Raw genomic sequence first — 461373 nt, forward strand, 5'->3', positions numbered from 1 at the left:
TAAATATTTTTCAATCGCGGCTGTTTTTAAAATCCCTTTATCTTCTAAACTCATCACAAACTGAACCATGTGATCATAAAAAGTGGGTAAAGAGTTTGCTAAATCTACTAAATTACTAATGAGTAGCGGAACGATATAGTTTAATGTCAAGACAAAAATAAACAAAATAATCAGGTACAAAAGGAGTACACTCAAGCCGTGTTTCGCTTTTTTAACGACTGGTAAAGGAACTCTTTCTAGTAATCCCTCGATTTTTTTCTGACTTCCACTCAATAAATAAGCAATCACGAACCCAGTAATGAATGGGGATAAGATGCCTAACAAACCCGAAACACTATGGACAAAGTGCTGATAATTCGTGATTAATAAATAGCCAACAATCAGCGCCATTACAAATAAAAAGCGGACAACCCAGTAATTCCAATCAACATTGTATTTCTTCAATCACTTCACCTCTAAATAAATTATGCCTATCATTGTAATTGTAAACGATTTGTGGCAAAAGGCAAGTTTGTCCATTCGTTCTTGATGAAATACACAAAGAAGCCTGACACTTTAAAAAATGTGTCGGTTTATTCTGCAGTATAAAAATGAGGCACTAGACCTTGCTTCTTTTCATAAAAGAAGTAGAGCGTGGGACAAAAATCACTTTGGATTTTTGCTTCACGCTCAAAAACTGATAAACGGCGGGAACAGAAGCAACACTACGCGTTGCTCCGATCTCAACAACTTCTAAGGTGTTTTCTCGACATGCGTCTCGTCACAGTACAGCCTTCAAAAGAGCTACAGCTCTAAGAGTTGCGATGTTTCACTGTGAAGCATGAACAGATGAAATCATCGTACCTACTTGGTGAAGGTCCTTCGGAACTTACAAGGATAAAACTGTGACGAGCCTTTGGCGAGAAAACAATAAACTGAAATTGACTTTCTCACACAAGTGTTCGGCGTATCTTAATCCTTCCAAGTGTTGAGAATCACGAAGAACGTAGTGATTCGATGATGAACAATACCTACTTCGCAGAGCTCCGATCTCATCAATCTCTAAGTGATAAATCACTAAGAATTGAAGGACTTGGTCTCCAAAAATTATAGAACAATTTCCGGAAATTCCTTCTTATTGCTGAGAAACACTATTTGCAAAGCAAATAGATGTTAAACAGTACCTACTTGGTTCTCGGAGTTAAACACTTCTGTCCCGACCTCTTCTAGATAGACTAAATTTATTTTTTCGATTCCACTGTGACCGTAAAGTTATCCATAATGAAATCTTTATCGGCACCTGTTGTAAAAATACCAAACGTGGTGTTTCCTGAAGCATCCCCAATTATTTCTGCTTCATAATGCTTGGTTTGACCATCTGCTGCTGTCGAAGTCAACTCACCGACTGGCTTAAAGTCATTGTTATTTTTCAACTCCCCATTAATGGTCCCAGCAGTAAAGACATTTTCACCATCAGTTTGATAATCAAATTGGACCGTATATTTCTTGTTCGGTTCAAATTTAATATTTTGCGGAATTGTTTGAAGCATCAATCCTGCTCCTTGTTTATGGGCTTTCAAGGACCAGTTGCCTTCTAATACATCTGAAACAAGGTTTCCATTCCAACCATATTGTGTGTAAGGTTCATTTCTTTCTGATAAATGAATCCGTGGATCTTCTACACCACCAGCTGAGCCTTTAACAAACGGATATAACCCAACTGCTTGTGTGTCTTCAAAATCTTGCTTAATAACTGTTTGTTTGTCTGGGTTCATGATATCCGTTTGACGCTCAACAATTCGTAAATCATCAAATTTTGTAACGGAATTGCCTTTATCAACCGCTAATGTCACCGAGCCTTTTTTGGCATTATCTGGGATTTCAAAATCAATTCGCATATTTTGCATATACTGCGGATTTTTCCTGCTTGTATGGTTAATATCTGCCTGAATGTAGTTTTGGGCAACCGAATTATTCACTGTCCGCGTATATTTTTTACCACCAATTTTAACAGTTACTGTGGCTTTGCGATCATGTGTTTCTGTGTTTAGATACAAACTATATTTTCCTGGTTTAGGAAGATTGATATCTTGTTTAATTTCGGTTCTTTCTTTTTCTGAACTAAAGACATAATCACCGTTGGCATCTTTTTTAACCTCTCCATCACCTCGGAAAACTTTCCAGTTATTTTTTAAGGTATTGGCTTCATTAAATCCAGGATCTTTAAATGGTGTTCCTGTTCCAAATGTCATCGGTTCAATACTGTCAGGTTCAGCAATGACATACGGTGTATTAGCCTCGGCTTGGATGGTCACTTGGTTATTTCTAGTGGCAATTGCGCCTTTGTCAATACGCCCTTGATCTGTTAATTCATATAAATGTAAATTCGTTTTTCCTTGCATTTTCTTATCCAATGACCAAGTGCTGGTACCGCCTTTTGGATTCCAGTGATATAGTTTGTCTTGACCATTGACATTCCAAGGCAGTAGATACGCATCACCTTTTAGAACTTCTGTCTCATTTAACGTAATGCTTCTTGGCGAATTAGCATCTGCTTGAGTAACGGTCACTTTTTCAGCACCGTTCGCTAATTTAATCGTGCCATAGATTTGACCATCTTCTGCTGTTGTAGTTTCCCAGTTTGTAATTTGGTAATGCTGTAAGAACTTAGTTGGGACATTAATGGCAAAAGTTTTTTGGCGATAGGTATTAAAATTGGTTTTACCCACCCAACCTTCATAGGCTTCAAATTCAGCTCCACCTAACAAAGGGTTGTCGGAAATAATCCAAGTGTCTTTTTGGTGATTCCGAATAAAACGAACGATTGTACTGTTAAAGCCTTTTGTTGTTGTACCGCCGTAATCTTTTTCTGCAGACCAATGGTTCCAAACCGAGTCATACTCTAAAGCATTCGGAAATTCATTGGTTGTAAACCAACCGAGTGAATTAATTTCTTTACTTAGTTGACGACTTGCCCAACCTGATTCGCCTTGGTTGCCCCAAACATCAACATAAATATAATCTAGATTCGGTGCTTTTTGTTTTAATTCTTTAAAGCGCTCATAGCGACGACCACTCAATGCATCGGGTCTTTGTTTAATAAAATAAGACGGATCTAACCAATCCCAGCCACGCTTCGTTGGATCAACTAATTCCTCATTAAATCCTTTTGCTTCTGGGTAAGACTCGGTGTCATTAATATGCACACCGAAAACGGCATTTAATTTATGGCCTTCATCAATTAATTGATTCAACGCTTGTTCCCCACCAGGTCGCTGACCAATAGCACCGTAATCTGGATGCGCAGAATCATGTCCTTCATTTTGATACCCTTTTAGTAAATTCATTTGTCCTAATCCATCTGTTAAATTGTAAATGCGTTTTGATTCGTCTAACGTCACTAAGAATGGGTTTGTCGCCTGACTAGCAAAGTTAAAAGGAATCCGTTGGTTGACTAATTCAGGGACTTTTTCCGCGCCCATTGGGTTATTCATAATTGAACGGAACCCAATTGCCGCATCTTGCCAATCCACCCGCTTGTCGTCGTTGCTATCTTTTGAGAATTTAACTTTCACTTCTGGCGTTTCTCCAGTTGTGTAATCTTCCGGTGCATCAAATGGTCGATAGGTCCATGCCCCACTTGACAAGGTTGTTACAAAACCAGTCGCCGCTTCTTTTGTTTGTTTATGGATTCGATTGTTATCACTACCATCGACAGAGCCGTCTCCATAGGCGTTCGTCCAAAAACTTGCAGCATAATTCGCTGTATTTAAGAAACCGTACATATATTTTTTCGTTTCTTCTTGGCTTGTTGTAGTTAAATCTTGGATAGTATCACCATTTTTATTTCCGTTATTTGCATTTGTCCCAGTATTCATCACAACGCCAGCAAAAGTCGCCCCTTCATCTGTACTATTGACAGAAATCAAGCCTTGATTTGGAATTGAAATTGTGTGTATTTTGGTTCCTTCTTCACGAATATCTGAGAGTTTCATAGCTAATTCTTGGCCTTCTGAAACAGTCAATGTCGTTGTGAAACGCAGACCAATTTCTGGGACAGCTACGTTATAAACGGCTTGATTTGCTTCACTCTTCTGTTTTTCAGCAGTTGCTTTATATGCTTTGCCATCAATCATTACTTGGTCAATTTTCTCGTGTTGGCCATTAAAAATCACTTGATTACTCTGAGGGTCTTCGTAGCGAATAATTCGTGGAAATTGTGGATCAACCACGGCTGTTAAATCTGCAGAAGAGATTTTGTCGCCTTTTTCAGCTTCATTGTCTTTAGCAACAACAACGCTGGCTTTTGCTTTGATGTTTGTATTTTCCAAAGTACCGTCGACTTCAAAAGTCCCTGGTTCTTTGTATGCATCAGGATCGATTTCATCCCAACGGACTGCTTCATTGGCTTCTTTACCAGTATTATAGGTCACTTTTACTTGTTTCGGTAATTTTGGTGCGACACCAATTTTTGTAAAAACTTTGACTGGCGCAATTTGTGTCACTTCTGGCACAATTTCTGGAATGCTATCTACGGGGCCATTTTTAAAATAGTCATAATTGACAATTTTTTTGTCGTACCACAAACGGACACCCACATGTCCGGCTTCTGTTGGAATTTTGTCTCCGTTGGCCAAAACAGGTTCTCCTTCGTAAATCAACGTGGTGTTAAGCCAGATAGTAATTTTTTCACCAACATAACGTACTTTCAACAAATAATTCGTATCTTCATTTAACGTTGGCCCAGAAATCGAATCATTCCACGAATTAGGGCTTTCAACTAACCATTTGCCATTCGCGTTATAGCCTACAAAAACCCAGCTATCTTTGGTATTACCACGTATAATCACACCCGTTCGACCGCTTCCAGCAGTGTATTTAAACTTTGTTTCTACTTCACCATCAGCTAATTTAGGGGAATCTAAATTTAAAGATACGGCATTATTACCTGCTGCTGCATCTCGTGAAATCGCCAATGACTCTCCTGCTAATTCTCGATTTGTTTTACCAATCACATCTTGCCACTCACCAATTTTCCCTCCTGGAAAATCAGATTGCCACAATTTTTCCTCTGTTGCGGTAGGTTCCACCATTGATGAGCTTGTTTCAGTGCTGCTGTTTGTTGTTTCTTCTGCAGACGTACTTAATGGTACTAAAATCGTTGCGCTTGCCAATAGTGTCAATGTACTAAATCGTTTTATTTTCCCATGTTTCATCTGATAAATCAGCCCCCTAACATTTTTTGAACACGCTTTCATTATTAGCAATTAAAGGGGCGTTCCAAAAATAAATTCTTTTATTTTTGGAACGTCCATCTCTAAATCATTTTCTTAAAAACTTTGATTACTTACGACAACAAGTCAGAATTATTCATCCTCGTCATCTACTGCAACATTTAGCAGCAATTCGTTGACTTTCACAATACTTTCTGCTGATTCATTAACATAGTCACCTTCAATCGCTAATAAACTTGCATTTACATAGCTGATAACCATCGGTAAATTCATCCCAGTATATAAGTCAAACGAAGCACCTTGCATAATTTTTTTAGATAAAATATTACAAGGTGTCCCCCCTAATAGATCAGCAAAGACAACAAAATCTTCTAACGATTCCGTAATCGCTTCAAATTTTTCTAAAAAGTCAGCTTCACCTTCTTCTGGTAATAAAGCAACAGTGGAAATTGTTTCTTGCGGTCCCATAATCATCTCCGCACTTTTTTTCAATTCCTCGCAAAAACGGCCATGACTTACTAAAACTAAATGTTCACTCATCGATTTTCTCCTGTCTTACTTATTTTGAAATAACACCTAACGCAGACAATGCGACACAGACAATTAATACGATAAAAATGGCTTTAGTAGACGTCATATTCTTTTTACCTAGCATCCAATAAACGCCACCGACAATTCCTGCAGGAAGTAGACGTGGTAAAATCATATCCAAGTTATTTTGCATGTTAAGTGTTACATCCCCAATACTTGGTGCCCATGATAGTTTGACATTAACCATTGTTGCCACTAAAGCGCCAACCATGAAGACCCCTAGTAAAGTTGCAGCATCTGTTAAGGCAGTTAAGCGGTGTTGCATAGTTGTTACCAAAGAAATTCCTTCGCGATACGCAAATTCCAATTGTTTCCAACGGAAGACCATCACGGCAATTTGAGCAACAATCCAGATAAAGATACCAGTTGGGTTACCATTAATCGCCATGTTGGCAGCTAGCGCCCCAAAAATAGTTGGAATTAAAGCTGCGAAAATTGAATCCCCAATTGCTGCAAACGGTCCCATTAAACCAGTTTTCAAACCTGAAACTGTTTGTTTTCCAGCAATGCCTTCTTTTTCTTCAATGGCCAAATCGATCCCTGTAATAATCGTATTAAAGAAGTTTGAAGTATTGAAAAATTGCGTGTGTGTTTTCATCACTTCTTTTAATTCAGGCGTATCATCCCCATAAATTTTACGCAATTGTGGCAAAATCGTATACAAGTAACCTGATCCTTGCATTCTTTCGTAGTTCCAACCTAATTGGAAAGTAAACAAGCTTCTGCGATTAATTTGTTTAAAATCTTCTTTCGTCAATTTATAATTAGATTTCGTCATCTTCAATCTCTCCTTCGTCTGAATCATTCGCTGCATGTTCTTTTTTTGCTGCTGGCCCACTCGGAATCATTTGACCATTTTTGTAGCTAATTGCGGCTAAAGCGAAACCAATTAAAGCGACTGCTAACATTGGTAGTGCGTTAAATACACCACTGAAGTCTTTCACAACGCTCGCAACAGATGTTCCTAAAAGTTGCATGTTTGTAAAGATTGTTCCTAGTAAAGCAGTTACAGTGAAACCAAGAATTAAATAAGGGAAATGTTTTTTCACTGGTAAGTAACGTAGTAAAATTGCAAAACCGACCGCTGGTAAGACCGCCCCAGCAACAGACAAGCCATCACCTAACCATTTCAAATCGCCATTTAGGACAGATACAACTTTTTGTACTAAACCACCACCAAAAGCAAGTGCTAAGAAGACTGGAATCATTCGAGAAAGAGACCAAGGTAAGGCACCCATTAAGAAGTTACGTTCAATTCCTTTGTAGTTCATATCTTCGACCATTTTATCAATCCGATGTGCAAAGTAGGTATTCGCAAAACGAGCCAAAATGTCTAATTGAATCATTAAACTAGCAACTGGTACTGCAATAGCAGCGATTGCTTGTTCAGGGTTCATTCCTAAAGACACAGAAAATGCTGTGGCAAGAATCGTACCTGAGTTAGCATCAATTTTGGAGGCACCCCCGAAAGTCCCAACTCCTAATACAGTTAATTGCATGCTTCCACCAATAATAAGTCCTGCTTTAATATCCCCCATCACTAATCCTGCAAAAAGACCTGCAAACACTGGCGCACTTAATGAAGAATAAATTTGTAATTCATCTAAAATTTGGTATCCTGCGTATAATGTTAATAATAAGATCTGCCACCATAAGATATTCATTTTTTGTTCCCTCCTATTTTGTTATCAAACTCATAAAGTCTTCCGCTTTGTCACTTGGCACCATTTGAGCAATCAGATGGACACCTTTAGCATTTAACTCTTTAAAAACCTCAATATCTTGATCGACCACATTGATTGACTTAGTAATCGACCGTGTTTCGTTTGTTTGAGACATGTTCCCAACATTGATTTCTTTAATCGGCACCCCAAGTTCTACTAGTTTTAATAAACGATCTGGTTTCCGTACCACAATTAGTAAACGTTGTGAGTCGTATTTTCCTGCTAAAATATTTTGAGCAGCTTTTTCAATTGGTAACACGCTTAGTTTCACGCCAGCTGGTGTTGCTAATTTCAAACCACTTTTTTCAATGGCATTCCCTGCAACCTCATCATCAACGACCATAATTCTGGAAATATTCAATTTTGTCGCCCATAAATTTGCTACTTGTCCATGAATCAAACGTCCATCAATTCTTACGCCAATAATACTCATTGTAATCCCTCTTTCATTTCTTTATATAGTGGTTCTTTTACTAACTGAATTTCTGGTTGGTACGTTCCTTCCGTTTCAAAAATGACGATCTCATTTTGCCCTTCTTTTAATAATCCTTTGGGAATATATAAGGAAAGCGTCGGACCAACATTCCAGAAACGACCAAGATTGGTTTGGTTAACAAAAACAATTCCTTTGCCAAATTTAGAAACATCAATAAATGTATCTTTCACTTCTGCTAACTCCACATGATACTGGTAAAAGCTTGGTTGATCAGGTTGCCATTCTCTTGAATAGTCTACCTGTTCACAGCTTGTCATAGGTAAACAATATTGTTGCCATTGCGTCATAAAATGTAAATCTGCCATGACACCCGTTCGAATCCCTTTTTTCTGAGTATCTGCAAATAATTTGTGCCCGTAATTGACACGACCCATATTTTCCATTAAAACATCGATTTGATTATTCTCTTGCGACAGTATAACGTAAATATCTTCGCCGATTTCCGTTTGATATTGCGTTGCTTGATGTATCTGATTGACAAATAATTGCAGACGATCACGACCGTCAATCACTCTTAGCTTTTCTTCTGCAGCATCTTTTTCAATGCTTGTTCGGTAAAGAAGGTAGCCTGTATTTTGTCCTAATTGTTCCATGGTTTGCGGATAAACGCTGACCACTGGCTGACTAATCGTTTCTAAAGTCGCAAACAAACTCACTTTGTTTGTTAAAGGAATTGCTGTTTGCGCAAAAGAATCTTTTACTAATGGTTCAGCTTGTGGTAACGCAGGGTACTCTTCGTGAAGCATTTTTTGTAACGCAAAATACTTTTCGGTTGGGTTCCCTTGTTCATCAAGTGGCGCATCATAATCATAGGAAGTGATTTGTGGTAAATCAATGGTTCCTCGTGCGGAGCAGCCATTCATAAACCCAAAATTGGTGCCGCCATGAAACATATATAAGTTGATACTGCCTAATGCTAATGCTTCTCTAACTGATTCAGCCAATTCTTGCGGATCTCGTTTAATAATTGGCTCTTTCCAACGATTAAACCAGCCATCCCAAAATTCCATACACATTAGCGGCCATTTTTTACCATGTTCTTCAAAAAAGGCTTGCATCATACCGAAATTTTCTTTGGCTTTTGAGCCAAAATTTCCGGTTACTAAAATATCATCTTCAATCATGCTACCTGCCCGCAATGTTGCGCGCCATGGCCCGTCAGAAGTAAAAAATGGTGCTGTCACGCCACGTGCAATCATCAAATCGCGAATCGCCCGTAAATACGCTTTTTCTTCGCCAAATGAACCATATTCGTTTTCGATTTGAATCATTAAAATATTGCCACCGTTAGCAAGTTGATGCGGAACAATTTTTTCCATTAAAACATCATAATATTCCGCGACATGCTTCAGATAGGTTGGATTATTCGAACGCATTCGTCCTGGTTCATTTAATAGCCAGGCTGGAAAACCGCCAAACTCCCATTCTGCACAAATATAAGGAGACGGCCGCACAATCGCATATAGTCCAAGTTCTTGTGCTAATTTTAAAAAGCGCTCCAAATCTAATATTCCCTCAAAATGAAATGTTCCTTTTTGCGGTTCATGTAAATTCCATGGCACATATGTCTCAACTGTATTGAAGCCTAAAGCTTTCAAGTTATAAAGTGAATGATGCCAATCTGAGGGATCTACACGAAAATAATGAATGGCGCCTGATAAAATTTTAAATGGTTGATCATTTAAAAGAAACTCCTCTTTAATTTCAAATCTGTCCACATTGCCACCCTTTCTAGTAAACGCTTTCAATTCCTGGATAATTGCTAAATAAAGAAAGCTCTTTATTTAGCAATTTCGACTACTTGGATGTTCATAAGATGTTTGTTCACGTTCTCTACGTCTACATGCCCAGTCATTCTTTCTTGGGCATTAGCCATTCCAGCCGCCATGCCCCATTTTAGCAGTTCGGCAGCTGGGGCATCCTTGGCTAGTCCATATGCAAGACCAGCAATGGTTGCATCTCCTGAACCAACAGGATTTTTAGCTTGAATCGTTGGAATTTTCACACGATAGAACTGATCGTGATGTTTGGCAATTGCACCATCTTTTCCTAAAGATACGACAATCCATTCAATTCCAGCAAACATTGGTTTTGTTAAAGCTGTTTGTACAGCTGCTAATGGATTTTCTGAAAAATCTTGCTCTAGCAATCCTTCTAGTTCCTCTAAATTAGGTTTAATTAAATACGGTTTCCATGGTCCTTGAAGAACTTGCCTTAAACTATCATCAGAAGTATCTAGTAGCACTTTAACCTCTTGTGCGTGAGCTTTTTGAACTAATTCTTGATAAAAATTTGATGGTAATCCTTTCGCTAAACTGCCAGAAATTGTGACAATTTCTGCTTGCTTAATTAATTGATCGAAATTTTCAAGGAAGTTACTGATTTCTTCTGGTGAAACAGTCGGTCCAGCTTCTAAAATTTCAGTTTGATTCCCTTCGTGCAAAATCGCAATCGAATCACGCGTTTCTTCTTTGATTGATGTAAATGCTTGGGGGATGTTTGCTTTCTTTAACTCGTTTGCAATAAACGCCCCATGAAAACCACCAAGAACGCCGGTAGCTATAACATCTCCACCTAAATCATGAATGACGCGAGTGACATTTAGTCCTTTGCCACCAGGGGTTTTGGTCACCTGACTGGTCCGATTAACGGTATCAAGCTTTAGATGATTTAATAGGTAGGAGATATCAATTGACGGATTCATTGTTACTGTTACTATCACAGCTATGCCTCCCAATTACCCTTCGTTTACTTGAACTTTTGCATGCCAAGAGCTGGCGGTTGCCGCGATGACTTCATTTAAACTTTCAATGTTTTCTCGGCCTTCTGTTTTTAACCAATCACAAGCCGCAGTTTCTCCTGCTTCAACGAAAGGTTTCACGCCATTTTTCCACGTAGCACGGCCACATAAAACACCATTAAATGTTGAACCAGCTTCTTTAGCGAAACGTAGTGTTTCTTGGAATAGTTCTGTTGAGACACCGGCACTTAAAAAGATAAATGGTAAATCAGTGGCTTGACTTTGTTCTAAGAAATAATTCGCCGCTTCCTCTTTTGTATACGCTGTTTCAGCTGGCGCAAAACCTTCTACAAAATTCATATTAACTGGAACTTCCACTTTCAATACATCTACTTTATATTGGGGTTTAGAAAATTCTTTCATCATTTCATTCACTTTATGCGGTTTAACTTTTGCATATTCTAACGAAGTTGCATCTGCTATTTGTGCATCGTAAGAAACTAATTCTAAGTAAAATGGTAGGTCTTCTTCTGCACATTCACTCCCTAAGCGTTCAATAAATACATGTTTTTGATGATTGATTTCTGGATCCTCATCCACATCATAGTAGAGTAAAAATTTAATCGCATCTGCGCCTTCTTCTTTCAAGCGTAAAACAGACCAATCTGCTAGTAAATCAGGCAATCGTCCCGGAGTTGTTGCATCATAGCCCGTTTTTTCATAAGCGAGTAACAATCCAGCCTCGGTATCGCGTGCTTTTGCAGCAGGCAATCCATATTCTGGATCCAATAAAATGGCGGACGCATAAGGTGTCAATTCTTTCGAGACTAATTCTTTAAACGTTTCAATTTGTGCATCAGTTGGCTCTACATCTAGCGCTTTGATCATTTTTTTCAAGGCACCTCGTTGATCAATGGCTAATGCGCTAATGATTCCTTCTTGGGTTGACAAACGATCCATTGCCGCTTTTTTTCCAGCTGTTAACGTAAGCATAGTTCCTCCTCCAAATGTTGTATTATTTATAGTCATAAATCGTTACGCCTTTAACCACACGATTCACTGTACCTGTCGGTGAAGGGGTATCCGGTTTATTTCCAACTTTAATAGATGTTAAAAGTGCGACTGTTTGGGCTACCATAATATCTGCTAATGCTAAATAGCCATCAGGTAATAGAGCAGTTTCTGCGGAATATTCAATAGTTGAACCTGAGAAATTACGTTTGCCGGGTTGAGCAATCGCAAAAACACCCGCCGCAATTTCGTCACCGTGAACTTCTTCTAAGATATCCAAGTCATAATCTCTTGTGTATGGTGTATTATTAACAAAACCAAACATTATTGTTTTTTCATTAATAAATGATTTTGGTCCATGACGGAAGCCCATAGAAGAGTCAAAAATTGTGGCAACTTTGCCGGCTGTTAGTTCTAAGATTTTTAATTGCGCTTCTCTTGTCAAACCAGCTAAACTTCCAGAACCAACATAAACAATTCGTTCAAAATCAAGGTTAACAATTTCATTTAATTCTTCTTCACGGGATAGCACTTCTTCACCTAATTTAATTAGAGCGGTTACATAATCTTGTTTTTGCTCAAAGGTTGTTTGATCAAAGAGTAGTAATGTACCCAAGGTCATGCAAGAAAAGCTACCAGTCATCGCAAAACCACCATCATTGGAACGTGTTGGCATTAAGAATAAAAAGCTGTTTTCTTCTTTTTGGCTTATTTGTGCCAGTTGTCCTTCTTCGGCACAAGTAATCGCTAAATGATGAATTGTTTCAACCACTTGATTAGCTACTTCAACTGCCGCTAAACTTTCAGGACTATTTCCACTTCTTGCAAACGAAACTAACAGTGTTGGTTCGTCTTTAATCAGATAATCTTCTGGTTTGGCCACAATATCCGTTGTTCCAATACTTTCGAATGAAAAGGCTTGTGTGTCGCCGTGTGCTCGGAGATAAGGTACAACCGTATCACCGACATATTGCGAAGTCCCTGCTCCTGTAAAAATTACTCTTGTTCGTTTTCCTTGCGCTTTGGCTTGGACTTCTTTTAAAAAGTTTTCCAAAGCTGTTTGATTTTCATGATAAAGTGTCACGGTTTCTTGCCAAAGCTCAGGTTGCTGACGAATTTCACGTGTCGTGATTTCCGCTCCTAGTTGTTCTAGTTCTTCTTTTTCTGCTGTAAACATACTTAACTCTCCTAACTATTCCGAATATGGCGTATCTGATAATGAAATTGGTCTGCTCGTGCCACACTCAACGTAAATTCAATAATTTCATTTTTCATGTTATATGTCTGGCGTGCTAAATGAAGGACTGGCGCTCCTTCTGGAATCATCAATAATTTGGCATCTTCTTTTGACGCAATGCTAGCGTATAATTCTTCATCAGCTAAACGAACGGTTTGCTTAAAATCTTCCGAAAATAGATCATATAATGGCTTGCTACGTAGTAATTGATCCGTAAGTGATAAGAAAAATTTCACAGGCAAGTATGTGTCTTCAACCATTAATGGCTCGTTATCAGCAATCCGCAACCGACTTAATTTAAAAACTGCCTCTCCTAACGACAGATTCAAATGCTGACAAATAAATTTATCCGCTTCCAATTTTTCGAAGGATAATATACGGGTATGTGGTTTTCGACCCAGTCCTTTCATTTGTTCTGTAAAACTATATGCGCCAGCTAAATCAGCGGCCTCTTTTTTTATATCTGAAACAAATGTTCCTTTGCCATGACGACGATAGATGGAACCTCTATTTTCTAGTTCTTGTAGCGCTAACCGGACCGTCGTCCGACTCACTCCATATTGTGCAGTCAATTCACGTTCAGAGGGCAACTTGTCATGAGGAATCATGCATGTTTCGATTCGTTCCTGCAGCAAATCAACAAGTTGATGATACAAAGCTTTGTTTTTAAAGGCATTTTCCATAACTTTCTCCTTTACCCTAACTGGTTATAACCACAAACCAATAGTACGGTGGTTTTTTTTATTTTGTCAATAAAAAGTATTAATAAATATCTTCATACCGCTATAACCTTGAAATGATAACGTTTACATTTTTTTATTTTTCTTTATTGTAATATTTTTTTCCTAAAGAAATCATTTTTTTATAAAAAACCACCCTTAAATATGATACCAGTTAATAAAAAAAGATCCTCTAAAAGAGAATCTTTTTTTGCTCATTTTTCATATACAGATAAATATCTTTTATTTTTTTAATTTCGGTGTGCCGTACATTTTAGGTGTAACAGGCTTTAAGTTAGGAGCTTTTCCTTCAATTTTTGGTTCTTTTAACCATTGATATTCTCCTTCTCCATCTAATGCTTTACCACTAGCCCATGAGCCTTGACTGCTTGCATCTCCTTCAGAAAAGTTATAGAAATCATAGGCAATATCCAAACGTTCTTCTTCTCTAGGAAAAGTGCTTGGAACTAAGATAGAGCCCTCTTTTGTTTCCAGTTCCTTCACAGCGCTTGCCCATAAATTTTGATGATAGCTATCTCTAGCTAAAAGAACAGAAAGTAAATCTTTCACTCCACGGTCATCAATCATTTCATAAATTCGAGCAACTTGTAAGCGTCCTTGTGATTCTGCATTTAAATTAGCACGAAAATCAGCTAACATATTTCCACTAGCAATAATGTACCCACCACTCCAGGGATTTCCAACACTATCTGCGGGACGTGGCCCTAAACCAGCGACAATTGCATGTTGGGGATTCATCCCAGAAATAATTGCCCCAATTGTTGGATCTTTTTTCATTGCTTCTTCTTGATCTTCCACTGGTGCTCCTTCAAGTAGACGAGCGACCATTGTTGCAAGCATTTCAACGTGGCCCAACTCTTCAGTAGCGATATCCATTAACATATCTTTATACTTTTCTTCTCCACGACAGCTCCATCCTTGGAATAAATATTGCATTGCTACACTCATTTCACCATATTGTCCACCAATTAACTCTTGAAGATACTTTGCAATTAACGGATTTGGTTTGTCTGGTTTCGCCTCAAACTGTAATTCTTTTTGGTGTCTAAACATGATTCATCCTCCTATATAATAATTTTTAATGCCTGTTTATTTTGAATAATCTTTTTTGTAAAGATGATAACCAAAGGCTACTGAGATAATGAGCGCACCTAGGACGACTAATAAAAACCCTAAACCAGAACTTTTACCTGGTAGGCCGCCAGTATTCATACCCCAAACACCAGCAATCATCGCTGGAATTGAAATAATTAAGGCCGCTGAATCAAGATATTTCATTAAATGATTTAATTGGTTATCCATCATGCCGCTAAAAAGATTGCCAATACTTTCTAAAAGGTCTCTATAAATCGAAATCATTTTTTCGGTTTGTCGTTGTCTCAGTTGAACGTCATAAAGTAGTTTTTTATCTGATAATCGATGGACAAACTGGGAAGATTGCCAAAGTAATTCTAATGTGCTTTTTTGATCCTTTAACGTATGATCAATGTAAACGATTTCTCTTTCTAAATCAGCTTGTCTGTACAACTCCTTGTTTTCTGTAGTCATACGTGCTTTTTTATCTAGACGATCGATCCGTTGTTTTTTTTCCTTTAACTCTTCTACGTAATGTGAATAGATATCTAAAATCGCATACGTTATTAGTTTTTCAAACGTATCTATTTTGCAACCATATTTTTCTAATAAACGATCAAAAAAATGATTGTTTTCGTTAGTACATGTAATTAAAAGGTTTTCTGAAGAAATAAAGGAAATAGGTGCTAAACGTTCCTCAATGTTCTCGCCCTCCTTCAAAAGGTTCATAAGCACTAGCGAAATCGGTTGTTTCAACGTCGTTCCCGAAAGAGTTTCAAACCGAGAAACTTCTTCTGGATACGACGTACCCACAAAAATATCTTTAGGAAAATTATACTCTTTAATTATTCTTTCAATTACCTGAGTTTCACTAGTGTCAATCACTAACCAATTAAAATCTTTTTCTTCTGTCTCCCTCACTCGTTCCCCACCAATAAAGTAGTACTTGGGCATTATAAATCTCTCCTTCTAAAAAATATTTCGAGTAAACGCACAATGCCTAGCGCAAATTAGTCTTCTTTACGTCTCCACTTTTCTGTAGTAATTAATTGAGGTGTACCTCTATTATTCTAAATAACAAGGGTTATCAAACATGTTCAACAGCTTTACTATTTTTGGCATAAGAAAGATATTTACTAAATGTTTTTGCACAACGAAAGGCAGTCCTGTTCGCATATTGATCATAATAACGCTTGGTATACCACTGAAATTCTTTCGTCCAAGGTTTGACATGGCCAGTAAAGTGGATAATGGATGGTGCTCTTCTCGTTTCTTCATATTGTCTTTCTCCATAAATAGTCGGATGTTTTTTCGCTTTTGACAGAATATAACCTTGGGCATTCCACTTAGGATGTAACTGGGTCCAACGGTCGTGTAAAACCGCATTCAATGCATCTTGATCATGGAAACGTAATTTATCTGGATTTTCTTCAATAAATCTTAAGACTTTAGTGGTTACATCTAAATTCAACCATTTTTTAACATCGATTAGCAACAAGCCTGAGTTAAAATAACACATAGATTCTGCAGGAATCGCCATTTTTTCCAAACGTTGATGGAACCCTGCATCTTCTACAGCGGCGATGATATTTTCACCTAAATCAACTGTCCATAATTTTGCGACATCATCTAAGGCAATCATGTCACAATCCATATACAACAGCCGTTCGATCTGGCTTCCTCTAAACAACTCTGGAATAGCAATCCTGTAGTAAGCTGTTTTGGGGATTCGCTCACTGGTTACAACATTTTTGAAAAAATGGGGGTTGATTTTTAAAAATGTTAACTCTGCATTGATTTGGGTATGTTTAATCGTAAAATACAGTAATTGCTTGCTTTCAAAATTGATATTGTCATCAATCACATAAAAATGAACAGCTGCCGCTGAAGGACTATTTTCTAAAATTGAAACAAACATAGCAGCAAGATGCGGTACAAAGTTGGTATTGCAACATGAGACAATCGCTAATTCTTTTCTATTTTCCATTTCTTGCACCTACTTTCTTTAACTTGTTTAGATAAAGAGCTGTATAAGGATGATTTTCTAACGTATTCCAGGGTTTATCGTGACCAGTAAAATGAATAATCGCTGGCTCTTGATTTCCCGCTGCATATAATTTTTGGTAAGCCTCATTAGGCGCTTCATGACGATTAAAAACTAAAGACGTCTGCATATTCCATCTTGGTTCTAAAGCTAGCCAATCTTCATAAAGAACGGCGTTTAAAGCATCTTGGTCATGATAAACTATGCGGTCCCCATTTTCTTCTAGATACTGAATTGTTTTTTGAGTGATTGCTTGCTCGTTCCATCGGTCAATATCAATAATCATGACTCCTGAATTAAAATAATAATCGGAGGAATGGATGCCCAAACGTTTCAAGGCATATGCTTGACCAGGATCAATAACCGCGCCAATCGTTTGGTTCACTAATGGCGTATCATACAACTGGACAATATCATCTAAAACAAGCGTATCTGCATCTAAATAAAGAACCTTTTTATAGCTATATTTTTGTAAAAGTGACGGTAAAGAAATGCGTAAGTAAGCGGTCGTTGTAATATGATCACTCACTAAAAAATTTTGATAAACTTCTTTGTCTGCTGTTAGAAATTCAACAGTCGCACTTTGTGAGTTACTACTAACCGTTTGTCGGAGTGCTTTTTTGCTAGATAGCGACAGCCCATCATCAATCACATAAAAATGAACAGGTCTCTCCGCATGACAATTTTCTAAAACAGTTGTCATCATTACATTCAAATAAGGAGCATAATTTTCGTCTGAAGCTGTCACAATTGGCACAATCTTCTGAGTTTTTCTCATCAAAACCACTCTCCTCTTTCATCTTTTTATAGCTAAGTTCATAACCAGAATAGGACCGAAAAAATATTTATGCAAATCATACGCTTTAATAAACATAATTAAATTATAAAAAAAATATATTTTATTGCTATTAAAAAATATTTATGAGGAAACAAAAATAAATAATAGACCTCTAATTTAGGGATATATTAAGCAAAACAAAACCTACTTAATACTGCCACTACTATTTTTTTACTTCGGATAAAAGTATTGCTTCTAGATTTTCTTATTTGTTTTAATATTAAAAAAAATATTATCAATAAAAAACTGACTACTCAGTTAAGTAGTCAGTTTTTTGTTTAATAATCTTTAAAAATATTCTCATTTTCAAGGCTTAACTTCTGATAACCGCCATCTAACATTTCCTGAATACCGTCCTGGTACAACCTTTAAAGGATCAGCTTTAAAACGAAAATAGAGATCATAATCATTTAAACTTTTAGTTACATCCTTACCTTCTACTTCTTGCTTTAGAATTAACTGTTCATCTTTGGTTAATTGAAAAAGTAATGTTTGAGTATTCTTTTCAAAAAAACAAAGAGAGACCTCTTGTCCCCAGCTTTCTAGTTGTTCAACGATAGTTGCTAGTTGTCCGCTTAATTCCCAAGAGTAACTACTTGTATTTGTAATTGTCAACGAATCATTCTCTGGTAAATTTTCTATTTTCATATAGAAATAACCATCTTCACGCTTCGTTTGAACTAATTCGTTGATTGTCAAAGTATTTCCAACAAAAGCAGTAGGAACTGTTGTTAATTCTATAATTCCTTTGAAATCAATGGCTTGAATTTTGGTTTCTGATTGATTGCCTTCAGCATCTACTGTATACATACCTACGTAATACATTTTTTCAGGTTGAAGCTGTGAAGTTTCGTATTCAATAGTTGTTTCAAAATTCTCCGTTAAATTTTCTCTCGAAAGATGTGCTTTTTCAATAAAAGTAGTCGTAGCTAATTCTTCTTCTGAAACAATAGGACTCATAAACAGTTTAGTGGACGTAGAATTTTCATCTTCAATTTGAACAGGAAGGTAGGCCTTACGTTTTTGTCTTACAATTTGAGGAGACTGAGCTGCCTCCGTTGCAGAAGAATGACCAGTTGTAATTGTCGGCCTCCATTTCCCTGTTAGCTTGTAATAATGGGTAGCGGGATCACCGGTAGTCACTGGTTTAGAAAAAGCATTCCCGGAAAAAGTACTAGAAACAGGAATAGTTAAATCCAGTAGGCTATTTATTTGAACGAGCTTGTTTTTCACTTTGAAATAAAGACCATACAACGTGCCTCTTTCAAGTGCCGGTAATGTAATGACTATTTTGTCTTTTTCTCTTGTAAAAGGGAGTGCTTGTCCTCCCGTTGGTTGAGCGCCTGTCCCAATTTCTTGAGCACTCCCGAAGTAAACCTTATTCTCTAGCACTTCAAAGTTATCAGGGAGTGTCATTTGGATCCTCGTCCCGGCTTGTAAACGAAGTAAATCACTTGTTTGTAAATAATCAATCGCTGTCATATACGTGATTTCTTGACTTCTGTCAACAGAATGAACTTCGTTTTGAGGAATCCCAGTGTCTGCTAGCAATTGGTTATCCGCTGATTGTGCAACACCCGTACGTAATTGCAAATCTACCAGCCCTTCCACATTTGTAAATGAAATAGCTTTTGCTTGTGCATAGCCCCCGTTTGCTCCAGTAAATCCAAAATAAACACGTTTATTTTCATTTAAGCCTAAGTTATTTTTAAACTCCGTATCCACAGGAATCGTAATATTTAAGGCATAATCAGGAACAGAATAGGTAAATGTTCCCGCTTCTCGTTTAAATTCCACGATAAATTTATGCCACTTACTATCAGATAAATCTGTCACTCCTTTTTCATTTCGGTGATGAAGGACTTTGTCAATCTTAAAAATACCATCTTTTGTATAGGAAGTTTCTGCCCCCGGATAAGCCCAGGCAATATGATGACCTTTGGAACTTGTATCACGATCCATCATGCCATCGTTTGCAATAAGATTACTATTATTGTTATAGAAGGTATCAAATTCAATCGCCAAACTGTTAGGAATTGCCCCCTTACTTAATGGTGTAGAATCTCCTGTGTTTGCCCATACTCCAATCGTTGGACCAGCTTCTTCGGCTATTGCTGTCGGACCATTACTTTGCATAACAAATGTTAATCCATCACTATCATTTGTTACATTTTCAATATAAAAAGCCATCTCAATTTTAAAATCATTTGTAAAACTCACTGGGTTATTAAACCAAACTGCCCCACTAGAACTCGGTGTTGTATCATTAATCTGAACATAGCGGTGATTTTCAGATCCACTTGGACTTCCCGCTTTTCCTACCGTCGAAATCATCGTTTGATCAATTGGCAATGTCTCAAACGCTGGTTCAATGATTGCTGCTAACCCTTCACCGGGAAAGAAAAATAGGCCACCAAAGAAAAGTAGTAAATAGGAAAGTAAAAAAAACAAGCCGCCTAATTTGCTGGGCTTCATTCTTGATTCACCCTCTTTTTATTTTTTAATTGGTAATATTTCCAAAGTAAGCCCAGAATTGCTAGTAAAAACACAATCAGCATTCCAACTAAAATTGAAAATATAATAGATTCATCTTTCTGTTTGGTGAAAAAGACTGTTTTTTGATTAATTACTTTCGCTTGAGCAGCAGAAACAGTAAACGAGTCATCGAACACCCAGTTGCCTTTTGAGGAATGAATTGCGATATGAACATTATATGTTCCAGATTTTAAGGTTTCTTCCTTTAACTCTGTTAAAATTGGAATCAAGGAGTTAGGAGCAATTTGATAGTTGTCTGCTTTTTTCGTACCAATTATTTTTTTATTTGTTTTATCATAGACAGTTGTCTCAACGTTTACCTTACCAAATGCGGTAGGCTGGTTGTTTATCAAGGTACTTTTGATAACTACAGTATCATTTTTTATGACTGGCTCAGTTTTGTCAAAAAGTAAATTAGGCTCAGGCAGTGAACCCAAATCGGTGCGTAACCTGACACCGATTTGGGTTAGATATTTTGCCTGAATCATTGAATGCATTGCTTTTTCTTGGTTTGGGGAAGTAATTGTTTCAAAAGCAAAAGCACCTAGCACTTCACCAGTAATTTTTTGTCGTTGACTGTCTAACTGAAACGAAACTTTTTTACTTTCAGAAGGCTTCAGACTTATTATTTGTTGTTTTGGTTCAACAAATTGAATAAATGACTGCCCCTGATACATTTCTGCAGTTTCACGGCTTTGATAAGCAATTATACCCGTAGATGTTGTATAACTGTTTAAAGCACTCGCTTTTACTTGCAATGTTTGTTCAGATGTATTTGTAACTAGAAGAGTCAACGTTTGTTTATTTTCCTGAAGATATAAATCAAAATATGTAGCTTCTGATACTTGATTTTCAGGATACTCGGGTGTCACAGTAAAAGCGGTCGTTTCCGCCTCTACAGACATTACTTTACTATTTATGCTAAAAAATATGCTACATAATGTGAAAAAAAATAACAAAAAAGTAGTGTTACTTTTAACCGTCATGCTCTCTCCTCCTAACAGCCAAAATTTCAACTCTATTGTTGAGCCATTTAACTTACAGACAAATTATTAATTTTTTTGTCTAGGTTGCTTCATTCAGGAGTATAAGCGTTTGTTAACACCCAAGTAACCGTTCCACTGTAGCGACCACTATTAATATTTTGTTTTGGAAAAGTTAACGTCGTGTTTGATAAATCAAATTCATTCGCTGCCAATCCAGTTGTTCCGTTTGCACTAGCGACAAGTGTCGGCTCAGTCGTGCCAGCGTCAATTGTTGTCGTAGCAGTAACTGTCGCATCACCTTTTGCCCGTGTGGTTGCTAAATTCAATTTCGCAGATTGTAATTTTACGTTATTTTCATTTTTAATATCTGATAGTTTTAACGACAACATCCAGCCGGATTCGTTTGGCCCTCGATAATCAGATACTTTCGTTATCTCTGGTGTTCCAGTCAATGTTTGATCAGATTCCGCAACATCTTGAATCGTTAGCTCTCCAAAATTAAAGTTAGAAACTGCATCTAAATTTAAGATTCCTGGTTGAATTGTCAAAGATGCTTCACTTGTCAATTCAGCTGTTGGGTTCGCTTCAGCTGCATACGAATTGATTGCTCCACCTCCCAAAGTCACTCCCAGTACTGCTATTGTTGATAAAATACTTTTTTTCATCCTATCCCATCCTTTTTAAAATTTTCAAAAAATGACCTTAACCATCTAAAAGATAATTAGCCTGAATTGGAGCATAACACAAGATGTTTTTCCTTTTAAAAAAAGATGTACTATAAGTCATTTTCATTAGAGAAAGACCTTTCTATGATGGTATAATAGGGAAACAGAAAGAAACTTTCAGAGACCAAGGAGGAAAACTGGCGTGTATGGTCAAACAATCAGAAAAATTCGAAAAGACAAAGGGTTAACTCAAAAAGATGTTTGCCAAGGAGTTGTGACACTGAGCTATTACAGCCGAATTGAACGAAACATTAGTACCCCTACCATCGATATATTTATGGAGATCATAAAAAATTTGAATGTTCGATTAGAAGAATTTATGTATATTCACAATGACTATCAGAAAGCTTTAAAAGATCAGACTTGGTTTGAGATTACCGAACTTTATCATGCAGGAAATATGAAAAGTCTCGAGGACTATAAAACAGCGATTTTAACTGGAAAACTGCCACACGAAGAAGAAATTACGATTCAATTAATTAACCTGTTTATTTATCGTTTGGGTGGCAATGTCGTCGCCGAAAATATAGCTCATATTGTTCAAAACTTGATGAACTTAGAAAATTGGACTAGTAGGGAAGTCACGATGTTCATTACGATTATGGACGAAATTCCTATCGAAACCTTGTTAATTATTGTCAATCGATTGCTCAAAAAAAGAAATCTTTATTCTGCTTCTGATGGCTACAATTCTCCATATAGCAAAATACTCATCAATACCATCCTTCTCTGTGTAAACAACAAGTATCTCAACGAAGGGCAAAGTTATTTGAAACAGTTTCGAGAAATGTTAGAAATTCGAGATTTATACGGAAAAACAATGGCTTTATTCTTAGAAGGATTGCTTTGCTATGCCAAAGGAGCACAACTTGCGGGTACAAAAAAAGTTAATGAGGCCTTTCAAATTTTTCATTTATTAGAGATGGATAATTTTTCTCGCAAATACCAGCAATACTTTGAGTATATTAAAACTATCTATTAATAGGTTCATTTTTGTGACTTTTACAGTGTTAGCTTATGGAAGAAAGTATACGTAGCACTTTCTCTTCCTAACTTATTTCTGTTATACTTAAGTAAGAAATATGTAGGTAGGAGAGCGTAAATTTATGAAAATTTATTACATTGAAGACAATCCTTTTCATCAAGAGCAATTTAAAAAAGAACGCCACAACTATGAAAGTTTACGTTCTGTTCCTGTAGAGATATTTCCCAATAATAAATTAGAAAGTATTTATAAAAAACTAGATACTTTTGATTTTTCAGTCTCCGATATCTTCTTAATTGATATTGATTTGCAATCCCTTCATTCTGGTATTGATTTTGCAAAAAAGATTCGACTAATTAATCCTGATTGCTACATCATCTTTTTATCAAATGATACAACTAAAGGTTTAGAAATTATCAATCAACATATTCGACCTGATTTATATCTCTCTAAAAATGAAATGAGCAACGTATTTTTAGCTTTGGAAAATATCTTGGTATCTAGATTAAAAAAAGTTAATAACACAACTGCTCTTATTGAACTTAAAGGTTCTTCAAAAGTCTATCTGATTCATCCAGATGAAATTAATTACCTCTCCACTATTAAAGGATTTCGTTCGTCTATAGAATTTTTCGGTACAACAGAAAATTTTATCATTCAAGATAAAATGAAAAATTTAAAACAATTACTTGCTCCTTATCATTACTTTAACGATTTAAAAAGCTTTTCCATTAATCCGTATAATATTAAAGAAATAAATAAAAATACATTAGAAGTTATTTTTAAAAACGAAGAGTGTTTGTCATTGAGTGCTACCAGCATAAAGAAATTACTTACGTACATTGATGCTCTAAGATAAACAAAAAGCAGGCAAAATATGCCTGCTTTTTATTTACTTAAAAGAAATAGTTAAAGATAATTCAAACAGTTTCTCTTGTTTATCATAACGCAAATCATAATTAATATTGTTATACAGGTTAACAATTCTTGAAAAATTATAAAGCCCTAGTCCTCCTGCTTTTTTCTCGGAATGACCACGTTTTAAAAGTACCGTTAAATTGCCACCATGGTCAATTATCGCAGGATTTCTAACTAAAAAATGAAAAGCCTGATCTTTCTCGTTTAAACAGATAACAATCGGTTGAGCATTATCTGTTGCCGAATAATGCTCAATGGCATTATTTAAAGCAATAGAAAGTAGACGGATCAAGTCGATATAGTCCACAGCAACCGTTGAAATCACATTTAAAACTTGAATAGAGTATGATCTATTATTCTTTTCTGCTTTATCGATAAAATCATAAAGTAAACCTTTAATCACTGGGTCTGTAATCTTTTTCATTGGATTATGTCTAGCATCTTCTATCCTCTCTAAAGAATACTCTTTAAAATGAGTTACCAGTTCTCGCGCCTCTTCTGGTGTCTGATGACTAATTCCATATTCTAAGGCTGCAATAAAATTTAAATAATCATGACGAAATTCATCTAATTTATTGTAATATTCTTGTGTTTCTTTTACATCTTTTAAGTAAGAAGTAACAAATTCCTTACGTTTTCTGTTAATAATGAACACTATAAAAGCTACACTACTAAAAAGGTTGAATCCTAACATAATAATTGAAGTTAACACGTAATCTAGTGAATATAGGTTCACTTGTGCATGTAGAAAATAAAGTCCTGCCATCATTAAAGTAGACAATAAGGTAATGCTTTTCATTTTTTTCGTATAATCTGTAAAATAGTCAAAAATATGATATTTTTTATCAAGATGCTTCAAGTACAGACATAAAAATACTGTCATAGCGATTTCTAGAAAAACAGTAATATATAAATGATTGAATCCTAGATATCGTGGAAGATCAATACACAAGAAGATAATTAATCCCCCACAACTCATTAAAAAATTATTTAGTAAGATAGAAAGATAAATGTTCTCTACTTTAATATAGATATAGTAACATTGAGAAAAATAGAGCAGAAATAAAAAAAAGAATGTATATTTTATCATAAGTAAATTACAAACCGCCAATAATAAATAAAAGATAGTAAAAAAGTACGTACTTCGCTCCTGAAATAATAGATTGATGCCTATTAAAATATTTACATACACCATACCCACAAATACAATTAATTCCATTATTTTACTTCCACTCCTGACTTGCTAACCTATATTATCATACCAAAAAAGAAAGAAAAACAAAGAATCTATGTTTTCCTTTCTTTTTAACTAGGGCGCTTCAATAATTGTCCATTCTAACTCAGATTGATAATCGCCAATATATGCATTCGATGAAATCGCTAAATCAAATTGATGATTTCCATCTTGTATCAGACCATATTCCGTGTCAGTTTCTTTGACAACAGGTAAGGTAACTTGTTGATTATTCGTAATGACTAAATTATCTCTATTATTTTGATAACTGAGAACAGCTGGAAGTTCTCTTTGCGCATTTTTAAATGTGCTTATTTGGCTGACTACTAATTGCCAGTTTCCTGGTGAACGCGTGGTATCTTCAATTTTTATATCGACTGGTTTTTGAGGAAGAGAGTGAACTGTTTGTCCATTAATAACAGCATCTTGAAAAGATAGGACTGAATCAACAGATTTAAAATGTACAGTGCCTTCCATTAATTGTAAGGTAAAAGTTGCAACATTTGACTTGAGTCCTTCTGTATCTACCACATAAATTTCAACAGCATTCGCTCCAAGTTTTAAATCGGCTAATGACATTTCTTGTGAAAAAACATTCCAAGTCCCTTTATTTGCATTCGCTACAGAATTTTCTAGTAGATGTTCTACCCCATTTAATTTGTAATAAAGAGTCCCCGTTTGACTCTCAGCGTCTTTCCATTGTCCTTCCACTTTAAAGGATGAAAGATTCGGCGTTATTGGAATAGTTTTATTTGATAATACGTCCACCAACTGAAGTTCAGGAGGTGTATTTTTTTGTACCAACGTTAGTATCCCGTTATCGGATGCGGTTTGCCCCATACTATCTTTTATTTCAATCTGTGTTTTATTTTGGCCAATCATTCCTATATTAGTTAAATCAACGGGTATTGAAAATGTTCCCTCTTTTTGAAAACTCCCAGTTGGTATCGCAACAGTTTGACCATTAACAGTTAACGTGGGTTTTAGATCCGCTATATTTCCAGTCCATGTACCGGTTAAAGTTATATGGTAGGAATTTGCATCAGTGATGTCGACTACTTTATTTTTACTTTCCTCATCAAAAGATACATTGATACTTTGAATAGCTGGCATTTTCGTAGTTAAAAAATCCTCCCAATCAAAATCACCTTTAGAGCTGTCATAAATACCTGAATGCAGAGAAAACTCTTTATTTTTTAACGCTTCCTCTGTAACCTTGGCTTTATACGAAAGAATAATTTTATCTCCTTTGTTTATTAACAAATTGGAAATTCGATAAGTGTCATCATAAGGACCATCATCATATTGATTCGTTACTTGAAGTTCTGTCATCCGACCATCATAGGAAACAGTATCATGATACATCACTTGTGCTTCTGCATTAAAGGCCCAAAATATATCTCGATGAAGTTCTTTAGAAGTATTAACGAATGAGCCAGTATCAGATAAACTTCCTCTTTTATAAATAAACGTTGGTTCTCCTTCTAATTTCAATCCTTGTGTTTCATCTGGAAAAAGAACTAACATGGAAGATTGATTAAAAGATTCAGGTAAGACGCCATCATCTAGTTTTTCCAAAGTTGTATTGACTGTGACCGTGTCCCCAACAGCGGTATAGTACGGTGAATGGTCTTTTTCATAAGCAATTGTAGCTTTCACATGACCACCCAAAATGGTTGCTTCTTGATTATCTGGGTAGTCTGCGGCTAAAACATTCCCTGAAAAAAAAATCAGAGAAATAAAAATGGCACACATTAGAACTAAACAATTGGTGGCAAAAAAATTTTTATTAATTATGTTCATTGAATATGCTCACCTACTTCTTTTGTTTAAGTAATTTATAACTTAAAACTAGAATAATCCCTATTAATAATAAACCTACCACGATAATGATCGGTAAATACGGAACTCCTTTGTTTTCTAGAACAGCTTTTTTATTTATTTTTTCTGCTTTTTTAGCTTGTATTTCGAAATCAGTCGTCAAATGCCAAGTTTTATTGGTAGTCCCTTCTTTAGCATCAATTGTGACGGTATAGTTACCTGGTGTAATCTTTTCTTTATTTAAGCCAATTGGAAAGTTAAAATTTGTATTAGGCGCAATGGACATATTTTCTTTTTTCGATTTATAAAGAACCTTTTTAGAACCTTTTTTTGTAATTGTTGCGTCAAAACTTACTTTACTGATAATTGTTGGTGTTGGATTTTGGACATTTGCAAAAATAGTCGTATACGAATTTTCTAAACCGGGCCGCGCAGCTAGTAATTTTAAATCTGGCGTCACTTTATTTGTATTCGTTTCTAATTTCATTCCGATTACATAGGCATATTTATTTCTTATTGCTGTCCCACTAACCTTTTTACTTAGCGTATCTTTTTTAGTGATATGAATGCCACCAAGAATTATCCCTGTAAAAGCTTGTTTTGGCATCTTTATTTGAAAGGGAATATCTTTTGCTTCTCCAGGTTGTAATGTCACCTCTTGTGTCTCTGGTGAAACCAATTGATTTAACACATAATCAGCTGATACATCTTTTTTTACGTTTTTTTGTCCATAATCAATGACACCATTACTATTCGTTACAGCATTATTAACATCGACAAGGTAAGTCGCCTTCTCTTGACTATTATTCTTTACATGAATAGAAACTTGTTCTTTTTGACTCGGTTTTAATAATAAGTCAAAATAAGAAAGCTTTTTATTATTTTGAAAAGATGGAAGATTTGCGCTAACACTGTATGCTGATTCTGAAGAATCAGCATACACTTTTACATTGTTCATTCCTAAAATAATAAAACTTATTCCGATAAACAAACAACTTTTAATGAGGGAGAAACGAGGTCTGCTCTTATTCATGCGCATCAATTGGACCAGCAGTTAAAGTCCAAGTAATCGTCGCTGTATATTCTTTTGCCTGAGCACTTCCTGAGGGAACGGCTAGTTGAACATCTGTATTATGTCCTTCTTCACCAGGAAACATATCTAGCCAGGTTCCTTCTCCTGCCAGACTAGCTGCTGACATGACATTTTGTGCTTCAGTATTATTGAAAGTTACATCTTCGTTTACAGTAGGTTGTGCACTGGTATTATCTGATTTTTTTCGAGCAACTCCATTTTCAAACGATAAGACGGCCCCTTTTAATTCAGATTGATCCTCTGCTTTAAATTTAGAAGCACTTGCGGTTAAAGTCCACCCTCCTTCAACACCACGTTTATCAGTAATTTGGACATGTGGTTCAGCATTTAAAGCGCTATATACTTGACTATCACTAGAGATTTCTTGGGTCCCAAAACTAATATTAGAGACATAATCAATAGATAAAGGACCATTATCATCTGTTCCATGATTATCTGGATCATCTGGGTCAACCGGATTGACAGGATTATCTGGATCGTCTGGATCAACCGGATTAACTGGATCATCGTTTCCTCCAGTAAAAGTGACTTTTGCTGTAGTCGTTGTTGCATCACTTGACTCGGCTGCATTTGCTAAAATTCCAGTCAAAAGTGTTGCAGACAATAATGTTGTCGCTGCTAAAGAATATAAGATACTTTTTTTCATATTCATTCTCCTTTATGTGTTTGTAACTTTTTTTAAGCGGGTGCATCCGTTAACGTCCATTCAAGAGTCGCTGTGTAATCCCCAGCCAAATTTCCAGAAGGAACTTTCAAAGAAACATCTGTTGTAGTCATTTGATCTGCCCATGTTCCTAACCCTGTATTCACTGCTGAGGTCATGATATTTTGGGCTTCTGTGTTAACTGTTACAACTGCTGTAGATGGCGTTGCAGATTGATTATCATTCACCGTTTTAGGCGTGCCGTTAGGTAAAGTTAATTGTGCCCCCTTCAATTCTTGCCCACTTTGTGTTTTGAATCCAGCACTTTCGCTATCATAATTGACTTGTAAATTCCAACCTGCACCAGTTCCCCGTAAATCGGATACTTGAGCTTCTGTACGTAAAGAAGGTTTTTGTGCGGCATACGTTTCTGTAGAACCAGAAATTGTTTGCGTACCAAAATCAATATTAGAAATGTAATCGATACGCAAGACCCCAGTGTTTCCTGTTGGATCATTGGAATTAGGATTATCATCTGGATCAATAGGATCAATTGGTCCAACAGGATTATCTGGATCTGCTTGTGAGATGCCGATTTTTGCTGTACTTGTAGCATCTTTATCTTCAGCATGAACGACTGTACTACCTAATGTTGCACAACTAAATAATGCCGTAATTAAAATCATTTTTTTCATTGTTCTGTTTCCTTCTTTCTTCTTTTGAAAAATATCCATAATAGTAATCCGCCAATAAGTAACCAAACACTAAGCATAAAAAAATGATTTTTTAGTTCATTAGTCATTGGAAATAATTTCTGGGATTTCATTTCGTGATACTTTTTACTGTTTTGTGTTTGTACATCTGAATTATTCGTTTTTTGTTGTGGCATATTGCTTTTAAAGGTAATGCCAACGTTACTTTTTTCGCTAATTGCAAAAGCATCCTGTCCAAAACTAGTAGATATTTGAATACATCCAATCATCATTAGCATTATAAGCAATTGTCTACTAAATTTTTTCATTTGTTGTCCCCCTTACCATTAATCGAATAGCACCCCCAAACTGAAGTTTTGATCAATTTAGAATTATTACAATTCAGAACATCCATAGTATACTTAAATCAAAACAACATTTCCTGATTTTGAAATCGCTTTCTTATAAAGTTGTGTCAAAATATCATACAATTTAATATTTTTTCTCTTTCTTAGAAAAAATAAAGGACAAAAATCTAAAATGATTTTTGTCCTTCACTTCATACAAGATCCTTTTTCCCTTACAAAAGTTATCCTTCTTAAATGATCTATGGCGTAGTCGGATAATTTTGGACTGTCGTTTGATTGCCATTTTGACTAAACAAGCTGGTTGATTGTGCATTTTTTTGTTTTTCTACTTCTAAGACTTTGTTTTTTTCAAAAGCCACATCATAGTTGTAGTCCTTTGGTTGAACTTCTTGGAATCCTTGTAGTTTATAAAAACGTAAAAGGTTTTCCTGATTTAATTTGTCAGATAAACTTAACGATTTTTTCACCCAATCGTTATCTTTCGTGACTTCTGCTTTTAAATCTGCTGGAACTTGGTCTAATTTTTTCCCTTGATTATTGTAGATTTCCCCACCTAGATAAGAAAATTGAGGCGTTACAAAATCGCCATTTCTAAAAGGAACCACTTGTTTATATTGAGGAGATAAAAGGTCCGTGCCAAAATGGATATAATTTTTATCATCGACACCTAAAAGATGGTACAGTGTCGGTAAAACGTCAATTTCCCCACCATATTCGTGCATGATTTTCCCTTGCGTATAGCCTGGCATGTAAAACATCAAAGGTACTCTTTGCAATTGCGCATTGTCATAGTTTGTCCACGTTTTTGGATCGCGGTTGAAGGCTTTACATAAGTCCTTGTTGTTCGCATCTGAAATACCGAAGTGGTCACCATAAATAACAAAAATAGAATGATTGTATAAACTTGTTGTTTGCAAGTAATGGAAAAATTGTTCTAGCGATTGATCCAAATAGTGCGCTGTTCGAACATAATCATCCACAATCGAATTGCCTGTGTTCAATTTAGGAAACGGGAAGTTTTGGTCATCCGTATAATAAGGGGTATGATTGGTCACAGTTAAAAACTTCGCATAGAATGGCTGCTGTAAATGCTCAAGCTCACTAGCTGATTCACGCAACAATTGTTTATCTAAAATACCGTAACCTAGCATTTTGTCATCTTTTGAAAAATATGACCGATCAAAAAAGTATTGATATCCTAAGTTTTTATACACATGGTCTCGATTCCAAAAACTCCCCACATTTCCATGGAAAACAGCGGTTGTATAGCCTTTTTGTCCTAAAACTGCGGGAGCCGCTTCGAAAGTATTGTCTGATCCTAATTGTGTAAAAAGAGAGCCTTGCGGGAGCCCGAATGTTCCTGTTTCTAACATGTTCTCCGCATCACTCGTTTTTCCTTGCCCTACTTCATGAAAGAAATTATCAAAACTGATTGTCGCTTTGTTTTGATAGAGCTGATTTAAAAACGGTGTAACCTCTTGGCCTTGGACTTTCATATTAATCAAAAATTGTTGAAAACTTTCTAAATGAATCACAAATACATTTTTTCCTTTGGCAATCCCGGCATACTGCGGATTAAGCGGTAAATTATTTTGCTTGGTAAATTTCATGATTTCAGGTAATTCGTTTGAACTAGCTTCTGCTCTTACCTCATTTGACATGGCTGTTTTGACACCATCGATGGCTGTGAATGCATCCAAGCCAAGATATTTTACAATATAATTACGGTCAAAAATTCTTTGAAGCAATTGAGGACGATCGGTTTCGCTTAAAAATAAGTTAACCGAAAAGAGCAAGACACTTAAACAACTAATTGAGATCGCCAATCTTCTGTTGATAGGTTTAGTCATAAAGACTTGATGATTCCGTCGCTGTTTAAAAGAGTAAAATACCAAAACGAGCAGCACTAAAGTATCTAGCCAATAAAAGACATCGTGGACCCTCATTAAGGCAAGTAAATCACCAGAAATCCCTTCTGAAACTTTTGAAAAGCCAAAAACAGATTGGATGGTAATAAAGTCAGTGAATTCACGATAAAAAATAATATTCAAATATAAAATTAATGTATTTAAAACATTTAAAAGAGTTAAGCTAAGCATAAATGTTTTATGCTTTTTAAAATACAAACTAAAGCCAAATAATAACAGCGTAGTAGCAACTGGATTGAACCACAAAATTTCTCGTTGGAGACTGCCCTTAACGCCCAATGAGAAATCTAGGTAATACGCCAGAATCGTTTTTGCCCAAAAGAGTAAAACAAAAAATAAAAAGAGTCCTAATCGGTTATTTATTTTTTTCATCTAAGTTTGTCTTCCTTTCCCTTCAAAAAAATCTTGATTTGTTAAAAATAAAACCTAACTCTGCGCAATGACTTTTTCGCTAGCGGAGAATTGGATAAATAACTTAAAAAGATAATCGCAATGGCGCAACATCCAAATAAAAGCCATACGTTTGTAAAAGGTGTTCGTGTAAGGGAACTAGTAATAGGCTTTGTAATTAAAAGACTTGGTAGCGCCACCCCTAAAGAATTGCCAATTTGCTTACATGTCACCGCAATGGCTGCTGCCGTTCCTGACTGAGAAAATGGCATTCCTTCAATCGCTGTAATGGTAATCGGTGAATTTAACATCCCAAACCCAATGCCTAAAAAGATATAAATAACAAATAAAATAATCATAGGCGTTGTTTTAGTTACAAATAATTGTAAAAAGCTAACAGCCAACATTGAAATACCACAAAGCATAATAGGACGTTTCGTCCCTATTCTCCCTACCATTTCGCCGGCTCTCGGGGCAACAAGAAAACTAACAAAAGCCAAAGGAATAGTTGATAAGCCAGCTTCCAACGGGCTGAAGCCTCTCATTTCTTGCAAATATAGCGTGTTTAAAAATAAATAACCGTTATATATGATAAAGCCAAAAATAGCTAAAAAAGAAGCCGATGTAAAGGGAATAGATAAAAAGAAGCGCGGATTGATTAACGGATTGTCAATGTTATATTCATAAATAAAGAAAATAACAATGGCTAAGCAGCCGATTATCCCAGTACTTAAAATATCTGGCGCGAAAAGCCCTTTTCTAGGTAGTCCGATAATGGAATAGATAGAACTAAATAGAAAAAGAATCATCAATGCTTGACCAACAAAATCATTTTTCACCGTCTTCTCTACTTTTGAATCAGGTACAAACTTTTGTGTAAGGATGATTGCCGCAGCAATGATCGGTACATTGACAAAAAAGACATACCTCCAGCTAAAATAAGAAACAATCAGTCCGCCAATAATCGGGCCCATTCCTAAGGAAATCCCTGTAACAGAGCCCCACAAGCCAATTGCTTTCGCTCGTTCTAACTTTTCGGTAAATACCTGTGTAATAATAGACATTGCTACCGGATTTAACATAGAACCACCAATCCCTTGCAACATGCGAAACGCAATCAATTGCCCTGGGGTTTGCGAAATCCCACATAGGAAAGACGCTAAACCAAAACAGGCTAAGCCCAATTGAAGGACTCGTTTACGGCCAATTCGGTCTGCTGTAGACCCAGATAACAATAATAAGGATGCTACCATTAAAGTGTAACCATCTGTTACCCACTGTAATGTAGACAGATTCGTGTGAAAATCACTTTGAATGGATGGTAACGCCACATTGACAACCGTAACATCCATGGTCACTACAAACAAACTCATGCAACAAGTATACAAAATAACTTTTTTTCTATCGATCATAAAAACAGTCCTTTCTAGCAACTACATAAAACAGGAAAAGCAACAATGACACTTAAACTTCTAACGACACGATTATCGCAAGTACTCACGTATCAACAGTTCTTTATATTGCTTGCCATTTAGTTATTTTATACTTAAAAAAGTAAATCTTTAGATAGCCAAACTATACACCAGAACCCTTTTAAATTGAACCGTGATAGATACGATTTATCGATTCTTAAGTTATTAAATAATTGAACATTCCGTTCAGAAATATCGAACAGTCCCATAATTGAGCATCTCTTTTAAACAATGAACATCAAAAATAGCCTTATCCGCAGCAGAAGTAAATCTAAGCGAATAATGCTATTTTTGGTAACTATTCCAAAGTAATTTTAATGGCTAAGTCTCTAGCAACTTTTGTAAAGTTGCCTTGATTTGACTAGGTTGGACAAAAACCGAACTGGAAACATTTCGGTATAAATAAAATTTTTGTTTTCGTTCAATCGGTAAAAAGAAGAGTTTAGAATCAATTTCCTGCAGTTGTTCTTTCCGAAGAGAGATCACCGCATAAACTCCTTTACTTTTTTCAATGAGACGAGTAAGCATCAACGTATCGTAGCAACAAACAAGCGGACTTGTTAATTGCAACATTTCTAGCACACTCTTGGTAGCTTCTAAATGATCTAAGTGATGAGGCAAAAATAGAAATGGATAGTTGGTCAAACAGATGAAGCCTTCTTCCTCAATTTCTTGTTTAATTTCTCTTGAAACACAAAGATACATTTTTAGTTCAATTAATTGTTCTTTCTTTAAAACTGGACTATTCACATCTGCAGAAGTAATCACAAAATCCAACTCATGATTCTCCAATTTATTCAATAACTCAAACGATGAACCATGGTAACATTCCCAAAAACGATTCAGTTGATCCTCATTTTCTGTCACTTTATACATCAAGGACGTATTTCCAAAACCTAAACGCATCACTGGATTCTCAATCATTTCATGCAGATTAAGTTTCATTTTCTTGGCCTCGTTTAAAATGATATATACAGATTGGACGATTTTATCACCATAGGAATTTAACGTCAAAGAATTCCCGTTACGGTCAAAAAGTAAATGGCCCAATTCACTTTCCAAATCTTTTAATGACGCACTTAAGGTTGATTTACTAACATGGAGTTCAGAGGCTGCTTTGGAAATACTATTATATTTTGCAATGGTATAAAAATATTCTAATTTTTCAATAGTCATCTTTTGTCATCCCTTTTATTCAAATTCATTTGCCCACGTAACCTGTTCAAAACACGCCTCACTCTTTATCAATAGCGTAGTTATTTTTGCTCTAATAAGCTATGTCCATCTTGTTATTTTTCTATAACTAATAGCAGATGGATATGAAAGTGCCTTTGGTAAAACTTTATCTCGGAAATAGCATGAACATTCGCAACAAATTCAGCTTATTAAAAAAGGCGTCTAGCTTTTTCTATTTTACGCAAATTTACTTAAGAAATTCCATTTCAATTCTTTTCTAAAAAAGGTAAGATGGACACAACAAATGTTTCAGTTTCCATGCCCATTTACTTTAAGGTTCAGCGTTATCTACTAAGTATGAAGAATGTCAAAGAAAGGTTAGGTACTCCCAATGAAAATCAATTATTTAGGCACGGGTGCAGCAGAACGGATTCCAGGAATTTTTTGTAATTGTAAATTATGTAAGTACGCTCGAGAGAAAAAAGGACGAGAAATTCGTACACAAACTCAATTAATTATTGATGATGTCCTGCTGATTGATTTTCCAGGGGATTCTTATTTACACTTGTTGCAGTATGACTTGTGTTTTGCAGAATTTGACTCTTTACTAATCTCTCATTGGCATTCCGATCATTTTTACGGCGAGGATTTGGCTTATCGAATGTCTGGTTATGCATTAGATGTTCCCAATCGTTTAACTGTTTATGGAAATGAAGCAGTTAAGACGTTTTATCAGCGCGCCTTTGATTTAGAAGGTCGTCAAGACAATACCCGATTACATTATCAGGTTATTCAGCCCTACAAGTGTTTTACTATTGCGAACTATACGATTTATCCCCTTCCTGCACAACATGGAAATTTCAGTGAAGATTGTTTTATTTTCGTTATAGACGATGGTAAAGATGCTTTTTTATCCACCCATGATACAGGTTACTTTACGTCAGAAATGTTTGAATATCTTGAAAAGAGCCACTTACTTCTTAGTATTGTTTCTTTAGATTGTACTAGTCAAACAAACGAAACTGGCAATAGTCATATGAATTGGGAAGAAAATTTAAAATTAATTGCAGAATTAAAAGAAAGAAAACTCGTCACAGATAAAACGATTTACGTTGCCAACCATTTTTCTCACAATGGCGGCTTGTCTTATGCGGAGATGGCGGCTTTATCTCAAAAGCATGAAATCATTACGAGTTATGATGGTTTAGAAATACTAACTTAATCGGATTATTTGCCTTCTTTTCAGCACTATTATATGCTTTTAACCGATAATTACAAGGTGCTTTTATCGTAACTTACACTATCTTAAAAAACAAAAATACTCGAGATTTCCCGTGATTCTGGAAATTCCGAGTATTTTTATGGTTCTTTACGCTGCTGGCACAGCGGATAAACGTTTATTTTCTTCTTCATTCACTCGATTGACAATAAAGTTATAATTCACTTCATTTAGTCTTTGACCATGGTTTCCTGTTTGCTTAATGCCACCATTGGAATGAACACCAACTACTTCAAACTGATCATTATAGATTGGTGAACCAGATTGACCACCTGTTGTATCGATATCATAAAATAGTAATGGATTTTCTAAGTCTGTAAAGTTAGATGTAAACAAATCATTTTCATGAGACCATTGTGTGTGGTTTTTCTCACCTGGATAGCCTGATATTGTGACATGGGTATCTGAAGATTCAAACTTTTTCAAAACAAATGGCGTTAAAATTTCTCCCAACTCTGGGCCATCTGGACGATCGTTTTGTTTGCCGACAGTCACTACCGCAATATCCGCATTCGGGGAAAAAGCTACATCAATCACTTTGAATTTGCCAAATGGTGTCGCACTGCCATCTCGACCTGGATAAAACCAAGCATCATCTTTGGCATTCGGATTTAATACTTTGGCATTCTTAAAACTTTCAGCCACATGATTATTGGTGACAATTGTATTAGTTCCAACAACAAAGCCTGTTCCTAAAGAAATATAGCCTGGTTTACTGGCAGGGGAAATGATTCTTCCGATTGACGCAAAAGGCGCTTCGGTTGTATCTGCCACTTCTTGTCTTCTGTCTTCAGGGTCCAGTAACGATCTTTTTTGTCGTGAATGACTTTCGGCAGGAACGATATACTCTTCTGCATTTGCAGAGAGGCTAAAACCAGCTATCAAACTTACTAAAATCAGAAACAAAAAACCAGCACTAATTTTTCGTATGGAGAACTTTTTCATAAGATTATGCCACTCCTTATCCATTTTTATTTAATTGGGGAATTTTTTTCATTCATTGACCAGAACAGATTCACTTGGTTGGTTTACTTGAATATCCTCTTTAGCTCCGATTCCAGCAGAGTTAAAGGCTGCTGACACCACTGAAGCTGCTTCATCGCCATATTGAACTTTTGCAGCAGCAAGCATCGCATCACGAGCATCACTGAATTGTGCTTTAGGTGTTAAGTAATTTACTAATGAGCTGTAGAAAATAGTCTGTGCTTTTTCAATGCCTAAGTTCTGGATAATGGTGTAACCAATCCGATTAATAATTCCACTATTATAATGAACACCGCCTTGATCATAATAAGGCGTTCCTTTATACCGTGCTCGATCGTCGTATTGAGCCATGGTTTCTGGTTGTCCGTGTTTACTTGGTGTTTGTAAATTTCGAATACCTGTTTTTCGGTCAACACTCTGAGTATCCGCACCAATTTCTGGATTAGATGCACCCGAAATAATATAACCCATCAAATCAGAATAAGATTCATTCAACGCACCTGATTGTCCTAAATATTCTAAACCGGCAGTATGTTCCGTCACACCATGTGTCATTTCATGACCAACTACATCTAAAGAGGAAGCATACGTTTTTCCTGTTGGTGTACTTGTTTCACCATAACGCATTGCTTTTCCATCCCAAAAAGCATTGTCATAAGCATCTGGATGTTGTTCATCAACAACTGACAAGATGGGCATCCCTCGATCATCAATACTGTGTCGTTGGAAATGATCTTCATAATATGTTTTCACAAATTTTCCATGCGTATAGGCGTCAACAGCATTCTGATTTAATGTCGCTAGTGATGGTGCTTGAATAATAGAATAATTATTTTTGCCATCAACTACTGCATGGTAAACCCCTGTGTTATCCGTTCCGTGTAAAGCAATTCCCGTATTGTTTTTTTCAACTGGCACATTAAACGTTACTTGAAAAGAGTTTTTTAACGTTACTTCACTACCGACATGTTCCGTTAAATCTTGTTTTTCCATAATTGTTCCATCTGTAGCGTTCACTTTATAAACCAATGATATGGGGTCACCAGTTGGCGAAGAAGTTACTCTGACTTTATAAAATAATTGCCCTTCATTATTTACACGTTTGTCAATAGCTAAAAAGACAAGATCTTTATTTTCCGGATTATCAGAAGCAATAATTTTTTTAACTCCTTCTTCACCGATTGCATCAACCGATTGAATTTTCACTACTTGATCAACTGGATTTCCTGTAACACTTGTTACTGCACCGTTTTTATCTAAATGAATAATCACATTATCTGAATCAACAGTAACGCCTTCCGTTTGCTTTTCTAACTTAAGATGCTTCATCCCCCACGCATCTTCTTTTCGATCTACAACCGTATATTGTTCAGCAGCTGCCTCAGAAATTGCCTCCTTTTCCAACTTCGATAAAACTGTTGAAACTTCACTTTCTGAATAAACTTGTTCTTCTGCTGCTACAAAAAGTGAAGAAAATAGACATGAACTTCCAACAAAGATGCCTGTACCTAAAATGTATAAAATTTTATTTCCCTTCATCAAACGATTAACTCCTTCCCCAGTTTCCTTTTATTTCTTTTCCCAACAAAAGTATTACTTTATCCTCCCTAATCTTTCCCGTTAAACGACCGCCCCTTTCCCTGCGTGAATATTTTGTTGCTATTTTCATTATAGATAACTACCTAACCGGCACTATCTAAATTCCTTAATTAGCCGACATTTTTCCCTGTATTGCCCCTCATATCTCAATACCATAGCAAAAAAGTTGTTAACAAATTCATTCGTTAACAACTTTTTTACTATTATGATTTTTTTCAATAATTAAATGTTGAGTGACCGCTCCTTCATTGAAGGACGTTTGCAAATCAAATTGATCTGAAAAATCAACAATTTCTTTTACATATAACAATCCCCAACCGTGCTCTTCAGGGTTACTTTTAGAGCTAAATTTGGTTTTCTTCATAACCCTAAAATCAAATTCGGCTTGGACACTATTTGTTATCACAAACTCTTGTGTTTCATTTTTATTGAAAATTGAGATTGCGAACATTTTCAATTCTGATTTTGCACTGTTTTCAATCGCGTTATCTAATAGAATAGCCAACAAACGAATCACAACCACTAAGTCGATTGATGTATCAAGAATAAATACTTCTGGCACATCAACAATCACTTTTAGTTTTGCTTGCTTTGCGGTATTAATTTTCATACTTATGAGTGCCTTAAGTTCCATATTTTTCAAACGATTTAACTTCATAAGTTCAAATTCTTCATTATCAATAATTTTTTTGGTTGGTGCAATCGTTTCTTCATAAATTCTTTTGATTTCCAGAATATCTTCGTATGAAATAGCAATTTGTAAACTATACAATAAATTTTTATAATCATGACGAAACATCGCTAGCTCTTCGTTAATGGATTCTATTTTTTCAGTATAAATCGTTAAATTATTCAATAATTGAGTGTTGATACGTTGTTCTTCCAAATAAGCTTCAATGACTAAGCCAATCAGAATTAAAAATAAACCTACACTTATTAATAACTCCAATTTAGAACTATTTACCGTGACAAATCCTCGCATAAAGTCAGGTGAAATCTCTGGCGAAATCAAAAACACAAAAAGTAACAACAGAATCAACAATAAAAGTAAACAACCAAAAAAAATTCGGCTATTTTCTAACACACGATTTAATCTTAAAAAAACACTATTGGGAATTTTTAAAGCAATCCAGATATTTATAAGCAACAGAAGAACATTTGAGGCAATCCATAATAATTTATTTTGATAAATCTGTTGAAAAAAAACACTTAAAATCGTTTGCTCCGTGTAATTGATAAACGAAACCATAAGCAATGTAAAAACGGATAAAAATATCGCTTTAAAAATTGAGAACCTCTTTTTGTGAATGAGTAAAAATCCTGTAAAAACAACGACTGTCAGCGCATAAATCAACCAAGAGTAGCCCAACATTAATGCCGCAAACGAACAAAGATTAATGACAATAAGCAATGAAAGTAACGGTATTTTACATTCAATCTTGATCAATGTTACTCGTAAAAAGACAAAAACGATAAAGCTAGATGCCAGCAAAACGTTAGTAGCTAATAACGACAAAATCATTTTTCAATATTCTTTTTAGGTTTTTCAGTTTGTCCCATCCATTGTCCAAATATATTGGGCGAATTTTGATTTAATCTAGGCTTAGTTCCCACACCATCACTGACTTTTGTAACTCTTTTTTCAATAACATTTTTAATTATTTTTTTACCAAATTTCATAAAAACACTTCCTTCAATTAAATTTTTTGTTACAGGGAGTATCATCAGACCTTGGATGACGAGACCGTAGAGTATTACTGAAGCAATCTTTTCTTTGACAAACAGACTACATAAAATAAGTAAACACACCCTTATAAGGCTTTGCTTTTTGAGCACGTTTAAATCAGATGGCTGAACAGGTTCAATTGCTGTTCCTTGTGGCGCATACCAATAAAATAATACGACTAAGAGGCACATCAATAGAATTTTATAAATAAACGGTAAGCTCACAGAAGAATTTTTCAATACAAATGGTATGGCAACATAGATAACAATGCTTTCTAGACGACAGAGCCATTTGGTTTTTGCATGCCAGCCACCTGCGACAGGCCGTAAAAAAATCAGTATGACGTATACAATAAAGGTTTCGCTTAACGTCCCAAATAAAACTGATAAAATCAGAATCATCAGAAAATTAAATAAGCCAGAAAAATAAACGGTTAGATAATACTTTGTCCATTGTGTTTTTCCTGATTGATCTTCCTGATCCATATCCATAATATTTTTTAGAATCCAATCGATTAGCATATCGCCCTCCTCTTCAAGTATTGCACTAAATTATAACGAATATAGCGACTAATAGATAGATAATTCCTTAATTAGTCATTATCCCTCCCTAAGTAAGAAATAGCGCCTTGACCTGAGTATAATATCTTCTTGAGACTGGTACTTCCGTTCCGTCTCTCATAGTTAAAAGATGCGTTTTATAATTTAATTTTGACGCATATTTTTTATTGATGATGATTGATTGATGGACTCTAATCAAATCTGGATGCAGTTGTTCAATTTTTGATAACGTTCCATAAAATTCTCTTTTAAAATTTTTTCCAACCATTGACACACGATGATCGTATTCCGTTTGAAAGAAATAAATATCATTAATATCCATTTTTATAGAAGACGCTTTTAAGTTAATGATAATATATTCACTTTTTGTCTTTATATTTTCTTTTTGTTGAATATATGCATCGACACATGTTTCGACCTCTTTTTGGAAATCTAGAAAATCCACGTTCTTTTGAATAAATTGAAGAGCTGAAACCATATATTTGTAGGAAGTTAAAACTAATTCTGTGTGAGTAGAAATAAATACAATCAGACTTTCACTGTCTGTTTTTCTGATTTCTTTGGCAACCTCAAATCCTGCCTGGATATGATTGTTCATTTGAATATCTAGGAAAAAGATATTTAGTTGGGCGTCCTGGTGTGCCACTTGTAATAATTCATCTGAACGTGAAAATAAATGGATTGTTTCATTATAAATATTTCTTGAATGTAGGATATTTGTTACCAATGCTTCTAACGCTTTTGCTTGAATAATTTGGTCTTCTAATATATAAATAGCCATTTGTTCACTCATCCCTTTCTCAAGAAGATATAAAATTACACAACAAAAGACAAATGATTATAATGTTCAATCAATTTATACACCAATAAAAAAGATAAAAAATTGATTGTCTGTTAGTATATTCACATAAATTTAGTATAGCGATTTCAGTAGTTTCCTGCAAACAAAAACATAAAATAACAAAGCATCAAGAAAGAGTACTTTGGACTATTCATCTTTTACTAACGAATCATGAGGACTATTGTCTCTTCGTTGATGAAAAACAAAGAATCAACCGCCAAACTGTTCTTGTCATTTTATACATGATAAAATCAATTCATTGGTCGATTCTGGTTATTTTAATTTGTTAGTTCACACATGAATCATTGTGCTAATTTTTTACTTAAACATCCACACTTCTTCCTGTTGAATGAGTCGATTAAGCGCCAATGTAGGTCACGCCACTACTATAAGCAATTACATTAGGTAAGACACGATACGAAATCGTTTGATCATTGATGACATTGCTTTCAGAAATAATGATTCCATCAGAAGTGACCGCTTCAACAAAAGCAACATGTCCATATTGATTATCTGCGCCAGCAACTCCTGGTTGGAAACTAATCGCACGACCAGCTTTAGGCAATGAACTAACTTGATAGCCTAATGCACGTCCTTTTCTTCCCCAGTCACTGCCATTTCCCATAAATTCATCCATAGAAGTGCCCAACTGTTTGAAACGATTATAGACATACCACGTACATTGGCCCACGGGATAGCTACCACTCCGATTATAATTGATCCCATCATAGACTGGAAAATGCATTTGTTGCTGTTCCGCTTCCGACAGCTCATTTTTAGATTGGATAATCAAACCGTCCACTGTTTTTGGTAAATCAAATTGCGTTAAGTTATAAACCGCAATTAACGAATTTAATTTATTATCGTATTGCTTGTCTGTTGCATATTTACCTGTTAAAAAACGTGTTGCTTGAAGGTAGTTTTTGGCTTCCGAACGCCACGCTGGTTTATAAAAATCTTGATTTCCGTCAATCCCTTGTCGGAATAATTGAACATAATCTTGCAGTGAGTCATTATAGCCACCGTAATCGCGAAACCCAGCGGAAATTGTATAAAGTTGGCCCCTCTGATCAGCCTCTTTTGTTGAAAAGCTAACACTATTTCCTTGGAACGAACCTTTCACGCCAAAGAGATTATAATAAGGTTCTTTGGCTAGTTGACTTTCGCCAGAGCCACTTTCTAAAATAGCCTGAGCTATCATCACTGATGCAAAAACATCGTATTTTTCACCAAGTTCTCTGGCTGTCTCACCAATTTTTTTAATAAACGCTGTGGTTTGTTCTGACTTCTGCATTTCAAATGACGCACCATATGTTGCTAAAACTTCTTTGCCATACTCCGTTAATGTGAACTCCTTAAAAGGATTAGTCACTACCAAGCGTATTTCCTCTTTTGAGTCTGGTTGTTGTTTGGTAGTATAGATATTCTCTAACTGACCAATTACTTCTGATTTTTCTTTAGAATCCGCTTCCGCTGCGGCAATTAAATATTTTCCTTGGCCAAGATAAACACCATTTTGAAGCGTTTTTCCTTCAGCTGTTTGCCAAAAAATCAGATCACCAGGTTCTGCCTCCTCTATAGAACGAGCTTTACCAAATGTCATTTGTTCTTGCGGCGTACTGCCAATGTCTATTTTAAATAATTGTTGGTAAATTTTTTGGGCAAGGAAACTACTGGTCAATGCTTGCTCCGTCAAATTAAATTCTTTTTTTGTTTTCCCAACGTGTCTTAATGCTTCAGCCACCACAACTGCCCGTTTCTTTTCGCCAAAAGACGACAACAGTGGAAGTTCGTAGCCTTTTAAATTAGAAGAAGCTATTTCATCTACTTTGAGGGACGGATTTAACGATACAGCCTGATTTTCTTCAACAACGTTATTGGTGGCTTCAGGAACTTGAATAGGTTCTTCAGGTTCTTGCTTGGTCACAGGAACTTGTGGTGGTTGCGATTGTTCAACAGGCTGAGTGATTTCTGATGATACCGTCGGCTCTGTAGGTTCTTTTTTTGTTTCAGAACTAGTATTTGTGGTTGTCGTTTCTGTCGTTGAATGACTCGTTGATTCGGTAGTCGTATCGCTAGAACTACTTGATTCAGATGACGAACTACTAGTGGACGTTGTCGATGTAGCAACAGTTGTTTCGGTTGTTTCGGTTACTTTTTCTTCCGAAGTAATTGTCGTTTCCGAGGACAGAGCTGTTTGTAGCGAGCTACTTGGTAATTCTGCAGCCAACGTAACAACTGGAGCGACTTCCAAACTCAGAAGAATGAGAATACTTGTTAAAACAAGTAGTTGATTCTTGATTTTCTTTCTTTTCATTCGTAAAAATCCTCTCCTATTACTTACTTGCGCATTTGCACACTGTTTTTGTACAAATGCGCCTTGTAAGTTAATGATACGCTAATTTTGGTCTTTTTTATTTTTGAAGAATAATTTTCCTAAACCAATACTTACTATCAATAGAAAACCACTGATTGACCAGATTGGCGAAACAACTTCATTTGCTTTTGGCAAAGTACCAGAAGTGGTGGTTTTTGTTGTCGTTCCACCTGCTGCTGTGCCCTTTCCTGGACTGGTTACGCTACCAGTCCCGCTAACCGTGCCATGATTTCTATTGTTGCCTGTAGAGTTGCTACTGATTGGCTCTTCTGCCATTGCTTCAATGGCTTGTGCTAAAATACTTAAACATTTGTCCACAGCTTCTTGCGTCGCATTTGGGTCCTCAACAAGTGCTTTTGCTTGTTTAATTGCTTCAGCTAAAGCTTCTTGCGATGCTTTTGTAAATTGTTTTCCTGCTTTAGGTTTCAAGGTTTCTGCTTTTTGAAGCAGTTCTTTCAACTTTGTTTTATCCGTTTGAAGGACTTGTTCCTCTAAACTATCCAAAGCAGTTTTTACTTTTTTTTCAGCAGTATCAATTTGTTCTTGCCGAGCATTTTTATCAGCTAAAATCCCTTCCGCTTGGTCAATTGCTTCAGTTAAGCGCGCTTTAGACTCGCTGGTAAATTCTTTTCCGGCAGATGGTTTGATTGCTTTTGCTTTGGCTATCATTGCCTCTAAGGCTTTTTTATCTGTAACTAACGCTTCTTCTTGTAACCCTTCGATGGCGCTAGTTAATTCAGCAACCGCTTCATCAATCATTTTTTGATTAGCTGCTGGGTTTTCCAATGTGTTTTTAGCTGCTAAAAGCGCTTTTTGTAAATCTTGTAACGAGGAGGCAGTAAATTGGTGCCCTTCACTTGGAGTGACTTGCTGCGCTCGTTTGACTACTTCTTGTAATTGGTCTTTATTTACAAGGGGTACTTCTTTTAATTGAGCCATTGCAGTTTCCAATGCGTTTAGAGCCTCTGAGACTTCTTCTTTTGTCGCCGTTTCTTTCGCTACGATTGCTTCAGCTGCTTGAATTGCTTCTTGCAATTGTTTTTCTGTTTCTTTTGTAAATTGGTATCCTTCTTCCGGCTTTCTTCCTCGGGCTTGAGCGATTTGCTCTTTTAAGGTTTCCTTATCAACGGCGACGGGTTGTTCTTTTAATTGTGCAATTGCTTCACGCAATGTTTTAGTCGCTTGGTCTATTTCTTCTTGGGTAACTTTTTCTTGAGCAAATACTTTTTGAGCTGCTGCTAATGACTCTTCGAGAACTTTTTTAGTTTCTTCGGTGAATTCTTGCCCATCACTTGGTTTCTTTGTTAGCCCCTCTTGAATTGCTTTTTCTAAATCAGCTTTATTCGCTACATCAGGCATTTTTTCCAACTGTTCTACAGCCTTTTCTAGATTTTCCACAGCAGCAGAAACGTCTGTCTGTGTGGCTTGCTCATTGGCTAGAACAGCTACTGCCTCATCTAAGATTGGTTTAAAGATTGCCCAAGTTTCAGGTGTATATTCTTTTTCGACACGTGCTTGATTTAGCGTAATTAGCGCTTGTAATAACTCTTTATCTACTAGCTCTGTTGGCTTCACTGTTACAGAAAAATCTGAAAGTGTGGCTTGTTGGAATCCTTGGCCCACTAATAAGCCTTGACTCATATCAAATTGTAATGACTGCTCAACAGTTGTCGCACGTTTTACGCGAGTTGTTTCTTTTACTTTAACTTTAAAGGTAACTAAGTCCATTGAACCGTTTAACAATTGTTTATTTCCTTGATTACTAAGAACTAAATATAGATTCTCCACATCATTTGAATGTTTCCGATATTTAGAATAATTTTCCATGTGTTGTGTATTATTCGTGGTTGCAGGCTGACCGACAAGTTCAAATTTGCTAGAATCAAAGGACATTTTTGTGCTTAACGCATTAATGTTTTTTAAGTCTTGACCTTTAAGTGTAAAGGTTAATGTATCGCCAGGAAGATAGGTATCCTTGCCATTTTCATTAACCACAGCAAGGGATAAACCGCCCGCAATTTCTTCGACATCAGGTATTTCAATCCCACCATCTAATTGTCGTAAAACATAACTGATATCATAAGCATCAATTACCCCATTTTTATTTAAATCGCCTTTTTCAACATAGCCATTAAAATCACTGTCCAACGATTCTAAGCCTGTATAGTTTCGATAACTCATTGCATCATTTTCATCAATCGTTCCATCGTTAGTAATGTCTCCATTTAAGATTCCTTCTGTTCCTGGTTGTTTGTAAAAGAGCATCTCACGACCAGAGCCAAAATTACCCACCGATTTTAATACCTTCATTTCAACAAAACGATACGCTTGGTCCTTCGTTTCAATGGTTTTTGTCAAAGCATCTTGCTTCCAGTTAATAGGTTCTGAAAACTCTGTCCAATTAGCTCCATCTTTCGACGTCCGATACTGGAGCTGCAAAATATTTCCGTTGCCGGCATTGTCTCTTGGCAAGTATTCAATTTTATCCATTTGATACTCCGCACCAAGATCAAATTTTAAAGTCAAGAAATTCCCATCACTTGGATTAGCGATGCCGGTTGACCAGTTCGTATGCCAACCTGTACTTAAATCTTTATCTGTTAATTTCTTCAATTCTGCGCCTGGTTGTTCTGGTAAATTACTTGTTGCTTTGACTTGATTAATTGTTTCTTTATAGGGATCATCTTGTGTTTTTCCTTTAATCGGTTCACTCCATTCAGAGACCCCATTTTTTCCAACAGCTCGAACTCGAAAAGTATGTTCGCTTAGGAAGGAAAATCCATCAAATGTTGCTGTATTCGTTTGAATATTTCCGAAAACAGTCCCGTCACGCTCTACTTCATAGCTTGTTGCCTCAGTTACTTGATCCCATTGAAGAGTCAAAGAAGATGGCGTTGTTTTTTCTTCATTGATTGCGACATTTGCCGGAATAGTTAACTGGTCATCGACCGTTGTATTTCCTCCATCAACCGTTCCTTTATTAATGAAACCTTTGACAGTTATTTGAACATCTTTGGCGGTCACAGATTGTTTCGCTAGTTTTACTGATAACGCTGATTGGTTCAGTTTTTCTCCTGAAGCTTCAGAAAGATACTGATTCACTTGGAATTCTTTATCAAAATAATATAGATTTGTGCCAGCTAAAAATTCTTCTTTATTAGCTGCTTCTTTCAAGGTTACTTCTGTTCCCCCCACCATTGCTGTTACGCTTTCGGGTGCTTCTGAAGCTAGCAAATCAAGCGTGGTGCTTCGTTCATCAACAAAGCCTTTGTAACTTCCTTTTGTCGGTTCGATAGTAACGGTCAGATCCCCTTTTTCGTTTGATTTAGGGCCTTGACTATTTATTTTAGTCGTAGCTGATTGCCCAGCTTCATAACTAGTTGAAATTCCGTCATCTTCATACATATTAAAAGAAGTGGCGCCATTTGGATAAATCAAGAAAGATCGTTGATCCCGTTGGATTTCCTTTGGATTGTTGTTTGGATTCGTCATCGGGATAATACTGCCATCTTTGACGAAAACAGGCACCTTCCAAAGCGGTGTTTTTACTCCATTTAAGACACGGCCACCTTGATATTTTTCGCCTGTAAATAAGTCAACCCAGACTTGTTTTTCATCTGGTAAATAGATTCCATCACGGATTGAATTTCCTGCCTCATCTTGATTGCCATTATAAATTGGGGCAACGAGTAAATTGGGTCCCCACATATATTGGTATTGAGAATCTTTTGTATATGCTGTTCCTTCATTAGGAAATTCTAAAGCCATGGCCCGTACCATTGGTAGTCCATCAACTGATTCCTTGGCAATACTGTAGTTATAAGGCATCATCATTGATTTTAATTTTAGATACGCTCGGTTCAAATCTGTGGCTTCTTGATCAAAAGCAAATGGCGTTTTCGGATTGGAGCCCCAGCCGTCCATATTTAGCTGCACTGGTGTAAAAGTTTTCCATTGGAAATCACGTATGTTGACCTCTTTATTTTTTCCACCAAAAATTCCATCCATATCTGAACCAACATTTGGTTGGCCAGACAACGAAGTCCCGATATATGTTGGAATATGGAAGCGAATATATTCCCATTGACCACCCGTTTGATCGCCTGTCCAGATACCAGCGTGCCGTTGGGTTCCGGCCCACCCATCTAATGAGACAATCATCGGACGAACTGCGCCGTCTGTTTCTTTTACAAAAACATTTGCAGCATCTTCTACACCATTTAAGCCAAAGGAATACCCATACCCGACCCACGCCACGTCAGTTTTGAGGGCTTTAACACCAGCGACACTAACTTCTTTCGCAATATCCCGTTCTCCTTTTTTAGGATTTTTAGGATCCGCTGGATGGAGATTAGATTGAGTCCATAGCCCCACTTCAACACCATTTGCTTGAGCATAATCAGTAAATTCTTTTAAGTTTTGTACATCGCCATCCAATGAATCTGTTTGACCATAGCCAGCACCGTAGCCGTCATTTGGCAAGAACCACCCTAATGGCATATCGTTTTTCTTATACCGATCAATAACTGCGCGTGCAGAAAATTGATAATTCTCTTTTTCTCCATTTAAAGATTCTAGCGTGCCATTTAAGTTTCCTAGATCGCCTGATTGGTATTCTTTGTAAAAATTACCATCTTCAAACTTAACTGCTCCCGCGGTTCCTTCTGCTACTTTCACCCAATAGTCCCGATTATACGCGTTTAAATGCGCTTCATAGAACCCGTATTCTGGCATCAAAGCTGGTTTCCCGGTTAATTCATAGTAATCTTTTAAAATACCTGCTGAGGAATCATTAAAGAAATAAAAGGCATCAAAATCTGTTCCTTCGTGCGTTGTTGTGGTTGTTTGTGGATCATGACTTCCAAAATCATAGTTGCCAGGTTTCCATGTATTTCGAACAACGCCATACCCTGCAGTTGACCAATAAAATGGGTTAGGCGATGCTACTCCGCCATCTACCCAATTGTTCGTATTGACAATCTGGATAGCTGTTCCTTTGTGCGTAAATCGACCATTTTGAGTTCCTCCGCCAAAATAATTTTCTTGACTACTTTGTTTTAACGTTTGTGTAGCTTTATCATTTTTAAAGGATAGCGGAGCGGTTTCTTCTAAAATGACTTGATCCTTTTTCTTGTCTAGAACCTTCATCAAAGCGCTTTCTTTTTCGAATATAATTTTTAAACCATTATTTTCTAGAGTAAATTGGTTTCCTGAATCTGTGACGTTCGTTTGCTCAAAGGCTTGTGTGCCATAGTCGGCCATTGTTTTAGCCGTAATTTTCGCAACATGCTTTGGATCATTTGGCGTTGGATATTCTTCAAATTTACCAGTTGGATCTAGATGATAGCGAAAAAGATGGTCGTTTAAAATACTAATTTGTGCTTTTTTTCCAGAAGCATACGTAATGACAAAGTTTTTCTCCACTTTTTCAATCGACACAATTGCTCCGACTGACGTTGCTGAATCAGCTACGTCTTCTTTTGCTGTTTGCTCTTGCGCATCAACCACTTGAGAATCCATCATAACAAGCGAATGGAACGCCAATACAGACGAACTCACTAATAAAAATGTCAACCAGTGCTTTTTACCGTAAATTTTTTTACCCTGATACTCTTTGTTCATTTTTTCCTCCTTAAAATTGCTTCCCATAGAATAGTTCCGACACAATTACTCACAAAATCCAAAACCCAACAAAGTTTTATCCAGATGAAAAGTCATAACGATTTTCTTAGTTTACTGAGACTGTTAGAAAGTCAGTTTCAGTAACCCCTTCATAAACACATCCTTTCAATAAATTATTAAATGAAAACAATCTATTTTCATCTTATATAAAAATTTTAGTACAGAATCACAATTTCCCAATGAATACGTTTTCATTTGTCGACTACCAATTTTTCACTTTTTTAATAACATAATTATCGTATGATGGTTTTTTTGTGTTTGTCAACGGTTAATTATAGCAGCCACCATTAACAAGTATTAACCCTTGATAAACCTGTTAATTCACTTATAATGATGATTTTATTGCGAAAATATCCACATCAGAAAAAGAAAGACTTTTTTCAAAAATCTAATACCTGTTGCTCAAATTTAGTCTATTTAAAAATATTAAACACCCTCCTGCTCAGCAAGAGGGTGTTGATTACTCGTTTTTTAGTGATTGATTTGACTTGCTGGTGTGAAAAGCAAACTAATGATGATGCCAACTATCAGTACCGCTAGCAATATAAAAATTAACTTTCCAAACCGGTGATAGGGATTGATCGAAAGCCCAATTCCATAAACTTTTGGAACCCACAAAGGAGGCGTTGGATTATCTTTTTGATCTTTATATGCTATCTTTAAAATCTGCCACGCAAAATACAACAATGGTAAAACCATAATTACCCCAACTATACCTAGCCATTTTGCTAATGAGTCACTAGTATGCAAAAGACTGATTGTCAGAATTGGTACAAACAAAAGAATAAAGCTAATTGTGGCTCCCACTTGTGCTTGTTTAAGCAGTCGTCTCTCACGGAGAGTAAGATTCGCAAACATTCCATCCATCCTTTCATGGTTTTCAGATTAAATCAACGAATCACTAAAAAACTAAATTAACTGCGAAAATCAATGACCATTCGCCCGCGAATTTTTCCTTGTTCCATTTCTTCAAAAATAGCATTAATTTCTTCTGGTTGTCGTGTTTGACAAACAGGAACAACTTTTCCTTCTGCACCGAATTGGAAAGCTTCGCTTAAATCTTGACGGGTTCCAACTAACGATCCGACTACGTGAATGCCATCAAGAACAAGACGTGGAATAGATAAATCCATTGTCTCAACAGGCAATCCAACGGCGACAACCGTTCCTCCCGCACGGACTGCATCGACTGCGCCATTAAATGCTGATTTAGCTACCGCAGTGACTACTGCTGCATGGACACCACCAATTTCTTTTTGAAGTTGTGCAGCAAAATCAGGATCTTTAACTGGACTAATTAAAAGATCCGCACCCATTTCTTTCGCAAAAGCTAACTGATCATCATTCACATCAACAGCTACCACTTTGGCATTAAAGACATGCTTGGCATATTGTAAAGCTAGATTACCTAGCCCACCTAATCCTGAAATCATTAGCCATTGACCTGGACGAATCCCAGATTCTTTTATCGCTTTGTAGGTTGTTACCCCTGCACAAGTAATAGAGGAAGCTGGCTCTGATGCTAAATTTTCTGGCACTTTCACTGCATAACCGTCTGTGACGATGCATTCTTCGGCCATGGCACCATCAACTGTATATCCAGCATTTTTTACTGAACGACAAAGCGTTTCTCGACCAGAAGTACAATATTCGCAATGTCCGCAGCCTTCATAAAACCATGCAACAGATGCACGATCACCAATTTTTAAACTAGTAACGTCTTTTCCAACCTCCGTCACAATCCCAATTCCTTCGTGACCTAAGGTACAACCACTAACATCGCCAAAATCTGCATTCTTAACGTGTAAATCCGTATGACAGACACCACAGACTTCCATTTTCAACCGCGCTTCATTATCTTTCAATGGACGCGATTCTTTTTCAACAATTTTTGTTGTTTTTCCTTTTGCTGCGACAATTGCTTTATACATGGTTCTTTCCTCCTTGTTTCTATTGTGAATCATTGAACAATAATAGTATAATACTACTTTCCAAAATAAGGAACACCAATGACTTGCGTAAATTAACGCTAATTTGACAATTTATCCTTGCTAGACAGCTATTCTTCCCTTATGTCATAGATAATTCATACTGGCATGATTTTTTCTGCATAATTGTCAACTATTTTAAAGGCAGGTTTTACAACCTCATTTTTCCCTTCTTTTTTCCCAATATATAGCAGACGGTACCTAAAATAACTAGAATTAAAAAGGCCATGAGGTACTTAAGCCAGTGAAGGTTTTTGGCTTTATGATCAACAGAACGCTTATTATACTGATCAGCTTGCTTCTTGTTTATCGTGAAATCTTTTGAGAACGTCCAGCTCCCCTCATGGTTTTTCAACTTAATGGTATAGGTATAGTCTCCAGGTTTAAACGAATCTTTCAGTAAAATAGGCAGATCAAACCTTGTGTTTGGTGCAAAACTAAGATTATTTTTCTTTTCGTGAATGATCGTTTTGTTTGTTCCTTTTTCTTTAACAAAAAAATCTCCTTCGACTTTTGACAATAACTTCCGCTGTGGATTTTTAATTTCCATCGAAACAGTATTGTGGCGGTTAATTTGCCCAATTTTAACAGAACCACTTTCCAATTTTGCAGGTATGGTCTCTGCTGTTTCATTCACCCGAATAGCAATCGTATGCATATAAACATTTTGAATCCCACCCTTGCTTTGGTCCCCAGCTATCTCTACAGGTCGAATCGTCACTCCACCTAATAAAATTCCTGAGAATAACTTTTCTGGCATCGTTATTTGAAAATCAATCGTTTGTGATTGTTTACCAGGAACACTAATGTCCTTCCTATTGGGACTAATCAAATCACTAAGTACCAAACTCATCGATGGATCTTTTTCAAAGCTACTTTTTGTATAGTCAACTATCCCATTACTATTTGTTGTTGCTGTATTTACCTGAACTTTAAATTTTTGAGGGTTCGGCGTAGTATTGGTTATCGTTAATTTGAATGTATCTTTTTGTTTCGGAGTTAATGTCATATCAAAAAAATTACTGGTTTTGTTATTTTGAGTTGCTCCGAAAACGGGTGTGACTGTATACGCATTCGCATTGTCAATTGTTGCTGAACTATTGGTATTAGACGGCTCTGCCCAGGCACGCATCGCTCCACCTAAACAGAGAATAGTCAATATAAAAAGTATCTTTAAAATTCTTTTCAATTTATCTGCCTCGTTTTCTTACATCGTTTTATGTTAAATTCTTAGGCGGGTGCTCCATCGATGGCATTCCAGACGATGGTCCCAGAGTAGGTATTTGCAGCAATACTTTTAGGTATATTTAACGTTGCATTTAAATCGGCTGTCGTGACAGTGTCTGATAAACGGATATCACTTTTATCTAGCGAAATAATGGTTGAAGCATCTGTGGTTAAATCAACGCCCGTAAAGGTACCTTTTTCAGAAGATCCGTCAGGTTTTTTAGTGTCTAAATGAAGTGTCATTCCGTCTAATCCAGTGACACCTTTTCCTTTATCTTCTAAATTCGCTGTCAGATACCAACCTGTATTCGTTGTCCCACGATTATCATTAATGATAAGTTGCGACTTGCTTTGATCTGGTTGCGTATGATCTTGGCCGTCTTTTGTCACCGTCCCAAAGTTAATTTGTGCTAATGGTGTAATGGTTAATCCGCCACCCAAAACCGACACATTCGCTGTAGTAGTGGCATTATCAGCTGCATTCACAGTTTGTTGTCCAATTAAAAAAATCCCCGTTCCTAAAGTGACAGTTAAACCAATTATTTTTTTATTCATTATTTTTCCTCTTTTCTTTATAAAGTCCAACGATTAATGTACTTCCGAGTACCACGATTCCTAAAAGCGTCTCTTGAGACGTAATCTCGTTTGTTTTTGGTAAAAATTTGGGTTGTCCTCGTGAAGTTGGCATATCGTTAGTCTGCGGTATAAGCTCATTGGGATGCGGAACAATATCCTCACTCTCTTTCACTATTACCATGACTTTTGTGTCAGCTTGTGCGTCAGTTGTCTTGTCTTCAGCTTGTGCTTGAATTGGCAAACCGAGAATAAAGGCAACAAACAATAAATCATAGATAAACCATTTCACAGCTATTCCCTCTTCCCTTACGGTTGTTGCTTCTAAGTTCCAAATTAACTGAGCTTCATATTTATCAGCAGGTGTGACTTTTGAAATAGTTAATGTGGGCAATAATTGTAATTTCGTCAAAACTTTTTTATTTTTGATAGATTGGTTACTTACGCCAACTACTAATTGTTGCTCATCGTTAACCATGATATTTTGCTCAGTTGTTACATAATCGACTGACTTTGGATTTAGCGTGAGATCAAGCCCTGCGTCTTTCCACGCTTGTGTTTTCTGATCATTTAAATTATAGGCTACTTCAAGCTGCCAGCCAGTTGTCCGATTAGGGTCCCCCGTATCTTCAATGTTCATCTCACAACTTTTTAATGTCTGTGTTTGATCTTGGCCATTAAATTTTACGTTCTCAAAAGGCATTAGTTGTTCAGATAAGTGATAAAAGTCTAAACGATTAGAGTAATAGTAGGTCCAATCAACGGTAATACTTTTACTAAAACCTACTATTTTAGAGATATCATAAGTAATTCTATAGACGCCCGCTACTTCATCGTTTACCTGATCAGGCGTATAGCGAATCGTTATCTTGCTATAAGGAATAGACTGCCCATCATTATCTGTTGCACTATCAAAAAGACGCTTTGGATCGAAGGGCGTTCCCACAGAAAAGCTGCCGTTATGTGCACCAATATGAGCTGAAGAGGGAATGACTTCTAGTGTAGTCTGCGCCTCTAATCCTAGGTATTTATAATCAATTTCATATTTACCAACCACTTTTGTATCCACCGTATCTACTGGAACCTTTTGCTCTCCGTCCATTTTATATATGGTGACACTTACGTCTCGAAAATCACCTTTTTTACCGTCTGGTGTTTGTAGGCTAGTCACTTCACTTTCTGGTTGCCATTGAGTATATTGATAAATCGTATCTTGAGATTTAACTTTAATTTGCGCTTGATCAATGTGTACAGCTAAACTTTTCTCGTTTGAGTAGCTTTTAGATGTATCATCAACATCAAGAATTCTAAATGTTAATGTGTAATCTCCTGAAGTTGGTAAAGCATCTGCTAAACAGTTAAAACTAACGCAATCATCTGTGACTGGTAAATTTTTTAAATCTTGCTCCCCAATTTTATGAAAATCAGTTTGGGCAGCACCTGAAACTTTTTCTTCAATCTGAACTTTTCTAGTTGTCGGAGCCTTAACGGTTAGTTCTACTGGTATCTTTTGTTGCGGGTGAAATGTTGTTTGACCTTTAACAAAAGCTGCCCTTTCTAAACTTGGCACTTGGTATGGATCTGTTGTGACGCGCATATATGTTTTATCTGTGGGCTCTGAAGAATCCGTTCCTGGCGGGTTGACTAACGGCAGCCCACAACCATCTTTGCCACTAAACAAATAAGTTGTTAACCCGTTTTGTTGTTGTGAAGTGACATTCACATTGGCCTTAGGATCAACTGTGTGAGTATGAAAATTAACTACGCGCGCAAACCGTTGAGCAACATACCCATCTGTCCAATTAAGCGGATTGTCTTGTCTTTGGTTCATCGTAAACTTTGGTGATAAAAAATCCCCTGGTAACATCGTTTTGCTTTCAGGTATTTCAGGATATTTAGAGGCATCTTGGGTATTGTAATTGGATAATGGATTGTCTTTATCGCCGCTGTCCCATGGCGAGATATAAGAAGACCAAGTAGCCACTTTTCCGGTGATTCCAGTGATAATTTGATGATTCAAATTATTTGGATCATGATTTGCTGCTGCCGCTAAACTTGTCGCACGTAACCACATATCCGGACTAAGCAATATCCAATTATGATTAACCGTATTCGTTGTATCTGATTCGTAAGTTCGACCAAAAAAATCTGCCGACAACGAAAATTGATCACTTTCAGTGCCATCCGACAAAACATTTGATACTGGTAAGCGATGTTTCGTTAAATTTTTATTGAGGGAATAATCCTTTGAATCGCCATCCTTCATTAAAGTAGCTACATCTAAATCAAAATGAAGTTCAAATTTTATGGCCGATTTGTCAGGTTCATTTTTCCAAATTTCATAAAGTTTAGTAAAAGAAAAATTAATAGTGTCCCCACGTTCACAAAACATCACCTGATGCTCAGTATCAATTCCGCTATAATCTTGATCAGGATCACCCCATCCTGGTGAACCATCTTCTGAAGAACCGTTAAACGTCCGCATTCCTTTTGTGTTAACAATTGGTATCTGTGTGTTTTTTTCTCCACTAATTGAATAAAAATTTTCTGGATTATCCGCATAAGCCTTGTCATAAGCCGCTTTAAAATTATCTGCACTTATATTTTCTGGCAAATGAAACATCAGTCCATATTGCATTCCAACAGTACCAAAAGAAAGAAACTTCAATGCTTCTGTTTGAGAAGTGTCCACTGTTCCGTATAATTTTACGTGTAATTTTCCTCCAAATGATCCATCAGGACCACCACCCCCGTCATGGCTTATCTCCATTCCATAAGGTAAATCAGTTCTCAAATCAATGGCTATCCCTCCCGCTTGATAGAGCGAAGCTGCCTCGCATTCTTGAAAGTGCAAGCTCAAAAAACAAGAAATCGATACCAATAGTAGACAAGAGTAAAAGAAATAAGCAATGCTTTTTTTTCTTTTGTAGGTTGGCATTTTAATTTTTAATTGTTCGTTGATTTTTTTCATTGCTTACTCACCTTGACCTTTTTTGGAATTAGAAACTAAATAATAATTATTCTAACTACTGCTAGCTTATCAACATTGAAATTGCTTTGCCACACACAATTAATGTATAAGGCTGTACATTAATTGTGATGGCCGCTTCTTATTGCGCTTGTGTTAACATATCAATACAAAAATTTAAAGAAAGTAGACTACAATGAACCTAAATTTTACTTTTGGAGGTCCATAACATGTTTCCATCCTACCTAACGAATGAGCTAGAAATTTTATTTTATATAGTCAAGCGAGCTCATACGTCGTTAAATGAAATTTCTTCCAATTTAAAAATTTCAAAAAGAACGGTCAAGGAAAATCTGATAAAAATAAATCAAGAATTCGAGGATACTTATCAAATCCAACATTTTATTGTCTCTAACAATAATGGCATTGTTTGTGTAAATCCAGCGTACCGAAAAAGCGCGGTCGAATACGCCTACACGTTAAAACTCAATCTTTTAAAAAACAATGTACAATTTAATTATTGCGTACAATTAGTCACACATTCTTCCATTGATAAAAACGAATTAATTAAAGTTTTATATATTTCTGAACATTATCTGGTAAAAATCACGAAACAACTGAATAACTTTTTTAAAATTTTTGATATAGTAATCGTTAGTATTAAGGGTATTTATCAATTAACTGGCAATGAATTATCGATTCGAGTGTTTTCTTTCATTTTCCTACAAGATTCCTTTCAAGAATTGGCTTGGCCTTTTTCTAAAATAAGTCTTGAAGAAATAAAAAAAAGTCTACCTGATGCACTTCTTGAACGATCCTATAAAAATGTCCGAATGAAGAAAAGAGCGTTTTATATTTTATATGCGATATTTAAAACTAGAACAAGTGCACAAAACTTCTTAAAGATGCCGCACTCTAAAAACCTGCATTCTTTTTTTATTCTGATCAATCAATACAGTCATGTGACTTTATTTTTTCTTGAACACTCCTTCGCTGACATTCAATGCGAAACAAGAAAAACTGAAATTTTATACTTTAATTTTTTATCTCGCATTTTTATCCCTTATATCTTTTCGGAAAAGCAAACGAAACAAATAGAAAAATTATTTATAGAATCTAACCATCCTTATTGTGTCTTATCAAAAAAATTATTTAAGCAAGTAGCCTACTTACTGACAAATCAGCATGATTATCAATACGTTTACTATCTTTCTATTTTTAATGCTTGGTACTTTTTAACGGAGGGCAATTATTATACTTTTTTAACACTTTATTTACCGCAGCCAGAAATTTGTACTCCGTCAGATGTGGCATACTTTAATCGAATAAAAGGAACGGTGGAAAAATTAGTTCACCAAGAAACGCATTTAGAGTTACTCAGTCAACTGCTTTACACATTGTCTGTGTCCGAAAAAAAAGTACAAGTGAGAATCTATTTACAAATTATCAAAGATTTTTATGCAAATTATTTTATTAAAACACGGTTATCCTCCTTATATAATACAAACGCAATCTCTATTACCGAAGACTTCACAAATGCGGATATCATCATCATAGATTCCTTCGAAAAAGCTACTTCTAATCAAGATATTTTCTACTTAGATTCCATTGAAAATGAAGAAAGTTGGCATGAGCTTACAGAATTTATTCAACAAAAATATATGGCTAAACTTAATGTTGGCTTATAATTGTGAGTTTTCTTAAAAAGAGCAAATTTGAAAAAAAAAATTAGAGGTGTATACTAGCAGAGGAATAATTTTTTAGCTTTTAATAAATTTTTAAAGAAGGAATGTTTTGTGAAATTATCTATCAAAAAATTTTTTGAGGTCTTCTTAGAATCGTCTTGGGCGTATAGTCGCCCTATACTAACTTTTGATACAAGACAGAACTGGTTTGCCCTTGTTCTTAGTATCATTATTGCAAATGCTGTTGGTGCTGTTCTAACAATAGTCTTTCCTTTCGCTTTTGTTTTAGTAAATGTTGGTAGCTTTTTGGGCACTGTAATTTGTGTCTTACCACGACATGGCTCTCCACAAAGAAGTGCCATAAATGGTATTTTAATGATTTTTATTGGTGCCAGTCTGGGGATACTTTTACAGTCGTCAAGTATATTCATTATTTTATTATTCGTCCTTGGTTTGTATTTTTCAGGGATTGTGAGAAACTTTAGTATTGGTCTGTATATTCGATGTCTCTTTGGGACCATTTCTTTACTAGCTGGTGCGCAATTAAAAGGCAATTTGTCTATTGGTCAATCTTTTGAAGGTCTGGGTGCAATAATTTTAGGTATGTCCATCCTTTGTTTAATCTATTGTCTTTATTCTAAGCCGCAAAATAATGAAGCACGAAAATTAGTAGCCGATTTATATGAACAATTATATTTATTAGCACAAGGAAAACCCGCACGCTATGTCCATTTCAGAATAAAAGTACGCGAATCTGTTGAAACAATGCCATGGGTCAATCATCAAAAAACACCATGGATTTATCCCTTGGTTTCACAAGCAGATGCAATTGCAGGCTCGTTAGATTCAACCAATGCAGCTGAAAATCTTCCTGCTTTAAAAGCAATTCTACTCTTTTTAAAAGGAGAACAATTAACCTTTCCTCTTCAAGAATTTGCTTTAGCAAACACCGAAATAAAATCAGCAATCCTTTTGATACAAAACAAACAATCCTTTAAAAAAATCTCATTTAAATCTTTCTTACCCACAAAAGAAGGACTTGCAGAAGCCAAAGAGATTCTTCATTCTTACAAAGGCAGCTCTGCTAGATTCGCAATTCGTTTAGCTTTAACAGGTTTAGTTTGTCATTTTTGTTCGCTTATTCTTAATTACATGTACCCTTTGCCTTTAGCTAATCACGAATTCTGGGTAGTTATTTCTGGTTGTTTGATGGTTATGCCAGGGTATCATGGTACACTCGGCAAAATCACTTCAAGAACTATTGGTTCTATTTTAGGTGGTTGTTTAGGCATCTTTTTGTCTCAATTAATTGCTAACTTAACAAACCTAAATCCTTTATGGCCAATGTTATTGTCTTGTTTGCTAGTTATATTGTATGAAACCGTCCGTAAATTAAGTCAAGCATTTCTAATGCTAAGTGTGACCACTTGGTTAACTTTCACATTAGGTGGTAGTTCTGCAGGCTATACAAGAGTTTTTGATGTAATTATTGGTGCGCTTATTGCTTTTGTTATGTTTTTTATTTTCCCAACATGGCATAGTCAAGTATTACGTAAAAATATCAATAGTTGGTCAAAAACGATCAGCTCTATTTTGCTAGCGTTAATCAATGAAGAGACCACGTTGCCTAGTGATGCTTGGGTACTAGCTTATCGGGTACAACGTAGAGTAAACTATTCTATTCAAGAAATTGTTCTTGAATCTCCTATTTATAGTAACGATGCCTCTGCTGAAAGCTTAATGCAACAAAAACAACTAAATGATCAACTGTTGGAAATGCAAACTGCTATGGAAGAGCTTCTTTTAGAACTTATGAAAACACAACACTACTTAAAAAAATTAGCACCAGTTAAGCCGGACACACTAAACACTGAGTTACTTAACTATTCACAGCAAATACTTTCACTCACGAATCCCCAAAATAATCGACTAATCAACCAGTCCAAACAATCCATTTATTTTCCTCAAATTGAACAATCACTGGTAATCTTAAAAAATTCTACAGCTAATTTCTTTTTAGCAAATATCAAATGATTAAATAGACAAAAAGCCTAGGAAAAATCCAAAGGGAATTTTTCCTAGGCTTAAAAGTTGATAATCTACTGGCAGAGTAATCAATGAAAACAACCGATCTAATCGAGCAGAAAACTTGGTTTTTATAACAGAATACCCCTGTCCTGACTCCGTTACACCGACTCAATTTTATAAACTTATCTGTCTAACATTCACAAAAAACTTTTTTTTCAGTTTCTGTGAGGATATCATTCATTCGGCCAGATTTAAATCCTTCTAAGTCAAAAGTTACATAATTAAATCCTTGTTTTTTAAGATAATCTGCAATTTTTTCTCTGTTTTCTAATAACAGAGAAAGTTTGTCTTCTGGAATTTCAATCCGTGCTAAATCATGATGTGCTCTGACACGGACAATTGGAAAACCTATTTCCTGTAAATATTTTTCACTAGCAAATATTTGATCAATAGCTGAGCGTGTTAACTTAATGCCATAAGGAATTCTTGAAGCAATACTACATGAGGCAACTTTACTCCAATTGGAAATACCTGCGTCTTTAGCAAGTTGACGTATTTCAATTTTATATAATTTAGCTTGTTGTAGCGGACTGATGACCCCTTCTTGATCTCTTGCTCTTAATCCAGGACGAAAGTCAGTATTATCATCCATAATCATCCCATCGGCCAGAACATCAAATCCCTCTTTCTGAATAGCCGAACGAATAGTTTTATATAATAATTTTTTACTGTAGAACCAGCTATTAGGGTTATTTGCAACAATTCTATCATCCGCTAATTCGCTCATTTCAAGGCCTAACACATTTGCTCCCAACTCATTAGCTAAATCGACCGCTTTATCAAACTCATCATCAGAAAATAATTCTGAATTTACAACAATCGCAAGTACATTTTCAGCACCTAAAGTGTCCAAAGCTTTTTTTAGCAAGTAAGAGCTATCAATTCCACCTGAATATGCAACAGCCAACTTATCCATTTTTTGTAATTCGCGAACTAAATTTTGTTCTTTCGTTTTCATGACAGACATTTAAACCATCTCCTATTGATTTTCTTTTACATAATTAATTATAGACATCTCCACATTAGAAAAAATCACGATTCATAGTATCAATTATTGTCAATATTTGTACACTTAATACCGTTTTAAATGTTGTAACAAGTTAGCATTGGCTTCTATCTCTTCCTTTGAGTACCTTGTCACAGCCGAATCAAACAATAAAATGGAATCAGCTTCCTCGCAAATACTCAAATAGTCATGGGTGGAAAGGATAATTGTTTTACCAAGTTGATGCAGATTTTTTATTATTTTTTTAAATAATTTTTCCGATTCTTTTGTCAACCCAGCAAACGGCTCATCTAATAAATACACGTCTGGATTCATTACTAACAGACTAGCAAAAGCCACTTTTTTCTTTTCTCCTCCCGATAATTGATAAGGTACTTGATTGCTTAAATGGGTAATTTTTAATAAATTCAAACAATCATTAATTCTTTTTGCTGTTTCATGCTCGGATAGTTGGAGCTGTCTAGGGCCAAATGCCAATTCGTCATAAACTGTCGCATTAAATAATTGTGTGTCCGTCTCTTGAAATAATATACCCAAATGAGCATAATACTTCTTTTTATGAATAGGGTCTTTTTTCCAGGCCGTTAATGATTGTTCCATAAAATAAATCGTTCCCTCGGAAGGTTTTAAAAAACCTGCGAGCAAATTTAAAAAAGTGGATTTTCCACTGCCGTTATCTCCCATCAAAACCAGATATTCTCCTCTGGCTATTTCCAAATTACAAGGCGAAAAAACAGGCTTCGTTTGATAGCGATAAACCAAATGATTTACTCGATACATATTAGTTCCTCCCTAAATAAAGCAACCCCCCGAAAAATAAAAGATAGGCAATACTAACCAAAAAATCTTTCGTTTTTAATGGTTGCTTTACTCGATAATATTGACCAGTATATCCTCTTGCTTCCATCACCATGTCCAACTTTTCCCCATACGTAAAAGATTTTATAGAAATAAGACTGATTAAATTACTACCCGTACTCAACTGGATATTCCCACCAACTGCTCTAGCTTCTACAGCGGCAAGCAGTTGGTTTAAGAAATTTCCAAAGAAAAAGATATATTTAATCGTAATATCTAATTGTAAAAGTATTATATTCGGAAAATGAAAGATTTTTAATGCTGCTATAAATTGATTCATGTTGGTTGTTTCCATATATTGACTAATCGCTATGGCTAAAAAAAACAAATGAACAATAAATAATAAACTAAATTGACCTAAAAAAAAGATCGGTAAATAGATAATCAGCGGCATCAAAATGAGGATACTAGCTTTTTTGACAATGTTTCGTAGAATAGTTGGTTTTTCAACTAAAAGTAACATGCCTAGGTAGATGCCTAAGAGCCACAAAACAAGAACTTTTTGTGTAGTACTGATTAAAACAATTAGTAAAAAAGTACTGATCAGTTGAATTGCTGGGTGTATATCGCTGAGAATAGTCTTATTGCGTTTCCCACTCACCTGAAATTTATTTAATAAAAAAAGGATTCCTTTTCGATTTTTAAGCATAAAGGTTTCTTTTTTATTAGGTTCAAAGGACGCGGAAGATTCTTTCATCCATTCAGGCATCAACTTTGCCTTCTTCCATTAAATAAACGAAAAATGAGTAAAAAAACGATTATGGCTGTTACGCCACTTAAAATATACCCAAGTGCTAATGGCAGTCCTGGAATAAAGTAATCACTGAAAAGTGCATGAAATGAAAAACCATTCACCATACCTTTTGGTTGTACCGCAGGCAAATGATTCTGTTTTAAATTCTTGACTAATTCAGATAAATCCCATTCACCCCAAGCGGTGGCATGATCAATCAAACCTAATGGACATAAAATTACCATGACCAATAACAGTCTCTTTAATCGCAACAACGGAGTCCTTTTCTTCTTTTCTTCGATAAAAATTGCATCTTTTGACACACTTTTTACAAAATTATAGACACACACGGTGAAGAGACCTTCAACAATTCCTATTACTAACAGATGGACACTCATCATTGCTGGTATAGTTATAGAAAGACCATATGGGTTATAAAGTGGGGTACCATTCGCTTCATGGAATAGTAAGGGTTGGATACCTAATAATACAGAAGTAGAAAGTGCCGCAACATTTACACCAAGATACCCAGCTAAGAAAAGACCCATTGTTTCAAATTTTTTTACACGCGTAACTAGCTTATAAACTCCATATCCCACGAATGGCATCACAAACGCCATAGAAAAGGCGTTTGCACCAAAAGCCAATATACCACCATCACCAAATAAACAAGCCTGTAATAGTAAAGCCACCGAAACAGACAGCGTCGCGGCCCAAGGTCCCATCAATAATGCGATGAGAACAGCCCCAACAGCGTGCGCAGTTGTTCCACCAGGTACTGGCAAATTAAACATCATTATTAAAAATGACAAGGAGGAGGAAATCCCTAACATGGTCCCTGTATCTTTTTTTAATTTAATTTGAACGTCAACTTTTTTTACAGCGCGGTACCAGACAGGTACCATAATCGCGCCCATCACTGCGCAAGTTTGTGGGCTTAAATAATTTTCTGGAATATGCATGTTCGTCAGACTCCTATCTTATCGATCAATATAATCAGCTAAATAACTTTGATCGTAAATCACAATTTTTTGTTTTTTGATATCGATGACTTTTTCCTCTTTTAAATCATGGATAATTCGGTTTACGCTATTTCTCGTTGAAATCCCGCAAAACCCCGCAATATCCTCATTAGTTACTTGAAAATCAATTAATATGCCTTCCTCTGTCTGTACACCAAACAAATCAATTAATTGGTAAATAAAAGTACAAACAGCCCCTTTCTTACCATTCATTGTCATATTCTGTAAGGAACTAATACTCTCCGATAATTTTGCTCGGTAGTAATCCCGTACATAATCTTGAAGAACAGCATCTTCTCTAACATATTCCCAAAATACAGTCCTTGGTATCCGATAAAAGCTAGCCTCTTCCGACTCAATGCGGATATTAAAAGGAGCAGATGTATAATTTGATACTTCATCACGTAACAATGAAATAATGTCAGGAGACACAATATACGACAGATTAAATTCTCGTCCATCCTTTAAAATAATACTCGTCTTAACGACCCCTTTCTTTAATACATAGGTGTACGCTTCCTCCAATCCATGATAAGCGAGATAAGTATGGCGTTTTTTTTTTGATAATCGGCGTCTTCTTTCTATCTAAGAAAGCTGTAAGATAATCTGACTCCATAATTGTCACTCCTTTGACTAAGTTTCTGTTTGATTCGTTAACTATTATAAACACTCTCACCAACCTTTTGTTAGCAAATGTTACCCACAATAAGGACTGTGTGATTTCTAAATTTCATTATACTTAGTCTCGTAAAATATTACTTAGGAGATGATTGCTATGGTAGAAATTAACCTACCTTATGACAAGAAAATGATTACTGCAAGAATTCCCGATAAAAATTTTATTGGGCTTCTCGAATCAAAAGCTGAACATTTTTCAAATCCATATACTGAGAAAGAAACAGTCGAAAAATCGCTGGACAATCCTATTGGAAGCCTTCCATTAGAAGAATTAGCTAAGGGTAAAAAAGACATTGTCCTCATTAGTTCCGATCACACACGTCCCGTTCCTTCACATATTATCACCCCAATTATTTTGCGTAGAATTCGTTCAGTGAACAAAACAGCTAGAATCCGGATTTTAGTTGCTACAGGTTTTCATCGCCCCTCTACACGAGAAGAACTGATTAGTAAATATGGTAAAGAGATCGTAGAGAATGAAGAAATCGTTATGCATATCTCTACTGATGATTCCTCAATGGTCAAAATCGGTCAACTACCTTCAGGGGGCGATTGTATCATTAATCGCATTGCAGCAGAAGCAGATTTACTGCTGGCCGAAGGATTTATTGAATCACACTTTTTTGCAGGATTTTCTGGTGGACGTAAATCTGTTTTACCTGGAATTGCTTCTTATAAAACCATCATGGCTAACCATTCTGGAGAATTTATTGATTCCTCCAACTCACGGACAGGAAATTTAACGGATAATCCGATTCATAATGACATGGTCTACGCTGCCGCTAAAGCGAATCTAGCTTTTATTGTTAATGTCGTTTTAGATGGTGACAAAAAAATTATTGGTTCCTTTGCAGGCGATATGGTTGAAGCGCATAAAGTTGGTTGTAACTTTGTAAAAGAAATTGCCCGTGTCAAAAAAATACCTTGCGACATTGCGGTTTCAACGAACGGCGGATTTCCACTTGATCAAAACATTTATCAAGCAGTTAAAGGGATGACCGCTGCAGAAGCAACCAATAAAGACGGCGGTGTCATTATTATGGTCGCTGGGTGTCGTGATGGTCACGGTGGTGAAGGTTTTTATGAAAATATTGCCAATGTTAAAAATCCAAACGAATTTTTAGAAGCAGCCATCCATACACCACGATTAGAAACCGTGCCAGATCAATGGACTTCGCAAATTTTAGCGCGAATTTTAGTTCATCATCATATAATTTTTGTTTCAGATCTTGTTGATCCTGAGCTTATCACTTCGATGCATATGGAAATAGCAAAAACGTTTGATGAAGCGTTAGAGCGAGCATTTGAAAGAGAAGGTCTAAATGCAAAAGTGACTGTGATTCGAGATGGCTTGTCTGTCATTGTAGAATAATGATCCTTGAGAAATCAGAAATAAGGAGCGTTGTATTATGCAACCGAAAGAAATTTTAGGAGCTTTTAAAGAGGGAAAATTATCTTTAGAAGAAGCAACAAACAAATTAAATGGCTTTTGCGAATTAGACTTTGCAAAAATTGATACGCAGCGTAAAGAAAGAACTGGGTATCCAGAAGTCGTTTATGGGGAAGGAAAAACAATTGAGCAACTCATCAAAATTATCAATAGCTTAAGAAAAGAAAACAATACAATCCTAGTTACTCGCGTTTCACAACAAAAAGCCCAACCTTTAGAGTCGAACTTTCCTCATGGAACCTACTATGAACTTGCACGTTGTTTCGTTATCAACCAAATGGAGACTACAACAAAAAACTATATTGCGATAGTTACTGCTGGAACGTCAGACATGTCCGTTGCTGAAGAAGCAGCAATCACTGCAGAAACTTTCGGGAATCAAATAAAACGTATCTATGATGTAGGCGTTTCTGGCATTCATCGTTTGTTCGCTCACCTAGATGAGATTCAACAGGCTTCGGTGGTTATTGTGATTGCAGGCATGGAAGGCGCACTGGTATCCGTACTCGGCGGACTAGTTAGCGTGCCAGTGATTGCCGTCCCTACTAGCATAGGCTACGGCAGCAATTTTCAAGGGCTGACTGCTCTTTTAGGAATGCTAAATAGTTGTTCCTCTGGCGTTAGTGTAGTCAACATAGATAACGGGTTTGGTGCCGCTTATAATGCAAGTATGATTAATCAAATAAAGGAGTCTTCACTATGAAAAGCTTATTTTTAGAACCATTTTCTGGTCTTAGTGGTGATATGTTAAATGGATTGTTGCTTGACTTAGGCGGGGATTTAAGCAAACTGTTAATCGAATTAAAAAAACTTCCCATCGATGGGTTCACCATTCAAGCCCAACGAATTGCTAAAAGTTGTATTTACGGAACAGATTTCGATGTTCTCCTACAACATGGAAAAAAGGATTACGGTATAAAACACAGTCTCTCTCCTCACCACGAAAATGAACATCATGAAACGAAAGAACATGCACATCATCATAGCCATTCTAGAAATTTAAAAGATATTTATACATTAATTGAAAAAAGCGACTTGTCCAATTTTGTAAAAAAACATAGTAAAAATGTTTTCTATGACATTGCAAAAGCTGAAGCTGCTGTTCATCAACAAACAATTGACACTATTCATTTTCATGAAGTCGGAGCAATTGATTCAATTGTTGACATCGTTGGCTTTTTTATCCTATGGGAACAGTTAGAAATTGAACAAGTCTATTCAACGCCAATTACAGATGGAAGTGGTACTATCACAATTGCCCATGGAGTCATGCCAATACCAGTTCCTGCGGTGATGGAATTACGTAAAGAAACGAATTTAATCATTCAACAAGACTTTGAGATAAAAACTGAACTTGTCACACCGACTGGCTTAGCTATTTTTAAAGAACTTAGTCCTCTATTTGTCGCACCAGAACAACGATTAGTTGAAAAAATAGGTTACGGATTTGGCAAACGGGAAACAGGCAAGTTCAATGCCCTCAGAGGATCAATCTTTACTGAAACACATAGTAAAAAAAAGAGGACAGAACACCATGACCAAGTCTTAAAAATTGAAACAAATATAGACAATCAAACACCTGAACAGTTAGGTTACGTAATGGCTCTATTATTGGAACATGGTGCTCTAGATGTTTTTTTCACGCCCATTCATATGAAAAAAAACCGAAGTGCCATTCTATTAACGGTTTTAACAACAACAGAGGAAAAAGAATATTTTACAGAACTACTCTTTAAACATACTTCTACAATTGGTGTGCGTTTTCAAACAATGGAACGTAGTGTGATGGACCGTTCTTTCAAAATCTTGGAAACACCTTTTGGTAAGGTCCATATTAAAAAAAATCATTATCATGGCCTATTGAAAGAGTCTATTGAATACCAAGATTGTGAACGAATTGCTAAACAATATAATTTTACAATTGAGGAAGTCTATCGCCTCGTCCAAACATTAAATAATAAAACTATTGATTAAAGGAGCTTTATCTTATGTTTCATCATATCTTATCAGAATTTATGGGAACTGCATTAATGATCGTATTTGGGGTAGGTGTTCACTGCGACGATGTCCTAAAACGAACAAAATACGCTGGTTCTGGTCACATGTTTGCAATCACTACTTGGGCTTTTGGAATCTCTGTTGTTCTGTTCGTCTTTGGCGGAGTCTGTATTAATCCAGCAATGGCCCTCGCTCAAGCTATTTTAGGAATGATTCCATGGTCTTACTTCATTCCCTATGTCATCGCTGAAATGTTAGGCGGCATTTGTGGCGCCGTTATTGTTTATATTATGTATGCTGATCATTTCAAGCTATCCGCCGATAGTGTCGATCCAATCGCTATTCGTAATATTTTTTCTACAAATCCGAACCAACGAAATTTACCAAGAAACTATTTTGTTGAAACTTTTGCAACATTCATTTTTTTAACATCTATTTTAGCGATTGCACATTCCTACGAAACACAACTACCCATTGCTGTTGGCTTGCTTGTTTGGGCAATCGGCATGGGGCTAGGTGGTACTACAGGATTTGCAATGAATCAAGCACGTGATTTAGGCCCTCGTATCGCCTATCAACTTTTACCAATCAAAAATAAAACCAATAATGATTGGCAATATGGGTTGATTGTTCCCGGAACTGCACCGTTTTTAGGAGCCATTTTTGCAACACTTTTCGTAAAATTTTTCCTAAAATTCTAATAAACCACTAAATTTCTAAAACAAAAAAATATATAAAATAGAAGCTAGTCTCTAAATTTCTTCTATTTTATATATTTTTATTTTAATCACAAGATTTTTTCTGTGTCTTAGAGAACAATAATTCAATTTATCAGCTTTTCCAATAGTCTAATTAATTTTTAGATAGGAAAGACATCTTGGACTATTTTATTATTGATCATACTAATACATCCAGCCATAGCTTATCGTGTAAGCGGAAGTTAAAATCATAATTAGTCTTGTAGCAAACTTTTGTATTACTTTAAAAATTCAAAAAGTATTTTTTTAAAGTATCGTTTCTAAATCTAGCAGATCTTGCCTAACTAGTAAAATAGAATTGGAATAGTAAAAGCATTGGAAACTAATCAGAAAATCTAAATAGCAATAATGAGCTTCTTAGTTTTTATGCACGTAACTCCTTAGCGATTTCAGGGTTTACAGGAAATTTCGGCATTTGACCATTAAAATAATCAATAATGCTGTTTGCAGCCTCTATACCTAATGATTCAATTGCCTCTATAGTAGTTCCAGCAATATGACAAGTCAATAAACTATTTTTTGCTGTAAGTAGTGGATTGTTTTTTTCAGGAGGTTCTGGCAAAAAAACATCTACTGCTGCTCCTGCAATAAGCTCTTCGTTAAGTGCATCAGCTAAATCTTGTTCATTAATAATGCCACCACGACCTGCATTAATAATAAATGTACTTTTTTTCATGTTTTGAAGTTCTTTTTTTGTTATCATATTCTTAGTTTGGCTAGTAAGAGGCATATTGATTGAAATAAAGTCTGCTGTTTTATAAATTTCTGTTAAATTAGGAATTAACGGTACTGGCGATTTTGTAAGATATGGATCATATGCAACAACTTGGACACCCATCTTTTCTGCTAAGCTAGCTAAAATAATTCCGACTTTGCCAAGACCAAGTATAGCTAGCTTCTTTCCTCGAATTTCACTCCCATTCAAATCATATCGACTGGCCAATGCTGGTAGGGATGACCCTTTCACTGATAGACGCCCTTCCGTAAATAAATGATTAGATTTATATAACTTTCTACTTAAGGTCAGCATTGAAGCCACAACATATTCAGCCACAGAATACGCATTTGCCCCGTCAACATTTGTTACTAAAATACCTTTTTTTGTTGCTTCTACAACATCAATATTATCTATACCTGTGCCATGTCGTGCAATAATTTGTAACTTTTTTCCGCTATCCATTATCTTTTTAGTTATAGGAGTAGTTCGGACTAATACCGCATCTACGTCTCTAATTTCTTTTTCCATGACCTCTTCATCAGTTGAAGGAGAAATTTTAACTAAAAATCCTGCATCCTTTAAAAGCTTAATTGCTTTTTCACTTATTTTTTCACTTAATAATAATTTTAACATACATGCCTCCATAGAACTTTTTATATACATATAAGCCAGTTTGCTCTAACACTTAGAGCCCTTTTTGGTGATTATTCAGTAAGTTAATCCTGGATTGAAAACACCTAATAAAACGCCAACGAGAGAAATAACAACTAAAATAAGCATGGTCCAAATAGCGGAAACATGTTTTTTCGACATCAACCACCAACAAAACAAGGTAACAAGTATCGTTAATAATCCTGGATAAATACTGTCAATTTTATCTTGCAGTTTAAGGAAAACTTTTCCGTCAGCACCTATTAATTTAAAAGAAGTAGTCACATTTACCCAAGATGCAAGGACCCCACCGACAACCATACTACCAATAACTCCGATAGCAACTCTAACGGCGGCTCCTTCTTTCCCAACTAAGAAACTTACTGCTTTATCGCCAAAATGATAGCCTCTAAAATACAAAAAGCGTTGGCCAAAATAGGAAATTAACGTCCAAACAATAATATAAAATATGGCACCAATTGGCGAACCGCCCGTGGACATTCCTAAGGAAATTCCTAACAAGATAGGAATTAAGGTACCATCAACTAATGAATCACCAATCCCTGCAATTGGCCCCATTAATCCTGCCCTCATATCATTAATGGTTTCTCCATCAATTTCATTCTTACTTGCTCTAGCCTCTTCCATACTAGCAGTCACACCAACAATGACCGTTCCAAGCATTGGATTTGTGTTAAAAAAAGCTGTATATGCTTGAATGGCTTTCACTTGGTCTTCATGTTTCGGATAAAGTTTTTTGATAATAGGAAGCATTGAAGAAAGATAGCCGAACGTTTGCATATGCTGTTGTGAAAAACAAGTTAACGCTCCCCAAAACCATAAATGAAAAGAATGCTTTAACGTTTTTTGGTCTAATTTATTGGCTTTCAACTCTTCCATCTCATATGTCCTCCTCTTCGTCATCATTCGTCAGACTTCCTGTTGAATCAACCAGCTTAGTATTGTTTTTAATTAAAGCAATTTTATAAAAAATTACAGCAAAAAGAAGCGCAATAATCGTTATTGAGACTAAATTGAGTTTTAATGAAGCAGCTAATGTGAACCCTACAAAAAAAGGGACAAAATCAATGTTCTTATTAACAATTTGACGTAACAAAATTGCAATTCCCACACACGGAAGCATGCCACCTACAGTAAAAAGCGTTTTCATTGCAAGACCATCCATAGGTAATGCATCTCTCATTGCTGTAACAGCCGTAGCCCCAAAATAGGTTAAAATCACGGTTGGCAAAAAGGAAAAAAGTAGATGAGAAATCCACGGCCAACCAAAATTAATGGCATATAAATGATCAAGCTTGCCTTTTTTTATATCTTTCCAACCAAACGATTGCCAAACTAAATTTAACGCGGCAACAGAATAAAATAATACCGTTCCGATCGTTCCAACTAATGTGCCGACCGATTTAGCCAGGTCGGCTGCAGAGCCGCCAAGTGGATCTAACCCTTTGGTCGAAATCGCCACCATCGCCAAAGGAATCCCGATATATGAAATTGCCCGCACGTCAGCAGACACTGTTCCTCCAGGTGTGACTAAAGCAATGTAAACTAATTGCATCGCTACGCCACAAGCGATTCCTAATTTTAAATCTCCTAAAATAATGCCACAAACTAATCCGCCGACTAAAGGACGCCCAATCGTATAATTTCCCACCGCTTGTCCAGCCATACAAGAATTTGAACACAGACAAGCAAATAGGCCTAAAATAGCCGCTTGTATCCAGTTGATTGTCATAATACTACTCTCCTCTTTTCAAAACTTCTAGAATCAGTAACCAAACTTAGCTTTAAAATGCGCCCAAGAACCAATTCGTTGATCAGGTAACAAGGCAAAATCCACTTTGTAACCAGCCTTTTCAATTTCTTCAAAAGCCGCTGCTTCTTCTGCTGTAAAGGATTGGTTATCCCCCAATTTAATTGTCCCTTCGCGATCATTCCCTGGTCCAACATTAATCATTTTTACTTCACTTGGAACAAAATGCCAATCTACCAAAATTTTTTTCATATCCAAAGGGCTCTTTGTAATCAAAAAGTATTTTGACTTAGACGCTAATACTTTATCCTTTACATCAAAAAAATGCGCCATTGTCCAAATAAAGGTTTTTTTATCTTGTGCAGCTGCTTTATATGCTTCCTTTAAAATAGGGTTACTTGCTGCTTTGTCATTCACAGCTATAATGCCATCACAAGGCATTTCTTTAGTCCAACGTAAAGTAATTAAGCCATGAATCATTCGATCATCGATTCGAACAAAAGAAATTGACATGTTCATCTTCTCCTTTAGATATCCTCTTCAGTTACATCGTCTTCAGTTATAGTTAACTCTCTAATGCCATGACAAGCATCTGCTACTATCATTTTTTTTAAGTCAGATAATTCACTAGTTTCTTTCAATAGAAGCGCATTTAAAGCCATTGGAAAATTCACTCCTCCAACAATCAGAGAATTTTCTAGCATTTTTTGCTTATCTAATACTTTACAAATAGTAGCAAGTGGACTCCCGCCTACAATATCAGCCAAAACGATTAGCCTCGTTTCCTGCGGTAATTTTTCAACCTCATAAAGAAACCGTTTACTAAAATTATCGGTAGATTCACCAGGTTGTAAGCCAAACACTCTGACTGTCTCTATCTCATCGCTAGCAAACATCCCTAATGAATTTTTTAAACCTCTAGCAAAATCGCCATGACTGACCAGAACTAAATAAGTCATTTCCTCTCTCCTTTCTTAACATTTCCACTTCAAAATTTTTTAAATCACCTCTTTTTAAGAGTCCATAATACAACTTTTATAAAATGAAAATACTTGCTTCGTTCGACTCACACTCCTTTGATAGCATGAATGTTTAACAACAGTACCTTTCTAAAATTAAAGTCATTCACTAAAAAAGTTCTAATGAATTTGGCTGTTGTAGCTTGATGACAAGGAACAATGACTTTCTTTATCCATAAAAACATTTAGTTGATTACGCTTAAAAAAATAAATAATATAGCAATTTCCCAAAAAAGTTTCTTTTGAATTGATTCATTTTTTCAACTATTAGGTTAGCAAAGTCCCAACACACATTCCACCCACAATAGGTGTACATAGTTGTACATTATTCGGAGTTAATCAACTCATTTAACCTATGGTAAAATAACTATATATCACTCCAATTTTCTAATTATATAGGTCATTCCAGGTCATCCTCTTTTAGATATAACAAAATGAACTTATATCGAATCTATGGTTTTATGCTCTTAATAAATTAAAAAGTAAAGTAGGGATATTTATATGTCAGCAAAAGAAAAAACGATGAAATATGGATTGGTAGGCCTCTTTTTAGGGATATTGTTATTAGCTCATCTAGATTTATTAGCTGAAAATCTTAGTTATCTTCTCTTAGGACTATTACTTTTACTTGTTGCATATCTAATCTTGGTAAAAAAATTTTATTTTTTCTCAAACTTGATTCCTAAAAATACTACTGATATACATCTAAGTAAAAAATATGGCATGGCTTCTGGCATCGGCAGTTTAGTTATCGGGATTATTTTAATAATTCTGGGACTATTTTTATAGAAAAATAATTACTAAAATAAAACAAGCAGCGAAACCATAAAAAGTACACGAGTTCTTTTCTCGTGTACTTTTTATGGTTACCTGTATAGCCTTCAATTTGTTCCTTTGTTACTTCTTTTTCTTGATAATGCTCTTTACAGTGCTACGTTAAAACAGCAATAAAAATTAATGAAGGGGAATTCAACTCAAATACCAATGATTATTATTTAAGACCGCTTTTCTCAAATAACCCTCATTGATTACGTACTAATCGTGATAGACTCCTCGTTGCCATTTATCTAAAAATTCATCGAAAAAGTGCGCATCTTGTTGTTCTGGATGTTGTTTTTCAACTTGATTAATTTTTTCAATTAGTTGTTCGTTGTCTTCTGTTGGATGATAGTGTGCTTCAATAAAAGCAGCAGCGATATCACAGATCAAGAATTCTCCTGTTATTTTCCCACCGAAACCAATAACATTTGCGTTTAATTCCTCTTTCGCATACAACGCTGTGGTCATATCGCGAACTAAAGCAGAACGGATACCCGGCACTTTGTTAACCGCATTGTTAATTCCAACACCTGTTCCGCAAATACATATACCCAAATCAGCCTGATTGCTCATTACGGCTTCTCCCACTTTTTTTCCGAAAATAGGATAGTGAGTTCGAGTAAAATCATACGTGCCTACATCTAAAATTTCATATCCCTTTGCTTTCAAAAAATCAGAAACTGCTATTTTGGTATCCGTCACAATATGATCACAACCAATGGCAATTTTCATGAAAACGCTTCCTTTCTATTATTTGTTAAGCCATTTTATTTAACATATCTACACGTATTTGATGACGCCCGCCTGCATAATGACCTGTTAAGAATTCTTTTATTATGTTTTTGGCTAGTTCCGTTCCAACAATTTTTGCGCCCACCGTGATCATCCGAGCATTGTTGTGTTCTCGCGCCATATATGCAGAACGCTCATCTGACAACTCGGCGACAATCATTCCTTTAATTTTAGCAGCAGTCATAAAACTACCTGCCCCATAACCATCAAAAACGATTCCTAAACTTTCAGTATCCTTTAAAACTTCATGAGCAACAGCAAGCGTTGCTTCTATAAAGTCTTCCGAAGCACTTTCACTTTTATCGATTACCTCAACTTTTTCTTGCAATAAGTATTGTTTCATTTCTGCTTTTAATTTTATTCCATCTAAATCTGAACCAAGTATGACACGCATTTTGTTTTCCTCCTTACCTCGTGTATCTACTATTAAAATTCTGTCCCTTTCTTTAAACTCAAATCCCCTTCCCGAAAACATAATAAAACAATATCGAACTTTATTCAACATTTATTTTCTTTTTTGTTTATTATTGTTTAATATTGTGTTGACATCTTTTTGAAAGCGTTTTATATTATACTTGTAAATAAATAATAATATATTAAAGAAACGAGGGGTTCTATGGTTATTAAAACATCGATTTTTTCATTAGATACTACCTATATTTCAAACAAAAAAACACAAGAAGAAGTTTTTGAAGAAGTTTATTTAGACTTGTTAAAAAAGAAATTAGTTACACCTGATTTTCTAACTAATTTATTGGAACGAGAACATAACTATCCGACTGGTTTAAGTTTAACACCGATTGATCCTGCACTACCGAATATCGCCATTCCGCATACCGAAAGTACCTTTGTACGGACGACAAGAATTATCCCGATTAAATTGAAACAATCCTTATCATTTCATAACATGATTATCCCAGATGAAACGCTCTCTGTTTCCTTTCTTTTCATGATTTTAAATGAAAACGGTATTGAACAAACGGGTCTTTTAGCGACTATCATGGATTTTATTAACACGACAGACCGTTCATCACTATTGGCTTTTTTTCAATGTGAAGATAAAGAAGAAGTTTATCGTTTTTTACAAAAAAATTTTAAAGGAGAGATTTAACATGATCAAAATTTTAGCTGCATGTGGGGCTGGGGTAAACTCTAGCCATCAAATCAAATCTGCATTAGAAACAGAATTATCTAAAAGAGGCTACCAAGTTTCTTGCGATGCCGTAATGATTAAAGATATCAATCAAGAGATGCTATCCCATTATGATATTTTCGCCCAAATCGCCAAAACAGATTTGGGTTTCCCAATCACGATTCCTGTAGTTGATGCAGGCGCAATTCTTTATCGAATTCCAGCAATGGCTGAACCTGTTTACCAACAAATGGAAAGTATTATTCAATCTTTAAACAAATGATTTCCTTTTCAGACTAATTACTTACGCTTCACTGTCAACAATAACAAAACTAAGATAAAAATTTTGTTATCTTAGCTTATGAAGGAGAAAATAAATGAATACGATTATTGACCTAGCAAATACAATTTTTAAACCTTTAATTGATTTAGGTGCTGCTCCTTTAATGACTATTGTTTTAACACTGATTGCCCTTTGTTTTAAGGTAAAACCCACTCGCGCATTAGAAGGTGGTCTTAAACTAGGAATTGCTTTAACTGGTATCAGTGCTATTATAGGAATTTTAACTACTGCTTTCTCAGATGCAATGGCCTCTTTCGTAGAACGTACAGGAATTTCTTTAAATATTACTGATGTTGGTTGGGCACCTTTAGCCACCATCACTTGGGGATCTCCTTACACGCTTTACTTTCTTTTAATTATGGTGATTGTCAATGTCATTATGTTAATTCTAAATAAAACAAACACATTAGATGTGGATATTTTCGACATTTGGCATCTATCGATTGTTGGTTTATTTGCTATTTTTTGTGGCGCAAACTTAATAATTGCAACAATCTTAGTTATTTTCATAGGTGTTTTAAAAATTATCAATTCTGACTTAATGAAACCAACGTTTAACGATTTACTTAACGCCCCAGATACCAATCCTATGACTACCACGCATATGAACTATATGATGAACCCAATCATTATGGTTTTTGATAAAATTTTTGATAAGCTTTTCCCTTGGTTAGATAAATACGATTTTGACGCTGCCAAATTGAATAGTAAAATTGGCTTTTGGGGATCAAAATTTGCCATTGGGATTTACTTAGGGATTTTTGTGGGTCTTTTAGCTGGCCAAACACCCACGCAAATTTTTTCTCTATCCTTTACGGCTGCAGTCTGTTTGGAACTATTCTCTTTAATTGGAACTTGGTTTATCGCTGCAGTTGAGCCTTTATCACAAGGTATCACTGATTTTGCTTCGAATAAATTAAAAGGACGTACACTTAATATTGGTTTAGATTGGCCTTTCTTAGCTGGTCGTGCTGAAATCTGGGCAGCAGCTAACGTATTGGCTCCAATTATGCTATTAGAAGCCATTGTCCTACCTGGCAACAAACTTTTACCACTTGGCGGAATTATTGCAATGGGTGTAACCCCTGCTCTACTAGTAGTAACAAGAGGTAAACTCATCCGAATGATTATCATTGGAGCAATCGAATTACCTTTGTTCTTATGGTCTGGTACCCTAATTGCACCGTTCGTTACCGAAACCGCAAAAAAAGTTGGTGCTTTCCCAGCGGGTCTAAATAATAATACTTTAATTTCACATACTACCATGGAAGGGCCAATGGAAAAATTCTTAGGATACTTAGTCGGCAATGCATCACAAGGTCAACTAGAATTTATTTTATACGCATGTCTGGCGCTAGTCGCCTATCTACTGATTTTCATTTGGTATGCAAAACAAATGAAGAAGCGAAATATTATTTATGCTCAAAAAGCTCAATAAGGGAAACTAAAAAGAAGAGGTGCATCTGCACCTCTTCTTTTTAGTAGATCACCCTGACAACTTTTTCCAATACTTTAGATGTGTCAAATTTATCTTTATTTGTAACTACCGCTGTCACTTCTTCTAATTGATAAAAAGAATAAAAATCCTGTTTCTCTACTTTAGAAGTATCCATTAACAAATATTTTTCTATTGAGTTATCTAATGCAATTGCTTGTGTTTGTCCTTCTTCAATAGTGGCTGTCATAATTTTATTATCTTTTAACGCATTACAACTAAAAAATGCTTTATGGAAATGCATTTCTTCTAATGCTTTATTAGCGATTTCACCAAAAAAAGATTTAGTTAAAAGTCGCATTTCTCCACCAATTAAATAAATGGTTAACGCATTCTTTTTTTTACTTAACGTTTCAAACACAGGCAAACAGTTTGTTACTACTCTTAAATGTTTAAATTCCATTGCCTCGGCTAAAAGTTCAATAGTTGTTCCTGGTCCTAGGAAGATAGTTTCTTCTTCGTGAATTAAACTTAATGCTTTTTGGACAATTTCTTTTTTTTCAACACTATTAATAATTTGTTTATCAGCATGAGACAGTTCATGTGGACGATATGTATTTAAACTGCTAGCTCCTCCATGTACTCGTTTTAAACGCCCCGCTGCTTCTAATTCTGTCAAATCTCTACGAACAGTCATATCTGAAACATTTAATCGTTCCATAATTTCAGTAACTTTGATTGCCCCTTTTTGATCTACTAGAGAGACTATCGCATTTAATCTTTCTTCTTTTAGCATTTTCATCGCTCCATTGTTAGTATATCTTTTATTCTACGATAAAATACTTATTATGAATACTAAAACATTTCTCCATTTATTTTAACATGAACGACGATTTGTAAAAAATTGACGATTTAGCCTATCTTTATATAAACAGATATCACTTCAACGATTGATTTAGATCTATTTGAGCCTAGTCAAACAGAGATCTAGCATAAAAATTTTCCAGAAAAACATCCCCTACCCTGAGCACCTCTATCAAAAAAAATAGCACATAGGCCAAGGCAGGTTACTTATAAAAAGGTAAGCAACCCGCCTTTGCCTATGTTTAAGTAAACGATGTATTTCCCCTATTACTGATTCAAAGTCCTTAAAACTTTATAATCACTGTTTTGCACGAGTAAAACGCTACTTGGGTTATCTGGATAAGCAGCATTGCCATCAAATGATACAACAACAGTATTCGTACCAACTTTCGTGAATTGTGTGTATGAGCCCCCAGCACCGCCCACGTTGGCAAAATGTAATGTCATAGTATCGCCTTTTGTTTCTACCTCGCGCCAATTTGCCCGCTGATAGTTATGCCAGTCAATTTGAGTTGAAATTTCGTTTGTCGTGTTTTTATACATTCCTTCGTAAAAATCAATCGCTTCCTCTTTTGAAGACCACGGATTGACTGAAATATTTGGGATTTGTTCTTTAGTAATTGACGGTGCACCTACAATTTTTTCAAAGCCAGCCCTCAACTCTGCATTATCTGTTGCTCCAAAATATAGATAGTCATAAGGATTTCCTTGATTTTGCATCGTCACTAAAACTAAGGGCTGATTGTTAACGATGGTGAATAAATACAAGTGCTTTTGCATTTCTGGTTGCGTTTCTGCATCAGAGTAAACAGCAACTAACGCATATCCATCCTTCACTTGTCCATTTTCAGACCATTCTAAATAAATGGGATGCTGACCAATCGCTGGCTGCATAGTAACATTTCCTACTAGACCATCAGGCGCTTGAACACCATTAAAATTGATTGAATTTCCTAGTGTATATTCTTTATACGTTTGGTTCATCCGTTGCCCCCAATCAGCCATAAATTGTTGTAGCTGTGCCTTTTTTTGCGCAGACCACAACTGATTTTCAGTTTTAGTAGAAGCAGAAGAATTACTTTGAGTCGTACTAGATTTTGACTCCGTGCTCATTTGACTTGCTTGGCTGTTGTTAACGGTAGCAGGTGCTTTCATTTCTGATGTTGCTGTCGGCTTGCTTGATTTGCTTGCAGTGCTATCACCACTTTTATTGGAAGAACATCCTGATAAAATACTCAATAAAAGACCTATCAAGATTATTTTTTTCATTGGTAATCCCTTCTTTCTGACAAGAATACTGTACTACTTTTCCCCTTTTCTCACCAGTAAAACTCGACTAAAAACGGCTATGTTTATTTGTTATTTAATTGTTAATTTAAGTTGATTGTAAGCATCCCATAACCAAGGATGCACAACTTTAATATCGTGTTTCAAAATATAATCAATATAGAAATATGCGGCATTTTCTAAAGAACAATTTAAAGCTTGTAATAAACCATCTAAGTATGGTGGCTTCCCTTCTTGATCCCACTTTATTTTATCAGCGACAAACAAAACTAAATCTATGTCCGAATAGTTTTTCTTCAATGTTGTATGGCATTCAATCGCTGATAAAATTTCATTGTCTTCAATACCAAAATCCATTTTCGCAATAGACTTAGAAATTTTTTGATGAATTATCATTGGAAAGGCCATTTCTGCTTCGTTTAATTCAATCCCATATTTTTGTGCGACATTAATTCTCTGATTATTTGGATAAATCGCAGAGATATCGTGTAAATATCCTGCAATACTTACTTTTTCTGGACTAGTTAAATATTTTTCACCGAGTTGATAGGCATACTCTCCAACTTCCATACAATGATAATACGTCTTCTCACAGTTTTTACTCACTAAATATTGTTTAATTTCATTTTTCAACACCTGTTGATAATCCATTTCCACAGCCCTTTCTCATTCCGATTACTCTTCTAGATAAATAAATTATACTCCTTTCATCCTCTAGCAACCTTTTATTTTTTATTAAATAAACAACTAACTAAATTGAAAAAATTGAAACTTTTTGGTCCTCAAATTCGTCTATAACTAATAGGACGTTCAATTTTGTATAACGTGGAGGTGTATTTTTTAACTTTTTCATTAACCAAAGAGGAGTGAAAGTATGCGACATAAGAAAAGAAAATTCAAAATAAACGGGTATGTATTATTTAGTGCGTTAATCCTCATTGTTCTTGTTTTCATTCAAACGTTCCTATTAACTCAACCCAAGATAACAAGTAAAAATGATGATACTACGCAGACATCGACTAAAAATTCAACTGCAAAAAAAGATTCCCCGACCAAGTTAGAAAAGGAATCAACATACATGACTATTTCATCAAAAAAATATGCTTATTCAGCAGACAAAATCAGAAAATATATAACTGGAGAAGAACCTTACAAAGGTGAAAAATTAGTATTCTTAACCTTTGATGATGGCGTTAATAATCAAATAACCCCACAAGTCCTAGATACATTAAAAAAGTATAACGTCCACGCAACTTTTTTTCTTGTAGGAAATACCCTAACTTCCGAAAATCAAAACATAGTGAAACGCGAAGTCGCAGAAGGGCATTCAATAGGCTTTCATAGTTCAACTCATGATTATGCAACGTTATATCCAAACGGGATTGTCAACACTGAAGAAATACAAGCAGAAATAGCAACCATGGAGAACTCTCTTAAAAAAATATTGGGCGAAACATTTCAAACAACTCTCTGGCGATACCCAGGAGGTCATATGTCATGGGGAGGTACAGAAAAATCTGATGAATTATTCAAACAACTTGGCATCCATTGGATTGACTGGAATGCGATGGTTGGGGATGCGGAGCCGTTAGACAGACAGCCTACTACAGTCGCAGAAATGCTCGCTTTCCATCAACATTCACTTGAGGTTTATCCGGATTATAATATTAGAGTAGTCTTAATGCATGATTCAGTAGATAAGGAATTAACAAAACAAGCATTGCCACAATTAATAGAGTTTTATCAAGCAAATGGTTATCAATTTGGTGTCTTATATTAGAGCAACTCGGAGCACTAAAGGAAGTATTTCTGGTCTTAGTCAATGTTGATTTTCTGCTTAATTACACACAAAAACACCCTCTTGCTCAGCAAGAGGGTGTTCGTTTGTCGAATAGTAAAGATTAACGACGGATTTCTTTGATACGAGCTGCTTTTCCGTGTAATGCGCGTAAGTAGTAAAGTTTTGCACGACGTACTTTACCGTAGCGAACCACTTCAATTTGAGCAACACGTGGTGTGTGTAATGGGAATGTACGTTCCACACCAACACCATTTGAAACTTTACGTACTGTGTAAGTTTCGCTGATTCCAGCACCACGGCGTTTAATTACAACACCTTCGAATAACTGGATACGTTCACGAGTACCTTCGACTACTTTCGCATGAACGCGAACAGTGTCACCAGGGCGGAACGCAGGAATATCCGTACGTAATTGTTCTTGTGTTAATTCTTGAATTAATGGATTCATTTTATCCTTCTCCTTATTCCCAAATATTCTTATGGTCACTTCTGCCACAGCGGAATATTGTAATAGTTAGAGCGCATTGCACTCACCAAATTAGTTTACCACAGACAAAATAAGCTGTAAAGAGAATTTTCTTGAAAGTTCCCTTATTTTTGCTCTTCTTGTTTAATTTCCTCTAATAACTTCAACATTTCAGGAGTCATTTCTACTGATTCCAACATGTCAGGTCGACGCAAAAAGGTCCGTCGTAATGATTCTTTTAGTTGCCATTCTGCAATTAATTTATGGTTACCATTCGTTAGCACGGCAGGGACTTCCATATCGTTGAAAATAGCAGGTCTGGTATATTGTGGATGCTCTAATAGGCCAGTGGAATGTGAATCCGTTTGTGCAGAAAGATTGTTACCTAAGACATCAGGTAATAAACGGACTGTCGCATCAATCATGACCATTGCGCCTAATTCGCCCCCTGTTAAAACGTAATCCCCCAATGAAACTTCATCTGTGACCATCGTGCGAATTCGCTCATCATAGCCTTCATAATGTCCACAAATAAAAACTAAATGTTCTTCTTGTGAAAATTCCTCGGCCATTTTTTGATTAAACGGTTTTCCTGCTGGATCTAATAAGATGACCCGTTTTGGTTGCTGGTTTGTCTCTTCTTCAATTGCTTTTAGGTTATCATAAATCGGTTGTACTTTTAAAAGCATCCCCGCGCCACCGCCATACGGATAATCATCGACCGTTTGGTGTTTGTTATCTGAAAAATCGCGAAAATTAGAGACATTCAATTCTAATAACTGCTTTTCCCGAGCTTTCCCAATAATTGATTCCCCCATTGGTCCTTCAAACATTCTAGGAAAAAGAGTTAATACATCAATTCTCATCGTCAATCAATCCTTCTGGAATGTCCACATCAATCCGTTGATTTTCGACATCGACTTTTGTAACAACGCCTTCAATATACGGTAAAAGTAAATCTTTTTTCTTTGGTCGTTGGACGACCCACACATCATTCGCACCAGGAGATAAAATTTCTTTAATTTTTCCCAGTTCACTACCAGTTTCATCATAAACAGTGGCACCAATGATTTGGTGATAATAAAATTCGTCCTCTGCCAACTCAGCGAGATTGTCTTTTGCAACTTTTAAAATACCGTCACGATATTTTTCAACATCATTGATATTTGGATGTCCTTCAAAGCTTAAAATATCAAAATTCTTATGCTTGCGGTGGGACTTCACGACCAATTCAATTGGTGCTTTTTTCTCTTGAAATAGCAGTAACGTTGCCCCTTTTTGATAACGTTCTTCTGGAAAATCCGTTTTCGAAATGACCCGAACTTCTCCTTTGATTCCTTGTGTGTTCACAATTTTTCCTACATTTAAATAATCTGTCACGTGAAAGCCTCTCTTCCTTGTATTTCATCTTTCCTATTCTACCATTTCTTACGCGCAAATTCTATGAAAAAACAAAGGCCAACTTTTCCAGTCAGCCTTTGTTTTTATTAATTCGTTAAACCAGTTAATGTGCCATAAATTAAAAATAAATTCAATAACGTCAAGGCAATTGCAATAATCCAAGCTAAAAATTTCACCCACGCTGGATTCGCAAATTGGCCCATTAATTTTTTATCACTTGTATACATCGTTAAAGGAATAATCGACACTGGCAAAGCAATACTTAGGAAAACTTGCGTATAAAGTAACAAGTCTTCAACAGCCGTTTCGCTACCGCCATAAATAATGACACAGATAATGACTGGCACAATTGCTAACAAACGAGTTAACACTCGTCTTGCCCACAACGGCATTTTTAAATGGATAAAGCCTTCCATTACAATTTGTCCTGACAGCGTACCTGTAATCGTTGAATTTTGACCCGAAGCCAGTAAAGCAATTGCAAAAAGAATACTTAACACTGGGCTAGCAATATTACCAACAATATCTGGATTTTTCAGAGCATCAAATAAATCAACGAATTTACCTAATTCACTGTTGGTTCCATAAAATAATGCTCCCCCTAGGATTAGCAACAAACAATTTACGACGAAAGCAACAGTTAATTGAATATTTGAATCCCAAGTAGTGAAACGAATTGCTTTGGCTTTCTCAGCATCATCGTTACGATCAAATTTCCGAGCTTGCGCAATGGAAGAATGCAAATATAAGTTATGAGGCATGACTGTCGCTCCAACGATTCCCAAGGCTAAAAATAACATGGATTTATCTGTCGCTATTTTTGTGTCTGGAATAAAACCTCGTAATACTTCACCAACATTTGGATCTGCTAATGCCACTTCATAAGCAAAAACAAAAAAGATGACTGCAATTAAACAAGAAACAATTGCTTCGATTTTGCGAAAGCCTAACTTTGTCAGTAGCAAAAGTAATAAAACATCAAACGTTGTTATCAACACACCAATTAATAATGGAAAACCAAATAATAATTGCAAAGCAACGGCACCACCAATTACCTCAGCGATATCTGTAGCCATTATGGCTAACTCCGTCACCACCCACAAGGCAACGCCCGTTCGTTTACTTGTATGCTCTCTAGTCGCTTGGGCTAAATCCATTCCTGTCACAATTCCTAAGCGCGCAGCCATACTTTGTAGTAACATGGCAACTAAACTAGAAAGCAAAATCACACTAAGTAACGTGTACTTATATTCCGCTCCGCCAGCAATTGACGTAATCCAATTTCCTGGATCCATATAACCAACAGCTACTAAAGCGCCAGGTCCGCTATAGGCTAACAAAGTTCGCCAAAAGCTAGCATTTTTAGGTACCTCGACGGTATTATTTATCTCTTCTAAACTAGGTCCATTTGCATAATTAAGCATTTTTTCCGTTTTCTTTTCTTTCATCCAACATCCCTCAATCTATCTTGTTCACACATTTCACTTTTAGGTATACCTAAAACTAGTTAACATAATTATAGTCTTCTTATTCTTCGTTGTAAACTGTTACATTCTAATTTTTTTAAGCACTTTCGCTATAAATCGTTTGGTTTTTACCAAAAAATCCCTTACACTTATTTTATCATAGATCGGAGGTTATGAGGATGAAGTTAGATATGGTCGGTATTATCGTCAACGATATGACACAAGCACTCTCTTTTTACCAAACACTAGGTTTTAACGTGCTGGGAGAAGCTTCGCCCGATTACACAGAATTACAAAACAATGGCGTCAGGATTTCTTTAAATTCACTACAAATGATTACTGGCGTCTATGGGTTTGCGCCTAGTCAGCAAGGCGATAAAATCGAACTTGCTTTTCTTTGTGAAACGGCCGCAGAAGTTGATAGCACCGTGAAAAAAATGAGCCAAGCTGGTTACATTGTTTTTAAAGAACCTTGGAATGCACCTTGGGGCCAACGATACGCAATCATTAAAGACGTAGATGCAAATTTAATTTCACTCTTTGCCCCTCTATAATATTACTAAAAGATGTGCCACTTTCGTTTCTTCAACTCTCTTTCGAAAGATCAGTGCAGAATGGGTCTTAAGTAGGATGTCTTTTCTGTCTCTTTTTTTGTATAATAAACTTATCAAATGATGCGTATCTTACAACTTTGTTCGTTTGCAGAAAGAACAAACGATGTTTTTTATTGATAAAAAGTTATATACTAAAAGTACGATGAGTATAACTAAAGGAGATGAGAAATGTGAGTGTTACCCTATCTAGAAAAATTGTTAATATTATTTCCATTTTGGGCATTGTTGCAACCATAATTGCAACCATCTATTTTATCCGATTAGGTGTCTTCAAGGACATCAATGCACTAAGAGGACTAGTAGGGCAATCTGTCATTCTCGGTCCGATTATTTTCATGTTAATTCAGATTATTCAAGTGGTTATTCCGATTATTCCTGGTGGTGTTAGCTGTGCTGCAGGGGTCTTGATTTTCGGGCCAACAATGGGCTTCGTCTATAATTACGTTGGTATTGCACTTGGCTCTATTATCATTTTCTTATTAGGTCGTAATTATGGGAAACCATTCATTATGAGCCTTGTCAGTGATAAAACATATAACAAGTATATCGGTTGGTTAGACAATGAAAAACGTTTTGAACGATTGTTTGCTTTAGCAATTTTCTTCCCGATTGCACCGGATGATGCGCTTTGTTTAATGGCCGGTTTAACAAAAATGTCTGTGAAAAAATTTACTCTGATTATTTTATTAGCAAAACCTGCTTCTATCTATTTATATAGTCTTGCGTTAATTTATGGCGGTACATTTTTAACTAGCTTACTGGGAATGTAAAATAAATAAAAAAGCGAACGGACTAAATCAAAACTCTGCCTGTGTCAGTTTGATTTAGTCCTTTTATTATGGAATTTTGGTAGAAACTGGGGGACTTTTGATGTTTAGTTATTTTAAAAATAGTATTGTGAATACGCTAGATTTTCTTAAAGGAACAACGGCGTATTTTCGCGACGTGCTCTTGATGCACGGATTTATGTTATTCGTTCTATTGCCTTTATTGACAAGTTTGTCCAAATTGGTACTCAAAGAAGGTGGGATTGATTATATTTCCTACAATAACTTAGGGGCAATTGCTACGCAACATCCCTATGTCCTTTTGACTTTTCTACTAATTGGGCTATTAATTTTACTGGCGCTCTTTTTTGAATTTACCTTTTTATTGCTTAGTGTTTATTTTATTAAGAAAAAGCAACCAATTACTCTAACGCAATTATTGCACGGCACCTTACTTCAGATCAAAAAAGTTCGAGGAATTACCTTTCTGTTTTTCCTGGCATATTTCTTTTTGATTTTACCATTAAGTGGGTTAACCTTCCGCTCTTATTTATTAACAAGAGTTAAGATTCCAGCCTTTATCTTAGATTTTATTTTTGCAAATCGCGTCATTATTATTATTGGGTTCGTACTGTTAGAGCTGATTATCTTATATTTAGCGATTCGACTTGCTTTTGCCCTTCCAGAGTTGATTTTACGTGATGTTGGTTTTCGTGAGTCTTTGAAACGTAGTTGGCAAATTACAAAGCGACGCTTTTTCCAGATTTTAGGACAATTTATTATCATTGGTGGAACTGTTTTAGGGATTTTTACGGCTGGCTATTTCTTGATATTTTTAGGTCAAACCGCCGTTGAAACGTTTAAACCTGAGTGGTCTTTACCTAGCGCTGTCATCGCTATGACACTCCTTCAGGTTATGATGCTCTTAAACTTGGTGTTGTCTAGTGTTGCTATTTTTTACATTATTGTTGATGATATGGAGGATGAAGGGATTTTGCCTGACACGCCAGAATGGTTCACCCCGAAATCAGAGGTTCGGGTAGAATGGACCACCTTCAGAGTCGTTCTTTTTTGTTTGATTGCAATCATCTTCGGAATTGGTGTAGGCACCTATAATACGAATTACCTAAGTCATACACCTGACCGAAAACCGGTTACCATCTCCCATCGTGGTGTCAATGGTAACAATGGCGTTCAAAACACCTTAGACTCTTTAATCGAGACCAATAAGGCAAAACCTGATTATGTTGAAATGGATATTCAAGAAACCAAAGACCATCAATTTATTGTCATGCACGATTTTAATTTACGGGCGTTAACGGGCGTTAATAAACGACCGAATCAATTAACACTTAAAGAATTAACGAATATGAATGTCACAGAAAATGGTCAAACTGCTAAAATGGTTTCTTTCGATGATTATTTAGCCAAAGCCAATCAATTAAAACAACGTTTATTAATTGAAATCAAAACCACGCCTCAGGATAGCCCTGATTTAGTGCAGCGCTTTGTCAAACAATACCGCGAAAATATTTTAGAAAACGGCCATATCCTTCATACATTAACCTATGATACGGCGATGGCCTTAAAGAAAGAAGAACCACGCTTTTATGTAGGCTACGTTATTCCTTTTAACATTGTGGGACCACCTAAAATGCCAGTTGACTTTTTTACTATGGAATACAGTACAATGAATCGTAACTTTGTAAATGCCGCTCATCATGATGGGAAAAAGGTTTATGCTTGGACAGCAAATGATGAAGATGTTATAACGCGAATGATTTTTTATGGCGTTGATGGCATCATTACCGATCAGCTCAGTCTACTGAACGAAACAATGAAAACCGATTTAGAAAATCCAACATACTCCGATAAACTGTTGAATTTCGCTATTGGAATGGGTTAAAAAAAGAGCGTGGGACAAAAATCACTTTGGATTTTTGCTCCACGCTCAAAAACTGATAAACGGCGGGAACAGAAGCAACTCCTTCGGAAATAAGCCGGAATTATCCAAAAATTAAAGAACAATTTTCGGAAATTCCTTCTTATTTCTCGGAGTTAAACGCTTCTGTCCCGACCTCTTTTACGTTCATGTTAGTTGTTTTTACCAAAAATTCTTAAGAAAGCTAAGAATAAGTTGATGAAGTCAAGGTATAATTGTAATGCGAAGAAAACGGCCATCCCAGTACCTGCTTGATCACCTGTTTGCGCATAGACTTGGCGTATACGTTGGTTATCATAAGCAGTAATCCCTGAGAAAATTAGGACCATTAAAATGGAAATAAAGAATTCTACAGCACTACTGTGTAAAAGGAACATATTTAGCAACATCGCAATGATAATTCCGATTAAGGCACTATAAGCGGCATGACCAACTGCTGATAGGTCTTTCTTCGTAAAGACACCTACTAATGACATCGCGCCAAAGGTAGCTGCTGCACTTAAAAATGCGCCGGCCACTGTTCCACCAGTATACATTAATAACGTCACGGATAAAGTGACACCATTTAATAATGCATACGCAACAAATCCTGCAATCGCAATGGTTGGATTCTTCTGTGCTTTTGCGCCTAGATATAAAACTAAGCCAATTTCAACAAGCCAAATCATCCAAAAAGCTAAGCTTGATTGGAATAAAGTAGCTAGAACAGGTAAAAAGACAGTTGTCATTGCATAAGCCATGATTGCGCTAATACCAATTCCTAACGCTAAAAATCCGTAAATTTTGGCATAAAATTTATTCAAACCTGTGCCAGTTTGGATATACTCTTGATTATTCATAAGTTAAAGTCCCTTCTTTCTCTGTTAATTCATCAATCGTCACTTGGGGTGGTTGAACCATCACCACTGCATCTAACACGCGATTTTCTTGCTCATTAACAGCCTCAACTGAAATGGTAATCACATCTTTCATTTTGTCGACTTTGATTACTTCTAATTGGAAAGTCAATGTTTCGTAATGAAAAACGGGTTCCACAAAGTTCACAGAGAAATTCACAACATGGGAACCTGGTCCTGGCAAATGTTTTGAAATCGCACTAGTGATAATTCCCATCAGCATAATTGATGGTACGATTGGTTTTTCATATTCTGTTTTTTGGGCATAATCATGTTGGATATATAAAGGATTCGCATCATTGGTCAAGCCCAAGTAAAGTAATAAGTCCTTGTCTTCAATTGACTCTGTCAAGGACAACGAATCTCCCTCTTCGATATCTTCGATGGTTTTGCCTAATTTTCTCGGTTTTCCGATATTCAAATTAGTACACCTCCGTTATTGATAAGATAATTGTACCAAAATGTACTTAAAAGGCAAGTTAAAAAGTAGTCTTTAAAGGATGTTTAAACAAAACCAACTTATCTGCCATGCTAGATTTTAAAAACAAACAACGGAACAGGAGCAGCTTCTTATTTTTTGAAGCCAGATACCCCTGTCCCGATTTTATTTATGTTCTCTTATAAAACGTTTCTAGTTGTGTTACTTAGTAATGTTTCGTAGGCTTGTTCAAATTTCTGAACGTCGCCAGCGCCCATAAAGACAACCACTGCATTTTCAAAATCTAGTAAAGGTGACACATTATCTTCGGTAATTACTTGTCCACCTTTTTGAATTTTTTCACCTAAATCTTCAATGCGTACCTCGCCTTGTGTTTCACGCGCAGAGCCAAAAATATTACATAAGAATACTTCATCTGCTAAATCCAGTGCTTCAGCAAATTCATCCATTAAGGCAATTGTTCGTGTAAATGTATGTGGCTGGAAGACAGCAATAATTTCTTTATCAGGATATTTTTGACGAGCGCCATCAATCGTTGCTTTAATTTCAGCTGGATGGTGTGCATAATCATCAACAATAATCATGTCACTGACTTTTTTCTCACTAAAACGACGTTTCACACCTTTAAAACTTAGCATTTCTTCTGCGACTTTTTGCATATCAAGTTTTTCAAAATAAGCCACAGCAATCACACCTAGCGCATTCATGATATTGTGATGGCCAAATGCTGGTAAGACAAAATGACCTACAAAATCATCCTTGTGATAAACATCAAAAGATGAGCCTTCCGTTGTTCGTTGAATATTTCGTGCTTGGATATCATCCTCTTCACTGACGCCATAATAATAAACTGGCACTTCTGATTCTAACTGACGAAGATACTTATCATCACCATAAGCAAAAATTCCTTTTTTGACTTGATGAGCCATTGTTTGGAACGCTGAAAAAACGTCCTCAATGCTCTTGTAGTAATCTGGATGATCAAAATCGATATTCGTCATAATCGCATAATCTGGTGAATAAGCCAAGAAATGACGGCGATACTCACACGCTTCAAATGCAAAGAAATCAGCATCTGGTTCGCCGTGGCCAGTGCCATCACCTATTAAATAACTAGTTGGATTGATACCACTTAATACATGTGCTAGCAAACCAGTCGTACTTGTTTTCCCATGTGATCCTGTTACAGCAATGCTTGTATAGGGTTCGATAAAACGAGCAATGAAATCGTGGTAACGAATTACTTCTGCGCCTAATTCGATGGCGCGGGCGATTTCCTCATGGGTATCTGGAAAAGCATTTCCAGCAATAACAATCATGTCTTTATCAATATTATCTGCATTAAATGGTAAAATAGGGACACCTGATTTTTCAAGATCCCGTTGTGTAAAGAAATACTCTTCTACGTCTGATCCTTGAACGTTGTAGCCTTTTTGGTGTAAGACCAACGCTAATGAGCTCATGCCAGAACCTTTAATTCCGACAAAATGGTATAATTTGTTCTCTTGATTTCCCATTATAATCCTCTTCTCTGTCACTATATAAAACATACCTTTTTTAAAAAAATTTCAATCATACGAGATTCATTATCGTATAAAACAAAAAAATAATCAACTATTAAAACAGAATAAAAAACTTACATGTTTCAATTCCACATGCAAGTTTCATCTCTTAACTAAAATATTTACTGTTTTCTAATACAGAACTTGAATCTTCTAGCATCCCACTTAATGGTTTATCCAAGATGCCCTTTTTCTTCTCTTCTGTCACAGGTGCTTCAGGCTCCACTTGAGCATTCGCTTTAGCTAATTTTTTCCCATAAGCAGTTTGACTTTTAGCATTTTTCTTTGCGGCATTCAAACGGGAACGCGAACGTAAATCTAACGCATCTTCGCCAAAACGTTCTAAGTCTGGTTTGATTTGTTGATATTGCCGTCTAGTTAAAGGAATCTCAGGTTCTGAGGTTGGAATATTAAATTTCCGCACCGTTGGATCTTCTTCCGTATCTTTCACTTGAAAAGCCGTTGGTTCATCATCAAGAATGACATATGAACGACGATCTTTTTTCATTGCTTTTAGCAACTCTTCTTCAGTAAAACTAGGTTCCTGTTCCTCAGGAATCACAGAAGCCGGGATATATTTAGGAACAAAATAAGAAGGTGTCGTTTTTTGCACTAATGGTGATGCGGCAGGTCTACTTGGTTTCGCTACGACTTCTTTTTTTTTATACGTTTGTGTCCAGCCATTTCCTTTTGGTGTCCCAAAAAGGCTATTATTTTTTTTCGTTGCTTGTTTATTTTTCTTTGCTTTACTAGCATGTTTTGTATAGTCTGGCAAATTAGAACGATGACGTGCTAATTGCTCTTGTTGTGCTGCCGTTAATTGTTGTGTTTGTTTATTTGTAGTTGATTGATTCGTTGTTGGTTGTTGGACGGATGGTGTGCTTTGTCTAGTATCTTCGGCAGATGTTGCAGTTCTTCTGCTACCAGACATTGCTTTACCAATCAGATCATCTTGAAATAAGTTACGTTCATTATCTGTTGGTAATTTTACGCCCTGTTCATCATCATAAGCTGGAAAACGGAAATGTTTTCTCTTCACTTGAGCATTATCCATTGCGGTCATTCCTTTTATTTTTCTTTCTCATTAGTTTAACACATTCTCAATGAATACTAAAGAACTTGCCTGAATTTTTAAGAGAACAAAAAAGAAACCTCTGTTTAAAAAGGTTTCTTTTTCTGTTTATTTATCTAGTTGTAATTTGGCAAAGTCCGCTTTGATTTGGATGAACGACTGAAATAATTGTAAAAACTGAAAGAGCCGCGCCCGATTTTCAAATTCATTTCTTGTTTGCGGCAATGGTTTTGTGCGATAGGTTTCATAAACGTTCTTAATTCGATTCATAATTTCTTGTCCATCATTATTCTCTGCAAATGTTTCTGCCGTATATTCCAACAATTGTTGAATATAGCGAACTTGTTGCGCATCAACAGTAATATCTTCTAATAATTCCAACATGTTTTTTAGAATATTACTTTGCATTTTTCTCATCGCAAAGTACTCTAAATAGTACGTATTGGTAGACAGCAATTGATTCTCGGCATGATTTTTGGCCCACGTCTCGCCTGTGCGAATAAAGGTTTTTAAATCTGCACAATACATGACCAAATTTCGCTCTCCTGCAGCGTTGTTTAAATGTAGCGCCATTTCCCTTAAAATTTTACGAAACATTGTTTCAATGACTTCTTGGTCTTCTCTTAAACGTTTTTCTGTATCAGGCATATAAGAATTAGCTAATAACGCTAGTCCCACACCAATACTCATTAATAAAAACTCATTTCCAATAATCGCCCAAGAAAGATTTTTTTCGACTAAATAATGAGTTACCAAAACGGAACTCACAACAATCCCATCAGATAATTGAAAATACACAGCTGCTGGAATAAATAATAACAAAAAAATACCAAAAGCAATCGCTGTAAAACCTAAAAAAGTAAAACAAATATACGCTAAAATAGTTGCTAAAGCTAAGGATAACAAACGATAAATCCCTGTCATGACAGATGTTTTTTTCGTGCTAGTAACACTTAAAACCGAAATAATCCCTGCCGAAGGGGCATAAAGTAATCCCAGTTTTTCCGCAATAATCATTGCTAATGCAGCGCTAATAGCTGTCTTGACTGTTCGTAAACCAATTTTCATGCATACTCCCCTTAAAAAATAATAATTCTTCACTTTTCTCTAGTAATTTTACCTCTATTTCGGTTATCATTAAAGAGAAAAGTTATTTAGGAGCGAATATTTATGATAGTGGGTCGATTTCGTTTAGGCATGCGAACGTTAAAAACAGCAATTGCTGTCATGCTGTGTATTCTTTTATTTCAATTTTTCCATCGTGGCTCACCTATGATTGCCTGTTTAGCAGCTGTTTTTTCGCTAAGACAAGATTTAAATACCAGTTTGTCTTTTGGAAAATCGCGCATTATTGGAAACACATTGGGTGGCTTTTTAGCTTTACTTTATGTATTAGCACAAGATTATTTTCCTAATCAAAACTTAGTAGAATTAATGCTACTACCACTTTTAGTCATTATCGTCATCGTTGTTTCTGATGGGATTAATAACAATGCTGGAATCATTTCTGCAACTGCGACACTTTTAATGATTTCTTTAAGTATTCCGCAAAGCGATTCCTTTCAATATGCAATGGAACGTGTGTTGGATACATTCATTGGGACCTTTATAGCGATTGGTTTAAACGTCTTTTTACAACCTAAGCCAGCAGAAGAAGCCCATGAAATTTCTGAAGATTTAGCTGAATTAGAAAAGAAGGAAAAAGAACTAGAAGCTTTACGCCAACAAGTTCAAGCGCGGATTGCTGCAGAAGAAAACACTGACGACAAGGCAAATAAATAAAGAAACAGCCGATTGAAGAGAAGAACAATCGGCTGTTTCTTTATAGTTCCCAATTCGTTTTTGCTTGAAAGTTGGCGGCTGCGCCAATCAAGTTGGCATCATTTTGATAATGGCAGGTCACGATTTCTGGAACAAAATCTTTTAATTCAAAGGTCTGTAAATGCGTTAGCATCCGGCGATTAATCTCTGCTAATAAGCCTTCTTTAGCAGAAACACCGCCTCCAAGTACAATCATTTCAGGATCATAAGAAAACTGTAATCCGAATAATCCTTGTGTTAAATAATCATAAAAATTATTGACTTCTTCGCGAGCAACCTCATCCCCTCGTTGTGCCAGTTCAAAAACTTCTTCTCCTGTCACCGCCTGTTTTTCGACTCCAATTCGTTCACAATAACGCTGAGCCATTTTGACAGCTGTGCCAATTTCACTGAATGTTTGGCCATTACTTAAAAAGTTCAGTCCAAACTCGCCTCCATATAAATGAGCACCTTTGTACAATTCGCCATTTCGAAAAATCGCTCCGCCAATTCCTGTCCCAATAACGACAAAAAGCACTTCTTTTTTCCCTTTCGCCGCGCCTTCATATATCTCAGCTAAACCAGCACAATTCGCATCATTTTCGATAGTCACTGGTAACCCAAACAACGCTTCTAATTCTTCATAAATGTTAAAATGATGAATATATGGAATGGCGGAAATCCCTAAAATCTGTTGACTTTTTTCGTCAACTACTCCAGGTGAACTAAAAGCAACACCACTAATCGACTCATTTCTTTTGTCTGCATAAACCGAATATAAATGCGCTTTCATTTCTTCCCAAGAGCCAGGTGTTGGAAAGCTCCCTTGATTTGTTAATTCTTTGCCTGTCCAAACGCCGTATTTCACGGAAGAACCGCCAAGATCAAATGCTAAAATTGCCATATTTATCCATCCTTTTCTACTTCTGTTTTCTTATTTCTTCGATACGTATACGGTCCATGATAGGTCTCATCAGGATTTTTCGTCAAGCGAAATTTCAATGGAACATAGTCAATGCCGCCTTTAACAAAAGGATGACATCGTAAAATCCGTGCTACTCCCATCGTTGTTCCTTTGACACTTCCATGTGTATGAATTGCATCAATCATATATTGTGAACACGTTGGGTAATAGCGACAACGTGCAGGCAATCCTGGAGAAATAAATCGTTGATAAAAACGAACACCGCCGATTAACGGATTTTTCATAAAGTGCCTTCTTTCTAACTAATTCTTACTAAAGAATAGCTTGTTTTTTCATGTTTGGCAAGTCCTAGTTACGAGAAATCACACCAGGTGCACCTATTACGAATTCTTACATTTCTGTTGCTATCCAAATGAAAAAAAACGTGCTACACTATAAAAAAAGGAATGGAGGCTTAGTAAATGGGATTAAAATTTGAACGTTCCAATGACTTAGATAAACTCTTCGATTCTTTCGCCGTTGATCCATTAAAGAAAGAAGTCCCTCTTGAAGAACTGGCAAAACAACGACAAGAAGCAAAAAAAGAAGAAGCAAAAAAACAAGCAAAAGAGTAATTTTGCTTGTTTTTTTCTATAGAAACTTTTCAATTGCTGTCCAAGCTGCTTCTTTTCCTTCTTTTGTTTCAGAAGAGAAAATAATAAAGTCATCTTGTTTATCAAAATTCAAGGCTTTTTTGATGACACTCTCGTGTTTGTTCCATTTGCCCCGCGGAATTTTGTCTGCCTTAGTTGCCACAATAATAACTGGCAAATCATAGTATTTCAAAAATTCATACATTTGGATATCATCTTGGGTCGGCGGATGACGTAAATCAATTAAAGAAACGACTGCACGTAATTGCTCACGTTGCGTGATATACGTTTCAATCATTTTTCCCCACTTCGCACGTTCTGTTTTAGAAACTTTGGCATAACCATAGCCAGGAACATCCACAAAATGTAAGGCATCCTCAATTAAATAAAAGTTTAGCGTTTGCGTTTTACCAGGTTTGCCTGAAGTTCTTGCTAAATTTTTACGATTAATCAAGGTATTAATAAAAGATGATTTCCCAACGTTCGAACGTCCAGCTAAAGCAATCTCCGGTAACTGAGATTCAGGATATTGTTTAGGGGATACCGCACTAATCACGATTTCTGCATTATGTACGTTCATTGTTTTCCTCCGTTCTTCTATTCAGTCTTTCATTCAAAAGCTTAACAAAAACAGCTCTTTCGGAGATCCGCCGAAAGAGCTGTTTTCAGCTTCAATCTTATACAGCTTCTTTATCTTTTTTGTTATAAATAATTGTTGGTTTACCGGTACCTTCAGCTGCCATTTTAGTAATGATAACTTTTTCAATACTTTCATCTGAAGGAACATCAAACATTACGTCCATCATAATTTCTTCAATGATTGAACGAAGTCCGCGTGCGCCAGTATTACGTTCAATAGCTTTGGCTGCGATGGCTTTTAATGCTTCTGGTTCAAATTCTAATTTAGTGTCATCAAGAGACAATAATTTTTGATATTGTTTCACCAAGGCATTCTTCGGTTCTGTTAAAATTCGAACCAAATCATCATTCGTTAATTTATCAAGCGCAGCCATTACAGGTAAGCGTCCAATAAATTCTGGAATTAAACCAAATTTCAATAAATCTTCTGGAATAATATGTTGCATGATGCTTTCTTCTTCATTTAAAGCAGAATTAGTTTTACCAAAACCAATAGTTTTTTCGCCTAAGCGGTTTTTAACAATAGTTTCAATTCCATCAAATGCTCCACCAACGATGAAGAGAACATTCGTTGTGTCAATTTGGATAAATTCTTGATGTGGATGTTTGCGACCCCCTTGTGGTGGTACACTTGCAACTGTTCCTTCAAGAATTTTTAGTAAGGCTTGTTGAACACCCTCACCTGAAACATCTCGAGTAATCGAAACATTTTCACTCTTACGGGCAATTTTATCAATCTCATCAATATAGATAATGCCCTTTTCCGCACGTTCAACATTATAGTCAGCAGATTGTAGTAATTTTAAAAGGATATTTTCAACATCTTCCCCTACATAACCTGCTTCTGTTAAACTGGTCGCATCAGCGATCGCAAAAGGTACATTTAATGTTTTTGCTAACGTTTGAGCCAAGAAAGTTTTACCTGAACCTGTTGGTCCAATTAAACAAATGTTACTTTTTTGCAATTCAACGTCATCTTGAGTTGCAGCTGTTTCTGATTGATTCACACGTTTATAGTGATTGTAAACAGCAACAGAAAGTGTGCGTTTTGCACGTTCTTGTCCAATAACATATTCATTTAAAACATTTAAAATTTCTTGGGGTTTTGGCACATCCGTTAATTCTCGGACTGCTTCATCATAAAATTCTTCATCAATAATCTCTTTACATAGATCAATACATTCATTACAAATATAGACACCCGGACCAGCAACAATTTTTTTTACTTCTTCTTGTGTTTTCCCACAAAATGAACAACGAACGGTCCCGTTATTATCCGTATTGTCGTACATGTTCGTCACCCCTCTAAAAATCAAAAAATGACTGTCATCACAGTCTCTCATCATAATAGCACAAACCACTTTAAAATGCGAACATCTCAGATAGAAAGTTTTATTGTTCTTAGACTTCTTATGGTATACTACATTATATAAAAGCACTTTCATAAAAAGTGATTGTGTTGAAACAAATTGGAGGAATTGTGATGTTAGAACAAATTTTACTAGGTACCTATACTCGAAGAGCCAGCCAAGGCATTTATAAAATTGCATTAGATACGACACAAGGTCGTTTAACAGAAGCGACACTTTTGTTAGAAGAAACGAGTCCTACCTATCTTGCTCTGAGTCAAAAGGGCGAACTTTTTAGCGTCACTAGTGTTGACGGTGAAGGTGGCACTGCCGCTTATCAACCAGAAATGGACCATTTTAACTTATTGAATAAAGTAACTGAGGAAGGTGCGCCGCCATGTTATGTAGCTGTTGACGAAAACCGACAACTTGTCTATGCAGCAAATTATCACCAAGGTATCGTTCACGTGTATCGTATCTTAGAAAATGGTTCTTTGGAAGATGCTGACAAAGTGATTCATACAGAGCCAACTGGTTCTCATGAAAATCAAAACAATGCCCATGTTCATTACACAGATTTAACACCTGATCAACGCTTAGTCGTCTGTGATCTAGGAACCGATCGTGTGTATACGTATAATGTTAGCTTAGATGGAAAGCTTTCTGAAATCGCTCAATTCGTGACTAAGCCAGGGACTGGTCCACGTCATTTAGTATTCCACCCAACAAAATCATTGGCTTATCTATTTGGTGAATTAGATAGCACTGTTTCAGTTCTTTCATATAATGAAACAGATGGTTCTTTCACTGAATTACAAAAAGTTTCTACTTTACCCGCTGATTATGATGCGTTTAATGGTGGTGCTGCGATTCGTATTTCTTCTGATGGCCGTTTCCTTTATGCTTCAAACCGTGGCCATAACTCAATTGCTGTCTATGCTGTTTCAGAAAATGGCGAAGCGATTGAACGAATTCAATTAATTTCAACAGAAGGCGATATTCCGAGAGATTTTGATTTAGATCCTTCTGAAGATTTCGTTGTTGTCGCTAATCAAGACTCTGATAATTTAACACTTTATCGTCGGAACCAAGAAACTGGCTTATTAGAAATGATTCAAAAAGATGTTGCTGTTCCCGAATGTGTTTGTGTTTTATTTGTATAATTAAGTTGACTATTTCCTTGGAAAATAACAGGAGTCAGATGCTAATTAATTTTTGTATCTGACTCCTGTTTTCTTATTTTAAACGATGGATTGGTTCTCCAATTCTTTAACGTATAAATAAAAAGAGCCAAAGTCTAAGCGATTCATTTGTAAAGATTCATGAATTTTTGTGAACCCTTTACTTTCGAAAAATCGAATCATTCTATGGTTTGTATGATTAGTTTGAGCATACATTTTACGTCTTCCTTCCCAGACTGCCCGTTTCTCCAATTCATGGAACAATAAACTGCCATAACCCTTGGCAATATAATTAGGCGAAGTTGCAAAGCGCTTTAGCCAAACAAAGTCTTGTTCCTGCTCCATACAGAACGTTGCCATTGAAAAAATCATTTCTTCGTGCACTAGCAAATACAACCGTTTTTTTGTAATGTCTTCTTGGATATCTTCTTGAGAAGGGTAGTCCTTTGTCCACTGTGTAATGCCCACAACATCCATATATTCCTTTACTTCTGTTAAAAATTGAAGAATCATTGGTAACTCTTTCTCATCAGCCACTCTAATTTTCATTGTTTATTCTCTTAATAAGGTAACAATAGAATCGACAAGACAATCACACTAATAATGCCAATGATGGTCGGTACACTCGTCCGTTTTAAAATTCTGATGGGACTAACTCCTACTGTTGATGCGACAATCATGACAACTGCTGCTACAGGAGAAATCGTTCTAGTTAAATTCGCGATCATCTGCATTGGCAAGGAAATTAAAATACCATCAATCCCAGCTTTTTCGGCAATCCCAGGGATTAGTTCGATAACCGCATAAAACATTGCCAGTCCACCACCGCTTAAAATTCCAAAAAGGGTCGTTGCACCGCTGAAAATTAAGGTCGTAACGATTCCTGCTGAACTTGACGCTTCGACAGATGCCATAATACTATCAATAATTCCTAACGTTTGAATCGCAGACGTGAATAATGAACCGCCTACGACAAGCATCACGACTTGACTAAACCCTTGCCCCATTCCTTTAAACATCTCGACAGCCGTATCTTGAACCTTTTTAAAAGATTTCAAGCGAAGCGTCTCAACCAATACCGCAATGAAGAAAGAAATAAATGTAAGAACAAAAATATCCATCGTTATTCCTTTGACAAACATTCCTGCGATTCCCACTCCAACAATTAATAATAGCGGTAATATTGGCAATATTGCATAAAATTTAGGAACATCAAATTCTTTTTGTTTGCTTAAGCCTTCTTCATTTAATGAGACATAGGCAGCCTCACCTTCTTTTTTATCGCAGTATTTTTGCCAGAAGTACTGTGCAACCGCAATGATTAATAACGATGGCAGCGAAATTTTGGCATTCCATACAACATAATTTAACACATCATAACCAAGGGTATTTGCGGCGATTACGTTATCCGCGCCTAAAGGTGTTGGCATGATAGTTGCTGTCATTGCAATCACACCTGCAGCAGTTAATGATGAAATCCCCATGCTGGCTAGCATCGGATATAATATAGACATTAAAATAATCGCTAAGCTTGATGCACTAGGAACTACTAGTGACATTAAATTTCCAATTAAAAAGACCACAGGGACAAATAACGATTTACGTTTAATCTTCATTAATGGTTTCACCAAAAAGTTGACAGCCATCTGATTGGCCCCGATTGCATTCATATAGCCTGAATAACCAAAAAGAATCATAATTACAATTCCTGCTGAACTCACTTGTGCAATAATTGTATCTTTAAACTTCAAGAAAATATCAAATAATCCAAAACCGGTTCCTTCTCCTGCAGGATAAATAGGATGTCCTAACATCCATGCACAGGCAAGTAGAACAAGCGCACCAATAATTAAACTGAGTGCGGGATGATAATTTTTTACAATCAAATAGGCTACAGCAACTAAAACGACCAATACCAATAAACTTTCAATCATACTTATCCTCTTTCAGTTAATTAACCGCTTTCATTTTTTCGACAACCCATTTTTGAAAAGCTTCAACATTTACATCTATACAGGCAACGGCATTCGTGTTTTTATGATACTTCATTTTTAAATCTGCAACAGTAGCTCCCGCAGCTGGACCTTCCAAAGCAACTTCAATGAACGTTTCAGTTGTCTCAAATAATTCTGGTGAAGTTAAATAGGCAATCGCGCAGACATCATGCATTTTCAAACCTGTAGTTAAACTGCCGCCTCTATAATGACGGAAAAGACCATAAAACATTTCCCCCACTCTGCCAAGCGCTCTGATGGCTGTTACTTCATGATTCGTTAACACAGCTTGACTTGTAACATCTAATCCTACCATTGTTAGCGGGACACCTGATTGGAAAACAATTTGTGCAGCGTGTGGATCGACATACGTATTAAATTCGGCACTTGTATTTGTATTTCCCCTTGCTAATGAGCCACCCATCATGACGATTTCTGCAATATTTTCTTTGACTTCTGGATAGAGGGTCAGTAACAAAGCAATATTCGTTAATGCAGCAATTGGAACAATGGTCAAAGGAACATCACTAGACAAAATTTCTTTTCGCATAGCTTCCACTGCATGAATATCTAAACACGTAGAGATAGGTTGCGGAAACTCAAAGCCATCCATGCCAGTCTCCCCATGAATCTCAGCAGAATCTTCCAATTGAATAAGTAACGGACAATTACACCCCTTGGCTACAGGAACCTTTTTCCCAAAAAAATCGACAAGTTTCAAAGCATTATTTGTTGTTTTTTCTACATCTACATTCCCTGCAACCGTCGTTATTAAGCGAACTTCTAGGTTAGGATGATTCAGTGCAATCGCTAAAGCTACAGCATCATCAATTCCTGGGTCCGTATCAATAATGATCGGTCTTTTCTTTGTATCCATTTTTCTTCCTCCATTCACATTTAGGAAAAACATTTCCGGAAACGTTTTCTTAATTTGAGATTAACAGCGCTTTCATTAAAAGTCAAGCAGAATTTCTAAATAATAAATAATTAGGCTTTTTCTTGACTTTCTGCTTTTAGAATGCTTACTATAAAAAAGAGTTCAGTGAAAGGACGAAAATGATGAATATTAAAGATATTGCAAAATTAGCTGGCGTTTCCGCTTCAACTGTATCCAAAATTATAAATAATAAAGATCAAACTATTAGTAAAGAAACCCGTGAGCGTGTCTTAAAAATCGTTCGAGATTACAACTACACACCTTACTCAGCAAATCTCGTCACAAATAGTACTACAAAAACCTTCGTGTTATTATTAAATAGCCATGAAACTTTTGAGGCTTGGGTTACGAGCTTTATTGATAAAGCTCAAGAAAATGGCTATAGCTGCTTGATTTTAAATAGTCACGGTAGTTTAGAACAAGAACTGAAAAATATTACCTCGCCAACTTTAAAACAAGCCAGTGGCATTATTTGGGACCCAATCAATGAAAACAGTAAACAATACGCGAAATTTATAGAAGAATTAACGATCCCTTACTATTTCGTCAATCACTCAACTAACGAATTGCCTTCTCTAGCGGGGCTTTATGAAGAAGCTAGTTATGTTTTAACCCAAGAATTATTACAGAATAACCATAAAAAAATTAGTTATTTCGTCACTAACCCAAAATATAAAGAAGCAATTATTGCAGGCTATAAAAAAGCCTTGTTTGATGTCAATTTACCCTTTAGTAAAGAAAATATTTTAACTACTATCCCTGCTGATTTCAGTAATCAGCTTATCACAGATGGGATTACGGGTATCCTTACCGATGACTATACCCAGGCTGTTTTTTTGGAACAGCTTTTAAAGCAGAGCGGTTTACGAACCCCCGATAATTACTCTTTACTCGCAATTAAGCGAAAAATTGATCGTTCATTTTTACCTGATCATATTTCTTCCGTCTTGTTAGATACAGAGACGTTTGGCAGCCAGTTAGCCTTGTTATTGCTTAACAAACGCAAAGAAAAAACAGCCTTGATTAATGAGGCTGAAAAATTGGTGCTAGATCACAAAAATACATTAGGCGTGTCTAGTGTTAATCCACATAGCAAAATGATTGTAGTGGGTAGTTTAAACGTTGATAATTATCTGTATTCAACAAATTTACCACATAACGGCAAAACAAATTTTCTGTCTAGCTATGCTAAATTCCCCGGCGGAAAAGGATTAAATCAAGCTGTTGGCTTAACCAAACTGGGCCATCAGGCCACCCTAATTGGTTGTTTAGGCTCAGACACAGATGCGAATTACTTATATAAAGAATTAGAAAAATACCACGTTACGACAGATGGTATCACACGTATTCAAGATACTGAGACTGGTCAAGCTTATATTTATGTTGAGACAAGCGGCGACTCCATGATTTCAATCTTACCTGGCGCAAACACAGCGCTTACGCCTAAAAAAATCGCACAGCAAAAACACCTATTTATGGATGCCAGTTTTTGTCTCATTCAAACAGAAATTCCTTTGTCTGCTGTTGAGAAAGCTTGTGAAATCGCCCAACATTCAGGGGTACCGATTATTTTAAAACCAGCTGCTATTCATCATATTCCAGTGAATATACTAGAAAAGGTTGATTTTTTCATTCCCAATGAAGATGAATTATTGGAACTTCAACCAGATACTGGTACATTAGAAGAGAAAGCGGCGTACTTCTTAGAAATGGGCGTAAAAAATGTCATTGTTACTTTAGGAAAAAAAGGCGTGTTATTAAAAACACCCCAAGTGTGCCACTATTTCCCTGCAACAGAAAATATAGCTGTGGATAGCACTGGTGCCAGTGACAGCTTTATCAGTGCGCTCGCCTCCTATCTTTCGAAAGGTTATCCGACTGAAGCATCCATTCAAATAGCAATTCAGGCTGCAGGATTTTCAGTTTCTAAAGAAGGGGTGATTGATTCTTTAGTTGATCACGTTACTTTGGAAAATTATTTGATAAAAAAAGAACCCGCTCTCTTTGCTCATCGTAACGAGGTCAGGACAGATTTCTAAAAGGCTCAACAGAGACAACTGATTCCATGAAAAAAACAAATAAGAAGGAATTTCCAAAAATTCGCATGAAACATACTAGAATTGAAAAAGCCTAGTGTTCTTTAATTTGGGCAGGCCCATTCTTTCCCCATGTAAATACATTGCTTTCAACTGTTCCTTTTTTTGCAGTGAAATAACTCAATTCTTAGTAATTTTCATGTAGAGATTGATGTGATTCGATCCTTGCCTCTCAAAGTCCTAATTGCGACGAGTAATCATAGAGCAATCTTCGTCGTAAGTACTTCTGTCCCCACCGCTTATCAGTTTTTAAGCCTGGGAAAAAAATCACTTTGGATTTTTTCCCAGGCTCGTTTTTATTTTACAAATATACAGAACCACTTTTACGGTATTAATCTCCAGTGTTATCAATTTCTATACATTAGGTTACTCATCTATTAAAAAAATTTAGTGAGCGCCTGGTTATTAAATGACAGACCTTTGTCTTAGTACTACAAGTATTAAGCATTTTTATTACTTTTTTATTTAATAACTTTTATAATAAAAGAGAAATTATTTTTAAGGAGTGAGTCCTATAAAAACCCAGGATGCTATAAAAAAATATCTACTGTCAAAAAAAACACAAAAAAAGTTGGCTGTTTTTTTATATTTGGCTAAACAAACCAATCTTAATTTGTCTAGCGTTGCAAAAACATTCGATTTGTCCAATAAAAATTTATCAATCTATCTTCATGAAATCCAAGAAGACTTAGCCGAAATTAATGAAAGTACCTTAAAAATCCAAATAAATCATGGAAAAATTTCGTTACATACGTCTGAAAATGATTTTCTTTCTCATTATTTCTTATTGTTTAACTATTATTGTTTAAATTCTACTGACTTTATTCTTTTCCAAGCAATTATCAAAAAAGAAAACAATTCTGTCTGGAAAGTCAGTCAAGAAACAAATTTTAGTTCTTCTTATATTTATAAAAGACTCAATAATATTAATAAGTTACTAGCTCTTTACGGTATTTCGGTACATTTTTCACCTTCAGCTAGCAAAGTGATAAAAGGTACTGAGTTTCAAGTTATCTATGCATTCCTAGATGTTTATTGGACTATATTCTTAAATACTTTAGCCTTACCAAAGTATACGTCTACTTATTTTGAAGATATACTGACTCAACACATTAAACCAGAAATACTTGAACGGTTAGAGTTTGCTTCCCGATTAAAATTAAATTTACTCTTACACATTGCGAAATACCGCTTCCCCTATACTTGTGAAGTAGAACTCCAAAAAGAATTTGAAAAGCACCCTTATTTATCACTTTATTCGGAACCTACTCAAACTATCTTTTGTTGTCAATCAGATTTTTCAAAAACACAAAAAGAAGTCATCAATATCATTGCACCAATCGCAATTGATAATTTTGATTCAGCAAAACAAGCTGAATATTTACTGGCTTCTTTAATTGAAATTTCTTGTCCCGAATATTACTACGTAGATGCCTTACTAACCGATTTTTGCCAAGTTTTTCAGATTTCAGAAATGCGCGAAGTTGATCGTCATTACTTTTTACTTATTTTGTTTAAAAATGTTGTTTACAATCAACTGTTTATTTCTAAACAACCAAATACAGCAATTCTAGATTTCTTAGTCAATAAAAACAGTGCTAGCCAAAAGACTTTACAGAAGGAAATTTATGATTTTTATCAAAGTTTTTCAGGTAACTTCCCTTATCAATTAGAATTTAAAGACCAAGAAAATCCTAATTGGATATGCGAATTACTACTAAGAATCTATAAACATTATAGCCCACGTACTAAAATAAAAATTGGCGTGTCGTATTCTCGCGATTTTTACATTGCGAGTTTTATCATGATGAAAATTAAACAAGCGTTTAGTGAGGACATTATTTTTGAACGAACGAATTTTTCTACTTGCGACATTGTAATTACTGATTATCCTATGTTTAATTTGCCTAAAAAAATTGAACGAATTTATATTTTAGAAGAAGAGTTAACCCGGGAAGATTGGGAATTAATTTTCAGTAAAATAAGTATCGCTATTTTCGATTTACAATAAAAAAGAACGAACCCAAAAATTAGTGTAGATTTCTGGGTTCGTTCTTTTTTTCTATTCAGTTAGTTATCCGTTTTTTCTATTAAATAGTGAATAAATAAATTACTGCAGCTAATGAAGCACCTAAGATAGGTCCTACAATTGGCACCCAAGAATAAGCCCAATCAGAATCACCTTTTGTTTTCACAGGAATAATTTGGTGCGCTAAACGAGGTCCTAAATCACGTGCAGGGTTAATTGCATAACCTGTAGGTCCGCCTAATGATAGACCTAGTCCTAAGACCAAAATCCCAACAAGCATTGGGTTAATGCCAGCCGCTAAGTCGTTTTGAGAAAAGGCTAGTAAGCCAAAAACCAAAACAAATGTGCCGATAATTTCTGTTAAAACATTGGCTGGATAGTTACGGACAGCTGGACCAGTGGCGAAGGTTCCTAAAATAGCACCTTTGTCTTCTGTAATGTTCCAATGGGGTAAATAAGCTAACCAGACAACTAAACCACCAATAAAACCGCCTAGGACTTGAGCTACGATATAAGGTAAAACCATGCCCCATTCAAAGTTTCCAGTAATTGCCATCGCAACTGTTACAGCAGGATTTAAATGCGCTGGACTCATATACCCAGACATGTAAACAGCTAATGTAACAGCAGCGCCCCAACCTAAAGCAATAACGACCCAACCAGAAGCAAAGGCTTTGCTTTTCTTCAAGTTAACTGCGGCACAGACGCCATCCCCTAGTAAAACTAAAATCATCGTTCCGAAAAATTCACCGAATAATTGTGTCATCATCGAAGTTCCCATTTTTTCTTCACCCTACTTTCAAATTTTTTAAATCTGATTCTTCAATTACTTTTTCTAATGTTTCAATGTGTCGTGCTCTTTCTTCCGCTGTCCACTGATAATGCTGTGCCATTTCTTCAATGACTCCCGCTTTCACTTGGTCCAAACGATCACGCATAAACAATAAGTGGTTGGTCCGTCGCAATAAAAAGTCGACGGGTGTTAAAGCCATTTCTTCTTCCATCGCATAGTTTAAAGAGATAGTTTCTGTTAAGGTTAAACCAGGAATTACTTTGGCATCATCAATCATTTCAAAAACAGTTGGTACGTTGGAGCCATATAAATGAGCTAAGTATAGTGCATCCTTTTCACTTAACCCTTTAGATACGCCATGTTTTGCCAACGCTTCTAATTCTTCGTCTACCGTTGCAGGGTTCAATTTCCCGCCTGAAACTGGATAGTTTTTAGAATCAATTAAGGTGAATTCTTTTTGGTATTCTTCTGCTAAGATGGTTTGAATCATTTTCATCGCACCTTCTGCCATTTTACGATAATCTGTTAATTTCCCACCAGCCAAAGTGAGCAAGCCATCCGCTGATCTTTCCAATGAGCTGCCTCGAGAGACAGCTGAAGGATTGACTTTATTTTCCACCAAACTGTCTTCTAGATGGTTTAGGACTTCTTCAATTTCTCGTTTATCTGTTTGGTTTTTTTGGTATCTGTCAACGACATCAATGACTTCATCAATACTTTTATCTGAAAGTTTGCCATTGTTTCCCCCGTTATAATCTGAGCCACCGTTAGCAGAAATTAAAGGTCGTAAGCCAGCCCAGCTGGCTTCAATATCATCAATTGTTAATTGCACCTCTGGATAACGATTATTTACTACTTCCAATAGGTAATCCACATCACTTTGTTCTACTGTTGGATGTTGAAAATCTCCATGGTAATCTGTATCCGTCGTCCCAAAATATGTTTTTTCTTCTCTTGGAACAACGAAGACCATGCGGCCATCTTGTTTACCTGTATCAAAATACGTTGGTTGAGGAACATTTAAACGGCTTTTGTCGACAACTAAGTGGACCCCTTTGGTTGGACGCATTTGTGGTGTAAATGAATCGTTTTTGTCTAAGCCTCTTAATTTATCTGACCAAGGACCAGTAGTATTAATCACAACATCTGCGTGAATCTCAAACTGTTCGTCAGTTAGTAGGTCCTTTGCTTGAATGCCAGTAATTTTCCCTTCATCATTGTATAAAAAGCCCCCCGCTTGAACCCGACTCACAGCATGCGCCCCGTCAGCTACTGCTTGTTTAATATTTTCAATAACTAAACGAGCATCATTATTTCGGTAATCTAAATAAACACCGCCACCTTGTAGACCTTCACTTTTTAGTTGTGGCTCACGTGCCAAAACCTCGTCTTTTGTTAACAGATAGTTGGCGTACTTGGTACCTGTTACATCAGCTAACTGATCATATAAATCCATTGCTATTTTGACAGAAAATAGATTAAATGTTGCATTTGGCTCATCATAAATCGGCAATAACATGGGGTCCGCTTTAGGGATGTGTGGCGCAATGGATTGAACGACGGCTCGTTCTTTCACTGTATCTGCCACCACCTCCACGTCAAACGTTTTCAAATAGCGGATACCACCATGAACTAATTTGGTTGATCGTGAAGAGGTGCCCTCTGCGAAATCCTGCATTTCAATTAACCCTGTCTTCATTTTAGCGGCACTGGCTTGCAGGGCAACGCCTGCGCCAGTAATGCCACCACCAATAATTAAGACATCTAAGTGTTGTGTTTTTAAAGCGTCGATTGATTGTCGGCGTGTTTCTATTGAGAAAGTCATAGAAAATTCCCCTTTTCCATTTACTTATTTTTACGTTTGAATTGTTGGGTAGCTGCTACTGCTTGTTGCCAACCTTCATATAAATCTTCTCGTTCTTCTTCCGCCATAATGGGTTCAAATTGTTGTCCTTCTTCTTGGAATGCTTTGATTTCTTCTAAGTCTTTCCAGAAGCCAACCGCTAAGCCCGCCAAGAAAGCTGCGCCTAAGGCCGTTGTTTCTAAGTTATGGGCTCTTTGAACAGCAGTGTTTAAAATATCTGCTTGGAATTGCATCAAGAAATCATTGTTTGCTGCTCCACCGTCTACTTTTAAGACGGGAATATCTATGCCTGTATCTTCTTTCATCGTGTCAATAATGTCACGAACTTGATACGCAACTGCTTGAAGTGTCGCTTTGACAAAATCTTCTCTCGTGGTACCGCGTGTCAATCCAAAGACAGCCCCACGCGCTTGTGAATCCCAATATGGTGCACCCAAACCAGTGAATGCAGGAACCACATAAACTTCATTGTGCCCTGTTGACGCTTTGGCTACTGCTTCAGATTCCGCAGCCGTTTGCAACATTTTTAAGCCATCTCGTAACCATTGAATCGCTGAACCAGCCACGAAGATACTTCCTTCCAAGGCATAATATACTTTGCCGTTAATGCCATAGCCAATAGTGGTAAGCAGATTATTTTTAGAAAGTTGAGGTTCTTCGCCAGTGTTCATGACAATAAATGAGCCTGTTCCATAGGTATTTTTAACCATCCCAGGTTCAAAGGCCATTTGACCAAATAAGGCGGCTTGTTGGTCACCAGCCATCCCAGCGATAGGAACTTCACTTCCGTAAAAATGGTAATTTTTTGTTAGTCCATACACTTCAGAGTTCGAAACGACTTTCGGTAACATCACTCGTGGGATATTTAAAAGATCCAAAATTTCTTGATCCCAATCTAAATCATGGATATTAAACAACATCGTCCGACTTGCATTTGAATAATCAGTGACATGAGTATCTCCCGTTAATTTCCAAACGAGCCAAGTATCAATTGTTCCAAACATCAATTCGCCGTTTTCTGCACGTTCTTGTGCACCTTCTACATGATCTAAGATCCAACGAACCTTCGTTGCTGAGAAATAAGCATCAATGATTAACCCAGTTTTTTCATGAATCATTTCGCTGTAGCCATCTTCTTTTAGTTGATCGGCAATAGGTGTCGTTTGGCGTGATTGCCAAACAATTGCGTTATAAATGGGTAACCCAGTTGCTTTGTCCCAAACAACGGTTGTTTCCCGTTGGTTTGTAATCCCAATTCCAGCAATATCTGTAGGTTTCACTCCTGACTCAATTAAAGAACCTGCAATAACGGATTGAACAGAATTCCAAATTTCATTGGCATTATGTTCCACCCAACCTGCATTAGGGAAATATTGAGTAAATTCCTTTTGTGAACTACCAATTTTGTTTCCTTTTTTATCAAAAATAATTGCACGAGAACTAGTCGTTCCTTGATCAATCGCCATAATGTATTTTTCTTCTGCCATGATAATTCCTCCTAAACGTTTTTGAAATCGTTTTCTTTATGTCCCTATCTTACAAACAAAAGAATAACTAAACATGTCAAAAACTTTTTTTATTTTAAAAAAATTGAAAGGATTTCTACTAAAACCAACAAAGACAACGCTTTCAATAATATTTTTATTATCTCTAATTTTTCAATAAAAAGAAACATTTTTGTTTAAAAAAGCCTAATTTTCGACTTTTAGTTGTAAAAAGGCTGGTGCGAGGATCAGACAATTTCCGTCACACCAACCTTTTATTTATTTCTCCCGCAAGGTACGTATTTTCTTTTTTAATTGTTGCACATCATAGGTCGAACTTAATTCTGACAAAACATAGACTTCCGGTGTTCCTTGATAGCTCGTTTGCTGATAATTAGTTACAATTAAATCATATGTTTGCTCAGGCTGATACCTCTCCACCAGCGTGCCATTCATATTTTTAAGACTGAGCATTAATACTTGTGTTAACGCCGCTTGATAAAGAGCATCCATTGCTAAGTGAATCCCAATTTTTATTTCACCAATCATTTTAAATTCAATTAATGCCAACACGCTTAAATATTTGACCAGAGAAAGTTCATGCAAACTATCTCCTGGTTGATACGTTTCATCAAAACAAGCTAAAGCTTTTTCTAATAACGTTGTTGAAAAAGAAGCTAATTCCCGACTAGATAATTGCTGTTCTTTTTCCCAGATATGGGCCCTATCAAAGACTTCCAATTCTCCTTTAAAAAAATACAGTTTTCCATGAATTTGTGAAAAATAGTAAGCCATGGTTTTCTCAAGAGTAGGTTCAAATTTATGGGGCCGATAATACAAGACCACATTTTCCAAGATAAACGTATCAGCTAAAGAAACAGCGGAACGACGTCCCCGAATTAAGGAATATTCATCAAAAGCTGATTCTGGTAAGACCGACATTGTGATTAGAAAAACAAAATGAATCATGCTTTCTCCTTCGTCTAATTCTAATGAATAGCGACTAGAAAAACGGAAAAACAATTGTCGAACTTGCTTAAATAACGGATCTTCTTTAAAATCAATCATTTTCTTTCTCAATTGTTGATATTTTTTTGAAGTGACCGCTAGGCGCTTTTTCGTAATACTCAACCAAAGGCTAACTTTTAACGCATTATGTTCATTAAAAGTAAAACCTAAGCCAGTCTCAATCCCTTCAATTATCCGTTTATTTAACGGGGACATCGTTTTTTTCTGGTGTGTTTCATAGGGAGTAATATACCAATACAACTGAAAGTAAAAGTAACGAATCTGCAATTCTTCTCCCTGTAGTTGTCCATTTTTTATTTGCAAATCAAAGGCGGCTAACAATTGATTGAGTTCTTTAATCTTTCGAAATAAAGAAGACTCACTAATCATAAATTTAGTCGTTAATTGAACAATAGAAAATTCTTTATTACGATATAAATAATCTAAAAGTTGAAATTTAAGAGACTCTTTTACAAATGCTTCAATTAAATGATTCAACGAAAAAAAATCCGATAAGGTGATTGATAGCTGTTGGCCATCATAAGTAAGCTGACAATCCTGTCCAAAAGGTTTCAAAAAATAATGTAAATCCTCTAAGTCTTTTTCAAAGGAGGCTTTTGTGACCGCTAAAAATGCTGTTAAATCAGAGACTGAGCAGGTACCGCCTGCTAAGATGGTTTGTTGCACCGTTAATAATTGTCGCATCGCTTTCTTTTCTAATAATGTCTCAACTTTCATCGTTCTCTCTCCAATAAGCCGAAGCACCCATCAAATTTGTAATATCATAAATATTGGTTAAGGAAGGTTGATAAAAATAATCTTTTTGTAATAGGTCTGTCAGTGTCTGACCTGTTTGGATACTTAATGCTAAAGTATTTATTTTTTCTAAACAATTGTTTTTTGAACAAAGCTGTGCCCCAAGGACCCGTTGCGTCACTTTATCATAGATTAATTTGCCTAAAATTTCTGTCCCATGTTGTAGAGGCGGCGCTGGCTGTCTAACAATTATGGAAGCAAGTGTTTGCGGAAAAAATAAACCTTCCGTTTCGGTTAGACCTGTACTAGCAAGGTAATAGTCCCCCACTTTTGTTCCCATTGTTCGCAAAGAGCCAATGAATCGGTGTGTTTTTTCTTCTAAATTGTTGGCGACTACCAAGCCAGTTCGTACCGCATTGTTCACTAACGGAGCATAAAAAGTTTCCGCGACTGGTTCATTCATAACTGAAATGCAATCTCCGATGGCAAAAACATTCGGCACTGAAGTTTGTAAATAAGCATCCACCGCGATTGTCTGATCCAGATTTCGTTGAATTTTTTTATCTAAATAGGCTAATTGAGGATGTAAGTTTAAAGCAAAAATCCCACTGTCACAAGAAATTTCCTGCTCGCTTGTTTCAAGAACAATACCATTTGCTGTTTCTTCAATTCCTAGGACCGTTTCTTCAAAATGGAAAATTACTGCTTGTTTTTCCAAAGATTTTTGAACTTCTGCAACCATTTCTTTATCAAAATATTTAGGCAATAGATTTTCTAAACTTTCAAAGACATGGACCGTTTTCTTCATTTTCACAAGAAAATCAATAGCTTCCATTCCAATGGGTCCTGCACCAATGACGGCTACTGTCTGGCTTTCTTCCAGTAATGGAACAGCCGCTAAAGCACCTGATAAAAATTTATATTTGAGTAGTTTTTCTGTTTGACTACCACGAATTTGCGTGGAAAACTGGCTCGCGCCTGTCGCTAAAATCAATTTATCATAAGAATACCACTGTTGCTCTTCCTTTCGTGCCCAAGCAATCAATTGGTTCTCAACATCCATTGCCACGACTTCTCTATTTAAAAGCAACTGAATCTTTTGACGACGTAATTCCTCTTCCGTTATGTAACGTGCTTCGTGTAATTCATTGATGGTATGATTAAAATACGCACTTAAGCCACCAGATAAATACCCCACTGATGCTTGTTTGTCAATTAAAGAAATTTCTGCTTGGGGATATTTTTTCCTTGAAGCAATTGCTGCGGAAATACCTGCGAATGATGCACCAATAATCACAATTTTCATTTGTTTCCTCCTCTGTCAGGACCTACTATACTTCTCTCAGTTTATCATGATTAAAAAGAATGCTAAAGCAACAACTATAGTTTTCACTTAAAATAATTATTTTTGCTGAGCGCATTGCTTTTCAAGCACTTTCATTTTCATTTATAATAAATGCTACTACTGTTTGAGGAGGAGTTTTCATGTCTGCAACAAAAGAGCAATTGGAACTATTTTTATTTTATTTATCTGAAACCCATACAAAAAGTTTATCTTTACATGACTTAGTTACAAGTCGACCACGCCCAGAAGAAGCGCGTATTTTATTAAATATTAACGAGGTTTGCACTTACTACCATAGCGCTCGTGTTCTCTACACAAGTGTTCCTGCTCTTGAAAATAACAAGTCTGAGCCTTTTTTCCAAGCCTTCGAAAATTTTTATTTTGAATTAAAACAACATTTTTTCAATGAAGAAGATGAAACCCATCAATTGAATGAACGTCTAGAGGAAATGAAAATTGCCTTTGAGCAATTGACGGATGACTACAATGTTCTATAATAGAAGAGAACAATTCGTTGAGAAGGGGTCCTTATGAAGCAAGAAGAAGTGATTGAACGTTTAAAAGAAGAACTAAATTTGCCATTTTTTAATGGCACACTAGAAGAAAAGAACTATTCTGAAGCAGATTATCAACAAATCAAGAAAGAGTTAATTCAATACTTTGATGATTATGTGCGAAATGTTGAAAATTAACAAGCTAAAGCAACCTTTGATTTTTATAAAATCAAAGGTTGTTTTATTATTAAATAAAAAAATAACAAAAAAACCACCGGCAGTTTTGCCGATGGAAAAGGAGTATTTACTCAATAAGAGTAAAATGAAAAATAAAAAGGTTGTTGTTGGTATGAATTAATAATACAATACACTTTCTCTTTTGTCCATAAAAAAGACATGAAAAAAATATTAAATTCGTTAGTTATTTTTATTAGTTTTTTATTTTTTCAAAAGAATGTTGCTCATCCGTGTAATGGCAAAGGTTAATTCATCCGTTGCTTGATCCTGCTTTTCCTCTGAAGCATTAAATAAATCTGCATCAATACCTGTTTCTGGATCTGTTGCTAAAATCATTTCATTGCATCCTGCTACATATTCTGTATAAGCATGTTGAAATTTTTTATGAATGCCAAGTACTTGTGGCGTCGGTTTTAATGTTCCGACTTTTTTGAGCATTAATTCATATTTTTCAGTACCTTCTTTAAATTTTGCTTGAATTTCTGCAATTCGTTCGGCTGTTAAATCATTCACTTTATTCTTATCAATCGCTTGACGAACTTCTTCGTAATATGGATTCATGACTTCGCCAATATCTTCTGTTGTTTTAACGATATCATTGATTGTTTGAACGTAAAATCCTAAATTTGGTCTCATAACCATCCCTCTTTTCCCTTTTCTCTTTCACTCCATTTTACACTTTTTCTATTCCATCTGACAAGTGGCACTTTTTCAGTCTTTATTCTTTTGATTTTTAACAGAGAAAACATAGTGAGGCATCGTTTTGCCACGGTATGTTTTAATGTATCGATCCCTAACAAGCATCTGGTTTCGAATAGCGACATTCATAGAGGCTAAGTTCGTATCACGAATCGTTGAAATAACTTCTGGAAAATTTAATACATCGAATGCGTATTGCTTTGTCGCTGCGGCAGCTTCAATCGCATACCCTTTGTGCCATTCTTTCCCACATAAATGATAACCAATTTCTGGATAGCTCTTGCCTTTTACTAATTGATTGGTGAGTCCACACTCGCCGATGACTTCGCCTGTTCGCTTCTTCTCTAACGCCCATAAGCCATAGCCGTATTCTTGATAGGACTGTAAGTTCCACTTTAGCCAGTTTGCAACCTCTTCATCAGAAAAAGCGTGTTCATAGGCATACATCACATTTTCATCTTGCAAAAATTTTTTCAATTCCACTTCATCTTCCATCTGCCATTCTCTGACAATAAGTCGTTGTGTTTCGAAAATAATTTTCCGTTTCAAGCCCTTTCACTCCTTACATAAAGAAAAATTGACTGGTTTAAGTACCAGCCAATTTTCTTTACTTATTTATTAAGCACCTTTACCTGCTTTACGTTGGAAGAACTTCACAATTTCCACAATTGGGATGATAGCAAAAGAAGTACCTGCTACAATTGCCCATTGATATGCATCTAAATGTGTGACGCTGAATAAATCATTAAATCCTGGAATAACAATCGTTGCAGCTAATAGCAAGAACGAAACAAGAATCCCATAGTTAAATGATTTGTTGCGGAATAAACCAACTTTGAAAATTGATTGATAAATCGACTTCACATTAAAGGCATGGAACAATTGAATTAATCCCAAAGTAGCGAAGGCCATGGTTAAAGCATCGCCGTGTTGTAAATCATACAACGCTTGCGCCGATAAGTTTGTGTTAGCCGCGGTATGTGCTGGGAACATAATTGACATTTTATACACAATCAAAGTCAATGCCCCTTGCGTAATCCCTTGGTAAACAACACTGCTTAAAACGCCGCCAGAGAAGAAGTTCGATTTTTTACCACGAGGTTCATGGCTCATCACATCACGTTCTGCTGGTTCCACACCTAACGCAATCGCTGGGAAAGTATCCGTTACTAAGTTAATCCACAATAAGTGAACAGGTAACAAGGTATCCCAATTGAGCATTGTTGCAATAAACAAGGTTAATACTTCCCCTAGGTTAGCTGAAAGTAAATATTGAATCGTTTTTTGGATATTTGAGAAGACTTTACGTCCTTCTTCTACCGCTACAATAATTGTTGAAAAGTTATCATCGGCAAGGACCATATCTGAAGCACCTTTTGATACTTCTGTTCCGGTAATTCCCATACCAATCCCGATGTCAGCAGCTTTTAAGGCTGGGGCATCATTTACGCCATCACCAGTCATCGCAACCACTTTTCCTTCTTGTTGCCACGCTTTAACAATCCGAACCTTGTGTTCTGGTGAAACACGAGCATAGACAGAGTAGCGTCCCACGACTTGTGCGAATTTTTCATCTGACAATTCATTTAATTCAGCGCCTGTAATGACTGCATCGTCGTCGCCTTCTTTGATGATGCCTAAACGTGCCGCAATTGCTTCTGCTGTATCACGGTGGTCACCCGTAATCATAATTGGACGAATACCCGCTTCTTTCGCGACTTTTACAGCATCTGCAGCTTCTTTTCTTTCTGGGTCAATCATACCGACTAAACCAGCAAATGTTAAATCTTTTTCCACAAGTTCAGAACTCATTTCGGCTGGAATCGTCTCAACATATTTATAAGCCATTCCTAAAACACGTAAGGCTTGTTTCGCTAATGAAGTGTTGGTTTTTAAAATTTCTTGACGTTTTGTTTCATCTAATGGACTTGTTTCTCCATTTGATAAGATTTCCGTACAACGTTTCAATAATTCATCTGGTGCACCTTTGACAGAAACTAGGAAGCCACCTGTTTTTAATTCATGAACAGTAGTCATTAATTTACGATCAGAGTCAAAAGGAATCTCTGCCACACGAGGTTCAGCTGCTACTTTTTCGGTTACGTTAAACGCATGATCTAAACCAAATTGTACTAAGGCAGTTTCTGTTGGGTCACCAATTAATGAACCATCTTGAGCGATTTTTGTATCATTCGTAAAGTTCATGATTTTTAAAGCCATATTATCAGCAGGAATTTCTGTGGAAGCAGATAAAACTTGACCATCTGTATACAACGCTTCAACGGTCATTTGATTTAAGGTTAACGTACCTGTTTTATCTGAACAGATAATATCTGTACTTCCTAATGTTTCAACGGCTGGTAACTTACGGACAATCGCATTTTTCTTGGCCATTTTTTGAGTCCCTAAAGCCAAAATAATCGTGACAATCGCTGGTAATCCTTCTGGAATTGCCGCTACAGCTAACGAAATTGACGTTAATAACATGTCAATCCATGAACGACCATTCATCATTCCTACCACAAACATCACCGCTGCAATGACTAAAATGGCAATTGTTAACATTTTACCCAATTGGTTTAAGTTTTGTTTTAAAGGCGTTTCCGTTTCTTGTTCGCTTGCTAGCATGCCAGCAATTTTACCGACTTCTGTATTCATTCCTGTGCCAACCACAACGCCAAGACCACGTCCATACGTCACATTACTATTGGAATAAGCCATATTGATTCGGTCACCGATACCAATATCGGTTCCCTCTAAGATGGTTACTTCTTTTTCAACTGGAACAGATTCACCGGTTAACGCTGCTTCTTCAATTTTTAAGCTATTCGCTTCCAATAAACGTAAATCAGCTGGAACGACATCCCCTGCTTCTAATAAAACAATGTCGCCTGGTACTAATTCATCACTTTTAACAGTAATGACGTGTCCATCACGGCGAACATTCGCATTTGGTGAAGACATTTCTTTTAATGCTTCAATGGCTTGTTCCGCTTTGGCTTCTTGAATGACCCCAAAGATGGCGTTCAAGATAACAACCACTAAGATGATAATCGAGTCTACCACATCATGGGAAAAGACGGCTGAAATGACCGCTGCCGCTAATAAAACAATAATCATAAAATCTTTGAATTGCTCAAAGAATTTCACGGCAAGTGATTTTTTCTTCCCTTCATCTAGCACATTTTCCCCGTACGTTTCTAAACGCTTTTGAGCCTCCTGTGCACTTAATCCATCAGTTGTTGTGTTCATTTTCTCCAAAACAACTGTGTCGTCTTGTGCGTAAAACGCTTCAGACAATTGTGTTTTCTTTTCTTCTGACATGTTCTTCCTCCTCTATTTTTTGCAGCATCCTCCAAGTACTATTTTACATTTCATCAAAAATAAATGAAAAAAAATAGACTTGTGTATGCTACTTCGTCGAACATACATAAGTCTCACCGTTTAAGACAACACCAGAAATTGCTTTCGGAGTTGGTGATGTTGTCACAGCATAAATACTGTCAGTTACTCCCTCATGAAAAAACTATTTAACATTGATTGGAGAACCAATGTTATGAATAATTACTTAATTAGTATACCGTTTTCCACTCTTTTTTTCAAATAAAAGTTCTGCTCATTTGAAAAAAACTGAAATCCTTTCATTCGGATTCCAGTTTCTTGATTTGTATTCGTAAAATACGCTGTTGTCCCCGCTTTCTCGACCAACTAATAACCCAAGAAAGTAAGAAAAGACTAATCACGGTTCCTTCACGAACAAAAATCGGCAAATGATAACTAATGGACAATCCTAGTGCTAAACTGACACAAAAAATATCAACTAAATAACGATAAAACTGAAAACTATAGCGCGTTCTTTCAGAAATAAGTGTACAAAATTTTTCAATGGGAAATTGCAAAACACCTAGCGCAACTACCTGTCCTGTCCCGATTCCTGCTATGATTGTCCCTAAAATAAATAGAACAATTTTAACCAAATAATTTTGAAAAACAAGCGAACCAAATAATTGATATAAGAAAAAATTAATGACAAAACCAAAGCCAATTAACGCCACCAAAATAATCAAATAGTCCTGAATTTTACGCTGCTGATCTAACAACCAACACGTGCCTAAAAAAGCGAAATTGATAGCTGTGGTAACAGTTCCGACTTTTAAATGAGTAAGTGTTGCGAAGGTCACATTAAATGCATTAAAACTACTAACTCCAATGCCTGCTTGAATTGTCAAACTGATGCCCAATGCACTAATTAAATAAAAAAGAAACGATAGCACAATTTTTTTCTTCCACATTATAAAAACTCCTCTACTCTTGATACGTCTATTATGTGCTACAATAGAAGAAACAAATAGGAGATATCTCCTATTATAAGGAGAAAAAAATGCTTAAAACAGCCTACCAACGATCACCGAAACAAGAATTAGCTAAAAATACGCCTTTTTTTAATGAAACTGATTTAAAACACAGTTTTATTATCGATTTTGAAAATCAAGAATTCATTCATCACCAAGCAGAGCCATTAAATTATCTTTTTTATTTAATCAAAGGAAAAGCGAAAATTTTAAAAACAGAACGCAATGGCCGCCAATCCATTGTTCAGTTTTTAACGACAGGTGATTTAATTGGCGATTTAACATTAGTTCAAGCGGAAACGATAACCAAGGACGTTATCGCCTTAGGTGAAACCTGTTGTTTGGCTGTACCTTTAGCTTACGCAGAAACTGTTTTAAAAAACAAGGTACTTTTTATGCAGCAACTCAGCCATTATCTAGGGAAAAAAATGCTCCAACGGGTGGACCACTTTACAACGAATCAGACCTATGAACTAAGTTATCGGCTAGCGGAATTGCTATTGGTTGCCGCTAATCACGAAGATGTTTATAAAGAAAAACATACTGAGATTGCCGAATACTTAGGGGTTAGTTATCGCCATCTTATTTATACCTTCAAACAATTTCGAGAGCGCGGCTTTATTCAAAAACAAGGAACTGCTTATCACATCAACCGCTTAGCGTTACATTCTTTTGTAAAAAAAATGAAGAGTTAAAGTGGTGGATTGTTGACAAATAATGCGCTTCCCGCTACCCTATTCTTATTAATAAGAAAGAAGGGACAGCAATGGAGCAAGCAGCATTTACTGTATCTAGTTGGCAAGAACAACCGATTGACAATCTTAATGAAAATTTCCCAGTGAATCAAGCGAGCGCTACTTATCAATTGTCAGGCGCCTTATCTGGGACAGCTTCTGTGGAATACTTAATGACTTATCAAGGCTCTTCAATGGCAGATGGGCTTGAAGCTATGGCTCAAGTGGTCGGTTTCCTACATTTCGAAGGAACTTATTTAGGAAAAAAAGGCACCTTTACTGCTTGCGAAAAAGGGACGTTTACACAGGGTCTTTTAGACTGCCCAGGTGAACTATTTCAAGCATCAGGTGAGCTTGCCGGTTTATCCGGTCGCTACACTTATGAATTTAGTCAAGAAGAAGCGCTTCTTCATTTAGACTTTGTATAATAAAAAATTTTAAGGAAAGTTGGTGACATTATTTTACTTATTTTAAATTTGGCGGTTGTAAAAGACAATGGGTGTTTTTGATTAGATTAAACTTTTAAGGAGAAAAATCATGAAAAACACCCGAAACACCGTCCCATCATTACTAATTATTATTTTGCTTGTGGGATTTCCACAAATCAGCGAGTCGATTTTCACACCTATTTTGCCAGCGCTTAGTTCTGCTTTTAACATTCACGATAGCGTGGCACAATTAACCATGAGTATTTATTTTGTTGCCTTTGCCGTTGGCGTTTTATTCTGGGGAATTCTATCCGATACGATTGGACGTCGCCCAGCTATGTTATTAGGAATTTTATGCTATTTAATTGGAAATATTGGCCTTTTTTTGAGTCCGACATTTCCTTGGCTGTTATTCTTCCGTTTAATTCAAGCATTTGGTGCAAGCGTTGGTTCTGTTATTACCCAATCGATGATGCGGGAAAGCTTTAACGATCTTCAAAGAGGGAAAATTTTTGCTCAAACAAGCGCTGCCCTATCGCTATCTCCTGCCATCGGACCCTTAGTCGGCGGACTTGTTCAAACCTATTTTGGCTATCAGCATGTCTTTAGTACCTTAATTGTCATGGCTGTTCTATTACTTTTCTATAGTTTTTATCGTTTACCAGAAACCTTTCACTTAGGAAATACCTTAACGAAAGCGCCTTTTTGGTCCGTGGCGAAACGCCTTTCCTTCGACTCGAAAGTTTGGTGCTACGGCTTATTGATTGGTGGCATTAATGGTTTATTGTTTAGCTACTATGCAGAAGCTCCGTTTATTTTCATCAATCACTTTGGCTTTAGCAGTGTCCAATATGGCTTTCTTGGTTTAGTTTTAGCTGTGTCTAGTATTCTTGCTGCGGTTCTTATCAATTGGTTGCTGGGATATTGGTCAGCGGAAAAAATTGCCTTTGCTGGTTTGCTGCTAAGTATCTTTGCGGCTTGCTGTTTATTAATAATGACACAATTTGAAACAATCATTGGGCTTATTTTGTTTATTTTTCTCTTTTTCTTAGGGATTAATATTACTTTGCCCAATGCCTTAAGTATGGCCTTAAAAGGCTATGAATCTGTAATTGGTACTGCCAGTGGGATTTTTAGTTTTGTCTATTACTTGTTTGTTAGTTTCTTTACCTATTTGATTAGTTACTTTCACAATGGTACCATTTGGGTCTTGCCGCTTTACTTTTTAAGTTTTGCTTGTCTGTTAGCTTTCAGCTATTATGTCATTGTTTATCGTAAAACTTTAAAATAAAAATCAAAAAACACACGAATGTTTCGTGTGTTTTTTTTTAGCTAAAAAATTGATTTTCTAAACTATATTGCTTCCCTGAAACAATGTCATATTGAATCAGTCGGTATTCCTCATATAGTTGTTCTTGCTTTTTATTCATTTCTACTGTTTTTTTCCATTCCCCACCGAGATAGTAATTCCCCTTTTCAAAAGCAGGCAATTGTTCTTGTACCTCATTTAGCATAGCGTAAAATCCCGATTGCGGTAAGCCACTTTGTTGGAAAAGTGAGGGAGCAAAATAAAATGGACTAATGGTTGCTTGATGCTGATTTTTTTCTGTTAACTGGTCCGCCGTATCATACATTAGAAATTCTGTCTGGTGAAGGGCTGCCCCTTCATTCAACGCTTGAATGTTTTCATCATAAATACTTGGTAAGTGATCTCCCCAAAAAACGACTAATGTGCGTTTGGGCATTTTTTCGATTTCTTGTAGGAAATTTTTCAAAGCTTCGCTACTGTAGGCAATATCTTGCAAATAATTATTGAGCGCGACTTGATTGCCGTTTCCTTGAGAAAAATAATTGGAGGTTGTGTATTTATTTTCATAGGGCATATGTGTTTGCATAGTAACTAAATGAATGAATTGCGGTTGCTCTTTTTCTTTAAGCAGTGTCGTCACTTCCTGATATGCTGCTTGATCTGAAATGTAAGGATTATTTTCTAGTTTATCTGTATAGTTCATTGTTTTTTCATTGATAAATTGATCAAAACCTAAAATTTTATACACATCTTTTCGTTTATACATAGATGTATTGTACGGATGAATAGCCGTTGTTTGGTACTTTTGTTCCTTAAGTAATGAAACAATGGAAGGCAATTCCGTCATCTTAGGAATCATCATCGTATAAGGTGTAGTCATTTGGGCATTCATTAATTCCATCGAAAAACTTGTTAGGGCTTCAAATTCAATATTCGCAGTCCCGCCCCCGTAGTTTTGTGAAAGCATCTGGCCACTGTAAGTTTTATCAGCGATTTGCTGATAATCAGCTAAAGGATTACCAATAATGGACAAGCCTTTCAGATGATCTGGATTTGAAAAACTTTCACTCATGACAAACACAATATTGGGTTGCTCATTACTCGGCACTGTTTTCGCCTCGGCCAACTTTTGATATTTCTGAGTAATTTCTGAAATAGCTTCTTTTGAATAACCCTTTGGTTGGTCCATAGCCTCTACTTTTAAATTATATAGAAAACCACCAATAAATCCTGTATTGTAGTAATTCATTTTTTGGCTGTAAGGGATCCATAACGCGGTTTTATTATAGGCTTTACGTAACAAATTTTGCGGATTGTTAAAATCACCAATATATGAAAATAGACCAATCGAAAGAACAAGACTTAACACACGAATCGTTTGTGTTTTCTTCGATAAAAAGAAACTTTTATAAAAGGCTTTTCCTAAGAAAAAAAGTGCTACACAACATAACGCTACCACAAAAATAAACGGCCATAAACCAACCATTTCTTTTAATAAACTAACTTCTGTAATCATTTTTAAGTCGTCTGGGTAAATAGGTTCGACACGATAAAACATCTTTTGATAGTCCGCAAATCCTAAAACACCTATTATGACACTATATAAAAGAGCGCCAACTCCTAATGAACCTGCCAAACTACATAAAAAAAGTAAAAAAACACTTAGCACAAAACAACCTAAGAAAAACTTTTCCGTATGCCACGAAAAAGCAAACTTGAAGGCTAAATCAACAGACAAGTTATTCTGACACCATTGCAGATATAAATTACTAAAAATAATTAATATGATGAACCCGATTCCATACAGAAGATAGCGGTAGGGCCATCGTTTAATTTTCTCAACTCTCTTTTTCACATCGATCTCCTATTCAAAAACTAGTAATGTATTTATTTTATGCTTCTTGAAAAAGAATGTAAAGAAGTAGCTAACAAAGAAGTCTAAGGAATAGTAAAGAAAAAATGTTATTTGTTGCAAAAATAATTTTCCAGTGGTATAGTAACAATGGAATTTCGTTATCAGTTATCGTCGCCTTTTTAGAGTACTTTATGAAAGGAGAATAACTATGACTTACAAAGTAAAAAACATTCAATACCGTATTCAATTAGACACAGACAAAAATATTTTCATTGTTTTTGATGCAAAAAATGAAAGTAAAACAGCAACTGGTCACACAATTGAAGAAGCAATTGCACACTTAAAACAATTAAACTAAGGAGTGACAAACATTTCCATGCAAGACCCTTTAGGTAGTTATTTAAGCTAAAAGCCGTTTAGTAAAGAAAAAATACTAGACGGTTTTTTTGTATCCTCTTCGCCTTTTATTTTTTACATAGTATACTGAAACAAACGGAGGTGTTTTTAGATGACCATCATTGCAAACTATATACGCCAGCAATCCCAACATCAAACACAGTTAACAGAAATCTACCAAGCAATTTTAGCGGTTGTTCCTCAGGAGACTACTGAAAAAATCGCTTATGGAATGCCGACCTTTTACTTAAATGGCGATTTAGTGCATTTTGCGGCGGCCAAGCAACATTTAGGTTTCTATCCTACGCCATCAGCCATCCAACGTTTCAGCAAAGAATTACGCCCTTTTAAAACCTCGAAAGGTGCCATTCAATTTCCCTACACGCAAGAGTTACCTCTTTCGTTAATACAGGAAATAGTTAAATTCCGTGTACAAGAAAACATGAAGAGCGTGGGACAAAAATCACTTTGAATTTTTGTCCCACGCTCAAAAACTGATAAACGGCGGGAACAGAAGCAACTCCTTCGGAAATAAGCCGAAATTCCTCGAAAGACGAAAAGCATCTTTCGGAAATTCCTTCTTATTGCTGAGAAACACTATTTGCAAAGCAAATAGATGTTAAACAGTACCTACTTGGTTCTCGGAGTTAAACACTTCTGTCCCGATCTCTTCATGTTCTTAAAATTTTTTCCATCGCTTTTCCCTTGGCCAATTCGTCGATTAATTTATCTAGGTAACGGATTTTTTGCATTAAAGGATCTTCAATTTCTTCCACGCGATAGCCACAAATTACGCCTTTGATCAATTGGGCGTTTTCATTAAAATTGGGTGCTTCTTCAAAAAATGTTTCCATCGTTACTTTTTGAGCCAATTGTTGCTGCAAGCCTTTTTCATCATAACCAGTTAACCAGTAAATAATTTCGTCAACCTCCGCTTGCGTTCGATTTTTACGTTCTACTTTTTGGATGTATAGCGGGTAAACACTGGCAAAGGTCATTGTATAGATTTTCGGTTTTGTCATTGGTTTTCCTACTTTCTGAAGTATTCTCTCTTCAGTCTACCACAGGCTTACTGGAAAAAGAGGCTATTTTGTCTTAGTAATCAAATTGACGATAATAACGACGAATCTCTAATGGGTGACAATTTAATTTTTCTACATGCGCATCAATTCGTTGCGTTACCGCATGCATTAGGAGAAATGAAACAACTCGACCACGATATTTTTCACTAATTCCTGGAAGTTCATACGCTTTCGAATCAATAATTGTATAATTGGCACAGATTTTCGGCAATAATTTTGCTACTCGTTCTGCCAATGGTCGCTGCTCGTCTTCTCCAATAAACAACGTTACTGGCGTAGTTTCATCTACAATTTCTAGCGTTCCATGTAAGAACTCTGCTGCATGAATTGATTTTGAACGAAGCCAACTTTGCTCTTCCCAATAGCACATTGCATAAGAATAGACCGCTCCCCATTGGTTTCCTGCGCCAATAAAATAGTGAATGCTATCATGACGATGTTTTTCCGCAAAAGCTAAGCCAAACGCATCGGCACTTTTTTCGGCTTCAGCTAAACCTGTAGGCAAATATTCTTCCAATTCTTGGTAATAATTTTCGTAATCTGTAAATTCGTTATTTTTTTGCATTAAACGATCAGCTACCATAAAGAACTTGATTTGCTCAGTTCCTGGGGCTGGATAAGTCACCACATAATCACATAAATCTGCTAAAAGACTATCTTTTGCATCAATAAAACCAAATAGCGTTGCGCCGACCTTTTTGATTTCTTGAACGGCTTGCACCACTTCTTGTGTTGTCCCAGTAACGGAAGACAAGATGACGAATGATTTTTCTGTTAAACGTTTATTGCCTGTTGTGTAATACTCAGCAGCATGTTGAACATAGATTGGTAAATTACTTTTTCCATTCGCATAAGTAACTGCTTGCATGGCTGAAGCATAAGTACCGCCGATTCCTAAATAATAGACCGCATCAAATCCTTTCGTCCAAACTTGATCAACAACTTTTTCAACATCTGAACGCAAGGCTAAGGCACCTCGTATGTCTTTGATTTGTTGTTCTTCATTAAATTTTAACATGGCTGATTTCCCTCTTTCTTTGCTATTTTACTTTTTAGGACACAATCAAAATCATCAAAAATCCGTTGAGATAAATCAATTCCTTTACTTGTAGCTACTTGATACGCCAAATATTGAAATGGAATAACTAATAATAAAGGACTAATTTTTTCTTCGACATCACTTGCTAACTCTAACGTATTTGATGCTCTCGTTGAACGCGTTGTAATTGTGTAACATTGGCCAACATAACTGGCTAGATAGTTTTTCAAGGCTTGGCTACGTGCTTGAATAGGACTTTGATTTTCAATAAAAAACAAAAGATGTGTAGTATCCGCTTCAAGATAAGGCCCATGCATATAGGCTTCGACTTCAAATCCTTGGGAAGGTAAGCGAACTGTTTCTGTAAACTTCGTCTCAAACTCTTTTGCCGTACCGATATTAGGCCCATAACCAATTGCGATAAATCGTGTCCCCTCTGTTAATTCTTTTTTCGTTTTTTGCCAAAATTGTTCGGTTTTATAAATCACCGAATCGATTTCCTGAATTGCTTTGGCAAGTTTTGCTAATTCTTCTTCAACCTCTACTTTTGTTAATTGATGCTTTTGATAGCCCAGTTTCAAACCAAATAGAAATAAATTTAAAAGTGTTGCCGTATAGCCTTTTGTGACAAAACCAACTGTTTCAAGCCCCATTTTTAAATCCAGGACTTCATCCACAACCTCCGTAATCGGGCTGGTGACATCACTTGTCAAGGCCACCGTTTTTACAGACGTTTGGTTTTTAATTTTTGCAATGGCATCAATTGTTGAAGCACTTTTACCACTTTGCGAAACCGCTACGACCAGATCAAACCGATCATCCACTTTGCCATAATGAGCAAAATTGAACGGCTCTTGGATTTCCACATAAATAGGCGCCACTTCTTCAAGGTAAACTTTAGCCGCCTGACAAGCGTTATGTGACGAGCCAGTTGCTAAAATTAGACAGTGCGTGACCTTTGAAACGTCTGTATCATTTAATTGAAATTGGTTAAGAATCTGAGTTAGAGCTGCTTGCTCCTCATTTATATAATCCAGCATCGTTTTCATATTTTGCCTCCTAAAATAGACCAATTAATGAGCCAAGAATTCCGACAATTGCCATGCCACCTAAAATCGCTAAAGGTTTTACTTCTTTTTTCAATAAATAAAAAACAAAACCAAAAGATGCAAGCGGTAATAATTTAGGCATGATATCGTCAAAGATATTTTGAACCGTGACTGCATTTTTCCCACTTCCGCTGATTGTAATCGGGATAGTTAAATCAATCATGGAGGCGGTCATAGCACCTACTACCATCAAGCCAATTATTGAAGCGCCTAATGTGAGACTTTCCATCATGCCATTTGCTTGAATCTTTTTGAGAAAACCAGTTCCTAATTTATAGCCCCAACGATTCAGTAAATAACGAACAATCACATGGGGGACGTTAAAAATGAGTAAAAATAGAATTGGCCCTAACACATTCCCTTGTAAAGCTAACGAAGTTCCAACACCTGTTGCAATCAAGCGTAAGGTTCCCCAGAAAAAGGAATCACCTAAACCAGCTAAAGGTCCCATTAACGAGGTTTTAATACTATCGATTGTTCCAACTTCAAAATTTTCATCCAGAACATTTTCTTCTTCCATTGCAGCATTAATTCCTAAAATAAACGTCACGATATGCGGCGTAGTATTAAAGAAAGCAAGATGCCGTTTTAAAGCTGCCGCCATCTCTTCTTTTTGAGGATATAATTTCTTTAAAATAGGGATCATGGCATAGACATAAGCCATATTCATCTGACGTTCATAATTCCATGAAAATTCCATTTGAAATGAACGCCAAAAGACTTGATTAAGTTCTTTTTTTGTAATTAAGTTTTCTGTCTTAGTTTTAGAAGTCTTCGTCATCATCAATTGCCTCCCCACTTGTTGTTTGTATTGTTTCATTCTTTCCTTTGGCATAATTCATGATATTCACAACAATTACTGCTGTAATGGCACCCAAAATTGCTACTCCTGTTACAGGTAACTTAAAGTAGGCCATTAAGACAAAACCTAAAAAGAAATATGGCGCCACTTGTTTGTTAATCAGTAAGCGTGCAAGCATCGCAAATCCTAGCGCTGGAATAATCCCCGTTGCAACAGACAACCCATGTTGAATAAATTCAGGGATCAGATCAAGTAAGCCTTTAATGGTGTTGCTGCCCACGGCAAATGAAATAGTTACAATGAGCGCTAGCATGAACGATAAGCCAAAGCCTGCGAGTAAATGCATGCGCTCCACCCCTTTATATGCTCCTTCTTCAGCATACTGATCAGCTTTTTGACTCATGATTGGGATGAGCAAACCCAAATAAATATTTTTAAGAATCAACGTTAACGTTGCGATTGGCAAGCCTAAGACTAAGGCTGTTTCTGTTCCTGCGCCAGCAGTAATAGCAAACGCTGTACCAAGAATCCCACCAGTCACTACATCAGGTGGGATTGATGCGCCCACTGAAAAAGAACCGATGAAAGCTAACTCTAAGGTCGCGCCCATGATTACGCCCGTTTTGACATCACCTAATACAATTCCGACAAATAAACCGGTTACAATTGGTCTTGAAAGCAACGAGGTTCCTAAAGCATATTCCGACTGCGCAATAAAAGCGATGCAACCTAAAAGAATCGCTTGTCCTATCATTTGTATTTCTCCTTTCTACAAGACATTTAATACTGCTACTTTTTTGTCATTTGGGACTTGTCGAATTTCAACTTCACAACCATTTGCGACCAATTCTTTAACCATTTTTTCTTCATCCGGCGTAATATTAATTGCTTTAGAAATGTTTCGAGTATTTTCCCTTACTTTCATCCCTCCTAAGTTAATTTCTTTTATTTCTGGATAAGCAGTAGCCAATCGATAAGCATCTTCCACACTCTCAACTACAATAAAAAGTTTGTATTTTTCTGTAACACCACTTTTTAGTGCGGCAATCGCATCTTCAATCGTTTTAATGACCAGTTTTACTCCTGCTGGCTTAGCTAGCTTAATGGTTGTTTTTCGAATATCATTTTTAGGTACGTCATCATTTGCGATTAAAATACAATCGGCGCCTAAGCCTTGGGTCCATGAAAAAGCCACTTGACCATGTAACAAGCGATGATCGACTCTTAACAATTTAATCATTTCATTTCCTCCTAAAATTCTTCTTCTAAAATTTCTTTACTAGATAACTCGTTACAATAACAAAGACTTTCTTGTCCGTTTTCAACGGCACGTTTTACTAAATCAACTAATGAATCAACAGTATTTATTTGGGTATATATTTCAATTAACGTTGCTAAATTTAATCCTGAAATTAAATGCATTGCTTGTTTCCCCACATAATTAAAGAATTCGTTATTCACGCTTCCGCCAAATAGGTCTGTAATCACAATTAATTCATTTTGTTGATTGTTCTTTAAAATGTCTTTGACTGTCTTAGCTAAATCATAAGGTTGTTCCATATAAGCGCAAAGACATTCCACATTCTTTGTTTCACCACAAATTAAAGCTAATGATGTCTGAATCCCTGCAGCGAAATTACCATGTGTTGCCAGAATAATTTTACGTTCCATTTTCTTCACCTCACTTACTTCTTTATATAGCAAAAAGAGTGCCAAAAAAGTGGCACTCCCTCCTTTTTATTTTAAAAATCGCTTTCTGCGTTGTTAAACTCCGTTTTTCCAAACAACACATCATAGACATAAAAAAGCTCCGATTCAGGTATATTGACACTATAAACTTTTTCAATGACACTAAACGCCTCTTTTAACTCTTGCAAGACCGTTCTTTGACACTGCTTTAGTTGTTCAGCGCCATTATAATTTTCAATAGGTTCATTCCGGATTAATCGTTCAATTAAACAACTGACATGGACATATACCGCTAATTTACGATCATTTTGAATTGTTTGTTGCCACCGCTCTTCTAATTGAATTAAAAAGACTTCTACTTGTCGAATAATTTTTTCTGTATCTAAAATCGTCACTGATTGAATGACCCGATCTAATGAAAAGTTACGAATCAACTCATGATTTACATAGGACAGCATATCTTTAGTTAATTCTCTCTTTGTCCATTCTAAAAGGGTCGTAATTCCTTTTCCTGCAATCAACTCTTCTAAAGAGATATACGGGAGGTCATTTGAAGACGGGTTGTTTGTACCGATGATGCCGACAATCTCATATTCTGGAAAACTTTCTTTGATCGACTCTGCATTACGTAATTGATTATATTCACAAGGAATAATCTTTAATTGTGCTTCCGCAGGTAAACTTTTTCCAAGTAAATCTCTAATTTTAACGGCTGTGCCAATTCCGGTACTACACGTTGTTAAAATGACACGTTCCGTTTTATTTTCAGGTAATATGATTTCCCATTCATTTGGATGAACCGTTAACGCTTTTTGGGGCAATTCTTCAAAAGAAACTTCGTCTTTAATGGCTTCTCCTATAGACAGAGCCAAGCTTGTTGTCACATTATTCATTAATAAAAAAGGACCTTCTTCTTCTGCCGGAAAATACTGATAAATTTCTTTCAATGAACCCATATCAAAAAGAATTACTAAACCATTCCTCGTTTCTTGACGTTCCATATAGTGAATTAAGTGTTCGGAAATTTTTTTGGGAGTAACATCTAACGGCATGTCAAACGATTGAAAAATTGGCACATCTAACAGCCGATTTGCAACATTCGCAATACTACTTGCTGTGGCATATCCGTGGGCAACAATCACCGCTTTCGGATAGTGACTTTCCTTTACTGAACCCGAATAGTGAAGATAAATGGTGACAATAATTCGATCCATCTGGGATAGTTCAATATCTAATGAACGTTTCACTAAAGTTAACAGTTGTTCAGCGTAGCCATAACTAGTTGCTAATTTGGTTTGAACTTCTGTTAAAAGTTCGTCAATGACTGTTGTAGGTTCTTTTTCTGGAAACCAATCAATACATCTTCGTTGAAACAGATAGGTGCTTAATGCATAGACTAAACTGCCATTAAACCGAATTTGATAAGACGATTCAATCGTTTCCAATAATTGACGGATATTTTGCGTAATAAACAATAGCATTTCGTGATTTTTCTCTCGCTTCTTTTCAAATAATAAATCATCGAATAAGCGTTCAATTTCTTTCGAGATGTCGTTATTAGCAGTGGAAAGATGATGATGGTGAGAGACATAAAGACGAAGGATTCGTTCATAACTCTGGATAATTCTTCTTTGCGCAAGCTCTGTTTCCTCTAACAAACTAACCAGATTTGTTTGCTCATCTAAACGAATAGGCAATTCATTTTCATCAGGAGCTAGTTTGATTGATTGATCCAGAAATTCTTTCGGTAGATCGTGCAAAGTGATTGGAATAACACGTTTATCAAGATTGGCGGCAAAGCTGCGTGCAGTAATAATTTTTATATTATTTCTTAATTCACCTACATTGCCTACATAATGGTGGTTTTCTAAAAGTTGGATAACTTGTGGCGTGATAGTAACTGCTTTTTGAATAGCTTGCTGTTCCTCATAAAATGCTCGCATAATTAATTGTTTTCTTTCCGCTTGAGTGCGTTCAGCAAGACTTGGGATTTTAATTTGAATAGGAATTCGTCTTAAAAATGTCGTTAAAAAGGTGCTAGAAATTTCTTCAGTTGTGGCAAAGCACAACCGACACGTAACAGGAATGGGCCGATTGGTTTCACCCATTCGATAAATAATACCCTGATCTAAAAATGTAAACAATTTTTCCTGCCCTTCAGGACTCAAACGATGAACTTCATCTAAAAATAAAACGCCCCCTTCTGCACTTTGAAAGGCCCCAATTTTATCGGAATCTGCTCCCGTAAAAGCGCCTTTAAGATGTCCAAATAATTGACTAGTTAAAAGCTCTGGATTGTTGGCATATTGCGCACAATTAACTGTTACAAAAGGTGCTGAATCGTCAAGTAGTTCTTTTGAAAGACAAAACTGATAATATAAGGATGCTAAAAAACTTTTACCCGTACCACTTTCACCTGTAATTAAGACAGGCAATCCACCGCCTGGATAAAGCGCTGCCATTTTTAATTGTTCGATGGTCTGGGCTAAACTACCGCGATAACCAATGACCGACTGAAAAAAATCACTTTTGCGATCAAAAACAGGCTGTTCATCGATCATTTCTTGGAAACTTTGATAAACAGTTCTTTTTAAAAGATAGTTTTGTTGCTGAAACGCTTCTTTATGAAAAAAGTAAACTGGTCGTGTATTGATCTTAACTAGAATTCCTTCTTCGTTTAACTGATTTAAATAGTGACTAGCTGTATTTCGTTTGATAGAAAATGTCGTTGCAATATTGCTTGCTGTGAAAATTTCACTGACTAAAGATGGTTCAAAAAAAGCTGTTTGATTGCGTAAATAATCAACAATTTGCGTTTTTAACATAAAATCACCTCTCATTTATCATAACGTACCTAAAAAAAACGTCAATATTCAAAATTTCTTTTGTTATTTTTCTTTATATAAGGAGCCCATTTTTTATGTTATTTAATCACAGGAACCTGATTCTATCATTGCAGAATAGGCTTTCATTCAGTATACTGTAAATAGAGGAACAAGAAACGAATTGGATAATTAGGCACTGAAAGAACGCACCACCGTTCTGAATGTTTCGAAACACACAACAGGTTATCGAAATGGCCATTGGAGAAAAATTCCTTTTTCTCCGAGGTTAGCGATTGTGACATGTTGCAATCGTTTTTTGTCCTTAAAATGTTGAGAAAAAGAAAAAAGGCACTTTGCATGTCAGCACCACCTGACAAACAAAGCCCTTCATAGACAGCACAACCTATCTATTCCAGTTGCCTTTTTTGCTAGTTACACTAGCTAATTTTAGTGTACCCGATTTTCAGTGAAATTACTAGCATCTTTAAAATTTTTACTGAAACGATCAGCCTGTGCACTGAACTAGTTTTCTTCAGCGGCGGCAACCGCTGAGAAGCTTTTTCTCAAATTTTAAGTGAATAATGTATCATAAACTTTTTTGGCATATCCATCCGTCATATTACATACAAAGTCCACCGCCATTTTCAAACGATAATAGTCTTTTTCTGCTTCTGTAGCGTTCTTTGCTTCTCTTCTATACAACGCTTTCGCGCTTTCCGAAATATTATTAAAGATTCGCTCCTCATACTTATTCATGGAAACTTTTTCGTATTTTAGTACGACTGGAACAAATTCATCTAGTAAACGATTGATGATATTGAAGCCCAATACCTCTTGATCCAAAATTGTTTTTGTTTGAAAAACATAGGCTCTAGAAAAGTTTTTTAATGCCTGAAAGCATTTCACTTCATCACAATCTTCAATGATAATTTCATTATGATAGATACCTCTCATAATTAAGTCATAATGATTAGCAAAATTTTTCGCTACGCTTTGACAAACAGCCCTTTGTGTCTTTCTCAAAAATTCTTGTAAGGTAGCTTCTTCTGTTTTATCTTTTTCTAACATTAAAAATTTTTTTGTTCCTGTTTGCGCATCAACAAACTGCTTTAAATCTTGATAGCTGTATAAACCATAATTATAGGCATCTTCGATATCTGAAAAAGTATAGGCGATATCATCTGAAGCTTCTAACAAAAAGACTAATGGGTGTCGCTTATTTTGTGTTCCTGTCGCAAATTTAATGGCGTTAAAGACTTGTTTTTCCGAGTAAAAATAGCCAACTTTTTTAGACAAAAGCTGTTGCTTATTTAATTGATCTGAAGATGCCGTATATTTGATAACTGTATCTAATGTCGTGGCTGTTAGTTTCATTCCTGCTTTAGAAGTCCCATTATCATGATGTAGTTTTGTTAAAAGTCGGATGGTTTGAGCGTTTCCTTCAAAGTTAAGAAAATCATTTTGTTGTTGCTCCGAAAAATCAGACCAACAAGCATACAAAGGACCATTTTTTTCAAACCAAATACGAATGGCTTCTTCCCCAAAATGTCCAAAAGGGGGATTGCCAATATCATGGATTAATGCAGCTGTTTCTAACAACCGATAGCATTCTGATAATTCCATAACCTCAATGTTTCGTTCGTTCAACTGTGAAATAACTAATCTAAGTATATCCCTGCTATGCATTGCCACTTCTAAGCTATGCGTTAAACGCGTTCTTACAAAATCATTACGTTCTAAAGGAAAAACTTGTGTTTTGTCTTGTAAACGTCTAAATGCATCACTTTTAATTACTCTACGATAGTCACTATCAAAAGATTTACGAAGTTCTGGGGCTAAATCTACTTGCTTATTTAACCAGTCATTTTGATATTGTTTGCCATTATCAGAAATACGATATGTACCAACCAACTGACGCCAATTCATTTTCATTTATTACCTCCTCCAATTACTCTACCTTCTCTAAATAAGAGACGTAAATATTTTTACATTTCCCAATATCACTAAATTCCCGATTGTTATACGCCTTATCCTTTTTCAATTTAAACCGCACTTTTTCGCCTTCTTGAAAAGTTCCCCACGTAAGAAAAAAGAATAGCCAATGGCTTTCATCCTCTGATAGCGTGTCTAAACCTAAACTTTTAGGCTCAATTAAGCTAGGTAATTTAAAACAGTCATACACCCCTTTTGCTGTGCCATACACAGGACGATGAGTGCTAAGAGTCGTTTCAAAATATCCCTTTTCATCAGGCTTTAAATAACTTGCTTGCCGAATCAGTTGTGTCAGTTTATTTTGGAATGGCTGAATATTTTTCTCAACGTTTAGTTCAAAATCTGGCTCAGCTTGTACATCCGTGTCATGAGATAACTTTTTTAATAAGCAGTTGATTTCATTAGTACTTGTCTTATCATTAAACGCAATCGCCAAACGCTCACTGCTAATAACACCTTTCATATCTTTCATAGAAAAATTATTTAACGCAATTGGATAGTGTTTATCTGATATCATCCAAGAAGCACCCATTTCGTTTAAACATGGAATACTCTGATAATAATGATCAGATAAAAAATACAGCATGACAGGTTGATTGGTTAGCTCCCTTTTAATCGTGTCAAAAATTAATTCTCCTGGCTGTACACCTGTTTCAATAGTGGAACTATAAAAAATATCCTGTGTTCGAAACCCAAACTTTTTCAACAATTGGATAAACGCATCCACATATTCTTGATCCTTTGAACTATGACTAATAAAAATCTTTTTCCCGTTGCTCACTACTCAACATCCTCCAAGTTAAATTTGTGTTTTCATTTTTTGTGAAATTCTATACTATTTCTTTAAGCGTACAGCGTTATCTGAAACCAGTCAATACTAAAATTATAAAATAACAATTATTTTGTTTTATTAATTTTTTATATAATGTTATTTTGTTAATGTTTTGTTATTTTTAAAAAAGTGATTATAGAGCAATGTACGGTTGAAATTATTTCCAATCTATTTTTTTCAATATTTTTATAAATATAAAAAAACACGCCTTTCTTTGCAGAAAGGCGTGTTTTTACGTCCGAGTATAAGGAGAATTGATTCATTAACCAATTGTCCCTTTAAGCGTTATTCATTAAATGAATTATTTGTTTTTTAAGTTGTAGAAAGATTTTAAGCCTTTGTATTCAGCTACATCGCCTAATTGATCTTCAATACGTAATAATTGGTTGTATTTAGCAATACGGTCAGTACGGCTTAATGAACCAGTTTTGATTTGGCCAGCGTTTGTTGCAACAGCGATATCAGAGATTGTTGAATCTTCTGTTTCACCAGAACGGTGAGATACAACTGCAGTGTAGCCAGCTTCTTTAGCCATTTCGATTGCTTCAAATGTTTCAGTTAAAGTACCGATTTGGTTAACTTTGATTAGGATTGAGTTAGCGATACCTTTTTCGATACCTTCAGCTAATTTAGTTGTGTTTGTTACGAATAAATCGTCACCAACTAATTGAACTTTGTCGCCTAATACTTCAGTTAATTTTTTGAATCCGTCCCAGTCGTTTTCGTCTAAGCCGTCTTCGATTGAAATGATTGGGTATTTAGAAACTAATTCTTCGTAGAACGCGATCATTTCTTCAGTTGTTTTTTCGCCTTCGCCTGAGTCAGCTAAAACGTAAACGCCTTTTTCTTTATCGTAGAATTCTGAAGAAGCAGCATCCATAGCAAGAACAACGTCTTTACCAGGAACATAGCCAGCTTTTTCGATAGCTTCGATGATTACTTCGAAACCTTCTTCGTTTGAACCTAAGTTAGGAGCGAAACCACCTTCGTCACCTACTGAAGTAGCTAAGCCGCGACCTTTTAAGATTGAAGCTAATGCGTGGAATACTTCTGCACCCATACGTAAAGCTTCTTTGAATGTAGGCGCACCTACAGGCATGATCATGAATTCTTGGAAGTCAATACTGTTGTCAGCATGTGATCCACCGTTGATGATGTTCATCATTGGAGTTGGTAATACTTTTGTATTGAATCCGCCTAAGTAATGATATAAAGGCACTTCTAGGTAATCAGCAGCAGCACGAGCTACGGCGATAGACACACCAAGAATAGCGTTAGCACCTAATTTACCTTTGTTAGGAGTTCCATCTAAATCGATCATTGCTTTATCGATAGCCATTTGATCGCGTACATCGTAACCGATGATTGCTTCAGCAATGATGTTGTTTACGTTATCTACAGCTTTAGTAACACCTTTACCTAAGTAACGAGCTTTGTCGCCATCACGTAATTCAACTGCTTCGTATTCACCAGTTGAAGCTCCTGAAGGAACCATTCCACGGCCGAAAGCTCCGCTTTCAGTGTAAACTTCTACTTCGATTGTTGGGTTACCGCGTGAGTCTAAGACTTCGCGTGCGTAAATATCAGTAATAATTGACATGTTTTGTCTCTCCTTTGAGTTTGTATTTATACTAAGGGGATTCCCTCATGTATGATTGTAGTTAATTCTCGCAAACTATGCAAACATTTTTTTGCAAAAGTCATTGAGAAAACGTTACCGTTAGTGATTTCTTATTTTACAGCATCTAATAAAGCTAAGAATGAATCTGCTTCTAAGCTTGCGCCGCCGACTAAAGCACCGTCAACGTTTTCTTTTGCCATATATTCAGCGATGTTTTCTGGTTTAACAGAACCACCGTATTGAATACGAACAGCTTCAGAAACTTCTTTGCCGTATAATTTTTCAACTGTTGAACGAACAACACCACAGATTTCATCTGCAATATTAGCATCTGCAGATTTACCAGTTCCGATTGCCCAGATTGGTTCGTAAGCGATAACCATTGAAGCAACTTGTTCGTTTGATAAACCAACTAAGCCGTTAGTGATTTGACCTTCGATCCATTCCGCTGTTTTACCAGCTTCATACGTTTCTAAAGTTTCACCACAACAGAAGATTGGTGTCATACCATTTGCAAAGATTGCTTTGGCTTTTTTATTGATATCTTCATCTGTTTCGTGGAAATATTCGCGACGTTCAGAGTGTCCGATAATCACATAGTTCACACCTAAATCTGCAATTGCAGCTGGTGAGTTTTCACCAGTGAAGGCACCAGCGTTTTCCCAGTAGCAGTTTTGTGCAGCTAATTTCACTTCAGAATCTTTTAGGTTCCAAGCTAAAGGAGCTAAGAATAATGCTGGAGATCCAATCACAGCGTCAACAACGTCGTTTGATGGAACAGCATTTTTGACTGCTTCTGCAAAGCTTTGTGCTTCGCTTAAAGTTTTGTTCATTTTCCAGTTACCAGCGATAATTGGTTTGCGCATGAAAAGCACATCCTTTTCTTTTTTTAAAAATATTGTCTTTTAAACTGATTATTTATCGTTAATAGAAGCTAAACCTGGTAAAGTTTTGCCTTCTAATAATTCTAAACTTGCTCCGCCACCTGTTGAGATGTGAGAGAATTTGTTTTCGTAGCCTAATTGAATTGCTGCAGCAGCAGAGTCCCCGCCACCGATGATTGTTGTTGCGTCTTCTAAATTAGCAATCGCTTCACAAACACCAATTGTTCCTTTGGCAAAGTTACTCATTTCAAATACGCCCATTGGACCATTCCAAACCACTGTTTTCGCACCTTGTAATTCGTTAGCGAATAATTCAATTGTTTTTTCACCGATATCCAAGCCTTCTTCATCATCTGGGATTTCAGTTGAAGGAACCGTGTGGAAAGGAGCGTCATTGCTGAACTCTTTAGAGACAACTGTATCAACCGGTAAAACTAATTTGTCGCCAGCTTTTTCCATTAAGCTTTTTGCTAAGTCCACTTTATCTTCTTCAAGTAAAGATAAACCAACACTATAGCCTTGTGCTTTCATGAATGTGTAAGCCATACCGCCACCGATTAAAATTTTGTCGGCTTTTTCAATTAGGTTTTCAATGACAGCGATTTTGTCAGAAACTTTTGCGCCACCCAAGATTGCTACGAATGGACGTTTTGGATTTTCAACAGCTTCGCCGATGAATTTAATTTCTTTTTCCATTAAGAAACCAGCAACTGTTGGGATACCAGTTGAAGCAATTCCAACGTTTGAGGCATGTGCACGGTGTGCAGTACCAAAAGCATCATTGACAAATACATCGCCTAAAGAAGCCCAGTATTTACCCAATTCAGCGTCATTGCCGCTTTCTTTTTTGCCGTCAACATCTTCAAAACGAGTGTTTTCAAATACTAAAACGTCGCCGTCTTTCATATTGTTAACAGCGTCTTCTAATTCTTTACCACGTGTTTCTGGAACAAAAGTAACTGGTTGACCTAGTAATTCGCTTAAACGTTCAGCCACTGGTTTTAATGATTTGCCAGCTTTGTCTTCTTCTGTTTTTACACGACCTAAATGAGAGAAAAGAATTGCTTTTCCGCCATTTTCAATCACGTATTTGATTGTTGGTAAAGCCGCTACGATACGATTATCGTTTGTGATCACGCCATCTTTTAACGGAACGTTAAAGTCAACACGGACAAGGACTTTTTTGTCTTTTAAATCTACATCTTTAATTGTCTTTTTAGCCATGAGTAGACCTCCTGTATTGTCAATTTTAGGATTTTTCTTTTTTAAAAAAAGAAAGCGGAGAAGCGCGTTGCTTCCCCGCTTATTATTTCACAATTGTTCAAATTTCACTAATGATAAGAATAAATCTTATAAGTTAGCGAAGTATTCTAAAGTACGAACTAATTGAGCAGTGTATGACATTTCGTTGTCATACCAAGCAACAGTTTTAACTAATTGTTTGTCGCCAACTGTCATAACTTTTGTTTGAGTTGCATCGAATAATGAACCGTAAGTCATACCTACGATATCAGAAGAAACGATTTCGTCTGTGTTATAACCATAAGATTCGTTAGCAGCTTTTTCCATTACTGCATTCACTTCATCAACAGTAACTTCTTTGTCTAATACAGTAACTAATTCAGTTAATGAACCAGTAGCTACAGGAACACGTTGAGCAGCGCCATCTAATTTACCGTTCAATTCTGGGATTACTAATCCGATTGCTTTAGCAGCACCAGTTGAGTTAGGTACGATGTTTGCAGCAGCAGCGCGCGCACGACGGAAGTCGCCTTTAGGATGTGGTCCGTCTAATGTCATTTGGTCACCTGTGTAAGCGTGGATAGTTGTCATTAAACCTTCAACAACACCAAAGTTGTCATGTAAAGCTTTAGCCATTGGAGCTAAGCAGTTTGTAGTACAAGAAGCGCCTGAAATTACAGTTTCTTCTCCAGTTAATGTTTCATGGTTTGTGTTGTAAACGATTGTTGGTACATCGTTACCACCAGGAGCTGAAATAACTACACGTTTTGCACCAGCAGTTAAATGTTTTTCAGCAGCTTCTTTAGAAGTAAAGAAACCAGTACATTCTAAAACGATGTCTACGCCTAATTCGCCCCATGGTAATTCTTCAGGGTTACGGTTAGCTAAAACTTTGATTTCTTTGCCGTTAACGTTGAATGAACCTTCGTGAACTTCAACTGTACCGTTGAAACGGCCTTGAGTTGTGTCATATTTTAACAAGTGTGCTAACATTTTAGCATCTGTTAAGTCGTTGATTGCAACTACTTCGATTCCTTCTACATCTTGGATACGACGGAAAGCTAAGCGTCCGATACGTCCAAATCCATTAATACCTACTTTAACTGTCATTAAAGATTTCCTCCTTATGAAAATCAAAAATTTTTTATTTTAAAGGGTTACCCCTTTTAAAATCTCGTTTGCGGCAGCTTCATCTGTGATGAGCCACGTTTGTTTTGGTGCATTTTTCATATATGCGCGAATGGCTTTGGCTTTCGTTTTGCCGCCCGCAATTGCGACGACATAAGGAATTTCTTGTAAGTTTTTTAATTGAAGGCCAATTCGTGGAATTTTATAGACCACTTTTCCTTCTTCATCAAAGAAATAACCAAACGATTCTGCCACGGCATTTTTTTGTTTGAGCATAACCATTTCGTCATCAGACATTTTTCGGCGTGCCGCCATGTGCAACGCTCGACCAATACTGTGCACCACACAGTTGGCATGACTAATTAACGTAAGAACTTCTTGAATCGAGGGTTCTTGTAATAAGCTATTATACGTTTCACGACTCAATTGTTCTGGGACATATAACGCCCGGTAGTTACCACCCGTTTTGTTGGCCATTACAGCACTAATTGAATTGGCTTGGACAGAAACTGCTTCACCAATCCCTCCTCTGGCTGGAACAAACAAATTATGACGTTTTTCAGTTTCTAGTGATCCCATATTTTCGGCCACCATGGCCATTGTTGTCCCACCCATAACCGCAATTGTATTCTCACCATTTGGTAAGAGTAAATTCAGCGTATTGGTTAAGACATCTCCAAAGTCCGAAAGAACTTTCTTTTGGATATCACTATCTCCTGCAACAACGATACAACGTTGAATGCCAAAGTACTGTGTCATTTCTTTTTCGATTTGGTGCATACCAAGCAATTGATTCATGACTAATTCTAAGCCTTGGTAGACTTCCAAACCGCGTTCTGTTAATGTCATCCCGCTTTTTGAAGGTTCAATCAGGTTGAGCTGCTTTAAAACATCTGTTTCTGTACGCAAGACTCGCTCTGTAATTCCCATCGTTTCTGATAAACTTCTACGTCCAATAGGTTGCATCCAATAAATATTGCGAAGAATTTGGAATCTTTCTTGTAATACATCGAGCATATCTGGAGCAACTGCTTCAATCATTTTAAATTCTTTTAACATGATGCGCTCCTTTTGTGGGTCGAAATATGTCCAAGTAAGACTGAAAACGACCTATGAACTTTAAAAAAATAGAATTGATGTTCGTTTTTCCTACTATTTATTCATAACAGTATTAAAAGTACTTATCAATTACACACTTAGTGTACCAGTTTTTTTGGGTCTTTTCAATAAAAATGATTCTTTTTTCATCGTTTTCTTTCAAATCCAAACAAAGCATTCGTTTGCGAGAAACAATAGCTACTTATTTCCGAATAATTAGATTTAATTAAACCAAAAGCAAAGGAATTCACGAACGTCTTTCAATTAACTTCTTGTTTAAATGGGAATTTCAGGTCCTCACACAAAGCATTTTTTTACTTATTTTTCAAAAAAAGCAACGAAAGAATAGACACAGCCATTCTCTCGTTGCTTCATATCCTTTTATTTGTAATCTTCTTCGTAAAAACGTCCTAAAATTTTGACATTATCTGAGATGCTGACAAAGGCATTCGGATCGCTTTCTTTCATGGCTGCTTCTAAACTTGGCAACTCAAAGCGTGTCACAATAGTTAGCAAAACAGTTTGGCGGTCGTGGCGATATGCCCCTTCCGCTTCATGAATAATTGTAATACCGCGGCGCATTTTCTTTTGAATCTCATCCACGACTCGATCTGGGTTTTTAGTGACAATCATAACTTGCATTTTCTTTTGCTTAGTATAAACAGCATCTGTGACCTTTCCACTTACAAAAATTGATAACGCACTGTAGAACATGTACTGCCAGCCAAATAAATAACCTGCAACGAAGACAATTAGTGCGTTAAAATAAATGGAAATCGAGCCAACGGAACGCCCCGTTTTTTTCCGAATGGTAATGCTTAGAATATCTAAGCCCCCAGAAGAAACCCCGTTTTTTAAAACAAAACCAATTCCTGATCCAGAAATCGCCCCACCAAAAATAGCACAGATAATTGGATCTTGAGTCATCACCGTTTGCGGAACAATATGCATAAATAATGAAGTTAAAGTCACGGTAATGAAAGTAAAAATTGTAAACTTCTTACCTATTTTCTTCCACGCAATAAAGAATAACGGCACATTTAACAGATACAATGTAATGGAGACAGGCACATTAAAACCGACAATTTTTGTTGAGAGGGTTGTTAAAATTTGTGCCAAGCCTGTTAAGCCACTGGAATAAATATTTCCTGGTTGATAGAAAAAGTTCATGGCAATTGATGCAAGAATAGCATAGACAATCGACACGGAAAATTTTGTTGTATAGTCATGAACTGGCAGTCCGTCATAAATTTTTTTCATAAATAATAGCCTCGTTTCAGGTTTTCAATAAATTACATTTCTTTTCATATTATACGTGGTTTACCGAGAGAAAAAAAGAGATTCCTATAATAATTACGGAAGATTCATCAAATGTTTATAGAAATGAAAAAAGAACGAAATCTTAACGATTTCGTTCTTGGGTTGTTTCATAATGGGCTCTTGGTCCACCAATATATTTAGGACGAGAATATAATGCTGTAACATGGGCCGCACCTAACGTTCGAATGCTCAAGCGAAGAGGAACTTGCACATGTTTTACATGCATACCGATAGATGTATCACCAATGTCAATCCCTGCTTGAGCAACAATATGCTCCACTTCCACAGGTTCATCAAATTTTTCAAAGGCAGCCACTGAACAAGAACCGCCAGCATGTAATTGCGGTACTACAGAGACAATTTCAAAGCCTTTTTCTTCAGCCACACGACGTTCAATCGCTAAAGCACGATTAATATGTTCGCATCCTTGGACAGCCAAAGAGATGCCTTTTTTGTCTAATTGTTCAATTAAGGTTGAGACAATCCATTGTCCTACTTCGGCACTGGAATTTTTACCAATGACGCCACCTACTACCTCACTGGTGGTACAACCCAAAACGAATAGGTCCCCTTTTTTTAAATTACCTGCTGTAATGACTTCTTCTGTAATTGTCACTAACTGTTCTTTTAACATTTTTTCATCGATAGTCATTTGTTCATCCTTCTTTCTTCTAAACGACCATTTTTTGGTAACACACGTTTTAATGTTTGACTAAGGGGCAATGCTACAATCACCCCAAATAAGGATTGAATGATATTCCCTGGTAAAGAGGCAATCCCCGCACCCACGCCGTAAAGCCAGCTAGTCGCTAAAGCATACCCGCTAATCATGAGGAGACTGGCTAAAAGTAATCCTAGCGTTTGCATCTTTTTACTTTTATTAAAGAAGTGACCTGCTAACCACCCTTGTCCGCCATGAATCAATAACGAAAAAACGAACCATTGTGGATAGCCTGACAATAAATCAATTAAACCACCGCTTAAAGCTCCGACTGTCAAGCCACCAATCGGACCAAAAAGTAAACTAGCAATGTAAATCCCTGCATCCGCCAATGTAACAAAGCCATTTGTTGCTGGGACGGGGATAATAAAGACCATTGACACAGCCACTGTTAAAGCGGTAATTACTGCATATAGACTAATTTTTCTTGTCATTATCCGCCACACCTCCTGCTAGTAATCCTTCATGCCACACACTTCCAAAAGCTGCATTTAGCTGGACCCCAGAAACAATGGCTTCATGAACGTATGTTTTTGCTAAATCAACTGCTTCAATTAACGGATATCCTTTAACTAAATTCGCACCAATTGCAGAGGCAAAGGAACAACCAGCGCCATCAATGGTGTGGGCCATTACTTTTTCTTTGATCAATTGAATATGTTGTTGTCCATCATAAAAAAAGTCACATGCTTCTTGGCCAAGCCAACGATTACCGCCTTTAATCACCACCGTTGCCGCTCCTAAAGAGTTTAACTCTTCCGCTGCTTGTTGGACTTCTTCGACGGTTGTTAATTTTCTGCCAATGAGTAATTCTGCTTCTTTTAAATTAGGCGTTACAATCGTTGCGAATGGAAAAAGTTTTTCAATCAATAACTGCATGTATCTTTTTTCATAAACTGAAGTCGTTTCTTTAAAAGCCAAGACAGGATCCAACACCACCGGCAGACCTGCGTGCTTTTTCAAAAAGGTTGCAATTTGTAACATACTTTCTTCACTGTGAATCAAGCCAATCTTGATGCCGTCTAAACTCCCGGCAGGTATGGAAGCGAGTTGCTCTTTCACCAAAGAAGTCTCAAGGTCATGAATCTGAAAATGATTCTTGGGGGCTGTAGCAAGGCAAGTTAAAGTTGATAAGCCAAAGACTTGATGATTTTCAAACGTTTTTAAATCTGTTTGAATCCCGCCACCTGAAAAAGGATCGGAACCGCCAATTGTTAAAATTATTTTTGTCATTTGTTTCGCTCCTTTATACACTCAGTTATCATACAAAGTTTTCTAAAAAGAAAAAACAGCCAATTGGCAGATTTTTAGCTCAGCCACTTTTTAAGTCTTTCGTTATCTTTTTCCTTTCCAAAAAAAGAGTGACCTCATCCGTCAATGAAGTCACTCTTTCTTTGGATTTAACACTTATTCGTCAATGGCTGTTACATCAATGTTTAATTCAAACAATTGTAATGGAGAAACTAAACTTGGTGCGTTGTTCATTGGGTCAATTGCTTTCCCGTTTTTAGGGAAGGCAATCACTTCACGAATATTTTCTTCCCCAGCCAATAGCATTGCTAAGCGGTCTAGCCCTAAAGCAATCCCTCCATGTGGCGGGAAGCCGTAATCTAATGCGTCTAGCAAGAAACCAAATTGGTCTTGTGCTTCTTCTTTTGTAAAACCTAACGTTTCAAACATTTTTTCTTGTAATTCTCGTGTATGGATCCGTAATGAGCCACCGCCTAATTCGTAGCCGTTTAAGACAACATCGTAAGCTTCAGCATACACAGAGGCTGGGTCTGTTGCTAAGCGGTCCACATCCTCTGCTTTTGGTTGTGTAAATGGATGATGAGCAGAAACATAGCGACCAGCTTCTTCATCATATTCAAACAACGGCCAATCCACAATCCACAAGAAATTGAATTTCGATTCATCAATTAAACCTAATTCTTTACCTAAACGTGTACGTACCGCACCTAAAGCAGCGGCTACGATTTCAGGTTTATCGGCACCAAACATTAAAATATCACCGACTTCTGCATTGGTAGCAGCAATTAATTCATCACTAACTTCTGTTAAGAATTTAGCAATCGGTCCTTTTAAGCCATCTTCTTCAACTTTTAACCAAGCTAAGCCTTTTGCGCCAAATTGACTCACATACTTCCCTAAGTTATCCATATCTTTACGAGAATACTTATCTGCGGCGCCTTTTGCATTCAAAGCTTTCACATGTCCACCATTTTCCAACGCTGCTTGGAAAACTTTGAAGTCTACGTCTTTCACTACATCTGCAACATCAATTAATTCCATAGCAAAACGAGTGTCGGGTTTATCGCTACCATAGCGTGCCATTGCTTCGTCATAGCTCATTCGTGGAAACGGAACAGAAATCTCAATTCCTTTTGTCTCTTTCATCACTTCAGCCAACATATTTTCTGTATATGTTTGAATTTCTTCTGGTGTTAAAAAGGTCGTTTCGATATCGATTTGTGTAAATTCTGGCTGACGGTCGCCTCGTAAATCTTCATCACGGAAACAACGAACGATTTGGTAATAGCGATCGAAGCCTGCCCCCATTAATAATTGTTTAAAGAGTTGTGGTGATTGTGGTAAAGCATAAAAATGACCGGCATGGACACGAGAAGGAACCAAATAATCGCGAGCGCCTTCTGGTGTTGATTTGCCTAAATAAGGAGTTTCAATGTCTAAAAAGTCATGATTATCTAAATAGTGACGGATTGTTTTCGTTACTTGGTGACGTAATTTAATGTTGTTTGTCATTGATGGACGACGCAAATCTAAATAACGATATTTCATGCGCAATTCGTCATTAACGTTATTGTCATCTTCAATGGTAAATGGCGTTGTTTTCGCAGTATTTAAAATCGTAATGTCAGTCGCCATCACTTCAAACTCGCCAGTTTTCATTTTTGGATTAATCGCTTCTTTATCACGATAAACGACTTGACCTTTAACTTCGATGACGTATTCACTACGACATTTATCAGCAATTTCCCATGCTTCTTTTGACTTTTCTGGGTTAAAGACCACTTGGACGATTCCTTCACGGTCACGTAAATCAATAAAGATAACGCCTCCTAAGTCACGACGTTTTTGAACCCATCCTTTTAATACAACTTCTTTTTCAATAAATTCGGCAGATACATTGCCGCAATAGGTTGTGCGTTTTGCCATTTCTCAATCTCTCCTTTTTATTCTTCAATCATTTTTGTCATCATTTCGTCATACACTTCATCAAATGAATCATGAATAGCACTTAACGGGAAAGATTTTTCTTCGCGTGTTGCCATTGATTTTACGTTGACAATGCCTTCATTCAATTCATTTTCACCGATTGTTAAAACTAATTTTGCTTGTAATTTATCGGCCGTTTTAAATTGCGCTTTTGGTTTGCGATTCATGTAATCACGATCAGCTGAGAAACCAAAGTTACGAATGCTTTGAACAAGTTGCAAAGCTGCGACGTTGGTTTCTGAACCAATGCCAACCACATATGCGTCTAATTCAGATAACGCTGGAATCACAACTTCTTCAGCTTCCATTGTTAACAACACTCGCTCAATGCCCATACCAAAACCAAAACCTGGTGTGTCTGGGCCGCCTAATTCTTCAACTAAACCATTGTATCGGCCTCCTGCACAAATAGTTGATTGCGCACCCATTTTAGGCGCTTCACTCATAATCTCAAAAATTGTGTGTGTGTAATAATCCAGTCCGCGAACCATATTACTATCAATTTCATAAGGAATTTCTAGTAAATCTAACATATCAGTTACTGCTTCAAAATGTGCTTTAGATGGTTCATTTAAATAATCTAAAATGGAGGGTGCTTCTGCGACAATCACCTTGTCTTTTTTATCTTTGCTGTCTAACACCCGCAATGGATTTTCGTGTAAGCGACGTTGTGAATCCTCGCTTAATTCTGCCATATGGGGCTCTAAATAATCGATTAATGCTTGACGGTACGTAGCACGTGTTTCTTTATCCCCCAAGGAATTAATAACTAATTTGATTTGTTGGATGCCTAATTGTTTGAAGAAGTCCAAAGCCATAGCCATAATTTCAACATCCAATGCTGGGTTTTCACTACCAAATGCTTCCACACCAATTTGATGGAATTGACGCAAACGACCAGCTTGTGGGCGTTCATAGCGGAACATTGGCCCCATGTAATAGGTTTTATATGGTTTCGTATATTCCGGACCATATAATTTATTTTCAACGAAGGCCCGAACAATTGGCGCTGTCCCCTCAGGACGTAGCGTCACGTGACGGTCTCCTTTATCATAAAAATCATACATTTCTTTTGAAACAATATCTGTAGTATCGCCAACACTGCGAGATATCACTTCATAATGTTCAAAAATCGGGGTTCTGATTTCTTGGTATTGATAATCTTTAAAAATCAAACGAGCTGTTTCTTCCACAAATTGCCATTTTTCAGAAGTTCCTGGCAAAATATCGTTTGTTCCTTTTGGTTTTTGATAACTCATTGTCTTTCTCTCCTTCTATCATTCCACAAAAATGTGTGCGCCATTTTCTTTTTTCTAAAAATGAAAAAAGCCCTTGTATGTTGAACATACAAGGGCGTAAAAGTCTCTTTTACACGGTACCACCTAGTTTTGAAAGATTTTACTCTTTCCTCAACGATTAACGCTCGTAACGGGACGGCTTTTCTTCCGTCCATCTCCAGAATGTCTTTCACTTTCACTGTTGAAGTTGCTCTCAGCCACGGCAACTCTCTCTTCGCAGACAGATGAAACTTACTCGTTCCTTCGTAGATTTTTAATATTATCTATAAACTACTAAAGTTCTCTTAGAAAGTCAAGGGGTTCCGACAGGAAAATCAATTATTTTTCTCGTGTATCAATCACAATGGTCACTGGACCATCATTGGTCAACGACACTTGCATATCCGCGCCAAATTCTCCTGTGGCTACCGCTATTCCTTCTGCTTCTAATTGTTGATTAAATAATTCATACAAAGGAATCGCCACATCTGGACGAGCCGCTTCAATAAAACTGGGACGATTGCCTTTTTTAGTTTTTGCATAGAGGGTAAATTGAGAGATACTCAGAATTGATCCTTCAATCTCTTGAATGCTGCGATTCATTTTTCCTTCGTCATCTTCAAAAACACGTAATTTACTGATTTTGCCAACAACATAAGCCACATCTTCTGGCGTGTCTTCTTGATGAATGCCCACCAGCACCATGAAGCCTTGTTTGATTTGTCCCACTATCTGCTCTTCTATCGCAACTTGTGCTTGACTGACTCTTTGAATAACTACTTTCATCTTTTTTGCCTCACTTTTAACACTTACCCATTGGTTCGACGAACACTATAAACATCTGGTACACTTTTAATTTTGTCAACGATGGTTTTTAAATGAGAAAGGTTTTGAATTTTCACAGTGACATGAATCTGGGCCATCTTATCTTTGGATGGACGAGCTTCAACGCCGACTAAATTTTTTGTCATCGAACTAATGACTTGTAAAACATCACTTAGTAAGCCACTACGATCATAGCCGTAAATCTCCAAATCGGCAGCGTATTCTTTGCGACTGTGCTCGGTATCTTCCCACTCAACTTCAATTAGACGTTGTGCTAGTTCTTCTTGATGTTGTACGTTAGGACAGTCCGCACGATGAATTGAAACGCCCCGTCCTTTGGTAATGTAACCAACGATTTCATCACCAGGCACTGGATTACAACAGCGGCTTAAACGAATCAATAGGTTGTCCACCCCTTGAATCACGATGCCGCCTTCATGACGAACTTTCATTTTTTCTGATTCTTTTTTAGCTGGCTGATTTAACAACTCTTCTGCTTCTTGACGTTGGCGTTCCAACTCTTGTTCGCGGCGTTCTTTTTCTGTTAAACGATTGCACACTACTTGCGCACTTACTTCGCCATAACCTACTGCCGCAAATAAATCATCTTCCGTTTGAAATTTAAATTTATCTAGCACTTCCGCCATTTTATTCTTCGTTAAAAATTCTTTCGGTGTAAAGCCGATTTCTGTCATGTATTTAATGACAGCATCATGCCCTTTAATAATGTTATCTTCACGGTCTTGTTCTTTAAAGAAACGTTTGATTTTATTTTTGGCTTTACTTGTTTTAACCATTTTCAGCCAGTCGCGACTAGGTCCGAAAGAATTCGGTGATGTTAAGACTTCAATAATATCCCCATTTTTTAGGACATAGTCTAACTGTACCATTTTGCCGTTGACCTTCGCACCGGTTGTTTTATTTCCAATTTCAGTATGAATGCTGTAGGCAAAATCTAGTGGTCCGGAGCCTTTTGGCAGTTCGGTTACATCTCCACTTGGCGTAAAGACATAGACTTTGTCACTAAAAATGTCTTCTTTAACACCTTGCATAAATTCAGAAGCATCATAGCTTTCATCTTGTAATTCAATAATTTCATGGAACCAATCGACTTGCTTCGTCAGTTCATCTGTTTCAATTTTTTCCGCTTTGCCTTCTTTATAGGCCCAGTGAGCCGCCACCCCAAATTCGGCGATTTGGTGCATCTCATGGGTCCGAATTTGGACCTCTACTGGATTCCCTTTTGGTCCAATAACTGTCGTATGGATAGATTGATACATATTCGCTTTTGGCATAGCAATATAATCTTTAAAGCGACCTGGCATTGGTGTCCAACGTGTATGAATCGCCCCTAACACGGCATAGCAATCTTTAATGGAATCGACAATAACACGAATCGCTAATAAGTCATAGATTTCATTAAACTGTTTCTTTTGGTCCTTCATTTTACGATAGATTGAATAAATATGTTTTGGTCGACCATATATTTCTGCGTAAATTTCTAAATCTTCCGTAGCTAAACGAATATCTTCGACTGCTTCTGCCACATAAGCTTCACGTTCATCGCGTTTGCTTTGCATCAAATTAACAATTCGATAGTATTGGTTGGGGTTAATATAACGTAAGGCCGTATCTTCTAATTCCCATTTAATTCGACTAATCCCTAAGCGATGTGCTAAAGGCGCATAAATTTCTAAAGTTTCTTGTGCAATCCGTCGTTGCTTATCTTCACGTAAATGTTTTAATGTGCGCATATTGTGCAAACGATCGGCTAGTTTCACCATAATAACCCGTAAATCTTGCGCCATTGCCAATAACATTTTTCGATGATTTTCAGCTAATTGTTCTTCATGAGATTTATATTTAATTTTTCCTAGTTTCGTTACGCCATCGACTAACATTGCGATGTCTTCGCCAAATTCTTCTTTTAAATCGTCCAGTGTTACGTCCGTATCTTCGACAACATCATGTAAAAATCCTGTTGCTACAGTATGGGGATCCATATGTAATTCAGCCAGAATGCCTGCCACTTGAATCGGATGGATGATGTAAGGTTCACCTGATTGTCGGACTTGACCTTCGTGTGCTTTTTCAGCATAAGTTAATGCTTTTTGAACCAACTCAACATGTTCTGGTCCCATATAGGTACTTACAATTTTGATGACCGCTGGGCCTGTCAGTATTTCTTCTTTTGGCATGGTATTCACTCCTCTATGAAGGTGACCTTTGGATAAAGAACACTTCGTTCACGTTTTATCTATTTTAATAAAAAAGAAAAGTACCACTTGAAACAGTAGCACTTTCAACAACTCTATTATACTAAATTTCCCTTAAATTTCAATCACTGTCGCTTTTTTACTCTCTGTTTATTCAAAGAGAATGCCTACAAGAATTTTACAGGCGGGCTTTCGTTTAATTTAAAAGTTCCATTTGGTAGCTAACCGCACTTAAAAGATACAACGGTGCTGTTTCTGCTCGTAAAATTCTCGGACCCAACCCGCAAAGTTTCGCCCCAGCCTGCAGAAATTGTTCAATTTCTTGCGGCGCAAAGCCACCTTCAGGTCCAAAGAGCACACACAAACGTGCGCCTGGCTGGCAAGTGGATAATACTTGTGCTAACTGACTTTTTTCTCCTTGTTTTGCTGATTCTTCATACGCAACCAAGACTGTGTCATATGAGTCAAATTGCGCAATGATTTCTTGTGTTTTTTCCACCAAAGAAACATTTGGTGTCTGCTGCCGATGCGATTGCTCCGCCGCTTCTGTGGCAATTTTTTGTAATCTTTTTTCTTTGGCTGCTCTTTTTTTGTGGTCCCATTTGACAACGGAAGTTTTCGCAGGAAAGCCGATAAACTGATTGCCACCTAGCTCCGTGCCTTTTTGAACAATCCATTCTAACTTGTCCCCTTTTGGTAACCCACACGCAATCGTCACTTCAATTGGCAATTCTTTGTCCATTTCTTCTTTACTAATTTCTTTAAAGTAAACAGACGTTGGATCAATTTCCACAATCTCAGCTAAAATGGCAGTTTTATTTTGAAATACTAAATAACAACGATCATTCGGCGTCATTCGCATAACTCGCACAATATGATGATAGTTTTCATCTGCGACTTTATACAAATCTTTTTCTTGATAATCTTCTTTCATGAAATACCGTTGCATTTTACTCTTCCTCTGGTTTCTTCAAGATAATCGCATACCAATCGCCTTGATTAAAGAGTTGGTCCACCACAAACCCGACTTTCGTTAGTGCTTCTAAAACCATTGCTTTTTTATCTTCAATAATTCCAGAAATAATGAAGGTACCGTCTTGTTTTAGCAAACGCCAAGCATCTTCAATCATTAACACAATAATATCTGCCAAAATATTTGCGACGATTACATCAGCAGAATGGTCAATCCCTTTTAGTAAATCATTGGCTGACACACGAACATCGGCCGCAATGGGATTTAAATCCATATTTTCTTTTGCCGCTGCAACTGCTACTTCATCTAAATCATATGCGTAGACGTCTTTAGCCCCTAAATAGCGACTTGCAATACTCAAAACACCAGAACCCGTTCCTACATCTAGAACTGTTTCGCCACCACGTAAAACAGTTTCTAAAGCTTGCAAGGTTAAACGAGTTGTTGGATGCGTGCCTGTACCGAAAGCCATGCCCGGATCCAATGTGATAATTTTTTCTGCTTCATCTTGTGCGTGATAGGCTTCCCAACTTGGCACAATCGTTAAGAATCGTGTGACACGGACAGGATGATAATATTTTTTCCAAGCAGTTGCCCAGTCGCTTTCTGCTACTTCACTAATTGTCATTTCGTTTTTACCAATGGATAAGCCGTACTCAGGCAAGCGTAAAATATTTTCTTTCATAAATGGTAAAATTTCTGGTAAGAAGGTTGTTTCAGGAAAATAAGCCATCACAATCGCCCCTTCTTTAATGTGGGTGAATTGCTCTTTATCTAAAATTTCCCCATACAGATCACTTTCAAAATTTTCAATGTCCAACGCATCTTCAATGGCCACACCACTTGCGCCAGCTTCCATCATAATGTTTGAAATTGCTTCAACTGCTTCGCTAGCCGTTTCTACTTTTACTTCTGTCCACTTCATGTTCTCACCTCTAAATTAATAACTTGGATACGCAATCCATTGTTCTTTTTCTGTTTCTGCCACTTTTTTAATCATCGCTTCAAAATCTGCTGGCTCCCAATGCAATTCAAAAACTTCCGCTGTTTCATCTGATAAAAAGTCTAACAAATCACTTTGCCCTTCATCTAAAACCACTTTTAAATAGTGAATGAATCCGTCTAAAACTGCTTTGCGTAGCCCTTTTTTTCCTTCATAAGGAATTGTGACTAAATACTCTTCATCATCAACGACTGACTTTTGCGGATTATAAAATAACAAGCCATCTTCAAATTCAATGAATTCTTCTTCTGAAAGCGTACCGTCAACATCATCAATCGCCACTTGTTCATTGTTTTCTGCATATAAACGAACAATGACTTCGATGGTATGGTTTTTGCGATCCCAATCAAGGCCTACTTCGTAATCTGCTAAGTGTTTTTCAAGTTGTTCCTCTAAGTATGTGAGCATTGTTGCTTTTTTCATTTTCTTCATCCTTCCAGCCAAAATCTATTTGGTCTACTGCTGTTCTTTTTTGTTTAGAAATATATGGATTGCCAGCCACGACGTATCTTAAAGGCAACTCTGTCCAACGACCTTTATTGGGAATCCCAATTCGTGGTAGTGCCTCAATTTTTTTCGGAAATTTTCGTTTTTCTGGCACGAGCCGTAACGAACTAGAAAAAATCGACTGCCCATATAATTGCTTATCAATTCCTAAGGCTGCAACTAATTTACCTGGTCCATTGGTCAATTCCACGCCTTGACGTCCTTGGCGATTTTCAATCATTTTGTCAACACCTTCAACAGGTTCAATCGCACGGATCATCACCCCTTGTGGTTTGCCTTGTTCTTGTGTCACCATATTTAAAATTAAATGCGTGTGCATAGTATATAAATAAATCGTGCCTGGTTTGTCATACATGGCTTGTAAGCGTGGCGTTTTTCTCAAGCCAAAGCTATGGGCCGCCTCATCATCAGGACCTAAATAAGCTTCTGCATCCACAATGTACCCACCTAAAACGCCTGTTGCTGTTTCGTTCTCTAAATACATCCCTAACAAATATTGTGCCACTTCTTCAGTTGTTTTTGTGTTAAAGATATTTATCGTTTCTTTCATTTCTTTCACCACTCCCTATCATACACGAAACCTTCCGCTATATCCATCTAAAACCCAAAAAACCACCAAAAAGCGAATGTACGTTCTTTATGTTATAATAAGATGATTATGAAAAAGGAGGTCCTTTTATGCAACAACCTTTAGCCTATCGAATGCGACCTCGTCACTTAGACGAAGTGGTTGGTCAACAACATTTAGTCGGCCCTGGTAAAATTATTCGTCGGATGGTCGAAGCCAAAATGCTTTCATCGATGATTCTTTATGGGCCGCCTGGCACTGGAAAAACCAGTATTGCCAGCGCAATCGCTGGTTCAACAAATTATGCCTTTCGCATGTTGAACGCGGCCACAGACACTAAAAAAGATTTACAAATCGTTGCTGAAGAAGCCAAAATGAGTGGCACAGTGATTTTACTGCTTGATGAAATTCACCGATTAGATAAAACAAAACAAGATTTTTTGCTCCCTCATTTAGAAAACGGACGAATTATTATGATTGGAGCCACTACCGAAAATCCATATATCACAATTAATCCTGCGATTCGTAGTCGCACGCAAATTTTTGAAGTAAAGCCTTTAACAGAAACAGACATTCAGCAAGCGATTCAAGAAGCCTTAACCGATAGCACACGTGGCTTAGGCGATTATCCCGTCCACTTAGAAGAAAAAGCATTACAACATTTGACACGCGCAACGAACGGTGACTTACGTAGTGCGCTAAATGGACTAGAATTAGCTGTTAAATCAACACCCAAAAATGAACAAGGCGAAATTAAGATCACCTTACCGATTATTGAAGAGTGCGTGCAACGAAAAGCCATAACCCATGATAAAGATGGCGATGCCCATTATGACGTGATTTCCGCTTTCCAAAAGTCGATCCGAGGAAGCGATGTAGATGCTGCACTTCATTATTTGGGTCGCTTAGTTGAAGCAGGTGATTTACCGATTATTTGTCGTCGTTTAATGGTCATTGCTTACGAGGATATCGGTCTTGGGAATCCTGCGGCCGCCGCTCGGACAGTCACCGCTGTTCAAGCCGCCGAAAAGCTAGGGTTTCCAGAAGCTAGGATTCCTCTAGCTAGTGTCGTCATTGATTTATGTTTATCGCCAAAATCAAATTCTGCAGTCACAGCGATTGATGCTGCTTTGGCAGATATTCGACAAGGCTCTGTGGGAGACGTTCCTGATCATTTGCGTGATGCCCACTATGCTGGAGCCAAAGAATTAAACCGTGGTATTGGTTATCAATACCCACATAATTTTGAAAACGGTTGGGTCAATCAGCAATACTTACCTGACAAATTAAAAGAGGCACGTTATTACGAGCCGATTGATATTGGTAAATATGAACAAGCCTTACATCAGCAACTCAAGCGTATCCAAGAATGGAAACAGAAAAAATAACAAAATAATACGCTTTCAAAAAAAGAAACAATCTCGTTGCCGATTTTGAGAGAGTATGCTATTATAAAGATGGTAAATCTGTGATGTACGCGTTGTCCTTTCACTGTGTTGACCGAACATTTTTATTGATATCTAGGGATCCTGCTTGTATCAAAGTTGGTAACATGCCTTTTCTTTTGGTAGTTCAATACTGCGATCGAGGAACCCACCTGCTTATCTTGCGGGTTCAATACTCTAGGACGATTACCGGCATCGACGGATTTTACCATTTTTATGAAGATTTCTAAACAATTTGCTCTGGCAAGTTGTTTTTTTTTGGAGGACAAGATGATTCGTATACTCGTACTATTACTCGCCGTTGTCACAGGCGTAGCCAGTTATTATTTGATGAAGAAAAGTGCAGCTTTTTTACCACTCTTAAAAAAAGAAACTGCAACAGAAAGTCAACAGTTTATCGAACGTTTTGGGCGTTATTACTTGATTATCGCCATTCTAGGTGTTCTAGCGGCTATTTTTAATCGCCCGTTATTGTCAATTGGTTTTATCTTTTTTGTTTTATTACTTTCAACGTTGTTTAGTTTAACTTTTGCAAAAAAAATGTCATAAAAGACGATGAATTTAAAGAGCGTGGGACAAAAATCACTTTGGATTTTTGCTCCACGCTCAAAAACTGATAAACGGCGGGAACAGAAGCAACTCCTTCGGAAATAAGCCGGAATTCTCCAAAAATTAAAGAACAATTTTCGGAAATCCCTTCTTATTTCTCGGAGTTAAACGCTTCTATCCCGACCTCTTTTTTTACAAAAAAATGCCAATATTCAGAAAAAAAGAAGCGGTTTCAGTTTCTTTTTTTCTTTATTTGTTTTACAATTATTATAGAAACAATTAATGATTTTTTTTACGCTGAAAGGAGCGGTTATTATGTTACAACAATATCAAAAAATTATGATAGCAATCGATGGTTCTGACGAAGCAGACTTAGCCTTTAAAAAAGCGGTCAACGTCGCTAAACGAAACGATGCTGAATTACTATTAGCACATGTTGTTGATACGCGCTCTTTCCAATCAGTGTCCTCTTTTGATGGTGCGCTAGCAGAAGAAGCAATGTCAATGGCAAAAGAAACCTTAGACACCTACCAACAACAAGCGGTGGATATGGGACAAACAAAAGTCTCTAGCGTTCTAGCCTATGGTTCTCCTAAGAACATTATTGCCAAAGAATTACCAAAAGAATACAACATTGATTTAATTATGTTAGGAGCAACTGGATTAAATGCCGTTGAGCGTTTATTTATTGGCTCTGTCTCTGAATCAGTTATCCGTAACGCTAGCTGCGATGTTCTCGTTGTACGGACGGATTTAGACAACAAATTACCAAAAAATGAAGAAAAATAAAAAGAAACTGAGCCAACTATCACTTTTGATAGTTGGCTCAGTTTTTTCTTATTTACCTATTAAGCACACCTTGTGAGAGCATCTCACAAGATGTGTTCGTTTAATTATTTTAGACGTTCTACGTCACGGGCAATCATTAACTCTTCATCAGTTGGTACTAACATAAGCTTGATTTTTGAATCATCAGTTGAGATAACTGCTTCTTCACCGTGTACATTATTTTTGTCATCATCGATTTCACAACCAAACCAAGTCATGCCATCAATAATATCTTTACGAACGCCAACTGCATTTTCACCGATTCCAGCAGTAAAGACAATCGCATCAACGCCATTCATAACAGTGACATAGCTACCAATGTATTTACGAATACGATCGATAAAAATGTTGTATGCTGTTTGAACTTCAGGTTTATCTAGATTTGATTGAATATCGCGCATGTCGCTTGATAAACCATTTGTTAAACCTAATAAACCAGATTTTTTGTTTAAAATATCAACCATGTCTTGTACATCAGTCAAGCCAAGTTTTGTCATTAAATAAGGCAATAGTGACGCATCAACATCCCCTGAACGAGTCCCCATTGTAACACCAGCAAGAGGAGTGAAGCCCATCGATGTATCGACTGATTTTCCACCATCAACTGCAGTGATTGAAGCACCATTTCCTAAGTGACAAGTGATAATTTTCAAGTCTTCAATTGGACGACCTAGCATTTCTGCAGCACGTTGAGAGACATAACGATGACTTGTTCCATGTGCCCCATATTTACGTGCAGCAAATTTTTCATAATATTCACGCGGTACACTATATAAATAGTTGTGTTCTGGCATTGTTGTGTGGAACGACGTATCAAAGACTGCCACGCTAATGATTTCTGGTAAGATATGTTTAAATGCTTTAATTCCCATTGCATTCGCTGGGTTGTGTAAAGGTGCTAATTCAGATAAAGCTTCAATTTTTTCTAATACTTCGTCTGTAATAACAACAGAATCTTTAAATTCTTCTCCACCAGCAACTACACGGTGACCAACACCAGTAATTTCATCATAAGAACCTAAAATGTTTAAGTCGATTAATTGGTCTAGTAACATTTTTACTGCCACTTCATGGTTATCAATATCAACAATTACTTCATATTTTTGTCCTTCACCATATTTAATTGTGAAGATAGAATCTTTTAAGCCAATACGTTCAACGATTCCTTTAGCGATCACTTCTTCATTTGGCATTTGGTATAATTGCCATTTTAAACTTGAACTACCTGCATTAATTGCAATTGTTTTAGACATAATTTTCTCCTCTTCGTTACTATTTTATTTTAAATTTGAAGCTTTCCAAGCTTCAAATTGTTTAAAGAACTTCGTTACTTTATTGATATCTTTCAAAGAGGCAAGTTTTGCTAACAAAACTTCCTTCACTTGCTCAGCATCTGCACCCTTGTTTTGAACAAGCAAGATACTTTTACGTGATTGTTCTGACTTAAACAATTCATCAGGTAACTGTATCATTCCTTGTAAATAGACATTTTTTGTCAACCAATTTTTAAAGAATTCACTTTGCTCAGTCTCTAAAATATTGGTCGGGATTAAGAATAAGCCAAACCCTGCTGGCTTCACGTATTTCATAGCTTGCTCCATTAATAAATGATGCGCATAACTATGGCCTTCCTCAGCAGCAGCAGCAAATCCCTTTGCTCGCTCATCATTTGGATAATAGCCAATCGGTAAGTCACTTAATGCTAAATCAACTGGATCCAATAACAAATCTTGCAATCCGTCTTGATGGAACAACTGAATATTAGCTTGTGACCAAGCATTGTTCACAGAAGATACTGCCAAAAGTGTTTCATCGATATCCACACCATAACCAGAAACTTTGTAACCAGCTGTTTCAAGGTTCAGCAGAACCGTTAACAGTAAATTTCCCATTCCTGAAGCAGGATCTAAAATTTTTAATGTCTCTGATTTATTTGTTAATTGTTCTACTAAATAAACAAACAAAAATCCAATACCGTCTGGCGTCAATTGATGATTTGCTTGAAGCTGCTCTTTTCTCGTTCCTTTTAACAAAAGTAATTGGGACAAGCGTCGCACATCTTCAGGAGCTAAATCAATATTTTTAATCGTATGATACAGCGTTTCTAATTGTTTCACTGTCTCTGGATTAGGTACTCCGTCAAGTACTCGTACTTGAAAATCATCTAAAATATTTTCACCATTTTCAATATACGCATCTAAAAAAGAAGTATCCAATGACTGTTGCAATAACTGGATTGCTTGTTCCATTGGCTCGAAAGCCTCTTCAATTTTTTCTGGGAACAAATTAGCACCTCTATTCTATTCAAAATGTAACAACTTCCATACCTGTTTTATTTTAACGAAAAAAGAAAGAATAATCAATGCCTTTACTGTCTTTCTTCTAAAATCTAATAATTTGTAGAAAAACAACGCTATTCCAGCATTGTTTCCGCTTTTTTTTGATGAGAAACTTTCTCTTGATATTGGTATTTTCGACCAGATTTGTTTAATAAAACAGTTATTCTTAATTGTTCATTTTTGTATGTATAATCGAGGGTTACTTGCTCGTACATGAGCTTTTCTTCTGTTTTTAACTTTCGTCTATTTTGTTTAACATCTGCAAGAAATAAATGAAGGATACTTTTCCCTGCATAGTATTCCTGGGTAGCTTGCGTAAATTTTTGTGTTAACTGACGTTCTTCTAGTAACTGAAGGGCGAGAAAACTCATCAAATAAACAAAGGCCATGGCCGTGAACAATAAGTTTCCTGAATATTTTTGCTTCATTAAAATTCTCCCTTTATCGGAAAAAAACTATCAAATGTTTTTCCAGAAGTAAAAGTAACTTCCAAAGTAAACGATTGTCCTTCATTTTTAAACTGGCCATTTTTGATACCAATTAACAGCGGTTGATAGCCTTTACCATTGACTCGCTTAATAATTTTATCTTCTTTGATTTGAATTGAAATAGTCTTGTTTGTTTCTGAGTCGAGGAAAGAAATCTCTTGAGCAGAGCCTGTTTGGAAAACAAGCTTTTGACATTCTTTTTCTAATTGAATTAAAAATATATGCCAGGATTTCGAATCATTGTTTTTCAAATATTGATTTCCGATAAAACTTTGTTGAATCATCAACTGAAACAATTGACACATACAACTTAAAACGACTAGTGCCACTAAACACTCTAACATCGTAAAACCCGCATATTTTTTATTCACCAATCAAAATCGCTCCTCTTGAATCTGTGACTTTTAGTATCCTTCTTCCCTCGTTCTCCATCAAAGAAAATCGGTAAGTTTCTCCTTGATATATCCGCTCTTTGAAACGTAAATCACCCGTCTGCTCTAAAAATAAAATTGCTTCGTATCCTAGACGAGTACGCGTTAATTGTTGCTCCCGTTGATAATTTTGCTGAATTAATTGTGTAATAGTCAGGGAGAATATCCCTGCTACCACACATACAACACTAAAACTAACGAGACTCTCTAATAAAATAAAACCACTATAAATAGTTAATTTTCTTCGTATATTTGCCACTCCCCATCTGAAATTCCATAACAATTTAAGGAACAAAAAAATCATACAATACGCATTAAATAGCTGTTTTGTCATTTTTAATAATCTAAGATATGTAAATAATACCGCAAATCTGTGGTAAATTTTGTGGTAAAAATACACCTATGAGTATTTGACATTTTATTGAGTTTAGAATACGGCTAACTGAATTAGTTTGCCTAGAAGGCGACTACGAAAAAAAAGACCTTATTCTTAAAAGAATGGAGGTCTTTTTTGTATTATAATAATAATCACACCAACTGACTTTTAGACTTTTATTTCAATTTTGTAAGTCAATCGTTAGATATATCAATGGATAAGTAGAATATTTCATTCTATTCTCTTTTTGAGGTGAATACAATGAAAAAAATAATTAAACATTTTATGAAACCTGTTGAAGTTTTTGAAACATTAGATGATGATATTGGGATGTTTTTAATCATTTCTATTTGCACAGCTCTGATCTTTACTTTCTTTAGTAAATAAAAAATGTGTTAAATAAATTCTCAGATACTTTCCGCAGTATATCAAATTGGGAAGTCAAAAATATCTAAAAAGAATTGACTTTTCATACAACGTATTTTTATGGACCATACAGGACTCGAACTGCAGTGCAAAAAAATCAAGCTTTTTTAAGCGGCTTATTTCCTAAACTGAACTGGAGATAAGCCGTTTAATTTTTGCTTAATTCTACTATATGCTATACCAGTAAATATATTCGTGCAAACCCTGAATAAATTGTTTAACAAATTCAAACTAAAATAAAAAACTAAAACAAATTACTACAAAGAAATAATGTCCTTTACTAATTTTGCAAATTCAATATCTCCATTAAATGGATGAACTATTTGTAGACTTCCCCGCCATTTTCTAAAAAATAGTTTCTGTTTTCGTGTTCCAATTCTTCTATTGTTTCTAGACAGTCTACAACAAAACCTGGTGCAACAATTAATATATTTTTAATACCTTTTGATGGTAATTTTTTCAAGGTATCATCAGTTGCTGGTTTTAACCATTCAGATGGCCCAAATTTCGATTGATAGGTTTGATAATAACGAATATCTCCTAATTTATCCATTATTAATTTTGTTGTTTTAGTACATTCCTTCGGGTAGTTATCCCCATCTTTTACATAAGACATAGGAATTCCGTGGTATGAAAAAACGATAGCATCTATTGGACTTTCATTCAAAGCTTCATTTATTTTTTTTGAAAAGTAATCTATATACTGTGGATTATTGTAAAATGATCGAATAAATTTAATATCCACTATCCTATCACTTTTTATAAAATAATTCATAACGGAATCAAACACCGATCCTACCGTTGTCCCAGAGTATTGCGGATACATTGGTATGACATTGAGTTCTTCAATCTCTTTTGATAATAATGTATCTAGAGCAGTTTCTATACTCGGTTCACTATATGACATTCCGATTGTAACTTCCACTTCTGGACATATATTTTTCAAATTTTCCATTTGTTTCTCAGTATATTCCAAAAGAGGAAATCCATTTTCAGTACAAATTTTTTGATAGAGTTTTGCTGATTTTTTTGGACGTATATTCAAGATAATACCGTTCAAAATCGGTTTCCAAATTATAGGATGTATTTTTATTACTCTTCTATCTGATAAAAAAGTTTTTAAATACTTCCTTACTTCCGTCTTGGAAGAATCTTTTGGTGTTCCTAAATTCACTAAGAGAATTCCTGTTCTTTTCAAAATAATTCACTACCTGTCTAATTCTATTATCGACCATGATGAATTCGAACCATCGACCGAATAGTCATGAGCCGTTTGCTCTAACCAGCTGAGCTAATGGTCCAAGTAATAACTAGCTTATTGGGGATAAAATAGTTCTTACTAGTTATAGCTTAATATATAACAATTTTACTTTACTGATTTTCAATTTTCAACAAAAAAACGACCACCTTATTGAGAAAAGGCGGTCTGCGTGAAAAAATAAGAGTTTAAATATGTATAGATATTTTACAATATCTATTTTTTGAGTTCAATATTTTTATGTAAAAAAAGCCGCCTCATTGGGGTAAGGCGACAAGAGGTAGTAATAAAATGAAAAATAAAATTGTTTGGTAAAGATATTTTACCGCTTTCTTTTTTAAATTTCAAGTTTTCATTTTACAAAACAATTGTATTTTATTTATAATTCAAATATACAATTATAAATAAACACCTACTAAACATACACAACTTGGGGAAGTATTGTGCGTCTTCAGTAGGTGTTTTCTATATACACAAGATAATTTCGTTTTAACTACTATGATAAATTCGAACAATCAACCGAATGATTACGAACCATTTGCTCTAACTAGCTAACAATTTTTAAATAAAAATAACAGATCCTTTAACAAGTAAAGAATATGTTTAGAAAAAAGAGTATGCCATAAATCCTTGTCTTAAGTTTAACACAAAGACCCTAATCTAAACTAGGGTCTTTTTATTAATACATCGATAATAGTTTCTCATAACTAATTACTGTTTTTTCTTTTTTGTTTTTTGGCTTAGAACTGTCTATAATATTAATTACTGCTGAATTAATTAATAAAACAGCTATTATACCACTTCTAATTTCTTTTCTGTAAATAAATGATACTTTCTGTCCTTCTTCAAACTGTTTACTTTTATCTGATGGTATAATTTCTTTCCATTTTCCAAATCCCATATGATGATCTCCTTTCGCTTTCAACATTCAGAGCCTATCAATTTAATCTTATAAAAAAAACGTTCCAATTAAATTGGAACGTTTTACCAAAACCTTTATTATGCTTTAAAAATATTAACAGCTTGCATACCGCGCTGTCCTTCTTCAATATCAAAAGTTACTGCTTGTCCTTCTTCTAATGACTTAAAACCATCCGCTTGAATTGCTGAAAAATGAGCAAATACGTCATTGCCATCTTCACCTGTAATAAATCCAAAACCTTTGTCTGAGTTAAACCACTTTACTGTACCGTTGTTCATATATGTTTCCTCCTTGTGCATACCCTGTATGCGATTTGTTGCAAAAAATGTTTGATAAGCAAAAGGAGAATTATAGTCTTATGTATAGCGCTCTCGTTACATGTCAAAATTGATTACTTATTTATAATACCATACTATTTCCTATAAAGCAAATGAGTGTATTAAAACATGATGGACCAATACTATAAAAAGGTTATAATCCATCTACTCTAGACATGAAATATAAATATACGATACAAAAACCCCCTTGCACAATTATGATACAAGGGGCCTGTAGTCTTTTACTACAAGTAATTGCTTTATTATTCTAGCAAATTAGTTTTGTTAATTCAACCAATAAAATTATTCACAACTTATTAACAAAATTGTGTTTGACTTTAAATTAGAACTGGGATATTAAGGAATATCGCTAAAGTAGCTGTACTACAATTTTCCACTTATTTAAAAGGAAACTGTTCTCAAGTAATAGTAGCTTAGAAATAGGCTAATTCTATTTTTTATTAGGATAAATTCCGTACACATTATCCTTTTCATAAATTCAAGCTTAACCTTGTTATAAAAAAAGAAAATCGGTTATGATTAACAAGTAAAATCTAAAAAAACACCTACCGCACAGACAACTGCTTGGGGAAGTACGTGCATCTGTGGTAGGTGTTTTCTTATGTAATACAATAGCTTTAAACTAAGCTACGTATGAGTAAAATTAAAATGCTCCTACCTAAGGACTTGGCATAAGATAGGAGCACCTCTTTTCTAAATCGAAAAGAGTCATAATATGAAAAGGTAACTCTATTGTAAATGAGGTACCTCTAAATTTCAACCGATTTTGCAAAAAATCAATAGCTCAATGTTTGACCAGAATAAATCAAGTTAGGATTTGCTAATCCGTTTAATGCAGCTAAGGTTTGATAAGTCGTACCAAGCTTAGCTGCAATACTTGATAAATTATCACCGTATTGAACTGTGTAAATGTTGCTTACTACTGATCCATTTACTTTCAAAATTTGGCCAGGGTAAATAAGATTTGGATTTGTCAATCCATTTAATGCAGCCAATCTTTGATAGTTTGTTCCGTATTGATAAGCAATGCTTGATAATGTTTCGCCGTATTGTACCACATGAGTCGCTTCTGGTTGTTTATCAGGAACAGTTGCCGCATCTGGCAATAATTCAATATTGCCTTTGCTGATCCATGACAAGATACCTTCAAGCAATACTCTGCTCTCAGTTACTTCTTGTACTTTATAGCTGTTTCCTTTTACCCATTGCGGAATAGCTTCGCCAGTTGCCCAAGCATCAACACTAAATTTCACTTTAACAGTGTCGCCCACTTTAACATCGGAACTTGGCGTATTTTCTACTTCTTTACCTTCCTCAATAGCTGGTGTGTTTGTTGCTGGTTGGTTATTCTTTGTATAACCATTATCAGTAATACCTGTTAAATCAACGTTACCATCTAGCCCTCCTGCAACGTAGGTTGACGTGAACTGAAAAATACCGATATTTTCAAATGAAGGAAAATAATTGTAATTTGGATAAGGTGTCACTTCATAATCTGGATATTCTGCCATCCATAATTGATACTTCTTTGCAATTCGTGATAAATCATAAGATGAAGTAAGATACCCTTTGTATCCGTAAAGCATCGGTGTATATCCAGCCTCTTTGATATAGTCTAACGCCCATAGCGTTACATCCGTCGATTGAACGCCGTCTTCCGCATCTAAGGCGACAATTGATCCCTTTGGTGTTTGAACTTTAGGTAAAAAGTAATCTAATACTTGCTTTGCATTTTCGTAGGTAAGGACGTTTTGCCACCATACATACGTATGCGCTCGTTTACCTTGAGCAATCGTACTAGCTACTTGACTAGAATAAGTAACTTGATCATAAATCCCATAGTTGTTTTGCCCACCAATTTGTGAAATTGAGAATTTATCATGTGCATAACCAAATGTTGCTTGATACCCATTCCAAATAGACAAATCAACGCCTTGGTCTCCTTTTGCAGCAAATGTGCTAATTGGTGATACAAAAAATAAGACTACCAGTAACGTTGCCAATAGTTTCTTTTTCATTTATTTATCTCCTTTCCTATCTGATAATCCAGGTGTTGTGGGATCTGTCACAATACCTAGAATAGTTAGCACAACAAATAATGCATTAACAACATCTAACAGTTGCTTATTAATCATTTCAATTTGAAATTTATATCCAAAAGGAACTGCTACTACTTGAATTAATAATAGAACTGCTGGAATAATCGAAAGCCAAAATTGTTTGTTCTTTATTCTTGATTTCCAATTAATCATTTTTATTTCCTCCAATCCCTCTAAAGAGGGTTTTATTTTGCTCTTCCAATCGGCTAATGCGTATTTCATGGTTATTTAAACGTTCAACAGCTTCCTTTAGTTCTTTCATGCTATCTTCTAATTGAGAAAAGACATGATAAAATTTCATTAATGCGAAAATAATTCCCCCTAAGAATGTAATCACTGCTAACCATTGTTCTACTGTTAAGTTCATCCTGCACCTACTTTCTACTTACAAGAAAAACCGCTTAGCTTTCGCTAAACGGTTCTCCACAAATTTTTGTATATTCTTCTTTTGTTAAGCAATTCATATTCACGTAATCTACTAAATCTTGTTTTGTATAACAATTCCAATCATACAACTGTTTAATATTATCGAAACCTGGAAAAGCATTCGTTTTCATCTTATTCCGCTCCTTTCGTAAGTTCAGCGACTTGTTTCATCAATTCGCCAGTCATTCTTTGTGTTTGTTGAATAACTTGATTCTGCTGAGAAACTTGCTTCATTAATTCCGCATTTTGCTTTTGTAAAAGTTCCAATTCCGTAGGTGGCGTTGGCTCTGGTTCTGGCACATTATCAGGATCGTATATTAAGCTTGTTCCGTCCCAGCGATAATTAAAAAAATCTGTTGGCTCTTTTTCTACTTCAAGTTCAATTTTATTCGGTTGTTCCATTGTGGAATATCCGTCTAAATAACCTTGAATATCATCAATCCAAATTTTCATGTTCTCTTTCCTCCTAGTATTCATAAATCGCACTTAACGCAAACATTTTACTGCCTGAACCAGCCGTATCACTAGAAGAGGCATTTAAGTCGTTTCCAGTAATTTTAGTATCCTTAATATATAAATATTTCCGTACTAAATTAGTATAGTATCCATGTAAAAGGAAAATAACTCCCCCAGAACCTGGATTCTGCGCATGCTGTTTAGGCACTAAGAAAAAGTGATAACACGCACCGTTCAAAGCTCCTTCTTTGGTATATTCTTGCCATTGTAAAATCCAACCATTCTCACACTGTGAAAGAGACTTAGAAGGTACTTGCCCATTTCCTGCAGCTCCGCCATACCATGCACCTGTCCACAACGGTTCTTTTTTGGTAATTTTTTGATATGCTTTGTCCGCATCTATTTTTTTTATATAAGATTCAAGCCCATCAATTGCGGCAGTATGTGTTTTAAGATAGACTGGTTTTCCTTTTTCTTTTAATTGAACAATATCTGTTGTCATTACACTTCCCCTACCTTTTCAAACGTAATTGCTGGCAATCCATCTAGCTTTGTTTTATCTTCTTTAGACATCAAGCCATTTTTTATTGAGGTTGCAACGTCTGTCGTTGTTGCATTTTGCCCTGCTGGACCTTGCGGACCAACGTCTCCTTTATCTCCTTTTGGACCTTGTGGACCTGGGTCTCCCTTTTCACCTTTCAATACTTCTGGTTTCCCTTCCACAGCATTCCAATGTGTTTGAGGAAATACCTGTGTTCCTCCTTGTTTTACTTTAACAATATCTGTCATTCAACTTCCCCTACTCTCTCAAACGTAATATCAGGTATTCTGTCAATGGCTTCTTGAACTTTTTGGTCAACATATTGTTGATTCACTCCGCCGCCATCGCCACCACCAGTTGCTGAAATAACACCATCTTCTGAAATAGAAATATTCGCTCCAGCAGTATAACCTTTCAACTCTTCCAGTTTCGATTTTAGTTCAGTGGTGAAATTTTGATCTGTTTGCTTTACCGCAGACAACGTTCCGTCTTCTGTAATTTCTAACAGTTGGCCAACCTTTATTCCGCCCAGTTCATCTGCGGTAGCGATTGGAAGAATGTACACGCCTCCCTCGCCATTTGACAACCGTTGAAACATTTCAGCAGTGATAATACCGTCTGTTTCTTCTGTCGCATAAGGAAGTTCTGTCAGTGCATTTTCTAAGCCTAGATCTGCTTTAGTGATAATTACTGCCCCAGTATATCCATTAACAGATAATACTTTTGATTGACCCGCAATAATTTTTTCTAATCCTCGAACAGCGGATGCATGTGTAATAGGATAAAACTGACGTTCCACGCCATTTTCATCGGTTTCCATCATTCGTTTTGCTTTAACCACTTATTTCACCCACTTTTTCAAACACATAAGCGTTCTGTTTTGTATCATCAACTGTTGCGATAACCAATGCCCCATCGATCGCAGGATAATCAACTGTTCCAACAATTTCTGTTTCATGATTCAGTGAAAAAGCATCATCTTGTAAAATAATCAAGTCACTTATTTCGCCATATTCTAACGTATATAAGCGTTTCTCTAATTTCTGATACAAATATTCCATATCTGCCAATAAACGTTCAGAAATTGAATTATGGCGCACTCCTTGAATGTCTACACGTGCATCCATTAGCTCGGCTAACATCGTACCGCCAGGATCAATCGTTTTTAAAATATCTTTGATTGATTCGAACCATGAAGTGAAATCTGTTTTTTGCGCATCTCGCCACGCTTCGAACTCTTCTTTTCTAGCATTCATCCAATCAGTAAAATCACCCTTATTTTCGTTGATAAAAGCGTTCATGTCCGCGATTAAATCTTCAATGGACTGCCAATAAGAACCCATTTCACCTTCTGTTTTCGAAGCAGCATTCACTACAAAATAAGAAAAGTTTTGCGTTGCACCAATCAGGTTATCACCTTTATGAATACTGAAATATGCTTCTTGTCTGTGTAACGACTGCATAGAATATTCATCAAAGGTATACTGAATAATCCCTTTTTTGGCATTCACAATTTTTGCTGAACGTTGAATCGGATATTTATTATCAATAACCGATTCAAAAAAAACTTCGCAACCTGTTAAATCAAGTGGCAAAGCATTTTCAACTAGTATGGCTTCTAAGACTTCTGTGTTTCGATTTCCTTGTCGTACATTCTGAATCCCAATGTAATTGTAAGGTTCAGTTGTACTTAGCGTTGCTTGCCATTTAACCATTGAAAAATCCTCCTTTCGTTATTTTGGTGGAATAACAATCGATTGAATAGAATTAGCAAAATATAATCGGTCATATTTTGCGACAATTTGCCCTTGCTCGGCGTTCTGTTCTATGGTTTGGATACGTCCGTTATTTAAGCCGTAAATCACGCCCGTGTGACCATATGTTGGGTCTACTGTCCAACCTGTTCCCCATTGGCCACCTCGTCTAATATTGACGATTGCTCCTACCACTAAATCTTGATACGTTGGATTTTGGATTACTCGCCAACCTACCGCATTCCAATCATATGCTTCACCAATATCTGCAGCAGATGATGTATCACCAATTACATGTGAAAAGCCATAAATTGTTCCTGCACCTAAACCACAGCCGCCCATAAAACCAGAATATTCGGCTGGAACGGCATAACATTGCCCATTACCAAGCCATTTGCCCATTAAGGTCTCCAAATGTTCTATGCCAGCTTTTCCTGTTGCAGTAGAAGCTTTCAAATCTTTGAATTTGTCATACCATACTTGTGCATAGGTTTGTCTTTCTGGATGTGCTGCAGCTGGACGTTCAAAGTTTAATTCAAACGCATAAGCAGCTGTTTTAGGCGAGCTGACAACTTTAAATTCATCAACTGTTAATGGACTTACTTGTCCTAACCATTGCCCATTGAACATACACCAATTAATTAATTGAGCTTGGGCTAATGACGTCCTATAGTCTTGTTTGATACCTGCAGCTGCGATTAAGCGTTGTACATATTCTCGGCCATTCCAAGTTGGTGCGCCTACCAATGGATATGCTGAACCGTCCCATTGAACCCATCCGTAAGCTGGACCGCCTATTTGTTCGGTATCTGGGTTCATACTTGGACCAACTTCTCCTTGTACATTTCCGAGGATACCTGCAGCAGCTGCTTTGCTGTATCCGTTAGCTAATAGGTAACTCCATAAGTCCCAAGCAAATTTATCTGCATCGCTTGTAACTTCTGATGGATAACCACCTGTACCAGCTCCAGAACCACCACCACCATTTTGACCAGGGATAACTTCTTTGCCGCCCACAATCAATCGATCAACTGTCAGAATTGCTTTACTTCCATTTGGACCAAAAAAGTTAAAATTATTTCCAACAAAAAACTGTGTAGGACCAGTAATTAAATGTCCTGTGCCTGATTGGTTAGACAAACCAATAATTTTTTGGGGATTATCTGCGACTAATAGTAATGAATTCCCATCAGAAACTATTGGATTTCCATTTTTATCTGCTAACCCTGGAAAAGGATTTCCCTTTGTTCCCATCGTGCCAACGTGACTATTACCATTCCAAAACTCCATCCCTTTTTTAGTTAATTCCATGATTTTTTTCTTATTATTCCAAGCTTGTAAAGTACCGTTTACCATACGTAAAATATCTCCACAGCTATTAAATGATGTTTCAAAAATATTAGATTTTATTTTGCCAGCTCCTATAAAGTCCGCATTCAATACTCCATTAATTCCCCATGCATTTTTAAATGGACCTTTCCAACCAGTTCTTGAGAATCCAATTCCTTTGTGATTAATTGCAATCACATCTTTTGCAGTATCCGTGGATTCCGTATCTAAGTAATAATGGGTGTTAGGTCGATTTTTAGGATACTGACGTATACTTCCGCCTTCAACACCGTTAATCAAATCAGTAATATAATCTACAAAATCACTCATATACTCTTTTTTTGTCAATGTTTTTATAGCTTCTTGAAAGTCTTGACTTTGCTGTTTATAAAAAGCAACTTGGATATCTCCCGCAGTGATTTTTATTGTTTTTTCTGCTAAAGCATCATAGACAATTCCTGTAACTTTCGTTTGAATGTCAATATCATAAAGCTTGTGGTACACAGTGAATGTATCGAATAAATTATAGTTACGCATCTTAGCAAATTCTTTTGCTTCTTCTGAATCTGTAAGTTTCTCAATTTCTAATTCAATAGAAACTTTAGGCTTATCACTTCCTGGATATAATGTAGTGAAGTATTTACTTGCCACTTTATTTAAGCTAGCTATATCTTTTACTCCTTGATCTTCAGTAAACTGAATGTATTGAGCGTAAACATCAGGATACTTACTGATATATTCGCTTTTAACTGCATTTCCATAAATCCGTTGAGAAGTTCCGTCTGCTCCACTTTGAAGCTCTGCAAATGGCAAAACTTTAGTAACAATTGATTGCCAATCAAATTTAATGGTTAATCCTTTTAAATCTTTACCATAACGAACAGTTCCAACGTTATCTCGTCCTCTACGCCTTAGCAAAGATAATTTAAAAGGCTCTCGTTTTATTTCTCCGCCCCAGTATTGAAGTAGAGAACCTTGTTCCCCTGCAATACAATTCAATACATTTCTAGCTTCAAATGTAGTGCTAGAAGCTGTATTTATATCAGAATATAGTTTGATATCACAAGGTTCGTCCATGTTCTGTTCGATTAATTTCATTGCTTCTGCACCATTACGATTATCAACTGTTACTAGCCTCACTTGTCTGTTTCCTAGCTTATAAGTACGAGATTGGGCATAAATAACAATGCTATTAGTAAAAGTATCTTTAAACGTTTGTTTGATCTCAAAAATGTGGTATTCTTCTAAGTCATTTGGCTTTGCTTTAATTTGATAGCCATTTTCGAAATAATCACTAAATCTGCTAATCGCTGGATAGTCCATTTCTAGTTCATATTTTCCGTTTGCTTCTTCAGTGATTTCGCAACGTGTCGCATCAACAAGACGTCCTAATCCATTTGTTGAAAAATCTTTTTCTCCAGGTTTAAAAATAACTGGAATCAAACCTTTCGCCTCCAATTCGGCTGAACCTTAAACTCTGTTACTTTACCAGTCCAGCGAAAATTATTCTCTCCACATTTTAAAATCGGATAATCTTTAAAAAGTGTTTTATGATCCAAGATTTCAAATGCTCCACCTGATTTTCTATAAGCTTCTTGTTTTTCTGAATCTATAATGATGTCACCGTTAATTGCTTTTAATGAATATGATTGATTATTGATAAAAAAAGAAATATCCCCAGACCCCAAAATCTGAATAATGGGTTCTGAAGGATATTTTTCTGTATTGATTAACTGATTAGGATTACTTATCCAATATTGGCCAATACGATTTTTCTTAAAAGGTCGGATACTTACAGTAAATTCAAAAGGAATTAAAACCCCGCTTTTTCTTGTTCCTGTAAATTTTGGTGGACTCGTTACAATCGCCTGATAAATATAATGCTCATCAAAATAGACAATAAAATCAGAATAGTTTCCCATATCGAGCCAAAAGGAAATTTCATCTTCTAAAAAAGAAACTTCTTGTAAAGTATTTGCTTTCGCATAGCATGTAATGGTACGTTCTACATTTTTATAATATGCAAAATCAACGGCTATTGAATCATTACCCATTCGCTCCCTAAGCTCTACCACACGTCCTGCAGAAAGTCGTTCAGGTCTTTCTCTCATAAATACATTGAATTCAGAACTATGTTTTCCATTAAGAAAAAACTGTCCTCTTTTAAATTCCACCAAAAGCACCCCCAGTTGCATCACTATCTCTATTTTTAACAATTTGAATATACTTAACGAGGTCTTTAGCCATATCCATTAATTGTTTTTCATTTAATTTTCCCATAGCTTGTATATTGATATTGAAAGTATCACCGCCAATATTAGTCGTAGCATTACCTTTATTTTTAGCTAAGCTTTCTGTTTGAGCTCCTTGTTGGTTGATATATCTGCCAGTAGTAGAAAAATTTGGTAACTCTGTTGGTAAATCGGTCATTTTTTTCACTGATTTGTCAAGCGTTCCTTTTTCTTGGTCAATACCAGCTACAACACCTAATACAATATTTTTACCAATCATATCCCGCATCCATCTTGAAGGTGAATGAATGCCTAAAGCACCTTTGATTTTTTCTTTAATATTACCAGCAACTTCTTTAATTTTTTTATTCACAGCACCAATCATTGAACCAATACCGTTAACTAATCCTTGGATAATATTTTTACCAATTTCAAATAAATCGATATGGCGCATATCATTAAAGGTTTGCTTCACATTTTCAACTGTATCACTAACGCTTCTTTTAAGATTATTCCACGCATTTTTAGCACCTTGTACCAAATTGTTGAAAATATTAACTGTTCCCTGTTTTAAGTTTTCCCAACCGTTAATGATGCCGTCTTTTATACCTGTCACAAGATCAACAATCCACTGTTTAAAATTATTCCAGGTATCTTTTGACCATTGAACAGTTGCGTTAAATGTATCAACTGTGCCTTGTTTTAAGTTATTCCAACCATCAATTACACCATTTTTAATGTTTTCTACTGTTTCAAAGAACCAAGTTTTCAAACTTTCTCCAACACTTTTAGCACTGTCAGCAGCACTTTGTTTAATATTTTCCCATGTATTTTTTGAGCCTTCTTTTGTTGAATTCCAAAGTCCACTGAAAAATTCCTTGGTACCGTTCCACTTATTTTTAACCCAGTCGGCTGCATTTCCAGGTACTTCTTTCATCCATGTGCCAGCATTCGAAAAAGCCTCTTTTGTGCCATCCCACATGTTACTGAAAAATTTCATTGTGGAATCCCAAGCTTTCACAACTGTTTCTGCAGCACTAGAAATAAATTCTTGTATATTTTTCCAAATATTTTTAACAGCATCCCTAAACCCTTCGTTAGTCTTCCAAAGATAAATAAATCCTGTAACTAAACCTACAACTGCAGCTAAAATAGCGACAAACGGATTCGCCAACATAGTTGAATTAAGTATCGCTTGCGCAATTGATAATCCTTCTGTTGCTTTTTGCCAAGCCGTGAATGCTGCACTTACTTTTTTAGCAAGCATCAACGTTCCAATACTGCCAGCTAAACCTGCAAGCAATGGAGCATAAGGTTTTAACGTATCATACAATGTTTTGGCTGTTTTAATCATTGGCGGAATCATCTCGGCAAATTTAGATAAAGCTGCTTCCATTTTTGCCCCTTTGTCAGCAATGATTTCACTAATACTTCCAAAACCTGCACTTTTTAAGCCTTCGTCAATTTTAGTTACAACGTTAGCCACACCACGAACGATTGCAGTCTTCATGTTAGCTAAACCTGTTTTAATACCAGCGGTAGAATCTTTAGCAATCTGTTCTAATGATTTAAGACCGCCACCGCCTTCTTTATTTAATTTGATTAAAGCATCTTGAAATTCTTCAACTGAAATTGAGCCATCAGAAAGCCCTGCTTTCATCTGTCCAGCTGTTAATCCCATCTGTTTTGCTAAAGCGTTTAATGCTGGTCCTAAACCACTATTAATCATTGAATTCCAAGTTTCAGCATCTACTTTACCATTTGAGAACGATTGGGACAGCTGGATAATAGCATTTTCTACCATTTCAGCAGAACCACCAAAACCGAGGATACCGTTATTTAAAGCTGCGAAAATCTGTTCTGATTTACCTAAATCATTTGTTGATGAAGCGATTAATTGAACACCTTTAATAGCGCTATCTAACGGCGTAGGCAGCCCTTGGATACTTTTCTTTAAGCTATCCATTGTTTTAGATGTTTCACCAGCTGAAAAGCCCATATTTTCAAACACACGATTTGCGTTATTTAACGTATCTACACGATTAATGGCCCCGTCGATGTTGCTGGTAATCAATCCAATACCTTTAGAGATAATTTTAGTTGCTCCGCTAGCTAAAAAGTTACCAACAAAAGACGTCCATATGCTCCCAAGAGATCGGCCGCCTTTTTGTCCTGTTCTATCAACTTCAACATCAAAGCCTTGTAACTTTTTTACTGCTGAATTTAATCCTTGTGAAAAGCCAGATTCATCCAGTATCATTTTTAAGACTAAGTCTTCATTGTTCAAAAAGTACCCCCTCCCTCTTAGAACATAGTATTTTCATCAAGATATTTGATATTTTCAAATTCGTCTACAGCATCTTTAAATGCATAAATTTTCAAAAGCTCGTTTAAATCTGTGTTTTCGATCTCATTTAAAGTCCACCCATTCTCAAGAAGCGAACTTTTTAGTTCTGCTTCTCGATATTGTGGCGTGTACTTAAAATGAGGATGATATAAAAGTTCCGTTACTTTTTTTTCTGTTCAGAATAAATTGCATCATAACCAGAAGTAACAGAACCTAACAATTGAGCTGTAATTTTCAATAATTCACGAGCATCCATACCGTCAATATATTCTTGTCCAGTAAACTGTTTTTCAAAAATAACGTCAGCAATAAAGTCATAGCATTCTCTTAAAATAGGACGAATTGCTTCCATATCATTTGTTTTTGTTGCTTCTTCTAACCTGATTTGTAAATCCGTACCTGTATCCATGACTGAACCTGGTAAAAATTCTGCCGACGTGAATTGTTTTGTAGTATATTTGCTTCCATCTTTAATCATTAATTTAATTTTTTGTTGAAATTTACTTGCCATTTTAATTCCTCCATATAAAATAGGACGACAAGGTCGTCCTAAACTGTTATTTTTAATCTGCTGTTGTTACATTTAATGTACATTTTGCGGTAAAGTTACCATCTTCTGTTGTGACTACGATTTCCGTTGTCCCTTCTCCTACAGCAGTAACCTTCCCTTGAATTGGTGTTACAGTTCCAATAGCCTCACTTTCTGAACGGAACTGATATTTTTTATTTGAGGCGTTATCTGGTGTAATTGTCGGTGTTAAGGTTGCTGTTTGGCCAACTTTTAAATTTAACTCTGTTTGGTCTAAAGTTACACCAGTAACAGCAGTAGTATTTTCTTTACGTGGATCCATTACCTCAGTAAACCAGTTTTTAATCATCTCTAAGTCAACACCTTCATCGTCTTCATCCACGGAATACATATAACCCAACCCTGGAACATCAACGAAAGACCCCGTCCATTCTGGATGGGTATAAGATACTGAACTTCCTTCTAATGTAGATGTTTCATCAGATGTTAAAGCAAATTTTCCTTTATAGAAAATCGTATAGCGATATTTACCGTTCGATTTTCGGCGACGATAAGCAAATGCGCCATCTGATGCAATATCATCCGCAGACCGCAATACGCCACCCTTTAATTTTTTTCCCCCTGTAATTTCAGCTAAAACTTCATTTTGGTAGCCGTTTGTTTCTAAAGTAACTTCTGCACCACCAAATGCAACATACTGATCTTGAACTACACTATCGCCATAGTCAGGCGTTGTTTCTGTTGTAACATCTGGTTTGATACTTACAGCAGTACCGATTGTAATTGGCGCTCCGTAAACTGGAAAAGCGCCCGTTTCGTCTGTTAGTGGGAACCACGTTGGCTTCTCTACAGAAATGACACTTACATTTTTCTTTTTTGCCATCTATTTTTCACTCCATTCAATTAATTGAGGGAACGCAACATTAAAATTGATATGTTGAATTCCGTCTGTTTTAAACGTTTGATAATCTTCTGGAAACAATTCGTTTCCGTCCAAATTCAACACATTAAAAAAAGCCCCACAGCTTTCTGTTAGGCTTTTTACTAATTGTTTATCTTTCTTACTATCAACCAGTGCAATATCAACATTGTATGCTTTATTTTGAACGTTTTGACCTACATTATCAGTCATGCTTTCTTCTACGCTCAAAACGAAATAAAACGGTTCTGACGATTGCATCACATTATCAAGATAGATAGGTGCATCCGAGAACTGTTTTATTGTGTCAGTAAGCATTTTTAAAATTTTATCGTACATATCTATCCTTTCTTAACAATGATAATCGCCATTTGTTTAAATCGTTTCGGAATATATGTTGCATTAGCTAATTTATTAGATTTTTGCAACATAAATCTGCCTTTAACAAATCCGCCATTTTTTGTTCGGTGGCCATCGTTTACATATCTAAAATATTTTTCATTATTAATCAATGCTCCCACGATACGACCATTAGACAGCTTTCTAGCTTTAATGATTCGATAACCTCGTCTTAAATCACCCGATTTAATTGGTGTCATAGGTACAATTAACTGATAAATTTTAGCTAACGAATCATTCACCATTGCAGCACCTTCTTTTTCAGCAATGGGTGTCATTTTCTTTAAATTTGCAATAACTTTATCAGCATTTGATTTCATTCTAAGATCGCTTTTACTCATCAATTGAACTTCCTGATAGCACTACTTCTATATGGCTTGGATAATAAAAAGGTTTTTTTGAAAATAACACATGTTTTTGACCTGTACCTTGAGTAATAGTTATTCTATCTCCTTTTTTAACTTTTATATTAGGTTCTAAAAAAAGTTTTTGTTCTTCATAAGAGATATTAAACTTAAACGCTTCTTTGTTTTCTATTACAGGTAAGTTTCCCATACTTCCTTGAGAGAAAGCACAGGGTAACTTGCCATCATGAATTGGAAAATAAACTTGTTCAGTAATTCCGCTTTCCACATTTTCAATATCACTTATTCGCTCAATAACACAGGTATCAAAATAAGTAGCTGCTAAAACTTCTGCTTCATTCAATAGAAAAACACCCCGCTATCACAGCCTAAAATACGTTTAATGGCACTGCTATAGTTCTTCATGAGTGATTGTATGTCTTTTGATTCAACTACATAACTAATTGATGTATCACCACGTTTTACACTAGCTACAGACTTATCTATTTCGTTTTTTAAAGCTTTATAGATAACCTCAATTATAAGTGGTTCAAACTCGTCCCAAGCAATATCAATTTTACAAGTATTGTAAGAATTGATTTCAAAGATAACAAGGTTTAAAACAGACAAAATCCTATCTTCAGAAGCGTTAGGTAGCATCAATTGAATTTTCTCAACGATTTCTTCTTTTTTTTCATCAACCATAAAGCATCATTACCTAAACTTTAAAAGTATCTGCAGCACGTTCTAATATTTCAATAGCTTCTTTATCGTCTTCTGAAACTATAAATTCATTATTTTCGTTTGCTGTGATAAATTTTTTTGTTTTAGGATGCATAAAGCCCACAAAGTTTTTCTTGTCAAGTACACGATAAGTTACTTCTTTTTTTGCTGTTGCCATTTTTAATTTCCTCCTTTGTTATTATATTTTAGGCTTTCAAATTCAAGATTGCTCCAGAATTAGAAGCTTTGTATTCAATTGAATACTCACCAACTAATCCAATCCGTCTTGAATCTGTTGTTTTTGCTAATTCTTCCGCACGCCATTCACGTAATGGACGTAATTTTACATAATTAGTATCAATAGCTGCGATTGTTCCATTAGGTAAATTAGGTTCAATTAACGCAATTCCTGAACCGTAATTTGAGACAATATTTCCAAGTTGCAATCCAAAAGTAAGTTTATCGCCAAATTGCACAATTTTTGTTGATTTTTCATCCAACTGATCAATCATTAATTCTTGCATATCAGGTGCTACTAAACATAATTTTTCGCCCATGTATCCTTTTTGGAACATTGTTTTAAATAAGGCATCAATATCTTTTCTTGTTACTGCCCCCGCAGCTGCTGTTTCGACTTTATTCGTTGAGCTAATCAAATTTAAAATTCCGTTCATCTGACGACCTTTAGAACCAGATTCATCAGCCTTTACACCAACAATCAATTTACGATTTAAGTCAATTTTCATTTCTGTAGCACGAAGAGCTACTTGGCTATTCAATTCATTTCCTACACCATCTACATTAATAGCATCTAATGTGCCAGATACAGAAGTTGATTTTCTGAAAATTTCAGTATAGTTGTTAAACCATGTACGATCAGATTCCGCATCTGCGTATTCTCCGCCTTCTAATTGAGCAGATGAATCATCATTATTCATGCCATATTCTCGCCATTTAATCTCAGTTGACTTGGCAGCTTCAACTTTGCCTGCGCCTAACAAATAGCTTAAAAATGGTGTGTTTGGAACTTGTAATGCGTTAACTTCCTGTGAAATATCTAAATACTCAAGATTATTTAATGAACTTTTTTTCATTTGTAGTTTCCTCCTAATCGATAAAAGCTTGTAATTTTTGTCCTAATGCTACCTCTGGATTTTCAAACGATTTTGTTTGATTACCAGTTCCCATGTTGGTTTGTTGCGATTTATTACCAAAAGCTTTAGTCATTTCTACATTTTTAATAGCTTCTGCATGCTTATCATTTATTGCTTCTAAAAGCTCTGTAAAGCCTTCTACAGCCTTCTTAGTAAATTCAGTATCTGAACTAACAAGATTATTTAACATAAATTGAGAAATAGAATCTTTCAAATCTCCGTCCCAATCTAAGCCAGCAATTTTTTCTGCAACAAAAGCCTTATTATCACTAGTCACACGTAATGCCTTTTCAGCTTCAAATTCAGCCTGTAATTCTTCTAATTTAATTTGTTCAGGAGTTTTATTTTTCTTAGATTCTTCATACTCCTTGATTGTTGTTTCCTTGATTTTTTCAAGATTATTTTGTTTCCAAGCTTCTAATTGTTTATCTGCAGCTGATTGTGACTGTGATTGTACAAATTTTTGTGCTTCCTCATTTGATTCTACAAATGCCTTAAAATCATCGAAAGTGAAGTTTGTACCACCGTCTTCTTCAGCAAACATTTGTAAATTCATTGGTAATAGGTTTGGTTTCATTTTGTTTCTCCTTTCGCCCCACGATTCGACTAATCGCCCCGCATTGCTTTAGATTTATTTATTGCGCCCCACCATTCAATTAAGCCCAGCATTGCGCTAGTTTAACGTCATTTCGGACAAAATAAAAAGCCTAACTTTCGTCAGACTTTAATTGCTTTTCTTCTCTTAGTAAATGCTCTTCATAATCTGCATCTAAGTAATCATAGGGATCCATCTAATCACTTCCAATTCTTATGGACCAGTTCAGCACCTAACATTTGATAATCAGTGACAGCATCTTTTACGTTTTGCAGAGTCCTAGACACAATCGAAATAGTTAATTTACTTTTTTTACCTGGTAACGAATACAAAATATCAACGTGACAATAATTACCACCCCAAACTGATTTAAGCTCATCTTTGACGATATTACCGTTGCCATCTCTCAAAGTGTGTTTGGTTAAGTATCGTTCGTTTTCTTGTTCAAAAGCTTTTTTATAGGCTTTTTCTGTACCATTGGTAACTTCTAGATTTAATACTGCTTCGAATAATCCTTTCATGATCTCACCTCCAATTTAGGGTATAAAAATAGCACTCAAAGTTATCCTTTAAGTGCTTAGTAAAGTCTGCTATGGTAATCTGACGGGACGTGGACCGATTTATTTTCTTTAATATGCTCATCAATGAATTTCGCTAATTTTTTTGCACCTAGAATAGAAAAATCGAAGTCATCACTCTTTGTTACATCGATATATTCATATATTGGAAACTCATCATGGAAATGTTGTTCATACTTTTTAACTGCATCATCAATAATAGACCATGCGCCATCTTCGCAACTAAACACTTATTTCACCGCCTTTAAAATATCATCTACTAATTTTTCCCATTGGCTTACTGCTGTCGGAAAAATCTCTTTCATTAATTCTCTTGACTTATCGTTAGCAACCACTTCTGTCATATGTGCAAAAAATTCCGTTTCTGTGCTACCTGTTGTTTGCCAATAGCGCTTGCCGTGACCAAAACCTAACGGATAGTCTCCTAAAGAACCTATAGATTCAATCATATCTGAAATAGCGGATACTGAGTTAGGATTTTCCCTAACTATTTTTGATAATCGTTCTCTAGTTTTTTGTAAGTTCTCTGTATTTTTTTTATAAATTTCCGCCCTTAAGTCATCATAGGCCTTTTTCTTATCCGCATTTCTAGGTCTATTACCTAAATCATTATAGGATGGCAAATCTCCGTTTACATATTTCCAAAAATCGCGTTCTAGCGCTTCTTTAATGTTATACTCAGAAAGTGACGATGCGTGTGTTATATGCTCTTCTATAAAAGTGGTTCGTCTTCCTAGCTTTCTTTTTATCAGTTTTCCTGTCGGCATCGTATTTTTTCCTGTTAATACTTCAAGCCCAAGATGATCCAAAGCATGTCCTATCTCATGATAAACTGTTTGATAAGGATTAACACCCCTATCCCCATCAAATGATTTTTGACTAAGTTGAATTGATTTGCCTTGTGCAAAGGCTCTTACTTCTTTGATGTCTTTAAACTCCAACTTATGCCCTATCACATTTATTAAGTTTAGCACCCTTTGGTCAGTTATCCCATCTAAATGATCTAAAAAATTAGAATAATTTTCTTTTCCTAAAGCTTCTTGCATGTTTGTTTTGTCTAATACGGATTTTAAATCGAGTTTAGTTGCACTAACTTTTGGATGATTTAATTTAATACCCCACTGCTTACTTGCGAATTCATCCAATAAATCACCAAACATCTCTTCATACAATTTATCTATGTCATCGCTAATTTCAGGAATAATTGGTATTTCAGTACAACGGCAACGTCCATGATACGGTGGATGCCAATCATCTTTAATCTCTTTTCCATGACGTCCACCACAAATAGAACAAACACGCTCATCTTCTGCCGACCAGCTTTGTGTTTGCTTAACACCTATATCCTTTAGCGATTTTCTTACACCTTCTACCGCAAAATGTGAATATTCCGTTCTAACAAGATTTTCAATCGAACGATTAAACTTTCCTTGTTCCAACTTAAACATACCGCTAATAACACCATCGTTTTTCATCGTTCTAAGAGCTTCCACAACTCCTTCACCACTTGCCAATGAATTAATAATGGAATTGCTCAAACGTTGCTCTAGGGTTGATATATTGCCCCATAAACGAGATGAAAATGTTTTTCCGCTCCACGGATAGTTCATGATGTTTTCTAGTTCATTCTTAGTTAAACCAGGTGCTGAACCGCCTAATAATTGTATCAACGCATTAGAATTAGAATTGTAGATTCGTTTTGTGATATTCTCTAAGTCGTTATTAAATTTACCGTTAACATCACTAGCTATTGCTTCACCTGCAATGGTAGAAAAAATGTCTGCTCGTAATTGTAACAAGCGATTAACTTTCGCATAGTCAAAGGATGGAAAATATTCATCAATGAATTGTTTATAAACTTCATCTGATTCCATCAACTTTTCATAGTTCTTCTCAATATACTTACGGTACTTCTCTTGGTCTCGTTTGCTAAAATCTTCTAGCATCTCACTTTGAGTAATACCGTGTAAATCAGCTTGTGCCAATAACTGTCTTTGAATTTTAACTAAAGCACGTTCGAAAACAGATTCTAGTTCACTAAGAGTTTTCTTTTCCAGTTTCAAGCGTGCTTTGTCTTCTAATTCACGACGTTTTTCCCAGTAGCGTTCACTAACTGTTGCTTTCTTCTTCGTCATTATCCGCACCACCTAGTTTGTAGTCACCACTAGGATAATCTTGACCTTGTTCTAAATTCATCAAGTCCATTTCATAATCTGGGTCTTTAGCAAATGGAATCTGATTAATAATTGTTCGTTTAGATAGAAACGGCGAAAGTTTTGGCAATGCATCAGCAAGATAGCCAATATCTGTTGGCAAACTGCGACTGAATGTAAACACAATTTTAGACACATCTAAATCAAGCTTATCGTTAAATTTAATGAAAGCTGCCATCGTTTCAGCGACTTCTTTTAAACCTTCCCTGAAATACTGCTCTTTTGTATTTGTTTTTGCTTCTAAGGCAATAATTTGCCATTTACGAGCTTCACCAGAAGCGTTTGATTTAAATACCTCATCATTAAAATCAATTGATTTTGTGATTGTATAGAACATTTTTTTTAGCTGGTTTAGATGATACTCGTTGAAATCTTTATTAATATCTTTCGTTACATACCCAACCTTAGCTTGTGGATCTGGTAAGTTAAGGATACCTAATTGTTCCATCATTCTTTGTGCTTTTTCTTCATCTAATATTGAGCCGCTAATGGCCATGTAAGCAAGTTTAAACTGTTCAACTTCGTTTTGTTGGTCTGATAAGCTTCTATCAAATGCATCAGAAAGTTCTTCCGCCACTTCAAAATCGCAATAACGATTCGTATTGTTTTTAAATTCTGATAGGTAGAACGTTTCTAGCGGGTTTTCTACTTCCTCAATTAATTTAAATGTTCCAGATACACTGACTAAATTAAATTCAATGTATCTGCTATATATGCGTATTCTTTCTTTAGTAATGACTTTCATTTCTTCAAAAAATTTTTTTTGATGTGTGTCGTATTTTTCACGAATAAAGATATCTGCATTTTCGTATTTTTCAGCTTTCCATGGTTCGATATTGCTCGCCCATAATTGCCAACCTTCCTTGGTTTTAACAGGTTCTAACAAACGAAAAGCAACACCACAAGCTCCTTGAAACCGAGCTGTGTCAGAATCAAGCATGGCAAACCGCATATCATTCACTAACTCTGTCAGCCGTTCGAACTCTTTTGGTGTTTTGGTATTTTTTAATGTATTATTCAAAAATAAATCTTTAGCACGTTGCATAATTGATCGTCTCTGCTCTGTAATATCGTAATCCCACTTAATTGGAATACCTGTGAAATGGTCCGCTGCTTGATCGACAATAGTATTGTATAAACCAGCATGAAGTTTATTATTCACTTTTATAATCTTTGTGTTTGGTTTAGGTCTTCTATCGATCTCATTTTGTTCGCTTGTATAAGCTTTGTATTTGCGCTCTCTATCATCAAAAAATGGCTTCATTTCAGTAATAAAATCATTAGGATCGAAAACTTCTTCATTAATTTGTGTAGAATATTTTGTTCGTAATCTTTTATACCGCTTCAAACTTAAATTGTTTTGAAACATTTTCACACCTCCTAATATTGGATAAATCTGACTTGGTTATCATTTGCTAATGTTTCTACAATGCCTGTTACAGCATCTGGTGCATCATCGTGTCTGTTTTTACCTTCCCTTTGGTAGGTCGTCATAGCTTCATAAAATTCTGGCCATCTTATTTTCCAATCTGATGGGAAATACACATTATTTTCTACAAGTGCCGAATTAGAAAGAATACGTGATTGTTTATTTGCCGATTGATGAAACGGCTCGTAATAAGCACCACGATATCCTCGTTCTTTAACAATTCTTTCTGAATTACGAGAAAAACCACGCCCACCAGAGTTAGACTCAATGCGGACATGGTTTACTTGGTTATTTTTAATTTGTTCAGCGTGTGCTGTTTCCGTTTTTTCCATTGGTTCTTTTGTAAATAGAACATCCAATACTTCTGCTTTATGATCTTCTGTCTCACCAAAAACAATTGAACAAAGATTATCAGCACCAGTGTCTGCTGTATCGGTATAATTCCATATTTTAATGTAATTAGAGCGTGTTTCATATGTTGAAAATTTTTGGTACAAACGACCTTTTAAATCAATCGGTTCTTGTTGATAGTTAGCAGAAGCAATATCTGCACCCATCGTTTTCTTTTTACGGAAATATTCTTCTTTAGAAAGGACAGACTCACAAAGCATGGTGTCTGTTTCTTCGTTATATGCTTTCATGCTAATATGTTTTACTTTATAGCCTGATTGCGGCAATTCTTTTAATGCTTTACCTGCTAAATCATTAGAATTCCATCTGGTCATAATGATGATGATTTTGCCGCCTGTTTCTAAACGAGATAGCATCGTATTAACAAACCACTCCCAGTGTTTCTCTAATACCATAGCGTTATTTGCTTCTTCAGCATTTTTAATTAAATCATCAATGATAATAATGTCTGCACCAAAACCTGTAGCTGTGCCAGTTGGTGACGTTGCTAGATAATTGTTATATCCGCCAGTCAAACTCCATAAGTTCATGGCTCCATCACCAGACTTTATCTCTACACCAGGGAATACATCTGAAAATACAACTCTGTTTTTATCAGCTTTTATTTCTTGAATAGTATTCCTTACGCTTTTAGAAAATGTTGTAGATAACGTTTCGTTATATGATCCCGTCATTATTTTTTTTCGAGTGTCATTCCCTAACAACCATTCTACGAATTTACCAGCAGTTCTCGATTTCCCGTGTCTCGGCGGTTCGTTGATAACTAGAACGTCATTATCGCTATCATAAATGAATTCTTGCAAGTCATCACATAACTCTTTTAAGTACTCTCTGTCTTGCTTATAAAAGTCAGATGCCGTTAATTTGCAATATTCCCAAAAATAACGACGGGATAATTCTAACTTCGCACCCAAAACAATCTTATTCATCACTTTCAGCTAACTTTCTTAATTCTTTTTCAGACAAACCAGCAAAAGGATTGTTAACAGACATTTCACCAGAAACTTGAGTTTCTTTCTTATCTCTCCACTCATCTGGTTTTCTATTTTTCAACCAGAAAATAGCAGATGTTGGGTTAGGGGCCACTTGTTTTGTTACTCGTTTAGTTACTTTCATGCCTGAGTCAGTTAACTCTTTAGTAATTTCAGTGTATTCGTAACCCACCGCACTTTTAAACAGTGCATTTTCCACTTGGCGGTCTACAACTTCTTTACCTCTTTTTATGGTGTCCTTAATGTCCGGAAATCGTTTTTTCCATTCATTTAACGTAGAACGACTTATTCCAATATTTTGTGCTATCTGTTCATCGGTGAGGCCGTCTTTAGCCCATCCACCTATTTTTATTAATCCTTCTTCAGAAATCCACTCTGTGTACTTTGCCATGACCTCACCTCCAGTATAATTTTATGTATAAAAAAAGACTACTATTCAAATAAGCAGTCTTTCCAAGTATAATACTCAATCTCGGTTCATTGCATGTTCAATACACTTATCGCATACAAATTGTTCAGGATCATTTTCATTTGGGTAAAATAAATGTCCACAGTTATCACATTTTTGTTCACCATTATAATACTTTCTTGCTGCTTCCATTCTAGCTTGTTTATCTTGTTCATCTTCAAAAGCTCTTGACATATCGACATCTCCGTTCATAAATTTGTTATTAAAATCAACGTTATGAATTTAAGTATAGCGTATGACAAATCGAAAAAAAAGTATCTCAGCAAACTTTAATTTAACTTACAGTACCATATATTAGCTTAACTGCTTTCAACTATCCTATAAATGCCTAATTAAATTGAGTAATTTACAATACTGTTACTGGCCTTCTTTGGCTTTATCCCATTCTATTTTTAAATATAAGGATATAACTGTTGTAAAGAAATCAATAGCTTTATGATAGTTTGTTAAACTAACTTCTATATCTTTTATTTTTCTTTGATAATGCTCAATATTCTTCTCTGCAGCCACATAATCATAATCTTCACCTTCTAATTTTTCTGGTGGTGTGTTCTTAATTTTCTCTAATTCTGATTGCTCATGTGACATCCAATATTCAAAATTATCTTCATACAATTTATTTATTGAATCATGATAAAATCTTATTTTATTTGAAATATTTTTATAGTTGTCATCTTTATACAATTCAACTAAACACTCAATGTATTTTTTTATATATGCGTGTTTATTAATATTGTTATTTTCTTTTAAAACTATAGATGTAGCAGTCTCAGAAATAATTATTTTATTTTGTTCAATGTATATTTCTGAATTAACTTTTTTATTCATTTTTGAATTAAAATATAATTTTAATAGCTCAGATACCTTTTCAATTTCCAACCATTGCTCATAGAAAACAGTTTTTTCCTTTTGTAACGAAAGCAGCAAAGAAACAAGTTCTGATGTTTTATCTCTTACGCCACTTATCCATTCTATCCTTGCCTTTGCTTTTAAATTGGCATCAATTTTCTTTTGTTCCATTATATATTGTCTTTCGGCAATCTTCACAGAATTTTTATAGCTTAACCAAGAAAATACAGCTGAAATTATAGCTCCTATAAGAGCAACTGCAGCAGCTGCAGTTGCCGACTGAAAATCCCCGTTGTGATCCCAAAATAAAGCTTCTAACATTTTTGCACCTCGATAGTTTTATTTTAATTATCTACTAACTATCGATATCTTTCAACTTAAGATTATCCTCAATCAATATTTTTAAATCAGAAAATTAATTCAATTTGCATTCTAATCCATCAAATTCTTGTTAATATTATTTTGAATGTCTGCTTCATCAAAGAAACCATGCCCACAATAAACAAGCTTACAATCATCAATTTCCTTTGGCGTGGCTTCTCTCGTCATTTCAAAAATAGATGCATTCTTTTTTATCTGCACAGACATTACAACACGCATTGAAACAGTTGAGTGCTTCGGATGTGGATATTCATGTGTTAACGATACCTACCAATAGCTTTTCATGTTCTCTCTCCTAATTGTTTTTATGTATATTTGTTTATTGTAAGACAAACACTTTAATCCCTGTTATACTCATTGAAAGACAGCAACTCCTTTTTGCTTCATGTAACACTTCCAGTTATTTCAAAACATAATCTGCTGTCTGGCCACTAGATATTTTATCTGGTGGTTTTTCATGCGAAAACAATCCAAATATCCGACAAAACTTGACAGCTATGTTACACTTGTTTTAGGTAGCACTCTTTCATAATAGCTAAAGTTCATAAACTACAAGTGACACGAGATTTTCACTAACGCTACCTAGCCACTAGATCCCATTTCTAGTGGCTTTTTTTGCACAAAAAATAAGTTTTGATGTGAATAAACGCTCTTTTATTCTTTATTCTTATTTGATATAATTTTTTAGGTAGCAACTCCTTTTTGTAAATAGCAACCAACAAAAATTTTGCACGAATGCTACCTAGCCACTAGATCCCATAGTCTAGTGGTTTTTTTATGTACGAAAAAAAGACCACTTACTGAGTGATCTTTATATCGACGTGGCAGGAGTTGAATCTGCATGCCATTGATTAAAAAATAACTGTTCTTATTTATTAATGAACCTTTTCTTTTTTGGTTCAGATTCAAAAACTATTTCTAAACTCAAAATAATAGTCTGTAAAGACAACGCCATAAACAGCCCTGAGAAAAATGTCCATATATAAAATATTAGGATTGAAGCAAAGGTCTCTTTATACTGAAATATTTGGAGCATCATTGATAGTATCAAAGTAGTAAATGCACTTAATAAAGATATAAAGAGTTGATATTTTAATTTTTTTTCTATAGCAGATCCTCGTATATTCTTCATAAAACTAGTATCTTTTATAGTTATAAGAATTCCATAAAAAGCCGAATAGAAACCTATAATGATTGAAGTAAAATTAATCATAGAATCTAATAAGTTATCAAACCCTTTGTCATTATAAGAAAATTGGGTTAACGAACATATCAAGACAAATACAGCACCAGTTAAAAATGGAAAAATCCAAAAAAATATATGATGTTCCTTGTTCATGATATCTCACCCCTCTTCTTTAAACTATTTTACAGCATCGATAATTTGTTTTCTATACCCACCTTCATTAGGATGAAAATAATAATTTTTAATATTGTCTATAACACTATCTGATTTTAAAAATGCACCATCTGGCAAATCAAAAGAACGATACACATAGAGCTTTCCATTTATTAAATCATACTTTTCAACAGGTACCTCTTTTGATTTTTTTGCTGAAACAATTGCTGAACTAAATAAACTCTTATCTTGTTCAATTGCTGTTATTACTTCTTTCATTTGATCTTCTGATAAATCTTTTTTTGATCTCCCTGAACTAATTTCTATAACAAAATTTGTACCTTCAAATTTCTCAAATAGTTCCATAAAAGGACCTAATACTTTTCTCAATCCACTTCTATCACTAGTTGTATTCATAGAACCTGCTCTTAACTCTAGTTTACGAAATTTTTCATTAGCTAAGGCTTTACTAATAATCTCTTTATTTACAACTGGCAATAATTCAATCTCTACTAAATCATCACTCATTTCAGTAAAATAATCTTCAATACCTGAAGGTGACAAACTATGAATATTTCTTTGTACCATTAAAACAGATAGCTCTCTATCATACAAGCAACTAATATCCTCAGCAATATATTCTCCAGGATTTAACGGAATTTCTTTCAAAACTTCATTATTTAATTCTACATACGCAGGTTTATCATTTCTTAATCTAGTAAAATGCATTGCATATAATTCTGGACTACTAGAAACCTCAAAAAATCTGTCCATTCTAACTTTTTCCCCAAAAAGAATAACATCTCTATCAGTATAGTTACTTATACTATTTATCCTATCAGCTAATGGATATAGATCGAAAAGTCCTTTTACAATTTTTTCTCCTTCTTGAGCTTTTCCATTGACCTGGAAAAATTCAAATCTTACTTGTCTCTTCTTGTTTACCATTTAATAAACACTCCTTATTTAATTATACCTACTAAAATAATTAAATCAAAAAGAAGACAGAAAAACAAGCATTTTTCTTGACTTCTTTCTAGTAGATATAATCATAAGGATTACAATTTATATTATAAACGAGAACGAACGTTCGGTCAAGTGTAACTAATACTTACAAATAAAAAAGAGACACCAGCTTGCTAGTGTCTCATAATGAATGTAGTAGAAACATCTATTGACGATCCTAATTTTATTTAAGCAGCAAAAGCTACTTACTGGAACAATAGGAGTCGAACCTATACCGACGGTTTTGGAGACCACTGCTCTACCAGTTAAGCTATATCCCATTAACACTCACAAACCTGTAGAAAAAAGAGAGAGGAATTACACCTCATTTCTTTTAGTTTGAGAACGTCTGATTTGTGAGTGATCATTGCAAACTACATAGCGCTATCTTGACAATTGCTTTCAGCGTACGTCTACGTGTAAGCTTCATGCCAAGTTTATTGCAATATTTGCTACCTAGACTAAACGAGACAGAAAGAACTGGACTTTCCACATCCTTATTCTTTATTTTTTTGTAGGTAGCCTCCAAAGATAAGCGAAACGGAGCTAAGATAGGTAATGCATGCCTTACCCTCGTCTCCTTATCTTTCGACACTACCATAATAACATCTAAATATTGATAAAAACCGCCAACTTTCCGCCAAAAAACCGCCAAAAATTTTATTTATATGCAATTATTTTTCCATTTCGATACGCTTCGGCAAATTCAATTAAAGCCTCTGATTTCATTCGTTGAATACTTCTTTCGGAATATCCAACTTCCCTAGCTATCTTGTAATTAGAGTAATGATCCTGCACACAGAAACTATAATGCAAAATTTGTCTGCTAGTTAGGCTCAATGCCATAAGCGCAGATACAATTGCGTCTCTTTCTGCTTCTGCATCTACTAATTGTACTAGCGCATCTTCTGCTTTATTCCCGTGACTTTGGCTTTTAGGCATATCTGTAATAATTGGTGATTTTAAATCTATCAAAGAGCGACCAGCTATTCGCTCTAAACGTCTAAAACTCTTCAACACATTTCTAGCATTCGCTTTTGTTTGTCGAAAATCTACTTCTTTTAACAATAGAATCAAGTGAAATCGCTCCTTTTATGGTATAATAATTTATAATAAACATATCATCATTTAAGAGTTGCTTAGCGGAAACTAAGTAGCTTTTTTTATTTATCCAAACATATATAAGAAATGCTTATTCTTTGCTCATCAGCGACTCCATATGATATAAATTATACTAAGAATACTATTCCAATAGCTATTCACTTCTCAGCCAGTCGGCGGAAACCGACTGGCTATTTATTTATCAAAATATTCATCACTCATACATGTTTGTAGTCAACAAATTATTGGTTGACTATAAAGAAAACAATAATAATTCTACAATATTTTACAATCTTCCATTCGTCATCTTTCACATCATCTTTATTCATTTGATATTTTCCATCTAATAAATATTTTTGGCATAGAAAGTATTTTCAAATCTATTTTTCAATGGTATAATCACTTTAACTTTCTTGGGGATTTTATTTATTAAATAAATTTCCTCCTTTTCTACATTAACTTCTGGTAAACAGTTAATAGTAGTACACGTCTCTGCAAGAGATCTATTGTCGATTTTTAATCGGCTTTTTAATAGCACTTTATTTGGGGAAAGTGCTAACTCACACCTAAAGAACAACTGGCGGAAAACAGTTGTTTCTACCACATAAGTCAGCTAGTGGTCAGCTGGCTTTTTTTGTTGCCTTAAATTTCATAGTAATGTATTATTAATTGTCTCTATCTGAGATGAAAATGTATCTATAACTAGCTAGCGGAAACTAGTTAGTTTTTTTATACTATTTTTTGTTGGTTTTAAAACTACTTAGCCTTTTTATATAAATGTGAACGTCGAATAATTGAATATTAAATTCTTTAAATTTAAGCATCTTCTTTACTCGCTTTCTAACCGAATAATTCTCTTTGATCTGTTTACCCGTTTTACCCACTACACTTGTTCCTCCAAACTTGTAATTTCTAGTTCTGTTCGTGGTCGCATACTGTACAACTTTTGACAAACCATTACAGCAATTTGACCATCGTTTTTATATAAAATACCTTCGGCAGCATCAGTGACTGCTTTGAAATAATTATCCAAGTCAGGTTTCTTATCGCAATATTTCCGCTCTAATTTCACTTCTAAGCGTTTCTTTTTAGAACTTAATAGATATTTTAGGGGTAGCGATGTAAAACGTAATATGCGCAAAAATAGCCCCTTTTTCAATCAATTCTGGTTTTGCCTTTTGTTTATAGGCACCCATAGCGCTATCTTCATAGGTTTGGACATAATTCCCACGTCTTGCAAACCTCGGGCGACTTTGCAGTTTTCGTTCAATTGGCAGGATAATTCGCATCATTTCCCCTCCAAGTATTCTTTTATTTGCCTATCAAGTTCAGCTTGCTTTTCTGGTGATAGTTTCTCCTCTTCTTTTTTTGGTTCATTTACCCAATCTGGCAACTTCTCTTGTCTAACTGGATTATTTGAATATCTTACTTGCGTTGCCGTTTCAGACAAGTCGTATTCATCGTTAAAACGTTCATCACGTATCCAGCGGAACAATTCTTGTGGATGATACCAGTCGTTTAATTTGATATACTTAAGATAAGCTTTGTATCCTGTTTTAAACCGTTCGAAGTCTTCATCTGACTTAATTTTCTTTAAGAATTGCTCTTTGGCTTTTTTCTTATTGGTTTTCTTCGGATATGTTTTCCAAACCTTTTCAAATAATTCAGACATGGTTGAACTTTGTTCAACACTATATATATTCTTTGTATTATTCTTTGTATTATTAATTAATGTATTATTCTCTGTGAAGTTTTCTTCACTAGGGGTAGTGAAATTTTCTTCATCCCCCTCCTGATGATTTTTTCCATAGGTGATGAAATTTTCTTCACTAGGGGTGTAAAATTCTGTATCAGTTGGATACGGTAAGATATAGATATGTCTCCGATCTACCATTTTGCTGTTTGGCTTATAAAAAATTTGTATTTTTATATAGTTTCTTTCTTCTAACTGTTTCAGCCATGAAATAATTGTTCGCTTGCTAACGTTATACAGATTTGCAAAATATTGATTCGTTGCCCAACAATAGCCTTTTTCATTTGCTAATGCCGTTAGCTCTCCATACAATAATTTTGCATTCCCATTTAAGTGGTTATCATAGCGAACAATCGCTGGGATAATGGCGTAATATCCTCTATGTTCATTCACTAGTTATCCTCCTCATCAACAACGACCGTATAAACATATTTATGCTTAATTTCTCCGTTAACGACTTTTTTTATTGTTTGTGCTTCAATAGCTATTCCTTTACCATTTCTTGAACCGATATAGACAAATGCTAATAGTTCAAAAAATAGTTTTTGACTCGATGTTAATTGCCTGTATTTTTCAAGTAATTCCTCTACCAAACTGTTAACCTCCGATATTCAACTTCTTACGTTCTTCAACGTTTAGTTTTACTGGTTTAATTTGATACTTGTTTAAAAAGTTCTTAGTACCTATCTGATGTTCTTCTTGATGATGTTGACGACAACCAGCGTAAAAAGTAAATGTTTCATGATTAATCTTTTGACGATTTCGCCCCATACCGACTACCTCGATATGACAAACATCGGCATGTTTCCCACAAATACAACACTTACGGTATTTAAGGCAGTAATAAAACCATTTGTTATTTTCTAGCAAGTATTGGTATCTCTTTTCTAGTGGTACATCATTTTTCAAAATGAATTCGATTAAAAAACTAATCCATTCTGTTGCTTCATGTCGTGTAGCCTTACTATGTTCAAAATACACGCCACTTTTAGCTTCGTAGTAATACTTTAAAACTTCCTCTATCCATTTGGGTTCGTCATAACTCCAACGAGCTATATCAGCTATTAAAACGTGAGAAAGTGCATTCTGTTTTTGAGACATTTGTCGATTATCTAATAGTTCAACTTTTACTAAATTGTCATCGTTGTTAGCTAGGAGTTTGAGGAAATTCGAGTTGATCTCATCCTCAAACTCAATCGCCAATTTATTTCCTTTGTGTTTTATGATTTTTCCAATCATTCAATCACTTCTTATCTTCTTGAACCTTCTGCCTAGATTCATAAAAATTTATCCACTTCGCAAGCAATTTAGAAATAACACCATAATCATAAGCACTATATTCTTCAAATGCTTTTTTAGGATTCAAATCAGAATCATTTATAGCTAACGATTTCACAGCTTCAAATTCTTGCCCTGCCAGCTCGGCTACTCTACTAATTGATGCGTTCAACATATCAATTTGCCGTTCAGTAATTGTAGTATTTTTTAGCTGTTCTTTTTGGTATTTATCAGGATCGTCATCATCTGTTGCAATATTAAAAAATTTCAATAAAAAATATTTTTCCGCATACGTTAGTGCTTTTCCTACCCCCTTTTCTCCTTCAATATCTACTCCTTGGCTATACCATGAACAAGCAACAATCTCAGAAGGATTATGAATATTAATCCATGTCATCATTAACTCTAGCTCTGTAAAATACGTTGTACGTTTTTTGGCTACAGGCTCTTTCTTTACTTTATCCGCTTTCCATACCTCATCTTGTGATTCCCGAACTTGATGAGCAACAATTTCTGGCTTCAAAATTAATCCAACTTGATTTATGACTGTATTTAATGCGGATAGTACATCGCTTGACCCCACATAGCTGTACTGCTGGCCACGTTTACTTTTTTGAATATATGGTGCTTTTTGTCTCACATACGCTAATTTTTGATAAACATTCAACTTAGAAAAATCTGTTTTGGTTGCTTCAGTCATTCAATAAGCCCTCCTTATATCTTTTTCCTGAACTCACATATTCAATTAAATACACGTTTTCTTCGCCTAATTCTTCTATCAAATCAACGATTGTATCTTGTGTAGCAATTTTTTTACAAGTGAGTACTGGTTGTCCTGTATAAAGACATTTCATTGCAAAAGTTATCTCAAACACACCGTCTTCATCAGCAATTTCATTTCCAAAATAATCAGTAGTATCCACTGGATCATCTTCATAGGTTTCCTTATGTGGTTTTTCAGTCGGCTCTGTTAAATATCTGTCTAGTGCATTTGCTTCTCTACGATTCATTCACAAAACCTCTTTTCTGTGTTACAATTTTTCTAGTATAATTTTGTATGCGACTATTTGCTTGGCGGCGTAGTCGCTTTTTTCATCATGCAATCCCTCTGTGCTCTTTTTGTTGCGCAATGTATAGTTGACTTTTTTGTTGTTTGTACCATAAATCAGCTAATCTTTTTGCTTGGTTTAACTTTTCTTTTCTAGTCATTTAAACTCACCTCGAAAAATCTTCGATAATATATCCATCAAATCGTTTGGATCATCTGTGACAAAAGTATGTGTATTTTTAGTCGTAGTTTCTGTTTCAGTACCGTACATCTCTTTTAATAAACGATGTTTTGGACAATCACAATCTGATTGTTCCAGTTTTTCTTTTGTTAGTGTATATTGGCTATGTGCAGCAATGGCTACTATCGTGCCTTTTCCAACTTGAGATATTGCCATCTCTCCTTCTAAATCGATAGCTGCCAAAGATAAAGCTACATCTTCTTTCTGGCATTCTTTTGCTAGTTTTTTAATCAATTTTTGAATTTTATCGTTCATTTTGGTATACTCTCCTTAGTTCATTTTGTATGTGTCCTAATCGTTGGCAGACGATTGGGGCTTTTTATTTTGTCTTTTTTGAAAATGCTGATACTCCGCTTCATCCCAGTTGAAAAACCAACGGATAAAAAGAGGTACACTTATTGTTGCCAACACTGGAACTGAAAAGTGGCTTTTCAATAACACACCTAGCGCAATCATCAATAATAATGCGCCTATCAATCGTGCTTCACGTATTGCTTTCATATTTACCCTCCTATAATTTTTTTGATATAATTCAGTTGAAAGCGGGGTGTCAAAATGTTTTTTGTAATAAAGAAAGCTTCTAATAAAAAATACTATTTTGTAATTAAAACCGAAGAAAATGAAGTAATCGCATCAAGCAAGACTTATTACTATAAATCTTCTGTTTTAGAAATTATTGAATCCATCAAAAGTGATATGGATCAAAAAGCTATTATTGTTGACACTACTTTTAACTGGGGATAAGTTAAGGCTTATCCTTTTATCATTACTATCCTATTTCTTTAAACATATCTCCATTATCATTAGCCATATCAATTCTTGCTTGTAATTCTAAGTTAGGCTTCCATCTAGGAATTAGAGCTACAGCCTCTTCATATCGAACTTTTGGAATGTCTACATAAGATGCTACATCGAATAATGCTTTCAATTGTTTATAACAATTACTAAAGGCTGATTGCTTAATACTTGAATCCTGATAAGCCAATGTTTTTTTGCCACCTAATACTTTGATAACAGTTGATGAAACTAGCCCTTGTATCTTTCGTTGTTGGCTTCTATTAATTGTAGTTTCTGTTTCTAGCTTATCTAAACGTTGATTTACAAGAGTCAATCCACGTTCATGTTTTAACGCAGCTTCTAATAACAATTCTGTGTTATTAATCGGTAAGTTTGATTGAGTTTTAAGCAGTTCCTCCATTTGGTTAAAAGCTTCAATGTATTTCAGTTTAAACTTAAGAGCTTTTTGACCAGTGAATCCCATTGCTAGTAGCGTGAATCCGTCACGGTTCATAATGATTTGTCTATATTTTTGTTTGTTTTGTGGATGAATATAGCTATCTTCGTAAAATAGCCCTGCGTAATTTTCCGCAACCCCCTCTTTTAAATCATCAATCGCTGCTAAAACATCACGATGATTTTTATTAAACGTTTCTGCGACTTGCAAACTAGTTGTTACTGCTTGTTGGTTTTTCATAATTACTAAGTTGTCCATTGTTTCTGTATCGTCCTTTCCTTTAATCCCAATGATTCATGATGTCATTACAAATTTTTATAGCTTCTTTAGCAGGCCAGTATCTTTTTCCCTTGCTAGTACCAGGCTTTCTTTTTTCGATCATTTGCATACGTTTGTCTTTTACAAAATTTTGTTCAACTTCAGGAACAGACATTGAATACATAGACGATAATTGTTTGATGTCTAAATACTCAGCACGTTCATTTAATCCTTGACTAGCTTCATTTATGACTTGCTCAAACATTTTTCTCAGGATTTTTTCAATAATGTTGTATAGAAAGTTTTTTGAAGATGTATCTAGAAAATTTTCCATTCTAAACACTCCTATCTAATTTTGTAGTATTCAATAATAGCCGTTAGTGTTTCGTGAGCCTTTTTACTTTGATTTTTACCAGAAAGATAGTCGTTTAGATCTTGCTTATGAATATTGAAATACGTGGCTACAGATGTTAATGATATTTTCTTATCATCAAAGTACTCACGAATTTTCGCTCTGCCCGCTGTTGTGTCTGGCATATTAGTTTCTCCTTTCTTTAGTATTTTTTGTAAATTAATTAGATAGAATTTATAAAACTATTGACTTATGTATACAAATATTCTACAATCAGAACATAGTTAAATAAGCCTATAACAAAACCTTTATTATGCACTCGGTCGCCAAACTTAATGCTGTAAGGTATGTTTTTAGTTTGCTTTTTTTCTATCCAATTAACTTACAAGAATTATTATATACATTTTTTCTACATTGTCAACCATTTTGTAGATTTTTTGTATACATATTTTCTTTGTATTTCTAGAAAGGTTGATATAAGTGGATTTATACGAAAAAATAAAATTACTTGCTAGCGAAAAGAAAATGTCAATAAGACAATTAGAAGAAACATTGGGATTTGGAAACGGGGTAATTAATAGATGGCGTAAGAATACTCCTGGTTCTGATAAATTAAAAAAAGTTGCGGACTACTTCAATATATCTGTAGATTATTTACTTGGACGAACTGATAATCCAAATTCTAATAACTTAGAAGAAGATGAAATTACAACTTTCTTCCGTGTAAATACAGAAGATTTAACCGAATCCGAAAAAGATCAGCTCAGAGAAGAATTAAAAGAGTACTTAGAATTCATGAAATCAAGACTTAAAAATAAATGATTGGATGACCCCTATGTATTTAGACTACGATACTTATTTTGAATATCATGACCAGACATATATTATTATTGAAAAAGTTGCTAATTACTATGGAATTGAACTAAAAGAGTTAAGATGGAAACACTACAAAGATTATATGATTGACGTAGAAAATGTTGACATAATTCCCTATAGTTTCGGTGATGTTTCAAGAAAAATATTTTCAGGAAACATAATAAAATTTCACGATAAATGCGGAATTTCCTATAATCCAACAATGGTTAAAGGAAGGCAAAATTTCTCAATACTTCATGAATCTGCACATTATTTTTTTGATATGAATAAGGAATGCAAGTCTCAAAGTTTTTCAGATTTAATTACTGGAAAAGGATACACTAGCGAAGATGAACCAAAAGAAATAAGAGCTAATATATTTGCATCCCTTGCTTTAATAAACAATGAAGCATTGAAAGAATGTTTAAAAAAGCAAATGTCTTTCCGTCAAATTTGCGAAGAATTTGAAATGAGTGCTGCAGCACTACACGTAAGGTTATATGATTTTTTAACAAAAATATTCTTATTAAATCCATGCTTAGCAAGATCAGCTATTAATCAATATAGATATAACTATAATTCAACAAAATTAATCAGTTATATAAAAATGTGCTTGTGCTGATGAACTACAAAGAATTATTTTTGCGTAAAAAATCTCGTGTAAGGACACAGACTTAAAACTTATCTTGAAGTTTGTTGATAAAACTAACAACAAAAATGGAGGAATATAGTATGTTTTTATTTGGAAATAAAGAAGAAAAAAAGGTAAAGAAAGCAGAAGAAAAGCAAATAAAAGAATATTTTAAAAATAATCATGATATTGTAATAGGCGGTATTTATTTTAATGATTCAGACAAAAAAATATTTATCCCAAAAAGTATTTCTGAATCAAGAAAACAACAAGTTATCAACTATGATGATTTGATTAGTTACACAGATATTTTTGTTGGTGGCAATATAAAAAAACATCACGGAATAACTCGTGCAGTTGTTGGTGGCGTTTTAGCTGGTCCTGTTGGGGCTTTAGTTGGTGCTGGAACAGGTGGAAAAGAATTTACTTCCATTAAGCAATTAGGAGTTATGTTACATCTTCCTAATAATCAGACAGTAAAATATATGTTAATCACAACTGAAACAAAAACTGATTCTATGATTGGTAAAGGTTTAATGGATAAATACAACGAATTAATTGCAAAACTGGACCAAATACTAAAAACTAATTCAAGTAATAAAGATAACACTGTATTATCTTCTGCAGACGAGATAAGAAAATTTAAAGCCTTGTTAGATGATGGCATTATTACAAAACAAGAATTTGAAATAAAAAAACGTGAATTGTTACAATAAAAATAACGCACCCTCTCCGGCTAAGAAGTTAGTGCGTTAAAAATAGAACCAAAATAGGCTTATTTTGTTACGCCTATTTTACCACAAAGAAAAGGACGTGAAAATATGGCGAAACTAAATTGGTCCAAAAAATACAAATATGTTTTTTCTTACTCAAATAAAAAAGGAACTTTTTGGGGATATCGCTATCCTTATTACAACTCTCTAAAACACCGAAAAGAAGCTAGCAAACGTGGATTTGAAAGTGAAAGAGCGGCGAATAAAGCATTGCTAAAAATCCAATATGATTTAGAAACACAAAATACTTCCTTCGTCGAAAATAAACAACTCACCATAGATGAATGGATCAAAGTCTGGATACCTTACGCCCAAGACAATTGGAGTGTTTCAACAAAACAAAACATTGAATCCGCTGTTAAATTTCACATATCACCATTGATTGGAAATCAAAAGCTATCTTCTTTAAATAAGATTACTTATAAACGAGAATTTATTGACAAATTAAGACAAGAAAACAAATATACAGAATCAACTATTCAAACGTGGCATAAAATTGTAATGAGGATGATTAACGCTGCGGTACACAATCAAATCATCCCTAGCAACACGCTAACAGGCTTTAAATTTGATTTAAGTAATAATGTTCGTTCGTTCTCTAAAAAGGAATTACAGCGATTTGTGGCGGTTTTAGAAAACGAAGATATTCAAACGCAAGTTATATTTTTAACTCTGCTAAAATCTGGAATGAGGAAAGGCGAACTGATGGGGCTGCGTTGGAGTGATATTGATTTAACCGAAAAATATTTCGATATCAATTCTACACGTGGTGATTACGGTGAAAATAAACCTAAAACAAAAACCAGCATACGTAAAGTTTATTTTGACAACTCGTTACTCACTTTAATAAAAAAATACAAAAATCATGAGAAAGAACGGCTTTTCAGAGAAGGGATAATTTTAAGCGATAAGGACTATTTTATTTTAAGTTCTCGAAATTTACCTATCAAACAATCAAGAATTACGTATATGTTTCGCCTGTTATGTGAAAAAGCAGAAGTTCAAAACATAACCGTACACGGCCTAAGACATACCCATGCAACGTTTTTAATTGAAGCAGGAGCAAACATTAAGTACGTTTCAACTCGGTTAGGACACAAGAATATTAATATAACTTTGGATGTTTATAGCGATGTGCTAAAAGAAGAAGAAAAAGAAACAGCTGATATGATGGATAAACTTATTGAGAACTTGTGATTTGTGGTAAACCTGTGGTAAAAACATTAAAAACCATTGATATATAAGCACTTTACCACTCCCCATCTGAAATTGTAAAATAAGTTGCTGTTTCTTTTCAGTCCAAGTAAAAATATATTTCACTAAACGGCCATTGTTCCCTGACGAATGAAGAAAACTGAGCTTGTTTGGACCACTCACTGTCATTTTTTCAGGTACAGCTAGCGAAGTCCTTCCAGCTGATTGGTTCAATTTATCAGGAAATGAAAAGCTTTGTTGTTCTTCAAAAAACCAAACTTCTTGTGTTTCCTCTAAAACAATTGCTTGCTGTTGCGCAAAACGAAGTTGTTTTTCTACCGTAGCAAGAAACTGTTCAATTTTTAACGTTTCTTGCCAGCGGTGAATAGCGAGTGTTGGGAGCATAGTCATAAAGCAAACAATCGTCAAACTAGCAAGTGTTTCCATTAATGTGAATCCTGCTGACTTGTTCATTGCTTTTCTGCTGTATATTTATCTAACTGTTCTTTAGTAATGTAGCCTTCGTTGACTAATTCATTTAAGGAAGGCGTCCTATTTTTTTCTAGTGTATAGAGCTCGATTTGTGATTCCACAATTTTTACGATTGCTTCATTGCCTTTTTTATCAACTGTTTCTTTATGTTTCGCTAAGTTAGGGACAAAAAGTAAAATCAATACGGAAATAATCAATAAGACAATCAACATTTCTAATAATGTAAAACCTGCGTATTTTTGTTTCTTTTTCATTATAAAACTCCTTCCATATTGCCATAAATAGGCAGCAACATTGCCCCATAAACACCGATAATTAAACAAGCAATTATGATAAAAATAAATGGTTGAACAAGAGTAATGACTCGTTCAATTTTTTTGAAAAAACCTTGGAAACAGACATTACTATAAACCATCAACTCCTTGCCTAATTTTCCTTTTACTTCTCCTTGTTGAATCATTAAACCCAATGCTTTTGTAAAAAAAGGATAAGCAGCTAATTGTCTATGTAAGGTTTCACCAACTAGCAGACCTTCACTAATTGCTCCAGCTAATTCTTTCATTAAGGGGTAATTGGTTGTATGGCGCATCAAATCGATGACTTCTTTCATTTCTAATCCTTGTGCGAGCAACTTCCCCCATTCTAGTGCAAAAAAAGCACTGACGTATTCCCGATAAAGGCCACGGATAATGGGCAATTTCAGATAAATGAACGCTCGCTGAATAGCAGACTGATGCTTCAAATAACGGCTTAAAATAAAGAAACTAAATGAGAGGACAAAAACTAAGGTAACCAGAATGTACGGACTGTACACAATCATAAGAATCCCAATATTTTTAGAATAACTATTGGCATCATTTTCCATTAATTGGGGCAATAAAAATTGCCGAATACCAACAATGACGAGAATCAAAAAAACAATCAGGAGCAGCGGATAACTAATTATTTTATAGAACTGTTGCCGATATTTTTCCGTTTGAAAAAAATGTTCGGAAATCGCTTGTAGTGTCCCTACCAAATCCCCGTGTGCGGTAGCAAACGACAATTGTGCCGAGACCATTGTTGAAAACCCTAATTCTTCGACTAAAGCTTGTAAGGCAATGCCTGAGGAAAAACCTTCAACTAAAAAAGTTATACTGTGCTGAGGTAATGCGTTTGATTTTTTCATGAAGGAAAAACTTTCTTGTATATTAAAACCATTGGCAAGTAAATCCGCTAATAGTTTCAAAAAAAGCTGCTGTTGTTTTTTTGTTAGTTTATTCGATGGCTTGAAAATACGTTTTTTCTGTAATAAACCCATACGCCCACGCCTTTCTTAGATTCTTTTGCCAACTACTCTTTATAACAGCTTCCTTAAAGAAGAAATAATCATAAAGAATTCCCGCCACTTGTTCCTTATTAATCGTGGTTGTCAAAATCTGTTGGTAAATGATACCTTGCAAGCATTCAGCCAATTCATGCTCTAGGCCACCTAATTCTATCAAACGCCGTTGCACCCCCAATAAGTTACGGGCGTGAATTGTCGCAAAAATAGTATGACCCGTTAAGGCGGCTCGAATAACTGCTTGAGCCGTCTCGCCATCACGAATTTCACCAATAATCAAAATATCAGGATGATGGCGCAAGCAAACTTTGATCAAGGCTTCGTACGTTAACTGAATTTTTTCATTTGTTTGCAACTGTAAAAACTGCTTTTCCTCAATTTCAACAGGATCCTCAATTGTTATCACTTGTTGTTCGCCACTTCTTTGTTTAGCCACACGATACATGGTTGTTGTTTTCCCAGAACCAACTGGCCCACTGAATAAATAAAGTCCTCGTTTCTGACAAGATGCTTCAATTTCATTCAGCTGGTGGGGAAAGAAAAAATGTTCAGCTTGTTCACCAAATCGGTGCAAAAAACGAATCACTAAGCTCTCTCGATTCTGAAAATCTCCCACAGATGATAAACGCAAGCGTTGCTTCGTCTCGCCAATTAGATAAGTTGTCGCGCCTAATTGTGCTTTTCGTCTTTCTCCGACATCCATGCCGCCGATAAATTTAAAGTGGAAAATTAACTTTTCGCCTATTTCTGCGGAAACTTGTGTGTAAGGTGTCCGTTGCATCCCTGTCCGAAAAGAGATGGCTATTTCAGTATCATTAGGTAAAAAATAAACGTCTTGCGCTCCATGAAGAACGCCCCATTCAATTAATTGATGGGCTAATTTTTTTACATTTTCAGTCATTCATTTCCTCCTCTCACTAATAAACTACGCATTTATTTTATGATTTCAGCAAAAAAAAAGAACCTTCACCAATAAGATGAAGGTTCTTTTTTTGAAGTTTGCGCTGTCCATCTATCTTCCCCAAAATAGTGGAACTCCTAGACACTTAGTATTATACTAAAAAAATCTTGCGTTTAGTTTTCAAAAATTTCTCTGAATCACAAAATTTTTGAGAAAAACTATGATAATCCGATTGGATCGTTTACGTTTTTGGCTTCGTTTTTTGTTTATTAACTAAATAAACTGGAATTCCTAGAAGCGTAATCCCTATACCAATCAATGCAAGAATAGGCTGTGTAATACTTGTTGTAACCAAGATGAAGATACCACCTAGACTTGCGATAATTGGAATAATTGGATAGCCAGGAACTTTATACGGTCGTTTTAATTCAGGTTCTCGTTTTCTTAAAATAAAAACGGCTAAGAAAATTAATAGATTAAACAGCCACATAACAAAAACTAACATATCCGTCAATAAATCGAAGGTCCCGAAAAACATCATAATAATGGCCACGGCTAACTGAAAAATTCCAGCAACGTAAGGAACAACAAAACGTTTAGACAACTTTTGAAACTGACGACTAAAAGGCATCAGATTATCTAAGGCTAAGGCATAAGGAATCCGAATCCCTGTCATTGTGTAGCCGTTTAACGCACCATATACAGAGATTAAAATCCCAATAGTTACGATTTTGCCGCCAATTGGTCCAAAAATAGCCACAGAAGCATCCGAAGCTGCATTCAAATTCCCAGCGATTTGCTCAATTGGTAATGTTTTTAGAAACACAAAATTAATTAAGGCATAAATTAAAGTAATCAATAACAAACCAAAAATAATGGCTTTAGGCAAGTCTCTTTCTGGTCGCTTCATTTCACCAGCCACGTTACCCACACCTAACCAGCCATCATAAGCAAACATGGTGGCAACTAAGGCGCCACTAAAAGCAACTAAAAAGCCAGTATTCGCTGTTGTTTCAATGGGAAAAAGCGAAACAGCTACTTGTCCTGGAGTAAATAACCCCACTAAAGAAATCAAGGCAATTGGAATCAGTTTTACTACCAATGTCGTTGATTGGACCAAAGAAGCAATTTTTGTTCCTAATAAATTAATTATCGTGATACTGGTTCCCGCAAGAATGGCAATTGGAATCAATAAATTTGCCGATAAATGAAACAAATTGATTAGTTGTGTACTAAAAATAATGGATAACGCCGAAATATTGGCAGGATAATAAATGATACTTTGTGCCCAACCTAAAAGAAAACCAGCTAATTTACCATATGTATATTCAATATACTTCACGGCGCCACCTGTTTCAGGGATTGCTGTAGCAAGTTCGGCGCTGGTTAATCCTGCACAAATGGTTAAGGCACCACCTAACACCCAAGCAAAGATAGCTAAACTAGCTGACTGTGCGTGTCCAACGACACTCGCAGCTTTAAAGAAAACACCAGCGCCAATCACCGTACCCATTACCGTGGATAACGCGCCAAACGTTGTGATCTCTCTTTTTAATTGCTTTTTCTCCATAGACTCCCTCATTTCATTTAAACTAAACAAGCGTAACAAAATTTTCACTTTCTTGAAAAGATAACGAAAATAATAGCTGTTTTCATGAAAAATTCTGTAACGATCTCTTTTCAGTATAGCTATTTCTTTTAGAATTTCAAGTTTGAAAACCACAAAAAGAAAATTTGTCATAAAAGTTTTAGAGCATTCATCTTTTGTTTATAAACAAGAACTGAGAAACCGACGATTTTTCATTAAATAAATGAAAAATCGAATCAAAAAGAAACCTTTCTGATCCGATTTTAACTACGTTATTGGTTTTTGACTTTTTCTTTTTTCATTTGTTTGCTGCGTAATTGTCCGCAAGCCGCATCAATATCTGTTCCGTGCTCTTTACGAATAACACAATTGATGCCATTCTTTTTGAGTACATCATAAAATTTTAATACCGCTTCTTTAGAGCTTCGGCTATATTGATCGTGTTCACTCACTGGGTTATACGGAATCAGATTAACATAAGAAAGTTTTTTCTTATTCCGTAGTAAATCTGCTAATTGTTGAGCATGTTCTGGTCGGTCGTTCACTTGACTCAACATAATATATTCAAATGTAACACGCCGGTTGGTTTTTTCAATGTATTCATCAATTGCTGCCATTAATTTTTCAATTGGAAAACTACGATTAATCCGCATAATTGATGTACGGACTTCATTGTTAGGAGCATGTAATGAGATTGCTAAGTTTACTTGTAGTCCACTGTCTGCAAATTCACGAATTTTTGGCACTAAACCACTTGTTGAAACTGTAATATGGCGGGCACCAATAGCCAACCCTTTATCATCATTAATCGTTCGTAAAAAGTTCATGACATTGGCATAATTATCAAATGGTTCACCAATTCCCATCACAACGACATGGCTAACACGTTCATCCAACCCACGTTCATCGAAATAATGTTGTACCCACATAATTTGGGCAACAATCTCGCCAGCAGTTAAATCTCTTTGTTTTTTTAATAGCCCACTAGCACAAAATGTACACCCAATATTGCAGCCAACTTGAGTGGTCACACAAACAGATAATCCATATTCTTGACGCATCAAGACTGTTTCAATCATATTTTTATCTGGTAATTCAAATAAATATTTCACGGTACCATCTTGCGCTTCTTGCACAATGACTTGTTTTAATGGATTTAATGAAAAATTCTCTTCTAATAAAGTCATCAGCGATTTAGAAATGTTCGACATTTCACTAAATGAAGCAACACGTTTTGTATACAACCATTCCCACACTTGTGTTGCGCGAAATTTCTTCTCGCCATGGGCTAAAAACCAGTCCACAAGCTGTTCTCTCGTCAGTCCATAAATGGATTCTTTCTGCATTTCTTTTCCTCATTTCTGCTATTACATTCGCTTAATAACTATAACGTATTCTCACTTTGAATGCAATATCACGAAGAGCATCAAAAAAAATCGTTAAGCGTGTATACTTAACGATTTTTTATAATTAATCTTTCACTAAGTGATAAACTTTTTTGAAGTAGAACGTTCTGGCAATTAAATAGTAAACGACCTGAATCAATAAGAAAACACCTAAAACTTCCCAGCCAGCTAATTGCATTGGCTGATCTAAGACAGCATACATTGCTTTCAAAGCAACAGCTCCATGAATAAATGAAACAACAATTGGGGTAAAGAATAAAATACCTACTTGTTGGTAAATCATTTTCTTCAATTCTTTTTTCGTCAAACCAAGTTTGTAAATCATCTTGAATTTTTCAACGTCTGTATTCATATCACTGTATAAACGGAAGTATAAGAAACTACCCGCAGAGACAAAGAACACGATACCGATAAATAGTCCGACAAATAGAACTGGCGTATAATGTTGCGTAATGGCTGCCGACATTGCAGCTGTTCCTACTAACATGGGATACTTGTCACCAATGATATTTTCTGCTTTTATCAATTCTTCACGATTGGTTCCTGCTTTGGGCTGCCAAATTGTTTCTGTTTCCGCTTTGATTCCATCAGTTGAGGTACTATCTGGGATAACAACCACACCGCCAAAAGTCGGTAATACATTGGTTTCTTCTGTTTTATCAATGTTTAAAACTTGATCATTTCCCAATTGAACAGATTTGACATCTACTGATGCAGCAGAAGGAGCATCTTTTTGTGATAAATTAACTACTTTCTCACCTGTTAAAGTTGGTTCATCTATAAATTTTGCAAGTTTATTATATTCAGATGTTTTAATCAATTGGATACCGGCACTTGTTTTGTACATTGTGTAATCAATCTGATCAAACTGAATATTTTTTTCTTGGAATGTTTTTGTCGCAAATTGTTTCATTTCTTGATTTTCTGGGTTGGTCGAATCAGACAATGTCAGTTCGTACGGTACAGAACTTATTCCTTTAAAAATCATCTCGTTCACGCCGTATAACGTTCCAATGGCAGCAAAAGCGACCGTTGAAATCACCGAAACCAAGAAGAACGAACGTGCATTATCTTTCATACGGAAAGCCAAATCTGATAAAACGACCATATTGGTTTTTTTCCAAAAGATTTTTGGTTTCCGTTTTAAACGTTCAATGACAGAAACACTCAATTGGTCAAATAAGAATTTTGTCCCTAAAATAACTAAGAAAATTACTGGGAACATCACCATTAAAACTAACTGTCCCTTAGCAACTAAAGCAATTCCGTAACCGACAATTAAAAGTAACACGGCTAAGAAAGATTTAACTTTAGAGCTTTTGATTTCACCTTTACCCATTTCTCCTGCTTTTAATAGCTCTTGAAGTGTCGCTTTTGGCAAGCGGAATTGAATAAAGAAAGAAATTACTAAAAACAAGACCGCAAATGAAATGACAGTAATGATAAACGGCATCACTGGCAAATAAAAACCTAAACCTAGATGCATCAATAAATTGCTAATCCATAAAATAAACTGTGAAAATCCAACACCTAAAATGCTACCAAAAATTGTAGCAAAGAAACCAATCACTAAGTTTTCAATAAAAATCATTTTCTTTAACTGTTTTGGACTCATCCCTTGAATCATCAAGGTTCCAAACTCTTTTTTTCGAGATTGTATAAAGACATCCATCGAGTATAAAACAAATAAGAAAGAGAAACCATAGATTATAATAGCCGCAGCCGTCATTCCCATTTGTGCTTTAGGATTTAAACCATTAGCTAAGGCTGGGTGAAAGACAAAACCAGTGAACGTAAAAAAGATCATCACAGAAAACATTGTACTTAGGAAATAAGCCAAGTATAAATGCTTATTTCGAATCGTGTTTCTTATAACAAACTGATTAAAATTCATTATCGACACCTTCAATCTCAGCCAGTTTCATCATGATTAAATCGTAGAACTCTTTTTGATTGCCATTTTGGACAATTTCATCAATTAATTCACCATCTTTAATAAAGACGATGCGCTTGCAATAACTTGCGGCTAGCGGATCATGGGTCACCATTAAAATAGTCGCCGCTTCTTCTTCGTTTAATTGTTGTAACAAACCCATCACATCCTTAGATGATTTCGTATCTAAGTTTCCTGTTGGTTCATCAGCCAATAATAATTGTGGATGATGAATCATTGCCCGCGCAACGGCGACCCGTTGTGCTTGTCCACCAGAAATTTCTGCAATTCGTTTTTTCAACAGATGATTGATACCTAAACGCTCACTTAATTCTGCTAATTGTCGTTTCATTACAGAGACTTTTTCTCCATCAAGCGTCAATGGCAAAACAATATTTTCTTCAACGGTTAATGTTGGCATTAAATTAAAGCTTTGAAAAACAAATCCTAATTCTGTACGACGGAATTTAGCAATTTGTTCTTGATTCAAATTGTTTGGATTTTTTCCATTTAAAAGTATTTCACCGTCTGTTGGACTATCGATTGTTGCCAATAAATTTAAAAGTGTACTTTTCCCACTTCCAGAAGGTCCCATAATACCAATAAATTCACCATCTTGGACAGTTAAATTAATCCCTTTTAAGGCTTCATATTTAATTTCGTTTCCGTAAACTTTTTTTAAATTTTGTACTTCTAACATATTTTCCACTCCTATTCTTCTCACTCATTTAGTGTATCGAAAACGAAAAAAAACGACAATAGAAAAGAATAACAATGAACTTACATTACTGTAAGTGCACTGTTATTCTTTTAAAAGTTATGCTTCATATTCAATCACATAAGGATGAATCTTCGTATTATAAATAGCTTCTGAATATTCTACGCAACGACCTGTTGGGCTTAACGAACGCCGAATTCTTTTTAAGCCCGTTGTTTCAGTTGTTTGCAACATCTTTTGCTCTGCTTCTGTCAAAGTTGCAACTTCAAAACGGTCTTCAAATTTATAAATTTCAATGGCATGGCGATCCATCAAACGATACAAGGATTCTTCCTTGTATTCAGTCAATGATACGTCTTTCATGGCAGCTGGCAAATAGTAATTAAAATAAATATAGGGTTGTTCATCGATTAGATATAACCGTGAAAGGTGAACCACTTCTTCTCCTAAAAATTGATAAGCCGTCATCTCTTTTGACAACGTCAAGTTTTCAACTTGTAAAACTTTTTTAGTTACTTTCTGACCTGATTCATTCAAAAATTCAGTGAACGTCCCTGCTTTTGATAGTTTATTATAGGGACGATTGCTTAAAACAGTTGTGCCCCGGCCACTTTTTTTCTCAACAAATTCTTCCGTTGCTAACATTTCGATTGCCCGCCGAATCGTAATTTTACTAACGTTAAACATCTCTTCCAATTCTGTTTCTGTTGGTAAAAACGTTCCTACTGGATACTTGCCACTCAAAATATCTTCTTTAATCTGATCTGCTACTTCTAAATAAAGCACGCTCTTTCTTCTCATGATACGCTCCCTCCCAACCGCACTATTCCTTTCTATTTTACCAGAAAATGATGATTATAACATGATGCTTTGCTGAAATTATAAAAAAAGAACAAAAATAGATAAATTTATCTATTTTTGTTCTTTTTGTTTATTGTTCTGGCGTTTCAGTTGCTGCCTCTTCTGATTCCGCTTGTAGAAAGACTTTTCTTGGTTTGCTACCTTCTGATGGTCCAATAACTCCGTGTGCTTCCAATTCATCCACTAAGCGAGCCGCACGATTATAGCCAATTCTAAAACGTCTTTGTAGCAATGAAATACTAGCTGTTTGCATTTCAACCACCAAGTTTTTCGCTTCTTCAAACAACTCATCTTGAGGAGCTTCGCCACCGCCTGAAGTGGTCGGTTCATCTGTTGGCATCATGCTTTCTTGATATTCAGCTTCTTGTTGGTCCGTTACAAACGCAACCACTCGTTCGACTTCTTGATCAGAGATAAAGGCCCCTTGGATACGAATTGGTTTATTTTCTCCCATTGGTAAGAAGAGCATATCGCCTCGACCTAATAGTTTCTCCGCCCCGTTGGTATCAATAATGGTACGCGAGTCTGTCCCACTTGAGACCGCAAAAGCCATTCGAGAAGGGACATTTGCTTTGATGATTCCTGTAATGACATCCACACTTGGCCGTTGTGTCGCTAAAATCATATGAATACCCGCTGCCCGTGCCATTTGGGCTAAGCGGATAATCGCATCTTCTACTTCGTTACTTGCCACCATCATTAAATCAGCTAACTCATCAACAATGACAACAATAAATGGTAGAATCGGACGATTTTCGCCATCTTCCGCATTTTTCTGTTGAATTAGTTGATTGTAACCAGTAATATTTCGGACGCCTGTTGCTGCAAATTTTTCATAACGAAATTCCATTTCTTGAACTACTTTTTGTAGGGCTTGGGCCGCTTTTCTCGGATTAGTAACCACTGGCGTTAATAAATGAGGAATCCCGTTATACACATTCAATTCCACCATTTTCGGGTCAATCATCATTAATTTTACTTCATGGGGTTTCGCTTGCATCAAAATACCTGTGATGATGCCATTAATAGCAACCGATTTCCCACTCCCTGTCGATCCTGCAATTAATAAATGCGGCATTTTTGATAGATCCGCAGTTTGAACCATCCCTGAAATATCTCGACCTAAAGGTACTTCTAGTAGTTTATCTGGATGACTTGGTTGTGCCTCAACAATATCTCTAAAGGATACTGTACTAATTGCACTATTAGGAACTTCAATCCCGATTAGTGATTTGCCAGGGATTGGGGCCTCCATACGAACGTCTTTGGCCGCAAGCGCTAAAGCAATGTCATCCGTCAAGTTAACAATTTTGCTAACTTTTACCCCAACAGCGGGTTGAACTTCAAATTTTGTGACAGATGGTCCTAAACTAGCTTTGACTACTTTAGCATCAACACCAAAGCTCTTGAAGGTTTGTTCTAAGACGCCAATATTTTTTTCGATTTTTTCATATTCACTACTTTGATCCGTTGCTTGAATTGTATCTAACAAATCAGTTGGTGGTAGTTGATAATCACGATCTTCCGCTTCTTCAGAAATTTCAAATTCGAGAACACCAGCTTCATCTGACGCCTCTTCTTCCTGCTCTCGTTGCGGTTTTGTTGCTGCGATTGGTGGTACAGGCATCGCCTGATTTTGCTGTTGAAACGAATCAATTTGAACAGGCGTTGGTGCAGCCGGTTCTTCCACCATTGGTTGGTGGGTTTCAACTGGTGTTTTTGTTAAGCGCTCGGCTGCCGCTTGTTCCATGCGTTCCCGCTCTTGTAATTTTTGTTGGGCAGCGGCTTCAATTTTTGCTTGGCGTTCTGCAGCTTTGGCTTCTTTCTTCGCTGCTCGCTTCGCCTCTTTTTCTTCTTGTCGCGCCTGTGATTTTGCCGAAACATGACTTAGGCGATCTTGAATACTTTGGAAATGATCAACAATTTGCTGAAAATCCCACATACTCATCAAGAAAATACCCGCTAACAGTAGCAATGTGGCAATTAAATAGCTGCCAAATTGTGCCACCAAAAAGTACGTTCCTTGATAAAGCAGCGCGCCAATCATACCGCCCCCTACGTTTTGCGTCACTTGGTTGGCTTTTAAATCGCTTTGCAAAAATTCCCAAGTGTTACCTAAAATATCTGGTTGACTACCACTAACATTTCGAAACATAAAGGCATGGAAAAATAACAAAACACTAATATAAATCAGAGCAGCTCCAAAAATAGGGCGCCCTCTTTTTAACGGAAAATCTTTCCCATAAATCATGACTAATAAGCCATACAGGATTAGTAAAATCGCTGCAAATGGAAAGGTATTACCTACAACTAAGCGTAAACAATTTGCTAATAACGTGCCTAAAAACCCTAAGCGAAAGAGTCCAAAGACACCGAATAAAATAAAAATCAGGCCAAGAAACATATAATTTAAACGTTCTTGTTGTTGCTGTTGTTTTTTGGTCTTTTTCTTTGTCGTACTTTTTTTCTTATTTGTTGCTCTTTTTTGTGCCATTTAACTTCCCTCTTTCCATCACTTCTCATTATACATAAAAATGGAATCGAACAAAAGTGCCCACCTCATTTTACTTGAAAAATCATGGAAATTTTTTAAAAACTTTCATTTAAGAAAAATGGAACAATGGTCTCTCAACCACTGTTCCATTATTTCTTATTTTGCTGATTCTTAATGGTATAAGTCGAAACGACCTTTAGCCATCATTTCTTTGGTACCACCTGTTTCAAAGAGCGCTTTGTTCATGATAATTTTTTTCATGAATGAAGCTGGGTATCCTTTAATGTCTGTTTTACCAACAATTCCTAAAGCACGTGTATTTCCGACAGAACAAACAGAACCTTGTGATTTAAAGCTGAAAGGTTTAGTTGCTTCCCCTTTCAATTGTGCTTGAATATTTTTAGCAGCATGAGCGCCCATCTTCAAGGCGATTTGTGCTGTTGTTGGGTAAGGTCGATTAGTTTCTGAATCCATAACTGCTGAGCAGTCACCAATAATATAGACGTTGCTATGGTTCGCATCTGTTAAATCTGGTTGAACCATGACACGACCACGACGAGCTTCAAAGCCAGAATCGCCTACAACGTGGCTTCCACTAACACCCGTTGTCCAAATAATTGTTTTAGCAGAAAGTTCTGCCAAGTCGCCTGCTTCGTTATCTTGATAAACAACTGCGCCTGGTTTGATTTCTTTAATCGGTTTACCTAATAATAAATGAATAGCTGAATCTTTTAATAATTGCACACCATAGTTCGCAAGTTTTTCGTTAAACATCGGCAATAGGCGAGTAACTGCTTCGACACAATAAATTTGGATTTGATCTGCTGAGACACCTGCGATTTCAGCAAATTTTGGTTTGTTTTCAACAAGAGAACCTAATAATTCAATCCCTGTAAAGCCTGCTCCGCAGACAACAATTTTTAAGAATTCTTCGTTTTGAGTTGCTTTGTATTGACGCATTTGTTCTTGGATATGTTCATACACGTTTAAAGCCGTTTTCACATCTACCATTTGTAGAGCATGTTCTTGCACACCAGGGATACCAAATGATTCTGATTCAAACCCAAGAGAAACAACTAAGTAATCATAATTGATTGTTTGGCCACCTTCTAAAGCAACTGTTTGTGTTGCAGCATCAATTGTTTTAACTGTTCCTTGGATAAAGGTGGTCATTTTTTCATTGACAACATCCATAATATTGTATGTGATTTTTTCAGCTGGTTGTGTTCCAGCAGCAACTTCATGCAAGTCCGTTGCTTCGTAGTGATAGTTATTACGATCCACTAAAGTAATTTCGACGTCTTTGGCGCCTTTTTGTAATTCGCGTAATGTTTTTAAGCCTGCGTAACCAGCACCTAAAATAACAACATGTTTCTTATTCATTTTGATTCCCTTCCACTCTATAAAAAATTTACAGCCACCACAAACCTATGGCAAAAAATAGCACTTGTGCAGTTGCTCCCACAGCTAAGATTTTCACAGCACAAACAAATGTTTTACTCTTCACTTGTTCCTTCAGTAAGGCTTGGGTTTGTTTCCGTACAAAAGGTAAAGTTAAAAGCATGAGTAACATTGTTGGCGGGGTTAATCCTAAACCGACAGCTAACAAAATGGCTAACATTGCTATTGTATTTAATCCGACGAATAATTTCAAAGAACTTGCTTTGCCAAGGTAATGAACTAATGTATATCTCTTGTTATTTTCATCTTCCTCTAAGTCACAGATATTATTTGCTAACATTAAGTTAGCAATGTAACAAGTGTTAGGTAAGGCGACTAAGAAAATCCCCCATAAATTAGCTGCTGACCAATTGAAAACTTCAAACGTATTAATGTAGACACAAATAAGGGTAATCATGAACCCCATTGTAAATCCTGAGAAAACTTCCCCTAATGGTAAACTGGACAAAGGTTTCGGTCCTGATGAATAAAAAATACCAATTAAGTAACAATAAAGACCCATAATTAATAACGGCCAGCCGACAATAAATGACAACCCAATCCCCATCAAAGCAGAAACGAGAATCATCCAAAAAATCATTTTGCGTATTAATGGCAAAGATAAATTTTCTCGACCGATAATGTTCGTTTTTTCCTTATAATCATGAACTTCTGTGGCATGATGGTAATCATTATAATTATCTAAAACATCGACCGCCATATTAAAAATAAACATCGCAATGAAAAAAATTAAAACATAGCCGACATGGAGCCGCCCATATTGGTACCAACTAAAACAAATTCCTAACAAAAATGGCAAAACACTAGCCGTTTTTGCTTTTAATTCTACTAATTCAAAAAATACTTCTCGATTCAAACTATCCCTCCGCTACTTTTTTACAAACTTTGTTACTTTTAAAACTTAATTACTGTATTTCTGTCGCCAATTCGTATACAATCAAATAGTATTGAACCACTGAAAGGATCGTAGTATATTTATGAACACATTTTGGAAGTCGTTTCCTGACGTTGAACGTTCTTTAACGGAAACATGTGAATTAATTGAACAAACGTTGCATACACGCAACGAAGACATTGAAGAAGCCTTAGTAACTTTGGCTCGTTCTGGCGGCAAATTATTACGCCCCGCTTTTTTCTTTCTTTTTGCTCAACTGGGTGATGAAGAAAAACAAGAGAAACAACAACTATTAAAAATAGCTGCATCTTTGGAAATCCTACATATGGCTACGTTGATTCACGATGACATTATTGACGATTCTCCATTGCGCCGAGGCGCTGTGACTATTCAATCACAATATGGTAAAGACGTGGCTGTTTACACAGGTGATTTACTATTCACTGAATTCTTTACTTTGATTGCAGATGCCATGAATGGCTCTGAATTTATGAAAATCAATGCACAAGGAATGAAACGGTTATTACTTGGTGAACTCGATCAAATGAGTCATCGATTTGACCGCCGCATGTCGATTCCTGCTTATTTAAGAAGTGTCAACGGAAAAACAGCCGAACTTTTTTCACTAAGCTGTCTTGAAGGGGCCTATTTCGGTCATAGTTCAAAAGAAGTCCAACGTTTAGCTAAACGAATTGGCCGTCATATTGGCATTGCTTTTCAAGTCTATGACGATATTTTAGATTATACTGCCGACACGGAAACTTTGAAAAAGCCCGCTTTAGAAGACTTGTCACAAGGTGTTTATACGTTACCCCTTCTCTTCGCTTATCAAGCAGCACCTGACGTATTCAGCCCTTATTTGGATAAAGGACGCGCCATTACCTTAGAAGAGGCAGCTGAAGTTGCGGCGCTAGTAAATGACTATCATGGCGTTACAGAAGCACAAGCTTTTGCTAAAAAAGTAACCAACAAAGCAATCACTGATATTCAACAATTGCCTGATGGCACAGCAAAAGAAACCTTACTTTCCTTAACTGAGCTCTTATTACATCGTTCATTTTAAACGTTTTATGGAAGAATTGCCATTAATTGAAATAGAAAAACGACTGATTGTTTGCTTTAATCAACAACCAGTCGTTTTTTTATTCCTCGAAAGAACTAATGCCACGATCAATTCGGTAAAGTTTTTGATAATGCGCATTGGTTGCAAGTAATTCTTCTGGTGTACCACTCATCTCTAATTGGCCATCTTCAATAAAGATCACTTGATCCATCAAAGTTACGCCTTGCAAATGGTGGGTAATCCAGATGACGGTTTTATCTTTTAATGCCTCAAAAAAGGTTTCCAGCAATTGCTGTTCTGTAATTGGATCTAAACCAGTAGTTGGTTCGTCTAATAACACAATCGGTGTATCTTGCAAAAGAATCCGCGCTAGTGCCAAGCGATGTCGTTCGCCACCAGAAAAACGCAAACCTGCTTCATCCACCATTGTTTGTAAACCTTCTGGTAATTGGGCAACCATTTCTTTTAAGCCAACTTTTTCTAAAACCGCCCAAACTTCTGCTTCGCTCGCTTCTTCTCTACCAATCCGAATATTATTTAAAATGGTTGTTCGAAATAGGTACGGTGCTTGGTGCATAACCCCAATATATTCAGTCATCGTCTCTCCAAATGCCTCAGTTGGGATGTTTCCTAAAAGGATTTCTCCCGAAGTAGGCCGTAAATCACCACGAATGAGCGAAGCCAACGTACTCTTTCCGGAACCACTGCGCCCTAAAATCGCTAATTTTTGTTTTTCAGGAATTGTTAACGATAAGTCATTTAATACCTTTTTCTCTTGATTTTCATATGCAAAAGACAAATGTTCTATCGATAAACTGGTACCATTTGGCTGAACAGGCGCTTCTGTTGAGTCATCTTCCCCTTCAGGAAGCTCATTAAAACGACGAATGGAATCCTTATAAATCGTTGTTTCCTGTGCTGCAGCAGGTAGCGGAGCAAAGGCATCAATTAACGGAAAAACGGTTAAAACAAAGGCACCAATCCAATTGGCTGCGCCCCCATGATTACCTGGAAACCGCACACTAGTCCAAGCTAAGACAGCAATCGCAATCACACCAAACAGAAGTTGTAAAACAAAGTCTCGGCCACGGTTAAATTGCTTCATTTTTTCATCTAATGCACGAACGTTTGCTTCATCTGTTTCATAACGAGCAACGAATTCAGAGCCTCGTTGACTAAATACCCAATCAGACACACCTAGAATATTGTCGGTTAGTGTTTGATATAACTCATTTTTGGCATATTTATGTTTTTCTTGACGCGCACCATTCACTAGAACTGAAACGAGTGGCAATAGAAAAACAACCACTCCTAACATCAGTAACATACATAAAGCAAACCACCAAGAAAAGAAACCTAATGCAATCACTAAAAAGATATACAAAATCCAAGCAATAACGGTTGGGAAAATCGTTCGTAAATACAAGTTTTGGATATGATTAATATCCTCTGAAAGCAAACCTAAGATATCCCCAGTGCGATATTTTGTCTTAAAGAAAATCGCATCTTTTTCTAGCACATTATAAAGTTTTAAGCGCAGATCAGAGGTCATTTTTAACACCCAGTTATGACTCGTTAGACGCTCCACATAACGAAAAACAGGACGGCCAATCCCAAATGCTCTTGTTAAAACAATGGGAATATAAATTAATAAAATATTCTCTGGTAAGGAAGCCGCACGACTGATTAAGTAACCAGACGTAAACATTAATGCCCCTGCGCTAAAGAACGTCAAGAAGCCTAAAAGTAAGGCAAAATACAAGGTTTTTTTATAGCGTTTTAAGAAAGGACGAACCCATTGATCGTTTTTCCAAACGTCTTTCGTTGTCGGCTGTTTTTCCATCATTGGCGTCCTCCTCTCATTTGCTTCATTAATTGAACATAGTAGCCATCTTTTTCAATCAACTCTGCTAGCGTTCCTTGTTCCACTAATTGACCTTTTTCCATCACTAAAATGTAATCCATTTCTTCCATCCAATGCAGACGATGTGTCGCAAAGAAGACAAGATGATTGTTCATTAATGGCAACATGCGCTCTTTCATTTCAACTTCTGTTTCAATATCCAAATGCGCTGTCGGCTCATCAAACAGCAAGACGTGGCGTTTTTGATCAACAAAGGCGCGGGCCAACGCTACTCGTTGCGCTTGTCCCCCACTTAACATTCGACCGCTTTCCCCAATCAAGGTATGAATTCCTTCGGGAAGATCTTTAACCAGCTCGTCTAAGCCAACTAACTGAATCGCTTGCTGAATCGCCTCATCTGTTGCTTCAGGTGTATAAAAGCGAATATTGTTTGCCAAAGTATCCTGGAAAATATATGGCGCTTGCGGAATATAAAGGATTTGCTTTTGCCAGTCTTTTTGTAAAAAATGTGGAATCGTTTGGCCATTTATTGCCAATTGACTCGTTTCTTCTGTTGGTAATAAAAAGCCACTTAATAAATTAATTAACGTTGACTTACCAGAACCACTCGCCCCGATAATTCCAATCTTTTTACGACCATCAACAGAGAATTGCAACGATTGAATTGCTTCTTGCGTTGCATCTTCATAGGAAAAATTTAACGCTGTGACTGACAACTGACTTTCTTGATGCCAATCATCTAACGTGAGCACATCGGTCTGTTCTGCTTCTGGCAATGCTAATACCGCTTGGATCGCTTGAAAAGAGTTTTTTCCATCTAAGGTTGCGTGATAATCACTTGAAAAATCACGAATCGGTAAAAAGAACTCGGGTGCTAAAATTAAAGTAACCAAGGCAGGAAATAATAAAATCGTGCCGTTTAATAAACTTAATCCAAGGAAAACTGCCACAACAGCTACCGATAATGTCGTAAAAAAGTCTAACGCAAAAGTTGATAAAATAGCAATTTTCAACGTACTCATGGTCGCTTTTCTGAATCGTTCACTTGTATGGTAAATACTCCCAGCATATTTTTTACTCAACCCAAACAGTTTCAGCGTGTCAATTCCTCGCAAGGAATCAATAAAATGATTGGAGAGCATTTGAAACGCCGCATATTGCTTGTCCGCTTTACTTTGTGCTGCATAACCTAACACAATCATAAAAATAATAATAATCGGAAAAACAATCAGCAATGTTACGCCTGAACGAATATTTTGTGTAAAAACAAAGGCCAAAATAATCCAAGGAATAATCATCATATTCATCATTTTTGTCAAAATCAATTGTAAATAATTTTCGGTTTGACTGATGCCTTCTAAAGCCATGGTAACCATATTTCCAGTCCCATTTTTTTGAACAACATTTGGCCCCAAACGGAAAATTTTGGTTAACAATTGTTCGCGTAATTCTTTTGAGCGTTCATAACTAAATGTATCGAGCATTCTCTCACGAAAATACGTAATAACATGTCGACCAAGATAAAAAATAAAAAAGAGTAAAATACTCTGTAGTTGTTGGTTAAGATGCCCGCCACTCCAAAGGCCGACAATGGCTTTTGAAAGAAAAAAAGCTTGCCCAATTATAAAGACTGCTTGCAGGAAAGAAAAACCTGCAAGCAAGACAAGAATTTTTTTGATTTTAGGCATCTGTAAGATGTCTTTATCAATCATAGTTTTAATACCCCTCTGGTACGGCTGTCTGTGAAATACGTTTTCTGAAAATATAATAGGACCAAGCAGTATAAGCTAAGACGAATGGTAAAATGCTTAAAGAAATCCACGTCATAATTTTTAGTGTATATGGTGTACTTGTTGCATCTTTAATCAACAAATCAAAACCTTCACTACCAATCATAACACGTGGGAACAAGCCACTGAACAAGAGAGCAACTAGTACAACTAATGTTAAACCACTCGCTAGAAAAGCTAACATCTCTTTGCGTTTAAACACCCCAACATTGGCAATGACCGTTAAGACCACAATTGCTAACGTTAAAATTAAAGTGACCGCAAAGTTCTTTTCATAAAAGTCCGTTTTGAAGTACATCAACACTGCAAAAACAACTAAACCGACATATAAAACGCCGTATAAGATTTCTGCATAATTTCGAGCACGTTCGCGAATTGGGCCTTCTGTTTTTAAAGCAATATAGTTCATACCGTGTAAGTAGCAAAGTAATGTTAAGGCTACTCCACCAACAATTGAAAACAGATTAAAATAATCCGTAAATTGCGCATGCATATTGCCGTTTGCATCTAAAGGCATTCCTTGGACTAAGCTGATAAACAAAATACCAAAGAAGAACGGTACAAGGAAACTACCAATTGATAGCGTCCAGTTCCACATCCGACGACGTTTACCTTCCGGCATTTTGTGGCGGAATTCAAAGGAAACTCCGCGAATAATTAAGCCAAATAAAATCGTAAATAGAATTAAATAGTAGCCACTAAATAATGAAGCATACCAATATGGGAAAGAGGCAAACATTGCGCCGCCCGCTGTTAATAGCCAAACTTCATTTCCATCCCAAACAGGTCCAATTGTTGCAACGACTTGATCTTTTTCGTCGTCATTGTGTGCCAACGTTTGAACGGCCATTCCAACACCAAAGTCAAATCCTTCTAAGAAGAAGAAACCTGAGAACAAGACGCCGATAAGGACAAACCATAATAATTGTAGTGTACTCATTCGCCAAATACCCCCTTATCAAATGGATCCAACGCTGGTTCATTTTCTTTCGCTAATTTTTTCGCTTCATAGTCTGGTCCTTTACGTAATTCTAAAATAACCAAGTAAACCATGACACTACCTAAACCAGCAAATAATAAGAAATAAATGACATTTGACGTAATTAATGAAGCAACCGATACATTTGGTGAAACACTTTGTTCAATCGTAAATAGTCCATAGACAGTCCACGGATAACGACCTAATTCAGTGACTAACCAACCTGTTGTATTCGCAAGGAATGGCGCGAACGTACATAAAGCAACAATCCACAGCATCCATTTCTTCTCGTACAGAGATGGTTTTTTCTTCCTTGTAAAGAATAGTCCTAAGGCAGCAACCAATAACATTAAGGCACCAAAACCAGCCATGATACGGAAGCTCCAGAATAAAGTGTTAACTGGTGGATAATAATTTTTATCATCCCCATATTTTTCTACCAAACGCTTGTTGACTGTATCCATTCCATCAACCGAACCTGATAATTTGTTATACGATAAAATACTTAGCATATATGGAATATCGATACCAAAAACTTGTTTATGTTCTCGTTCATCTGCCCAAGCAATCAATGTCCAAGCAGCAGGATCATCAGAGTCTTCATAGGCCCCCTCCATCGCCGCAAATTTCATTGGTTGTCCTTCAATTAGAGCTTTCATTTGCAAGTCGCCAGCTAATAAAACGCCGATTGAACCGAACAAAGTAACCCATAAGCCAATGCGCATAGATGCTTTGTGGAATGAAATATCCCGTTTTTTCAACAATTGGAAAGCAGCCATACCAGCTACTGCCATGCCGCCCAATGTAAAGGCGCCCATGATAACGTGTGAAAATTCATACCAAACTTTTGGATTGCTGATGACAGCTACAAAGTCCACCATTTCAGCACGGCCATTATTGATGACATAACCTACTGGATGTTGCATAAAACTATTGGCAACTAAAATCCAGAAAGCAGACATCATTGAACCGAATACGACTAACCAGATAAAGGTTACGTGAACTTTCGGATTCATTTTATCCCAAGTAAAGATCCACAAACCTAAGAATGTTGACTCTAAGAAGAAAGCTAAGAGCGCTTCTACCGCCAACGGTGCACCAAAAATATCTCCGACGAATCGAGAATAATCAGACCAGTTCATCCCAAACTGAAATTCTTGAATAATCCCGGTTACAACCCCAACAGCGAAGCTTAATAGGAATATATTTCCCCAAAACTTGGCCATTTTACGATAACGTTCCTCTTTTTTCACAACGTACATTGTTTCCATAATTGCTACAACAAGTGCTAATCCTATTGAAAACGGTACGAAGAAAAAGTGGAAAACTGTTGTCATCGCAAATTGGATTCTCGCCAATGTTACAATATCAAACATATTATTTCCTCCCTGATTTGCCTCCACACAAAGAAACAAGCTTACCTGAATTGTTCATTTCCATTAGCGATGACTCCTTTTATCTACGAAACTAAAAGAAAATTCAAGTGAACTTTTCCAAAAAGTGTGAAAATGCATGTAATATAGAATAATTCCAATCTAAGTATACAACTTTCTGATGCAGAAACCAAACAATACAGAAGCATTTCTCACAATTTTTTTAGGTGCTACCAAGATTTCTTCCCTTTCTTCTATCAATAAAAAAAGCCCTTCCTAAAAAAAGGAAGAACTAATCTCAATCTATCAACATTTTGACTTATCACTTGATTAGTTTTCGAAAATTGAAGCAGCTCGTCTTTGATGATAAAAATTCTAATCTTGTGATGAAAATTACGGATTGCTTGAGGTGATAGTTTGTTTTTTAACAACATGACTCTAAAACAGGCAGCTCATCCGCTCTGAAATCTGGCAGGTTTTGGTACCATTCTAAACAACATGACTCTAAAACCTCGGAGAATTATTTTTTCTCCATGATTCCGTAGTCGCATCACTTATCCATAGCTAGATTTCAGTTTAGAAGGTCTGATTTTTTTCTTCACGTTTATTATACCAAACTTTCTCCTTCTTGGCGGAAAAACCCACCATTTTTCAATGGTGGGTTTTCTTTATTTAGTAGCTGTAACAGCGAGCCAGATTTCACTGTACTTAGCTTCTGCTGGTCCTTGATATTGCGTAAACGAAATTTCTGGTGCTGCAACGACTTGGTAACCAGATGAAGGCAACCATTCAGAGAATATCCTTGCCCAGGTTTCTTGTAATGTTTGTGGGAAAGGACCTTCATTAGGAAAAACCGCCCATGTATGAGCAGGTACGCTTAGTTGCTCCAAATCTTCATAGATATTTTCTTGCAAAGTGGCAAAGCCAATCATGTGTGTCATTTCTCCACCTTCTGTTGTTCGTCCCTCTTGAAAGTCAAAAGAAGCATTTACTACTTGATGAGGATATACATCATCAAATGTATGCATTTCCGCTCGTTGTTGTGGTGTAATGCGCTGTGCTAATTCCATGATTGCTTGATTTTCCCCTTGATACTGTAAGGGAACCTTCTGACTAACTCCGACTATTTGAAACGCTGGTTTTTCAATCAATTTAACATCCATTGATTGTCCTCCTTTAATATCAATATAGAAAGAGAATTTAGGGAACGTTTTTTGGATTTGTGTTTTCATTACTTCAGAAGGTGCTTGTCCTGACCAATCGCGAAAAGCTCTTGAGAATCCTTCAATACTTTGATAACCATATTTAAAAGCTACATCTGTCACTTTTTCACCAGCAAGTAATGCTAGATTTGCTTCCGCCAAACGTCTCTTTTTAATATACTCAGCCAGACTCATCCCCGCAATAAACGAAAAAGTTCGTTTAAAATGGTAAACAGAAATCCCTGTCTTTTTCGCCAATTCATCGAAGGATACTTCTTCCGTTAAATGTTCTTCAATATAATCCATTGCTTGATTTAAATTTGCGAGCATCCGTGTCCCTCTCTTTCTATTTGAAAGTTTACTAAAGACCAACAAGGATGACTTGATTATTTAGAGCCAACATTCGTCAAATCGCTACTCTTGGTTCATAGCGGCTTTTAAGGCCTGTGCTAAAGCACTTTCTTCTGGTTCGTCTGGTTGTGAATATTTTTTCATCAAACGACGTTCTTCATGTTTAGTCATTTTTTGTTTTCGTTCTTTTTTATCGGGAATTTTTTCAGTAATCGAACAGAATTTACATTTGAAAGAACGACCATTTTTTCCTTCTATGATGACCATTTTTTTATGGCATTGTGGGCAACGGTGATTGGATACTTTAGGATCTTTTCGCCGACGATAAGAACATTCTTGGTTTGTACAAACGTAAATCTTCCCATCTTTTGTATTTTTTTCCCGTAAGTTTGAGCCACAATCTGGACATTTTTTTTGCGTAATGGAAAAATCTTGATATTTTTTCCCGCTTTGTTTAATTTCACGGACTAATTTTTTCGTATCCTCTTCAATATCCTTTAAGAAAAGTTGACTCTTTTGTTGACCCGAAGCGATTGCTTCGAGCGATTTTTCCCATTTTTCCGTTAGTTCAGGTGTCACAAGTGATGGATTCACCAAGTCTAATAGTTGCTTTCCTTTGGCAGAGACACTTAAACCGCTATTGGTTCGTTCCATCAATTCTGATTTAATCAGTTTTTCAATGATTTCAGCTCGCGTTGCCGGTGTGCCTAAACTGTGTTTCTCCATTTTTCCTAACAACGTTCCTTCGGTTAATGGTTTTGGCGGCGACGTTAATTCTTTGTTAATGGTAAAGTTTGGCGCAACGGTCATGCCTTTTTGCCATTGGACAATGGACAGCGGCTGTTCGGCTGTTGTTTTCCAGCCAGCAACAACTACTTTATTTTGATGAAAGACAAATGTTTCTTTTCCAAAAGCGACTGTAACTTTTGTTTGTTTGGTTTGATTTGGCTCAGCAAACAAACCTAAGAATCGTTGAACAATCATTTGATAGATTTTTTGTTCATCATTACTTAGCTTTTCATAACGAGGACGTTGTTCAGTTGGAATCAACCCATGGTGATCTGTGACTTTTGCATTTTGGAAAACTTTTTGTTGTTTAACAACGGCCCCATTTTTAAGGTAGCCTTTCACTTCTGGTGAAAAATCAGCAATGGCTTGAAGTCGTTCTTTCATCGTTCCTTTCATATCCGTCGTTAGATATTTGCTGTCAGTTCGAGGATAGGAAACAATTTTATGGGTTTCGTATAAACTTTGTACAAGAGACAACGTTTTCTTTGCAGAAAATTGGAATCGCTGGTTGGCTTCACGCTGAATTTCGGTTAAATCATATGGTAACGGCGCATTTTCTGTTTTAACTTTTTCTTGGATATCGGTAACTAAGCCCTTTTGTTTTGAGAGTTCTTTGACTAATTGCTCTGCTTCCTGCCGTTCTTTTAAAGCGTATGGATTTTTTTGAGTCATCTTTGCTTTTTCTGATTCAACAGTTAACGAGATAGTAAAATAAGTTTGAGGCTTAAATTGTTCAATCGTTTTTTCTTGTTGGCGTACCATTGCTAAAGTTGGTGTTTGAACACGACCTGCGGATAAGTTATCTTGATATTTCACTGTCAACGCCCGTGTGACGTTTAGCCCAACTAACCAGTCAGCTTTTGCGCGCGCCAAGGCAGAGTAATACAAATTATCGTAGTCTTTCGCTGGGCGAATTTTCTTAAACCCGTCTTTAATGGCTTTGTCTGTTTGAGATGAAATCCATAAGCGTTTGACTGGTTTGTTAAAACGGACATATTCTAAAATCCAGCGGGCCACTAATTCACCTTCACGACCAGCATCGGTGGCAATCACGGCTTCAGAAACATCTTTACGATTGGCTAATTGTTTAATCGCTTTTAATTGATGTCCCGTTTTCGGTAACGGTTTAATCCCTAAATTCTTAGGAATCATCGGTAAAGTTTCCATTTGCCACGTTTGCCATTCTTTGTTTAAATCTTCTGGCATTTTTAGTCCTAAGAGATGGCCTAAAGCCCAGGTGACAATCACGTTGGGTCCTTCATAATAATTCTTATTTTTTTGATTTGCTCCTAAAACGCGGCTTAAATCTTTTGCTACGCTAGGTTTTTCGGCAATAATTAATTGTTTTGCAACCACTAGTTTCGCTCCTTTTTGAGTGCTATCTTTTCGTATTATACCAAATATTAGCTCGATTTTCTCTAAATTCCGAGAATAGAAAAAGAGTTTAAAGAAAATTCCCTGAGGTTTTTCTTTAAACTCATGCGTTTCAAATAACTTTCCGTTTGCAGAATTTTGTTTTGCCAAAATGATTGGATATTGTGGTAAACTCAGCTTTATTTTCAAAAGTAACTGCATGATGATTTTCTAGTAATGCTAAACCGAAGTATTGTTGTAAATCTTCATCGCATTCTTCACACCAGCGTTCTTCCCCATCATTCCAGAAAGCCGTTAAATAATTAGGCTTTGTGTTGACGTATGTATAATTCTGAGAAAGTTTTTGCCAAACTTCCACATAATATGTCTCTGCATCGGTCAAGTTATCGAAGGTTTTTTCTTGAACAATGTCCTCTTGCCAATCATCAAAAAACCACCAAGGTTCATTGTCGCCATACATTGTAATTACTTGATACATTGAACCGCTCCTTTTTTTGCTACTGTAGGTATCATAGTCACTTTCTGAAAAAGTTGCAAGGATTTGGTTTCGGACTGAGAAATTTTTGAAATTTATTTTATCCTGCCACTTCTAAAGAAGCAATAAAATCTTCAATCATGCGACGATAACTTTCTTCTGGCGTGGCTTCTTCGCGTTGAAAATAACCTAAAAAACGTAAGGTAATATAACCATGGATTAAGCTACGTAATTCTCGACTTTTATGCAGTCGTTCTTCATTATTAAATGGATAAAAAGCTAAAAGTTGTAAGATAATTTGATTGGTTTCATGGATGCCTTCAATTAATTGTTGGTTTTGCGTTTTCGGCACACTGATAAGTAATTCATAGACTGCAGAATTTTCAAAAGCAAATTGTTGGTACGTTTCAGCATATATCCGAATTGCTTCTGCGCCACTCTTACCCACTAAGGCTCGTCGCAATGCATCATTTAATTCTTGAATTAACAAGTCCACTAGAGCATTTTTTACTTCAGCAATATTTTTAAAGTGATTATAGAGTGAAGGATACTTGATGCCTAAATCAACGGCTAAATTTTGAAAGGTTAATTGTTGAACGCCCAATTCTTCCGCTAGGTTGCGGGCACTTTCAAGGATTTTGGCTTTCGTTAAATTCCGTTTTTTTGCCATCTTTCTGACGCCTCCAATTCTTAAATTTTGGACAATTATTAGTTTATCATATCTATTGACTCTTTTTAAACTATAAATTATAGTTTATAATAATAATTTGTAAACATCATTTTTGAAAGAAGGCTGTTTGGCATGCATATTACCAACCGTTCTCATTTGGCCGATCGTTATGGCAAACGAACCAGTGCAGAATTTTTATTACACGAACGTCCTATTTTATCTTTTCCTATTTCTTTAGCGGCCATTCCTAAAGAAGCCCGCTATTTATCCTGGGAATTAATTGATTATGACACGATTCCTCTAATCGGTTTCCCTTTTATTCATTGGTTAGCTGCCAATGTTCCTGTAACCAATGAGATTCCTGAAGACTTTAGTCGAACAGCACTCAAGCCTACCATTCAAGGAAAAAATAGTCTTGCTTCTCCTTTGGGGAAACAGATGATTCCTGCGCTTGCCACTGAAACGTTACCTGAGTTAACCGAACGTTATCTGGGGTTAAGTCCTCGCTCTGGTGTGCACACCTATACGTTATATGTATACGCTACAAAAAATCCACTAAATTTAAAAGAAGGCTTTTTTGCGAATGAATTGCATAAAGCATTGAATGATCAACGACTCGCCAAAGCCAAATTTGAATTTCTTTACTAGAAAGTGAGGAAATAGAATGTATGAATTAATTAAAAGTAAAATTTTCCGTCCAAGACAACCTTGGGAAAAAAATCTGCTTGTTTTATGGTTTGGCACATTTATGGCTGGTATTGGCTTTAGCTTAGTGATGCCATTCATGCCTCTTTATATCAACACATTAGGTACTTTTACCCACCAACAATTGAATTTTTGGAGCGGAATCACGTTCTCCTCCACTTTTTTAGTCACGACCATTGTTTCTCCTTGGTGGGGCCGTTTAGCCGACCGAAAAGGACGCAAGTTAATGTTATTACGCGCTTCATTAGGGATGGCTATCGTCATTAGTTTAATGGGCGCAGTCACAAGTGTTTATCAATTGATTGGCTTACGCTTATTACAAGGTGTTTTTTCTGGTTATATCAGTAATGCGACTGCGTTAGTTGCTACAGGCACACCTAAGGAAAAAAGCGGCCAAGTGCTTGGTACTTTAGCCACTGGTTCTGTTACCGGCACGTTGCTTGGTCCTCTTTTGGGCGGTGTCACTGCGTCTATTTTCGGTTATCGGCCAACCTTTTTTATTACTGGTACGATTTTATTACTCGTTTTTGTTTTGAGTCTCGTCTTTGTCCATGAAGAGTTTGTGCCAATTGAAAAAAATCAAGCCGCATCTGGGAAACAAATTTTAAAAAAACTAGAACATCCCCACGTGATTCTTGGAATGTTTATTACGACATTAATCATTCAAGCTTCCAATAATTCAATTAGTCCCATCATCAGTTTATATATTCAACAATTGTTGGGTGGTCACGGAAATGTCACCTTAATTAGCGGAGTCATTGCTTCTATTCCAGGGATTGCAACGTTAATAGCCGCCCCACGTTTCGGCCGGTTAGGCGATCGTATTGGCAGTGAACGCATCTTGACAATTGGTTTAATTTTAGCCATTTTCGTTTACCTACCAATGGCCTTTGTTCAAAATGTCTGGCAGCTTGCCATGCTTCGTTTCTTAGTTGGGATTTCCGATGCCTGTTTACTACCAGCTGTTCAAACGTTGATTACTCGTTATTCCCCAAGTGACGCTGCAGGTCGTATTTTCAGTTACAATCAATCTTTCCAAGCGACAGGAAATGTGATTGGTCCTATGATTGGTTCAAGCGTATCTGCCGCTTTCGGTTATCGTGGGGTCTTTATTTCCACTTCTTGTCTGGTTCTCATTAACCTTCTATGGGTTCGTCGAAGCACCGCCGAATTAAAAAAAGAGAAAAATGATGCCTGAGTTATACACAGAAAAGTTATCCACAATTTTAATTTTTAATTTTTCTCTTTTTTCTTATTTTAAAAAAATAGGTATATAAAATAAAAAAGAAAAGCGGATATTTACTGGTTTTATGACCAGCATATCCGCTTTTTTTTTGGTTGACTTCATCCTTTTTGTTTCACAACTCGTGAAACTTTTTAGACGTATTGTAGTTCTTTTTCATCTTGGTAGGCGCGATCAATTAAGCCGCCCCCTAAGCATTCCATCCCATCATAAAAAACAACAGCTTGACCTGGAGTGACTGCGCGCGCTGGTTCCTTAAACGTAACGGTTGCTTTTGTGCCATCTTCAGATAAGGAAACATGCACTGGAATATCTGCTTGACGATAACGGAATTTAGCCGTACAGTCAAACTCTTTTGGCATTGGTGTATCAACAGTAAAATGAACCTCACTAGCTTCTAAATGTGTTGCATATAGTTTTTCATGGTGAAATCCTTGTCCCACGTATAATGTATTGGTAGTTAAATCTTTCCCAATTACAAACCATGGTTCTTGTGTTTTACCGCCGCCACCAATTCCTAAGCCTTGGCGTTGACCGATAGTATAATACATCAGACCATCATGTTGTCCTTTGATTTCGCCATCTTCTGTCACCATGTTGCCTTTTTTAGCTGGTAAATAATTACTCAAAAATTCTTTGAAATTCTTTTCACCAATAAAACAAACGCCCGTTGAGTCTTTTTTCTTGGCTGTGGCTAATCCAGCACGTTCAGCAATTGCACGAACTTCTGATTTTTCCATGCCACCCAATGGAAACATTGTTTTTGCCAATTGGGCTTGTGATAATTGGCTTAAAAAATAGGTTTGGTCTTTATTATTATCAATTCCACGTAACATATGCACTACGCCATTTTCATCCGTTTCTACTTGCGCATAGTGGCCAGTTGCAACATAGTCAGCGCCTAGTTGCATAGCATAATCTAGGAATGCTTTAAATTTAATTTCTTTATTACACATGACATCTGGATTTGGTGTCCGTCCTAACCGATATTCTGCTAAAAAATATTCAAACACACGGTCCCAATATTCTTTTTCAAAATTGACCGAATAATACGGAATCCCAATTTGATCCGCTACTTTTGCGACATCTTTATAATCCTCAGTTGCGGTACAGACACCATTTTCGTCTGTATCATCCCAATTTTTCATAAAGATCCCAATTACATCATAGCCTTGCTCTTTTAAAAGCAACGCTGTGACAGATGAATCGACACCGCCACTCATGCCTACCACGACACGCGTTTTGCTGTTATCTGCCATTTTATCACCATCATTTCAATTAGATTCTGAAATCATCCACGATTTGAAGGTCGTAACTTTTCAGTGCTTTTCATTATACTATTTTTTTGAAATAAGTAAAGCAAGCCGGGCGTATAATGAGAAAATACTTGGAACAAAGGCACAGCGAACAAGCTATTGCTTTCAAATAAACAGAAAACCTGAAGGAACAAGCTACTTTCACTTGTTTCTTCAGGTTTCTCTAAATTATTCTACTTTCTCTAATACACCACGACTAATTAAGCCATCCATTAAGAAAAAGTATTTTTCTTTACTCATTTCATGTTGTTCATTCTTGAAAATATTCATTGGTTTTAAACCATTTGCCGTTGTAATGGACATTTTCAACTCTTTTAGATCAGCAGTGATCGTAATTTTCAATTTGAAGCCTTCATTTCTCTGAGGCGTTGGATCTAAGGAACGAATCAATTGAAAGTTCCCTGATTTTGTTTCAGTAAAGCCGTTATCTTTTAATGTATAGCGTTTTGCACTAGGATGTACTTTGTAAAAAACTGTTGAGCCTTCAACAGCAGCCGTTGTTGTAAATGCCATGGGTTCCACCTCGTTATTTTCATTGTTATCTTCATTATAGCGAAAACCTGTAGCTGCCGCAATCAGATTATTTTTTCAATTGTTGAATCACTGCAACTAGTACTTCAGAAAAAGTCGCAATTTCTTCTGGTGTGTTCCCGTAGCCAAAACTAATCCGGATTGATTCTTTAATAGCTGAGGAATTTTCTCCATACATCGCTGTCAACACGTGCGAAGGATCCACAGTTCCCGCTGTACAAGCCGAGCCTGTTGAAATCGCAATACCTCTTAAGTCCAAATGCATTAAGAGCAAATCACTGGGAATTCCTTTTAAATGAAGATTTAAGACATGCGCTAAACGATTGGTTGGTTCACCATTAATTGAAAAATCAATATTGGCTTCTTCTAACGCTTTTAAAATAATCGTTTGAAAACTTTGATAAGCTGTTTTTCTTGCTTGCTTTTCTGTAGAAGTTAGTAATGAAACGGCAGTACCCATGCCAATAATTCCAGCTAAGTTTTCCGTGCCCGCACGTCGTTTTTCTTCTTGTTCCCCACCATGTAAAAGAGGTGGTAATTGGATTGCATCGCTTTTAAATAAAAAACCTACGCCTTTTGGACCATTGATTTTATGAGCGGAAATACTTAATAAGTCGATCCCTAATTCATGAGGTAAAATGACTTCACTTCCATAAGCTTGGACGGCATCTGTATGAAAAATCGCCGAATGATTTTTAAGAATTGCACCAACTTCAGCAATTGGTAATCGATTTCCAATTTCATTATTGCCATACATCATTGAAACCAAGATCGTTTCTTCGCGTAAAGACTTTTTGAATTGATCCATTGAAATCTGACCATTTTCATTCACAGGCAAGTAAGTCACTTCAAAGCCTAACGTTTCTAAGTATTCCATCGTTCGTAATACAGCGGGATGTTCAATTGCCGTAGTAATAATATGTTTTCCTTCCTTTTGACGAGAAAAAGCAACTGCCAAGATGGCTGTGTTATCCCCTTCTGTGCCACCACTATTAAAAATAATTTCGTGGGGTTTGGCTTGTAAGCTCTCGGCAATCGTTTGACGCACTTCTTCCAGAAGACCGTGTGCCTTTCGTCCAAACTGATGAATACTTGATGGATTGCCAAAAGTCGTTTGCATATTTTCAGTCATCGCTTGAATGACCGTTGGATGAAGCGGTGTTGTTGCCGCATGATCTAAATAAATGGGTTCCAAATGACTCGTCCCTTTCCTTATGTTCTGGCGTTATTCTAGCATAAAAAGCTTAAAACACAAAATCAGAATACTTTCTCTTCTATTTATAAAAGAGATAAGAAAAATAGGTCCAACACTGTTAAAGTTGTTAGACCTATTTCTAGTTTAAGGAATCACTTATTCTCCTTTTGGTTCTAAACGGAATAATGGACTCATTGGTTTATTTTCATGAATACGAAGTAACGCTTCCCCCATTAACTCAGCGCAAGAAATAATATTCAAGGTTGCTGGTTGGCGGTCTGCTGTCGTATAAACAGAGTCAGTAATACTAATTTCCTTAATTGGCGCATTTTCTAAGGTTGCTTTTGCGCCTTCTGATAACAAACCATGCGAGGCGCAAGCATACACTTCTTGCGCACCATTTTTCATTAAAACTTCCGCCGCTGTGGCTAACGTTTGACCAGTATTCAAAATGTCATCAACAAGAATACATTTTTTCCCAGCGACATTCCCAATAACGTAACCTTCTTGACGCACCCCATCAATCTCTTCATGGTCGACAATTGCTAAGGTCGCATCTAAGTACTCCGATAAACTACGTGCGCGTTGAACACCACTGTTTTTAGGCGAAACAATCACAATTTCTTCCCCTACTAATGCTTGTTGACGATAATAATGAGCAAACAAAGGCATTGTAAATAAATTATCTACTGGGATATCAAAAAATCCTTGGACTTGAACAGTATGCAAGTCTAATGTCAACAAACGTGTTGCGCCTGCCTCTACCAACATATTAGCAACTAATTTCGCAGTAATGGGTTCTCTTGGTTTCGCTGTGCGGTCTTGGCGAGCATAACCATAGTAAGGCAAAATAACATTAATTGTTTTTGCGCTAGCACGTTTTAATGCATCAATTAAAATAAGCAATTCCATCAAATGATCATTTACAGGGGCATTCGTTGCTTGGATGATGTAGACATGATCGCCACGAATACTTTCTTCAATATTAATTTGAATTTCGCCATCACTAAATTGGCGCACGGTGCTTTTTCCTAATTCTGTTCCTACTGATGCTGCGATTTTTTCAGCAAGTGGTCGATTTGCATTTAAACTGAAGATGCGTAAGGTGTCATCTTGATAGTTTTCGGTCATGATATCCTCCGTCAATATAAAATAATAGTCGTTTTCATTCATATTCTACCATTTTTTGTCATAAAAATCATGGGATCCTCCTTAATTTATTGAAAGAAACGGTTTTCTTTGTGAAAAAAGCGCTTGTATTTAGGTGCGCCTAAAAATTATTTGCATTTTCTTAAACTATCCCTTATACTGATTTTAAGGCAAACCTAAAAAGGAGGAATTTCATGAGAAAAAGCTTTAACTTAGCTGTTCAAGCGTTAACCGTTCAATATCAAGGACGGACCGCTTTAAATAATATCCACGTTACTATTCCCTCCGGTAAAATTACTGGAATTATCGGACCAAATGGTGCTGGAAAGTCAACATTTATTAAAGGGTTATTAGGCTTGATTAAAACAAAGGAACGTGATGTTTTGTTAAATAATCAAGCGATTGACCAACAAAAAACAACCATTGCCTATGTAGAACAACGTAGCGCCTTGGATCTTAGTTTCCCAATTAGCGTTTTTGAAACGGTCTTGCTAGGAACCTATCCAAACTTGGGACTATTAAAACGCCCAGGAAAGAAAGAAAAGCAAGCAGCCATGGCTGCATTAAAAATGGTGCAATTAGAAGACTATGCGCAACGCCAGATTGGCGAACTTTCTGGTGGCCAATTACAACGTGTGTTTATCGCCCGTGTTTTGGCCCAAGGTGCTGAGGTGATTTTTTTAGATGAACCTTTCGTCGGCATTGATATGTCTAGTGAAAAAGTGATTATGGATATTCTCAAATCATTAAAAAGTCAAGGTAAAATGATTATCATTGTTCACCATGATTTGCACAAAGTATCCCACTATTTTGATGAATTAATCGTTTTGAAAAACCGGCTAATTGTTGCGGGTCCTGTTGAACAAACGTTTACTGCAGAAACGCTCCAAGAAGCATACGGTGATTTGTTAGGTGATTTATTAATACAGGGGGTTGCAAAATGATTGCTGCATTTATTGATGGTTTATTCCGTTATCAATTTTTACAAAATGCCCTTTTGACGTCTGTAATTGTCGGACTCATTTCAGGGGTAATTGGTTCATTCATTATTTTACGTGGGATGTCTTTGATGGGTGATGCGATTTCCCATGCTGTTTTACCAGGGGTCGCTGTTTCTTATATGTTTGGTTTCAATTATATTTTTGGCGCTTCTATTTTTGGCTTACTAGCTGCATTATCGATCGGCTTTATTACCCAAAAAAGTCCACTAAAAAATGATACTGCCATTGGTGTTGTCTTTAGTTCTTTTTTTGCTTTAGGGATTATTTTTATCTCTTTTGCAAAAAGTTCCACCGATTTATATCATATTCTGTTTGGAAATGTATTAGCGGTCGCAGATACCGATATTTTAATTACTTGTGTCGTCGGCGTGATTGTTTTGATTTTTGTGGCATTGTTTTATAAAGAGTTGCAACTCACTTCTTTTGATCCCACAATGGCTCAGGCCTATGGTTTAAATATTCAATTTTTCCACTATGCATTGATGTTTTTACTAACATTAGTCGCTGTTTCTTCTTTGCAAACCGTCGGAACTATTTTAGTCATTGCCATGCTGATTACGCCAGCGGCAACAGCTTATCTATTAACAAATCACTTACCGACAATGATTGGCTTAGCCTCTACTTTTGGGATTTTAAGTTCAGTGATTGGCCTATTCTTTAGTTATTCTTATAACTTAGCTTCTGGTGCGACGATTGTTTTAACCGCCGCCTTATTCTTTTTATTGGCTTTCTTTTTCTCACCAAAGAAAGGCCTAGTATTTGTAAACCGTCAGAAAGAAATGGAGGAATCAACGAATGAAAAAATTTAGTTTATTTTTTTAACACTTTTAGCAGGGTTAACGTTAGCTGCTTGCGGGAATCAAGCCGCTGAAAAGAAAGAAAAATTAGCAATTGTGACAACGAACTCGATCTTATCCGATTTAGTGAAAAATGTTGGGCAAGACAAAATTGAGCTGCATAGTATTGTGCCAATCGGGACAGACCCTCACGAATATGAACCGTTACCAGAAGACATTGCGAAAGCTTCTGAAGCGGACATTTTATTCTTTAACGGCTTGAACTTAGAAACAGGCGGAAATGGCTGGTTTAACAAATTAATGAAAACGGCCAAAAAAGTTGAGAATAAAGATTACTTTTCTACAAGCAAAAATGTTACGCCACAATATTTAACAAGTGCCGGTCAAGAACAAACAGAAGATCCACATGCTTGGTTAGACATTGAAAATGGCATTAAATATGTAGAAAACATTCGTGACGTGTTAGTAGAAAAAGATCCAAAAAATAAAGATTTCTATACAGAAAACGCGAAAAATTATACCGAAAAACTTAGCAAATTACATGAGGAAGCCAAAGCTAAATTTGCTGATATTCCTGATGATAAAAAATTATTAGTTACAAGTGAAGGTGCCTTTAAATATTTCTCCAAAGCTTATGATTTAAATGCCGCTTATATTTGGGAAATTAACACAGAAAGTCAAGGAACACCTGAACAAATGACCACGATTATTGATACCATTAAGAAATCAAAAGCACCTGTGTTATTTGTTGAAACCAGTGTCGATAAACGTAGTATGGAACGGGTCTCAAAAGAAGTGAAACGACCAATTTACGATACACTTTTCACAGACTCTCTTGCCAAAGAAGGAACAGAAGGCGATACGTACTACAGCATGATGAACTGGAATTTAACAAAAATCCATGATGGCTTAATGAGTAAATAAATAATAAAGAAGAAAGAACCAAGTTGACTCCCCCTCAACTTGGTTCTTTCTTCTTTATTTAACTAATTCCTCAATATCAATTACTCGATCCACAATTTTCTCATAAAAATCTGCTTCATGGGAAACCAGAAAAACCGTTCCTGGGTAAACGTGAATTGCTTCTTGTAAACTTTTTTTGGCCGCTTCATCAATATGATTGGTTGGCTCATCTAAAAATAACAAATTACTTGTTTGCATCATTAGTTCCGCTAGTTTTACTTTTGTTTGCTCACCACCACTTAACAGGGCTAACGACTGCATTGCTAACTTATCTGGTAAACCTGCTCTAGCCAAATGACTTCTTCGCTCTTTAATCGTTGTATCTGGAAAACGATCTGATAAATAGTCTAGCGGCGTTAACTGCTCATTAGGCCACGCCAAGTCTTGGGTAAAATAAGCAATTTTTGTATTCAGCGGATAATGAAATTCTCCATCTAATGAAGGAATCACTTTCGTCAACGTTTTAATTAATGTTGATTTGCCAATCCCATTAAAGCCTTTCAATGCGACTTTTTCACCGACATGAACCATTAAATCTAACGGTTCTAACAAAGGTTCCCGATAGCCGACAACTAACTTCTGGGTCGTTAGTGCTTGCGTTGCAACTAACCCTTGATAAGGAAATTCAATCGCTGGCTTAGTCAAGGAACCTGGCGGAGTCAATCGTTCCAACCGGTCCAATTGTTTTTGTCGACTTTTAGCCATCGTTGCTCGATTTCCAGCTTTGTATTTACGAATATAGGCTTCCATTTTTTCAATTTTTTCTTGTTGGGCCTGATACTGTTTCAAATAGGTTTGTTTATTCTGCTCTTTTTGTGCAAAAGATTTTTCTACATTTCCAGTATATTTGGTTAATTTGCCAAACTCAATGTCTGCGATGCAATTCGTCACTTCATTTAAAAATTGATAATCATGGGAGACTAATAGAAAGCTTCCTTCAAAATTATTCAGATAGCGAATAAGCCATTGAATATGTGTATCATCTAAATAGTTGGTGGGTTCATCTAAAAGTAACACATCAGGGGCCTCTAACAATAATTTTGCTAAAATCACTTTTGAACGTTGACCACCGCTTAGCTCCCCTAACTTTTTATCCAAACCAATTGCTTGTAGTCCTAACCCGTTGGCTAAATCCTGAATAATCGTGTCGATTTGGTAAAAATTACTTTCATCTAAATCTGTTTGTAATTTGCCTGCTTGTTCTAAAAGTTTTTCCGAAGCCGTTTGACTGTATTCTTCATAAAGTTTTGTCAGTTTCGCTTCTTTATCAAAAAGTTCTTGAAAGGCTTGTTTCAAAAAATCAACCATCGTTAGTGATTGTTCTACAGAAACGTGCTGATCCAAGTACCCAATCTTGCAATTTTTTTGCCACTGAATCGTTCCTTCGTCTGGCAATACTTCCCCTGTTAAAATTTTAATTAAGGTGGATTTGCCGACCCCATTTTGGCCAGTTAAGCCTAAATGATCCCCTTTATTCACTTGCAATGAAGCCTCTTCATACAAGACCTTTTCGCCAAATCGATGCGTTAAATGTTCAATAGTTAAAATACTCATTTTCGTCACTTCTTTCTTGTTAACTGATTATTTTGGGACAACAAAAAAAGAACCACGTCTGCACGTCGTCCATCCTGACAGAAATCCCGACAACCGCTTGTACGTACACTCAAATAAGACTAGCTTTTCTAGTCACAAAATGTGCTATCAAGCGATGAAGAAATTAATTGCTCGGCTCCACAACAGTGCTTCATCTGTTCTTAAACTATCGGGAGCTACTTTTCTTGTTAATTTATCAGTTAAAACAAAAAACATGTGAATCACCTTTCTTATGCTTGTATTCTACCATAGAATGACAAGAAAGCAAGCCACGTTAGTTTATAACGAAAGGAGCCCACAAACCATCATTTTGTCGGCTCCCTATCCCTATTATTCTGATAAATAGTTTAATGCATAGCGTACGTGGTACTCTGCTGCTAAAAGTAAGGCACGTTCATCAATATCAAATTGTTCATGATGGTGTCCAAAATGAGTAGCAGGATTTTCAGGGTTTCGTGAACCGACCCGTCCATAGATACCAGGAATTACCGCTAAGTAATCAGCAAAATCATCCGCCCCTAAACTTTTAGGATGATTGGTCACAACATTTTCAAAACCAACAATTTCACTGGCTACCTGCTGTGCACGGTTGGTTGCTTGTTCTTCATTAATTAATGGATTCGCTGCCGCATAAACAGAAAAATCAGCAATTTCTGTGCGATGAGACTGGGCAATTTCATGGGCAATTTCTTCGACTCGTTGTAAAACAAATTGGCGCGTTTCCTGACTAAATGTTCGAACAGTGCCTTCAATGGTTGCATGGTTTGCTACAATATTATAGCGTGTTCCTGCTTGTAAAACGCCAATTCCTACTACGACAGAATCTAAAGGATCAATCTCGCGCGCTACAATTTTTTGTAATTCCACAACGATACTGGCCGCTGCTAAAACAGCATCCCGGCCATTCTGTGGTTGGGCGACGTGACTACTTTGACCACTGACTTCAATTTTAAAAATATCACAAGAGGCGTTGGTAGCACCTTTGGTAGCAACTAATTTTCCGACTGGCACACTGGAATCTAAATGAATCCCAAACACTTGGTCGATTGCTTCTAAATAATTTCCTTCCACAAATTGTCGAGCGCCTGCACCAATTTCTTCCGCTGGCTGGAAGGCCAGTTTAACCGTTCCTGAAAAGGTATCCTGATGTTTTTTGAGCACTTTAGCTGCACCTAGCAATGCTGCCGCATGACCATCGTGTCCACAAGCATGATTGAGTCCTGGATTTTTAGAAGCATAGGCAGCGCCTGTTGCATCTGGCAATTCCAACGCATCAATATCTGCACGTAACAAAATCGTTTTGCCAGCGCCAAGACCTCCTTCAATGGTTGCTAAAACACCCGTTTCCCCTACTTCTACAAAAGGAATAGCTAAGGCTAGTAGTTCTTCTTTAATGCGCTTAATCGTTTCATATTCTTTTAAACTTGCTTCAGGGTATTGATGAAAATGACGTCTTAAATGGATTATCCATTCCTTTTCCGTAGCAATAGCTTCTTGGATTGTTTGAATCGTTGTTGTACTCATTATAAATGCCTCCTTTATTTTTTACCAAATGTTTCCCAGGCTGGAACATTGGCGCCCTTTGATGTTTCTGCAATGACCTTTTTCGTTTCTTCTTGTTGATATTCTTCTACAACTTTTTGATAAAGTTTATTCTCTTGATCTTCTTCTCGAGCCACGACAATGTTCACATAAGGTTTCGCTTTTTCGTTTACAGGTTCTAAGAAAATAGCATCTTTATCTGGTGTATACCCAGCATCGACAGCCATGCCGCTATTAATCACTGAAGCATCGACATCTTGTAAAGCACGCGCTGTTTGCGTAGCATCTAATTCAGTTATTTTCAATTGGCGTTTATTTTCAGTAATATCACTGACAGTCGGTAGTTGCTGTTTCGCAGGATCAACTTTTATCAGTCCCGCAGTTTGTAATAAAATTAACGCCCGCCCGCCATTCGTTGGGTCATTAGGAATAGCAATTTCTCCGCCGTCTTTAATTTTCGTGATATCTTTCAATTTATTAGCGTAAATTCCCAATGGTGCATTGACTGTATTGCCAATTGATACTAATTTCGTCCCATGCTCTTTATTGTAATTGTCTAAAAAGATTTGATGCTGAAAGGCATTTAAATCAATTTCTTTTTCTGCTAATGCTGCATTTGGTTGCGTATAGTCTGTAAATTCTACCAATTGTAGATCAATATTTTTCTTTTTCAAACGGTCTTTGACCGATTCCCATTCATCATTTTTTGTTCCTACAACCCCTAGTTTAACGGTTTCTGTCTTAGTATCCTTCGCAGACCCCGATGCACAACCTGCAATCGTAAAAGCTAATACCCCAATAAGTCCAATTAATTTACTAAATTTTTTCATTTGTCATTTCTCCTTTTTCTAATGTGATGTTTTTTTGATTAATTGATTACTAATGGCTTGACTGATAAATACCATAATTAAAATAATTAACGTGGCCATAAATGTCACATCGGTTTGAAACCGATTGTAGCCTCGAGTAATCGCTAAGTTGCCCAGACCACCGGCCCCAATAGCTCCTGCCATGGCTGTTAATCCAATTAAATTAATAATTGTCACTGCTGAAACACGAATAATACTTGGTAACCCTTCAATTAGATAAACCCGAAAAATAATCCCTAAGGGACTCGTCCCCATAGCTTCTGCCGCTTCGATAACGCCAGGATCCACTTCTAATAACGCATTTTCAATTTGGCGCGCGAAGAACGGGATTACGCCAATAACTAATGGGACTAACGCTGCAGTTGTACCAATTGTTGTTCCTGCCAAAATTCGTGTTAATGGTTGAATCAGTGCGAGCATAATGATGAAAGGAATAGAACGGCAAACATTAATAATTTTTTCTAAGATACTATACAGGGGTGGATTTTTCAAAACACCACTGGGGCCAGTACTGACAAGCACGACACCCAATAAGACTCCTAACACGCCAGCAATCAAGGCTGTCCAAAAAACCATGTATACTGTTTCCCATGTACTTTGAAGAAACTCTTGTTTTAATTGGACAACATTCGGAAAATATTTCTCAAATAATTGATACATTCTCAGTTCACTCCTTTTTTAAATCACCTGTAAATTCTGATTTTGCTTCGTTTGCTGATAGGTTTTCAAAACATTGGTTCGCACGCCTTGTTTCGCTAAATAAGTAAGGGCTTGTTGACGCTGGGCCTCATCACCAGAAAGCACCACAATTAAATGGCCAATAGGAACGTTTTGAACAATTTCGACATTGCCATATAGGATATTCGTATACACCTGATATTGGCTATACAATTGTGCAATTAATGGCTCGTTCGTTTGATCTCCCACATAAGAAAATTCAATTAATTCTTGATTTTTATCTAAATTAGCTAATTTAGGATGTTCAAGAATCGTGGTTAATGCTTGATCAATATGAGTTGCTGTCCGAATAAAATCTTTGGTTAAAGGTTGTTGGGGTTGACTAAAAATCGAAACAATATCGTTTGATTCGACAACGCAGCCATTTTCCATCACCGCAACTTTATTACAAATTTCTTTAACCACTTGCATTTCATGGGTGATTAAGACAATCGTCAAGTTCAGTTCTTGATTTAACTTTTTTAACAAAGCTAAAATCTGTCCTGTTGTTTTTGGATCTAACGCACTCGTCGCTTCATCACAAAGTAAAATTTCAGGATCATTTGCTAAAGCGCGGGCAATCGCAACCCGCTGTTTTTGCCCTCCTGATAGTTGACTGGGGTAAGCGTCCCGTTTTTCACTTAGTCCAACTAGCTCTAATAAGTGGCTGATTTTTTGACGCCGCTCAGTTTTACTTAGCCCAGAATATTTTAATGAAAAATCGATATTACTAAATATGGTCCGCTCTTTCATCAAATTAAAATGTTGAAAAATCATTCCAATCTTTTTTCGTTGTTGTCGTAATTCCTTTTTAGAAAAAGTTAAAATATTTTCTTTGTTAATAATAACGGTGCCCGCTGTTGGTCGTTGCAATAAATTAATTACCCGTACTAACGTACTTTTTCCAGCACCGGAATACCCAACGATTCCGTAGATATCCCCTTTATCAATTGTCAAAGAAACATCTTGGACAGCCTGAATTTCTTGTTTTTTTTGTTGAAATGTCACACTGATATTTTTTAGTTCAATCATTCTTTATCCCCCTTCATTCTTACCAACCTGCATTTTTTCACAAAAAAGAAAAAAGCATCCTCAACGACACAACTCAAGTTGTATCGTTGAGGACGCTTTTTTGCGTGTTACCACCTCATGTTCAGAATTTGCTCACACAAATTCCCTTTTCAAGTACGGAACAATATGTTCGATACCCTAGCTCGATAACGGGAGCCCCCGTCGCCGCCTTGTGTTTAACACTCGGAGCGCTTGCTCAATAGCCATTTTCCAAAACGTCTTTGTCACCTATTCTCAGCTACCTAGGCTCTCTGTTAGACAAATAAAGTCTTGTACTTACTATATCACTGCTTTTTTATTTCTATTCATTCTAAACTGATTTTCGTTTATTTTCAAAATCAAACAGACTAGTGTTAATGTTCTCTTCGAACATCTTGTACTGTTCATCACTTACAAAGGCCATACTGCGTCGAGTAACCGCAGACATCATCTACTCTGTCGCTTCGCGCCAGTCGTAGTGATTCACAGCAAAAAGCCCTTCACTAGCATTTTGCTAGTAAAGGGCGAATGATTCGCGGTACCACCTTTTTTCGAAATATAACTGATTCTTTATATCTCATCTCTTATCCAAGTCTTTATTAACTTGGTGCACATGGTAACGGGTGCTTAGCCGAAATTGCTTACTTATCAGCAATTTATTCTCAGAGGCCATCTTCAACTTTTCTGAACCTTGTCCCTTTTCACCAATCAGGACTCTCTTTTGAAGGTCATCAAAATTTACTCTTCTCTTCAACGAATGAATAGTTATCTGTGATGTTGATTTACACTTTACTAGAGAAAAAAGAGATTGTCAACAGTTTTTCTTAGAAAAAAATCATTTTTCTTTTTTTACGAAAGAGCAATTGACAAACTTTCATCTATACGTTATTCTATTTCTTGTGCACGAGATTTGTACGATTTTTCAAAAGGAACTTTGGCGATTACTCGTCGCAGTTTAGCCTTTGAAAGTGCCGCCTTAGCTCAGTTGGTAGAGCACCACCATGGTAAGGTGGGGGTCGCCGGTTCAAGCCCGGCAGGTGGCTTTTTGGTAAAATCCCAACTCTTTAATAAAGAGTTGGGATTTTTTTGTTTTGCCTATCCTTAGTGTTCTGTCAGGATGAGAAAATAACAAAAGCAATTTCTTCATTCCACTCGTTATGGTATATTTTAATTGTTAAATAATTATTGGAGTGGAGTACAATGATGAAACAATTACCTACAGAATCAAAAAAAATTGATTTAAAGAACTGGTGTATTGAAAATAAAACCTATCTTCTATTGATCATTTTAATTTATCAAGTGGCAGTTTTATCCATCGGCATTATCAATTTCCCTTATTTAGATGATAATGCTCGCCAAGTCGCTGGAATGACAGATTTTGGTACGACTTACGCACGTTGGGGCAGTGAATTTCTCTCATGGTTTGTTCAAGGAAGTCGTCATTTGACAGATCTGGGCTTGACCACACCGATTCTGACAGGTCTTATCTTATCTCTCACAAGCATACTAGCTATTTATATCATCAATGACCAAAAAATTAGTTGGGGTTCCTCTTTAGTAGCTACTTTAATTGGCCTCAATCCTTGGTTCCTCCAATGTCTTAGTTTCAGGTTTGATAGTCCCTATATGGCATTGAGTATTTTTTGTTCGTTTCTTCCTTTTTATTGGTGGCAGTGTAATTCTTTTACGTTTTTCTTGGTTTCTTTCTTTTCACTGTTTGTTATGTTTAATACTTACCAAGCCTCGTCAGGAATTTATATAGTTATGGTCTTATTCCTTACTTTCAAGCAGTTACTTGCTGGAGAAAATTTCATTGCTCTTTGTAAAAAAGTCGCACTTGCTGCTATCGCTTATCTACTTTCTATAGTCAGCTACCTTATCGAGTTAAAATTTGTACCTTCCGCAACAAACAACATTGGGGGCAGTCAGGCCTTACCAAGTTTGCACGATATTCCCAGTGTGGCTTATCAAAATAGTTACCATTATTTTTCAGAGCTATTGAACCAAAGTAATCGTTTATGGCTTTTATTACTGCTCCTACTGCTTGTTTTATTTTTTATTAGTCATCTATCAAATAGCAAAATCAACTTGGGCTTAAGTTTCCTTTATTGTATCTTGTATTTAGGACTTGCTTCTCTCTTAAGTTTTGGTATTTTTATTGTCTATTCAAGAAATATCGCAGGTGATGCGCCTCGCTATATTTACGGATTTGCTGTTTTCGTTACAATCAGCATGTTAAGTTTATTTAACAATCGACAAGTGAAAGCAATTTATCTAACTTCGTTACTTGTGGCCAGCTTGTTTTCTTATTATATTTTATCGTTTGTTTTGGTGTATTCTTCCACATTAAACTATCAAAAAGAAGCATTCAATCGCCAAGCAGCTGTTTTAACAGATGATTTAAAAAATGTTGTAACAAACGAACGAAAAAAAGTTTATTTAAATACGTTTTTCAAAAATTCAACTGTTTATGCTAATACAAGTCGAAACTACCCAATTCTTTCAAAAATTGTGCCACCAAATGACGGTCTATACTTCCCTAATTACGTTTGGTTCAATACTTCATCGAATTTAGGAGTAGAGATGGCACCACTGATCGATACGGATATGTCTAAAAATCAAAAAGTAGTAAGTAATCACTTTTATGACATTTATACAAACAACAAAGAAATATTTGTGTTTATGAAATAATTTGTTCCATCCAAAAACACTTCTTTTGCAATAAACGTGACTGTATGGTTTGATTAAGATGGATTAAGTATTCTTTTCGGGTAAAGCTAGTACTTCCTGAAACTTGTTTATTTCCCATTTTTCTTATGAAGTAACAAAATTTTTGAGAAAAAACAGCTCGTTTTCTATGTTATGATAGAGAAGTGAAAATCACCAGAAAGGTTGTTGCGGACTATGAGAACTCGTCAGAAAAAATTATTTTTATTTTCAATGATTTTGTGGTTAGTTGAATTTTTAATTACACGGATTTCTGATTCTTTTCCAGGAGCAACGCCATTGTTCGTTGTGATTTGCTTGATTCAAGGAATTCTTTTTACTTATTTCTGTCTTGCTTTTTTCTATTATCCGCAATAATCAGTCAAGAAAAGCAATTAGAGCAGATTCAGCAAATTTCTGAAACCGAAAAAATGGCACGTCCTCGCTTTTAGGACGTGCCATTTTTTAAAGCATTATTTGTGTAAATGCCGTTCGTATCGCCTGTTGAACATTTTGAACAGCAGCGATTTGATGGCCTTTTGCTTCAGTCAATTCTTTTTCAATATATTCAGGATAGTAGGTTGCCAAATAACCCAAGACCCAGATAGTTGGATTTGAAATAACAGTCTCTGCTAATGGATACAAATAGGCAAGATGCAATCGAATTTCTTCTTCCAAATGCTGTAGCATAATTGGATCATCATTTTCTAAACGATTCCTAAGTTCAGTACAAATTTCGGAATAGATCGGCGTATTTAACGGTCCAGTTTTTCCTTCTAGTAAGACTGTCTGAGGCTGATTGTCATACCAAAGAAAGGTCAGTGGTTCTGAAAATTGCAACAGTGCTAATTCTTCAATGAACCATTCCCGAGCAAAATAACTAAGTGCTTGGTTCATAACTAAATCTTTTGCGACTTCCACAAATACTGGTTTAGGCAAATATAAACTGGTTTTAATGTTTGCTAATTGTTGATAAACGGGCAATTGATCGCTTACTAACAAGTTCCTTTTAATTGCTTGAATTTGCTGCGTTTCTAATTGTTGATACGCCTCTTCCACTTGCATTAATTGCTGTTCTAACGTTTTTTGTTGTGCTAGCGTTATTTTTTTAGTTTGAAGTAGTTGCTTCAATAAAATATATCCTTCAATAAAGCGACGGCTCTGACTATAAATTTGCATATAAATTGCCGCTGTTTCAAGGTTCTCAAAATAAGACTCTTGGAACGCTTCTGCCAATGCTAGTGCTTCGTCAGCTTCGCCCATTTCCAACAATAATTGGACAATTTTTTGATTTACTGGCGGCGTTTGTTGTAGCTGATAGGCTTGTTGAAAATTTTCTAAAGCGGCGATCTGATTATGTTCTACAAGTGCTTCTTCTCCTTGCGCAATAAAACGTTCATAGTTTTTGGGAAATTCATGAATGGTACTCATATCTAACCTCCTTTATTTCTTATTTAAAGCAGATGAGCCTGGGACAAAAATCCCTTTGGATTTTTGCTCCAGGCTCAAAACCTGATAAACAGCGGGAACAGAACCAACACTACGCGTTGCTCGGAGCTATACACTTCTGTCCCGACCTCGATTTTAACTATTCAAACGGACTTTTTTAGTAAAGATTACGAATAATAATTGCCGTTTCTAGGTCGCCCTCAGCGTTCATCTTCTCCGCCTTTTCTTCTAAACTATACCCAGCAAAACTTTCGTTTGTTAAAACATCTGCTACTGTAAATTTAGCAACTTTTTCAATACTGACCGCATCTGGGGCTACTTCTTGCACGCTATCCCAGCCTGTATCAATAAAGACCTTTGTATCTTCTGTAATCGCTTCGTTTGCTTCTAACGCCTGCATAATTTCTTTTAACTTTGCATACGTCATAACCTCGACTTGATTTTCCATTTAAACGCCTCACTTTGCCATTCCTTTTTAAGGATTAGGTTTTAATTTTAGACTTTTTCTTTAATTGTTTTTAATGCGTGATATAAGGCATATTTCATTGGTTTGGCTTTCCATTGGAAATTGCCCATTAATTCTTCGACATGACCGCCAAAGGATTGTTTGAATTTAAGAACCCCATCACTTCCATCAAAGACACCGTCAACGCCATAAAAATTATATTTGGGAATGTTATTTTCTACTGTGTAAGTTAACATTTTATGTTGAATTAAATACGGTGCATAGTATTGTTTATATTTTTCATACGTACCACTAAACAAGTAAACCACTTCTTGTGGATGAACAATGAATAAGGCGCCTGCTAAAATTTCAGGTTCATCTGATGTTTTCATTTCTTTAGCTTCGTCAATCCGTTTGCGCACGGTACGAACTTCATCTTCAAATTCACGTTTCTGGTTATTTTTTTTACGGCTTTTAGGATTGGCAATTAACGCTTCATTGACTTCGTTGAGCGTCTCTTGTAATTTGCGTAATTTCTCATGAAGATTTTCTAAATAAGTAGCAAAGTTTAGTTCCGCCACCATAAATTTCGCTCGTTCGCCAAACTCTTCATAAACAGCTTGGTAATAAGCTAAATCCTTATCTTCAAAATTACGCCGTGCACTTGTTTCTTCCGTTAATTTCTTAAAGAGAGGTAGCTCTTCGTAACGAAGTTCTCGGGTTGTTACTCCATATTCCCATGTTTTCTTGATGTCATATTTAGCATCTTTTCCATAAGATTTCCAAAGCTCTTCTTCTGTTAATCCAGTCATATCTTTGACAAACAGCCAACGTGGCGCGCCATCAAAATTGTGCACATCAAACCCTTGGTGTTCAAAACCAATTGATGTGAAATAGTCAAATGTTTCTTGATTGACCTTTTCAACTTCACCGCCATTAAAATCACGTAAACAAATTTGTTTATTTGGAGTAAAGGTTAAATAAAGGCCATCATTTTTTTTCACATATTTTTTTAAGCCTGTGAAAAAGGCTTCTACACATTTTTTATCTGTATAATCCATCAAAATCCCGCCGTCAATGTCGAAAGCATAACCAATTTTGACTTTTTTCTTGCTTAGGATACACGCAGCAATTAGTTGACCTTCTCGTTTGACGCCAACGTATTCACAATGCCAGCCACGTCGTTCCAATAAATGTTTCATTTCGGGTGTTTCTAAAAAGTTACCTGCAGGATGTGTCATTGCAAAGGTAGTAAATTCTTGTTCAGTTAATGTACTAAACTGATCCATATCAAACAACTCACAATCTTTTTTTGTTAAATAAATTAGCACTTTTCAGCTTAACCTACTTTTTGCTTTCTTTCAAACAAAGTTACCTCACTGGCTAATTCTTATTTTTCGGTTCTTATTAATTATATCTAATTTTGCTAAAATGCAAACAGTTTTCAACGGAAAAAAAGAATTTCTTTGGAATCTTTCATTTTTGACTGAATATCTTTCTTTTATAAAAAATATTTGAGCGTGGGACAAAAATCACTTTGGATTTTTGCTCCACGCTCAAAAACTTATGAGAACCCGTTAAACATCTCTCTCTCAGGTTCTTGATTTACTCAACAGTTACACTTTTGGCTAAGTTCCTTGGTTTATCAACATCGTAGCCTCTTTGTAAGGTTGCATAATACGCTAATAATTGGCCTGGAACAATGCTAACTAAGGCAGAAAGTAACGGATGAACATCTGGAATAATCAGTTGGTCCTGTGGTTTTGCCAAGGATTCCAAGGCAATCACAATATTTCTTGCTCCACGACTTTCAACTTCCTTTAAATTGCCTCTTGTATGCGCTGCGACTTTGGCATCTGTCACAATCCCAATCACAGGTGTTCCTTCTTCAATTAAGGCAATCGTTCCATGCTTCAATTCACCTGCCGCAAAGCCTTCTGCTTGAATGTAGGAAATTTCTTTCAACTTCAAGGCCGCTTCCATCGACACATAATAGTCGACTCCTCGCCCGATATAGAAGGCATTTCGAGTATACGTCAGATAATCTTCCACCAAGGCTTTCATTTGTTGTTTTTCATCAATCAAGGTTTCCATGACAGCTGCTACCACGCTCAATTCGTGAGCCACATCAAATGAGACGGCTGCTAATGTTTGGCGTTCTTCGCCAATTGCTTTTGCTAAAATAGCTAAGACAGCGATTTGAGCAGTATAAGCTTTGGTGGAAGCGACAGCAATTTCTGGTCCTGCGTGTAATAACAAGGTATCGTCCGCTTCACGTGATAATGTTGAGCCAGCAACATTTGTTAATGTAAGTGATGGATGCCCTAATTCATTAACCTGTACCAGTACTTGGCGACTATCTGCCGTTTCACCACTTTGACTTAAGAAAATGAAGAACGGTTTTTCAGATAAAATAGGCATGTTGTAGCCAAATTCGCTTGATAAATGAACTTCCACAGGAATACTGGCAATCGTTTCAATTAAAGATTTTCCGACCCAACCTGCATTATAACTTGTCCCACAAGCAATAATGTAAATTCGGTCACATTGATTAATTTTTCCAAGTAACGCCTCATCTAAAGTCACTTTTTCACCTTGAGTATACGCTTGAACAATTTTGCGCATCACTGCAGGTTGTTCATCAATTTCTTTGAGCATATAAAACGGATATGTTCCTTTTTCAATGTCATTTAAATCTAATTGCGCTTCAAAAGGTTCTCGGTTGATTACTTGTCCTTCTGGCGTTTCGATTACTACTTTGTCCGCTGTAACAGTTACAATTTCACCATCAACAATCTCAACAAATTGATTGGTTTCTTTAATCATCGCCATCGCGTCACTACAAATAACATTAAAGCCTTCACCTAGACCGATAAGTAACGGGCTTTTATTTTTCGCTACGTAGATAGTATTGGGGTCCATTTTATCCATTAAAGCAAAAGCGTATGAACCTTTAATTTCGGCTAAAGCCGCTTTAAAAGCATCTTTTGTTGAAAAACCATTTTCAGCAAAATGAGCAATTAATTGAACGACGATTTCAGTATCTGTATCACCAATTAAGTGAGCACCACTTAAAAATTGTTCTTTTAATTCTTCAAAGTTTTCAATGACACCATTATGCACTAATGCAAAGCGTTGATCGCTTGAAACATGGGGATGTGCATTGGCGACAGTTGGTTCGCCATGAGTGGCCCAACGAGTATGACCAATACCAACTGTTCCATCGATTTCTGGCGTTAATTTTGCTGCTAAATCGGCAATGCCCCCAACTGCCTTAACTACATGGGGCTGTTGGCTTTGATCATTCACACAAATCCCAGCAGAATCATAACCTCTATATTCCAATTTTGTTAATCCTTGAATCAAACTTTCCGTGACATTTTCTTTCCCAATCATTCCGACAATTCCACACATAATGCTAATTCCTACTTTCCAATTGAAATTCTGTATTTACTAGGTCCTGTTTAACTAGCAAATCCCATTATATGTTTCTACCTGCGTGATAACCGCTTTGTTCTAACTTCACAATTAGTTTTTCTTTGTTATCTGTAGAGTGCAGTCCCTAGAGCCACCCGCCGAATCTTCGATAAGCTCTCTCCTCGTCACCTGAACGTTCAGGTCTGGCGCTATCCAATATTGGTCTATATACCTCCTTTGCAAATATATTCCGTAGAAACATAAACAATAATACAATTAAAAGTAGGTGCTTGTCAACAAAAATCTAAAAAACGAAAATTGGTCTAGTTCTTTAAAGTTGTAAAAAAAGAATCTAGTACACTCATAGTAAGAGAAAGTACTAGATTCTTAATAATAAAAAAATATCCGTTCTATTTATAGAACCTTATCAATTTGTTATTTATTGGAATGGATTATAAAACCGTCCACCATTCACATGGAACAACCAGAAACTGATTCCTAATAAGCACAAGGCAAGTATCATTACCGAAAAATCACGCAGATGAAAAGGTTGTTGCGCATACCACGTTCGATTTTTCTTTTGACCAAAACGCCTTAATTCCATAGCGGTACTCACAGTTTCAATTCGATCTAAACTAGATAGGATTAAGGGTAAAACGATTTGTGCTACGCCTTTGATTCGTTGGCCTAACCGTCCCTTTTTAGACATCTCATAACCTCGCGCTTGTTGTGCTAAAGAAATATTAAAAAAATCTTCTTGGATATCGGGAATATAACGAATAGCCAGCGCTACTGCATAACTAATCCGATAACTCACACCAATTCGATTCAAGCTGGAGGCAAATTCACTAGGATTTGTTGTTAATAAAAAGATTAATGCCAACGGAATCGTACAGAAATATTTTAAAACTAAATTAAATTCATAAAATAATTCTTCTTGTGTCAAAGTAAACCGTCCGATTCCTTCCCAAATCACGGTACGTGATTGATATAAATCAACCCCATATTCAGGTGCAAAAAGGTAAACCGTTAAGATATTTAACAAAGAAAAAATAGCAATAAATTTAATAACAAAAGATATTTGATGCCATTTAATATTTGATAATTTTAACAAAACAAGCGAAATCACAGACATTCCTAACAGATAACGAGTATCATACGTGGTCATACAAGCCACAGAGACAACGATTAAAAAGACTAATTTGCTTGTGCCGTTTAAGCGATGAATCCAGGTTGAATCAGGATGATAGCCTAACATTTGTCGTTCACTCATCCAAAACGCACCTCACGATCGTAAGCAACAAATTTTTCCGTAAATAGCAAGGGATTTTCCAAGCCTAACGCTTTAGCAAAGGTAAACAAGCTCGTTTCTTTTAAAGAAGCCGCTTGAATTAATTTTTCATCTGTTAAAACAGCAACTGGAGTCGCATCTGCTAGTAAACGTCCATCACAAACTACTAACGCACGTGTTGTATATTCCAACATTAAATGCATATCGTGAGTGATCATTAAAATAGTCACACCTAAGCGGTTCAATTCTTCTAAAAATGTCATCATTTCTGTATAATGTTTAAAATCTTGCCCAGCTGTTGGTTCATCTAAAATTAATAATTCAGGTTCTAAAACTAAGATTGATGCAATAGTTACCCGTTTTTTCTGCCCAAAACTCAATGCAGAAATCGGCCAGTTCCGGAAGGGATACAGCCCACAAATATGTAAAATATTCGTCACACGTTCCTCAATTTCTGCTTGTGGCACATCTCGTAAAACTAATCCTAAAGCTACTTCTTCAAAAATCATTTTTTTAGAAATCATTTGATTGGGATTTTGCATCACATAACCAATTTTATCTGCACGTTCTTTGATTGAATAATTGGAAAAATCCTGGCCTTCCCATAAAATTTTGCCCGATTGAGGCGTGATGAACCCGCAAATTATTTTAGAAAGTGTAGACTTCCCGGCACCATTTTTTCCTACAATGCTGATCATTTCTCCATGATGAATAGTTACTGAGAAGTCATCTAACACTTTTTCACCGTGACGATCATATTGATAGGACACTTGTTCCAAACGTAATAGTTCAGCTCCTTTGACTGCACTAACTGAACTAGGTTGGACAGACCACTGTGTCATTTTGGACAAAACTGTTTCGCCTGATACTTCGGCTAATTTGTCTAAATGACTAACTTGTGTTAAATCAATCCCAGCATATTTCATGGCTGTAACGTACAAAGGTTCACGAATCCCTTGTTGGGTCAACGTATCTTGACGTAACAATTCATCTGGCGTTGTATCAGAAATAATTGCGCCCTCATTCATGACAATAATTCGATCAACTGATTCGCAAAGAACGTCCTCTAAGCGATGTTCTATTATTAAAACAGTCGCTTTTGTTTCTTGTTGAATGGTGTCAATCAAAGTCATTGTTTCTTGTCCCGCTCGTGGGTCAAGATTAGCCAAAGGTTCATCAAAAAGTAAAATTTTTGATTGGTTAATTAGAACGCCCGCCATAGATACACGTTGTTTTTGACCACCTGACAAATCTTGTGGACGGTGTTGCAATAACTGATTCAGCTCAACAATCTCGGACCATTTGTGGACCGCCTTTTTCATTTCTGCTTGTACAACTGCATCGTTTTCTAAAGCAAAAGCAATATCCTCAGCAACCGTTAAACCGATAAACTGCCCATCGGTATCTTGCAAAACAGTTCCTACATCAAAAGACAAATCAAATAGACTTGTTTCTTGGATATTTTTACCAGCAACCGTAGCTGTTCCTTGAATCTCACCTTCATAAATATTGGGAATTAACCCGTTGATACATTGCGCCAATGTTGATTTACCACTACCACTAGGCCCAACGATTAAAACCTTTTCTCCTTCATAGATGGTTAATTGAATCCCCTTTAATGTCGGTTCAGATTGGCTATGATATTGAAAGGAAAAATTATTAAAAGTAATGATTGGTTTTTTCATTCGGCCTCACCTCAGTTTCTCCATAAAAGAAAGGGTCTGAGCATTAGCAAAGTAATTACTAGGGCAGACCCTTAACCATTTAAATTATTTCGACAGTTTCTTAATCTTTTGATAAACTGCCTTTCTTTGTTCTTGTTGATGCATAAGCTTTCATCAACAATGTTCCAATAATCCCCACAGCGACAATATTTGAAACAGTCGCGAATACTCCTTGTGTAAACACTTTACTTGCGGGTTCACTATAAATCAAAATATCCAAGCTAGGCGCGATTAAGCCCCAAACGACGATATTGCCAAAGGCTTGGAAAATATTGAAACGCACCATGTCATTTGTTGTAAATTCACCATGTTGAAGATCCATTTTACGACCAGCGAAGCCAAAAATAATACCAATAATTCCTGAACAAATAATCCAGCTCCACCAAGCGCTACCATACGTGGTAAAATCTTTTAATGTGTGACCAATCAAACCAATTAGCCCTCCAGCTACTGGTCCAAAAACAACTGACATTAAAGCAAGAAATGGATACGACGTTTCTAAGTTCGTATTAGGAATCCCAGTTGGAATCACAACGAATCGACCTAAAATAACAAAAACTGCAGAGCCAATTCCAATTGCTACAATTGTCTTGACGGACATTTTTTCTTTCATTTCGCTCCTCCATTCTATAACTCCATTGATTTACAGCCGCTCCCTTCTTGATTTTATCGAATAAAAAAAGAAGATACACGGTGCATCTTACTTCTAAAATAGTACCCTTTTAACCGCTCTATGTCAATGATAGACGGAGCTTATTAGCTATTTTCTTTTTTTGATTTCCAACAAAGAAACCAGACACTTAACGCAAGCTAGCATTAAGTGTCTGGTTTCTAATTGGTTCTTATTCAACGCCGATTTCTGCACGTACTACTTCAGCAATTTTATCAACGTAATAATCAACTTTTTCTTGTGTTGGCGCTTCGGCCATCACACGTAACAATGGTTCTGTTCCAGAAGGACGAACTAAAATACGACCTTCGCCATTCATTTCTGCTTCTGCTTGTTCGACAACTGCTTTGATTGCTGGAACTTCCATTGCACCATTTTTATCTGTGACACGAATATTGACTAATTTTTGTGGATAAATCGTCACTTCATCCGCTAATTCAGATAATTTTTTGCCCGTTTGCTTCATAACATTCAACAATTGAATCCCTGAAAGCATGCCATCACCTGTTGTGTTGTAATCTAAAAAGATCATGTGACCAGATTGTTCGCCACCAAAATTGTAATCATTTTTACGCATTTCTTCTACAACATAGCGATCACCCACTTGCGTTACCACATCTTTTAAGCCAATTTCTTCTACAGCTTTATGGAAACCTAGATTACTCATCACCGTTGTAACGATTGTATCTTTTTTCAAACGTTTTTTCTCAGCTAAATACTTGGCACAAATATACATGATTTTATCACCATCGATAATTCGTCCTAATTCATCGACCGCAATAATTCTATCGCCGTCGCCATCGAAAGCCAAACCAGCATCTGCGCCTTTTTCAACAACCATTTCTGCCAAAGCTTCAGGATGAGTGGAACCCACACCATCATTGATATTCAATCCATTAGGACTTGTTCCCATTGTATAGAAATCTGTCTCTAAATCCGCGAAGACACGATTGACTGCTGTTGCGGTTGCTCCGTTGGCAGCATCTAAACAAACAGTCATATCTGCTAAATCGCCAGGAATACTTTGAACTAAAAATTGCGAATATTTTAGTAAGCCTTCTGGAAATTCATCTAACGAGCCTAAGCCTTCTGCAGAAGGTCTTGGTAAGGTGTCTTCTTCTGCGTCTAACAATGCTTCAATTTCTGCTTCTTGATCGTCTACTAATTTGAAGCCGTCTGCCCCAAAAAACTTAATCCCATTGTCTTCCGCAGGATTATGTGAAGCTGAAATCATTACGCCAGCGGATGCTTTTTGTAAACGAGTAAGATATGCTACACCAGGTGTTGAAATCACCCCTAATTGGAAAACTTCAATCCCGACTGATAATAACCCAGCAATCAATGCTTGTTCCAACATCTCACCTGAAATACGTGTATCGCGGCCTACGAGAACACGAGGTTTTCTTGAACTATCTTCATGTTGACTCAACACATAACCACCGTAACGCCCTAATTTAAAAGCTAATTCAGGTGTTAACTCCTTATTTGCAATTCCTCTTACACCATCTGTTCCAAAATATTTACCCATTTTGATTCTCCTTAGTCACTTGATTCTCTGTATTTTCAGTTGAACCAGCAGTTGTACTTTCTACTGTTGATCCCTCACTTGTTGTTTCAGAAGTATTTGATTCTACTTGACTGGATGTACTTGGTTGTACTGCTTGGCTACCTGAGCCAACCGTTGTTGAACTTGCAGGTTCCCCTGAAGTTTCATTTGTATTTGATGACTGTTGTTGATTGTACACGGGGCTTAAAGAAACGTCAACCTCATCTGGTGTAACTACGTATTCTCCATTAACGGGAATAGTCACTGATTGTTTTGTTTCTTTGCGAATATCAGAAATATCTACCGGTACTTCAATTGATTCTAGCGTATCTAAAATTGATTGCGGGCCACTGACTCTAACTTGGTACGTTGATAAACTATAATTGTAATGAGCGATCCCAGCAGGTGGCGTACCTGTCATACTAACATTCAGTGGTACATCTTTCGTTGGCGCAGTTAAGCCTACTGTTACTTTGACTTGTGGTGCTGGATTTTCGATACTTAGGACTTGACCTTTAGCATCTAGCGCTTGGACATTTACCGTTTGTTTAATCGTATCAATTGTTTGTTTGGCACTTGAGACTGGCGCAATCACTTTGTCAATTGCTTTTGCTGTTTCTTCTCCAGTTGTTACTTCTACAGTTTTTGGATCTACAGAAATATTTTTTACTTTGTACCCTTCTTTTTCAATGTTATCAGAAAGTTGTGCTTCTACATCGAATTTTTTTGTTACTCTCTTTTCAATCGTTACAGTCACTGTTTTCGGTTCAATTTCAGCTGTAACAGCTGAACTTAGTCCCCGAACTGTCAAAGGCACTTCCGAAGTTCCTAATGGCAATTTGGTTAAGTCTGCGACCACTTGGAAATTTCGTGTGTCAGCATTTGATTCCATGTTTAATTGAATGCGGTTCGCACTACGTAAATGAACATTTACACTCTCTTCAAATCCAGAGACATAATATTTGTCTTTATCGTATTGGACTTGGACCGGAATATTATTCAGTGTTTCACTATACGTTTGGCTTGAACCTGAATTGGAGGGATTATTGCCTGTTGCATTGGCATTAAAAAATAACAACAATGCAAACAGCAATGAAAGCAAACCATTAAACCAGCTTTTTTGGGAGGCTTTTCTCATTTGCGTTTAACCCCCTTTGTTACATCATCGATAAAATGCTGTAAAGCACTTTTTTTATCTTCTGATGATTCCGAAATTAACTCCTTACGCAAAATTGTTAAATACTCTTCTTGCGTTAGGCCAGGAATTAATTCATTGTTCAACGTCAAACTAACGTCACCAGTTTCTTCAGAAACAACAATCGTAATGGCGTCACTGACTTCACTGATACCGACTGCGGCTCTATGGCGCGTTCCAAATTCTTTTGGAATTAAATTGCTTTCTGATAGCGGTAAATACGCACTAGCAACAGCAATTTTTTCATTTTTGATAATCACTGCACCATCATGTAGTGGTGTATTTGGAATGAAAATATTAATCAGTAATTCACCAGTAATATCGGCATCCAAATCAATACCTGTCTCAATGTATTCATCTAAACCAGTATTGCGCTCAATGGTTATCAAAGCACCAATTTTCCGTTTTGACATGTACTGAATGGCTTTGTCAAAGGCCTGAATAATACGCTCATCTTCTTGTTGCGCACCTTTATTCGGGCGGAAAAACGAACTTCTCCCTAGATGTTCCAGCCCTCTTCGCACTTCTGGTTGAAAAATAACAACCGCGGCGATTACACCATACATGATGACTTGATTCATTAACCAAGATAATGTATGTAGACCAATTATCTCACTTAGAATGCGGATAATGATAAAAACAGCGACACCTTTTAATAGTTGAACTGCTTTTGTTCCACGAACAAGCATGATTAATTTGTAAACGAGGTACCATACGACTAGGATATCTATGATATTGATAACAAAATCCTTAGATAAGAAATCCGTTGAGATGACTTGCTGCCAATAATTCAAATCTAATAATTGATTCAATTGAAACGACATCATACCCCTCACTTCTCTCTCAAGATTTCCTAACAAGTATACCACATTATTTTCTTTCATCACAGAACGCAAGCGGAAACATCAAAAAAATTTAGGAACTTTTTCAAATAACTTGAAATTTTTCATCAAAAAATCGCATTTCTAACTAAAAAACGTGTCCAAGCAAAAAGCTCAGACACGTTTTTTTGACTTCTATTTAATCTTGCTCACGTTGTTTTCTCTTGGCTGCTCGTTCTGCGCGGCGGGCAGCCCTTCTTGCTTCCGCTTCCGGATCAACTACGCGTTCTTTTTTCACTCGTGGCTTCTCGTTCTCTGGCGCAGTTATTTCTGGTTCACTTTGTTTTTCAAGTTTTGCTCGAATTTTTTCTTCTTGACCAGCTAAACGAGCATAATTATAGAACCGTCTCTTAGCATCATTAATTGTTTTATTAAATAACAATTCCGCTGTATCTGGTTGACTAGATTCTAAGGATGCAAAGCGAACTTGTTGGCGCATAAACTCTTTCATTAATGAAAAATCTGGTTTTTTGAAATCCAATGTCATTGGTTCTTTGCCCTTTTCTCGCAATAATGGATTATAGCGATATAAAGACCAGTAACCTGAATGAACTGCGTCTTTCGCTTCTTTCAAGGTTTGACTCATCCCACCTGCTAAACCATGTGTAATACATGGTGTATAAGCAATAATAATCGATGGTCCAGGGAATTTTTCTGCTTCTTCAAAAGCTTTAATCGTCTGCATTTGGTTTGCACCTGAGGCAATTTGAGCGACATAGACATTTTCATAAGTCATTGCCATCATCCCTAAATCTTTTTTAGAGGCATACTTCCCACTGGCAGCAAATTTCGCAATCGCTGATGCAGGAGTTGCTTTGGAAGTTTGGCCACCTGTGTTGGAATAGACTTCATTATCTAGAACTAACATATTTACATCCGCGCCACTGGCTAACACGTGGTCAATCCCGCCGTAGCCAATATCGTAGGCCCAGCCGTCCCCACCAATCATCCACTGACTTGGTTTGACAAAAAGATCTTGATCGTCATAAATTGCTTCCAATAAAGGTTGATTCGTTTTTTCTTCAAGCAAAGCTGCACGTAATTTAGCTGCACGTTGTTGCGTACCTTCACTTTCGGACAGATGTGCTATCCAATCTTCCATCAATAGACGCAATGAGTCACTGGCTACAGAAAAAGCTTTGGTCATTTTACTAGCTAAACGTTCGCGACGCGCTTGCGTTGCTAACAACATGCCGTAACCAAACTCGGCATTATCCTCTAAAAGAGAATTTGACCAGGCTGGACCTTGTCCTTGTTCATTCGTAGTGTAAGGTGTCACACCCGCTGCAGCACCCCAAATCGATGAGCAACCTGTTGCATTAGCAATCAGCATTCGGTCACCAAACATTTGCGTCAATAATTTAACATAAGGCGTTTCGCCGCAACCAGAACAAGCACCAGAAAACTCTAATAAAGGTTTATTAAATTGCGAACCTAAAACAGTATTCGGTTTTGCTGGGTTTTCCTTTTGACGTAACGTCATAGCAAACGCCCAGTTCATAGCCTGCTCTTTTTCTTCTTCATAAGGTTTCATTACTAAAGCTTTGCCTTTAGCTGGACAGGCTTCAACACAAAGACCACAGCCAGTACAATCTTTGACTGAGACTTGGATACGATACTTCAAGCCGTCGGCACCACGTAGATCACGCACAATGAATCCTTCTGGAGCTTCAGTCATTTCTTCTTCATCGGCTAAGAATGGTCGTATCGCCGCATGGGGACATACAAAGGCACACTCATTACACATGGTACACCGATCGCTAATCCATTCAGGTACTTCTAATGCCACCCCACGTTTTTCAACTGCCGCAGTTCCCAAAGGCATCCGCCCATCTGTCATCCCATTTTTCGCTAGTGTCGCAACAGATAACGCATTGCCTTCTTGACGATTAATCGGTTCAACAATTTCATGAACAAAATCACTAACATTTTCTGAACGTTTTCGCGGTTGAACTTCAAGCGTTCTCCACTCTTCTGGAACAGGTACCTGATGCAACAATTCAACGGTCTTATCGATTGCTTGAATATTTTTTTCGACAACTTTCATGGACTTATGACCATAACTTTTCAGTGCTTCTTCTTTTAAAATTGGTAACACTTGCTCAAAAGGCATGATTTCCGCTAATTTGAAGAAAGCTGTTTCCATTGCGGTATTAATTCGCCCGCCTAGTCCGACTTCACTAGCTAATTTTACTGCATTGATTGTATAAAACTGAATCTCATTTTCAGCTAGATACCGTTTTAATTGATTTGGTAAAAATCGTGCTAGTTGTTCATCATTCCAAATGGTATTTAAGAGGAAAGTACCGCCTTTTTTTAACCCTTTTACTAAATCATAGGTATGCAAATAAGCGGCTGTATGACAGGCTACAAAATCAGAATGTTCAATGAGGTACGTTGAACGAATAGGCGTCTCGCCAAAACGTAAATGAGAAACGGTCAACCCGCCTGATTTTTTTGAATCATAATAGAAAAAGCCTTGCGCAAACTTGTCTGTATGATCACCGATAATCTTAATTGCTGACTTGTTCGCCCCTACTGTGCCATCAGAACCAAAGCCCCAAAATTTAGCTTGATAGGTTTTCGGATTCGTCAAATCAAGTGGTTTGCCAACTTCTAATGAAGTATAAGTTAAATCATCATCAATCCCAATTGTAAAACGCTTCTTCATGGCAGAACGTTCTTTCATTAATTCATCAAAAACCGCAACAATTTGATTTGGCAGTACATCTTTAGAACCTAAACCATAGCGCCCACCAATAATTGTTGGGCGAATGTCCGCTTCATACATCGCACTTTGGACATCCAATAATAACGGTTCGCCACCAGAACCGGGCTCTTTCGTCCGATCCAAAACAGCAATTGCTTTAACTGATTGTGGTATTTTTTCGAGAAATGTTTCAACTGGAAATGGTCGATAAAGATGGACATTAAGGAAGCCAACTTTTCTTCCCTTTTCTTGTAAATAATCAACAGTCTGTTCAATTGTTTGCGCAACTGAACCCATTGTAACGATCACTTCTTCTGCATCTTCTGCGCCATAATACGTCACCAAATCATAATTGGTTCCCCGTAACCGGTTTATTTCTGTCATATATTTTTGAACAATACCAGGTAATTTTTCATAATAAGGATTTATTGTTTCTCGTTGTTGAAAGTGAATATCTGGATTTTGGTTCATTCCACTAACGGAAGGGTGATTCGGGTTCATGCTTCGACGACGAAATTCGGCTAATTTCTCTTGATTTACTAAGGGTGCTAATTCTTCATAGTCAAGAACTGCCACTTTTTGAATTTCATGACTTGTTCTAAAGCCATCAAAAAAGTTCATAAATGGAACACTCGCTTCAATCGAAGCCAAGTGAGCCACTGGTGCCAAATCCATCACTTCTTGTACACTGCTTTCTGACAACATAGCAAAGCCTGTTTGGCGTGCGGCCATTACATCTCCTTGATCACCAAAAATATTTAAAGCATTCGTAGTTAAAGCTCGGCTCGCCACATGAAAAACAGATGGTAATAGTTCTCCAGCTATTTTGTACATATTAGGAATCATTAAAAGTAACCCTTGTGAAGCCGTATAGGTCGTGGTAAGCGCGCCTGTTTTTAAAGAGCCATGGACCACCCCGGCAGCACCAGCTTCCGATTGCATTTCGACTACTTTCACAGGTTGACCAAAGATATTTTTCTTACCTTCGGCCGACCACTGATCAACAAGCTCAGCCATTGTTGAACTTGGTGTTATTGGATAAATGGCTGCTAATTCTGTAAAGGCGTAGGAAATATAAGCTGCTGCAGCATTCCCATCCATTGTTTTCATTTTCCGCATGTTTTTCTCATCCTTTATATCTAAAAAATAGAATAGTTGCACGCATATTCTTGTTTATTATAGCGGAATTTCACAAATTATGAAAGATTTTGTCAATTTTTTTGCTTAAAAATAAAAGAGAAATTGAGAAAAAACCACTTTATCCCCTATAAACAAACTATTTCACTGAATTAAAATTACTTTATTTTGTGAAATAGAAATTATCTATTCGTTCACAAACTAAAGAATGAAAGAGGGAGATAAGCGTTTCGACTTATCTCCCTCTTTCTAAACATTAAGATTATTAAAAGTAACGGCTTTTAGTACAACTCCAAATATTGTTCTCTTTCCCATTCAGAAACGGTTTGACGGAAGGCTGCCCATTCCATTCGTTTTGCTTCTACAAAATTGGCAAAAATGTGACGACCTAATGCATCAATCATTACTTGATCTTTACGTAATTCTTTGATGGCATTGTGTAAGGTTGATGGCAAATCTTCAATTTGTGCATGTTGACGTTCTTCCTCATTCATCACATAAATGTTACGATCAACTGCTGGCGGTGGCGTAAGTTCATTACGAATACCATCCAAACCTGCTTGTAATAAGACAGCCATTGTTAAATACGGATTCGCTGAAGGATCGACAGAACGTAACTCTAAACGAGTCGATAAACCACGAGACTCAGGAACTCGAATGAGTGGTGAACGATTTCTGCCGCTCCAAGCTACATAAACAGGTGCTTCATAACCTGGTACCAAGCGTTTATAAGAGTTCACTGTTGGGTTACATACCGCAGTATAGGCACGGGCATGTTTTAATAAACCACCTAAGAAATGATACGCAGTTTGGCTTAAGCCCATCTCTCCTGACTCGTCATAAAAAACATTACCTTCTTCATTAAATAATGACATATTGCAGTGCATACCAGAACCATTAATTCCAAACAAAGGTTTTGGCATAAATGTTGCATGCAAGCCATGTTTGCGCGCAATAGTTTTCACAACTAATTTGAACGTTTGAATATTGTCGCAAGCATCAACTACATCAGCATATTTAAAGTCAATTTCATGTTGACCAGGTGCTACTTCATGATGCGAAGCTTCCACTTCAAAGCCTAAACTTTCTAACTCTAAAACAATATCACGGCGACAATTTTCACCTAAATCGGTTGGCGCAAAATCAAAATAGCCACCTTTATCATTCAAATCAGTGGTAATTTCACCATTCTCATCTAATTTAAATAGAAAAAATTCTGGTTCTGGTCCTAAGTTAAAAGAAGTAAAGCCTAATTCTTTCATATCTGCTAAGGCGCGTTTTAAATTACCGCGGGGATCTCCAGCAAAAGGGGTACCATCAGGATTGTAAATATCGCAAATTAAGCGCGCAACTTTTCCATGGTCGCTTTCCCACGGAAAAATCATCCATGTAGATAGATCAGGGTATAAATACATGTCACTTTCTTCGATACGAACGAATCCTTCAATGGATGACCCATCAAACATCATTTTATTATCTAATACTTTATCTAGCTGACTCACAGGAACTTCAACATTTTTAATTGTTCCCATAATGTCGGTAAACATTAGTCGTAAAAAACGTACGTTTTCTTCTTCTGCAATATGTTTAATCTCTTCTGCCGTTTTGGCTTTTCTTGTCATCGGTCTGATCCCCATCCTTCATTTTTATTGGCTGCTGAAACGTTAAAGCCTTGGTACATTCGATTGGAACGGATTTTGCTGAGTAAGTCCTCCTTGCGAAAGAATTTCGTCGTATAAAATCTGACGAACATCTGCATCAGTTAACGGACGAGTTGCCTCGGCGGTGTTTTTTTGTTCCTCTAATTTCATTTCATACACACGCTTAATCCCTGCCATGTTCAATCCATCAGATAAATAATCTTTAATTTCTAACAAAACATCAATATCATTTAAAGAATACATGCGTCGGTTGCCCTCACTACGTTCTGGATGAATCAATCCCTGTTCTTCATAGTAGCGAATTTGTCGAGCGGTCAAATCCGTTAGTTTCATAACTGTACCAATTGGAAAAACTGACATGGAACGGCGTAACTCTTTTTCTCTCATCTCCATCCTCCTCTCTTAGTTATTTCTTAGAATAACAATAGAATGACAAATTGTCAAGAACTTATGTTAGATTTTCTAACATAAAACAAAAAACCTGATAAATATGGACTTTTCCATCTTTTCACGGCTGATTTTCTACTACTAATCAAAAAAATAGAAATGATTTGTTTTTACAAATCATTTCTAATCAACTTACCATTTTTTATTCTTTTTCGGATTCAGCCAACCATTTAGACTCTTTTTTCGCAAATCCTTTCACGATATACCGATTTTCATTTTCAGCATATTCTTCTGAAAACATTAGTGTCATCCGGCGAAGTTCACTTAATAGTTGTCCATCAGTTGGGCTAATTTCTAATTGATAAGGCTCGAGTAATTCCATCATTTGGGCACGGATAGCTTGAACCAGTCGTTCTTTATCTTCAGAAATTTTAGTTGAGATCAATACATTGGGAAATAAGGTTGGGACAAATTCTTTACTGTCCACTTGATCTCTTTTATTATAAACCGTCAAGCACGGAATATTTTCCAACGCTAATTCTTTCATCAATGTTTGAACTGTGCGTTCATGTTGTAACCGATCTGGCGCACTTGCATCCACTACATGGAGCAGTAAATCCATCGTCCGACTTTCTTCCAATGTCGACTGAAAGGCTTCAATCAGTTGTGTTGGTAAATCTTGAATGAAGCCGACCGTATCTGTCAGAGTAACTTCCATGCCTTGAGGCAATTGCCATTTTTTGGTTAAAGGATCTAACGTTGCAAACAATTGATCCTCTGAATAAGTTCCTGCTGTTGTCAACATGTTGAGAATGGTTGATTTGCCAGCATTGGTATAACCAATCAAGCCAATTTGAAATAGTTCTGAATTTTGTCTTTTTTGGCGGCTTCGTTCACGATGAGCAGTGACTTCTTTTAACTCACGACGGATGCCTAAGATTTTATTCCGAATGTGTCGGCGGTCCGACTCTAATTTTGTTTCACCAGGCCCGCGTGTCCCAATACCTCCTCCAAGTCGGGACAACTGTTTTCCTTGACCAGCCAAGCGAGGCAATAAATAATCCAATTGTGCTAATTCAACTTGTAACTTTCCTTCTTTGGAGCGCGCACGCAAAGCAAAGATATCCAAAATTAATTGTACACGATCAATTACTCGTACAGCTAACGCTTCAGATAACAGTTGATTTTGACGCGGTGTGAGCTCATGATTAAAAATCACAAGATCCGCTTCATAGGCATCTGTTAATTGAATTAATTCTTCCAATTTCCCTTTACCGATTACGGTTTGTCGATCAACTTGTGGTCGTTTTTGCGTTAAAACAAACACCACTTCTCCATTAGCAGTTTCCGTTAAATTCGCCAGTTCTTCCATTGATGCAGAAAATGTCTGATAATTTTTTTCCGTCTCAACTCCTACTAAAATAACTTTTTCATGAGTGGTCATCGCCTACTCACTCTCCTTCTGTTGTAGCCATTCCGCTACTTCTTTTTCCAACTTGGGCAAATCTGTTGGCTGTTGAACCAAATCCCACCAATGCGCAGCCATTCGATTTCTAAACCAAGTCAATTGACGTTTGGCATATCGCCGTGATTGCTGTTTGACTGTTTCAACCGCCATCTCTAATGTTTGTTCACCGGAAAAATACGGAAAAAATTCTTTATAGCCAATGCCTTGAGCTGCTTGTGCATGTGGTTGCTGAAACATCTGTTTTGCTTCTTCCAACAGTCCTTTTGTCATCATTTGATCCACCCGCTGATTAATGCGCTCATACAATAAAGCGCGATCTGTTTCCAAACCTAATAAATAATAATCATAGAGACGAGCTGGTTTTTCCTTCGGGGTCAAAATACTATAACCGGTTTTATCAAAGACCTCTAACGCACGAATCACTTTTTTGCGATTATTAAAATGGATGCTGTTAGCCGCTAGAGGATCCTTTTGTTTTAATAACTGCCATAAGGCTTGATTCCCTTTTTCTTCCGCAAATAAATTGTACGTTTCTCTAATTTCAGGCGAGTCATCTATCTCACGACTTCCTAGTTGAAAATCATAAAGAAGTGATTGAATATACAAACCTGTTCCTCCAACGATAATTGGCAGTTTCCCTTTTTCAGTAATTTCTTTGATTTTTTGACGACCCTCTCTCTGAAAATCAGCAGCAGAATAAGTCTCGCTGACTTCACGGCAATCAATTAAATAGTGAGGAATCCCTTCTTTTTCTGTTTCTGTGACTTTAGCGGTGCCAATGTCTAACGAGCGATAAACTTGCATGGAGTCACCGCTAATAATTTCACCATTAAAATTTTTTGCTAAAGCAATACTTAATGCTGTTTTCCCCACCGCGGTGGGTCCTACAATAACTAATACTTTCTCCAATTATGTTTCTCCTTCTTCTTGCCAATTTTGACGAGCAAATTTTGCTTCTTCAGGAAAATCCGTATGAACACCCGCCAATTTTAGCTGAAAACAATTTTCCATTTCTTCCATCCGATTAACAGTCCATGGCCGCAGCGGTTTGCCAATTGTGATAAGTTCTTTTTTATGAGCCAACACCCATGACAATTTTGGATGTAAACTATCGACAAGAGCAAATGCCGGTCCCGCTTGACTTAAATCCTCTGCAGATTCATAAATAAAGGCAATTTCTGTCTTAGGATCAGCTTTTTTTAATTTAACTAAACTTGGAAAATAAAAACTGGAATATAAATAACGAAACGGCCAGTTTTTTTGATTCATTTGTTGGACGACTTTTTTCTCAATTCCTTCATAATGGATAATATCCGTTTTAAGTTCAATATTCAAAAAACCATTGAATTGTTCTTCTACAAGACAATTTAAAACATCTTCCAATGTTGGAACACATTGAACAGAAGGATTTTTCTGAAACCAGCTTCCAGCGTCTAGTTGTTTTAATTCGTTTAATGTTAACTGTTGGATTTCACCATGACCATCTGTCGTACGATCCACCGTTTCATCATGCATAACGATTAAATAACCATCTTTAGATAGGTGAACGTCTAATTCAATTCCTTCAGCACCAATACGAACAGCCTCTCTGAAAGCAATACACGTATTTTCAGGATGGGTGCCTTTACTTCCTCGATGTGCAATAATATCTGTCATGCTCTCACTCCAATCTTGTTTATTGTACCATTGGAGTGAGGTGGGTTCAAATATGGGAAAAACTAAAAGAAAGAGTAGGACATCAATCAAAGCGACTGATGTCCTACTCTTTAAGTCTTATAAACAATTTAGTCTCAAATCCGTCTTTTTATTCTCTTAATCTTTTAATTCATAATTAACGTATTTATCTAAACCAGATTGGATACTATATTTTGGTTCATATCCAATGGCACGTAATTTAGATATATCCGCTAAAGAATCTTTGATGTCCCCAGCTCGCGCTTCTTTGTATTCAACTGGCAAAGTGACTTTCATAATATCATTTAGAGAAGAAATTAACTCATTTAAATCGGTTGCTTTCCCTGTTCCGACATTATATACTTCCCCAAGTGATTGGTCAGAATGAGCGACAAGATTCAACGCTTGAACCACGTCCTCAACAAAGACAAAATCACGAGATTGTTTTCCATCACCAAAGATATTGAATGTCACTTCTTGATTGGCTAATAAGCGTTTGTAAGAGTCCATCACAATCGAAATAACGCCAGAATAAGGGGAATTAGGATTTTGGTTTGGCCCATAAACGTTAAAGAACCGAACAGCGCTTGTCGGAACATCATATAAATGACAATAGTTTAACACATATTTTTCAGAAGCAAATTTATCCACCGCATAAGGCGTTAATGGACGAATTACTGATTCTTCCTGTTTTGGTAAAGTTGGCTCATCGCCGTAAACTGCTGCAGAAGAAGCAAACACCAAACGTTTTAAATCTTTCTGGTATTTCCGAATTAATTCCAGTAATTGTAACACACTCTCAAAATTCACTTGGTGTGTTTCCACTGGACGTGCTACTGAGTCTGCTACACTAGCAATCGCTGCTAAGTGAAAAATGTAATCGAACTGATACTCTTGTAGTACTTTTTCCATTAATTGTTGATCAGTCACGCTACCTTCAATGAACGTGATGTTTTCAGATGCGTTTAAATTTTCAGTTTGGCCCATTGATAAATCATCAACGACCACAACTTGATTGTCTTTACTATAATAATTTGCTAAGGTTGAGCCGATAAAGCCGGCGCCGCCTGTGATTAAAAAGTTCCTCAAGTTTCCCACTCCAATTAAAATAATACATTAATTTTACCATTTTTAGGTGTCAAAGACTACAGTTTGTTTTTTTCAATAAAAAAGGAGAGAAAATAACTTTCTCAACCTTTTACTAAATATTTTAAATTCTTTGCGTTATTCACAAAACTCTTATGAATGAATAAGAAATAGATAATGTACACAATTCCATAAGAAATGAAACTATAAATACTACCGCCAAACCAAAGATTACTAAAGATAAACAATAATGTAACCAACGTTTCCAATACAGTACTATTACCTATTTTAACGTTCATATCTTTGCATAGAAAAATTTCCGCTAAATTACAACGAAATGCTAAACTTACTAATATCAACCCAACAGTTAAATTCAAGTTCCCAACAACGAAAATCACAAACAGCGACAGGATTAACGACAAGGCAAGTGTCAATACGTTAACAAATAAAATTGTTTTTTCTTTTCTCAACGTTTTTAAATACGTATTAATTAGTAAAGACATCCGACCTTCATAAATAACTATAGGAAATAGAATTCCCATAAATTTCAAACTCTCGCTATATTCGGGTAACCACATACCTAAAACAAATTTGACGGGTACATATAACAGCAGAATTGCATACGTCAACGGAACAAAAACACCTCTTAATGTGACAAATAAAGACGGCAATCGCTCTTTATTTGTCCGTCTTAACAACGGAAACATTACAATTCCAACAGCATTAATAAAAGTTAAAAACATATTTGATAAACTTAAAGTAAAGGACAATTTACCAAAGGTTTCGATAGTCCAACGCTGTTGAACAAAAAAGCGAATGGTTCCCATTATTAGCATACTTGCTATACTACTGAGCATTAGTTTACTACCTATGTTAATATTATCAACTATTTCAGGAGTAACTTCCTTCAAACTCATCATGTTCACACGCAACATGTCTTTAACTCTAAACATTCCCCAAACCGTAATAATCAGTTTAGAAAGTATATCCATAATGATTAGCCAATAAAAATCTCGTCCTCCTAATGCAAAGTAAATTGCAATGAACAGGACATATAAATAGCGATCATTTCTGGATAATTGAGCATATTCCTTAATACGATTTGTTGACTGAAAAACATACAGAATAAACGTTTTTGCAATTGTAATTACTGAAACAATGGCCGTCAATATCAAAATAATCCCTTGATATTCTTTCGGCATGAAAAAGTAAGCCCAAAGAATGACAAAAGCAGAAATACAACATTCAAAAATCGCTAAATACCAGAATTGAGAACCGAGATTTCTTTTATCTAAATTTTCGTATTCTTCTCCCCCGATTTTTAAATAGATACCATCAATCCAGCCTAAGTGGAGAAATCCAACATATGAAGAATAAAAAACATAAAGTTGCCAATAACTGTATTCTGTAACGCCTAGCAACTTAGGAACAAATAAATTTAAGAGAACCGAAATACCCAACGTTGCAAAATTTGCAGCCACAGTATAATAAAGGTTTTTAGCCACCATTTTTGCTTTTGAATTCATAGCATTATGCTCACTTTCTAATTTTATATTTCATGATATGGTACATATCTGTGCTAAAATAAAACTTATGATGATACTTAAAAAAGGCACATAGAATCGGAATAATTTTTTTTCGTTCTAATAAAGATACTCGCATATTCAACTCTTTAATCAAGTTTGAAAGAACTTTGTCTTTATATTCAAATTCTTCAACATGTGGTTGATTATTTAAATAATTCTTTGCAGCCTTTGTACGCTGTAATCTCCGGCGTAAAGTATTCAATCTTTCTTCAAAGTGGTTTTGTCTCTTAGCTAAATCAATTTCTTTTTTAAAGGAACTTTGTCCATGTTTACGCCATCTAATTAATTCTTCCCTAACGATATAGAGCCCATCACTTAGTAAAGAACTTCCCCACATCGCCATATCATGTACAGGATTTTCCATTTCAGATGCGTATAGATTAACGTTTGCAATAAAACTCTTTCTAATTGCATATACACAACCTGGTCGACGTAAAAATAAATTGTTTTCATTAAATACAACCTGTTCTTCTTTTTGATTAGGCAGTTTAACTGAATCAATTTTTTTTAATTCCTCTGCTAATCCTCCCGGTTCTACTAATTCAGTATAATCGCTTACTAAAACTTTGACATCAGTGTTTACAAAAGCGTTACACATCACTTCAATTTTAGATACATCCCAAATATCGTCTTGATCACAAGTAAAAACAATTTCTTTTGTAGCAGCATTCAATAGATTAAAGAAATTTTTGCGCCAACCTAAATTTTCCTTATTGATTTTCAAATGCCACGTTTCACCTAATTTATTTTCAGAGATAAATTTTTCAATTATTTTAACTGTAGAATCTGTAGAACAATCATCCCAAATCAATACTTCATCAACTTTTTTCGATTGATTTTTTAAAGAATCCAACTGTTCTAAGATGTTTTTTTCTCCATTATAGGTAGCCATAACAACAGTTGCTGTATATTGTTGGTCCATTTAAGTACGCCCTCTTTCTAAAAAGCCTATAAATAATCTTTATTTTTGGTAAAAATCATAGGGATGATGAGTGATTCTTTCTTCTACCGGAGGCATTTCCATATAATCTCCATAGCGTAAAGTCAAAAATTGTTTTCGCTTTTTAATGGCCATAAATTGATGTCCTTCAAACTCTACATCTTCATATTCCAAAAACCACTCATTAGGAAACACACCCCAATCTATATGAATCCATTCGAGATAACCACAATGATTTGTTGTTCCAAATGGGATTTTTTTTGCCTCCGTTTGATATAAATCACGCCAATATTGATCGTTTCCTGTTTTTTTTGTTTTAAAATGATGAGGATAACGTGTTATTAATTTTATTAAAGCCTTACTAAGATAAAAACTTCGCGCATAGCTTAAGCCTAAAGTATCCATTAAGTTTAACCGATACTGTTCCGTTTTATTTCTCAGTTCATTTCTCTCCTTTTGACTATCAGGGATGCCATCAATTGGAAAAATATCTACAAAAACTCCTAAGTCCTTATCTTCTCCACCAAAATATTGTTTTGAATGAGCTACAGTATTAGGATCAACTAACTTTGCAAAAGGATAACGAAAATGTTTCCTTGTTTCAAAAGAAAGTAATTGATAGTTAGAGTCGTTTTCAAGGATTTTAATTAACACTTCATAATCTGGTCTCGGCATAACTATATCAATATCATCATCCCAAGGAATAAAACCTTTATGACGTTCTACACCAATCAAGGTTCCATAAAATAATGTATAATGCAAGTTGTTAGATCGACAAATATTATCGATATACACTAATATTTCAACAGCCTTCGCCTGAACTTCGTTTAACGTAAGTTTTTGCATGATATTACTCTCCCACTTATATAATAATCAATTGTATAGTAGAAAAAATGAGCATCATTGCTCATTTCCTCTAATCAAATCATTTTCCATGTCAGTACGATACTGAATTTTACCTAAGTATAACCAAAAGATAACTGTTGCAAAACGTCTTGTTAAAATGACTTCAGTTATCAGTAATCCAGAAATTAAAATGACTAACACAATTTGGTTATCTAACACAAAATCCATATAATTTTTAATTCGAACGCTAAACAGCAATTTAGCAGAGTTAAACATTTTAGATAGCAAGAAAATTAGAAATACAATTGTACCTGAAATCCCTGTAGCTGCTAATAAATAGAAGAAAAAACTATGCGGTGTTTGAGCTGTCTTAGCAATATGAGATTGAGGCAATTTATCTTTAGCTATATCTGCAAAACCTTTTGGAGAAGTGCCAAATATAGGATTTAATTTCATTAAATCTATCGCACTTTGCCAAAGAGCAAATCGACTATTTGAAATATCGTCTTTCCCCTCAACATCTGGTCTCTTAGTAGTAATTTTCTTATTTCCTAGAATTTCATTTTCTTTATTATCTAAAACTTTTGGTACTTCAATATTCACTGAATTTGCAGCAGCAATATACCCTTTTTCTATTAACTGTAAGCCCCCGAAAACAATAGCACCACAGAAAAAAGAAACTAATACTGCTTGCACAACTTTTTTTATAACTGCTTTGGATGTATTTTTTTGAAAGAACCAAATTGTAAAGAACATCCCGAAAATTACCATTGAAATCAACTGAATAACTCCTGATCTTGATCCAGACAATGCTACATAACTAAATTGTAGAAAAATCACCATTGCACAAACCACTTTTAACCATTTGCTATTGGTATTAATAAAATTCCGCACGCCAACCAAAATACAAACTAATGAGATGGTACATGCATAGTTAGGCTCCACAAAAACACCATATAATCGATTTTCAAAAAAACCGATTCTCATTCCGTAATACAAAGACTCTACTGGTTTTGAAAAGCTGATTCGCGCAAAAAATAAGTATAACCCAACGATGACTAATGCAGTCCAAACAATTAAAAGTACATACTCAAAAGCTTTAAAAACAGATTTATCATTCGAACGCCCTACTTCGTAAACGGAAAAGAAAAAGATACATTGCCAAATGATCAACTTAATGTTCTCTGAAAAAGCATACGTATGATTAATAAATGTTGTTAAAAATAAAATTCCTATAAAAGCAATTAGCCAGTATTCTATTCTTCTTTGTTTTTTTTCTATAAAAATTGGCAAGAAGTGACATATGAAGTAAACACCTGACAATAGCATAATTATCAAGGTAAATAATGAATCTATTTTTGTTGGTAAAGTCGAATAAATGCTAACCATTCGACAAATTAGAACTAACTCAAAAAAAACAATATATGTTATAGCTATCCTTTTTTCTATTTTTTGCATCTGCTGTGATAAATTAATAATCATCATATCCTCCAATTATTTAAAACAACTTTTAGATTACAACTTGTTAATCTATTGTTTTTTCTATATATTTTCTTTTCAATTTAATTGGTATTTTATAAAAAGGAAGACCAAACATAAGTAAAATCATTGATAGTTTACGACTTTTTGTAAAAACTTTATTTTTCATAATAAAAATAAAGTTTTTCCGAAGATAGCGAACAATTTGTTTCGTTTCTTTTTCCTTCGAAGCATTACTAATCAAAATTTTATCTAATACTAAAAAATTCGCAAAACAAACTCTTTGATGGGCAGCTTCTTCTATAACTGCTCCCTTACCTTTCAATTTAAGTTCATTCTTCTCCCAAGCTTCTATAAACTCAAATTGTTTATCTGAAAATGTTTCTGTATTAATGCTGCCCATTCGATGATAATAGTAATATTTTTGTGTTGAATCAATAGAAACTTTCTGACATTCAGACAACAAATCTACTATAATAAATGAATCTTCATGATACTTTCCTTTAGGATATCTTAGATCCGCAAAGAGTTTTCGTTTATATAACTTATTTACAGCATGTACGGAGATAATATTTCCTTGTAAAATTAACAATAATGCTTCTTCTCTGGAAAAAGTTCCCTGTATTAAACTTTTTACAATTGGCTCTTTCCCCTCATAGACATCATAAATACCACAGATTGATAAATCGGCATCTTCTTTTACGATATTTGTATATAATAGTTCATACATATCATCTGCAATGTAATCATCACTATCTACGAAACCTAAATACTCACCTGTTGCTATTTCAATTCCAGCATTACGAGCATCGCTGAGCCCTCCATTTTCTTTATGGATAACTTTTACTCGTTGATCTTGTTCAGCAAACTGATCACACATTGCTCCGGAACTATCTGGAGAGCCATCGTCTACAAGAATCAATTCAAAGTCAGTAAACGTTTGAGCTAAAATAGAGCGTACGCATTTTTCTAAATATTTTTCTACATTGTATACAGGAACAATAATACTAATTTTGGGCATATCAATTTCCGCTACCTTCTAAAATTTTAATTGTATGTTTTAATGGTTCTTCCATACTGTCAAACAGTGGCCGCCAACCTAATGCGTAGATTTTTTGATTGTCTAGTAGTGCTTTTGTTGCTTTAGAAAATCCTTGTTTTTCTTGGGCGGTGGCTTCCCCATGAATCACTTTTGTTCCAGCCACATTGGCTAATGTTTCCGCAAAAGTGCGTAACGTAATATCGCAATGTTCGTTTGAAACATTGTAAGCTTCCCCTGTTTGCCCTTTAACTAATAAAAACAGAAGAGCAGATGCAATATCTGCAACGTATGCATAAGAGTATAGTTGGGTCCCTGCACTTTTTAACACAATGTTTTCTTTATGGACTGCATTCATAATAAATTGAGAAGAAGCTTTACTATCCGAAAGTAACATCGTAGGTCCAAACGTACGACTAATTCTTGGAATAACAACATCAATACCATATTTTTGAATATAGGCTTGACATAATGATTCACTTGCTCGTTTTCCTTCAGGATAACCGGCCCGTAGCGTGTTACAGTCAATATAACCGCAATAGTCTTCTGTAAATTTATCAACATCTCCACGATTTTCTCCATAGATTTCAACAGTTGATAAAAATAACACTTTTTCACTATTCGCTTTGACCGCATAATCTAAAATATGCTGCGTACCAGCAATATTGGTCATAATCGTTCCAATTGGATCACTGGCATATGATTTAGGATGTGTATTACTAGCACAATGCAACACATAGTCACAAGCTTCTGCTACCTGAATTTCTTCTGTCACATCTCCAATAACTATATGGAATAACGGATCTTCTAAATAACTAGTAAATCGCTCTTCCAAACGCGACAATGTTCGTCCCATCGCCCAGATTGAAATATTCGCATTTCTCGTTTTGTTTTGGTACATAAGTACATCAATTAAAAAGGTCCCAATCATGCCTGAAGCACCAGTTATAAAAACAGATTTATTTGTTACTTTCGTCCAATCTGGTGTCTTCTCTAAAACTCGTTCAACGTCTGATAAATAATTATCATCTGTAAATAACATGGTATCCCCTCCACTACTCTTCTTTCATTTTCAAGAAGCCTTTAAATAACTGTAAGTCATCTTGTGTGGTTAACTTAATGTTTTTATCTGAGCCTAAAGCAAAATACAATGTTTCGCCTAAATCCACCATCATAGTATTCGTATATGACGATTCAGAAATACCAATATTCTCACGGAATGCTTTTTCGTAAGCCCAAGTTAATTTTTCAAATTTATAGGCTTGTGGCGTTGACACGCGACGTAATGTTTCACGATTAATATATTGTCGAGTTGTTTCCTCAGTTTCTTTTACAAAAATTTGTTCATTATATGGCAACGAAGTCACTGCATTGCCGTATTCTTGACACTTAACAATTACATCAGATAAAACTAATTCATCAACTAATGGACGAATTCCGTCATGGATAACAATAGTATCTTCTGGGTTTGAATGTTCTTTTAAGAAATTAACCCCATTGTTAATTGATTCTTGACCAGAATTTCCCCCTGGGATAATCCATTGTAATTTGTCAATATGGTACTCTTTTGCATAGGCATCTAGTGTTTGTTCCCAACCTTTTTTACACACAACTAAGATTCGATCAATGAGTGGATGCTTTTGAAAAGATTCCAATGTGTAAATAATGATTGGCTTTTCCTCAATCATAATAAACTGTTTAGGAATATCCTGCCCCATTCGTTTACCGACTCCACCGGCAATAATTAAAGCTGTAATCATTTGATACAAAATCCTTTCCCTAACTAGTCAACAACTAGTTTTATTTCAATTTTGTTTAACTTATATATTCATCAATACAGCCAAAACTGCATTCAATCTTTTACATTTTCTCATAACTATCAGTAAGTTTCAATAATTTATCTTAGACCTTAATCGAACTGTAAATATTGGCGGTATTTTATTTTATATATTTTAATAGTCTTAGGTTTTATCTTATTACTTTTTTTATTTCGATATTGATTGAATAAAAAATGATTGTTATGCTTTTCATCAATTTCAACAACACTTTTAGCCCCTTTATAAATAGCGAAATTTTTTGACCAATAAAATCTTTTTCTCTTTAAAAAAACACCTTTGTCGAACTCGTACAAAAATAAGTTCAACAAAGATGTCAATATATATTTAACCTTTCAAATATTCTCTTTACTTTAATCAATAAGGCTGTTTATTGGCGGATAGCTTAATCAACTTTTGCTACATACCACTTATTAGCAGTTAAATACCCATGTTTCGTCTTTAACCTTGGTATGCCATTATTTGTATATTCGATTGCTTCAACTTCAACAATCGTATTCTTCTTAACGGCCTGTCCTTTTTTAGTAAATTCAACATTATTGTAGAAGCAATCATCAATTAAGAGCTTAACTTTTTTTGGATTAGTGACAAAGTAATTGTTATTGGTATTTCCAGCAGCTGTCACATAGTTTTTATTTGCAGTAAGATATCCTTCTTCTGTCTTCAAGCGAGGAACACCTTTAGAGGAATACTCAATGCCCTTAACTGGAACGACAGTCCCAGATGATAAGGTTCTGCTAGCATTACGAAACTCTACATCAGTATATAGTTTATCTGACACTCGCATAATAATTTGGTGCGGATTTTCAGTGAAGTAATTATCTGAATTTGATACCAATTTTGTAACGTATGATTTGTTAGCAGTTATATAACCTTTGGCAGTCTTTAATCTAGGCAATCCGTTTTCGGTATAATCAACACTTAAAACTTTGATTAATGTATCTTTGGAAACAAACTCACCTTTTTTACTGAAATTTACATCTTGATAATAATAATCATTTGTTTTCATAACTACATACTCTGGATAATCATATAGATAATCTTTGATGTTTGGCACAACTTTTTGGGCATAACTTTTATTAGCCGTTAAATAACCATTTGGGGTAATCAAACGAGGAACTTGATTTTCACGGTACTCGATTCCCACGACAGGAACTAAACTTCCCTTGGAAACAGCTGCTCCTTTATATAAGAAGTCTGGATCCCCATAAAAATTATCATTATTTTTCATAATAATTTGCCCCGGATTAACCGTATGATAGTTGGCAATCCAAGATCCAGTAGCTACTACATAGTTCTTGTTAGCCGTGAAATAATACCCATTCGCCGTCTTCAATCTAGGAATTCCTGATTTTGTTTTCTCAATAGCAGTTACGGTTAAAACACTGCCTGCAGTTACTTTATTTGCTTTTGTCTTAAATTCTACATCTTTGTAATAGGTATCTTCATTTCTAGTAATTACTTGTCCAGGATTAGATGTGTAGTAAATATCTTCTAATCCTTTATATTGTTCAACTATATTTTTATTTGCAGTCAAATATCCTTTCGCTGTTTTCAATCGAAATATACCACTTTGAGTATAAGCTAAATCTTCAACTTCTACTATTGTTCCCTTCGAAACCTTAGACAATCTTTGCTTAAATTCTGGGTCAGCATAGAAATAATCATCGCTTTTCAAACGAACTTTTTTAGGATTTGTCGTAAAATACAAATCAATATTGCTTTGTGCTGCCAATACATAATCTTTATTTGCTGTTAAATAACCTTGGTCTGTGACCAATCGAGGAATTCCTGCTGAACTATATTCAATTCCCTTAATGGTAACTAGTGTATTTTTTTTAACTTGCCAACCAGGAATTCTAAACGCCACATCTTGGTAAAAAGTATCGTCATTTTTCATGATTACTCGACCTGGATTAGTTGTGTAATACTTACTTAAGTCAGGGCCACTACTATTACCCATATTTAAAAAATTACTATAGGTCATGGAAATATCAAATGGACGCCCTTCATAGTTAGCTAAGCCAGGGAAATACATTTGCGAAGACCATTGCCAAGCACCATGGTCATTATTCCACTGCATGGAACTATCAGGAGTATATGGATATTGCGCTACCCATACTCTGTCTCTTCCGAAGGCGGAGGTATCGATATAACCAGCTGTTAACCACCATTTGCCGACATACAACGCATCATTTTTATACCCCAGTGCCTTTAATTGCTGGTTAAATGCAATAGAATTAGCATGGGCGTTTCGTCCATTGTTTGTAAGCGTTGGATCTTCCGCATCATTAAACATTATGGTATTTTTATCTAAGCCAGAGTTAGCCGCCGCCTGAGCAAAATATCTTGCTTCATCTTGTGCTGTCGCAGCAGAGACATACATACTATAGTGATATGCTGAAACTTTTAAGCCAGCAGCTTTGGCATTTCTAATTTGGCCAGCAGCATATGGGTTAACATACCAAGTTCCTTCTGTCAATTTAACCGAGACGCCTGTTACACCATAACTTTTAATTTTTTGATATTCAGCTACTGAAATGTCGCCATTCCAACTAGAAACGTCAATAAAATTCTTGCCAGGCAAATTAGGATCATTCGCATAGACGTTCGCAACTGTTGCTCGCGCTACCCTAGAAGAAATGCCGTTTTTCATAGCATATGTTCCTTTTTTATGGTTCGTTCCTTCACGTGCTGCTTCTTGATAATCCGCTTCATCTTGGTCAATGTTCTTTTTTTCTACTTCAGAGCTTTGTGATGCTTCTGTTTTACCATCTGTTGTGCTTGTTTCTGAAACAGAAGAATGTTCTTCGGTTGTACTATTTGTTGAAGAATCAAGAGGCTCTTCTTTTGTGCTTGAAGCAGAACTATCGCTTTCAGAGGTATTTTCTTCTGTAACAGAAGATGTATCCTCTGTTGAATTAGTCGTTTTTTCTGACGTAGCTTGAGTGACCAAGCCAGTCTCCCCCGTTGTTTCTGTTTTTACAAGCTCTTCTCCTGATGCAATCACACTAAAACTATTTAATAATACGGTACAAATTAACATACCTGAAATGATTTTTTTCATGAAACTCTCCTTATATATTTAATAATATGTATCTTTCTTAAATACTCGCCATTAATCCTTAAAAAAATGTGCATCCTATAACCTTCAACTAATTGTTTTCACATTTTAAAACTAACACCAATTATTATCTCATACCTTTATTTCAAATTCAATTACGCTTTTTTAACATTCCTATATCAATTTTTTACTTTTAAATGGTAAAAAGATGAAAACAGATCTTTAATCGATTGTTTTCATCTTTTATTTATTTTTTAAGATATTCTGTGTATGATTTTTTAGTATCAACAATTAGCGCTTCATGATGGGGTTGGCGATCTTCCTCTGGTGGCAATTGCATATAATCCCCAAAAACCTCTGTTAAGTAGCGCTTGTAGCCCACTGGTATTGGCATTTTTGTATCTTCAAACGGAACAAAAATAGCAGATTTAAAATCTTCCAAATGATAAATATTACCCATGTAGCGTGGTCCGACACATAATTCTGTGACATAAGGAGTTGAGCCAAAGGAATATTTGGTCATTCTTTTTTCAGCAAAGCGCCAAATATGATAGCGAACCTTTTTCGATGGAAAAATATTCAATAATACTCGACTCCCCGTTGCTAAAATGCCACCATGTTTTTCTGGTACCACTTGTGAACAGAATAAAGCATAAATTAATGCCCAAATTTTTTGTTTCTTCCTTTGAAAATTTCCTTTTGGCGCACCATCTAAAGGAAAAATATCGATAGGAATACCATGAGGAATTGTCAATCCATCTTGATAGGTTTTAATAAACGTTGTCTGTGCATCCCTAATTGTCATAAATGAATTATGATCATTATACGTTTTTGAAGCAACTAACAATGGATACCGCTCTGCATCTGCATATTTAGGCCAAAGCACTTTTAATTTTTCATAATCTGGTCTTGGCATAAAGAAATCTAAGTCATCATCCCATGGAATAAAGCCTTGACTGCGGATTGCTCCAATACAACCGCCTCCACAAAAATAACAGGTTAGATTATGTTCTTCACAAAAAGCTACAAAATATTTTGACATGCGTAAAACAACTTGTTGAATTTCTACTAATTGCGTCTGTGTTGTTTGTTCCACTTCTCCTTTTCCTCCCTATTCATTCTTTGCATATTTAAATGTTGTATAGAATAAAAAACGCATTAAGTAGAATGAACTCTTAATAACTGAAAACTGTTCATTTTGACGCAAAATTTTCCAAACCCAACTGATTGTATTCCATTTGTTAGAAGATGTAGAGGTGGTTAGCTTACGATAAATGGCTAATTTTTCGTTAATAAAATAAACCGTATTTATTTCTTTCAAAATGTTTAACCAAGTAGCATAGTCTTCATGTTTTAAATCCGGCATTAAATGGCGTTTAAGCAGCTTAGACTCAACCACGACCGTTAAACAGCCGATAGTATTTGTTTTTAAAAGATCTTGATAGCTTTGTGGTCCCTCACTAAAATTACGCTCATGAGTAATTTTGCCCCCTTCATTACATACAAAATAAGAACTACATGTAAATAAAAGTTTTTTTTCTTCCATCCACTTGATTTGAACTTCTAATTTATTAGGAAGCCATAGATCATCACTATCTAAAAAGGCAATATATTGTCCCTTTGAAGCTTCAATTCCTTTATTTCTGGTCTTTGCAATGCCCATGTTCTGTTCATTTTTCAGTAAAAAGATTCTTGAATCTTTTTCCATAAAGGCAAGTGCAATATCAATAGAATCATCTTTACTTCCATCATCAATGAGTAATAATTCCCAATTCTGATAGGTTTGTTCCAGAACGCTTTCAATAGATTTTGATAAAAATTTGCCTGCATTGTACATAGGCATAATAATTGAAACAAGTGCTGTTTCCATTTGTTCACTCCTCGTTGCATTTTATGTAAGAATGTAACAGTTTATATTATCGCATAGCTCTTTTATTATTTCAACGTTCCTTGTTTCCAAAAAAAAGTTTGAGACATAAGCTTAAATAACTTATGTCTCAAACTTTTAACGGTAAATTCTAATAGCATTCTCTTTACAATAATCCATCGTCAATTCTTCACGTTCTTCAGACTCATCCAATCCTCTTGATGATACTTTATCAAAGAGAATTTTGATGGTTTGAAGCAGAATTTTCATATCCAATAGTAATGAATAATTCTTGATGTACAGTAAATCAAAGTTCAATTTACTATTGTAGTCAGAAGCATACTTCCCATAAACTTGGGCATAGCCGGTAATCCCCGCACGTACATTGTGACGTAAATAGTAATTCGGGTTTTCCTGATTAAATTGATCAACAAAGAATGGTCGTTCAGGACGTGGTCCGACAATAGACATATCTCCGCGAATAACGTTGATTAGTTGTGGCAACTCATCAATACGTAAAGCGCGCAAGTATTTACCAACTGTAGTGACGCGACTGTCGTTACTTGTAGATAAGACTGGACCTGATTTTGCTTCCGCTGTTGCCGACATCGTTCTAAATTTTAAAATCGAGAACTCACGTTGATCTAATGTAATCCGAGTTTGTTTGTAAATCACTGGTCCCGGTGAGGTTGCTTTGACTAAAATTGCTGCAATAAGCATTAAGGGGGAGGTAATCACAAATAGGCAAACAGAGACTAAAATATCGAATAAACGTTTAATAAAATTCTCTTCTGGTTGGATTTCAAAATTTGAGACTTCGATAATACTTTCATCTTCAAAGTTCATCATGTTTGGTTTTAGCATAATTAGATTTTCAAAACTTGTATCTAAAAAGATTTTTTTCTTGTGTTTGACAATTAATTGATACAATTTTACTTTTTCGTTCTCATCAACATTACTTGAAATATAAACAATATCGATTTCATCGATAATTTTTTTTAAGTTTTCATAGTAATTGCTGACAACAACGCTCGTTACTTTATGCTTGTTATTTTTATCAGACATAAAGTTTTGAATTGACCGCATAACTTGATTTTCTTTACCTAGTAAAACAACTTTTCGCTCATTGCTGACCTTTAAGTAAAGATAATAAACAAGAATTCGCCAAAGACTTAGAACAATAATTCCGATTATAAAGGAATATCCTAAAACAGAACGCGGGAACGTAAACCAACGTCCGGCAAATGTCACAATCATAATCGTTAAAGTCATTAAAATTTGACCAATCACCGTGACAAAAATGATGTCACTAATTTTGCGATTATAAAAAATATACGCACCTAACAACAAATTCAAAAAGATAAAAAAGATTGAAATGTAAATTGCAGATTTTTCATAAGCCACAAAGTTAAATGAAGGAATTTCTCGGCCAAATTTCACCATAAACCCTAAGATGATTGATAAATTATAGAGCAAAACGTCTGCTAAAATAATTACAATTCGTCTTGCATTACTCCATTCACTTTTTGATGTCATTAAAAACTTCCTCTCTTCACTTCCAGTAATTACATTATTTGTAATAACATGCAATCCCTATATTACCATAATGTCAGCAGACAAGAAAGTTCTATAGGATGAAAATTATCTGCGATGTCTTTGGACACGACTTAATTCTTCAGGTTGATCCCAGCCCTCTTCGTCAACAGGTGTTATTGGGCGCTCTTCATTGCTAACAGGACTTGTTTGTTTCATTCGTTTTCTTCTTTTAGGCGTCGTTGGTCTTTCATGTCTTCCTCGTTTTTTCTCTGGCCGGAAGTAGAAGGCTAGCCCAAGGAAACTATAAACAATCGGCATCCAATGAGGCGCTAATAAAATATCTTCCATAAATGAATGAATCCAGATTAAAAGGAAGCCTAAAAGTAAACTAACTTGCAAACGATCCAATGTTTTTTTGCGGAAACCAATCAATAAAATCATACTGACTAAAAAACCAAATAAAATCAGATAGCCGATGACACCAAAATTACTTAACGTAAATAGAAAAGCATTATGTGTCCCTAGCGGTTTCCATGAGGCCACAAAAGGCTCCATACCGACTTTAATATGTTGAGGATCAGATAACCATTTAGCAAAAAACTCATGCCAAATTCGTTCTCTTCCTGTAAATAAATCCACAGTATCCGATTCCGCACATAAGTAAAATAACAATGGTCCCAATGCAGCTACTCCGACAAAACCAAACAGCCAAACTTTCGAACGTTGCAAGAAACGTTTTGGTAAAAGATTATCCACCAGAATAAAACCAACTAAAATGGCAAAAGAGGTTTTTGATTGACTGACCCATGTACCTAAAACACCACCAATGTATACAGGTAAAAGCAGCAGGTTAAAAACCTTATTTCTATATGCTTTGATCAAACTACTGGCCATCATTGTTGAAAACATCAACGTGGCACCAATCGTATTGGTATTAATCCAAATACTTTCTAGTTTATTTGATTCTTTAAAAATTTCGTCTGCTGGAATCAACTGAGGCAACTCCACGGACATCCGATACAAAGTCGCACTCAAAGCAACTAAAGAGACAATTAATAAAAGCGTTTGATCCAAACGATCAAAGACACAAACTTTAAAACAAAGGACCAACAAAATAATTAAAGGAATCATTGTATCTGTTTGCATCGTGCTATGACGGATTGATTCCGTAAAGTGAAACAAGAGCCAGGTGGCTAGCGCCAACGCTACGGTCAGCCAGTCAATAAATTTTAATTTCGTACAATTTAATAGCAGTACAAGTATTACTGCTATTAATAATAAAATTGAACTATTGGCATACATATATTTTGTGACTGGCGCATCAATTCCTACGACCCACATCGTATACGAGCCGATCATTGTAACTAATAAAATAAGTCTACCGATTCTATTCAATACTTTTCCCATATTCAAACCTCATTCCATGAATGAATCACTAGTCGTTTATTCGATAAATATATGCCCCGTTCTGATCAGGTCCATATAATTTTTCAAAATGAATCGTTGGTGTGTCTAACGGTTCTAATGGTTTATAAACGACCGCATATTTAATCCCATATTCTTTTAATTTTTCTGGAGATAAACGAGCAATAATCGCGTCTTTTTGCATCAACTCTAAAACAGGAGTCTGATTTCCTACTTCAACATTGATGTGCGCATAGCGATTATAAATAAATGTGTCTTTTCCTTTTGGATCTAATGTTTTCCAAGCCTCTAAGTCAGGTGTAAAAGCGACACCGTTAAAGGTATGCACACCTAACATTGGCAAATAGCCATACATCAAGCGTTCGCCCACCCACAATTGGTTGGGGTCTTTTTTGTTAATTTCTTCCACTTCTACCGCTAATTTTTTTCCATAGACAGCAGAAACGCCACGAGAAATTGGATTTACAAAGGCTCCAGAAACCATAATGATTCCTAATAAGACAAGGACAAATAACGTGCGCCAACGTTTAAATAAAGCAACAATTAAAACGGTAGCGACAACCAAGACACCAATGATGTCCATTCGTGTAACATATAACCGTAAATTGCCCGTATATAAAACAAAGAAATACAGAACAACATTTAATCCTAGCGCCCCTAACCAGGCCATCATTGGAATTTTTGCTTGACGATTCCATAAATAATCGATGAACCATAAACTCAACAACACAGCGGCAAACCCAAAGGATAACATCGCCCGTTGTTCTGGCACATAAGACCACAATGTCAACTTAGCAAAAATTGTTGGAAATTGAACGCTCATCCAAACTAAGTTAAATAAACAATACACGAATAAGACAAAACCGTAAATGTTTTCTTTTATTTTTTTATAAAAAATAAATGGTGAGAGCGGCAAAATAACAAAAAATAAATGATAAAAACTACTGATTTCCGAATTATTGGAATATGGAACGTCTTGAAACGGTAATTTCCAGTTTGTTAAAAATAACAAAATATCTCGTTTGGGTATATCGCCACCTAAACTTACCCGTTTTCCTGGATAAGCGGTATCCATTACTGCTTTTAAGGAATCCAATGAGCCATATAGCGATCCGCCAACAATAATCGCCGTCATCAAGAGTGCCCCACCTATCAGGACCCCATCCCACTTATCCAACTTAATTTTTTTACGAAACTCTAAAAAGAATAAAATTAAAAATAATAAAATCAAATAACCAAGTGGTACTTGTAACGCAGGATAAATAACTAAAACAAATCCTGAGGCCATAATAACAGCCGTTATCGCACAAATGACACGACGTCGAACACTACTATGATAATAGAAATAATTATAAATTCCCACTAAAAAACCTAAGCCAAAAAATACTAAATCTCCAACTGGCGAGACAAACCACCATTGAAGGGCCGAAGAAAACGGAATCCAAACACTTGCTAACAAAGCTAAATATTTATTCCGCCGCGTGACGATCAAACCAATTTCAAAAGAGAATAAAATCAAACCAATTAATTTAAGATTCCAATACCAAGATAATCCATATTCTTTACCCAGCAGCACGTAGCCCCACGTAAAAGGTTTCGCTAACGTGGCCAAATTCCACGCTGGCGAATTATAGCCTACCACCATGTCTTGCCCATTTAACGTAATCACATCATTATGTGTTTTCAAACCCGTTTGTGTTTGAGAGAGACTAAATGGGGTTTGAACGAGCCATTCATCCGAACGAACACCTCTTGGTTCACCAGCAATTAATGAACTTTTTTGTCCATCCGCATATTCAGAAACATACGCATCCCACATGTTTAATGAACTCCCATGGACTTTAAAGGCGACCAGTAAAATAAAAATGACTGCCGCTAGCAGATAGCGCCAGCGTAACAAATGATCAACCAAGCGAGCGCTGTGCTCAGCTTGGTTGCTTAATGGTTGTTTTTCTTTTCTTGTAGTTAGTTGTTGTTCCATCTTTTCGCTCCATTTCGTCATCCGCAATTGCATCTAGTCAATTCGTAATGAAAAGTTGGGAATATCCCTTGTCAGATTAGGATTATAAAATGGATCATTTTCAATTAAAGGTCCCCATTTTTCTTCCATCATCACTTTTTCTTGTTCAAAACGTTTTTTCTTTTTGCCTTTATCATCATATCCACGAGTTTGAGATTCAAAATGATAAAGCTCTGCTTCATGAAGCCAAACATTGTCACGTCCTAAAGCTTGGACTTTCAGGCATAAATCAACATCATTGAAAGCTACGGTAAACGCTTCTTCAAAACCACCAACTGCATCAAAATCTGCTTTTTTCATAAGTAAGCATGCGGCAGTTACTGCTGAATAATTGACATTAATAGCTAACCGGCCAAAATAGCCTAAGTCACCATGGGGATACCCATAATGGCCATGCCCAGCGACACCACCTAATCCTAAAATAACACCTGCATGTTGAACCGTATTATTTGGATACAATAATTTCGCACCTACACAGCCAATCCGTTCTTGCTGAGCAAATGAAACCATCAAAGTTAACCAATTCTCTGTAATCACTTCGGTATCATTATTTAAAAATAACAAATACTCTCCGTGCGCTTTTTTCGCTGCACGATTGTTAATAGTTGAGAAATTGAATGGAATATCGATTGATTCAACGAAAAAGCGGCCAGGCAATTGTTTTTCAAATTCTGCATATAATTCGTGCATTTTTGGATCTGTACTTCCATTGTCAGCCATAATAATCTCGTAATTTTGGTAGGTTGTTTTTTCAATAATCGATGAAACACAACGTTGTACGTCTTTATAGCCATTTTTAGTTGGAATAATAATTGAGACTAACTTTTCAGATTCAATGTCATAATAAACATCGTATAAGCCATTCGCCGCCCCATGCGTTGCATGGCCATTAATTTCTCGACGAACAAGCGCATCTTGCACGGCTCTTAGTCCCGCTTCAAAAGCATAACCTTTGGAACCCTGGTCCACTGCTGTTGAGGTCGGTAGCATCCGCCAATAGTAAAGAACTTTTGGAATATGTTTGATGCGTTCTTTTGTCGTTTTTTCAGTAAATCTTAAGACTAAATCGTAGTCTTGAGAACCTTCGTAACCTTTTCGAAAGCCACCAATTTCTTCTAGAATACTCCGACGATACACGCCTAAATGCGAAATGTAATTGGTTCCTAAAAGTAAATCAGGTGACCAATCTGGTTTAAAGGCTGGATCAGAACGATTTCCATCCATGTCAATCTTATCTTCATCACTATAAATTAAATCCAGTTCTGGGTTTTCATTAAGCACTTTAACCACTTCATAAAAAGCATTGATCGCTAATTCATCATCGTTGTCTAGTAAGGCGACAAATTCTCCGGTAGCAATCGCTAAAGCAGAGTTGGTTGCTTCGGAAATATGACCATTTTGTTCACGAAAGACGACCCGAATTCGCTCATCCAATTGCTGGTACTCTGTTAAAATCTTTTTGACATTGGGATCTGTTGAGGCGTCATCGGCCATACATAATTCCCAATTAGTATAGACTTGATTCAAAATAGAATCAATGCACAACCGAAGCCATTTTTCTTCAACATTATACACTGGCATCGCAATGGAAATTTTAGGTTGATAATGAAATGTTGCGATTTCTTGCGTCATCGCTTCTATGTCTAGTACTTCATTTCTAGCTAACCAGTTAGGATACGAAGCTTGATTTCTTAGTTTCTCAATTTTCGCTCGTTGAATGGTATGAGAAATACCATTTTTAGCCATATACTTAAATCCTTTTTTGGCTTTTATCCAGAGACGAGTCACTTTATCTTCTGTCCCTGGAATCACTGGATATTTTTTATTCAAGGGAAAATCCACCGTTACAACATGTGCTGATGATTGAAAATGAAAAGGGAGTACTTTTTTTTGTTTAATTCCTTCAAGTGTAACAACAAAGCCAGCTTCAATCGCAGGCTCTGTTTGATAAATTTGATTAACATCTTCACGTAAAACGCGCTGAATGTTATAAGCGGACACTTGGTTTTCATTATTAATTGTGAAAGTTGGGCTTTCTTTAGTGATTGTATCCAACGCCCAACCTGTAATGGTTAAATTATTTGTTGTTTTGTCGCGATAGATACTATCAAAGATCACCTTAATGTCTTCATTCATGTGCATTCTCCTTATAGATGTTTCGGATTTCGGTAGGGATCAACTAAAGCTTCCGCGGTCCATTTTTCCGCAAGTTCTTTATAAGATCCTTTTTTATCATGGTTTTGCATTTTTTCGTCTGCTTTCAAAATTGCATAGGACACATATACATTTCGTTTACCAGCGCTAGCAAATTGTAACGATAAATCGACACCCATCCATTCTTTTCCTAAGTTTTCGTTAATTCCTTCTAAATTTAGGTAAAGTTGTTTGTTGAATAGTAAGCAGTCTTCAGTTGCTGCTTGAATATTTCTTGGTAAAGCAATTCTGTAATAGTAACCTAAGCTTTTACCAGGGGTGCCTTTTTCGGGATAAAGTAATCGCCCTTTGTCTGTATCAACTGATACTCCTACTGTTTCCACGCGATAGCGTGCGTCAACTACGCGGCCAGTCACTAAACCAGAGGTCTCTTGTTGACCAATGTTCATTAACTCTTTTAACCAATCATTTTTCGTTGGTACCAATCCAGCATTTAATAAAGCTACATATTCTCCCTTAGCAGCTTGAATCATGCCATGACGAGTTTCTGTTGAAACATAACGAAGACGGTCATTTTGGATATTTATTTGATTCTCGAAGCGTGCAGGCAATAGAATTTCATAATTTGTATAGGCAGTTTTTTCTAATAATTGACGTAAGTAGCTACTCATATTCTCTGTATCATTCGTAATAATCAATGATACCATCGGCACATGATCATAAAGATAGTTAATTTTATAGGAACCATAAAATTCGGCAATCTCTACTTGTGCTTTTAAGCCACGGCGTTCCGTTGCCGCTTGGACCGCTTTTTGACCAGCTACATAGGCGTAACCTTTGCTTTCAGGGTTTAGAGCAGTCGATGATTCAATGGCACGCCAATGATACATCATACCAGGAATATGCTTGATTTTCGTTGCTTGTTCCGTTGCTCGTAATACGAAATCATAGTCTTGAGCGCCGTTATATGCTGAGTTCAATCCGCCTACTTTTTCTAATAAATCACGTTTCACAACAACAAAGTGTGTAATGTAATTATGGTTTAAAATCAGTTCTGGATTCCAGTCCGATTTGTAAAACGCGTTGAAGCGACGACCATTTTCTGTAATTTTATCTTCATCAGTATAAAGAAAATCAATCGTTGGGTCTGTATTTAAAGCTTTGACCACTTCATATAATGCTTGTGGCGCTAATTCATCATCGTTATCCATGAAACCAACAAAATCGCCAGTAGCAATCGACAAAGCTGAGTTAGTTGCTTCTGAAATATGTCCGTTTTCTTCGCGATAAATAACTTTGATTCGTTGATCTAGTTCTTTATATTTTTCTAGCATGGGCTTAATATGTTCGCTTGGCGATGCATCATCTGCTAAACATAACTCCCAATTTTCATAGTACTGATTTTGTAAAGAAGAAACGCACGCTGCAAGCCATTTTTCTTCGACATTATAAACAGGCACAGCGACAGAAATTTTAGGCTGAAATTGGAACGTTTTAATTTCCGCTAAAACTGCCTCCACGTCAACAGGGGATTCTGCTTTTTCTTGTCGTTTAAAGTACCACTTCACTGAGCCCATCAAACCACGTGTCTGAATCGAACGCCATGCTCGATCAAATTTCGTGCCCGGTTGAACCATGTTTGGACGCTCCACCACGTATTGAACCTTCTGGCCTGATTTGGTGTCAATGTTTAACGTGTAGGCTGGTAAATCTTCTGGATCTTTAATCGTAATGACAAAACCATAATCTTGATCGCCTTCTAATTCAAACATATCAATAACATCCCGACGATATTCTGTTTCCACCGTATAAGTGACTGATTCACTAGCTTCTGCAATACTGAATCTTAGCGGATAATTTGTTTGTTTGTCATACGCCCACCCTCTGATAACAGAAACGTTATTTTCTACATCGCGAGCAATATCATCGATGGTTAAGTTAATCATTTTATCAAATTTAGTTAATGTGATTCGTTTATATTTTCCAGTAGGCATAGGGGCTGTCTCCGTCTGTTTATTCATTTCTTCTAAAAATTGATTTCTTTCATCTAACAATGCATGAATAAAGGTATTTTCACGTTCTGAATAGTTGCCTTCAAAGAAATAATCAATGTCTACTGTCAGGTCTTTGCCTGCCATTTGTGCATCGGTTACTTCGATTACAGGTACTTGCGTATCTAAGAAATAATAGACATTCTCTTGTACCAGAAAAGCATTCGTGGCTGCGACTGGGACTGTCTGGCCGTCTATCGTCATGGATAATTTGACAATTGCCCCCGTTAAACTTGGGAATAATTTTATCAGTTGGACGTCTTCTGGTATCTTCAGTTGGAACTGTTTTGTTTCAGGTTTTTGTAAATCAACTGGTTGATCCAACTCAGTCTCTTTTTCTTCGCCGCAATTAATTAAAATATGAACGTTTTTTTCATTGTATGAATTTACAGGTGTCACTCGCTCTGGCTGTTCTACAGGTTCAGCAGTCAAGGCAAAAAAGTACTGATACACTTCGCCAAAGGGACGCGCTTTAAAAGCTGCTTGTACTTCTACAGGTAACGCTTCATACGTCGTAGGAATTTCGTTGTAGCCAACTTGATTAAATGTAAAATCTTCTTTGGCAATGTATAAACCAACTTCTGCAAAAACTTTTTCAAATCCTTCTTGTAAATAGAATGATTTATGCGTAGCATCCAACAGCCCAGTTTCATTCCACGTTAAACGATTATTAAATAAATCAATTAAGACCGAATTATGCGCCAAATTAGGGAAAGTGATTAAGATTTGACCGCCTGGTTTTAAAAACGGTTTGACTTTTGCTAAGGCGCTTTGAGGATTCATTAAATGTTCCAACACATCCGCAAAAACGATATAATCAAACGTCTTACCAGCAAAGTATTCGACCCAATCATTTTCATCAATATTGCCATAAAAGGCATCTGTTGAAAATTGACTGACATGATCATAAAGTTCTTTGTCTAATTCAACAATTGAGACCCGGCACTTTTTTTCTTCCATCAAATAGCTAGTCATCCGCCCATTACCTGGACCAAATTCCAAGACATCACTATTTTCTTTGATTTGTGCTACGATTTTCCCAACACTGGTACTCTCGTCTGTTTCCATTTCAAAATCATACTTCATCTTTTGTCGTATCCTTCCATTTATGATCTAAGATGACAATTCCTTCTCCGGCATAACGACCGGTAATAAACATCGTCACGTATTTTGTTTTGTAGACTAATGGGACTGTTGCATGTTCCTCAAAGAAAGCAATATCAAAATAATATTCACCTGTTAATAATGACATTTTTTCATATTCTAAATAAAAAACATTCCGTCCTTTTTTCCAAGGAATTTGCACGCCATCTAATAACGTATTTAAGCCACAGACATAATGGTTGTCCACTGTTCGAATAGCGACCCCACAAACAGGCTTCTTAATTTGGTCATTTTTGACAGTATATTCAATTTTTACAATCACTTTTTCATCTTGCGTTACCATTTCTAATGGTTCATAATCCGCGTTTAAAAGTTCCGCATGATCCACTTCAATAATATCTGGCGCTGGGGTTTCATCTTTCATGGTCGCTTCGCGGTCAACTGTTTTAATTGATTTCTTTTTCAAAAAGTTTTCGTAGTTGGTAGTCACGTCCATCGTATCTCCATATTCAACGACTTTCCCGTGTTGCAACCAAAAAGTTCTGTCACAAAAACGACGGATGGAGTTTACATCGTGAGAAACAAATAAAATTGTTTTACCAGAATTTTTAATTTCCGTAAATTTTTCCATACATTTTAATTGAAACTCTAAATCCCCGACAGCCAACGCTTCATCGACAATTAAAATATCGGGATCCACGTTAATAGCTACCGCAAAAGCCAAGCGGACAAACATACCACTAGAGTACGTTTTAACTGGTTGATACAAATGATCACCGATGTCAGCAAAATCAATGACATCTTGGACACGCTCTTCCATCTCTTCTCGGGAAAAACCTAGGACCATTCCATTTAAGAAAATATTTTCATATCCTGAATATTCTGGGTTAAAACCTGAACCTAATTCAAGCAACGCTGAAATTTTCCCATTAATCACCATGGACCCGGAGGTTGGTGTTAGTACTCCTGTAATAATTTTTAACATGGTTGATTTCCCAGAGCCATTTTCGCCGACAAAACCAATCATCTCGCCTTTTTTAATTTGCATCGTGACATCGTCTAACGCATAAAACAAATCGTGGTAAGATTTTTTTGTTGGACTAAGCGCTTCTTTAAACCGATCGGACGGCTTTTTATACATGTTGTATGTTTTGGTAATATGTTGGATATCGATTGCATATTCTGACATGTCGTTCTCTCCTTATAGTACATCTGAAAAATGTGGTTTTAAGCGTCTAAACACGGTTGAGCCAATTAATAGTAAAACAATAGTAACTCCCCAGAAATATAAGCTATATTGCCAATGTTCCCAGAACCATGCACCGCCTAAATAAGATTCGCGGTATCCTTGAACAATATAATATAATGGATTGATTTTTAAGATTGTCGCAATCATTCCAGTTGGTTGCCATAAAATTGGCAATGTCCACATAACTGTTTGCATAATGATATTGATAAATTGCATAATATCAGGTAAAAATGGTTGTGTTGAAGCAGTAATCCACGTAATTGCTGTTAAAAAGACTAATAAACAAGCTAAGTAGTAAATTAATTGCAAACTGTACAAACTTGGATAATAACCGTTAGCTGTAGTAATTACAAAACCAATTAGAATGAAAAACAAGTGGGTGTACAAGTTCGATAAAATTTTAGACGTTGGTAAAATTTGTACATTAAACACGACTTTTTTAACTAAATAACTATATTCACGAAACACATTCGTGGCTGATAATAACGAATCTGAAAAGAAGAACCAAGGTACCATCCCTGTTACTAAATAGACAATGAACGGCATATTGTCGCCAGCTCTAGAACGAAGGCCTACAGAAAAGACAAACCAATACGTCAAAACAGTTACTAATGGCGTTAAAAACGCCCAAACAATTCCTAGTGCTGAACCAGCATACTTGGCCTTAAAATCATTAAATGAAAATTGTAATAACAATTTTTTGTTCTGAAAAATATTCTTGAAAATTGAAAATGTTTCTTTAAACATATACTTATTCCTTCCGTAATAAACTATTTTTATCTAAAATTTTTGGATACAAAAATGCCATTTTAAACAACATTTCTATTTTATCGATAAACGCCTAGCTTTTCAATAGTAGACCCCTTTTTATAAAGAAAAATTTAACTGATTTCGCTATATTAAAAAAACTTGTCCAATTTTTAGGAGATTATGCTACAATAATGGAGGTCTTGCATTTTTTGCACGGAAACTATTTTTGAGAGAAGGGAAATTATGGTTCTTTTTATTATTTACGTATTTCTGTCTTCTGCTGGTCTGGTCTTATTTAAACTAGGTTCTAGCAGTTTGAACATCCAACTCCAACAAACAATCTTTTCAATGAATATCTCACTTATATCTTTATTAGGTTTATTTTGTTATTTAATTAGTTTTATTTTATGGATGTTAATTATTAGTCGTTCCGATGTTTCTTACATTGTTCCTTTAGGCGTTGCCTGTACAAACATCGCTATTTTAATCGCTTCAAATCTTATTCTAAAAGAGACGATTACAACGAATGCCCTTATTGGTGCTGTGGTTATTATTGTCGGCATTGTGATTATGAATCTTAAATAAAAAAGATCGCTATTCATTGAGCTGACCCTTAAAAATTAGACTTTCAGGTCCAACTTTTAAGGGTCACTACACATTAGCGATCTTTTTTATTTTCTTCAGATTTCATGATAGATAATTCCTGCAATAATGTTTTAATGCGATTTTCGTGTTTTGAAATCAACACAGAATTTTTAATTTCCATAATTAAAAGGACAATCACTGCAGCTGATAATAAGAAGTTTGACGTTGTTTCAAACCCAAAGGCCATTGCTAACCATTCTGCCACATGCGGGAAAATAGCAAAAATAATTAAAACAATTGAGATTAATAACCAAATCAAGGCATTTTTTAGGAGAAAAATATTTTTATTAATCCCTCGAATAATGTATAAGAAAAAGCCAATTGCAAATAAAGATAAAACAAACCACAACACGGTTGGTAACATCAATCTCCCTCCTTCATAAAGGCCGCAATCAGAATTGCTGAGCCGACTTCCAGCATATACTTCACAGAAGCCAATGCACGAATCGAAGAAACACCACCAAGCCGTTCCATCATATTGACAGGTCTTTCAACAATCACAAAGCGTTTTTTGATTAAGTGAACAATCGATTCTGGTTCGGGATAGTTTGTCGGATAGCGCTTTGCAAAAAAAGCAATCACTTTCCGATTTCCCGCTCGATACCCCGAAGTCACATCATAAATTGTTTTACCAGAAGCCATTCGAATGCAAAAAGATAACAAACGAATACCAAAACGGCGCATTTTCGTACTTTGAAAAGCCGCTTCGTTTCCAGGAAGGAAACGAGAGCCAATCGAAAAATCGCATTTACCCTCTGCTAATGGTGCCAGTAAGACAGGTAAACTATTGATATCATGTTGACCATCACCATCAAACTGAACCGCCACATCATACTCATTTTCTAAGGCATATTTATAGCCTGTCTGTACTGCCCCGCCAATACCTAAATTCAACACTAAATGAATGGCATTAATTTGGTTGGCTTCTAAAATTTGTTTGGTTCTATCTGTCGAGCCATCATTGATTACCACATAATCCAATTCATGTTGAAAATGCGTAACTTCCTGTTTAAATGTTTCAATGGAAGCAATCGTCCGCAAAATGTTTTCTTCCTCATTGTAAGCAGGAATGATTAAAAGAACTTTCATAGAAGAACACCTTTCCACTTTCTCTCCACCAAAAAACTCTTTAGTTAAGTTTTTATTGTTGAACATTTTCTAACATTTGCGCTAAGGCTTCTTGCCAAGTAGGAATTTTAAAGCCTAACGCTTCTGTTTTACTTAAATCCATTACAGAATATTGTGGTCTTTGCGCCTTTTGTGGAAATTGAGTTGAATCCACTGGCAGTACTTCCACTTCAGTATCTTTTAAAATTTCTTTAGCAAATTGATACCAGCTACAGCTGTTTTCATTAGACAAATGATAAACACCAAATGGCGCTTTTTCTGCAATAACAAATGCCATAAATTCCGCTAACGTTCTTGTCCAAGTTGGGCGGCCAAATTGATCGTCCACTACCGTTAGTTGGTCTCTTGTTTCCGCTAATTTTTGCATGGTAAAGACAAAGTTATGACCGTATTGACCAAATACCCATGATGTTCGAATAATATAATAGTCGTCCAGGATTTCTTGTACCGCTTGTTCACCTAATAACTTCGTCCGACCATACTCATTTAAAGGATTCGGTTGATCATCAATTGCATAGACACCTTCTTTTTTAGTTCCATCAAAAATATAATCTGTACTTACGTAAACAAGTGTCGCCCCCACTGCTTTAGCAGCTTCTGCAATATGACGTGTGCCATCTACATTCACTTTTTCATCTAATTCCTTGCCTTCGTCTTCTGCTTTATCAACAGCTGTATAAGCAGCACAATGATAAATGACGCTTGGTTGAATTTCTTTCACTTTTGCCAACGTACTATCCGCATCAGTAATATCTAATTCTGTTGAATCCGTTGAAACATACTCAATTCCTTGTTCATCTAATAGGTGACGTAATTCTGTGCCCAATTGGCCATTTCCACCAGTAATTAAAATCATTTTTTTCACTCCTTCTTGAAAAAAAGGCAGGGCAAAGTAGCTTTTGTACTTTGCCATCGCCTTTCGACTGTTATCTCACATGTCAGAAAAAATTACTGACCATTTTGTGCATATTTTGCTTCAACAGCTTCTTTATCTGCACGCCACCAGTCTTCATTTTCTGTATACCACTTGATTGTTTCTGCCAAGCCTTCACGGAAATTCGTGAATTCTGGTTCCCAACCTAATTCTTCGCGTAATCTGGTTGAATCAATCGCATAACGTAAGTCATGTCCTGCACGATCGTTGACATGCTCATAGGCATCAACAGGTTGTCCCATTAATTCTAAAATTAATTCCATCACTGTTTTATTGTCTTCTTCACCATCGGCTCCGATTAAATATGTTTCGCCAATTTGCCCTTTTGTTAAAATTGCCCAAACAGCCGAAGAATGGTCGTTTGTATGAATCCAGTCACGAACATTTTTACCAGCACCATAAAGTTTTGGTGTAATGCCGCTTAAGACATTGGTAATTTGACGAGGAATAAATTTTTCAATATGTTGATATGGACCATAGTTATTTGAACAGTTTGAAATTGTTGCTTGTAAGTTAAAAGAACGAACCCACGCTTTGACTAACAAGTCAGATCCTGCTTTTGTTGAAGAATAAGGACTTGAAGGATTGTAAGGCGTTTCGGCAGTGAATTTTTCCCCTTCGCCTTCTCCATGTCCTGGTAAATCTTCTCTTAAAGGTAAATCGCCATAAACTTCATCAGTCGATACATGGTGGTAACGAACATTATTTTTACGGCAAGCTTCGATCAATGTGTACGTCCCAATCAGATTGGTTTGTACAAATGGGAATGGGTCGTTTAATGAGTTGTCGTTATGCGATTCAGCAGCATAGTGAACGACCGCATCTGTTTCAGCGACTAAACGATTAACTAATTCAGCATCAGCGATATCTCCTACGACTAATTCCACGCGATCACTTGGTAGACCTTCAAGATTTTTTTCATTTCCTGCATACGTTAATTTATCTAATACAGTTACATGAACTTCTGGATGATTCTTTACAACATAATGAACAAAATTTGAGCCGATAAAACCAGCTCCACCTGTTACGATGATTTTTTTCATAATTGAAACTCTCCTACTTTTTTCTTAAATTTCGCCATAGATAAACGGATTTTCCGCTTCAAATTCTTTTAAGGTTGGATGTTTTTGATCCTTTTCTGACGTAATCGCTTTTTCTGGCGCAATTGGCCAATCAATAGCTAACGCTGGATCGTTAAAAGCAATACCGCCGTCTGCTGCCGCATTGTAGTAATTGTCACACTTGTACATAAAGTTCACGTTTGGTGTCAAAGTGACAAAACCATGGGCAAAACCTTTTGGTACTAAAAGCTGACGGTGATTATGTTCTGATAAAATGTAGCCTTCCCATTGACCATAGGTTGGACTCCCTTTACGAATATCAACAATCACATCTAATACCGCACCTGTTACAACACGAATTAGTTTTGTTTGCGCAGCTTCGCCTTTTTGAAAATGCAATCCACGCAAGACACCTGCTTCTGTTGATAATGAATGATTATCTTGGACAAAATCAAAGTCTAATCCATGTTCTGCAAATTTAGCTTTGGAATAACTTTCTGTAAAAAAGCCACGATGATCACCGAAAACATCCATTTCGATAATTTTGACATCTTGTAATTTTGTATCAATAACTTTCACGTTTCTTCGCTCCTATTCTGCTGCTAAACGTAGCAAGTATTGGCCGTAGCCATTTTTCTTCAATGGTTGTGCCAATTCTACCAATTGTTCTTTTGTAATATAGCCCATTCGATAAGCAATTTCTTCCAAACAAGCGACTTTTAAATTTTGACGTTTTTCAATTGTTTCAATAAATGTTGACGCTTCTAATAAGGATTCGTGTGTGCCTGTATCTAACCAAGCAAAGCCACGGCCCATTACCTCAACAGAAAGTTTATTTTTTTCAAGGTAGACTTTATTAACGTCTGTTATTTCTAATTCCCCACGTTCTGAAGGTTTGATCCCTTTCGCAATTTCAACCACTTCATTGTCGTAAAAATACAAACCTGTCACTGCGTAATTTGACTTCGGTTGTGCTGGTTTTTCTTCAATAGAAAGCGCCCGCATCTCTTCATCAAATTCTACCACGCCGAAACGCTCTGGATCATTTACATGGTAACCAAAGACTGTTGCCCCTGATTCTTTAGAAGCCGCTCGTTGCAACATTTTTGATAAGCCACCACCATAATAAATATTGTCCCCTAAAACTAAGCAGACACTATCATCACCAATAAATTCTTCACCAATAATAAATGCTTGCGCCAAACCATCTGGGCTTTCTTGCACCGCGTATTCGATATGAATGCCTAAATCATGGCCATCGCCGAATAAGCTTTCAAAACGTGGTGTATCTTCTGGTGTAGAGATAATCAAAATTTCATTAATTCCCGCCAACATTAACGTTGACATTGGGTAATAAATCATTGGTTTGTCGTAAATTGGCATTAATTGTTTTGATGTTGCTTTTGTTAACGGATATAAGCGTGTCCCGCTTCCGCCTGCTAAAATAATTCCTTTCATGAACAGTCTCCTTAAATAACTTCTATTTTTAGTTTCTATAAAACCAAATATCCTTCCCTATTATCGCATTAAGCATAGGGTTTGTCATGTTTTTTACGTAAATTTTACAAATCTGTAAAAGTTTAGCGCTGTTCCTTTAAACGCTGATGTAAAGCTTTTAATAAATTCACACGCCAATTTAATTTTTGTTGGAAACTTGTTTTGGTAATAATGGGGCTGACATTCGCTCCATGTCTTCGGTAAAGCACTAATGGTTCTTTAATGAGACCCGTTTGCTTCTTCCGTGCAGCTAATAAGCCAATCCACATATCATGCATAGGAACTTCTGGCGGAATGGGTAAAATGACGTTTTTCATTTCTTGACGAAAGGCCATACCTGCCCCAATATAGCCACTTTTTATCGCATTTCGCCAAAACCCTGGTTTGACTTTTCGAAACTTAAAATAAGAGGGATTGGTAACTTGTAAATCCGCATCAACAATTTTCAAGTCACTAATAACCACTTGGATGTCAGGGTGCGCTTCAAAATATTCTGTCACCGTCGTTACTTTATTTGGCAACCAAACATCATCTTGATCTGCTAAAAATATTACTTCGCCATTCGTATGCGTAAGCGCAAATGCAAAATTAGCAATCACTCCTTGCCCTGGACCTTGTAACAATTGAATTTGGGGATAATTCGCTGCATACGTCCTCAAAATTTCCAACGTATGATCAGTAGAACCATCATCTGAAATAATTAGTTCATCTTCTTCACTGACTTGTAAAAGAATACTATCTAATTGTTCCGCGAGATATTTTTCTCCATTATATGTCGCAATACAAACTGAGATCATAGATTATCCTTTCATTAACTTGAGAAATTCTGCCAATGTTTGCCGCCAAATTTGGCGATTTTTGACAGTTAAAAATTGCTTACTACTACGTAAAAATAAATGGCGTCGATGATGGGAAAACTTTTCTTGATCATATCGACGATAAAATAACGTTTCTGCTTCAATAATAGAGCGATAACGTTGAGGACTCATTGTACGATAATCTAAAACAGACAATTCTTGTTTTAGGTGGATTGGTAAGACTTCAATCTTTTTATTGGCTTGATTTAATTGATAAAAGAACCAATGGTCTAAATAGTCCAAAGGAAATTCTTCCGAAAATCCTTCCAACCAGCGTAGCGTTTCTGCCGTAATAACTGTACCAGAATTGATAGCCATCAACGGTTGGTTGGCTATCCCTGCTGTTGGCTTTGCTCCTTTAAGCCCAACGTATTGATCACTATATACTGGCGAAATTTGTTGTCCATTTGCTTCTACAATTGGAACATAGACTGCCACAGTCGGATCTAATGGCATGATGATCAACGTATCAAAATAAGAGGCTGGCACTTCTGTGTCTTGGTCAAGGAGCAACAATAATTCACATTGATTCGCTTGACTAAAAGCAATCGCTTCATTATAAGCGGTCGCTAGTCCTGGATTATCAGGATTATGTCGATAAGTAACATTTGGTTGTAAAAATAATGCATCTTCTTGAGGAAGTGGACTGTTGTCATAAATAAATAAGTGCAATTGGGGGTGGTCTACCACTTCTTTTAATAACAAATAATTCGGCGTATCAGCCATTTTCATTTGATATAAGACGATGACTACCGCTAATCTTTGACTCATTAAAAGAACCTCCAGCCCCATTTGTTAAAAAATTTCCCCATTGATTGCATAAAGATTTTAAACAATTTTCGACTTTTATGGGCGCCCTTTTCATACATGTGAACAACCGTTTCAAAAGGCGTATAGAGAATCCGATAGCCTGCTTTGCCAAAGCGTAAACATAAATCGTTGTCTTCAAAGTACATGAAGAAACGTTCATCGAACCCACCAATTTCAACGAATTTTTCACGATCAATCAACATAAAACAGCCTGAGCCCATTTTAATATCCGTTGTTTCTGTATCCGACAAATCGCGACATTCATAAATACTCAAACGTTTATCAAAAATTTTCTTTACAAATTGAAAGGGAATAAAACGTAACATATAATCGAAGACATCTAATTTTTGACGAACTAAATATTGCGTCGTGCCATCTTCATTTAACACTTTAGGGCTAACGACTGCAATGTTCTTATCTATTTTGATACGGTCTAATAGACGATCAAGCACGTCTTTAGTAACCAAAACATCGGGATTAAAAATAATTGCATACTTTGTCGAAGCATTGAATAACACTTGATTATGACCATGACCAAACCCTTGATTTTCTTCAGCGCGATGGATAGTAATAAATGGTTCATATGTTGTTAATTTTTCAAGATACGCTGTTTCAGAATGATTGTCATAGATATGAATATCATAGATACTATTAGTACCTAGTTCGGCTTTTAATTGGTCTAATACATTAAAAATGTAACGACTATTATAAGTGACAATCGAGATTGTTACCATTTCTTGCATGCTCATTTCTCCTTACTACTGAAACATCGTCTTAAAAAAAAAGCATATGTTTCACACATATACTTTTTTAAGTTTAATGGAATTATATCATAGGTTTACGCTCTCGCAAAGCAACCTAAAGATTTCTTTACTTTCTCTTAGAATGCTTGCCAAGTCGCTTTTTCATTTGCTCCTGACGATATTCACGATTCCCTAAAATCCGTAACAAATACATCAACGGTTGATGTCCTTCGCCAACTAGACCGATTAATTCAATAAATAATTCTAAGCCAATTAAACAAAAGACAATTAATAAAATTGATGCTACTGTACTTGAATAGCTGAACAATAAAGAAACAAAGGAAAAAACTAACGCTAACGCATAAATAGTCATGACCGCCCCCTTATGGGTAAAACCTAAAGATAACAAGCGGTGATGCAAATGCATTTTATCTGCTGAGGAAATGGGCTTCTTGTTCAATAGCCGTCGAATAATTGCATAAACCGTATCCGTAATAGGCACACCTAAAATCACCATTGGCGTAATTACCGTGATAAACGTGGCATTTTTTAAGCCCTGTAACGACATTACTGCAATCATAAACCCGAGGAATAACGCCCCGGTATCTCCTAGAAATATTTTAGCCGGATAAAAATTGTATGGGAAAAATCCCGCAATGCTCGCAACTAAAATAAAAATAACAATTGGAATATAGACCGTTTTAGCATGTAGGAAAAAATACCCTGTAATACCAATCGTGGTTAATCCAATAATGGATACGCCTGATGCTAAACCATCCAAACCATCAATTAAATTTACTGCATTCGTAATCGCTAAAATCCACAATAAAGTTAGTGGTAAACTAAACCAGCGCAAATCAATCATTCCAACGACTGGCAACGTCACAAAATCTATCCGAATTCCAGCAACAAAATAAATAACTAATGCTGCTAACAAAATACCGATTGTTTTTTTCATTGGAGTAATCTCTTTAATATCATCAATGAGGCCTGTCAAAACAACCATTCCACCAGCCAAAATAATCGGCCAAATATAATCTTGTGGGATAATCGAACGAAAAATCAATAAACATGAACTAGCAAAAGCAATATAGATTGCAAGTCCTCCTGCTGTAGGCATATTTTTGGTATTGATTCGTCGCTCTCCTGGTGCATCATAGGCGCCAATCCGAAACGCTAGAAGCTTAACAAGTGGTGTTAATAGCAAAGATAAGATAAATGTCATAAATAAACGTATCAAAACTTCATAAATAAATAGTGACATAGTCGAACCCACTTTCTTCTCGTTCAGGGTATATTATACCGTAAACTGAAGCATTTACAAGCTGAAACATGTGTTCTGGCAACGGTTTAGACTTTTTTAAAGAAATCCATTTATTTTTTCTTTTTAAACCATCTAAACAAGCGTTGTTCAAAACTTGGTTGTTTTTTTTCTTTATCTCCAGATAAGTATTCATCAACGACAGCGTTGACAATTGCTCCTAAAATAATAATCGTGGCAGCAAAATTCAGCCATAACATCAAGATGATAAAACTCCCGATGATTTGATAACTTGCGATTCTAGAACTAAAATATTTTACGTACAAACCAAAAATTTGTGATAATAGCATCCAACCGACTGTCGAAAAAATAGCCCCTGGCAAAATAGAACGTAACGATAATTTCCGATTAGGAACGACCGCATAAATCAAACACATAATCACTAATAAAACAACGGTCGTTAACGGCCATTTTAACGCTTGGAAAGTATCGATCACAGATGTTGAGTAGTGGAAAATTGGTTGCAGTAATTCAATAATGTACTGACCCAAACCTAAAATTACTACTACACCAACAATCGCTACCATAAATAACAAAATAACTAAAAATGAGACCACTCTTACGAGAATAAAATTTTTCCTTTGTTCGACACCAAAAGCTTTATTCATCGCATTTTGTAGTGCATTAATGCTTTGACTGGCACTCCAAAATGCTGCTAAAGCGGAAACAGAAAGCAACCCGCCTGAACGTTGAGTCAATAGTGAACGAATCGCTGGTTCTAAGTTCATATAAACATCTTTCGGAATGGCCTCTGCAATATAAGGCAACACAGAATTAGGGTCGATTCTTAAATAAGGTAAGACATTACCTACCGCAATCAGTAATGGAAACAGCGAGAGTAATAAATAATAGGCAACAACCACTGAGCTGTTGCCTATTTCGGCTGTGACCATGTGACTTTGCGTTGTCTCAATAAAACGCATCAAAGATTGATTCTTTTTGATGTTGTCGAGAAACTTCATCACACACTCTCCTTATTAATAAGTCAATTCTTCGCCTTGTGACGTTAAGATTCTTGGACCTTCTTTCGTAATCGCTAATGAATGTTCATATTGACAACTTAGACCGCCATCTTCAGTATAAGCAGTCCAACCATTTGGGTCCATTTTCATGCGCCAAGTTCCTGTGTTAACCATTGGCTCAATGGTAATAACCATTCCCTCTTTTAAACGTAGTCCTTTACCTGCTTCACCATAGTGAGGAATCATTGGACTTTCATGGATAGTTGGGCCAATACCGTGACCTACAAAGTCGCGAACTACCCCGTAGCCTTCTCCTTCTACATACGTTTGAATTGCATGACCAATGTCGCCAATTCTATTTCCTACTTGTGCTTGTTCAATCCCAAGATATAGCGCTTTTTTGGTTACTTCCATCAAGCGATCAATTTCAGGTGTTGATTCACCCACGACATAAGACCAGCATGAATCAGAGATTGCGCCCTTTAAGTCGACACACATATCTACTTTGATTAGGTCGCCATCTTTTAATACTTTTTTACGAGGAAATCCGTGGCAGATTTCGTCGTTGATACTACAACAGGTAGCATATTTGTAGCCTTCATAGCCAATTTGAGCCGCCACGCCACCATGACTTTCAATAAAGTCTCTCACAAATACTTCAATATCCCAGCTTGTAATGCCAGGTTTAATAAACGTCCGTAAATGACGGTGAACATCCGCTAATAATTCCCCTGATTCATCCATCATTTCAATTTCTCGTGGTGATTTTAATGTAATCATACTATCTCTCCTAAACTTGTTTCATTCAAATTATTTTATCACATTTTTTGCAAAAAAGATTGTTCAAACACCAATTTTCAAAAAGTCCCTTAATAAAAGCACTCGCTAGTCTTTTATAAGAAATGCGCATCTGCTATAATAAGTGACAGAATTGTATGAGGGGGAAGAAAGTTTATGACGTTAGCTAAAATTGTGTATGCAAGCATGACTGGGAATACAGAAGAAATTGCCGACATTGTTGCAGAAGCATTTGAAGATTTAGAATTAGAGGTCGAAATTGATGAGTGTACGCAAGTCGATGCCGCTGATTTTGAAGAGGCCGATATCTGTGTAGTAGCTACATATACGTATGGCGATGGCGATTTACCTGATGAAATTGTCGACTTTTATGAAGACTTACAAGAGATTGATTTATCAGGAAAAATCTTCGGCGTTTGTGGTTCAGGAGACACGTTTTATGATGATTTTTGTAAATCGGTGGACGACTTCGAAGCAGTCTTTACTCAAATTGGGGCAAAAAAAGGCGCCGACAGCGTTAAAGTTGATTTAGCCGCTGAAGAAGACGACATCCAACGTTTAGAAGAATTTGCGAAAAAATTAGCAACTGCCGCAGAATAACTACGTTAAAATAAACAAAAAAAACACCAGAGAAAATGGCGATTTTCCATTTTTCTCTGGTGTTTTGATATTCCTAATTTAAAAATAAAATACTGTAATTTAAAGCTGCCGCAAAAGTAACCCAAAGAATATAAGGAATCATCAACCAGCCACGCGTTATTAATTTATAACGCAAGTAGTCCCACTGTTGAACTATTAATAATAGCCATAACAAAGAGATATCAATCACAGATACTAAATTATTTTGTAAAGAAAAAAAGAAAAATGTCCAGAAAAAGTTCGCAATAAATTGTAAAATAAATAGCGTAATCATCCGTTTTTTCTGTTGTTTATTTGGATGAACTAAGATGAAATAAAAAGTAATGCCCATAAAAATATACAACACCAACCATACCGGTCCAAATAACCAGCCTGGCGGAGCAAAACTTGGTAATCTCAACGCTTGATAATATTCTCTCGCATTTACTGAAAATAAGCCCGACAAGAGCCCTAGTCCGGTAATTCCTACAATACTTAGCCATAAACGCTTATCTTTCACTCGGTTCATGTTTTTTGCCCCTTTCTATTTCTCTTCTTTACTGTAGCATGGTTGCGAATAATCTACCATTAATACACTTAACAAAAAAAGACCGTTCTTTTAAGAAACAGTCTTTTGCTGTAACCTCACAGAAGTTATCAGCATGAGGTTACACTTTTTTTAATTTTTATAGGTCAATATCAATTGGTTCATCTCGTTCAAGAATTGCTTCAATACTATCTTTCATTAAATGAATGATTTGTTCTTCTGAAGGATGGATAATTCCAGAAGTCATCAATGCAGCCACACCAGTAGCGACCACCCATGTTCCCATGTGTAAAGAGTCAATTTGAACATCGTTTAAATTAGTATACTCAGGATCAGCTTTTACCGCTTCAGTAAAATAGTGATAAGAGAATTCTTGCATTTTTTTGCCGCCACCATATTCTTCTAAATAAAGCGCACGGTATAACTTACTTTCACTTGTCGCAAAATGAATATAGTTTAAAGCCAAATCAACAATTGTATTCCCGGTATGTTTTACTGGAAATACTTCTTTCGCTAAGTATTTATGAATTTTTTGGAATAAAGCATCGCGTAAATCATCCATGTTTTTAAATTCCAAATAAATCGGTTGGGTGGAACATTTCATTTTATTAGCAATATTACGTGCAGTGAACTTCGAAAATCCTTCAGTGGCGACTACTTCATAGGCAGCTGTTAAAATCTGCTCTTTCGTAATGGTTTTTTTTCTTGCCATAATTCCCTATCCCCTTTATTCATTCATATACAACGCTTCCAAATAAATGCTTATGGTTATTGTAACACGATTTTTCTATTATGCAAAATTAGAACAACTCTTTGTACAAAAGTTCACTGAGCGGGAGCACGACAACTTTTACCCCGACTTAAAATAACAGTTGATAAAGGCTTTATTTCGTTGAGTTCCCTGCTCTTCCGTGTTATGATATGAGCAGTCATTACCCATCAAAATGAAGGAGGAATCACGAATGACCTTAGAGAATTTTAATGAAAATCTAAAGAAATATGCACGTTTAATTGCTGAAACGGGTGTCAATGTTCAGGACAATCATACGGTTGTTTTACAAATCAGTGTCGATCAAGCGCCCCTTGCCCGCTTAATTACGGAAGAAGCTTATCGCTTAGGCGCGGCCGAAGTAATTGTTCAATGGAGCGACGAAACCATTCAACGTGAATTTTTAGCTCATGCTGCAACTGATCGTATTGAAAATGTTCCTCAATATAAAATTGATCAAACCGATGATTGGATTGCCAAAGGCGCAAGCCGAATTAGCGTGGTTTCTTCTAATCCTGATGCATTAGCTGGCGTGGATGCACAACGTGTAGCAGCTTTCCAAGCGGCTAATGGGAAAGCATTGGTCAACCTACGAAAAGCAACGCAAGCCAACAAAGTAAGTTGGACTGTTGTAGCTGCTGCTAGTGAAGGCTGGGCAGCTAAAGTCTTTCCAGAATTAGCAACAAGTGAAGAACAAGTTGATGCACTTTGGAATGAAATTTTTAAAACAACACGAATTTATGAAGAAAACCCAGTCATTGCTTGGGATATCCATGATAAAAAATTACAAGAAAAAGCGGCTGAATTAAACGAACAACAATTTACTGCTTTACACTACACAGCTCCTGGGACAGATTTAACGATTGGTTTGCCTAAAAACCATTTATGGGAAGGCGCTGGTAGTTATAACGCGCGTGGAGAAGAATTCATGGCTAATATGCCAACAGAAGAAGTTTTCACCGCTCCAGATAGTCGCCGCGTTGATGGTTATGTCTCTAGTACAAAACCACTAAGTTATGCTGGCACAATCATTTCGGGCATGAAATTTACATTTAAAGATGGAAAAGTTGTTGACTTCTCAGCTGAACAAGGTGAAGAAGCATTGAAAAATCTCTTAGCTATTGATGAAGGTGCCAAACACTTAGGAGAAGTTGCTTTAGTACCCGACCCTTCACCAATTTCACAATCCGGTTTGATTTTTTATAATACATTGTTCGATGAAAACGCCTCTAATCATTTAGCCTTTGGTTCGGCCTATGCCTTCAACTTACAAGGCGGCACGGAGATGAGCGAAGAAGAATTAGCTGCAGCTGGTTTAAATCGTAGCCAAACACATGTGGACTTTATGGTAGGATCTGACAAAATGAATATTGACGGCATTAAAGAAGACGGGACGATTGTTCCTGTTTTTAGAAATGGTGATTGGGCATAAATTTAAAAAGAAGCAAGCCGTTATTATTGGCTCTATAATTTATGAAACTGACAAATCAGAATTGATTCTGCACAGCTCATCATTCCTTATTGACAAGTAGCCAAATAAAGAGCCTGGGACAAAAATCACTTTGGATTTTTGTCCCAGGCTTAAAAATTGATAAACGACGGGAACAGAAGCAACACTACGCGTTACTCCGATCTCAACAACTTCTAAGGTGTTTTCTCGACATGCGTCTCGTCACAGTACAGCCTTCAAAAGAGCTACAGCTCTAAGAGTTGCGATGTTTCACTGTGAAGCATGAACAGATGAAATCATCGTACCTACTTGGTGAAGGTCCTTCGGAACTTACAAGGATAAAACTGTGACGAGCCTTTGGCGAGAAAACAATAAGCCGAAATTGTTGAGAATCACGAAGAACGTAGTGTTTCGATGATGAACAATACCTACTTGGTCTCCAAAAATTAAAGAACACCAGGTAGGTATCATGCAACATCAACTCGTTCCTCGTTGTGTTTTATGGCAATTTTCGGAAATTACTTCTTATTGCTGAGAAACACTATTTGCAAAGCAAATAGATGTTAAACAGTACCTACTTGGTTCTCGGAGTTAAACACTTCTGTTTCGATCTCTTTATTATTTTATCTGTTTATCACCGTTAATATGAAGGTACTAATACCTAACATGGTCAAATTAAATGACAATAAATCTTTCTTTTGTGGACTTATATTTTTCATTATTTCTTTAATGGCTGTTAGGACTATTATAGCGACAACAATGAAAAGTATATAATATGTTCGCATGCCTGAAGCCCAAACCGTAGGAGAAAAACCCATGATTACCCTTGAGCAAAAACCCATTATCATCAATATCGCTAAAAAGATAGCGGTTTTTTTATCATCAAAACTTAAATAAATTCCAATAATTAAACATAATAATAATCCTAAAATTATAAAAGTAACTATCCAAGTTCCAGGGTAAAAAATTGATAGTTTCGTTCCTAGTTTTGTAAAATGGTTGTCCAGATTACTGCTAGCCCAAATCATCGATCGTTTATTTCCATTGACATAAGTAAAGTTTTGTTTCATTGTATTACCGAAAAAAATAACCAGATTTAGAAAAAAAGGCAATGAAGTTAGTATACGTACATAATAGTTCTGACATTTCTTATAAGATAGAAGGAATATTATAAAAAAAAGTACTAAAAATAAAATATTCGTGTCTAGAAAAAATGGCTTTCCAAATGATGAAATACCAAGATCCAACTTGTTCAAAAAGTTAAAATTTTTATATTCAGGAAACCATTTATTGATTTCATTTGCAGCCCTTAATGTGTTTCCTGGGGCTGTCAAAGAAAAAATTAATTCCACTAAACTTATTACCGAAAGCGCTGATAACTTATAATCATACTTTCTTCTAAATAATAAATATAGACTTACAAGGCTTGTTAAAACAAAAAAGCATACATTAACTTGTTCTTGATTAGCTGAGAATATTAATAAAGGAATGCTTACCCAATATATTCTTTTATCTATTTCTTTGCCACTTAATAGCTGAAAAAAAGGATAAAAAGCTAGTAAACCGAATGCTACTGGCCAGTGATAATTTAAAGTAGTAGCTATCCAACCAGTTTCCCCCATTATTGTTAACGGAATTAGACAATATATAGAAAAAACTAATAACAAATTTTTGAAATATAAATTCTTGAAAACATATTTGCATAGCAATACTATATTTCCCGTCATTATTGTCGAATTTAGTAACTTCCATAACATAAAATGTTTAGAGAAGAACATCAAAAATAGTTCAATAATAACTCTTGAACTCCATGTTTTGTAATGCTCTATAGAAGCCCCAAAATAACCTAATTTATCTAATCTATTTACATAAACTAAGTCATCAGCTCTCACAGTCGGCATATACATATTAAAAAAGAAAAAGGCACTCCAAACCCCTATAAGAAGCAAAATCAATTCTTTATTATTTGTTGTTTTCCTCGCACGTTTATTCAATTTTTTAACTCCTTCCCGTATTACCCAACAAAGTATATCATAATTTTAAGATTTACTTAAGACAAGTTTGGGATTTTTTCATGCTTATATGCATTCCAAAATTAAGGGAATACTTTTAATGCTGCAATGCTTGGAATTAGGATTTGCTAATCCATTTAATTAAATTAAGTATTTATAATCTGCACTACATTAATATGCAATATCGGATAATTTTACGCCGTATTCAACCAAAAACATTGCTTCTAATTGTTTGTCTAGGTGGTTATTACGTCTGACAACAATTCAACGTCACTTTTACCAATCTATGATAAGGTACCTTCAAGCAATACTCCGTGCCTCTTGTTACTTTTTGTTACTTCTTGTACCTCGTAACTATTCTCTTTTATCTACTCTGGAATAAATTTACCAGTAACCTATACATCAATATTAAATTTCATTTTGATTATATCACCAACTTTTATATAGGAATTCGATGTTTTTTCGGTTTCTGTATCTGTCAATACTTTATTAGATTCTAGTTTATCAGTATCTGTATAACTATTACAAATAAAACTGTTAAGTCTACTTTGCCATCTAGTGGATGTGGATTGACAAATTGAGATACCACCTACAATCATCCAATAATTCTAATGTTACATCATACTGGTTTAGCTAGGCGCATAGCGTTCAAAATTGTTTCTATATTTGTTCCATTTTCGAAACCTGAACTTATAACCATCTGAAACATTTGCTAAAACTCCATATTCAAAGTCTAATGCAACAACATAATTTTTAGATATTTGAATGCGCAGCAAAAAATAATCCATTGTCATTTTAACAATATCCATACTCCCGAATGTATCTTACCAAATGTAGCTGAGCGCATGCTTCCCTTAGAGAGTAGAACATATTACTTATGTTTTTTTATGTATACTGCTCCACAAATACCATAATGCTAGTGGTATTTACGGAGCAGTCGAAATAATCGAAGAGTTAATTTTAGAAAAAGAAATAAAATTCAAAGAGCCAACAAATTATCTATTTGTTGGCAAAACGGGCAAACCAATTCAAGTGAATTCATTTAATGCCTCTCTAAAGAAAGCTAATGAAAGGCTAGGTAAAAATAAACAAAACTATATCAAGCCATATTTTTAGATATTCACATATTTCATTACTTGCAGAATTAAATGTACCCGCTAAAACAATAATGGAACGTGTAGGCCACGTTGACACGGACACAACTTTAAAAATTTATACTCATGTAACAAAAAAAGTTAAAACAAATCTGATAGAAGTTCTAAATAAATATGGCAAGTAATATTGCCCCTTTTTAATTCAAAACAAATAAAAAAAGGCTTAAAGCCTTTGGTATCAACTATAATTCAGACACATGGCGGCACTTGCTTAGTGCTGCTTCCTTCCGGATCTGACACAATTCACTAGCCCGCCATTGTCCTAGCCTTTCGGCAAAACCTAGTATAACGTATTTTTATTCTTTTGACTAGTCTTTCTTTTGATTTTTTAAAAGTTTCTCTTCTTTTTTCTTTGCCCGTAACTTTTTAAAGAACTGAACTAGCAATAAGCGACACTCTTCTTCTAAAACGCCTGCTTCGACATAGGCCACATGATTGAAGCGTTCATCTTCTAATAAATTCATCAAAGTCCCAGCAGTGCCTGCTTTAGGATCAGTTGCGCCATAATAAACTTCTGGAATTCGTGCTAAAAGCATCGCCCCACTACACATTGGACAAGGCTCTAAAGTTACAAATAATTGGGTTTCTTCTAGACGCCAATTTTCTATCCCGCGACACGCTTCTTGGATTGCATACATTTCTGCATGCGCCGTTGCTTCTTGCCGTGCTTCTCTCAGATTATGCCCGCGGCCAATAATTTCCCCTTGCCGAACAATTACAGCTCCAATAGGCACCTCAGCCAAACCTTCTGCTTTTTTCGCTTCTGCAATGGCTTCTCGCATAAAAAATTCTTTTTCTTCTTGTGTTAACGTTGTTTCTTTTTTTCCCAATTAATTTCCACCTTTCGGCTTTTTCCCACTAAACTTCTGTCTTGCTTCATGGTACAATAAATCAGTGAGGTGTGTCTATGATTATTGAAAATTTATCTCAGCTTTATCCCAAAGGCTATTTATCAAAAACAATTGGTTCCGAAGCCACCTATTCAATTCCTGTTGACGACCAATTTTTCATTGTGAATAAAGCTTTCTTAAGTATTAAAGAACAGCATTTGTTGGAAGCGCTTTTCCCGATTTCTGAAAACCCAACCATTACTGGTAACCATCCTTGGTTCAGTTACTTATTTCAACAGGCAAAATTACCTGCCGAAGGGACCTTTCGTATGTTGCAAATTCAGACGAATGTCACAAAAGAATTACAAGCTGAATGGCAATTTAATTTAACAAAGATGTTTCCAGATACAGTTGATTGTTTCAGTCCAAGTAATAATATGTATATTTTAGTTGAAGAACAGTCAAAAAATACCTTTCAACAAGAAGAAATTCAAGGGATCTTTTTAACATTAGATACAGACTTTGATTGCACTAGCGCTGTATTTGTTGGCAATTTTTATTCCTCTGAAGACATTCTCCGGCGTTGTTTCCATGAAGAACAACGTATTTTTTCAGAAGAACTTAATTCCTCTAGTCGGACGACTGTTTTTAGTTTAACCGATGTCGCCCTCCACTATTTTACCAAAGAAGCCATGAGCCAAAATGTACTTGTTGAGTATTATCGTCGTTTATTAAATAAAGACACCGATATTCAGCCAATCATCAGCGCTTTGTGGAAAAATCAAGGCAATATTAGCTCCACTGCAAAAGATTTATTTATGCATCGAAATACTTTACACTATCGTTTGGAAAAGTTTTTTGAACAAACTGGCTTATCTTTAAAAAAAATGGATGATTTAATCTTTTGTTATTTGTTATTAAGAAAGTAGTACATCCGTTTTTTACTCGTATGTTTTTTATTCCCAATTAGAAAGTAGGCGTTCCAATGAAAATTACCGCATATGTCGCTAGTGCGTTTAGTAAAAACCACGAAGGTGGCAACAAAGCAGGCGTTGTTTTTATGACACAGCCCTTAACGAGAACCCAAAAAATGGCCATCGCTAAAGAACTAGGATTTGCAGAAACTGCTTTTATTTCAGACTCAAAGGTTGCTGATTTCCGACTTGAATATTTTACACCAAAAGAAGAAGTCGACTTATGTGGCCACGCGACAATTGGCGCTTTCACCATCATGAAGCACTTAAATAAATTATTGCAAACAGCATATACAATCGAAACGAACAGCGGTTTGCTCGCAATCACGGCGAACGATGAACAACTATTTATGGAACAAACTGTCCCAACTTTTTATGATACGCTCACTTTAGAAGAATTGAGCGGCTGCTTTGATTTAAACGCAGTGGCAACTGCTTTTCCTATCCAGATTGTGTCAACGGGTCTAAAAGATATTTTGGTTCCCATTAAAAATGCGCAATTATTACAGGATTTACAACCAAACTTTGAAAAAATTAAGTTACTTAGTCAAAAGTACGGAGTTATCGGGATGCATCTTTTTGCTTTGTCTGAAGAAAATATCATTTGTAGGAATTTTGCGCCCCTTTATGACATCGATGAAGAAGCCGCTACTGGTACATCAAACGGTGCGTTAGCTTGTTATCTGTACCATCACCAAATTTTACAAAAAACCAATTACACCTTTGCCCAAGGTTATACCTTAAACGCTCCTTCAGAAGTCTTAGTGCGTTTGAACACTACATCCCAAAAGAAAATTGATCAAGTTCTAGTTGGTGGCAGAGGCTATTATGTTGAAACAAAAGAATTATTTTTATAAAAAAAAGATGGCCTAGGCCATCTTTTTTACTTCATTGCATCTTCAATAAATGTGAAAAAGCGTTCTTTTAAAGAATCTGTATTGTCTTTAACTTTTTCGCCATATTCAGCTAATTTTGAACCGCCATCTTTCACACGATCAACAACATTTAAAACAGAATCTAATTCATCATCGGATAAATCATCGACAATCGATAATAATTTTTGGTTTCCATCAAATTTATCGTCTACAAACTTTTTAACTTTATAACGATTGGAAACATGAGATACCTTCTTAATAATTTTTTCAGAAGCGATGACTGCAACAGAGACACTTGCAACTGCAGCAATGCTTAAACCGATACCAATTTTTGTTGATGCTTTCATTTCCTTCAGCTCCTCTGTTATTTTCTACTTTAATCATAACATATTATTACTTTTATGCGTAATAGAAAGACCTTTACTAGCACTTAGTCTCGTCGGTTATTGCCACCAAATAAAATAACCAAACGTAAAAGTTGTAAAAAGGTCGAAAGCGCCGCTGCTACGTAGGTAAGTGCAGCTGCAAAAAGAACTTTTCTGGCCATAGGGACTTCTTCTTCTGTTAATAACCCACCTTCAGAAAGAATACTTAATGCACGTCTAGACGCATTAAACTCCACCGGTAAGGTCACCAATTGAAAAATCAAGGCTAATGAAAAAGCCAAAATTCCAATGTTGATTAACGTTTGATTCCAACTAAATAATACACCAATCAAAATTAGTGGAAAGGAGATGGTTGAGCCAATGTTGGCAACTGGAACAATGGCTGCACGAAGACGTAAAGGCACATAGTTCGTATGATCTTGTACCGCATGTCCGCATTCATGAGCCGCCACGCCAATAGCCGCGACCGATGTCGATTGAGCAGTGGCTTCGGATAAGCTCAACATTTTGTTTCCAGAATTATAATTGTCGGTTAAATCACCCGCAATTTGCTGAACTCCAACATCATTAATTTGTTCTTTTTGTAAAATATATTGTGCTGCCTGCGTGCCTGTAACATGTTTACTACTTCGTACTTGATCATATTTACGAAAGGTACTGTTAACATATGCGGAGGCCGCACCAGAAATCGCAATTCCGATAATTACCAATATATAGGTTGGATCGATTCCAAAATAAAAGGGCATCATTGTCCTCTACCTCCATCTTTTTTTCTTTATTGTAGCATGATAGTGAAAAAAAGGGAGCGACAAACGTTGTCTTTTGTTTAAAAAAATGATGAATTTTTCAAGAAAGTACCAAAACTAACAAAAGTGTCACTCAATTAACGGAAAAAAATATGGCAAATTTTCTAAAAAAAAGGCATACTATTCCTTGAGGTGAGGAAAATGAAAACATTACTAAAAATATTAATCCCCTTAGTCATTTTAGCCGGGGGTAGCTGGGGCGTTTATAATTACTATTACGGCGGAGAAGCCTATTATACACAAATCACCACATCTGGTGAAAAGAAAGATGAAAAATCAGATTCTGGTGAACCGACGACCATGTATTACTATCAACAACCTGCGTTTAATAAAAACGGCGAAGAAAAGACCGTGGAATTAAACGAATACCGCGATCAACCTTTACGTATGAAAGCCTATCTAAAATTGAAAGTCAATCCTCGTAAAGGCGTGATCAGCTGGAATGAAGTGACAGAAAAAGAAGTCCCTGAAAAAGCTTTAGAAAAATTAAAATAAAGAAAAAACCGTTGGTCGATTGCCAACGGTTTTTTCTTTATAATTGATTACTAATTTTTTCGATATTTTTTAGCATGATGGACACTGTGCCATCTGGATTATTGACGAATTCAATTAAATCGCCATTGCGATAAACATCTAATGGGACAATTAATTCAATACCATTATCCATTTTTAACTTTTGTTTGCCAAATTTCTTTTCAGAAATTTCGCGAGATTCTCTGACTGGCGGTGTTTTGTCGACAAACTTCGACTCATTCACTTCTTCTTGGTAAGCTAATTTAGCTGATACATTTTCTTTAAACACTTGCTCAGCAATCTGCTCATTGTCAATCGTTCCCGTTTCCTCAATGCTATCATATACCGCTTCTTTTACAGAAGCCATTAGTTCAAACTCATCTTCGTTAAATTTCTTTCCAATGCGTTTGACTGCTTTTTTAATTTCTTTGATATTTTCTTCCATGGAAGGTGCCGCTTGCGTCTCAATCACTTTTTCAGAGAAATACCAGATTTTTTCTCCTGAAAATTCATATCTTTTCTCTAGTAATTCAAACGCTAATGTATCTAAGTCAACCGTAATCCCTTCATCTGGTTTTTGTGATTTTGAAGACAAAATTGCTCGGTTGATAATCAGTTTGTTATAAACGGATTCTTCTTCATAGTCGACGTAATGCGTGTAACTTTCTTTATAGTTTAATTTAATCATTGCGACATGTAATACCGTATCTAATTCATATAAAATGAACAAAATATCAGCACTAGGCGCATCTTCGCTTCCTGAATAAACATCATACCAATGTTGGGTAACTTCTTGGCTTTTCTTCACAAAATCACTAGGAATCCCACGTAACGTGTCAACAAAGGAACTATTTTCCGCCAATGTTCCAGTCTTTGTTTGTGCAGTCGAAAGTTTTGAAATTTTTGCAGTTAAATACGTTCGAATATACTCAGTGGTTAAATCTAGTTCCTTTTCAGAGAAAACCGGCGTCCCAGTTTCTCGATCAATAATGTGTAAAATTGCTTTTTTTAAATAAATATCCATTTTTACGCTCTCCTTTTCTCAACCTTTTTAGTCTAACTGAAAGAGAGAAAAAAGCCAATAGTTTCTATAAAAAGAAGAAGAATTCGTAGACAAATGTCTACGAATTCTTCTTAACTTCAAAAAGCGATTACCCTTCTTCGCTGTATAACATCCCTGTTGCTTCATCAACTGGATCGACTTTATTAAAGATGCCTTTCTTTCTGAAAATATAAGTTAAGCCCATTGGTACGATAATCGCAATCACCATTGCGACTAAAAACGGCAAGTAATATTGTGGCACAATAGATAAAATTCCTGGCAAGCCACCGACGCCGATACTTGTCGCACGAACGCCCATTAAAGTGGCAAACATTCCGGCCATTGCCGAACCAATCATGCCCGCAACAAATGGATAAACATATTTTAAGTTGATCCCAAACATCGCTGGTTCAGTCACACCTAGGTAACAAGAAATCATTGCTGGAATCGAAACTTGTTCTTCTTTTTTGTTTCCACGATGCATAAAGATAACTGCTAAAACCGCTGAACCTTGTGCAATATTTGATAGAGCAATCATTGGCCATAAGTTGGTTGACTGAAAGTCAGCAATCAACTGTAAATCAATCGCATTACTCATATGATGCAACCCAGTGATGACTAATGGTGCGTACATAAAGCCAAAGACGGCGCCAAATAACCAATTAAATGTTGACGTTAATCCTGCATTTACGATATCAGAAACCCAACTACCAATCGTCCAACCGATTGGTCCTAAAATGACATGTGCAGCCAATACTGTTGGTACTAAAGCAAACAATGGGACAAAAATCATTGAAATTGCTTGAGGAATCACTTTTCTAAAGAAAATTTCAAGATAGGCAAGTAAGAAGCCGGCTAACATGGCTGGGATAACTTGCGCTTGATAACCAATCATGTTAACTTGAGCAAACCCAAAATCCCAGAAAGGAATTTCTGCTGCTTTAGTCGTCGCAACTGAATAAGCATTCAGAAGTTGTGGTGAGACTAATGTAATCCCTAGGACAATCCCCAAAATTTGTGTGGTTCCCATTTTCTTCGTAATACTCCACGTAATCCCAACTGGCAAGAAGTGGAAAATTGCTTCGCCGATTAACCATAAGAATGAATTGACTCCATTCCAAAATTGAGAAACTTCCACGATTGTTTGACCATCAAGAAAGCCAAATGGAACCCCTTCCAAAATGTTGCGGAATCCTAAAATCAATCCCCCGATAACAAGTGCAGGAATCAATGGTGTAAAAATCTCAGCTAAAACAGAAACAACTCGTTGAACAGGACTCAAATTACTTTTGGCAGCTGCTTTCCCTTCTTCTTTTGAAACCCCTTCTAAACCGGAAATTGCAGAAAAATCATTATAAAATTGTGGGACTTCATTCCCAATAATTACTTGAAACTGTCCAGCATTTGTAAAGGTTCCTTTTACAGAAGGAATATCTTCAATCACAGGTACATCCGCTTTTTTTGGATCTTTTAATACAAAACGCATTCGAGTTACACAATGAGAAACAGCTGAAATATTTTCTTTGCCTCCTACTGCTTTCAACAACTGCTGTGCATCGCTTTGAAACTTACCCATTTTACATTCTCCTCTCAAACTTGTATATACAATTAAGTTGTATATACATCATACTCGATTATTCTTTTTTTGGCAAGCGCTTTCTTTCGAAAAAATAATTTTATTTTTTTACAAATCCCTTGTCTTTTCTTAAAGAGTCAAACAGAACGCTTTTTTAGCTGCTTCTTTATTGCTATACTACAGAGGGAAAAAACGAAAAGGAGTATGAAAAATGTTTTTTAAAGAAATTCATCATGTGGCAATCAATGCCTCAAATTATCAAGCAACTAAAAATTTTTATGTCGAAAAGTTGGGCTTTGAAGTTCTTCGCGAAAATCATCGTCCCGAAAAAAACGATATTAAATTAGATTTAAAATTAGGCAGCCAAGAATTGGAAATTTTCATTTCTGATCAATTTCCCGCTCGCCCCTCTTATCCTGAAGCTTTAGGATTACGTCATTTAGCTTTTAAAGTTGAACATATTGAAGAAGTGATTGCTTTTTTAAATGAGCAAGGAATTGAAACAGAACCGCTACGAGTAGATGATTTTACGGGTGAAAAAATGACCTTCTTTTTTGATCCAGATGGACTACCTTTAGAACTTCATGAATAATAAATAAAGGAGAGAAACAAAATGAAAGATACCTTTCGCTTAGAAAACCAGACGATTTATTTTGGTACAGAACGGGCAATTTCAGCCAGCCCTCAAACGATTTGGCGCTACCTCACTGAGACAGACAAGCTAAAACAATGGTTTCCAGAATTAGAGATTGGTGAATTAGGTGTTAACGGGTTTTGGCGGTTTATTCTGCCCGATTTTGAAGAAACAATGCCTTTCACTGATTATGCAGAGGAAAAATATCTGGGCGTGACTTGGGATACTGGTATCATCTATTTTGACTTAAAAGAACAAGCACCTCATCAGACCCTGTTAGTCTTTTCAGAATCTCTCCCAGAAAATTTTACAACACCTCGCCATAAAGATATCGCTGGTTGGTCAATTGTTCTCAACCGCTTGAAGCAAGTAGTTGAAACCCCTGATGCAGCACCAGAAAAAATAGATTTTCCGCAAATAGAAAATCATTACTTGGAAAAATTAACGAATTTAGAAAATTAAAAAGTGTGGCACAACGGGTAAATAACCCTCTGTGCCACACTTTTTAAAAACGCAAGATACGCTGATAAACAAATAAACCTAAATCAATTAAGCAAACAACAAAAATTGCCAATAATACAAAAGAGACCCGCAACTCTGCGGCATACATCCCTCGTAAACTAATTGTTGCCAAACATAACCCAAAAATCGTTGCCATTGTCACTTGTAACACGGTTCCTGGTTTTAGGGCATAAACAAAAATGCCAATCAAACTAGAAACAACGAGGTGTGTCAGTGGCAATTGAAGCCAATTGACAACAAACAGACTAAGGAAACATCCTAAAAGAGTCCCCCAAAAACGTGTCTTAATACGCGTGTTCATTTCTGCTTTCACTGGATGCAAGAGTAGAAAAACATTCATCGGAATCCAAATTATTTTAATGCCTCCTACACTCCACATTAAAATAAAACTCAGCGTAATGGTGAAACTCATACGAATAGCTAAACGAAATCGTTGCACCCTTTCGTCAGGACTTTCTAAAAATTGTTTGAAACTTGTGATCCCAAAAAAAGTCTGTTGTAAGTCGTGCCAGAAATTAATAACCGCCAATTTTTGTTGTTTCATATTTAATTGAATGCTTTTAAAAAAGCGAACATGGCCTCTACTCTTTAAGCTGGTTAGCTGACTTAATCCTGTTTGCCACCAAGCGTTTAATGTTAAAGCCAATAAAAAAAGACCAATTAAAAAGGCCACAACTTGAGATTGCATCAAAAATGTATTTCCTTTAACCTGGATTAACTGACAAAACGTAAACATCATCAAATAACTATGATACCGCATCGGTGTCGCAGATGAATAAAATAAATAAACAATTAAAAATGTCACACTACTATTTAAAATAATAGACCAGCTAAAGGAACTACTGGCTATAAATGCTAAAAAACTGATCACAAATTGCCTGATACTCATTTTGAGCAGCGCTACAAATGAATAATCTTTTTTATAGTTAATTTTAAACATAATAGTAAATACAGGCACCATAATTAAATAGCTTGGGGAAAATAAAAAATCCAATGTATAAAAACTAACCAAAAAAAAGGCGATGACTGGGAAAATGGCCCAAACATACGCAAAAAATTGCTGACTTTTTGTACTAAGAAAATAAATAACAATCACTCCAATATCGATTCCTTATCCATTGTAACATGCTTGTCAATTCCCTTTCCAAATTGAATATACCAATTCGTTAAAAATAAATAAAAAAGCAAATAAATACGCTTTCATTTCTCGTTTTTTGTGCTATAATCAGCCTATATGATATATCATTTAAAACAAAGGAGCTACTTTCATGAATATTCAAGCGATTGATACGCGACACGGAACTGCCAACCAACATAGTTTTTCAAATGGGAATTGTCTACCCTATACTGGCGTGCCATTTGGGATGAATTTTTACGCCCCGCAAACAACTGACCAAAAAGGCAGCTGGTGGTTTCATCCAGAAGATCGAACATTTCAAGGCTATCGAGTAACGCATCAACCAAGTCCTTGGATGGGTGATTTTAGCCATTTATTAATGACCCCTGTCAGTGGTTCATTGTCGGAACTTTCTTTATTCCATGCCCAAAGTTCTTATCGTCCAGAAGAAAGCCTTTTTTCTCCTGTCGAAATTAACTTAACTCAATTACGCTATCAAATAACTTCTCAATTAATCCCAAGCATGTATGGTGGTATCTTAACCATTGATTATCAACAAAAAGATAATCACTTACTGCTAACTCTGCCTGGACGTTATCAAGTAAAACAATTAGATGACCATCAAGTGGCTGTAAAAGTCATCAACTATTCTGGTTGTGAAGATCCAGATTTTAGTTTTTATTTTGTGCTTCATTTTGAACAGCCTTTAACCAAATGGTTTGCCCCTTCTTCAGGTGAAGATGGCAAAATCCTTCTTTCTTTTGGAAATATTGCTCAACAAGTTGTTCATTTTAGTAGTTCATTTATTTCTGAAAAACAAGCGCAGTTAAATTTAGCGCGAGAAATCTCTTTGCGTTCTACTGAGATGCTGCAACAAGGAATCGCAGATTGGCATAATTATTTCGATCGCCTTAAAGTAACGCATGAAAATCCTGAACATACTAAAACGTTTTATCATACACTGTATCGAACATTCCTATTTCCGCAAACCTTTTATGAATTGGACGAAAATCAGCAGCCGATTCATTATGATACGTTCTCGCAAACGGTTCGTCCTGGTGTACTATATACCAATAATGGCTTTTGGGATACTTATAAAACGGTCTACCCATTGTTCTCACTAATTGCTCAAGAAAAATACGAAGAGATGCTAGAAGGCTTTTTAAATAGTTACAACGAAACAGGTTTCTTGCCAAAATGGTTATCTCCAGATGAGCGTGGTTTAATGCCCGGCACCTTGATTGACGCTGTCATTGCTGATGCCGCCGTGAAAAAGATTCGTCCTGACTTGATGTCTCAGTTCCTAGAAGCGATGAAAAAAGGCGCCACACAACAAAGCGAACGAGAAAATTATGGACGTCAAGGAACTCTGGATTATCTAAAATATGGCTATGTTCCTTCAACCTATCATGAATCTGTCAATCATACCTTAGACTATGCGTACAGCGATTTCTGTATTTCGCAAGTTGCAAAAACACTGAATGATTCAGAGACCGCAACGTTTTATCGTCAACAAGCCTTGAATTATCAACAACTTTTTAATCCTGAAACTGGCTTTATGCAAGCCAAGGATACTGAAGGTAATTTCCGTCCTGACTTTTTAGATATTCGTTGGGGCAAAGATTACGCCGAAGGAAGTGCTTGGCAATCAAGTTTTGCGGTTTATCAAGATTTTGCAGGTTTGATTAAGCTATATGGTAGCGAGTTAGCTTTCGAAAAAAAATTAATTCAGCTCTGCAATCAAGCGCCTAACTTTAACGTTGAAGGCTATGGTTTTGAAATTCATGAAATGAGTGAAATGGCGGCAATTGATTTTGGTCAATTAGCCATCTCAAATCAACCAAGTTTCCATTATCCGTTTCTATTCAGCTACATCGGCAAACCAGAGATGGCTCAACCACTTTTAAAACAACTAATGCAAACATTTGATGCTTCACCAACTGGCTATCCAGGTGATGAAGACAATGGTAGCATGTCTGCTTGGTATATTTTTAATAGCTTAGGCTTTTATCCCGTCACACCAGGAACTGGTGAATATGTAATCGGGATGCCTTTAGTCCAGACGGCGGAAGTAAAACTATCAAATGGTAAACAATTAACCATTCAGACATCACCAAACAAAGTCCAACAACAATTTATTCATGAAATTCAGTTAAACCAAGAAAAACATACTGCGCCTTATTTTACTCATCAAGAACTATTAAACGGCGGGACTTTAGATTATCAATTAGGGATTGTCCCGAATCCACAAAACACAGCAGAACGACCGTTTTCATTAAGTACAGAAAAATAATAAAAAGAAAGATGTTCATAAAAATTGAACATCTTTCTTTTTATTCTTCGACACCTGCGTAATTTGATTGGTATTGCTCTCGAAATTCTTTTGGCGTAATTCCATTTAATTTTTTAAACATTTTTGAAAAGTAGTTGGTATTGTTAAATCCTACTTTTTCTGAAATTTCGTTGATTGTATCATCCGTGTACAATAATAATTTCTGGGCATGCTTGGTACGCACTTGATTCAAATATTGAGAAAAACTCCGCTTGGTTTCTTTTTTGAAAATTTGGCCTAAATAACTAGGATTCAAATGAAGCTCATCCGCCACCGTTTTTAAGTTTAATTCTTCTAAATAGCCTTGTTCAATTCTTTCTACAGCTTGGCTAACACTTTCTGAATATTTTTTTATTTTAGGTTTATTTTTCACTTCTGCCAAGACTTGCTGCATTAACGCATACAGTGTATTAAGATTGTTGCTGGCTCGAATTTCTTCCACGATTTTTTCATAGTTTTCTTCTAACACAGTTGGATACTGACGGGAAATATCTGAAAAAAGTAAAAAGACTACATAGCGTACATATTCTGGCGTAGCGTGTTGTTGACTTAACTGATTGAAAATGGCATCTAATTCCCGTTGAATGGTCTGCATATCCCCAATCATCAAGGCTTGGTTAAACGCTAGAAAAGTAAAATCTTCTGCCGAACGATTCATTTGTTCTTTTTGATTATTTGGCAGAAATTCTTGATAGAACGTTTCAATTGCTTGCAACTGTTTTACTTTCTCATAACTTTCATAAACCGTTTCCCATTCATTGACAGATTCCCCTACAAAAATCTGACCTTGACCAGCTAGAATCGCTTCAATTTCACGAATAAATAAGAACGCTTCTTGTCTAGCCCCTTTATAGATAAGTAACAATTGGTGGTACGTACTCATCCAACTTTCAATGAATAACAGTTGACCTTTTTTCATAAATAGTTCCTTGATTGTTTCTAAAAATGGCATCTCAGCTTCAACCAATAAAACGGTAAAATCACCTGGTTTTATAGTCGTAAATTGCTGCATTAACTCTTCGTATTCCCCTTCGCTGATTTCATCATTAAGCCAACGCATCAAGCCATTTTCTAGATATAGACGCACGCGGGCATGGGATTTTTTTTGTTGGTCCAATTCTGTTTTGATTCTTTGGATATTGGCTAATAGTTCTTGCTTATTGACTGGTTTCAAAAGATAATCTTGGACCTGCAAAGCCATGCCTTTTTTGACGTAATCAAACTCTTGATAACCTGATAAAATTAAACTAATAAATTGATGTCCTTTTTTCTTTGCTTGCTCAATTAATTCGATCCCACTCATTTCCGGCATCGTAATATCTGTTAATAAAACATCAATGGATTCTGTTTCTAAAAAAGCCAATGCTTCTTGCGCACTACGCGCTGTTTTAACAATTTCAAAGCCTAACTCTTGCCAAGGAATAATCCATTTTAAGCCTTCTAAAATCATATATTCATCATCAACAAACATCACTCGATACATCTTTTCACCCCTTATGCTACAAACGAAAGACGAATTGTCGTCCCTTCGCCTTCTTTCCCTTCAATGGTTAAACCATAACTCTCCCCAAAAAAGCGTTGTAAACGTTCATGAACATTTCTTAATCCAATGGACTGTTCCGTGTCTATTTCTGTTTGATTTAAACGTTCGCGAATTTCCTCTAACCGATTGGCGGTAATTCCTTTTCCATTATCCACAACAGCCACAATAATTTTTTCGCCTTCTCGGTAGGCGTGGACCTTGATAGCATTGTCTTGTCGTTGATAGTCAATTCCATGCACAAAATAATTTTCGACAAGCGGCTGAATGATGAACTTAGGAATTTCAACATCAGCAATTGTTTCTTCTATTTCGAACTTATAGGCAAATTGGTCGGGATAACGCATTTGATACAAATACACATATTTTTCGCAAAATGAGATTTCCTCTGCCAAGGTCGTGGTTTTTTCTTGGTTAATATTATTCCTAAGTAACGTTGAAAAAGCATAGACAACATCAGCTAGTTCTTCTTGTTGCCGACTCAAGGCATACATACGAATATATTCCAACGTATTATAAAGAAAATGAGGATTAATTTGCGACTGTAACGCTCTCATGTGAGCATCGCGTTGCTTAATTTCTAAAGTATAAATATCGTGAATGTATTGATCTAAACTGTCTACCATAAAATTAATCGCGGAAGCAATATCATTCAACTCTTCCTGAACTTGATTCGTGTCAATTCGTTCTTTTAAATTGCCATCGCCAATGGCTCGTGTCGCTTCTAAAATTAATTGAACTTGTTGAGAATAGCGTTTAAACAGGCGGTTTAAGCCCACTAATAAAATAACAATCAAAAGTAACCCAATCCCTAAAATGGCCGCATAATTCATAAACAATTGCTGAAATAAGACTCGGCGGCTTGTTAATAAGAGAATGGTACTCCGGCCACTGCTTTCTATTTCCGTAATATCGTAGCGATTATGAAAAACCTGTTGAATGTCACTATCGGTGTGCATTCTTTTATCTAGTTGCCGCTCTTCTTCTTTGGTAAACTGCGCTTTTTCAGAAAAAATTTGATTCCCAGCACTATCATAGATAAACGCATTAATACCTGATTTTTTCAATAAGTCTGCTTGGTTGCCTAGCAACTCTTGACTTGAAAACACAGTGTATAATTCTCCCAGCGGTTGTCCTGTATAAGGATCGGAGATAATTCGCATTAGTTGAAAGCCATGTTTTTTAATTGATGACATATCCATTTTTTTCCCATTTGTAGCTGTGCGATTGGCGAACAAAACCTGATCAAATTCATCTAAGCGAATAATCACTTCTTCTAAGTCAGGAAAGGTGCTAAATAATGTACTTAAATTATTTCCAAAGTGGGTACTGACCCGATCTTCCGACCATTGGCTGTACGTATAGTCAAAATACTCAGGAGGAGAAAGTTCCATATATTTTCGCATGTTTTCAATTTTACTTGCAGAGCCAGCTAATTCATTAATCATATTGGTCGCCGCATTATTTTTATTCGTTACATAGCTGTCAATTTGGGAAACGGCGTTATTTTTTTGTGAATCAATTGATAAGTTAATTGTATAAGTAACATAAACGCACAAAGCAGCCACCGTTAACAAAATAATACTTGTTAACAGTAGACTGTATTTTTGTACTAATCGATTTAATAAATATTTTTTTTTAAACAGTTTTTTGAAGATTCGCTTCATTTTGTTCCAACTTTCCATCAATAAACTGGCGATTTTTACGCGTGACATAGGCACACCACATCATAATTAAGGCAAACGAAGCAAATAGTAGCAGTCCTTTCATTTTCCAAGTTAAAGCAACGATACTAATTACACCGAATAAGACTTTAAAAAATACACCGAGGTTTAAAAAGATACTGATAAATGAAAGCTTCATTAAATCAATAGTTGAGATAAAATAGCTTCCTTCATATAGTAGCATATAAATGTAAAAAATAACGAGTATTAGGGAAACAAAAAATAAAATAAATGTAATAATTAACCACATTATTCCGGTAAATTGAACGGCTAAATAAATATTATAAAAAACAAATCCTAAAGTGAAGAGAAAAAGTAAAAAATAACAGTTACTTCTTTTAAAATGTGCTTTCCATGATTCAAATGCTCGTTTAACGGTGATTGCTTGATAATTCATGCCCTCTTCCAAAATGAAATCAGTCATCATTTGGAGTGCTGGACCAACACCAAAAATAATCCCTCCAGCTAAACTAAATAAAACAAACAGTAAATTTAGTTTGATTACTGTCCAGGAAAGGTAAAACAACCGCTGAATCCCTGTACTTTCCATCTTCCTCTTCCTTTCTATTATGTAAAAGGCTGAGCCAAAAGCGCTCAACTAATGCCTCAGCCTCCTGTGATTATTTTTGAGATTGGATATATTCGTCTAATTGTGTTTGCATTTCTTTTTGAACTTTATCCCAGCCAGCTGTTTTTAGGTCATCCATTAATTTTGGAAGTGTTTCTTCTGGATCAACAGTTCCTGTATTTAAGCTTGCTGCGTAACGGTTCATAACTGTAGCAACGTTAGTGATTTCAGTTTTCACTTTATCATTTACAAAAGTAAAACCAAGAATTGGTGAATCTTTTGCTTCTTCGATGCTCTTATCACGTTCTTTAACCATGTCTTCAGTGACAGATTCTTCTGGCCAAATGATTAAGTTGTTTCCTGTGTTCCAAGCACTCAAATGAGTTGTTGGTGTGTAATCTTTCAATAATTTCACACGATCATCGCCAACTTTTTCATATTGTTTGCCTTCTTCACCATAAACAAGTCCGTTTAGCAATTCTGGATTGCTGTTTAATAAACCTAGCAATTCAACAGCTTTTTCTTTGTTTTTAGACGTATTTGCAACAACATAGTTAGCCATTTGCGCTTGTGCTGTTGTTTTTAATGGTTCTGTTAGTGGACGAGAAACAAGTGGTTTGCCAGCAGCTTGTGTTAAGATTGTATCACCATAATCCATAGGACCTTGTGTTTCTTGACGCATGAACCAAGTATTGGTATTTAAGTCATATGGTGTTGTGCTTGTAGCAGCATCTGTTGGAATCAAGCCATCTTTATACCATTGATGTAAGACTTTTAAGTTATTAATCATGTCTTTGTCGGCATATTGGTTAATAATTTTTGGTGAACCAGTATCAGTTGTTTTTACTGCAAATGGATATTGGTTACCAATAGGGAAGTCATAATTACCTGTTGCAAAAAATGTTTGGCCGATAGCAAAAGCAGCAATATTTGGTTCTTTTTTATGGAATTCTTTTAGAACTTCCGTTGCACTTTCATAACTACCATCGACTTTACTAATATCTAAATTGTATTTATCGACATATTCTTTATTAAAAGTTAAAACTTGTTGACCGTAAGAGTTACCTAAAATTGGGAACGCATACAGTTTTCCATTGATCGTATTTCCTTTAATATAGTTATCTGGCAATTGATCATAGGCTTCTTTTGCATATTTAGGTGCTAAATCAGTTAAATCAGCATAGGCGCCTTTTTGTGCATTCGTTGCATAATTTTGTGCTAATGAAATATCATAGCTTTCACCAGAAGCAACGATTGTTGACATTTTTTGGTCCCAATCGCCCCAACCAACAAATTCCATTTTTAATTTTGCCCCAATTTTTTTCTCGATAATTTTATTCGCATTATCGATTAATTGGTCATAATTATCTGGTTTGTCCCCAACACGATACATTAATAACGTTGGTGTACTATCATCACCTTTTGACGCTGCATCTTTTGAAGATTTACCGCACGCGCTTAGTCCTACAGCTAAAGCTGCTGCGCCAGCTACGGCTAATCCTTTTTGCCATTTTTTCATTCCTTATTTCCTCCTGTACAATTTTATTCTTTCACGCCACCGATTGTTAAACCACCCACGAAATATTTTTGGAAGAATGGGTAAGTTAACGCAATTGGTAACGTAGATAAGACAACAATCGCCATTCGAGCCGATTCACTTGGTAGAACGCCTAACCCTTCTTGTGCTGCTGCACCCATATCCGTACTTCTTGATAAGAACTCTAAGTTGTTTTGAATTTTCATCAATAAATACTGTAATGGTACCAAGGTATCTTTTTGAATGTAAAGTAATGCATTGAACCAATCGTTCCAATAACCCAAAGCCGCAAACAAACTAATTGTGGCAATCCCTGGAACGGCTAGTGGTAACACAATGCTGACAAAAATGCGCATTTCACTTGCGCCATCAATACGTGCCGATTCAATAATACTGTCAGGCACGGTTTTCTTGAAAAACGTTCGCATCACTAAAATATTAAATGGTCCTAAAGCTAAAGGCAAAATTAACGCCCAAATTGTATCTTTCAATTGCAATAAGTTTGTCATTACTAAATAGTTCGCAACCATCCCTGGTGAAAATAACATTGTAATTAAAGCAAACAATGTAAAGAATTTTTTAAATGGAAAGTTGGAACGAGAAATGACATAGGCATATAATGACGTCATTGTTGCATTGACAATCGTCCCTGTCACCGTAATGAAGACCGTTACCCCTAAGGCATGAATAATGCGTTGACTCATTGCCCCTTGGAAAATGTAACGATAGGCCTCCAATGAAAATTCTTTTGGCCAAAACCGGTAGCCGTTTGCTGCTAATGATCCTTCACTTGTCAATGAAATCATAATAACAAAGAAAAACGGAACCACACAGGAAATAGCAAAAATAGCAATGACAATATTGAAAATCAAATTCGCTGTCGGGTTGAAGGATCGAACGTTAACGCTAGTGACTTTTTTCTTTTTCATAATCCTTCCTCCTAAAATAGTGCTGAATCTGGTTCAATTCGACGAACAACTAAATTCGCAATTAATAATAAACATGCCCCAACGACAGATTGATATAACGCTGCAGCTGCCGTCATGCCTACATCACCAGTAGCCGTTAAGCCATTGTAAATATAGGTATCTAACACACTTGTCACGTTGTAAAGCGCACCTGAATTTCTTGGTACGATGTAGAACAAACCAAAGTCTGCTCTGAAGATACCGCCGATGTTTAAAATTAATAAAACAGACATCATTGGTAAAATTTGTGGAATCGTAACATTTTTTATTTGTTGCCATTTGTTGGCACCATCTACCATCGCTGCTTCATAGTATGTCGGATCAATCCCCATCACAGAAGCATAGTAGATAATACTGTTGTAGCCTAGACTCTTCCAAACATTTAGGAAGACAAAAATTACTGGCCACCAACGTGGATCTGCATACCAGTTAATCATTGTACCGCCATTACCAGTAATCCATTGATTCAAAATCCCTTTATCTGGACTTAAAAAGGCATAAACAAAATAGTTAATAACCATCCAAGATAAGAAATATGGTAGCAATGACATCGTGTGATAAACTTTAACCAAGCGACGATTTCTTAATTCACTCATAATAATAGCAAAAGCAATCGCGAAGAATAAGTTAAAGGCTAAAAAGACGACATTGTACAAAATGGTATTTCTAGTAATTAACCAAGCATCTTTTGACGCAAATAAAAATTTAAAGTTTTCAAAACCAACCCAAGGACTTTCTCTTAGACTAGCTAAGAAACCATCTGGTGAAATATGAAAATCTTTAAATGCGACCACATTGGCTAAGACTGGTATATAGAAGAAAAATATAAACCAGATAAATCCTGGTAACGCCATAAGAATTAAGGCCTTATAACGCCATACATTTTGAAAAAACCCGTTTTTCTTCTTCATTCATTTCGCTCCTTTCATAAATATAATAGCGTTTTCATAATATCTTTTTAAGGAACAAATTATAGGATTTGAGAAACAAATTATAGATTTTGTATCATTTTAAGGTAAAAATTTACCGAATTGACCGTTCTTTGTGAAAACGTTTATCTGATATTTTTTTAATAACTATTTAAGAACTTAAAAAATAATTGGATAAATCTCACTCATAAAGCGGTTTCGCTAGTGCGTATTTGTTGTATAAAAGCTGAGAACTTGTTATTTTCACAAAGGATATTATCTAATTATTTTTGAGGAGGACTATTTTTGAATTTTATCCGTAAAAACACTAGAGCAATTAGTTTAATTGTGGTATATTTTTTCACAGTTTTAATGCAAGCTGGTTCTTTATTATTATTAGCTATTTCACTGTTATTTGATAATAATTTAGTAGAATCATCTTTTGCAAATCTCGTAACAGGTTTAACTATTACTGCTATTGTGGGAATAGTTTTATTTTGGAAAGAAATCGTTGCTGGGTTCGACTATTTTAAAGAAGAGACTCTTTGGCGTATTTTTAGCATTTTCTTATGGGTGGGGCTGATTTTTTTAGTCGATGTTATTATTCAAAAAATCATGAGTAATAATCCAATTGCTAATCAACAAGATGTTCTCTCATTTGGTGCACAAGTCCCATTGCTTGTTACTCTATTTTTCTTAGCAATCGTGGGGCCAATTGCTGAAGAACTAGTTTTTCGGCAAGTATTAATGAATTGTTTATCGGAAACAATTGGTATAGCCAGTGCGACTATAATTTCAATTTTTTTATTCACCTTTATGCACACACAACAGCCCCTTGATTTTCTCATTTATCTGCCAGGAGCTATTTTATTATCTGCAGCTTACTTAAAATCAAATCGTTCGCTTGTATTTGTTATGGCTATTCATATTGTTAATAATATGTTGGGTTTCTTGTTATAAATCAAAAAGAGTTGGCGACATAGGTCATTTTGACTTATGTTGCCAACTCTTAAATTTTCAGCTAATTAGTCGTTCTAAAACAATCGATTTTGTTTACTCCTCTTTTTCTTTGTTTCTCTTTATAACATAGAGAATTAATACAATTAAGATCAGTCCTACACCCAGATATGCAAATATTTTTTGGACTTTTTCTCCTGTTTTTGGTAAATAGGATGATTTAGACGTTTCTTTCTTGTTTATGGCAATTTCATTTTTACTATTTTTTGTAGGTTTGTTCTGGTCTGTAACAACTTTTTTTGTTTCCTTTTTATTTTTCGCTGGTTCTTCGGGTGTAATAGGCACCTCTGGTTCTTCGGGCGGATTAACTGTGTCATCTACTTTGGCTTTGTTGAGAATTGTTTCGCCCGCTTTGGCTTCTTCATTAACGATCACTTTGAAACGAATACTCCGTTCTTTCATATCAGTGATACTTGGGTATTCCGCTGTGATTGTGCCGTTGGCTTCTTTCAAGCTGATCGGTTTTGGTTCATCACCGACACTTGTTAGGCTATCTTTGACATACGTCAATCCTTTTGGTAGTTGGTCTGTGATAACTACTTTGTTTAGGACGCCATTTTCGATGGTGTTGCGGAAACTAATGGTGTATTCGATTTCTTCCCCTAGTTTTGGTTTGGCGTTATTAACGGTTTTTGTTGCGGTTAGTTTGCCTGCTTTCGCTTCTGGTACCACAGGCACCTCTGGTTCTTCGGGCGGATTAACTGTGTCATCTACTTTGGCTTTGTTAAGAATTGTTTCGCCCGCTTTGGCTTCTTCATTAACAATCACTTTGAAGCGAATACTCCGCTCTTTTGTATCAGTGATACTTGGGTATTCCGCCGTGATTATGCCGTTGGCTTCTTTCAAGCTGGTTGGCTTGGGTTCATCACCGACACTTGTTAGGCTATCTTTGACATACGTTAGTCCTTTTGGTAGTTGGTCTGTGATAACCACTTTGTTTAAGACGCCATTTTCGACAGTGTTGCGGAAGCTAATGGTGTATTCGATTGCTTCCCCTAATTTTGGTTTAGCGTTATTAACGGTTTTTGTAGCGGTTAGCTTGCCTGCTTTCGCTTCTGGTACCACCGGCACCTCTGGTTCTTCGGGCGGATTAACTGTGTCATCTACTTTGGCTTTGTTGAGAATTGTTTCGCCTGCTTTGGCTTCTTCGTTAACGATCACTTTGAAACGAATACTCCGTTCTTTCATATCAGTGATACTTGGGTATTCCGCTGTGATTGTGCCGTTGGCTTCTTTCAAGCTGGTTGGCTTGGGTTCATAACCGACACTTGTTAGGCTATCTTTGACATACGTCAATCCTTTTGGTAGTTGGTCTGTGATAACTACTTTGTTTAGGATGCCATTTTCGACAGTGTTGCGGAAGCTAATGGTGTATTCGATTTCTTCCCCTAGTTTTGGTTTGGCGTTATTAACGGTTTTTGTAGCGGCTAGTTTGCCTGCTTTCGTTTCTGGTACCACAGGCACCTCTGGTTCTTCTGGTGGATTAACTGTGTCATCTACTTTGGCTTTGTTGAGAATTGTTTCGCCCGCTTTGGCTTCTTCATTAACAATCACTTTGAAGCGAATACTCCGCTCTTTTGTATCAGTGATACTTGGGTATTCCGCCGTGATTATGCCGTTGGTTTCTTTCAAGCTGGTTGGCTTGGGTTCATCACCGACACTTGTTAGGCTATCTTTGACATACGTCAGTCCTTTTGGTAGTTGGTCTGTGATAACTACTTTGTTTAAAACGCCGTTTTCGATGGTGTTGCGGAAGCTGATTGTGTACTCGATAGTTTCGCCTAGTTTTGGTTTAGCGTTATTAACGGTTTTTGTTGCGGTTAGTTTGCCTTCTTTCGCTTCTGGTACCACCGGCACCTCTGGTTCTTCGGGCGGATTAACTGTGTCATCTACTTTGGCTTTGTTGAGAATTGTTTCGCCCGCTTTGGCTTCTTCGTTAACGATCACTTTGAAACGAATACTCCGTTCTTTCATATCAGTGATACTTGGGTATTCCGCTATGATTGTGCCGTTGGCTTCTTTCAAGTTGATCGGTTTTGGTTCATCACCGACACTTGTTAGGCTATCTTTGACATATGTCAGTCCTTTTGGCAGTTGGTCTGTGATAACTACTTTGTTTAGGACGCCGTTTTCGATGGTATTGCGGAAACTGATGGTGTATTCGATTGCTTCTCCTAGTTTTGGTTTAGCGTTATTAACGGTTTTTGTTGCGGTTAGTTTGCCTTCTTTTATTCGAGGTGTGATTGGTTCTTCGGGTGTAATGGGTACCTCTGGTTCTTCGGGTGGATTAACTGTGTCATCTACTTTGGCTTTGTTGAGAATTGTTTCGCCCGCTTTGGCTTCTTCATTAACGATCACTTTGAAACGAATACTCCGTTCTTTCGTATCGGTGATACTTGGGTATTCCGCTGTGATTGTGCCGTTGGCTTCTTTCAAGCTGGTTGGTTTTGGTTCATCGCCGACACTTGTTAGGCTATCTTTGACATATGTCAGTCCTTTTGGTAGTTGGTCTGTGATAACCACTTTGTTTAGGACGCCATTTTCGACAGTGTTGCGGAAGCTAATGGTGTATTCGATTGCTTCCCCTAGTTTTGGTTTGGCGTTATTAACGGTTTTTGTAGCGGCTAGTTTGCCTTCTTTCGCTTCTGGTACCACAGGCACCTCTGGTTCTTCGGGCGGATTAACTGTGTCATCTACTTTGGCTTTGTTAAGAATTGTTTCGCCCGCTTTGGCTTCTTCATTAACAATCACTTTGAAGCGAATACTCCGCTCTTTTGTATCGGTGATACTTGGGTATTCCGCTGTGATTGTGCCGTTGGCTTCTTTCAAGCTGGTTGGCTTGGGTTCATCACCGACACTTGTTAGGCTATCTTTGACATACGTCAATCCTTTTGGTAGTTGGTCTGTGATAACTACTTTGTTTAGGATGCCATTTTCGATGGTGTTGCGGAAGCTAATGGTGTACTCGATTTCTTCCCCTAGTTTTGGTTTGGCGTTATTAACGGTTTTTGTAGCGGCTAGTTTGCCTGCTTTCGCTTCTGGTACCACAGGCACCTCTGGTTCTTCGGGTGGATTAACTGTGTCATCTACTTTGGCTTTATTAAGAATTGTTTCGCCTGCCTTCGCTTCTTCGTTAACAATCACTTTGAAACGAATACTCCGCTCTTTCGTATCGGTGATACTTGGGTATTCCGCTGTGATTGTGCCGTTGGCTTCTTTCAAGCTGGTTGGCTTGGGTTCATCACCGACACTTGTTAGGCTATCTTTGACATACGTTAGTCCTTTTGGTAGTTGGTCTGTGACAACCACTTTGTTTAAGACGCCATTTTCGATGGTGTTGCGGAAGCTGATGGTGTATTCGATTGCTTCCCCTAGTTTTGGTTTGGCGTTGTTAACGGTTTTTGTAGCGGCTAGTTTGCCTGCTTTCGCTTCTGGTACCACAGGCACCTCTGGTTCTTCGGGCGGATTAACTGTGTCATCTACTTTGGCTTTGTTAAGAATTGTTTCGCCCGCTTTGGCTTCTTCATTAACAATCACTTTGAAGCGAATGCTCCGCTCTTTTGTATCAGTGATACTTGGGTATTCCGCCGTGATTATGCCGTTGGCTTCTTTCAAGCTGGTTGGCTTGGGTTCATCACCGACACTTGTTAGGCTATCTTTGACATACGTCAATCCTTTTGGTAGTTGGTCTGTGATAACTACTTTGTTTAGGATGCCATTTTCGATGGTGTTGCGGAAGCTGATGGTGTATTCGATTTCTTCCCCTAGTTTTGGTTTGGCGTTATTAACGGTTTTTGTTGCGGTTAATTTGCCAGTTACTTGTTCGTCCGCAATTTTTGCTTCTACTATATTAGAAGTTTCGTTGACTTTTGCAGATGTTAAAATATCTACTGCCTCAACGGTTGCACTATTAGGCACTAATTCATTTGCTTTTGCTCGTTCATTTATCTGCGCTTTAAATTCGTAAATCGTTTCAGCTGTATCAGCTTTGTAGCTACCTCCTTGTGTAGCAGTTGCACCATTGCCGACACGGACTATAATTTGTTTATTGGTTGCATCATATTCAGCTTGATCATCGCCTGAAGCATCCGTTTTTTCACCAGAATTTGGTCCACTAATAATTTTTAAAGAGCCTGGCAAATAATTTAAGCGACCATCTAGTGCATCCTTCGAAACTGAATTTATCGCTTCTGAATCAGCTTTTGTATTTTTTAGTGAGACACGATACGTGATTGTTTCACCAACTTTGTAAGTTTCTTTTGGTTCCACAATTTCTTTCTTAATTTCAAATTCAGGTGTTTCTGCGTTTACAGCAAAACCAATCGCATTCGTAGAATAATCGTCACCACTACTTGTTGTTCTAAAATTAATTTGGTTTTGTCCAGCATTTAAAACACCTTCGGGAATTGCCATACGATCGATATCAATATCTAAAAAATTAGGATGATCCGGCGCAAATTTCCCTGGATACTTGTCTACCATATGTTCATCGTTATCTGTCACAGTTGCGTTCATAGCATTGTTAACTGGATTGAGCGTGTTCGAAATATTTACCCAAGTTCCTGCGCTATTTTTAATTTGTGCGTTGTCTCCAGTCCAGTATTTATCTCCTTGAACAGTAAACCAGGTCACAATTGGATCAAGCTTTCCTTGTTTTGCTGTTAAAAAGTTGCTCATAGTAAATTCATTATTAGTTCCAGCAGCATTGCCACGTGCTCCATAGTAAATACTAAAAGCTCTTGACTTACTTGCCTGATCCTTTGTAACAACAAACAAACTCCAACCACTAAAGTTATAATATTGATATTGACCATTTAAACTACTTGTCATAGGAATATCTGCTAACGTATAACTTCCTGTCGCACTTTTATCCCCTTGTAAAATTGAAGTTACATCTGCATAATTAGAAAATCCAGTATTATTGTATCCGAAACGTTGTCCTGGGTTTGTTGCATCTTGATCGATACGATGGTACCTTTGGGGCGAAACACGCTGTACGGTTCCATTTGGTGTTGTAAATTGAACTGGTGCACTAATTTCTTCATCAGAAAGATTTGTTCCGTAAGCAGGGCCTTTATATCTAGAGGCACTCCAAAATAAGCCCGCCCAAGCAATCTCTTTTGCACCATTTAAATCAATATAAGCCCGACTAGAGTTATACGTATTTGGATCATTGTCAACATCTGCAAATTCTAAAGGAAAATTGTTAATTGCATAACCACTACTTGCTCCTCGTGTGTTTAAAAATGTTTGCGCAGCCCCCGTATTTTCATTCGCAATTTTTAAGTTGGTATTTCCCGTTGAAAAAAGTTCTCCTCTATGAACGCTTTGATAAATCGGTGTATTAAACCCCCGACCAGGTGTTGGTGGCACTAACGGACCAGTAGGTTGCGCCTTTAATGGAGGTTGCTCAGGACTTTCGGTAGCCTGCGTTAGTGCTGTCTCTTGAATACTTTCTGTCGCCTTTCCTGCTTCAGGCTTTGTTTCGTTACTAGTAGTTGCGGTCATTTCATTTGTAGAAGAGGCTGTTTCGCTTGCCTGATTTTCTACTTTTGTTTCTGAAGTTTCCTGTTTTTCCTTCGAAACAAACTCTTTATCTGCTAGCATATCTTTACTAGGTAAATCAATTACTAGTGTCCCTTTTTCATTATCTTCTATTAGTACGCTGACCAATAACTTGCTCGACGCTTTTGTAGTTATTTGCCCATTTATGGTAATCTTTCTTGTTGAATTTGGTTGAAGGTTAAGCAGTTTAATATCGGTTGTTTGATCTTTCTCATTTGTTTCAACCTTTGCTTGTTCTTCTAAAGACGTAGGTCCTCGCTCTTCGCTTAAAGTATCTAATACAAATTTGATTGGACTATCATTGTTATTTTTTTGTTTTAAAATGAGATTTTTGATTGGTACATCTCGTGTATTTGTTATTTCGTAAGTGACCGTTTTAATATCTTCTTGAGACGATGTATCTTCTATTTTCCCTATTACTTTGAGCCCGTCTTTTTCAACAGTATTCTCAGCATCACTCGTTACTTCTTGAGCAAATGCGTTCATCATTGGTAACAAATTTAAAATAAACAGCATGGTAATCATAAGGTAACTCACAAAATTTTTAACTGCTTTATTCATTTACATTCTCCTTCGTTCTTTTCATTTACTTAAACAAATCATCTTCAAACAACTTTTACAATTACTCATTGTTTCTCAATATCCACCTCCATAAAATACTTTTCAACCTTCAATTCTTTCTTTATTTAGCTACAACAACTTTTTTTAACGTACGATTTTCCGTTTCTCCTTATAATCAAAAAGTAACACATTATATTGGCTAAAAAAAGAAAAAAACCCGATATTTCAACAAAAAATTACGAATTAAATAACGCGTTTTATATGAAGCAAATATATTGACTTTCCCTAAAAAAATACAAATATAGGCAAGTTCTAGCTTTTAGAGTAATTTTTTTATTGTTTTCCCTTTAATAACATTCGTTCTAAATTGTTTTAAAAACTAAAATTTTTTTCATGTAATTTTCATTACATTTACCAAAAAAAGAAACTAGCTTAGCTACATTTGCTATTACTAGTTTCTTTTTTTTAAATTGTTTTACTTTTCCCCTAAAATTTCAATCCAACCATAATAATATTCAATATATTGATTTTCCTCTTCTAGTTGTGTCAAGATATGCTCTCCGACAACGATGCCTGTTTCAAATCCTTGTTTTGCTAAACGCTTTTTTACTTCTTCGATATTATTCAAACGGGTATCTTGTGTATTGACTTTTAAAATAAAGCCTTTGTATTGGCTACTTGGTTCTTTGAGCCAAATCACTTTGTCTAAACTTTTTTTATTCACATGATTTGCCAAACAAATCCCATACGTCAGTTCATTGGATTCACTTAAATCCCCGTAAATACCTAAAGTTGAAATGTGTTCCATGTATACTTTCATCTCTTCTGGATCCTCAATATCAACAACAACAATTTTATCAAAAGGAATTGGTTCATCTGAAAAAACCAATGTTTCTAAATCAATTAACGCATGTAAATGTAATTTTCTTTTCTTGATTTCTTTGTATTTATGCTGAAGCCTTTTTATTTCTTGCCCCAGTTGTTCTTCTGTTGCTTCCATGGTGGCATAGAGATCGGTAGGAGTCTTTTTATACAAATTCAACATATCTTTGATAGGAATCCCCATTTTTCGATAAAAATCAATATCATATATTTTGAACAAATCTTCTAAATCAAAGGTTCGATATCCGTTTTCTTCATTGCGTGTTGTACTAATCAACCCTTGCTCGTCCCAATAACGAATCGTGGACTTAGGGATATTTAACAACTCAGAAACATCTTTTATTGTGTAATTTTTTTCCATACTGTTCCCTCCATCAAAAAGTTTAGCATTTCTACTGTTGACATTCAAGTTACTTGAACGTGTACAATGACTCTTTGTAACAGCTAAAACGGTATTGTTTAAGGAGGAAATTTCATGAAATTAATGAAAGAGTTTATTAAAGAAAATAAATGGATTGTTCTTGCGACAACTTTAACCATCTGTTTGCAAATCGCAGGAACCCTTGGCGTCCCTAAATTAGTTGGCAAGTTGATTGATGTGGGCATCGTTAGCGGTGACCAACAAGTAATTAAAACGATTGGCATACAAATGTTTCTTGTGGCATTCATTGGAACAATTGCCGCAATTATTTCTAGCTATTTGTCTGCTTTAGTAGCTGCTAAATTTGGTTTCCAAGTTAGAGGATTGTTCTTTAAAAAATTTCAACAATTCTCGATGAAAAATGTTGATAAATTTGGTTCAAATTCTTTGCTAACTAGAATGACCAACGATGTAGATAATGTTCAAACAATGATTGTGCTGTTTTGCCAATTAATCTTTCCAGCGCCTATTATTAGTTTATTTGCCTTAGTGATGACATTTTCTTATTCAGTTTCACTCGCTTGGGTAACATTGGCTTCCATCGTATTTTACTTAGTCGTTGTTTATTTTTTAATGAAAAAAGGCACCCCTTTATCTTTAAAAATTCAACCAAAAATGGATCGAATTACTACGACTTTACGAGAGTTCTTTACTGGAATTAATATGATTCGTGCGTTCAATAATCAAGACTTTGAAGAGCAGCGAACCAATCAAACATTTAAAAATTATGCTGAACGCATGAGTAAAGTGAATCGAATCTTTGCTTGGATTACTCCTGTTGCCTTTTTATTAATGGGCGTTGTGTATGCCTCTATTTTGTGGTTTGGCGGTAATTTAGTGGCGGTAGGCACCCTACAAATTGGCACCGTTACAGCTGTGATTGAATATACGCTTCTAACTTTGGCCTACTTAATGATCGCGGCTATGGTATTAGTTGTCATTCCACGGTCCGTTGCTTCCTTGAATCGCTTGCAAGAAGTTTTGTCAGAAGAAATTGAAATTAGCGATCCTCATACTGAAGCAATCATTGCTTATCATCCTGAGAAAGCCTTGATTTGCTTCGATCACGTCACGTTTCAATACACAGAAACAGCTGATCCTGTTTTAGAAAATGTTAGTTTTGTCATCCCTAAAGGAAAAACAACGGCGATTGTTGGGGCAACTGGCGCTGGTAAAAGTACTTTAGTTAAGTTACTTTTACGAATAAATGAGGTCACAGCCGGCACGATTAGCTATTCTGGCACAGATATCCGCTCATTATCTCAGCAAACGATTCGCCAAGTCATCAGTTATGTGCCACAAAAAGCCTTTCTTTTCAGTGGGACAATCTTATCAAACTTATTAATGGGAAATGCCAAAGCAACTACAGAAGAAATAAGAACGGCACTAGAAATTTCACAATCTTCTGAATTTATCGATTCCTTACCACAAGGGATTGAAAGTTTCGTAGCACAAGGCGGGGCCAACTATTCTGGTGGTCAAAAACAAAGAATGTGTATTGCACGAGCCTTAATCAAACCGGCAGATGTTTATATTTTCGATGATAGCTTTTCCGCATTAGATTACAAAACTGATGCCGCTCTACGTGCCGCTTTACATGCACAAATGGCGGACAAAACTTTACTCATTGTTGCTCAACGGTTAAGTACAATCATGAACGCTGACAATATTATCGTCCTAGATGAAGGAAGGATTGTTGGTCAAGGCACCCACGCTGATTTACTTACCACTAATAGCTATTACCAAGACTTTGCTAAATCGCAAGGTATCTTACCCAAGTAATTAAAGAAAGGATGTGACTGCTTGAAAGAAAGTTTTCTTTTCAAGCCATACAATGAAAAAAACAATGAATCTTCAAAGCTTTAAACGTTTCTGGAAAATGATTAAACCTGAGCATCCAATCTTTTATGGTCTAATGATCTGCAGTTTAATTGGAAACTTATTAATTGTTGCCATGACCTATATTATGGCAATCGGGATTGATAACCTCTTAGAAGCGATCAAGCGTGTCGGGCTCAAAGGCATGACACTTCCTTTAGTTGAAGAAGCACTCTTAGGTCCCGTCTTACTTTTAATTCTCTTTTCAATCATTAGTAGTATCACTTCTTTTATCCAGGAACGAGCAATGGCTTCTTTAAGCGAACGGGTTACTTTAAGAATTAGAAAAGAAGTGACAAAAAAGTTTAAAACTTTACCAATGGCCTTCTTTGACAATCACCAAGTGGGCGATATCATTAGTCGTTCAACAACTGGCTTAAACCAATTGTCACAAGTTCTTTTAACAGGCATCAACCAATTTTTCACTTCCGTCGTGACTATCCTTTTTGCAGGAATTATGTTGTTCTATATTGATGCAAAATTAACTATTTTAGTGTTGCTACTAATTGGCGGTAGTACTTTCATGACGACAAAAATTGCGAATAAAAACAAGGTGTTTGCTGATCAAAGTCAAGCTGAATTAGGTCAATTAAATAATAAAATGGAAGAATATTTAGCAGGAAATTTGGTCACAAAAACCTTTAATCAACAGCAAAATGCTGAAAAAACAATTGCTGCTGTTAATCAACAACATTATCGTGCCTTTAAAAAAGCACAGTTTCTAAATTTTGCGATTTATCCAGCTATTCGTTTTATCAATCAGTTGGCTTTTATTATCAGTGCTATCTTAGGCGCAATGCTCGTTTTATCTGGTGGTATTACGATTGGTTTCTTGCAAGCGTATTTGCAATATATCAACCAAATTTCTGAGCCGATTTCTACCGCTTCTTATGTCATTAACTCAATTCAAGCAGCGATGGCTTCCATTGATCGGATTTTTGTTATCTTAGATGAAGCTGATGAACAGCCAGAAGCAACTCATTTAGAAACTATTTCTTCTCCTAAAGGAGCCATTGAATTTAAAAATGTTCAATTTGGCTACACACCAGAAAAAATTTTAATGAAAAATGTTGATTTTTCTGTTCAACCGAAAAAAACAGTGGCCATTGTGGGACCCACCGGCGCTGGTAAAACAACATTAGTCAACTTATTGATGCGTTTCTATGAAATAAATCAAGGCGCCATTACTTTTGATGGGATTGATATTACGAAACTTTCTCGACAAAATCTAAGAAATTTATTTGGCATGGTATTACAAAACACTTGGCTATTTGAAGGAACCGTAGCAGATAATATTGCCTATGGAAAAAAAGACGCTTCTCGTGAAGAAATAATTGAAGCGGCTAAAATTGCTCAATGTGATCATTTTATTCGGACCCTTCCTCAAGGATATGACACAATTATTTCTAGCGAAAATGGTGCATTATCACAAGGGCAACAACAGTTATTAACCATCGCCCGAATCATTTTAGCAAATCCGCCCGTTGTTATTCTCGATGAAGCAACTTCGAGTGTGGACACACGAACAGAAGCCCATATTCAAAAAGCGATGGAAACTGTCACAGAAAATCGAACAAGCTTCGTTATCGCTCATCGATTATCCACGATTGAAAATGCTGATTTAATTTTAGTGATGAAAAATGGCGATATTATTGAAAAAGGAACGCATCAGGAACTATTACAAGCTCCGACTCTTTACGCCAGCTTATATAATAGTCAATTTCAAACCACTTAAAAAGAACTGGAACAAGTCATTCTTCTTTTGACTTGTTCCAGTTCTTTTATTGCTTAGAAGTATTGAATTCCCATTGCTTTTTTGACTTCTGTTAAGGTTTGTGCTGCCACTTTTTCAGCAGCAAGACTTCCTTTATGCAACATTTCCATAATCGCTTCTGGATTTTTAGCCAGCTCTTCACGACGTCGACGAATCGGTGCGAGTTCTTCTTCTAGGACATCAATTAAGTAACGTTTAATTTTCACATCTCCTAAACCGCCATGACGATAGTGCTCTTTTAATTCTTCAATATATTCTTTCTCTTTCCCAAAGACATCCAAGTAAGTAAAGACCATATTTCCTTCAACTTGTCCTGGGTCCTCTATACGAATATGATTTGGATCGGTATACATACTCATTACTTTTTTCTGAACCACTTCAGCTGGATCTGAAAGATAAATACCATTACCTAAAGACTTACTCATTTTTCCGTTGCCATCAATTCCTGGCAAGCGTCCCATGCCTTTTGGTGGTAACACAGCTTCCGGTCTAACTAAAACTTCACCGTACGTCTGATTAAAACTATGCACAATTTCTTGCGCTTGTTCCAACATTGGTTTTTGATCCTCCCCAACAGGGACTAAATTCGCTTGAAAGGCAGTAATATCAGCTGCTTGTGAAACGGGATAAATAAAGAATCCTGTCGGAACACCTTCCCCAAATTTTTTTTGCTCAATTTCTGCTTTGACCGTTGGATTCCGCCGAACACGTGACGTGGTCACTAAATTTAGATAGTACATTGTTAATTCAGCTAACTGTGGAATTTGCGATTGGATAAAAATTGTTGTTTTCGTAGGGTCTAAACCAACTGCTAAATAGTCCAAAGCAACTTCTAAAACATTGGCTGAAACTTTTTTGGGATTTTTTGCATTATCTGTCAATGCTTGTAAATCTGCAATCATGACAAATAATTGATTTGTAGGGTCTGCTTGCATTTCTACTCGTTTTTTTAAAGAACCTACGTAATGTCCTAGGTGCAATTTACCAGTTGGACGATCACCTGTTAAGATAGTATTCATTGTCTACACACCTTTATCGTTTTTAAGTAGTTTAGAAAAGAGGTCGGGACAGAACCGTTTAGCTCCGAGAAATAAGAAGAAATTTCCGAAAATTGCTCTTTAATTTTTGGAAAATTTCGGCTTATTTCCGAAGGACCTTCACCAAATAGGTACGATGATTTCATCTGTTCATGCTTCACAGTGAAACATCGCAACTCTTAGAGCTGTAGCTCTTTTGAAGGCTGTACTGTGACGAGACGCATGTCGAGAAAACACCTTAGAAGTTGTTGAGATCGGAGCAACGCGTAGTGTTGGTTCTGTTCCTGCCGTTTATCAGGTTTTTAGCCCGGAGCAAAAATCCAAAGTGATTTTTGTCCCAGGCTCTTTTCTGTTTATTTTTTCTGATCATCTTCATCCATTTTCAGAACCGCCATAAAGGCTTCTTGAGGAACTTCCACGGATCCAATTTGTTTCATCCGTTTCTTCCCTTCTTTTTGTTTCTCTAACAATTTACGTTTACGAGAAACATCGCCACCATAGCATTTAGCCAGTACGTTTTTGCGTAAGGCTTTAATATCTGAACGAGCCACAATTTTTTGACCAATCGCCGCTTGAACTGGGACTTCAAACTGTTGACGTGGAATTAGTTTTTTCAGTTTCTCAACAATCGCTTTACCACGCTCAAATGCGAAATCTCGGTGAACAATAAAGCTTAACGCATCCACTTTTTCAGCATTTAATAGAATATCCATTTTCACTAGGCGGCTGGTACGATAGCCAGCCATTTCGTAATCTAAGGATGCATAGCCTTTTGTACTTGATTTCAATTTATCGAAAAAATCAAACACGATTTCAGATAACGGAATTTCATAAACTACGTTTACACGATAATCATCTAAGTAATCCATTGTAATGAATTCGCCACGTTTACGTTGTGATAATTCCATTACTGCTCCTACATAATCGTTTGGCACCATGATTTGCGCTTTAACATAAGGTTCTTCCACAGATTCAATCGTTACTGGTTCTGGAAATTCAGCTGGGTTGTCAACAACAACGGTTGTTCCGTCAGTTTTATTAACGTGATAGATTACAGACGGTGCTGTTGTAATTAACTCTAAATTAAATTCTCGTTCCAAACGTTCCTGAACAACATCCATGTGCAGCAAACCTAAGAAACCACAACGGAAACCAAACCCTAAAGCTTGTGATGTTTCCGGTTCAAATTGTAACGCCGCATCATTTAATTGTAATTTTTCTAATGCTTCCCGTAAATCATTGTAGCGCGACGTATCAATTGGATATAAGCCACAATACACCATTGGATTCATTTTGCGATAGCCTGGTAGTGCTTCTGCTGCTGGATTGTCGGCCAAAGTCACTGTATCCCCGACCCGTGTATCTCGAACCGTTTTAATGCTAGCGGTGATATAGCCCACATCGCCAACCATTAAATAATCACGAGCGATTGGTTTCGGTGAAAAAACGCCGACTTCTGTTACATCAAACGTTTTACCGTTACTCATCATTTGGATTTTATCCCCAGGACGAACGACACCGTCAATTACACGGATGTTTAAAACGACCCCTCGATAGCTATCGTAAATAGAGTCAAAAATCAAAGCCTTTAAAGGAGCCTCAATATCGCCTGATGGAGCTGGTACATACTCCACCACTTGTTCTAAAATATCTTCAATCCCAATCCCTGCTTTTGCACTTGCTAAAACAGCTTCCGATGCATCAATTCCAATTACGTCTTCAATCTCTGTCCGAACACGCTCTGGATCAGCGGCGGGTAAATCAATTTTATTAATAACAGGTAAAATTTCTAAGTCATTATCCAATGCCAAATAGACATTTGCTAGCGTTTGCGCTTCAATTCCTTGCGCCGCATCAACAACTAGAACAGCCCCTTCACAAGCTGCCAAGCTACGAGAAACTTCGTAGGTGAAATCGACGTGCCCTGGTGTGTCAATCAAATGGAAAGTATAGGTTTCACCATCTTTGGCTGTATAGTTTAATTCAATTGCGTTTAATTTGATGGTAATGCCGCGTTCTCTCTCTAAATCCATTGAATCAAGTAATTGATCTTGCATTTCTCGACTGCTAACTGTATTTGTTTTTTCCAAAATCCGGTCGGCTAAAGTTGACTTCCCATGGTCAATGTGGGCAATGATCGAGAAATTACGAATTTTCTCTTGTCTTGCTTTCATTTCTTTATTGTTCATTTTTTGCCTCATTTCTTTTAAGAAAAGCTAGCTCCCTGCTAGCTTCATCAATCAATTGTTATATTTTAGTTGCCTTTTTTATCAAATTATCATGTTTAAAGGTCTAGGATAATCAGCACTTTTCATTATACCAATTTTTGAAGAAGATTTAAAGCACTTCCCTTTTATTCTTTTGGTTTCGAAAGGCTAACAGAGTTTCGAAAAATTTGGTATACTAAAAACAGTAAATTTATTGGAGATGGAAAAATGGATGAACAAGAATTTCGAAAGCAACTGACCTTAAAGCCTGTTGAGGAAGAACACATTGATCAATTTAATGAACTTCTTTCCTATGTTTTTCAAGTGACTGAAGCAGATATTGAAGAAAGTGGTTTTGAAAACAAACGCGCATTTATCAAATCAAAACAACCGATTTTAGAACTTTCAAAAGTATTTGGCTGGTTTCACGAAAATCAATTAATTTCACAAATTGCTATCTATCCATGCGAAGTCAATATCCATGGTGCTTTGTATAAAATGGGCGGCGTTACTGGTGTCGGTACCTATCCTGAATATGCCAACCACGGTTTAATGAAAGACTTGATTCAAACAGCATTAGAAGAAATGCGCCAAGATAAACAGTGGATTTCTTATCTTTTCCCTTACAACATTCCTTATTATCGACGTAAAGGTTGGGAAATCATGTCCGACAAGTTATCTTTTAAAATTCGGGATACGCAATTACCAAAAACTGTTCCCGTTCCAGGAATGATTGAACGGTTAGCTGTCGATCACCCAGATGTCTTTGATGTCTATGCGCGATTCGCTCGTCAAAATCACGGCGCGCTCATTCGTAGTGCCTTCAACTGGGAAGAATATTGGCGTTTCGAAAACGAGGAAGAACGGACTGCTGCTGTCTATTATGGTGCCAATCAAGAACCTTTAGGAGTACTTTTCTATTGGGTGGCCGATGAGGTATTTCATATTAAGGAAATGTTTTACTTGAACCAAGAAGCCCGAAATGGCTTGTGGAATTTTATTACTGCGCATTTTTCGATGGTTTATTGGGTCAAGGGCGATATCTATAAAAACGAACCATTAGCTTTTCTTTTAGAAGATAGCCAAATTAAAGAAAGCATTGAGCCCTATTATATGGCTCGAATTGTCGATGTCAAAGCCTTTTTAGAAAACTTTCCTTTTGAAAGTACGGCTAAGCCCTTCCATTTTGTCGTTAAAGATCCTGTCGCTGAGTGGAACAATGGTATTTTTGGCTTAATTTGGGATGAAAATGATCAAGTAACCATTACGGATGAACCTTTAGGCACCGCCGTTCACTTAGATATTCAAACACTAACTTGTTTAGTCATGAATTACCGACGCCCTTCGTACTTACATCGAATTGAGCGCATTGATACAGATAAAGAAACTTTAAATTCTTTGGAACGGATTTTTCCTGACCAAGAAGCTTATTTCAGTGATTATTTCTAAAACCTTGGATTGGAGACAGACAAATGACAAAAATTTATTTTGCAGGACCTTTATTTTCGCAAGCTGACTTACGTTATAATGCCTATTTAGTCGAACAAATTCGACAATTGGATAAAACAATCGATCTTTATTTACCACAAGAAAATGCGGCGATTAACGACAAATCTGCTTATGCCGATAGTAAAATGATTGCCTTAGCAGATACAGAAAAGGTCCTTGCTAGCGATTTATTGGTTGCTTTATTAGACGGTCCAACCATTGATGCGGGCGTAGCTTCCGAAATTGGTGTTGCTTATGCCAAAGGAATCCCAGTGGTTGCCCTTTACACAGACAGCCGCCAACAAGGTGCTGATAATCACCAAAAGCTTGATGCTTTGAACGAAATCGCTGAAAATCAATTCCATTATTTAAACCTTTACACAGTTGGTTTGATTAAATTGAATGGTCGGGTAGTTTCTTCAGAAGAGGATTTGTTGGAAGAAATTAAGCAACGATTGTAAAAGTAGATATAGGGAGAAAGAAAAAACACAGAAGTTAGCATAATAGTCTAACTTTTGCGTTTTTTCTTTCTAATCCTTACTTTTTTATTGCTTACTTTCAAAAATTAAATTAAGAGACAAATATATTATTTTAAATTAATTGTCTATGTATAAAGGATATTTTAAGCTATAATAGTTATGATTTTACATTTTACATTTGGGGGTTTATACATGTTTCGTTTTATTATTGGCATAACTGCTTTTATTTTAAGCTTTGTCGGTTACGGCATATATCTAAGAAAAAAAGAAGTGCCACGTGACTTTATTCCTATTATTATTTTCTCTTCAATAATTGTAGCTATGTTTTTAGGCGGCCTTCTTAATATTCTAAAAGTCATGATACTTATTATTATTTTCAGTGGTATATTCTTATTGTTGTTTGATTTTTGGAAAAATAAAAGTATTCGGCAATCTTTAAAAGATCTATTATCGCCAGGTATACTTTTTTTCCTGTTATTTAGTTTTATTTTCTTTCTTGTTAGTCGAAACAGACTATTCATGCATTACGATAATTTTTCACATTGGGCTTTAATTGTTAAATCAATGTCTCTGACAAATAGCTTTCCTAGTTTTAAAACGGATGTCATAATGTTTACTTCTTATCCACCAGGATCGGCTGTTTTTATTTATTATTTTATTAAATTAGTAGGCGTCACAGAAAGCAATGCTATTTTTGCACAAATATTATTAATTTTAGCTTCCATAACGACCATCTTTAATTGGAAAAATATTTTTTCTACCAACTTTTCGCAAAAACAAAATAAAAATGTAAAAAAACTACTCGTATTCTTTTTGGCTGTTTTTTCATTTTACTTGTTTAAAGGCCCAACTTCTCTAATGGATCTTTTGGTAGACAATCTATTGCTGCTTTTGGGAACGGCAACCATGAATATTATTTTTTATTATTATCATGATTTCAAACGCGGCTTAATCCTGTCAAGTCCGTTAATGATTAGCCTTTTACTAGTGAAAAATAGCGGAGTTATTTTCATTGGATTAAATACTATATTTTTATTTATAAGTTTTTGGAATTGCTATGTCTTAGGGAAAGAACGTTGTACAAAAAAAGAACTGTTCCAATTTTTATTAGTCTTACTAACGCCATGGATTTCTTTTTTTCTTTGGCTACGCCATACAAAATATGTATATCCAGATGGAATGTCTGGGAAGCATGATATGAGTATTGCTTACTATAAAAAAATATTTTCAGAAAAAAGTTTCTCAGATATTGTTGAAATAAGTAAACGATTTTTACTTAGAATGTTCTCCTTTACAAGTTCAAATTTTCTATACGAATTGTTACTTTTTATTATAATCGCACTAGGGATTGCCTTCTATCTTAATAAAAAAACTGCTATTCCGATTAAAACATTAAAGCTACAAATTATCAGTAGTTTGGTTTTATTTTTAGGTTATATGTGTATTTTATGGGCGATGTATCTTCTTTCTATGCCGACTCCAGAAGCTTTAAACTTAGGGAGTTTTGATCGTTATGCTGGAAGTATTTTTAACTTCCTGATTGCTTTTATTATTGTGCAACTGCTGTGTTATATTGCTAAAACAGACAATTATAAAATCATCATGACTTCCTTGTTGTCATTAACGCTATTGTTCTCCTGTGTTATATTTGTTCGAATATCTGATTACTCATCAATCTTTTTAAGTAATCGTTATCCAAATAGCTTACGCGAACACATAGAGCAAGCCTTACCTAATTCAAAAAATACTTTAAAAGACAGAGACACTTCACATTCATATGCTGTCTATTCACCAGCTAGCAAAAATGATGCTGGTTACTCAGGTTTCTTCTTACGATATAAATTATTTAATAAAAAATCTTCTGTGATTTACGATTTAAACGATTCTTCTACTTTTAATGAAAAGATTAAGGGTAAGGATTACTTAGTTGTAGTGAAAGATGATCCTAAAATCTTGGAATACATTAAACGTAATAATTTAACTAAAGTAGAAAATAACACGTATAAACTTCACTAGAAAAAAAGAACGAGCGAATTCGCTCGTTCTTTTTTTATACTTCTTCTATTGGTTCATTTTCAAAAACTAATTGATTGTCTAATAGACTAATCGTGACTTTTGTTTTTGGCATTACTCGTCCAGAAACAATTTCTTTTGCTAATGGTGTTTCGACTTCACGAGTAATGAAACGTTTTAACGGACGAGCTCCATAAGCTGGCTCATACCCATTTTCAGCAATCCATGTTTTAGCTTCATCAGTGATTTCCAACACAATTTCTTGTTGCTCTAAACGATGAGCAAGTTGTGCGGTCATTTTACCAATGATTCCTTTCACATTATCCAAGCTTAATGGTGTGAATAAAATGGTATCATCAATTCTGTTTAAGAACTCTGGTTTAAAGTGTCCTTTTAGAATATTCATGACTTGATTTTCAACTTCTTCTGGAATTGTTCCTTCAGGTGTCACACCTTCCAGTAAAAGCTGAGAACCGATGTTGCTTGTCATAATTAAAACTGTATTTTTAAAATCAACGACCCGACCTTTAGAATCTGTCAAACGACCATCATCTAAAACTTGTAATAAGATATTAAAGACATCTGGGTGCGCTTTTTCAATTTCGTCTAATAAGACAATTGTATAAGGGTTTCGACGAACAGCTTCTGTTAACTGGCCACCTTCTTCATAACCAATATAGCCTGGAGGGGCACCAACTAAACGAGACACGGCATGTTTTTCCATGTATTCACTCATGTCAATCCGTACCATATGATCTTCAGAATCAAACAAATCTTCAGCTAAAGCTTTAGCAAGTTCTGTTTTACCAACACCAGTTGGTCCTAAGAAAAGGAACGAACCAAGTGGGCGATTTGGATCTTGTAAGCCTGCTCTTGAACGAATCACCGCATCACTAACAGCATCCACGGCTTCATCTTGACCAATCACACGTTTGTGTAATGTTTCATTCAGTTTCATTAATTTTTCTCGTTCGCCTTCAACTAATTTTGTCACAGGAATGCCGGTTAAACGACCGACCACTTGCGCAATTTCGTTTTCAGTAACCGATTCTTGTACCATTTTGACGTTATCTTTAGCGTTCTTTTCTTCCAATTCTTTCAATTCATGTTCTAATTGTGGAATTGTTCCATGACGCAAAACAGCCGCTCGTTCTAAATCATAATTATTTTCAGCATCTTCTAATTCGTGTTTTGCTTTATCAATCTCTGCACGTTTGTTGGAAACCGCATTAACTTCTTCTTTTTCCGTTTCCCATTGCATTTTCATTGAGTTGGCTTCTTCACGCAAATCTGCTAATTCTTCTTGCAAGTTGGCTAACCGTTTTTTACTTGCATCATCTGATTCTTTTTTCAAGGCCGCTTCTTCAATTTCTAGTTGCATTAACCGACGTGTTACTTGATCGAGCTCTGTTGGCATCGAATTCATTTCTACTCGAATCGTTGCACTTGCTTCATCGACTAAGTCAATCGCTTTATCTGGTAAGAAACGATCAGTAATATAGCGATCGGATAAAGTAGCGGCAGCAACTAAAGCATTGTCATGAATATTCACGCCGTGGTGAATTTCAAATCGTTCTTTTAAGCCACGCAAAATAGAAATTGTATCTTCTACTGTTGGTTCTTTGACTAATACTTTTTGGAAACGACGTTCTAAGGCTTTATCTTTTTCCATATATTGGCGATATTCATCAAGCGTTGTGGCACCGATTAAATGCAATTCACCACGTGCTAGCATCGGTTTTAATAAATTCCCGGCGTCCATACTGCCTTCTGTTTTACCAGCTCCGACGATATTATGAATTTCATCAATGAATAAAATGATTTTGCCATCACTTTTTTTCACTTCTTTTAAAACAGCTTTTAACCGTTCTTCAAATTCGCCACGGAATTTTGCTCCCGCAATTAAGGCGCCCATGTCTAAAGAAAAAATAGTTTTATCTTTTAAGTTTTCGGGAACATCTTTACGAACGATTCGTTGTGCTAATCCTTCAACAATCGCTGTTTTACCAACACCTGGTTCACCAATTAAGACTGGATTATTTTTAGTTTTTCTTGATAAAATCCGAATAACGTCACGAATTTCTTCGTCACGACCAATGATTGGATCTTGTTTTCCTGCTTTTACTTGTTGTACTAAGTCAACACCGTATTTTTCTAGTGCTTTATATTGTTCTTCCTGGTTTTGAGAAGTCACACGATCTCCTCCTCTCATCTCTTCAATATTTTTTCTTAACTCTTTTTCTGTAATGCCTTGTTGCATTAAATATTTTGTTAAACGATAATTTTTCAATTTCATTAAAGCTAAAAGTACAATTTCGGTTGATAAAAATTCATCTTGGAATTCTTCTCGAAGTGAATCAGCTTCTTGCAATAAATGGAACAAATTTTGACTTAAATTTTGACCATATTGCACATTACCGCCTGCCACACTTGGATATTCATCTAACGCGTTATCTACTTCTCGTTCAAATGCGTCAACATCTAAACCCGCATCTGTGTAAAAATTACGCCCAAAATGGTTTGGTTGAAGAAAAATTTTCCATAAATGTGCGATATCAATTTCTTGATGTTGCCGTGTCACCGCAACTTTTTGAGCTTCAGCAATCGCCTCTTGTAGCGTTGTTGTCATTTTTTCAATATTCATAAACGATCCCTCCCGTTTATTGTTTTGTCTTTTTTTATTTTAACATTCTTTACAATTATTATTATCCGACTTTTGATGGATTTCTTCAAAAGTTAAGGTATTTGTAAACCTTATAAATTTATTATACCCTATTGGTCAGTAAAGGTCAATAACAAAATTGACCTTTTTTGACCTTTTGGATAAAAAAACCTAAAACAGCTAACTATCAATGTTTTAGGGCTTTTTTCGCAATCACAACTAGTTTGACCAACTCTATATTGCTTTGATTTATTAAAAATAAAGTTTTAACGTAAGATACTTTTTATCGGCATGGCTAATCAAAATAGCCAAACTGGTTATTGCTAAAAATAATTCGTACTCATAACCATTAAAACCACTTGCCAAACCAAAAGAAAAAATAGCTCCGACTAAAACTGCTATGAATCCTACTGATACCAATGGAATTAAAAAGCCAATAATCATAAATAATCCGCCAATTAATTCAATTGCTGCTACACCATAAACAAAAAGACTTGGCAAACCAATACTAGCAAAAAACGCTAAAGTATCTTCCAATGACGTTACTTTCATCACTCCATGAATTAGCATCGTCACCCCTAGCCAAATTCTAATCACTTGAATGCCTCGTTGTTGTTTATCCATACTTCTCCTCCTTTGTTTGCATTTAATAGTTAATGTAACTATAGTGGTTACATTATAAAGGATAAATCGAAAAAAGTATAGAAAAAAACAAACGTATTTAACAATACGTTTGTTTTTTAATATTCCTGTAAAACTTAGAAGCGTTTTTTCTTAATACAATTAACTTTCCTTCTAAGTAAATCATACTAAGATTAGACTACATCGTCCAATGACCAAGTTACTGTCGATTGATATACTTTTGATATTTCTCCTACATTTGCAGGCACAGTTAATTTTATCTCTTCAAAAGGAAAATATAGTTGCCAAGTTCCACTTCCTTGTGCTCCAGTTGCTGTGATTATTGATTGAGCTGTAGCACCAGATCGAAAAGCTTGAGACCCTAACGTCGGTCCATTGGTAAAACCAGTCGTTACTGATTCCTCAGCTGTATTAGCATATTGAACTTTTTGAAGTTGAGTGTTCGCAAAGTTCAAGGCAATTCCTTCTCCTTGTGGTAAAGATTTACCAGTTTTATCTTTAAATTCAGATAAACTAACGTTTAATTTCCAACCTGTACTAGTTGGTCGATTATCTTCTAGACGTAACATAAAACCAGCTTGTTGTAATTCGGGACTTCCGACATAGCTTGCTGAATTTAGTCCATAACTTTTTGCCATTGGCGAAATCGTTTGTTTGCCAAAATCAAACGTACTTGGCGTTCCCATCAATACAGGTCGTTGGCCACTCCATTTCGCATACAAAGTTACAGTCCCATTGTTAGTAGCAGTTAATGTCGAAATTATTTGTTTATCCGTATAGACAACTGCACTTGTCCGTGTCTTCGACCAACCAAGGAACGTATTACTCTCTTTTGTAAAGGTGTTGGCTGGTAATGGCTTGCCTGTTCCATAAATAAAACTAGCGTTAGGCATGGTACCAGTTCCCCCGTTCGCATCAAACTTTACGGTATAAGCGTTCCCCTTCCAAACAGCATAATAGGTCTTAGCTGAAGCATAATTAACGAGAGGGTTTGTTGTAATATCTGGTGTTGTGGCACTGGCTGTTGTCGCCCAACCTTGGAAAGTGTAACCGGTTCTGGTTGGCTTCACAACCGTGGTTAAATTAACTACTGTTCCAAAAGTATAGGCTTTAGCAGCCGTACCACCCGAGCCCCCATTGGCATTAAAAGTCACATTCACTGAGATTGGTTTCCAAATAGCTTGCAGAGTTATTTTTGTGGTAGTTGACGTAGACGTAAAGCTAATCGTTGCACCCGGTTGATATTTTTTGGTTGGTGTTGCAACATCTTGCCATTCCACAAAAGTATAACCACTAAGCGTTGGTTTGGCTGTTGGAATGACAATTTTGCCGGCATCATTTACATCTAACTGGATCGTTTGCGGAGAAGGTAAGTCTTTCACTCCACTTCCAGGAACTATAATACTCGGTAAATTTTGTTCATACGCTACTTGAGCAAACTCTGTACTAAAGGTAATTTTATCACTGACTGCCGCTAAAGTTGCTCCTGCTTTAGCTTCTTTAGCAGAATATTGAAATTGGTTAATGGCTTTTTGATTATCTGCATCTGGCACTAAAAAATTCATAATCGCATCTAAGGTCCCACCTGGTTTGATTGTCGTTGCGCCAAAATCGACATAGATTGCTGTGATTAATGCTGAATTAGCGGGTTTAGTTGTAGTGAAACCTAAACTGGTTAGTTTAGTGGCATTCCACGCTTGTAAATCGTTGTTAGTATAACTAGGCAATTGTGAGATAGGCTTAGTTGTATAGTAAATTTTGGCTGTCCCATTATTACTGGTCAAGTTTGTAAACCCGATGCTGCCTGTTGAACCACGACCATCACTAGAAGAAGGCAAAATATTATACAAGCGAACGCTAGTGAAGTTTGTATTACCAGAATTTTTAATGACCGTTTGCATTTGCGGGGTGCCTTTGCGGTCTACCGCAAAGATATTCGTATTTGACCAAGCTTGCGTCGCGGAACCACGAGCATTAGTAGCGCTATCTAACTTAGAAGAATCCACTACAGAAAAGTCGCTATTTAAAGGAGATGAGTTGATTACGTAGCAATTTTCGTTCGTGTTGTCTAAACCAATTTTTTTAGCCTCTGCAGCAGATAATTGACCAAGTACAACACGAAAGAAATCAGTTGGCTTAGGGCTACTATAGGCGATATAAGGAATTTGATAGCTTCCAGAAGCAGCTGAACTATCCACTACAAATTCTAAAGGAATTCGAAAAACACTAGACGCTCCCCTTACTTTAGATTTATAAGCTGTGCTGGACGTCTTAAACCGATAATAATTGTAAGTTGTGTCATTTATAGCTAAGGTTTCAGCGGTCACCGAAGCTGGATAGGTAACTTGATTACTCTCATCAATAAAATCTTTTTTCGTATTCGCTTTTAAACGTAACTGTTTGGGAACTTTAATTGTAATAATAGGATTCTCCCAATCCCCCAAAGAAGTATCTGTATAGTAGCCATAATTACTCCCGACTATTTCATAGTTAATCGTGTCCCCAGGCAGTTTATTTTCCCTATTAACACTGTTAAAGCTAACACCAGTACTTAAAGATACGCCGTTATTATAATATACTACAATATTGTTTAATTTAAGCTCTGTAGGAGTTCCCGTTGCATCTTGATACTGCATCGTGGCTCCAAAGGTGATTGGATTAGTTTTCTTAGAAAGCGCTGTCCCATCTGGCCACTTCCCAGTAGGCCAACTTTTGATCCGATATCGGAATGACATCCCATTCCCTGGAGGCAACGAATTGGCAGTTGTGCCATCGATTCCCATAGGAATGATATCAATGGTTGAAATATACTCATTGGTTGCTAAAGTCGGTAAAGCTGGACTAAAGTTGCCAGTCTTAGCCGGTGTACTACTCCAAACAGAACGACTCGTTCCGGTTATGGCATTTTTAATATGATACAAAGGCCGATAATAGGCGGGGGCACTCACTCCATCAGTAACACCATAGATATATAAATCAGTGAAGTTTCCTTTAGCTGAGCCTGCAGTTAATTCTTGTAATTTGTATGTCACTCCTTGAATTGGTTTAGCGCCAGTATTCTTAATAGCAGCAGAGTCGCTAAATGAACCATAACCAAAAGCGTAAAAATTACCAGCCGTCGCTAAATTGTCTAAGTTATTAACTGTGTTAGTAGAAGTGTTAACAATCGAATGATAGCCTGTTCCTGACAATTGAAAATCTGGTCGAGAACGTTTTGTATAACTTTTCGTAGTGGTGCGCGTATTTATTTTTCCATTTAGGAATTTTACCGTCATTCCAAAATTAACAGAAAAAGTACTCCCTTCTGCATACGTTTTATTCAAAGTAACCCTTGTGTTAGTATAGGATAAATCAACTCGAGCTGCTGGGTTTTCTAAAATATTTGGTGAGAGAGTTACTAATTTCTGATAATACCGAGTAAAACCTGCTGGCACACTAGGATCTTGTGCATTTGTGATCCCTGTTTTTAATAATTTATTGGCTAAAGTTCCCGTTAATGTAGCTCCCGTGGGAATCTCAACATACACTTGATGATCATAACTAGGGTCTAAATTCGCTCTAGCTAAAGAACTAAACCGATAAACGTTTGTCACAATAATATCACCGTCAAAATAACTGTTGTCAATAGGAACTGCGTAACCAGAAAGTACATATGCAGCACTAGAACCAGCCACATCAGTTTTTACGGTTTTATTTGCCGCTGAACTTGCTATTTGTGTCCCTGTATTATCAAATACCTTTGCTTGGAGATTATTCCATACGATTTGTTCAGGTGGGATTTTAGCATCATAGACATTATTAAATTTAAAACGTAAATTAATCGTCTCTAAAGTTGTCTTGGTTTCTTTCAAGCGAATAATTAATTTTTTATTGGTTGTATCATTTACATACGAAGCCACAATCGAGTTGGCACTAGGTGCACTAGGTGTCACCAACGAAAAAATCGGTGTCGTATTATCAAAGTCTTTAAAAACTGGGTCGCTTTTACTTGGATAAAAGCCATAAGGAAGCTCAATCGAAGTACCAGTGAGGCCCGCTTGGCTGATGGAAACTGGTAAAGAAACAGTTAAGTAATCTGGTGCTGTTCCTGACGCAGGGTCAGTATACGTGCGATAAGTGGCTGGCGCAGTCAAACCGACCGTAATCCCATTCGCTTTGGCGGCAATGTTTTTAGACTTAACGACGGGGTGGTTTTTTTCATTTTCCTTCGTTTGCTTCTGCTCACTACTCTTCTGGGTCTCTTGTGGCACTACTACTTGCTCTTTCGCAATCGTCACGTCTAAATTATTAGCCAACGTTTCTTGGTTTTTATCTTTGACTGACAAGGTAAAGGTTCCTGCTTTTGTTGTCGTTAACAGCAAGTAACTTTCCCCCAACTGGGCAAAGTCTCTTAAAATCAAGCTATGTTGTTCTTGATTATAAGAACCGTGCTCCTGCAATTGTTGGTTTTTTTGCGGATTGTATTGAATTTCCTGAGGCAATTGGATTTCCGCCCAAGTTGCATTGCTAATTATTTTTAGATAAAAATCCGATCCGGCAGTTACTTGCCGTTCTGGTTCTTGTTGTGACCAACTAAAAGAAACAGTTTCTACTTCTTTCGTTGCTTCAGTTGCTTGAGTTTTTTCAGTTGAAGAATCGGTTGTTTCAGTTGTCTCTATCGTTTGCTTGGACGGTTCTGATAGCTTAGGTAATGAATCTTCAATAATTTGTTGCATTTCACTCGTTACTGTTGTTGACTCAGTCCCCTCAGCTAAGCCATTAATTGGTAAAATCATCGTGCCTAATAATATGACACAGATTAGATGAGTCATTTTCTTGTTCATAACCAACACCTGCTTTTCCTTTTTATTTCTTTACTATTTAGTTCTACTCTTTTTAAGATAAAAATAAATGCTAATTACAACGAGGACCATTGCACTACTCCCCACTAACAAAAACGGTTGCCTTTTTGCTGAAGGTGTACTCGTCGACCATTGTTTTATTTGCGTTTGTGTAATTGTAAAATCTTTTCGCCACTGCCATTCGCGATTACCAGCGCTTACTTGGCTGTGAATAGTATAAGTTCCCGCTGGCAGGACAACTTCATTCAATGGCAGATCCATAGCCAATAGCGAATTAGGTGCCACTGTTACATCTGCTTGTACTTTTTTTAGTAATTCTTTTGTCTGACCTTTTTTGGTTAACCAGTTGGTAATGGTTGCTCCTTTCATAACTTTTGGTTGCTGGTTTCGGTATGTTACTTGAACCACAAGTTGACCAGCACTGATCGTTGTACCAACTTTTTTTAGTTGTAATTCTGCTCCTTCATCAAATGGTTGTTTATCTTCTGTCAGCATGACGGAAATAGTATAAGCATAAGTTGATGTAAACTGATTACTTGTTAATGATTCATCCTCTAATTGTTTAACAAACCGTAATGCGCCTAATTTAACTCCAGAGAATGGCTCTTTGGGTGTTTTGATTTCATAATTCACTATTTTTTCTTCAAAGTTTTTTACAGTGACCGTAGTTTCCTTATTTTGCAAATGAACAATTTGTGTGATGGAATTCGTCAAACTAGAATCTAGTTTGGGGCTCGTCTGCGTATAATCAATCTGTCCATCCGTTCCGTTCACTGCATCATGAATACTTAAAGCGACAGTTACGGGCTCTTTTTGTAAACTTCTGATTTTCACTTGAATAATCTGCTGACTACTTGGCTGAACGCCTAAATAAAAATAAGTTTGGTTCTTATCTAGCTGATTATCTGGTATCACACTTTCAACTGTGAAACCCGCAAGTGGCTGTGGCTCTGGTTGTTGGGCTAAAGCAACTTCGAAGCGTAAAAAGATTAGATAACAGCTAACTACAAAACAGAGATAACCGAATATTTTTATTCCATTCCCTGTCGTTTTATTTGGGACTTGTGACAATTTCATTACAATCAACTTTCCCCCATTCTTTTAATACTTATCGTTAATAGACTAATTATAGCTGAAGACACACAAAAAAAAATTTTGAATTTTTAAACCCATAATTAAAAAATGGCATCTTCTTATCCCATAAGGGTTTGATGACGCTTTCCACCTATGAAAATGCCTAAATTTCATCTTTTTTTGAAAATATCTCCTTTAGAATCTAAGGAACAACCAAACAAATAGCGAGCAAACGTCAAAAGGTATGAGTCACTCATTTACCTTTTGACGTTTGCTCGCTAAAATTTAATATCTTTTCTTCCAATTGTTACTAAACAATTTCCAATGTTTTTTCTGAAAAAGAAGAAAGCACTCAAGAAGAAACTGGTGTTTTTTCCTGAACGCTCTTTTTTATCCTAAACCAACACGTTCAAAAATCGTGTCAACATTTTTTAAATGATAATGGTAATCAAAAGCATCATCTAGCTCTTCTTTTGATAAGACAGAAGTAATTTTTTCATCCGCATCTAACAACGGACGGAACGCCATTTGATGATCCCATGCGTAAGCTGTTTTTGGTTGGACCAAATCATACGCTTCTTCACGTGTCATGCCATGGTCAATCAATTTTAACAAGACACGTTGGCTGTAAATTAGTCCATAGGTCGCATCCATGTTACGTTTCATATTTTCTGGGAAGACCGTTAAGTTTTTGACAATATTACCAAAACGATTCAACATGTAATTTAGCAAAATCGTCGTATCGGGAATAATAATCCGTTCAGCAGACGAGTGAGAAATATCTCGTTCATGCCATAAACTCACATTTTCAAAGGCAGTAATGACATGACCACGAATCACACGTGCCAAACCAGTCATATTTTCAGAACCAATTGGATTCCGTTTATGCGGCATTGCCGAAGATCCTTTTTGTCCTTTTGCAAAAAATTCTTCTACTTCACGTGTTTCTGATTTTTGTAAACCACGAATTTCTGTCGCAAATTTTTCAATACTTGTCGCAATTAATGCCATGGTAGAAACATATTCTGCATGTAAATCACGTGGTAAAACTTGTGTCGAAATCTCTTGAGCACGGATTCCCAAATGTTCGCAAACATATTCTTCAACAAATGGTGAAATATTGGCAAAGGTACCCACGGCTCCACTGATTTTACCTGCTTCGACACCTTTGGCTGCATGTTCAAAACGTTCAATATTGCGTTTCATTTCAGAATACCACAACGCTAATTTCAAACCAAATGTAGTCGGTTCTGCATGAACGCCATGCGTTCTGCCCATCATGACCGTATGTTTATACTCTTTGGCTTTGGCTCCGACAATCTCCGTAAATGTTTGTAAATCTTTCCGTAAAATATCATTCGCCTGTTTCAATAGATAACCATAGGCAGTATCCACAACATCTGTGCTGGTTAAGCCATAGTGCACCCATTTTCGCTCTTCACCAAGCGTTTCTGAAACGGCACGAGTAAAAGCGACAACATCATGACGAGTTTCTGCTTCAATTTCTAAAATACGTGCAACATCAAATGATGCATTTTCTCGGATTTTTTGTACATCTTCTTTAGGAATTTCGCCAAGTTCTGCCCAAGCTTCATCCGCCAAAATTTCAACTTCTAGCCATGCCTTGTAGCGGTTCTCATCTGTCCAAATTGCGCCCATTTCGGGTCTTGTATAACGATCAATCATTGTGCCTTATCCCCTCTTTACTCCTCAATTTTTGAAAAATAATTACGACCAAATCTTTGTTTCTTTAATTTCTTCCAGTGTTTCATCGATTTCTTTGGTTAATATAGTAATATGCCCCATCGCTCGTTGCTCTTTTGCTTCACTGTGCCCATAATAGTGGAAATGCCAATCTGGATGTTCATTAATAATGTCCATCGTTTCATAGGCTTCATTCCCAAGCACATTGACCGTAACCGCTTCTGACAACAGTTGAATCGTTGGCATTGGCCAATTACATAAACCACGAATATGCGTATCATATTGGCTAAAAGAACAAGCATCTATAGAAAAATTCCCAGCATCTTCTGGACGAGGTAAAATTTTATTTACATAAATCCCGCCTGTTTCTGTATAAAACATTTCAATTGAAAGGGTGCCGACTAAACCAACAGCTTTAGCAATCACCTTAGCAATTCGTTGCAACTCGCCACTGACTTCGTCATCAATTCGGGCTGGCGCAATCGTTTCATGTAGCTTACGCTCTTTTTTAATTGTTTCCACAACTGGAAATGTCGCAAATTCGCCACGACCATTACCAGAAATCAGAACAGATAATTCTTTTTCGTAAGGAATCCAAGCTTCCAAGACACAGGTTCCTTCTCTCAGAAGATTCATGGATGGCGCTAAGTCTGAAGTACTATGTAGTACATAACGACCTTCCCCTCGCGTATTCTTCAAGATACACGGATAACCAATGCCATCAATTGCTTCTTGAATATCAGTCGGACTAACAATCGTTGCATAAGGTGCAATCACAATATTATTATCTTCCAAGAAACTTTTTTCCATTAAACGATCTTGCGTAATTGCTAAAATGTCTGTTCCTTGCGGTATATTCGCCAAATGTTGAATCGCTGTTAACGCATCAACATCTGCATGTTCAAATTCATACGTAATCACTTGGGCACGTTTTGCCAATTTCTCTAACGCTTCAGGATCATTATATGCTCCTAATAATTGCCAATCGGCAACTTGTGCAGCAGGACAATCAATTTGTGGATCTAGCACACCCACTCGAAACCCCATTTCTCTTGCACTAAGGGCCATCATTTTTGCTAAATGTCCGCCACCAATGATACCAATCACTTGACCAGGTAATAGTGGTTTATCCAAGTTCATCACAACTTTCCATCACAGTTTTATCCTTAAAATCCTTCTGCGGTTTCTCGTCGCAGTCTAGCCTTTAAGAGTGCTCTTTTTACATGATACAAGGAAAAAGGCTCAACTTCAAGTGCCAGCAGTGTTTCCCTTAGGTTTTCTCATCAGAATTTATTAACATATTTTAGGATAAAACAGCGGTAACTTACTATTCGTCTCTTTGTAACCAAGCATTTTTCTCTTATTCTCTTCAAATTGATGAAAACATTAAATTTTTCTAAACGATGATTAGGTCAAAAAAGTATGAAAGAAAAGCCACCTGACCTTATCTATCATACTTTTTTGAAACTATTCGTTACTTTCTGAGGTTTCTTTTAAACCATTGAATAAAAGATTTAAAATAATTGCGGTAATGCTGCTCATGACAATTCCATTACCAGTAAACATGCTAACAGTTTCTGGTACTTTATTAAAGAGCGTTGGCATAATATTAAAGCCTAAACCAAAGCCAATCGAAATGGCAATAATTAATAAATTTTTGTCATTTGAGTAGTCAACTTTTGACAACATGCGCATTCCTTGGACAGCCACCATTCCAAACATAACCAGCATTCCGCCGCCTAAAACTGGCTCTGGGATAATTTGGGCCATCGCACCAATTTTTGGTAATAAGCCTAAAATAATTAAGAAAAAAGCAGAAAAATAGATTGGCCGACGTGTTTTGATCCCAGATAATTGAACTAACCCGACATTTTGCGAGAAACCTGTATAAGGAAACGTATTAAAAATCCCTCCTAAAATGACGGCTAAGCCTTCTGCATGATACCCACGACGTAAATCATCTTCGCCAATTTTTTTCCCTGTAATGTCTCCTAAGGCAAAATAAACACCTGTTGATTCAACCATACTAACAATTGAAATAATAATCATCAACACAATAGAAGAAAGATCAAACGTTGGTTTGCCAAAATAAAATGGCTGTGGAAAGTGAAACCACGTAGCTTGACCAACAGGAGACAAATCAACTAATCCCAGAAATGCAGCTAAAATTGTGCCGCCGACTAGGCCGATTAACACGGCAATTGACTTGATAAAGCCACGTCCCCAAACTTGCACAACAATGATTAAGGCAATTGTTACAAATGCGAGAAGCAAGTTTTTAGGATCACCAAAACTTTTGTCCGTTGCTAAGCCGCCACCCATTTTTTCAACAGCAACAGGAATTAAGGTCAAACCAATAACTGTAATGACTGTGCCGGTGACTAAAGGCGGAAATAGACGTTTAATTTTTGAGAAAAATCCTGCAATAAGAACGACAAAAATGCCCGAAGCAATAATTGAACCGTAAATTGCCCCAACCCCTTTGTTCGTACCAATCATGATTAAAGGCGCAACTGCTTGAATGGCACAACCTAAAACGACTGGCAAGCCAATCCCAAAAAACTTATTCACCGTCAATTGTAAAAGTGTCGCAACGCCGCACATAAAAATATCGATTGAAATCAAATACGTCATTTGTTGCGAATCAAAATTCAAGCCGGTTCCGATTAATAAAGGTACGGCAACTGCTCCAGCATACATCGCTAATAAATGTTGCAATCCTAAAACGGCGGCTTTCCCATTTGGTGTTTCCGTCTGTTGTTGTGTATTCAATTGTTTTGTATCCAAGATTATGCATCCTCCTCTAAAAACGTCACCGTTCCTTCACTTAATGAAGCGATACGTGCTAAAGAGACTACATTTAAGCCCATGTCTTCTAATAACTGACGACCATCTTGGAATGATTTTTCAATTACGATACCAATTCCTTCAACCTTTGCACCAGCCTGTTGGCATAATTCTACCAATCCTTTAGCAGCTTGTCCGTTAGCTAAAAAGTCATCAATAATCAACACTTTATCAGCATCAGATAAAAATTTTCTTGAAATGGAAATTTGACTTGTCACTTGTTTTGTAAATGAATAAACTGAAGCTGTTAAAAGCTCTTCATCCATGGTTAAACTTTTTGCCTTACGCGCGAAGATCATTGGCACGCCTAATTTTTGCGCTGCGTATAAGGCAGGAGCGATTCCTGATGCTTCAATTGTAATTACTTTGGTAATGCCTGCTTCTGCGAAAACCTCAGCAAAACGATTACCCATAGCCTCCATCAATTCTGGATCCACTTGGTGCGTAATAAAACTATCTACTTTTAAAACACCTTCACCTAATACACGGCCATCATTTTTAATACGTTCGACTAATTCCTTCACAATATGAACTCCTTTACTTATTTTTCGATAGATGCTTTGTTCTCATCCTGAGGAAAGGACGGTTCGTTAAAAACGAACGAAATAAAACAAAGTGCTATTTATATTCGTGTTCTAACAAAAGAAAAAAGCCCATTTTGCCAAAGCAAAAAAGGGCTATCCGCTCTTCTTCACTTATAGACCAGCATTTACGGTGCTGGGTAGAGACGGTCAACCGTATTTTGACCTTATACAAGCTTCTATGTTTCTCTAGGATAGTACAAAAATCTCTAACTTTCAATGGTTTAACAACTTTTTTTCATTAGAATTTTCAAATAATTGGTTCATTCTTCCATTGTTCCGTAAAAGCGAACATTAAATAGCCAAAAACGCTTTGGCAGGATCGGCTGCCAAAGCGTTTTTTATTCTTCATCGGTTGCTTTTTCTTGTTCACGATATTTTTTCATTTTTTTGCTGAATAATTCACCGTTACTAGGGGGCGTATATGTAATAGCATTCGCTCCAGCGATAATGGTTTCATGAATACTCGATTCAGTTGGTCCTCCTGTTGCAATAATCGGTAATTCTGGATACTTGCCACGGAAATAGCGTACGGTGGCTGCAGTGTCTTTTCCTGCACTGATATTAATCATATCCACGCCAGCCGCAAGTTTTTCCTCAATTGGCGTATGAATAGAAGTTACTGTGCTGATAATAGGAATATCGATTGCTTCATCCACCATTTTAATTGTTTCAATTGGTGTAGGACCATTCAAAACAACACCCATTGAGCCTTGTGCTTCTGCAAATAAACTCATATAAGCAGAACGCATGCCTTGCGTTAAACCGCCGCCGACTCCTGAAAAGACAGGAATATCCGCTGCTTCAATAATGCCTTTTGTAATCGCTGGATGCGGTGTAAAAGGATATACAGCAATCACTGCCTGTGCATCCGTATTGCGGATAATCGCAATATCTGTCGTAAAAATAATTGATTTTATTTTACGGCCAAAAATTTTAATGCCACTGGCTTGCCGAATAATCTCTGGCATTTTTACAATATCTTGTTTCAGCGGCGTCATAATTTCTGGAATCCACTTTTCGCTCATTATCATCGTTCCTCCATGCTTAACGGTCGTATTTATTTAAATTGTATTCTTCAATTACATGAATGATCTTATCAGCGTATGTAGGATCCGTTGCGTATCCAGCATCTTGAAGCGCTTGTGCGGCCTCTTTATAATTTTTGGCTAACAAGACTTTTTCATATAAATTTGGATCCCAATCGACCCCATCAACAAATAACTTGGTATGATCTCGCATGGATTCTTCCCAATTGTCATAAACTCGAAAATCACCCTGAATCGTAATCCAGACCTCATTGACATACTCTTTTGTTTCTAAATTGACTTTTGGTTGATTGCCATATGCTTTAATCCCAAAAAGATTGTTATATTTCGATGCTAATTGACTTTGTCCAAAATTTGATTCTAAAACTGCTTGCCCCATAATAATACTTGGTAACACCCCGTAAGATTCTTGTAATTCACGTGCATACGGTGTGATTTCAGCAACAAATTCTTCTTTTGAGATGTTTTCATTTTGGCGATTGACTGACTCGCTTTGTCCCTTATCTGAATCAGAAAGGACAGATAACGAAAAGACAAAGGCCAAACCGACGACAACTACGCCTAAGAATAACTTTGGCAAATTCAGCTGCTTTTTTCTTTTTTTCTGATAGTTGCTCACTTCATTAATTCCCCACTTCATCTTTTATTTTCCGATAAAATGTTTCACTATCTTTCACTTTCGTGATTGATTTCATTTGTTACTATAACCGAATAATTGTATCATTTTCACAGAAAATTATCAACTTTCATCACTGCTTACGCTCGTGATTTCAGTACTTGATTCAGTGGTAGCAGTTGAAGAAACTGTACTACTTTCAGAAATTTTAGTGGACGATTTCACTGTTGTTTCAGTTGATGTGTGAACAGATTCTTCAACTGGCTTTTTGCCAAAAAAGACAAAAATTACCGCACCAAACATAATAATCACAGATAAAATCCCAGCAATTGTGTATTTCAAAAGACCATCCTTCCTATTCGTTATTCACCTACGTAAGTATCCATCAGATTTTCATTGACCCAATCTAATAATTCAACTTTTGAACCTTCCAATTGTCGTTGAATCGTAGCTGGTAACCGGAATGTAATAATGTCATCAAAACCCCATTCACCATAGGCCAGCGTCACTTTCAAATCGATATAACCAGCAGCAATTTCTTGTTCCTGTTTATTGTTAGGAATCAATTCTACAACGCCCAAATCAGATTGTAGCCATTTTTTGGCAATTGTTGTTTTTAACCGTTTATATTCCGAAACAGCTAGGTTACGTTTTTCCGGAAATAAGATGGTTTGGCGGAGTATTTTTTGAGTCAGCATCCACTCATAATCCGTAAACAAATTCTTAATTTTTTGCATGACTTCATTGTCCAAACCAAATTGGCCTTCTTTCCAAGCTTGCCAATCGGCTGCTTGAATTTGATAAGCGGAGTAAAAATTTTCTTCTGTTTGGTACTGTTCAATAATTGCGTCAACAATAATATCTACATAAACTTGATGCATAATCATTCGCCTCCATTTTCTATTTTACTGAAATTCTCTAAAAAAAGCATCTTTTTATCTCTGGATTTTATCATATTTACAAAATTGTCCTTGTTTTCTAATTTCTCTTGTTTACAGTATAATAAATAATGAAGAAGATTTGAAGAAATTGCATAGATTAGGAGGACTTCTTTTGACAAAAAAATTATATCAATGGGGCATCGTCGGATTAGGTGGGATTGCCCACGAATTTGCTTCAACGTTTAAACAAGAAACTAGCCAACTTGCAGCTGTTGCTTCGCGGACATTGACTAAAGCAGAACAATTTGCCGCTGATTATTCAATCCCTAAAGCCTATGGTTCTTATGAAGAATTGCTAGCAGATGAAACAATCGATGTTGTCTATATAGCAGTACCAAATAAACAACATGCTGAACACATTTTAAAAGCGCTCCAGGCCGGAAAACATGTGTTGTGTGAAAAAGCTATTACGATGAACGCGGCAGAATTAAAACAAGTCTTGGCAGTTGCAGAAAAAAATGACCTTATTTTAGCAGAAGCCATGACTATTTTTAACATGCCACTATACGACGAATTACGTCGCTTGATGGATGCTGGCAAATTTGGTCAGTTAAAAATGATTCAAGCACCATTTGGAAGTTACAAAGAACCCGATCCTAAAAATCGCTTTTTTAATCCTGACTTAGCAGGCGGCGCATTGTTAGATATTGGTACTTATGCGGTTTCGTTTGCTCGTTGGTTTCTCAGCTCACAGCCAGACGTTTTAGCTTCTAGCATGGTTCCCTTCTCTACTGGTGTTGATGAACAATCGGTGACATTGCTTCGGAATAAAGAAAATGAGTTGGCGACTATTTCATTAACATTCCAAGCAAAAATGCCAAAGCAAGGAATTGTTGCTTTTGAAGATGCCTATATTACCATTACAGATTATCCACGTGCAGATGAAGCGATTGTTCACTACAATGACGGTACGGTTGAGACCATCGTTTCTGGGTACTCAGCTGAAGCCATGAATTATGAAATCTACAATATGGTTGAAGCAATCAAAGGTACTCAACCCAACCGCTCCTTATTTTTCACGACAGAAGTCATTGATATTTTGGACCAGATGCAAAAATTATGGCAGAATTAAAAAAAGAACTTCGGCTTTTGCTGAAGTTCTTTTTTTTATTGTTCTCTATGGATAAATACGGTTTAACATACGTGGGAACGGAATCGCTTCACGAATGTGTTCATTACCAGTAATGAACGTAACAGCACGTTCTAAACCTAATCCGAAGCCAGAATGTGGCACAGAACCGTATTTACGTAAATCTAAATACCAGCTGTATTCTTCTTCAGATAAGCCAAACTCAGCTACTTTTTCTTTCAAATAATCATAATCAGTTGCACGCTCTGAACCACCGATAATTTCACCATAACCTTCTGGCGCAATTAAATCGGCACAAATTACAACATCTTCACGTGTTGGATGTGGTTTCATATAGAAGGCTTTAATTGCTTTTGGATAATTTAAAATGAATGTTGGAACGCCATAGTAATTTGAAATAAAAGTTTCATGTGGGCTACCAAAGTCTTCGCCCCATTCAATGTGATCATAATCATTGTTTGCTTCTTCTTTTTGTAATAACTCAATCGCATCATCGTAAGTAATACGTTTGAATGGTTCCGAAACATATTTTTCCAGTAAAGCTGTATCACGTTCTAAAACATCCAATGGATATTGTTGATTTTTCAATACTGATTTAATTAAATGTTTTACGTAGGCTTCTTGAATATCTAGTGATTCTTCATGAGTTGTGTATGCCATTTCTGGTTCAATCATCCAGAATTCCGTTAAGTGACGACGAGTTTTGGATTTTTCCGCGCGGAAGGTTGGTCCAAAAGTAAAGACTTTTCCAAATGCCATCGCACCAGCTTCTGCATATAATTGACCTGTTTGTGATAAGAATGCTGGTTGTCCGAAGTAATCTGTTTCAAATAATTCTGTTGTGCCTTCTGGTGCTGAGCCAGTTAAAATTGGGCTATCAATTTTAATGAATCCTTGTTCATTAAAGAACTCGTAAGTAGCACGAATAATTTCGTTACGAACTAACATGATCGCATGTTGTTTGCTTGAACGTAACCATAAATGACGATGATCCATTAAGAAATCTGTGCCGTGTTCTTTCGGCGTAATTGGGTAATCTTCTGAAGCGCCAACGACTTCTAAATCAGTGATATCCATTTCATAGCCGAATTTAGAACGGCTATCTTCTTTGATAACACCAGTAACCATGACTGCTGTTTCTTGTGATAAGTGTTTAATTTCTTGGAATTTTTCTGTACCAGCTTCTTCACCAAAGGCTTCAATGAAGTTTGGTTTGAACACGACACCTTGAAAAAAGGCTGTCCCGTCACGTAATTGTAAAAAGGCAATTTTTCCGCTTGAGCGTTTGTTAGCAATCCAAGCGCCAATTTTTACTGTTTCTCCAACATGTTTGTTTGAATCAATAATTTGAATTTGTTCCACGTTTGTCTCTCCGTTCATTTCTTAGTTTATTCTTTTAGGCGTTGTGCTGAATTCGTTTCTTTTCTATAAAGTCATTCATTCGCTCAATCGCTTTTTCTAACGTCATTAAATCTGTCGCATAGCTCATCCGCACATGTTCTGGTGCACCAAAGCCCTCTCCCGTTACCAGAGCAACATGCGCTTCTTGTAATAAATCTTCCACCCAGTTAGTCACGTTATCATACCCACAAATTTCTAACGTTTTTTTGACATTCGGGAATAGATAAAAGGCGCCTTCAGGTTTTATTAGCGAAACGCCTGGCAAAGCTGCTACTTTTGGATAGATATGATTTAGGCGTTTTTCAAAGGCCTGACGCATGTCTTCAACTGTCGACTGTTCACCTGTTAAAGCCTCAATTGCCGCATATTGGCTAACTGCGACTGGATTACTGGTGGATTGTGAAGCGAGTTGTGTCATTGCTTGAATAATTTTTTCATCCCCGACTGCAAAACCAATGCGCCAGCCTGTCATTGCATATGTTTTGGAAACGCCATTAATAATGATTGTCTGTTGGCGAATTGCTTCTGAGATGGTTGCAATTGGTGTGAACCGATGTCCATTGTACACCAAACGACCATAAATATCATCTGCAATAATGAGGATATCATGAGCAACTGCCCATTCACCAATTTGGCGTAATTCTTCTTCTGTATAAATAACACCAGTTGGGTTAGATGGTGAATTTAAAATGATTGCTTTTGTTTTGTCCGTTCGTACAGTTTCTAATTGTGCGACTGACACTTTAAATGATTGCTCTTGCGTGCTTGATACAAACACTGGCTTGCCTTCTGCTAACTTGACTTGTTCACCATAACTTACCCAATAAGGGACAGGGATAATCACTTCGTCCCCAACGTTCAAAATGGCTTGAAATAATAGATACAGCGCATATTTGGCACCATCTGTCACAATAACTTGCTTGGGTTGATAACGAAGTTGATATTCTCGTTCCACATAAGAGACAATTGCTTGCTTTAATTCAGGAATGCCGCCAGAAGGTGTGTAATAACTTGCTCTTCCATCCTCAATTGAAGCAATTGCTGCTTTTTGAATATTTTTTGGGGTTACAAAATCTGGTTCCCCAACCGTTAAGCTTAAAACATCTACATCTTTTGCTTTTAATGCTTTCGCTTTGGCGGCAGCTGCTAATGTAACAGAAGGAGTCAATTGCTGTGCTCGATTTGATACGTTCATACACCTTTCACTCCCACTTTCATCAAAACCTATCTAAATTAAATATCTTTGACAACGTTGATCTCTTCGCCTTTATCAAAGCTCATAAGATAATATGTTAGTACTCCTTGATCATTTTCGGTGACCACTTCCCATGCAGGGCGCTTATCATAAAGCCCTAACGTAGCTTTCATCACCGATTCATCGGGATGGGCTTTAGCAACAATGTCTGTTATTTGTTGTTCAGTTTGACCATCTTTTTGATTTAAGACCGTGACTTTTTCTCCCGATTTAGGGACAATCACGACAATCTCTGTGCCTTTATCATTTTTGCCGGTTAAAGTAAAATACGTATTTTTGCGTGTAAACCAGTAAAATTTATCAACTGTTTCTAAATTAGCAGAAGTTTTGGCAATTGCGGTTGCTTCTTTTTTGGCTTGAGCCATTGGTTGATTGGTTCGTACAAAAAAGATAATTATTGTTACAAGAATTGCTAAAAGGATTGCCAATAGGGTTAAAAGGACAGTAATCCGTTTCTTCTCTTTCTTTTCTTCTAATTCCTCCAAAAATCCTTCCATCCTCTCTAAACTTACTGGGTCTTATTATAGCAGAAAAATAGCGGCCTTTCACAAATATGACCTAAAAATAATCGATTATTTGTTTAAAAATTCCTTTAATTCTTCTAAAATTTCAGGCATGGGCGCTTCTTTTACTGAGAGTCCCTTGGGAAACGCTTTGATTAATCGTTTGCCATATTTTGCAGTGACTAAACGACGATCCAGAATCAGCAATGCCCCTCTGTCTTCTTCAGAACGGATTAGACGGCCCAGTGCTTGTCGCAAACGTAAGGCTGCTTTCGGTACCGCTTCTTGAGCAAATGGTTGTATCCCTTCTGCTTCTAAATACGCATATTTTGCTTGCACAAGTGGTCGTTTCGGGTTTTCAAAAGGCAAACGCGTGACTATCAATAACTGTAAAGCTGTTCCTGGTAAGTCCACACCTTCCCAAAAGCTATCGGCTCCTAGCAAGACATTCGGTTTTCCATTAGAGAACCGTTTAAGAATTTTTTCACGACTGCCGCTAATCCCTTGGGCGAGGACCTCTTGTCCTTTTTCCAATAATCTCGGCTGGACTTGATGATACACGGTGGACAATAATTCATGCGAAGTAAAAAGAACCAACAGCGAACGTTCCTCTTGCGCCATCAATTTTTCAATGGTATCTGAAATGTATTGACCCATTTCATAGGAAGAGGCATTTTGAATGGCTACTGCTTCTTCCGGTACATAGACTCGCGCATTTTCTGCATAGTTATATGGCGTTGGCAGGGTTTTGAACGTCACCTCTGTTAAACCTAACCGTTGCGGTAAATACTTTTTATTGTTGCCAAACTTCAATGTGCCGCTTGTATAAATAATTCGTTCATACCGCGGATACCACTTTGTTTCAGGAAGCAAACTAGCTTCTAAGTCATGAATTTCAATCAAGCCATGGTCTTCATTTTGTGGTAAATATTCTTTTACCCAACGTGGACGCCAATCATCAAGATAAATGGTAAAACAGTGATGAATACGTTCAATTTCATCAAAAAATTGAAACAAGCGAACAAAAACGATGCGATCAGCCAAACTAAAGGTTTCCAACTGACTCATAATTGTTTGCTGTAACTTACTTTGAATAGTTAACAACTCCTGCAGTAAAAGCTGGAGCGTTTGACTATGTTTTTCTCCCGCAGCAGATAAATAATCAATACGTTCTTTGGTTAAAAGCAACTCCTGATGGTCTATCCGCTTCTGCGTTTTACTAAATAAACGATGCAATTCAAAAAGAAAATCTTGCCATTCATCCACAAAATCCAGTAAACCTTGCTGATAAACTTTTACAAGCCGCTGCTCTTCAGAAAACTGTTGAAAAATTTGCTGTAAAGCAACAAAAAGTTGCTCTTTTTCAATAAAATGTGTGACTTGTTTTTTTAGTATCACACTGTTCACTCGTTCGCTCGCCATCCGACTAGCGATGTCTGGTAAATGATGTGCTTCATCAATAATTAGCCACGGACTTTCAGGTAATAACGGTTGTTTCCTTAGCGACTCTTGCGCCAAAAATGCATGATTAACAATCAACACGTTACTTTGAGCGACTTTTTTATACAGATGTCTTAAAAAGTCAACTTCATAAAGTTCATCTTTTTTTGAAAGAAAATCCAATCCGCGATGTGTAACTTCTTTCCAGAATAAATGATTTAAATTCGTCAATTGTAGTTCATCTAAATCGCCCGTTTCTGTTTCTAGCAACCAGACGAGAACGCCCATTTGATAAAGAGCGTATTGTTTTTGCGGAGTTGGCTGATTCAACGTTGCCTTAAAGCGTTGTAAATCAAGATAGTGTCGATGGCTTTTAATAACAATGCCTCGTAATTTCCCTTGGCAGATTTGATTGGCTAATGGTAAATCTTTTTCCACTAATTGATTTTGTAAAACAATCGAAACTGTTGAAATGATGACTGGTTTTTCTGGCGTTGCTAAATAGCTCATCGGCAACAGATAGCCTAATGTTTTTCCCGTTCCAGTCGCTGCTTCAATAAATAAATCTTTTGTCGTTCCTTCTGTAAAATGATCATAGACTAAATTCATCATCCGACTCTGTTCCGCACGATAAGCGAAACGTTCGCCAAACAGTTTTTCTTTGGCTTTTTTAGTTTTGGGATACGTGCTAGTCTGATAGAACGTTTCTTCAAAAAGAGGAACTTCTTTTTTGCGTAAAGCAATGCCACTGACCACTTGATAAGCTGGATTTAATGGTGTGACTTGTTTTTTCATTTGTTCATACGTTTGTTGAATAAAGGCACTGGTTTCCCGCGCTGTCTGTTGACTTAATTCCGCAATTTTTTCCATAGTGACTAATGGTAAAGATTTCATTTTTTCTTGAATTAATAACAAAAGTTCGGCTGTAACCTGCGCATCACTATCTGCTTGATGGGGATTCTCATGAGACAAACCTAAACTTTCCGACAAATCACTTAAACGGAAACTTTTTTCTGTCGGTAAAAAAATCTGTGCCAATTCCACTGTATCAATGGCTGGAATGGTAAGTGGCGGCGTGCCACACCGTACCAGTTCACGAGCTAAAAAATTATAATCAAAGTGGACGTTATGCGCCACAAAAATAGTATCTTCCAGATAATGATAAATTGTATGTGCTACATCTTCAAAATAAGGCGCTTTTTGAACTTGCGTATTACTAATCCCCGTTAAACTTTGAATTTGTTTTGGTACTACTTGATTGGGATTCACATCTGTCGCAAAGTTCGCAATAATCTTTCCATCTTGAACGAGAACGCATCCAAACTGAATAATCCGATCACTTGTAGGATCTGTTCCAGTCGTTTCAAGGTCAACTACTGCATACACTTGTTTGTCTTTCAATGACTTCACGCCTTTCATTCATCTTTGAAAATTATACTACAATTTATAGGATTTTCACTAGTATTTCAAAAATTCTCTTGAAATCTTTTCCAGAGATAATAAGAAAGAGCCTGAAACAAAAATCCAAAGTGATTTTTGTTTCAGGCTTAAAAGCTGATAAACTGAACGGTTTTGTCTTACCTCCTCCTAAATAAACGATTAATAACAGTCAAGGATTTTCTGCATATACTGGTTTAATTGCCCATAGCCTTCCAATTCTCTGATTACTGGGAGCGGACAACGAACCTTTTTATTAAATAGGGTCCGCTTTTCAACATATTCTGTAACTTCGTCTAAAAATTTATCTAATCCTTTTTCTAATTTCATACAACTTAACTGATTGCAAATTCGCACGTCTCCTGCCTTTTTCTTTTGAACTTGTTTAAATGATTGTGAGAATGCTTTTGCTTCAAGCATTTGTGCTTCTAACTGTCTTTTTTCAATCGTTATTTTCGGAACTGCTTGATTTCCATCAGTATCCTCTAACTGGCGACTCATAAAGCGACGATAAATTTCCTCTTCTAATTCGTCCAATTGTCGTTGAAAGTCTGCAGGAATTGTCCGACTTGATGAACTTTCTTCTTCACTTTCCATAGAGACAGCTTCTTTTTCTGGCTTCTGCTCCTCTTCTTTTTCGGCAGAATCATTCACTGAATTTAGCGAGCTTTTTTCTGTTTCTTGTGGAAAAGTAAATAAAGGTTTTGCCGCGGTGCTCTGCTGGTTTTCTTGTTTTTTTTCTGGCTGCGCTTCTTCAAATGGCGCTGGTTCAGATAACACTGGTTCTTTCGCTCGTTCTTCAAGCGCTGGTTTGTTAACAGGAAGCACTGCTTCACTTGGTGCTACAGTAGTTTCAACTTCTTGCTTTTCCAGATTATCAGGCGAGAGATTGACGTCTGGTTGTTCCGGATTAGTATCCTCTGATATTTTCAGAGATGCCTGTTCTGCGGCTATCACAGGAGAAGCTCTTTTCAAATGGATCGTTTTTATTTGTCTAGAAATGACGGGATTTCTCGTTTGATTAACGGCTTCATTTAAGGAAACTAAATTTTCTTTTAAAAGTGTCAACATTTCACGTAAGACAGCAATTTCACCAGCTAATTCCGTTATTTGATTTTCTTGCGGCACTACTTGCACATTGGTTTCATTCGTACGGACTGTTTTTTTATTTTTAGTTGTCGGTATTTCATACATCCATTGTTTTAGTGCGAATCGTAAGTCACGAGTGGTCGGCTCAAAGCTTCCAAAATAAACAGTGTAGTACATTAACTCCGTTTCAACATAGACATAAATCTTTTTAACAATTAACTCTTCAAACTGTTCTGATTCATCCCAACTTTCACATAAAGCCTCAAAAAATTGTTCCCCTTCTGCTAAATTTTGATACTCTTTCGCTAAATAAAGCTTGCGAATTAAGTAAAAATTATACGGTGTTTCAACATTATCCGCATAAATTTCTCGTCCTAAAAAATCTGGATTCGTTTCTTTACAAAGAAAGACCGTTTTCTCTTCTGGTTGTGTTTCAAGTGTTTTAGTCATGAGGTTCACTTCCTTTTTCTCCGTTAATAACCATTTTTAATGATAGATACCTTTAGTATACAGGAGAAATTCTTCTGATTTTCTCATGTTTTTAAGAGACAACAGAAATTTTAGAGAAAAATCGATAGAAAAAAACGTGAGACAAACAGTCCTATTGACCATTTATCTCACGCAAAATACTTAAACTGACTATTTTATCCTTGAAACATGCAACCAATTATTCTGCTGAATCAATTGGCAAAATTGTGTCTTTTTTCTCGCGACGTGCAATTGCTGGTAAAATCATTCCTAATAGAATTAAGACGATTGGTGTTACAATGTTAGAAGCTAATTGGAACAACCAGCCTTGAGGGTCTGAGGCATACTCAAATTTAGGCACCATTCCTAGGATACAAGCAAAGGCTGTAAATAGGAAACACCAGAGACCAAACACAAAACCAATTTTAGGATTTTTAACAAATTTATATTCTGCATTAAATTGTTTGTATGCTTTGTTTAGAAGCATATAGGCAAAGAAGACCCACAAGTAACGCATTGGCATAACTACAGAATTTAAGTTAGTTAGCCATTTAACCACTTCGTTCATGTCCTTCAACCCAAACATCGGTAAAGCGATAATAATACTTACTAAAATACCTGTTAATAGGTAACCATTAATTAACGTACCTTTTTTCGTACGTTTACGTAACCAACTTGGAACAAATTCTGGATCTGCTTCAGCTAAAAGAATTTTCAGTGGAGCATCAATTGAAAAGGCTAACGCAGCCACTTGACCCACTGTATTCGTCAAAGCATAAACAATCATTAAGAGATTACCGACACCATAATATGCGCCTAATTTTTGGAAGGCACTGTAGGCACCATTTGCCATTAAATCTTTAGGAATATTGTCACTTGAGAATAACATTCCCATTGCAAATGAACCTAAAACAGCCGATAAACCAACCATTGCTGCTAGGAAAATCATTCCTTTAGGGAACTCTTTGGCTGGATTTTTAGTTGCATTTACGTAAGGAGAAATTTTTTCAGCGCCACCTACCGCAAAAACTAACATTGATACGGTTGTAAAATAACTAAAGTCAAATTTAGGAATGTAAGTGCTGACTTGTGACATGTTTGGCGTCGCAAATTCAACCGTTGAATTAATAAATGGTGCGCCTACCGCTAATAAAATGAATAAAATAGACATCACAAACATGGCGGTTCCAGCTAAACCACCAATAACTTTTAAGGTGGTTAACCCTTTTGTTGATAATAACAAGAAAACCAAGAAAATTATTAATGAAATAAATGATACCGTTACGATTGGCATCGTATTGACTAGGTTTCCATTCCCTTGAACTGCCCAGCCTAAGGCAATTAAAATTGCTTGTGGTTTTTGTGCCAAGTAAGGAATGTGCACTACCCAATAAGTCCATGCTGCATAATAGGCTAGACGTTTAGTACTGGTATTTTGCACCCACGAACTAACCCCACCATTACTGTCTTTAAATGTTGAACCTAACTGTCCTACGATTAACGCATAGGGAATAAAATATAAAACTAAAATCAAAAGCCATGAAGTGACCACTGAAATCCCTTGTTGTGCATAATTATTCACAACATTTCCAAGACCCCAGACCATGTTAAAGGCAATTAACCCGACGGTGAACCATCGTAATTGCTTTTTGTCCATATAACCAATTCCTTTCTTATTAAAAAAATAAAGCTCTTCATTTATCATAAGCATTTTACTTTTTATGCACAAGCTTAACATAATTAAATAAAGATGGCTTTTTAATAAGTAATTAAAACGCTTCTAGCAATGGTTTTCTAATTTATTTGATTGCTAAAAAAGGGGCGATGAATAAGTCGCTTCACCGCCCCTTTTCTAAGAGATTTTTCTTTTATAACATATCAAATAGTGATAATTGGTTTTCATCTGGCAAGTCTTTTAAGACACCATTTTCATTCATGTATTCAATTAACGTTTTAGAAACTTTACCGCGTGTTGCCAAATCTTCTTTCGACAAGAACGGTTGCTCTTCTCGTGCAGCGACAATGGCTTTCGCTACGTTGAGTCCTAAACTTGGCACTGCTCGGAAAGGTGCAATCAAGGTATCCCCTTCAATCACAAAATTTTCAGCATCTGATTTGTACAAATCAATCATGCCAAATTTATATCCCCGTTCCAACATTTCATTACATAATTCTAAAACCGTTAATAAGTTTTTCTCTTTAGTGGAGGCGTCCATCCCCTTGTCCGTAATTTCTTTCATTCGTGCTTTCACAGCTTCTTTCCCTTGTGACATTGCCACTAAGTCAAAGTCATCCGCCCGAACGGAGAAAAATGCACAGTAATATAAGATTGGGAAATAAACTTTAAAGTAAGCGACCCGCAATGCCATTAATACGTATGCTGCCGCATGGGCTTTCGGGAACATATATTTAATTTTAGAACAAGAATCAATATACCAGTCAGGGACGTTGTTTTCCTTCATCGCATTTAAATACGTATCCCGTAGTTCATCAGGAATCTTATTCCATTGTCCTTTACGTACCGTTTCCATAATCTTAAAGGCCATCCCACTGTCCAAACCAGCATGAATTAAATAAACCATGATATCATCACGACAACCAATTACTTCAGCAAGATTGGCTTCGCCACGGCGAATCAACTCTTCTGCATTCCCTAGCCACACATCGGTTCCGTGAGACAGTCCAGAAATTTGAAGTAATTCTGCAAAAGTTGATGGATGGGTCTGCTCTAACATGCCTCGAACGAAACGTGTTCCAAATTCAGGAATTCCTAACGTTCCTGTTTTAGAATAAATTTGCTCTGCATCCACACCTAGAACCTCAGGTCCTTCAAAAATACGCATCACTTCTGGATCGTCTGTTGGGATGGTTTTTGGCTCAATCCCAGATAAATCTTGTAACATCCGAATCACGGTTGGATCATCATGTCCCAGAATATCAAGTTTTAAAATATTATCGTGAATGGAATGGAAATCAAAGTGCGTCGTTTTCCATTCTGCCTCTTGATCATCAGCAGGGTATTGAATTGGCGTAAAGTCATAAACATCCATGTAATCAGGAATTACAATAATACCGCCGGGATGCTGCCCAGTCGTCCGTTTAACCCCTGTTGAACCTTTGGCTAAGCGATCAATTTCAGCGCCGCGCAAATGTAAATTATGATCTCTTTCATATCCTTTAACAAAGCCATACGCTGTTTTGTCGGCTACTGTACCAATGGTTCCTGCCCGGTAAACATATTCTTCACCAAAAAGAACTTTCGTGTAGTTATGGGCTTCGGCTTGATAATCGCCAGAAAAGTTCAAATCGATATCGGGAACTTTGTCGCCATGGAACCCTAAGAACGTTTCAAAAGGAATATCGTGACCATCTTTAAACAATCGAGCGCCACATTTTGGACAGGCTTTTTCAGGCATATCAAACCCTGAACCATAGGAACCATCTTCATAGAACTCAGAATATTGACACTCAGGACAATAATAATGTGGCGCTAAAGGATTTACTTCAGTAATCCCTGTCATTGTCGCAACAAAACTCGAACCTACAGAGCCCCGTGAACCAACTAAATAGCCATCTTCATTACTTTTATGCACCAGTTTTTGAGAAATTAAATAAATGACCGAGAAACCATTTCCGTTAATCGAATTCAGTTCCTTTTCTAACCGTTTTTCGACAATTTCTGGTAAAGGATCGCCATACAATTCGCGCGCACGATTGTAGCTTAAATCAGTGATTTCTTGTTCAGACCCAGGAATTTTCGGCGTATACAAATCGTCTTTTACTGGAATAACTTCTTCACATAAATCAGCGACTTTGTTGGGATTTTCTACTACAATTCGCTTAGCGACGTCTTGTCCTAAAAATTGAAATTCCGTTAACATTTCATCGGTGGTTCTGAAATGAACCTTTGGTAAACTATGGCGATTTAACGGATTAGCGCCACCCATAGACCCGACTAAAATTTTCCGATAGATGGCATCTTCTTCATTTAAATAATGAACATTTCCAGTGGCGACAACCAGCTTGCCAAGTTCGTCACCGATTTTCACTAGATTACTAATAATTTCTTCCAAATCTGCTTCATTTTTCACCAATTCTTGTTCAATTAATGGCGCGTAAACTGGTTTGGGCATAACTTCAATATAATCGTAGAATTTGGCACGATTTTTTGCTTCTTCGACACCTTTTTGCATCATTGCTTCAAAAATTTCGCCGTTTGAACATGCGGAACCGATTAAAAGCCCTTCTCTTAACTTCGATAATTGCGAACGAGGAATCCGTGGTACTCGGAAAAAATAATCTACATTGGACATCGAAATCAATTTAAAAAGATTTTTTAATCCTGCTTGAGTTGTTGCTAAAATCGTTGCATGGAAAGGTCGAGCTCGTTTGTATGAGTCTCCTTCGCCAATATGACGATTCAAATCATCATGGAAATGCATATCATGATTCTCTTTCGCTTCTTTTAAGAAAATCCAGCACAAATGACCCGTTGATTCCGAGTCATAGATGGCGCGGTGATGTTGTTCTAAGTTGACGCCAAATTTTTTCGATAAGGTATTTAGACGATGGCTTTTGAAATGTGGATACAAGAATCTGGATAATTCTAATGTATCGATGACGGGATTAGCCGCTTCCGGTATTCCATGTTTGCCATAACTTGTGTTTAAGAACCCCATATCAAAAGAAGCGTTGTGGGCCACTAAAATAGTTCCTTCTGAAAACTCTTTAAACATGCGTAAAACTTCTTCTTCGGATTTTGAACCGCGCACCATTTCATCTGTAATCCCAGTTAAATTGATCGTTGTTTGAGATAATGGATGGCCAGGATCAATAAATTGCTCAAATGTCTCAATGACATTTCCTTTATGCATTTTGACAGCGGCCAATTCAATAATGGTATCATAAACAGCGGAAAGCCCCGTTGTTTCCACGTCAAAGACCACATAGGTAGCATCTGTTAATTCAATATGTTCTTCGTTGTAAGCAATGGGTACACCATCATCAACAATATTAGCTTCCACGCCGTATAAAATTTTAACGCCTGCTTTTTTACCTGCAGCATGGGCATCAGGAAACGCTTGGGCGCCGCCATGATCCGTAATTGCGATGGCCTTGTGACCCCATTTCCCCGCTTGCGCCACCAAGTCACCGACTTTATTGGTCGCATCCATTGTACTCATGTTACTATGCATGTGTAATTCTACACGTTTTTCACCTTCTGGCGCGTAGTCTTTTCTTGGCGCATGGGCGACTTCCATCAAATCTTGGGCATTCATGACTAAATCACGCATGAAGGTATCTTCTTGTACACTACCACGAACACGAATCCAACTTTGCGGTTGAATCGCATCAAAAACTTGTTCATCTTTTTCCCCATTCGAAAATTTCTTCACCACGAAAGAGGAAGTATAATCAGTAATTTTCAAAATTAAAATTTTTCGTTTAGAACGCAATTCACGCACTTCTTTATCAAAAATAAAGCCTTCAATCGTTATCCGACGTTCTTCTTCCAGTATGTTTCCCATTGGCATAATGGGTTCATCATTGGGAATATTCCGACCTAAACGAATTGGACCATCAAACGCAGGCGCTTGTTGTTGTTTTTCTTTTTTCATTTGTTCATGTTTAACAAGCGATTCAGCAGCTTGTTGTTGAAAGGCTGCGGCTTGTTCTAATTTTTGCTCTTCAAACTTTTTCAGCACTTCTGCAGCTTGCTGTTGATCCATTTTTGGTTCAATATGAAATTTAGGAAACCCGTAAGAGAAATAAAGTTCCTCAATAATTGGTAAATATTGTTGCTTCAAATAAGGAATAACTGCTTCATTATCAACAGGTAAGATAATTTTCCGATCTTCAAATTGTGGTGTCTGTGTTTTTAAGACTTTCTGAACTAACGGCGTATTGCATTGACTATTTAACAAGGCCAACTGCCAATAATCCGTTAATTGTTCCTCAGTAAATGTTGTCTGATTTGTGGTTATTTGAACGGAAACCTGCGCAATTTGTTGAAAAGCTAGTTCCAATTGTTGCATAAATGTTTGATATAGCATCACTGGCATCAATTCATCAAAACTTAAATGAAATTCCCATAAGCGACTTTGTTGGTGAACAATGACCTTGTCAATCCGGCCATTTTGAATTAAGGGATGTTCTTTCGCTGTGTCATCTAACTGAATTTGCGTCATCAGTTTATCAAATAAATCGCGTGCTTTTTCTGTCACAAAATGAACCTCCTTCTATCATTGAAAAAAGGCCCTCAGACAAATCTGTCAAGTGCCTTTTTCGGTTTCTCTGCATTCGCTTCTCTATTAAGTATACTCGTTTTTTGTAAAAAAACAATCTTGTTTCTTTTCTAAAAAGAGCTAAGAAGAGCTTGAAACAAAAATCACTTTAGATTTTTGTTTCAAGCTTAAACGCTGATAAGTGGCGGAAACAGTTTATCCTAATCATTCTGTCCGCCCTTTTCATTATTATTCCGCTTCTGATGTTGTGTTCATCAAAATAGAAAGTGTGCTTTCTAATTCTTCTTTGCGTACTTCTAACATTTCACCAGTACGTTTGATTTTGACTTCTACCACACCATCGACTGCTTTTTTCCCGACTGTGATACGGATTGGACAACCAATTAAATCAGCATCAGCAAATTTTACGCCTGCGCGCTCGTTGCGGTCATCAACTAATACTTCGTAGCCCGCTTCAGTCATCATTGCTTCAACTTCTTGTGATAGTTTTGTTTGGTACTCATCTTTCACATTCATTTGAACCACGTGTAAATCAAATGGCGCAATCCCTGTTGGCCAATTAATACCACGCTCGTCTGCATTTTGTTCAACGATTGCTGAAAGTAAACGACTAACGCCGATGCCATAGCAACCCATGATCACTGATTTTTCACGACCGTTTTCATCTAAAACTGTTGCGCCCATAGCATCACTATAACGCGTTCCTAATTTAAAGATATGACCAATTTCGATTCCTTTAGTAAATGCTAAGACGCCATTGCCATCAGGAGAAGGATCGCCTTCTTGAACAAAGCGTAAATCTTCGTAACTAATTGGTTGGAAGTCACGATCTGGATTTACATTTGTCAAATGATAGCCATCTTCGTTAGCCCCAACAATGGCGTTGGCTAAATCTTGAACAGCTAAATCTGCATAAATTTTAACATCTTCGGCAACATTGACTGGACCAATTGAACCAAAGCCAGCTCCTAAGACACGGCGAGCATCTTCTTCTGTTGCTTCATCTAGGAAATCAGCGCCTAAGAAGTTTTTCAATTTGACGTCATTGACATCATGATCGCCACGAACCAAGACCATTACTGGCTCTTCATCGGCAATAAATAGTACTGATTTAATAATACGTTGTGGCTCAACTTCAAAGAAGTTTGCCACTTCGGCAATTGTACCCACTTCTGGTGTTGCAATTTTTTCTAAATCTAATTGTGTTTCATGTGATTTTTTCGGCGTATAAAGACTTGTTGCCATTTCTAAATTGGCAGCATAATCACTTTCTGTTGAATAGCAAATAGTATCTTCCCCAATTTCAGAAATCGCCATAAATTCTTTAGAATCTTTACCACCCATGGCACCACCGTCCCCAATAATGGCACGGAATTCTAGTCCACAGCGTTCAAAAATGCGTGAGTAAGCTTTTTCGTAATCACGGTATGATTGATCTAAACTAGCTTCATCGGCATGGAAAGAATAGCCATCTTTCATGATAAATTCACGGCCTCTTAATAAGCCAGAACGTGGGCGTTTTTCATCACGATATTTTGTTTGAATTTGGTATAAATTCAAAGGTAATCGTTTGTAAGAATTGATTTCATCACGAATTAATTCTGTGAAGGTTTCTTCATGCGTTGGGCCTAAGATATAGTCACGGTCATTGCGATCTTTTAAGCGATACAAGTTAGGTCCATAAGTTTCATAACGGCCTGATTCTTTCCAAAGTTCTGCTGGTAATAACGCAGGCATTAACATTTCAACTGCATCAATTTTCTCAAATTCTTCTCGCATAATCGTTTTTAATTTTTCTAAAACACGATTGGCTAAAGGTAAATAAGAATAGATCCCTGCAGCGACTTGACGAATATAGCCTGCGCGCAACAGAATTTGATGACTTAAGACTTCTGCATCATTTGGTACTTCTCTTAACGTTGGAATTAACATTTTTGACTGTTTCATTAAAACTCTCCTCTATTTTAAAATCAACTATTTTTGATTTCTTTACACACTTTTTTACTTAAGCTTTCTCCTTAAAAGAAAAAGCGTTGAATATCGTTCCAAGTAACTAACACCATTAACACCATGACAAACCCAAAGCCAATTAACGTAATGATGCCTTCTTTTTCAGGACTAATTGGTTTTCCACGTACACCTTCAATAATGTTTAAGACAATTTTCCCGCCATCTAAAGCTGGGATCGGCAACAAATTAATAATCCCTAAGTTCATTGACAACATGGCCATTAAGAATACAACTGTACTTACTCCAGCATTGGATGCTTCTTCCGATAATTTAAACATCATGACTGGCCCACCTAGTTTGTTTAAGCTAAAACCGGTGAATAGCGAGCCGAGTGCTTTAAAAATCTGTGTCGTACTATTTAAAGTATCCTGAATACCGCCCATCAATTTTGACGGTAAATCGGTTTTCATATAAGGATAAACGCCGACTTTACCAATCGTTTGTTTTTCCACTTTTTGTTTTTCTGGTGTCACTGTTAGTTGCTCTTCTTTGCCGTTACGCTCAACTACGAACGTTAACGGCTTTTCGGGGTTCTTCTGCACAATGGTTGTAAAATCTTCGTATTTTTTGATTTTTTGATTATTAATCGATAAGACTTTATCGTTTTCTTTCAACCCAGCTTCTGCGGCTGGGCCATTAGGAATCACTTGTCCAATTTGATTCGTGTTTAAATCAGTGACGCCTCCTTGTAGAAAGACCGCTAACGTAAATAGAATAAACCCTAAGATAAAGTTATTCATGGGTCCCGCAAAGTTCGTTAAAATGCGTTGCGATAATTTCGCTGATTGAAATTGAACGTCAAGTGGCGCAATCCGCACCTCGGTACCATCACTTTCAATAATCGTTGCATCATGGTCAACTTTATAAACGGTTTCTTCTTCCTCGTTTCCATTGACATAGCCCTTGATGAATAATTCTTTTTCAAGATCAAAATCAACGACTTCCATCGGAATACTATGAGGTAATTGTACTTTTTTACTTGTATTAATTTTAACCACATTACCCACGGCATTTAACTCAACAGATAGAGGCATACCTGGTGTAATTTCTGTCATGTCTTCGCCCATCCCAGCCATTCGCACATAGCCACCAATCGGCAATAAGCGAATCGTATAAGTGGTGCCATCTTTTCCACGATGCGCAAAAATCTTTGGTCCCATTCCGATTGCAAACTCACGAACTAAAATACCCGCTCGTTTTGCAAAATAAAAGTGGCCAAATTCATGTACGAGGACAAGAATACCGAAGACAATAATGAATGTGATAATTGTTTTCATAGATGCCCTTCTTCCTTCATTCACTGACGTTCAGTGCTTTTTATTATTACATGGGAAAGTCTCGTAAAACTTGCTCTGTTCCCTTCCCGATAAACCAGTGCAACTGTTTACTGAGAACAGTCGCCACTGTTAGTGAACAAATCTTTCCTTATGTAAGACAAGTTTTATTTTAGCATATTCACTCATAAATAACCATTGGACTTGACCACTTCGCCTAGATATTTTGTGTTTTTTTAGAAAATCCGTTAATTTGAGAACGTTGCTTTAAAAATTCAATAAGAATGTGGTTTGTTTAGCTCGTTATAGAAAAAATATAAGCTATAGTTGATTGGTTCTAATAGAAATACCTTTGAATAGATAAGGGAATTTCTTATTTGTTTTTTGCAAGGCAGAACGGTAGTTGTTAAAGAAAGAAACCAGCGTTAGACGCTGGTTTCTTGAAGTATGTTGTTGGTTTGAGGTTTTAACCTACACTACCTTCCATCTCATAACTAATCAACCGATTCAACTCAACCGCATATTCCATCGGTAATTCTTTCGTAAATGGTTCAACAAAGCCCATAACAATCATTTCTGTCGCTTCGGCTTCAGATAAGCCGCGACTCATTAAATAATATAATTGTTCTTCAGAAATTTTTGAAACTTTGGCTTCGTGTTCTAAGGACACTTGGCTGTTATGGATTTCGTTAAACGGAATCGTATCTGATTTTGATTTTTCGTCCATGATAATCGTGTCGCATTCGATGTGGGAAATCGAGCCCGCGCTGTCTTTTCCAAAAGTCACTTGGCCACGGTAGTTAACTTCGCCGCCGTCTTTAGCAATTGATTTTGAAACAATTGAGCTAGAGGTATTCGGCGCATTGTGAATCATTTTGGCCCCAGTATCTTGGATTTGGTTAGCACCAGCAAAGGCAATCGATAACATCGTGCCACGGGCGCCTTTGCCATCTAAGTAAACGCTTGGATATTTCATGGTTGTTTTAGCTCCTAGGTTACCATCAATCCATTCGACAGTGGCACCTTCGTAAGCTTTAGCACGTTTGGTTACTAAGTTGTAGACGTTATCTGACCAGTTTTGAATAGTGGTATAACGACAATAAGCATCTTTTCTTGTAAAAATTTCTACGATGGCCGCATGCAAGCTGTTACTTGAATACGTGGGTGCCGTACAACCTTCAACATAGTGAACGCTAGCCCCTTCATCGACAATAATCAAGGTCCGTTCAAATTGGCCGGTATTTTCAGCGTTGATTCGGAAATATGTTTGTAATGGTACATCAACTCGAACGCCTTTTGGTACATAAATAAAGGTTCCACCTGACCAAACAGCTGAGTTTAAAGCGGCCAGTTTATTATCTGTTGGTGGCACAAGTTTTGAAAAATACTCTTTGAATAAGTCAGGATATTCTTTTAAAGCAGAGTCAGTATCTGTAAAAATGATGCCTAATTTTTCAAATTCTTCTTTCATGTTGTGGTAAACAACTTCTGATTCATATTGAGCCGAAGCCCCAGCTAGATAAGCACGCTCAGCTTCGGGAATCCCAATTTTTTCAAAGGTTTCTTTGATTTTATCAGGTACATCATCCCAATCGCGTGCGGGTTTGTCACTCGGTTTTTGGTAATATTTAATTTTACTAAAGTCAATATCTGACAGGTCTGGACCCCATTCTTGCATGGGCATTTTATTGAATTGTTCTAACGATTTTAAACGGAAGTCAAGCATCCATTCTGGTTCGCCTTTCACGCGAGAAATTTCGCGAACGACGTCTTCGGTTAGGCCGTCTCCGGTACTAAAGACTGGTTCCACATCGTCGTGAAAGCCAAATTTATATTCTTCTAATTCAGGTACTGTACTCAATTCGTCGTCACCCTTTCTTTATTTTTCACAATGTAAATGACCGGCTTCGCCTTGGCCGTTATTAGCAACAGCCTGCTCTAAGGCTTTCCAAGCCAGGGTTGCACATTTAATCCGAGCTGGAAATTTAGCTACGCCGCTTAACATTGCTGCATCGCCTAATTTTTCATCTTCGGCCACTTCATTTCCTTGAACAAGTTGAGAGAAATCCTCTGCTAAGGCCGTTGCTTCGGCGATTGTTTTTCCTAAGACCGCATCAGTCATCATACTAGCACTTGCGGTACTGATGGAACAGCCACTTCCTTGAAAGGCGATATCTTTAATCACACCGTCTTCAATGGCCACATCCAGTTCAATCACATCTCCACAAGTAGGATTATTCAGTTCAATTGTTTGGCTAGACGCATCTAGCGTTCCGTGGTGATGTGGGTGGCTAGAATGGTCCAAAATGACTTGGCGATATAAGTTATCTAATTTAGAAAGTGCCATGCTGGAAAAACTCCTTTGTCGCTTTAATCGCTTCAACTAAGCGATCTGCGTCTTCTTTGGTATTGTATAAATAAAAACTTGCCCGTGCAGTTGCTGGCACGCTCAGATAGTTTAATAGCGGTTGCGCACAATGGTGACCCGCTCTGACAGCGACCCCTTCCATATCTAACGCCGTAGCCACATCATGTGGATGTAAACCTTCAATATTAAAAGCAATCACACCTGTGTGGTCTTTTGGATTCTGTGGACCATAAATCGTCAAGCCCTCGATAGCTTGCAACTTCGGCAAAACATAGTGAACAAGGGCTGCTTCATGTTGATGAATGGCCTCTAAACCAATTTCTGTTAAATAATCAATAGCGGCACCTAAAGCAATTGCACCAGCAATATTAGGTGTGCCAGCTTCAAATTTCCAAGGAAGCTCTTTCCAAGTACTTTCTTGAAGATGAACAAAGTCAATCATTTCGCCACCAAATTCCACAGGTTCCATTTGTTCCAATAAATGACGTTTGCCATAAAGGACACCAATTCCAGTTGGTCCACACATTTTGTGACCACTAAATGCATAAAAATCAGCATCGATGGCTTGAACGTCCACAGGCATATGAGGAACTGCTTGCGCGCCATCTACCACCATCACAGCGCCATTTTGATGAGCTAATTGTGTTAATTCTTCGATTGGATTAATGACCCCTAACACATTTGAAACATGAGCAATCGAAACAATTTTCGTTTTTTCTGTAATTTGTTGACGTGCACTTGCCATGTCTAAAAAGCCGTCTTCAGTGACGTCTATATACTTCAAACTGGCCCCTGTCCGTTGGGCTAATTGTTGCCAGGGAATAATGTTTGAATGATGTTCCATGTAAGATATGACGATTTCATCCCCGGCTGTAACTGCCAAGTCACCATAACTTTTGGCAATCCAATTCAAACTGGTTGTTGTTCCTCGTGTAAATAAAACTTCCGCTGTTTCTTTAGCATGTATAAATTGGCGAACCTTTTCGCGGGAGGCTTCATAGTCCTTCGTTGCTCGTTCGGCTAACGTGTGCACCCCACGATGAACATTGGCATTATCGGTTTCATAATAATGTCGTAAAACATCTAACACTGCCGATGGTTTTTGGGTTGTTGCAGCATTGTCTAAATAAACTAGCGGTTCATCATTAACTTCTTGAAATAAAATAGGAAACGATTGACGAATGGTTGCTGCATCCATCATGCGTTTAACTTCCCTTCGATTACTTCTACAAATTCATTTTGTACTTCTTTAACTGGAATTGCTGTAATGACAGAACCTAGGAAGCCACGAATCACCAAACGTTCCGCTTCTTCTTTACGCAAGCCGCGGCTCATTAAATAATACATTTCTTCTGGATCTACTCGACCAACGCTGGCTGCGTGTCCGGCAGTCACTTCATTTTCATCAATTAAAAGAATTGGATTGGCATCACCACGAGCTTTATCAGACAACATTAAAACACGACTTTCTTGCTGTGCGTCGGCTCCTTTTGCTCCTTTTAAAATGTGGCCAATTCCGTTAAACGTTAAAGTACCACGTTCACGAATAACTCCATGTTGTAAAATATGACCTATTGAATGTGGCGCTTTATTTGTCACTCGTGTGTCGATGCCTTGTGTTTGTTTACCTGCACTAATTGCAACGACTTTAACTTCTGAATGAGCGCCTTCGCCAACTAAATCAGAATCAAAATCAGCAACAACATCGCCATCATTCATGACGCCTAGAGCCCAATCAACAGAGGCATCCCGCATAATATAGCCACGACGATTCATATAAGTCGTTACAGTTTGCCCTAATTGATCCACAGCTGAGTATTTAACTTTTGCGCCATCTTTCGCAATCACTTCCACAACGATATTTCCAGAAGCTTTCTCTGCGTGATGACCAGTTGATTGAAAACGTTCTAAATAACTGAATTCACTATGATTATCTGCAACGATTAAAACATGTTTAAAGAAAGGTTGGTTGCTATCTGAATCCTGAATAAACAAAGATTCAATGGGCTCTTCAATCACTACGTTTTTAGGAACGTATAAGAAAACGCCACTATTCATGAAAGCTGCATGAGCTGCTGTCAGCTTATCCTCTTCTGGTAATACGGCTTTAGTCATATAGTATTCTTTAACTAATTCTGGGTGTTCTTGTAAAGCAGTAAAAATGTCTGTAAAAATTACCCCTTGTTCCGCTAATGAGGCTGGCAATTGCTCAAAAGCATGAAAAGATCCTTGTTGAACAATTAAAGGATTGTCTTTCATTTGATCAAAACTTGCGACATTTCCTTCAGAAGGCACATAACTTTCCATGTGAACATTTAATAAAGGCCAACGATGAAATTTCACACGATCAATATGTGGTAACTCACTTTCGTCAGCGTTTTTTAAAGCCGTTGTTCGCAATTCAGTCATCCAAGCTGGTTCTTCATGTTCTAGTGAAAAAGCGGTGACTTCGTCAAGATAATCCATTAGATTTACTTTTTTCATTTATCTTGTCCTCCTTACGCTTCTTCTTTGTAATCAATACCTAATTCTTGGCTGATACCAGCATAGCCTTCTGTTTCTAAACGTTTTGCCAAATCAGCCCCACCAGTTTTCACAACGCGGCCTTCCATCATGATATGAACAACATCTGGCGTGATATAGTTCAATAAGCGTTGATAATGGGTAATAATTAACGCACCAAAGTTCTCGCCGCGCATTTCATTAACCCCTTTAGAAACTACTTTTAACGCATCGATATCTAAGCCTGAATCAATTTCATCTAAAATAGCAAACGTAGGCTCTAACATCAATAATTGTAAAATTTCATTTCGTTTTTTCTCGCCGCCAGAAAACCCTTCGTTTAAGTAACGCTCAGCCATTTCTTCAGGCATATTTAATAATTCCATTTTGCTATCTAATTTTTTTAAGAACTGCATGACTGACATTTTGTTGTCTTCGTCACGTTTTGCATTGATTGCTGCACGCATGAATTCAGCATTGGTAATCCCTGGAATTTCACTTGGGTATTGCATTGCTAAGAATAAGCCTAGGCGAGCGCGTTCGTCTACTTCTAAATCTAAAACGTTGACGCCGTCAAATAGAATTTCTCCTTCTGTGACTTCATAGTTAGGATTTCCCATAATTGCTGCTGATAAAGTAGATTTACCAGTTCCATTAGGCCCCATAATTGCATGGATTTCTCCAGTATTAATTGTTAAGTCGACTCCTTTTAGAATCTTTTTATCTTCAATTGATACGTGTAAATTTTTGATTTCTAACACAGACATGTACAATTCCCTCCAACTTGTTTTAATCGTTTTTCCGTTCTCACTCATTTTAGCCTAATTGAGAATGAATCGCAAATTACAATTGCTAAAAATAACAACTCTTATCATCAAATTTTAGGAGTCAATTTGTGAAGGAAAATTTTAAAAGGCTGATATTTCAAAGTTTCTCTATATTTTTAAGTGATCCTCCCTACACAAAGAAAAAAATTCTGGTAGAATAAAAAAATTTATTAAAGAAAGCGTTTTCTTAAATAATTACTTTAGAATGACTTTCGCAAAGAGAGCGTTGAGATACGCCTTCCTCATCTATACAAAAAAATCCAGAGCAATTGCTTCTCTGGATTCAATAATTTTTATTAGTGATTGGTTTTATACTTCTAAAAGTTCTTGTTCTTTTTCAGCAGTAATCGCATCGATATTTTTGATGCTATCGTCTGTTAATTTTTGAACATCTTTTTCAAATGAACGTAATTCATCTTCAGTGATGTCGCCATTTTTTTGAGCTTTTTTCAACTCATCCATTGCATCACGACGAACGTTACGGACAGCAACTTTTGAGTTTTCCGCTTCTTTTTTCACGTCTTTGGCTAATTCTTTCCGACGTTCTTCCGTTAATTGTGGAATCACTAAACGGACGACATTTCCATCATTGGTTGGACTAATGCCGATATCACTCATTTGAATAGCTTTTTCAATGTCAGCGATAGAATTTTTGTCAAACGGTGTAATCATTAATACACGTGCTTCTGGGATATTGATACTTGCTAATTGGTTAACTGGTGTTGGTGCACCATAATATTCTACTTGAATACGGTCTAATAGACTTGCGTTCGCACGACCAGCACGAATTTGACCTAATTCACGGCGTAAGCTTTCTTCCGCTTTTGTCATTTTTTCTTTGGCTGTTGCTAAAACTTCTTTAGACATTCTTTATTTCCCCCTTACAGTTGTTCCGATATTTTCACCAAGGATGGCACGACGGATATTTCCTGCTTCATTTAGGTTAAAGACAACTAAAGGAATATCGTTATCCATACTTAATGAGCTTGCTGTTGAATCCATTACTTGCAGCCCTTTAGAAATAACATCTAAATGTGTTAGTTCTTCAAATTTTGTCGCTGTTTCATCCACACGTGGATCCGCAGAATAAACACCATCAACATTGTTCTTCGCCATTAAGATGACGTCCGCATCTACTTCTGCAGCTCGTAACGCAGCCGTTGTATCTGTCGAGAAGTAAGGATTTCCTGTTCCTCCGGCAAAAATAACAACGCGGCCTTTTTCTAAATGACGTTCTGCACGACGACGAATGTATGGTTCTGCAATTTGACGCATTTCAATTGATGTTTGAACACGTGTAGGCACACCAAGATTTTCTAATGTATCTTGCAATGCTAAGGCATTCATCACAGTAGCTAACATGCCCATATAATCTGCTTGTGCACGTTCCATGCCCATTTGAGCACCAATTTGTCCACGCCAGATGTTTCCGCCGCCAACCACGATGGCCATTTCGATACCTAATTCATGGACCTCTTTAATTTCTTGGACGATTTCTTTAATGACTGGTGGTTTAATGCCAAAACCGTCTTCTCCGGCTAGCGCTTCTCCACTTAACTTTAATACGACACGTTGATACTTAGGTTTAACCATCATAATTCCCTCCAAGATTCTCTAAAAATCATTCAATTCCTCATTTAGATGACTTTTCACCAAAATGATTTTTTAGACCAAGCAGTGCGATCCACTGGTTTTGCCTAAAAAAAGGGAGCGCATATCAAAGTTATGCGTTCCCAAATGGCTGAAAGACTGCCTTGAATCAAGCAGTAATCAATTTATGCAGCTTCCTTTGGGGATCGCTGTCTGTTTAGATACTTATGATTCACGGCTTTTCAACCGAGCGTTTGATGCTCTTAGTTTTTCATTTGGCTCATTACTTCATCCGCAAAGTTATCTTCACGTTTTTCGATACCTTCGCCAACTTCAAAACGTACGAATGATTTCACTTCGCCGCCTTTAGAAGCAACAAATTTTTCGACAGTCATATCTGGATCTTTAACAAATGGTTGGTCAACCAAAGCGATTTCTGCTTTGAATTTTTGTAGACGACCAACAACCATTTTTTCAACGATATTTGCTGGTTTACCTTCGTTTAATGCTTGTTCAGTTAACACAGCTTTTTCGTGTTCTAATTCTTCTTGAGGAATTTGAGATTCATTGACATAGCGAGGGTTGATTGCCGCGATGTGCATAGCAACATCTTTCGCTACTTCTTCGTCAGTTGTGCCATCGATAACTGTTAATACAGCAATACGGCCACCCATGTGTAAGTAAGCGCCAAATGCAGCATTGTCAGCTTTTTCGACAACTTCAAAACGACGGAAGCTGATTTTTTCACCGATAACAGTTGTTGCTTCGATTAAATCAGATTCGATTGTGCCTTTTTCAGTTTTAATAGCCATTGCTTCTTCCATCGTAGCTGGTTTGTTTTCAGCAACTTTAGTCGCAATATCTTTAACTAAATCTTGGAACATTTCGTTTTTAGAAACGAAGTCAGTTTCTGAGTTTACTTCAACGATTGCTGCAACGTTACCTACAGTTGCTACGTTTGCTAAACCTTCAGCCGCAATGCGGTCATTTTTCTTCGCTGCTTTAGCCATACCATTTTCACGTAAAAAGTCTACGGCTTTTTCCATGTCGCCTTCTACTTTTACTAATGCTTTTTTAGCGTCCATCATTCCAACGCCAGTCATATCGCGTAATTCTTTTACCATTTTAGCTGTAACGTCTGCCATTATTTGTGTCCTCCTCGGATATTATCAATTCTTTTTAAAAAAGCTATCTCAAAGGAGAATCAGGCTTTTTGTCGCCTAGCCTTTGAGACAGCTCCGTAATCATTATTATTCAGCTGATTCGTTGTTTCCTTCAACAACATCAACGATTTCTTCGATTGAAGTTGCTTCTGGTGTTTCTTCAACGAATAACTCTTCAGTTGCTTGGTCTTCCCCTTGGTTACCTTCGATGAAAGCATCAGCCATTTTAGCAGTGATTAATTTCACGGCGCGGATTGCATCATCATTTGAAGGGATTACAACATCGATCTCATCAGGATCACAGTTTGTATCAACCATTGCAACGATTGGAATGTTTAATTTGTGTGCTTCTTGAACAGCAATGCGTTCTTTACGTGGGTCAACGATGTACATTACATCTGGAATTCTTGGCATATCAGCGATACCACCTAAGAATTTTTCTAAACGTTCACGTTCTTTGTTTAAGCCAGCAACTTCTTTCTTAGGTAAAACTTCGAAAGTGCCGTCTTCTTCCATTGCATTGATTTTTTTCAAGCGAGCAATACGTTTTTGGATTGTATCCCAGTTAGTTAACGTACCACCTAACCAACGATGGTTTACATAGTATTGACCAGCGCGGATTGCTTCATCTTTGATTGCTTCTTGTGCTTGTTTTTTAGTTCCTACGAATAAAGCAACGCCGCCTTCTTCTGCAACGTTTTTCATGTAATCGTAAGCTGCATCTACTAATTTCACTGTTTTTTGTAAGTCAATGATGTAGATACCGTTTCTTTCTGTGAAGATATATTTCTTCATTTTTGGGTTCCAGCGACGAGTTTGGTGACCAAAGTGTACGCCGGCTTCTAGTAATTGTTTCATAGAAATTACTGCCATGTTGTGTTTCCTCCAGTTTGGTTTTTATTTTCCTCTTCTTTTCGTCAACTCCTTGAAGAACTACCGTAGTAGCACCACTTCGCAGATGGAAAAGAATGTGGATTTCGTGTGTGAAAATCACACCTTTAACAGTATAAGATATTTTCAGAAAAATAGCAAGCCTTAAAACTAGAAATGTCGCTCCTACTGCGCTTGCCAAACAAGATGACATTCTTCGTTTCCCGTTTCATCGATGGTTCGCTTTTGTTGGACAAAGCCTTGTTTTTGATAAAAGGCATAAGCTGCTTGATTTTCCCTGTAAACAGCCAAAGATAAGACATCCTGTTCTTCTTTTGCTACTTGCAGTAATTTCTGACCGATGCCCTTCCCTTGAAACGCTTTTTTTATAAAAATTCCTGCGATATAGTTATCCATTAATCCTAAAAACCCAATTATCTGATCCTCTTCTTCTGCTAAGATCAGTGTTGCTTTTGGTAACGCAGCGCGGACAAATGCTTTATTTTCTTGCCAATAAGTTGGCGCGACAAATGGATGAGCTTCTAGATTCGTTTGCAGCCAAATAGCCATAATGGTTTCTAATTCTTTTTCTGTTAACTGGGTTGTCTTTTTGATAGTCAGCATTTTTTGACACTCATTTCTGTTATTGATTATTTTCAAAATAAAACATTAACACGCCCGCTGCGATAGCGACATTCAATGATTCTGCTTGACCTTTCATTGGAATATAAAGATTTTTCGTGGTTTCTGCTAACAATTCTGGCGAAACCCCGCTACCTTCATTGCCTAAAATCAACGCATAATTTTCCACTGCCTCTTGTTCATAATAAGCAATCGCAGCTTCATTTAGTTCTGTACCGAAAACTGGTAGACCTTGCTTCTTGAATGCCTGAACCACTTCGGTCAATTCTCGTTGGAGAACCGGCAAATGATAGTGACTTCCCTGCATTGAGCGCAACACTTTTGTATTGTAAATATCTGCTGTGCCCTTACCTAAAATCACACCTGCTAAACCTGCTGCATCAGCTGTGCGAATCATCGTACCAACATTACCAGGGTCTTGGATATTATCTAAAAGTAACCAACCACCTTTAAAAGAAAGCGACTGCTCTTGTTGCGTTTCCAAGGTGACAATTGCCAAAATTCCTTGTGAAGTTGGCAGCTCCGACAAGCTATTTAAAACCTCATCACTAACAAAAATTAATTTTTCTGTTTCTTGTTCAGCTAACCAAGTTCCCCATTCTTGTTGACCTCTTTGGTTAAACAAAATCCACTGAACATCGGCGTTGGCCTTCACGGCTTCTTCAACTAAATGAAATCCTTCTATTATATATTGGTTCAGTTCTTCTCGGTACTTCTTTTTGTGTAATTTTTTCCATTCTTTTAATTGGTTATTTTTCGTTGATGTAATTTCTTTCATAAGTCACCTCGCCTTTGTATTATAGCATGCTTCTAGCTTGCTTGGATACTTGCTAGAACCAAGAAAAATCGCTATCATAAAGAAAAAAGCAAAGGAAGTGTCTCTCATGGAAAAACTAAGAATGAATGTACAAGGGCGTGTCCAAGGTGTTGGCTTCCGCTACATGACCAAAATGGTGGCAGATCAATTAGGTGTCACTGGTTCGGTGAAAAACGAAGACGACGGGTCCGTTTCAATCACAGCAATGGCACCTGAAGACATAATGGAAACATTCATCAAAAAAATCAAAGATTCCCCCAGTCCAGCGGGACGTGTAACGTATGTTGATATTCAAGAAGACCCTTTGTTAGAAGAAACGGAACAATTTAAAGTGATTCAATAAACTTACTTTCTAACGATTGATTTCTTTGGGAAGAAGCCTTGAACAGCAAGTAGTTCCTGCTTTTTATTGATTTTTGTAAGAGCTTCTTTTCGATTTTGATTGAAAAAGAGCGCTGTTTCAAGTATAGTTAACCATGTAAAAATTTTTTAGAAAAGGACCGAATTACATGCGTAAATTAAACCGATGGCTTTACGGCTCTGGCTTACTATTTTTAGTAATGTTTTTATCAGGCTGTGTGAAAACAGGAGCAGATGGACAACCAACTGGTGAAGGTTTTGTCTATAACTTCCTTGTTTTACCGATGAGTAATGCAATTACTTATCTTGTCGATAACTTTAATTGGAACTATGGTTGGGCGATTATTTTTATCACCATTATTGTACGAATCATTATTTTACCGTTAGGCTTACATCAATCGAAAAAAAGCTTTATCCAAACGGAAAAAATGCAAGCAATCAAACCTCAAGTGGATGTTGCACAAGCAAAAATGAAACAAGCAAGTACGCGTGAAGAACAAATGGCCGCACAAGCAGAACTACAAAGGATTTATAAAGAAAACAATGTGAGTATGGTTGGCGGAATTGGTTGTTTGCCTTTATTAATTCAAATGCCTATTTTCTCTTCTCTGTTCTTTGCTGCTCGTTATACAAAAGGTATTGCCACGGCAAGCTTCTTAGGAATGAATTTAGGGCAACCAAATATGATTTTAGTGGCATTAGCTGGTTTAGCCTATTTAGCTCAAGGTTATATTTCAATGATTGGTATTCCTGAAGAACAAAAGAAAACAATGAAATCAATGCTGATTGTTTCACCATTAATGATTGTTTTCATGTCCTTTAGCTCACCTGCAGGCGTAGCGCTTTACTGGGTAGTTGGTGGTATTTTCACATGTATTCAATCTGCCATCACAAATATCCTCTTACGTCCAAGAATTAAAAAACAAGTACAAGAAGAATTGAAAAATAACCCACCAAAACAAGTGGTTACTCCTATTAAGGATGTGACACCAAAAGAAACAAACAAAGTAACACAAAAAACGAACCAACCAAAAGCAAACGGCAATAAAGGTCGCAATGCTGGAAAACAAAAACGTAAATAAAAAAAGGATCGCCTCTAAACGGCGATCCTTTTTTTACTTCAATTCTTTCCCAGTCATCTCTTCAATAGTTCGAATAGACTTTGGACCAAAGCCATGCAACGAAAGTAACGCTTTTCGGCCTCGTGCGTAGAGTTCATCCACACTGTCGATTTTTTCATTCGTTAGTGCACGAACAGCTGGCTTTGATAATTGTGTTAAAATTTGTTCAAACGTTGTTTCAAACATGCTGTCGGTTCCTCCTTAGCGATCGAAAAGCAGCGCTTTTTATTTTACAATTAATAAATCTAAGCTAGCAATTGATAACGCCATTTTAGCAATTTGCATTAATTGTTTTAATCGGTTTTGTTTGACTTTTTCATCCTCAACCATAACCATCGTTTCATTGAAGTACGCATCAATTAACGGACGTAGATTTACTAGTGCTTCATAGTTTTCTGCAATCGTGCGTGTCGCAAAAGCTTCAGATAAATCGTTAACTGCTTGATACAGTTCTTTTTCTGCCTTATTTTCAAACAGACTTGGATCAATCCCTTCTTCAGTATCACCTAAAAGTTCTTGACCTTTTTTCGCTAAATTAATAACACGCGTTAAGGCTTCCATTGATGGTTTAAAATCTTGATCTTCAAAACGGCTTTTTAAAATATTCGCTGAAGCAAATAATTTCGATAAATCGGCTTGCTCAGCAGACACCACTGCATCGATAATGTCATGGCGAACATTTTTCGTCATTAATAATTGACGTAAGCGAGCTTTCACAAATTCAACGACTTCTGCTTGTCCTTCGTTTAGTAAAACGCCATATTTCTCAACATCTTGATTCACTGCTTCATCAACTTCTGTTTGTAATTGGACTAATGGGAAGGTCCAGCCTTTATCTTCAATAATTCGGATAACGCCATAGGTTTGACGACGAAGTGCATAAGGATCGTTAGAACCTGTTGGAATCATACCAACTGAGAAGAATGAAAAGACGCTGTCAAGCTTATCGGCTAAGGCTAAAACAGCCCCGATTGCTGTTTCTGGCAATTCACCTTCACTGGAAGTTGGTAGATAATGTTCTCGAATAGCCGTTGCTACAGCTGGTTTTTCGCCTTGTAATAAGGCATATTTTTCTCCCATAATTCCTTGTAATTCTGGGAATTCACCAACCATATTTGTTACTAAGTCAAATTTATAAATTTCAGAGGCACGTTTTAAATCTTCCAATTCCTCCTCAGATAAGCCAACTTTTCGACCAATGATTTGTGCAATCAAAGCAACCCGTTGCATTTTTTCATAAATTGAGCCAATCTTTTCATGGAAAGTCACATTTTTTAGTTTTTCAACACATGCTTCAATCGTTAATTTTTTATCTTCATTGTAAAAAAATTCTGCATCTTCTAAACGAGCAATTAACACTTTTTCATTTCCTTTAATCACGTTTTCAAGGTGAACATTATCCCCATTGCGAACAGCGATAAAATGCGGCATTAATAAGCCTTGGTCGTTACGAACTTCAAAGTAACGTTGGTGTTCTTTCATAGAAGTCACTAATACTTCATCTGGAACAGATAAATATTTTTCATCAAAACTGCCTACAAATGCAGTTGGATATTCCACTAAATTCGTAACTTCTTCCAATAACTCTTCATCTAAAGCTAACTGCCAATTTTTTTCTGCAGCGAGTGCGTTCGCTTGATCAACAATCGTTTGTTTCCGTTCATTCGGTTGAACCACTACAAATTGTTCTTTTAATTTTGCTTCATATTCATTAGCATGTTGGAACGTCACATCGTCTCCCAAGAAACGGTGGCCACGAGAAGTTTGCCCTGTCGTCACGTCTAACACTTTGAAAGGAATTACTTCATCATCAAGTAGTGCCACAATCCAGTGAATTGGACGAATATATTCGAAATCATAGTTTGCCCAGTGCATTGTTACCGGGAAAGTTAGACTTGTAATCACGTCATTTAATTTTGTTAATACTTCTTTGGCACTTTGGCCTTTGGTAAACTTCGTCACATAGACATATTCGACACCATTTAATTCTTTGAAAACAATGTCCTCAGTTGTGACTCCTTGGCCGCGTACAAAACCTTGTGCAGCTTTTGACCAATTTCCTTCAGCATCTAAAGCAATTTTTTTCGCTGGACCTTTTACTTCTTCTTCAACATCTGCTTGTTTTTCAGGAATCGCAGTTACTTTCACGGCTAAACGACGAGGTGTGGCAAAGGATTGCACTGTTTCATAGTCTAAATGATGTTCATCTAAAAATTTGATTACTTTTTCTTCAAGTTGGATACGGCTTGGTGTGACAACATGTGCGGGCATTTCTTCTAAGCCAATTTCTAATAATAAATCTTTTGCCATGTTATTCTGCCTCCTTGGATACGTGTTGATCTTTATTTAATAATGGGAACCCTAATTTTTCACGTTCAGCCACAAAAATTTTCGCTACGGAACGAGCCATATTCCGAATGCGGGCTAAATATCCTGCACGTTCCGTTACAGAGACAGCGCCGCGAGCATCTAATAAATTGAATGTATGGCTACATTTTAAAATATAATCATAGGCTGGGTGAACTAAGCTTTCTTCAATACAGCGTTTAGCTTCTTTTTCAAATTTGTCAAAGTTTTCTAAAAGCATTTCTTGGTTACTAATTTCAAAGGAATATTTTGAATGTTCATATTCAGGTTGGACAAAAATTTCACCATATTTAACGCCTTGTGTCCATTCTAGATCATAGACACTTTCGACTTCTTGGATATATGATGCCAAGCGTTCTAACCCATAAGTAATTTCAGAAGTGACAGGATGACATTGTAAGCCCCCGACTTGTTGGAAATACGTAAATTGGGTAATTTCCATGCCATCTAACCAAACTTCCCAACCTAAACCAGCACAGCCCATTGAAGGATTTTCCCAGTTATCTTCTACAAAACGAATGTCATGTTCTAATGGATCAATTCCTAATAATTTCAAACTTTCTAGATAAAGTTCTTGGATATTTTCAGGAGAAGGCTTCATTACAACTTGGAATTGATGATGTTGGTATAGACGGTTCGGATTTTCACCATAGCGTCCATCAGCTGGACGACGAGAAGGTTCTACGTAGGCAGCATTCCATGGTTCAGGTCCAATGGCACGTAAAAACGTGTAAGGACTCATGGTACCGGCTCCCTTTTCTGTATCATAGGCTTGCATTAACATACAGCCATTAGATGACCAAAATTTTTGCAAGGTTAAAATCATTTCTTGTACGGTTAACTTGTTTTTCATTATTTTCCTCCTTGGAATATTTTTTATAGACATAGGGATTGGCTTTGCTTCGGGAATGTAAATTTAAAAAGGGCTACAGAGAAACAATTTTGTAGAATGGGATAATTTTTATTCGGTTACAACGTTCCACATCTGCTCCATGTTTTTGGCTAAACAGTTTGTTTTAACACAGAGGAGACAACGTTCCCTTTGGTCACCTTGTGCTGTTCATCATCTACTCCATGTTTTTGGCTAAGCAGTTTGTTTTAACATAGAGGAGACAACGTTCCCTTTGGTCACCTTGTACTGTTCCACATCTGCTCTGACACTTTTGCGCCAATTGAGCTTTTTTGAATAAACGTTACTATTTTTCTTTTGGTGTTAACTGTTTGCTTTTTTTATTCGGTTACAACGTTCCCTTTGGTCACCTTGTACTGTTCATCATCTACTCTGTCGCATTTGCGCCAATCGTAGTGATTCACAGCAAAAAGTCCCCATGCCTATTAATAGACATAGGGACGAATAATTATCGCGGTTCCACCCTACTTCCGATGTGTTCATCGGCAGCTTCGTTTGTCGTACTCCAAAGTGCCTTTCAAAAGTTCCGTGTTTCTGGCTCCCACTCTCCCAGATTCGCTTAACAGAGGGTCCTTTTTACTTCTCTTTTTCTTCGTACGTATTTAACTTCTCTATCATAATACGGTGTCTGAGGGAAGTTGTCAAATTTTTTTTAGAAAAACGACTGCTTGTTTATGTTTCTTTTTCTTCCTTCTTTCGTGGTGGAATTTTTAACGTATTTTCCCACGTTTTCATTTGATCAATAAATTTTTTGCTTTTTAAATGCAACCCGACATATTCATCGTATAACATATCAATCGTTTCTCGAATACTTTTCTTAGTTTCTTCTTTTACTTGAATGTTTTGGACTTTTTCATAGGAGACTTGCGAAAATAAGCGAATAAAATGAATTGCTCTAGGATCTGCATGGTAGCGCTGTTCATCTAAATGCCAATGTTTTTCACAAAGCACACCGCTATATTTTGAGGAATAATCAAATTTCCCTTGTGTTTCGCCACAAGCCACACAATGATGCCATTCTGGTCGTACACCAAACCGTTCTAACAATTGAATTTCAAAAATATTTGTAATGATTTCCGGATCTTTTTGCTCATTTAAAGCGGATAATGCCATGTGGGTAAATTGAAATAAGTTTGGATCATAGTGCTGATCTTCAATTGCTGCATCGACTAAGTTTAAAATATATGTTCCATATGCGTTAATAAATATGTCTTGTTGAATGTTTCGAAAAGGTTGAACTTCTTTGCTGCTATTGAGAAAAGATAAGCCTTCTTCTCTAAAATTTCCGATGTAGACGGCTTCTGTAAATGGCAGAATCGCTGGCAAAAGAGGATTATTTTTTCGATGCGCGCCTTTCACAAAAAACATCAATTTCCCATAGGATTCTGTAAAAATTTTGACGAGTTTATCCTTCTCTTTAAAATCCTTCGTAAATAAAATAATGCCTTTGGTCTCCCCTAATGCCATTCAATTCACTTCCATTTCTTATGTAAATTAGTGTAGTGTTTGGAAAGTTCGTTTATACACTCGCTTCCCAAACACTACTTTCTTAATATTCTTCTTTGCGATAACCAAAATCTTGTAAATAGATTTTTTTGTCACGCCAGTCTTTTTGGACTTTTACCCAAAGCTCCAAATACACTTTGTCATCTAATAAATATTCAATATCTTGACGCGCCTTGGTACCAATTTGTTTCAGCATTTTTCCGCCTTTGCCAATAATGATACCTTTTTGACTGTCCCGTTCCACAATAATGGTTGCTTGGACATGGACTTTATCGTTTTCATCCCGTTTCATTGAGTCCACAACGACAGCGACAGAATGAGGAATCTCATCTCTTGTTAAAAGTAACACTTTTTCACGAATTAATTCGGAAACGATAAAATATTCTGGATGATCCGTAATTTGGTCATCAGGGAAATATTGTGGTCCTTCTGGCATTTGCTCAACGAGAACATCCATCAAATGCTCAAAATTATTTCCTTCAGTGGCAGAAATGGGAATAATTTCTTTAAAGTCCATTTGTTTCGAATAGTCTTCAATAATACTCAATAAATCATCTGGATGGACTTTGTCAATTTTATTAATAATCAAGTAGACTGGACTATTATTATTTTTCAATCGTTCAATAATAAAGTCGTCACCTTTCCCGCGTTTTTGATCAGCACTTACCATAAATAAAGTAGCATCTACTTCACGCATCGCATTGTAGGCACTTTCCACCATGAAATCGCCTAAGCGGTGTTTAGGTTTGTGAATCCCTGGAGTATCGATAAAAACAATTTGTGCTTCAGGAATTGTATAAATTCCTTGAATCTTATTACGAGTTGTTTGTGCTTTGTCACTCATAATTGCAATTTTTTGGCCGACAATTCGATTTAACAATGTTGATTTTCCAACATTTGGTCTGCCGACAATGGCTACGAAACCAGATTTATGTTCAGTTGTCATTGTATTTCTCCTCTTATTTCCACATTTGAATGATTTGTAAAATTTTTGGTACAAATAGAATTAGTCCTACTAGCACTGCGAAACCGGCTGTTAATAAAACAGCTCCTGCGGCCATGTCTTTGACTTTTTTTCCGATTGGATGAAAGTGAAAATCCGTAAACATATCTACGACATTTTCAAAAATTGTGTTGATAATTTCTGCCAACCAGACAAGAAAAACGGCCAATAACAACCACAGCCATTCAGCAAGTGTTAAGGAAAACAAGAAACCAAACACAATGGCCGTGACGCCAAACGCCACATGTTTGCGCATATTACGTTCTTCTCGAAAAACTGTTTTGATTCCTTGCCAGGCAAATTCTAATGAATTAATAAAATGTTTATTTTTTCCTGTTTGCTCATCTTTTAAGGCCATACGCATCTAAAATCTCTTTCTGTAAACCAAACATTTCTTTTTCATCTTCAGGTTCCATATGATCGTACCCATTCAAATGTAAAAAGCCATGTACTGCCAAAAAGCCCATTTCTCGCTCCAATGTGTGCCCATATTCAACTGCTTGTTCTGCTGCTCGCTCTGTTGAAATAATTAAATCACCTAGATTACGTGGTAGCTCTGCCAACTCTTCATCATCAAAAATAATTGGCAATTCGTCTTCCCCTTCATCCTCTAAAGCAAAACTGATGACATCTGTAGGCATATCTTTGCCCCGATAGTCACGATTAATCACTTGGATACCTGCGTTATCTGTAAAAGTCACCGACATCTCCGTATCTTCGGCAATTTCTAGAAAACCCGCTGCAAATTGCAGCAAATTTTCGATTTCTTTGATTTCTTCTGTTGGTACTTTCTCGGTTTCATCAATGAAAGTAATATCCATTAGTCATCTCTCTTTTCTTGTTCATCTTTCATTTCTTCTGCTTCAGCTTTCATTTTTGGATACTTAATCCGTGAATGGAAGGTACTGCATAATCCATTAATTAATGATTTTTCAATGATGCGAATCTCTTTCATCGTTAACCCGCATTCATCTAATTGGCCATCTGAAATTCTATCTTGAATCACATTATGCACAAAGGCTTGAATTTTTTCGTTGGTCGGATGATCCATCGCCCGCACAGCAGCCTCACAAGTATCAGCAATACTCACAATCCCTGCTTCTCGTGTTTGTGGACGTGGCCCAGGATAACGGAAGTCTGATTCTTTAATTTCAGGATTGCGTTCTTTTGCTTTCACATAGAAAAATTTCATCAATGTTGTGCCATGATGTTGACGACAAATGTCAATCACCATTTGCGGCATATTGTACTCTTCTAAAATTTTGGCGCCATCAATTACGTGGCCAAAAATAATTTGTTTACTATCTTCTGGCAATAAAAAGTTATGTGGATTTTCTGCGCCAGCAGGTAAGTTTTCCACAAAGAAATTGGCGTGTTTAATTTTGCCAATGTCATGGTAATAACAAGCAACTCGTGTTAATAGCGACCGTCCACCAATCTCAGCAACAGCGTTAGCGCTCAAACTAGCCACCATCATGCTATGATGATAGGTACCTGGCGCTTCTTCTAACAGTTGTTTTAACAACGGATGGTTCGGATTACTTAATTCATTCAAGACAATCATACTATCATCAGTCACTAATAATTCGATATATGGATGCAAGCCCATTGTTGCTAAAAATGAAAGTACCGTTCCTGCACCTGCACAAATTAAAGCTGTCCACGTTTTACCATCTGTTAAACTCATTCCTTGATAAATCATTAAGACAACCGCCATGAAAACAGGAAAGACCACTACCCACATTAAAGCTGGGAAAACTTGCTCACTCATCCGTTTCCGTTTAACAACTGTTGCTAGAAATCCTGAGAATAAGTACATAATCAGAATAACCGTCAACGAGTTTGTGCCAATAGAATTATAAAAGATAAATAACGCAAAAACGACTTGGAAAATGGCAGCGATTATCCCTGAACGACGATTTACAAAATGATTTAGAATCAGCGGCGCAAAGGCTGCCGGATAGAACAAGGGAATATACATCAACTGCTCTGTTTGGAAAATCTGGAAGAATTTCATTAAAATAACACTGATTAGCATAGCACCCGTGTAAAAGATAATAAACGAGCGTTGTCGCGAAGGCTCAGTCACTTGTTTTGTAAAGAAAATTAACACTTCAACTTGAAGTAAAATAGCTAATGCTAATGCCACCATCGGAAAAATAGAGGTATTTTGACTAGTCATTCCTAGTAACTCAAGTTTTTCGACCGCTTTTGCATCAATTTGAGTACCTTCACGAACAATAATTTCGCCTTGATAAATCATTGCGGGTTGAACAGCATTCATCGCTTTTTGACGCAGCTCTTCTGTTCGTTTTTCATTGGCAATATCGTTTACCACAATCCCTTGGTTAACAATGTAACGAATGACTTGTTGCATGGTACTCGTAATATCTAAGTATTGAATTTTACCGTTAGCTTCTTGGCGAATTTTATCCAAATCAGATTCTCGAACGTGATTTTGCATTGCGTCATCCACCAACATCAAACTTTCTGAACGAACCTTATCCAATTGCTCAGAGGTTAATGTAAAGATTGTTTGATAAAAAACATTAGGAAAACTTTGATAAAACGTAACTTCATCTTGCGGTAAAGATTCAAACAATGACTTTAAGCTAGCTACTCGTTCTTCCACGGTCGGCGCAGGAATCGTTTCTTCCTTTTTGGCCTTCGCTTGCTTATTGCTGTACTCTTTGTCTACTTTTTCATTCGCAGAATCAATCAATTTAAATAACTTATCAATACGATTATGTTGGACAGATGCCGTATCTTCTTGATAAATATATTCGGGGGTGACAGCTTCTGCTGCCAATTTTTTTCTTTGTTCTGTTTCGTAGGTATTCTCGATATTTTTATTTGCACGAATGGTTTTCTCGGCCAGTTGACCTTCTTTAATTTCTACTCTTTTCTGATGGACACTGCCAAACATAATCATAAATAAAAGAAGAGAAAAAACGGCTAATAAAATAGGTAAATAGGCCTTACCTAAACGATCCCCTAACTTTGTAAGTACTTTTTTCAAAAGGTACTTTCACTCCTTCCCTAACTGCTTAGGAATGCTTTTGTTGTTCCTTTTCATAGGCTTGAATAATTTGTGCTACAACCGGATGACGCACAACGTCACTGGCTTCAAAATTTACAAAGGCAATTTTTTCAATGTCTTTTAACGTACGCTCGGCGTTAACTAAACCACTTGTTACACCACGTGGCAAGTCAATTTGACTAGTATCTCCATTAACAATCATTTTTGAACTAAACCCTAAACGAGTTAAAAACATTTTCATTTGGGCAACCGTGGTATTTTGTGCTTCATCTAGAATGACAAAAGCATCATCTAATGTACGACCACGCATATAAGCAAGCGGGGCAATTTCAATAACGCCGCGTTCCATTAAACGATTTGTATGATCCATACCAAAAATTTGATATAAGGCATCGTAAACTGGACGTAAATAAGGATCGACTTTTTCTTTTAAGTCACCTGGTAAAAAGCCCAAGCTTTCGCCAGCTTCCACCGCTGGACGAGTTAAAATAATTTTTTGTACTTCGCCTTTTTTCAAAGCTGCTACCGCCATCACCACGGCTAAAAAGGTTTTTCCTGTCCCCGCAGGTCCCACCCCGAAAATGACGTCATGAGTTTTAACTGCATCGATATATTTTTTTTGACCAACATTCTTAATTCTGATTGCCCGACCATGATGGTCCTTCATAATTTCTTCTTCATACATGGCAATAAACGCCTCTAAATTTCCAGCTTTGGCCATTTTTAAAGCAGAAACGACATCTGGCGTATGCACTTTGATGCCTCGTTGAATTAATGTTTGTAGCGCTCTTAACACGGAAGCGACTAACTCTACCTCTGATGATTCGCCAATTAACTGAATAACTTCGCCACGACTATTAATCGTTACGTGGGTATTCTCTTCTAAAAATTTGATATGTTTATCATGTGTTCCTAAAAGCATGTGTGCATCATCAGAATCAGTAAGTATTAATTCCAAAGATTTTGACTGATTATCTGTCAAAAAACGTCCATCTCCTTTATTATATAGTCCTTTACAATGATACCACATTCTTATCTGTTTAAAAAGAAGTCGTACCTGATTTGACTTTGAAAGTCAAAAAAGAGAAAACCGTAAAAAGCTACCGGTTTTCTCTTTACATAAAAAAACTAGGACAGTATCCTGTCCTAGTTTCGATAACGCTCTTAGTTTTCTTGTAATAATTCTTTCACAATTGCGTTAACTTGGTTGCCATCGGCTTTGCCTTTGACTTTCGGCATCATAGCGCCCATCACTTTACCAAAATCTTTTGGTGAAGTGGCGCCAGTTTGCGTCATTACCTCTTGAACTAGTTGACGAATTTCTTCCTCTGTTAGTTGTTGAGGCATATATTTTTCAACAATTGCTATTTCAACTTTTACTTTTTCAACAAGATCGTCGCGTCCCGCCTTTTCAAACTCTGATAAAGAATCTTTTCTCTGTTTCATCTCACGAGACAATACAGTGAGTTCTTCTTCTCCGTTCAATTCACGGCCCGCTTTAATCTGATCATTTTGAATGGCAGTCTTTAACATACGAAGTACGGCTAAAGTTTCTTTGTCTTTAGCTTTCATCGCTGTTTTAATGTCGTCATTCAATGTGGTTAGCAATGACATACCACCAACTCCAATTCATTCAAAACTAGAATTTTTTACGTTTTCTAGCTGCTTCAGATTTTTTCTTACGCTTTACACTTGGTTTTTCGTAGAATTCACGTTTACGTGATTCTTGTAAAGTACCCGCTTTTGAAACGGAACGTTTGAAGCGACGAAGAGCATCATCAAGAGATTCGTTTTTACGAACGACTGTTTTTGACATGTTATTCCCTCCCTCCGAGCTTAAAAAGTAACCGTTTTTCTTATTTGTGGGAAAAACCCACAAATTAAAATACTGTCCTTGTTATATTATAGCTAAAGCATAAATAACCGTCAACCACTCTACTGATAAAATACGAAATTTTTGTTTGATTTTTCGTCTTATTCGCTATTTTTCGCAACAATCGGCACAACGACCAAGGATTTCAAAGCGATGTCCTTCAATTGAACAACCTTTTAACTGTTCTTCAAAAAAATTCATCGGACACATGTGAATTTCTTCCGTTTTGCCACAAACCGTACAAATAAAGTGATGATGATGTTCCACCTCTTGGCAACAACGGAAGCGAAACTTTTGCTCGCCATTTAATTCTGTTTTTTCCAGCAATTCCAAGCGCTCAAAGTCATGCAAGTTACGATAAACCGTATCATAACTGACTCCTTTAAAGGTTTCATTCATAAATTCATACACTTCACGTGCAGAAACATACCGATTTCGCTTAATCAAATAGCTCATCAGTAATTCTCGTTTTTTAGTATATTTTAATCCACTGGCTTTCATGGTTTCTAAGGCTTGTTCAATATTGGTTTTTACTGGTGCCATCGCCATTTCCTCCCTCAACAACCTAAATCAGAATCATTACGAAATAGATTCTGGACTTATGGTATAATAAAATTATTAAAAATGCAAGAAAGGACTTACCTTCTATGACTATTTCTGAAGAAAAAAAATGTGTGACGATTTTTGTCATCTCAGATTCTGCTGGCGAGACCGCTTCAAAATTGGCGGCTGCTTCAATGGCCCAGTACCCCACTGTTGATTTTACTTTGATTAGACGAACATTCGTTAAAGACGAAGATAAACTGGTGCAAGCGTTAGAAGATGCCAAAAAAGCAGAGGCCATGGTACTGCATACTATCATTAATGATCATCTCGTGGCGATTGCTAATCAATTTTTCAATGAGCATCAATTGTTCCATTTTGACATTTTGACACCACCTGTTGCGGAAATCGAACGATTAACAGGTGTCGCACCTATGCGGGAACCAGGTGCCTTACATCATCTGAATGAAAATTATTTTAAACGAATTGAAGCAATGGAATTTGCTGTCAAATATGACGATGGCAAGGACCCACGAGGCTTTTTAGAAGCGGATGTGTTACTTCTTGGCGTTTCCCGAACTTCTAAAACACCGCTAAGTCTCTTTTTAGCCAACAAGAACTTAAAAGTTGCTAATTTGCCACTAATTCCTGAAGCACATTTACCGAAACAATTATTCGAAATGGACCCTAAAAAAATTGTTGGCTTAACCAATGATCCCAATGTTTTAAACGGGATTCGTAAAGAACGAATGCGCGCATATGGATTGCCTGAAAATACTTCTTATTCAGATATTGAAAAAATTCGGCGAGAACTGGCTTTTGCTAATGATCTTTATCAAAAATTAGGTTGTATCGTTATTGATGTCGCTTCTCTTTCAATTGAAGAAACTGCCTCAATGATTCTTAATGCTTTGAACTTAGAAGACCATAGCTATTATTCCACGGAAACATCCGAGGATTAAAAAAAAAACGAGAAAAAATCACTAGTGATTTTTTCTCGTTTTTTTTAAAAGACTTGAACGCCTTCTTGATCAATATTGAAAATTTGGATGCTCGCTTTGGTAGATAATTTCTCCAAGCTTTGAACAATTTCGTTGGTTCGTTCTTCTGGCGACAAGATTAGCACAGTTGGACCAGCACCGCTTAAGAAAGAGCCATAAGCACCTTTTTGCTGAGTTAAACGACGAATTTCTTTTAAATGAGGAACCAATGAACGACGATACGTTTCATGCCATTTATCTTGTTCCATCATTTTGCCTGCTAAAGGTAAATCTCCGTTTAAAATTGCGGCAATCATAACATTGGCAATTGAGCTGGCCGTAACCGCTTCTTTATAAGCCAATTTTTCGGGCAAAACAGCACGACTTTTTTCGGTAAATAACGGTTCCTCTGGAATAAATGCAATGACATCACACATTGGAAAGTGATGTTTGACATGGTAGACTTGGTTTTCTACATGGCTAGCCACCACGAAATCTCCTAAAATAGCTGGGGCCACATTATCAGGATGTCCTTCCATCTCTGTGGCCAAACGGACCTTTTCTTTAGGGGACAAATTTAAATGTGCTAGTCGGTTAGCTAATTCAATTCCTGCTACAATTACACTTGAGCTACTGCCTAGTCCTCTTGCAAGAGGAATGTCAGAAACCATCCGAATAACTTTTGGTGTTAATTCTGGTGCAATTTTCAATGCCGTTTGAATTAATAAATTCTCTTCATTAGTAGGGATCTCTTCTCCCAAAGTATGTTGAATTTCCCAAAATTCACTTTCACCTAAAACGTTGATTGTTAAATAAGCGGATAATGCAATGCCACATGAATCAAAGCCAGGTCCTAAGTTGGCACTAGTGGCAGGTACTCTTATTTTCATAGTGTTGCGACTCCTTTTCGTAAGTGCAGACGCATTTCTTCCACGTCACTCATTTTTGAAATAGCTACTTCTGTCTCCATTGCTGTATCAGGATCTTTCAGCCCGTTACCAGTAAAAACTGCCACGACGGTTTCACCTGCTTTGATTTTACCGCTTTTAACATGTTGAATGACTCCAGCTAATGAAGCAGCCGAACCAGGTTCAATGAAAACCCCATCTTGAGCAGCAATTTTTCGGTAAGCCGTTAAAATTTCTTGATCTGTCACGGCATCAATGAAACCACCCGATTCATCACGTGCCTGTTCTGCTAATTGCCAACTAGCAGGATTTCCAATCCGGATCGCTGTTGCCACGGTTTCAGGTTGCTCAATCACTTGGCCTTTCACGATCGCTGCGGCACCTTCTGCTTCAAAACCATGCATTCTTGGTAAAGTTGTTCCTTGTTTTTCATGCCATTCCTTAAAGCCTTTCCAGTAAGCGGAAATATTGCCGGCATTTCCAACTGGAATCGCTAAGACATCGGGCGCTTGACCTAATTGTTCACAAACTTCAAAAGCTGCTGTCTTTTGCCCTTCTAAGCGATAAGGATTCACTGAATTAACTAGCGCAACTGCCTCAGTTTTCGCAATCTCTCGCACCGCTTTTAATGCTTCATCAAAGTTACCTGGAATCGAAATAATGTCCGCCCCATACATAATAGCTTGCGCCAATTTTCCCAGTGCGATTTTCCCTTCTGGAATCACTACATACGCTTTAATACCTGCTCTTGTGGCATACGCAGCAGCGGCGGCACTAGTATTTCCTGTAGAAGCACAAACAATCGCTTTGGCACCTTCTTCTACCGCTTTTGCTACAGCCATCACCATCCCGCGATCTTTGAATGAGCCAGTGGGATTTAAGCCTTCGTATTTTCCATATAATTGAATACCTAATTCTTTGGATAAATTAGGTAAAGGAATCAGTGGCGTATTTCCTTCGGCTAAAGAAATCATTGGTGTTTTTTCTGTTACGGGCAAATACGCTTGATACTGTTTTAACAAACCTTCATACATGTTTACTCATCTCCTATAACCTTCATTACATTCAATAACTGAAAGGCTTCCGTATTTTGAATAGCTGTCACAACTTGTTGCATTTGTGCTTTTGATATCTGGTGTGTAATGGCAACAATTCTTGCTCGCTGTCCATCTGATCTCTGTTGAACTAATTGATCAAAGCTGACTTCTGCTTTAGTCATTAATTGTGTCAACTGCAAAAATTGTCCTGGTGTATCTGGAACATCTAACGAAAAATAGTACTGCCCAAATACATTTTCGGAACGCGTCAATTGGGTTTTATGTTGATACGAATTGAACATATGGCCAGTCGTTGTCAAGCGAATGTTTTTAGCAATCGTAATTAAATCACTGACAACACTGGTTGCTGTCGGTTTAGCGCCAGCTCCTGGACCGTAATACATTGATTCGCCCACGCCTGCACTTTTTATAAATACTGCATTGTACTCATTACGAACAGATGCAATAGGATGCTTTTGATTGACTAGCATAGGCGCCACTTCCACCGAGATACTATTCTCATTTTGTTCAGCAGAGCCAATCAATTTGATTTCATACCCCAGTTGTTTAGCCATAGCGACATCATCTAAAGACAATCCGCGAATTCCACGAATATCAACTTGTGGTAATGAAACATTCATCCCAAAAGCAAATTGACTTAAAATAACCATTTTATAGGCTGCATCGATTCCATCGACATCATTTGTCGGATCCGCTTCAGCAAATCCCAACGCTTGCGCTTCTGCTAAAGCTTCTTCATAACTTTTATCAGCAGAAACCATTTGCGTAAGCATATAATTCGTCGTACCGTTCACAATTCCTAAAACTTGTTGAATATTGTCTGCCGCTAAGCTATTAGCAATTGTTCTTAAAATAGGAATCCCGCCAGCAACACTTGCTTCGTAATATAAATCACAATGATGTTTTTGGGCTAACGCTACTAATTCACTCCCATGTTGCGCCAGTAAATCTTTATTGGCAGTCACAATATGTTTGCCCTTTTCTAAAGCTTTCATGATATACGTTTTGGCTGGTTCAATGGTTCCCATTAATTCCACAACGATTTGAATCTCTTTATCTTCTAAAATATCATCAATTGAAGTTGTTAAAGACAGACCGTATTCTTCCGCTTGCGCTTGTTTCGTTTCAAGATTTCGGACAAATGCTTTTTCAATGACTACATTCATTCCTGTCACTTGTGAAATTTTCTCTTGATGTTCTTTCAAGAGAGTTAAAACGCCAGTGCCTACAGTCCCTAATCCTAGTAACCCGATCTTTAAGGTATCCTTCATTTTTACCTCCATCAACAGCGCTATTCTAGTTACGCTATTTTTTCCTACTTTTTATCGATGTTCAATATGCTCAAAGGTCTGATTTAAAATATCTATTACATGATGATCATCTAATGTATAAAAAATCGTTTTTCCTTCGCGACGTGCCTTGACAACCCGGCTATCTCTTAATAATTTTAGTTGATGAGAAACGGCGGACTGTTCCATTTCCAATTGTTCACTAATCGCCGTTACGTTATGCTCGCCTTCTTTTAAAAGTAGCAAAATTCTTAAACGTGTTGGATCACTTAATACTTTATATAATTGACTTACTTGTTTGATTTCTTCCATTTGTTTCATTATAGTCGCCTCACTTTGCACTCATTATAACACAGAGTTTTTTAAAATAAGAACTGCGATTGTTCTTTCCTACGAAAAATATGGCACAAAGAAAGTTGGAAAAATGACAAACTTGTCGATTTTCCAACTTTCTTCATCTATTCGTGGTTGGCTTGCTGAACTGCATCCATCACGGCATAACGGAAGCCATTTTTTTCTAGAGCTACAACACCGCGAATCGTACTTCCTCCTGGAGAAGTCACTTCATCTTTCAATGCTCCTGGATGTTTTTTCGTGTCTAAGGCTAAGGTCGCCGTTCCTTTTATCATTTGAGCGACAATTTCATAAGATAAGTCTCTTGGTAACCCTTCTAAGACTGCTGCATCTCCCAATGCTTCCATAAAGATATCAACAAAAGCTGGACTGCAACCAGCCACAGTACCAAAAGTTTCCAGTTGCGCTTCACGAATTTCTTTGACTAACCCTAAAGTAGCAAGAAGTTCCATTACCAGGTCCTTCGTTTGGCCTTCAATTGTTGGTGCCAAGGCTACGCCAATCACGCCTTGATTCACGCTGACTGGTGTATTAGGAATGGCATGAACAACTTTGGCTTCTTTATTGCCAAGGGCCATTTGTGCTTCTTGTATGGTATGACCTGTTGCAACAGAAACCAATAGACTTTCGTTGGAAAAATGAGGGGCTAATTCCTGAAGGACAGGTAACACGACCTTTGCTCCTGTCGCAATAAAAATAACCTTACATTCTTGGAAAAGTGCATAATCTGTGACAAGTTGAAAGCCCCACTCTTTTTGAAGTGCTTCTGCTGTTCCACTTGAGCCACCTTTCACATATAAATGTTCCTTCTTGACTGCCTCAGCTTTCAGTAACCCTTTAATCATGGCACCGCCCATACTGCCAGCACCGATAAAGCCAATTTTCATAGCATTCCCTCCTTAGTTAAATAAAGTGTTTGTGTCAAAAGTCAATTAGCTTTTGACACAAACACTAACATTCGTACTTTTTTCCGTACAGCTTGTTTCGTTTATTTTATTTTGTTAATTCATTAACGACTGCTTCAAACGCAGCAATTTTTTCAGAAGCTTCTGAACTACTTGTTGCTTTTGTCGCTAGATAGAATTTAATTTTTGGTTCTGTTCCTGATGGTCGGATAGCAATCCAACTACCATCTTCTAAATGATATTTCAACACATCAGAAGGAGGCGTTTGTAATTGTTCTGTTTGACCATCTGCAAAAGTGCGTGTTAATTCTTTAAAATCTTCCGTTTGAGCAACTTGAATCCCGGCAAACTCAGTTGGGGCTTGTTCACGACATTTTGCCATTAAAGCTTTGATTTTACCGCTGCCTTCAATTCCGCTCATTGTTACGGAAATAGTTTTTTCTTCAAAGTAACCAAATTCTTCAAAGATATCTTGTAAACCATCGTATAATGTTTTTCCTTGTTTTTTATAGAAAGCCGCTACTTCTGCTAATAAAACTAACGCTTGAATTGCATCTTTATCACGAACAAAAGGTTTCACTAAGTAACCATAACTTTCTTCAAAACCAAACATAAACGTTTGACTGTGGTCTTCTTCGTATTGTTGAATTTTTTCAGCAATAAATTTGAAACCTGTTAAAACATTAAACATCTTCGTATTATATTTCTCAGCAATCGCTGTAGCAAGTTCACTAGAAACGATTGATTTTAGAACCGCAGCATTTTGAGGCAACGTGCTTGCTTGTTGATGGGCTTCTAAAATATAATGAATCATAATTGAACCTAATTGATTTCCTGTTAATACTTGGTAGTCTCCGTTTGGCATCCGCACAGCAGCACCTAAACGATCAGCATCTGGATCTGTTGCAATCAATAAATCAGCGCCTTCTTTTTCCCCTAAACGAATCGCATATTCGAATGCCGAATGTTCTTCAGGGTTTGGTGACTTAACTGTAGTAAAGTCAGGATCAGCAACAGCTTGCTCAGGTACTAAAACAAATTTTTCAAAACCGGCTTGTTTTAATGCCTTTTCTCCTAACATTTTCCCAGTTCCATGTAAGGGAGTGTAAACTAATTTTAATTCTTTACCCATTTCGTTAATTAATTCTTGATTAATCGTAACTGTTTTAATTTCTTTCAAATACGCATTATCGACTTCTTCACCAACAATGTTAATTAAACCGCTGTGGGCAACTTCTTCATCTGATAAGACATCAATTTTCAAAGGATTTTCGATACTACGAACATATTTAGTTAATGCATCTGCATCAGCTGGCGGCATTTGACCACCGTCTTCACCATAGACTTTGTAGCCATTATAGGCAGCTGGATTGTGAGAAGCCGTAATCATGATTCCCGCAAAAGCTTTAAAGTAGCGGACTGCAAAAGATAATTCTGGTGTTGGTCGTAAGCTTTCAAACACAAAAGAAGGAATATCATGTTTAGCTAATGTTTTAGCTGCTTCCATTGCAAATTCTGGAGACATATGACGTGAATCATAGGCAATGGCTACACCGCGACGTTTTGTTTCAGGATTTTGCGTATCCATAAAACGTGCAAGCCCTTCTGTCGCTTGACGAACTGTAAAGATATTCATCCGATTAATACCGGCGCCTAAAATTCCACGCATCCCGGCAGTCCCAAATTCTAATGGTGCGTAAAATGCATCTTCACATTTTTCAGGATCTGTATTTAAGTCCTTTAATTCATTTTTTAAATTTTCTGGAATATTTTCTTCATTTAACCATTGTTGGTAAACTTGTTCCCAAGACATGGAAAACACCTCATTTGTTTTTTTGTTTTTACTTTTTAAGTATAGCATTGGATATTCGTTTAGAAAAGGGAAGTTGTAGCGTTTTCTCTCAGCAAATGATTTTTATAAGAAAAATCTTACTTACTGTTCTATTTTTGTTTGTCTATTTTCAGAAAGCTGTCGTGTAATCCGTACCATTCGCTCACAAAAAAGAGGCATTTCTTCTGGTGAAATTCTGGAACAATTCAAGCGAATACTTCCACGTTTTTCACTAAAAGCGACACTTGGTGCTACCAAAACACCTTCTCGTAAAAACACTTGCCAATCTTCTGGCTTAAGTGCCCCTTGACGCCAATGTGCCCATAAATAAAAGCCGCCCTTTACTGGCGAAACTTCCCATTCTGGTAACGATTTAAATACTTGATATACAGCTGTTGCTCGTTGTTCCACTTGTTTATTTAATAACGTAATTTTTTCAGAAAAAGAAGAATCTTCAATCGCCATTTTAGCGAGCATCTGCGGAAAAATACTCAACGAAACATCCATCATTTTTCTGGCTTCTGCAATTTGTTTCGTCACGGAGGCGGGCGCACTTAACCAACCAATTTTCGTGGTCGAACCTAAAATTTTTGACAACGAACCGATATACAAGACATTATCTGGATCTAATTTTTTTAAAGGAGGAATTTCTGTTTTCGGGATAAAACTTAACTGCCCAAAAACATCATCTTCTAAAATAGGAACTTGATACGTTTGACAGACTTTCACAAGCTGTTCTCTTTTTCTTAAAGGCATTACTGTCCCAGTGGGATTTTGAAAGGAAGGATTAACCATAACCATTTTGATGCGATGTTGTCGAATTGTTTGTTCTAGCGCTTCAAGATCAATCCCTTCCTCTGTCATGGGTACACCAAATAAGCGCACACCAGCAGCTTGGAAAATTGGTAAGGCATAGAAGAAAGATGGATCTTCTACGGCAACACTATCTCCTTGTCTCAATAAAACTTGCAAAACTAAAAAAAGTGCTTGTTGCGCACCTGAAGTAAGCAATAAACTTTCACTTGGTAAATGAAGCTGATATTCCGTTGCTGTAATGGCTTGGATTTCTTTTCTTAACGGCAAATAACCTAATTCATCTTGTGCTTCCTCTTTTAAAAATTGTTTCCAATTTAATGCTGGAAAATCGAAACTGGGAATTAAGTCTAACGGTAACTCACCTGTATACATATCTAAGTCAGTCGGCAAATTTTGTTTAGCACGTAACTCAATCTCTGCCACCAAGGGATGAACTTGTTTGAACACATTTTGTTCTAAATAACGATGCCAATCCGTTCGTGGCGTCATCATTACCCCCCATTTTCCTTCGTTGACGATCGTTCCACTCCCTCTTTTTCGCACAATCCAGCCTAAGTCCACCAGTTCATCTAATGCATGAACAACGGTTGAACGATTGACAGACAAGTATTCTGCCAGTTTACGTTCCGAAGGGATTTTTTCACCTGGTAATAATTCGCCTGTTTGAATCTTTTGAACAATCATTTCCATAATACTCCGATAAATGGGAACACTTTGTTCTTTTTTAAGTTGCCACATAGCCATCACCTCAACAATTGGATGAGTTAAAAGTAATCCAGTTTAATGCTTTTGTCAATCGAAAATACAAGAAAAGTGGGACAGCCGTTTTGACGAATGTCCCACTTTTCTGTTTTACTATTAACAGGTTTGTCTCAATGTTTGTGTAAAAATGCTTGGATGGTGTTATAAAAGATTCCTGCGAACATAAAGATTAACCAACTAAACCGCCAATCCCCTAAAACAAAACTAATAAATAAATAGAGTGCAACAACTAAGGGCCAATAAACGGATGCAATAATTGCACCGACAGGATTTCCCACAGGTCCTTCCTCTGTTTTTGTTTGTTGAGGGGCAAAATCAGGATGACCAACATGTTCTGAATAAAAATAAGTTTCATTCAACAATTTATTAAAACTTCCTTTAATTACTCCACCAAATATAAACAAGAAGACACCAACCGATACTAAAAAGAAGAGCCAACTAATCCCCATCGTTCCATTATAATATTGTCCGCCCATCATTTGATGCATGGAACGGCGCATCATCAGATGAAGGCCACTACTAAAGACAACAACTGGGATTAAACCCAAAATACAAAAAACGACGCCCGCTGCCATACAAAAAATAAATGATCGTTGAAAACTTTGTTCTCTTTGTGCAACTTCTTTTTTTAACTTAGTCGGAATCAATCGTTGCCCCAGTTGTTTATCCATTGCAACAAACCGATTACCAGCAACAATAAATAATGGAACGCCAATTGCCACACCTATGAAAAGACAAACTAAACCGAGACCGTTAGAAAGAACACCACGCATACCAACCAGCAAGCCAACACCCACCATGATTGCAACAACACCAAGACCAATTTGAATAGCACCTTTACGTTGGACAGCTAAATAGTCAAGTCCTTCCTCCACTGAAATTTCTGGCAAACCGTTCATTGAATCGTTTGTTTCATCCACTTGTTTATTTTCTAAATTCAATTCTTCCATTAATTCATCAATAGTACCAAATTCAGAAATAATTGTACCAATTGCTTCATTTTCCGATTTTCCTTGGCTGAGCAAATCTTCATAACGATCCTCAGCATTTGCTAATAAATCCGCCTTTAATTGTTTTGTTTCAGATGTTTCAACAACGCCTGAAAATAAGCTATCAATAAATTCTTCTATAATTTTCATTTTCCCATCTCCTTTACAAATGCTTCGACGACGTCTTTTGTTACTTCCCATTCTAGTAACTTTTCCTCTAAATAACGCTCTCCTGCACGGGTTATTTGATAATAGGTCCGCTTTTTGCCATGCGTTACTTCTCCTGGAAATGATTCAATGTAGCCATTTTTCTCTAAACGTGTAAAAGCAGAATAAAGTGTCGTTTCTTTAATCGAATATTGTTCTTTAGAAATTTCACGAATGCGTTTAGAAATCGCATAACCATATGAAGCGCCGGATTGTAAGATTGAGAGAATAAAGGTATCGTTGTATCCTCGAATTGCATCACTACCAATCACATAAATTCCTCCCTCAAGTACTTCAACTATCGTACTACGTCTGTCGTTGTAATTATCTTAACACGATTACTACGATAGGTAAAGTAAAAAAAGCACGTAATGCAGAAATCATTTTAATTTCTGCACTACGTGCTGTCTTCTTTTCAGTCTATAGTTGAATCTTAAATGGTATCACCATTAAAAATAGAATTTTTTACAATCACATAATCAACTTTACGAATCGCTTCTAAATCGCGACCTCCCGCGTATGAAATGGAAGATTGTAAATCTTGTTGCATTTCGACTAAAGTATCTGCCAACTTCCCTTTATGGCGTAACCAGATTTTTTTCCCTTCAACGTTTTTCTTTTCGCCTTTTTGGAATTCAGAGGCGCTACCAAAGTATTCTTTGTAAACAACGCCATCTTCCACTTTTGTTTCACCTGGTGATTCTTCATGTCCAGCAAATAGTGAACCAATCATGACCATAGTTGCCCCAAAACGCACAGATTTTGCAATGTCTCCATGGGTCCGAATCCCACCATCTGCAATAATTGGTTTCCGAGCAGCTTTGGCACACCAACGTAAAGCCGCTAACTGCCAGCCACCTGTCCCAAAGCCAGTCTTAATTTTAGTAATACAAACTTTTCCTGGTCCAATCCCCACTTTGGTGGCATCGGCTCCAGCGTTTTCTAATTCGCGAACGGCTTCTGGTGTTCCAACATTGCCCGCAATAACGAACGTTTCTGGTAAAAATTTTTTTAAGTGTTGAATCATATTAATCACCGCATTTGAATGACCATGGGCGATATCAATTGTCACGTAGTCAGGAACTAAACCTTCTCGGGCTAACGTTTCAACAAAAGCGTATTCCCCTTCTTTCACGCCCACACTAATTGACGTGATCAAGCCCTTTTGTTGCATTTTTTTAATAAATGGCACTCGCGCCTCTTCATCAAACCGATGCATGATATAAAAATAACCATTTTCAGCAAGGGTTTCCGCAATCGTTTCATCAATAATTGTTTGCATGTTCGCTGGAACGACAGGCATTTTAAACGAATGTTTTCCTAAAGTTACTGTAGTATCACATTCAGAACGACTATTCACGATACATTTATTGGGAATTAATTGGACATCTTCATAATCAAAAACTTTCATACTTACTGCCTCCTAGTTATTTACAAAAATAACGTAAAAACCGAACATTCGGTCATTTAACGTTCGTGTTTACAAACACCATTGTTAATTTACACTATTCACCGCCACTTGTCAAAGGCGTTTTAACGAAAATTAATCTTTTTACCCTTCTTGAACGTTTGGTAAAATGGCCTGCAATAAAATAGCAACAATTGAGGCAGTTGCCACGGGTGAACTAAATAAATATTGTAAAAATTGTGGTAAAGTTTCCAAAAACTCTTTTGGTAACAATGTCAACGCTAATGTCATAATAATCGGAACGGCAATTACATACATCTCTTTTTCATGAATTGTTACATCACTCATGACTTTCATTCCACTTACAGAAATGATGCCACAAACAACCACAAAAACGCCGCCGATAACTGGTGCCGGAATGGCCGAAATCAAGGTGGAAAGTTTTCCAGATAAACCAAATAAGACAAACCACGCACCTGCAGCCACAAAAACCTTGCGACTAGCAACTCCAGTGATTGAAATAATCCCAGCATTTGTAGAGTAACTAGTTACTGGCGTGCCGCCAATGAATGAAGAAACTAAGCAACCTAAGCCTTCACCAATTACGCCGCGATTAATTTTTTCTTCGGTCAAAGGTTCAGCGACAACATGACTCACAGCAAACCAAGTGCCTGTTGTTTCCGCCATTAAAACCAGATAAATAACTAACATCGTGGCAATAGCTGACCAATCAAATTGGAAAGAAAAGTTAACTAATGGTAACTGAGGCAAACTAAACCAAGCCGCTTCACTAACGGCTGATAAATCAAGTACCCCTAATAATTGTGCCGCGATGCTCCCAAATAATAATGCCAAAATGACAGAAGAAACGCGGAAAATCCGCCCTTTTTTCAAAGCAGAACCTAAGAGCGCAAAGAAAATCAACGTCCCCGCTGCTATAAATGCTAATAAAATATTTTGTCCTAATTCCCCTTTTGCGTGGTAAATATTATCCGATAAAGCGACTGGCATTAACGAAAGCCCCACCACAAAAATAATTGTTCCTCCCACAATTGGTGGAACAAATTTAGTGATTAAACGATTAAAGATACCAGTAAATCCTAATATAATAACAACAATTGCCCCCACTAAACTAGCACCTAAAACTGCGCCCCAGCCATTTCCTTGTTGGTTATTGGCAAAATAAATTCCTGCAATTGCCCCGATTGGAATAAATGAAGGGCCTTGCGCAACTGGTAATCTCATACAAAAATGAGATTGAATAATCGTGGCAAGTCCTGCTGCTATGAATGTTGCTTGGATTAAAGAAGACGTTTGTGCTGTGCTAATCCCAATAATTGAAGCAATGATCACAGGTACGACGTACACGTCCATTGCTAAGACATGCTGAATCCCTAACATAGTGGCCTGCCCAAAAGATACTGAATCTTCTGGCCCCACTGTTAAATGAAGATTATTTTGTTTCTTTTCACTCATTTTTTATGCTCCTTTAGTTGCTGACATTAAATTTTTATCATGTACTTTTTCACCTTGTACCCAGACTTCTCGAATATTCTCTGGTCGTGCTAAATATAAGATTTTTTGGAAAATATCAAGCAATGATTCCCCTGGATTTTTAGGGATTCGTGCTTGTGACAAGCTTGTATTAATAATTTGAACATCCCAAGCATACCCTTTTTCTAATTTCCCAATTGGCAAACTTAGCGCTTGGCCACCGCCAGCAGTAGCTAAATAAAACGCTTCATTTACTGTAATCCGTGCTGTTTTAACACCTCGTACTTCTGGTTTTTTTGTAGCATCGACGCCATCTTCTAACATTCTAGAAGAAATAACCGCTTGCTTTAAATTGTCAAAAAGACTTGGTGAAAAACCACCTGAAAGATCACTACCTAAACCAACTTCTACTTGATGTTGATGTACTAATTTTGCAATCGGTGTTACTGCATTACCAAAATAAGCATTGGAGATTGGGCAGTGCGCTACAGCCGTCCCTGTTTCATGGAATAAATTCATATCTGCTTCTTCTAAAAAGCCTGCATGTGCCATCACTGCTTTTTCTGTCAATAAACCAAAATCATTCAATGCTTGAGCATCATTTTTTCCAAAACGTTCTTGAACAAATTGATGTTCCCAATCACTCTCACTACAATGACTTTGAACATGGACTTGATATTTCGCTGCTAATTCTCCTAATCCTTTAAGTGCTTCTTCTGTACAACTAGGAATGAAACGCGGAGTTACAACGGGATATACGCCTTGTTTTGTTTGCTGCGCTAATGTTTGAATTTCTTGAATAAACCGTTCCGTTTCTTCTAATGCTTGTTGCGTTGTTTGATCACGATAGTATTCAGGATTCTCATTAAGATCATCCATTACAACTTTACCAATTAAGCCACGCTGCCCTTTTTCCGCACAAATCTCTGCCAAACGACGGCTAGCTTCATAATGAATGGTTGCAAAATAAAGGGCTGTTGTTGTCCCATTAGCTAACAATTGGGTTACCAGTTCATCATAGACTTGTTGGGCAAATGTTAAATCTGCAAATTTGGACTCTAAAGGAAACGTGTACGTATTCAGCCATTCATACAATGGAATATCCAAGGCGGTCCCAGATTGTGCCCACTGAGGTGCATGGACATGTAAATCAACAAAGCCGGGTAAAAGATAAGAATCTTGGGGCAATTCTTGAAAACGTTGTGCCTCTTTTTGTTCTGCTAGCACAGTTTCATACGCTTCAGCATCTGGTTCAATTATTTCCTGAATTACTCCGGCCTCATCTATACAAAAAAGTGTCTCTTCATAAACTTTAATCTCTTGCAAATTTTTACTAGAAAAACCTGTTCCTTTTATTACAAAATGAAACATTTAATACTCCTCCTTACTATCACATGAAGATTATACATAAACTTTCGCTTAATAACTATAAAAATGTGATTTTTTTTTTAAAAATCCATGTTCAAACAAGCAAAAACCGAACATTCTAAGAATGATTTATTTTTTCTTTGGATAAACAAGAAAACTTTCTATTCTTAAGATTCTTCGGTATACTTGAAGAGAATCGTTAGAACTTTAGGAGGTCCTGAGATGATACAGATCGAACAAATTAGAACAGGTGTTATTCAAGAAAACTGTTATCTTGTTTATAATGAAGAAGCATTATTAATTATTGATCCAGGTGCAGAAGGAGCAAAACTAATTCAAGAAATTACCCGTTTAGGGAAGAAACCAGCCGCTATTTTATTAACACATACTCACTATGATCATATTGGTGCGGTAGAAGAATTGCGCCATCATTATCAAATCCCTGTTTATGTTAGTCCATTAGAACAAGCGTGGCTTTCCAATCCTATTTTGAATCTTTCAGGATTAGGCAGACATGATGATATAGCAAATATTATTGTTCAACCCGCCGAACATGAATTTAAACTAACCGATTATGAAATTGGCGGCATGAAATTTTCCGTAGTCCCAACACCTGGTCATTCAATTGGTAGCGTCAGCTTTGTCTTTGATGATTTTGTTGTTGTTGGGGATGCATTGTTTAAAGGTAGTATTGGTCGTACCGATTTACACACTGGTGATATGCAACAATTATTACACAGCATTACGACCTATCTATTCACTTTACCGGAAGAATTTCCTGTTTATCCAGGCCATGGTGATGCCACAACCATTCAACATGAAAAAGCCACAAACCCATTTTTTAATTAGAGATTTATTCACTATTTAAAGAAACTTAGGAGGAGTAGCAATGACTGAAGCAACGACACTTTATATTATTCGTCACGGAAAAACGATGTTTAATACGATTGGCCGTACCCAAGGCTGGTCAGATACCCCCTTAACCAAACAAGGAGAAGAAGGCATTTATCATTTAGGCTTAGGTCTTAGAGACATAGACTTTAAGGAAGCCTATAGTAGTGATAGTGGTCGTGCCATGCAAACCGCTCAGATTATTTTACAAGAACATCAAAACCACCAAAAGATTCCTTACCTAACCGATAAACGGATTCGTGAGTGGTGTTTTGGTTCTTTAGATGGTGGCTATGATGGTGAACTTTGGGGTGTGGTGCCACGCATTTTAGCTTTTAAAAGTTATGAGGACATGATGACCACGAAGATTACCTATCGCGAGTTAGCAAATGCTATTATTGAAGCCGATACGGCTGACTGGGCGGAGCCTTATGAAGTTATCCGTGATCGTGTTTGGTCTGGTTTCGAAGATATCGCTCATCATCGAGAAAAAAATGGTGGCGGCAAAGTCATGGTGGTTTCCCATGGACTAACAATTTCCTTTTTACTTTCCTTAATTGATGCAAGTTTGCCTATGCAGATGGCACTGGAGAATGGTAGCGTGACGACCTTAACTTACGAAAAAGGAACATTTACCATTCAAGGAATTAATGATATTTCTTATATTGAAAAGGGAAAAAAGATCGCTGAAAAGCGCCGTTTATTGTAAAAAAAGAGAAGGTTATCTGTCAAAATGACAGATAACCTTCTCTTTTTGTTTATTCTTTTAAACGTTCTACATTTTTTCTTGAGATTTGAATTTTTTCTAAGGTTTCCTTATAGTTTTTTGCTGCATAAGCAAAAAATAAAACATCGACTACATACAATTGTGCCACCAAGGAAACAGTAGCCGCACTTCTCAATGGCACGTCTTCCCCACTAGAGGTTTGGAGGACGATATCACTTTTTTCACCAATCACTGATTTTTCATCTTGTGTGATACTAATAATAGGAATCCCTTGCTGCTTCGCTAAATCAGCTAAAGTACTTGCTTCTTTATTCGTTCCAGAATTAGAAATAACAATAAAAACACTAGGCTTTTCTGTTGAGCCTAACATAGAAGCAAATAAATGATGGTCCAATGTTGTAAATACCGTTCGGCCTAATCGCGTAAATTTTTGATAAATATCTTGAGCAACCAACGAAGAGGCACCTAATCCATAGACAAAAATTACTTCTGTTTTTTCCAACAAATCAACGGCTTCATTCACTGCGACATCCTCCAATGTCTGACCGCTTCGCTCAACCACATGAACAAAGCGCGCTTGTAACTTTTGTTTAATGTCAGCTGTTGATTCCCCCTTAGTAACTTCAGTGTACATTTGCTGCTTCATTTGGCCAAGATTTGCAGATAATAAAAGTTTCAACTCTGTGAAGCCATTCACATCCATAGAATGACAAAAGCGAATAATTGCCGCTGGACTTGATCCTGCTTGTTTCGCTAGCTCTTGCGCATTCATTGAAATAACTGTTTCTGTATTTTTTAAAATATATTCTGCGATTTTTCGTTCTGATTTTGGTAATTGTTGTAGACGATCTTGGATAGATAAGACAATATTTTGTTGCATAAACACCCCTCCTGATACACCATTTCCTACGCAATTAAATTTTAACAAAGAAAAAGGGAGAAGCCAAGTTCTCCTTTTTCTATTTATTATTTAGTTGTTTGCATATCTTTAGGAATCCCAAAGAATAACGTTGCTACAAAACCACCTGCGTAAGCAGCCAATAAACCTAATACATAAGCAAGCCATTGGTTGTTGGCAATTAATGGAATTAAAGCCACCCCACTTGGTCCAATAGCAATCGCACCAACATTACCGAAGGCCCCAATCACCGCACCACCAATACCACCGCCGATACAAGCAGTAATGAATGGACGTCCTAATGGTAAAGTAACTCCGTAGATTAATGGTTCACCAATACCTAAAATCCCAACTGGCAAGGCACCTTTAATCATTTCAACTAATTTTTTATCTGATTTACAACGAATCCATAATGCTAAAGCTGCACCGACTTGTCCCGCACCAGCCATGGCCAAGATTGGTAATAACAAAGTCATCCCTGTTTGATTAATCATTTCAATGTGGATTGGCGTCAAAATTTGATGTAAACCAAACATTACCATTGGCAAGAAGGTTAAACCAAGAGTAAAGCCAGCAACCATGCCACCTTTTTCTAAGACAACATTGATAATACCAACTAAGCCATTAGAAATAGCTCCGGCTACAGGCATGATTAAGAAAATAGTTGCTAAGCCAATCACTAAAAGTGAAATGGTTGGCGTTACGATAATATCAATTGATTCTGGGACAATTTTATGCAATTGTTTTTCTAACAAGGATAATAACCATACGGCAAAAATAACACCGATAATTCCGCCTTGTCCTGCAGATAATGTTCCCCCAGTGAAAATATTACTGATTGGAGCATCTGGATTCATTCCTGTCAACATTGTGACTGCCCCAATAACACCACCCAACGCTGGCGTTGCACCAAAAACGCTGGCACTGTTAATCCCAGTGTAAAGAGCTAAATAAGCAAAAATCCCATTTTTAATGATATTTAAGACATCAATATATTGTTGCCATGAAGCTGAAATATCACCAGCAACAACTAAGTTAGACATAACAGCTGCAATCCCGCCAATAATACCAGCCCCAACAAAGGCAGGAATCATTGGAACAAAGATACTAGAAATGGCTTTTAACACTTTTTTAAATGGTGAAGTGTTATTTTGTTTCGCTTTTTGTTGTGCTTTCATTTGAGCGGCTTTTTCTTCTACTAAATCTTTTCCAGATTTGCCTGCTGAATCATCAGTTGCGGTGCCATGATTAAATGGTTCTCCCAATTTGACACCTGCTTGATCTACCATTTCTTGTGCAACCTTGTTAACAGTCCCTGGACCAACAACTACTTGCAACGTATCGTCTTCTACGACGCCCATAACGCCATCAATTTTTTTCAATCCTTCAATATCCACTTTGTCATAATCGCGGATATCCATACGAACACGAGTCATACAATGAATGACTTTGTCCACGTTTTCTTGACCACCAACTTCTTTATAAATCCCATCAGCAATGCGTTTAATTCTTTCTTCTGCCATGTTAAAACACCCTCCTAATTCCTTAATTTAATGTATTCTTGATAAATTGATTCCCGTCAATTAATTTTTGTGTTGCTTCTTCTTTAGTACTATCAGTTAAAATCATTACAATTGCTAACTTCACATTTTCTTCTGCTTCTACAAATTTTAGTTCGGCAACTTCATAACTACAACCCGTTGCTTCCATAATAATCCGTTTGGAACGCTCCACTAATTTTTCATTGGTTGGTTTTACATCAACCATTAAGTTATTGTAGACTTTCCCAATACCAATCATGGAAATAGTTGATAACATATTTAAAATTAATTTTTGAGCTGTCCCAGATTTCAAGCGAGTCGAACCTGTTAAAAATTCAGGTCCTGCATCTACTTCAATCGGCATTTGCGCATATTTACTAATTTCGGCATTTTTATTACATGCCACAGTTGCGGTAGCTGCTCCCACCGTTGTAGCATATTCTAAACCGCCAATTACGTAAGGCGTCCGACCACTGGCTGCAATCCCAACAACAATGTCATTTGCTGATAATTTTAGATCAACTAAATCTTGACGACCTAGTTCTTTTGAATCTTCGGCACCCTCTACTGCGACAGTCATTGCTTTTTGACCACCAGCGATGAGGCCTTGAACCATCTCTGGCTCGACGCCAAAAGTTGGTACGCATTCGGCTGCATCTAAGACACCTAACCGACCACTCGTACCAGCGCCCATGTAGATCAAGCGGCCGCCTTGATTGAAGCTTTTGATGATGGCTTCTACCACTGGTTCAATGGCTGCTAATTCTTGACCCACTGCAATTGCAACTTTTTGGTCTTCTTGATTCATTTTTTGTAAAGCTTCTTTGACACTCATCTCATCTAAGCCCATTGTATTTTCATTTCTACGTTCAGTTGTTAAGTTTTCTAAATTCATTCTCTATCGTTCCTTCCGTGACTAGCGTAAATTGATTGCCTGCCTTGATTAACGGCAATATCGTTTGATCTTTTTCAATAATTTGTGTAATCGTATTGACTTTTTCATCTTTCGGCAAGTCCACCAGTGTGACTTGAATTTCTCCCATATAGCGACCATATTTTTCATTATCAATCGTTACGGTTCCCACTGGACGGGCTTCAGTCTGCTCTGACTCAATCGTTGCAATTTCATCTTTTCTGAACATTTCACTCGTTCTTGATAATTCACTTCGCAAAACATCTCTTGCAGCATCTAAACGATTGGTATGAGTCCCAAGTATTCGCTTCAAATAGCGGCTCTTGCTAGGTGCTACTTCTAACAGAAATTGATTGGTTTGGTGATAATAACCAAATTGAGCCATGGTTCGCTCACTAATTTTGGGATCACCAATATAAACAGCATCGACATAAGGATCAGCCATCAAACCAACGGCAGCGGCGAAAGGATTTTGCCCACGATGTTTTTCTAATGTTGGTAAACCAGCAAAAATTGGGCCTCTTGTTTGCCCATCTCCTGGCACAAAAGTAAAAACTTGTAAGCCTAATTCTTTAAGCCAGCGGTTCTTTTCATTAAAAAATGTTGTTCCAATGCCTGTTTCAGGTCTTGGATAATAATTATGCCAAGCTTCTAAGCGAGAAAAGTCCGCTTGGTGAGCCTTTAACTCAGCCACTTCTTCCAGTGTAATGGTACTAGCATTCAATCCTATATCAATCTTATGTGAAGCATGAGCCATTTGTTCTATCGTAATGCCATAGTCCATCCGGAGGCCAGTTACGCCCAACTCAATTAAAGGCTCTAATTCATCGAAAGAAAAACCCGCTCTTTTTAACGCTTCACCTGAAATATCTACCATAATTTTCATTTTTTCTGCCTTAGCAATTGCCCCTAAATCAGTCAAGCGTTGGCGGTAAAGGGAAGTATCATCTTCTGGAATGTGTAAAGAAGTGAAAATACCATCAAATCCAAGCGCTTTCATCTTTTTGATATAAATAATTGTATCGTTTGTAATCTCTTCACCAAGAAAAACTGAAATACCATACATCTTTTTAGCTCCTCTCTAATACGCTTTCATTATAACTTGTTTGAAATAATATTTCAACTATTTTTCTAAATATTTTTTAATTCCAAAATAAAATTTTATTTCTGTTCAAAAAAAAACGAGCGTGGAACAAAAATCACTTTGGATTTTTGCTCCACGCTCAAAAACTGATAAACGGCGGGAACAGAACCAACTCCTTCGGAAATAAGCCGAAATTCTCCAAAAATCAAAGATCAATTTTCGGAAATTTCTTCTTATTTCTCGGAGCTAAACAGTTCTGTCCCGACCTCGTCTAATGCATTAATTGGCTGTGGCAGAGCCAACTGGTGTACCAGCTGTAACCACGCCAGTTTTCTCTAACGAAAATTGTGCTACTTTATCCATGTTGGTAATGATGACAACCATTTCAGTTCCTTTACCAGCTGCTTTAATTGCTTCTAAATTAGCAATTGCGACCACCGTATCTGCAGTCACTTGGTCGCCTTCTTTCACTTTAATAGTGAACGGTGCCCCGTTTAACTCCACCGTATCGATACCCATGTGTAATAAAATTTCAAGACCGTTTGTCATTTTTAAACCAATGGCATGTTTTGTTTGGAAAACGCTTAAAACTTCTCCTTCAATAGGTGCATAAATTTCACCATTTTCTGGAACTACTGCGTAGCCATCTCCCATCATTTTTTGTGAAAAAACAGGATCATTCACTTCACTAATTGGGATAACGGTTCCATTGGCAACGGCATACATTGTATTATTTTCGACAACTTCATTCTTTTTCTTCAAAAATCCAAACATTTCTCTTCCCCCATTTTTTAAAGTATCACTAGTATAGAAAAAAGTTTCATGAATTACAAGTGGCACCTTTGTATAATTCTAAAATTTATTTTAAAATAAGAATTTGCATTGGCATTTACTTTGTCAGCGGGTATACTTATACTTGATGTATTTTGCATTTATTTCAGAAAGGAATGGTGACATGCTTTTTGCTAACCTATGGAAAGCAATTATTCTTGGTATTATCGAAGGAATTACCGAGTGGCTTCCAATTAGTAGTACCGGACATTTAATTTTAGTGGATGAGTTTATTAAACTCGATCTAAGTAAAGATTTTATGGAAATGTTCAACGTCGTTATCCAATTGGGAGCAATTATGGCGGTTGTTATTTTATACTTCCACAAATTGAATCCTTTCTCACCAAAGAAAAATGGCGAAGAGAAAAAAGATACTTGGATTCTTTGGTCTAAAGTCTTAGTCGCTTGTTTACCAGCGGCAGTTATTGGTCTAAAATTTGATGATTATTTAGATGCACATTTTTATAACTTTTTAACAGTATCGATTATGTTAATTGTTTATGGGATTGCTTTTATTATCATTGAAAAACGAAATAAAAATGTTGCACCGAAGTGTACTAATCTAAAAGACTTCACTTATAAAGCCGCTTTAATCGTTGGTGCTTTCCAAGTACTGGCATTAATTCCAGGAACTTCACGTTCAGGAGCGACCATTTTAGGGGCAATCTTAATTGGGGCTTCACGTTTTGTTGCAACAGAGTTTTCATTTTTCTTAGGAATTCCAGTAATGTTTGGAGCAAGTTTTTTAAAAATCTTTAAATTCTTGGCCAAAGGAAATACGTTTGGATCAGAAGAAATCATTATTTTATTAACTGGCTCTATTGTTGCCTTCGTTGTTTCCATCATTGCGATTAAATTCTTATTGAATTACTTGAAGAAAAACGATTTTACAGTTTTCGGTTGGTATCGTGTAATTTTAGGTGCGATTTTAATTGGCTACTGGTTATTCTCATAAAAAATAAAACCGTTGCTTTCAACAGTGAAAGCAACGGTTTTATTTTTTTAAATCGCCAAACGTTATTCGCTCAATCTCCTGTTCTTCAAACCACTGACGAACACGAGGATCACAAATCGTTGCTAATTCTTTACAGCGTAAAGTGGTATAAGAAGAATTGTCTAACACAAATTGATCCAAATATCCAACATCAAAATGCATCTCAGCAATTGCCGATTCCGGCATCCGTAATAAACCAAAGTCATCTTCTAAAAAATTCTCCACTGATACGCCTTCGTGAATATAAGATAACGCGCCAGACTCTAACAAATGTGTCACCTGGAAATAACCTTGTTGCGGTGGATATTCTTTTTCCCCACTATATTTCAGGGTTGTATGAAGTCCGTACTCTTCTGCTAATTCTAAAAATACTTGATCAACCACTTCATCCCCAATCGAGTGGCAATCAAAATGTTCAGGATAATGTCCAGTTAGTTCCTTAAAGCGCGTCAATTGTGCAATCGTTTCAAGTCGTACTTCTTCATATACGAAGGTTACTTGCTTTTGTTGACGATAATAAGAAGAGCGATGAAAATTGCCTTGTTCATCTACCAGTGAAGGAATCATACATGGGTCCGCACAAGGTTTCCCTAATAAAAAATTCGTATGCTGACCTACAAATAAGCCTGGATAATTTTTTGCTAACGCAACGGCGTGTTCTGCTGTTGGTAAATTGGGCATCAAAAGTGTCGACGTCGTTAAACCATCGACATAACTTTTGATAATGCCATGATTAATCGCTTCTGACATCCCAAAATCATCAGCATCAACAATTACTTTAACCAACAGCTCCCCCTCTTTTCTTTACGTATTTTTGATGACAATTCCGACAATAATATTAACAGCTGATTCACAATCATTAATCGTGCGCTCAAGCTGATCGTAAACATCTTTCCACTTGATAACTTTTAATAAATCTTTTTCGTTGGTCATCAAATCTTTCATGGCGCTACTGTATAATTTATCGCCTTGAGATTCAATCGTATTCACTTCATCAATCAATGAAACTAACGTTTTAGAATTCTTAAATTTTGCAAATTCCTTCGTTGCTGATTTAACGCCTTCTGTCGCTTTAACAATATAAGCAGTTAATTCTAGCGCGGGCGTAATCATTTCTTCGACAACTAAATGATCAAGTAAATAAGACAAACTATTAATGCTATCAATAATGTTATCTAAGTGATCCGTAATATCGACAATATCTTCTCGATCAATCGGCGTAATAAAGGAAATATAGAGTTCATTTAAAATTTTGCGAACAATTTCATCATTCTCTTTTTCCAATTGATGAATCACTTCTGATTTTTTTACTAAGTTTTCTAATGAATAATTGTCTACAATTTCTTGCAAAACCTTTGCCGCTTCATAAGCATTTGTTGCTAACTGGTTTAATTCTCCAAAATAATCAAATTGTTTTTTACGTGCCATGTTTTTCTCTCCTTAAAAAATTGCAATAAATAATTTTGACATCACATAAGCGATCAGCCCACATCCTGGGAAAGTTAAAATCCATGCTATCAGCATTTCTTTCACGATACGCCAGTCAACACTTGAGATTCGCTTAGAAGCACCTACTCCCATAATCGCTGTCGTTTTTGTATGAGTAGTTGAAACTGGAATCCCAAAAGCCGATGCTAAAAATAAACAAATAGCCGTGCTTAAATCTGCAGTGAAGCCTTGATAGCGTTCGAGTTTTACCATATCCATCCCGACTGATTTAATGATTCTCATGCCGCCCACAGAAGTTCCAATGCCCATTGTAATGGAACACAGAACCATAACCCATAACGGAATCACAAAACCGCCACCTGTTTTTTCGACTAAATTATTATAAAAAAGTACTAACATGAACACGCCCATAAATTTTTGCCCATCTTGCGCACCATGTAAAAAAGCATTAGCTCCTGCACCAAAGGCTTGCCCAACTGTAAAAAATTTGTTGGCTTTTCTTCTAGGCACAGCCGAGAAAGCTTTCACAACAAGTTTGGCAATCAAATATCCGCCGCCAAAGCCCATAACGGTAGAAACAACTAGACCAACAAGCACTTTGATCCATTCCGAGCCATTGACTGCACCCAAACCACCTAATGCCATTGCCGAACCAGTCAAGCCGGCAATTAACGCATGGCTTTCACTTGTGGGAATACCAAAATACCACGCAGCAACTGCCCAAACCACAATTGAAAAAAGCGAAGCAGCCAAAGCCACCTGTGAAGCGTTTCCATTTGCGTCAAAACTAACAATGTTGCTAATCGTTTCAGCTACTTGGGCATTAAAAAAGGTCATGACTAATGCACCTAAAAAGTTCATCACAACAGCCATCCAAATTGCGACATTCGGTTTTAACACCCGAGTCGAGACAGCGGTTGCAATTGCGTTCGGCGCATCCGTCCAACCGTTAACAAAAATTACACCCATTACCAAAGTAATCGTTACCAATAATGCAATACTCACAAAGACACCACCATTTTTCATTTATCTATTTTATCATAGCATGTTTTAAAAAAAATGTATGCTTTTTTCTTAAGGCTCTGGCAAATTTTCTTATTTTTTTCTTGAAATTGTCTGTTAAGGAAAAAAACTTGTCGTCTTTTATTGCAATGGAACAATGGATTAGGTATAATGATTACTGTTGAATTACATTGGCTGACCAGTGTAAAACCTAAATCATCGGAGGTGAAACAAATGCCAAATATCGAATCTGCAATCAAACGCGTACGTACAAGTGCTAACGCGAATGCGAAAAATTCATCTCAAACAAACGCAATGCGTACAGCAATCAAGAAATTTGAAGAAGCTGTAGCTGCTGGAGCTGATAACGTCGATGCTTTATACAACGAAGCTGTTAAAGCTGTTGATATGGCTGCAACTAAAGGTTTAATCCATAAAAACAAAGCTAACCGCGATAAAATTCGTTTAAGCAAATTAGCTAAATAATGTGAGATAGAAGTTAGCATTCATGTTAGCTTCTTTTTTCATCAAAAAATGTCCAAGTCTGTTTTCACAAAGACTCGGACATTTTTTTATAAAGGTGAATCAATCCACGGTAAATCTGTTGTGAGATGTTGACTAAATAATTTAGTCTCTTCTCGCAAAGCTAAACGTTGTTGTCGTCTCGTTTCATAATTGGAACAAATCAACTTTTCTTCTGCAGTTTCTGGGACGACTGCCGCTAATTGGAAGTCACTTTCGGGATTCATATGAGACGGAATGGCTACAAAAGTTGTAAAACAAGTCGCCGCTAAATAACGCTCGCCAGTTGTTAAATCTTCTCCTACAACTTTAACAAATACTTCCATCGATTTATGATGCACGCCAGAAACAAACGTTTCAACACACACTGAGTGATTTTCTTTTAAAGGTTTTAAAAAATTCAAGTTATCTAAAGATGCTGTAACTGCCCCTCTCCGACAATGTCGTGAAACGGAAATGGATGCGGCGTCATCAATTAAAGACATTAATTTCCCACCAAATAGTGCACCAAAGGGATTTAAATCAAAGGGAAATACACGATGTGTTTGAATCACTCGTGATTCTCGACAAAATTTTTCTTTCGTCATTAACGATTCCTCTACTTTCATTTATAAACTTTTCCACGCTTTACTTTAGCTTACTTTACCATTTGATGCAATCCTTACTTTTTAGGAAACATTTAAAAAATAACAAATTTGCAAGTCCCATTTATTCATTTTTAGGAAAGTTGCTGTATAATAATAACGGTTAAAGAACTTTTAAGGAGATGGATACACATGAAAATTGCAATTGCTGGTGCCGGCGCTATGGGCAGCCGTTTAGGAATTATGTTGCATCAAGGCGGAAATGATGTAACTTTAATCGATCAATGGCCCGCGCACATTGAAGCCATTCGTGAACATGGTTTAATCGCTGATTTTAATGGAGAAGAAGTTGTCGCAAAACTACCAATCTTCTCACCAGAAGAAATTGACCATCAAAATGAACAAGTAGATTTAATTATTGCTTTAACCAAAGCACAACAATTAGATGCAATGTTTAAAGCGATTCAACCAATGATTACTGAAAAAACGTATGTACTATGTTTATTAAATGGCTTAGGTCATGAAGATGTACTAGAAAAATATGTGCCAAAAGAAAACATCTTGGTTGGCATTACCATGTGGACAGCTGGTTTAGAAGGACCGGGACGTGTTAAACTTTTAGGTGATGGCGAAATTGAATTAGAAAATATTGATCCTTCTGGTAAAGAATTTGCTTTAGAAGTCGTCGATGTCTTCCAACAAGCTGGTTTAAATCCAAGCTATAGTAGCAATGTTCGCTACTCTATTTGGCGGAAAGCCTGTGTCAATGGCACGCTAAATGGTTTGTGTACAATCCTTGATTGTAATATTGCCGAATTTGGTGCACTACCTGTTAGTGAATCCCTTGTTAAAACATTAATCAGTGAATTTGCAGCAGTCGCAGAAAAAGAAGCCATTCATTTAGATCAAGCAGAAGTCTATACACATATTGCTCAAACTTATGATCCAAACGGTATTGGCTTGCACTATCCGTCTATGTATCAAGATTTAATTAAAAATCATCGTCTCACAGAAATTGATTACATCAATGGTGCCGTTTGGCGCAAAGGACAAAAATACAACGTAGCAACACCTTTCTGTGCCATGTTGACACAGCTTGTTCACGGAAAGGAAGAACTATTAGGAGCTAAATAAAAAGAAAGTGCCAGGGACAATCGTTGTATGACGTTTGCCTCTGGCACTTTCTTATTTTGCTTGTGCAGTCAATTTTAAAATAAATAATTGGAATAATAATTCTTTATCCATTTGGCCCGTTTTCATGCGGTAATCATTTTCAACTAATTCATCATAAAGTCTTTCTAATCTAGACAATTCAAATCGTCGGACTTGTTGTAACGCTAACTTGACTCGATAAGGATGAACCTTTAATGTATCAGCGATATTCGCTTGTTGATAGCCCATCTTAGCCAAAATTTTGGTTTGCAGAAAAAGGCGAATCTGATTCAATAAGATTGCATTTAACTTAATGGTTTCTTCTCCTTGTAAAAGTAAATCTTCATACAATTGAACAGCTTTTTCACTGTTTCCAGAAAGTACTTCATTGGTTAAGTCAAAAACATTATGTTCCAAAGACTTAGGGACTAATTCTTGAACCGCACCTCGTGTAATTGTCTTCGTTTCAAGGGCATATAAATACAGCTTCTGTAATTCTCCCATAATTTTTGATAAGTTCAAGTCTGTCAATTGAAGTAATAAATCAAAAGCATCGGAGCGAATAGTGTACCCTTCGCTCTCAATCGTTTGAGAAATGTACTGACGAATAGCCTTTTCATCCATTGGATTGACGTCAACTACTGTGGCATTTTTTTTCAATGCTTTGGTAATTTTTTTGCGTTCATCTAATTTTTCATATGAGGCCATAAAAACAAGAACAGTTGTTGGTGATGGACTTTCCAAATAATTCAATAAAAGATTGACATCATGTTCCACACCGTTTGTTTTTCTTTCGGCAGTTAAAAAGTAAGGATTTTCCACAAAGACAAGGCGATAATCACCAAAAAACGGAATTGTTTCCGCTTCAGCAATCGCTGCACTTAAAGGTGTTTCCTCCATATCAAATGAGAAAAAGTTAAATTGATCATCCTCTTCCGTCAACAATTCTTTCATCAATGTTGTTTTAAATAATTCAGTTAAATAAAGTTCTGTTCCTATTAATAAATACACTGGAGCGATTTTTTGCTCTCGCACTTCTTTCAAAGCTTTTTGTAACTCCATTGGCTCGCTCCTTTTCTCGTTTCTCTTGTTTATCCTATCATGTTACTTCTGGAAATACTAGTCTTGTTCTTTAACAAATTTGGCTTTAGAAAGCCCTTGCCAAGGTAACCATTGATAATAAATCATTCCTTGAAGATCGGTCCGATAATAATTTATTTTTTGCTCCTTCAGCGTCGCTAATGTCTCCTGATGAGGATGTTTAAAACGATTATTCAGTCCAGCTGAAATCAATGCTTCTCGCGGATTAAGCTGTTTGATAAATCTTTTAGTTGACGACGTTTTACTACCATGATGACCGACTTTCAAGATGTCGATTTTCAACTGGGGATAGCGAGCCAACACTTGTTCTTCTCCTTCGGCTTCCAAGTCACCAGTAAATAAAAAATGCCGTCCACCTAATTGTGTGGAAAACACTATCGAGTCATTATTGCCCCCAATACTGCTCTTATTTGGCGATAAAATTTGAAAAGAAACGGGCCCATTAATTCGCTTGGGCGCTAAAATTGGCCGACAGTCTGTCCCGCTTTTTTGGAGTTGTTTCAAGACTTGGTGAAACGAAAAATTGGCTTCAGCTGCTCCTTTAGGGAAATAAAGAACAGAAATTGGAACCTTCTGCGCAATGGCTAATAAATCGCCAAAATGGTCTTCATGTGCGTGTGTGATGATCACTTCATCTAAACGTTTGACTCCTTGACTTTTGAGAAAAGGAATCACTGAATATTCCGCTCCTGATCGACTATTTTTCCGTTGCCGCCAAGCTTCTTTGTCAAAAGACAACCGACCACCTGTATCGATCAGTGTATTTTTTCTGTGAAAAGGCGCTTGGATAAACAAACTATCCCCTTGGCCTACATCGATCATTGCAACAATGCCAATTGGCGAAAGGTATTTACTATTTATCAAAATAATTAGTAGTCCGATTGAGAAAAAAATTTTTTTAGACTTATCTGCTAAATAAATCATTGAAAGTCCGATTAGTAATAACAAACTAATTTGTATCCAAGCATTTAAATAGCCGATGGTCAGCTTCGGATTTAAGTGAACTAGCACCCACTCAAATAAACCATTCATTGTTAAAAATAGTGGTTCGAGCAAGGCTGCTAAATAGCGTACTGGCATAATAATCACTAGAAAAAAGCTCAACGTCAAAAGCGGTAACAAGAACCGTTCAAAAATTGGTAACAAGAGAAAGGTTAAGAAACTCCCTAACAAGGGCCATTCATAAAATGATTGGACTAAAATAGGTAAGGAAGCCACAGCCAATAGGAAAGAGCCTACACAATTTTTAATGAAAGGCGAAGAATAACCGACTAATGTTTGCTCTAAAAACAGCAGAACAAAGGAAAGTAAGTAACTAAATTGACCGCCGACTGAAAAAAAGAGGGTTGGCTGAACAATCAAGTGCACTAAGAGAGTTAAACTCCAACAATCGAGGGCCGGAACCTGCCAATTAAATCGTCGATTGAACGTATTGAGGTTTGTTTGTAAAAGCGCCCGCATGACACTGACTGAGAATCCTGTTAAACCAGCATATATCAGAGAAAAACCGCATTGCCACAAAAAATAACTTTCTTGCGTTCGGCGAGCGATTCTTAGCATCAGCAAGCGAAATAAACGAAGGAAAAAAGAAACATGCATCCCTGACAAACTAAAAAGATGCAAAATGCCTAATGCTGAAAATTTATCGCTTATTTCAGCAAATTCTTCATTACGAAAACCTAAGAGCAACGCATTCATATACATTGCACTAGTATCAGCAAAATTTTTCTGAATATGTACCATCGCCCACTTCCGCCAGCCGCTAATGATTTCTTTAAACCGCCAAGAAAAAAAGGAACGCGGTTGTCCTATCTCCTCAATGAATAAAATAGCTTCGATTCCTTGATTCTTTAAAAATAGTTGATAATTGAAGCCATTTTTGTTGGTTTGACCTTGGGGGGATTCTAAAATACCTACAGCGGTTGCCTGAATGGTTGTGGCTAGTTGTTGCCATTGCTGTTTTTCTTTCACACTTTTTAATTGATAAAATGCCATCACTTTCTGCCTTTTGCCTTTTACGATCCAATTGGCAGGAAATTTTACTTGATCGCCATCTACTTGTATTTCATCTGGCAATATCGTTAGCTGTCCTGACAAGCGGACTTCTTTAGGCAACAAAGAGACTGGCTTTAACCACTGGAAAATCAATACGCCTCCTACTATTAAAAAACTGCACAAAAAACCTCCCAATATAACAGGAAAACTTTTTGTACAGACAATACGGATAACAGTGATAGAAAGAAGAAGAGCTCCTAATAGACTAGGTGCGAAAAGACACCACAGCCCACAACTCGTCAGTAGAGCTACGAAGAACCAATTATTCCTCAGCTGAGGAAGGATTGTCCTCAAGTGTGGCAAATTCTTCTCCCCATTGTAATTCGGCAAAATATTTTGGTACTAAAGTCACTTTTTCAACCGTGGCACCTACTTGTTCAATTAAATTTAGGGCATACTCATCATTACGGTAATCCTTTAAATAATAAATCTTTTTAATCCCTGCTTGTAAAATCATCTTTGTACATTGCAGGCAAGGGAAATGTGTCACATAAATTTCAGCCCCTTCTGTAGGGACGCCAAACTTCGCACATTGTAAAATTGCATTCATTTCTGCGTGGATTGTTCGAACGCAATGATTATCAACAACATAACATCCCTCATCAATACAATGCGTTCCGCCACTGACTGAACCATTGTAACCTCCTGCAATAATTCGTTTGTCGCGAACAATGGTTGCTCCGACAGTTAAACGTGTGCAAGTACTTCTTAATGATAATAAGACGCTTTGTCCCATAAAATATTGGTCCCATGGAATTCGTTCCATAATAAACCTCCTTTATTTTTAATGACTCCTGTGTTCGATTTGCCAAATCATTTAATCTTATTACAAATAGTATGTTATCCGCATCCCATAGTCAAGAATTCTCAGGAATTTTCTGTTAAAAGTTAGCCAGTCACTGTCAACATGTCTTTTAAACGTTCTACTGTTTTCTCTCCAATACCTGGAACATTTTTCAGTTCCTCGACGGTTTTAAACGGTCCTTGTTCGTCACGAAAGCGAATAATCTCTTGTGCTTTTTTCGCACCGATTCCTGAAATCGTTTGTAGCTCTGCTTCTGTTGCCGTATTAACGTTGATCTTTTCCTCCTGATTTTGCTGAGCAGGTGCTGATTCCTGCAGCGTTTCTAATGACTGTGCCACTGATTCTCCTTTTTTGGGCACGTAAATAATCATTTGATCTTTTACTTTTTGAGCGTAATTGACCTGGGCAGTATCAGCTTCCTCGCTCACGCCTCCAGCTAAAGCTAAAGCATCCCAAATCCGCTGCTGATTTTTTAGTTGATAGATTCCTGGTACTTTCACTGCGCCTTTAATATCAACATAGATCATTGTTTCTGCCCTTTCTTTTGTGGCATCTGTGGCGGCCTCTGCCGTAGTGGTCAGACTTGTCTCTTCCCACATTGTGGTGTCTACTTGTGCCTTCTTATTAACCATCAAATAAATGCCCACTAATAGAGTTATCAAAATGACCATAGACGCGCCACTACCTAGCAATAGCCACTTTTTAGGTAACTGTTTCAACCAATCCATCGTTTGTCCTCCCTTCAAAATATAATTACGCATTTTTTAACAAAAAAATGCGCCTGGACCAAAAATCACTAGTAATTTTTGGCCCAGGCACACTTTTATTTTAATTTTTCTAGATAGTTCAAGGCATCTTGAACCGTTTTTACTGGGACAATTTTCATTTTTGTCCCAATTTTTTTCGCAGCTTCTTGTGCTTCTTGATAATTCGATTTGATTTTCGGTTCAACTTTTTTCATTTCTGAAGTTATTTCATCATCGGGTGCAAAGAAAATTTCTGCACCGTTCTCACTGGCTGTTACAACTTTTTTGTCAATGCCTCCGATTCTACCAACGATTCCTTGACTGTTCATCGTACCTGTTCCAGCAATTTCATGACCTTTACGTAAATCTTTATGACTTAATTGTTCATATGTCTGCAAAGTAAACATTAAACCAGCCGATGGCCCACCAATATCACCCGCTTCAATAGATACTGGGATAGAAGAATCAATTTCAGTATGATCAGTCAAACCAATACCAATCCCCGCTTTTTTATCTGTTGGCAATTCAATTAATTTGCCGGTCGCTTCTTTTGCTTTGCCATCTTGAATAAATTGAACAGTGACTTTTTGATTCACTTTTTGTGCTTTAATGTAATTCATTAATTCTTCACTGCTTTTAAAAGATTTGCCATCCACGCCTGTCACGGTATCGCCAACTTCAATTTTTCCTTTAAAACTTGAGTTGTCTTCCATCGCTAACACATAGACGCCTTTAAATTTCATCTCATATGGAACCTTCGCTAATTTTAAGGCTTGCTCAATTGCGGCGTTTTTTGAGGAATCCATATAATATTGTTGAATTCGATTATATTCGCTATTACTACTATCCCCCATTAATTCTTTTTTAGACATAACTTCTTGAAAATCCGAAAAGTTTGCTTTTATGGCAGAAAAAATAGTGGCCGAACGAATGCCCACCGTTGTTAAATAAAAAGCACCTGACTGCGTATCTTTTTTCCCATCAACAGTTACAAACTCTTTTAAATTTTCAGTCGTTCCTGGTCCTTCAATATAATAAGGAATAGGGACGATAAACAAACCAATTAGCAGCAATGCCAATACCATTGGAATGAGTGATTTAAACGAAAATTTCTCTGTTTTTTTATTCATTATTTTAGCTCCAGTCATTCTTCTTTTGTTTTAACGCGTGATAAATATTTGGAGGAAGATAGTCAGACACATCGCCCCCAAAACGTAAAACTTCTTTTAGTAAACTGGAGCTTACATGTGCATATGGTTCTTCTGCTAATAGAAAAACCGTTTCAATTTCTGGCGCCAGATGTTGATTCATTTTAGCAATGTCTTTCTCGTACTCGTAGTCTTTGACGTTTCTAATGCCACGAATCAAAAAATTAGCCCCTAATGATTTTGCACTTTCCACAGTTAACTGGGTTTCTTGCATAATAACACGCACATTTGGCATTTCTTTAGTTGCTTCTTCAATTAAATATTTTTTCTCTTCTGGCGTAAATAATGTTTGCTTACTTGTATTTATAAAAACACCAATAATGACTTCATCAAATAACTTCGCACTGCGTTCAATCAAATTTAAATGACCATTTGTCATCGGATCAAAACTTCCGGGAAATAGAGCAATTTTACGCATCCTACGCCTCCTGACGATAAATCGTTACTTGAGTGATTCCGTAAACGGTTTCTCTTGTTTTTTCTAGTGTACCAATCGTTTCCGGTAATTTGACAGTTTTATCTGTTTCACAAACGATAACGGCTTCGTTTGTTAATAACTGCCGTTCTAACATCTTTTCTAATTGTGAAACAATTTCTTGTTTGGCATAGGGCGGATCCAATAAGACCAAATCAAATTGTAGCTCCTCTTCATAAAACTGTTCTAAGGCACGATTAGCATCCATTTTTCTAACTTCAAATTTTTCTGGTTCTTTTGTAATCGCAATATTTTCTTTAATTACTTTTAGTGCAGCAAAATTCTTTTCAATACAAATACTTTTGTCCATTCCACGAGAAACGGCTTCAATCGCTAACCCGCCACTTCCTGAATATAAATCCAGCGCCATTCCACCGTCGAAATATGGACCAATCATATTAAAAATAGATTCTTTTACTTTATCTGTTGTGGGCCTAGTATTGTCACCATCTAACGCTTTCAAGCGTCGACCACCATATTCTCCAGAAATAACACGCATTGTTTCGACTCCTTTATCAATCATTCTTTTATAATTCATTATAACAAAAAGAGTGAAAAATGTTTGAAATTTCTCATAACATTTCTCACTCTTTTACATTAGACATTCTCTGCTAAGCGAATCTCTGTAGATAATTCCTCTACTACATAGCCATCGTCTTCTTGTTCTTGATAAGCCGCTTTGGTACCAATTTTTTCAGCAAAATTCATTTCGACATCTGGTCGATACGATTTATCGACACTACGAACAAAATGTAACTGATTAATTTTTTCCATGTTACTTTCAATATTTTCTTCATTCATGTAAATCACCACATATTTCATTTTTCGTGAAACATAGTGAATCAGTCCATATCGGCGTAACTGTTTTAACGGTTTTAATGTGTATACCCAAACAATTAGGCAACGACGCTCTTGAAGCGTAAATTCTTTTTCTTCTTTAGCTTGCATGGCAGCTTCCTCCACAACCTGAATGTTTCTTTCCTCGTTCAAAGAAAGGATTTCCAGCATCTACTTTAATATCTTCAGAAATTAGTTGCGCGATCTTTAAACCAATTGTATCTAGCAACGTTTGAACGTTTGTCTCAGCAAAACGATAATTTGCAACGATTTCATTTAAATCAAGCGCCCGCTTTGCTTTACGTAGGGCTCGTTGTTTCTCCCGAAAATCGGGCGCATGAATTCCATAAGCTTCTACTCGTTCAAAAGCTGACTTAGCTTCTAAAAATGCTTTTTGTAACTGAGCAACTTCCGCCGAAGCATACATAGCCTTTTTTGTTTCTTTATAGTTTTGAACAGCATCACTTTCTAAAAGTGCTGAAATTAAGCATTCTGTTTGATCTTCAATTGCAAATAAATGTTCTGTCACAATCATAACTTTTCACTACTCTCCGTGATTTGCCTATTTTCTGGTCGTTTCTCTAATAAGACTAACACACCTTCATTGGAAAAGGCAACGCCCAATTCTGTCGTTTCTGACTCAGCAAAATAGCTATCATATTGCGGGTCCGAAAACCACGACAAAATAGTAAAGGTACTATCATAAACAGGTTCTTGGAAAATACCTGCTGGTTCTCTCAACGAAAGTTTGCTCGTTTTAACTAATAAAGAAAATTCGTCCTTAGTCAACTGAAAGGGATGAATAGCCGTATGTTCCTCTCTTGTTTGTAACAATTCCGCTTGTCGATTTGCTGACAAAACTGTTGGTGTATGGTTGGCCAGCGTTTGATACAATGTTTGGGCATCTTTTTGACTTTGTGTGGAAACTGAAAAAGCAGCTTGATTTTCTTGCTGTTTAACCAGATTCATGACATAAATCGCTTGGTTACTTTGAACAGGATCGAAGGTCATTGACTGCGTTATATCAACTGGCAAAGGAGAACCTTCATTTAATTGATACGGCATTTCCGTAAGCAACGTTTCTTTATTGACATAATTGACTGCCATTAAACCACCTGTCCGCTGATTAAAAAATAACACTGCAAAACTGCCATTATCAAAAGCAACCAGTGGTCGATAGTTCATATCTTCTTCCATCAGCTCGACATCGTAAGCTTCATGATGAAAATTAAATGCAAAATTCGAATAAATCGTCATTAAATCAGACAAGTCAGCAAGCTTCATATCTATCTTAAACGGTTCTATCATTTTGTCATTGTTAAAGGCCTTAATTGCGATGACTTTATTTTCTCGAACGTTGACTTCTAAGTAATCATTCATCGTCAAACCGAACGTCCATAATTCATACGTACGACCTGTTTTAATTTTTTCTTTAGGATTGCCAAACTGGCGGATAAAGGTTTCCACATCTTTCCCTATGTATGCTGCGTAGCCAGAAGCTGGCAATTCTTCATGAGGAACAGCGGTGTGAGCGCTGGATAAGCGCCCACTTTGAGCTGTTTCGGTTGGTTTTTCAGCAGGGAAAAAAACTGGCTCTAAATATCCGATGAGTAGAACTGTTAAAAAAACAGCAGTAAAGGCCCAAAATCGCTTCATTTTTTCCCCTCTCATCTTATTTTTCTTTCACTTCTAATAACAAATCACCTGAGCTGATTGCTTCGCCTTCTTCAACATAAATGTGATCTACCGTGCCCGCAAAACGTGCTTCGATAGTCGTTTCCATTTTCATGGCTTCTGTAATCAGCAACGGCTGACCTTTTTCTACTTTATCGCCACGTTTGACCAATACTTGTAGAACAGAACCAGACATCGTTGCGCCGATTTGTTCTTTATTAGTTGGTTCCGCCTTTTGTTTTACTTGAACAGCAGACTTAATGGAGGCATCTTTAACTAAAACCTCACGACGTTGCCCATTCAAATTGAAGAACAAGACACGGTTTCCGTCAATATCAGGTTCGCCAATTTCATCTAAACGAATAATTAACGTTTTTCCTCGTTCAATTTGAACTTCCAATGTCTCTCCTTGACGAATACCATTAAAGAATGTTGGCGTATCTAATAAGGTTATATCTCCAAAGGTTTCGTATTTTTGTCGATACTCTAAAAATACTTGTGGATACATTAAATAACTTAAAACTTCTTCCAATTTAGGTTGATACCCAATTTTTTCGGCTAATTCTTCTTGTACTTTCGCAAAATCAACAGGTGCTGCTAAGTCACCTGGTCGCTCTGTGAAGGCCGGTCGACCTTTTAGAATAATTCGTTGGAGCTCTTTCGGGAACCCACCAACTGGTTGACCTAAATCACCTTGGAAAAAAGTCACAACGGATTCAGGAAAACTTAGTTCTTCACCACGCGCATAAACATCTTGTTCTGTCAGATTATTTTGAACCATGAAGAGTGCCATGTCTCCCACGACTTTTGAAGATGGCGTCACTTTTACAATATCGCCAAACATCAAATTCACTGTGTGATACACTTTTTTGATTTCATCCCAACGGTGCCCTAAGCCTACCGCTTTTGCTTGCTGCTGTAGATTAGAGTATTGACCACCAGGCATTTCATGCATATAGACTTCTGTTTGCGGGGCATTTAAGCCATTTTCAAATGGTTGATAATACATGCGCACATCTTCCCAATAATGATTGATTTTCTGTGCATTATCAATGTTAATAGTTGGCGTCCGTTCACCATTGACTAAAGCATAATATAGACTGTTCATACTTGGCTGGCTAGTTGCGCCACTCATCGCACTCATTGCGACGTCAACAATATCAACGCCTGCTTTAGTGGCTGCTGAATAAGTGATGATCCCATTGCCACTAGTATCGTGGGTATGGAGATGGATTGGTAAATCCGTGGCTGCCTTTAATTCACTAATTAAACGATAAGCAGCTTGTGGTTTCAATAAGCCAGCCATATCTTTAATCGCAATGATTTGTGCGCCTAAATTTTCCAATTCTTTAGCCATATCAAGGTAATATTGAACATTATATTTTGCTCGGGCTGGATCATTGATGTCCCCAGTATAACAAATTGCTGCTTCCGCAATTTTTCCGGTATCCCGAACGACTTGAATACTTTTTTCCATTTGAGGAATCCAATTTAAGCTATCAAAAATTCGGAAAACATCAACTCCTTGGCGAGCAGATTCTTTAATGAATTCTTCAATAACATTATCAGGGTAATTTTGATAGCCTACCGCATTAGATCCTCTGAACAGCATTTGTAAAAGTGTGTTTGGCATCAACTGACGAATTTTTCTTAAACGTTGCCATGGGTCTTCGGTTAAGAAGCGATAGGCAACATCGAACGTAGCGCCACCCCACATTTCACTAGAAAACAGCTCAGGCAGGGCTGCATCAGTTAGACCAGCAATTGCTTTAAAATCTTGTGTTCTCACACGAGTAGCTAATAAACTTTGGTGCGCATCACGGAACGTGGTATCTGTCATTAACACACTTTCTTGATTCTTAACCCAATCGATGACGGCGGTTGCTCCTTGAGCGTCTAGAATATTTTTAGCTGTGATCACTTTTTCTGGAACTTCAATATCTGTCGGCACGCGCGGAGCTTCAAAATATTTTTTCTCCGTTCGTTCAATACCAGGGAACCCATTGACCGTTACTTCTCCAATGTATTTCATCGTTTTATTGCCACGATCGCGCATACGAGGAAATTCAAATAATTCAGGTGTATTATCAATAAAGGTTGTTTTGGCTTCGCCAGATTGAAACGCTGGATAGCTCACAACATTTTGTAAAAACGGAATATTTGTTTTCACGCCACGAATCCGAAATTCTTTTAAGCAGCGTTGCATTTTACTGATTGCCTGTTCAAAAGAGAAACCATGCGTACAGACTTTAACCAATAAAGAATCAAAATATGGCGTCACAGCGTAGCCAGAATAAGCATTCCCTACATCTAAACGCACACCAAAACCACCTGGTGAACGATACGTATCAATTTTCCCTGTGTCTGGCATAAACTGGTTCAGGGGATCTTCAGTCGTAATCCGACATTGAATAGCCGCGCCTTTTAATGTCAATTCGTTTTGTTTTGGCAAATGCATATCTTTATGCAAATCAAGCCCTTGCGCAATTTGTAATTGAGAGATCACAATATCAATATCTGTAATCATTTCTGTGATAGTATGTTCTACCTGAACACGAGGATTCACTTCAATAAAATAAAACTGATCCCCTTCTACTAAAAACTCAACCGTTCCCGCATTCACGTAGCCGACATGCGCCATTAACTGCACAGCAGCCGAACAAATGGCTGCTCGTTGTTCTTCATTCATTGATACACATGGTGCGACTTCTACCACTTTTTGGTGGCGCCGTTGCACAGAACAATCACGTTCAAATAAATGCAAGACATTCCCATGATGATCGCCTAAAATTTGTACTTCGATATGTTTAGGATTAGAAATATACTTTTCAACATAAACCTCGTCAGAACCAAAGGCTGCTTTCGCTTCGCTTTTTGCTCTTTCGTAACCTTCTCGTGCTTCCTTGGCATCGTGGGCAACGCGCATCCCACGACCGCCGCCACCTAAAGCAGCTTTAATCATGATAGGAAAGCCATGCGTTTCACCAAAGGCTACGACCTCTTCCACCGTTGCTACTGGCCCGTCTGAGCCTGGAATCGAAGCAATCCCCGCAGCTACAGCTGCTTCTTTCGCTTTAATTTTATCGCCAAAAATATCTAAATGATGTGTTTTAGGTCCGACAAAAATGATTCCTTCTTCTTCACAACGTTCGGCGAAGCGTAAGTTCTCAGATAAAAAGCCATAACCAGGATGAATGGCATCTGCTCCCGATTTTTTGGCAATTTGGATAATATTTTCAATGTCTAAATAGGCTTCAATTGGTTTTTTCCCTTTACCAACTAAATACGCTTCATCTGCTTTGAAACGATGAACAGAATACTCATCTTCTGCAGCATAAATCGCTACTGTCTGGATATCTAATTCTGTACAAGCTCTAAAAATTCGAATCGCAATTTCGCCACGATTGGCAACTAATACCTTTTTCATAACGTCACTCCTACCATCAATTTCCTTCAAATTTATTGGTTCTGTTCTAAAGATAAATAGTACTCATTTTCTAATTTCTGACGTGTTTCATCTGCACTGATATTCAGGACAAAGGCCACAGCAATCGAAATAATCAGCAAACTATTCCCACCTTGACTCAAGAACGGGAAAGTAATTCCTGTTAATGGAATAATCCCAGTAATCCCACCAACATTAATAAAGACTTGAATTAATAACATTGTACCAATTCCAATACACATTAGTGAATTAAAAGGTTTCTTCGAGCGTACACCAACTAAAATAATTCGCGCAATCATAAACATCAACAATCCTAAAATCGCTAGACCGCCGATAATGCCTAACTCTTCTAAAGTAATCGCAAAGATAAAGTCCGTATGTGCTTCTGGTAAAAAGCCTTTTTTCTGAACACTATTCCCTAGACCTTTGCCAAACCAGCCGCCATTACTGATTGCATAATAAGAATTAGCTAACTGATGGCCTAAGTTCCGTTCATCTAAAAATGGATTTTTAAAAACAGCAAAACGATTATAAATATATTGATAACGCGCTGGGAAAATTTTTCCTTTAGACATAATTAATAACTGAATAGCCGTGATACTACCTAAAATGCCCAAGCCACCGACCAAGTAGGTATACATATAATTAATCCCACTTGCTAAAACCATCACGATGGTAATTAATGTTAGAATGGCCGCATTCCCGAAGTCAGGCTGGATTGCAACTAGAGCAATTAATACAAAAACGAGCATCAACGGGCGCCCGGCAGCTTGTTTAAATTGATCTATGCCTCCATTAATTGTCTTTTGTCGCCGTGCTAAAATATAAGACAAGTACCAGACAACCATGATTTTTAAATACTCAGCTGGTTGCATCGAAAATCCACCAATCTCAATCCAACCACGTGCGCCATTAATTTCTTTCCCGATACCAGGAATCCGAACGGCTAAAACCATAACCGTAATTACTGCAATGGCAAACATGATAAAACTTCGATTCTGGAAAACGGATGTTTTCATCTTATAAATAAAAAACATTGCAACTAACCCTACCACCCAAAAGGCAACCTGGTTAATAACGAATGACGTAGGTGAAAAACCTTTCATTACTTGTAATGCGGATGTGGAACTATATACCATAATCAATCCCACGATACTTAAAATTAAATATGGAATAAAAATACTATAGTCTAGCAAATGCCGTTTCTTTACTTTGTTTGGCAAAGCTTAACCCTCCTTGCCAATCTCGTTTTTTTCTTGTGTTTCTTCATAAACATCTGTATATAATTGATTCAATTCGCGTTCTAAATCACTTAGTAAGCGATGTCCTTCATCATTAGTTAAAATCCCCAAACGGGTCGCATAAGTCACTTGTCTTGAAAAACCATACATTTGTGTATCCACCACTTCTTCAAATGCTTTACATTGAGAAATGCACAAACTGTTTTTTTGATTACGAATAAGCATTTTAATGCGTTCTGCATCGTCTTCTAATAATTGAATGGCAAATTTCTTTGAAATTCCTTCGTCCATTTGTACAGAACCTCCCTATCTTAATTAAATAATTATAACATAATTCTCAGTTAGATACATGATGATTTCAGAAAATTTCCTTTAAGAAATTTTCTAAAACCAAGCGATATATTAAGTAAGAAATCTCTTTATATAACAAGCTTATTTTATCAATACAACAACAAATACATTAAAAGACTTTTTTCTTATTTTCTGCTTTTAATTTTAAATAAAATAACAAACTATATCATTTTTTTGTCTCTTGATATTCTTTAATTACTTCTAAAAAGGCGGTGCCATATTTATCTAATTTATTTTGGCCGACCCCTTTTATTTGCAATAATTGAATCGTTGTTTGCGGTAATTTTTCACACATTTCTTTAAGTGTACTATCGGAAAAGACTACATATGGCGGCACGCCTGCCTCTTGAGCCATGTCCATACGTAATTCGCGCAATCGTTCAAACAAGGCATCATCCACTGCTACTTTTCGAACTTTTTGGTCTTCTTTTCGGAAGACCTTCCGTTCCCCTAAGAGCACCTGAACACCTTCTGTCGAGACTGATAACAACGGAAATTGCCCATCAGAAGGAATTAAATAACGTTCTGCTGTTAAATAATCAATCAGCTGTGTGACTTCTTTTTGCGTGCGACCTTTCATTAGTCCGTATGTTGGCAAACGATCAAAATGCCATTGATCAATTTTTTGATCTTTTGAACCAGTCAAGACTTTACCAACTAAGCCCTTACCGAAACGTTCTCCCATACGTTTTACACAAGACAAGACTTTTTGGGCATCGACCGTAATATCGACTAATTCTCGATTATCCAGACAATTCGAGCAGCGACCGCAGTCCGTCCCTTCTTCACCAAAATAGCGTAAAATATATTTTTGTAAACACATTTGTGCATTCGCATATTGTGACATTTCCCGTAATTTCAAGTACTCTTTCTGCTTATAATCAATGGTCATTTCAGATTGTTCAATAAAGTATTGTTGAATTTGCAAGTCTTGTGGAGCAAACATTAACACAGCATCACTAGGCAGACCGTCACGACCAGCTCGGCCGGCTTCTTGATAATAAGATTCAATATTTCCTGGTACTTGTGCATGAATGACAAAACGAACATTACTCTTATTAATCCCCATACCAAAGGCATTTGTTGCTACCATCACTTGCACTTGATCATACAAGAACGCTTCTTGATTTTCACTACGTAGCTGTTCACTCATACCCCCATGATACATCCCAGCCGCAATTTTTTTATTCTCTAATAAATGATAAATTCGTTCAACTTCCTTCCGCGTGCTTGCATAAATAATACCTGATTGCCCAGTATTCATCTTTAAATATTCCAAAAGAAAAACGTCTCTATTTTGATCTTTCACGACTTGAAAAGATAAATTTTCTCGAGCGAATCCTGTTTTGATTTCATTTTCTGATGGAATTCTTAATTGCTTGACAATATCCTCCGCTACTTGTGGCGTTGCTGTAGCTGTTAGTGCAATCACAGTTGGTTGTTGTTGAAATTGATCGATAATCTCTGCTAAACGCAAATAGCTTGGACGAAAATCATGCCCCCATTGTGAAATACAGTGTGCCTCATCTACTGCCAATAAATCAATCGGTACATGTGTCAGCATCTGTTGAAAATCATAAGATTCTAATCGCTCTGGCGCAACATACAATAGCTTGACTTCTTTGTTAACCGCTAATTGAATACGATGATTCATTTCTTGATAGGAAATGGTACTATTGATATATGTAGCTGGAATTCCCATTAAATTCAGGGCGTCTACTTGATCTTTCATTAAAGAAATTAATGGTGAAATCACCAATGTTAAATTATCCAGAAGTAAGGCTGGCAACTGATAACAAATTGATTTGCCTCCACCTGTTGGCATAATGCCTAAGACATTTTCTTGTCGCAATACATGACAAATAATCGTTTCTTGTCCTGGCCGAAAATCATCATAGCCAAATGTATCTTTTAATAATTCTTGTAATGCACTCATTTATTGCGCTCCAATCTTTGTTCTACAAGTCATTTTAACACGCTAATCTAACAGGAACAAGGTGTGTTAAAACAAGACACAATCGTGAAACACCAGTTAACGTGAAACATCAAAAAGAATGAAAAATTGTGAAAGCTTGCTATCAAAAGCTTTCAAAAATAGCGACATTTGCTTGTTGTGGATAACGAGTAGTTATCCACACATAAAAAAATAACCTTATCTTAAAATACGCATTAATTCGTTTTTGCCATCAAAAAAACCAACTATTTTCGCAGTAAAACGAGCATAGTTGGTTTAAATGTTTATTTGTCGAAAAATTATTCAGCTTTATCTGGTACAACTTTATCTGTTTCAATTAAAGGCACTTTCATTTTTTTCAATTCTTGATATCGCTCTGAAGTTTGAACACCGTATACTTGATAACGAATTCCAGAAACATTGAGTTTCTCAATGACCGCTTCATCCGCAATATCATTAGCAACAGATAATAATGCGTTTTTATATGATTTAATTTTTTTTATCTCTTTAGGAATATCTTCTTTTTTGTCACATAGCCATGAGACAGTAGCATCTGGATACTTTTGAATCACAAAATTTCGACTTGGTTCATCACTAATCACAAAAAAGCTACGATCATAAATTTCATATTTTTTTAAGATGTCCATGACATTTTTAACAAAATGTTCATCTAACCAGTTTCCTTTGGATCCATCAACATTAACCATCAATCCATTATTTGCAGCTGCTTCAATTGCTTCTTCAAACGTCGGAATTTTTATTGATGTGTTTTCATATTTAGGATAACTAGCCGTTTTTATACTTACTTTTTTTAATTGTTTCATGGTAAATTTTTCTGATTTTCCCTGTCCATTCGTTGTTCTATCCAATGTATTGTCATGCATTAAATATAATTGACCATCTTTATTGCTACGAACATCAATTTCTACACCATTATAATTCTGGTTAGCTGCTTCATTAATTGCTTCAACAGTGTTTTCTGGTGCTTTATTATGATCTCCACGATGAGCTATAATTTGTGTCTGGTTTTTAGGTAATAAACGTTCAACAGAACTATTAGCACAACCAGTTAATAGAAATACCCCTACTATCAGAGATTTGGCGATTTTATTCACTTATCCACACAACTCCCTTACTTATTAAAAGAAAAAGTACAATAGCCATCGGCATTTTGTACTTTTCAAAAAAATTATTCAGCTTTTTTCTTTTTCTTGTTTGCTTTTTCGCGTTCGTTTTTGTTAAGAATTTGTTTTCTTAAACGGATGCTTTCTGGTGTTACTTCACAGTATTCATCTTCATTCAAGAATTCTAATGATTCTTCTAACGTTAATTTTTTCGGTTTTTTGATGACTGATGTTTGGTCTTTCGTTGCCGAACGAACGTTAGTCATTTGTTTAGCTTTTGTGATGTTCACAGTTAAATCGTTGTCGCGGTTGTTTTCCCCAACAATCATTCCTTCGTAAACTTCTGTCGTTGGTTCAACGAAAACTGTACCACGTTCTTCAATACTCATAATTGAGTAAGTCGTTGCCTTACCAGTATCGATTGAAACTAGCGCGCCTTGATGACGGCCACCAATCGTTCCTTGAATCATTGGTAAGTATTGATCGAAGGTGTGGTTCATAATACCATAACCACGAGTCATTGATAAGAATTCTGTTGAATAACCAATTAAGCCACGAGCTGGTGCTAAGAAGATTAAACGCATTTGTCCGTTACCGGCATTAATCATATCTTGCATTTCGCCTTTACGTAAACTTAGTGATTCAATCACGCTACCCATGTATTCTTCAGGTGTGTCAATTTGAACACGTTCAAATGGTTCACATTTAACTCCATCAATTTCACGTTCAATAACTTCTGGACGAGAAACTTGTAATTCATAGCCTTCACGACGCATGTTTTCAATTAAAATTGATAAATGCAATTCGCCACGACCTGATACAGTCCAAGAATCTGGGCCAATTGGATCAACACGTAAAGATACGTCTGTTTGTAACTCAGCCATTAAACGTTCTTCGATTTTACGAGCGGTGATGTATTTTCCTTCACGTCCCGCAAATGGAGAATTGTTAACTAAGAAAGTCATTTGTAAGGTTGGCTCATCAATGTGTAGAATTGGTAATGCTTCTTGATTGTGAACATCTACAACTGTTTCCCCAACGAAAATGTCTTCCATTCCAGAAACGGCAATTAAATCGCCCGCTTTTGCTTCATCAATTTCCACACGTTGTAGGCCAAAGAAACCTAAAATTTTCGTTACACGGAAATTTTTCACGCTGCCATCTAATTTCATCAACGCAACTTGGTCGCCGACTTTCATTGTGCCACGGAACACACGGCCAATCCCAATACGTCCAACGTAATCGTTGTAGTCTAGTAATGAGACTTGGAATTGAAGTGGTTCGTCTGAATTATCAACTGGAGCTGGCACATGTTCAATAATTTTATCAAAAATTGGGGCCATTGTTGGCTCTTGATCTGCTGGATCATCTGATTCACTTGAAGTTCCGTTTAAAGCAGAAGCATAAACAACTGGGAAATCTAATTGATCGTCGTCTGCGCCTAATTCAATGAATAACTCTAAAACTTCATCTACTACGTGTTCAGGACGAGCAGAAGGTTTGTCAATTTTATTAACAACCACGATTGGTGTTACTTTTTGTTCTAATGCTTTTTTCAATACGAAACGTGTTTGAGGCATTGTTCCTTCATACGCATCGACAACTAAAACAACACCGTCTACCATTTTCATGATACGTTCTACTTCACCACCGAAGTCCGCGTGTCCTGGTGTATCTAGAATGTTGATACGTGTACCGTTATAATCTACGGCTGTATTTTTTGCTAAGATAGTAATTCCACGTTCACTTTCAAGTGCATTGGAATCCATTGCACGTTCTTGTAATTGTGTGTGTCCATCTAAAGTGTCAGATTGTTTTAAAAGTTCATCTACTAAGGTTGTTTTACCATGGTCAACGTGGGCGATAATTGCCACGTTACGAATATCATCTCTGTATTTCAATTTAATTGCTCCTTATCTATATACGCTTATGTTACTTAAGTCCATAAAAGCCGACTGCTTATTATAGCAAACTTTTTTCATTAAAAAAAGGCTTTCGCCTGCAAAAATAATGAAAGTTTTAGAAATTATTCGGCTTTTTCTGAAAACAAGGACATTTTTTTACAAATTTTTCTCTTTTAAAAGAGGAAGAGCCTTACCTTTCAGCAACGCTCTTCTTGGATTATTCCGATTCATTTAAATATCGGGTAAATACTTCATCATAGGTTTCAGGAGTTGCTGCAATAAAGTATTCACGGCCATCAAAAGTTAATGGTTTTCCTGTAATACCAGAGTATTTAAACCCGAATTCCTCCAAAAGTACTAAGCCTGCTGCATAATCCCAAGGACTTAGATTAGATAAATAGCCATGATGGTTGCCTTTTAACATAGCAATAATTTCCAAACCTGCACAACCGCTAATACGCACGCCCATGCTTGCTTGTCCGATTTCCGTTGCGTGATGAATATTTTTTCCATGCATGTAAGCATTCATGCCCCATAATCCATCTGCCAAGGCTTTCATAGTAGGCGCTTTTAATAATTGATTATTCCGATAAACGCCAAGCCCTTTGCCACCCCAATAAAGTTCTTCTCGCATCACATCATAGATAAAACCTAATTTACCAATGCCCTCTTCATAAACAGCTAACATAATACAAAAATTTTCTCTTTCCATCACGAAATTCATTGTGCCATCAATCGGATCGATGATCCACACGCGACCAGCAAAACTTTTTAAGGTGTTGTAGCCTTTTTCTTCCCCTAAAATTTGATCTTCGGGAAAATTTGTTTGAATTTTATTCATTAAAAATTCTTGGGTTTGTTCATCCATATTTGTCACTAAATCAGTGCGGCCATTTTTCTGTTGAACGGTTAACTCTGATTCCAAGTTCATTCGAATCACATCGGCTGCTTCAAAAAGCCAACTTTGAATTGTTTGAACAAATTTTTGCGTTTCAGTCATCTAATCATCCCCCAGCTTTAATTTACCGCTTCCCTGTTTTTTAGCTTGTTGAAGCGTACGATATAACGAATATCCTGAAGCATTTTCAAATTCACGACCTAAGCGTTTTTCTTCGCCGATACTTTTAACGACCGTTTTAAATTGTTGATAAGTTGTTAAAAATTTGTCAACAGGTAAGCCTGTTTCGTTGGCTTGCTCAACTGCTGTCCACATATTAGTGACAATCACCATTTCCTCTGTCGTCCAATCTAAATCTAATGGATATTGATAGTCTTTCATGTCTTCACCTCATCTTCTCTAGTTTAGCATATTTTCATAAAAAAACATCTTATTTACGTCGATTTTTTAATGCGTTAAAGAGAGGATATTCTGCTGTTCCTTTGCGATACAAACTTTGTTGTGAAGCATAAATACCGCTATTTCCTGAACACATAAAACTAATTAAGCAGACCATGAAAAAATAGACCGCCGCTTCACTACCAAATAGTTCAATGCCCATAATGAAACAAGCAATCGGCGTATTCGTGGCGCCAGAAAAAACACCAATAAATCCTAAACCTGCTAAAAAAGGAATTGACAGATGTAACAAAGGGGCCAAAGAACTCCCTAACGTAGCCCCAATTTCAAACAATGGCGTCACTTCTCCTCCTTGGAATCCGGCACCCAAGGATAACACCGTAAAGAATAATTTCCCAACAAAATCAAAAGGCTGCGCATTGCCTGCAAATGCATCTTCTAATAAAGGTAAACTCAAGCCTAAATAACGTTGGTTGTTTAAGACGAGCACAAACAGAACGACAATGGACGCCCCAAGAAACGCACGAAGGTAGACATTAGCAAACCAATTTGCGTAGGTCTTTTTTAAAAAGACAATGGAACGACTAAAAACCCAACCTGCCAAGCCAAAACAAATCGATGCCAAAAATAATTTTACGAATAGCTCAACCGACCAAGTCGGAATTTTACCCATCGGATAATGCGTATGTGTTACACCAAAACTTTCAGTTACAAAATTAGCAAATAAGCCTGCAAAAAAACTTGGGAAAAGTGCCTCTGCACGAACTTTTCCAATCGCCAAAACTTCTAATCCGAAAACCGTTCCCGCTAATGGTGTGCCAAAAACAGAACTAAAACCTGCACTAATTCCGCTAATAATAATTACTTGTCGTTCCAAAGCGGACAGTTTAAAGACTTTTCCTACAGCATTTGCGATTGCGCCCCCCATTTGCACCGCCGTCCCTTCACGACCAACAGAACCACCAAATAAGTGCGTAGTAATCGTGCCAAACAACGTTAAAGGAATTAAGCGCAAGGGAATATCTTCTTCCCCGCCATTGCCTTGTTCAATCACTAAGTTATTTCCTCGGCCAGCATTTTTCCCAAAACGCGTATAGAAATACGTAAAAACGACACCGCTAATGGGGAGGATAAAGAGTAACCAAGGATTTGCTAAACGAACATCTGTTACATAAGTGAGACTCTTTAAGAAAAAGGCGGATAACGCCCCCATAAATAAACCAATAATTGCGGTAATGAGCAACCATTTTGTCATATACCCGCCAATTGATAGTAGTTGCTTTGTTTCTTTTTTCACTTTACATGCTCCTTTACAATTTTCTTATCGCCGATCCTAGCGTACAGAAAAAGCCTACCAAAGGGTACACTTCTCCCGTTTGGTAGGCGTCATTAATTTATTCGTCCAATAAATAGTTCGTGGTGAACACCATCACCATGTTGCTATTAAACTATTAAAAATAATACCACGCAACTCTGGAAAGTGCAATAAAAAATCAATTGCGTTCCGTTTTTATCCACGTAGTATTACCTTTAATAAATCGATAATAAGCCATTACTACACTAACAAATAAAATTAAGTACATGTAGGAAATAGTAAAAGGTAAACTAATTAGCCCCAATTTTGCCGGTACTGCTAATTGAAAACTTTTCAACTCGCGATAATAGTTGATTGTAAAAAAAATGCCGAAAACGAGCGAAATACTGACAGCCAAAGCAAAACTAATACCTAGAGATAACGAAAAACCTAACCTATACAAGTGTTGCAGTTGAAGCCCAGTTAAAACAAAAACGAGAATTCCTGCGACGAGATTAATAAAGGGTTGCGCTAAAAAATAATAGATTCCGCACTTCTGTCTTAGCGTTAATGACTTTGATTTGATCACCCTGGGTAAATACGCTAGACAATCTAAATTCCCTTGGACCCAACGGCTTCGTTGCCGAATAAACCGCTTCACATCCTTTAGCGCTTCTTGAGCCATAAAGGCCTCATCAATATAAGCAATCGATAACTCTTTCAGCATTAATTTAATGGTTAACTCATAGTCATCCAACAAAGCATTTCCCCAAGGCTGATAGCCTAAGTGTTCGGTAATCATGGATAACCGAAAAAACTGACCATTGCCACCAAGTCCGATGGTTTTTGTTGCTCGACGCGCCTTTTGAATAAAATTATTAATCGTAAAAAACTCAACATCTTGTGCAATAAACATAAAATTTGTGACATCTTTCATTTTGATTCTTGTTTGTGCAGCACAGATTGTCGTATCTGCAAAAACATCAGTTAGTTCATTGACAATATTCTCACTAAAAAAACCATCTGCATCCACTACTCCCACCAATATTTGATTTCTTGAGTAGTCTTTTTTTTCTGCATCGGCTAATACAATTTGGAAAGCGTGGTTCAATGCGGCGCCTTTGCCTTGTTGTGCATTGGGAAATTGACGAGACAGAACTTGGATTGGACCAGCAATACTGTCCATCATTGCTTTGGTTTGGTCCGTTGATCCATCATCAATCGCAATTATTTTTTTCTGAATTGGTAAAGCAACCAGTTTTTTTAATGTTCCTCCGATGACTTTCTCCTCGTTTACACACGGTACAAGAAAGTAGCAGAAAAATTCTTCTGCTACTTCGACTTCTCTTCTTGTTTTTTTTCTTGTTCGAAAACTGAGAAATAAACTTGTAAATAAATAGGTTAAAAAGATGAACATAATTACTTTGTATAACTGATATAAATAACTCATGTAATTTGACCTCTTTTAAAAAAATAACGGTATAGAATGTAGGAAGTGACGATTGAAAGAAGAATAACACCAATTAAATCAGTCACAAAAAGGGCGCCCGTTGAAATCACCCCAAGTTTAGGTAAAGCGGATTGACTCATTAAATACTCCTTTCTCTCTATTTGTTTTTTACCAACACACCACCACAATGACCATGACACATCCCCCATAATAATATCTTGGCGGATTATAGTACACAGGTGGATTATAGTTAGTGATTGGCGGCACATAGGGCCAATATGTTGGTGGCGGTGGATTATAAACTGGTATTCTGCGATTTTCTCGAACAATTGCTATTGTTTGACCCGCATGATTTTGCATCAGACTGACGCGTGTTGGCGTAGTATTTCGTGAATAACCAGCTGGCGCTTGAACTTCTCTAATTTCATACACTCGGTTTACGGATAGTCCACTGATAGTAACTGTACCATCCCTCCCAGTTGTCACTCTTTGTGTATAGCCATTAGTTGTATCTTTCCATTCAAAAACAGCGCCCGCTAAACGTGTTTTTGTTTCAACATCTTGTTTAATAATTTTGATAGCACCGTAGTTTGCTTTATTGTTTAACACTAACGTATACGTTTTTGTGCCTTGACCTCGTAAATCAATCCGATGGACCTTCCTATCCAACGCATACCCAGTTGGCGCTTGAATCTCGGTGATTTCATAAATACGATCCGATGATAATCCTGGAATCAGTACTTCACCATTTCCATTTGCTGTAAATGTTGCAGTATAATTATTGGTGGTATCGCGAAATCTGAATTTCGCTCCTGCTAAACGTTTTCTTGTATCCGTATCTTGCTTAATAATTTTGATGGCACCTTTTTGTGCTTGATTATTTAAGACTAATGTATAGGTTTTACCACCTTGTCCACGTAAATCAACTTTATAAACACGTCTATCTATGATATAGCCATTCGGCGCTTTGATTTCTGTGATCTCATAGATACGATCACCGGCTAATCCAGGAATCAGTACTTCACCGTTTCTATCCGCTGTAAACGTTGCAGTATAATTATTGGTTGTGTCTCGGAATTTAAATTGTGCGCCTGCTAAACGTTGTTTCGTATATCCATCTTGCTTAATAATTTTGATGGCGCTTTTTTGTGCTTGATTATTTAAAACTAATGTATAGGTTTTACCACCTTGTCCACGTAAATCAACTTTATGAACACGTCTATCTATGATATAGCCATTCGGCGCTTTGATTTCTGTGATCTCATAGATACGATCACCGGCTAATCCAGGAATCAGTACTTCACCGTTTCTATCCGCTGTAAACGTTGCAGTATAATTATTGGTTGTGTCTCGGAATTTAAATTGTGCGCCTGCTAAACGTTGTTTCGTATATCCATCTTGCTTAACAATTTTGATGGCGCCTTTTTGTGCTTGATTATTTTTGGTAAACGTGTAGGTTTTGCCAGCATAATTCGAAGGTAAAAGAACTCTATGCACCGTTTTGTCAAGTATATAACCATTTGGTGCTTTTATTTCTGTAATTTCATAAATCCGGTTGACGGAAAAATTATACAAAGTTGCTTCACCATTAGTATTAGCAGTTACTACGCCTGTATTCCCATTCACTGTGTCACGCCATCTAAATTGTGCACCTGCTAAACGTTGTTTTGAATAACCATCTTGTTTTACTAATTTTAAATTGCCACGTAACGCAACATTATCAATGGTGACTGTCACTACTTTATTAGCTTGTGCAGTTGTTAAAGTGACTTTATGCACGGTTTTATCTAGTACATAGCCTGCGGGTGCTTTTGTTTCCGTAAGTTCATACGTACGATTGACGGATAAATTGGGAATTGTGACTGTTCCATCGGTTCCAACTGTCACTGTTCCTGTCTTTCCTGTCACCGTATCTTTCCACTGAAATTCTGCGCCTGCTAAACGTTTTTTGCTGTCTTTATCTTGTTTGACAATTTTGATGGAACCTTTTTGCGCTACATTATCAATGGTGACTGTCACTACTTTATTAGCTTGTGCAGTTGTTAACGTGACTTTATGCACGGTTTTATCTAGTACATAGCCTGCGGGTGCTTTTGTTTCCGTAAGTTCATACGTACGATTGGCGGATAAATTGGGAATTGTGACTGTTCCGTCGGTTCCAACTGTCACTGTTCCTGTCTTTCCTGTCACCGTATCTTTCCACTGAAATTCTGCGCCTGCTAAACGTTTTTTGCTGTCTTTATCTTGTTTGACAATTTTAATAGAGCCAGTTTGTACTTGCTGCGTATTCTTCACCCGATATGTTAAAGTGTAGTCGGCTTTTCCAGCAAATGAAATAGGATGTTTAGTTTCGTCTAATTCATAGCCATTAGGCGCCTTCGTTTCAACTAAATAATATTCTCCATCAGGTGATAAGTTTGAAAATAACAGTTCGCCATTTTCATTCGTGACACCTTTTTCTATTAAATTATCTTTTTGGTCGTACAACGAAAACTCAGCACCCGCTAAACGCTTCGCCTCATTATTTTCATCTACTTTTTCTACTTTTAATTGATTTTCTAAACGTGTATTTTCTTTTTTCAGACGAATCGTCTGAGTTTGGCCTGATTTAATTTCAAATGATACTGGCGTTGCATCTAATTTATAGCCGGGTGGTGCTTTAACCTCAATTAATTCATATTGATCAGGTTCTAAACCAGCTAAACGGATTTGTCCAGATTGATTGGTCCTTAAATTCTCTTGAATAACTTGTTGTGTTTTTTTATTCACAAGTTTGAAAATAGCGCCTTGCAGCACTTCAGCTGTCTCTGCGTCTATTTTTTCTAAAATAACACCACCTTGACCTGTTCCTCCACTATTTTCATCAGCAGTGATATAAGCGATGTCTTCATCTTCCCAAGCATCGAATCCCTCATTAGAAATACGCATATAGGTGTAATTTGATAGTAAGGCATCACTTGGAATATTTTCATTTGGAATTGTTTCTAAATAAATATAATAGGCGTTTTTGTTAGAAAGATAACTGCCCGTAGCCGTTGGTATTCCTTCAAATTTCTCCGCTTCATAATTAAGTCCGCTTTTAGAAGCATGTTTTTGGAAAAATTGACTAGCATCGTAACTGTATTCATCATGCTCTAGATTCCGAATCATTTCACCATTTACTTCTAAAATAGGCTGCTTGGTGAGATACGCGGCAATACTGTCAACAGCTAATGTTTGGTTTGGACCTACATTATCTAAAAATTTAAAGGTTGTTTTTTCTGAACCTGAAAGTCCTGCTTGGTTATAGTTAAAATAGATGACCCAAGCAACTCTTCCTTCTGGCGTAAAACCTAAAGGAACTTTCCGAACGAGCTCAGTTTCTGGAACTTTCTCAACATATTGCCCAATGTTAATCATTGCAACTTTTTGTGAATCACCAAAAGTAAAAACGACTTGATCTTCAAAATCTTCTGATAAATTTTGATTATATCGCAATTTCAGTTGTAAGTTAGCAGAGTAATCTGTGATTGTTTGTAAGGCTTTAATCGTCCAAGTACCATCATCATTTGGAATCACTTGGAGTGCATCTCCAATTTCAAAAGGCGTCATTGAATAGGAATATTTTTCACTAGCCATTTTTAACGTAAGGACCTCGCCCTTTGTTAATTCGGAAATTGATAATGCCAAGGAAACAGTTGCCCAATCTTTTGTTGCAACTATTTCCGTCTTATTTTCTGGATACTCCACAGATATAGACCGAATTTGCGGTCCACTTTCATTATCCATCGCATAAGAAATAATACTTGTATTAGATCCTAAAATAATAAAGATAATTAAACAAAGTGAAAATAACTTATTAATAATTTTTTTCATTCATCACAATCCTTTCAATATCAATATGTGTCTTTTTAGACACTAATTCACTAAAAAAAATAGTCATAATTTCTTCATTCTTCAAATCCAACAACTGTGAAATCAATTTAATATCCGCTGCTTTGAAAACAACTTCTCCTTTTAATTTTTTGTAAATCGTTGAAGCGGATATTGGTTGTCCGTATGCAGTCATTTCATTTGCCAACCACTCAACATTTTTTCCTTTCATTCTCAATTTTGAGTGTATTAAATTTGATTCCATTTTACTCTCCCCCTTTTTCACTCTCAGTGTCTAATAAGACACAGAAATTATATCATTTTGTGAAAAAAACGTCAATATCATTAAAATCAAATAACTTTTTTGTTATATTTGTTATATCTACTTTCAAAAAAACATGTTTCTTTTGCGACACTTTTTGTGCTAGAATGTTTTTACGGAGGTGATTTTTTTGAAAGAGAATTTTTTAAAGCAAAAACGGATGGAGAAAAATCTTACATTAGAACAAGTTGGAAATTTTGTTGGTGTTGGAAAAAGTACCGTCAGGAAATGGGAAACTGGAATGATTGAAAATATGGGGAGGGATAAAATTGTCGCCTTATCTAAAGTTTTAGATGTATCACCTCTTGAAATCTTAGGTATTCCTGAAACAGAAGAAACGCCATTTGTTGTCCCGACCAATATTATGAATGTTTACAAACAATTGACAACTGAAAATCAAGAAGCAGTCTATCGATATGCTCAAAAGAAATTAACAGAACAAAATTACTTTTAATATTTATTTTAAATAGATGAATGTTAGACTTTTTAGTCAACGTTAAACAAAAAAGCTTATCCTTCCGGATAAGCTTTTTATTAGATTGACTGTTGGCCAAAATACTGACGCCATTTAGTTTTCATGGCTGTCGTCATCGGCAACGCTGCTTCTTTCACAGCACAATATTTGTCAACAAAGGTTACAATGTAACTTTCTTTGTATTTTGGTGGTGCAATAGTTGCGCCCCACATATGTTTAATAATAATGTCTCGCTCTAAGTCAGACAACTCTGTAATTTTTTCAGCATTTTTGGCTGCAATTCGTGGATGAACATAGGCATGAGAGCCTTCGTCAAACTTTGTTGTGCGCCAATCATAGTAAAACAAATCATGTAATAATCCAGCACGAGCTGTTGCACGAGCATTGCCGTTCCAACGCTTTGCTAATTTATAGCTATGATAGGAAACACTAATTGAATGTTCTAAACGAGTTGAATGCATATGTTGTGTGTATTCTGCTAATTTTTGGACTTCTTCGGTTGCTAATAAATCTTCTACATAAGAAAGATATTCTTCGTCTTCACGCCATTTTTCTGTCATATAATTGGGTGCCACCTTTTCTAATCCTTTTATAACTTGACTCGAGTATAGCACCCCAGCTATTTAATTACTATGAATTTCTCAATCTGTAACTTAACTTTAATATTTGCTTAATAAGTTTAGCGTTCAGCGTAGCAAAATTTTCACAAAAACTTCTACATTTCTTCTGGTGCATGTAATCCTAGTAAACGTAAATCTTCTTTTAAAACAGTAGCTACTGCATAAACTAACGCTAAGCGTGCCTCTTTTTGATCATCTTCATCCAAAATCCGAACATGGGCATAATATTTATTGAACGCTTGTGCTAAATGAATGCTATGTTTCGCAATAACAGATGGTTCATATTTTTCAGCAGCTTGCATCACAGTTTCAGGGAATTTTTGTAACAACTTCACGACTTCCCAGCTATCCTTGTCATTTAGTGCATAACGTTGTGTAGCGTCTGGTGTAAAGTTTGCTTTCCGTAAAATACTCATCGCACGAGCATGCGTATATTGAACATATGGCCCAGTTTCGCCTTCAAAACGAACAACTTCATCTAATACAAAATCGAAATTATTTAGACGATCATTTTTAAGGTCATGGAAAATAACTGCACCTACACCTACTTGTTTCGCCACTTCATCACGATTTGCTAAGTCTGGATTTTTCTCGTTAATTTGATTTCCTGCTAAAGTAACGGCTTCATTCAATACTTCTTCTAATAAAACGATTTTCCCTTTACGTGTGGATAATTTTTTACCGCCTTGAGTAATTAAACCAAACGGAATGTGTTCCATATCATCTGACCAGTCAAACCCTAGTTCTTTCAAGACTGCTTTTAATTGTTTGAAGTGATTGCTTTGTTCGTTGCCGACTACATAAAGCGATTTGGCAAAATCATACGTCCGTTTACGGTAAAGCGCAGCAGCTAAATCCCGTGTGATATATAAGGTCGCACCATCTGATTTACGAATAAGTGCTGGATTTAAATTATATTCTGTCAAATCAACAATTTCTGCGCCTTGATTTTCTGTTAATAAATGTTTTTCTTCTAATAAAGTAACAATTTCATCCATTTTATCATTATAAAAGGCTTCGCCATTATAAGAATCAAATTCAACTTCTAACATGGAATAGATTTTATCAAATTCTTTTAGAGACTCGCTACGGAACCATTTCCATAATTCATTGGCTTCTTGATCTCCTTCTTCTAATTTTTTAAACCAGGCACGTGCTTCGTCTTCTAATTCTGGTTTTTCTTCTGCTTCTTCATGAAATTGCACATATAAGCGCAATAATTCATTAATTGGTTGTTGGCGAACTGCTTCTTCAGAACCCCATTTTTTATAAGCTACAATTAACTTACCAAACTGTGTACCCCAGTCACCTAAGTGGTTAATCCGAATTGGCTGATACCCAATTTTTTCTAAAATAAAGGCAATTGAATTCCCGATTACCGTAGAACGTAAGTGCCCCATAGAAATTGGTTTAGCAATGTTTGGTGAAGACATATCAATAGGAACATTGCCATTATTGCCAAAGGTACTGTTTCCGTAGTTATTTTTTTCTTTGACTACTGCGCCAATGACAGCTTGACTGACTGCTTCTTTATTCATGAAAAAGTTTAAATAAGGTCCTACCACTTCAATTTTTTCAAAATTTGTGCCATCAATTTTTTCTGCTAATTCTGCTGCAATTTGTTGTGGTGCTTTACGATAAATTTTAGCTAATGAAAAGGCTGGAAAAGCCACATCTCCATGATCAACAGATTTAGGATTTTCCAATAATTGTTCGATTTGATCCATCGTTAATTCTTCATTTAAAACATCATGTAACGCTTTTGCTACGATTTCTTTGTTGTTCATAAGAACCCTCCTGATTAATTTGTAAGTATAAAAAAACAAAAACGTCTCTGACAAAACAAAATATTTTGTTTTGTCAGAGACGAGAATTTACCCGCGGTACCACTCTAATTGTCTATACTACTTGGATAGACCTGCTTCATCGATAACGGTGATTGCCGTCTGCTTTCAGCAGAATTCTAAAAGTGCGCTTCCTCATTCCGATCACTCTTGGCTCC

409 protein-coding genes, 3 tRNA genes, 2 other RNA genes, 6 pseudogenes, 2 riboswitches and 3 other annotated features (2 of these 425 cut by a window edge) are annotated in these 461373 nt (G+C 36.5%); of the genes and pseudogenes, 74 read left to right on the forward strand and 346 right to left on the reverse strand.

What is annotated here, in order from left to right; genetic code table 11:
- The 18 genes from IGM13_RS08045 to IGM13_RS08130 form a co-directional block, all read right to left on the reverse strand.
- A protein-coding gene (locus tag IGM13_RS08045) for an AI-2E family transporter (protein WP_002386882.1) crosses the window boundary here: on the reverse strand, positions 1-444 show its beginning. It extends 711 nt beyond the left edge of the window; 444 of the gene's 1155 nt are visible here — the first part of the coding sequence; the start codon lies at positions 442-444; its stop codon lies off the left edge, out of view.
- 776 nt (positions 445-1220) lie between these two features.
- A complete protein-coding gene (locus tag IGM13_RS08050) occupies positions 1221-5195 on the reverse strand; it encodes an endo-alpha-N-acetylgalactosaminidase family protein (RefSeq protein ID WP_048945163.1) in 3975 nt (1324 codons plus the stop codon).
- A gap of 150 nt (positions 5196-5345) precedes the next feature.
- Positions 5346-5753 carry a PTS sugar transporter subunit IIA gene (locus IGM13_RS08055; RefSeq protein ID WP_002419866.1) on the reverse strand — a complete coding sequence of 136 codons (408 nt, stop codon included), beginning with the start codon at positions 5751-5753 and terminating at the stop codon, positions 5346-5348.
- 19 nt (positions 5754-5772) lie between these two features.
- Positions 5773-6582, reverse strand: coding sequence for a PTS system mannose/fructose/sorbose family transporter subunit IID (locus IGM13_RS08060; RefSeq protein ID WP_002357254.1), 810 nt, complete (start codon positions 6580-6582; stop codon positions 5773-5775).
- Positions 6569-7468, reverse strand: coding sequence for a PTS mannose/fructose/sorbose/N-acetylgalactosamine transporter subunit IIC (locus tag IGM13_RS08065; protein ID WP_002357253.1), 900 nt, complete (start codon positions 7466-7468; stop codon positions 6569-6571). The genes IGM13_RS08060 and IGM13_RS08065 overlap by 14 nt, the downstream gene beginning before the upstream one ends.
- Positions 7469-7481: 13 nt before the next feature.
- The gene (locus tag IGM13_RS08070) at positions 7482-7961 is read right to left on the reverse strand and encodes a PTS system mannose/fructose/N-acetylgalactosamine-transporter subunit IIB (RefSeq protein WP_002408868.1); all 480 of its coding nucleotides are present in this window, start codon (positions 7959-7961) and stop codon (positions 7482-7484) included.
- Positions 7958-9772 (reverse strand): glycoside hydrolase family 35 protein, encoded by a 1815-nt coding sequence (locus tag IGM13_RS08075; protein WP_002419867.1) that lies wholly within the window; start codon positions 9770-9772, stop codon positions 7958-7960. The genes IGM13_RS08070 and IGM13_RS08075 overlap by 4 nt, the downstream gene beginning before the upstream one ends.
- A 32-nt stretch (positions 9773-9804) precedes the next feature.
- On the reverse strand, positions 9805-10746 hold the full coding sequence (locus tag IGM13_RS08080; RefSeq protein ID WP_080120421.1) for a hexose kinase: 942 nt from the start codon (positions 10744-10746) through the stop codon (positions 9805-9807).
- A 15-nt stretch (positions 10747-10761) separates the two neighbouring features.
- The gene (gene lacD / locus IGM13_RS08085) at positions 10762-11757 is read right to left on the reverse strand and encodes a tagatose-bisphosphate aldolase (protein ID WP_002357245.1); all 996 of its coding nucleotides are present in this window, start codon (positions 11755-11757) and stop codon (positions 10762-10764) included.
- A 22-nt stretch (positions 11758-11779) separates the two neighbouring features.
- Positions 11780-12952, reverse strand: coding sequence for an SIS domain-containing protein (gene agaS, locus IGM13_RS08090; protein ID WP_002419869.1), 1173 nt, complete (start codon positions 12950-12952; stop codon positions 11780-11782).
- Positions 12953-12963: 11 nt separating this feature from the next.
- Positions 12964-13695, reverse strand: coding sequence for a GntR family transcriptional regulator (locus tag IGM13_RS08095; protein ID WP_002360115.1), 732 nt, complete (start codon positions 13693-13695; stop codon positions 12964-12966).
- Positions 13696-13974: 279 nt separating this feature from the next.
- Complete coding sequence (locus IGM13_RS08100; RefSeq protein ID WP_002419870.1) at positions 13975-14805, reverse strand: manganese catalase family protein; 831 nt, start codon at positions 14803-14805, stop codon at positions 13975-13977.
- A 36-nt stretch (positions 14806-14841) separates the two neighbouring features.
- On the reverse strand, positions 14842-15780 hold the full coding sequence (locus IGM13_RS08105) for a magnesium transporter CorA family protein (RefSeq protein ID WP_016614680.1): 939 nt from the start codon (positions 15778-15780) through the stop codon (positions 14842-14844).
- A 133-nt stretch (positions 15781-15913) separates the two neighbouring features.
- On the reverse strand, positions 15914-16813 hold the full coding sequence (locus tag IGM13_RS08110; protein WP_002408861.1) for a glycosyltransferase family 8 protein: 900 nt from the start codon (positions 16811-16813) through the stop codon (positions 15914-15916).
- The gene (locus IGM13_RS08115) at positions 16803-17648 is read right to left on the reverse strand and encodes a glycosyltransferase family 8 protein (RefSeq protein WP_002419872.1); all 846 of its coding nucleotides are present in this window, start codon (positions 17646-17648) and stop codon (positions 16803-16805) included. Before IGM13_RS08115 ends, IGM13_RS08110 begins: the two co-directional genes overlap by 11 nt.
- A 366-nt stretch (positions 17649-18014) precedes the next feature.
- Positions 18015-20183, reverse strand: a complete 2169-nt coding sequence (locus IGM13_RS08120; protein ID WP_002419873.1) for an L-type lectin-domain containing protein — start codon at positions 20181-20183, stop codon at positions 18015-18017.
- Positions 20180-21229: a DUF3324 domain-containing protein gene (locus tag IGM13_RS08125; RefSeq protein WP_010816585.1), complete on the reverse strand. Its 1050-nt coding sequence runs from the start codon at positions 21227-21229 to the stop codon at positions 20180-20182. The genes IGM13_RS08120 and IGM13_RS08125 overlap by 4 nt, the downstream gene beginning before the upstream one ends.
- Positions 21230-21318: 89 nt before the next feature.
- Complete coding sequence (locus IGM13_RS08130) at positions 21319-21894, reverse strand: WxL domain-containing protein (protein WP_002419876.1); 576 nt, start codon at positions 21892-21894, stop codon at positions 21319-21321.
- A gap of 202 nt (positions 21895-22096) precedes the next feature.
- Between IGM13_RS08130 and IGM13_RS08135 the strand changes: the two genes are divergently transcribed.
- Positions 22097-22936, forward strand: coding sequence for a helix-turn-helix domain-containing protein (locus IGM13_RS08135; protein ID WP_002419877.1), 840 nt, complete (start codon positions 22097-22099; stop codon positions 22934-22936).
- A gap of 124 nt (positions 22937-23060) precedes the next feature.
- Positions 23061-23798: a LytTR family transcriptional regulator DNA-binding domain-containing protein gene (locus IGM13_RS08140; protein WP_002419878.1), complete on the forward strand. Its 738-nt coding sequence runs from the start codon at positions 23061-23063 to the stop codon at positions 23796-23798.
- A gap of 33 nt (positions 23799-23831) precedes the next feature.
- Here the strand turns inward: IGM13_RS08140 and IGM13_RS08145 are convergent, their stop codons facing one another.
- The 9 genes from IGM13_RS08145 to IGM13_RS08185 form a co-directional block, all read right to left on the reverse strand.
- Positions 23832-25076 carry a GHKL domain-containing protein gene (locus IGM13_RS08145; protein ID WP_002419879.1) on the reverse strand — a complete coding sequence of 415 codons (1245 nt, stop codon included), beginning with the start codon at positions 25074-25076 and terminating at the stop codon, positions 23832-23834.
- Positions 25077-25166: 90 nt separating this feature from the next.
- Complete coding sequence (locus IGM13_RS08150; protein ID WP_002419880.1) at positions 25167-26894, reverse strand: hypothetical protein; 1728 nt, start codon at positions 26892-26894, stop codon at positions 25167-25169.
- A 13-nt stretch (positions 26895-26907) separates the two neighbouring features.
- Positions 26908-27945, reverse strand: coding sequence for a DUF916 and DUF3324 domain-containing protein (locus IGM13_RS08155; protein WP_002419881.1), 1038 nt, complete (start codon positions 27943-27945; stop codon positions 26908-26910).
- Positions 27938-28651 (reverse strand): WxL domain-containing protein, encoded by a 714-nt coding sequence (locus IGM13_RS08160; RefSeq protein ID WP_025188657.1) that lies wholly within the window; start codon positions 28649-28651, stop codon positions 27938-27940. The genes IGM13_RS08155 and IGM13_RS08160 overlap by 8 nt, the downstream gene beginning before the upstream one ends.
- Before the next feature lie 32 nt (positions 28652-28683).
- Positions 28684-29343: a WxL domain-containing protein gene (locus IGM13_RS08165; protein WP_010777711.1), complete on the reverse strand. Its 660-nt coding sequence runs from the start codon at positions 29341-29343 to the stop codon at positions 28684-28686.
- Entirely contained in the window at positions 29340-29669 is a 330-nt protein-coding gene (locus tag IGM13_RS08170; protein WP_002419884.1) for an LPXTG cell wall anchor domain-containing protein, read from the reverse strand. Before IGM13_RS08170 ends, IGM13_RS08165 begins: the two co-directional genes overlap by 4 nt.
- A 278-nt stretch (positions 29670-29947) precedes the next feature.
- Positions 29948-32008, reverse strand: coding sequence for an LTA synthase family protein (locus IGM13_RS08175; protein ID WP_002419885.1), 2061 nt, complete (start codon positions 32006-32008; stop codon positions 29948-29950).
- 41 nt (positions 32009-32049) lie between these two features.
- Positions 32050-33438 (reverse strand): MFS transporter, encoded by a 1389-nt coding sequence (locus tag IGM13_RS08180; protein WP_256925517.1) that lies wholly within the window; start codon positions 33436-33438, stop codon positions 32050-32052.
- A gap of 381 nt (positions 33439-33819) precedes the next feature.
- Entirely contained in the window at positions 33820-34674 is an 855-nt protein-coding gene (locus tag IGM13_RS08185) for a LysR family transcriptional regulator (RefSeq protein WP_002419887.1), read from the reverse strand.
- Positions 34675-35065: 391 nt separating this feature from the next.
- On the opposite strand from IGM13_RS08185, the gene IGM13_RS08190 reads away from it, so the two are divergent.
- Positions 35066-35896 carry an MBL fold metallo-hydrolase gene (locus IGM13_RS08190; protein ID WP_002419889.1) on the forward strand — a complete coding sequence of 277 codons (831 nt, stop codon included), beginning with the start codon at positions 35066-35068 and terminating at the stop codon, positions 35894-35896.
- Positions 35897-36043: 147 nt separating this feature from the next.
- Here IGM13_RS08190 and sprE read toward each other — a convergent pair whose 3' ends face one another.
- From sprE to IGM13_RS08250, 12 genes and pseudogenes are all read right to left on the reverse strand, one after another.
- On the reverse strand, positions 36044-36898 hold the full coding sequence (gene sprE, locus IGM13_RS08195) for a serine proteinase SprE (RefSeq protein ID WP_080120423.1): 855 nt from the start codon (positions 36896-36898) through the stop codon (positions 36044-36046).
- Positions 36899-36946: 48 nt separating this feature from the next.
- Entirely contained in the window at positions 36947-38479 is a 1533-nt protein-coding gene (gene gelE, locus IGM13_RS08200; RefSeq protein WP_080005928.1) for a M4 family metallopeptidase coccolysin, read from the reverse strand.
- A 235-nt stretch (positions 38480-38714) separates the two neighbouring features.
- Complete coding sequence (gene fsrC / locus IGM13_RS08205; protein ID WP_002419891.1) at positions 38715-40058, reverse strand: sensor histidine kinase FsrC; 1344 nt, start codon at positions 40056-40058, stop codon at positions 38715-38717.
- Positions 40055-40783: an accessory gene regulator AgrB gene (locus IGM13_RS08210; protein ID WP_002419892.1), complete on the reverse strand. Its 729-nt coding sequence runs from the start codon at positions 40781-40783 to the stop codon at positions 40055-40057. Before IGM13_RS08210 ends, fsrC begins: the two co-directional genes overlap by 4 nt.
- 88 nt (positions 40784-40871) lie before the next feature.
- A complete protein-coding gene (fsrA, locus tag IGM13_RS08215) occupies positions 40872-41603 on the reverse strand; it encodes a response regulator FsrA (protein WP_073340375.1) in 732 nt (243 codons plus the stop codon).
- 418 nt (positions 41604-42021) lie between these two features.
- Positions 42022-43980, reverse strand: a complete 1959-nt coding sequence (locus tag IGM13_RS08220; protein WP_002419894.1) for an amidase domain-containing protein — start codon at positions 43978-43980, stop codon at positions 42022-42024.
- A gap of 81 nt (positions 43981-44061) precedes the next feature.
- Positions 44062-49689: a TIM-barrel domain-containing protein gene (locus IGM13_RS08225; protein ID WP_048945162.1), complete on the reverse strand. Its 5628-nt coding sequence runs from the start codon at positions 49687-49689 to the stop codon at positions 44062-44064.
- Positions 49690-50193: 504 nt separating this feature from the next.
- The gene (locus IGM13_RS08230) at positions 50194-50589 is read right to left on the reverse strand and encodes a hypothetical protein (protein WP_002408845.1); all 396 of its coding nucleotides are present in this window, start codon (positions 50587-50589) and stop codon (positions 50194-50196) included.
- Between the two features lie 47 nt (positions 50590-50636).
- Complete coding sequence (gene adhP / locus IGM13_RS08235; RefSeq protein ID WP_002408844.1) at positions 50637-51653, reverse strand: alcohol dehydrogenase AdhP; 1017 nt, start codon at positions 51651-51653, stop codon at positions 50637-50639.
- 208 nt (positions 51654-51861) lie between these two features.
- On the reverse strand, positions 51862-52842 hold the full coding sequence (locus IGM13_RS08240; RefSeq protein ID WP_002419898.1) for a DUF916 and DUF3324 domain-containing protein: 981 nt from the start codon (positions 52840-52842) through the stop codon (positions 51862-51864).
- A 98-nt stretch (positions 52843-52940) separates the two neighbouring features.
- Positions 52941-53492, reverse strand: coding sequence for a hypothetical protein (locus IGM13_RS08245; RefSeq protein ID WP_002398386.1), 552 nt, complete (start codon positions 53490-53492; stop codon positions 52941-52943).
- Positions 53493-53826: 334 nt separating this feature from the next.
- Positions 53827-56481, reverse strand: a pseudogene (locus IGM13_RS08250) (bacterial Ig-like domain-containing protein); the annotation flags it as partial.
- A 227-nt stretch (positions 56482-56708) separates the two neighbouring features.
- On the opposite strand from IGM13_RS08250, the gene IGM13_RS08255 reads away from it, so the two are divergent.
- The gene (locus IGM13_RS08255; RefSeq protein ID WP_002419901.1) at positions 56709-58166 is read left to right on the forward strand and encodes a helix-turn-helix domain-containing protein; all 1458 of its coding nucleotides are present in this window, start codon (positions 56709-56711) and stop codon (positions 58164-58166) included.
- A 108-nt stretch (positions 58167-58274) separates the two neighbouring features.
- Entirely contained in the window at positions 58275-60197 is a 1923-nt protein-coding gene (locus IGM13_RS08260; RefSeq protein ID WP_002419902.1) for an FUSC family protein, read from the forward strand.
- 184 nt (positions 60198-60381) lie between these two features.
- On the opposite strand, the gene larE is transcribed toward IGM13_RS08260, so the two are convergent.
- The 5 genes and pseudogenes from larE to IGM13_RS08285 form a co-directional block, all read right to left on the reverse strand.
- The gene (gene larE, locus IGM13_RS08265; protein WP_086269710.1) at positions 60382-61218 is read right to left on the reverse strand and encodes an ATP-dependent sacrificial sulfur transferase LarE; all 837 of its coding nucleotides are present in this window, start codon (positions 61216-61218) and stop codon (positions 60382-60384) included.
- Between the two features lie 105 nt (positions 61219-61323).
- Positions 61324-62037: an ABC transporter ATP-binding protein gene (locus IGM13_RS08270; protein ID WP_002361995.1), complete on the reverse strand. Its 714-nt coding sequence runs from the start codon at positions 62035-62037 to the stop codon at positions 61324-61326.
- 1 nt (position 62038) lies between these two features.
- Positions 62039-62824: an energy-coupling factor transporter transmembrane component T family protein gene (locus IGM13_RS08275; RefSeq protein WP_010816597.1), complete on the reverse strand. Its 786-nt coding sequence runs from the start codon at positions 62822-62824 to the stop codon at positions 62039-62041.
- On the reverse strand, positions 62824-63810 hold the full coding sequence (gene cbiM / locus IGM13_RS08280; RefSeq protein ID WP_002408836.1) for a cobalt transporter CbiM: 987 nt from the start codon (positions 63808-63810) through the stop codon (positions 62824-62826). Before cbiM ends, IGM13_RS08275 begins: the two co-directional genes overlap by 1 nt.
- Before the next feature lie 18 nt (positions 63811-63828).
- Positions 63829-64486 (reverse strand): annotated as a pseudogene (locus tag IGM13_RS08285) (Crp/Fnr family transcriptional regulator).
- Positions 64487-64645: 159 nt separating this feature from the next.
- On the opposite strand from IGM13_RS08285, the gene larA reads away from it, so the two are divergent.
- The 4 genes from larA to larD are packed head-to-tail and all read left to right on the forward strand — an operon-like array spanning position 64646 to position 68697.
- Positions 64646-65920, forward strand: coding sequence for a nickel-dependent lactate racemase (gene larA, locus IGM13_RS08290; RefSeq protein ID WP_002357200.1), 1275 nt, complete (start codon positions 64646-64648; stop codon positions 65918-65920).
- A 37-nt stretch (positions 65921-65957) separates the two neighbouring features.
- Positions 65958-66701, forward strand: coding sequence for a nickel pincer cofactor biosynthesis protein LarB (larB, locus tag IGM13_RS08295; protein ID WP_002379543.1), 744 nt, complete (start codon positions 65958-65960; stop codon positions 66699-66701).
- Positions 66698-67972: a nickel pincer cofactor biosynthesis protein LarC gene (larC, locus tag IGM13_RS08300; protein WP_016614696.1), complete on the forward strand. Its 1275-nt coding sequence runs from the start codon at positions 66698-66700 to the stop codon at positions 67970-67972. Before larB ends, larC begins: the two co-directional genes overlap by 4 nt.
- Before the next feature lie 14 nt (positions 67973-67986).
- The gene (gene larD / locus IGM13_RS08305; RefSeq protein ID WP_002357197.1) at positions 67987-68697 is read left to right on the forward strand and encodes a D/L-lactic acid transporter LarD; all 711 of its coding nucleotides are present in this window, start codon (positions 67987-67989) and stop codon (positions 68695-68697) included.
- 421 nt (positions 68698-69118) lie between these two features.
- On the opposite strand, the gene IGM13_RS08310 is transcribed toward larD, so the two are convergent.
- The 5 genes from IGM13_RS08310 to IGM13_RS08330 form a co-directional block, all read right to left on the reverse strand.
- Positions 69119-70105, reverse strand: coding sequence for a hydroxyacid dehydrogenase (locus IGM13_RS08310; RefSeq protein WP_224615772.1), 987 nt, complete (start codon positions 70103-70105; stop codon positions 69119-69121).
- Between the two features lie 75 nt (positions 70106-70180).
- Complete coding sequence (locus IGM13_RS08315; RefSeq protein WP_002419912.1) at positions 70181-71050, reverse strand: PTS system mannose/fructose/sorbose family transporter subunit IID; 870 nt, start codon at positions 71048-71050, stop codon at positions 70181-70183.
- Positions 71025-71876: a PTS mannose/fructose/sorbose/N-acetylgalactosamine transporter subunit IIC gene (locus IGM13_RS08320; RefSeq protein ID WP_002357194.1), complete on the reverse strand. Its 852-nt coding sequence runs from the start codon at positions 71874-71876 to the stop codon at positions 71025-71027. The genes IGM13_RS08315 and IGM13_RS08320 overlap by 26 nt, the downstream gene beginning before the upstream one ends.
- Positions 71877-71909: 33 nt before the next feature.
- Positions 71910-72407 (reverse strand): PTS system mannose/fructose/N-acetylgalactosamine-transporter subunit IIB, encoded by a 498-nt coding sequence (locus IGM13_RS08325; RefSeq protein ID WP_002357192.1) that lies wholly within the window; start codon positions 72405-72407, stop codon positions 71910-71912.
- A gap of 14 nt (positions 72408-72421) precedes the next feature.
- A complete protein-coding gene (locus IGM13_RS08330) occupies positions 72422-72853 on the reverse strand; it encodes a PTS sugar transporter subunit IIA (RefSeq protein WP_002419913.1) in 432 nt (143 codons plus the stop codon).
- Positions 72854-73414: 561 nt separating this feature from the next.
- Here IGM13_RS08330 and IGM13_RS08335 point away from each other — a divergent pair.
- Positions 73415-73702, forward strand: a complete 288-nt coding sequence (locus IGM13_RS08335) for a hypothetical protein (protein WP_002371945.1) — start codon at positions 73415-73417, stop codon at positions 73700-73702.
- Between the two features lie 246 nt (positions 73703-73948).
- Here the strand turns inward: IGM13_RS08335 and lacB are convergent, their stop codons facing one another.
- Both lacB and lacA read right to left on the reverse strand, forming a co-directional pair.
- Positions 73949-74464, reverse strand: coding sequence for a galactose-6-phosphate isomerase subunit LacB (gene lacB, locus IGM13_RS08340; protein ID WP_002374591.1), 516 nt, complete (start codon positions 74462-74464; stop codon positions 73949-73951).
- A 25-nt stretch (positions 74465-74489) separates the two neighbouring features.
- A complete protein-coding gene (lacA, locus tag IGM13_RS08345; protein ID WP_002357188.1) occupies positions 74490-74918 on the reverse strand; it encodes a galactose-6-phosphate isomerase subunit LacA in 429 nt (142 codons plus the stop codon).
- 222 nt (positions 74919-75140) lie between these two features.
- Between lacA and IGM13_RS08350 the strand changes: the two genes are divergently transcribed.
- From IGM13_RS08350 to IGM13_RS08360, 3 genes are all read left to right on the forward strand, one after another.
- The gene (locus IGM13_RS08350; RefSeq protein ID WP_002357187.1) at positions 75141-75635 is read left to right on the forward strand and encodes a PTS sugar transporter subunit IIA; all 495 of its coding nucleotides are present in this window, start codon (positions 75141-75143) and stop codon (positions 75633-75635) included.
- 1 nt (position 75636) lies between these two features.
- Positions 75637-75939 carry a PTS fructose transporter subunit IIB gene (locus IGM13_RS08355; protein ID WP_002419914.1) on the forward strand — a complete coding sequence of 101 codons (303 nt, stop codon included), beginning with the start codon at positions 75637-75639 and terminating at the stop codon, positions 75937-75939.
- A gap of 94 nt (positions 75940-76033) precedes the next feature.
- Positions 76034-77437, forward strand: coding sequence for a PTS galactitol transporter subunit IIC (locus IGM13_RS08360; protein WP_002357183.1), 1404 nt, complete (start codon positions 76034-76036; stop codon positions 77435-77437).
- Positions 77438-77477: 40 nt separating this feature from the next.
- On the opposite strand, the gene IGM13_RS08365 is transcribed toward IGM13_RS08360, so the two are convergent.
- The 3 genes from IGM13_RS08365 to yqeK all read right to left on the reverse strand — a co-directional run bounded on the left by IGM13_RS08365 (position 77478) and on the right by yqeK (position 80236).
- Positions 77478-78230, reverse strand: coding sequence for a DeoR/GlpR family DNA-binding transcription regulator (locus IGM13_RS08365; RefSeq protein ID WP_002374588.1), 753 nt, complete (start codon positions 78228-78230; stop codon positions 77478-77480).
- 335 nt (positions 78231-78565) lie between these two features.
- Complete coding sequence (locus IGM13_RS08370) at positions 78566-79567, reverse strand: DUF4767 domain-containing protein (RefSeq protein WP_002419915.1); 1002 nt, start codon at positions 79565-79567, stop codon at positions 78566-78568.
- 90 nt (positions 79568-79657) lie between these two features.
- Positions 79658-80236, reverse strand: coding sequence for a bis(5'-nucleosyl)-tetraphosphatase (symmetrical) YqeK (gene yqeK, locus IGM13_RS08375; RefSeq protein WP_002419916.1), 579 nt, complete (start codon positions 80234-80236; stop codon positions 79658-79660).
- Between the two features lie 223 nt (positions 80237-80459).
- Between yqeK and IGM13_RS08380 the strand changes: the two genes are divergently transcribed.
- On the forward strand, positions 80460-81365 hold the full coding sequence (locus IGM13_RS08380; protein ID WP_002419918.1) for a polysaccharide deacetylase family protein: 906 nt from the start codon (positions 80460-80462) through the stop codon (positions 81363-81365).
- A 121-nt stretch (positions 81366-81486) separates the two neighbouring features.
- On the opposite strand, the gene rplS is transcribed toward IGM13_RS08380, so the two are convergent.
- From rplS to IGM13_RS08400, 4 genes are all read right to left on the reverse strand, one after another.
- Positions 81487-81834, reverse strand: a complete 348-nt coding sequence (gene rplS, locus IGM13_RS08385; RefSeq protein WP_002357176.1) for a 50S ribosomal protein L19 — start codon at positions 81832-81834, stop codon at positions 81487-81489.
- Positions 81835-81977: 143 nt separating this feature from the next.
- Positions 81978-82718: a tRNA (guanosine(37)-N1)-methyltransferase TrmD gene (trmD, locus tag IGM13_RS08390; protein WP_002381776.1), complete on the reverse strand. Its 741-nt coding sequence runs from the start codon at positions 82716-82718 to the stop codon at positions 81978-81980.
- A complete protein-coding gene (gene rimM / locus IGM13_RS08395; RefSeq protein ID WP_002360070.1) occupies positions 82708-83232 on the reverse strand; it encodes a ribosome maturation factor RimM in 525 nt (174 codons plus the stop codon). Before rimM ends, trmD begins: the two co-directional genes overlap by 11 nt.
- Positions 83233-83339: 107 nt before the next feature.
- Entirely contained in the window at positions 83340-84701 is a 1362-nt protein-coding gene (locus tag IGM13_RS08400) for an Nramp family divalent metal transporter (protein ID WP_002360069.1), read from the reverse strand.
- A gap of 197 nt (positions 84702-84898) precedes the next feature.
- Between IGM13_RS08400 and IGM13_RS08405 the strand changes: the two genes are divergently transcribed.
- The 3 genes from IGM13_RS08405 (at position 84899) to IGM13_RS08415 (ending at position 88006) form a co-directional block, all read left to right on the forward strand.
- A complete protein-coding gene (locus tag IGM13_RS08405) occupies positions 84899-85273 on the forward strand; it encodes a VOC family protein (RefSeq protein WP_002419919.1) in 375 nt (124 codons plus the stop codon).
- Between the two features lie 221 nt (positions 85274-85494).
- Positions 85495-86103, forward strand: a complete 609-nt coding sequence (locus IGM13_RS08410; protein WP_002383106.1) for a TVP38/TMEM64 family protein — start codon at positions 85495-85497, stop codon at positions 86101-86103.
- Positions 86104-86203: 100 nt separating this feature from the next.
- The gene (locus tag IGM13_RS08415) at positions 86204-88006 is read left to right on the forward strand and encodes a glycerophosphoryl diester phosphodiesterase membrane domain-containing protein (protein ID WP_002419920.1); all 1803 of its coding nucleotides are present in this window, start codon (positions 86204-86206) and stop codon (positions 88004-88006) included.
- Between the two features lie 188 nt (positions 88007-88194).
- Here IGM13_RS08415 and IGM13_RS08420 read toward each other — a convergent pair whose 3' ends face one another.
- The 5 genes from IGM13_RS08420 to IGM13_RS08440 all read right to left on the reverse strand — a co-directional run bounded on the left by IGM13_RS08420 (position 88195) and on the right by IGM13_RS08440 (position 93079).
- Entirely contained in the window at positions 88195-88881 is a 687-nt protein-coding gene (locus tag IGM13_RS08420; RefSeq protein ID WP_002364139.1) for a Bax inhibitor-1/YccA family protein, read from the reverse strand.
- Positions 88874-89359 carry a MaoC/PaaZ C-terminal domain-containing protein gene (locus IGM13_RS08425; protein ID WP_002357164.1) on the reverse strand — a complete coding sequence of 162 codons (486 nt, stop codon included), beginning with the start codon at positions 89357-89359 and terminating at the stop codon, positions 88874-88876. The genes IGM13_RS08420 and IGM13_RS08425 overlap by 8 nt, the downstream gene beginning before the upstream one ends.
- A gap of 197 nt (positions 89360-89556) precedes the next feature.
- Positions 89557-90894: a UDP-N-acetylmuramate--L-alanine ligase gene (murC, locus tag IGM13_RS08430; RefSeq protein ID WP_002357163.1), complete on the reverse strand. Its 1338-nt coding sequence runs from the start codon at positions 90892-90894 to the stop codon at positions 89557-89559.
- Positions 90895-91048: 154 nt separating this feature from the next.
- Entirely contained in the window at positions 91049-92002 is a 954-nt protein-coding gene (locus IGM13_RS08435; protein ID WP_002419921.1) for a hypothetical protein, read from the reverse strand.
- A gap of 117 nt (positions 92003-92119) precedes the next feature.
- Entirely contained in the window at positions 92120-93079 is a 960-nt protein-coding gene (locus tag IGM13_RS08440; protein ID WP_002419923.1) for an aromatic acid exporter family protein, read from the reverse strand.
- Between the two features lie 102 nt (positions 93080-93181).
- Between IGM13_RS08440 and IGM13_RS08445 the strand changes: the two genes are divergently transcribed.
- Entirely contained in the window at positions 93182-93793 is a 612-nt protein-coding gene (locus IGM13_RS08445) for an FUSC family protein (protein WP_002366855.1), read from the forward strand.
- A 40-nt stretch (positions 93794-93833) separates the two neighbouring features.
- On the opposite strand, the gene IGM13_RS08450 is transcribed toward IGM13_RS08445, so the two are convergent.
- Both IGM13_RS08450 and yidD read right to left on the reverse strand, forming a co-directional pair.
- Positions 93834-94715 (reverse strand): ROK family protein, encoded by an 882-nt coding sequence (locus IGM13_RS08450; protein ID WP_002365792.1) that lies wholly within the window; start codon positions 94713-94715, stop codon positions 93834-93836.
- 2 nt (positions 94716-94717) lie between these two features.
- Positions 94718-95020, reverse strand: coding sequence for a membrane protein insertion efficiency factor YidD (yidD, locus tag IGM13_RS08455; protein WP_002357157.1), 303 nt, complete (start codon positions 95018-95020; stop codon positions 94718-94720).
- Positions 95021-95197: 177 nt separating this feature from the next.
- On the opposite strand from yidD, the gene IGM13_RS08460 reads away from it, so the two are divergent.
- Complete coding sequence (locus tag IGM13_RS08460; RefSeq protein ID WP_002362024.1) at positions 95198-95350, forward strand: SPJ_0845 family protein; 153 nt, start codon at positions 95198-95200, stop codon at positions 95348-95350.
- A 16-nt stretch (positions 95351-95366) separates the two neighbouring features.
- Here the strand turns inward: IGM13_RS08460 and yihA are convergent, their stop codons facing one another.
- Together yihA and clpX are read right to left on the reverse strand one after the other, a co-directional pair.
- Positions 95367-95948 carry a ribosome biogenesis GTP-binding protein YihA/YsxC gene (gene yihA, locus IGM13_RS08465; protein ID WP_002357155.1) on the reverse strand — a complete coding sequence of 194 codons (582 nt, stop codon included), beginning with the start codon at positions 95946-95948 and terminating at the stop codon, positions 95367-95369.
- 97 nt (positions 95949-96045) lie between these two features.
- A complete protein-coding gene (clpX, locus tag IGM13_RS08470; protein WP_002357154.1) occupies positions 96046-97299 on the reverse strand; it encodes an ATP-dependent Clp protease ATP-binding subunit ClpX in 1254 nt (417 codons plus the stop codon).
- 191 nt (positions 97300-97490) lie between these two features.
- On the opposite strand from clpX, the gene IGM13_RS08475 reads away from it, so the two are divergent.
- Positions 97491-98519 (forward strand): lactonase family protein, encoded by a 1029-nt coding sequence (locus tag IGM13_RS08475; RefSeq protein WP_048945273.1) that lies wholly within the window; start codon positions 97491-97493, stop codon positions 98517-98519.
- A 78-nt stretch (positions 98520-98597) separates the two neighbouring features.
- On the opposite strand, the gene IGM13_RS08480 is transcribed toward IGM13_RS08475, so the two are convergent.
- From IGM13_RS08480 to rihC, 3 genes are read right to left on the reverse strand one after another with little or no spacing between them, the layout of a single operon-like run.
- Positions 98598-99086 (reverse strand): GNAT family N-acetyltransferase, encoded by a 489-nt coding sequence (locus IGM13_RS08480; protein ID WP_002419925.1) that lies wholly within the window; start codon positions 99084-99086, stop codon positions 98598-98600.
- 11 nt (positions 99087-99097) lie between these two features.
- The gene (dcuC, locus tag IGM13_RS08485; protein ID WP_002419926.1) at positions 99098-100471 is read right to left on the reverse strand and encodes a C4-dicarboxylate transporter DcuC; all 1374 of its coding nucleotides are present in this window, start codon (positions 100469-100471) and stop codon (positions 99098-99100) included.
- A gap of 16 nt (positions 100472-100487) precedes the next feature.
- Complete coding sequence (rihC, locus tag IGM13_RS08490) at positions 100488-101441, reverse strand: ribonucleoside hydrolase RihC (protein WP_002383111.1); 954 nt, start codon at positions 101439-101441, stop codon at positions 100488-100490.
- 146 nt (positions 101442-101587) lie between these two features.
- On the opposite strand from rihC, the gene IGM13_RS08495 reads away from it, so the two are divergent.
- Both IGM13_RS08495 and IGM13_RS08500 read left to right on the forward strand, forming a co-directional pair.
- A complete protein-coding gene (locus tag IGM13_RS08495; RefSeq protein WP_002419927.1) occupies positions 101588-103507 on the forward strand; it encodes a PfkB family carbohydrate kinase in 1920 nt (639 codons plus the stop codon).
- 562 nt (positions 103508-104069) lie between these two features.
- Positions 104070-105575, forward strand: coding sequence for a helix-turn-helix domain-containing protein (locus IGM13_RS08500; RefSeq protein WP_002366862.1), 1506 nt, complete (start codon positions 104070-104072; stop codon positions 105573-105575).
- 79 nt (positions 105576-105654) lie between these two features.
- Here IGM13_RS08500 and IGM13_RS08505 read toward each other — a convergent pair whose 3' ends face one another.
- From IGM13_RS08505 to IGM13_RS08525, 5 genes are all read right to left on the reverse strand, one after another.
- Positions 105655-106374, reverse strand: coding sequence for an MIP/aquaporin family protein (locus IGM13_RS08505; RefSeq protein ID WP_002357140.1), 720 nt, complete (start codon positions 106372-106374; stop codon positions 105655-105657).
- Between the two features lie 7 nt (positions 106375-106381).
- Positions 106382-108211 carry a type 1 glycerol-3-phosphate oxidase gene (gene glpO / locus IGM13_RS08510; protein ID WP_048945274.1) on the reverse strand — a complete coding sequence of 610 codons (1830 nt, stop codon included), beginning with the start codon at positions 108209-108211 and terminating at the stop codon, positions 106382-106384.
- Positions 108212-108231: 20 nt separating this feature from the next.
- Positions 108232-109737 carry a glycerol kinase GlpK gene (gene glpK / locus IGM13_RS08515; RefSeq protein ID WP_002357138.1) on the reverse strand — a complete coding sequence of 502 codons (1506 nt, stop codon included), beginning with the start codon at positions 109735-109737 and terminating at the stop codon, positions 108232-108234.
- A 276-nt stretch (positions 109738-110013) separates the two neighbouring features.
- A complete protein-coding gene (locus IGM13_RS08520; protein WP_002385844.1) occupies positions 110014-111480 on the reverse strand; it encodes a helix-turn-helix domain-containing protein in 1467 nt (488 codons plus the stop codon).
- Positions 111470-112804, reverse strand: coding sequence for an FAD-dependent oxidoreductase (locus tag IGM13_RS08525; RefSeq protein WP_002419930.1), 1335 nt, complete (start codon positions 112802-112804; stop codon positions 111470-111472). Before IGM13_RS08525 ends, IGM13_RS08520 begins: the two co-directional genes overlap by 11 nt.
- A gap of 179 nt (positions 112805-112983) precedes the next feature.
- Here IGM13_RS08525 and IGM13_RS08530 point away from each other — a divergent pair, with 179 nt between their 5' ends.
- Entirely contained in the window at positions 112984-113340 is a 357-nt protein-coding gene (locus IGM13_RS08530; protein ID WP_002419931.1) for a hypothetical protein, read from the forward strand.
- A 33-nt stretch (positions 113341-113373) separates the two neighbouring features.
- Positions 113374-113535 (forward strand): hypothetical protein, encoded by a 162-nt coding sequence (locus IGM13_RS08535; RefSeq protein WP_002357133.1) that lies wholly within the window; start codon positions 113374-113376, stop codon positions 113533-113535.
- Between the two features lie 240 nt (positions 113536-113775).
- Here IGM13_RS08535 and IGM13_RS08540 read toward each other — a convergent pair whose 3' ends face one another.
- The 4 genes from IGM13_RS08540 to IGM13_RS08555 all read right to left on the reverse strand — a co-directional run bounded on the left by IGM13_RS08540 (position 113776) and on the right by IGM13_RS08555 (position 118565).
- Positions 113776-114216 (reverse strand): hypothetical protein, encoded by a 441-nt coding sequence (locus IGM13_RS08540; protein WP_002385841.1) that lies wholly within the window; start codon positions 114214-114216, stop codon positions 113776-113778.
- Between the two features lie 69 nt (positions 114217-114285).
- Positions 114286-114822 (reverse strand): GNAT family N-acetyltransferase, encoded by a 537-nt coding sequence (locus IGM13_RS08545; protein ID WP_002419933.1) that lies wholly within the window; start codon positions 114820-114822, stop codon positions 114286-114288.
- A 69-nt stretch (positions 114823-114891) separates the two neighbouring features.
- Positions 114892-117597: a cation-translocating P-type ATPase gene (locus IGM13_RS08550; protein WP_002419934.1), complete on the reverse strand. Its 2706-nt coding sequence runs from the start codon at positions 117595-117597 to the stop codon at positions 114892-114894.
- 317 nt (positions 117598-117914) lie between these two features.
- Positions 117915-118565 carry a YczE/YyaS/YitT family protein gene (locus IGM13_RS08555; RefSeq protein ID WP_002385840.1) on the reverse strand — a complete coding sequence of 217 codons (651 nt, stop codon included), beginning with the start codon at positions 118563-118565 and terminating at the stop codon, positions 117915-117917.
- Positions 118566-118654: 89 nt separating this feature from the next.
- Here IGM13_RS08555 and yeiL point away from each other — a divergent pair, with 89 nt between their 5' ends.
- From yeiL to IGM13_RS08570, 3 genes are all read left to right on the forward strand, one after another.
- On the forward strand, positions 118655-119320 hold the full coding sequence (gene yeiL / locus IGM13_RS08560) for a transcriptional regulator YeiL (RefSeq protein ID WP_002419935.1): 666 nt from the start codon (positions 118655-118657) through the stop codon (positions 119318-119320).
- A 71-nt stretch (positions 119321-119391) separates the two neighbouring features.
- Positions 119392-119787 (forward strand): DUF3224 domain-containing protein, encoded by a 396-nt coding sequence (locus tag IGM13_RS08565; RefSeq protein WP_002419936.1) that lies wholly within the window; start codon positions 119392-119394, stop codon positions 119785-119787.
- A 109-nt stretch (positions 119788-119896) separates the two neighbouring features.
- Positions 119897-121078 carry a multidrug effflux MFS transporter gene (locus IGM13_RS08570; RefSeq protein ID WP_002365813.1) on the forward strand — a complete coding sequence of 394 codons (1182 nt, stop codon included), beginning with the start codon at positions 119897-119899 and terminating at the stop codon, positions 121076-121078.
- Positions 121079-121115: 37 nt separating this feature from the next.
- On the opposite strand, the gene IGM13_RS08575 is transcribed toward IGM13_RS08570, so the two are convergent.
- Positions 121116-122951 carry an LTA synthase family protein gene (locus IGM13_RS08575; RefSeq protein ID WP_002419937.1) on the reverse strand — a complete coding sequence of 612 codons (1836 nt, stop codon included), beginning with the start codon at positions 122949-122951 and terminating at the stop codon, positions 121116-121118.
- Positions 122952-123159: 208 nt separating this feature from the next.
- On the opposite strand from IGM13_RS08575, the gene IGM13_RS08580 reads away from it, so the two are divergent.
- Both IGM13_RS08580 and IGM13_RS08585 read left to right on the forward strand, forming a co-directional pair.
- Positions 123160-123309: a hypothetical protein gene (locus IGM13_RS08580; protein ID WP_002357118.1), complete on the forward strand. Its 150-nt coding sequence runs from the start codon at positions 123160-123162 to the stop codon at positions 123307-123309.
- A 150-nt stretch (positions 123310-123459) separates the two neighbouring features.
- Positions 123460-123819, forward strand: coding sequence for an iron chaperone (locus IGM13_RS08585; RefSeq protein ID WP_086269708.1), 360 nt, complete (start codon positions 123460-123462; stop codon positions 123817-123819).
- Between the two features lie 199 nt (positions 123820-124018).
- On the opposite strand, the gene IGM13_RS08590 is transcribed toward IGM13_RS08585, so the two are convergent.
- The 29 genes from IGM13_RS08590 to IGM13_RS08730 all read right to left on the reverse strand — a co-directional run bounded on the left by IGM13_RS08590 (position 124019) and on the right by IGM13_RS08730 (position 153319).
- Positions 124019-124369 (reverse strand): DUF2200 domain-containing protein, encoded by a 351-nt coding sequence (locus IGM13_RS08590; protein ID WP_002419678.1) that lies wholly within the window; start codon positions 124367-124369, stop codon positions 124019-124021.
- Between the two features lie 73 nt (positions 124370-124442).
- The gene (locus IGM13_RS08595; protein ID WP_002369188.1) at positions 124443-125447 is read right to left on the reverse strand and encodes an SIS domain-containing protein; all 1005 of its coding nucleotides are present in this window, start codon (positions 125445-125447) and stop codon (positions 124443-124445) included.
- The gene (locus tag IGM13_RS08600) at positions 125441-126517 is read right to left on the reverse strand and encodes an SIS domain-containing protein (protein ID WP_002419679.1); all 1077 of its coding nucleotides are present in this window, start codon (positions 126515-126517) and stop codon (positions 125441-125443) included. The genes IGM13_RS08595 and IGM13_RS08600 overlap by 7 nt, the downstream gene beginning before the upstream one ends.
- Before the next feature lie 10 nt (positions 126518-126527).
- Positions 126528-127361 carry a PTS system mannose/fructose/sorbose family transporter subunit IID gene (locus IGM13_RS08605; protein WP_002383120.1) on the reverse strand — a complete coding sequence of 278 codons (834 nt, stop codon included), beginning with the start codon at positions 127359-127361 and terminating at the stop codon, positions 126528-126530.
- On the reverse strand, positions 127342-128133 hold the full coding sequence (locus IGM13_RS08610) for a PTS mannose/fructose/sorbose/N-acetylgalactosamine transporter subunit IIC (RefSeq protein ID WP_002419681.1): 792 nt from the start codon (positions 128131-128133) through the stop codon (positions 127342-127344). Before IGM13_RS08610 ends, IGM13_RS08605 begins: the two co-directional genes overlap by 20 nt.
- A gap of 15 nt (positions 128134-128148) precedes the next feature.
- Positions 128149-128619: a PTS sugar transporter subunit IIB gene (locus tag IGM13_RS08615; protein WP_002369184.1), complete on the reverse strand. Its 471-nt coding sequence runs from the start codon at positions 128617-128619 to the stop codon at positions 128149-128151.
- Positions 128620-128630: 11 nt separating this feature from the next.
- Positions 128631-129050 carry a PTS sugar transporter subunit IIA gene (locus tag IGM13_RS08620; protein ID WP_002389037.1) on the reverse strand — a complete coding sequence of 140 codons (420 nt, stop codon included), beginning with the start codon at positions 129048-129050 and terminating at the stop codon, positions 128631-128633.
- 71 nt (positions 129051-129121) lie between these two features.
- Positions 129122-131893: a sigma 54-interacting transcriptional regulator gene (locus IGM13_RS08625; protein WP_010816613.1), complete on the reverse strand. Its 2772-nt coding sequence runs from the start codon at positions 131891-131893 to the stop codon at positions 129122-129124.
- 143 nt (positions 131894-132036) lie between these two features.
- Positions 132037-132252, reverse strand: a complete 216-nt coding sequence (locus IGM13_RS08630) for a hypothetical protein (RefSeq protein WP_002357102.1) — start codon at positions 132250-132252, stop codon at positions 132037-132039.
- Positions 132253-132463: 211 nt separating this feature from the next.
- Entirely contained in the window at positions 132464-133825 is a 1362-nt protein-coding gene (locus tag IGM13_RS08635; protein ID WP_002419683.1) for a deoxyguanosinetriphosphate triphosphohydrolase, read from the reverse strand.
- Between the two features lie 16 nt (positions 133826-133841).
- A complete protein-coding gene (locus IGM13_RS08640; RefSeq protein WP_002419684.1) occupies positions 133842-134666 on the reverse strand; it encodes a toll/interleukin-1 receptor domain-containing protein in 825 nt (274 codons plus the stop codon).
- 352 nt (positions 134667-135018) lie between these two features.
- The gene (eno, locus tag IGM13_RS08645; RefSeq protein WP_002357098.1) at positions 135019-136317 is read right to left on the reverse strand and encodes a phosphopyruvate hydratase; all 1299 of its coding nucleotides are present in this window, start codon (positions 136315-136317) and stop codon (positions 135019-135021) included.
- A 131-nt stretch (positions 136318-136448) separates the two neighbouring features.
- Positions 136449-137204, reverse strand: coding sequence for a triose-phosphate isomerase (gene tpiA, locus IGM13_RS08650; protein WP_002362045.1), 756 nt, complete (start codon positions 137202-137204; stop codon positions 136449-136451).
- 48 nt (positions 137205-137252) lie between these two features.
- Complete coding sequence (locus IGM13_RS08655) at positions 137253-138446, reverse strand: phosphoglycerate kinase (RefSeq protein ID WP_002357094.1); 1194 nt, start codon at positions 138444-138446, stop codon at positions 137253-137255.
- A gap of 126 nt (positions 138447-138572) precedes the next feature.
- On the reverse strand, positions 138573-139574 hold the full coding sequence (gap, locus tag IGM13_RS08660) for a type I glyceraldehyde-3-phosphate dehydrogenase (RefSeq protein WP_002357093.1): 1002 nt from the start codon (positions 139572-139574) through the stop codon (positions 138573-138575).
- Between the two features lie 39 nt (positions 139575-139613).
- Complete coding sequence (locus IGM13_RS08665; protein WP_002357092.1) at positions 139614-140651, reverse strand: sugar-binding transcriptional regulator; 1038 nt, start codon at positions 140649-140651, stop codon at positions 139614-139616.
- Positions 140652-141071: 420 nt separating this feature from the next.
- Positions 141072-141950: a YitT family protein gene (locus IGM13_RS08670; protein ID WP_002357090.1), complete on the reverse strand. Its 879-nt coding sequence runs from the start codon at positions 141948-141950 to the stop codon at positions 141072-141074.
- 142 nt (positions 141951-142092) lie between these two features.
- Positions 142093-142662 carry a TIGR01440 family protein gene (locus IGM13_RS08675; RefSeq protein WP_002419685.1) on the reverse strand — a complete coding sequence of 190 codons (570 nt, stop codon included), beginning with the start codon at positions 142660-142662 and terminating at the stop codon, positions 142093-142095.
- Positions 142659-143165, reverse strand: coding sequence for an ECF transporter S component (locus tag IGM13_RS08680; protein ID WP_002395212.1), 507 nt, complete (start codon positions 143163-143165; stop codon positions 142659-142661). Before IGM13_RS08680 ends, IGM13_RS08675 begins: the two co-directional genes overlap by 4 nt.
- The gene (locus IGM13_RS08685) at positions 143149-143985 is read right to left on the reverse strand and encodes a bifunctional hydroxymethylpyrimidine kinase/phosphomethylpyrimidine kinase (RefSeq protein ID WP_002419686.1); all 837 of its coding nucleotides are present in this window, start codon (positions 143983-143985) and stop codon (positions 143149-143151) included. Before IGM13_RS08685 ends, IGM13_RS08680 begins: the two co-directional genes overlap by 17 nt.
- A 153-nt stretch (positions 143986-144138) precedes the next feature.
- Entirely contained in the window at positions 144139-145908 is a 1770-nt protein-coding gene (gene aspS / locus IGM13_RS08690; protein ID WP_002377079.1) for an aspartate--tRNA ligase, read from the reverse strand.
- Between the two features lie 17 nt (positions 145909-145925).
- Entirely contained in the window at positions 145926-147227 is a 1302-nt protein-coding gene (gene hisS / locus IGM13_RS08695) for a histidine--tRNA ligase (RefSeq protein WP_002419687.1), read from the reverse strand.
- Positions 147224-147445, reverse strand: a complete 222-nt coding sequence (locus IGM13_RS08700; RefSeq protein WP_002383130.1) for a hypothetical protein — start codon at positions 147443-147445, stop codon at positions 147224-147226. Before IGM13_RS08700 ends, hisS begins: the two co-directional genes overlap by 4 nt.
- Before the next feature lie 139 nt (positions 147446-147584).
- A complete protein-coding gene (dtd, locus tag IGM13_RS08705; protein WP_002357080.1) occupies positions 147585-148031 on the reverse strand; it encodes a D-aminoacyl-tRNA deacylase in 447 nt (148 codons plus the stop codon).
- 23 nt (positions 148032-148054) lie between these two features.
- A complete protein-coding gene (locus IGM13_RS08710; protein ID WP_002357079.1) occupies positions 148055-150268 on the reverse strand; it encodes a RelA/SpoT family protein in 2214 nt (737 codons plus the stop codon).
- A gap of 214 nt (positions 150269-150482) precedes the next feature.
- Positions 150483-151235 (reverse strand): 16S rRNA (uracil(1498)-N(3))-methyltransferase, encoded by a 753-nt coding sequence (locus tag IGM13_RS08715; protein ID WP_010713279.1) that lies wholly within the window; start codon positions 151233-151235, stop codon positions 150483-150485.
- Between the two features lies 1 nt (position 151236).
- Positions 151237-152184, reverse strand: coding sequence for a 50S ribosomal protein L11 methyltransferase (gene prmA / locus IGM13_RS08720; RefSeq protein WP_002419688.1), 948 nt, complete (start codon positions 152182-152184; stop codon positions 151237-151239).
- Positions 152185-152199: 15 nt separating this feature from the next.
- On the reverse strand, positions 152200-152685 hold the full coding sequence (locus tag IGM13_RS08725; protein ID WP_010713278.1) for a DUF3013 family protein: 486 nt from the start codon (positions 152683-152685) through the stop codon (positions 152200-152202).
- Entirely contained in the window at positions 152642-153319 is a 678-nt protein-coding gene (locus IGM13_RS08730) for a DNA-3-methyladenine glycosylase (RefSeq protein WP_010715314.1), read from the reverse strand. Before IGM13_RS08730 ends, IGM13_RS08725 begins: the two co-directional genes overlap by 44 nt.
- Before the next feature lie 128 nt (positions 153320-153447).
- On the opposite strand from IGM13_RS08730, the gene IGM13_RS08735 reads away from it, so the two are divergent.
- The 4 genes from IGM13_RS08735 to IGM13_RS08750 all read left to right on the forward strand — a co-directional run bounded on the left by IGM13_RS08735 (position 153448) and on the right by IGM13_RS08750 (position 156120).
- Entirely contained in the window at positions 153448-154725 is a 1278-nt protein-coding gene (locus tag IGM13_RS08735; RefSeq protein ID WP_002419690.1) for a replication-associated recombination protein A, read from the forward strand.
- A 72-nt stretch (positions 154726-154797) separates the two neighbouring features.
- A non-coding RNA gene (gene ssrS / locus IGM13_RS08740) (6S RNA) lies at positions 154798-154991 on the forward strand.
- 7 nt (positions 154992-154998) lie between these two features.
- The gene (locus tag IGM13_RS08745; protein WP_002357068.1) at positions 154999-155331 is read left to right on the forward strand and encodes a hypothetical protein; all 333 of its coding nucleotides are present in this window, start codon (positions 154999-155001) and stop codon (positions 155329-155331) included.
- 315 nt (positions 155332-155646) lie between these two features.
- On the forward strand, positions 155647-156120 hold the full coding sequence (locus IGM13_RS08750) for a universal stress protein (protein WP_002357065.1): 474 nt from the start codon (positions 155647-155649) through the stop codon (positions 156118-156120).
- A 104-nt stretch (positions 156121-156224) separates the two neighbouring features.
- Here the strand turns inward: IGM13_RS08750 and IGM13_RS08755 are convergent, their stop codons facing one another.
- The 5 genes from IGM13_RS08755 to IGM13_RS08775 form a co-directional block, all read right to left on the reverse strand.
- On the reverse strand, positions 156225-157412 hold the full coding sequence (locus IGM13_RS08755) for an acetate/propionate family kinase (protein ID WP_002419691.1): 1188 nt from the start codon (positions 157410-157412) through the stop codon (positions 156225-156227).
- A gap of 24 nt (positions 157413-157436) precedes the next feature.
- Positions 157437-158444, reverse strand: coding sequence for a class I SAM-dependent methyltransferase (locus IGM13_RS08760; protein ID WP_002419692.1), 1008 nt, complete (start codon positions 158442-158444; stop codon positions 157437-157439).
- A gap of 128 nt (positions 158445-158572) precedes the next feature.
- On the reverse strand, positions 158573-158926 hold the full coding sequence (comGG, locus tag IGM13_RS08765) for a competence type IV pilus minor pilin ComGG (protein WP_002419693.1): 354 nt from the start codon (positions 158924-158926) through the stop codon (positions 158573-158575).
- Positions 158926-159360 carry a competence type IV pilus minor pilin ComGF gene (comGF, locus tag IGM13_RS08770; RefSeq protein ID WP_002357060.1) on the reverse strand — a complete coding sequence of 145 codons (435 nt, stop codon included), beginning with the start codon at positions 159358-159360 and terminating at the stop codon, positions 158926-158928. Before comGF ends, comGG begins: the two co-directional genes overlap by 1 nt.
- Positions 159350-159721: a type II secretion system protein gene (locus IGM13_RS08775; RefSeq protein ID WP_174129599.1), complete on the reverse strand. Its 372-nt coding sequence runs from the start codon at positions 159719-159721 to the stop codon at positions 159350-159352. The genes comGF and IGM13_RS08775 overlap by 11 nt, the downstream gene beginning before the upstream one ends.
- Positions 159722-160054: 333 nt before the next feature.
- Here IGM13_RS08775 and IGM13_RS08780 point away from each other — a divergent pair, with 333 nt between their 5' ends.
- Entirely contained in the window at positions 160055-160180 is a 126-nt protein-coding gene (locus IGM13_RS08780) for a hypothetical protein (protein WP_002364184.1), read from the forward strand.
- Between the two features lie 296 nt (positions 160181-160476).
- On the opposite strand, the pseudogene hemH reads toward IGM13_RS08780, so the two are convergent.
- The 45 genes and pseudogenes from hemH to IGM13_RS09005 form a co-directional block, all read right to left on the reverse strand.
- Positions 160477-161417, reverse strand: a pseudogene (gene hemH / locus IGM13_RS08785) (ferrochelatase).
- A 29-nt stretch (positions 161418-161446) separates the two neighbouring features.
- A tRNA-Ile gene (locus IGM13_RS08790) sits at positions 161447-161520 on the reverse strand.
- Positions 161521-162156: 636 nt separating this feature from the next.
- Positions 162157-162405, reverse strand: coding sequence for a hypothetical protein (locus tag IGM13_RS08795; RefSeq protein WP_002383136.1), 249 nt, complete (start codon positions 162403-162405; stop codon positions 162157-162159).
- 71 nt (positions 162406-162476) lie between these two features.
- The gene (locus IGM13_RS08800) at positions 162477-162677 is read right to left on the reverse strand and encodes a cold-shock protein (protein WP_002357053.1); all 201 of its coding nucleotides are present in this window, start codon (positions 162675-162677) and stop codon (positions 162477-162479) included.
- Positions 162678-163513: 836 nt separating this feature from the next.
- Positions 163514-164755 (reverse strand): LysM peptidoglycan-binding domain-containing protein, encoded by a 1242-nt coding sequence (locus IGM13_RS08805; protein ID WP_002370962.1) that lies wholly within the window; start codon positions 164753-164755, stop codon positions 163514-163516.
- Positions 164756-164989: a phage holin gene (locus IGM13_RS08810; RefSeq protein ID WP_002384371.1), complete on the reverse strand. Its 234-nt coding sequence runs from the start codon at positions 164987-164989 to the stop codon at positions 164756-164758.
- Positions 164982-165203, reverse strand: a complete 222-nt coding sequence (locus IGM13_RS08815) for a hypothetical protein (protein WP_002364191.1) — start codon at positions 165201-165203, stop codon at positions 164982-164984. The genes IGM13_RS08810 and IGM13_RS08815 overlap by 8 nt, the downstream gene beginning before the upstream one ends.
- Before the next feature lie 34 nt (positions 165204-165237).
- Positions 165238-165393, reverse strand: coding sequence for an XkdX family protein (locus IGM13_RS08820; protein ID WP_002364192.1), 156 nt, complete (start codon positions 165391-165393; stop codon positions 165238-165240).
- 1 nt (position 165394) lies between these two features.
- Positions 165395-165715, reverse strand: a complete 321-nt coding sequence (locus IGM13_RS08825) for a hypothetical protein (protein WP_002389262.1) — start codon at positions 165713-165715, stop codon at positions 165395-165397.
- 13 nt (positions 165716-165728) lie between these two features.
- The gene (locus tag IGM13_RS08830) at positions 165729-166220 is read right to left on the reverse strand and encodes a hypothetical protein (RefSeq protein WP_002364194.1); all 492 of its coding nucleotides are present in this window, start codon (positions 166218-166220) and stop codon (positions 165729-165731) included.
- The gene (locus IGM13_RS08835) at positions 166220-166507 is read right to left on the reverse strand and encodes a collagen-like protein (RefSeq protein ID WP_002357046.1); all 288 of its coding nucleotides are present in this window, start codon (positions 166505-166507) and stop codon (positions 166220-166222) included. Before IGM13_RS08835 ends, IGM13_RS08830 begins: the two co-directional genes overlap by 1 nt.
- Positions 166504-167100, reverse strand: coding sequence for a hypothetical protein (locus IGM13_RS08840; RefSeq protein WP_002357045.1), 597 nt, complete (start codon positions 167098-167100; stop codon positions 166504-166506). Before IGM13_RS08840 ends, IGM13_RS08835 begins: the two co-directional genes overlap by 4 nt.
- Complete coding sequence (locus IGM13_RS08845; RefSeq protein WP_002387290.1) at positions 167093-167974, reverse strand: phage baseplate upper protein; 882 nt, start codon at positions 167972-167974, stop codon at positions 167093-167095. Before IGM13_RS08845 ends, IGM13_RS08840 begins: the two co-directional genes overlap by 8 nt.
- A gap of 18 nt (positions 167975-167992) precedes the next feature.
- The gene (locus tag IGM13_RS08850) at positions 167993-170800 is read right to left on the reverse strand and encodes a phage tail spike protein (protein ID WP_048943897.1); all 2808 of its coding nucleotides are present in this window, start codon (positions 170798-170800) and stop codon (positions 167993-167995) included.
- Entirely contained in the window at positions 170782-171516 is a 735-nt protein-coding gene (locus IGM13_RS08855) for a hypothetical protein (RefSeq protein ID WP_002357042.1), read from the reverse strand. The genes IGM13_RS08850 and IGM13_RS08855 overlap by 19 nt, the downstream gene beginning before the upstream one ends.
- A complete protein-coding gene (locus IGM13_RS08860; protein WP_048945262.1) occupies positions 171506-173833 on the reverse strand; it encodes a phage tail protein in 2328 nt (775 codons plus the stop codon). Before IGM13_RS08860 ends, IGM13_RS08855 begins: the two co-directional genes overlap by 11 nt.
- Before the next feature lie 247 nt (positions 173834-174080).
- The gene (gpG, locus tag IGM13_RS08865) at positions 174081-174431 is read right to left on the reverse strand and encodes a phage tail assembly chaperone G (RefSeq protein WP_002357039.1); all 351 of its coding nucleotides are present in this window, start codon (positions 174429-174431) and stop codon (positions 174081-174083) included.
- A 52-nt stretch (positions 174432-174483) separates the two neighbouring features.
- Positions 174484-175332 (reverse strand): major tail protein, encoded by an 849-nt coding sequence (locus IGM13_RS08870; RefSeq protein ID WP_002387287.1) that lies wholly within the window; start codon positions 175330-175332, stop codon positions 174484-174486.
- Positions 175333-175707, reverse strand: a complete 375-nt coding sequence (locus IGM13_RS08875; protein WP_002387286.1) for a phage tail terminator family protein — start codon at positions 175705-175707, stop codon at positions 175333-175335.
- A gap of 2 nt (positions 175708-175709) precedes the next feature.
- Positions 175710-176108, reverse strand: coding sequence for an HK97 gp10 family phage protein (locus IGM13_RS08880; protein WP_048945259.1), 399 nt, complete (start codon positions 176106-176108; stop codon positions 175710-175712).
- Positions 176101-176475 (reverse strand): hypothetical protein, encoded by a 375-nt coding sequence (locus IGM13_RS08885; protein ID WP_002387285.1) that lies wholly within the window; start codon positions 176473-176475, stop codon positions 176101-176103. The genes IGM13_RS08880 and IGM13_RS08885 overlap by 8 nt, the downstream gene beginning before the upstream one ends.
- Positions 176472-176816 (reverse strand): hypothetical protein, encoded by a 345-nt coding sequence (locus IGM13_RS08890; RefSeq protein ID WP_002387282.1) that lies wholly within the window; start codon positions 176814-176816, stop codon positions 176472-176474. Before IGM13_RS08890 ends, IGM13_RS08885 begins: the two co-directional genes overlap by 4 nt.
- A 13-nt stretch (positions 176817-176829) precedes the next feature.
- Entirely contained in the window at positions 176830-177012 is a 183-nt protein-coding gene (locus IGM13_RS08895; RefSeq protein WP_002387281.1) for a hypothetical protein, read from the reverse strand.
- Between the two features lie 28 nt (positions 177013-177040).
- A complete protein-coding gene (locus IGM13_RS08900) occupies positions 177041-177928 on the reverse strand; it encodes a DUF5309 domain-containing protein (RefSeq protein WP_002387280.1) in 888 nt (295 codons plus the stop codon).
- A gap of 13 nt (positions 177929-177941) precedes the next feature.
- Positions 177942-178565: a DUF4355 domain-containing protein gene (locus IGM13_RS08905; RefSeq protein WP_010706493.1), complete on the reverse strand. Its 624-nt coding sequence runs from the start codon at positions 178563-178565 to the stop codon at positions 177942-177944.
- Positions 178566-178783: 218 nt separating this feature from the next.
- Complete coding sequence (locus IGM13_RS08910) at positions 178784-179104, reverse strand: hypothetical protein (RefSeq protein ID WP_002380436.1); 321 nt, start codon at positions 179102-179104, stop codon at positions 178784-178786.
- Positions 179105-179391: 287 nt separating this feature from the next.
- Complete coding sequence (locus IGM13_RS08915; protein WP_010706494.1) at positions 179392-181296, reverse strand: head protein; 1905 nt, start codon at positions 181294-181296, stop codon at positions 179392-179394.
- Positions 181271-182743 (reverse strand): phage portal protein, encoded by a 1473-nt coding sequence (locus IGM13_RS08920; protein WP_010706495.1) that lies wholly within the window; start codon positions 182741-182743, stop codon positions 181271-181273. The genes IGM13_RS08915 and IGM13_RS08920 overlap by 26 nt, the downstream gene beginning before the upstream one ends.
- A gap of 11 nt (positions 182744-182754) precedes the next feature.
- Positions 182755-184143 carry a phage terminase large subunit gene (gene terL / locus IGM13_RS08925; RefSeq protein ID WP_002387276.1) on the reverse strand — a complete coding sequence of 463 codons (1389 nt, stop codon included), beginning with the start codon at positions 184141-184143 and terminating at the stop codon, positions 182755-182757.
- Complete coding sequence (locus IGM13_RS08930; protein ID WP_002383816.1) at positions 184136-184597, reverse strand: helix-turn-helix domain-containing protein; 462 nt, start codon at positions 184595-184597, stop codon at positions 184136-184138. The genes terL and IGM13_RS08930 overlap by 8 nt, the downstream gene beginning before the upstream one ends.
- Before the next feature lie 75 nt (positions 184598-184672).
- Positions 184673-184849, reverse strand: a complete 177-nt coding sequence (locus tag IGM13_RS08935) for a hypothetical protein (RefSeq protein WP_010706496.1) — start codon at positions 184847-184849, stop codon at positions 184673-184675.
- Between the two features lie 183 nt (positions 184850-185032).
- Entirely contained in the window at positions 185033-185845 is an 813-nt protein-coding gene (locus tag IGM13_RS08940) for a hypothetical protein (RefSeq protein WP_086269706.1), read from the reverse strand.
- Positions 185846-185956: 111 nt separating this feature from the next.
- Positions 185957-186190, reverse strand: a pseudogene (locus IGM13_RS08945) (hypothetical protein).
- 583 nt (positions 186191-186773) lie between these two features.
- Positions 186774-187244 (reverse strand): hypothetical protein, encoded by a 471-nt coding sequence (locus IGM13_RS08950; RefSeq protein ID WP_002383811.1) that lies wholly within the window; start codon positions 187242-187244, stop codon positions 186774-186776.
- Between the two features lie 24 nt (positions 187245-187268).
- Positions 187269-188192 (reverse strand): DUF6731 family protein, encoded by a 924-nt coding sequence (locus IGM13_RS08955; RefSeq protein ID WP_002383810.1) that lies wholly within the window; start codon positions 188190-188192, stop codon positions 187269-187271.
- 266 nt (positions 188193-188458) lie between these two features.
- Positions 188459-188530: transfer RNA gene (locus IGM13_RS08960), tRNA-Trp, on the reverse strand.
- Positions 188531-188909: 379 nt separating this feature from the next.
- Entirely contained in the window at positions 188910-189326 is a 417-nt protein-coding gene (locus IGM13_RS08965; RefSeq protein WP_010706497.1) for an ArpU family phage packaging/lysis transcriptional regulator, read from the reverse strand.
- A 907-nt stretch (positions 189327-190233) separates the two neighbouring features.
- Positions 190234-190642, reverse strand: a pseudogene (locus IGM13_RS08970) (RusA family crossover junction endodeoxyribonuclease).
- A complete protein-coding gene (locus IGM13_RS08975) occupies positions 190639-191496 on the reverse strand; it encodes a helix-turn-helix domain-containing protein (protein ID WP_002387271.1) in 858 nt (285 codons plus the stop codon). The pseudogene IGM13_RS08970 and the gene IGM13_RS08975 overlap by 4 nt, the downstream one beginning before the upstream one ends.
- The gene (locus IGM13_RS08980; RefSeq protein ID WP_002357010.1) at positions 191496-191696 is read right to left on the reverse strand and encodes a hypothetical protein; all 201 of its coding nucleotides are present in this window, start codon (positions 191694-191696) and stop codon (positions 191496-191498) included. Before IGM13_RS08980 ends, IGM13_RS08975 begins: the two co-directional genes overlap by 1 nt.
- 4 nt (positions 191697-191700) lie before the next feature.
- Positions 191701-192342 carry a putative HNHc nuclease gene (locus IGM13_RS08985; protein ID WP_002364344.1) on the reverse strand — a complete coding sequence of 214 codons (642 nt, stop codon included), beginning with the start codon at positions 192340-192342 and terminating at the stop codon, positions 191701-191703.
- A 4-nt stretch (positions 192343-192346) separates the two neighbouring features.
- A complete protein-coding gene (locus IGM13_RS08990; protein WP_002383799.1) occupies positions 192347-193081 on the reverse strand; it encodes an ERF family protein in 735 nt (244 codons plus the stop codon).
- Complete coding sequence (locus IGM13_RS08995; protein ID WP_002383798.1) at positions 193074-193391, reverse strand: hypothetical protein; 318 nt, start codon at positions 193389-193391, stop codon at positions 193074-193076. Before IGM13_RS08995 ends, IGM13_RS08990 begins: the two co-directional genes overlap by 8 nt.
- 195 nt (positions 193392-193586) lie before the next feature.
- Positions 193587-193925 (reverse strand): hypothetical protein, encoded by a 339-nt coding sequence (locus IGM13_RS09000; RefSeq protein ID WP_002383796.1) that lies wholly within the window; start codon positions 193923-193925, stop codon positions 193587-193589.
- A gap of 36 nt (positions 193926-193961) precedes the next feature.
- Entirely contained in the window at positions 193962-194171 is a 210-nt protein-coding gene (locus IGM13_RS09005; protein ID WP_002378465.1) for a hypothetical protein, read from the reverse strand.
- 54 nt (positions 194172-194225) lie between these two features.
- On the opposite strand from IGM13_RS09005, the gene IGM13_RS09010 reads away from it, so the two are divergent.
- On the forward strand, positions 194226-194414 hold the full coding sequence (locus IGM13_RS09010; RefSeq protein ID WP_002357001.1) for a YegP family protein: 189 nt from the start codon (positions 194226-194228) through the stop codon (positions 194412-194414).
- 25 nt (positions 194415-194439) lie between these two features.
- On the opposite strand, the gene IGM13_RS09015 is transcribed toward IGM13_RS09010, so the two are convergent.
- From IGM13_RS09015 to IGM13_RS09025, 3 genes are read right to left on the reverse strand one after another with little or no spacing between them, the layout of a single operon-like run.
- Positions 194440-195162, reverse strand: coding sequence for a Rha family transcriptional regulator (locus IGM13_RS09015; RefSeq protein ID WP_002387270.1), 723 nt, complete (start codon positions 195160-195162; stop codon positions 194440-194442).
- Positions 195163-195184: 22 nt separating this feature from the next.
- Entirely contained in the window at positions 195185-195496 is a 312-nt protein-coding gene (locus tag IGM13_RS09020; RefSeq protein ID WP_002403885.1) for a hypothetical protein, read from the reverse strand.
- Between the two features lie 11 nt (positions 195497-195507).
- Positions 195508-195699, reverse strand: coding sequence for a hypothetical protein (locus tag IGM13_RS09025; protein WP_002383936.1), 192 nt, complete (start codon positions 195697-195699; stop codon positions 195508-195510).
- Positions 195700-195994: 295 nt separating this feature from the next.
- Here IGM13_RS09025 and IGM13_RS09030 point away from each other — a divergent pair, with 295 nt between their 5' ends.
- The 4 genes from IGM13_RS09030 (at position 195995) to IGM13_RS09045 (ending at position 198970) form a co-directional block, all read left to right on the forward strand.
- Positions 195995-196336 carry a helix-turn-helix domain-containing protein gene (locus IGM13_RS09030; RefSeq protein ID WP_002387267.1) on the forward strand — a complete coding sequence of 114 codons (342 nt, stop codon included), beginning with the start codon at positions 195995-195997 and terminating at the stop codon, positions 196334-196336.
- 4 nt (positions 196337-196340) lie between these two features.
- Positions 196341-196991, forward strand: coding sequence for an ImmA/IrrE family metallo-endopeptidase (locus tag IGM13_RS09035; RefSeq protein ID WP_002387266.1), 651 nt, complete (start codon positions 196341-196343; stop codon positions 196989-196991).
- A gap of 95 nt (positions 196992-197086) precedes the next feature.
- Complete coding sequence (locus IGM13_RS09040; RefSeq protein ID WP_002387265.1) at positions 197087-197716, forward strand: SHOCT domain-containing protein; 630 nt, start codon at positions 197087-197089, stop codon at positions 197714-197716.
- A 105-nt stretch (positions 197717-197821) separates the two neighbouring features.
- On the forward strand, positions 197822-198970 hold the full coding sequence (locus IGM13_RS09045; RefSeq protein WP_002387264.1) for a tyrosine-type recombinase/integrase: 1149 nt from the start codon (positions 197822-197824) through the stop codon (positions 198968-198970).
- Between the two features lie 36 nt (positions 198971-199006).
- On the opposite strand, the pseudogene comGD reads toward IGM13_RS09045, so the two are convergent.
- The 12 genes and pseudogenes from comGD to IGM13_RS09105 form a co-directional block, all read right to left on the reverse strand.
- Positions 199007-199441 (reverse strand): annotated as a pseudogene (comGD, locus tag IGM13_RS09050) (competence type IV pilus minor pilin ComGD); the annotation flags it as partial.
- Positions 199438-199713 carry a competence type IV pilus major pilin ComGC gene (gene comGC, locus IGM13_RS09055; RefSeq protein ID WP_002366896.1) on the reverse strand — a complete coding sequence of 92 codons (276 nt, stop codon included), beginning with the start codon at positions 199711-199713 and terminating at the stop codon, positions 199438-199440. The pseudogene comGD and the gene comGC, both read right to left, overlap by 4 nt.
- On the reverse strand, positions 199713-200759 hold the full coding sequence (gene comGB, locus IGM13_RS09060) for a competence type IV pilus assembly protein ComGB (RefSeq protein ID WP_002419698.1): 1047 nt from the start codon (positions 200757-200759) through the stop codon (positions 199713-199715). Before comGB ends, comGC begins: the two co-directional genes overlap by 1 nt.
- On the reverse strand, positions 200716-201684 hold the full coding sequence (gene comGA, locus IGM13_RS09065) for a competence type IV pilus ATPase ComGA (RefSeq protein WP_002419699.1): 969 nt from the start codon (positions 201682-201684) through the stop codon (positions 200716-200718). The genes comGB and comGA overlap by 44 nt, the downstream gene beginning before the upstream one ends.
- 241 nt (positions 201685-201925) lie before the next feature.
- Positions 201926-203254 (reverse strand): APC family permease, encoded by a 1329-nt coding sequence (locus tag IGM13_RS09070; protein WP_010816624.1) that lies wholly within the window; start codon positions 203252-203254, stop codon positions 201926-201928.
- Between the two features lie 290 nt (positions 203255-203544).
- The gene (gene rlmN / locus IGM13_RS09075) at positions 203545-204618 is read right to left on the reverse strand and encodes a 23S rRNA (adenine(2503)-C(2))-methyltransferase RlmN (protein ID WP_002356987.1); all 1074 of its coding nucleotides are present in this window, start codon (positions 204616-204618) and stop codon (positions 203545-203547) included.
- A gap of 124 nt (positions 204619-204742) precedes the next feature.
- Positions 204743-206572, reverse strand: coding sequence for an ABC transporter permease (locus IGM13_RS09080; RefSeq protein ID WP_002419701.1), 1830 nt, complete (start codon positions 206570-206572; stop codon positions 204743-204745).
- Entirely contained in the window at positions 206562-207311 is a 750-nt protein-coding gene (locus IGM13_RS09085; protein WP_002419702.1) for an ABC transporter ATP-binding protein, read from the reverse strand. Before IGM13_RS09085 ends, IGM13_RS09080 begins: the two co-directional genes overlap by 11 nt.
- A 117-nt stretch (positions 207312-207428) precedes the next feature.
- Positions 207429-208130, reverse strand: coding sequence for a GntR family transcriptional regulator (locus IGM13_RS09090; RefSeq protein ID WP_002419703.1), 702 nt, complete (start codon positions 208128-208130; stop codon positions 207429-207431).
- 130 nt (positions 208131-208260) lie between these two features.
- Positions 208261-210684 carry a DNA translocase FtsK gene (locus IGM13_RS09095; protein ID WP_002419704.1) on the reverse strand — a complete coding sequence of 808 codons (2424 nt, stop codon included), beginning with the start codon at positions 210682-210684 and terminating at the stop codon, positions 208261-208263.
- Positions 210685-210855: 171 nt separating this feature from the next.
- Positions 210856-212067 carry an NAD(P)/FAD-dependent oxidoreductase gene (locus tag IGM13_RS09100; RefSeq protein WP_002419706.1) on the reverse strand — a complete coding sequence of 404 codons (1212 nt, stop codon included), beginning with the start codon at positions 212065-212067 and terminating at the stop codon, positions 210856-210858.
- A 28-nt stretch (positions 212068-212095) separates the two neighbouring features.
- Positions 212096-213001, reverse strand: coding sequence for a prenyltransferase (locus tag IGM13_RS09105; RefSeq protein WP_002419707.1), 906 nt, complete (start codon positions 212999-213001; stop codon positions 212096-212098).
- A gap of 121 nt (positions 213002-213122) precedes the next feature.
- On the opposite strand from IGM13_RS09105, the gene IGM13_RS09110 reads away from it, so the two are divergent.
- On the forward strand, positions 213123-214103 hold the full coding sequence (locus IGM13_RS09110) for a polyprenyl synthetase family protein (protein WP_002360015.1): 981 nt from the start codon (positions 213123-213125) through the stop codon (positions 214101-214103).
- A 79-nt stretch (positions 214104-214182) separates the two neighbouring features.
- Here the strand turns inward: IGM13_RS09110 and cydC are convergent, their stop codons facing one another.
- The 8 genes from cydC to IGM13_RS09150 form a co-directional block, all read right to left on the reverse strand.
- A complete protein-coding gene (cydC, locus tag IGM13_RS09115; protein ID WP_002364246.1) occupies positions 214183-215949 on the reverse strand; it encodes a thiol reductant ABC exporter subunit CydC in 1767 nt (588 codons plus the stop codon).
- Positions 215946-217679: a thiol reductant ABC exporter subunit CydD gene (gene cydD / locus IGM13_RS09120; protein WP_002419709.1), complete on the reverse strand. Its 1734-nt coding sequence runs from the start codon at positions 217677-217679 to the stop codon at positions 215946-215948. Before cydD ends, cydC begins: the two co-directional genes overlap by 4 nt.
- A gap of 4 nt (positions 217680-217683) precedes the next feature.
- On the reverse strand, positions 217684-218697 hold the full coding sequence (cydB, locus tag IGM13_RS09125; protein ID WP_002419710.1) for a cytochrome d ubiquinol oxidase subunit II: 1014 nt from the start codon (positions 218695-218697) through the stop codon (positions 217684-217686).
- Positions 218694-220112 carry a cytochrome ubiquinol oxidase subunit I gene (locus IGM13_RS09130; RefSeq protein WP_002356974.1) on the reverse strand — a complete coding sequence of 473 codons (1419 nt, stop codon included), beginning with the start codon at positions 220110-220112 and terminating at the stop codon, positions 218694-218696. Before IGM13_RS09130 ends, cydB begins: the two co-directional genes overlap by 4 nt.
- Before the next feature lie 665 nt (positions 220113-220777).
- Positions 220778-221641: an AraC family transcriptional regulator gene (locus tag IGM13_RS09135; RefSeq protein ID WP_002419711.1), complete on the reverse strand. Its 864-nt coding sequence runs from the start codon at positions 221639-221641 to the stop codon at positions 220778-220780.
- A gap of 84 nt (positions 221642-221725) precedes the next feature.
- The gene (locus tag IGM13_RS09140; RefSeq protein ID WP_033591622.1) at positions 221726-223807 is read right to left on the reverse strand and encodes a DNA topoisomerase III; all 2082 of its coding nucleotides are present in this window, start codon (positions 223805-223807) and stop codon (positions 221726-221728) included.
- A gap of 130 nt (positions 223808-223937) precedes the next feature.
- Positions 223938-224303, reverse strand: a complete 366-nt coding sequence (locus tag IGM13_RS09145) for a DUF1033 family protein (protein ID WP_002356966.1) — start codon at positions 224301-224303, stop codon at positions 223938-223940.
- Between the two features lie 97 nt (positions 224304-224400).
- A complete protein-coding gene (locus IGM13_RS09150; protein ID WP_002356965.1) occupies positions 224401-224970 on the reverse strand; it encodes a TetR/AcrR family transcriptional regulator in 570 nt (189 codons plus the stop codon).
- Positions 224971-225102: 132 nt separating this feature from the next.
- Here IGM13_RS09150 and IGM13_RS09155 point away from each other — a divergent pair, with 132 nt between their 5' ends.
- Both IGM13_RS09155 and IGM13_RS09160 read left to right on the forward strand, forming a co-directional pair.
- The gene (locus IGM13_RS09155) at positions 225103-225618 is read left to right on the forward strand and encodes a YbhB/YbcL family Raf kinase inhibitor-like protein (RefSeq protein ID WP_002419713.1); all 516 of its coding nucleotides are present in this window, start codon (positions 225103-225105) and stop codon (positions 225616-225618) included.
- A 16-nt stretch (positions 225619-225634) separates the two neighbouring features.
- The gene (locus IGM13_RS09160; RefSeq protein ID WP_002360011.1) at positions 225635-226873 is read left to right on the forward strand and encodes a multidrug efflux MFS transporter; all 1239 of its coding nucleotides are present in this window, start codon (positions 225635-225637) and stop codon (positions 226871-226873) included.
- A 179-nt stretch (positions 226874-227052) separates the two neighbouring features.
- On the opposite strand, the gene mnmA is transcribed toward IGM13_RS09160, so the two are convergent.
- The 4 genes from mnmA to IGM13_RS09180 all read right to left on the reverse strand — a co-directional run bounded on the left by mnmA (position 227053) and on the right by IGM13_RS09180 (position 231091).
- A complete protein-coding gene (gene mnmA, locus IGM13_RS09165) occupies positions 227053-228177 on the reverse strand; it encodes a tRNA 2-thiouridine(34) synthase MnmA (RefSeq protein WP_002362075.1) in 1125 nt (374 codons plus the stop codon).
- 225 nt (positions 228178-228402) lie between these two features.
- Complete coding sequence (locus IGM13_RS09170) at positions 228403-228747, reverse strand: DUF1831 domain-containing protein (protein ID WP_002356959.1); 345 nt, start codon at positions 228745-228747, stop codon at positions 228403-228405.
- Between the two features lie 67 nt (positions 228748-228814).
- The gene (locus tag IGM13_RS09175) at positions 228815-229960 is read right to left on the reverse strand and encodes a cysteine desulfurase family protein (protein WP_002366913.1); all 1146 of its coding nucleotides are present in this window, start codon (positions 229958-229960) and stop codon (positions 228815-228817) included.
- Between the two features lie 156 nt (positions 229961-230116).
- The gene (locus tag IGM13_RS09180; protein ID WP_002362076.1) at positions 230117-231091 is read right to left on the reverse strand and encodes a ribose-phosphate diphosphokinase; all 975 of its coding nucleotides are present in this window, start codon (positions 231089-231091) and stop codon (positions 230117-230119) included.
- A gap of 212 nt (positions 231092-231303) precedes the next feature.
- Here IGM13_RS09180 and IGM13_RS09185 point away from each other — a divergent pair, with 212 nt between their 5' ends.
- From IGM13_RS09185 to IGM13_RS09195, 3 genes are read left to right on the forward strand one after another with little or no spacing between them, the layout of a single operon-like run.
- The gene (locus IGM13_RS09185) at positions 231304-232053 is read left to right on the forward strand and encodes a metal ABC transporter ATP-binding protein (protein WP_002419715.1); all 750 of its coding nucleotides are present in this window, start codon (positions 231304-231306) and stop codon (positions 232051-232053) included.
- Positions 232050-232919 carry a metal ABC transporter permease gene (locus IGM13_RS09190; RefSeq protein WP_002377030.1) on the forward strand — a complete coding sequence of 290 codons (870 nt, stop codon included), beginning with the start codon at positions 232050-232052 and terminating at the stop codon, positions 232917-232919. Before IGM13_RS09185 ends, IGM13_RS09190 begins: the two co-directional genes overlap by 4 nt.
- Before the next feature lie 3 nt (positions 232920-232922).
- Positions 232923-233831 carry a metal ABC transporter substrate-binding protein gene (locus IGM13_RS09195; protein WP_164549271.1) on the forward strand — a complete coding sequence of 303 codons (909 nt, stop codon included), beginning with the start codon at positions 232923-232925 and terminating at the stop codon, positions 233829-233831.
- Between the two features lie 54 nt (positions 233832-233885).
- On the opposite strand, the gene IGM13_RS09200 is transcribed toward IGM13_RS09195, so the two are convergent.
- From IGM13_RS09200 to IGM13_RS09220, 5 genes are all read right to left on the reverse strand, one after another.
- Positions 233886-235424 carry an ABC-F family ATP-binding cassette domain-containing protein gene (locus IGM13_RS09200; protein WP_002419716.1) on the reverse strand — a complete coding sequence of 513 codons (1539 nt, stop codon included), beginning with the start codon at positions 235422-235424 and terminating at the stop codon, positions 233886-233888.
- A 369-nt stretch (positions 235425-235793) separates the two neighbouring features.
- Positions 235794-236987 (reverse strand): amidohydrolase, encoded by a 1194-nt coding sequence (locus tag IGM13_RS09205; RefSeq protein ID WP_002419717.1) that lies wholly within the window; start codon positions 236985-236987, stop codon positions 235794-235796.
- 14 nt (positions 236988-237001) lie between these two features.
- A complete protein-coding gene (locus IGM13_RS09210; protein ID WP_002366917.1) occupies positions 237002-237835 on the reverse strand; it encodes a MetQ/NlpA family ABC transporter substrate-binding protein in 834 nt (277 codons plus the stop codon).
- An 18-nt stretch (positions 237836-237853) separates the two neighbouring features.
- A complete protein-coding gene (locus IGM13_RS09215; RefSeq protein ID WP_002381703.1) occupies positions 237854-238534 on the reverse strand; it encodes a methionine ABC transporter permease in 681 nt (226 codons plus the stop codon).
- Positions 238535-238552: 18 nt separating this feature from the next.
- Positions 238553-239623 carry a methionine ABC transporter ATP-binding protein gene (locus IGM13_RS09220; protein ID WP_002419718.1) on the reverse strand — a complete coding sequence of 357 codons (1071 nt, stop codon included), beginning with the start codon at positions 239621-239623 and terminating at the stop codon, positions 238553-238555.
- An 85-nt stretch (positions 239624-239708) separates the two neighbouring features.
- Positions 239709-239959, reverse strand: a binding site (T-box leader).
- Positions 239960-240158: 199 nt separating this feature from the next.
- Positions 240159-240404: a binding site (T-box leader), on the reverse strand.
- Between the two features lie 207 nt (positions 240405-240611).
- Here IGM13_RS09220 and IGM13_RS09225 point away from each other — a divergent pair.
- From IGM13_RS09225 to IGM13_RS09235, 3 genes are all read left to right on the forward strand, one after another.
- A tRNA-Thr gene (locus IGM13_RS09225) sits at positions 240612-240684 on the forward strand.
- Positions 240685-240841: 157 nt separating this feature from the next.
- Complete coding sequence (locus IGM13_RS09230) at positions 240842-242332, forward strand: glucosyltransferase domain-containing protein (protein ID WP_002419719.1); 1491 nt, start codon at positions 240842-240844, stop codon at positions 242330-242332.
- A 213-nt stretch (positions 242333-242545) separates the two neighbouring features.
- Complete coding sequence (locus IGM13_RS09235; RefSeq protein ID WP_002383739.1) at positions 242546-242725, forward strand: hypothetical protein; 180 nt, start codon at positions 242546-242548, stop codon at positions 242723-242725.
- 87 nt (positions 242726-242812) lie between these two features.
- Here IGM13_RS09235 and IGM13_RS09240 read toward each other — a convergent pair whose 3' ends face one another.
- The 34 genes from IGM13_RS09240 to IGM13_RS09405 form a co-directional block, all read right to left on the reverse strand.
- Complete coding sequence (locus IGM13_RS09240; protein WP_002419721.1) at positions 242813-243778, reverse strand: hypothetical protein; 966 nt, start codon at positions 243776-243778, stop codon at positions 242813-242815.
- 175 nt (positions 243779-243953) lie between these two features.
- Positions 243954-244244 carry a hypothetical protein gene (locus IGM13_RS09245; RefSeq protein WP_002419723.1) on the reverse strand — a complete coding sequence of 97 codons (291 nt, stop codon included), beginning with the start codon at positions 244242-244244 and terminating at the stop codon, positions 243954-243956.
- Between the two features lie 47 nt (positions 244245-244291).
- The gene (locus tag IGM13_RS09250) at positions 244292-245530 is read right to left on the reverse strand and encodes an aminoacyltransferase (protein WP_033591624.1); all 1239 of its coding nucleotides are present in this window, start codon (positions 245528-245530) and stop codon (positions 244292-244294) included.
- Between the two features lie 316 nt (positions 245531-245846).
- On the reverse strand, positions 245847-247655 hold the full coding sequence (glmS, locus tag IGM13_RS09255; RefSeq protein ID WP_002419725.1) for a glutamine--fructose-6-phosphate transaminase (isomerizing): 1809 nt from the start codon (positions 247653-247655) through the stop codon (positions 245847-245849).
- Between the two features lie 442 nt (positions 247656-248097).
- Positions 248098-248931 carry an energy-coupling factor transporter transmembrane component T family protein gene (locus tag IGM13_RS09260; RefSeq protein WP_002419726.1) on the reverse strand — a complete coding sequence of 278 codons (834 nt, stop codon included), beginning with the start codon at positions 248929-248931 and terminating at the stop codon, positions 248098-248100.
- The gene (locus IGM13_RS09265; RefSeq protein WP_002419727.1) at positions 248928-250634 is read right to left on the reverse strand and encodes an ABC transporter ATP-binding protein; all 1707 of its coding nucleotides are present in this window, start codon (positions 250632-250634) and stop codon (positions 248928-248930) included. Before IGM13_RS09265 ends, IGM13_RS09260 begins: the two co-directional genes overlap by 4 nt.
- Positions 250635-250734: 100 nt before the next feature.
- Positions 250735-251286 (reverse strand): ECF-type riboflavin transporter substrate-binding protein, encoded by a 552-nt coding sequence (locus tag IGM13_RS09270; protein WP_002356937.1) that lies wholly within the window; start codon positions 251284-251286, stop codon positions 250735-250737.
- A gap of 229 nt (positions 251287-251515) precedes the next feature.
- Positions 251516-252871, reverse strand: coding sequence for a phosphoglucosamine mutase (gene glmM / locus IGM13_RS09275; RefSeq protein ID WP_002356936.1), 1356 nt, complete (start codon positions 252869-252871; stop codon positions 251516-251518).
- Positions 252864-254027, reverse strand: coding sequence for a CdaR family protein (locus IGM13_RS09280; protein ID WP_002374494.1), 1164 nt, complete (start codon positions 254025-254027; stop codon positions 252864-252866). The genes glmM and IGM13_RS09280 overlap by 8 nt, the downstream gene beginning before the upstream one ends.
- On the reverse strand, positions 254024-254908 hold the full coding sequence (gene cdaA / locus IGM13_RS09285) for a diadenylate cyclase CdaA (protein WP_002389035.1): 885 nt from the start codon (positions 254906-254908) through the stop codon (positions 254024-254026). Before cdaA ends, IGM13_RS09280 begins: the two co-directional genes overlap by 4 nt.
- A gap of 196 nt (positions 254909-255104) precedes the next feature.
- Complete coding sequence (gene nifJ, locus IGM13_RS09290) at positions 255105-258836, reverse strand: pyruvate:ferredoxin (flavodoxin) oxidoreductase (protein ID WP_002419728.1); 3732 nt, start codon at positions 258834-258836, stop codon at positions 255105-255107.
- 257 nt (positions 258837-259093) lie between these two features.
- A complete protein-coding gene (gene glnA, locus IGM13_RS09295; protein WP_002356929.1) occupies positions 259094-260434 on the reverse strand; it encodes a type I glutamate--ammonia ligase in 1341 nt (446 codons plus the stop codon).
- 42 nt (positions 260435-260476) lie between these two features.
- Positions 260477-260860 (reverse strand): MerR family transcriptional regulator, encoded by a 384-nt coding sequence (locus tag IGM13_RS09300; protein ID WP_002388239.1) that lies wholly within the window; start codon positions 260858-260860, stop codon positions 260477-260479.
- Positions 260861-261062: 202 nt separating this feature from the next.
- Positions 261063-262304 (reverse strand): GTPase HflX, encoded by a 1242-nt coding sequence (gene hflX / locus IGM13_RS09305; protein WP_002419729.1) that lies wholly within the window; start codon positions 262302-262304, stop codon positions 261063-261065.
- A gap of 3 nt (positions 262305-262307) precedes the next feature.
- Positions 262308-263237: a tRNA (adenosine(37)-N6)-dimethylallyltransferase MiaA gene (miaA, locus tag IGM13_RS09310; RefSeq protein ID WP_002419730.1), complete on the reverse strand. Its 930-nt coding sequence runs from the start codon at positions 263235-263237 to the stop codon at positions 262308-262310.
- A complete protein-coding gene (locus IGM13_RS09315) occupies positions 263238-263984 on the reverse strand; it encodes a glycerophosphodiester phosphodiesterase (protein ID WP_010827565.1) in 747 nt (248 codons plus the stop codon).
- Between the two features lie 156 nt (positions 263985-264140).
- Positions 264141-265100, reverse strand: a complete 960-nt coding sequence (locus IGM13_RS09320; RefSeq protein ID WP_002419732.1) for a GDP-mannose 4,6-dehydratase — start codon at positions 265098-265100, stop codon at positions 264141-264143.
- Between the two features lie 92 nt (positions 265101-265192).
- Positions 265193-266614, reverse strand: coding sequence for a lipopolysaccharide biosynthesis protein (locus IGM13_RS09325; protein WP_002366935.1), 1422 nt, complete (start codon positions 266612-266614; stop codon positions 265193-265195).
- 10 nt (positions 266615-266624) lie between these two features.
- Positions 266625-267596 (reverse strand): glycosyltransferase family 2 protein, encoded by a 972-nt coding sequence (locus IGM13_RS09330; RefSeq protein WP_002419733.1) that lies wholly within the window; start codon positions 267594-267596, stop codon positions 266625-266627.
- Positions 267597-267635: 39 nt separating this feature from the next.
- Positions 267636-268460, reverse strand: a complete 825-nt coding sequence (locus IGM13_RS09335; RefSeq protein WP_002419734.1) for a LicD family protein — start codon at positions 268458-268460, stop codon at positions 267636-267638.
- A 54-nt stretch (positions 268461-268514) separates the two neighbouring features.
- A complete protein-coding gene (locus IGM13_RS09340; RefSeq protein ID WP_162489079.1) occupies positions 268515-269945 on the reverse strand; it encodes an O-antigen ligase family protein in 1431 nt (476 codons plus the stop codon).
- A 40-nt stretch (positions 269946-269985) separates the two neighbouring features.
- The gene (locus tag IGM13_RS09345; protein WP_002369106.1) at positions 269986-270960 is read right to left on the reverse strand and encodes a glycosyltransferase family 2 protein; all 975 of its coding nucleotides are present in this window, start codon (positions 270958-270960) and stop codon (positions 269986-269988) included.
- A gap of 1 nt (position 270961) precedes the next feature.
- Entirely contained in the window at positions 270962-272020 is a 1059-nt protein-coding gene (locus tag IGM13_RS09350; protein WP_002419735.1) for an NAD-dependent epimerase/dehydratase family protein, read from the reverse strand.
- A 13-nt stretch (positions 272021-272033) separates the two neighbouring features.
- Positions 272034-272738, reverse strand: coding sequence for an IspD/TarI family cytidylyltransferase (locus IGM13_RS09355; RefSeq protein WP_002419736.1), 705 nt, complete (start codon positions 272736-272738; stop codon positions 272034-272036).
- A gap of 460 nt (positions 272739-273198) precedes the next feature.
- A complete protein-coding gene (locus IGM13_RS09360) occupies positions 273199-275880 on the reverse strand; it encodes a DUF5776 domain-containing protein (protein ID WP_002419738.1) in 2682 nt (893 codons plus the stop codon).
- Positions 275881-276124: 244 nt separating this feature from the next.
- Positions 276125-276973 carry a LicD family protein gene (locus tag IGM13_RS09365; protein WP_002419739.1) on the reverse strand — a complete coding sequence of 283 codons (849 nt, stop codon included), beginning with the start codon at positions 276971-276973 and terminating at the stop codon, positions 276125-276127.
- A 15-nt stretch (positions 276974-276988) separates the two neighbouring features.
- Complete coding sequence (locus IGM13_RS09370; RefSeq protein ID WP_002419740.1) at positions 276989-277747, reverse strand: glycosyltransferase family 2 protein; 759 nt, start codon at positions 277745-277747, stop codon at positions 276989-276991.
- Positions 277748-277882: 135 nt separating this feature from the next.
- Positions 277883-279280, reverse strand: a complete 1398-nt coding sequence (locus IGM13_RS09375; protein WP_002356909.1) for a sugar transferase — start codon at positions 279278-279280, stop codon at positions 277883-277885.
- A 105-nt stretch (positions 279281-279385) separates the two neighbouring features.
- Positions 279386-280687: an EpaQ family protein gene (locus IGM13_RS09380; protein ID WP_002419741.1), complete on the reverse strand. Its 1302-nt coding sequence runs from the start codon at positions 280685-280687 to the stop codon at positions 279386-279388.
- Between the two features lie 28 nt (positions 280688-280715).
- Positions 280716-282719, reverse strand: coding sequence for a DUF7657 domain-containing protein (locus IGM13_RS09385; protein ID WP_002419742.1), 2004 nt, complete (start codon positions 282717-282719; stop codon positions 280716-280718).
- Positions 282720-284861, reverse strand: coding sequence for a glycosyltransferase family 2 protein (locus IGM13_RS09390; RefSeq protein WP_002419743.1), 2142 nt, complete (start codon positions 284859-284861; stop codon positions 282720-282722). It lies immediately after the preceding gene.
- 11 nt (positions 284862-284872) lie between these two features.
- Positions 284873-288016, reverse strand: coding sequence for a glycosyltransferase (locus tag IGM13_RS09395; protein ID WP_002419744.1), 3144 nt, complete (start codon positions 288014-288016; stop codon positions 284873-284875).
- A complete protein-coding gene (locus IGM13_RS09400; RefSeq protein ID WP_002419745.1) occupies positions 288006-289223 on the reverse strand; it encodes an ABC transporter ATP-binding protein in 1218 nt (405 codons plus the stop codon). The genes IGM13_RS09395 and IGM13_RS09400 overlap by 11 nt, the downstream gene beginning before the upstream one ends.
- 12 nt (positions 289224-289235) lie before the next feature.
- Positions 289236-290030, reverse strand: coding sequence for an ABC transporter permease (locus tag IGM13_RS09405; protein ID WP_002356900.1), 795 nt, complete (start codon positions 290028-290030; stop codon positions 289236-289238).
- Positions 290031-290276: 246 nt separating this feature from the next.
- Between IGM13_RS09405 and IGM13_RS09410 the strand changes: the two genes are divergently transcribed.
- A complete protein-coding gene (locus IGM13_RS09410; RefSeq protein ID WP_002356899.1) occupies positions 290277-290618 on the forward strand; it encodes an EamA family transporter in 342 nt (113 codons plus the stop codon).
- Between the two features lie 73 nt (positions 290619-290691).
- Here the strand turns inward: IGM13_RS09410 and IGM13_RS09415 are convergent, their stop codons facing one another.
- The 12 genes from IGM13_RS09415 to map all read right to left on the reverse strand — a co-directional run bounded on the left by IGM13_RS09415 (position 290692) and on the right by map (position 300771).
- Entirely contained in the window at positions 290692-291042 is a 351-nt protein-coding gene (locus IGM13_RS09415; protein ID WP_002419746.1) for a DUF2304 domain-containing protein, read from the reverse strand.
- Positions 291042-291767: a glycosyltransferase family 2 protein gene (locus IGM13_RS09420; RefSeq protein ID WP_010715343.1), complete on the reverse strand. Its 726-nt coding sequence runs from the start codon at positions 291765-291767 to the stop codon at positions 291042-291044. Before IGM13_RS09420 ends, IGM13_RS09415 begins: the two co-directional genes overlap by 1 nt.
- Before the next feature lie 52 nt (positions 291768-291819).
- Complete coding sequence (rfbD, locus tag IGM13_RS09425) at positions 291820-292662, reverse strand: dTDP-4-dehydrorhamnose reductase (RefSeq protein WP_010715344.1); 843 nt, start codon at positions 292660-292662, stop codon at positions 291820-291822.
- A gap of 92 nt (positions 292663-292754) precedes the next feature.
- The gene (gene rfbB / locus IGM13_RS09430) at positions 292755-293783 is read right to left on the reverse strand and encodes a dTDP-glucose 4,6-dehydratase (RefSeq protein WP_002359895.1); all 1029 of its coding nucleotides are present in this window, start codon (positions 293781-293783) and stop codon (positions 292755-292757) included.
- 24 nt (positions 293784-293807) lie between these two features.
- Complete coding sequence (gene rfbC / locus IGM13_RS09435; protein WP_002356893.1) at positions 293808-294380, reverse strand: dTDP-4-dehydrorhamnose 3,5-epimerase; 573 nt, start codon at positions 294378-294380, stop codon at positions 293808-293810.
- A gap of 12 nt (positions 294381-294392) precedes the next feature.
- A complete protein-coding gene (rfbA, locus tag IGM13_RS09440) occupies positions 294393-295259 on the reverse strand; it encodes a glucose-1-phosphate thymidylyltransferase RfbA (protein ID WP_002364387.1) in 867 nt (288 codons plus the stop codon).
- A 122-nt stretch (positions 295260-295381) separates the two neighbouring features.
- Positions 295382-296095: a glycosyltransferase family 2 protein gene (locus tag IGM13_RS09445; RefSeq protein WP_002419749.1), complete on the reverse strand. Its 714-nt coding sequence runs from the start codon at positions 296093-296095 to the stop codon at positions 295382-295384.
- 3 nt (positions 296096-296098) lie between these two features.
- Complete coding sequence (locus tag IGM13_RS09450; protein WP_002389137.1) at positions 296099-296926, reverse strand: glycosyltransferase; 828 nt, start codon at positions 296924-296926, stop codon at positions 296099-296101.
- Positions 296926-297714 (reverse strand): glycosyltransferase family 2 protein, encoded by a 789-nt coding sequence (locus IGM13_RS09455; protein ID WP_002419750.1) that lies wholly within the window; start codon positions 297712-297714, stop codon positions 296926-296928. The genes IGM13_RS09450 and IGM13_RS09455 overlap by 1 nt, the downstream gene beginning before the upstream one ends.
- A 121-nt stretch (positions 297715-297835) precedes the next feature.
- Positions 297836-298972: an MraY family glycosyltransferase gene (locus IGM13_RS09460; RefSeq protein WP_002366956.1), complete on the reverse strand. Its 1137-nt coding sequence runs from the start codon at positions 298970-298972 to the stop codon at positions 297836-297838.
- A gap of 110 nt (positions 298973-299082) precedes the next feature.
- The gene (locus IGM13_RS09465) at positions 299083-299991 is read right to left on the reverse strand and encodes a YihY/virulence factor BrkB family protein (RefSeq protein ID WP_002419751.1); all 909 of its coding nucleotides are present in this window, start codon (positions 299989-299991) and stop codon (positions 299083-299085) included.
- 15 nt (positions 299992-300006) lie between these two features.
- Positions 300007-300771 carry a type I methionyl aminopeptidase gene (gene map, locus IGM13_RS09470; RefSeq protein WP_002356886.1) on the reverse strand — a complete coding sequence of 255 codons (765 nt, stop codon included), beginning with the start codon at positions 300769-300771 and terminating at the stop codon, positions 300007-300009.
- 174 nt (positions 300772-300945) lie between these two features.
- On the opposite strand from map, the gene IGM13_RS09475 reads away from it, so the two are divergent.
- On the forward strand, positions 300946-301389 hold the full coding sequence (locus IGM13_RS09475; protein WP_002356885.1) for a flavodoxin: 444 nt from the start codon (positions 300946-300948) through the stop codon (positions 301387-301389).
- 73 nt (positions 301390-301462) lie between these two features.
- On the opposite strand, the gene IGM13_RS09480 is transcribed toward IGM13_RS09475, so the two are convergent.
- Both IGM13_RS09480 and IGM13_RS09485 read right to left on the reverse strand, forming a co-directional pair.
- Positions 301463-301936 carry a TspO/MBR family protein gene (locus IGM13_RS09480; RefSeq protein ID WP_002419752.1) on the reverse strand — a complete coding sequence of 158 codons (474 nt, stop codon included), beginning with the start codon at positions 301934-301936 and terminating at the stop codon, positions 301463-301465.
- A 157-nt stretch (positions 301937-302093) separates the two neighbouring features.
- The gene (locus tag IGM13_RS09485; RefSeq protein ID WP_002419754.1) at positions 302094-302666 is read right to left on the reverse strand and encodes a TetR/AcrR family transcriptional regulator; all 573 of its coding nucleotides are present in this window, start codon (positions 302664-302666) and stop codon (positions 302094-302096) included.
- Between the two features lie 250 nt (positions 302667-302916).
- Between IGM13_RS09485 and IGM13_RS09490 the strand changes: the two genes are divergently transcribed.
- Positions 302917-304155, forward strand: coding sequence for an aminopeptidase (locus IGM13_RS09490; protein ID WP_010713248.1), 1239 nt, complete (start codon positions 302917-302919; stop codon positions 304153-304155).
- A 641-nt stretch (positions 304156-304796) separates the two neighbouring features.
- Here IGM13_RS09490 and IGM13_RS09495 read toward each other — a convergent pair.
- The gene (locus IGM13_RS09495) at positions 304797-306167 is read right to left on the reverse strand and encodes a DUF6056 family protein (RefSeq protein WP_002419536.1); all 1371 of its coding nucleotides are present in this window, start codon (positions 306165-306167) and stop codon (positions 304797-304799) included.
- Positions 306168-307311: 1144 nt separating this feature from the next.
- Between IGM13_RS09495 and IGM13_RS09500 the strand changes: the two genes are divergently transcribed.
- Complete coding sequence (locus tag IGM13_RS09500) at positions 307312-307464, forward strand: hypothetical protein (protein WP_229202735.1); 153 nt, start codon at positions 307312-307314, stop codon at positions 307462-307464.
- Positions 307465-307513: 49 nt separating this feature from the next.
- Here the strand turns inward: IGM13_RS09500 and ffs are convergent.
- Positions 307514-307610: signal recognition particle sRNA small type (ffs, locus tag IGM13_RS09505), an RNA gene on the reverse strand.
- A gap of 37 nt (positions 307611-307647) precedes the next feature.
- On the reverse strand, positions 307648-308169 hold the full coding sequence (tadA, locus tag IGM13_RS09510) for a tRNA adenosine(34) deaminase TadA (RefSeq protein WP_002362126.1): 522 nt from the start codon (positions 308167-308169) through the stop codon (positions 307648-307650).
- Positions 308170-308246: 77 nt separating this feature from the next.
- Between tadA and IGM13_RS09515 the strand changes: the two genes are divergently transcribed.
- Positions 308247-309098 (forward strand): PucR family transcriptional regulator, encoded by an 852-nt coding sequence (locus tag IGM13_RS09515; RefSeq protein WP_002383772.1) that lies wholly within the window; start codon positions 308247-308249, stop codon positions 309096-309098.
- Positions 309099-309154: 56 nt separating this feature from the next.
- Positions 309155-310000 (forward strand): PhzF family phenazine biosynthesis protein, encoded by an 846-nt coding sequence (locus IGM13_RS09520; protein ID WP_002419533.1) that lies wholly within the window; start codon positions 309155-309157, stop codon positions 309998-310000.
- Positions 310001-310026: 26 nt separating this feature from the next.
- On the opposite strand, the gene IGM13_RS09525 is transcribed toward IGM13_RS09520, so the two are convergent.
- Positions 310027-310365, reverse strand: a complete 339-nt coding sequence (locus IGM13_RS09525) for a hypothetical protein (protein ID WP_002356871.1) — start codon at positions 310363-310365, stop codon at positions 310027-310029.
- Between the two features lie 83 nt (positions 310366-310448).
- Complete coding sequence (locus IGM13_RS09530; protein ID WP_002384290.1) at positions 310449-311153, reverse strand: zinc metallopeptidase; 705 nt, start codon at positions 311151-311153, stop codon at positions 310449-310451.
- 198 nt (positions 311154-311351) lie between these two features.
- Between IGM13_RS09530 and IGM13_RS09535 the strand changes: the two genes are divergently transcribed.
- Positions 311352-311705, forward strand: a complete 354-nt coding sequence (locus IGM13_RS09535; RefSeq protein WP_002398569.1) for a YxeA family protein — start codon at positions 311352-311354, stop codon at positions 311703-311705.
- 37 nt (positions 311706-311742) lie between these two features.
- On the opposite strand, the gene IGM13_RS09540 is transcribed toward IGM13_RS09535, so the two are convergent.
- Complete coding sequence (locus tag IGM13_RS09540; RefSeq protein WP_002356866.1) at positions 311743-312747, reverse strand: nucleoid-associated protein; 1005 nt, start codon at positions 312745-312747, stop codon at positions 311743-311745.
- Positions 312748-312874: 127 nt separating this feature from the next.
- Positions 312875-314341 carry a PTS system trehalose-specific EIIBC component gene (gene treP / locus IGM13_RS09545; protein ID WP_048945211.1) on the reverse strand — a complete coding sequence of 489 codons (1467 nt, stop codon included), beginning with the start codon at positions 314339-314341 and terminating at the stop codon, positions 312875-312877.
- Positions 314342-314552: 211 nt separating this feature from the next.
- On the opposite strand from treP, the gene gloA2 reads away from it, so the two are divergent.
- Positions 314553-314933 (forward strand): SMU1112c/YaeR family gloxylase I-like metalloprotein, encoded by a 381-nt coding sequence (gene gloA2, locus IGM13_RS09550; RefSeq protein WP_002356864.1) that lies wholly within the window; start codon positions 314553-314555, stop codon positions 314931-314933.
- 21 nt (positions 314934-314954) lie between these two features.
- Complete coding sequence (locus IGM13_RS09555) at positions 314955-315437, forward strand: SRPBCC family protein (RefSeq protein WP_002356863.1); 483 nt, start codon at positions 314955-314957, stop codon at positions 315435-315437.
- Between the two features lie 43 nt (positions 315438-315480).
- Here the strand turns inward: IGM13_RS09555 and IGM13_RS09560 are convergent, their stop codons facing one another.
- Positions 315481-316593: an FUSC family protein gene (locus IGM13_RS09560; protein ID WP_002419531.1), complete on the reverse strand. Its 1113-nt coding sequence runs from the start codon at positions 316591-316593 to the stop codon at positions 315481-315483.
- Between the two features lie 172 nt (positions 316594-316765).
- Between IGM13_RS09560 and IGM13_RS09565 the strand changes: the two genes are divergently transcribed.
- Entirely contained in the window at positions 316766-318907 is a 2142-nt protein-coding gene (locus tag IGM13_RS09565; RefSeq protein ID WP_002419529.1) for a GH92 family glycosyl hydrolase, read from the forward strand.
- Between the two features lie 40 nt (positions 318908-318947).
- Here the strand turns inward: IGM13_RS09565 and IGM13_RS09570 are convergent, their stop codons facing one another.
- From IGM13_RS09570 to IGM13_RS09595, 6 genes are all read right to left on the reverse strand, one after another.
- A complete protein-coding gene (locus tag IGM13_RS09570; RefSeq protein WP_002356858.1) occupies positions 318948-320429 on the reverse strand; it encodes a response regulator transcription factor in 1482 nt (493 codons plus the stop codon).
- 11 nt (positions 320430-320440) lie between these two features.
- Positions 320441-322171, reverse strand: a complete 1731-nt coding sequence (locus tag IGM13_RS09575) for a sensor histidine kinase (RefSeq protein ID WP_002387241.1) — start codon at positions 322169-322171, stop codon at positions 320441-320443.
- Positions 322125-322760 carry a YesL family protein gene (locus IGM13_RS09580; protein WP_002362905.1) on the reverse strand — a complete coding sequence of 212 codons (636 nt, stop codon included), beginning with the start codon at positions 322758-322760 and terminating at the stop codon, positions 322125-322127. The genes IGM13_RS09575 and IGM13_RS09580 overlap by 47 nt, the downstream gene beginning before the upstream one ends.
- A 70-nt stretch (positions 322761-322830) precedes the next feature.
- On the reverse strand, positions 322831-324297 hold the full coding sequence (locus IGM13_RS09585) for an ABC transporter substrate-binding protein (protein ID WP_002369012.1): 1467 nt from the start codon (positions 324295-324297) through the stop codon (positions 322831-322833).
- 23 nt (positions 324298-324320) lie between these two features.
- Positions 324321-325244, reverse strand: a complete 924-nt coding sequence (locus tag IGM13_RS09590) for a carbohydrate ABC transporter permease (protein WP_002359877.1) — start codon at positions 325242-325244, stop codon at positions 324321-324323.
- Positions 325245-325255: 11 nt separating this feature from the next.
- Positions 325256-326194, reverse strand: coding sequence for an ABC transporter permease (locus tag IGM13_RS09595; RefSeq protein WP_002389270.1), 939 nt, complete (start codon positions 326192-326194; stop codon positions 325256-325258).
- A gap of 369 nt (positions 326195-326563) precedes the next feature.
- Here IGM13_RS09595 and IGM13_RS09600 point away from each other — a divergent pair, with 369 nt between their 5' ends.
- A complete protein-coding gene (locus tag IGM13_RS09600) occupies positions 326564-327151 on the forward strand; it encodes a CPBP family intramembrane glutamic endopeptidase (RefSeq protein ID WP_002419528.1) in 588 nt (195 codons plus the stop codon).
- A 93-nt stretch (positions 327152-327244) separates the two neighbouring features.
- Here the strand turns inward: IGM13_RS09600 and IGM13_RS09605 are convergent, their stop codons facing one another.
- Together IGM13_RS09605 and IGM13_RS09610 are read right to left on the reverse strand one after the other, a co-directional pair.
- A complete protein-coding gene (locus tag IGM13_RS09605; protein ID WP_430598705.1) occupies positions 327245-333334 on the reverse strand; it encodes an isopeptide-forming domain-containing fimbrial protein in 6090 nt (2029 codons plus the stop codon).
- A 475-nt stretch (positions 333335-333809) separates the two neighbouring features.
- Entirely contained in the window at positions 333810-334625 is an 816-nt protein-coding gene (locus tag IGM13_RS09610) for a MerR family transcriptional regulator (RefSeq protein WP_002395516.1), read from the reverse strand.
- 66 nt (positions 334626-334691) lie between these two features.
- On the opposite strand from IGM13_RS09610, the gene IGM13_RS09615 reads away from it, so the two are divergent.
- Both IGM13_RS09615 and IGM13_RS09620 read left to right on the forward strand, forming a co-directional pair.
- A complete protein-coding gene (locus IGM13_RS09615; RefSeq protein ID WP_002389238.1) occupies positions 334692-336419 on the forward strand; it encodes an ABC transporter ATP-binding protein in 1728 nt (575 codons plus the stop codon).
- 52 nt (positions 336420-336471) lie between these two features.
- Positions 336472-338250 carry an ABC transporter ATP-binding protein gene (locus tag IGM13_RS09620; RefSeq protein WP_002388273.1) on the forward strand — a complete coding sequence of 593 codons (1779 nt, stop codon included), beginning with the start codon at positions 336472-336474 and terminating at the stop codon, positions 338248-338250.
- 53 nt (positions 338251-338303) lie between these two features.
- Here the strand turns inward: IGM13_RS09620 and trpS are convergent, their stop codons facing one another.
- Positions 338304-339308: a tryptophan--tRNA ligase gene (trpS, locus tag IGM13_RS09625; RefSeq protein WP_002420055.1), complete on the reverse strand. Its 1005-nt coding sequence runs from the start codon at positions 339306-339308 to the stop codon at positions 338304-338306.
- Between the two features lie 371 nt (positions 339309-339679).
- The gene (lepA, locus tag IGM13_RS09630) at positions 339680-341515 is read right to left on the reverse strand and encodes a translation elongation factor 4 (RefSeq protein ID WP_080348947.1); all 1836 of its coding nucleotides are present in this window, start codon (positions 341513-341515) and stop codon (positions 339680-339682) included.
- Positions 341516-341761: 246 nt separating this feature from the next.
- Here lepA and IGM13_RS09635 point away from each other — a divergent pair, with 246 nt between their 5' ends.
- From IGM13_RS09635 to IGM13_RS09645, 3 genes are all read left to right on the forward strand, one after another.
- The gene (locus IGM13_RS09635; RefSeq protein WP_002356813.1) at positions 341762-342982 is read left to right on the forward strand and encodes a GNAT family N-acetyltransferase; all 1221 of its coding nucleotides are present in this window, start codon (positions 341762-341764) and stop codon (positions 342980-342982) included.
- Between the two features lie 23 nt (positions 342983-343005).
- The gene (locus IGM13_RS09640; protein WP_002408815.1) at positions 343006-343482 is read left to right on the forward strand and encodes a nucleoside 2-deoxyribosyltransferase; all 477 of its coding nucleotides are present in this window, start codon (positions 343006-343008) and stop codon (positions 343480-343482) included.
- Positions 343483-343692: 210 nt separating this feature from the next.
- The gene (locus IGM13_RS09645) at positions 343693-345516 is read left to right on the forward strand and encodes a hypothetical protein (RefSeq protein WP_229207229.1); all 1824 of its coding nucleotides are present in this window, start codon (positions 343693-343695) and stop codon (positions 345514-345516) included.
- 34 nt (positions 345517-345550) lie between these two features.
- Here the strand turns inward: IGM13_RS09645 and clpB are convergent, their stop codons facing one another.
- The 12 genes from clpB to IGM13_RS09705 all read right to left on the reverse strand — a co-directional run bounded on the left by clpB (position 345551) and on the right by IGM13_RS09705 (position 362416).
- Positions 345551-348157, reverse strand: a complete 2607-nt coding sequence (gene clpB / locus IGM13_RS09650) for an ATP-dependent chaperone ClpB (protein WP_002362158.1) — start codon at positions 348155-348157, stop codon at positions 345551-345553.
- Positions 348158-348427: 270 nt separating this feature from the next.
- Complete coding sequence (locus IGM13_RS09655; RefSeq protein ID WP_002420052.1) at positions 348428-348799, reverse strand: DoxX family protein; 372 nt, start codon at positions 348797-348799, stop codon at positions 348428-348430.
- A gap of 191 nt (positions 348800-348990) precedes the next feature.
- Positions 348991-353640: a WxL domain-containing protein gene (locus IGM13_RS09660; protein ID WP_048945197.1), complete on the reverse strand. Its 4650-nt coding sequence runs from the start codon at positions 353638-353640 to the stop codon at positions 348991-348993.
- Positions 353641-353673: 33 nt separating this feature from the next.
- A complete protein-coding gene (locus IGM13_RS09665; protein ID WP_002420050.1) occupies positions 353674-354735 on the reverse strand; it encodes a DUF916 and DUF3324 domain-containing protein in 1062 nt (353 codons plus the stop codon).
- A 387-nt stretch (positions 354736-355122) separates the two neighbouring features.
- The gene (purB, locus tag IGM13_RS09670; protein ID WP_002420049.1) at positions 355123-356418 is read right to left on the reverse strand and encodes an adenylosuccinate lyase; all 1296 of its coding nucleotides are present in this window, start codon (positions 356416-356418) and stop codon (positions 355123-355125) included.
- A gap of 42 nt (positions 356419-356460) precedes the next feature.
- Positions 356461-357576, reverse strand: a complete 1116-nt coding sequence (gene purK / locus IGM13_RS09675) for a 5-(carboxyamino)imidazole ribonucleotide synthase (RefSeq protein WP_002408810.1) — start codon at positions 357574-357576, stop codon at positions 356461-356463.
- 327 nt (positions 357577-357903) lie between these two features.
- Positions 357904-359223, reverse strand: a complete 1320-nt coding sequence (locus tag IGM13_RS09680) for a nucleobase:cation symporter-2 family protein (RefSeq protein ID WP_002408809.1) — start codon at positions 359221-359223, stop codon at positions 357904-357906.
- A gap of 2 nt (positions 359224-359225) precedes the next feature.
- Positions 359226-359807 (reverse strand): xanthine phosphoribosyltransferase, encoded by a 582-nt coding sequence (locus tag IGM13_RS09685; protein WP_002356804.1) that lies wholly within the window; start codon positions 359805-359807, stop codon positions 359226-359228.
- Between the two features lie 154 nt (positions 359808-359961).
- Positions 359962-360059: riboswitch (purine riboswitch) on the reverse strand.
- A gap of 146 nt (positions 360060-360205) precedes the next feature.
- Positions 360206-360892, reverse strand: coding sequence for a hypothetical protein (locus tag IGM13_RS09690; protein WP_010816649.1), 687 nt, complete (start codon positions 360890-360892; stop codon positions 360206-360208).
- A gap of 19 nt (positions 360893-360911) precedes the next feature.
- Positions 360912-361553 carry a glycoside hydrolase family 73 protein gene (locus tag IGM13_RS09695; protein WP_002366997.1) on the reverse strand — a complete coding sequence of 214 codons (642 nt, stop codon included), beginning with the start codon at positions 361551-361553 and terminating at the stop codon, positions 360912-360914.
- Positions 361554-361652: 99 nt separating this feature from the next.
- Positions 361653-361832 (reverse strand): hypothetical protein, encoded by a 180-nt coding sequence (locus IGM13_RS09700; protein WP_002384259.1) that lies wholly within the window; start codon positions 361830-361832, stop codon positions 361653-361655.
- Between the two features lie 59 nt (positions 361833-361891).
- Positions 361892-362416, reverse strand: a complete 525-nt coding sequence (locus IGM13_RS09705; RefSeq protein WP_002382789.1) for a hypothetical protein — start codon at positions 362414-362416, stop codon at positions 361892-361894.
- A gap of 166 nt (positions 362417-362582) precedes the next feature.
- Between IGM13_RS09705 and IGM13_RS09710 the strand changes: the two genes are divergently transcribed.
- Entirely contained in the window at positions 362583-363542 is a 960-nt protein-coding gene (locus tag IGM13_RS09710) for a Gfo/Idh/MocA family protein (RefSeq protein WP_002420047.1), read from the forward strand.
- Positions 363543-363587: 45 nt separating this feature from the next.
- Here the strand turns inward: IGM13_RS09710 and asnS are convergent, their stop codons facing one another.
- The 20 genes from asnS to IGM13_RS09810 all read right to left on the reverse strand — a co-directional run bounded on the left by asnS (position 363588) and on the right by IGM13_RS09810 (position 391422).
- Positions 363588-364940, reverse strand: a complete 1353-nt coding sequence (gene asnS / locus IGM13_RS09715) for an asparagine--tRNA ligase (protein ID WP_002376912.1) — start codon at positions 364938-364940, stop codon at positions 363588-363590.
- 16 nt (positions 364941-364956) lie between these two features.
- Complete coding sequence (locus IGM13_RS09720; protein WP_002420046.1) at positions 364957-366156, reverse strand: pyridoxal phosphate-dependent aminotransferase; 1200 nt, start codon at positions 366154-366156, stop codon at positions 364957-364959.
- A 38-nt stretch (positions 366157-366194) separates the two neighbouring features.
- The gene (locus IGM13_RS09725; protein WP_002382785.1) at positions 366195-366713 is read right to left on the reverse strand and encodes a DUF5590 domain-containing protein; all 519 of its coding nucleotides are present in this window, start codon (positions 366711-366713) and stop codon (positions 366195-366197) included.
- 75 nt (positions 366714-366788) lie between these two features.
- Positions 366789-369578, reverse strand: a complete 2790-nt coding sequence (locus IGM13_RS09730; protein ID WP_002420044.1) for an ATP-dependent DNA helicase DinG — start codon at positions 369576-369578, stop codon at positions 366789-366791.
- Between the two features lie 180 nt (positions 369579-369758).
- On the reverse strand, positions 369759-371135 hold the full coding sequence (locus IGM13_RS09735) for a hypothetical protein (protein WP_002420043.1): 1377 nt from the start codon (positions 371133-371135) through the stop codon (positions 369759-369761).
- Positions 371136-371352: 217 nt separating this feature from the next.
- Positions 371353-372810 carry an amino acid permease gene (locus IGM13_RS09740; RefSeq protein ID WP_025188664.1) on the reverse strand — a complete coding sequence of 486 codons (1458 nt, stop codon included), beginning with the start codon at positions 372808-372810 and terminating at the stop codon, positions 371353-371355.
- A gap of 211 nt (positions 372811-373021) precedes the next feature.
- Complete coding sequence (locus IGM13_RS09745; protein ID WP_002400824.1) at positions 373022-377377, reverse strand: PolC-type DNA polymerase III; 4356 nt, start codon at positions 377375-377377, stop codon at positions 373022-373024.
- Between the two features lie 249 nt (positions 377378-377626).
- A complete protein-coding gene (locus IGM13_RS09750; protein WP_002400832.1) occupies positions 377627-379345 on the reverse strand; it encodes a proline--tRNA ligase in 1719 nt (572 codons plus the stop codon).
- A gap of 71 nt (positions 379346-379416) precedes the next feature.
- Entirely contained in the window at positions 379417-380685 is a 1269-nt protein-coding gene (gene rseP / locus IGM13_RS09755; protein WP_002362168.1) for an RIP metalloprotease RseP, read from the reverse strand.
- A gap of 463 nt (positions 380686-381148) precedes the next feature.
- On the reverse strand, positions 381149-382543 hold the full coding sequence (gene sufB / locus IGM13_RS09760) for a Fe-S cluster assembly protein SufB (RefSeq protein ID WP_002356769.1): 1395 nt from the start codon (positions 382541-382543) through the stop codon (positions 381149-381151).
- Between the two features lie 18 nt (positions 382544-382561).
- Complete coding sequence (sufU, locus tag IGM13_RS09765; protein WP_002356768.1) at positions 382562-383029, reverse strand: Fe-S cluster assembly sulfur transfer protein SufU; 468 nt, start codon at positions 383027-383029, stop codon at positions 382562-382564.
- Positions 383016-384251 carry a cysteine desulfurase gene (locus tag IGM13_RS09770; RefSeq protein WP_002420041.1) on the reverse strand — a complete coding sequence of 412 codons (1236 nt, stop codon included), beginning with the start codon at positions 384249-384251 and terminating at the stop codon, positions 383016-383018. Before IGM13_RS09770 ends, sufU begins: the two co-directional genes overlap by 14 nt.
- Positions 384248-385534: a Fe-S cluster assembly protein SufD gene (sufD, locus tag IGM13_RS09775; protein ID WP_002368983.1), complete on the reverse strand. Its 1287-nt coding sequence runs from the start codon at positions 385532-385534 to the stop codon at positions 384248-384250. The genes IGM13_RS09770 and sufD overlap by 4 nt, the downstream gene beginning before the upstream one ends.
- 14 nt (positions 385535-385548) lie before the next feature.
- Complete coding sequence (gene sufC / locus IGM13_RS09780) at positions 385549-386319, reverse strand: Fe-S cluster assembly ATPase SufC (protein ID WP_002356763.1); 771 nt, start codon at positions 386317-386319, stop codon at positions 385549-385551.
- Positions 386320-386688: 369 nt separating this feature from the next.
- On the reverse strand, positions 386689-387246 hold the full coding sequence (frr, locus tag IGM13_RS09785; protein WP_002420040.1) for a ribosome recycling factor: 558 nt from the start codon (positions 387244-387246) through the stop codon (positions 386689-386691).
- A 3-nt stretch (positions 387247-387249) separates the two neighbouring features.
- Complete coding sequence (gene pyrH / locus IGM13_RS09790) at positions 387250-387972, reverse strand: UMP kinase (RefSeq protein WP_002356761.1); 723 nt, start codon at positions 387970-387972, stop codon at positions 387250-387252.
- A gap of 260 nt (positions 387973-388232) precedes the next feature.
- A complete protein-coding gene (gene tsf / locus IGM13_RS09795; RefSeq protein WP_002356760.1) occupies positions 388233-389114 on the reverse strand; it encodes a translation elongation factor Ts in 882 nt (293 codons plus the stop codon).
- Positions 389115-389219: 105 nt separating this feature from the next.
- Positions 389220-390005, reverse strand: coding sequence for a 30S ribosomal protein S2 (gene rpsB / locus IGM13_RS09800; protein ID WP_002356759.1), 786 nt, complete (start codon positions 390003-390005; stop codon positions 389220-389222).
- Positions 390006-390188: 183 nt separating this feature from the next.
- A complete protein-coding gene (locus tag IGM13_RS09805; RefSeq protein WP_002382772.1) occupies positions 390189-390626 on the reverse strand; it encodes a GNAT family N-acetyltransferase in 438 nt (145 codons plus the stop codon).
- A gap of 19 nt (positions 390627-390645) precedes the next feature.
- Positions 390646-391422 carry a TrmH family RNA methyltransferase gene (locus IGM13_RS09810; protein WP_002356757.1) on the reverse strand — a complete coding sequence of 259 codons (777 nt, stop codon included), beginning with the start codon at positions 391420-391422 and terminating at the stop codon, positions 390646-390648.
- 106 nt (positions 391423-391528) lie between these two features.
- On the opposite strand from IGM13_RS09810, the gene IGM13_RS09815 reads away from it, so the two are divergent.
- Together IGM13_RS09815 and yidC are read left to right on the forward strand one after the other, a co-directional pair.
- Complete coding sequence (locus IGM13_RS09815) at positions 391529-391804, forward strand: acylphosphatase (RefSeq protein ID WP_010715369.1); 276 nt, start codon at positions 391529-391531, stop codon at positions 391802-391804.
- A 166-nt stretch (positions 391805-391970) separates the two neighbouring features.
- Positions 391971-392903: a membrane protein insertase YidC gene (yidC, locus tag IGM13_RS09820; RefSeq protein ID WP_002382768.1), complete on the forward strand. Its 933-nt coding sequence runs from the start codon at positions 391971-391973 to the stop codon at positions 392901-392903.
- Between the two features lie 33 nt (positions 392904-392936).
- Here the strand turns inward: yidC and IGM13_RS09825 are convergent, their stop codons facing one another.
- The 12 genes from IGM13_RS09825 to IGM13_RS09880 all read right to left on the reverse strand — a co-directional run bounded on the left by IGM13_RS09825 (position 392937) and on the right by IGM13_RS09880 (position 404190).
- On the reverse strand, positions 392937-393128 hold the full coding sequence (locus tag IGM13_RS09825; RefSeq protein WP_002420039.1) for a DNA-directed RNA polymerase subunit alpha C-terminal domain-containing protein: 192 nt from the start codon (positions 393126-393128) through the stop codon (positions 392937-392939).
- A gap of 39 nt (positions 393129-393167) precedes the next feature.
- Positions 393168-395252: a glycine--tRNA ligase subunit beta gene (gene glyS, locus IGM13_RS09830; protein ID WP_002420038.1), complete on the reverse strand. Its 2085-nt coding sequence runs from the start codon at positions 395250-395252 to the stop codon at positions 393168-393170.
- Between the two features lies 1 nt (position 395253).
- Positions 395254-396162: a glycine--tRNA ligase subunit alpha gene (glyQ, locus tag IGM13_RS09835; RefSeq protein ID WP_010706545.1), complete on the reverse strand. Its 909-nt coding sequence runs from the start codon at positions 396160-396162 to the stop codon at positions 395254-395256.
- A gap of 729 nt (positions 396163-396891) precedes the next feature.
- Positions 396892-397686: a DNA repair protein RecO gene (recO, locus tag IGM13_RS09840; RefSeq protein ID WP_002374343.1), complete on the reverse strand. Its 795-nt coding sequence runs from the start codon at positions 397684-397686 to the stop codon at positions 396892-396894.
- Positions 397687-397768: 82 nt separating this feature from the next.
- A complete protein-coding gene (gene era, locus IGM13_RS09845) occupies positions 397769-398671 on the reverse strand; it encodes a GTPase Era (RefSeq protein WP_002359745.1) in 903 nt (300 codons plus the stop codon).
- Between the two features lie 13 nt (positions 398672-398684).
- A complete protein-coding gene (locus IGM13_RS09850) occupies positions 398685-399086 on the reverse strand; it encodes a diacylglycerol kinase family protein (protein ID WP_002382764.1) in 402 nt (133 codons plus the stop codon).
- Complete coding sequence (gene ybeY, locus IGM13_RS09855; protein WP_002356745.1) at positions 399070-399549, reverse strand: rRNA maturation RNase YbeY; 480 nt, start codon at positions 399547-399549, stop codon at positions 399070-399072. The genes IGM13_RS09850 and ybeY overlap by 17 nt, the downstream gene beginning before the upstream one ends.
- On the reverse strand, positions 399549-401747 hold the full coding sequence (locus tag IGM13_RS09860; RefSeq protein ID WP_002382763.1) for an HD family phosphohydrolase: 2199 nt from the start codon (positions 401745-401747) through the stop codon (positions 399549-399551). The genes ybeY and IGM13_RS09860 overlap by 1 nt, the downstream gene beginning before the upstream one ends.
- 28 nt (positions 401748-401775) lie before the next feature.
- Entirely contained in the window at positions 401776-402690 is a 915-nt protein-coding gene (locus IGM13_RS09865; RefSeq protein WP_369810298.1) for a PhoH family protein, read from the reverse strand.
- A gap of 242 nt (positions 402691-402932) precedes the next feature.
- Positions 402933-403382: a GatB/YqeY domain-containing protein gene (locus IGM13_RS09870; RefSeq protein ID WP_002356741.1), complete on the reverse strand. Its 450-nt coding sequence runs from the start codon at positions 403380-403382 to the stop codon at positions 402933-402935.
- Between the two features lie 25 nt (positions 403383-403407).
- The gene (rpsU, locus tag IGM13_RS09875) at positions 403408-403584 is read right to left on the reverse strand and encodes a 30S ribosomal protein S21 (protein ID WP_002356740.1); all 177 of its coding nucleotides are present in this window, start codon (positions 403582-403584) and stop codon (positions 403408-403410) included.
- Positions 403585-403749: 165 nt separating this feature from the next.
- Positions 403750-404190, reverse strand: coding sequence for a Fur family transcriptional regulator (locus IGM13_RS09880; protein WP_002387080.1), 441 nt, complete (start codon positions 404188-404190; stop codon positions 403750-403752).
- 98 nt (positions 404191-404288) lie between these two features.
- Here IGM13_RS09880 and IGM13_RS09885 point away from each other — a divergent pair, with 98 nt between their 5' ends.
- Complete coding sequence (locus tag IGM13_RS09885) at positions 404289-405146, forward strand: pyruvate, water dikinase regulatory protein (protein WP_002382760.1); 858 nt, start codon at positions 404289-404291, stop codon at positions 405144-405146.
- Positions 405147-405190: 44 nt separating this feature from the next.
- Here the strand turns inward: IGM13_RS09885 and thrB are convergent, their stop codons facing one another.
- The 12 genes from thrB to guaD form a co-directional block, all read right to left on the reverse strand.
- Positions 405191-406054 carry a homoserine kinase gene (gene thrB / locus IGM13_RS09890; protein WP_002420036.1) on the reverse strand — a complete coding sequence of 288 codons (864 nt, stop codon included), beginning with the start codon at positions 406052-406054 and terminating at the stop codon, positions 405191-405193.
- Positions 406051-407106: a threonine synthase gene (gene thrC / locus IGM13_RS09895; RefSeq protein WP_002356733.1), complete on the reverse strand. Its 1056-nt coding sequence runs from the start codon at positions 407104-407106 to the stop codon at positions 406051-406053. The genes thrB and thrC overlap by 4 nt, the downstream gene beginning before the upstream one ends.
- Before the next feature lie 2 nt (positions 407107-407108).
- The gene (locus IGM13_RS09900) at positions 407109-408401 is read right to left on the reverse strand and encodes a homoserine dehydrogenase (protein ID WP_010715370.1); all 1293 of its coding nucleotides are present in this window, start codon (positions 408399-408401) and stop codon (positions 407109-407111) included.
- Between the two features lie 51 nt (positions 408402-408452).
- On the reverse strand, positions 408453-408761 hold the full coding sequence (locus IGM13_RS09905) for an ArsR/SmtB family transcription factor (protein WP_002382758.1): 309 nt from the start codon (positions 408759-408761) through the stop codon (positions 408453-408455).
- A gap of 116 nt (positions 408762-408877) precedes the next feature.
- Positions 408878-409660 (reverse strand): pyrroline-5-carboxylate reductase, encoded by a 783-nt coding sequence (gene proC, locus IGM13_RS09910; RefSeq protein ID WP_002382757.1) that lies wholly within the window; start codon positions 409658-409660, stop codon positions 408878-408880.
- Positions 409661-409766: 106 nt separating this feature from the next.
- A complete protein-coding gene (locus IGM13_RS09915; protein WP_033591653.1) occupies positions 409767-411491 on the reverse strand; it encodes a phospho-sugar mutase in 1725 nt (574 codons plus the stop codon).
- Positions 411492-411611: 120 nt separating this feature from the next.
- Entirely contained in the window at positions 411612-413063 is a 1452-nt protein-coding gene (locus IGM13_RS09920) for a PLP-dependent aminotransferase family protein (RefSeq protein WP_025188663.1), read from the reverse strand.
- Positions 413064-413197: 134 nt separating this feature from the next.
- Positions 413198-414226, reverse strand: coding sequence for a permease prefix domain 1-containing protein (locus tag IGM13_RS09925; protein WP_002415717.1), 1029 nt, complete (start codon positions 414224-414226; stop codon positions 413198-413200).
- Entirely contained in the window at positions 414223-414555 is a 333-nt protein-coding gene (locus IGM13_RS09930; protein WP_002382752.1) for a PadR family transcriptional regulator, read from the reverse strand. Before IGM13_RS09930 ends, IGM13_RS09925 begins: the two co-directional genes overlap by 4 nt.
- 161 nt (positions 414556-414716) lie before the next feature.
- Positions 414717-415694: a GMP reductase gene (gene guaC, locus IGM13_RS09935; RefSeq protein ID WP_002362677.1), complete on the reverse strand. Its 978-nt coding sequence runs from the start codon at positions 415692-415694 to the stop codon at positions 414717-414719.
- 141 nt (positions 415695-415835) lie between these two features.
- Complete coding sequence (locus IGM13_RS09940) at positions 415836-417167, reverse strand: nucleobase:cation symporter-2 family protein (RefSeq protein WP_002359736.1); 1332 nt, start codon at positions 417165-417167, stop codon at positions 415836-415838.
- Positions 417168-417170: 3 nt separating this feature from the next.
- On the reverse strand, positions 417171-418556 hold the full coding sequence (gene guaD, locus IGM13_RS09945; RefSeq protein WP_002380594.1) for a guanine deaminase: 1386 nt from the start codon (positions 418554-418556) through the stop codon (positions 417171-417173).
- A gap of 219 nt (positions 418557-418775) precedes the next feature.
- On the opposite strand from guaD, the gene IGM13_RS09950 reads away from it, so the two are divergent.
- Both IGM13_RS09950 and IGM13_RS09955 read left to right on the forward strand, forming a co-directional pair.
- Complete coding sequence (locus IGM13_RS09950) at positions 418776-419402, forward strand: MBL fold metallo-hydrolase (RefSeq protein WP_002356716.1); 627 nt, start codon at positions 418776-418778, stop codon at positions 419400-419402.
- 40 nt (positions 419403-419442) lie between these two features.
- Complete coding sequence (locus tag IGM13_RS09955; RefSeq protein WP_002359733.1) at positions 419443-420153, forward strand: histidine phosphatase family protein; 711 nt, start codon at positions 419443-419445, stop codon at positions 420151-420153.
- A 49-nt stretch (positions 420154-420202) separates the two neighbouring features.
- Here the strand turns inward: IGM13_RS09955 and IGM13_RS09960 are convergent, their stop codons facing one another.
- The 5 genes from IGM13_RS09960 to IGM13_RS09980 all read right to left on the reverse strand — a co-directional run bounded on the left by IGM13_RS09960 (position 420203) and on the right by IGM13_RS09980 (position 425447).
- The gene (locus IGM13_RS09960; RefSeq protein ID WP_002382748.1) at positions 420203-421051 is read right to left on the reverse strand and encodes a MurR/RpiR family transcriptional regulator; all 849 of its coding nucleotides are present in this window, start codon (positions 421049-421051) and stop codon (positions 420203-420205) included.
- 86 nt (positions 421052-421137) lie between these two features.
- The gene (locus IGM13_RS09965; protein WP_002382747.1) at positions 421138-422592 is read right to left on the reverse strand and encodes a PTS transporter subunit EIIC; all 1455 of its coding nucleotides are present in this window, start codon (positions 422590-422592) and stop codon (positions 421138-421140) included.
- Between the two features lie 22 nt (positions 422593-422614).
- Entirely contained in the window at positions 422615-423505 is an 891-nt protein-coding gene (murQ, locus tag IGM13_RS09970) for an N-acetylmuramic acid 6-phosphate etherase (protein ID WP_002381571.1), read from the reverse strand.
- Positions 423480-424589: a DUF871 domain-containing protein gene (locus IGM13_RS09975; protein WP_002382746.1), complete on the reverse strand. Its 1110-nt coding sequence runs from the start codon at positions 424587-424589 to the stop codon at positions 423480-423482. Before IGM13_RS09975 ends, murQ begins: the two co-directional genes overlap by 26 nt.
- 297 nt (positions 424590-424886) lie before the next feature.
- Positions 424887-425447 carry a PTS sugar transporter subunit IIA gene (locus IGM13_RS09980; RefSeq protein WP_002382745.1) on the reverse strand — a complete coding sequence of 187 codons (561 nt, stop codon included), beginning with the start codon at positions 425445-425447 and terminating at the stop codon, positions 424887-424889.
- A gap of 115 nt (positions 425448-425562) precedes the next feature.
- Here IGM13_RS09980 and IGM13_RS09985 point away from each other — a divergent pair, with 115 nt between their 5' ends.
- Positions 425563-426393: an undecaprenyl-diphosphate phosphatase gene (locus IGM13_RS09985; RefSeq protein ID WP_002356708.1), complete on the forward strand. Its 831-nt coding sequence runs from the start codon at positions 425563-425565 to the stop codon at positions 426391-426393.
- Between the two features lie 39 nt (positions 426394-426432).
- Here IGM13_RS09985 and IGM13_RS09990 read toward each other — a convergent pair whose 3' ends face one another.
- The 3 genes from IGM13_RS09990 to IGM13_RS10000 are packed head-to-tail and all read right to left on the reverse strand — an operon-like array spanning position 426433 to position 428907.
- The gene (locus tag IGM13_RS09990; RefSeq protein ID WP_002420031.1) at positions 426433-427218 is read right to left on the reverse strand and encodes a ChbG/HpnK family deacetylase; all 786 of its coding nucleotides are present in this window, start codon (positions 427216-427218) and stop codon (positions 426433-426435) included.
- Positions 427219-427236: 18 nt separating this feature from the next.
- Positions 427237-427860 carry a DUF47 domain-containing protein gene (locus tag IGM13_RS09995; protein WP_002378551.1) on the reverse strand — a complete coding sequence of 208 codons (624 nt, stop codon included), beginning with the start codon at positions 427858-427860 and terminating at the stop codon, positions 427237-427239.
- Positions 427861-427872: 12 nt separating this feature from the next.
- Positions 427873-428907: an inorganic phosphate transporter gene (locus IGM13_RS10000; protein ID WP_002356704.1), complete on the reverse strand. Its 1035-nt coding sequence runs from the start codon at positions 428905-428907 to the stop codon at positions 427873-427875.
- Positions 428908-429117: 210 nt separating this feature from the next.
- Between IGM13_RS10000 and rpsT the strand changes: the two genes are divergently transcribed.
- Entirely contained in the window at positions 429118-429369 is a 252-nt protein-coding gene (gene rpsT, locus IGM13_RS10005) for a 30S ribosomal protein S20 (protein ID WP_002356703.1), read from the forward strand.
- A gap of 86 nt (positions 429370-429455) precedes the next feature.
- Here the strand turns inward: rpsT and IGM13_RS10010 are convergent, their stop codons facing one another.
- Positions 429456-430013 carry an acyl-CoA thioesterase gene (locus tag IGM13_RS10010; protein WP_002382741.1) on the reverse strand — a complete coding sequence of 186 codons (558 nt, stop codon included), beginning with the start codon at positions 430011-430013 and terminating at the stop codon, positions 429456-429458.
- A gap of 168 nt (positions 430014-430181) precedes the next feature.
- Between IGM13_RS10010 and IGM13_RS10015 the strand changes: the two genes are divergently transcribed.
- Complete coding sequence (locus IGM13_RS10015; RefSeq protein ID WP_002382740.1) at positions 430182-431123, forward strand: 2-dehydropantoate 2-reductase; 942 nt, start codon at positions 430182-430184, stop codon at positions 431121-431123.
- Between the two features lie 51 nt (positions 431124-431174).
- Here the strand turns inward: IGM13_RS10015 and holA are convergent, their stop codons facing one another.
- The 22 genes from holA to IGM13_RS10125 all read right to left on the reverse strand — a co-directional run bounded on the left by holA (position 431175) and on the right by IGM13_RS10125 (position 458219).
- On the reverse strand, positions 431175-432203 hold the full coding sequence (gene holA, locus IGM13_RS10020; RefSeq protein WP_002362655.1) for a DNA polymerase III subunit delta: 1029 nt from the start codon (positions 432201-432203) through the stop codon (positions 431175-431177).
- A 57-nt stretch (positions 432204-432260) separates the two neighbouring features.
- Positions 432261-434525 carry a DNA internalization-related competence protein ComEC/Rec2 gene (locus tag IGM13_RS10025; protein WP_162489080.1) on the reverse strand — a complete coding sequence of 755 codons (2265 nt, stop codon included), beginning with the start codon at positions 434523-434525 and terminating at the stop codon, positions 432261-432263.
- A gap of 34 nt (positions 434526-434559) precedes the next feature.
- The gene (locus IGM13_RS10030) at positions 434560-435063 is read right to left on the reverse strand and encodes a ComE operon protein 2 (protein ID WP_002395327.1); all 504 of its coding nucleotides are present in this window, start codon (positions 435061-435063) and stop codon (positions 434560-434562) included.
- A 122-nt stretch (positions 435064-435185) separates the two neighbouring features.
- On the reverse strand, positions 435186-435863 hold the full coding sequence (locus tag IGM13_RS10035) for a helix-hairpin-helix domain-containing protein (protein ID WP_002420028.1): 678 nt from the start codon (positions 435861-435863) through the stop codon (positions 435186-435188).
- 62 nt (positions 435864-435925) lie between these two features.
- The gene (locus IGM13_RS10040; protein ID WP_002382735.1) at positions 435926-436996 is read right to left on the reverse strand and encodes a SepM family pheromone-processing serine protease; all 1071 of its coding nucleotides are present in this window, start codon (positions 436994-436996) and stop codon (positions 435926-435928) included.
- Positions 436983-437474: a pantetheine-phosphate adenylyltransferase gene (coaD, locus tag IGM13_RS10045; RefSeq protein ID WP_002356693.1), complete on the reverse strand. Its 492-nt coding sequence runs from the start codon at positions 437472-437474 to the stop codon at positions 436983-436985. Before coaD ends, IGM13_RS10040 begins: the two co-directional genes overlap by 14 nt.
- 1 nt (position 437475) lies before the next feature.
- Positions 437476-438069, reverse strand: coding sequence for a 16S rRNA (guanine(966)-N(2))-methyltransferase RsmD (gene rsmD / locus IGM13_RS10050; protein ID WP_002420027.1), 594 nt, complete (start codon positions 438067-438069; stop codon positions 437476-437478).
- A gap of 59 nt (positions 438070-438128) precedes the next feature.
- Positions 438129-438479, reverse strand: a complete 351-nt coding sequence (locus IGM13_RS10055; protein WP_002359714.1) for a YlbG family protein — start codon at positions 438477-438479, stop codon at positions 438129-438131.
- Entirely contained in the window at positions 438469-438903 is a 435-nt protein-coding gene (locus tag IGM13_RS10060) for a YlbF family regulator (protein ID WP_002356689.1), read from the reverse strand. Before IGM13_RS10060 ends, IGM13_RS10055 begins: the two co-directional genes overlap by 11 nt.
- The gene (locus IGM13_RS10065; RefSeq protein WP_010715379.1) at positions 438900-440024 is read right to left on the reverse strand and encodes a CAP-associated domain-containing protein; all 1125 of its coding nucleotides are present in this window, start codon (positions 440022-440024) and stop codon (positions 438900-438902) included. Before IGM13_RS10065 ends, IGM13_RS10060 begins: the two co-directional genes overlap by 4 nt.
- Before the next feature lie 16 nt (positions 440025-440040).
- Entirely contained in the window at positions 440041-443469 is a 3429-nt protein-coding gene (locus tag IGM13_RS10070) for a pyruvate carboxylase (protein ID WP_010816162.1), read from the reverse strand.
- Positions 443470-443501: 32 nt separating this feature from the next.
- On the reverse strand, positions 443502-444710 hold the full coding sequence (locus IGM13_RS10075) for an FtsW/RodA/SpoVE family cell cycle protein (RefSeq protein ID WP_033591652.1): 1209 nt from the start codon (positions 444708-444710) through the stop codon (positions 443502-443504).
- Positions 444711-444713: 3 nt separating this feature from the next.
- Positions 444714-445019 carry a YlaN family protein gene (locus tag IGM13_RS10080; protein ID WP_002356684.1) on the reverse strand — a complete coding sequence of 102 codons (306 nt, stop codon included), beginning with the start codon at positions 445017-445019 and terminating at the stop codon, positions 444714-444716.
- 226 nt (positions 445020-445245) lie between these two features.
- Positions 445246-447015: a DNA helicase RecQ gene (recQ, locus tag IGM13_RS10085; RefSeq protein ID WP_002420024.1), complete on the reverse strand. Its 1770-nt coding sequence runs from the start codon at positions 447013-447015 to the stop codon at positions 445246-445248.
- A 317-nt stretch (positions 447016-447332) separates the two neighbouring features.
- Positions 447333-448148 carry a glycerophosphodiester phosphodiesterase family protein gene (locus IGM13_RS10090; RefSeq protein WP_002382728.1) on the reverse strand — a complete coding sequence of 272 codons (816 nt, stop codon included), beginning with the start codon at positions 448146-448148 and terminating at the stop codon, positions 447333-447335.
- 74 nt (positions 448149-448222) lie between these two features.
- Positions 448223-450058: a translational GTPase TypA gene (gene typA, locus IGM13_RS10095; RefSeq protein ID WP_010715382.1), complete on the reverse strand. Its 1836-nt coding sequence runs from the start codon at positions 450056-450058 to the stop codon at positions 448223-448225.
- Between the two features lie 220 nt (positions 450059-450278).
- Positions 450279-451061, reverse strand: coding sequence for an inositol monophosphatase family protein (locus IGM13_RS10100; protein ID WP_002420023.1), 783 nt, complete (start codon positions 451059-451061; stop codon positions 450279-450281).
- On the reverse strand, positions 451062-451340 hold the full coding sequence (locus IGM13_RS10105; protein WP_002356679.1) for a UPF0223 family protein: 279 nt from the start codon (positions 451338-451340) through the stop codon (positions 451062-451064). It abuts the gene before it with no gap.
- A 49-nt stretch (positions 451341-451389) separates the two neighbouring features.
- Positions 451390-452655 (reverse strand): voltage-gated chloride channel family protein, encoded by a 1266-nt coding sequence (locus IGM13_RS10110; RefSeq protein WP_002420022.1) that lies wholly within the window; start codon positions 452653-452655, stop codon positions 451390-451392.
- A 76-nt stretch (positions 452656-452731) separates the two neighbouring features.
- Positions 452732-452801, reverse strand: a riboswitch (Fluoride riboswitch).
- Between the two features lie 50 nt (positions 452802-452851).
- A complete protein-coding gene (locus IGM13_RS10115; protein ID WP_002420020.1) occupies positions 452852-454102 on the reverse strand; it encodes a glycosyltransferase family 2 protein in 1251 nt (416 codons plus the stop codon).
- A gap of 168 nt (positions 454103-454270) precedes the next feature.
- Positions 454271-457957: a SpaA isopeptide-forming pilin-related protein gene (locus IGM13_RS10120; RefSeq protein ID WP_430598707.1), complete on the reverse strand. Its 3687-nt coding sequence runs from the start codon at positions 457955-457957 to the stop codon at positions 454271-454273.
- On the reverse strand, positions 457941-458219 hold the full coding sequence (locus IGM13_RS10125) for a hypothetical protein (RefSeq protein WP_010816664.1): 279 nt from the start codon (positions 458217-458219) through the stop codon (positions 457941-457943). Before IGM13_RS10125 ends, IGM13_RS10120 begins: the two co-directional genes overlap by 17 nt.
- Before the next feature lie 178 nt (positions 458220-458397).
- Here IGM13_RS10125 and IGM13_RS10130 point away from each other — a divergent pair, with 178 nt between their 5' ends.
- Entirely contained in the window at positions 458398-458730 is a 333-nt protein-coding gene (locus tag IGM13_RS10130) for a helix-turn-helix domain-containing protein (RefSeq protein WP_002382719.1), read from the forward strand.
- An 80-nt stretch (positions 458731-458810) separates the two neighbouring features.
- On the opposite strand, the gene IGM13_RS10135 is transcribed toward IGM13_RS10130, so the two are convergent.
- Both IGM13_RS10135 and argS read right to left on the reverse strand, forming a co-directional pair.
- Positions 458811-459311: an HD domain-containing protein gene (locus IGM13_RS10135; RefSeq protein ID WP_002356666.1), complete on the reverse strand. Its 501-nt coding sequence runs from the start codon at positions 459309-459311 to the stop codon at positions 458811-458813.
- 155 nt (positions 459312-459466) lie between these two features.
- Positions 459467-461158: an arginine--tRNA ligase gene (gene argS, locus IGM13_RS10140; RefSeq protein WP_002419520.1), complete on the reverse strand. Its 1692-nt coding sequence runs from the start codon at positions 461156-461158 to the stop codon at positions 459467-459469.
- Between the two features lie 72 nt (positions 461159-461230).
- Positions 461231-461373: a binding site (T-box leader), on the reverse strand; it runs 61 nt beyond the window's last position.

It is taken from the genome of Enterococcus sp. DIV0561, from assembly GCF_050539875.1.
Lineage (GTDB): Bacteria > Bacillota > Bacilli > Lactobacillales > Enterococcaceae > Enterococcus > Enterococcus faecalis.

What these genes read in the sequence shown, in the direction of transcription:
- IGM13_RS08050 (WP_048945163.1), bottom strand. Translation starts at nt 5,195, where the DNA reads ATGAAACATGGGAAAATAAAACGATTTAGTACATTGACACTATTGGCA.
- IGM13_RS08055 (WP_002419866.1), bottom strand. Translation starts at nt 5,753, where the DNA reads ATGAGTGAACATTTAGTTTTAGTAAGTCATGGCCGTTTTTGCGAGGAA.
- IGM13_RS08060 (WP_002357254.1), bottom strand. Translation starts at nt 6,582, where the DNA reads ATGACGAAATCTAATTATAAATTGACGAAAGAAGATTTTAAACAAATT.
- IGM13_RS08065 (WP_002357253.1), bottom strand. Translation starts at nt 7,468, where the DNA reads ATGAATATCTTATGGTGGCAGATCTTATTATTAACATTATACGCAGGA.
- IGM13_RS08070 (WP_002408868.1), bottom strand. Translation starts at nt 7,961, where the DNA reads ATGAGTATTATTGGCGTAAGAATTGATGGACGTTTGATTCATGGACAA.
- lacD (WP_002357245.1), bottom strand. Translation starts at nt 11,757, where the DNA reads ATGCTTACGTTAACAGCTGGAAAAAAAGCGGCAATGGATCGTTTGTCA.
- agaS (WP_002419869.1), bottom strand. Translation starts at nt 12,952, where the DNA reads ATGTTTACAGCAGAAAAAGAAGAACTAGAACAACTAGGAGCGGAAATC.
- IGM13_RS08095 (WP_002360115.1), bottom strand. Translation starts at nt 13,695, where the DNA reads ATGGAAAATGCCTTTAAAAACAAAGCTTTGTATCATCAACTTGTTGAT.
- IGM13_RS08100 (WP_002419870.1), bottom strand. Translation starts at nt 14,805, where the DNA reads ATGTTTAGACACCAAAAAGAATTACAGTTTGAGGCGAAACCAGACAAA.
- IGM13_RS08105 (WP_016614680.1), bottom strand. Translation starts at nt 15,780, where the DNA reads ATGCCCAAGTACTACTTTATTGGTGGGGAACGAGTGAGGGAGACAGAA.
- IGM13_RS08110 (WP_002408861.1), bottom strand. Translation starts at nt 16,813, where the DNA reads ATGGAAAATAGAAAAGAATTAGCGATTGTCTCATGTTGCAATACCAAC.
- IGM13_RS08115 (WP_002419872.1), bottom strand. Translation starts at nt 17,648, where the DNA reads ATGAGAAAAACTCAGAAGATTGTGCCAATTGTGACAGCTTCAGACGAA.
- IGM13_RS08120 (WP_002419873.1), bottom strand. Translation starts at nt 20,183, where the DNA reads ATGAAGCCCAGCAAATTAGGCGGCTTGTTTTTTTTACTTTCCTATTTA.
- IGM13_RS08125 (WP_010816585.1), bottom strand. Translation starts at nt 21,229, where the DNA reads ATGACGGTTAAAAGTAACACTACTTTTTTGTTATTTTTTTTCACATTA.
- IGM13_RS08130 (WP_002419876.1), bottom strand. Translation starts at nt 21,894, where the DNA reads ATGAAAAAAAGTATTTTATCAACAATAGCAGTACTGGGAGTGACTTTG.
- IGM13_RS08140 (WP_002419878.1), top strand. Translation starts at nt 23,061, where the DNA reads ATGAAAATTTATTACATTGAAGACAATCCTTTTCATCAAGAGCAATTT.
- IGM13_RS08145 (WP_002419879.1), bottom strand. Translation starts at nt 25,076, where the DNA reads ATGGAATTAATTGTATTTGTGGGTATGGTGTATGTAAATATTTTAATA.
- IGM13_RS08150 (WP_002419880.1), bottom strand. Translation starts at nt 26,894, where the DNA reads ATGAACATAATTAATAAAAATTTTTTTGCCACCAATTGTTTAGTTCTA.
- IGM13_RS08155 (WP_002419881.1), bottom strand. Translation starts at nt 27,945, where the DNA reads ATGAATAAGAGCAGACCTCGTTTCTCCCTCATTAAAAGTTGTTTGTTT.
- IGM13_RS08160 (WP_025188657.1), bottom strand. Translation starts at nt 28,651, where the DNA reads ATGAAAAAAAGTATCTTATATTCTTTAGCAGCGACAACATTATTGTCT.
- IGM13_RS08165 (WP_010777711.1), bottom strand. Translation starts at nt 29,343, where the DNA reads ATGAAAAAAATGATTTTAATTACGGCATTATTTAGTTGTGCAACATTA.
- IGM13_RS08170 (WP_002419884.1), bottom strand. Translation starts at nt 29,669, where the DNA reads ATGAAAAAATTTAGTAGACAATTGCTTATAATGCTAATGATGATTGGA.
- IGM13_RS08175 (WP_002419885.1), bottom strand. Translation starts at nt 32,008, where the DNA reads ATGAAAAAAATAAATAACCGATTAGGACTCTTTTTATTTTTTGTTTTA.
- IGM13_RS08180 (WP_256925517.1), bottom strand. Translation starts at nt 33,438, where the DNA reads ATGATCGATAGAAAAAAAGTTATTTTGTATACTTGTTGCATGAGTTTG.
- IGM13_RS08185 (WP_002419887.1), bottom strand. Translation starts at nt 34,674, where the DNA reads ATGACTATTGAAAAATTAGAATATTTTTATACCATTGCAAAATATAAT.
- IGM13_RS08190 (WP_002419889.1), top strand. Translation starts at nt 35,066, where the DNA reads ATGAAAATCAATTATTTAGGCACGGGTGCAGCAGAACGGATTCCAGGA.
- sprE (WP_080120423.1), bottom strand. Translation starts at nt 36,898, where the DNA reads ATGAAAAAGTTCTCCATACGAAAAATTAGTGCTGGTTTTTTGTTTCTG.
- fsrC (WP_002419891.1), bottom strand. Translation starts at nt 40,058, where the DNA reads ATGATTTTGTCGTTATTAGCTACTAACGTTTTGCTGGCATCTAGCTTT.
- IGM13_RS08210 (WP_002419892.1), bottom strand. Translation starts at nt 40,783, where the DNA reads ATGCTAATCGATTGGATTCTAAAAAATATTATGGATATGGATCAGGAA.
- fsrA (WP_073340375.1), bottom strand. Translation starts at nt 41,603, where the DNA reads ATGGCTATTTATATATTAGAAGACCAAATTATTCAAGCAAAAGCGTTA.
- IGM13_RS08220 (WP_002419894.1), bottom strand. Translation starts at nt 43,980, where the DNA reads ATGAAAAGAAAGAAAATCAAGAATCAACTACTTGTTTTAACAAGTATT.
- IGM13_RS08225 (WP_048945162.1), bottom strand. Translation starts at nt 49,689, where the DNA reads ATGGGAAGCAATTTTAAGGAGGAAAAAATGAACAAAGAGTATCAGGGT.
- IGM13_RS08230 (WP_002408845.1), bottom strand. Translation starts at nt 50,589, where the DNA reads ATGGATGGAATGTTTGCGAATCTTACTCTCCGTGAGAGACGACTGCTT.
- adhP (WP_002408844.1), bottom strand. Translation starts at nt 51,653, where the DNA reads ATGTATAAAGCAATTGTCGCAGCAAAAGGAAAAACAACAAAAATTGTT.
- IGM13_RS08240 (WP_002419898.1), bottom strand. Translation starts at nt 52,842, where the DNA reads ATGCGTGCCTGGGCAGAGCCGTCTAATACCAATAGTTCAGCAACAATT.
- IGM13_RS08245 (WP_002398386.1), bottom strand. Translation starts at nt 53,492, where the DNA reads ATGAATAAAAAAATAATTGGTTTAACTGTCACTTTAGGAACGGGGATT.
- IGM13_RS08255 (WP_002419901.1), top strand. Translation starts at nt 56,709, where the DNA reads ATGTTTCCATCCTACCTAACGAATGAGCTAGAAATTTTATTTTATATA.
- larE (WP_086269710.1), bottom strand. Translation starts at nt 61,218, where the DNA reads ATGTCTGTCATGAAAACGAAAGAACAAAATTTAGTTCGCGAATTACAA.
- IGM13_RS08270 (WP_002361995.1), bottom strand. Translation starts at nt 62,037, where the DNA reads ATGTATCGAGTAAATCATTTGGTTTATCGCTATCAAACGAAGCCTGTT.
- IGM13_RS08275 (WP_010816597.1), bottom strand. Translation starts at nt 62,824, where the DNA reads ATGCCTGAATGGATGAAAGAATCTTCCGCGTCCTTTGAACCTAATAAA.
- cbiM (WP_002408836.1), bottom strand. Translation starts at nt 63,810, where the DNA reads ATGCATATTCCAGAAAATTATTTAAGCCCACAAACTTGCGCAGTGATG.
- larA (WP_002357200.1), top strand. Translation starts at nt 64,646, where the DNA reads ATGGTAGAAATTAACCTACCTTATGACAAGAAAATGATTACTGCAAGA.
- larB (WP_002379543.1), top strand. Translation starts at nt 65,958, where the DNA reads ATGCAACCGAAAGAAATTTTAGGAGCTTTTAAAGAGGGAAAATTATCT.
- larC (WP_016614696.1), top strand. Translation starts at nt 66,698, where the DNA reads ATGAAAAGCTTATTTTTAGAACCATTTTCTGGTCTTAGTGGTGATATG.
- larD (WP_002357197.1), top strand. Translation starts at nt 67,987, where the DNA reads ATGTTTCATCATATCTTATCAGAATTTATGGGAACTGCATTAATGATC.
- IGM13_RS08310 (WP_224615772.1), bottom strand. Translation starts at nt 70,105, where the DNA reads ATGTTAAAATTATTATTAAGTGAAAAAATAAGTGAAAAAGCAATTAAG.
- IGM13_RS08315 (WP_002419912.1), bottom strand. Translation starts at nt 71,050, where the DNA reads ATGATGACGAAGAGGAGGACATATGAGATGGAAGAGTTGAAAGCCAAT.
- IGM13_RS08320 (WP_002357194.1), bottom strand. Translation starts at nt 71,876, where the DNA reads ATGACAATCAACTGGATACAAGCGGCTATTTTAGGCCTATTTGCTTGT.
- IGM13_RS08325 (WP_002357192.1), bottom strand. Translation starts at nt 72,407, where the DNA reads ATGTCAATTTCTTTTGTTCGAATCGATGATCGAATGATTCATGGCTTA.
- IGM13_RS08330 (WP_002419913.1), bottom strand. Translation starts at nt 72,853, where the DNA reads ATGACTTATTTAGTTCTGGTCAGTCATGGCGATTTTGCTAGAGGTTTA.
- IGM13_RS08335 (WP_002371945.1), top strand. Translation starts at nt 73,415, where the DNA reads ATGTCAGCAAAAGAAAAAACGATGAAATATGGATTGGTAGGCCTCTTT.
- lacB (WP_002374591.1), bottom strand. Translation starts at nt 74,464, where the DNA reads ATGAAAATTGCCATTGGTTGTGATCATATTGTGACGGATACCAAAATA.
- lacA (WP_002357188.1), bottom strand. Translation starts at nt 74,918, where the DNA reads ATGCGTGTCATACTTGGTTCAGATTTAGATGGAATAAAATTAAAAGCA.
- IGM13_RS08350 (WP_002357187.1), top strand. Translation starts at nt 75,141, where the DNA reads ATGGTTATTAAAACATCGATTTTTTCATTAGATACTACCTATATTTCA.
- IGM13_RS08355 (WP_002419914.1), top strand. Translation starts at nt 75,637, where the DNA reads ATGATCAAAATTTTAGCTGCATGTGGGGCTGGGGTAAACTCTAGCCAT.
- IGM13_RS08360 (WP_002357183.1), top strand. Translation starts at nt 76,034, where the DNA reads ATGAATACGATTATTGACCTAGCAAATACAATTTTTAAACCTTTAATT.
- IGM13_RS08365 (WP_002374588.1), bottom strand. Translation starts at nt 78,230, where the DNA reads ATGCTAAAAGAAGAAAGATTAAATGCGATAGTCTCTCTAGTAGATCAA.
- IGM13_RS08370 (WP_002419915.1), bottom strand. Translation starts at nt 79,567, where the DNA reads ATGAAAAAAATAATCTTGATAGGTCTTTTATTGAGTATTTTATCAGGA.
- yqeK (WP_002419916.1), bottom strand. Translation starts at nt 80,236, where the DNA reads ATGGATTATCAACAGGTGTTGAAAAATGAAATTAAACAATATTTAGTG.
- IGM13_RS08380 (WP_002419918.1), top strand. Translation starts at nt 80,460, where the DNA reads ATGCGACATAAGAAAAGAAAATTCAAAATAAACGGGTATGTATTATTT.
- rplS (WP_002357176.1), bottom strand. Translation starts at nt 81,834, where the DNA reads ATGAATCCATTAATTCAAGAATTAACACAAGAACAATTACGTACGGAT.
- trmD (WP_002381776.1), bottom strand. Translation starts at nt 82,718, where the DNA reads ATGAGAATTGATGTATTAACTCTTTTTCCTAGAATGTTTGAAGGACCA.
- IGM13_RS08400 (WP_002360069.1), bottom strand. Translation starts at nt 84,701, where the DNA reads ATGAAAGAAAAGAAAACGGAAAAAATGCTTAATTATGCAAATGGACCT.
- IGM13_RS08405 (WP_002419919.1), top strand. Translation starts at nt 84,899, where the DNA reads ATGAAGTTAGATATGGTCGGTATTATCGTCAACGATATGACACAAGCA.
- IGM13_RS08410 (WP_002383106.1), top strand. Translation starts at nt 85,495, where the DNA reads ATGAGAAATGTGAGTGTTACCCTATCTAGAAAAATTGTTAATATTATT.
- IGM13_RS08415 (WP_002419920.1), top strand. Translation starts at nt 86,204, where the DNA reads ATGTTTAGTTATTTTAAAAATAGTATTGTGAATACGCTAGATTTTCTT.
- IGM13_RS08420 (WP_002364139.1), bottom strand. Translation starts at nt 88,881, where the DNA reads ATGAATAATCAAGAGTATATCCAAACTGGCACAGGTTTGAATAAATTT.
- murC (WP_002357163.1), bottom strand. Translation starts at nt 90,894, where the DNA reads ATGGGAAATCAAGAGAACAAATTATACCATTTTGTCGGAATTAAAGGT.
- IGM13_RS08435 (WP_002419921.1), bottom strand. Translation starts at nt 92,002, where the DNA reads ATGACCGCAATGGATAATGCTCAAGTGAAGAGAAAACATTTCCGTTTT.
- IGM13_RS08440 (WP_002419923.1), bottom strand. Translation starts at nt 93,079, where the DNA reads ATGAAAATTGGTTTACGAACAGTCAAGACAGCTATTAGCGCTGCATTA.
- IGM13_RS08445 (WP_002366855.1), top strand. Translation starts at nt 93,182, where the DNA reads ATGATAGTGGGTCGATTTCGTTTAGGCATGCGAACGTTAAAAACAGCA.
- IGM13_RS08450 (WP_002365792.1), bottom strand. Translation starts at nt 94,715, where the DNA reads ATGGCAATTTTAGCATTTGATCTTGGCGGTTCTTCCGTGAAATACGGC.
- yidD (WP_002357157.1), bottom strand. Translation starts at nt 95,020, where the DNA reads ATGAAAAATCCGTTAATCGGCGGTGTTCGTTTTTATCAACGATTTATT.
- IGM13_RS08460 (WP_002362024.1), top strand. Translation starts at nt 95,198, where the DNA reads ATGGGATTAAAATTTGAACGTTCCAATGACTTAGATAAACTCTTCGAT.
- yihA (WP_002357155.1), bottom strand. Translation starts at nt 95,948, where the DNA reads ATGAACGTACATAATGCAGAAATCGTGATTAGTGCGGTATCCCCTAAA.
- clpX (WP_002357154.1), bottom strand. Translation starts at nt 97,299, where the DNA reads ATGTACGACAATACGGATAATAACGGGACCGTTCGTTGTTCATTTTGT.
- IGM13_RS08475 (WP_048945273.1), top strand. Translation starts at nt 97,491, where the DNA reads ATGTTAGAACAAATTTTACTAGGTACCTATACTCGAAGAGCCAGCCAA.
- IGM13_RS08480 (WP_002419925.1), bottom strand. Translation starts at nt 99,086, where the DNA reads ATGAAAATTAGAGTGGCTGATGAGAAAGAGTTACCAATGATTCTTCAA.
- dcuC (WP_002419926.1), bottom strand. Translation starts at nt 100,471, where the DNA reads ATGATTGAAAGTTTATTGGTATTGGTCGTTTTAGTTGCTGTAGCCTAT.
- rihC (WP_002383111.1), bottom strand. Translation starts at nt 101,441, where the DNA reads ATGTTTTTCCTAAATGTGAATGGAGGAAGAAAAATGGATACAAAGAAA.
- IGM13_RS08495 (WP_002419927.1), top strand. Translation starts at nt 101,588, where the DNA reads ATGATGAATATTAAAGATATTGCAAAATTAGCTGGCGTTTCCGCTTCA.
- IGM13_RS08505 (WP_002357140.1), bottom strand. Translation starts at nt 106,374, where the DNA reads ATGGGAACTTCGATGATGACACAATTATTCGGTGAATTTTTCGGAACG.
- glpO (WP_048945274.1), bottom strand. Translation starts at nt 108,211, where the DNA reads ATGACTTTCTCAATAGAAACACGCCGACAATCAATCGACGCTTTAAAA.
- glpK (WP_002357138.1), bottom strand. Translation starts at nt 109,737, where the DNA reads ATGGCAGAAGAAAAATACATTATGGCGATTGATCAAGGAACGACTAGT.
- IGM13_RS08520 (WP_002385844.1), bottom strand. Translation starts at nt 111,480, where the DNA reads ATGAAAGTTGAGACATTATTAGAAAAGAAAGCGATGCGACAATTATTA.
- IGM13_RS08525 (WP_002419930.1), bottom strand. Translation starts at nt 112,804, where the DNA reads ATGAAAATTGTGATTATTGGTGCATCATTCGCAGGTATTTCCGCAGCA.
- IGM13_RS08530 (WP_002419931.1), top strand. Translation starts at nt 112,984, where the DNA reads ATGTCTGCAACAAAAGAGCAATTGGAACTATTTTTATTTTATTTATCT.
- IGM13_RS08535 (WP_002357133.1), top strand. Translation starts at nt 113,374, where the DNA reads ATGAAGCAAGAAGAAGTGATTGAACGTTTAAAAGAAGAACTAAATTTG.
- IGM13_RS08540 (WP_002385841.1), bottom strand. Translation starts at nt 114,216, where the DNA reads ATGGTTATGAGACCAAATTTAGGATTTTACGTTCAAACAATCAATGAT.
- IGM13_RS08550 (WP_002419934.1), bottom strand. Translation starts at nt 117,597, where the DNA reads ATGTCAGAAGAAAAGAAAACACAATTGTCTGAAGCGTTTTACGCACAA.
- IGM13_RS08555 (WP_002385840.1), bottom strand. Translation starts at nt 118,565, where the DNA reads ATGTGGAAGAAAAAAATTGTGCTATCGTTTCTTTTTTATTTAATTAGT.
- yeiL (WP_002419935.1), top strand. Translation starts at nt 118,655, where the DNA reads ATGCTTAAAACAGCCTACCAACGATCACCGAAACAAGAATTAGCTAAA.
- IGM13_RS08565 (WP_002419936.1), top strand. Translation starts at nt 119,392, where the DNA reads ATGGAGCAAGCAGCATTTACTGTATCTAGTTGGCAAGAACAACCGATT.
- IGM13_RS08570 (WP_002365813.1), top strand. Translation starts at nt 119,897, where the DNA reads ATGAAAAACACCCGAAACACCGTCCCATCATTACTAATTATTATTTTG.
- IGM13_RS08580 (WP_002357118.1), top strand. Translation starts at nt 123,160, where the DNA reads ATGACTTACAAAGTAAAAAACATTCAATACCGTATTCAATTAGACACA.
- IGM13_RS08585 (WP_086269708.1), top strand. Translation starts at nt 123,460, where the DNA reads ATGACCATCATTGCAAACTATATACGCCAGCAATCCCAACATCAAACA.
- IGM13_RS08590 (WP_002419678.1), bottom strand. Translation starts at nt 124,369, where the DNA reads ATGACAAAACCGAAAATCTATACAATGACCTTTGCCAGTGTTTACCCG.
- IGM13_RS08595 (WP_002369188.1), bottom strand. Translation starts at nt 125,447, where the DNA reads ATGTTAAAATTTAATGAAGAACAACAAATCAAAGACATACGAGGTGCC.
- IGM13_RS08600 (WP_002419679.1), bottom strand. Translation starts at nt 126,517, where the DNA reads ATGAAAACGATGCTGGATTATATAAATGAGGAGCAAGCAGCTCTAACT.
- IGM13_RS08605 (WP_002383120.1), bottom strand. Translation starts at nt 127,361, where the DNA reads ATGATGACGAAGACTTCTAAAACTAAGACAGAAAACTTAATTACAAAA.
- IGM13_RS08610 (WP_002419681.1), bottom strand. Translation starts at nt 128,133, where the DNA reads ATGATAGGACAAGCGATTCTTTTAGGTTGCATCGCTTTTATTGCGCAG.
- IGM13_RS08615 (WP_002369184.1), bottom strand. Translation starts at nt 128,619, where the DNA reads ATGATTAAATTGTTAAGAGTCGATCATCGCTTGTTACATGGTCAAGTG.
- IGM13_RS08620 (WP_002389037.1), bottom strand. Translation starts at nt 129,050, where the DNA reads ATGGAACGTAAAATTATTCTGGCAACACATGGTAATTTCGCTGCAGGG.
- IGM13_RS08625 (WP_010816613.1), bottom strand. Translation starts at nt 131,893, where the DNA reads ATGTTAAAAACGCAAATTGTTGATTATTTACGCAATCAAACAGCTTTT.
- IGM13_RS08630 (WP_002357102.1), bottom strand. Translation starts at nt 132,252, where the DNA reads ATGCAAAGTGCCTTTTTTCTTTTTCTCAACATTTTAAGGACAAAAAAC.
- IGM13_RS08635 (WP_002419683.1), bottom strand. Translation starts at nt 133,825, where the DNA reads ATGAAAATGAATTGGCGTCAGTTGGTTGGTACATATCGTATTTCTGAT.
- eno (WP_002357098.1), bottom strand. Translation starts at nt 136,317, where the DNA reads ATGTCAATTATTACTGATATTTACGCACGCGAAGTCTTAGACTCACGC.
- tpiA (WP_002362045.1), bottom strand. Translation starts at nt 137,204, where the DNA reads ATGCGCAAACCAATTATCGCTGGTAACTGGAAAATGAACAAAACTTTA.
- IGM13_RS08655 (WP_002357094.1), bottom strand. Translation starts at nt 138,446, where the DNA reads ATGGCTAAAAAGACAATTAAAGATGTAGATTTAAAAGACAAAAAAGTC.
- gap (WP_002357093.1), bottom strand. Translation starts at nt 139,574, where the DNA reads ATGACAGTTAAAGTAGGTATTAATGGATTTGGACGTATCGGACGCTTA.
- IGM13_RS08665 (WP_002357092.1), bottom strand. Translation starts at nt 140,651, where the DNA reads ATGTTAAAAGAATTTAAAATGATTGAAGCAGTTGCTCCAGATATGCTC.
- IGM13_RS08670 (WP_002357090.1), bottom strand. Translation starts at nt 141,950, where the DNA reads ATGAAAAAAATTTATGACGGACTGCCAGTTCATGACTATACAACAAAA.
- IGM13_RS08675 (WP_002419685.1), bottom strand. Translation starts at nt 142,662, where the DNA reads ATGACTATCGATGAAAAAATGTTAAAAGAACAGTTAGTGACAATTACA.
- IGM13_RS08680 (WP_002395212.1), bottom strand. Translation starts at nt 143,165, where the DNA reads ATGACAAGAAAAATTAGTCTATATGCAGTAATTACCGCTTTAACAGTG.
- aspS (WP_002377079.1), bottom strand. Translation starts at nt 145,908, where the DNA reads ATGGCAAAACGCACAACCTATTGCGGCAATGTATCTGCCGAATTTATT.
- hisS (WP_002419687.1), bottom strand. Translation starts at nt 147,227, where the DNA reads ATGAGTTATCAAAAACCAAAAGGAACAAACGATATTTTGCCAGGAACT.
- dtd (WP_002357080.1), bottom strand. Translation starts at nt 148,031, where the DNA reads ATGAAAGTAGTTATTCAAAGAGTCAGTCAAGCACAAGTTGCGATAGAA.
- IGM13_RS08710 (WP_002357079.1), bottom strand. Translation starts at nt 150,268, where the DNA reads ATGCCAAAAGAAGAAATACTGACAGGCCCAGCGGTCATCAAAATTGTA.
- IGM13_RS08715 (WP_010713279.1), bottom strand. Translation starts at nt 151,235, where the DNA reads ATGCAACGGTATTTCATGAAAGAAGATTATCAAGAAAAAGATTTGTAT.
- prmA (WP_002419688.1), bottom strand. Translation starts at nt 152,184, where the DNA reads ATGAAGTGGACAGAAGTAAAAGTAGAAACGGCTAGCGAAGCAGTTGAA.
- IGM13_RS08725 (WP_010713278.1), bottom strand. Translation starts at nt 152,685, where the DNA reads ATGAAAAAAGCAACAATGCTCACATACTTAGAGGAACAACTTGAAAAA.
- IGM13_RS08730 (WP_010715314.1), bottom strand. Translation starts at nt 153,319, where the DNA reads ATGAAAGAAACGATAAATATCTTTAACACAAAAACAACTGAAGAAGTG.
- IGM13_RS08735 (WP_002419690.1), top strand. Translation starts at nt 153,448, where the DNA reads ATGCAACAACCTTTAGCCTATCGAATGCGACCTCGTCACTTAGACGAA.
- IGM13_RS08745 (WP_002357068.1), top strand. Translation starts at nt 154,999, where the DNA reads ATGAAGATTTCTAAACAATTTGCTCTGGCAAGTTGTTTTTTTTTGGAG.
- IGM13_RS08750 (WP_002357065.1), top strand. Translation starts at nt 155,647, where the DNA reads ATGTTACAACAATATCAAAAAATTATGATAGCAATCGATGGTTCTGAC.
- IGM13_RS08755 (WP_002419691.1), bottom strand. Translation starts at nt 157,412, where the DNA reads ATGTCTAAAACAATTGCAATTAATGCAGGTAGTTCAAGTTTAAAATGG.
- comGG (WP_002419693.1), bottom strand. Translation starts at nt 158,926, where the DNA reads ATGAAGCAAAAATATTCAGGAAACTTATTGTTCACGGCCATGGCCTTT.
- IGM13_RS08775 (WP_174129599.1), bottom strand. Translation starts at nt 159,721, where the DNA reads ATGATTTTTTTGTTCCTTAAATTGTTATGGAATTTCAGATGGGGAGTG.
- IGM13_RS08780 (WP_002364184.1), top strand. Translation starts at nt 160,055, where the DNA reads ATGAAAAAAATAATTAAACATTTTATGAAACCTGTTGAAGTTTTTGAA.
- IGM13_RS08795 (WP_002383136.1), bottom strand. Translation starts at nt 162,405, where the DNA reads ATGTTGAAAGCGAAAGGAGATCATCATATGGGATTTGGAAAATGGAAA.
- IGM13_RS08800 (WP_002357053.1), bottom strand. Translation starts at nt 162,677, where the DNA reads ATGAACAACGGTACAGTAAAGTGGTTTAACTCAGACAAAGGTTTTGGA.
- IGM13_RS08805 (WP_002370962.1), bottom strand. Translation starts at nt 164,755, where the DNA reads ATGAAAAAGAAACTATTGGCAACGTTACTGGTAGTCTTATTTTTTGTA.
- IGM13_RS08810 (WP_002384371.1), bottom strand. Translation starts at nt 164,989, where the DNA reads ATGATTAATTGGAAATCAAGAATAAAGAACAAACAATTTTGGCTTTCG.
- IGM13_RS08815 (WP_002364191.1), bottom strand. Translation starts at nt 165,203, where the DNA reads ATGAACTTAACAGTAGAACAATGGTTAGCAGTGATTACATTCTTAGGG.
- IGM13_RS08820 (WP_002364192.1), bottom strand. Translation starts at nt 165,393, where the DNA reads ATGAAAACGAATGCTTTTCCAGGTTTCGATAATATTAAACAGTTGTAT.
- IGM13_RS08825 (WP_002389262.1), bottom strand. Translation starts at nt 165,715, where the DNA reads ATGAAAATTTGGATTGATGATATTCAAGGTTATTTAGACGGATATTCC.
- IGM13_RS08830 (WP_002364194.1), bottom strand. Translation starts at nt 166,220, where the DNA reads ATGACAACAGATATTGTTCAATTAAAAGAAAAAGGAAAACCAGTCTAT.
- IGM13_RS08835 (WP_002357046.1), bottom strand. Translation starts at nt 166,507, where the DNA reads ATGACAGATATTGTTAAAGTAAAACAAGGAGGAACACAGGTATTTCCT.
- IGM13_RS08845 (WP_002387290.1), bottom strand. Translation starts at nt 167,974, where the DNA reads ATGGTTAAATGGCAAGCAACGCTAAGTACAACTGAACCTTACAATTAC.
- IGM13_RS08860 (WP_048945262.1), bottom strand. Translation starts at nt 173,833, where the DNA reads ATGATACTGGATGAATCTGGCTTTTCACAAGGATTAAATTCAGCAGTA.
- gpG (WP_002357039.1), bottom strand. Translation starts at nt 174,431, where the DNA reads ATGGCAAGTAAATTTCAACAAAAAATTAAATTAATGATTAAAGATGGA.
- IGM13_RS08870 (WP_002387287.1), bottom strand. Translation starts at nt 175,332, where the DNA reads ATGGCAAAAAAGAAAAATGTAAGTGTCATTTCTGTAGAGAAGCCAACG.
- IGM13_RS08875 (WP_002387286.1), bottom strand. Translation starts at nt 175,707, where the DNA reads ATGTACGATAAAATTTTAAAAATGCTTACTGACACAATAAAACAGTTC.
- IGM13_RS08880 (WP_048945259.1), bottom strand. Translation starts at nt 176,108, where the DNA reads ATGAGTAAAAGCGATCTTAGAATGAAATCAAATGCTGATAAAGTTATT.
- IGM13_RS08890 (WP_002387282.1), bottom strand. Translation starts at nt 176,816, where the DNA reads ATGGTTGATGAAAAAAAAGAAGAAATCGTTGAGAAAATTCAATTGATG.
- IGM13_RS08895 (WP_002387281.1), bottom strand. Translation starts at nt 177,012, where the DNA reads ATGGCAACAGCAAAAAAAGAAGTAACTTATCGTGTACTTGACAAGAAA.
- IGM13_RS08900 (WP_002387280.1), bottom strand. Translation starts at nt 177,928, where the DNA reads ATGAAAAAAAGTTCATTAAATAATCTTGAGTATTTAGATATTTCACAG.
- IGM13_RS08905 (WP_010706493.1), bottom strand. Translation starts at nt 178,565, where the DNA reads ATGAAACCAAACCTATTACCAATGAATTTACAAATGTTTGCTGAAGAA.
- IGM13_RS08910 (WP_002380436.1), bottom strand. Translation starts at nt 179,104, where the DNA reads ATGAAAGGATTATTCGAAGCAGTATTAAATCTAGAAGTTACCAATGGT.
- IGM13_RS08915 (WP_010706494.1), bottom strand. Translation starts at nt 181,296, where the DNA reads ATGACGAAGAAGAAAGCAACAGTTAGTGAACGCTACTGGGAAAAACGT.
- IGM13_RS08920 (WP_010706495.1), bottom strand. Translation starts at nt 182,743, where the DNA reads ATGTTTCAAAACAATTTAAGTTTGAAGCGGTATAAAAGATTACGAACA.
- terL (WP_002387276.1), bottom strand. Translation starts at nt 184,143, where the DNA reads ATGAATAAGATTGTTTTGGGTGCGAAGTTAGAATTATCCCGTCGTTAT.
- IGM13_RS08930 (WP_002383816.1), bottom strand. Translation starts at nt 184,597, where the DNA reads ATGGCAAAGTACACAGAGTGGATTTCTGAAGAAGGATTAATAAAAATA.
- IGM13_RS08935 (WP_010706496.1), bottom strand. Translation starts at nt 184,849, where the DNA reads ATGTCAAGAGCTTTTGAAGATGAACAAGATAAACAAGCTAGAATGGAA.
- IGM13_RS08940 (WP_086269706.1), bottom strand. Translation starts at nt 185,845, where the DNA reads ATGTTAGAAGCTTTATTTTGGGATCACAACGGGGATTTTCAGTCGGCA.
- IGM13_RS08950 (WP_002383811.1), bottom strand. Translation starts at nt 187,244, where the DNA reads ATGAACAAGGAACATCATATATTTTTTTGGATTTTTCCATTTTTAACT.
- IGM13_RS08955 (WP_002383810.1), bottom strand. Translation starts at nt 188,192, where the DNA reads ATGGTAAACAAGAAGAGACAAGTAAGATTTGAATTTTTCCAGGTCAAT.
- IGM13_RS08985 (WP_002364344.1), bottom strand. Translation starts at nt 192,342, where the DNA reads ATGATTGGAAAAATCATAAAACACAAAGGAAATAAATTGGCGATTGAG.
- IGM13_RS08990 (WP_002383799.1), bottom strand. Translation starts at nt 193,081, where the DNA reads ATGACTGAAGCAACCAAAACAGATTTTTCTAAGTTGAATGTTTATCAA.
- IGM13_RS08995 (WP_002383798.1), bottom strand. Translation starts at nt 193,391, where the DNA reads ATGAATCGTAGAGAAGCAAATGCACTAGACAGATATTTAACAGAGCCG.
- IGM13_RS09000 (WP_002383796.1), bottom strand. Translation starts at nt 193,925, where the DNA reads ATGAACGATAAAATTCAAAAATTGATTAAAAAACTAGCAAAAGAATGC.
- IGM13_RS09005 (WP_002378465.1), bottom strand. Translation starts at nt 194,171, where the DNA reads ATGAAAGCAATACGTGAAGCACGATTGATAGGCGCATTATTATTGATG.
- IGM13_RS09010 (WP_002357001.1), top strand. Translation starts at nt 194,226, where the DNA reads ATGTTTTTTGTAATAAAGAAAGCTTCTAATAAAAAATACTATTTTGTA.
- IGM13_RS09015 (WP_002387270.1), bottom strand. Translation starts at nt 195,162, where the DNA reads ATGGACAACTTAGTAATTATGAAAAACCAACAAGCAGTAACAACTAGT.
- IGM13_RS09020 (WP_002403885.1), bottom strand. Translation starts at nt 195,496, where the DNA reads ATGGAAAATTTTCTAGATACATCTTCAAAAAACTTTCTATACAACATT.
- IGM13_RS09025 (WP_002383936.1), bottom strand. Translation starts at nt 195,699, where the DNA reads ATGCCAGACACAACAGCGGGCAGAGCGAAAATTCGTGAGTACTTTGAT.
- IGM13_RS09035 (WP_002387266.1), top strand. Translation starts at nt 196,341, where the DNA reads ATGACCCCTATGTATTTAGACTACGATACTTATTTTGAATATCATGAC.
- IGM13_RS09040 (WP_002387265.1), top strand. Translation starts at nt 197,087, where the DNA reads ATGGAGGAATATAGTATGTTTTTATTTGGAAATAAAGAAGAAAAAAAG.
- IGM13_RS09045 (WP_002387264.1), top strand. Translation starts at nt 197,822, where the DNA reads ATGGCGAAACTAAATTGGTCCAAAAAATACAAATATGTTTTTTCTTAC.
- comGC (WP_002366896.1), bottom strand. Translation starts at nt 199,713, where the DNA reads ATGAAAAAGAAACAAAAATACGCAGGTTTTACATTATTAGAAATGTTG.
- comGB (WP_002419698.1), bottom strand. Translation starts at nt 200,759, where the DNA reads ATGGGTTTATTACAGAAAAAACGTATTTTCAAGCCATCGAATAAACTA.
- comGA (WP_002419699.1), bottom strand. Translation starts at nt 201,684, where the DNA reads ATGACTGAAAATGTAAAAAAATTAGCCCATCAATTAATTGAATGGGGC.
- IGM13_RS09070 (WP_010816624.1), bottom strand. Translation starts at nt 203,254, where the DNA reads ATGGAGAAAAAGCAATTAAAAAGAGAGATCACAACGTTTGGCGCGTTA.
- rlmN (WP_002356987.1), bottom strand. Translation starts at nt 204,618, where the DNA reads ATGCAGAAAGAATCCATTTATGGACTGACGAGAGAACAGCTTGTGGAC.
- IGM13_RS09080 (WP_002419701.1), bottom strand. Translation starts at nt 206,572, where the DNA reads ATGAATTTTAATCAGTTTGTTATAAGAAACACGATTCGAAATAAGCAT.
- IGM13_RS09085 (WP_002419702.1), bottom strand. Translation starts at nt 207,311, where the DNA reads ATGTTAGAAGTACAAAATTTAAAAAAAGTTTACGGAAACGAAATTAAA.
- IGM13_RS09090 (WP_002419703.1), bottom strand. Translation starts at nt 208,130, where the DNA reads ATGAGAAGAAAGAGCGTGCTTTATTTAGAAGTAGCAGATCAGATTAAA.
- IGM13_RS09095 (WP_002419704.1), bottom strand. Translation starts at nt 210,684, where the DNA reads ATGGCACAAAAAAGAGCAACAAATAAGAAAAAAAGTACGACAAAGAAA.
- IGM13_RS09100 (WP_002419706.1), bottom strand. Translation starts at nt 212,067, where the DNA reads ATGAATAAGAAACATGTTGTTATTTTAGGTGCTGGTTACGCAGGCTTA.
- IGM13_RS09110 (WP_002360015.1), top strand. Translation starts at nt 213,123, where the DNA reads ATGAACACATTTTGGAAGTCGTTTCCTGACGTTGAACGTTCTTTAACG.
- cydC (WP_002364246.1), bottom strand. Translation starts at nt 215,949, where the DNA reads ATGATGGAAAAACAGCCGACAACGAAAGACGTTTGGAAAAACGATCAA.
- cydD (WP_002419709.1), bottom strand. Translation starts at nt 217,679, where the DNA reads ATGATTGATAAAGACATCTTACAGATGCCTAAAATCAAAAAAATTCTT.
- cydB (WP_002419710.1), bottom strand. Translation starts at nt 218,697, where the DNA reads ATGAGTACACTACAATTATTATGGTTTGTCCTTATCGGCGTCTTGTTC.
- IGM13_RS09130 (WP_002356974.1), bottom strand. Translation starts at nt 220,112, where the DNA reads ATGTTTGATATTGTAACATTGGCGAGAATCCAATTTGCGATGACAACA.
- IGM13_RS09135 (WP_002419711.1), bottom strand. Translation starts at nt 221,641, where the DNA reads ATGCTCGCAAATTTAAATCAAGCAATGGATTATATTGAAGAACATTTA.
- IGM13_RS09145 (WP_002356966.1), bottom strand. Translation starts at nt 224,303, where the DNA reads ATGTATCAAGTAATTACAATGTATGGCGACAATGAACCTTGGTGGTTT.
- IGM13_RS09150 (WP_002356965.1), bottom strand. Translation starts at nt 224,970, where the DNA reads ATGGCAAAAAAACGGAATTTAACGAAAGCCAAAATCCTTGAAAGTGCC.
- IGM13_RS09155 (WP_002419713.1), top strand. Translation starts at nt 225,103, where the DNA reads ATGCATATTACCAACCGTTCTCATTTGGCCGATCGTTATGGCAAACGA.
- IGM13_RS09160 (WP_002360011.1), top strand. Translation starts at nt 225,635, where the DNA reads ATGTATGAATTAATTAAAAGTAAAATTTTCCGTCCAAGACAACCTTGG.
- mnmA (WP_002362075.1), bottom strand. Translation starts at nt 228,177, where the DNA reads ATGGCAGATAACAGCAAAACGCGTGTCGTGGTAGGCATGAGTGGCGGT.
- IGM13_RS09170 (WP_002356959.1), bottom strand. Translation starts at nt 228,747, where the DNA reads ATGGCATTTACAACAACGGCTGCTGTTGAAGGCTCAACAGTTTTTTAC.
- IGM13_RS09180 (WP_002362076.1), bottom strand. Translation starts at nt 231,091, where the DNA reads ATGACCGAAAACTATCAAGATGACACCTTACGCATCTTCAGTTTAAAT.
- IGM13_RS09185 (WP_002419715.1), top strand. Translation starts at nt 231,304, where the DNA reads ATGAGAAAAAGCTTTAACTTAGCTGTTCAAGCGTTAACCGTTCAATAT.
- IGM13_RS09190 (WP_002377030.1), top strand. Translation starts at nt 232,050, where the DNA reads ATGATTGCTGCATTTATTGATGGTTTATTCCGTTATCAATTTTTACAA.
- IGM13_RS09200 (WP_002419716.1), bottom strand. Translation starts at nt 235,424, where the DNA reads ATGAGTATTTTAACTATTGAACATTTAACGCATCGATTTGGCGAAAAG.
- IGM13_RS09205 (WP_002419717.1), bottom strand. Translation starts at nt 236,987, where the DNA reads ATGAGTACAACAACGATTCAAACAATCCAAGAAGCTATTGCTACGGAA.
- IGM13_RS09210 (WP_002366917.1), bottom strand. Translation starts at nt 237,835, where the DNA reads ATGAAAAAATTTAGTAAATTAATTGGACTTATTGGGGTATTAGCTTTT.
- IGM13_RS09215 (WP_002381703.1), bottom strand. Translation starts at nt 238,534, where the DNA reads ATGTATCAATTATTTGAGAAATATTTTCCGAATGTTGTCCAATTAAAA.
- IGM13_RS09220 (WP_002419718.1), bottom strand. Translation starts at nt 239,623, where the DNA reads ATGATTGAACTAAAAAATATCAGTGTGACATTTCAACAAAAAAAACAA.
- IGM13_RS09230 (WP_002419719.1), top strand. Translation starts at nt 240,842, where the DNA reads ATGATGAAACAATTACCTACAGAATCAAAAAAAATTGATTTAAAGAAC.
- IGM13_RS09235 (WP_002383739.1), top strand. Translation starts at nt 242,546, where the DNA reads ATGAGAACTCGTCAGAAAAAATTATTTTTATTTTCAATGATTTTGTGG.
- IGM13_RS09240 (WP_002419721.1), bottom strand. Translation starts at nt 243,778, where the DNA reads ATGAGTACCATTCATGAATTTCCCAAAAACTATGAACGTTTTATTGCG.
- IGM13_RS09245 (WP_002419723.1), bottom strand. Translation starts at nt 244,244, where the DNA reads ATGGAAAATCAAGTCGAGGTTATGACGTATGCAAAGTTAAAAGAAATT.
- IGM13_RS09250 (WP_033591624.1), bottom strand. Translation starts at nt 245,530, where the DNA reads ATGGATCAGTTTAGTACATTAACTGAACAAGAATTTACTACCTTTGCA.
- glmS (WP_002419725.1), bottom strand. Translation starts at nt 247,655, where the DNA reads ATGTGTGGAATTGTCGGAATGATTGGGAAAGAAAATGTCACGGAAAGT.
- IGM13_RS09260 (WP_002419726.1), bottom strand. Translation starts at nt 248,931, where the DNA reads ATGAGTGAACGACAAATGTTAGGCTATCATCCTGATTCAACCTGGATT.
- IGM13_RS09265 (WP_002419727.1), bottom strand. Translation starts at nt 250,634, where the DNA reads ATGAAAAAACCAATCATTACTTTTAATAATTTTTCCTTTCAATATCAT.
- IGM13_RS09270 (WP_002356937.1), bottom strand. Translation starts at nt 251,286, where the DNA reads ATGAAAGAAAAAATGTCCGTCAAGACAATTGTAGCAATTGGAATTGGC.
- glmM (WP_002356936.1), bottom strand. Translation starts at nt 252,871, where the DNA reads ATGGGTAAATATTTTGGAACAGATGGTGTAAGAGGAATTGCAAATAAG.
- IGM13_RS09280 (WP_002374494.1), bottom strand. Translation starts at nt 254,027, where the DNA reads ATGAGAAAAGCCTCCCAAAAAAGCTGGTTTAATGGTTTGCTTTCATTG.
- cdaA (WP_002389035.1), bottom strand. Translation starts at nt 254,908, where the DNA reads ATGTCGTTTCAATTGAATCAATTATTAGATTTGAATTATTGGCAGCAA.
- glnA (WP_002356929.1), bottom strand. Translation starts at nt 260,434, where the DNA reads ATGACAAGAAAAGCCAAAACGGCAGAAGAGATTAAACATATTGCAGAA.
- IGM13_RS09300 (WP_002388239.1), bottom strand. Translation starts at nt 260,860, where the DNA reads ATGAGAGAAAAAGAGTTACGCCGTTCCATGTCAGTTTTTCCAATTGGT.
- hflX (WP_002419729.1), bottom strand. Translation starts at nt 262,304, where the DNA reads ATGACCACTCATGAAAAAGTTATTTTAGTAGGAGTTGAGACGGAAAAA.
- IGM13_RS09315 (WP_010827565.1), bottom strand. Translation starts at nt 263,984, where the DNA reads ATGACAGATATTATTGCACATCGAGGAAGTAAAGGCACCCATCCTGAA.
- IGM13_RS09325 (WP_002366935.1), bottom strand. Translation starts at nt 266,614, where the DNA reads ATGAATTCAAAAGCAAAAATGGTGGCTAAAAACCTTTATTATACTGTG.
- IGM13_RS09330 (WP_002419733.1), bottom strand. Translation starts at nt 267,596, where the DNA reads ATGGACCAACAATATACAGCAACTGTTGTTATGGCTACCTATAATGGA.
- IGM13_RS09335 (WP_002419734.1), bottom strand. Translation starts at nt 268,460, where the DNA reads ATGCAAAAACTTACGTTAAACGAAGTTCAGGCGAAGGCTGTTGAAATA.
- IGM13_RS09340 (WP_162489079.1), bottom strand. Translation starts at nt 269,945, where the DNA reads ATGATGATTATTAATTTATCACAGCAGATGCAAAAAATAGAAAAAAGG.
- IGM13_RS09345 (WP_002369106.1), bottom strand. Translation starts at nt 270,960, where the DNA reads ATGCCCAAAATTAGTATTATTGTTCCTGTATACAATGTAGAAAAATAT.
- IGM13_RS09350 (WP_002419735.1), bottom strand. Translation starts at nt 272,020, where the DNA reads ATGTTATTTACAGATGATAATTATTTATCAGACGTTGAACGAGTTTTA.
- IGM13_RS09355 (WP_002419736.1), bottom strand. Translation starts at nt 272,738, where the DNA reads ATGATTACAGCTTTAATTATTGCCGGTGGAGTCGGTAAACGAATGGGG.
- IGM13_RS09360 (WP_002419738.1), bottom strand. Translation starts at nt 275,880, where the DNA reads ATGAAAAAAATCATTTCAGGTATGTTAATTTGTACCGTATTATTAAAT.
- IGM13_RS09370 (WP_002419740.1), bottom strand. Translation starts at nt 277,747, where the DNA reads ATGGAAACAGCACTTGTTTCAATTATTATGCCTATGTACAATGCAGGC.
- IGM13_RS09375 (WP_002356909.1), bottom strand. Translation starts at nt 279,280, where the DNA reads ATGACATCAAAAAGTGAATGGAGTAATGCAAGACGAATTGTAATTATT.
- IGM13_RS09380 (WP_002419741.1), bottom strand. Translation starts at nt 280,687, where the DNA reads ATGGGAAAAGTATTGAATAGAATCGGTAGACTTATTTTATTAGTTACA.
- IGM13_RS09385 (WP_002419742.1), bottom strand. Translation starts at nt 282,719, where the DNA reads ATGCAATTGCGGATGACGAAATGGAGCGAAAAGATGGAACAACAACTA.
- IGM13_RS09390 (WP_002419743.1), bottom strand. Translation starts at nt 284,861, where the DNA reads ATGAATGAAGACATTAAGGTGATCTTTGATAGTATCTATCGCGACAAA.
- IGM13_RS09395 (WP_002419744.1), bottom strand. Translation starts at nt 288,016, where the DNA reads ATGAAGTATGATTTTGAAATGGAAACAGACGAGAGTACCAGTGTTGGG.
- IGM13_RS09400 (WP_002419745.1), bottom strand. Translation starts at nt 289,223, where the DNA reads ATGTCAGAATATGCAATCGATATCCAACATATTACCAAAACATACAAC.
- IGM13_RS09405 (WP_002356900.1), bottom strand. Translation starts at nt 290,030, where the DNA reads ATGTTTAAAGAAACATTTTCAATTTTCAAGAATATTTTTCAGAACAAA.
- IGM13_RS09410 (WP_002356899.1), top strand. Translation starts at nt 290,277, where the DNA reads ATGGTTCTTTTTATTATTTACGTATTTCTGTCTTCTGCTGGTCTGGTC.
- IGM13_RS09415 (WP_002419746.1), bottom strand. Translation starts at nt 291,042, where the DNA reads ATGTTACCAACCGTGTTGTGGTTTGTTTTATCTTTATTTGCAATTGGC.
- IGM13_RS09420 (WP_010715343.1), bottom strand. Translation starts at nt 291,767, where the DNA reads ATGAAAGTTCTTTTAATCATTCCTGCTTACAATGAGGAAGAAAACATT.
- rfbD (WP_010715344.1), bottom strand. Translation starts at nt 292,662, where the DNA reads ATGATTTTAATTACTGGTGGAAATGGCCAATTGGGCACAGAATTACGT.
- rfbB (WP_002359895.1), bottom strand. Translation starts at nt 293,783, where the DNA reads ATGAAAAAAATCATCGTAACAGGTGGAGCTGGTTTTATCGGCTCAAAT.
- rfbA (WP_002364387.1), bottom strand. Translation starts at nt 295,259, where the DNA reads ATGAAAGGAATTATTTTAGCAGGCGGAAGCGGGACACGCTTATATCCG.
- IGM13_RS09445 (WP_002419749.1), bottom strand. Translation starts at nt 296,095, where the DNA reads ATGATCTCAGTTTGTATTGCGACATATAATGGAGAAAAATATCTCGCG.
- IGM13_RS09450 (WP_002389137.1), bottom strand. Translation starts at nt 296,926, where the DNA reads ATGAGTCAAAGATTAGCGGTAGTCATCGTCTTATATCAAATGAAAATG.
- IGM13_RS09455 (WP_002419750.1), bottom strand. Translation starts at nt 297,714, where the DNA reads ATGAGCATGCAAGAAATGGTAACAATCTCGATTGTCACTTATAATAGT.
- IGM13_RS09460 (WP_002366956.1), bottom strand. Translation starts at nt 298,972, where the DNA reads ATGTCACTATTTATTTATGAAGTTTTGATACGTTTATTTATGACATTT.
- IGM13_RS09465 (WP_002419751.1), bottom strand. Translation starts at nt 299,991, where the DNA reads ATGAAGTTTCTCGACAACATCAAAAAGAATCAATCTTTGATGCGTTTT.
- map (WP_002356886.1), bottom strand. Translation starts at nt 300,771, where the DNA reads ATGATTACATTAAAATCACCACGAGAAATTGAAATGATGGATGAATCA.
- IGM13_RS09475 (WP_002356885.1), top strand. Translation starts at nt 300,946, where the DNA reads ATGACGTTAGCTAAAATTGTGTATGCAAGCATGACTGGGAATACAGAA.
- IGM13_RS09480 (WP_002419752.1), bottom strand. Translation starts at nt 301,936, where the DNA reads ATGAACCGAGTGAAAGATAAGCGTTTATGGCTAAGTATTGTAGGAATT.
- IGM13_RS09485 (WP_002419754.1), bottom strand. Translation starts at nt 302,666, where the DNA reads ATGGCAAGAAAAAAAACCATTACGAAAGAGCAGATTTTAACAGCTGCC.
- IGM13_RS09490 (WP_010713248.1), top strand. Translation starts at nt 302,917, where the DNA reads ATGACCTTAGAGAATTTTAATGAAAATCTAAAGAAATATGCACGTTTA.
- IGM13_RS09515 (WP_002383772.1), top strand. Translation starts at nt 308,247, where the DNA reads ATGATTATTGAAAATTTATCTCAGCTTTATCCCAAAGGCTATTTATCA.
- IGM13_RS09520 (WP_002419533.1), top strand. Translation starts at nt 309,155, where the DNA reads ATGAAAATTACCGCATATGTCGCTAGTGCGTTTAGTAAAAACCACGAA.
- IGM13_RS09525 (WP_002356871.1), bottom strand. Translation starts at nt 310,365, where the DNA reads ATGAAAGCATCAACAAAAATTGGTATCGGTTTAAGCATTGCTGCAGTT.
- IGM13_RS09530 (WP_002384290.1), bottom strand. Translation starts at nt 311,153, where the DNA reads ATGATGCCCTTTTATTTTGGAATCGATCCAACCTATATATTGGTAATT.
- IGM13_RS09535 (WP_002398569.1), top strand. Translation starts at nt 311,352, where the DNA reads ATGAAAACATTACTAAAAATATTAATCCCCTTAGTCATTTTAGCCGGG.
- IGM13_RS09540 (WP_002356866.1), bottom strand. Translation starts at nt 312,747, where the DNA reads ATGGATATTTATTTAAAAAAAGCAATTTTACACATTATTGATCGAGAA.
- treP (WP_048945211.1), bottom strand. Translation starts at nt 314,341, where the DNA reads ATGGGTAAGTTTCAAAGCGATGCACAGCAGTTGTTGAAAGCAGTAGGA.
- gloA2 (WP_002356864.1), top strand. Translation starts at nt 314,553, where the DNA reads ATGTTTTTTAAAGAAATTCATCATGTGGCAATCAATGCCTCAAATTAT.
- IGM13_RS09555 (WP_002356863.1), top strand. Translation starts at nt 314,955, where the DNA reads ATGAAAGATACCTTTCGCTTAGAAAACCAGACGATTTATTTTGGTACA.
- IGM13_RS09565 (WP_002419529.1), top strand. Translation starts at nt 316,766, where the DNA reads ATGAATATTCAAGCGATTGATACGCGACACGGAACTGCCAACCAACAT.
- IGM13_RS09570 (WP_002356858.1), bottom strand. Translation starts at nt 320,429, where the DNA reads ATGTATCGAGTGATGTTTGTTGATGATGAATATATGATTTTAGAAGGC.
- IGM13_RS09575 (WP_002387241.1), bottom strand. Translation starts at nt 322,171, where the DNA reads ATGGAAAGTTGGAACAAAATGAAGCGAATCTTCAAAAAACTGTTTAAA.
- IGM13_RS09580 (WP_002362905.1), bottom strand. Translation starts at nt 322,760, where the DNA reads ATGGAAAGTACAGGGATTCAGCGGTTGTTTTACCTTTCCTGGACAGTA.
- IGM13_RS09585 (WP_002369012.1), bottom strand. Translation starts at nt 324,297, where the DNA reads ATGAAAAAATGGCAAAAAGGATTAGCCGTAGCTGGCGCAGCAGCTTTA.
- IGM13_RS09590 (WP_002359877.1), bottom strand. Translation starts at nt 325,244, where the DNA reads ATGAAAAAGAAAAAAGTCACTAGCGTTAACGTTCGATCCTTCAACCCG.
- IGM13_RS09595 (WP_002389270.1), bottom strand. Translation starts at nt 326,194, where the DNA reads ATGAAGAAGAAAAACGGGTTTTTTCAAAATGTATGGCGTTATAAGGCC.
- IGM13_RS09600 (WP_002419528.1), top strand. Translation starts at nt 326,564, where the DNA reads ATGCAAGCTGGTTCTTTATTATTATTAGCTATTTCACTGTTATTTGAT.
- IGM13_RS09605 (WP_430598705.1), bottom strand. Translation starts at nt 333,334, where the DNA reads ATGAATAAAGCAGTTAAAAATTTTGTGAGTTACCTTATGATTACCATG.
- IGM13_RS09615 (WP_002389238.1), top strand. Translation starts at nt 334,692, where the DNA reads ATGAAATTAATGAAAGAGTTTATTAAAGAAAATAAATGGATTGTTCTT.
- IGM13_RS09620 (WP_002388273.1), top strand. Translation starts at nt 336,472, where the DNA reads ATGAAAAAAACAATGAATCTTCAAAGCTTTAAACGTTTCTGGAAAATG.
- trpS (WP_002420055.1), bottom strand. Translation starts at nt 339,308, where the DNA reads ATGAATACTATCTTAACAGGTGATCGTCCAACTGGTAAATTGCACCTA.
- lepA (WP_080348947.1), bottom strand. Translation starts at nt 341,515, where the DNA reads ATGAACAATAAAGAAATGAAAGCAAGACAAGAGAAAATTCGTAATTTC.
- IGM13_RS09635 (WP_002356813.1), top strand. Translation starts at nt 341,762, where the DNA reads ATGGATGAACAAGAATTTCGAAAGCAACTGACCTTAAAGCCTGTTGAG.
- IGM13_RS09640 (WP_002408815.1), top strand. Translation starts at nt 343,006, where the DNA reads ATGACAAAAATTTATTTTGCAGGACCTTTATTTTCGCAAGCTGACTTA.
- IGM13_RS09645 (WP_229207229.1), top strand. Translation starts at nt 343,693, where the DNA reads ATGTTTCGTTTTATTATTGGCATAACTGCTTTTATTTTAAGCTTTGTC.
- clpB (WP_002362158.1), bottom strand. Translation starts at nt 348,157, where the DNA reads ATGAATATTGAAAAAATGACAACAACGCTACAAGAGGCGATTGCTGAA.
- IGM13_RS09655 (WP_002420052.1), bottom strand. Translation starts at nt 348,799, where the DNA reads ATGGATAAACAACAACGAGGCATTCAAGTGATTAGAATTTGGCTAGGG.
- IGM13_RS09660 (WP_048945197.1), bottom strand. Translation starts at nt 353,640, where the DNA reads ATGAACAAGAAAATGACTCATCTAATCTGTGTCATATTATTAGGCACG.
- IGM13_RS09665 (WP_002420050.1), bottom strand. Translation starts at nt 354,735, where the DNA reads ATGAAATTGTCACAAGTCCCAAATAAAACGACAGGGAATGGAATAAAA.
- purB (WP_002420049.1), bottom strand. Translation starts at nt 356,418, where the DNA reads ATGATTGATCGTTATACAAGACCCGAAATGGGCGCAATTTGGACAGAT.
- purK (WP_002408810.1), bottom strand. Translation starts at nt 357,576, where the DNA reads ATGAACTTGGATAAACCACTATTACCTGGTCAAGTGATTGGTATCATT.
- IGM13_RS09690 (WP_010816649.1), bottom strand. Translation starts at nt 360,892, where the DNA reads ATGAGCGAAAAGTGGATTCCAGAAATTATGACGCCGCTGAAACAAGAT.
- IGM13_RS09695 (WP_002366997.1), bottom strand. Translation starts at nt 361,553, where the DNA reads ATGAAGTGGGGAATTAATGAAGTGAGCAACTATCAGAAAAAAAGAAAA.
- IGM13_RS09700 (WP_002384259.1), bottom strand. Translation starts at nt 361,832, where the DNA reads ATGTTTGGTGCGGTAATTTTTGTCTTTTTTGGCAAAAAGCCAGTTGAA.
- IGM13_RS09705 (WP_002382789.1), bottom strand. Translation starts at nt 362,416, where the DNA reads ATGATTATGCATCAAGTTTATGTAGATATTATTGTTGACGCAATTATT.
- asnS (WP_002376912.1), bottom strand. Translation starts at nt 364,940, where the DNA reads ATGAACGGAGAGACAAACGTGGAACAAATTCAAATTATTGATTCAAAC.
- IGM13_RS09720 (WP_002420046.1), bottom strand. Translation starts at nt 366,156, where the DNA reads ATGAACGTATCAAATCGAGCACAGCAATTGACTCCTTCTGTTACATTA.
- IGM13_RS09725 (WP_002382785.1), bottom strand. Translation starts at nt 366,713, where the DNA reads ATGGAAGGATTTTTGGAGGAATTAGAAGAAAAGAAAGAGAAGAAACGG.
- IGM13_RS09730 (WP_002420044.1), bottom strand. Translation starts at nt 369,578, where the DNA reads ATGAAAGGCGTGAAGTCATTGAAAGACAAACAAGTGTATGCAGTAGTT.
- IGM13_RS09735 (WP_002420043.1), bottom strand. Translation starts at nt 371,135, where the DNA reads ATGACTAAAACACTTGAAACACAACCAGAAGAGAAAACGGTCTTTCTT.
- IGM13_RS09740 (WP_025188664.1), bottom strand. Translation starts at nt 372,810, where the DNA reads ATGGACAAAAAGCAATTACGATGGTTCACCGTCGGGTTAATTGCCTTT.
- IGM13_RS09750 (WP_002400832.1), bottom strand. Translation starts at nt 379,345, where the DNA reads ATGAAACAGTCAAAAATGTTAATTCCAACGTTAAGAGAAGTACCAAAT.
- rseP (WP_002362168.1), bottom strand. Translation starts at nt 380,685, where the DNA reads ATGAAAACAATTATCACATTCATTATTGTCTTCGGTATTCTTGTCCTC.
- sufU (WP_002356768.1), bottom strand. Translation starts at nt 383,029, where the DNA reads ATGGCACTTTCTAAATTAGATAACTTATATCGCCAAGTCATTTTGGAC.
- IGM13_RS09770 (WP_002420041.1), bottom strand. Translation starts at nt 384,251, where the DNA reads ATGATGGATGCAGCAACCATTCGTCAATCGTTTCCTATTTTATTTCAA.
- sufD (WP_002368983.1), bottom strand. Translation starts at nt 385,534, where the DNA reads ATGAAAAAAGTAAATCTAATGGATTATCTTGACGAAGTCACCGCTTTT.
- sufC (WP_002356763.1), bottom strand. Translation starts at nt 386,319, where the DNA reads ATGTCTGTGTTAGAAATCAAAAATTTACACGTATCAATTGAAGATAAA.
- frr (WP_002420040.1), bottom strand. Translation starts at nt 387,246, where the DNA reads ATGTCTAAAGAAGTTTTAGCAACAGCCAAAGAAAAAATGACAAAAGCG.
- pyrH (WP_002356761.1), bottom strand. Translation starts at nt 387,972, where the DNA reads ATGGTTAAACCTAAGTATCAACGTGTCGTATTAAAGTTAAGTGGAGAA.
- tsf (WP_002356760.1), bottom strand. Translation starts at nt 389,114, where the DNA reads ATGGCAGACGTTACAGCTAAAATGGTAAAAGAATTACGCGATATGACT.
- rpsB (WP_002356759.1), bottom strand. Translation starts at nt 390,005, where the DNA reads ATGGCAGTAATTTCTATGAAACAATTACTAGAAGCCGGCGTACACTTT.
- IGM13_RS09805 (WP_002382772.1), bottom strand. Translation starts at nt 390,626, where the DNA reads ATGCTGACTATCAAAAAGACAACCCAGTTAACAGAAAAAGAATTAGAA.
- IGM13_RS09810 (WP_002356757.1), bottom strand. Translation starts at nt 391,422, where the DNA reads ATGAAAGAAATTACATCAACGAAAAATAACCAATTAAAAGAATGGAAA.
- IGM13_RS09815 (WP_010715369.1), top strand. Translation starts at nt 391,529, where the DNA reads ATGGAAAAACTAAGAATGAATGTACAAGGGCGTGTCCAAGGTGTTGGC.
- yidC (WP_002382768.1), top strand. Translation starts at nt 391,971, where the DNA reads ATGCGTAAATTAAACCGATGGCTTTACGGCTCTGGCTTACTATTTTTA.
- IGM13_RS09825 (WP_002420039.1), bottom strand. Translation starts at nt 393,128, where the DNA reads ATGTTTGAAACAACGTTTGAACAAATTTTAACACAATTATCAAAGCCA.
- glyS (WP_002420038.1), bottom strand. Translation starts at nt 395,252, where the DNA reads ATGGCAAAAGATTTATTATTAGAAATTGGCTTAGAAGAAATGCCCGCA.
- glyQ (WP_010706545.1), bottom strand. Translation starts at nt 396,162, where the DNA reads ATGAAAAACAAGTTAACCGTACAAGAAATGATTTTAACCTTGCAAAAA.
- recO (WP_002374343.1), bottom strand. Translation starts at nt 397,686, where the DNA reads ATGGCATTAGGGGAGACCAAAGGCATTATTTTATTTACGAAGGATTTT.
- era (WP_002359745.1), bottom strand. Translation starts at nt 398,671, where the DNA reads ATGACAACTGAACATAAATCTGGTTTCGTAGCCATTGTCGGCAGACCA.
- IGM13_RS09850 (WP_002382764.1), bottom strand. Translation starts at nt 399,086, where the DNA reads ATGGCCTTAAAAGATGAGCAAACAGGAAAAAATAAACATTTTATTAAT.
- ybeY (WP_002356745.1), bottom strand. Translation starts at nt 399,549, where the DNA reads ATGGATATTACTTTCATTGATGAAACCGAGAAAGTACCAACAGAAGAA.
- IGM13_RS09865 (WP_369810298.1), bottom strand. Translation starts at nt 402,690, where the DNA reads ATGCTTTTAGGAACACATGATAAACATATCAAATTTTTAGAAGAGAAT.
- IGM13_RS09870 (WP_002356741.1), bottom strand. Translation starts at nt 403,382, where the DNA reads ATGTCATTGCTAACCACATTGAATGACGACATTAAAACAGCGATGAAA.
- rpsU (WP_002356740.1), bottom strand. Translation starts at nt 403,584, where the DNA reads ATGTCAAAAACAGTCGTTCGTAAAAACGAATCTCTTGATGATGCTCTT.
- IGM13_RS09880 (WP_002387080.1), bottom strand. Translation starts at nt 404,190, where the DNA reads ATGGCGATGGCACCAGTAAAAACCAATATTGAACAAGCCTTAGAAACC.
- IGM13_RS09885 (WP_002382760.1), top strand. Translation starts at nt 404,289, where the DNA reads ATGACTATTTCTGAAGAAAAAAAATGTGTGACGATTTTTGTCATCTCA.
- thrB (WP_002420036.1), bottom strand. Translation starts at nt 406,054, where the DNA reads ATGAAAATAAGAGTACCTGCCACTAGTGCCAACTTAGGACCTGGCTTT.
- thrC (WP_002356733.1), bottom strand. Translation starts at nt 407,106, where the DNA reads ATGTATGAAGGTTTGTTAAAACAGTATCAAGCGTATTTGCCCGTAACA.
- IGM13_RS09900 (WP_010715370.1), bottom strand. Translation starts at nt 408,401, where the DNA reads ATGAAGGATACCTTAAAGATCGGGTTACTAGGATTAGGGACTGTAGGC.
- proC (WP_002382757.1), bottom strand. Translation starts at nt 409,660, where the DNA reads ATGAAAATTGGCTTTATCGGTGCTGGCAGTATGGGCGGTGCCATGATT.
- IGM13_RS09915 (WP_033591653.1), bottom strand. Translation starts at nt 411,491, where the DNA reads ATGTCTTGGGAACAAGTTTACCAACAATGGTTAAATGAAGAAAATATT.
- IGM13_RS09920 (WP_025188663.1), bottom strand. Translation starts at nt 413,063, where the DNA reads ATGTGGCAACTTAAAAAAGAACAAAGTGTTCCCATTTATCGGAGTATT.
- IGM13_RS09925 (WP_002415717.1), bottom strand. Translation starts at nt 414,226, where the DNA reads ATGAAAATTATAGAAGAATTTATTGATAGCTTATTTTCAGGCGTTGTT.
- guaC (WP_002362677.1), bottom strand. Translation starts at nt 415,694, where the DNA reads ATGAAAGTTTTTGATTATGAAGATGTCCAATTAATTCCCAATAAATGT.
- IGM13_RS09940 (WP_002359736.1), bottom strand. Translation starts at nt 417,167, where the DNA reads ATGAGTGAAAAGAAACAAAATAATCTTCATTTAACAGTGGGGCCAGAA.
- guaD (WP_002380594.1), bottom strand. Translation starts at nt 418,556, where the DNA reads ATGTTTCATTTTGTAATAAAAGGAACAGGTTTTTCTAGTAAAAATTTG.
- IGM13_RS09950 (WP_002356716.1), top strand. Translation starts at nt 418,776, where the DNA reads ATGATACAGATCGAACAAATTAGAACAGGTGTTATTCAAGAAAACTGT.
- IGM13_RS09955 (WP_002359733.1), top strand. Translation starts at nt 419,443, where the DNA reads ATGACTGAAGCAACGACACTTTATATTATTCGTCACGGAAAAACGATG.
- IGM13_RS09960 (WP_002382748.1), bottom strand. Translation starts at nt 421,051, where the DNA reads ATGCAACAAAATATTGTCTTATCTATCCAAGATCGTCTACAACAATTA.
- IGM13_RS09965 (WP_002382747.1), bottom strand. Translation starts at nt 422,592, where the DNA reads ATGGCAGAAGAAAGAATTAAACGCATTGCTGATGGGATTTATAAAGAA.
- murQ (WP_002381571.1), bottom strand. Translation starts at nt 423,505, where the DNA reads ATGAATTTAGAAAACTTAACAACTGAACGTAGAAATGAAAATACAATG.
- IGM13_RS09975 (WP_002382746.1), bottom strand. Translation starts at nt 424,589, where the DNA reads ATGTATGGTATTTCAGTTTTTCTTGGTGAAGAGATTACAAACGATACA.
- IGM13_RS09985 (WP_002356708.1), top strand. Translation starts at nt 425,563, where the DNA reads ATGCTTTTTGCTAACCTATGGAAAGCAATTATTCTTGGTATTATCGAA.
- IGM13_RS09995 (WP_002378551.1), bottom strand. Translation starts at nt 427,860, where the DNA reads ATGGCACGTAAAAAACAATTTGATTATTTTGGAGAATTAAACCAGTTA.
- IGM13_RS10000 (WP_002356704.1), bottom strand. Translation starts at nt 428,907, where the DNA reads ATGAAAAATGGTGGTGTCTTTGTGAGTATTGCATTATTGGTAACGATT.
- rpsT (WP_002356703.1), top strand. Translation starts at nt 429,118, where the DNA reads ATGCCAAATATCGAATCTGCAATCAAACGCGTACGTACAAGTGCTAAC.
- IGM13_RS10010 (WP_002382741.1), bottom strand. Translation starts at nt 430,013, where the DNA reads ATGAAAGTAGAGGAATCGTTAATGACGAAAGAAAAATTTTGTCGAGAA.
- IGM13_RS10015 (WP_002382740.1), top strand. Translation starts at nt 430,182, where the DNA reads ATGAAAATTGCAATTGCTGGTGCCGGCGCTATGGGCAGCCGTTTAGGA.
- holA (WP_002362655.1), bottom strand. Translation starts at nt 432,203, where the DNA reads ATGGAGTTACAAAAAGCTTTGAAAGAAGTGCGAGAGCAAAAAATCGCT.
- IGM13_RS10030 (WP_002395327.1), bottom strand. Translation starts at nt 435,063, where the DNA reads ATGGAACGAATTCCATGGGACCAATATTTTATGGGACAAAGCGTCTTA.
- IGM13_RS10035 (WP_002420028.1), bottom strand. Translation starts at nt 435,863, where the DNA reads ATGCGTAATTATATTTTGAAGGGAGGACAAACGATGGATTGGTTGAAA.
- IGM13_RS10040 (WP_002382735.1), bottom strand. Translation starts at nt 436,996, where the DNA reads ATGACTGGAGCTAAAATAATGAATAAAAAAACAGAGAAATTTTCGTTT.
- coaD (WP_002356693.1), bottom strand. Translation starts at nt 437,474, where the DNA reads ATGCGTAAAATTGCTCTATTTCCCGGAAGTTTTGATCCGATGACAAAT.
- rsmD (WP_002420027.1), bottom strand. Translation starts at nt 438,069, where the DNA reads ATGAATTATAAAAGAATGATTGATAAAGGAGTCGAAACAATGCGTGTT.
- IGM13_RS10055 (WP_002359714.1), bottom strand. Translation starts at nt 438,479, where the DNA reads ATGCAAGCTAAAGAAGAAAAAGAATTTACGCTTCAAGAGCGTCGTTGC.
- IGM13_RS10060 (WP_002356689.1), bottom strand. Translation starts at nt 438,903, where the DNA reads ATGATTGTGACAGAACATTTATTTGCAATTGAAGATCAAACAGAATGC.
- IGM13_RS10065 (WP_010715379.1), bottom strand. Translation starts at nt 440,024, where the DNA reads ATGAAGCGATTTTGGGCCTTTACTGCTGTTTTTTTAACAGTTCTACTC.
- IGM13_RS10070 (WP_010816162.1), bottom strand. Translation starts at nt 443,469, where the DNA reads ATGAAAAAGGTATTAGTTGCCAATCGTGGCGAAATTGCGATTCGAATT.
- IGM13_RS10080 (WP_002356684.1), bottom strand. Translation starts at nt 445,019, where the DNA reads ATGGACGAAGGAATTTCAAAGAAATTTGCCATTCAATTATTAGAAGAC.
- recQ (WP_002420024.1), bottom strand. Translation starts at nt 447,015, where the DNA reads ATGAGTGCATTACAAGAATTATTAAAAGATACATTTGGCTATGATGAT.
- IGM13_RS10100 (WP_002420023.1), bottom strand. Translation starts at nt 451,061, where the DNA reads ATGACTGAAACGCAAAAATTTGTTCAAACAATTCAAAGTTGGCTTTTT.
- IGM13_RS10105 (WP_002356679.1), bottom strand. Translation starts at nt 451,340, where the DNA reads ATGAAAGACTATCAATATCCATTAGATTTAGATTGGACGACAGAGGAA.
- IGM13_RS10115 (WP_002420020.1), bottom strand. Translation starts at nt 454,102, where the DNA reads ATGAGTTATTTATATCAGTTATACAAAGTAATTATGTTCATCTTTTTA.
- IGM13_RS10120 (WP_430598707.1), bottom strand. Translation starts at nt 457,957, where the DNA reads ATGAAAAAAATTATTAATAAGTTATTTTCACTTTGTTTAATTATCTTT.
- IGM13_RS10125 (WP_010816664.1), bottom strand. Translation starts at nt 458,219, where the DNA reads ATGGAATCAAATTTAATACACTCAAAATTGAGAATGAAAGGAAAAAAT.
- IGM13_RS10135 (WP_002356666.1), bottom strand. Translation starts at nt 459,311, where the DNA reads ATGACAGAAAAATGGCGTGAAGACGAAGAATATCTTTCTTATGTAGAA.
- argS (WP_002419520.1), bottom strand. Translation starts at nt 461,158, where the DNA reads ATGAACAACAAAGAAATCGTAGCAAAAGCGTTACATGATGTTTTAAAT.